The organism is Bradyrhizobium sp. Pa8, from assembly GCF_052588265.1.
Map to the genome: position 1 here is coordinate 3,898,625 of NZ_CP176767.1, position 446,166 is coordinate 4,344,790.

Below are 446,166 nucleotides of genomic sequence, written 5' to 3' on the forward strand. Positions count from 1 at the left end.
CGCCTGGGTGCCGCTGCTGTTCGGCGTCGTCATGGCCGGGACCATCTGGACCTGGCGCAAGGGGACCGGCATCCTCCTCCAGAAGACGCGCCGGATCGAGGTGCCGCTCGACGACCTGATCCGCAGCCTCGAAAAGCGCCCGCCGCACATCGTCAAGGGCACCGCGGTGTTCCTCACCAGCGATCCCGCCTTCGTGCCGACCGCGCTGCTGCATAACCTCAAGCACAACAAGGTCCTGCACGAGCACAACGTGGTCCTGACCATCGAGACCGCGCACACGCCGCGGGTCGACCTGTCCGAGCGGTTCCGCATGGAGAAGATCAGCGACAAGTTCTCCAAGGTCAGGCTGCGCTTCGGCTACATGGAGCAGCCGAACGTGCCGAAGGCGCTGGCGATTGCGCGCAAGCAGGGCTGGCAGTTCGACATCATGTCGACCTCGTTCTTCGTGTCGCGAAGGTCGCTCAAGGCCTCGGCGCAGTCGGGCATGCCGCTGTGGCAGGATCACCTCTTCATCGCGCTGAGCCGGTCCGCCAACGACGCCACCGACTATTTCCAGATTCCGACCGGGCGGGTGGTTGAAGTCGGCACGCAGGTCACCATCTGAACGCAATTGGCCAACTCATGCAAATTTTGCATGGCAAGGGCCCAAAATCGGGCTAGGCTATGCCGGCAGCGCAGGACTATAAGCCGCGCGCTCTTCCGCCGTTGTGCAGTGAAGCATTCTAGAGGCCACTGGGCTCTCCCATGACAAGTGACGTAGCGATTTCCGCCCCGGAAACGGCGGCGGCCAATGGGCATGGCGAAGCCCACACCACCGCCCGCTTCGGTGCGCTGACGCTCGGCAGTATCGGCGTCGTCTACGGCGATATCGGCACCAGCCCGCTCTACGCGTTCCGCGAGGCGGTGATGGCGGCCTCGGGCGCGGAGGGGGTGCCGATGCCGGCCGCCGTGCTCGGCGTGCTGTCGCTGATCCTGTGGGCGCTCATCGTGGTGGTGACGCTCAAATACGTCGTGATCCTGCTCCGTGCCGACAACAATGGCGAGGGCGGCACGCTGGCGCTGATGGCGCTGGCCCAGCGCGCGGTCGGTACCGGCGGGGCGACCATCGTCCTGCTCGGCATCATTTCCGGCGCCCTGTTCTACGGCGACGCCGTGATCACGCCGGCGCTTTCGGTGCTATCGGCCATCGAAGGCATGAAGGACGTCACCCTGCGCTTCGAGCCCTACATCGTTCCGTTGACCGTGATCATCCTGGTCGGCCTGTTCGCCGTACAGTCGCGCGGCACCGCCCGCGTCGCCGCGTTCTTCGGTCCCGTGATGTGCGTCTGGTTCGCGGTGATCGCGATCGCGGCAATCCACCCGATCATCGAGCAGCCGCAGGTGCTGTTCGCGCTGAACCCGCTCTACGCCGTGTCCTTCATGTTCCACCACGGCATCATCGGTTTCGTGACGCTGGGCGCCGTGTTCCTGGCGGTCACCGGCGCCGAGGCGCTCTATGCCGACCTCGGCCATTTCGGCAAGCGGCCGATCCAGACCGCCTGGCTGTTCATCGTGCTGCCGTCGCTGGCGCTGAACTATCTGGGGCAGGGCGCTCTCGTCCTCGGCGATCCCGGCGCGATCGTGAGCCCGTTCTTCCAGCTGTTCCCGCAAGGCTTCTTCCGCGGCTGCATGGTCGTTCTCGCCACCGCCGCCACGGTGATCGCGAGCCAGGCCGTCATCACCGGTGCCTATTCGCTGACGCGCCAGGCGATTCAGCTCGGGTTGCTGCCCCGCTTCGAAATTCGCCATACCTCTGAAGCCCATTCGGGCCAGATCTTCATCCCGCGGATCAACCAGCTCCTGCTGGTCGCGGTGGTGCTGCTGGTGCTGCTGTTCCGTTCCTCCAGCGCGCTGGCGTCGGCCTATGGCATCTCCGTCACCGGGACCATGGTGGTCACGGCGATGATGGGTTTCGTCGTGATCTGGAAGGTCTGGAAGTGGTCGCCGTTCGCTGCCGCCGCCCTGATCGTGCCGTTCCTGTTCCTCGACCTGACCTTCCTCGCCGCCAACCTGCTCAAGGTGTTCGAGGGCGGCTGGGTGCCGCTCGCGCTCGGCGCGCTCATGATCATCCTGATGTACACGTGGCGGCGCGGCAGCCGGCTGCTGTTCGAGAAGTCGCGCAAGCTCGAATTCCCGCTCGCCGACCTCGTGGCGATGCTGGAGAAGCGGCCGCCGCAGCGCGTGCCCGGCACCGCGGTGTTCCTGACCTCAGACCCGCTCAGCGCCCCGACCGCGCTGATGCATAGTCTGAAACACTACAAAGTGCTGCATGAGAAGAATGTCATTCTCACCATCGAGACCGCGCAGACCCCGCGGATCGATCCGGCCGAGCGCGTGAGGCTGGAGCAGATCTCACCGACCTTCTCCAAGGTGACGCTGAAGTTCGGCTTCATGGAATCGCCCAATGTGCCGAAGGCGCTGGCGATCGCCCGCAAGCTCGGCTGGCAGTTCGACATCATGTCGACCTCGTTCTTCCTGTCGCGCCGGGCGCTCAAGCCCGCCGCCCATTCCGGCATGCCGCGCTGGCAGGACCGGCTGTTCATCTCGCTCAGCCGCTCCGCCAACGACGCCACCGACTATTTCCAGATCCCATCCGGCCGCGTGGTCGAGGTTGGAACGCAGGTGACGATCTAGAGCCACCGCCGTCGTCGCCCGGCTTGACCGGGCGACCCAGTGCTCCGAGACAATTGTGGTTGAATCGATAGGCCGCGGCGTACTGGATTCCCCGCTTCCGCGGGGAATGACACCGAGCGCGCGGTGGGATGCGAAGCAGGATTTTCAGGCATCCTGAAAGCCGCACTTCAAGTCGCTGCGATTTAGCTTTAACTTGCGGCATGCAGCTCAAGCCTTTGTAGCGCTTGATTTTCGCCTGCCGAGAGGCGAGGTTGCCGCCCGCCGGGATCGCCCCGGCGCAGGCTCGGACGTTGGAGGATGATGTGGCAAACCAGGTACAGGATCTGACCCCGGACGAGGTCGCCAAGGGTGTCGCGGAAGGGCGCTATCTCCTCGTCGACGTGCGCGAACCGAACGAGGTCGACGCCGAGGCCTATCCCTACGGCGTTGTCGTGCCGCTCTCGACCTTCGATCCCAAGGCGATCCCCGATCCGCAGGGCAAGGAGGTCGTGTTCGCCTGCCGCTCCGGAAAACGCTCGGTGACGGCCTCGCTTGCGGCGCAGGCGGCGGGTCTGCCTTATGACAAGCATCTGGCCGGCGGCATGCTTGGCTGGAAGGCGGCGGGTCTTCCCAGCAAGGTCGGTGGCTGACCTCGCGATGACGACCAAGAGCTCCTCGCTGAACAAGGTCTTTGCCGACCTTCCCGTCACCATCTTCGAGGCGATGTCGCAGGCCGCGCGCGACAACAACGCCATCAATCTCGGCCAGGGCTTCCCTGATGATCCCGGGCCTGAGGACATCCGCCGCGCAGCGGCCGATGCCTCGCTGAACGGCTACAACCAGTACCCCTCGATGATGGGCCTGCCGGAGCTGCGCCAGGCTATCGCGACCCATTACGGCCACTGGCACGGCCTCAAGCTCGATCCGATGAGCGAGGTGATGGTGACCTCCGGCGGCACCGAGGCGCTGACCTCGGCGATCCTCGCGGTGGTCCAGCCCGGTGACGAGGTGGTCTGCTTCCAGCCGGTCTATGATTCCTACCTGCCGATCATCCGCCAGGCTGGCGGCATTCCGCGCCTCGTCCGCCTCGAGCCGCCGCACTGGCGGCTGAATGAAGACATGCTGAAAAGCGTCTTCAATTCAAAGACCAAGGCGGTGCTCTTCAACAATCCCCTGAATCCGTCGGCGGTGGTCTATCCGCGCGAGGACCTCGAGCTGCTCGCCCGCTATTGCCAGGAGTTCGACGTCATCGCGATCTGCGACGAGGTCTGGGAGCACGTCACCTTCGACGAGCACAAGCACATCCCGCTGATCACCATCCCCGGCATGCGCGATCGCACCATCAAGGTCGGCTCGGCCGGCAAGATCTTCTCGCTGACCGGCTGGAAGATCGGCTTCGTCTGCGCCGCGCCGCCGCTGCTGCGGGTGGCAGCCAAGGTGCACCAGTTCCTGACGTTCACCACCGCGCCGAACCTCCAGGCCGCCGTCGCCTATGGGCTCGGCAAGTCCGACGACTACTTCCTGTCGATGCGCAAGGACCTGACGCGGAGCAGGGACCGTTTGACTAGAGGGCTGGAGAGCCTCGGCTTCCCCGTGCTGAAGTCGCAGGGGACCTACTTCCTCACCGTCGACCTGTCGCCGCTCGGGCTCAACGAGAGCGACACCGAGTTCTGCTGGCGGATCGTGAAGGATTACAAGGTCGCGGCGATCCCGGTCTCGGCCTTCTACGAGCAGGACGCGGTGACCTCAGTGGTGCGCTTCTGCTTTGCCAAGAAGGACGAGACGCTCGACACCGCGCTGGAGCGGCTGTCGGACGCGGTGCGCGGGCGCAAGAGGTAGGAGATGACGAACGTCGGCCGCTCCAGGCTTTGCCTTGGTTTTGCAATCGCCGCGGCGCTGACGTTGCTTTCTGCCCCCGCAGGTGCCGAGGAGCGGGTCGTCAACTTCTACAACTGGTCCAACTATATGGCGCCGGATGTCCTGGAGGCCTTCACCAAGGAGACCGGCATCAAGGTGATCTACGACACCTTCGATGCCAACGAGACGCTGGAGACGCGCCTGATGGCCGGCAAGTCCGGCTACGACGTCGTGGTGCCTACGGCCTATTTCCTCCAGCGCCAGATCAAGGCCAACATCTTCCAGAAGCTCGACAAGTCGAAGCTGCCGAACCTTGGCAATGCCTGGGGTGTGGTGACCGAGCGCCTTGGCATTTACGATCCCGGCAATGTCTACGCCGCCAACTACATGTGGGGCACGACGGGCATCGGCTACAACGTCGCCAAGGTGAAGCAAATCCTGGGAGCCGACGCGAAGATCGACAGCTGGGACATCGTCTTCAAGCCGGAGAATTTGGCGAAGTTTAAGGACTGCGGCGTCCACATGCTCGACTCCGCCGACGACATTTTTCCGGCGGCGCTGAACTATCTCGGGCTCGATCCGAACTCGACCAAGCAGGCCGACCTCGAGAAGGCCGCCGAAATCGTCGCCAAGGTCCGCCCGTCCGTGCGCAAGTTTCATTCGTCCGAATATCTCAGCGCGCTCGCCACCGGCGAGATCTGCTTCGTGGTCGGCTGGTCCGGCGACATCATGCAGGCCCGCGCCCGAGCGGCGGAAGCGAAGGGTGGCATCGAGATCGGCTACACCATTCCGAAGGAGGGCGCGCAGATGTTCTTCGACAATCTCGCGATCCCTGCCGATGCCAAGAACGTCGCGGAAGCCTACGAGCTGATCAACTACCTCTACCGCCCTGATGTCGCCGCCAAGAACTCGGACTTTTTGTCCTACGCCAACGGCAACCTCGCCAGCCAGAAGCTGGTCGACCCGAAGATCCTCGGCGACAAGAACATCTATCCGGACGAGGCGACGCTCGCAAAACTGTTCGTCATCACGGCGCGTGAGCCTGCGACGCAGCGGGTCATCAACCGGCTGTGGACGAAGGTGAAGACGGGGCGGTAAGCGCTTCGCCAACTCATTTTCTGCAAAACAACCCCATGCACAGTAGAACCGCCCTTCCGCGTTGCTGGCAGTGGCGGTGCGTAAGCCGCGATACCGTTTGGTTGAATCGTTCCGCCGACGCAAGGGAACTGAAGCACCTCGCGCTTCATGAAAAGTGAGCCTGCCAGACAAGCCGAGCGCGCAAGACCTCATCAGCCTCCGCTGCTTTGACACGTCGGGCAAAACACTGGCAGAATGGCATTGTGGCCATCAGGTCGAGACGCCGCTCTCGGTGCGAAGCGCGCGTCAGGGGCACCAGCCGCTTCCTAACCCTCGCTGTCATGCCCCGCGAAAGCGGGGCATCCAGTACGCCGCAGCTTCTCGGTTCAATCACTGGCGTCACGGAGTACTGGATCCCCCGGTCGAGCCGGGCGATGACAGCGGACTATGACGAGAGCGCGCTACGAACCTCACCACTCATACCGCACCGTGCCCTTGCCCGTGTACGTCTGCGTGCTGCGCGAGAACTCGCCCTCGACGGTACCCGCAAGCGAGAGACCGTTTTTCCATTTCATCTCGGCACGGCCGCCGACCAGCGCGGAATCCGCAGCAGGGCGCGCGCCGCCAACGGTGAAGGCGGCGCCGGGGAGCGTCTGGAAGGCTGCGTTCACAAAGCGGTTGGTGTTGGTGTCATGTGCCCAGGCGAGCCGGCCGCGCAAGGTGAGCACGCCGTCGCTGACCAGGAAGCGCTGGTCGGTGCGGGCGCCGAGCTCGGTGCGGACGTTGGTGGTGTCCTGCGAGGTATAGGACAGCGCGAACTGGTTGCTGCCGACGAGCGCGGTCTCGCCGTAGCCGGGAAGGTGGAAGGCGGTGGCCTGTACCGCCGCGTAAGGCGTGACGCCGAAGGTGGAGGCGGGGATGGGCACGAAGCGCCAGCCGGTTTCCAGGCGGCCGGCAAAGGTGCTCGCCCTAAAGTTCGCGGTGAGCTTGTCGGTGCCTGACACCGTCACCGTGCGGTCGGTGGTGACGTCCTGCCATCCATAGGCGAGGGCGGCGGAGATGTAGGCCGGCCCGAAATTGTGGCGGGCATAGAGGCCGGCCTGGAACAGATCGGCGCGGCCGCTGCCGAGCGCATCCGCAACGGAGAAATTGAATCCGGCGCCGCCCAGCGCAAAGCCGACCAGTGTATCCGGCGAGAGACGATAATCGGCGCCGACAGCCGTGCCGTAGATGCGGCTGGTGGTCGAGCTCGAACCGGCCGCAGCATTGCCGTTCAAATTGCTGGCGCCGCCATAGCCGGAGGCCCACACGCCCCAGCGGTTGTCGATGACATCGCCGCTCGCCTCGCGCGGTGTCACCGCAGCGTAGGCCTCGCGGACTGCGGCGTCGTGGCTCCGGGCGTCGTCCGGGGCATAGCCCAGGGCTCCGCCGTCGGCATTGCCCGTGCTGCGGCCGCCGTCCATGCCGCCATTGAGCGGATCGAGCATGCCCAGAAACTGCTGCATGGCGTTGAACGCGACCTGCGTGCTGGCGGCGCCGGGCTGGCCCGAGACCTGGCTGAGCGCGCGGTTCAATTGCGCGCCGCTCATGTTGAGCAGTGCGTCGAAGCCGGCCGGCGGTGTCGCACCGCTGTTGACCGCATTGTTGATGCCGCCGGCAACGCTGGTCTGGTTGCCGCTCGTGCCTGCCGGCAGCTCGATCTCGCCGGGATCGAGCACGAGATAGACGTTGTCGAGGTCGTAGGTCAGGCGCGGATTGCGGGCAGGGCTGAACGTGCCGCTGACGCTTAGCCCGGCGAACTGCGTTCCGCCGAGTCCACCGCTCGCATTCAGGAGCGTGAAGGTCTGGCCGCGGAAGCTGCCGGGCAGCGTCACCGCTTGAACGGTGGCGCCGGTGAGCGTCGCGGTGCCCGTGACATTGGTGCGGTCCGCCGCGCTGGGCGAGACTTCGACCGTGTAGATGCCGCCGGCATTGAAGGTCAGATTGCCGTTAATCGAGAGCGTGCCGATCGAATTGCCGGCCGCGAGGTTGCCGCCACTCATGATGGTGGTGTTGCCGACGATGCCGGTCCCGCCGAGCGTACCGCCGGCGTTCACGGTCACCGCCGACAGGATCGAGCCGTTCACCGCCAGCGTGCCGCCGTCAACAGTGGTGGCGCCGGTATAGGTGTTGACGCCCGACAGGGTCAGCATGCCGGTGCCGACCTTGATCAGGGATGTTCCGGTGACGATCCCGTCGCCGGCGAGCACGCCGGTGACGATGGTCGACAGATTGTTGCCGCCAACTGTCAGTTCTATGCTGTTGAGGTCGAAGCGGCCGCTGCCGGCGAGTGAGCCGGCGCTGATTTTGCCGTCGCTGTTCGGGCCGGGGGTGAAAAAGTTGACAACGGCGCCGGGCGCGTTGTTGATCAACTGCGCGCTGTCGGGCGTGGAGTTGCCGTCGAACAGCACGGTGCCCTTGTTGGTGATGACAGCGCTGCCGGCCGTGGTGTTGCCATAGAACGTCAACTGGTTGTCGTTTGTGATCGATGCGGTGCCGGCGGTGGAGCTGTTACTGAAAATAATAGTGCCGGCATTGGCGATGCGCGCACTGCCTGCGGTGCCGCTGTTGCGGAATTCGATCGTGCCGCTGGCATTGTTGGTGATGGTCGCGTTGCCAGCCGTGGGGACGTCGCCGAGATTGGGGCCCCAGAAACTCATCTGACCGCTGTTGATGACCGTAGCGTTGGCCAGTGTGGAGCTGTTGACGATTTCGAGCGTGCCCGCGGCGGCGTTGGTGATGCGCGCGCTGCCGGCGCTGGAGTCACTCCAGAAATTCAGGCTGTGATTGTTGGCGATCGTGGCGGTTCCAGCCGTCGAACTGGAATAGAAGTAGATCCAGCGGTTATTGGTGATCGTCGCGCTGCCGGCCGAGCTGCTGTCTTCCAGATAGAAGCCCCAGTTATTGGTGATGGTGGCGTTGCCCAGCGTGGCACTGTTCCAGGTGTCGAGGCCGCCGTTATTGACAATGGTGGCGTTGCCGGCCGTGCTGAAGTCGTTGAAACTCAGCAAGCCGCCGCTGTTGTTGGTGATATTTGCGCTGCCAGCGGCGCTGGTGTTGTAGAAATACAGGTTGCCGGCGTTGGTGATGCTGGCGCTGCCGGCCGTGCTGGTGTTGTTGAAATTCAGCGTGCCGCCGCCGTTGTTGGTGACATTGGCGTTGCCCGCGGTACTATGGTCGCGAAATGCGGTCGTGCCACCGTTGTTGTTTGTAATGGTGGCGCTGCCGGCCGTGCTCGTGCTGTAGAAATTCACGATGCCGACGTTGGTCATGGCGTTGGTAATGGTGGAGTTTCCGGCCGTGCTGGTGCCGTAGAAGCCAAGGAAGTTGCTGTTGGTAATGGCAGCGCTGCCCGCCGTGCTGGTGCCGTTGAAGTTGAGGTCGCTGTCGTTGGTAATGGTCGAGCTGCCGGCCGACGCGGCGTGCCAGAAATAGAGATTGGAGTTGTTGGTGATCGCGGCGCTGCCTGCGCTGCTCGAATTATTGAACGTCAGGTTGCCGTCGTTGGTGATGGTGGCGGTGCCGCCGGTGCTCGTGTCATGGAAATTCAACTGGCCGGTATTGGCGATGCTGGCGTTGCCGGCGCTGGAGCTGTTGCGAAAGTTTGCGAGCCCGCCATTCGCAAGGTTGGTAATGCCGCTCGTGTCGGCGTTGACGACCTCGAATGTGGCCCCACTGTTGACGGTGACTGTACCCAGAATGGAGCCGGTCACACCGCTGTTGCCGATCTGGAGCGTGCCGCCCGACACCGTCGTGCCGCCGCTATAGGTGTTCTGTCCGGTCAGGATGAGCGTGCCGGCACCAGCCTTGGTGAGCGATTTGCCGTCCCAGCCTGTCGCGGGGTTCGCCGCCTGATCCGTCAGTGCTGTCCCCACCGTGAAACTGTCGCTGACGTTGGTCAGCGTGAAGGTACCATGGGCAAGGGAGTTGCCTGCCGTCCAGCTCAGACCGTAGCTGGCGAGGTATTGCAGGCCGTCGACCGATTTGCGGACGAACATCGTGAGATAATCCACCGTGCCGCTGAAACCGCCGATGGTGATGTTGGCGAAGTCGCCGCTGATGCCCGATCGTGTGTCGATCAGCACCTTGTCGAGCTGGCTCGCATCGTTGATGCCGCTGACGTTGAAGGCAACGCCGTTGCCGATCGCGACGCCGTCAGCGGACAGCGCCGGGCTGTTCGTGCCCGCGACGATGGAGAGTGCGGTGTTGTTGCCGAAGGTCACCGTCTGCGCGACGTTCAGGGTCGCCGGCGCCTGGATCGCCAGCGTGCCGCCTGTTACGTTGATGTTGCCGGCCAGATTGGTGCTGCCTCTTGCGCTGCCGTCGCCGAACTGCAACCGGCCGCCGGAGACGATCGTGTCGCCGCTATAGGTGTTCGTGCCGGTCAGGATCGTGGTACCCGAACCGACCTGCTGCACGGAACCGCTGCCGGAAATATTGACGGCCAGGGTGAGCGTGTTGCTGCGGTTGAAGGCGAGCACGCCGTCGTTGGCGACATCGCCGACGATCGAGCCGGTCGTCCCGCCATTGCCGATCTGCAAGGTGCCGGCCGCGATCGTGGTGCCGCCCGTGTAGCTGTTGCTGCCGGTCAGGATCGTGGTGCCCGAACCGACCTGCCGCAGGGAACCGCTGCCGGAAATATCGCCGGGCAGGGTGACCGCGTCACTGCGGTCGATGGTGAGAACGCCGTCGTTGACGACATTGCCGGCGATCGAGCCGGTCGTCCCGCCATTGCCGATCTGCAAGGTGCCGGCCGCGACCGTGGTGGTGCCCGTGTAGCTGTTGTTTCCTGTCAGGATCGCGGTGTTCGAGCCGAGTTTCTGCACGGCGCCGCTGCCGGAAATCTCGCCGGCGAAGGTGATCGTGTCGCTGCGGTTGAAGGCGAGCACGCTGTCGTTGACGACATTGCCGACGATCCAGCCGGTCGTCCCGCCATTGCCGATCTGCAAAGTGCCGGCCGCGATCGTGGTGCCGCCGCCATAGGTGTTGGTGCCTGACAGCACCAGCGTTCCAGCGCCCAGCTTGGTGAGGCCGCCGGCGCCGCCGAGCGACTGGCTCACCGTGAACGTGTTGGCGGAATCGGCGATGTCGAAGCCGCCGCCCCCCGCGCCCCAATTGATGGCGCGCGCGGTCGAATGGAAAGACGTTCCAGTGATCTGCAACGTGCCGCCGTTGAAGGTCAGCGCGCCGGCTGCATCGCCGAGATTGGCGTCGCCGCTGACGCTCAGTGTGCCGCCGTTGATCGTCGTGCCGCCGGTATAGGTGTTGGTGCCTGACAGCACCAGCGTTCCAGCGCCCAGCTTGGTGAGGCCGCCGGCGCCGCCGAGCGACTGGCTCACCGTGAACGTGTTGGCGGAATCGGCGATGTCGAAGCCGTCGCCCCCCGCGCCCCAATTGATGGTGCGCGCGGTCGAATGGAAAGACGTTCCAGTGATCTGCAACGTGCCGCCGTTGAAGGTCAGCGCGCCGGCTGCATCGCCGAGATTGGCGTCGCCGCTGACGCTCAGTGTGCCGCCGTTGATCGTCGTGCCGCCGGCATAGGTGTTGGTTCCTGCCAGTGCCAGCACGCCGGTCCCGACCTTGACCAGCGAGCCGCCGGTGCCGCCGGCAGAACCGCCATCTGCGATCACGCCGGTGACCGTGGTCGACAGGTTGTTGGAGCCGACGGTCAACTCGTTGGAGCCGAGGAAATACTGGCCAGCACCGGCAATCGAGCCGGCGCTGAGCTTGTGGTCGTTGTTCACGCCAGCGCTTGGCGAGAAATCGACGATGCCGTCGTTGGTGATAGCGGCGTTATCGGCCGTACTGGTGTTGCTGAAATTCACGACAGCGCCGGCGCTGTTGGTGATGGTGGCGCTTCCGGCCTTGCTGGCGTCGCTGAAGTACAGCTGGCTGTTATTGGTTATGGATGCATTGCCGGCAGTGCTGCCCTCGGAGAAGTACAGGTTGCCGGAGTTGGCGATGGTGGAACCTCCGTCGGCCCGACTGCTGGCTTTGAAGTACAGGTCGGCGCCCACGCTGTTGGTGATGGAGGATCCGTTGCCGGCGCGGGCCGTGTTGCGGAATTCCAGATAGGAATTGTTGGTGAGGGAGGTGCCGAAGCCGGCAAAGCTGTTCTCCTGGTACGCCATGACGTGGTTGTTGATGATGGTCGTGCCGCCGCTGAAAGTGTTGCCGTTGAACGACAGGATGTGGTTGTTGGTGATAGTGCCCTGGCCCGCCGCGCTCATGCCCCAGAAGGTCAGGAAGTCATTATTGATGATGGTGCCCCGGCTGACGCTGGAGTTGTAGAAATTCAAGCCGCCGCTGTTATTGATGGTGGAGCTGCCTCCCCAGAGGACCATGCCGCCGTCGGTGAAGCTTAGCCCACTCCCGTTGGGGATGTTGAAGGTATAGGACGAAGCACCTACGTTGAAATACCACTTGCCGACGGAGACGGGGGTCGCCAACGTCAGGTTCGTCTGGCTCGATGTACCGAAATACGCAGTGCCTGTCGGCACCGAGCCGGTGCTCCAGTTGCTGCCGGTGTTGTAGGTATTCGACCCCGGCGAGGCGAGCCATGTCGCATCCTGCGCGCGGGCCGGCGTCGCCGGTAGCGTCCAGGCCAAGGCCAGCGCCGTCGAGGCCAACAACGCGGCGCGCAGGCTGCGCCGCCGCCCGAAATAATCTTTCCCCATCCTCACCATTTCCCCACCGCGCGGGTGCGAGTCCGTGTTCCGATTCATCGCATTGGGTTCGGGCTGGTGTCCTGATAAGGGGGGCGGGAGCTTTCTGAAGATTTCTGATATTTCCGTTTCAGACCCGCTTTTCGGTCAATCTCGACAAACTTCATCTATATGAGCGGCCGGGAGAGACGTTTGAGGGACAAGTTGCTTCGTTTCGCCGGTTTCGAGCTGGACCAGCAGCGCGGAGAGCTGCGTGGAGCCGATGGCGTTGCGATCAAGCTCCGGCCCAAGACCTTCGAGATGCTGCGGTTGTTCGCGACCAGCGGCGGCCGGGTCCTGACCAAGCAGGCGCTGATGGAGGCGGTCTGGCCGAACGTCCATGTCGGCGAGGACAGCCTGTTTCAATGCATCCGCGAACTCCGCGCCGCGCTCGGCGACGAACGGCGGCAGCTGATCAAGCTCGCCTCGGGCGGCGGCTATTCGCTGACGGCGGAGGTTCTGACCGAGCCGGTTTCCATCCCCGCCGAGGTCGAGCAGCTTCCCTTGGCCGGGCTGGTGCAAAGCGCCCCAGTGCTGCCAGCCGAAGCTGCGGCCGCACCTGCGGCGCCGGGGCGTTTCATCCTGGGATTACCCCGGCGTGCTGCGGTCGTTGCCGCGACGGGGCTCTGCGCCATCATCCTCGCAATTGCGGCGGCCGTGCCGGTGTGGAAGCCGGAGCTGCTGTTCAGACGGCCGCCGCCGCGTCTCGCGGTGATGCCGATCGTTGATGCCAGCAACGACCCGCGCGGCGCGACGATGGCGGCGGATGTCACCAGCCGTCTCACCGATGGCTTTGCCAGGATTCAGAACATCAGCGTGGTGACGTCACGTCCGTCGTCGGCGGTGGCGGGGGTCGACAAGGCCAGCGCGCCGTCAGCGTCAGCGGACTACGAGATCCGCGGCGAGCTGCAGCACGACGACCAGTCCTGGACGCTGCGCGCGCGGATCATCAAGGCGGGCACCGGCGAGGTTCAGTCGGTCGCTGCGACCTCGGTCAACGCGGACGAAGCGGACACGCAGCTGCAACAGTCGCGTCTCGTCGCCGGCGTCGGTCATGCGCTGGCGCGGCGCCTCAACGACGTGCTGGAGTCGAACGCGCCGCCCGCACGTGCGCGCGGGGCGTCGGCCGGAGGCGACAAGGTGGCAATCGAGCAGGCCATCGCGTCGATCAACCATACCACGCGCGAGCGCTTCGGCATGGCGCAGAGCATGCTGCAAAAGGCGCTCGCCGACGAGCCCGACAATCTCGACATCGCGGTTGCGCTGTCTTCGCTGCAGCTGCGCGGCATCCAGATGGCCTGGTTCAGCCCCGACGAGGCTGTCGCGGTCGAGGCCAAGGCCAATGCGACGCTGCAGCAGGCATTGCGGTCGAAGCCGAATTCGATCCCGGTGCTCGAGGCCTATTGCCGCTTCCTCAGCGCGACCAATCATTTCGTCGAAAGTCTCGTCACCTGCGCCAAGGCGCTGAGCTTCGATCCGTGGAACGGACCTGCGCTCTATCTGATCGGCCTCGGACAGATCCATCTCGGCCGCTTCGACGATGCGCTCGCGACATTCCGTCAGGCTGATCGCTACGACACTCCGCCGTCCTCCCGCTGGACCTGGCTGCTTGGCGCGGGCTGGGCGACGCTCTTGAAGGGGCAGGGCGAGGAGGCGCTGCCCTGGTTGCAGCGTTCGATCGCGATCACATCGGCGTCCGGCCGCTCGCACATGCTGCTTGCGGCGGCCCTTTACAGGGCAGGCCGGGACGAGGAGGCCAAGGTGGCGATCGAGGAGGGCCTGAGGCTGCGGCCCGGCACGACCAGGCTCAACGTCTCGCCGCCGAAGGCGAATACGAGTCCGGTGTTTCTCGCGGCGTCTGCTAGCGTCATTCAGTCCATGGTGGACGCCGGCCTGCCGGAGCAGTAACGGCGTTTACCGCCACCGCCGGTGCAGCCACAACCACTGCTCGGGATGCTCGCGGACCCAGCCTTCCACCACGCTTGTGATCGCCTGGGTCGTGCCCTGAATGTCGATCTTGCCGTCGGCATCGCGCACCGGAGGGATCTCTTCGGTCAGCTCGCCGCGGAAGCGGTTGCCGGGCAGGCGGATGATGCGGACGCCGTGGATCGGGCATTCGACCTGGCGCAAGAGGCGCGCCAGCATCGGATTGGCGCGGGTCTTGCGGCCGAAGAAGGTGACCTCGACGCCGCCGGTCAGATACTGGTCGATCAGCATCGCGACGTGCTTGCCGTCCTTCAGCGCCTGCGCGAGCCGCAAAGGCGCGTCGCGCCCCGCTGCGATCAGCGTGCCCATGTTGACCTGGCGCATCTCCTGGACGATGCGGTCGGCAGAGGCGATGTTCGGCCGGCGATAGAGGATCGCAGTGTCCAGCCCATGCTCGACGGCGGCGAGCGCCGGCAGTTCCCAGTTGGCAAGATGGGCTGCAAAGATCAGCGCCGGCTTGCCGTCGTCGCGGATCTGGTCGAACAGCTCGATGCTGCGCTCGGGCAGTTCGATCCGGCTCTTTTCCGGATGATCGCGGTCGTAATCCCAGACCTGGTCCATATGGGCGAATTCGGCGCCGACGCGGCCGAGATTGTCCCACACGCCCATCAGGATCTGTTCGAGTTCTTCCGGCGACTTCTCGGGAAACGCCGCGGTGAGGTTGGCGCGGCCGATGCGGTGCTCGCGCAGGCGCGGGCCGATCGTTTTCACCACGCGGGAGAAGAAGTCCGAGGTCTTGGCCGGATCGAAATAGCGCGTGGTGCGCAGCATGCCCACGGTGGCGGCCCCGATCAGGCTTCCGCCGAGGGATTTGGCAGCCTTCCGCGCGCGGGCCTTGATGCTCGCAGGTAACAGCGCCATGCGTCCGGTCAGGCCGGTTCGCGGGTCAGGATCAGCGAGGCGTTCTGGCCGCCGAAGCCGAACGAGTTCGACATGACAGCCGTGACGCGGGCATCGCGGGCCTTGTTGCCGACGACGTCGAACAGGATCGTGGGATCCGGATTGTCGTAGTTGATCGTCGGCGGAATGCGCTGATGCTCGAGGGTGAGCAGCGAGAAGATCGCTTCGACCGCGCCTGCGGCCGAGATGGTGTGGCCGACCATCGACTTGTTGGAGGTGACCGGGATCTTCTGCGCGAGCTCGCCGAACACGGCCGACGTCGTGTTGAATTCCATCTTGTCGTTTTCGGGCGTCGCGGTGCCGTGCGCGTTGATGTGGTCGATCTGGTCCGGCGTCATACCGGCATCGGCCAGCGTCTTGTTCATGCAGCCGATGATCGGCTTGCCATCGGGCGAAGAGCGGGTGCGGTGGAAGGAATCGGTGAGCTCGCCGCAGCCGGCGATCACGCCGAGGATCTTTGCGCCGCGCGCGGTGGCGGCCTCGTAGCTCTCCAGGACAAGCGCGCCGGCGCCCTCGGCCATGACGAAACCGTCGCGGTTCTTGGAGAAGGGGCGGGAGGCCGCCTGCGGCGGATCGTTCTGGGTCGACAGCGCCGAGAGCAGCGAGAAACGCACGAGAGCTTCGGGGTTTACGGTGCCGTCGGTCGCCACGCACAGCGCGGCGTCGGTCTCGCCACGGCGGATCGCCTCGACGCCGAGCTGGATCGAGGTCGCGCCCGAGGCACAGGCCGTCGACAGCGAGATCGGGGATCCCTTGGTACCAAACGTCTCGGCAAGGTATGCGGCCACCGAGCCGAACATGAAGCGGTGGTGATAGGCGCTGTACTTGCCGCCGCCGGAGATGCGCAGCAGATCGTCATAGGTGATATCCTGCGCGCCGACGGCGCGGCCGAGCTCACGGCGCTGCGGCCATTCGACCTCGACCGGCGCAACCGCAAGGAAGAGCGGACCGGGGAAATCGGCCTTGGCGCCGATGCCGGCCTGCGCGAGCGCTTCCTGCGTGACGAGCTCAGCCATCCGCTCGGACAGGCCGGTGGAGGAGAACGGATCGACGCTGACGAAATCGACCGTGCCGGCCATCGTCGTCCTCAGGCCGTCGACCGGAAAGCGCGTGATGGTGCGGATGCCGGATTCGCCGGCCACGAGCTTCGCCCAGTTGTCGGCCTTGCCGTTGCCGAGCGAGGTCATGATGCCCATGCCGGTGACGACGACGACGGGACGCCCGAGTTTGTCGCGTGGTGCAGTCATGTCGATCCCCCGATTGAGCTAGAGCATCCGCCAAAGCGCGACGCGCTTCAGCTTACGGCCTCGACCAGAGCCATGCCCTCGCCGCGCCAGTGTCCGGCCCCCACCACCACAATCTGGGTGGGCGCGCCCTGCATTTCAATCTCGGTCCCGGTGGAATCATTCGGCGGGAACAGCGCACCGCGCGAGATCGACAGCGCCGCGAGCGCGATGCCGAGCGGGAATTGCGTTTCCATGGTGTGGCCGAACATCGTGCCGGTCGAACGCACCGGGAAGTCAGGATGGGTCTTCAGGAAGCCGCGCTCCTCTGACGTCGCGGGCTCCGCGCCGGTCGCGCCTGATATGATCGCGCCCTTGCCCTCGCGCCTGGGCAGCTTTTCCCAAAGCTTCTCCAGCGTCGCGGCCATGTCGCCGGGCTGCTTGCGCCGGGCGAGGTCGGCAACGACGCTCGACAGCTTTGCGAACGGCTTTGCGCCGCGCGCTTCCGCGTGCGCCTTCGATTCCAGCACCAGGAACGCGCCGGCAGATCCCAGCGCGAAGCCGGCGTGATCCTCGCGCGCCCAGACGGGAGCAAACTTGTCCTTCAGATTGAAGTCGCCGAATTCGTAGAGGACCATCAGGTCCTTGCGCTCGCCATTGTGGGAGCCGCCGATCAGCGCGATGTCGCTCTCGCCCGAGGCGATGCGCGCGAGCGCAATGCGCGCCGCATCGGCACCCGCGACCTCTTCGCCCATGAAAGTGCGCGAGGTGCCGCCGAGACCGTGCACGATGGCGATGTTGCCGGCGAGCAGGTTCGAGAGCTGCGCCAGGAACAGCGTCGGCCTGAGATCGCTCATCAGCCGCTCGTTGAGGAAGCCGGGCGCATTGGCGCCCTTGACCTCGGCCGTGAGCACGCCGGAGTCGACATTGATGTCGCGCTCGCCGCCGCCGGCGGCCACCACCATGTCGATCTTCGACAGGATGTCCTTGTTGCCCTTGATCCCGGCGGAATCGAGCGCAAGGCCCGCGGCATAGGTGCCGATGCGCTGCCAGGCTTCCATCTGGCGCTGGTCGCCCTTCTTCGGGATCTGGCTGTCGAAGGTCACAGGCATCAGGGGATGCACGATGCAGGGGGCAAAGCCCTTCTCGTCGACATTGATGCGCTTGTCCTGAAGCGCGGCCCAGTTGGCGTCCAGGCCTTCGCCGAGCGAGGTGGCAAGGCCAATGCCGGTGATCCAGACTTCCGTCTGGCCGGGCTTCGAAGCAGTGTCAGTCATGGGATACGGCCTGTTGCGGGAAGCCGACGCGTTTGGCGACCGCGTCCATGAAGCCGCGCATATCCGCATTGGGGAAGGGGATCTGCGTGAAGGTGAGCGTCGAATTCGCGCGCAGCTTGCCGCCGACCCTGATCTTGGCCTCGGTCACCGCGTAGCCTGAGCCCTGATGCGACAGGGTCGCCTCGATGCTCATGAGATCGCCGGGGAAGACCGAGCCGCGGACCTTGGCCTCCTTGACGGCGGCCAGGATCGGCATGCGCTCGAACTTGAGCACGCCGAGCTGAAGCCAGCCCGAGGCCTGGGCCATCGATTCGATCAGGAGTACACCGGGCATCAGGGGATAGCCCGGGAAGTGCCCCTCGAAGATCGTGCTCTCCTTAGGGACCAGGGCTTCGACGACAATCGTCTTCGCGTCGACGTTGAGGTCGACGACGCGATCGATCATGTGGAAGTATTCGAGTTGCATGACCGCGCGCTTAGGCGCTCGCGCCCTTGGCCGCAACCAGTTCGTCGATGCGGGCGCACAGATTTTTCAGCACGAAATACTGCTCGGTGGTCGCCTTGCCGTCGTTGACCTCCTGGGTCCACTTTTCCAGCGGCAGCTTGATGCCGAACTGCTTGTCGATCGCGAACGCGATGTCCAGGAAATCGAGGCTGTCGATGCCGAGGTCATCGATGGCGTGGCTATCCGGCGTGATCGTGTCGCGCGGGATGTCGCAGGTTTCAGCGATGATCGTAGCGACCTGATCGAATGTGGAGGACATCACTAAGCCTTTGATATATTGCTGATATTTGTCTGAAGTTCCAGAGTGGAACGGTGGGTGGGCATCGCGCCCCGATGACGCCCTCAAACCCCCCTCTGGCCGGGTCGAAAGCCCGTATATCGGAGCGCCGCCCTGAGTTCAATGGAGCCGGGCGGCCCCGACGACAGGGCTGGGGATGCCGTCGGCGGGCCTTTCAGCCCGGGGGGGGGGGCGTGCCTAGATATGGGGCGTCGTGATCTTGGCGCAGTCGCGACGGCCCATCAGCACGCAGTCCTGGGTGCGGCGCAGGTCGGCAATGCTCACCGCGAGCCAGATCCCGATTGCGGTCAGCGCAATGGTGAAGGCGAGCGCCGCGATATTGGCGAGCATGCGGTGGCGGAAATTGTCCGGTTCCGGGCGGGGCTTCTCGTAGCGTGACAGGTCGAGCGGCTCGGGCGCGACGCGCAGCGGCTGCACGGTGCCGCTGCCCCGTTGGACCGGCGGGGGAGACGCGTTGCGCGGCCTGAACTGGAGCACCCGGTGCTCGTCATCCGAGCCGATGGGCCGCTGTGTTTTCATGGTGCGGGGATCACTCCGAAGCAGCGGTTTTTAGATAGCATACGTCGTGAACGCCTTGCAGAAAATCTTCTCAACGCACACGTGCATTGCGCTTTCGCACTATCTTGCATGGCATATTTCCGGAACGGCTTGCGAGCGAACGCGGCGCCGGCTGTCAGGTCGGTGACAGGAAGCGGGGGTTGCGTTGCAACAACAACCCCGAAGCACGCATCGCCGGCTCTCGTGAACATCTGCTTGTGATCTCCGCGGCCGGATCGAACGCATTTTGCCACCGCGGGGCCCATGGCATAATCAAGGGAACTGGACCACCGGTTGCAACCATGTGAGGGCCCGTCGACCATGACCACCACCAACGCGCGCGAACCGAGAGTGCATCCGGTGTCGATCCTGTCGCTCCGGCCGACGCAGATGACGGTCGGCATGCGCGAGGTCAAGGAGAAGCGCCAGCGCTGGCGCGAGCACGGCAAGAAGAAGCAGGCCGACCTGCTCGGCAATCACATGATCCCCGTCGTCTACGGACCGGACCAGCGCTACTACGTGATCGACCATCATCATCTCGGCCGCGCATTGCACGACGAGGGCGTCAAGGAAGTGCTGGTGACCGTGGTCGGCGACCTCAGAATGGTCGAGCGCGAGGCTTTCTGGGGCGTGATGGACAACAAGCGCTGGGTCTACCCTTACGATTCCAAGGGTGAGCGGCGGCCGTTCCGCGATCTGCCGAAATCGGTTGCCGATCTCAAGGACGATCCGTTCCGAAGCCTTGCCGGCGAGCTCCGTCGCATGGGTGGCTTCGCCAAGGACACCACGCCGTTCTCGGAATTCCTGTGGGCCGACTTTCTGCGCCGAAAGCTGTCGCGCAAGGCGGTCGATGCCAATTTCGACAAGGCGCTCGAGAAGGCGCTGTCCTCGGCCAAGAGCAAGGATGCGATCTATCTGCCCGGCTGGTGCGGACCGGCAGAGGACGACTAGGCGTAATCGCTCGCATCAGTCGCGCTGGAAGATCTTGGCGCCGGGGTAGACGCGCCGGGCGTAAGTGACGACCAGCGCGCGGTCCTGGGTTGCCAGGAAGGGCGTTCGGATCTGGCACGAGCCGACGACGAGGTGCCATAGACCATTGAGCTTCCGGATGACGACGTTCATTTGAATAATCCTCGATGACTCCGCATTCTCGCGAACTCGACATATCGCGGCAGTCTTGCGATTCATGATCGTGGTCGCTGGCGTGAAATTCCCGGTACCGCTCGCGACCGTCGCAAGACAACGACGATTATTGTTAGTTGGTTACGGCGCGCGGCCCGAGAAGCCGGATCTCATCACAGCCGCTTGAGCGAAGTCATTTTCCGGAGGGATGAAACCGTCCTGAAACAGAGCCGCCCCATCTCTGTGGGGTAGTCGAGCTCACACAGGAGGCCAACATGCGCCGTCTGGTTTTCGTAATTGCCTTGCTCGCAGTCGCCACAGCAGGAATCTCGGCATCGTTTGCCGCAGTTCGCCACGCCAAGACGCTGACATTCTCCGAGCGCTTTGCGCCGGCGCTCGAGTTGATGGCGCAGCGCTAGCGGTGTAGCGCCTCGCGGTCGCAGGTACGCAACGGTGGGATGATCACTTCTGATGCTGCGGGCCGGGTGAGGAGAGAAGGCGCTCCATCTCGGCGGCTGCCTCGCCGTCGCGCGCCTTCTGCAACAGCGTGTGGCGTTCGGTGCCGGCTGGCAGGCTCTTGGCCGCGGCGCGGGCGTCCTGCGTGAACTTGTTCAGGCGCTGCTGGAGTGACAGGGCCGGTCGTGTGCGGTTGCGCTTCTTGGTCATGGCTGGACCTTTCCGGCGCGAAGCCCACCATGGGGAGGCGAGTGGCGTCCTTAACTTTTGTTGGAACCTGGGGCGTGGATCGCGGGTTTTCCATTGCAGCGGCGCCTCGGCGCCAGGGATTGCAATTCAGGTCCCAAATCATAACGATCGGAGCTAACTCGCGTGGCTAGCGATACGATCCGTGCCGCGCTTGTCAGGCGTTTGCGCACATCTTCAGGCATCTCGGACGACGACGTGAAGGAGATCGAGATGCTCCCAATCGCGGTTCGTCAATACCCGGCGGAGACGCCCGTGGTCCGCGATGGCGAGCGCGCAACCGATTGCTGCCTGATCGCAGACGGCTTCTGTGCACGTTCCAAGACGATTCCAAGCGGCAAGCGCCAGATCCTCTCCATCCACATCCCCGGTGAGATCCCCGACCTGATGAGCCTGTTCCTGCACGTGATGGACCACGACCTGTCGACGCTGACGCCGTGCACGCTCGGATTCATCAGGCACGAAACGCTGCGAAAATTGCACCAGCGCAGTCCAAGCGTTGCCGAGTTGTTCTGGCGAGACACGCTGATCGACTCCGCCATGTTTCGCGAATGGATCGTCAATGTCGGCCAGCGTCCCGCGCCCGCAAGGCTTGCCCATGTCATGATCGAGCTGCGCGAGCGTCTTCGGGTCATCGAGCGTCTGGACGGCAACAGCTTCGAGATGCCGCTGACCCAGGAGCAGATCGGCGAAGCTTTGGGCATCACGGCGGTGCACGCCAACCGCGTGATCAAGCAGTTGCGGCAGGAGGGCATCGTCGAGTTGCACCGCGGCCGCGTCACGGTGCTGGACGAGCGGAAATTTTTGGAACTTGCCGATTTCGACGGCCGTTACCTGCATCAGTCGCCAACCCTTTAAGGCGCGCAGGCGACTTGACCTACCGCAAATTCGTATCGGTGCAGGGCGCTATGGTCCGTCGGCATGATTGCCGAACCGGTGTTGCCTGAATGTCGAGGGCGCAGGTGGCTCCGAGTCATGCCGACCCGGAGGCATCACCGTGAGCGCAATCTTTCGCATTCTCTTCATCGTTGCCGGTGCCATCACCGCGCTGTTCGTCGCGCGCGATGCCCTGAATTTCACGATCATACAGACCTTCGTTGCCGTTCTGCTCGTCACCGCCATCGTCGGTGTCGGAAGCTTCTGGAGCCAGCGACGGAAAACGTGACGGATGTGAGAGTGCTGGCGCAGCCGGCTAGGTCCGCGGCGGCGCGTCCGGAGACGTCTCCGCGGTGTGCGCATCCTCCTTCCCGCCGAGCATGCGGTGCAACCGTCGCTCGACGTGGCGACCCACCGTCAGCAGCACGAAGGCGAGCGCCAGCGCGACGGCGACGATCTTCCACTGTCCGGCGCCGCAGACGATGCCGATGCAGGCCGCGAGAAAGGTACAGGCGGCGCTGGTCAGTCCGCGGACGCGAAATCCCATGCTTTGATGCACGATGACGCCGGCACCGAGAAAGCCGATGCCGGTGAGGATGCCCTGGATGACGCGGCTGGTGGCATCGGCGACCCTGGTTGGCTCGGCGAGTTGCAGGGCGAGCAGAACCACGGTCGCCGTGGAGAGCCCGACGATGCCGAGCGTCTTCAGCCCGATCGGCTTGCCGTGCAGGTCGCGGTCGAGGCCGATGGCGCCGGTGGCGACGGTCGCGGCACCGAGACGAGCAAGGATTTCGGGCCAGTCGAGCTCCGTCATTTTTTCGGCAAACGTCCCATCAGGTAAAACTCCTCGTTCGGCTTCATGCCGGTGAAGTTGGCCAGCCGATTGGACAGCGCGAAGAAGGCGGAGATTGCGGCGATGTCCCAGATGTCGTCGTCACTGAAGCCGTGCGGCGCGAGGGCCGCGAAGTCCTCCTCGGAGACGCGCTGCGCGTCGGCCGAGACCTTCATCGCGAAATCGAGCATCGCCTTTTGCCGCGGCGTGATGTCGGCCTTGCGGTAGTTCACAGCGACCTGGTCGGCGATCACAGGGTTCTTGGCGCGAATGCGCAGGATCGCGCCGTGCGCGATCACGCAATACTGGCACTGGTTGGCCGCCGAGGTCGCGACCACGATCATCTCGCGTTCGGCCTTGGTGAGGCCGCCGTCCTTCTCCATCAGCGCGTCGTGATAGGCGAAGAACGCGCGGAACTCGTCGGGCCGGTAGGCCAGCGTCAGGAACACGTTCGGCACGAACCCGCTCTTCTCCTGCACGGCCAGCAGGCGCGTGCGGATGTCGTCGGGGAGCGTGTCGAGCGGGGGTGCGGGGAAGCGTTTTGAGGGAGGAGGGGACATGACGATGTTCCGGATCGGGTTCTCGGGGAAACGCGGAACATAGTCGATCGCAGTCCTTCGCGCAAAGCGCATGCGCGGACTAGATCTTGGCTGGCGCAGACAGAGCCGAGGCTGTCAAAGAGTCTTCAAATATTCGAGGAGTGCCTTCTTTTCGTCGTCGCTCAAGCGCGTGCCATAGTCATGCCCGCATCGGCTGTTTCCTGAATTGAGGTCATTGCAATCGGTGACTGGGCGAGTTGGCCCTTCTTGTGTGACGTCAAGACCAACATTTTTGACGTCGTATCTCGCGCCAACTTTGAATTGTGACATGCGCTTCGCAGGCGGTACGAGCAATTCCGCCAATGTCGGCACCGAGCCGTTGTGTAAGTAAGGCGCCGCGGCCCAAATTCCCTCCAGCACGCGAGCTTCATACTCGCCTCTGTTGAGGGTCCGCTCAAGAAGCGTCCCAGGTTCGATCGTCAGGCTTTCTGGCTGGTTCGGAGGTTGCGCGCTGCTGGGCGGCGCGATGGACGCCTTGACCGGAGCCGGTGACAGAGAGAGGGATGTGGAGGGCGCCTTTTGGGCGTTGGTAGGCAACGAGGAGCCAAAGCCGTCACCGGAGCCGACGTCGCTCCCCAGGTACAGCTTATTGTCGAGGATCGCTCCAGCGACTGCACTGAACATCATGTGGACGGCATAATCCTCCTCCTCGAGGTGCCTGGCGATCAACGGGATACCTGCTCCCTTCAGCGCGCCGGTCTTCACCCTCCAACCAAGCTCGTCGAATTGACGTGTGTCGGTGCCGACGTTCTGAACCGGCGTCACCCACGTCGTAACAAACAGGTCGCGCAGGGCACGGACTTCCTTCTTCTCGTGACACCCTTTGCTGCACTGCCTCTCGAAGATTTTTTGACCGTCTTTAGCCAGCTTCGAGTCGATAGACCAATCTGATGGCCATTTTGGCGGGCCCATCTTCAGGAGCAATTCCTCAAGTCGTTTCAGTCCATCGAAGTTGATGGAGTTGGCATAGTTGAAGAACGGGCCGAACGAGCGCCTTGGTTCGAAGTTGCCGAATGCGAGAGCCTGTCCCGTGTTCCGGGCTAGTGCGAAGACGCGGTTTCCATTCAACACAAAACCGGCCCAGTCGGTCTGGTTCTGCATCGGTGAATTCCACAGGAAAGGATAGCGCACCGGAGCATCGCCAATCTTCATGTTCTCCGGGATCAAAAAATCGGGCGGCGGCCCAACGTCGGTGCCGGATATGCGATTGAAGATGATCCCGATCGCGTCCAGACGTCCAAGCCCCCAGCCAACTGCCGGCAATGTCCCGGCCACGAACGTGTGAAAGCGCCGGTACCATGCGTCAACCCTCTGACGTAGCTTGTCAACATCGGCGGCGGTGGGTGTTGCGCTCTGGAGCACCGCTGCAGCAAATGCAGCGAACGCCGCCTCGCTGGCGGTTGCGTCTCCTACCGCCTTGTCCAGGTCGCTCAGGAATGCCTGGAAATCGATAAAGGCCGGACCGCCGTCGATGCGGTACGCCTTGCCGTCGACTTCAACCTGTCGCGTGTGACATGCGGAGCATGTCACCCCGACAATCTGGGAGCCTCCCGAGCCTGTGGTGTGGAAGCCGACGGGGAGGTTGGCGGTGTTGCCCGGATTCGGGAGAAAGCCGTATCGGGACATGCCATCCGAGAGGAACGGTTGTCCGTCGCGCCCCTTCAACGCCTGCAACCAGGCGAGGTTAATCAGGCGCGAGCCTTGATCGCGTATGTAGAAGTCTGTTCTTTCCGCCGTTGTCCAATCTCGGCCCTGGTCGACATATATCGGATCACCAAGAGCGGTCTCAATTCCCGAACTTGCGGCGACGACCAGCGCAAAGCGAATGAGGAAAGCGACACGACGCATCGCATGACCCTCCATGAACTAATTGAATCACCCGTTTTCTCGAAACCAGAATCTGTGGAGATATGCGCAACTGGGCGAGACGCAGCTCGCCCGGTAGCGACGAGAGCTGTCAGAAATAGCCGCCGAATGCTCGAGATTGTACTTCTTGGCAAAATCCCGTCAAGGTCGTTGCTCCGAGCCGAGGCTCCGGATTGCATGCCACGCCCGTTGAGCGCGACACGGGTTCCTGTGAACTGGTGTGTCTCGAAACGAGGCCTTGCTAAACCGCGAGCCGGGATCCGTCCCAGGCAACAATGCCAAACTGATCGCGAATCGCGTGCATCTCGGCCAGATCCTCAACGACGCGGGCGGTGCCAGGCTTCGCCTCGGCGAACAGTCGCGCCCTCAAGCCGAGACATTCGACAATCAGCCATGGATTCCTGATGGTCCTGGCGATGGAAAGAGCATCATCCAAGGCGCTCAGGCCACGTTCGGATTTCCCGTCCCGAACGAGAGCCTCGGCGTAACCCGCATAGAGAAGGCAGAGCTCGATCTGGCCTGTCCGCAGATGCGTGCCGCTCTCCATGCAAGCGTCTATCAGGTCGACGGCCTGATGTGGCTGGCCTGTTCGTGCCAGAGCGGTCGCCATTGCTCCGGTCAGGTTGGCCTTGCTGGCATCGTAGCCGTTACGTTCGACGATCTCCCTTGCAATCGACAAGCATTCCACAGCCTGGTCATTTCGATGGAGCATGAGGAGATTTCGCCCCATCGTAATGCGGGCGAGCACTTGCCCATATGAATCCTGTTCACGAACTGCGATCTCCAATGCACGCAATGCGAATTCGAGTGCCTCCGCATATTGACCTGTTGCATTCATGAACCAGCTCCTGAATGCCAGAACAGTGCATTTTGGACCGGCCGGTGTCCCGAGACGGGCAGTCTCGAGTTCTCCTGTGAGCATTTCATTCAGTTCGTCCATCGCCGCAATCGCACGATCGACGTGGCCCATGCTGTACAACACATTTGCCATGATGGTCTGATTTGAAAATATGAGTGCGGTCGATTTCAGCGCTCGAGCCGTTCTCAATCCCTCGCTCGTTATTTGCAGCCCTTCTTCATACCGGCCCTCAAACCAGTAGACCATCCCGAGTTGCGACTGGATACTGCACACGTGAGCAATCCTGCCTTGGCGCCGCGCCAGCTCCAACGTTCGTGGCAAATGCATGTTTACTTTCTTGAATTCGCCGAGTTGCAGCATCGAAGCGAAGCTCATTCGGCCGAAGTCGACATATTTTTCTTCGGCGGCTTCCCCAAGACGCTCGATGAGCTTGAGCGCCCGGTCGTATATCAAACTGAGCGATGAGGCTGCGGCGTTCCGGCGCGCTTCGACGGCGGCTTCCCAGAGATAGCCAAGTGCAGCATCAGCATCTCCGGCTTCCTCTGCATGGAAGGCCAACTGTTCGTAACGACCATTCAGATTCGGGTAACGCCGAATGATCGCCTGGACAGCGGCCTGGTGGATTTCCAGACGCCGGCCACGCGGTATCGTGTTTGCACAGGCCTCGGCGATGATCTGATGCCGGAAACGCACGGAGTTACCAGCAAGTGGATGGACAAAAGCAAATCGGGCAAGCTCGAACAACGCAGTCAGCAACTCGCCTACGTCCACGCCGAGCACCGTCGTAGCCAATTGGATTTCGACCTCTTGTCCCAGCAGGCTGAGCGTCTGCACGAATGCCTTCAACTTCGGAGAAAGTCGTTGCAGCCGCGCATGAATCACGGACTCGACGCTCTGAGGCAGCGAATGTTCGCTCGTTGCGTTCGTCGCGTCCGCCGAACGCAAGAACTCTTCCAATACGAAGGGGACGCCGTCGGCGCGATCGATTGCTCTCGCGAACACGGTCGGGGATCGAGTTTTCGACCACAATTGGCGTCCCAAAGCCTCCATGCAGGCCCGCGACAGCGGTTGCAGATGAATGAGCGAGTCCGCAATCTCCATGGACTGGTCTGATGATTCCGGACGTCCGGTCAGCAATATGCAAAGCGGTTGTGGGGTACTTGCGCGCGCGAGCAATTTCAGGAAATGGCGGCTTTCCGGATCGATCCACTGGAGGTCTTCGATCAGCAAGAGAGTTGGTCTATCAAGCGCCAATGCGAGGAAGGCATTGACAAGTGCACGTGCAATTTGCGTTTGCGTATTGTCAGTCAATCGTTGGCGAGAGGACGCTTTTCCAGCGATGAATAGGGCTTCGAGCTTTCTGCGGTCGCCTGCCTCGACGTGCAGTTCCGCGAGAGCCTCGCGAATATGTTCATCCGAAGATGAGCTGCTTGCAGCAAGCATGTCACCCACCAGGGTGCGGGCGGCGGCGAATGCGGTGGCACGTTTCTGTACGCCGCCATAAAAGACGCAGCATCTCACGTCGGATGTCAGCGCCTCGGTCATTACCGCTGTCGCAAGGCGGCTCTTGCCGATACCTGGTTCGCCCAGCAGCGTGACGGAGCAGCTTTTGGCGCCCGGGCGCGGGAGTAGCTCCCGAAGCGCCGCAAGTTCGTCGACCCGATTCACGATCGGATTTTGATAGCGGCTGGCGATTTCGTTGTGATCGACATCGTCCGGCCGGCCATTCAGCGTGTAGGCCTCGATGACCCGATCGGCGATTCCCGAAGTCGTCTTGTGCGCCGTAAGGCCGAGTGGCGATCGGCACAGCTTTGCGGTTTCGGCGCTAACCCTGATCTCGCCTGCCGCGGCTTCCTGCTGCAGCTTGGCAGCAACGTGCACGGTCGCTCCGGCAACGTCGAAGCGGGCGATGGCATTTTTGCCGCCTATGCGTAGGCCAACCAGGCCGGAGTGAAGTCCGACGCGAAAATTGACCGGATCTCCCCTGGGGCCGGTCGACTGGCTATGACTCTGAATGTCCCAGGCTGCGATGCACGCACGATCCGCATGATCCTCATATGCGGTTGGCCAGCCGAATATGGCAATGCCACCGTCTCCCGCATAGTGGACAATCTGTCCCCCGAGACGCTCCACGGAACTGCGGATGTGATCCAGCCACTGGTCCAAAAACGCTTGAGCTTCATCGGGGTCGCAAGCCGCGATGTGGCGAGTTGAACCCACCATGTCGACGGCGAGCACCGTTATGATGTTGCGATCCGCAATATTGGCACCGCCCACGGACATCCTCGCGCCCCGCGTGCTCAAGCCGGCTCCAAGGGCAAGGGTAGCACGAAGGACAAGCCTTGGGCTATCCGCGAGACGCGGTCTCGAGCCGCGATATCCGGGGCATTTGCCCGTCTTGCACGACTGTCCGCTGTTCGCGAAATTCCAGAGGCGGCGATGTTGACGGAGAAGCGGCGGCCGACCGGATAAGCCCGCCGGGGCATGGGAGCGGTGTGCGCGCCCGGCCGCGCGGTCTTTACCGCAGTGGCTTCTTCAGCAGCGAGAAGCGATCCGGGTCCAGCCCCATCGAGGGCTGCAGCATCGGCGCTTCGGCGGTCGCGAGCGTCTTTGCGGGCGGCTGCGAAAACACCGGATCGTTCGGCACGTCGCGTTGCGAGGTGGCGCCGCGCCAGCGTTCGAGCACGGCGCCGACGAAATGCATGTCGTGACCGGAGGTGACCGACGGCACGCTTGAGATGGTGGCTTCGCCGCGCGGCAATTGGTGCGGCGGCACCTCCTTGAAGCGCAGGCGGGTCGGCAGCGCGACGCCTTCGCCGAACGCCAGGACTTCACGGGTGCCGAGCGATGGCACGAAGGACAGCAGGTTCGCGGCCGCATCCGACACCGCGGCGCGCAGCAGCGCCTGGTCGCGCTCGTTGGCCAGACGCATCGTGAACAGCGTGTTGCACTGGGAGATGATGGTGGCGTCGAGCTCGGCCGGACGTTGGGTGATGAGGCCGAGATAGACGCCGTATTTGCGGCCTTCCTTGGCGATGCGCGACACCGCCTTGCGGGTCGGGCCGAAGCCGACGTTGCGGTCGGCCGAGGCATAGCGATGCGCCTCCTCGCAGACGAACAGCATCGGCGACACGCCGTCGCTCCACAGGCCGAAGTCGAAGGCCATGCGGCACAGCACCGAGACGACGGAATCGATGACCTCGGCCGGGAAGCCGGCGAGCTGCATCACCGTCATCGGCTTGCCGTTGGCGGGCAAGCGGAACAGATGGCTGATCACCTCGGCCATGGTGTCGCCGCCTACATTGGCGTTGTCGAACATGAAGGCGTAGCGCGGGTCGTTGCGGACGGCTTCGATGCGCGAGATCAGCTTGTGATAGATGATGCGCGAGGAGCGGTTTTCCAGCTTGCCCATGCGCTCGTCGATCAGCGAGATCAAATCGACCAAGCGGTAAGGCACCGGCGTGTCGACGGTGAAGCCGACCTGCTTGGGGTCGATGCGCTTCAGGCCGAGTCGATCGGTGTTCTGATACTGGGTGTAGATGCCCTTGGCGATCGGGATCACCTCGGCGAGGACGTCGAGCTCCTCGGGCACGCCGGCGCGGCCGCCGAACAGTACGTCGACGATTTCCTCGAAGTTGAACAGCCAGAACGGCAGCTTCAGGTTCCGCGGGTTGAGCACCAGCGCGCGATCGCCGAAGCAGCGGCCATATTCGTTGTGAACGTCGAGCAGGAAGATGCGCAGGTTCGGGCGTGATTTCAGGATCTCGTTGAGCAGCAGCGACACGCCGGTGGATTTGCCGACGCCGGTCGATCCCAGCACCGCGAAATGCTTGGAGAGCATTTCCTCGACGTCGACATAGGCGACGACGGAGCGGTCCTGCTGGAGGAAGCCGACATTGATCTGGTCCGATCCGGTCGGCGCGTAGATCGTGCGCAGCTCCTGGCTCGTGATCAGGTCGACGGAATCGCCGATGGTCGGATAGTTGGTGACGCCGCGCTGAAACTTGGCCTTGTCGGCGGCATTGTGGATTTCGCCGAGCAGGTCGACCGACGCGATGGCGATGTAGTCGGAGCTCGAGAGGTTCTCGCAGGACACCTCGGTGATCATGGCGACGATCACCGAGCTGGCGCAGCGGATGCTGACGAAACGGCCGACGGTGGCCCGAATTTCCGAGACCGGCATCTGGCTTGCCGCCAGTAGCCCGACCCGGGCAAGCGACCCGCGTACCGAAATCACGCGTCCAAAGGATGTCACGATGAATGAACCTGGCATGAGCAAGGGGTTTAACCCTGACTATGCGTGCCGCGGCTGGACAAACGGTTAAACGGCAGGCGTGGGGGCTTTGTTAAATCTGCGACAATTCGGTCGAGAGATTTGCTCCCAATGCATATTCCCGGCCGGGAGGGGCCCGGAAATGCAGCTTTTCCAGGCCAACAGGGCCAGAAAGCGCTTAAGGAAGATTTTACCATTCGGCCAGTCGGTCCGCCGTTTGTGGGACGGAGGTCATCCCGGATGGTGCGTCCTTCGATTCGAGCGGCCGTGTTTGATTTGTTGACGGGACCTAATCATTTGTACATTAGTACAAATGAACCGGCGGCCTGGATGCCGCCCCCGGACACTCGCGCGCGTTTGCAGCCTTGCGTCCGATTGCGCGATCCGGGCCGGCGGATCGCAGCCACGCCTTAAAGCCCAAGTCTTGGAGGAAACCATGCAGCCCGAACCGATCCTCGATCTTGCTCATCTCGGCCACATGGAATTGCTGACGCCGAAGCCCGACGAGAGCCTGAAATTCTTCGTCGACGTCATGGGCATGACGGTGAGCGGGCAGAAGGGCGAGTCGGTTTATTTGCGCGGCTGGGACGATTACGAGCGCTATTCGCTCAAGCTCACGGCGTCGAAGACGTCGGGCATGGAGCATATGGCGCTGCGCGCCCGGAGCCAGCAGGCGCTGGAGCGCCGCGTTGCCGCGCTCAAAGGCTCCGGCTTCGACATCGGCTGGATCGACGGCGACATGGGGCAGGGGCCGACCTTCCGCTGCCGCGACCCTGATGGCCATATCGTCGAGCTCTATTACGAGACCGAATGGTACCAGGCGCCGCCGGAGCTTAGACCTGCGCTGAAGAACCAGGCGCAGCGTTTTCCTGCGCGCGGGGTCAACGTTCGTCGCCTCGACCATCTCAACTGCCTCGCTGTCGACATCAAGGCCAACCGCGAGTTCTTCGAAAATTATCTCGGCTGTCGCCTCACCGAGCAAATCGTGCTCAACGACGGGCGGGAAGCGGCAATGTGGCTGACGATGTCGAACAAGAGCTACGACTTCGCCTATTCGCTCGACCATTCCGGCACGCCCGGCCGCTTTCACCATGTCACCTACGCGCTCGACAGCCGCGAGGAGATTCTGCGCGCTGCCGATATTTTCCTGGAGAACGGCGTGCACATCGAGACCGGCCCGCACAAGCACGCGATCCAGCAGACCTTCTTCCTCTATGTCTACGAGCCCGGCGGCAACCGCGTCGAGGTCGCCAACGCCGGCGCGCGCCTCATCCTCGCCCCCGACTGGAAGCCGATCGTGTGGACCGAGGAGGAGCGCAAGAAGGGGCAGGCGTGGGGTTTGAAGACGATCGAGTCGTTCCACACCCACGGCACGCCGCCGGCGGAGGCGAAGAAGCACGGCTAGTGCTGTATCTCTGACGTTTCACTCGGCGTCATTCCGGGGCGGCGCGAAGCGGCGAGCCCGGGCCCCGGAATGACGGAACGTCTAGTGCACCGACGATCGCACCCGCGCGACCGTCTCGCGGACGCCGGTCCAGGCCGGCTTGTCCGGCGCGAACTGCTGGCGCAGGAAGCTGACAAGTTCTTCGACCTGCGCATCGCTCATGCTGTTCTTGAAGGCGGGCATGTAGCCAAGATCGCTGGAGACGGGCTCATTGATGCCGTGCAGGACGACCTGCACGAGATTGTCCGATGTCGCGCTGTGCAGATTGCTGTTGAGCGCAAGCGAGGGCCGAGTTCCGAACAACGGCAGGCCGCCGACCTCGTGGCAGACGGCGCACGCGCCCTGATAGAGCCGCGCGCCGGTGGAAGGCGCCACCGTGACCTGCGTTGAGCTCTCCAGCTTTGCAGCAAGTGTATCCTGGCCCTGCGTATCGATCGCGGTGTCGTTGAACGAGTTGAGATAGACCGCCATCGCGCGGATGTCGGGGTCGGGCAGGGCTTTGAGGTCCTTGACGATCGGCGCCATCGGGCCTGCGGCGACGCCGTGATAGCGCGAATGGCCGGTGCGCAAATAGGCGAAAAGCTCGTCCTCGCTCCACGGGATCGGCGCGCGTGAGAGCGAGGTCAGCGCGGGCGCCTCCCAGCCTTCCGCAAATCCGCCCGCGAGATAGGCATTGCGCTGCTCGGCGCCGAGCGCGTTGCGCGGCGAATGGCAGGCGCTGCAATGGCCGAGGCTCTCGATCAGATAGGCGCCGCGATTCCACTGCTCGGATTTGGCGGGATCGGGCTTGAATTCTTGCGTGTGGTGAAACAGCGCATTCCAGCCCGCAAGCAGCGGGCGGAGGGTGAACGGGAAGGCGAGCGTATTCGCCGGTGCCGTGGCGCGAACCGAAGGCTGGGTCATCAGGTAGGCGTAGAGTGCCTGCATGTCGGCATCGCTGGTCTTGGCGAAATGGGTGTAGGGGAAGGCGGGGTAGAGTTGCCGCCCGTCGCGGTGCAGCCCGTCGCGCATCGCGCGCTCGAAGGCGGGATAGGACCAGGCGCCGATGCCGGTCTCGGCGTCGGGCGTGATGTTGGTTGAGTAGATCGTGCCGAACGGAGTTTCCAGTGCGCGGCCGCCGGCGTTGAGCACGCCCGTGAGGCTGGTGTGGCACTCCGCGCAATTGCCGAGTGCTGCAAGCTGCTCTCCGCGCGCGATCGTCGCCGCGGAATAGACCGATGGATCGGGACGTGCGATCGGCGCGATCGCGCGCCCGGGCAGGAGGGCTGCGCCGACGCCGATCGCGGCGGTGCAGACGGCCGCGATCGTCGCGAAGATGCCGGCGCGCTTGGCGAACGGATTCTCCCAGATGCGGGACGGCGGCGGCGCAGCGGGCGCGGGCAGGGCTTGCGGTACGGGCGATATTTCACCGTGCAATCCCTTCAGGATGCGTTCCGGCGTGAACGGCGGCTCGCGAAAGCGCACGCCGGTGGCATCGAAGATCGCGTTGGCAATCGCCGCTGCGCTCGGCACCGAGGCGGACTCGCCGACGCCGAGCGGCGGCTGGTCCTGACGCGGCAACATCAGCACGTCGATCTTGGGCACGTCAGGGAAAGGGATGATCGGATAGGCGCCCCATTCGCGCGCCGCCACCGCGCCGCGCTCGAACGAAACCTCCTCCATCAGCGCGCGGCTGGTGGACTGGATGACGTTGCCGTGGATCTGGTGGCGCACGCCGTCCGGATTGATCATCAGGCCGGAGTCCTGCCCGGCGACGACGCGCGTGACGCTGACATCGCCCGTCGCTTTGTTCACGGCAACGTCGGCAACCCAGGCCGACCACGCCGCGCCATAGCCGGGAAACTTGCTGTGGACATAGAGCGCATAGGCAAAGCCGCGACCGTGCACGACCTCGCCATCCTTTTCCTCGCGCACGGGGCGCGGCGTCCAGCCCGCGCGTTCGGCCACCGCATTGACGAGATCGACGGCGCGCTGGTCCTTCAGGTAACGCAGGCGGTATTCGATCGGATCGACTCCGGCCTCGGTCGCGGCCTCGTCGATATAGGATTCATGCGCAAAAGTGTTCGGCAGGGCCGAGACACCGCGAAACCAGGAGGCGCGCACGATCGGCGCCATGTCATGGGCGACGACGCGCATGTGGTCGTAGTCGTAGGGCGGGATCGCGGTGCGGTCGCCCATCTGGAGTACCGCGGGCTCCGGCGAAATCCGGCCCGTCAGCAGCAGCGCCAGCGTCGGCGCCGCGTTCGAGGGATAGCGCGTGGCGAGATCGTAAGCAGCGATGCCGCCGTCGGAATCGAGCCCACCATTGACGTCGATGAGCTGCGCGGTGCCCTTGGGTTCCCAGGCATGCTCCTGCTCGCGCGTCAACTGCACGCGCACGGGCCGGCCGACGGCGCGCGACAGCAGCAGCGCGTCCGCGGTGACGTCATCGGCGCAGTTGCGACCGTAGCAGCCGGCGGCCTCCAGGCGGATCACCTCGATTTCGCTTTCGGGACGTTCGATCAGGAGCGCCAGGTCGCTGCGCAGCACGTGCGGGTTCTGCGTGCCGGACCAGACGCGGATGTTCCCGTCCTGGACGTCGGCGACCGCGCAGGACGGCCCGATCGAGGCGTGCATCTGGTACGGCCACACATAAGTGCGCTGCATCGGCTTGGCCGCGCCTGATATCGCCGCGTCGACGTCGCCTTTGTCGATCAGCGTGCGCGGCGTAGACGGATTGGCGCGCAGCGCGGTCTCGACGTCGGCGAGATCGGTCAGACCAGCCGTCGGCTTCCAGTGCACTGCGAGCTGCGCCGCCGCGCGGATCGCGTTCTCCTCGCGCTCGGCGACCACGCCGACGAAATCGCCGATACGCACGACGGCAATGATGCCGGGAATGTCACGTACCGAGGACTCATCCACCGCGATCAGGCTGGTGCCGACGAACGGGCCGGCATCGACGCCGGCATAGGGCGGACGCACCACCCGGCCGTGCAGCATGCCGGGCACCCTAATGTCGTGCACGAAGGTCAGCTCGCCCGTCGCCTTGGCGGGCAGGTCGACGCGCGGCGTCGACTGGCCGACGATGGCGTAGTCGCCAACGGGCTTGAGCGCGACGTCGTCGGCAAGTTCGAGGCGGATGGTCTCACCGCCGATCAATTCGCCATAGCTGACGCTGCGGTTGTGCCCGCGGACGAGGCCGTCCTCGATCCTGAGGTCGCTGGCCGGCAGCTCTAGCCGCTCGGCTGCGCGCGCGATCAGGAAGTGCCGCGCCTGCGCCGCGGCCTTGCGCAGGGGGACGGCGGTGATCTGGATGGTTTCGCTCGCGATCGTCGCGCCCTGGTTCGGCACCACGGCGGTATCGCCGAGCACCAGGACGACGCGCGCAAAGGACACATCCAGCTCTTCGGCGACGATCTGGCCGAGTGCGGTGCGGATCCCGGTGCCGAGATCGACATGGCCGTTATAGGCCGTGACCGATCCATCCGCGGTGATGCGGACGAAGGTCTCGGATGTGATCTCGTCCACGGTGCGGACGACAACGAGCGAGCCGCGCTCTGCTCCGTTCGAGAGAGGAGAGGCCATCAATCAACGGCCTCAGTGATCTGGCCGGATGCGCGCATCACCGCGCGCAGGATTTCTACGTGGGTGCCGCAGCGGCAGAGATTGTAGCGCAGCGCCGCCAGCGCCTCCTGCTCGGTCGGCTGCGGCTTGATCGCGAGCAGCGCCTTGGTGGTCATGATCATGCCGTTGAGGCAATAGCCGCATTGCGCGGCCTGCTCGTCGATGAAGGCCTGCTGCACCACATCCGGCTTGTCGCGCGTGCCGAGCCCTTCGAGCGTCAGGATGTCGCGGCCTGCGCAGCCGCTGACGGGAATCACGCAGGAGCGCGCGGCCTGCCCGTCGATCAGGACAGTGCAGGTGCCGCACTCGCCGAGGCCGCAGCCGTATTTCGGACCGTTGAGCGCGAGGTCGTTGCGCAGCACATAGAGCAGCGGCGTCTGCGGCGCTGCCGTGACGTCGTGGATCCTGCCGTTCACGGTGAGGCGGATCGGTGTCTGCGTCATCCTCGTTCCCAAGCCCGTGGCCAAGTGCTCGTCAAAACCTACGTCGCGACGATACCGTTTGTACACAAACGTGCAAGCTGCGCATGCCGCACTGCAGCGCGACTGCCTTCTTTGTGGACAGAGCGGATAGGCAAATGGGGTTTTATGCGGCAGCCGCACCTTTTGCGCCGCACCGCCGCTTGACAGCCTTCGGGAGGGCGCGCAACATCGTTCGTATACGAATGATAACCGCGTCGACTGGCTTTGGACATGGTGACTGAAACGACGAGCGCCGCCATCGACAAGATCCGTTGCGATGCCTGTCCGGTGATGTGCTACATCAAGCCGGGCGCGGCGGGCGCCTGCGACCGCTATGCCAACTACGACGGCAAGCTCGTCCGCGTCGACCCGCACGTGATCCTGGAACGCACCGTCTCGCATGGCGGCAAGCTCGTTCCCTTCAGTCGCACCGAAGACTGGGACGGAAAGATCGTCCACGAGCCCTCAACCTTCGTGACGGCGATCGGTGCGGGCACGACCTATCCCGACTACAAGCCGGCGCCGTTCATCGTCTCGTCCGAGATCGATGGCGTCGACATGGTGACCGTCGTCACCGAGGGCATCTTCTCCTATTGCGGCATCAAGGTGAAGATCGACACCGACCGCTATCTCGGCCCGGAAACCGCGACCGTTCGCGCGCAAGGCGAGGCGGTCGGCCACGTCACCACCAGCGAATACGGCTCGCAGATGCTGTCGCTCGGCGGCGTGCATCATCTCACCGGCGGTTCCAAGAAAGAGGGCCGCGTCACCTGCGACACGCTGATGGATCTCGCCAATTGCAAGGCGGTCGAGCTGACCATCGACGGCGGCGCGAGCGTGGTGGTGCAGGCCGGCCAGCCGCCGATCGTCAACGGCATGAAAGAAGAGCGCATGCGCGTCGGCTGCGGCTCGGCGACGATCGGCATGTTCGCCAAGCAATGGCACGGCAAAGTCGACGAGGTCGTCGTCGTCGACGATCACATCACCGGCGTGCTCTCGGAGCACCAGGCCGGCAAGCTGCTCGACATCGCCGACACCGGCATCAAGATGAAGGGCCGCCGCTCGACGCCAGGCCGCTATTTCCAGGTCGCCGATCCCGGCACGGGCTGGGGCGGCACCAACATCTCCGATCCGCTGGCGATTCTCGGGCCGTTCGATGCCAAGGAAGCCAAGCCTGGTCTCTCCATGCTGATGGTTTCCACGACCGGCGAGCATTCGTCCTATTACGTGCTCGACGAGGCCCTGAAGCCGGTCGAAACCGAGATGCCGGCCGATTTGAAGTTCTCGGTCGAGCGCATCCAGGAGAATTGCGAGCCGGCGCTGTGCACGGTGTTGTTCATGGCGGGGGCCGGCGGCTCCTTGCGTGCGGGCGTCACCGACAATCCGGTACGGCTGACGCGTTCGGTCAAGGACGCGCTGACGCGCGTCACCAGCGGCGGCGCGCCTGTTTATGTCTGGCCGGGCGGCGGCATCACCTACATGGTCGATGTGACGCAGATGCCTTCAGGCGCGTTCGGCTATGTTCCGACGCCGGCGCTGGTCGCGCCGATCGAGTTCACGATGAAGCTGTCGGACTATGCCGCGCTCGGCGGGCACATGGATTATGTAAAACCGCTGTCCGAGGTGCAGAGCGGTGACGACGTCCGCCAATTGCCCTGGCAGAACCCGATTCCGGGACGCCGGGCATGACCAGGCTCCCGCAAATCGCATTGCTGTCTGGTGGCCGGCGGCTGCATTTGCAGGATGGACCGATTGATCTGATCGTGGAGGCGAGGGGGCGCGCTCACGCAGTGCGTGCGGCCTATGAGGCGGCGGCGCGGCGATTCACCGGACTGCTAGACGAACTCTGCGCCGAACTTCCGGAACTGCGGACGGCCGCTGAGAAGCAGACTTCGCTGAAGGGCGTGGTGGCGCGTCGGATGCACGCTGCTGTCGCACCCTATGCTTCCGATTGCTTCATTACGCCGATGGCCGCGGTTGCCGGTAGCGTTGCAGAGGAGATTCTTGGCGCCATGCTGGGCGCCGCGACGCTCGATCAGGCCTATGTCAACAATGGCGGCGATATCGCGCTGCATCTCGGGGAGGGCGAGCATTTCTCGGTCGGCCTGATGGATCGGCCTGATCGCGACGGCGTGCTGCGCAAGATGAGGGTCTATTCAGGTGATCCCGTGCGCGGCATCGCGACCAGCGGGCGTCACGGCCGCAGCTTTTCGCTCGGCATTGCCGACGCGGTCACGGTGCTGGCTGCCACCGCATCGCAGGCCGATGCGGCCGCGACGGTCATCGCCAATGCCGTCGATCTGCCCGGGCATCCCGCCATCATCAGAAAGCCTGCGAACGAGCTTCAGCCCGACAGCGATCTCGGCGTGCGTCTCGTCACCCGCGATGTCGGTGAATTGTCGCAGAGCGAGATCGCGGCCGCGCTGGAGTCTGGCGCGGAATGTGCACGGCAATTGTTCGATCGCGGATTGATCGAGGGTGCCGTGTTGCAGCTTTGTGGTGATATGCTTGTCATCGGAACCAGGGATATGGAAGAGCAACGAACGCGCCCGCGCATGCTGGAGAGCGCGGTCTATGCCTGAACAGGGAAGCGAAACATGAGCGCGATCATCCGCAAGATCGTCACCGTCGTCGAAGAGACGCAGATGGAAATGGGCCGCCGGGTCTCGCCGCCGACGCGGCGCGCCGCGGCGATTGCCGTGATCGAGAACCCCTTTGCCGGCAAATATGTCGAGGATCTGTCGCCGCTGATCGCCATCGGCGAGGAGCTCGGCGATCTCCTGGCGAAGCGCGCGGTGGCGGCGCTCGGCATCGATGGCGCGAAGGCGCAGAGCTACGGCAAGGCCGCGGCGGTCGGCGAGAACGGCGAGTTGGAGCATGCGGCGGCCATCTTGCATCCGAAGATGGGTGCTCCGGTGCGCAAGGTCCTGAGCAAGGGCGCGGCGCTGATCCCGTCGTCGAAGAAGCGCAGCGGCCCCGGCACGACGCTGGATATTCCGCTTGGTCACAAGGACGCGGCCTTCGTGCGCAGCCATTTCGACGGCATGGAGGTGCAGATCAACGACGCGCCGCGCGCCAACGAGATCATGGTCGCGGTCGCCGTCACCGATAGCGGCCGTCCCTTGCCGCGCGTCGGCGGGCTGACGGTTGCGGAAGTGAAGGGTGAAGACGGTTTGAAATAGAGTTTGAACCGGGGCGGCGGGCATGGCTTCTCCGACAAGATCACGCTGAAGACGTAGAGAGTTCAAAACTGGAGGTTGGGATGCGAGCGAGAAGCACTTTTGTGGGCGCGGCCTTCGCGCTGCTGGCGGGCGGCATGGTTCATTCGGCCGTGGCGCAGGAGATCAAGATCGGCGAGATCAACAGCTACTCGCTGTTGCCGGCGTTCACCGAGCCCTATCGCAAGGGCTGGCAGCTCGCAGTCGAACAGGTCAACGCGGCCGGCGGCATCAACGGCAAGAAGCTCGTCGTCGTCTCCAAGGACGACGGCGGCAAGCCGGCGGATGCGCAGACCGCGGCCAATGAGCTCGTCTCCAGCGAAGGCGTAGCGATGCTGACGGGGACGTTCCTGTCGAACATCGGCCTCGCCGTCAGCGACTTCGCCAACCAGAAGAAGGTGTTCTTCCTCGCGGCCGAGCCGCTGACGGATGCCATCACCTGGTCCAAAGGCAACAAGTACACCTTCCGTCTGCGTCCCTCCAACTACATGCAGGCGGCGATGCTGGTGGAAGCAGCCAGCAAGCTGCCGGCCAAGCGCTGGGCGACCATCGCGCCGAACTATGAATACGGCCAGTCCGCAGTCGCGGTGTTCAAGAAGCTGATGTCGGAGAAGCGCCCCGACATCCAGTGGGTCGACGAGCAGTGGCCGCCGCAGGGCAAGATCGACGCGGGTCCGGTGGTGCAGGCGGTTGCCGCGGCCAATCCCGAAGCGATCCTCAACGTCACCTTCGGCGCCGACCTCGTGAAGCTCGTGCGTGAAGGCAACACCCGCGGCCTGTTCAAGGGGCGTGAGGTCGTCTCGTTCCTGACCGGCGAGCCCGAATATCTCGATCCGCTCAAGGACGAGACGCCGGAGGGCTGGATCGTCACCGGCTATCCCTGGTACTCGATCAAGACGCCCGAGCATGACGCGTTCCTGAAGGCCTATCAGGCCAAGTACAACGACTATCCGCGCCTGGGCTCGATCGTCGGTTACCAGACCATCAAGGCGGCCGCTGCGATCCTTGCGAAGGCCGGCTCGACCGATCCGGAGAAACTGATTGCCGCGGCGGAGGGGCTGTCGATGCCGTCGCCGTTCGGCGAGATCACCTTCCGCAAGATCGACCACCAGTCGACGCTCGGTGCCTACGTCGGCAAGACCGCGTTGAAGGACGGCAAGGGCGTGATGGTGGATTCTTCTTACAAGAAGGGATCGGACTATCTGCCCAGCGACGCCGAAGTCGAGAAGCTGCGTCCGAAGGATTGAACTCCGCTGCCGTAGGGTGGGTTAGCTGAAGGCGTAACCCACCACTTTCTGCATCCGCAGAACCATAAGAGGTGGGTTACGCTGCGCTAACCCACCCTACAAAGCGCTCTCTCCCCGCTCTTCGCGGGGAGAGGCGACTTCAAACCCAACCCGGACCGCCGATGGCCTTTTATGTCGTACAGTTTCTGACCGGTCTCGCCAGCGCAGCGTCGCTGTTCCTGGTGGCCTCGGGCCTGTCGATCATCTTTGGCGTGACGCGGATCGTGAATTTCGCGCATGGCGCCTTCTACATGATCGGCGCCTACATCGCTTTCACACTCACCGAGCGGCTTTCGGGCGCGTTCGGCTTCTGGGGTGGGATCGTCATCGCCGCGTTTGCCGTCGCCTTGATCGGCGTCATCGTCGAGATGGTGCTGCTGCGCCGCATCTATCACGCGCCCGAGCTGTTCCAGCTGCTTGCGACCTTCGGCCTGACCTTGATGGTCGAGGATCTCGTCGTGCTGATCTGGGGCCCCGACGATCTCGTCGGCCGCCGCGCGCCGGGCTTCAAGGGCGCCATCGATTTCTTCGGCCAGAACATCCCGAGCTACGATTTGTTCCTGATCGTGCTCGGACCGGTCGTGCTCGGCATTCTCTGGCTGCTGTTCCAGCGCACGCGCTGGGGCGTGCTGGTGCGCGCGGCGACGCAGGACCGCGACATGGTCGCAGCGCTCGGCGTCAACCAGAAATGGCTGTTCACATCCGTGTTCGCGGTCGGCGTCTTCCTGGCCGCGCTCGGCGGCGCGCTCCAGATTCCGCGCGATGCCGTGCATCACGCCATGGATCTGCGTATCATCGTCGAGGTCTTCGTCGTGGTCGTGATCGGCGGCCTCGGCAGCATCGTCGGCGCCTTCGTCGCGGCGGTGCTGGTCTCCGAGCTCAACGCCTTCGGCATCCTGATCTTTCCAAAAATCTCCATCATCCTGGTCTTCCTGGTGATGGCGGTGGTGCTGATCGTGCGGCCCTGGGGCCTGTTCGGCAAGCCCGAGGCGGCCGCGCGCAAGACGCCGGGCCTCACCGTCAATCCCTGGCGGCCGCTGACGTCGAACGAGCGGCTCGCGGCGCTCGCCGCGCTCGTCATCGCGGCGACGCTGCCGCTGTTCGCCGGCAATTATGTTCTCACGGTCGGTTCGGAGATCGCGATCTTCGTGATCTTCGCCGTCAGCCTGCATTTCCTGATGTCGGTCGGCGGGCTTGCGTCGTTCGGGCATGCCGCGTATTTCGGTCTCGGCGCCTACGGCGTCGCCTTCCTCGCCAAGTTGGCAGGGCTGCCGATGATCGTGTGCCTGCTGCTCGGGCCGCTGCTGGGCTGCATGGGCGCGGCCGTGTTCGGCTTCTTCGCGGTGCAGCTTTCCGGCGTCTATTTCGCGATGCTGACGCTTGCGTTTGCGCAGATCGTCTGGTCGATCGCGTTCCAGTGGGTGAGTGTAACGGGCGGCGACAACGGCATACTCGGCGTCTGGCCGTCAAGCTGGGCGGCGAGCCCGGGGCATTTCTATTGGTTGGCGCTCGGCGTTGCGGCACTCGTGACGGTCGCGCTGCGGGCCATGGTCTTCTCGCCGTTCGGCTACGCACTCAGGGCCACGCGCGACTCGCCTCTGCGCAGCGAGGCGGTCGGCATCAATGCCAAGCGCATCCAGTGGACGGCGTTCGTGATCGCAGGCACGACCGCCGGCATCGGCGGCGCGCTGTTCGCCTACCTCAAGGGCAGCGTCTTCCCCGACAATCTCGGCATCTCGCTGTCGGTCGACGCCCTCGTCATGGTGCTGCTCGGCGGCGTCGAGACGGTGTCGGGCGCGGTGATCGGCGCCATCGTCTACAAGGCGCTCAACATCTGGCTGGTCAGCCAGACCGACCTCTCAAAGCTCGTGCTCGGCGGCTTCATCGTGCTGATCGTCGTCGTCTTCCCGAAGGGCATCGTCGGCACGCTGGAGATGCTGGCGCAGCGGCGCAGGAAGACATCGCCGCCGGGATCTCCATTGCTTGCCAAGCCGATCGAGTCCGTCGAATGAGCGTCGCACCCCCACTTCTCGCGGTTGAAGGCCTGTCCAAATCCTACGGCGGCATCCACGCCGTGCGCGGCGTCTCGTTCTCGCTGCGATCAGGCGAAATTCTGGCGCTGATCGGTCCGAACGGCGCGGGCAAGAGCACATGCTTCGACATGCTCAACGGCCAGAACAAGCCTGATACCGGCCATGTCCGCCTGCTGGGCGAGGAGACCACCGGCAAGAAGCCGCGCGAGATCTGGCGGCTCGGCGTCGGACGCACCTTCCAGATCACCGCGACCTTCGCGACGATGACCGTGCGCGAGAACGTGCAGGTCGCGCTGATCTCGCATGGGAAGCAGCTGTTCAATCTTTTCGGCTCGGCCCCGAACTTCGACCGCGGCGAGGCGGGCCGGCTGCTCGAGCTGGTCGGCATGGGCGGCTATGCGGACCGACCCTGCGGCGAGCTCGCCTATGGCGACCTCAAGCGGCTCGAGCTTGCCGTAGCGCTCGCCAACGATCCCAAGCTGCTGTTGATGGACGAGCCGACCGCCGGTATGGCGCCGCGCGAACGCGTCGAGCTGATGCGGCTGACAGCGCAGATCGCGCGAGAGAAGTCGATCGGCGTGCTCTTTACCGAGCACGACATGGACGTCGTGTTCGAGCATGCCGACCGCATCATCGTGCTGAACCGCGGCACGCTGATCGCCGAGGGCTCGCCAGCCGAAGTGCGCGGCAATCCGCAGGTGCAGGCGGTCTATCTCGGCGAGGGCCTGCTTTATGATGCCGGGCATGGAGCCTCGACATGAAGCTCGCGGTGCAGGACCTCAACAGCCATTACGGCCCGGCCCATATCCTGTTCGACATCGGCTTCGAGGTCGGTGAGGGCGAAGTGGTGGCGCTTCTGGGCCGCAACGGCGCCGGCAAGTCGACGACCTTCCGCTCGATCGTCGGGCTCGTCGCGCAGCGCTCGGGGCGCATCATGTTCGAGGGCAAGGATGTCTCGGCGCGTCCGACCCACGAGATCGTGCGCGATGGGCTCGGCTATGTGCCGGAGGAGCGGCGCATCTTCACCGATCTGACGGTGGAAGAGAATCTCGAAGTCGGCCGTCAGCCGAAGCGCCCGAACGCGCCACACTGGACGCGCGACAAGCTGTTCGCGCTGTTTCCAAACCTGGGTGAGATGAAAAATCGTCCGGGCGGCCGCATGAGTGGTGGCGAGCAGCAGATGCTCACCATCGCGCGCACGCTGATGGGCAATCCGTCGCTGGTGCTGCTGGACGAGCCCTCGGAAGGCCTGTCGCCGAAGATCGTGGAGCAGATGGTCGATGCCATCCTGACCATGAAGAAGGAAGGCGTCAGCATCGTCGTGTCCGAGCAGAATTTGCACTTTGCGCGGCTGATCTCCGATCGCGCCTATATCATCGAGCGCGGCCGTATCTGCTTCGGCGGCACCATGGCCGAGCTCGACGCGCGTCCGGATATCCGCGACGCGCATCTGTCGTTGTGAGGGGCGGGGAGCGGATGGCGAGAAGCGTCGCGGCGAAGAAAAGCGTCAAACCGGCAAAATCGTCCTACGTGCTCGACGAGCAGGTCGGCTTCATCCTGCGTCAGGTCTGGCAGCGCCACAGCTCGATCTTCTCGCGCGACATCGGCACCAATCTGACGCCGACGCAGTGGGCGGCATTGTCGAAGCTGGCCGAGACGGGCGCGTGCTCGCAGAACCAGCTCGGGCGGCTGACGGCGATGGATGTCGCAACCATCAAGGGCGTGATCGATCGCCTGACCGCACGAGGCCTGACCGAGACCAGCCAGGATCCCGAGGACGGACGGCGGCTTCTGGTCAGCCTGACGCGCGCCGGTCAGCAGCTTGCGGAGAAGGTCGCGCCGAATGCGCTCGCCATCACCCGAGAAACGCTGGCGCCGCTCGACGCCCGGGAGCGCGAGATGCTGATGGCGCTGTTGAACAAGCTGCGGTGAGTACGGTGCCGTAGTGAAGGTCTCGTAGGGTGGGCAAAGCGAAGCGTGCCCACCATTCTTCCTTATGCCGCAAGGATCGTGGGCACAGCGCTTCGCGCCTTTGCCCACCCTACGGCGGTTGAACATGCTGCAGTATCGGGCGACTAACTCGATGAGGACGTCATCGAGGTTTCCGGCATGAGAGCAGCGACACAGCTTGCGATAATTCTGAGTTTTGTTGCGGCTCCTGCCTGGGCGGCGCAGCCCTACGAGGGGTTCTGGGCGTCGACCAAAAAGGATTGCCACGATCAGGACAGCGCCAACCGGCTGAGCATCGAAGGCGGCAACCGCCTCTATTGGTACGAGACGCGCTGTCGCGCCGGCGAGATCACTGCGGACGGCAAGCTCGGCTGGAAGATGAAGCTCGCCTGCGAAGGCGAGGGCGAAAGGTTTCGCTCCAATCCCCGGGTTTCGGTTGCGGCGGATGGCCGATTGGTGATCGAGAACGGCCCCGTCGGCCAGGCCAAGCGGCAGACCTATGTGCGCTGTGAGATCACAAAAAAGCGCTGACCCTTTACGTCTTCCCCGGCCATTTGGCGCGATAGCGGATTTCGCTGCCATCAGTGAGCCGCCGCCATGTGCCGAATTCCGGCGTATGCGGCGCCCGGGCCGTCAAGTCGATCGGATAGATCCGGCTCGGTTGGCCCTGGATGTTGACGGTGAGCTGCCGATGCGAGGTTCTAAAGGCAAGCTCGACTTCGCCTGCGATGACGGGTTGGTCGCCATCACGATAGAAGGCGGAGGGGGTCACTTCACCCGGCATGGTGTTGAGGTCGGTCTGCAATTCGATGGTAATGCCTTGCGCTGACGCCGGCACCGTTACGCGGGCCGGAAAGCGAACCTCGAACACGAGCAGGGGATTGTTGCCGTTCCGGTTGAGCCAGGGCGTGGCGGTCGCATACGCGTAGGCAATGTAGATACCGATACCGGCGACACAGAGCAGCACGACGATGCCAAGCGACTTCAGGCTGTTGCGCGCGACGCTGCCATTGCCTGCGTCCCTGCCCGAACGCGTCACCAGCCAACTGGCGAGCATCGCGCCTGCGATCGCGCCGATGGGGGAGTAGAAGAACAGTCCCAACAGACCCGACGTGATCGGGTCTGCGCGGTTGCCGAAATCGAGCAGGGAGAACAGCACAAAGGTCGCGACATAGCCCGCTACCGCGCCAGCAACGCCGACGGCTATTCGCGATGAGTTTTTCATGTCTCCCTCGATGGTCCAGCAATGAACTGCCGCCGCCGAGGGCTGCCTGCGTTAGACGCAGCAGGCAGCAGACTTGTTCAATGCCTTTGAGGGGCGACGCGGAGTGGCGAGCCGCTCCGGCCGCGTCACTTCGCCACCACTTCCGGCACCCGGCCAGCCGGCGGCGTGTTGCGGCTGCGCTGGGTGCGCACGATGCCGTCGATGATGGTCATGCCGATGCCGGGGAGGTCGCCGAGCTGCACGCTCTCCAAGATGGTCTTGCCGGGCGAGTGCTGGGCCTTGTCCATGATGACGAAATCGGCGGAGCGGCCGACCTCGATCAGGCCGCAATCGAGCTGCCGCATCCGCGCGGTGTTGCCGGTGGCGAGACAAAAGGCGATCTCGGCCGGCAGGTCGCCGAGTGAGGACAGCATCGAGACCATGCGCAGAATGCCGAGCGGCTGCACCCCGGAGCCGGCGGGCGCGTCGGTGCCGAGGATGACGCGGTGCAGGTCGCCCATCTCGCGCGCGATGCGCAGCGTGAACAGGGCCGAGCGCTCATTGCCGTTGTGAACGAGCTCGAGGCCGCGCTTGCAGCCCTCGCAGATGCAGCGGATCTGATCGTCGGGCAGCGCGGTGTGGCCGCCATTGATGTGGCCGACCACGTCGGTGTCGGCCTCCAACACCACGTCCTTGTCGATCAGGCCGGAGCCGGGGATCGAGGGGCCGCCGGTGTGGATCGTGCTCTGGATGCCGTATTTGCGGGCCCAGCCGACCATCTTGCGCGCCGTCGGGCCGTCCTTGACGCCGCCGAGACCGACCTCGCCGAGCAGCTTGACACCGGCGGCGGCCAACTCCTTGAAATCCTCCTCGACCATCTCGCATTCGATCACCGGTGCACCGGCGTGAACCTTCACGCCGCCCGGGCGCAGATTCCAGAATGCGCGCTGTGCGAAGATCGCCATCGCCTTCAGCCCGACGACGTCGCGCGGGCGGCCGGGCATGTGAACCTCGCCGGCGGAGATCATCGTGGTGACGCCGCCATGCAAATTGCTGTCGATCCAGCCGATCTGGTTCTGGCGCGGCGTCCAGTCGCCCGCCACAGGGTGGACATGGCTGTCGATCAGGCCGGGCGCGACCGTGGTGCCGTTGGCCTCGACGATGGTGGTCGCGCCTTCGGTGTTGAGGTCCTTGAAGCGGCCGATCGCAGTGATCTTGCCGTTCTCGGCGACGATGGTGTCGCCGTCCAGGATCGGCTTTTCCAGGGCGCCGGACAGGATCAGGCCGATATTCCGGATCACGAGCTTCGAGGGTCCGGTGGCCTGGGGTGCGTCATGCGCCATGGAAGGGGCTCCTTGTTCCTAGCTGCAACGCTCGCGATCTTGGGCAGCCTTGACCCCGGGAGCAAGCAGGATTATTCATTAGTACACGAATGATCGTGTACAAACGACGCATAGCTGCCCCGCCTCGAAAACCGCATTGGAAGCGACAGGGAAGGTGAGATGAGCAATTTCAATCAGGAAAGCGTTTTGAGCGTCCACCACTGGACCGACACGCTGTTCTCTTTCAAGACCACCCGCAGCCCGACCTTCCGTTTCCGCAACGGCGAATTCACCATGATCGGGCTCAAGGTCGGCGAGAAGCCGCTGCTGCGGGCCTACAGCGTCGCCAGCGCCAATTACGAGGACACTCTGGAGTTCTTCTCGATCAAGGTGCCGGACGGTCCGCTGACCTCGCGCCTCCAGCATCTGAAGGAAGGCGACGAGATCATCGTCAGCCGCAAGGCCACCGGCACGCTGGTGATCGACAATCTCGAAGAGGGCCGCAACCTCTACCTCATCGGCACCGGCACGGGCCTCGCGCCGTTCCTGAGCGTGATCAAGGACCCCGAGACCTATGAGCGGTTCGAGAAGGTCGTGCTGCTGCACGGCTGCCGTCATGTGAAGGAGCTCGCCTATGGCGAGATGATCACCGAGACGCTGCCGAAGGACGAACTGATCGGCGAGTACATCCGCGATCAGCTGATCTACTATCCGACCGTGACCCGCGATCCCTTCCGCAACCGCGGCCGCATCACCGACCTCATCACGTCCGGCAAGCTGTTCGCCGATATCGGCCTGCCGCCGCTGGAAGCCGCCCATGACCGGGTCATGATCTGCGGCAGCCCGGCATTGGTCGCCGACACCCGCACGCTGCTGGGCGAGCGTGGCCTCATTGAAGGCAATCATGGCGAACCGGCCCAATTCGTGGTCGAAAAGGCCTTTGCCGAGCGCTGATCGCGGATTTTTTGCGCAATAAGACCGTATTTCCGCCGTTCGGCGGGCGTTGCGGCGCCGATTCCGTGCGCGATACACTGTGGGAACGAATCAGCGGAGTTCCCACATGGTTGCGGACAGCGACAGCAACATCGCCTGGCACCGGGTCCAGTTGAAGAAGAACCGCGCCGAGTTGAAGGCGCTGGAGACCGCGCGCTTCACGATGGGCGAGATCGCGTCTTCGAAGCGGAATGGGCAGACCCAGAAGGCGATCGCGGAACTCAAGCGCAAGATCGCGCAGTCCGAGCGCGTGATCGCCGATCACGACAAGCGCACGCGCCGCCCCCTCGGCACCGATCTGCAAAGCCTCGCCAACGGTAGCTGGAGCCATTGGGACGCCTACACCAATCAGCAGCGCAAGACCGGCCAGCGCTCGCCGGGGCGCGGATAGGCTCTCTTCTCTTCGCGCGGTTCCGGCCCTTGCGCGTCGCCTCGTACACACCATCTGGTTGAGGCGCCATCAAGCAATACGGTGATCCCATGACACCGCGCCTCGATTTCACCAGCGAGGCCTTCTTCCGCGATCCGCCCAAGGCGATCGCGGCGCTGCGCGCGTCCGGGCCCGTGGTCGCGACGCGATTTCCTCTGGTCGGCGATGTCTGGGTCACCACGACCCATGACGCCACGGCGCAGGTCCTGAAGGACAGCACCACCTTCACGCTGCGCAAGGGGGACGGCAAAGTCGCCGGCCTGCGCTGGTGGATGCCAAAACTGGTCACCACCATCGCCAACAACATGCTGACGATGGACGAGCCCGATCACACGAGGCTGCGCAGCATCGTGGACGAGGCTTTTCGCCGCCGCGCGATCGTGGCGATGGAGCCACGCATTCGCGCCATCGCCGACGGCCTGGCGAACGACCTGTTTGCCGATGGCAGCCCCGCCGACCTCATCCAGCGTTACGCCCGCATCCTGCCGGTATCGGTGATCTGCGAATTGCTGGGTCTGCCTGCGGCCGATCGTCCGCGATTCATCGGCTGGGCCAACAAGATGTCGTCGCTGACGAATGTCATCAGCTTCTTCCGCCTTCTGCTCGCGTTTCGCAAGATGCGCGCCTATCTCGAACGGCAGTTGCAGATCGCGCGCGTGCAGGGCGGCGAGGGCCTGATTGCCGAGCTGGTTCAGGTCGAGCGTGAGGGCGGCCAGATCACGCCGGACGAAATGGTGTCGATGGTGTTCCTGTTGCTCGCGGCAGGATCGGAGACCACGACGCATCTGATCAGCGGCTCGGTCTACGAGCTCCTCAGAAATCCGGGCTTGCGGGATTGGCTGGAGGAAGACCGGAGCCGCGTCGGGCTCGCCGTCGAGGAGTTTTTGCGCTTCGTGTCACCGGTGCAGTTTTCCAAGCCGCGCTATGTGCGGCGGGATATCGAGCTTGCGGGCGTGCCGCTGAAGAAGGGCGATCGCGTCATGGTCATGCTCGCCGCGGCGAACATGGATCCGGCGGTGCATGACCGGCCCGAGCGGCCCGACCTCACGCGCAAGCCGAACCGTCACATCTCGTTCGGAACGGGAATTCACTTCTGTCTCGGCCATCAACTCGCACGGATCGAGGCGGCCTGTGCGCTGGAGGCGCTGTTTGCGCGATGGCCGAAGCTCGGTCTCGCCGTCGATCCCGCGCAGATCCACTGGCGCAAGCGGCCGGGCATGCGTGCGATCGCGGAGTTGCCGGTCGTCGCGGTGGACAGTCAGCCCGTCGATTTCCGTGACGCCACGACATCGCGCTCCCAGCCGAACACGGAGCGGCCGTCGAGATCGGGCGAGGCTTCACGCTCTCCGGCGATGTAGGCCTCGACCGACGGACCGCTGGCAGTCCGCTCCAGCCGCCGCGCCTGGTCGTCGAGGCGCCTGATCGCCTGCATCTCCTCTTCGCGTCCGAGCTTGGCGTTCTGGATCGCGCCCTTCAGCACGCGGATGGTCTCGTCATAGACCTTGATCGGGACGGGGTAGGGATGCCGGTCCTTGCCGCCATGGGCGAGCGAGAAGCGTGCGGGATCGTGGAAGCGATAGGGCGCGCCATGCACGACCTCGGCGACCATCGCCAGCGAGCGCACGGTGCGCGCACCGACGCCGGGCGTCAGCAGCAATTCCGGGAAATCGACCGGGCCGCGTTCGGCCGCGGCGGCCAGCGTGCCGTGCAGGCGGCGTGCGAACACGTCCTTCGGCCTGACATCATGATGCGCGGGCATGATCAGATGCTGCAGCATCGCCTGCGCCGGCTCGGGCGCGGTTCCAACGAGCCGCTCGAATTCTGAGAGGATGCGATCGGGGCCGAGACCGCTCAACAGTTCAAGCTGCGCGGCGCGCGAGACATCGGCGCGGTGATCGGTGAGATTGACGATCTCGCCCTGCTGCGGGCCGTCGATCGCGCTATGCGGCGTGTCGACAAAACTCTTGAATGCTTCCGAATGCCAGTGATAGCGGCGGGCCTGCCGCTTGTCGCCGTTCATGCCCTGTTGCACCACCGTCCACTTGCCGTCGGCGGTGACGAAGAAGCCGTGCAGGTACAGATCAAAACCGTCCTGGACCGCGGCGCTGTCGACCTTTGCGACCAGGCGACTGGCCCGCGTGAGGCTCGCGCCGTCAAAACCGACGCGATCGCCCAGTTGCAACAGCTCGTCCGGCGTCTTGCGCGAATGCTGGCCGCGGCCGCCGCAGACATAGATGCCGAGCTCATCCTGAAGCGGGCCAAGCCCGCGCTTCAGCGCGCCGATCACGGAGGTCGTGATGCCCGAGGAGTGCCAGTCCATCCCCATCACGGCGCCGAACGACTGGAACCAGAACGGATGCGAGAGCCGCTGGAGGAAAGCGTCGCGTCCATAATGATGCACGACCGCCTGCGTGACGATCGCGCCCAGCGACGACATGCGGGTGGCGAGCCAGGGTGGAACCCGGCCGGTGTGAAGAGGAAGATCGGCGCTGCCGGTTCGGCGAGTCATGATTGCCCAGAGATAGCGCAGTTCGGCGACGGTTGCACCAGAGGGATGCTGCATTGCACTGAGCGGAGGGAGCGAAGCCCGCTGGAACGCGTTGAGACGCGAATGGAAATGCGGGGACCTCAATGAATCGGCAGGCCGTCATGGCCGACATCGACAAGATGTTCGGATGGATACCGTCATGGTTCGTCGGGCTCAGCCTGGTCGCGGTTGCGATCCTGATTGCGCTGTCGCTTTATCGGCTTGCGGTCTGGCTGCTCAACCGCACCTTCGGAACCCGGCTACCGCTTCTGAGTGTGTTCATCGAGCGCACGGCCGGCCCGGCCCAGCTGGCGCTTTGCCTTGCCGCCGTCGCATTGGTGCTGCCGCTCGCGCCGCTCGACAGCGCGTTCCGCACGCCGCTGACGAGCCTGTTCGTCGTCGCCTTCATCGCGCTGATCGGCTGGATCTCGATCCGCATCGTCGATATGAGCGCGGCGCGCTACCTCCAGAATTTCCGCGACGTCACCGAGAATTTCGTTGCGCGCAAGCATGTCACGCAGGTGCGTGTGTTCAAGCGTGTCACCGACATCATCATCGTCATCATCACGGTCTCGACCGCGCTGATGACGTTCGATTCGGTCAGGCAATATGGCGTCAGCCTGTTCGCCTCCGCCGGCGCCGCCGGTATCATCGTCGGTCTTGCCGCGCGGCCGCTGCTGAGCAATTTGATCGCGGGGTTGCAGATCGCGATCACCCAGCCGATCCGCATCGAGGATGCCGTGATCATCGAGAACGAGTGGGGCTGGGTCGAGGACATCGCCGCGACCTATGTGGTGATCCGGCTATGGGATTGGCGTCGCATGGTGGTGCCGTTGTCCTACTTCATCGAAAAGCCGTTTCAGAACTGGACGCGCGACACCGCGTCCCTGATCGGCGTGATCGCGCTCCATGTCGATTACCGTGCCGACGTGCCGCGCATCCGGCGTTGGCTGGAGGGCGCGGTGAAGGAGTCCAAGCTCTGGGACGGCGCGGTGGTCAATCTCCAGGTGATCGATGCGGACTCGCGCACCATCGAGCTGCGCGCGCTGGTCAGCGCGCGGAACGCGCCGCAATCCTGGGACCTGCGCTGCGAGATGCGGGAGAAGCTGATCGCGTTCATCCGCGACGAGATGCCGGAAGCCCTGCCGCGCGAACGCGCGATCCTGATCCCGCAAGGAGGGAGCGATGATGCCGAATTCCTGCATCGCTCCACTGCGCCGGAGAAAATGCGGGCCAACGTGCGCAATTGATCGGTGCGGCTCTTCCTTTATCGAGCCTTGGTTGCGCCGCGCAGGCCCGCCTGCTGCTGGATCGTGTCCAGCGCGCCCGACGACTGCTCGTCCGTCACGAAGCGGTTGAGCAGGGGGAGGGCGTCCTCCCGTCCCTTGGGGATCGCGATGGCCATATGCTCGGCGCCCCAATTGCCGTCGAGGATTTTCGCGCCCGGCATCTGGTCGGACATCTCGAACAGCGTCGGTTTGTTGGTGGCGTAAAGGTCGATCTCGCCGCGGCCGAACATGGCGATGGCGACCTTGACGCTTTCGGCGGGAACGATGGTCGCGGTCCTGAACTTCGCCGGCAATGTGCGTTCTGAGGTCGAGCCCTTGGTGACGCCGATCTTCACGCCCGGTCTGTCGATGTCCTCGATCTTGCCGATCGGCGAGTTCGCCGGGACGAGATAGCCGAGCTCGATCACCAGCACGGGCTGGCTGAAGCTTACGTCATTGGCGCGGGCCGGCGTGGCGTTGGTCACGGTGAAGTCGACCTGGCCGTCGTGGATCGCGGTGACGATGTCGGCGACGCGCTGAAACCTGACATAGTCGATGCCAACGCCGAGCCGTTTCGCCAACTCGCCGCCGAGATCGTAGGCCAGGCCATGCGGCTTGCCGGCCGCATCCGTCACCATCGAGGTCGGGCTGCCCGGATAGATGCCGACACGCAACGTGCCGCTCGGCGCCAGCAGCCTGGCTTCGCCATCGGCGCGCGCGGGCGCGCCGAGCAGGCCGATCATTGCAAATGCGAGCAGGGCGGTGGGCGCAAATCGCCGGGAAGAGGTCCTCATGTGACGAGCCTCACTGCGCGCGGATGTCGGCCGCCTTCAGCACCGGCTCCCATTTGGTCGCCTCGGCGTGCATGTAGGCGTCAAAGTCCTTGGCGGAAGAGCCGACCGGCGAGGCGCCGATCTTGCCCAGCGTCGACAGCACGTTCGCGTCCTGCAGCGCCGCCTTCAGATCGGTCTCGAGCTTCGCCACGATCTCCGGCGGCATCTTGGCAGGTCCAAGAACGCCCCACCAGACCGAGACGTCGTAGCCGGGGACGCCGGATTCCGCGATCGTTGGCACATTCGGCAGCGCCTTGGAGCGTTCGGCCGAGGTCACCGCGAGCGCGCGCACCGGGCCGCCTTCGAGCTGGCCGATCGCTTCCGCGAGCGGATTGATGCTGAGTGGAATCTCGCCAGCGATCACGGCGGTCAGCGCCGGTGCGCCGCCTTTGTAGGGGATCGCGACGATCTTGCTGCCGGACATGTATTTGAGCAACTCGCCGGCGAGATGCGCCGAGGTGCCATTGCCGGACATGCCGTACGACAGCTTGTCCGGGTCCTTCTTCGCGGCGGCGAGGAGGTCGCCGAGCGTCTTGTAGGGGCTGTCCTTGGCCACAACGATGGCGAGCGGCGAGGAGGCGACTTCGGTGATCGCGGTGAAATCCCTGAACGTGTCGTAGGGCACGCTCGGATAGATGAACTGGTTGAGCGGATGGCCGCTCGCGACCAGGATCAGCGTGTAGCCGTCCGGCGCTGCCTGCGTCAGCGCCTGCGAAGCGACGATGCCGCCGGCGCCGGGACGGTTGTCGATCACCGGCTGCTGGCCCCAGGTCTTCGCCAGCGCCTGGCCGAGCGTACGCGCGAGCACGTCGACGGCGCCGCCTGCCGCGTAGGGCACAAGGATATGGACCGGCTTGCTCGGGTAGTTGTCGGCGGCCTGCGCGCCGCCGCCCAGCAGCAGACCGGCACCCAGCATCAAACCGCCGATTGTCTTGTTCAAACCCAGCATTTTCCAGCACTCCTTGCGGGCTTTCGCATCCTGCCTCGGTGTTCCGAGCCGTCCGGACGCCGCCCATGGTTCTTGTTGACGAGACCTGATCTTTTGTACGATAGTACAAATCACATGGTACGCAAGCCCACCAGCAAGGAAACGGCCCGCAAGCCGAACATGCGCGAGGCGATCCTCGCCGCGGCCGAGGAGCTGTTCGCCACCAACGGCTTCAACGCCGTCTCGGTGCGCGACATCGCCCAGGCCGCCGGCGCCAATCCCGGCAGCGTGACCTATCATTTCAAGACCAAGGACGGCCTGCTGCTGGAGATCTACCAGCGCCATTGCGGGCCGATGAATTTGCGCCGTTCCGAGCTGCTCGCCGCCGCCAACCGCGTGCGCGATCTCCAGGACCGGCTGGAGGCGGTGGTGCGCGCCTATGTGGTGCCGGCGTTCACCTCGGGCAGCGATCTCGCCGGGGGCGGGGCGCGCTTCACCCGGCTGCGCGCCGTGATGTCCGCCGAAGGCAACGAGGTCGCGCGAAAAATCATCGCGCAGACCTTTGACGACACCAGCCACGCCTTCATCGACGCGGTCCACGAGAGCCTGCCGCATATTCCGCGCACCGATATCGTCTGGCGCAGCCACTTCCTGCTCGGCGCGCTCTATTACTCGCTGGTGACGCCCGACCGCGTCTCGCGCCTGTCGCGCGGTGAGGCCGACGGCAGCGATGCCGCCAGCGCCATCGAGCAATTGGTGCAGGCCACCGTCGCCGCGTTCCAGGCGCCGGCGCTCGATCAGGCCGCGCCGGTACGGCGGCGGCCGGTCGTCAGCAGCAAGACTTGAAAGAAGCGATCTCGCTCGGCGGTTCACCTGATGACAACGATGTACACGCCGACCATTCCGCCGCCCGATCCGAACACGCGCACGCCGAAGTTCAAGTTGCCAAAGCTGTCCTGCGATGCGCATTGCCACATCTTCGGGCCCGGCGCGACATATCCGTATGCGCCCGACCGTTCCTACACGCCGCCGGATGCGCCGCTCGAGGATTTTCGTGCGCTGCATGCCAAGCTCGGCGTCGAGCGCGCCGTCATCGTCAATGCCAGCGTGCACGGCACCGACAACACGGTCGCGCTCGATGCGATCGCACAGAGCAATGGCACCTATCGCGCGGTTGCCAATATCGACGACACCATCACCGAGCGTGGCCTCCGGGTGCTGCACGAGGGCGGCTTCCGCGGCTGCCGCTTTAATTTCGTGCGCCATCTCGGCGGCGTCCCCGACAAGAGCGTGTTCAACCGCGTCATCGCGATGGTCGCGCCGCTCGGCTGGCACATCGATCTGCATTTCGATGCGATCGACCTGCCCGAATATGCCGACATGCTGGCAAAGCTGCCGCTGAGCTACACCATCGACCATATGGGACGGGTGAAGGCGTCCGAGGGGCTCGACCAGCTTCCGTTCAAGATCCTGATCGAACTGATGCAGCGCGACGAGAAATGCTGGGTCAAGATCTGCGGCTCGGAGCGGGTGTCCTCGGCCGGCCCGCCGTTCACGGACGCGGTGCCGTTCGCGCGAAAGATCGTCGAGACCGCGCCTGACCGTGTCATCTGGGGCACCGACTGGCCGCATCCCAACGTCAAGGTGATGCCGAATGACGGCGATCTGGTCGACCTGATCCCGCTGTTCGCGCCGGAGCGGGAATTCCAGCAGAAGATCCTGGTCGACAATCCCACGCGCCTGTTCGGGTTCGACGAATGACCGTGATGGCGATCGACAAGCCGCGGGGACGCGCCTGGTGGAGGGAGCTCTGGATCCAGGTGCTCATCGCTATGGCGGCTGGCATCGCACTTGGGATCGTCAATCCCGAGGCGGGCGCCAAGATGCAGCCGCTGGGCGACGCCTTCATCAAGGCGATCCGGATGCTGATTGCGCCGATCATCTTCTGCACGGTCGTGCACGGCATCGCCCACATGGCGGACATGGCCCGGGTCGGCCGTGTTGCGGTCAAGGCGATCGTCTATTTCGAAATCATGACGACGATCGCGCTGATCATCGGTCTCATCGCGGTCAATCTGCTCAGGCCCGGCGTCGGCATGAACATCGATCCAGCCAGCATCAATGCCAGCGCCATCGAACCCTATGTCAAGCAGACCGGCGCGATCGGCTTTGTTCCGTTTCTCCTGAACATCGTGCCGGCGACCTTCATCGGCGCCTTTGCCGAGGGCAACATCCTCCAGGTGCTGTTTATCTCCGTGCTGTGCGGCTTTGCCCTGGTCCAGCTCGGCGAGCGCGCCGCGCCGCTGGTCCAGCTGATCGACATCGCCGCCAAAATGGTGTTCGCCGTCGTCGGCTTCGTGATGTGGGCGGCGCCGATCGGCGCGTTCGGCGCCATCGCCTTTACGGTCGGCAAGTTCGGCGTCGGCTCGCTGGCCTCGCTCGGCAAGCTGCTGGGCGGATTTTATCTCACTTGCGTGATCTTCGTCATCGTGGCGCTCGGCCCCGTCGCGCGTCTCTGCGGCTTCTCGCTGCTCAAGCTGATCCGCTACATCTGGGAAGAGCTGTTGATCTGCATCGCCACGACGTCGTCGGAGACGGTGCTGCCGCGGATGCTGACCAAGCTGGAGAAGGCCGGCTGCGAGCGCAGCGTGGTCGGGCTGGTGATCCCGACCGGCTATTCCTTCAATCTCGACGGCACCTGCCTGTATCTCGCGGCCGCCTCGGTCTTCCTGGCGCAGGCGACCAACACGCCGTTCGAGTTCGCCGAGCAGATCGAGTTGCTGTTGATCCTGCTCGTGACCTCCAAGGGCGCAGCGGGAATCGCGGGCGCCGCCTTTGTCGTGCTGGCGGCGACGCTGTCGGCCACGGGCTCCATTCCGGTGACGAGCGTGGCGCTGGTGCTCGGCATCCATCGCCTGATGTCGCAGGGGCTGACGCCGACCAATCTGATCGGGAACGCAGTTGCGACCATTGCGATTGCCAAATGGGAGGGTGCGCTCGACGGCGAGCGTCTGAGGCGCGTGCTCGACGGCGAGGAACCCGCGGCTGCTGCCGCCTGATGAATTGGCATCCTGCATGAGGCAGGTGGCCTATGATGCTTATGAACGAAAAAGGGGAGTAGTCCCATGAAAACAGGTCTCGTGATCACCGCCCATCCCGGCGATTTCGTCTGGCGCGCCGGCGGCGCCATCGCACTGCATGCGAAGAAGGGCTATCGCATGAAGATCGTCTGCATGTCCTTCGGCGAGCGCGGCGAGAGCCAGTTCGCCTGGAAGGAAAAAGGCGCGACGCTGGAGTCGGTCAAGGCCGGCCGCAAGGACGAGGCGGAGCGGGCGGCGAAGCTGCTCGGCGCCGAGATCGAGTTTTTCGACTGCGGCGACTATCCGCTGAAGCTCACCGAGGCGCATTTCGACCGCATGGTCGACATCTACCGCGAGCTCAATCCGAGCTTCGTGCTGACGCACGCGCTGGAAGACCCCTACAATTTCGACCATCCGAACGCCGCGCATTTCGCGCAGGAGACACGTGTGGTCGCGCAGGCGATGGGTCACAAGCCCGGCGCGCAATACAAATACTCGGCGCCGCCGGTGTTCCTGTTCGAGCCGCACCAGCCGGAGCAGTGCAATTACAAGCCGGACCTGCTCCTCAAGATCGACGAGGTCTGGAAGGAGAAGTACGAGGCGTTCCAGATCCTCGCCGCGCAAAAACATCTCTGGGGCTATTACGAGCGCGTCGCGCTCAACCGTGGCATCCAGGGCAGCCGCAACACCGGCGTGCCCATGACCTATGGCGAGGCCTATCAGCGGCTGTTCCCGACGGTTGCGGAGGAGCTGGCATGAAGTCCGTCGTCGTTCGCAACATTGAGCGAGCCGATCCCGCCGGAATGGCGGAATACGGCGTCTCGACCGTGCACGAGGCTTACGGCCGCATCGGGCTGATGAAGCCTTATTTGCGCCCGGTCTGGGCGGGCGCGTCAATTGCCGGCCCCGCCGTCACCGTGCTGGCGCAACCCGGCGACAACTGGATGATCCATGTCGCGGTCGAGCAGTGCAAGAAGGGCGACATCCTCGTCGTCGGCTGCACCACCGACAACACAGACGGCATGTTCGGCGAGTTGCTCGCGACGTCGCTTCAGGCGCGCGGCGTGCAGGGGCTGATCATCGACGCCGGCTGCCGCGACGTCAAAGCGCTGCACGAGATCAACTTTCCGGTGTGGTCGCGCGCCGTCTCGGCCAAGGGCACGGTCAAGGCGACGCTCGGTTCGGTCAACATTCCCGTGGTCTGTGCCGGCGTCAACGTCGATCCCGGTGACATCATCGTGGCCGATGACGACGGCGTCGTCGTGGTGCCCAAGCACTATGCCGCTGAGGTCGCCGAAAAGGCGAAGAAGCGCAACGCGGACGAGGGCGGCAAGCGCAGGCGGCTCGCCTCGGGTGAGCTCGGCCTCGACATGTACAGCATGCGCGAGGCGCTGGCGAAAGCCGGCCTCGTCTATGTCGACAATCCCGAGGACGTCTGAGCGGGACCAGAGAAGCGGAGCGGGCGGATGGATCGTCTCAAGTTGAAGGCCGTGCTCGGCAGTCATCCTCACGTGCAGGCGGTGAAGAGCGGCGAGCTCCGCTCCGACCTTTTCGACCTCGATTTCATCGCGTACACGCCGACCAACACGGCGTTCAAGCCGATGGTGCGCGAGCAGGCTTTCGACGTCTGCGAGATGGCCATCGTCACCTATCTGATGGCGAAAGCCCACGGCAAGCCGCTGGTGCTGCTGCCGGCGACCATGATGGGCCGCTTCCAGCATTCCTATGCGCTCTATAATCCGGCGCATGGAACGCTCGGCCCCTCCGATCTCGAAGGCAAGCGCGTCGGCATCCGCTCGTTCACGACCACGACGGGCGCATGGATCAGGGGCATCCTCGCCAATGACTACGGCGTCGATCTCGACAGGATCAAATGGGTGACGTTCGAGGATCCGCACGTTGCCGAATATGTCGACACCACCGAGCGCGCGCCGAAGGACAAGAAGGTCCTGCAGATGCTGCTCGACGGCGAGCTCGATGCCGTCCTCGGCGAGACCTCTGATCATCCCACATTGAAGCCGCTATTCCCCGATCCGGCCGCGGAAGCAGCCAAATGGTACGCGCATCGCGGCGTCGTCCCTGTCAATCATCTCGTGGTCGTGACCGAAAAGCTCGCAAGATCGCGCCCCGATGTGGTTGCGGGCATCTATGATCTCCTGAAGCGGAACAAGGCGCAGGTGGGACCTGCGGGGACGCCCGACCTCGTTCCGTTCGGGATCGAGGCGAACAGAAAACCGTTGGAGCTGATCGTCGACTACGCATTCCAGCAGGCGCTGATCCCGCGCCGCTATGCGGTCGAGGAGCTGTTCGACGAGACGACACGAGGATTGAATTGATGGCAGGTGATCCCAGGCGCTGGCAGATCGGGCTCGTCGGCTACGGCGAGGTCGGCAGGATCCTGGCCGAGGATTTGCGCCAGCAGGATGTCAAGGTAGCCGCTTACGACATCAAGCTCGCAGGCGAGCACGGCGCTCCGCTGAAGGAGCATGCGGCGAAGTTCGGCGTGACGCTGGCGGTGTCTCACGCCGAGCTGACCGCGAAATCCGATTTCATCATCTCCGCGGTCACGGCGAGCCAGGCCGTGCCCGTTGCAAAAGCCTGCGCGGGTGCGATCAATCAGGGCACCTGGTTCCTCGATTTCAACTCGGCCTCTCCCGGCGCCAAGCAGCGCGCCGCCGCGCAGATCGACGGCGCGGCCGGGCGCTACGTCGAGGGTGCCGTGATGACCTCGGTGCCGCCTTATCGCATCAAGGTGCCGCTGCTGCTCGGCGGGCCCGGCGCGAAGGAGCTGGAGCCGCTGCTGAACACGATCGGCTTCGCAGCCAAGGTTGCGAGCGACAAGCTCGGCGTGTCGTCGGCTGTGAAGATGTGCCGCAGCATCATGATCAAGGGCCTCGAGGCCATGGTCATCGAGAGCTTTACCACGGCGCGCGCCTATGGCGTCGAGGATGCGGTGCTGGCCTCGCTCGCGGAGACGTTTCCGGGGATCGACTGGGAGACGCAGGGCGCCTACTTCTTCCAGCGCGTGATCGAGCACGGCCGCCGCCGCGCCGAAGAGGTGCGGGAGGTCGCCGAGACCGTGCGCGAGGCCGGGCTGACGCCATGGTCGGCGCAGGGCACCGCCGAGCGCCAGGCCTGGGTCGCCGATCTCGCTGATGAAGACCTGTTCGGCATCAAGGGGACGAAGGAATTTGCCCGCAGCGCCGATTGGCGCACCGAGGCGGATCGCATTCTCGCAAAGATCAAGCGCTGAGCTCCAGCGCGTTCAGCTCAAGCCTCTGCTGCCGTCGCGTAGTCCGAGAGTTCGTCACGTGCGAGCTCGATCAGGCTGATCAGGCTCGTGGCTTCGCGGACGACTTCCGTGGTGCGCTCGGTGCGGAACTCGGTGAGAATCGTGCGAATGCATTTGTCGGCGGTATCGAGTGTCAACAGCGCGCGGGCCATGTCGTCCTGCGTGTGGATTGCCGATATGTCGAGGCCTGACAGGACTTCGCCGATGCCAGTCAATCGCTTGATGGCGATCTCGGCGGGCGTGTTGGCCCGAATGGACTGGTAATCGATGCTGCTGAATGCGCTGAACATTCCATACTCCCCAGAGAACGCAGATGTCAGTGCGGGTCTTAGTATGATCTCCTTGGCCCGTCGTGCAATGCGCGCATTTACGGTCAGGGATTCTACCGGATTCGGGGATGAGGAAAGCTAGCGGTATAATCGAACGGAAGAGATCCGATCATTAGCCGCGCTTCCCGACAATCTTACCGTCGCATGCGACGAGCTTGCCTTCCTTGTACACGGAGCGCCCTTGCGGCACTCCGACAACGGCTTCAGGAACATGCTCGGCATTCAGTGTCACGAAATCGGCCTTGGCGCCGACGTGCAGGCCATAACCTTCGAGCCGCAGCGCTTTTGCGCCTGATACGGTGACGATATCGAAAGCGACGCGCAGTTCTTCGTCGATGTTGAAGCCCGAGCGATAGCCGAGCGTCGTGGCCCGGCGCAGCATGTCGCCGTCGCCATAGGGCCACCAGGAATCGCGGATGTTGTCGTTGCCGCTGAAGACGGTGACGCCGGCATTGCGCAGGGCCAGGATCGGCGGGAAGGGCCGGGCGCCCGGCGCGTTGGTCATGATCGCGACGCCGGAGCGGGCGAGGATGTCGGCGATCTTCTTGAGGTGATCCATGGAGATGTCGCCGAGCCCGTAAGCATGGCTGACGGCAACGCGTCCCTCCATGCCGAGCGCTCGCGTGCGCGCTGCAATCTGCTCGACTTCGAACGCGCCCAGCGTGCCCATGTCATGAAGATGGATGTCGACGTCGACGCCGTGCCTGCCGGCCACGCCGAACACGACGTCGAGATGCTTTTCGATGTCGCGATCGAAGCTTGCGGGATCGAGCCCGCCGACGAGATCGGCGCCGAGCCCGATGGCCTCGTCCAGCAATTGCGGCGTGCCCGGGCTCATCAGGATGCCGCTCTGGGGGAAGGCGACGAGCTGGATGTCGATCAGGCCCTTGTATTCCTCGCGCACGCGCATAATCGTCTCGAGCGATTTCAGGCCGACCGAGCCGTCGACCATGACGTGGCTGCGCATCTGCGTGGTGCCGTGACCGATGCAGAGGTCGAGCTGGTTGCGTGCGCGCACGTCCATCGGCGCTGATATGGCCATGTTCTGGGCCTGGAAGGCCACGCGCTCATGCACGTCGAACCCGTTGGTGCATGGCTTGTGCGGGCGCCAGGCGTCGCCATAGAAGCTGGTGTCGAGATGGATGTGGCCTTCGACGAAGCCGGGAACGACGAGGACGTTGCCGAGGTCGATGGTCTCGTTCGCGGCGGGACGCTCATCGACGGGCGTGATCGCGGCGATGCGGCCGTCGGCGACGGCGATGTGATGCCGGGCTCCGCCGTCGAAGCGCGCGTTCAGGAAGATCGTGTCGAAGGCCATCCGGTTGCTCCGTTGGTCGATTGTGATGATCATCGCGCAAGCTGCGGGCAGGGCGCAAGGCGCGGAAACTCGGTCAGCCCGGCCCGAACAAGGTGGGCCGCTGCCGCTCGAACGTCTGGCGGCCGCGCTTGAAGCCCATCACGATGTCCGGCAGCTCGGCGATGGCGAAGCGGCTGTCCTGGGTTTCGAGCACGACGAGATCGGCGGGGTTGCCGACCTTGATGCCGTAATCGCCAAGGTTCATCAGCCGCGCCGGCAGCTCGGTCACGAGATCGAGGCAGGTATCGAAGTCGCTGACCGAGGCGTGCGCGACGTTTGCATAGAAATTTGCCATCCGCAGCAGCGAGGCGTCGCCAAACGGCGTGAACGGATTGAGCACGTTGTTGGTCGCAACCGAACACAACACGCCGTCACCGGCGAGCTTGTGCGCGAGCGTTAGTCCGCGCGGCACGTTGTGGGTGGCTTCGCGGCCCATCAGATAGAGATCGGTTGCGGGCAGCACCGTGACGGCAACCCCTGATTTCGCCAGCTGCGCGGTGGCCGCCTTCATCCGCTCCGGCGGCAGTGCCGAGAGTTTTGTAGCGTGGCCGATCGCCACGCGCCCCTGATAGCTGCGCCGCTCGGCCTGCCGGCAGACCTCGTCGAGGTGCCACCAGGAGGGATCGAGATCGAAGTCGAGATGGAGATCGACGTCGACGTCGAATTCCTGCGCGAGATCGAAGATGCGCTCGAGGTGCGCGTTCGGGTCGGTGTCCATGTAGGGACAGCCGCCGATCGCATCGCCGCCGTCGCGCAGCGCCTGCACCAGCAGCTCTTCGCTGCCGGGGTCATTCGTCAGGCCTTCCTGCGGGAAGACACAGAGCGACAGGTCGATGGCCCAGGCATAGTCGCGCTTCAGCGCCTTGACCGCCTCGAAGCCGCGCAAGGCAATGCGCGGGTCGATCTCGACATGGGTCCGCATGCGCGTCGTGCCGTGCACGATCGCGCGTTCGAGCACTTTTGCGCCGCGCGCGTAGACGTCCTCGAGCGTAAAGTCCTTCTTCATCCCGGCCACGGCGCGGATCGCGTCCGAGACGCTGCCGTGATTGTGCCCGCAGCGGCCGAGCAGGCAGGCCTTGTCGAGATGGATGTGGGTGTCGACGAACCCGGGCAGGACGAGGCGCCCGCCGACATCTACCTCGACGGCCTCGCAGGCAAGCCGCGGCTCGATCGCGGCGATGCGGCCGCCCTTCACGCCGATATCGACGGGTGCGGCGGATGATCGGAACAGCGTGTTGCGGAAGATCAGGTCGAAGGCGGGTTGGGCGGTCATGCAATGAATCTTCGGGCTGGACTTATAGCAGTCGGCGAGGCTTCGGGGTCGGCGGCAATGTAGCGGGGGATCTGATCAAAATATATGCGTGCTTTCCCCGACCTGGGCGATAGTATTTCGCGAATTTGTCCGGGAGATGCTGCCATGTCCGTAGCCGTGAAAAGCCAAAATGCGCCGTCGTCGGACGCCGAGATCGTGGAAGCCTATCTCACGGCCTCGATGATTCCCGATCCCGATGCCGCGGCGGCCTACATGAAGCCGGGCACGGTGATCACCTTTACCGGCGGGCGCGAGTTCGACCACCCGCGCGGGCCGACCGGCTTCAACGCCAAGCGCTATCGCTGGGTCAAGAAGAAGATGGATCGTTTCGACGTTTGCCCCGGTGCGGACGAGACCGTCGTCTACAGCGTCGGCACGCTCTATGGCGAGTGGATGGACGGCACGCCGTTCGAGGGCAACCGCTATGTCGACCGCTTCGTCGTCCGGAGCGGGCAGATCGTCAAGATGGACGTCTGGAACGACAGCGCCGAGCGCATCCTGGTGCAGCGGGGCATCGACGCGTAGGGGCTGTCACATCGAAAGCTGCGATAGCTGATAGACGCAGGCTGCTCTGGCGGCCGGCAGGCGTCTGCGCTATCACCCCTGCGATTGCGCCCGGCACGGAGGCGCAAGCCCCCTTGAGGAGCCCCCGATGCGTCTTCCCACCGTTATCCTGGCCGTCACATGTCTTGCGGGTGCAGCTTCAGCCGAGGACCTCTCGGGCACGCTCCAGAAGGTCAAGGAGACCAAGAAGATCACGCTGGGCTATCAGGAGGCCTCGGTCCCCTTCAGCTATCTCGACGGCAACCAGAAGCCGATCGGCTTCGCGATGGATATCTGCCTCAAGATCGTGGATGCCGTGAAGAAGCAGCTCGGCATGCCCGACATCGCCGTCGACACGCTCGCCGTGACGTCGTCGAACCGGATTCCGCTGATGGTCAACGGCACCCTCGATCTGCACTGCTCGGCCACAACAAACAACGCCGACCGCCAGAAACAGGTCGCCTTCACCAACACGCATTTTCTCAGCGCGACCCGGTTTGCAGCCAAGAAGGCCGCGAAGATCAACACCATCGACGACCTCAAGGGCAAGGCCGTCACGGCGGTGGCAGGCTCTGTCAATCTGAATCAGCTTGCCAAGGTCAACACCGAGCGAAATCTCGGCATCAGAATAATGCCGGCCGTGGATCAAGCCGAAGCGTTCCTGCTGCTCGAAACCGACCGCGCTCAGGCTTACGCGCTCGACGACGTCCAGCTTGCGGTCGCGATTGCGCGCTCGAAGGAGCCGGCGCTGTTCATGATCAGCGAAGAGACGTTCTCGAAGGCCGAGCCCTTCGGGATCATGCTGCGGCGGGAGGATGCGCCGTTCAAGGCGCTGGCCGATCGCGCGACCGCGGAGCTTTACGCGAGCCCGGAGATCGAGGTGCTCTACAGGAAGTGGTTGGAATCGCCGACGCCGCCGAACGGTCTCAACTACAATGTCCCGATGTCGGCGGCCTTGCGCAACGCCTTCAAGAAGCCGAGCTCGAGCGCCGATCCTGACGTCTACGTGGTGAACTAGGGCGAGGGCGCTAGCGCGTCCGAGGCGTGTCCAGCAACTGGCCCGCCAGTGCGACGCCGATCGCCGCGATCGCGGCCATGACAAGCGCCCAGGTCGCGAACAGCCGATGACCGATCAACGCGCCGCTCAGGAGCGGTGCGCTGATATTCGCGCCCGACATCAGGGACTGGTTGAGGCCCATGATCATGCCCTGGCGGTTGATCGCGGTCGCGCGCGACAGCTCCGCAGTCAGCGTGCTGCGGGCGAACATGGTGCCGACGATGATCAGCGTCAGCTCGACCGCGAGCAGGCTGATGTCGTTGCCGGCCGTCAGTCCCGCGAATCCAAGGCTCATGAAGGCGAACGCCGCCATCACGATGACCCGATCGGAGGCGATCAGGTTCGCGCGGCTGATCAAAAGACCCTGAACCACCATCTTGATGAAGCCGGCATAGGCGAACATCCAGCCGAGTTCGCGCGCGCCGAAGGGATGTCCGTCCCAGGAGTACCGCGCCGACAGGAACAGGCCAATCTGCGACAGGAACATCGAGTTGACGAAGAAGAACACGATGAGCAGGCCGAGCAGCCGCCAGGCATAGCGCATGCCGAGCAGGCTGCGGGTCAGCGTCGGCTCGGGCACGCGATGCTGGTAGAGCGGCTCGGACGCCGGGTGATCCCGCGGGAGCAGGGCGATCGTCGCAACGATGCTGATCAGCGAGAGCGCGGCCGCGGCCCACACCGGCGCGGTCTCGCCGTAGTGCACGAGGAAGCTCGAGAGAGCAGGGCCGAGCAGCAGCCCGGTTCCGATCGCACCGCTGGTCATGCCGAGTGCCTGCTTGCGTGTTGCCGGCGCGCTGTGCTCGGCGGCATAGGCGTGAGCGACCGAGATGTTACCTGATGTCAGGCCGTCGATGATACGCGCCAGGAACACCAGCGTCAGGTTGCCCGCCAATGCGAGCAGGATGAAGCCGATGAAAGTCCCGATCTGGCTGACGACCAGAACCTTCCGCCGGCCGTAGCGATCCGAGAGCATGCCGACCACAGGGCCGGCAACGAGCTGACAGGCGGCATAGGCCGAGATCAGCGCGCCGAGCAGGAACGGCGTTGCACCGAGCCGCTGCGAGTAGAACGGCAGCAGAGGCAGGATGATTCCCATGCCCGTGGCGTCCACAGCGACGACCACGAAGGTCGGGACCAGCGTCAGCGTGCTCTCGCCGGTTATCGTCTCGCTTGCCTCGGTCGCGGAACCCGGTCCCATCCAGCGCTGTCCTCGTTCGCATTTGCGTGATCGATTGCGATACGTCGGATTATATAGTTGCAGGCTAATAGTTCGCGTCCTATCAAATTGCATGGCTCCCTCGCAGGCGCATATCCACGGCGAGATCGGCCGGCTCATCGCACGTCTGGCCCGCATCTGGCGCCGCGAGTCGGATCAGGCGCTGTCCGATCACGGCCTGTCCTACGCGACCGCGATTCCGCTGCTGGTGCTGTCGCGGCAGGGCGAGAACGTGCGCCAGGGCGTGCTCGCCGACGAGCTCGGCATCGAGGGGCCGTCGCTGGTCCGGTTGATCGATCTGCTCGAGGTCGAGGGGCTGGTTGAACGTCGCGAGGATCGGAGCGACCGCCGTGCCAAAACGCTACATCTGACCAAAGCGGGCGAGGTCAAGGTCGAAGAGACCAACCGGGTGCTGCGCCGGGTGCGGGCGAGCCTGCTCAAGGATATCGGCGCGGACGAACTTGCGATAACCTTCGAAACTCTCCAGCGCATCGAACAGCGGGCCAGTCGCCTGCAGGACGCCAAGACCGGTCCAGAGACGAAATAGCATGCGTGCGCAAGAGCCGTTCCTGGTCCGCCACGCGGACGTCATTTTTGCGTTGAAGACGTTTGCCGCGTCGATGCTGGCGCTCGTCATCGCCTTCGCCATGGACCTGCCGCGGCCCTATTGGGCGATGGCGACGGTCTACATCACCTCGCAGCCGCTGGCGGGCGCGACCAGCTCAAAAGCGTTCTTCCGCGTCATGGGCACGCTGGTCGGCGCCACCATGACGGTGGCGCTGGTGCCGAACCTGATCGATGCACCGGAATTGCTTTGCCTCGCGATCGCGCTCTGGGTCGGGCTCTGCCTCTATCTGTCGCTGCTGGATGGCACGCCGCGCAGCTACGTCTTCATGCTGGCGGGGTACACGGTCGCGTTGATCGGGTTTCCCTCGGTCTCCGAGCCCGGCGCCATCTTCGATACCGCCATTGCACGGGTGGAGGAGATTTCCCTCGGCATCATCTGCGCGAGCCTCGTCTCCACCATCGTCTTTCCTCGCAGCGTCGCGCCGGCCGTTGCCAAGCGCGTCGACGCCTGGCTGTCGGATGCGCAGCGCCTGAGCCAGGCGGTGCTGCTTCGTCAGGGAACGAGTGAGACGCGCCGCGGCAGGCGGCTCAAGCTTGCGACCGACATCGTCGAGATCGACACGCTTTCCGCCCATCTTGCGTATGACCGGCTGACCGATCGCAATGTGGTGACCGGCCTCGGCGAGGTCCGGCTGCGCATGCTGATGCTGTTGCCGGTGATCGCCTCGCTGGAGGATCGGCTGGCTGCATTAGGGGAGGAGGCGTTGCGCCGGCAGCCCGAGCTGAAGCGGCTGCTGGAGGATCTTGCGCAATGGATTGCGAGCGACGTCGGCGCGCGGCAACCGGCCGATCCGATCCGCGCCGTAATCGCAGAGCGACAGGCGGTGCTCGATGACAGCGCCTCATGGGAGCGGATCATCACCACGAGCCTGCTGTTGCGACTGCGCGAGCTGGTCGACCTCTCGCGCGACTGCCGCTTGCTCAGCGAGGCCATCGCCGAGAGCCGCAATGTTTCGACGCTCGATCTGGCCTTCCGTTCCGAGGCCGGTGCCGCGCCGGTGCGCCATCGCGACCGCGGCCTTGCCTTGTGGTCGGCGGCCGGCGCGGCCGCGGCCATCCTGATCTGCTGCGCATTCTGGATCGGGACCGGCTGGCCCGACGGCGCGTCGGCGCCGATGATGGCGGCGGTCGCGTGTTCCTTCTTTGCCGCGCAGGACGAGCCCGCACGTTTCATCCGCAGTTTCGGCCTGTGGTCGCTGGTCGCCATCGTGGTCGTCGCGATCTATCTGTTCGCGCTGGTGCCCGCGATCTCCCATATCGAGGTTCTGATCGTCGCGCTGGCGCCGACCTTTCTGCTCTACGGCTTCCTGATCGGACGGCCGGCAACGGCGGGAACAGGCATGGCGCTCGCGGCCAACACCGCAACGCTGCTGGCGCTGCAATCGACCTACAGCGCCGACTTCGCATCCTATGCCAATTCTGCGGTCGCCTTCTTCGTCGGCGTCGTGATCGCCGAGCTCGTGACGCGGATCGCGCGCGGCGTGGGCGCGGAGTGGGTCGCCCATCGCCTGGTGCTGTCGAGCTGGAAGACGCTCGCGGTCGCTGCCGAGCGCCGTGGCAAGCATGATCGGGCAGAGTTTGCGGGCCTCATGCTGCATCGGCTCGGGCTGCTGGTGCAGCGCATCGCCTTCCTCTCCGAGAGCGATCGCCACGATGCCGACAGCCTCGTGCAGCTTCGAATCGGGATCAATATCATCGACCTGCGCCGCGCCCGCTATGGGCTTGCCGCAACTACCATTGCCGTCATCGACGACATGCTTGATCAGCTCGCGATCGCTTGCCGCAGCCATGCCGGTGGAGGAATGCCGACCGAGCTGTTGACCAGCGTCGATCGGGCGCTGGCCAAGGCGGTGACGGATTCCAATGACAGCGCGCGCGAAGATGCCTTGATCGGCCTCGTCGGCATCCGCCGCGGCCTGTTCCCGGACGCACCGGCCTATCGACCGCGTGCAGGCGAGAGCGTTGCCGCATGAGATACGTGATCGACATCTATGGCGTGCTCGTGCCGGCGCTGCTGCTGTGGATCATCGTCGCCTACGTCCTGAGCGCGATCCTGCGCCGGCTCATGCAGCGCTTCGACCTCTACCGGCTGGTCTGGCACCGCGCGCTGTTCGATTTTGCGATTTTCGTCTGTCTTCTCGGCGGCGTCGTCTATCTCTCGGAGTTTTTGCCATGAAGGGGAATTTCGCCTGGTTTGGCCGCCTTGCGCTGACCGTTCTCGCCGTCGTCGCCGCGCTCGCGGTCGGCCGTGAGCTTTGGGTCTATTACATGGAGCAGCCCTGGACCCGCGACGGCCGCGTCCGCGCCGACGTGGTGCAGGTCGCGCCTGACGTCTCCGGGTTCGTCACGGAGGTGCTGGTCAAGGACAACCAGAAAGTCCATCGCGGCGATGTGCTGTTCCGGATTGATCGCGAACGTTTCGCGCTGGCCTTGCGGCAAGCCGATGCATCGGTGGCGGGTCATCAGGCCACGCTCGACATGGCCAATGCCGATCTGAAGCGCTACAGCGCGCTGACCACGGACGCGGTGTCGCAGCAGAAGCAGGAGCAGGTACTGGCGGCCCAGCTGCAGGCCAAGGCAGCGTTCGATCAAGCCGTCGCCGATCGCGCGGTCGCGCAGCTCAATCTCGACCGCAGCGAGGTTCATGCCTCCGTGAACGGTGTGATCACCAACATGGATCTGCGCCCGGGAGTCTACGTCTCGGCCGGGAAGGGCGTGATGGCGCTGGTCGACACGGACACGTTGCACGTGGAGGGCTATTTCGAAGAGACAAAGCTCGCGCGCATCCGCACCGGCGACAAGGTGCGGGTTCGCCTGATGGGCGAGACGGTCACGCTGTCGGGCCATGTCGAGAGCATCGCCGCCGGCATCGAGGACCGCGACCGCGCCGAGGGCGCGAGCCTGCTTGCCAATGTCAACCCGACCTTCAGCTGGGTGCGGCTCGCCCAGCGCGTCCCGGTGCGCATCGCGCTGGACAATGTCCCCGACACCATGTCGCTCGTCGCCGGCCGCTCTGCGACGGTAGAGGTATTGGACTAACGCAACGAGCCCATGGATCGCGCCTGGCTTGGGGAAAACCGCCAACAGGCGTTTCAATGCCAAATCGCAGGGCTAATCCTGACGCGCTTGTGTGAGTCGGGGGACCGTATGGGCGTTTGGTTTTTAGTCCTGGCAGCCTGCGTCGTCGGCGCGTTGCTCCTTTTGGCATTCTGCCGATAGAGCCGACAGCGGACGCAAATGTTGCTGCGAAGCATCAGCCAGCCGTTGAATGGCGGTTCCAGACCGATGGTTTTTGACTGTGCATGGATGACCGCGTTCACTTCCGGGATCGGAGGCGGACATGAGCTGGTTGTTTGTGTTTCTCATTGCCGCGAGCGCAGTCGTTCTGATTGCCCATGCGATTGACGCGATGCGTTCCTGATACTGCCTGCGAATCGGTTTCGTCGGTAGCTAGGTAAGCGACGAAATTGTTCCGAGGCGGGCGAGTGTCAATTTGAGGAACCTGGTTCTGCAGACCAAGGTTGTCACAGCAGGAGGAATACGATCATGCTTGCGTTCTATCTGCCGATCATCATTTTCGGAGCGATGCTCGAAGCAATTTCGAAGCAAAATGTATCTGCATCCATCGAGGAGTCGCCAAGCGTCGATTAGACTCCGATGCTCACGCGTCGGCTCTCGGGACTGACGAATCAGCGCCTACTCAGGCATTCGAGTATTTCTTCAGCTCGAACCGCGCGATCTGGTTCCTGTGGACTTCATCCGGCCCATCGGCAAGCCGCAGCAGGCGCGCGGTCGCGTAGGCCTGGGTCAAGCCAAAATCGTTCGAGGTGCCGCCGCCGCCATGGGCCTGGATGGCCCAATCGATGATCTGGCAGGCCATGTTGGGCACAGCGACCTTGATCATCGCGATCTCGGCCTTCGCGACCTTGTTGCCGACCGTGTCCATCGCGTAGGCGGCGTTGAGTGTCAGCAGCCGGGCCTGCTCGATCATGATGCGGGCTTCCGCGATGCGCTCCTGCGTCACGGTCTGCTCCGAGACCGGTTTGCCGAAGGCGACGCGGCTGCGCACGCGGCGGCACATCTTTTCCAGCGTGCGCTCGGCAAGGCCGATCAGCCGCATGCAGTGATGGATGCGGCCGGGGCCGAGGCGGCCCTGTGCGATCTCGAAGCCGCGGCCTTCGCCCAGCAGCATGTTCTCCTTGGGCACACGCACATTGGTGAAGACGACCTCGGAAGCGCGGTCGGGCACGCCGTAGAAGCCGAACACGGGCAGCGGACGCTTGACCTCGATGCCCGGCGTGTCCATCGGCACCAGGATCATGGATTGCTGCTTGTGGCGGTCGGGATTATCCGGATCGGTCTTGCCCATGAAGATGCAGATCTTGCAGCGCGGATCGGTCGCGTTGGTCGTGTACCATTTGCGCCCGTTGATGACGTAATGGTCGCCGTCGCGCACGATCGAGCTTTCGATGTTCGTCGCATCGGATGATGCGACCGCGGGCTCGGTCATGGCGAAGCAGGAGCGGATTTCGCCGGCGAGCAGCGGCTTCAGCCAGCGCTCCTTGTCCTTCTCGGTGCCATAGCGCTCCAGCACCTCCATGTTGCCGGTGTCGGGCGCCGAGCAGTTGAACACTTCGGGCGCCAGATGCGTGCGCCCCATCACCTCGCAGAGCGGGGCATATTCGAGATTGGTGAGACCCGCGCCGTGGCCGGACTCCGGCAGGAACAAATTCCAAAGACCTTCGGCGCGCGCCAGCGGCTTCAGCTCCTCGACGACGGGATAGACCTTCCAGGGCCCGAGCTCTTCCGCTTCGCGATAGAAGCGCTCCTCGTTCGGATAGATGTGCCGGTCCATGAAACTCTCGAGCTTGCGCTTGAGCTCGACGACTTTGGACGACATCGGGTAGAGCATCTGGACCTCCTGTAGATCAAGCAGCGCCTGCACGCGGGGCCGGCCTGCATCAGAATCGAGTCGGCGATAGCGGCGCTTGCCTCATCGCATTTTCATCGGCGCGGCTCTGCGCAAATCGCGTCAGAGCTCACCAGTTGCGTAGCGATATTAACGTCCATTCATGCGTTGTCTTGCGTTTGTGCACCGAATGAGAAGCGCGTGGGAAACAATCAGCAACTGTGACTTTGACGCGACTGGCAATCCGAAAGGTCGTGCCTAAGATCGGCCTCAATCAAAAGTGGGGGCAGCAGTCATGACAACACAAGGGGACTACGGAAGCACTTCCTTACGGATCGCGCGCCCCTAGTTCGCCAGTCGATAGGACGCGGAGCGCATTGTCCTGGACTGCGCGCGGGTTCTTCCAACAACCGGTAGTTCGTCCCGTCGATCCGCAAGCTGTGCGGTCGCCGGTTTCGTTCGTTCAAAAGCAAGCAAGGGCTTAGTCCCAACGTCGTACCTCAAGACACAATTTAAAATAGATTAATATAAGAAACACAATCGTGAATTCAAAAAAGGAAATGGACATCGACATGCACACGCAATCAGAACGCTCCGTCACTCGCTGCATCAGACTCACCGCCGCCGTTGCAGCGGTGAGCGCGATTATCACTTCACCTGCTCTCGCTGGCGGTCCGCCGCCAGCACCCGTCGTCTCCTGGTCCGGATTCTACGCCGGTGTCCATGGTGGCTGGGGATGGGGGAAGTCGGAGTTTCGCGATCCCCTCAACAGCCCCGCCAACAATCCGTTCTCTGCCTACTACAACGGACCGCTCGCGGGCGGGCAGCTCGGCTACAATTGGCAGCTGGGCAACTATGTCCTTGGTGCCGAGGTCGACGGCTCCTGGTCCTTCGTGAAGGGCAACACCAGCACCTCGCCCCTTCTCACGTCGAGCACCACCAACGGGGTCGGCTACACCGCCCTCGCGACCGCGACGGGCCGTGTCGGCTACGCGTCGGGCCAATGGCTCGCCTATGCCAAGGGCGGTGCCGCCTATGCCCGCATGGAGCTCTCGTCGCGGTTCACCCCGGAGATCACCAACTACAACCGCGAACTGTTCGGTGCCGTCGGCGGCGTCGGCCTGGAAGTGGCCCTCCTGCGCAACGTCTCCGCCAAGGTCGAATACAACGCGATCTTTCTCCCCACCGAAACGCTCCACTGGGTGAGCGCGGACACGACGTCCGAGATCAAGCATTTCGTCCAGGTGGTGAAGGCCGGCATCAATATCCGCTTCAACGGCGACGGCGGCCTCCCGCGTTAATTCCCCGGCACATCGAAACAACATTCAACAGAAATCCTCGGAGACAACATCATGTCCACCATGTCCAAGATCGCCGCAGTCGTCACCGCCGGCCTCGGCGCCATGATCGCCGCACCAGGCCACGCCGCTCCGGTCGAGTACGTCAAGATCTGCTCCTTGTACGGCGCCGGCTTCTTCTACATTCCGGGCACCGACACCTGCACCAACGCCAACCAGATCGCGACGAACCAGTTCGATCTCGCGCGTGCGCAGACCCGCGCTTCGACCGGCACCGCGATGGCTGCGTCGCTCGTCGCGCCGTGGCTTCCGACCGGCACCAATTACGCGGTCTCGACCCACTGGGCGACCTATGACGGCCAGCACGCCGCGGGCTTCTCGGGCCTGGTGCGGGTCTCCGGCAATTTCGTGTTCTCGGGTGGGTTCTCGCTGGGCCTCGACAAGGGAAGCCTCACGTCCAACACCAACCGGACGCAGACGGAATTCGGCACGGCGATCCCGGCGCAATCGTGGAGTGACGTCCGTGGCCTCGGCCGCGCGGGCTTCATGTACGCCTGGTGAAACACGCGACGCTCGCTCCGAAAATTCATTCTGACATTTTGAAAGATCATCTCATGACAATCTCTCTCTCGCGTTCGGCGCGCCGCTTCCTCTCCTGCGTTGCTGCCGCCACGCCGCTTCTCGCGGCCATGCCGCTCACTGCCACATCCTCGAACGCGGCCGACATGACAGTGAAGGCTCCGGTCGTCGCTCCGGTGCCGCTCTGGAACGGCTTCTACATTGGTGCTCATGGCGGTTATGGCATGGGCAGCAGCCGGCTCGTAGACCCGAGCTTCGCATTCGCGCAAGACCGCTTCACGATGGACACAAAGGGCGCGCTCGCAGGTGCGCAGGTTGGCGGCAACTGGCAGTTCGACAACATCGTGGTCGGTGCCGAGCTCGATCTCTCCTGGGCGTCGATCAAGGGCAATCGGCCGTTCGATCCCGCGAACCCCATCTTGTCCGGGCTTTCAGTGTCGTACCAGGCACTGGCGACGGGCACCGGTCGCATCGGCTACGCGTTTGATAATGTGCTGGCTTACGCCAAAGGCGGCGTTGCATGGGCCAACGTCGCCTACCAGGCCTATGTCGGCACGTTTGCTCCGCTCGACGTGAACCACCAGCGGACCGGTTTGACCGGTGGCGTTGGCCTTGAATACGCGCTGACGAGCAGTCTCTCGGCGCGACTGGAGTACGACTATCTGTACTTCGGTCCGGCCGCGATCGCGCTGAGCACACGGATCAGTACCCAAAACGTCGACCATGACCTGCACCTCGTGAAGCTCGGCGTGAACTACCGCTTCAACGGCGACGCCATCGTTTCTCGTTACTGAGCCGCGTCAACGTCACTGATTGGAGACAAACATGTGGAAGCAAATCAACGCGGCACGAGACGTCTTCCGACGTCACCTGCGCGCTATCCTTGCGACTGCCGCTCTGGTTCTGGCGATCCCGACGCCCGGCCATGCTGCGGTCGAGTACGAAAAGATCTGCTCGATCTACGGTGCCAACTTCTTCTACATACCGGGTACCGACACCTGCGTGAACGCGGGGCAGACGGTGCAGAGCCAGTTCGATCTCGCGCGCCAGATTACCCGTGCAGCGACGGGAACGGCCATGGCGACTTCGCTCGTCAATCCGTTCCTGCCCGACGGGACCAACTATGCGATCTCGACGCACTGGGCCGTCTTTGACGGGCAGCATGCCGCCGGTGTGGTCGGAATGATCAGGATCCAGGGAAACCTGTCACTGACCATGGGCATCGCGTTCGGTCTCGATCGCGGCAGCTTGACGTCCACGTCCAACCGGACCGCGACGGAGTTTGGCGTGGCGCTTCCGGCGCAGTCGTGGAGCGACGTGCGCGCCCTTGGACGCGTGGGGCTCCAGTATTCCTGGTAGCCGGCGCCGAACACGAAGGCGCCGCCCGGACTATCTTCACGACGTCCGGGCGGCGCAAATGCTGTGAGCGCAGGGAAGGGCGGCTAGCCGATTTCGAGATAATCCGGGCCGGGCAATGTCGGGAAGGGCGCGGTCGGCAGCGTCTGGTACCAGAACGCGACCGAGGCGATGTCGTCCTGCAATGGAAGATACTTCGCCTCCTTGACGCCCGGCAGCCAGCCCAGCGCCTGGATCGTCACGCGCAGATCGGAGCGGAAGCGCACGGGATCGGGGATGTGCCAGCGGTACAGGCCGAAGCGTTGCTGCGATTTGTAGACACCATCGGGACGGATCACCTGCGGCAGGCCGGCATAGGGCGTGGTGAATTCCTGGTAGCGTGATTGCCCCTGACCGGCATGCGCGACATGGGGATCGAAATTATAGGCGCCGCAGAAATAATCCTCAGTGCCGGTGCCGCAGATGGTCGGGAATGCGCCGTCGCCGTCGATGAAGAACTTGATCTCGCCTTCGCCCCACCAGCCGTTGTTGTTGACGCCCCAGGCCATATAGGTGCCGACATAATGGCCCGCACCGCTGACGCCATCGAGGATAGTGTAGACCTCCTTGTACGGCAGCGGATTGGTACGCCGGAACTGCGCATGGAAATAGGCGCAGTCTTCGGGCACTTCAGTGAGCGTGTAATTGATCTGGTAGTAGACGGTGAGCTGCTCCTCGCTGCGGTTCTCCAGCGTGAAGCGCGCGCGCGTGCGGAACGGCATCTCCCAGTAGCAGTTGAAGGCGCGGCCGGGATTGACGCAGACCGCGAGCGAGGACACCTGCGCGAACTCCTCCCATCCGCAGGCGAAGAAATCGCCAGCCGGGCATTCCACGCTCGGCAGCGTTTGATCGTCCCAGTAGACGCGCAGGATCGAATGGCGCAACCGCCCGCGCGCCAGCGTCATCCAGATCTGCTGGATCGCGCCCTGGCCCTGAATGTCGGCGAGGGTAAAGGTCGCGCCGGGCTCGATGACGACATAGGGCGAGATCTTCCAGCCCTGACCGAGATCGCGGGCCTGGCGTGCGGCGGGGCCGTCGACGGACATGCCGCCCTTGCCCTTCTCGCCGGTGAAATTCTCGGGGCTGATCGAGCGCGTCTGCGCATTCGACAGGCGCGACAGATTGCCGAGATGCAGGCCCAATCCGGAAAACGCCATGCTGTCCTCGATCCCTGGAGTTAGCGACACCTCGATATATCGCCGTCGAATCTACCAAAAGATGAAGACCGCGCACGGCAGGGCGCGCGTACTTCAGACGACGCGGTACTCCCTGAACTTCTCGCGCAGCGCGGATTTGAGCACCTTGCCGGTGCCGGTCATCGGAAACTCGTCCAGGAATTCGACGGCGTCGGGCATCCACCAGCTCGCAATCTTCGGGCGCATGTGGTCGAGCAAGGTCTTGCCGTCGATGGTCGCGCCCTTCCTGCGGACGACGAGGAGCAGGGGACGCTCCTGCCATTTTTCATGGTTGATCGCGACCACGGCGGCTTGCAGCACGTCGGGGTGGGACAAGGCGACGTCCTCGAGCTGGATCGAGGAGATCCATTCGCCGCCGGACTTGATCACATCCTTGGAGCGATCGGTCAGCGTGACGTGGCCTTGGCTGTCGATCACCGCCATGTCGCCGGTGATCAGCCATCCATCACGGTCGAGGCCTTCGTCGAGCTTCATGTAGCCGGAGGCGACCCACGGCCCGCGGGCCCGCAGATGTCCGACAGTCTTGCCGTCGCGCGGCAGCTCGTTGCCGCCGTCGTCGACGATGCGCAAGGAGGTGCCGAAGCAGGCGCGGCCCGACACCTGGCGCCGGTCGAATTTCTCCTTGTCGCCGAGATGCTCGGAGCCGGGCCGCAAGCCTGGCATCGAGCAGCCCAGGGCCTCGGTCATGCCCCAGGCCTGGACGTAGTCGATGTCATAGTCGCGCTTGAGCTTCTCGACCATCGCGCGCGGCGGCGCCGAGCCGGACGACAGCGTCGCGCGCAGGGTCGAGAATTTGTTGCCGGTGCGACCCAGCCAATCGAGCAGGATCAGCCAGAAGCTCGGCACGCCGGCGGAGAGCGTCACCTTCTCGCCTTCGAGCAGCTCATAGAGCTTGTCGGGCTCATAGTTGCGGCCGGGCAGCACCAGCTTTGATCCCGTGTAGGGCGCGGTGAACGGCATGTTCCAGCCATTGCCGTGGAAGAGCGGTGCCATCGGCATCATGACTTCGCGCACGCCTTCGAGATGTCCCGGCAGGAAGTCGAAATTGCAGCAAGTCATGGTCTGCAGGATGGCGGCGCGGTGCGAGTAGATCACGCCCTTGGGATTGCCCGTCGTGCCCGACGTGTAGCAGATGGTGGATGCGGATTTTTCGTCGAACTCCGGCCAGGCGAAACCGGCGTCGTTCTCGCTGGCGAGGAGATCCTCATAGCAATGCACGTTCGCAAGCTTGGTCTCCGGCATCCGTTCGCGCGAGGACATCACGACATAGGCCTCGATCGTCTTCAGCTGCGGCGCGATCGCCTCGACCAGCGCCAGCGTGGCGCGGTCGATGAACAGCAGCCGGTCTTCGGCGTGGTTGATGATGTAGACGAGTTGCTCGGGAAACAGCCGCGGATTGATGGTGTGCAGCACGTAGCCCATGCCGGGCGCGGCATAGAACATCTCGAAATGCCGGTGCGTATTCCAGGCCAGCGTGCCGACGCGGTCGCCACGCTTCATGCCGAGCCGCTCGAGCGCCAGCGCCATGCGCTTGATGCGTGGATGGGCGTCCGCATAGGTGTAGCGATGGATGTCGCCCTCGATCTCGCGCGCGACGATCTCGGCTTCGCCGTGATAGTCCGCGGCATACTGGATCAGGCCGCTGATCAGGAGCGGCATGTCCATCATCAATCCCTGCATCGTTTCCTCCGGATCGCCACGTCGTTGCGTGGCGTACGCTTGTGATTTTCGTGCGAGGTTAGCGGAACGTCACGGGACGTTCACGCAAAAAGCGAGGGACGCGATTGCATGCGTCACTTTTTCGGGGCTAACTGATCCGAAGCAGCGTTCGCCGTGGAGGACATGGATGTCAGCGGAAAGACACAAGACCGGTACAGCCGGCGAATCTACGGTCGATATTTCCGCACTCCGTGCGCGCTATGGCGACGAGCGCGATCGCCGGCTGCGCGCCGAGGGCAAGGCGCAATATGTCGAGGTCACAGGCGATTTCGGCCGCTATCTCGACGATCCCTGGGCCGATCCCGGATTTGCGCGCACAGCTGTCAGCGAAGAGACCGAAGTTCTCATCGTGGGCGGCGGCTTCGGCGGTCTGCTCTGTGGCGCGCGCCTGCGCGAGGCCGGCATCGAGGATTTTCGCATCGTGGAAAAGGCCGCCGATTTCGGCGGCACCTGGTACTGGAATCGTTATCCCGGTGCGGCCTGCGATACCGAGAGCTACATCTATCTGCCGCTGCTGGAGGAGACCGGCTACATGCCGGTGCGCAAATATGCGCGCGCGCCCGAGATCTACGAACACTCCCGCCGCATCGGCCGTCACTTCGGCCTCTACGAGCGCGCGCTGTTTCAAACAATCATCTCGCGGATGGAATGGCAGGAGCAGGAGGGACGCTGGCTGGTCGACACCGATCGTGGCGATCGCATCCGCGCACGCTTCGTCATTCTCGCCGGGGGCCCGCTGAGCCGTCCGAAGCTGCCGGGCATTCCCGGCATCGAGACCTTCAGGGGCCACAGCTTCCACACCAGCCGCTGGGACTATGGCTACACCGGCGGCACGGCCGAAGGCGGTCTCACTGGTCTCGCCGACAAGCGCGTCGGCATCATCGGGACCGGCGCGACCGCCGTGCAATGCGTGCCGCATCTCGGCCGCTCGGCGAAAGAGCTCTACGTCTTCCAGCGCACGCCATCCGCGATCGGCGTGCGCGACGACCGTCCGACGGACGCAAACTGGGCGCAGAACCTCAAGCCCGGCTGGCAGCGCGAGCGCATGGACAATTTCACCGCGGTGATCTCGGGCGAGCCGTTCGACCGGGATCTGGTGCAGGACGGCTGGACCGGCCTGCTTGGCGAGATCCTGCTGGCGCCGCGCCGCCAGCCGCAGCCGGTGACCTCGCTTGAAGAGGCGTTGAAGGTCATCGAGCAGGCCGACTACCGCAAGATGGAAGAGATCCGCGCGCGCGTCGATACCGTTGTGAGGGACGAGGCCGCCGCGGCAGCTCTCAAGCCCTGGTACAAGGCGTTCTGCAAGCGGCCATGCTTCCACGACGAATATCTCGACACCTTCAATCGTCCCAACGTGCATCTGGTCGACACCAGGGGCGAGGGCGTCGAGCGCATCACCGGGAACGCCGTCGTGGTTGACGGCAAGGCCTATGAGCTCGACTGCCTGATCTATGCCAGCGGCTTCGAGGTCGGCACCGATTACGCCCGCCGCATGGGCTTCGAGGTCTACGGCCGCGACGGCGTGAGCCTGTCCGAGCGATGGCGCGATGGCGTCAAGACGCTGCATGGCTTCTACAGCCGCGGCTTCCCGAATTGCTTCCTGATCGTCACCGTGCAGGCCGGCCAGAGCGCCAATTTTCCGCACATCATCGACGAGCAGTCGCAGCACATCGCCTATGTGATTGCGGAGGCGCGCAAGCGCAAAGCGCGGACGCTGGAGCCGACGCTCGCCGCCGAGAACGCCTGGGTCGACGAAGTCGTCAAGGCCGCGCTCGGCCGCCAGGCCTATCTGGCCGAATGCACGCCGGGCTATTACAACAACGAGGGCGTGTTCGATCCGATCGCGGCAAGAAACAGCCAGTACTGGCGCGGGCCGGTGGCGTTCCTGCGGCTGCTCGACAAATGGCGCAAGGAAGGCAATCTGGATGGCCTGGAATTGACGCTGGGGGCTGAGGCGGGCGGCTCTCAGGTTCCGGCTTCAACGGCATGATCCCGGCCCCATCAGGCGCGACGCGGCTCTACGTCATCGTCGGCGATCCCATCGCACAGGTGCGCTCGCCGGCAGGCGTGACAGCCGCCTTCGCCGCGCGCGGCCATGACGGCATTCTCGTGCCGTTCCAGGTCGCGCCAGCGGATTTGCCGGATTTCCTTTCTGTGGCAACACGGCTGAAGAACCTCGACGGCATCGTCGTGACCATCCCGCACAAATTTGCCTGCTATCAGGCCTGCGCCAGTGCGACCGAGCGCGCACATTTCCTGCGCACCGCGAACCTGATGCGCCGGCGCGCCGACGGCTCATGGCATGGCGACATGGTGGACGGCCTCGGCTTCGTCGGTGCGGCGCGGGCGAAGGGGATCGATCCCCGCGGCATGCGGGCACTGCTGGTCGGCGCCGGCGGCGCAGGGTCGGCGATCGCGCTTGCGCTGGTCGAGGCCGGCGTGAGCGATCTCGCGATTCACGACAGCGCGCCCGAGCGCCGCGACGCACTGATCGGCCGGCTCAACGGGCTCAGCAGGACGCCCGTGCGGATCGGCACCGGGGATCCCGCGGGCTTCGATTTCGTCGCCAATGCGACGCCCGCCGGGATGAAGGAGGGTGACCCGCTGCCGGTCGATGTCGCGCGGCTTGCGCCGACGGCCTATTGCGGCTGCGTCATCACAAAGCCCGAAGTCTCGCCCTTCATCACTGCCGCCCGCAGGATCGGCTGCGTGACCGGGACCGGTACGGACATGTACGAGCAGCACCAGGGCATCATGGTGGATTTCCTGCTCGGCCGCGACGGGGAAGGCTAGGCGGTCGCCCTGGTGTCAAGGCACAGGTTGCGCCGGATGGGGCTTGAGCGATCAGGGCCGACGTAGGATCATGGGCCCGCGCGAGCCGGTCGCGCACGTTTATGTGAGAGGACCAGGGAATGACCAAGGGCAGGACCGTTGCGAAGGCCAAGATCGGCGCTGCAGCGCTGCTTCTCTCGCTGGCGCCCATGTCCCTGATATCCATGGCCGAGGCCGCGCAATGCGGCAGCTCCCCGGCGGGCTTTGAGGCCTGGAAGCGCGAATTCAGCGCGGAGGCGCAGGGCAAGGGCGTCGGCCAGACCGCGCTCTCGGCGCTGATGCAGACCAATTACGCCGGTGCCACGATTGCGGCCGACCGCGGCCAGCGCAGCTTCTCGCTGACGCTCGACCAGTTCCTCGCCAAGCGCGGCGCCACCACCATCGTCGCCAAGGGGCGGCAGCTCAAGCAGTCGCAGGCCGCCTTGTTCGCCTCGATCCAGCAGCGCTACGGCGTCCCGCCCGGGCCGCTGATCGCGATCTGGGGCATGGAGACCGGTTTCGGCAGCCAGCGTGGCAACCAGAACATGCTGTCGTCGATCGCGACCCTTGCCTATGACTGCCGCCGTCCCGAATTCTTCACCGACCAGCTCTATGCCGCCCTCAAGCTGATCGACCGCGGCACGCTGTCGGGGGCGACCCGCGGCTCCATGCACGGCGAGGTCGGCCAGACCCAGTTCATGCCCAAGAACATCCTGGCCTATGGCACCGGCAATCTCGAGGTTGCCGCCAATGCGCTGAACTCGACGGCGAATTTCCTGAAAGCTCATGGCTGGCGCGCAGGAGCCGGTTACCAGCCGGGCGAACCGAATTTTGCCGCTATCGAGGCTTGGAATGCTGCCGGCGTCTATCAGAAGGCAATCGCCCTGATGGGACGGCAGATCGACGAGGGAGGAGGAGCGGCCGCGTTGCGTTGAAGCCGGGGAGGCGAGGTCGCACTAAGGAAAGTTTTGGGGTTGAGGAACTGACGGCACGAGGTTTGCTTTGATCGGGGGCAGGGCTGGCATGAGGAGACTCAATATGGCTACCCAGATCGTGATGGACCAGACTGGCGACACGCGCCACGAGTTTGATCCTGACAATGCCGAAGCGCTGGCGCGAGCCGAACGGCGCTTTCGTGAGCTGACCGGAGCGGGCTTCACCGCCGCCTATCGAACCGGACCCGGTGAAGTCACCCGTATCAAGTCATTCGATCCGACCGCGCACGAAACGCTGTTCTATCCCCGCCTGGTCGGCGGTTGATCTGAGCTGCTCATGATCGCGGCAGTTTGGCTCCGTGCGCCGGCGCGTGCGCGTCTGCATGCGCTGCGCGAGCTCTATCGGCGCTTCTTCGGCGAGAACACGCCGGATGCCCGCGGCCGCCGGCTTTTGGCCGAATGGCTGTCGCCGGAGCAGCGCGCGCAATTCGAGCAGCATCGGTATTTCGATGTCATCGGCTGCGATACCGGTAAAAGGTATCGCATCCACTACGGTACGGCTGCCAATGTCCATGAGATCGACGACGAGGGGCGTGCGGCGATGGGATGGTGCTTCGTCCCGTCAGGCTTTCTCGTGCCCGGCGACGTGATGCTGGCGCAGAAGGTCGCGCTCGAGACCGACGAGAACGCGGCAATCGCGCTCGCCAACCGATTTCCGCCGGCCACGCATTCGGAGCACTTCTACCGGCGCCCGTTCTAGCGGCCGGAGAGCGTACAGATCAGGAGTGCGTGGTGCGGTAGGCATCCAGCGCATGTGCCGCGAAGATACCGACGCTGCAAAGCGCGAGCACCGCTGAGATCAGCTCGATCATAGTTCATCCTCCCGCAGCGGCTGGGAGACGAGATTTTGGCAGCAGGCATAATCCAGGATCAGGTCGAGGAAGAATTGCATGGTGGCCGTCCCTGTATGATTTTGACAACCAGATAACCGGCAATCTGTTTCAGGCGTGTTTCGTCGTTTTGGGAAACGGGTTTCGCGGGGGAACCCGGGACTGGTTTGTGCACCGCAGACCCGCTACATCCCGCTCGGCTTAGTCCTGAAGGCGGGCCTTTCCGGCCGGGCGGGAAGTCATATTGCGAGGCAAAATCATGGGGCAGGTCGAGTGGTTCGACGATCTCACCATCGGAATGCGGTTCAAATCCCCCGAGGTGCAAGTCACCGAAGCCGACATCAAGCGCTTTGCAGCCGAGTTCGATCCGCAGCCGATGCACCTCGACCACGAGGCCGCCAAGCAGACCTTGTTCAACGGCCTGGCTGCATCAGGATGGCACACCGCCGCGATCGCCATGAACCTCGCGATCCAGGCCCGCCCGTTCGGCCCGCATCCGCTGATCGGCGCGGGCGTCGACGGCCTGCGCTGGACCATCCCGGTACGGCCCAATGACCGCCTGCATCTGGTCGGCGAGGTCATGAGCCTGACGCCGTCGAAGTCGAAGCCGCAGGGCATCGCGCTGGTGAAATGGACCATGTTCAACCAGAACGGCGAGGAGGTTTACACCTTCACCCCGATCGCCATCATCCCCAGGCGGGTGTAAGGCCGGCGACGTTCAGCATCGGCCCAGATCAGTCTCCTCGAGCCCTTGCGGGCCGCAGGCCGAGGTGGTCATCTCCGCGTGGGGAACGCTGGAGGCTGACATGAGACGATTCCTTCTTGCCGCTTTGCTGACCGCGGGCGCCCTGGGCGCAGCCGTACTGAGCGCTGGGCCGGCGCTCGCGCAGCAATCCAGAGTCGGCGACTGGACCATCGAGAAGCGCACGCAGGACACGCATTGCAATGCGAGCCGCGGCTACAAGGACAAGGAAGACGAGAACCGCGACTACGTCATCGTCATCACCTATTCCGAGAAGGCCATCGTGATCGTGATGATCTATGACGGTTGGGAGTGGGACAAGGTCGGGGAGATCCTCCGGGCCGACCTCGGCACCGATGACGCCGACATCATGAAGAAGGCGAAGTGGGAGGTCATGGACAAGACCACCGTGCGCGGCATCTTCGAATACGACCAGTCGATCATGGACCGGCTGTCGAAGGCCAGGCGTCTCTCGCTCGATTTCGAGGACGATGACGAGGACAGCATCGAGATGCAGATCCCGCGCGCCGGCGAGGCGCTGGCCGCGCTGAAGTTCTGCGAGGAGAACCGGAAGTAAAGTGCTGCGCCGCGCACTGTGCGCGCGATCGAGCAAGCAGCGCGAGGGCGCGTGACCCACAGCACACAGCCCGCGCGCTGTTCGCTTTTATCCTAGTCTTTGGCGAAAACGTCCAAGCCGCACCCTGCGGTTGACGTTACCCAAGGACGATGTTCGATATTTTAGCATCTCGCTGCACTGCTTTTTCCACGCCGAAGGCGACGATTGACCGCTCCGTCGGCTCTGCCAATTTCCAATGCGCAAGCCCCGTTCGTCACCGGGGCCGCACGCCGATCGCATCGTCCTTCCGATGACGATCCTCCAGGCAAACCGGTTCTCGTCTCTCGTCGGCGAGATCTACGATGCGGCGGTCGATCCTGCACTGCGCAGCGGCGCGCTGGAACAGGTTTCTTATTTCGTCGGTGGCTGTGCCGCGACCATCCTGTCCCGCGATGCGGCAAGGCTCTCGATCGAGATTCACCAGCATTTTGGCACCGAATCCCGCTTCCGTCAGCTCTACCGCGACAGATATGTCGAGCAGGATCCGCTGCTCGATCGTCATCTCGCTTTTGCGGCCGGGCAGGCCATCGGCGCGACCGATATCATGCCGCACGCGGACTTCGTGGCCACGAGCTTCTATCGCGAGTGGGTCGAGCCGCAGGGCGCGATCGACCTCGCGACCGTCGCGCTCGAGAGATCGGACGCGCGTACCACGGTCTTGCAGGTGTTGCGCCACCGATCCCGCGGAACCGTCGACGAGGCGATGCGCGAACGCATGCGGCTGCTCGCACCCCACATCCAGCGTTCCAGGATCATGGGCCGGCAGATCAGGGCGCGCTCGCATACCGTGGACGACCTTGCCGATGTCCTCGATGGCCTGAGCACGGCGATCTGCCTGCTCGATGCGGATGGCCGGGTCGTCCACGCGAACGCGGCGTGCCGGCAGCTGTTCGTCGATGCAAACCTGCTCGCGATGGTCGGCGACCGGATCGTGGTCCGTAACACCCAGGCCGACAAATTATTCCGCGGCCTGTTCGAAGTCGTTGCGGATGGCGAAGCTCGCCCGGCTGGTCGCCGCCGCATCGAGCTCGCGACGTCGCCGGACGGTCAGCACTATCTCGTCCATGCGGTTCCATTGAAGCGGGAGCGCAGCCTGCCGCGAGACGTCGCGGCCACGGTGCTCCTCGTACAGAAGGCCGCGATGGTGCCATCGCTCGTGCCCGACGCCATTGCTGCGGCCTTCAGGCTGACGCGGTCCGAATTGCGCGTGCTGATGGCCATCGTCGAGGTCGGCGGCGTTCCCGATATCGCGGCAAAGCTCGGCATTGCCGAGACCACGGTGAAGACGCATCTCGGTCGCCTGTTCGAGAAGACCGGTGCCGGCAGGCAGGCCGACCTCGTGAAGATCGCCGCCGGCTTCACCGCGCCGTTTGTGCAGCGAACGAGCAGCGACGACGACACCATGTGATTCATTTCACCGCGCGAGCCGCGCGGCGATGCGATCTCAATCCATTGTGATGAGCAGGATCGTCAGGTCCTCCGAACGTACGACGCGCGTCATTTGATACTTTCGTATATGGCGCCACTTGAATGAGAAAGGCAGCGTGCGCCATGGAGCAATGCGTGCCGGCACCGGACGCGGGTGCGGGAGACGACAGCGCGTGAGCGAGCCTGCCTGTCGGTTGGAGATTGCAGTGAGCGGCAAGGATGAATTTTCCATTCTCAATGTTTCGACGGACCACATTCCCGAAGACGAGCGCGTGCCGCTGCTGCGCGAATTCTACTGCCGCGGCGTGCTCAAGGCGGAGGTCGAGCCGACGGACGAAAAGCCGTTCGCCGCGAGCCTCACATCCCATGGCTTGCCGGACGTCCAGCTGGTGATCGGCGGGCTGGTCGGAGCGCGGGTCATCCGTACCAAGCAACTGGTCGTCGACGGCAACGATAGCCTTGGCCTGATGATCAACCGATCCGGCATCGTCGAAGTATCTGCGCGAGGACGAGATCTGAGGCTTCATCCCGGTGAGGCGGTTCTGACGAGCGCGGAGGACGCGACGATCTACGAGCGCCTCTCGCTTGGAAATTGTCTGTCGCTGCGCGTGCCGCGGCGGGTGCTGGCGCCCATGATCGTGGACATCGACGACACGGTGATGCGAATCATTCCGGAGCGCGCCGCCGGACTTCGCCTGCTGGTCGACTACGCGACCTCTCTGGTGCGCGAGCGCGCGTTCGCGGTGCCCGCATTGCGCCAGCTCGCTGTTGCACATCTCCATGATCTGATGGCGCGTGTTCTCGGCGCGACGGATGAGGTTCACGAGCTGGCCGGACGCCGAGGCGTCAGGGCCGCGCGGCTGCGGAAGGTGAAGTCCTTCATCGTCAACAATTGCTGGCAGCAGGACCTGTCGGTCGCGACCGTGGCGCTGGAGTTCGGCGTGACCACACGCTATCTCCAGCGGCTGTTCGAAGCCGACGGCAAGACGTTCTCGTCCTTCCTGACCGGGCAGCGCCTCAAGCGCGCCCATCGCATGCTGCGCGAGCCTGACTTCGCCGGGCGGCCGGTGAGCTCGATTGCCTACGACGTCGGCTTCGGCGATCTCTCTTATTTCAATCGTTGTTTCCGGCGGGCCTATGGCGCGACGCCCAGCGGCGTCAGGAGCGGCGAGGCGCTGTGACCACGCACGGTGCGCGGGCCGTGCGACCAGGCGGGTGCCTATCGTAGTGCGCGTATTCGGCCGACTACGTCTTCTGGCGCGGAGTAGAACGATGACGCTGTGTTTCGGACGGCGCCAGCAGTTGGAGTTGTGAATGCGCCGCTTCTTCTTTGATCTCCTGGTCGACAATGTCGTGAAGATCGATCCGGGCGGCATGGTCTTCGAGCAGGCCAGGGCCACGTTCGTCGTGGCCGACGAGATGGCGAGACATCTGTTTGTCTGGCGTGACGATCTGCGCGATCGCGACGCCTGGATCCGCGTCAGGGATGCCGGCGGACGAGAGGTCTATCGCGCCGCGGTCTGGTCGGAGAATTCCGAGAAGGTCGGCTGGGACCAGGCGTGACCGTCCCGTCAGGAGTGTCGCAACTCTGCATCAGTGCCGCACGAATTGGCTCTGTTCGTTCTGAGACGAAATCCGGTCGCGACCGTCCAAGTCGGAAGCGACGACCATTTCTACCTTGGCGTTCAACGAATCCAAATTCGCATGAGCCGGCGTCCTCCGATCGGAGGAGGTCGGCGACGACGTGCCTGCGCGCCGTGGGGCGAGACTGGTACGACGAAGGGTGGCGTTCGCGTCGCGTTCTGAGCCGGCATCAGCCCTGGCGGCTCGAACGCGACGCCCGCCGGCCGGGCTCCATCCGCCCGGCCGGCGCCTCATCCGATCGGAGGACGCCGCATGCTGTGGTTGTGGTAGGCTTGGTGATATTGATCACTCAGGCCATTTCAAGCCATGCACGGACCACGGAAGCTGCCCGAACTGGTCGAGTCCATCTATGACGCGGGGCTCGATCCCTCGTTGTGGAATAACGTCGTTGCCGGCATCCGGGATTTCGTCGGCGGGCAGGCCTGCGGGCTGTTTTCGAAGGATTCGATCAGCAAATTCGGCGTCACCCATTATTATTGCGGGGCCGATCCGCACTACATCCAGCTCTATTCTGAGACCCATTCGAAGTTCGATCCTCTGACGGTCCTGCCGCCGCATGGCGAGATCGTCAGCATCCCCGATCTCGTCAATTTCGACGAATATCGGAGAGGGCGCTTTTACCAGGAATGGATGCAGCCGCAGGGTTGCAGCGATGCGGCCAATGTCGTGCTCGAGAAATCGAGCTGCCCCGTGATGATGACGGTGCTGTCGGGCCGGCGCATGGTGGACCCGGCGATGAAGCATCGCCTCTCGCTGATCGTGCCGCACGCCAGCCGTGCGCTGTTGATCAACCGCGCCATCACCTCGCAATTGACGCTGGCGACGGCGCTGGCGGATGTCCTGGACAATCTGGCGTCCGGCATCTTCCTGCTCGATGCCTTCTGCCGGGTGGTGCATGCGAATTCGGCCGGCCACGCCCTGCTTGCCGCCGCCGACGTGATTCGGTCCGTTGCCGGGCAGCTCGTGACCAGCAGCGCTGAAGCCAATCAGATGCTGCGCGAGGCATTCGCGGCTCGCTGCGATATTGCCCTGCTTGCCGCAAGGGACCGTGCGATTCCGCTGCTTTCGCCCAGCGGCGAGCGTTATGTCGCGCACATCCTGCCGCTGTCTTCCGTGCTGCGAAATGGCAGCGAGCGGGGCGTCGATGCCGCCGGCGCGCTGCTCCTGCGCAAGGTGTCGCTTGGCGGACAGTCCTATGGCGAGCTGATCGCACGGACCTTCGATCTCACACCGGCCGAGCTGCGCGTGTTCCTGTCGATCGTCGAGGTCGGTGGCGTCCCGGAAACGGCGGCAGCGCTCGGTATCGCAGAAACCACGGCGAAGACGCATCTGCATCGGGTGTTCGCCAAGACCGGCGTTTCGCGTCAGGCCGATCTCGTCAAGCTCGCGGCCGGATTCTCCAATCCGCTCGTCAACTGATCGGTCAATCGCTGTCGGCGTTGAACCTTTTGCTCCCACGATAGACTCAATTGTGCCGCCGGGCATGACGAACATTCCGCTATCTCCAAGTCACCATTGGCTGTTCTGATGTCCCGACCTCCCAAACAGTCCGAGTTGATCGAGAATATATATGACGCGGGCCTCCACCCTGAGTTGTGGAGCGATGTCGTCGTCAGGCTCAATGCGTTCATCGGCAGCCAGGCTTGCGGGCTGATTTCGAAGGATCCGGTCAGCAAGTCCGGCGCGACGCATTATTACTGTGGTGTCGATCCGCACTACATCCAGCTCTATGCCGAGACCTATGCCCAGTACGATCCGCTGGCGCGGCTTCCTCGCTACGGCGAGGTTCGTAACATCCCCGATCTCGTGAATTTCGACGAATATCGCCGCGGGCGGTTCTATCAGGAATGGCTGCGGCCCCAGGGCTGCGTCGATGTCGCCAGCGTGGTTCTGGAACAGTCGAAGTCGCCGTGTCCGATGCTGATCACCGTGATCCCCGGCAAGGGGATGCTCGATGCGGAGCAGCGGGCGCGGATGCAATTCCTGGTTCCGCATGCGAGCCGGGCGCTGCTGATCAACCGGGCGATCGAGCGGAAGCAGCAGCGGGCGATTGCGCTCGCCGACGTCGTGGATCGGCTGAATGCCGGCGTCATCCTGCTCGATACGGCCTGCAACATCGTCCACAGCAATCCTGCCGCGGACACGTTGCTCGCCGCCGATGATGTCCTGCGGTCTGTCGCGGGCCGGCTGGCGGCACGATCTTCCGCGGTAAATTCGGCGCTGCGCGATATCTTCCGTGACGCAGGCGAGGTTGCCGTCGCGGCAGCTGCCGGGCGAAAGATTCCGCTGATGTCGCATGACGGCTCCTACTACGTCGCGCACGTCATCGCGCTGCCGTCGTTGTTGCGTGAAGGCGCGGCGGAGCGCACGTCGGCGGTCGGCGCCTTGTTGATCTGGAAGGCGGAACTCGACGGCCGCTCATGCGCCGGCCTCATCGACCGCGCGTTCGAGTTGACCCCTGCGGAGCTGAGGGTCATGCAATCGATCGTCGAGGTCGGCGGTGTGCCTGAGACGGCCGTGGCGCTCGGCATCGCGGAGACGACGGTGAAGACGCATCTGCATCGGGTGTTCGCGAAGACCGGCGTCTCGCGTCAGGCGGACCTCGTCAAGCTCGCGGCTGGATTCTCCAATCCGGTTCTGCACTGACGCGCATTCCGAAGGCGCAGGCGAGTCGCTCCGGCTCGCGATAGGTTCAAACAGCAGCATCATTAGAAAGTTATCGCGGGTCGTTCGATCGAATGACGCGATTCTCCGCGCTCTCTTCTACGAGAACTCACACGTCTTCTGTTCGACGCGTTCGACCTTCGTGTGAAGCAACTCACAGCAATCGGAAGTGAACCTCATCAATCTCTCGCACAAGTTGAGAGGAGGTTGTCATGCCAAACGCGTCACCAGCTACGGCCGGCAAGTTCCGCGACATCGTCGCGCGCATAGGCGCGGCATTCCGCGCGCAGCGCGAGATCGACGCGAAGCGCGCGTTGCGGCGCTACAGCCATTTGCTGGAGCAGTCGCATGAAACGTCGCGTTTGAATGAAATTATTCCTGTCTGCAATGAAGAGGATACTTTTGAAAATGCCAACAGAGTTGATCCGCGCGAGCGCGCGGCCGGCCGCACCACGTTCGAACGCGCGTAACGTCAATATTGTCGCCGCCGCGCTGACGGCGGCGCTCGTCACGCTTCAACTGGTCGAGCTGGCGATGCTGGAGCGTTCGCACGCGCAGCCGGTCTCTCGGCCTCTCCTGAATTCGCACGATGCGGAGCTCTGCACCGGGACTGCCGATGTCCCGGCGACGCAGACACCCTACGACTGACCCGGAGGACGCATCGTGCCTGATATCACGACCAGCCTTCTCGTGAGCGTCGCCGTATTCGCCGGCGCGTTCGTCTCGGGGCTCTCGGGCTTCGCGTTCTCGGCCGTGGCGGGCGCGATTCTGCTCCGCGTGTTTCAGCCGCTGGAGGCCGTGCCGCTGATGATGGCGTGCAGCATCGGCGTGCAGGCCACCAATCTGTGGGCGCTTCGGCGCAGCATCCGGTGGGAGGGCAGTCTGCTGCTGATCGTCGGCGGATTGATCGGCGTTCCCATCGCGGTGTCGCTGTTGCAATCCACCGACACGCATCTGCTCCGGCGCGGCTTCGGCATCATCGTCGCGCTCTATGCGGCCTATATGCTGCTGCGGCCGACGCTTGTGACGGCCGGTGAGGCAGTCGGCCGGCACTGGGTCGCGCTGATCGGGTTCGGGGGAGGGCTGGTCGGCGGCCTCACCGCGATGCCCGGCGCGATCCCCACGATCTGGTGCGACATGCGCGGCATGCCCAAGAGCGAGCAGCGCGGCCTGGTGCAGCCCTTCATTGCCGCGATGCAGGTCTTCGCGATCGCGCTGCTGGTCGGGCACCAGGACCTGTCGTCCAAGGTGTTCGTCGATCTCGCGATCAGCCTGCCTGCGCTGTTCGCCGGCTCAGCGCTCGGTGTGATCGCCTTTCACCGGGTCAACGAGACGGTCTTTCGCAAGACCGTGCTCGTTCTGTTGCTGATCTCGGGGATTTCCCTGATCTAGTGGCTTTGGGCTTCGGGAAGCCCCTGAACCGGCGCCGCGCTGATGTCGCTGCCGTGATGCACCAGCGGCTTGTTGCCGGTGATGGTTCGCAGCAGCACATAGAACACCGGCGTCAGGAACAGGCCGAACACGGTGACGCCGATCATGCCGGAGAACACCGCGACGCCCATCGCGCGCCGCATCTCCGAGCCGGCGCCGGTCGAGAGCACCAGCGGCAAGACGCCCATGATGAACGCCATCGACGTCATCAGGATCGGACGCAGCCGCAGTCGGCTCGCCTCGATCGCGGCCCGGATCGGCGTGCGTCCCGCGAATTCGAGCTCGCGCGCGAATTCGACGATCAGGATGGCGTTCTTGGCGGAGAGGCCGACCAGCACGATCAATCCGATCTGGGTGAAGACGTTGTTGTCGCCCTTCGAGATCCAGACCCCGAACATCGCAGCCAGCAGCCCCATCGGCACGATCATGATGATCGAGAGCGGCAAGGTCAGGCTCTCGTAGAGCGCCGCCAGCACCAGGAACACCAGCAGGATCGCCAGCGGGAACACCCAGAGGCCGGAATTGCCGGCGATGAACTCCTGATAGGTCAGGTCGGTCCATTCGAAGGCAAAGCCGGGCGGCAACGTCTCCGCCGCGATCCGCGTCGCGACCTCCTGCGCCTGGCCCGATGAAAAGCCGGGCGCTGCGGCCGCGTTGATGTCGGAGGACAAAAAGCCGTTGTAGCGGATCGCGCGCTCAGGTCCGGCGCTCTGGCGAATCGTCAGCAGCGCCGACAGCGGCACCATGTCGCCGGAGGACGAGCGCACCTTCAACTGCCTGATGTCGTCGGCGCGGGCGCGGAACGGCGCATCGGCCTGGACGTAGACGGAGTAGGTGCGGCCAAACTTGTTGAAGTCGTTGACGTAGTAGGAACCGAGGTAGATCTGCAGCGTGTTGAACACCTCGGTCACGGGCACGCCGAGCTGGAGCGCCTTGGTGCGGTCGATGTCGGCGAAGAGCTGGGGCACGTTGACCTGGAAGCTCGAGAACACGCCGGCGATCTCCGGCGCCTTCTGCATCGCCGCCATGAACGCCTTGGTCGCCTCGTTCAGCGCTTCATAGCCGAGACCGGCGCGGTCCTCGATCTGGAGCTTGAAACCGCCGATGGTGCCGAGGCCGTTGACCGGCGGCGGCGGGAACATGGCGATGAAGGCTTCCTGGATCCCGGAGTATTTCTTGTTGAGGTCGGCCGCGATCGCGTTGCCGCTCAGGGCCGGACCCTTGCGCTCGTCGAACGGTTTCAGCGTCGAGAACACGATGCCGGCATTGGACGAGTTGGTGAAGCCGGAGATCGACAGGCCGGGGAACGCGACAGAGCTCTCGACGCCGGGCTGGGTCAGCGCGATGTCGCTCATCTTGCGGATCACCTCCTCGGTACGGTCGAGCGTTGCGCCGTCAGGCAGCCGCGAGAAGCCGACCAGGTACTGCTTGTCCTGTCCGGGCACGAAGCCGCTCGGCACCTGCTGGAACAGCAAGGCGGTGAGGCCGACCAGGACCACATAGAGGCCCATCACCGCGGCCTTGCCCGAGATCACCTTGGTGACAGTGCCGCTGTAGTTCTCCGACGAACGCGTGAAGGCCTTGTTGAAGCCGCGGAAGAACCAGCCGAGGCTCTTTTCCATGATGATCGTCAGCCGGTCCTTCGGCTCGTTGTGGCCCTTGAGCAGCAGCGCCGACAGGGCCGGCGAGAGCGTCAGCGAGTTGACGGCGGAGATCACGGTCGAGATCGCGATGGTCAGCGCGAACTGCTTGTAGAACTGCCCGGTCAGGCCGGAGATGAAGGCGAGCGGCACGAACACCGCGATCAGCACCATCGCGATCGCGATGATCGGGCCGGAGACTTCGCGCATCGCCTGGTAGGTGGCGTCGCGCGGCGAGAGGCCACCCTCGATGTTGCGTTCGACGTTCTCGACCACGACGATGGCGTCGTCGACGACGATGCCGATCGCGAGCACGAGACCGAACAGGCTGAGCGCGTTGATGGAGAAGCCGAACACGTGCATCACCGCGAAGGTTCCGACGATCGACACCGGCACCGCCAGCAGCGGAATGATCGAGGCGCGCCAGGTCTGGAGGAACAGGATCACGACCAGCACCACCAGCGCGATCGCTTCCAGCAGCGTATGGATGACGGCCTCGATCGAGGAACGCACGAACTGGGTGGGGTCGTAGACGATCTGGTAGGACACGCCCTCGGGCATGTTCTTCTTGATCTCGGCCATGGTGGCGCGGACGTGGTCGGAGATCTCGAGCGCGTTGGAGCCCGGCGCCTGGAAGATCGGGATCGCCACCGCCTGCTTGTTGTCGAGCAGCGAACGCAGGCCGTATTCGGAGGCGCCAAGCTCGATGCGGGCGACGTCGCGCAGCCGCACCACTTCGCCGCGCGAGCCGGTCTTGACCACGATGTCGCCGAACTGCTCCTCGTTCGCGAGCCGTCCTTCCGCATTGACGGAGAGTTGCAGGTCGATGCCCTTGACGTTGGGGGAGGAGCCGACAACGCCGGCGGCGGCTTCGACGTTCTGCGCCTGGATCGACTTGACGATGTCGCTTGCGGTCAGGCCATGCTCGGCCGCCTTTTGCGGATCGACCCAGACCCGCATCGAATAATCGCCGGCGCCGTAGAGCTGGACATCGCCGACGCCGTCGATGCGCGCCAGCCGGTCCTTGACGTTGAGCACGGCATAGTTGCGCAAATACGTCATGTCGTAGCGATTGTTCGGCGACAGCAGATGCACGACCATGGTGAGGTCGGGGGACGATTTCTTGGTGATGATGCCGAGCTGACGCACCACGGCCGGCAGGCGTGGCTCGGCCTGCTGCACCCGGTTCTGCACCAGCTGCGTCGCCTTGTCGGGGTCGGTGCCGAGCCGGAATGTCACCGTCAGCGTCATCGCGCCGTCGGTGGTCGCCTGGCTCGACATGTAGAGCATGCCTTCGACGCCGTTGATCTGCTCCTCGATCGGGGTTGCCACCGTCTCCGCGATCACCTTGGGATTGGCGCCGGGATAGGTCGCGCGCACCAGCACCGAAGGCGGCACCACGTCCGGATATTCGGAGATCGGCATCGCGAACAGCGAGATCAGGCCTGCGAGGAAGATCAGGACGGACAGCACGCCGGCGAAGATCGGACGGTCGATAAAGAACTTTGAGAGATTCATGGCCTTGCCCCTGCAAGAGAGACAGCTCTCCCGTTACCGGGACGCGGGAAACGCCCGCGAACCCGGAATCGAGATGCGATGTCTTGGTAGCTCTATGACGTCGTTATTCCGGGCACGCGGTCCGGAATGATGTAACTAGCGCTGCACCACGTCCTGGTTGCTGTGGTTGGAGGCCTGCTGCGGTCCACGCGCACCCATCGCCGCGACCTCCGTCTTGAGGAGAGCACCAGGACGCACGCGCTGGAGACCGTTGACGATGATGCGATCACCGGGCTTCAGCCCCGCCGTCACGATGCGAAGGCCGTCGACCGAGCCGCCGAGCGTGATCGGTCGGTAGACCGCGCGGCTGTCGTCGCCGACCCCCATCACGAACTTCTTGTCCTGGTCCGTGCCGATCGCGCGCTCGTCGATCATCACCAGCGTCTGCTGCTTCGGCTGGCCCATGCGCACGCGGGCGAACTGGCCGGGGATGAGACGCCCGTCCTCGTTCTGGAATACCGCGCGGACACGGATGGTGCCGCTCTGCCCGTTGACCTGGTTGTCGATCAGCTGGATGTGGCCCTTCGCCGAGAGGCCGCCGGATGTCGTCATTTCCACCGGGATCTGGTCGAGATTGCCGCGCTTGCCGGAGGCATCCGCGATCGAATTCAGCGCGCGCAGCACGACCTCTTCATCCGCATCGAACGAGGCGTAGATCGGATTGACCGACACCAGCGAGGTCAGGACCGGGGAGGCGGTGCCGGCGGCGACGAGATTGCCGACGGTGATCTCGAACTTGCCGACCCGGCCGTCCACGGGCGCACGCACCTCGGTGTAGTCGAGATTGAGCTTCGCGGTCTGGAGCGTCGCTTCTGCCGCCTTCACGTTGGCGATGGCTTCGCGATTGGCATTGTCGCGCTGGTCGTAGTCACGCCGTGTGACCACGGCATTGCCGACCAGCTGCGCGCCGCGCTCGAGCTCGCTCTGGGTGAACACGACGCGCGCCTTGGCAGCCTCGAGCTGGGCGTTGGCCTTGTCGACCTCCGCGGCGTAAGGCGCCGGATCGATCTTGAACAGCACGTCGCCGGCCTTCACCAGCGCGCCTTCGGTGAAGTTGGTCGCAAGGATCGCACCCGCAACGCGGGGACGAAGCTCAACGCGGTTGATGGCCTCGAGCCGGCCGGAGAAATCGTCCCACAGCACGGTCTGCTTCGGTTCGATCATCGCGACCGTGACGGAGACGGCCTGCTCGGCAACGGCGGCCGTTGCCGTGGCTTGGGCGGCACGGAAGTAGTGGCCGGTCGCGATCGAGCCGGCCACGGCGAGGGCGCCCACGATGGCGACGCCGCCGAGGAGGCGGCGGAAACGGCCGGTGCGGGGGGAGTTTTGCGAGGGATGCATTTGCGCGCTCCAGATATGTAGTGTTCACTACAGATGTGGAGCTGGATGTCGCAGTGCAAGATACTTATGTACCATTCACTAAGAAAATTGTAGCGGCATACCGCAAGAATTGGAAGACGGCAGAGAAAATAAAGCTAGAACAAATAGATAGGATTCGGCGTTAAGCTTCAGGCAGAACGTGAATTCCGAGGAGACAGGCACATGGGCATGGGACGCCCCCGCGAATTCGACGCCGAAACGGCGTTGGACCAGGCGATGGAAGTGTTTTGGCGCCATGGCTATGAGGGCGCCACCATCGCCCAGCTCACCGAGGCCATGGGCATCAATCCCCCGAGCCTTTACGCCTGCTTCGGCAACAAGGAAGGCCTGCTGAAGGCCGCGCTCGACCGTTACACCAAATTGCGTGGCGTCTGGATGGACGAGGTGGTCGCGGCACCGACTGCCCGCGACGTTGCCGAGCGGATGCTGATGGGGATCGCCGACAAGCAGACCGATCCCGCCAATCCGCCCGGCTGCCTGCTCGTGCAGGGCGGCATCGCCTGCGGCAGCGGCTCCGAGAACGTCCCGTTCGAACTCGCCGCCCGCCGCGCCGAGAACGAAGACCAGCTCCGCGACCGCTTTGTTCGCGCCAAGGCCGAAGGCGATCTCAAGCCGAGCTCTGATCCCGCCGCGCTCGCGCGCTACGTCTCGGCCGTCTCCGTCGGCATGGGTGTGATGGCGTCCTCAGGCTCCGACCGCGAGGCGCTGCGTCAGGTCGCGAGCGTTGCCGTGCAGGCGGTCGAGGCGCAGTCGGCCGACAGAACGTGATGCCCGCCGGCCGTTGTCATTTTGAGGATTGCAACGACGGCGGCGCGACAAAGCCGCCGAACTCGCGTTCGATCAGTCCGGCCAGCGCAATCGTCGTGCGGTCCTCCAGATATGGCCCGATGATCTGGACGCCGATCGGCAGGCCCGACGGCGTGCGCTCGATCGGGACGGCGGTCGCAGGAAGTCCGCAGGTCGAGGCGGGGTCTGCCCAGATGAAGCACGCATCGGCGTAAGGGTGCAGCTTTCCGTCGATGTCCAGTTGCCGTGCGTCGAACGGCTCGGAGTGATCATGCGGAAAGGCCGGCACGGCGGCGGCCGGGTAGATCACGGCGTCGAACTCGCGGAAGAACTGCTGCCACCGTTGCTGCAACTGCAGGCGCGCCGCGTCGGTCGCCAGCCATTCGCGATGGATCATGCCCCAGCCGCGGGCGCGCTCGGCCTGCAGGCTGCGGTCGTCGGGCGAGAGTGCCGCGGCAACTCCTTGCGCCTCTGCGAGGGCGGCCGGTGTCAGGCGCGGGCTTCGCGCTGCGTTCAAGAGCTTCATGTAGAGCCGCGCGGAGTCGGCGAGATCGGGCAGCGACGTGCTCGCGCGCGCGACCCGCGCGCCTAATCGTTCGAGCCTCTCGGCCAGGCGACCGATGGCCGAACGCACGGCGTCTCCCGTCGGCATCAACGGATGCGTGTCGATCACGAGGATCCTGAAATCCTTGAGATCGTTGTGCCGCGGGGCCGGTAGCGCAAGGCGATAGCCGATCCCGTCGCGCGTCTCGTCGGGGCCGGCGATCACGTCGAGCGCCAGCGCGAGGTCGGAGGCGGTGCGCGCCATCGGCCCAACGACAGCCAGATCGCCCTGGCCCGGAACGGGAGGGGCCGGCGGCAGGCTGTAGCCGCGCAGCGGCACCAGGCCGAGGCTTGGCTTGTGTCCGAACACACCGCAGAAATGCGCAGGCACCCGGATCGAGCCGCCGATGTCCGAGCCGATCGAGAGCGGACCGAAACCCGCGGCGAGCGCCGCGCCCGATCCGCCTGAGGAGCCGCCGGGCGACCGGCCGAGGTCCCACGGGTTGTTCGTCGTCCCGTGGATGTCGTTGTAGCTCTGGAAGTCCCGCAAGCCGATCGGGATATTGGTCTTGCCGATGATGATTGCGCCTGCCGCCTTCAACCGCGAGACGACAAGGGCATCGTCCGCCGGCATAAAATCCCTGAAATGCGGGAAGCCCCATGTCGTCGGCAGGCCGGCGACGTTGAACGGTTCCTTGAGGGTCACGGGGATGCCGAGTAAAGGCGGTCGCTCGCCACGGCCAAGCGCGGCATCGGCGGCGCGTGCGGCCTCCCTCGCGCGATCGAAATCGCGAACGATCATCGCGTTGATGCGCCCGTCCAGCGCCTCGATGCGCGCGGTCGTATGCGCGAGCAACTCCGACGCGGACACTTTGCGCGCGTGCAGGGCGCTCAGCAGCGCGCTGATCGAGCCGTAGTCCGGGTCAACGTCATCTGCGGTCATCACGAGCTCCATTGTATCGCATCGTCTCGGCAAACCGATCCGGGTGCCGAACATGCAATTTTGGGAGCGAGTTGAGGAGGCGGCGCAACGGGAACCAGATCTGCCCGCCGGTCGGGACCGCGCCAGGGCGCGACAGTCTCCACAGCGTCATGGCCGGGCTTGTCCCGGCCATCCACGTCTTGCTACGCGGCACAAAGAACGTGGATGCCCGGGACAAGCCCGGGCATGACGACGTCCTGTGCCCCGACATCGAAGTCAGAGCGTCCGCAGTTCAACTAAGAGCGATACTCAGGACGCTTCCTTCAGCACCGGCGACGCGGATTCCTCCGCCTTGAGCTCCTCGAGGCTGCGATGCCGCGGCTCGATGCCCAGCGCCCAGACCGTGATGATCTGCACCACCAGCAGCCCGATCATCAGCGCCATGACGCCGGCCACGCCGCGCGTCTCGAACAGCGATACGACGAGGAACGGCGTGACGATGGTGGCGCCGCGCCCCAGCGTGTTGACGATGCCGGAGGCGCGCAGGCGGACCTCGGTCGGAAACAGTTCGGGGATATAGATGCCGAACAGGAGGGCGACCAGCACGTAGATCGGCACCGTTAGCGCGAAGCCCACAGCGGGCAGCAGGATCGGATCGGAGATCATGGGGTAGAGGATTCCGAGCATCACCGTGATCAGGGATGCGCCGATGATGGTCGGCTTGCGGCCCCAGCGGTCGGCGGTCAGCGCGCCGATGGCCGAGCCGACGGGCGCGCCGAGCGCCATCAGCAGCGAATAGCCGAACGAGGTCGCGATCGAGAGGCCCTGCTTGACGAAGAACACGGGCAGCCAGGTCACGAAGCCATAGAGCAGGGTGTTGATCGTGATCAGGCAGACGGCGCCGACGATCATCCGCGACAGCAAAGGCGCGGTGAATAGCGTGCCGAGATCGGCAGATGCCGGGACCGGTGTCGTGGCCGCGGGAGGCGGCAGGGGCTGACCCTGCGCGGCTTCCTTCTCGATGGTCTGCATCAGCGCTTCCGCCTCAGCGGTGCGTCCCACCGCTTCCAGCCAGCGCGGCGATTCCGGCAGCGACTTGCGCATGTACCACACCACGAGCGCGCCGACGCCGCCGAGCACGAACATGGAGCGCCAGCCGAATTGCGGCACCACCACGGACGCGACCAATAGCGCCACGGGCAAACCGGTGACGACGCACACGGTGGTGAAGCCGAGCCATTTGCCGCGGGTGCGCGCGGGCACGAATTCCGTCATCGTCGAATAGCCGACGACGTTCTCCGCCCCGAGCCCAACGCCCATCACGAAGCGGCAGGCGATCAGGAAGGCCATGTTCGGCGAGAACGCCGCGGCCAGGGAGGCAACGCCGAAAAGGAGCAAATTGAATTGATAGGTGAAGCGGCGTCCGTAGCGGTCGCCGAGGAAACCGGTGCCGAATGATCCCAGCATCATGCCGACGAAGGTCGCGGAGATGAAAACCGCATTCTGCGCGAGGGTCGAAAAGCCTGTCTTCAGCGTGACGCTGAGCACGGTCCCGGCGATATAGATGTCGAAACCGTCGAAGAACATTCCGATGCCGATCAGCAGCATGATGCGGCGGTGGAATGGCCCGATCGGCAGCCGATCCAGACGGCTGCCGGCGTTCACCGATGTCGACATATACGCTCTCCCTTGACTGCTGTTCTGGTTGATGCGGCCCGCCTTCTATGGGCGGTCGGCCGCTTGTCGTTTTCTTGCTAGTTCAGGCGCTGTTGGTTGGCCGTGTCGCGATACCAGTCGAACGGCTGCTCGTGGGTGGCGACCATCACGCTCTTGGTGTTGAAGTGGTCGTTGAAGCTCTCGGTGCCGCATTCGCGGCCGATGCCGGAATCGTCGACGCCGCCCCAGGGCGAAGCCGGGTCGAGACGGTGGTGATCATTGATCCAGACGATGCCGGCCTTGACGGAGGCGGCGACACGGTGCGCGCGGGCGACGTCACGGGTTCGGATGGCCGCGGCGAGGCCGAACGGCGAGTCGTTGGCAAGCCGCAGCGCATCGGCCTCGTCCTTGAACGGCGTCACCGAGGTGAAGGGACCGAACACTTCCTCCTGGAAGATGCGCATGTTGGATGTGACGTCGACGAACACGGTCGGCTCGACGAAATAGCCGTTGTCGTGGCCCGGCACCTTCGCGGCAACGCCGCCGGTGACGAGACGCGCGCCATCCTCATGGCCGTAGCCTACGTAGGTGAGAACGCGGTCGCGCTGCCGGGCGGAGATCACGGGGCCCATTTGGGTGTTCGCATTGAAGGGATCGCCCACGCGGATCGTGCGGGTCTTGGCCTGCAGTTTCTCGACGAATTCGTCATAGATCGAAGCCTGGACGATGTGGCGCGAGGCGCAGACGCAGGTCTGTCCGGCGCCGATGAACGCGCCAAACGCGGCGTAGTTGACGGCGCGGTCGACGTCGAAATCATCGAACACCATCACCGGCGTCTTGCCGCCGAGCTCCATGGTTTGATGCGCGAACACTTTTGCGGCCGCGCTGCCGGCGATGCGGCCGGCCTCGGTGCCGCCGGTCAGGACCAGCTTGTTGATGTCCGCGTGCTCGGCCAGCATCTTGCCGGCGCTCTGGCCGAGGCCGAGAACGATGTTGAAGACGCCCGGCGGGAGGCCGGCTTCGGTGAAGATCTGCGCGAGCTTCAACGTCGTCAGCGGTGTGTATTCGGACGGCTTGACCACGGTGACGCATCCGGTCGCCAGCACCACGGCCAGCGACTTGCACAGGATCATCAGCGGATGGTTGAACGGCGTGCAATTGGCGACGATGCCGATTGGGGTGCGAAGCGTATAGTTCAGGTAGGCGCCTTCGACGGGGATGACGGAGTCGCGTCGCGCCAGCGCAACGCCGGCAAAGTAGCGGAAGAAATCGGGCAGGCGGGACAGCTGGGCGCGGGTCTCGTTGATCGGCCGGCCGTTGTTGAGGGTTTCCAGCCGGTACAGGCTGTCGAGATTGGCCTCGAAGGCATCGGCGAGCTTGTTGACCAGTCGGGCACGCGCGCGTGTGTCCATGCCGCCCCAGGCTTTGCCTTCGAACGCCGCGCGTGCACTCTTCATCGCGCGGTCGATGTCCTCGGCGGTCGAATTGGGGATGCGAGCGATGACGTCGCCGGTCGCGGGATTGCGGACGTCGAGCATCACGCCGTTGCCGGCTTCCACTTCACGTCCGTCGATGAAATTGCCATGGATTTCGACGTCGATCGACGCAGGTTTCGATGGAATGTTCATGATGACCTCTCCTCGACGATGACGGCGTTGCGCTTGAGCGCCGGCAGAACGCGTTTTTCGGTGGCCCCGATATGGGCCTTGATGATGCGCGCCGCGGTTCGCGTTTCGCGGCTCTGCATGGCGTCGATCAGGGCAACGTGCTCGGCGACGAGCTTTGCCGGGTCGTGCCCCTTCAGATTGGACACGCTGACGCGGACCAGCCGGTCGGCCTGGCCGATCAGGTCGCACAGTGCCGTCGCCATGCGGCGATTGCCGGACGCATGAGCCAGCGCGGAGTGGAAGCCGCGGTTGTAGGCGATGAAGTCTTCGTGGTCGCCGGAGAAGCGGCGAAATTCATCGAGTGATTTCAGGACGCTGTCGGGAGCGCTCTCGATCGCCTCAGCGACGCAGGCCGGCTCCAGCGCAAGACGGAAGCGCAGGAGGTCGCGGGCGTCCGACAGCGAGATCGGCGTGACCCGGTAGCCCTGGCGCGGCTGCACCGTCACCAGATGCTCGCGCTGCAGCCTCAAAAGCGCATCCCGAACCGGTTGGCGGCTCACCGAATAGCGTTCGGCCAGATCCTGCTCCCGCATTTCATCGCCCGGAGCGAATCGACAGGCTAAAATATCAGATCTGAGAAGGTCGTAGATGTTTTCGCGCAAAAGCATGATTCTAGGAACCTCGTTGGGTCCAATTTGGCAATCCTGATATTTCACGTCAAGAGCCAAGTGCTTGAATTCCCCGACAGTTGATTTATCAATCGGGGGCCTCCACGGCACGCGAACGGGTGTGATCCCGCCGACGAAGTTAAGGAAAGACCGGACATGGACAGGCTTCTTGCCAACGGGACCGTCAACGCCGCGCAATCGGGCGAGGGGCCGCCGCTGTTTCTCTTCCACTCGCTGTTGTCGGACCGCGCGAGCTTCGATGCGATCGTGCCCGAGCTTGAGGGATCGTTTCGCACCATCGTGCCGGAGCTGCCGGGGTTCGGCCGCTCACGCGCGGTCGGGGGCGGGCTCGTCGTTGTCGCGGACAGGCTGGCGGAGGCCGTGAAGGAGGCTGCGGGCGGTGCGCCGGCGATCGTGCTCGGCAATGGCTATGGCGGCTTCGTCGCCTTGCAGATGGCGATCCGGCACCCGGAGATCGCCAGCAAGCTCGTCCTCGCCGATTGCGGCGCGGCGTTCTCGGAGCCCGGCCGCGAGGCGTTTCGCAACATGGCGATGGTCTCGCGGGAGAAGGGCCTCGAGGCGATCACTGACGTTGCGATGCGGCGTCTGTTTGCGCCCGAGTTTCAGGAGCAGCACCCCGAACTGATGCGCGGGCGGCGTGAGGCGTTTCTGCAGACGGATCCCGATGTGTTTCGCAACGCATGCGACGCGTTGGCAAGCCTCGATCTCCGCGCCGAACTTGCCGCCGTGAAAGTTCCTGTCCTCGTTCTGGTCGGTGAGCACGACGAAGCGACGCCTCCGCCAATGTCGCACGAGCTGGCCGCCGGTTTGCCGCGTGCCGAACTCAAGGTCATTCCAGGCTGCGCGCACGTGCCGCAGCTTCAGTCGCCGCGGCAGTTTCTCGGAGCTCTCAAGGGTTTCCTGCTTTGATCTGCGCCTGGCCGATGCCGACCCTGCGCTCGAAACGGCGATGCCTTCCGAACGGTTAATGGCTTCTGTGGACGGCGAATTCACAAGCGGGGATGGTGCAATCCTGCGCCTGTTTTGCCCGACGTGTCAAACGTCCCAAGGGGGCTAGGCTCGCGCCATGCCGGAGCGAAATTCTTCAATGATTTGTACTGTGCATGGGGTTGTTTTCGCATTTTTTGTTGGAGCATCCCCAGGCAGCGAGGAGCAGAGCATCAGCCGCCCGCATTGAAGCGGACCCCCTAAGAGTTTTTACACACAGTTCTGGCACGCTCCGCGCGTCAATATCCGCAACCTGCATCGTTGCCTCTCATCGCGCGCACGAAAAGACGGGACCTGCGGGCATCGAGGGGGCGTGAGCCATGACTGCAGTTGCTTCGGACGCTGGTCGCGCGAAGGGCGGGATCGTGCCGATCCTGCTATGCGTGGTGCCGTTCAGTCAGATTCCGCTCGATGCCTATACGCCGGGCCTGCCGCAGATGGTGGTGGATCTCGCAACCGATTCCGCGTCGATGCAGAACACCGTCACCGCCTACATGCTCGGCATGAGTCTGGCGCTGGTGCCGGTCGGCATCGCCTCCGACACGCTCGGCCGCCGCAACGTCCTGCTCGCAGGGCTATCGGTTCTCATCGCGATGAGCATCGCCTGTGCGCTCGCCACCAGCGCATCGCTGCTGCTCGCGCTGCGCTTCCTGCAGGGCGTCGGCGGCTGCACCTGCCTCGTCGTCGCCTATGCGGTTGCGGCCGACTGCTTTCGTGGCCGCGAGCTCACGGCGATCTCGGGACTGCTTGGTGCTGCCTGGGGGCTTGCACCCGTGCTCGCACCGGCGGCCGGCGGCTTCATCGTCGAGCTGACGTCCTGGCGCGGGGTCTTCGTCATCATCGCCATCGCCGCGGCCATCGTTGCTGCGATCGTCGTGCTGCTTCTGCCCGAGACGCTGCCGGCCGAGCGACGCGCGCCGTTCGATCCGCGCCGCACGGTGAGTATTCTCCGCGAAGCGCTCGTCCGTCCGGGGTTCCTGGCCTTCGTGCTGGTGTTCGCCGCCGCCGCCAGCGCGCAACTGGCGTTCGGCGTCGTCGCGCCCTTCTTCTACCAGACCGGCCTCGGTTATTCCGCGGCCATCTACGGCCTCGTCGCGCTCGGCCTTGGCGGCGTGAATCTCGCCGGCGAGCTCGGCTGCGCGCACTTCGCGAGCTGGATGCCGGCCCGCGTGATGGGTTTTGGCGCCTTCGCGCTGTTTCTCGCCGGCGCTTTGGTCCTGACCGCAACCGGCATGACCCTCGGCCTTGATTTTGCGTCGATCACGATCGGCGGCGCGCTGGTGCTCGGCGGCTGCGGCGTGCTGTGCCCGATGATGTACGGCATGGCGCTTGGCCTGTTCGAGCGCGACCACGGCCTGATCGGCGGCCTCATCAGCGCGCTCTGCTATCTCGCGGTGAGCGGCGCCATGGCGATCGCCGCAGTGTTGCCCGAAGCGACGCAGGCGCCGATCGGCTGGCTTTATCTCGGCCTCTGCGCCGTCGCAGGCACGCTGCTCGCGATCTCGCTGCCTGCGGCGCGCCACGCCACACAGACTTAAGGAAGGAACCAATTCATGACCACCGTTGGTATTCGCGGCACGTTCTTCGACTTCGTCGACGATCCCTGGAAGCACATCGGCAACGAGCAGGCTGCCGCGCGTTTCCACCAGGACGGCCTGATGGTCGTCACGGATGGTGTCATCAAGGCCTTCGGGCCCCATGACAAGATTGCCGCCGCGCATCCGGGCGTCGAGATCACCCATATCAAGGACCGCATCATCGTCCCGGGCTTCATCGACGGCCACATCCATCTGCCGCAGACGCGCGTGTTAGGTGCCTATGGCGAACAGCTGCTGCCGTGGCTCCAGAAGTCGATCTACCCCGAGGAGATCAAGTACAAAGATCGCAACTACGCGCGCGAGGGCGTGAAGCGTTTTCTCGACGCTCTGCTCGCCGCCGGCACCACCACCTGCCAGGCCTTCACCAGCTCCTCGCCGGTCGCGACCGAAGAGCTGTTCGAGGAAGCGGCCCGCCGCAACATGCGCGTGATCGCGGGCCTTACCGGGATCGACCGCAACGCGCCGGCCGAGTTCATCGACACGCCCGAAAACTTCTATCGTGACAGCAAGCGGCTGATCGCGCAGTACCACAACAAGGGCCGCAACCTCTACGCCATCACGCCACGCTTCGCCTTCGGCGCCTCGCCGGAGCTGCTCAAGGCATGTCAGCGCCTCAAGCACGAGCATCCGGACTGCTGGGTCAACACCCACATCTCCGAGAACCCGGCCGAATGCAGCGGCGTGCTGGTCGAGCATCCGGACTGCCAGGACTATCTCGGCGTCTACGAGAAGTTCGACCTGGTCGGTCCAAAATTCTCCGGCGGCCACGGTGTCTATCTCTCGAACAACGAGTTCCGCCGCATGTCGAAGAAGGGCGCGGCGGTGGTGTTCTGCCCGTGCTCGAACCTGTTCCTCGGCAGCGGCCTGTTCCGCCTCGGCCGCACCACCGATCCCGAGCATCGCGTCAAGATGTCGTTCGGCACCGACGTCGGCGGCGGCAACCGCTTCTCGATGATCTCCGTGCTCGATGACGCCTACAAGGTCGGCATGTGCAACAACACGATGCTCGACGGCAGCATCGATCCGGCGCGCAAGGATCTCGCCGAGGCCGAGCGCAACAAGCTCTCGCCCTATCGCGGCTTCTGGTCGGTCACGCTCGGCGGTGCCGAAGGCCTCTACATCGACGACAAGCTCGGCAATTTCGAGGCCGGCAAGGAGGCCGATTTCGTCGCGCTCGATCCGAATGGCGGCCCGGTGGCGCAGCCCTGGCATCAGTCACTGATCGCCGACGGTGCTGGTCCGCGCACGGTCGACGAAGCCGCGAACATGCTGTTCGCCGTCATGATGGTCGGCGACGATCGCTGCGTCGACGAGACCTGGGTGATGGGCAAGCGCCTCTACAAGAAGAGCTGAAGCGGACGGTCGCGATGAGCGCATCTCCGGATCCGGCGGCCCAGGCGGTCGCCCTCGTCATCCAGCGCCGCATCGCCGACGACGGCTTTGCCGCGTTCGCGCGGTGGAACGGCGAGGTCGGCGAGGCGCTGAAGGCGTGGCCCGGCTTCCTCAGCCAGGAGGTCGTGCCGCCGCAGCCGCCGGCGCATGTGGACTGGGTGACCATCCTGCGTTTCGCGAACCCGGCCGCTGCCCGCGCCTGGCTTCAGAGCGATGTACGGGCGCGGTTGATCGCGGACGTGCAGCGCTTCTTCGTCGGATCGGAGGACGTCCATATCCTTCCCGACACCGGCGTTCAGCGCGACAGCGCAGTCTCCGCCGTCATCTCCTTCAAGGTGCCGGATGGACTCGAGGATGCGTTCCTCAAATGGCAGCAGCGCATCCAGGCCGCAGAGGCCGAGTTCAGGGGGTTCCTGCGCCACAAGATCGAGCGGCCTATCCCGGGCCTGCACGACGAGTGGATCGTCATCCTGTCGTTCGACAGCGATGCCAACCTCAATGCATGGCTCGACTCGCCCTTGCGGCAGACGCTGCTTGAGGAAGGCGCGCGCTTCAACGCCGGCATGAACGTGAAGCGGGCAAGCTACGGCTTCAATTTCTGGTTCCCGGCCGGGAAGACGCAGGCGCCGGAGCAAGGGCCAGGCCTGATCTGGAAGAGCAACCTCATCGTCCTGCTGGTGCTCTATCCCGTGGTCTATCTCTGGGGCTATTTCGTCAGCGCGCCGCTGATCGATAGCCATGGCGTGCCGGTCTGGCTGTCGCTGTTCGTCGGCAATCTCGTGAGTACCCAGCTGCTCGGCTGGTTTCTCGTGCCGGCCGCCTTCAGGGCGCTCGACTGGTGGATCAAGCCAAAGGCAGCGCTCGGCCGCCAGATCGCGGGATATGCACTGCTTGCCGCGCTCTATGCGGGCTCGATGGCCCTGTACGCGCTGCTGCTCGCATGGCATTGGGGACGGTGAGGCCATCCACCGTGCGGACCGTTGAGGGGCTGTCGGGGAGAGGTCGGTCTCTGGACGCTGACGACCATGTTCGCCCTGACATTTCTCGGGACTTCGGCAAGCGTTCCCTCAGTGGAGCGCAACCATCCGGCCCTTCTGGTGGAGGCCGCCGGCAAGCGCATCCTGGTTGATTGCGGCGAGGGCACGCAGCGCCAGTTGCTACGCAGTGGCGCCGGCTTTCGCCGGCTCGACCGCATCCTGCTGACGCACGGTCATCTCGATCACGTGCTCGGCATCCCCGGTCTCTTCTCGACGCTGGGGTTGCGGCAGAACTCCGACGTGATGACCGTTCATGCGGGTCCGGGCACGCTCGACATCGTTGTTCGCATGCTCGCGGGCTTGTGGGGCGCGGGCAGGGCGCCGATCTCCGTGGCGTTCGCGCCGCTGACCGAGGGACAAGTCATCGATGCCGGCGACTTCACCATCGACTGCTTTCCAGTCCGCCACCGCGACACCGACAGCTTTGGCTTCTCTTTCCAAAGTCCCGCGCGCCGTCACCTTCTGCCCGAGCGCCTCGCGTCGCTCAGTGTCCCGGACGGGCCGATGCGCGGAGAGCTGGCCGCCGGACGGCCGGTCGTGATCGCCGGCCGAACGATTGATCCGGAGGACGTCCTGGGCTCGCCGGGCGTCGGCAGGAAGCTCGTCGTGGTCGGCGACACTGAAACCACTGATGGTCTATCTCGACATGTCGCCGACGCCGACTTGCTGGTGATCGAGGCGACGTTCCTCGATCGTGACGCCGCAACCGCGCGGGACTACGGCCATCTCACCGCGACCGAAGCCGCTTCGTTTGCCGCTGCCAACAACGTCAAGCAACTCGTGCTGGTCCACATGTCGGGACGATACGAGAATGAAGAGATCTTGGCGGAGGCGACAAAGGTGTTTCCGAATACGCGGATCGCCGCCGACTTCGATCACATCGTGATCTAGTCGCCATCACCGCACTCAGCTCGTCAATCCCGACTTGATCGCGAGATCCTGCACTTGGGCCGTCGTCTGCATCAGCCGCGGCAGTGCCTCGTCGCGGAAGGCCGCCATGTCCATGCGCATCGCATCGACCGTGACACTCAGGCCGCCGATCACAAAACCCTGAGCGTCGAAGATCGGCGTTGCCAGCGTGCGCAGGCCATAGGCATTCTCGCCATCGGAGACGGCATGGCCTTTTTTCTTCACCTGATCGAGCCGGGCGAGCAGTGCGTCGAGATCGGTCAGCGTTCGCTCCGACAGTTTGACGCGAGGACGCAACTCGAGCCGCTCGATCTGCTGGTCGCGCGGCAGATGCGCCAGCATGACATGGCCGAGTGCGGCGCTGTAGGCTGGAATGCGCGTGCCCGGCCGGCGGTCCATCTTGTGACGGTCGAGGCCGGCACCGACGCGCGCGAGATAGACCACGTCGCCGCCATCGAGAATGCCGAGCGAGGCGGCATCGCCGACCGCCGGGACGAGGTCGCGCAGCAGCGGCTCGACGATCGGCCGCAACGAGCCGTGCGACAGCACGGTGTAGCCGAGGTCGAGACAGGCGACGCCGAGACGGAACCGGCGGCTTTGCGGAACGGCCTGGAGATAGCCGAGCTCGGTCAGTGTTTGAATCAGGCGGAACGCCGTCCCGCGATCGAGATCGGCCCGTGCGGCAATCTCACTCAGGGTCAGCTCGAAGGCCTCGCTGCTGAAACTCTTGAGCACCGCGAAGGCCTTCCCAACGGAAGCGACGTGGTTTTTAAGGTTTTTCCGCGACGAGTCCGCTACGCGCTTTGCAGCCTTGGTCATGCTCGAATGCCCCGCCATGACAGCCATGCCCTTGACGTCGGGCCGAGCTGATTTTACGACTGCACCAGCAAATAACAAATGTTCGCATTCCGAACAACATCGTTCTGACGATCGGAGGAAGTTTTGTCGACATCATCGCTGCACCCTCATGGCGTGTTCTCCGCCGCGTTGACGCCGCTCGACGCCGAGCTCGCGCCCGATCACGCACGTTTCGTGGAGCATTGCCGCTACCTCCTGGATGAGGGTTGCGACGGCATAGCGATGCTGGGCACGACGGGTGAGGCGAACTCCTTTTCGGTGGCCGAACGCACCGCGCTGCTGGAGGCGGTGGTGGCTGCCGGCATCGCGCCGCGGCGGCTTTTGCCCGGCACCGGCGTTGCCGCGCTCAGCGATACCGTCGCGCTGACGCGCCACGCCCTCTCGGTCGGCGTCGACACCGTGGTGATGCTGCCGCCGTTCTACTACAAGAATGTCACCGATGACGGCATTTTCGCCTCCTACAGCGAGGTGGTTCAGCGCATCGGTGATGCGCGCCTGAAAGTCGTCCTCTATCACTACCCGCAGATGTCGGCGCAGCCGATCTCGCATGCGCTGATCGAGCGGCTGCGCAAGGCCTATCCGGCGACGTTCACCGGCATCAAGGATTCGTCCGGCGACTTCGCGAACATGACCGCGATGGTGGAACGCTTCCCCGGCTTCGCGGTCCTCGGCGGCGCCGATCCGCTGATGCTGCCGCTGCTGCGCAAGGGCGGCGCGGGCTGCATCACCGCGACCTCCAATGTCGTCGCGCGCAGCCTTGCCTATGTCTTCAAGCACTTTGGCGACAGCGACGACGATCCGGCGCTCAAGGCGGCGCAGGCGCGCATCGTGAAGGCGCGCGAGCTGGTCTCGCAATTTCCGCAGATGGCCTCGCTGAAGGCGCTTGCGGCTGATCGCACCAAGCATGCCGGTTGGCAGCGCCTTCGGCCGCCGCTGGAGTCCCTGCCGCCGGACCAGCTGAAACAGCTGCTTGCGAATGCTGCGGCATTCGCAGCCTCCGCCTAAGCGCGGTACGGACGACGAGGCGATCTGATGTCCGACTCATTCCAGGATGTATTGGCCGGGCTCGCCGCGATCGTCGGCGACAAGCACGTCATCGCATCCGGAGCCGACCAGGAGCCTTACGTGGTGGACTGGCGCGGGCGCTATCGCGGCCGCGCGGTCGCGGTGGTGAAGCCCGGCTCGACTGCCGAGGTCGCCTCCGTCGTCAAATACTGCGCCGACAGGCGCCTTGCGATCGTCCCGCAAGGCGGCAACACCGGCATGTGCGGAGCCGCGACGCCGGACGATCACGCGGGCAATGTCGTGATCCGGCTCGACCGAATGCGAGCCGTGCGCGACGTCAGTCCGCTCGCCAATACAATCACGGTGGAGGCCGGCTGCATTCTCGCCGAGGTCCAGAATGCGGCCCGCGACGTCGACCGCTATTTTCCCTTGAGCCTGGGTGCCGAGGGTTCTTGCCAGATCGGCGGCAACATCTCGACCAACGCCGGCGGCACGGCAGTGCTGCGCTACGGCCCGACGCGCGATCTCGTGCTCGGGCTCGAAGCCGTGCTGCCCGACGGGCGTATCTTCAACGGCCTGCGCGCGCTGCGCAAGGACAACACGGGTTACGCGCTCAAGCAGCTCTTCATCGGCGCGGAAGGCACGCTCGGCGTCGTCACCGCGGCGGTGCTGAAACTGTTCTCGCCGCCGCGCAGCTCGGCGCTGGCGCTGGTGAAATTGCAGGGTGTCGCGCAGGCACTCGAGATCATGGCGCGCCTGCGCGGTGTGGTCGGCGACCGGCTCGGCAGCCTCGAAATCATGTCGCGCTTGCAGATCGAGGCGATCGCGGAGACCGTGCCGCACGTCACGATCCCGTTCGAGCTGACGACGCCGTGGTACCTGATCGTCGAGCTGACTGACACGCTCGCGGGCGTCGATCTCGACGAGCCGCTCGCCACGGCGCTGGCGGATGCGATGGAGGTCGGCATCGCCGAAGACGTCATCCTGGCCTCCAACCTCGCGCAAGCGAAAGCGATCTGGGCCGTCAGGCACAGCGTGTCCGAAGGCAACAAGCGCAGCGGCTATGTCGTCTCGCACGACAGCGTTGTGCCGCTGGAGCGCCAGGCGGACTTCGTCACCAATGTAGAGGCGCGGATCATGGCCACCGTGCCGCATGCCCGCGTGGTGATGCATGGCCATATCGGCGACGGCAACATCCACGTGATCGCGCTGATCGACCGTGCGCATTGTCGGGAGCCGGCGACGACGGCCGCCCTGGTGGCGCAAATCAATGAGATCGTCGACGACGAGACCGCAGCACAGGGCGGGGCGATCAGTGCCGAGCACGGCATCGGGATCACCAATCGCGTCCGGCTGGCCCGTGTCGCCGATTCGCTCGATATCGAGCTGATGCGCGGCATCAAGCGCTTGCTCGATCCGAACGGCCTGATGAACCCCGGCAAGATCTTTGGCGCAGGAGCAGCATGACGATGACGGTCGTGCGCCTGATTGCCGACGACCTCACCGGTGCCCTCGACACCGCGGCGGAGTTCGTCGGCCTGTGCGGACCGTTCGACGTCACCTGGGCGGATTCGCCAACGATCCCAGGCGCGCAAAGCCTCGCGATCGACAGCGGCACCCGCGAGCGGTCGAAAGCCGACAGCGTCGAGATGGTCGGACGGCTGGTGCCGCAGCTTCAGGGTGGGACGATCGCCTACAAGAAGGTCGACAGCCTGCTCCGCGGTGCCTGGGCGGCCGAGCTCGGCGCCTGCCTGCGCAGCGGTCTTTGGGCGTCATGCGTGGTCGCACCAGCCTTCGACTATCAGGGACGCCGTACCGTCGAGGGCCAGCAATTCGCGCGCACTGTACAGGGTGACTGGCATCGCGTCGGCGACAACCTGCTGGACCAATTGAAACTGGAAGGTATCGAGGCGCGGCAGGGTGGCCCTGACACGCTCGCGCAAGGTGGCGTTCAGGTGTTCGATGCCGAGAGCGACATCGACCTCGATCGCGTCGTCGAAATGGCGCGGCAGATGCCGGGGCCGGTGCTGTGGTGCGGAAGCGGCGGGCTGGCCGGCGCGCTCGCCCGCGGCCATCGCGCCGATGCGCCGAGTCGGCTGAAGCGGCCGGTGCTTGGGCTGTTCGGTTCCGACCAGGCCGCCACTGCCTCCCAGCTCGCAGCATGTGGCGAAGCCACCATCGCGTTGGCCGAAGGTGAGCGGGGCGCAGGCGTTCAACGCAAGCTGGCTGGCGACGGCGTGGCGCTAGTGAAATTCGCGCTCGCGGATGGCCTTTCGCGCGCCGAGGCCGCCCAGCGGATCGCGCGCGAGCTGACAACGCTGATTGCAGTGCTCAATCCGCCCGGAACCCTGATCGTTGCTGGCGGCGAGACCTTGAAGGCCGTATGCGTTGCGCTCGGCGCGCATGCGCTCCAGGTGACGGGGCGTATCGTGCCGGGGCTACCGCGCTCGGTTCTGCAAGGCGGCCGCTGGGCCGGCGTCGATGTCATCTCGAAATCCGGCGCGTTCGGCACCAGCGAGCTGTGGCGCGATCTGCTCCGGGACAATCATTTGCTCAATATGGGGAGCCCGACATGATCTCTCGTCATCTTGCCATCACCATGGGCGATCCGGCCGGGATCGGCCCGGAGATCATCGTCAAGGCCTGCGTCGGGCTGAAGGACCGGATCGCGAAAGGCGATCTGCGCATCCTGATCATCGGCAGCGGCGCCGCGCTCGATGGCGCCAAGGCCACGCTCGGCACTGCCGTTGCGATTCCGGAGGTAAGTGCCGACGATGCTGACTGGCCGAACCTCTGCTTCCTCCAGGCCGATGTCGAGGGCACCCCGATCAAGCCCGGCGTCTTGAGCGCCGACGGTGGCCGCTTTGCCTACAAGGCGATCGAGCAGGGCGTGCGGCTGACGCAGGCCGGGCGGACCTCCGCGATTGTCACTGCGCCGCTCAACAAGGAGGCACTCAACAAGGCCGGCTATCACTTCCCTGGACATACCGAGATGCTGGCGCACCTCACCGGCGTGCGCGGCTCGGTGATGCTGCTTGCGCACGGCAACATGCGCGTCAGCCATGTCTCGACCCATGTGGCACTGGAAGACGTGCCGAAGCGCCTGACGCCCGAGCGGCTCCGCATGGTGATCGATCTCACCAACGAGGCCTTGCTGCGGCTCGGTATCGCCAAGCCGAAGATTGCGATCGCCGCGCTCAATCCGCATGCCGGCGAGGGCGGTCTGTTCGGCCGGCAGGATATCGACGTTTCGGCACCGACGATTGCCAAGGCCGTCGCCGATGGCCTCGACGTCGTCGGCCCGGTGCCCGGTGACACCATCTTCGTCAAGCTGCGCGCCGGCCAGTACGATGCTGCGGTCGCGATGTACCACGACCAGGGGCACATCCCGGTCAAACTGCTGGGCTTCCAGGTCGATCCCGCGACCGGCCGCTGGCAGGAGCTCTCCGGCGTCAACATCACGCTGGGCCTGCCGATCATCCGCACCTCCGTCGATCACGGCACCGCCTTCGACATTGCCGGCAAGGGCATTGCCAACGAGCACAGCCTGATCGAGGCCATCGACTATGCCGAGCGGCTCTCCGCCGGCGCCTCCGCCTCCAAGCCATGAGATCTAGCGCACGATGACCAACGCCTACACGCCCATCGAAATCCAACGTCCCGCCATCCTGGAATTCGGCAACGGCACCATCACGGCTGCTGCGCGCTTCGCCGAGCGGATCGGCGCCAGGCGGCCACTGGTGATCTCTGATGCGTTCAACGCGCGCCGCGTCGACGCGCTGGCGCTGCCGGGCGCAGTGAAAGTGTTCGGCGACGTGAAGCCCGAGCCGGACCTGCCCAATCTCGAGAAGGCCGTCGCGATGGCACGCGACGTCAAGCCTGATCTCGTGGTCGGCTTCGGCGGCGGCAGCGCGATGGATCTTGCCAAGCTGGTTGCGGTGCTCTGCACCAGCGACGTGGCCTTTGCCGATATCGTTGGGCCGGAAAAAGTCGCCGGCCGCAGCGTGCCATTGATGCAAATCCCGACCACGTCGGGTACCGGCAGCGAGGCTGGCGCCCGCGCGCTCGTCACCGATCCCGTCAGCCAGAACAAGCAGGCGGTGCAGAGCCGCTTCATGCTGGCCGATATCGCCATCGTCGACCCCGATCTCACCATGACCGTGCCGAAGGAGGTCACTGCGGCCACCGGCGTCGATGCGCTGGCGCATTGCGTCGAGGCCTACACCAGCCGAAAGGCGCATCCGATGATCGACCTTTATGCGCTCGAGGGTGCGCGGCTGGTCGGGCAATATCTCAAGCGGGCGGTCGCCGACGGCGGCGATCGCGAGGCGCGCGCAGGTCTCTCCCTGGCCTCGCTCTATGGCGGCTATTGCCTCGGGCCCGTGAACACCACTGCCGGGCATGCCGTCGCTTATCCGCTGGGCACGCGCCATCATGTCGCGCATGGGCTCGCCTGTGCCCTGATCTTCCCGCATACGCTGGCCTTCAACATGCCGGCAGTCGAGGCGAAGACGGTCGCGGTGCTGGCGGCGCTCGGCCTGCCGGCGCAGAACGATGCGAAGCTCGCATTCGACGCCACTTACGATTTCTGCAAGAACCTCGGCATCGAGATGCGGCTGTCGGCGCTCGGTGTGCCCAAGGGCGATCTCGGCGTCATGGCCGACGAGGCGCACGCCATTCGCCGCCTGCTCGACAATAATCCGCGAGACCTCGGCCGGGATGCGATCCTGAACATGTACGAGGTCGCGTTCTAGTCACCTCCGCCGCGCGCGGCACCCAAACAACAAAACAGTAACAGTAGAGGAAACTTCGATGAGATCGATGTGGCTTGGTCTTGTGTCAGCCGTGTTGCTGGCGACGTCGCCGGCAAAGGCGCAGGACGGCTATCCGTCCAAGCAGGTGACGGTGATCGTGCCCTTCGCCGCCGGCGGGACCGCCGACATCTTCGCGCGCATGGTGTCGAACCATCTGCAAGTGAAGCTGGGCAAGCCGTTCGTGGTCGAGAATGTCGGCGGCGCCGGCTCCATCCTCGGCGTGACGCGGTTGGCGAAATCGGCGCCTGACGGCATCACGCTCGGTCTTGCCAGCACCTCCGCGCTCGCGATCAACCCCACGCTCTACGGGCCGAAGCTCAGCTACCAGCCGGACAGGGACCTGGTGCCGGTCGCCCAGATCAGCGTCGTCCCGAACGTGCTCGTGGTGAATCCGAACAAGATCAAGGCGCGTACCGTGCCGGAGCTGATCGCCTATCTGAAGGCGAACCCGGACAAGGTCTCGTTCGGCTCGGCCGGCGTCGGCACCTCGCAGCATCTTGCCGCCGAACTGTTTCAACAGATGACCGGCACCAAGATGGTACATGTGCCCTACAAGGGCTCCAGCCAGATGCTGACGGATCTGTTGAGCGGCCAGATCGATCTTGCCTTCGACAACGTGCCGCTGCTGCTGCCGCAGGTGAAGACCGGCCAGCTCGCGATGCTCGCCACTGCAACGCCCAAGCGCGCCGCCTTCGATCCGGAAGTCCCGGCCGTCGCCGAATTCCTGCCGGGCTTCGAGGCCGTGGCCTGGCACGGCTTCTTCGTTCCCGCGGCCACGCCGAAGCCCATCGTCGAAAAGCTGTCAGGCGAGATCCGCGCCTTTATGCAGCAGCCGGAGACGGTGCAGAAGATGGCCGAGCTCGGCGCGGCCGCGGTCGCGGTGGACTCCGAACCTTTCAAGGCCTACATCGCCTCCGAGACCGAGCGGTGGAAGAAGGTGATCGAGGCGGCGAATATCAAGCTGGAGTAGGCGACGGTCGCTTCCCTGGAAGTAACGGATGGGTCGCTGTCGGTTCGGCTTCCTCACGAGCCTCCGCTGAGCGCGGGGCTCGCCCCTCATTCGAAGAATTCGCCAACCCAGTTGTGCCTGACGGCCTCGACGTGCCAGCCCATTGCGCGTTGCGCGTTCGGCAGGGGATCCGGCACGTCGCTGCGGACGTAGCTGTCGAGGCCTCGCGTACGGTGCGCGTGGCGTCCTTCGCTCCGCAGGCGAAACCTGCCCTGTGACTCGAAAATCCGGCTGTAGCCGTCGGTCGGGAAGAATGTTCCTGCGATCGGAAAATGGGTCGGCTGCTGCCGAAGCATCAGGAACGTGATGTCCTCCGCGGTTTCGGACTTGAAAGCCCGGCGGGAGGGGGAGGCGGTGATCGGGTGGTTTGGGGGCCTGATATCTGTCCGTCACGTTGCGCCGATTTGATAGGCGAAAGGTCGGCGCCGCAGGTCGGGACGAGGGGCGGACAATTCGCAGCTTGGCAAAGGAGAGATATGTCATGACTGTCCTGCTGAGAAACACCTTCAAGGCCTGGATCGACCGGCCGCCGGGCGCGCCGCCCAAGCTGGTCATGGTCGGCGACGTGAGGGTACCGACCGATGGCTGGCAGGCTCGGCTGACCAGGCGCTCGCCGCAGGGGATCAATCCGAAGATCCTGATTCTCGACGTGAACACCCAGCAACCGGGCGGCGAAGCGCAGGAAGCGATCACCACGATCCCGCTCCGCTACGAGGAGAGCCCGCCGCAGGACGAATACGGCCAGGTGATGATCGCGAACGGCAAGGCTGAGATCGTGGTCCGCGTCTGCGGCTCGAACTAGCTGAGGCGCTGATGAAGCCGCAGACGGGGGATTTTCGGCCGCGGGCATCAGCGAACTGGATCAGGCGATGCCTGCGCTGGCGGGTCTTGGTCACCGGCGCAGTCGCGCCGCCGGTTCACAGGCCCTTGCACCGCAGCGCTTGCCAGCCCAAGGCCGAGCGGGTAGAACCCTGCCACGCCTGAGCCGTGATTTGCGCCGAACGCGCTTCCGGCCGCAGCTGAACAAATCAGTAAGCCATTGAATTTGTTTGGCTATTCCGGTGGGGAATGGTGTAACGGTAGCACAACAGACTCTGACTCTGTTTGTCTTGGTTCGAATCCAGGTTCCCCAGCCAGTTCCGGGCGATTTATCGAGATCTTAACTTGCTCTGAATCAGGCCCCGGCGACGAGCCTGATGTGCCGTCGGCGGTCCGCGCCTTTCGTCGGTACGGCCTCGGCACATTGGCCGGACTCATAGCGCCCGCGATGCGTTGCGCGGCGATGCAAGGCGAAATGATTAGCGGCGCTTCTTCCGGCCTGTCTTGGCGGCGCGCTTTTTCGGCGCCCGTCGCTGGCCGCGACCTGCATCTGCCGCGCCCCATGGAATTTTCGCGCTGACGCGCGTCTTGGCGCCGACGAGATTGGGCGTCTGGTTGTATTTGAGGCGACGGAGTTTGGCCGTGACGAGCTCGCTCAGCTCCTGGAACGAAGGATTGGCGCCGCGGTCTCGTTGTTCGCGCAGCACCTTCGCCATGCAGAACGTGTAGGCGCCATACGACGTGACGCCGTCACGATATTCATAGGACAGCTCCTGCTCCTGGCAGGCCTCGAGGAGAATCGGCAGATAAGGACCGTGATGCCCGAGCTCGGCCCGCGTCTTGTTGTATTCCTTGTCGGGCTGGGTGCGGAGCGCCATGCTGCGCCCGAGCCGTTGCGTGGCGCCGTTGTCGCCGAGATAGTCGGCGCCGTTCTTGCGGCACCCACATGCCTTCGCTTGCCTCCCACCGCAGCGCCCGGTGGCGGATATCGTCGGGCGGCGTCAGGCCGCGGATGCGCGGACCGCCGTCACGTGTCATGCCGCCGGAATGGCAGCAGTCGAGCATGGCGACGAAATAACAGTCGTACGGAAGCTGTGAGTAGAGCTGGCTGAACTGGCGGTCGAGAATCGCGTGCTCGGGCGTCCAGTCGAAATCATAGGGGACCAGGCACTCGTCGACGCTATCCGGTGCACCGCTCGGGCTGTATCTGGGAATCTGGGCGCCATGGCCCGAGTAGAACAGCATACGCTCGTCGCCGTCGCGGACGCCCTCGAGCAGCCAGTGAAGCCTTTCCATGATGCCCTGCGCCGTCGCCCGCTCATTGAGCACGACGCGTATTTCGTCCGCCTTGAAGCCGCTTTCCTGCAGCACCGAGCTCATGAGGAATACGTCGTTGACGCATCCTTCGAGCCTGTCCGCGGGTTTGGGATAGTCGTTGATGCCGATCAGCATGGCGCGGCGGGTCGGCCGGGTGTCAATGCGGGCAATCCCCCGCGCGGCGCTGACGATGGAGCGTGACGCCGGCACCGGGACCACGTCGTGCCAGACGGTGGCGACGGTCTCGGGGCGCGACAGGTACCAGGTCGCGTTGTGATTCAGGAGATCGTTGGGGACATCGAACGGTGTCAGCACCTGCTGAAAATTGTCTGCGGCGATCTCGAGCGGATAGGTGAGAACGCGATCTTCCCGGTTGAACAGATGGTACCATTTCCGGCAGGGAAGGTCCTGAATGCGGCCTGCGAAGATGTCGCGCACGGCGGGATTGCCGATCTGCGAGCCGAACGTGACGAAGACCTTGTCACTGATCGCAGCGGGGTTGCGCACGAAGGTGTCGTAGCAGATCAGCGAGCCGAGACTGTGAGCCAGGACAACGTCGTAGTTGCCGCTTTTCAGCTTGTCGAGGACTGCGCTGCGCAGCGCCCTCTGCAACTGCTCATCCACCGACCACTGGGCGACCATGCCCGCGGTCCATCTGATCAGGGTTGGTACGTCATCGAGGCTGCGTGTGCCCGCGAGCAGATCACCGATCCCGTGGACGGTCGCGCTCGCCAGCAGTTTCGCCAGCGCGATGCCGTAGGTGACGAGGTTGGGCGGGCTCTTGTCGAACAGGTCGTCATACGAGAGGAAGTCGATGGCCGGGTTGAGGCTCTGATCGACGGACTGGACGGCGCGTATGATCGCCTCGGACCATGACTTTCGAAACTCGGTGTCGATCTCGGCGTGACCGACGCCGTGGACGCAAAGCAATGACAGGCGGGTGCTCATGAAAGCTGCCTTCTGCTCAACTGCAATCTGAAGTAGCCGATGTGCGAGCGCAAACGTCCGGGATGATGTCACGGCGCCGCGAGCTTCAAATGTGAAGTAGCGCACGAAATCCTCGCGACAGTTTGCCTCACCTTGCGGGTGCGATGACGTGTCGGATCGCCGTGCGCCGCTTCGTCCTTGGGGCAGGCAACCCAAAGGAGATCCCGTGATGCCCTATGTCGATGGTTTCGTGCTGGCCGTGCCGAAGGACAAGATCGAGGCCTACAAGGCGCTGGCGCGAAAGGCCTGCGCGGTGTGGATGGAACACGGCGCGCACGATTACGTCGAGTGCATCGGTGACGACGTGCCCTATGGCGAGTTGACCTCGTTTCCGCGCGCGGTGATCGCGAAGGAGGACGAGGTCGTGGTGTTCTCCTGGATCGTCTACCGTGATCGGGAGACCCGCGATGCCGTCAACAAGAAGGTGATGGCCGATGAGCGGCTCAAGGGCGCCGACATGCCCTTCGACGGCAAGCGCATGATCTATGGCGGCTTCACGACGCTGCTGCGGGCGAGCGACGTCGTTGGCTGACGGCGTTTCGCGGGGTGGGTTGGGCCTCACCCACCGCCTCTGCGTTCGCGGAAACACACGGGGGTAGGTTACGCCAGCGGACCGCGCTTGGCGCAGTCGCAGCGTTAACCCACCCCTGCAGATCGCAATGACGTCCACCGTTCGGGTTACCGCGTTCGCGCCGGGCGACGCCGGATTTGAACGCCGCCCGCGCCGGCGCGTTCGCTACCTCCCATGCAGCATTGCGCAAGTCCGTTTCACCTTGCCGGTGTCCGGCTGGCATGCCATCCTAGATTGGCCAGGCACAAATAAACGGAAGCGGGCGCTTAGCCTGCAGCTTCCAAAATAGCGTGGTCGGGGAAACCCTTTGGGAGGTCTGATTTGATGAATTTCAAACACGTCACCGGGCTGTTTTGCGCAGCCGCGATGTTCCTTGCGCTGGGCTCCGGCGCGCAAGCCCAGGACAAGGTCGTCAAGATCGGCGTCATCATGCCGATGTCCGGCGGCACCGCCTCGATCGGTGCGCACGCCAAGGCGGCGCTCGAAGTCGCCATGGACATCATCAACAACGCCCATCCTGAGCTTGGCAATCTGCCGCTGGCGAAGAACGCCGGCCTTGCCGGCCTCGGCGGAGCCAAGATCGAGGCTGTGTTCGCCGACAACCAGGGCAACCCGGCGACGGGCCAGAATCAGGCGCTGCGCCTGATCACGGAAGAGAAGGTGGCGGCCGTGTTCGGCTCCTACCAGTCCGGCGTCACGCTGACTTCGAGCGCCATCGCCGAGAAATACGGCGTTCCCTTCCTGAACTCGGAATCGGTCGCCGCCAATCTCACCGAGCGCGGCTTCAAATGGTTCTTCCGCACCACGCCGATCGCGACCGATTTCGCCAAGATCTATGTCGACTTCCTCGCCGACATCAAGGCGCAGGGTGCCAAGACCGACAGCGTCGCGGTGGTCCATGACAACACCGAATACGGCACCTCGGTCGCCAACACGATCGCCGGCGCCTTCAAGGAAAAGGGCCAGCCGATCGCGCTCGACGTCGCCTATCCCGTCAATGCGACCGACTTGCAGGGCCAGGTGCTGCAGCTCAAGGACAAGAAGCCCGACGTCGTCATCATGATCAGTTACACGTCGGATGCGATCCTGTTCGCCAAGACCATGCAGTCGCTCGACTACAAGCCGCCCGTGCTGCTGGCCGACGATGCTGGCTACTCCGATCCGTCCTTCACCAAGGCGGTCGGCAAGATCTCGCAAGGCGTCTTCAACCGCTCGTCCTGGGTCGTGGGACCGCCGGGCTCGGCGTCCGCCATCATCGCCGACATGTACAAGAAGAAGAGCGGCGAGGAGATGGACGACACGGTCGCTCGGCAGATGCAGGGCTTCTTCGTGCTGGCCGATGCCATCGACCGCGCCGGCTCGACCGACCCAGCAAAGATCCAGGCCGCGCTGAAGGCGACGGACCTGAAGCCCGAGCAGCTCATGATCGGCTACAAGGGCGTGAAGTTCGACGACAAGGGCCAGAATGTCCTCGCGTCCGGCGCCATCATCCAGCTTCAGGATGGCGAGAACTATGTCTCGGTGTGGCCGAAGGCCAATGCCGAGAAAGCGCCGATGCTGCCCTACAAGGGCTGGTGAGATTGACGGCGGGACCGCGCGTCCCGCCTTTCCTCAAATGATCTGATCAGAGCAACGCAGCTCATGTCCTTTGTTCTCGTGCAGGTGATTGCCGGCGGGCTTCTGCTCGGTGCCGTCTACGCCCTGTTTTCCTCTGGCCTCACGCTGGTGTGGGGCATGATGAACATCGTCAATTTCGCGCATGGCGACTTCGTCATGCTCGGCATGTACGTCGCCTATGTCGTCTACACGCTGATGGGGGGAGGGCCCATCCTCGGCGCGCCGCTGGCGACACTGGTGCTCGCGACCGTCGGGGTCGTGGTCTATTTCGCCCTGATCCGCGACATCATGAAGGGGCCGATGCTGGCGCAGATCCTCGGCACGTTCGGGCTCGCGCTGCTGCTGCGCTATTCCGTGTTCTGGTGGTTCGGCGCCAACTTCCTGTCGATGCCGTCGAATATCGTCGGCGGCACCTATGCGTTTGCGGGCCTGCGCATCGAAGCCTCGCGGCTGCTTGCCGGTGTCGTCGCGCTGCTGGTGACATTCGGCCTCCACCTGCTCCTGACGCGCACATCGCTTGGTTCAAAAATGCTGGCGGTGGCGGAGGATCAGACCGCGGCTCAGCTCATGGGCATCAGGCCCGATACCATGCAGGCGATCGCCTGGGCCATCGCGGCCGGCGCCACCGGCCTTGCCGGCGCGCTGATCGCGAACTTCTTCTACATCGTGCCGACGGTCGGCGAGACGCTCGGCATCGTCGCCTTTGTCACGGTGTCCCTCGGCGGCTTCGGCAGCGTGCCCGGCGCGCTCGTTGCGGGCCTGTTGATCGGCGTGATCGAGTCGCTCTCCGGCTATCTGATCGGTGCGGTCTACAAGGACATCGTCGTCTATGTCCTGTTCCTGTTCTTCCTCTGGTTCCGGCCGCAAGGCCTGATGGGCAAGCTCTGATGAGAAAGCTGCAATGCGGCGCTTGATCTGGCTCTCGATCGTCGCAGCACTGGCAATTGCCTATCCGTTGCTGCTGTCCTCGCCGTTCCAGCAGCGCTTGGGCGCACTGGTGCTGCTCTATGCCATCGCCGCGTCGGCCTGGAACATCGTCGGCGGCTATGCCGGCCAGGTCTCGGTCGGCCATGTCGTGTTCTTCGGCTGCGGCGCCTATGCCGCGATGGGGTCTTACGCAAAGTTCGGGCTGTCGCCGCTGTTCGGTATCCCCGGCGGCATCGTGCTGGCGGTGGGCTTGGCCGCAATCATCGGTGTACCGACGCTGCGGCTGTCCGGCCACTATTTCAGCATGGCGACGATCGCGGTCGCTGAGACCATGCGGCTGATCGTCACCAACACCGAGTGGCTCGGGGCGGCCGTGGGTCTTTCCGGTCCAACGGTCCCGCGCAACATCTTCGATCTCTCGTTCCTGTCGTCGCTGCCGTACTACTACCTCTTTCTGGTCGTCCTCGTGATCACGCTGTTCATCACCTGGTGGATGACCAACAGCCGCATGGGATTCTATCTGCGCGCGATCAAGGATTCCGAGCGCGCTGCGCGGTCGCTCGGCGCGCCCGCGAGCCGGACCAAGCTCTACGCCTACATGCTGAGCGCGGCGCTGACGAGTGTCGCCGGCGCGCTCTATGCGATGATGTTCGGCTTCGTCGATCCCGAGTCCGGGCTCGGCATCCTGATCTCGGTCAAAATCCTGATCATGGCGGCACTGGGCGGGGCAGGGCTGCTGTTTGGTCCGCTGGTGGGAGCTGCGATCCTCGTACCATTGGAGGAGATCTCCAACAGCTGGCTTGGCGGCAAGGGGGCCGGGCTCACCTTCGTGCTGTATGGCGCGATCATCGTGCTGATCGCGCGTTTCCAGCCGGGTGGCCTGCTCAGCCTGTTCGTGGGACGCAGGAAGACCGGTGCTGACAAGGGAGCCGGCCATGCTCCTTGAAGCGCGCGGGATCACAAAAGCGTTCGGCAGCTTCAAGGCGGTGGACGATGCCTCCGTGACCTTGGAGCAGGGCGACATTCTCGGCCTGATCGGCCCGAACGGCGCGGGCAAATCCACCTTCTTCAATTGCCTCACCGGCGATCTCAAGACCACGTCGGGCCGTGTGCTGTTCGAGGGGACCGACATTACCGACTTCGCGCCGGAGCAGCGCGCGGGGCTCGGGCTTGCGCGTACCTTCCAGGTGCCGCAGACCTTTGAAGGCATGACGGTGCTCGAGAACGTCATGATCGGTGCCTTCCTGCGCACCTCGCATCGCCACGAGGCCGAGACCAGGGCGCGCGCGGTGCTGGAGCGCGTCGGCATGAGCAGGCTTGCGGATGCTCCGGCGCGCTCGCTGGGCACGCCCGGCCGCAAGCGGCTGGAGATCGCCCGCGCACTGGCGACCGAGCCCAAGGTGCTGCTGCTCGACGAGGCCATGGCCGGCCTCAACGCCCATGAGGTGAGGCTCGCCATCGATCTCGTCCGCGACATCCACCGTTCCGGCATCACGCTCGTCATCGTCGAGCACATCATGGAAGTGATCATGTCGCTCGCGAGCCGCGTGATGGTGTTTCACCAGGGCAAGGAGATCGCCCGCGGCTCGCCGCGCGAGGTCACCTCGAACCCGGCGGTGATCGAAGCCTATCTCGGCAAACGCGCGGCGAAGGCCGCGGCCGGCCATACGCCGGTCGAGCTGATGGGCGGACAGGATCTATGAGCGGCGCGCTTCTTCGGATCGAGCACCTCGAGGTGCGCTATGGCGACCTCATCGGTGTCTCCGACGTCTCGCTGGAGGTGCCGGAGGGCAGCGTCGTTGCGCTGCTCGGCTCCAATGGCGGCGGCAAGACCACGACGCTGAACGCAATCGCGGGTCTCATTCCCGTGCATTCCGGATCGATCAGCTTTCGCGGTGAGGACATCGCCGGCCAGAAGGCCTTTGCGATCGTGCGCAAGGGGCTTGCGCTGTCGCCGGAAGGCTGGCGGCTGTTCGTGCAGCAGAGCGTCGAGAACAACCTCATGCTCGGCGCGACGCCGTTGCACGACAAGTCGCGCCAGGCCAATTTGCTTGAGCGCGTCTACGAGATCTTTCCGCGCCTGAAGGAACGCCGCAACCAGCGCGCCGGCACCATGTCCGGCGGCGAGCGGCAGATGCTCGCGGTCGGCCGCGCGCTGATGAGCGATCCGAAGCTATTGATGCTGGACGAACCGTCGCTCGGCCTCGCGCCGGCGGTGGTCGAATCCATGTACGAGACCTTCGGCCGCCTGCATCGCGAGGGCCTGACCATCCTGCTCGCCGAGCAGTCGATCGAGCTGGCGCTGGAGGTCTCGGACTTCGCGACCGTGCTGCAGGTCGGCAAGAGCGTGCTGTCCGGCACGGCCGCAGCACTCGCACAGGACCCGCAGGTGCAGAAGGCCTATCTCGGCGTCGACTGATTGATCTCCGCCTGGAGCAACAGCAACAGGCAACCGGCCAGCCGCGTCTCCATCTCCTTCGACCGAAGGGATAGCGGCCTGGGATCGTTGAGGATCGCGTTCACCAGCGTGCCCAGTATGACCTGAAAGCCGAAGGCGATGGTGCGGGTCTTTGCCGCCCTGCGTCCCTTGCCCATGGCCGGGAGCAGGAGAGGGGTGGCGCGTTCGGTCGTTGCCTTCGCGAGGGCCTTGAACGGCGTCCATTTGTCCGGGCGCGTGTCGTCGTGCTGAAGCGCGGCGCGCAGCACGCCCTCGTGGTTGCGCATCCAGGCGATGATGCCGCTGACGATGATGTGGCAGAGCTTGTCGAGGTCCGTATCCGGTGACGGTCGCCGGATTTCGCCGAGCCGTTGCTCGCCGTCGCGCGCAGCCAGCGCCATCAATGCGTTGAAATAGGCCTCCTTGCTCTCGAAGCGGCTATAGAAGGCGCCGACGGTGGCGCCGACCTCGGTGCAGAGCGCCTCGATCGACAGCTCGGCAAGGCTGCGCGTGCGCAGCATGTCGGCGCCGGTGCGCAGCAGCGCCAGGGTTGTCTCGCGGCTGCGCTTCTGCCGCGACGGGGCAACGCCCGGAAGGTCGAAATCGGGGTCGTCCGAGCTTGGCCGCATCCGCGCTTGCATCCGGCAAAAATCATAATCATAATTCGGATTATAATTTAAGCGTGGGCGGGGCCGCGGGTCAACCGTGCAGTTCGCGCAGCCAGCAGGGAGGAGCAGATGAGCGCAGGCAGCGGCACGCCGTTCCGCGGCACCGTCGGCAAGACGGTCGCGGAGTCGAACCCCTGGTGGCCGGAGGCGCCAAGGCCGCCGGAAGGCGCGCCGAACATCCTGGTCGTGCTGTTCGATGACGTCGGCTTCTCCGATTTCGGCTGCTATGGCTCGACAATCAGGACGCCGACCATCGACAGGCTCGCCGCGGAGGGGTTGCGCTACTCCGGATTCCACACCACGGCGATGTGCTCGACGACGCGCGCCGCGCTGCTGACAGGACGCAATCATCACTCGGTCGGCGTCGGCTGCCTTGCCAATTTCGACTCCGGCTATCCCGGCTATCGCGGCAAGATCGCACGCGAGGCGGGGACGCTGGCCGAGATGCTGCGCATACATGGCTACCGCAACTACATGATCGGCAAATGGCATGTCACGCCGCTGACCGAGAGCGGCGCCGCCGGTCCGTTCGACGGCTGGCCTCTGGGACGCGGTTTTGACCGCTTCTACGGCTTCCTCGATGCCGAGACCGACCAGTACGCGCCAGAGCTCGTCTCCGACAACACGCATATTGATCCTCCCGGCACCTACGCCGACGGCTATCACCTGACCGAGGACCTGATCGACCAGTCGATCCGATTCATCGGCGACCATGTCGCCGATCGTCCTGACGTTCCCTGGCTCACCTGGGTCGCACTTGGCGCCTGCCACGCGCCGCATCAGGCCCCGGCCGACATCATCAGAAGTTACGACGCCGAGTTCGCGCACGGCTGGGACGTCGAGCGCGAACGGCGTCTGGCACGCCAGAAGGCGATCGGGCTGGTGCCTGAGGGAACGCGGATGCCGGCACGCAACGACGGCGTCAAGGCCTGGGAGGCGCACTCGGCCGACGAGCGCCGCGTCTTCACCCGCCTGCAGGCGGCTTTCGCCGGCATGCTCGATCATTCCGATCGGCATCTTGCACGGCTTGTCTCGTTCCTGGAAACGGCCGGCATTCGCGACAACACCGTGATCATCGTGATGTCCGACAACGGCGCGAGCCAGGAGGGCGGGCCGCTCGGCTTCGTCAACGCGATGGGGCCGTTCAACTTCAAGCCGGAGCCGATTGCGGAGAAGCTCGCGCGTCTCGACGATATCGGCGGGCCCGACACCCACAGCAATTTCCCGCATGGCTGGGCGATGGCGTCGAACACGCCGCTGCGGCGCTACAAGCAGAACACCCACGGCGGCGGCATCCGTGATCCCTTCGTCATCAACTGGCCGAAGAAAATCGCAGGCGAAGGCGAGCTGCGGCACCAGTTCGTCCACGCCTGCGACCTCACGCCGACGCTGCTCGAGCTGATCGGCATCGAGGCGCCGAATGAGATCGGTGGCTGCCCACAGATGCCGCTGGAAGGCGAGAGCTTTGCGCGCTCGATCACGGATGCGTCCGCGCCCTCAAAGAGCTCGCCGCAATATTTCGAGATGTTCGGCCATCGCGGCCTCTGGCACGGCGGATGGAAGGTGGTCGCCTTCCATCCCTCGGGGACGCCGTTCGAGAACGACAAATGGGAGCTGTTTCATCTCGACCGGGATTTCTCCGAGACCGACGATCTCGCCGCAAAGGAGCCGGAGCGTCTGGGAGCAATGATCGCGACCTGGTGGGCGGAAGCCGAGATGCACAAGGTGCTGCCGCTCGACGACCGCTTCGGTCCGCGCTTCGCCGAGAACGCCGCGCGCTTCCATGGTTCGCGCCACCATTTCGTCTTCCACGCCGGCATGGGCCACGTGCCGACCGATGTCGCACCGGACGTGCGCAGCCGCAGCTACACGATCGAGGCGCATGTCGAGACCGACGAGGCGGGTGCAAACGGCGTGCTGATCTCGCATGGCGACGCGACGTCAGGCTACAGCCTCTACGTCAGGGATGGCCATCTCGTGCACGACCTCAATATCGGCGGCAGCCACCAGGTCGTTCGGTCGGACCGCAAGGTGCCGTCAGGCGCGCGGCGGCTCGGCGTGCATGTCGAGCGGCTCGTGCGCAAGGAGCCGCCGGCCAAGGGGTCGCGCACCGGCGTCACCGAATACACGCTGCTGATCGACGGCGAGCCGGCGGGGTCGCTCCAGACCCAGCTCGGCTTCCACACGCTGATCTCGTGGTCCGGCCTCGACATCGGCCGCGACCGTGGCAGCCCCGTGTCGCATTACAAGGCGCCGTTCGAATTCGAGGGGCGGCTGCTGCGCGTCACCGTCACCATGCACGACGACCAGAAGCTCGACGGCGATGCCGTCGGCAACGCGCAGATGGCGCGGCAGTAGGGACGGGAGGTTGGGTGGCGAGAACCGGTGTCATGCCCCCGCGCAGGCGGGGCATCCAGTACGCCGCGGCCCATCGATTGAACCATAGCCGTCTCGGAGTACTGGATCGCCCGCCCCAGTGCGCAATTGCGCACAAGGCGGGCGATGACAGTGTGGGCCTTACTTGATCTTGTCGTAGGCCGCCGCGAAATCGCCCAGCGGCATCGGGATCGCGATCGCCTCCTTGGCCATGTTCTGGAAGGAGACCTTCAGCTGCTTGCCCGACCGCAAGGCCGCGAGCAGGTCCGCCGCGATCGGCGTCGAGGCGTAGCAGCCGCGGTTCTCGCAGGTCTGGATCTGGAGGTCGAATGTCTTGCCCTCGTCGACCTGGAGCTTGGCCCCGACGGGCAGGTTGAGGCCGAGCGGCAATTGCAGCAGCGCCACCGGTGTGCGGGTGTCGGGCGCGATGCGGATGTTGATCAGCACGATGGTCTGGCCGGTCTTGGTCAGCACCGCGTTCTGCTCCATCGCGCATTCGAGCGGCGCGTCGCGGCTGACGCTGGTGCAGCGCACGACCCATCCGGCTTGCTGTGCACCGTCAGCCTGCGGCTGCGTCGGAGCTGGCGCGGGCTGTGCGGCCGGTGCAGGGGAAGCGGCGTTCTTTTTGGCGGTCTGCTGGGCAGACGCACCGCCTGTCGACAGCAGAAGGGCGGCGGCGAGGGCGACAAGTCTGGATTGCATGGACATGGCGAAACCGCGTTGGCGTGAACCGAGGGCTTCGCTGTAGCGTCGCGGGAGCCGCGGCGCAAGTTTACTCGGCGGCTTGCTTAACGGTGCCGTGCTCGGCGACCTCGTGGCCGTCGCCGTCACCCGAACGGCCCCAGCCCGAGAACCAGTTGTTGAGCTCGTCGAGATAGAGATAGACCACCGGGGTGGTGAACAGCGTCAGCGCCTGGCTGACGATCAGGCCGCCGACCATGGCGTAGCCGAGCGGCTGGCGGATCTCGGCGCCGGTGCCGTGGCCGAGCATCAGCGGCACGCCGCCGAGCAGCGCGGCCATCGTCGTCATCATGATCGGCCGGAAGCGCAGCAGCGCGGCCTGACGGATCGATTCCGCCGGCGTCTTGTGCTCGTCGCGCTCGGCCGCGATGGCGAAGTCGACCATCATGATGCCGTTCTTCTTCACGATGCCGATCAGGAGGATGATTCCGATCAATGCAATGAGGCTGAAGTCGAAGCCGGCCGCCATCAGGATCAGGAGCGCGCCGACGCCGGCCGAGGGCAGGGTCGACAGAATCGTGATCGGATGGATGTAGCTCTCGTACAAGATGCCGAGGATCAGATAGACCACGACGAGGGCTGCGAGGATCAGCAGCGGCACGGTGCCGAGCGACTGCTGGAACGCCTGCGCGGTGCCCTGGAAGCTCGAATTCAGGGTCGGTGGTGCGCCGAGATCGGCCATCGCCTTCTGCACGGCTTCGGTGGCCTGGCCGAGCGCGACGCCCTGGGCGAGGTTGAAGCTGATCGTGATCGCCGGGAACTGGCCCTGGTGGCTAATCGAGAGCGGGCGGACCGGATCGGTGGACCAGGTCGCAAAGGTCGACAGCGGCACCTGCTCGCCGGTCAGCGGCGATTTCAGGTAGAGCTTGTTCAGGCTGTCGAGACTGCCCTGCATCTCCGGCAGGATCTCGAGGATCACCTTGTAGGTGTTGAGCTGGGTGAAATACTGCGTGACCTGCCGCTGTCCGAAGGCGTCATACAGCGTGTCGTCGATCAGCTGCGGCTGGATGCCGTAGCGCGATGCGGTGTCGCGGTTGATCTTGAGCTGGACCGTGGTGCCCTGCGTCTGCTGGTCGGTCGCGACGTCGCGCAGCTGCGGCAGCGTCTGCATCTTGGCGAGGATCTTCGGCGCCCAGTCGTTGAGCTCGGTGAGATCGGCATCCTGTAGCGTGAATTCAAACTGCGTGCGCGTCGGCCGGCCGCCGAGCCGGACGTCCTGGGCCGCCTGCATGTAGAGGCGGGCGCCGGACACCTTATCGAGCTTGGGGCGGAGCCGGGCAATGATCTCCTGCGCCGACGCGTTGCGCTCGTTGCGCGGCTTCAGCGTGATGAACAAATTGCCGTTGTTGCCGGCGCGGCCGCTGCCGCCGATGTTCATCGCGATCGTGGCGACGTCGGGATCGTCCATCACGATCTTGCCGAGCTCGACCTGGCGCCGCTGCATCTCGGCGAAGGAGATGTCCTGGGACGCTTCCGAGGTCGCGGTGATCAGGCCGACGTCCTGCTGCGGGAAGAAGCCCTTTGGGATCAGGATGAACAGGTAGATCGACAGGCCGAGCGTGGCGAAGAAGATCAGGAGCGTGGTGCGGCGCCAGGCCAGGGCATGATCGAGAACGTACTCGTAGCCGCGCAGCATGCCGTCGAAGGCGCGTTCGCTCCACTGGTAGAACTTGCCGTGGGTCACCTCGCCATGGGCGCGCAGGAAGCGCGAGGCCATCATCGGCGTCAGCGTCAGCGACACGAACATCGAGACGAAGATGGTCATTGCCAGCACGACAGCGAACTCGCGGAACAGGCGTCCGATGATGCCGCCCATCAGCAGCAGCGGGATCAGCACCGCGACCAGCGAGATGCTGATCGAGACGATGGTGAAGCCAATTTCCTTGGAGCCCTTGAAGGCGGCCGCCATGGGCGATTCGCCTTCCTCGATGTAGCGCGTGATGTTCTCGAGCATCACGATGGCGTCGTCGACGACGAATCCGACCGCGATGGTGAGCGCCATCAGCGACAGATTGTCCAGCGAATAGCCAACGACCCACATCAGGGCGCACGCGCCCAATAGCGCCAGCGGAACCGTGATGGTGGGGATGACCGTCGCCCAGAAGCTGCGCAGGAAGACGAAGATGACCATAACCACGAGGGCGATGGTCAGGAGCAGCGTGAACTGGACGTCCTCGACCGCGGCACGGATCGTCGTGGTGCGGTCGCTGATGAGCTCGATCTTGATCGCGGGCGGGATCGCTGCGACGAGGCGAGGCAGGGTCGCCTTGATCCGGTCGACGGTCTCGATGACGTTGGCGCCCGGCTGCTTGAACACCACCAGGAACACGCCGCGCTTGCCGTTGGCCCAGGCCGCCTGCTTGGCGTCCTCGGGCCCGCTGACCGCCTGGCCGATGTCGCGGATTCGCAACGGGCCGCCGTTGCGATAGGCGATGATGACGTCGTTCCAGTCCTTGGACTGGGTGAGCTGGTCGTTGGCGTAGATCGTGTAGGCGCGCTTCGGCCCGTCGATATTGCCCTTGGGGCTGTCGACCGTGGTGATCGCGATCTGGCTGCGCACGTCCTCCAGCGATAGCCCCTTGGCGACGAGTTTCGCCGGGTCGATCTGAATGCGGATGGAGGGCTTCTGCTGGCCGCCGATGAAGACCTGCGCGACGCCCGAGAGCTGGCTGATTTGCTGGGCAAGCTGGGCGTCGACGGCATCGCTGACGGTGGTCAGCGGCAGTGTATCGGATGTCGCCGAGAGCAGCAGGATCGGCGCGTCGGCCGGGTTGACCTTCCGGTAGGTCGGCGGCGAGGGCAGGTTCTTCGGCAGCTGGCCGCTTGCGGCGTTGATGGCGCCCTGCACGTCGTTGGCGGCGCCGTCGATGCTGCGGTTGAGGTCGAACTGGATGGTGATCGAGGCGGTGCCGAGATAACTCGTCGAGGTCATCTGGGCGATGCCGGGGATCTGGGCGAATTGCCGCTCGAGCGGCTGGGCCACCGACGAGGCCATCGTCTCGGGGCTGCCGCCCGGCAAATTGGCCGTGATCTGGATGGTCGGGAAGTCCACCTGCGGCAGCGGCGCGACCGGCAGCAGCGGATAGGCGACGAGACCGACGAAGAGGATGCCGGCCATCAGCAGCGAGGTGCCGATGGGATAACGGATGAAAGGTGCCGAAATCCCGCCCTCGGTCATTCCTGTCGTACCTTGTTCTGGCTCGGATCCGAGCTTGCTACGGCCGTCGAGACGAGGCTTCCGGGCTGGACCTTGAACTGGCCACCGGTGATCACCTGTTGACCCGGGCTCAAGCCTTCGTCGACGACCGAACGGCCGTCGATGGCGTAGCTGACCTTGATCTTGTGCACTTCCGCCTTGTTGTCCTGATTGACGGTATAGGCGTAGAGGCCGTTGGTCGAATGCTGAACCGCGTCATCCGGAACCACGGTCGCGTCCTTCAGGGTGCGTACCAGAAGGCGCGTCGAAACCGACTGCCCCGGCCACAGCGTGTGTTCCTTGTTGTCGAACACCGCCTTGAGCCGAATAGTCCCGCTGGTCGTGTCGACCTGGTTGTTGATGACCGCGAGCTTGCCCTCAGCCAGCGTTTTCTTGCCGTCGGTGGTGAACGCGATCACCTTGAGCGCACCGGCCTTCTGGCCTTCGCTGATATAGGGCAGCTGATCTTCCGGCGCGGTGAAGATCACCGAGATCGGCTCGACCTGCGAGATCGTCACGATTCCCGTCTGCGTGGAGGCGTTGACGATGTTGCCAACGTCGACTAGGCGCAGCCCGGCCACGCCGGTGAATGGCGCCTTGATCTGGGTGTAGTCGAGCTGGGTCTGGGCGTTGGAGATGGCGGCTTCGTCGGCGGCGATCTGGGCGGTCAGCTGCGCGACGGTGGAACGCTGGGTGTCGACCCGCTGCGCAGTCGCGAACTCGCCGAGCTTCATGGCGCGCTGGAGCTCGAGGTTGGCGTTGGCGAGATTCGCCTCGTCCTGCGCCTTCTTGGCCTTGGCCTGGTCGAGCGTGGCTTGATAGGGCCGGGGATCGATCGAGACCAGAAGCTCGTCCTGCTTGACCATCTGGCCTTCGCTGAAGGCGATCTTGTCGATCTGGCCGTCAACCCGGCTCCGGACCTGCACGGTGTTGAAGCCCTGAACCGTGCCGAGACCGGTCAGGTAAACCGGGAAGTCGGACTTCTGGACCGGCGAAACGCTGACGGGGATGGCGGACGGGCGTGGCGGACCCTTTTGAGCCGTCTGGGTTTTTCCGGCCTCGGGCGAGCCGAATTTCTGCCAGCCATAGTAACCCGCGGAAGCCACGGCCGCGATGATAAGAATCCAGAGGATCGGCCGTGTTTTTTTCATGTCGGCTCGTTGGTTCGTACGCTCAAAACTACGAATTGTGGAGCAATCGTAGGGTTCCAGCGCGCTTGTATAATACACGCCAAGTTCCAGTGTAAACAGCACTATCCGTTCGGAATCCTAAACAATTGGAAAGCTTTGCACTGTCTAGGCAGCTCCGTGGCACTACGGTGTGCAGTGCTGCATTTTCCCGACGCGAACGATCCGCGCGCAAATCTTGGGCAATGCCCGGAGCCGCTGTGGGCGGCCTGCGGAGCTGTCCGCAAGGCCGCCCCGGCTGCGCTGCGAAGTGAGCCGGAATCATCCCCCGTGAGAATGGTTCTAATTCGCCTGCACGGCGTTTCGGTTGTCAGGAAATTCGGCATCGGTCATATCGGCCCCGCCACAACGGGAGCGCAGGATGGACGAACTGAACGGCAAGCTGATCGCGTGCCAGATTCTGATCACGGGACTGATCGCACGCGTCGCTAACGAGCAGCGCGATCCCTTGCGATTCCTGACCGACTTTCGCGACGAGATCAAAGCCGTCGTCAACGGCGTCAACATCGCCGGCATGGACAACTCCGATCGCGTGCGCGCCGTCGCGCAGAAAACCGTCGACGAATTGTTCTCGCTGATGAAGCCGCCGAGCAGCGATTGATGCTGTGAGCGAGACCGAGTAGCGCGTGATAATTTTGCGCTCACTTTAGAATGAGTCCAATCTGATTTTAGAACGATTTCAAACTACAGTTTAGAATCGTTTTGATCTGGACTGATTCAAGCGTTCTCGCGGTGTGCTCGCATTGACCCGCTATTTTGCGGCCGATACCAACACCCATCGTTCGTCGAAGTGAATGAGCGAACAAGAAGATGGGGCGTTTGGTAATGGGGCAGGTGGTCGCACCGAAGTCGTTGCGTTCGGTCGTAGCGTTCAATGGGATGGATGAGAAGTCCGCGGGAATTTCCGGCAAGAAGGTCTCGGCCGTCGCGAGCTTGATCGCAGTCGCGTCGGTGTCGAGCGGCGCAGAGGCGCAGCAGTCGAACCTGCCGCCGGTGACGGTCGATGCGCCGGTCCAGCGTCCGCGCCCGGCGGCCTCCAAGCCTTCGCCCGAGCAGGTCCGCGCCCGCAACGCGGTTCGCCGCGCCGCGCAGCGCCAGCAGGCTCAGCAGTCGGCTCCGACGACGCCCTCCGGCCCGGCCGATGCAAATCCCTATGCCGATCCGGCCGCGCCCTACAAGGTCGACCGTGTCCAGGCGTCGGGCAAGTTTCCCGAGCCGCTTCTGAACACGCCCAAGACCATCACCGTGCTCAGCAAGGAGATCCTCGAAGACAAGAACGCGACGACCCTGAGGGAGATCGGGCGCTCGACCGCGGGCGTAACGCTGGGTTCGGGTGAAGGCGGCAACGCGTTCGGCGACCGCTTCTTCATCCGCGGCTTCGATGTGCGCAACGACGTCTTCATCGATGGCATCCGCGATCCCGCGGTCTCCATCCGCGAGAACTTCTTCACCGAGCAGCTCGAGATCCTGCGCGGCCCGGCCTCGTCCTTTGCGGGCCGCGGCACCGCGGGCGGTGCGATCAACATCGTCACCAAGCAGGCGACCGATCGCAACTTCCAGAACGCCGAGACGACGTTCGGCACCGACATGACCAAGCGCGTCACCATCGACGTCAACCAGGTCATCGACCCGACCTTCTCGGTGCGCGTCGGAGGCCTGTTCCAGGACGCCAATGTCGCCGGCCGCAACTACGTGACCGACAATCGCTGGGGCACTTTCATCTCGACCAAGTACACCCCGACCAACGACATCAAGATCACCACGAACTACGTTCACACCGACCTCAGCGGCTATCCTGATTTCGGCGTGCCCTACTACAAGCAAGGCAACGTGCCGGCCACCGAAGCGGGCATTCCGCGCGGCAACTGGTACGGTTTCCTCAATCGCGACTTCCAGACCGCGCGGCAGGATTTCGGTACGTTGACCGGCGAGTACAAGCCGACCGACAACATCACCCTGACCAGCCGGACCCGCATGGAGCAGTCGACGCTGGAATATATCGGCACGTTGCCGCAATCGCCGATCACGACCAATCCCGATCCGACCAAGTGGACGATCACCGCGAGCGCGCAGAGCCGCAACCAGTGGGTCGACGTCATCGCCAACCAGGAAGAGGCCGCGTTCAAGTTCAACACGGGATCGGTCAAGCACACGGCGGTGACCGGGCTCGATGTCGCCAATGAACGCATCGGAATCGGCCGCTACACCGGCCTCTCATCGGAAGCGTTCGGCGCCGGCGCCACCAGCAGTGGCGCTCTGACACTCCAGAACATGTATTCACCGGGCTACACCAACACGCCCGGCCCGTTCAACCCGGTGCTTGGCGGCGATCCGACCCGTTACAACGTCGATAGCGGCGCCGTCTACGTGATGGACACGGCGAACTGGGAAGACACCATCATCGTGAACGGCGGTGTGCGCTGGGACAGCTACAAGCTGAAATCGTCGATTGCGGCGGCTTCGAGCAGCGTCGACTCCGACTTCGTCAACTACAACGTCGGCATCGTCTACAAGCCCGTTCCGATCGGCAGCCTCTATGCGGCCTATGCGACCTCGACCAATCCGTTCGGCTCCGAGCTCGACGCAACCGGCACGGACTACGGCTCGTCTCCGCCGACCGGCACCACGATCCTCGGGCCCGAGCAGAACAAGGGGGCGGAAGTCGGCACCAAATGGGAGCTGTTCGACCGGCACCTGCTGGTGACCGGCGCACTGTTCCAAACGACCAAGGACAATGCCCGTGAGACCGTCGGCACCACGCTGACCTCGGGTGCGGCCTACCGGATCCAGGGTATCGACATTGAGGCCAGCGGCAAGCTGACCGATCGCTGGAGCATCTTCGGCGGCATCGTGCTGATGGACTCGAAGGTCACCAAGAGCAACATCCCCAGCAACGTCGGCCTGCCACTCGCCAACGTCGCGCATCAGTCGTTCAGCCTGCTCACCAAGTACAAATTCGACGGTGACTGGGAGCTCGGCGGCCAGGCGGTGTTCCGCTCCAAGGTCTATGGCGGCACCTTCGGCGCCAACACCGGCACGCTGATCCCGAGCTACTGGCGCTTCGACGCGTTCATCGAGAAGAAGATCGACAAGAACTGGACCATGAAGTTCTACGCCCAGAACCTCACCAACAAGCTCTATTACGACACGCTCTATCGCAGCGCGACGCCGTTCGTGGCGGTCGCGCCGGGCAGGGCGTTCTACATCGTAACATCTGCGAAGTTCTGATCATGTTGACGTGCCTGCCTGGCGTTCTCAGCAAGGATGATGTGGCGGATTTCCGCCGCATCATGGACGCCAGCGAATGGGAGGACGGGCGCTCCACCGCCGGCTCGCAGTCGGCGATGGTTAAGCGCAACGAGCAATTGCCACCGGATGGCGAGGTCGCGCGAAAGCTCGGCAACCGCATCATCTCGGCGCTGACCTCGAACCCGCGCTTCATCGCGGCGGCGATCCCGCTCCAGATCTTCCCGCCGCTGTTCAACCGCTATGCGGCGAGCAGCGGCCACCATTTCGGCCTGCATGTCGACAACGCGATCCGCGGTGACCGCCTGACCGGCCTTCGCATCCGCACAGACCTCTCGGTCACACTGTTCCTGGCCGAGCCGGAAGAGTATGACGGTGGCGAACTTGTGATCGAGGACACCTACGGTTCGCACGAAGTGAAGTTGCAAGCCGGGGACTGCGTGCTCTATCCCTCGACCAGCCTCCATCTCGTCACGCCGGTAACGAGGGGAACGCGGGTTGCGTCTTTCTTCTGGCTTCAGAGCATGATACGGGACGAGCAAGCCCGGAGCATGATCTTTGACCTCGACACCGCGATTCAGGCGCTGGTGGAACGGCTCGGGCGTGACGATCCCGAAACGGTCAAATTGACGGGTATCTATCACAACCTCATTCGCTACTGGGCCGAAGTATGAAGATAATGTCCTTCCAAGCAAGCCTTGCCGCCGCCTTGATGCTGGCGGCCGCCTGGCTCGTATCCCCTGTTTCTGCCCAGACACAGACCCAGCCGGCGGCACCGGCTCAGGCGACGGCTCAGCCTTCTGCGCCCGGACCGGCGGAAGCGCCATCGGCAACCGCGCCCGCGGTTCAGGCCGCCCCCGCTGTCCAGACGGCGTCGCCCGCGGCCGCCACCCCGACGCCCGTGAAGGTCGATGCCGCGGCCGCTATCGCGCCGTCGATGAAGGAGCTGTCGCCCTGGGTGATGTTCATGTCGGCGGACGTCATCGTGAAGGCGGTGATGATCGGGCTTGCCTTTGCATCGCTGATGACCTGGACCGTGCTGATCGCCAAGTCGATCGAGCTGTCGGTCGCGTCCGGCAAGCTTCGTTCGGCACTGAAGAAGATCTCGGAGGCGCGGTCGCTGGCGGAAGCGCAGATGGCGCTCGGCGCCAAGCAGGGCATTCTGCCGTCCTTCCTGGCGGCAGCGCTGCGTGAGGCGCGGATGTCGGCCGGCCTGTCCAGCGATGCCGGCATCAAGGAGCGTGCGGCCTCGAGCTTTTCCGAGATCGTGCGCGCGGAGGCACGGCGCATCCGCATCGGCATGGGCGTGCTCGCGACCATCGGCTCCACGTCGCCCTTCGTCGGCCTGTTCGGCACGGTCTGGGGCATCATGAACAGCTTCATCGGCATCTCGAAGTCGCAGACCACGAACCTCGCCGTCGTCGCGCCCGGCATCGCCGAGGCGCTGCTCGCGACCGCGATCGGCCTCGTCGCCGCCATTCCCGCCGTCATTATCTACAACCACTTCTCGCGCATGACGAAAAGCTATCTCGAACTCGTCAGCCGTGCCTCGGGCGCGGCGGCGCGGCTGCTCTCGCGCGATCTCGACCGCAGCCACGGCAGCGCGCATTCGCGCGCGGCGGAGTGAACCATGGGCGTTTCGCTCGCAGACAATGACGACGACGACGATTTCGGCGAGACGCACGACATCAACGTCACGCCGTTCATCGACGTCATCCTGGTGCTGCTGATCATCTTCATGGTCGCGGCTCCGCTCTCCACGGTCGATCTGCCGATCGATCTGCCGACCTCGAGCGCGACCCCGCAGAAGAAGCCGGACAAGCCGACCTATCTCAGCATCAAGCCCGATCTGACGCTTGCGATCGGCGAAAACCCGGTCCACCGCGCCGAGTTGATCGGGACCCTCGACGGCCTGTCCGACATGAGCAAGGACAAGTATGTGTTCCTGCGCGCCGATCGTTCGGTGCCCTATGGCGAATTGATGGGTGTGATGGAGCTCTTGCGCTCAGGCGGCTATTCCCGGGTGAAGCTGGTCGCGCTGGAAGGCGCTCCCGGAGCGCCTGCGGCAGGCGCCGGTCAGCCTTAGAGGCGCACGATGTCGGACGAAGCCAGACCATCCCGGAAGCTCTGGATTTTGGCGGCGGTGGCGGCGCTCGCGCTCCATCTGGGCGGTGCCGCGCTCGCCCTGGCCCATCTGCGGACCGATGACGACGACGATGGCCTGGGCGCAGCCGGCGCGGAGTTCGCCGTCGAGATGGCCTCGCCCAAGGCGCCCGAGACCGACCTTCCGCCGGGACCGGACAGCGAAGCGATGCAGGAGCAGCAGGCGCTTCCCGAGCAAAAGGCCGAGACCAAGGAAACCGAGCTTCCAAAGGACCAGTCGCAACAGGTCGACGATCCCGATCGGGTCGTCACCGAAAACATCTCGAAGAAGCCGCAGGACGAGGATCCCAAGATCGCGGCGGTCGAGACACCCGCTGCCGAGGCTTCGCCGCAGTCGGTTGCAACGGCGCGGCAGACACTCGACGAGGACGCGCGCGAAGCCGAGAAGGCCCTGGCGCCCGTGCTTGGCCTCGGCAAGGACATCCTCAGGATTACGACCGACTGGAATCGCAAGATCAGCGCGCACCTCACGGCCCACAAGGTCAACCCGGAGGGCAAGCAGCCCAATAATCAGAAGGTGAAGGTCAGCTTCGCGATCAACCGCAGGGGCAACGTGCTGTCCGTCGACGTCGTGGAGTCGTCAGGGGATGCGGCCTACGATGCGGCCGCACTCTCGATTGTCCGCAAGTCCGATCCCATCCCGCAGCCCCCGGCCGGACTGACCGAAGACCGGTTCGAGCGTACCGTCGACATCATCTTCACGCCGCCGGACGAGAAGAAAAAGAAGAAATCGGCTCAGCGCCAGTAGAGCCGGATCCCGACATAGACCACGACCAGGCAGACGAAGATCAGCGCCACCGGGAGCGGCCGTTTCTGGGCTCCGCCAAACGCCGCCGTGAACGAGGCCGTCTTCGTCGGTTTCGGAGGCGGGCGGCGGAAAGCGGTAACATTGTCCGCCGCCGGCTCGGGCGGACGGGTGCGGACGTCGGGCGGAGTTCCCGCGCCGCCCATCTCGGCATAGTAGGCCTTGTAGATCGCCCCGATCGTGGCCTCGGTGGCCTCGCCCTCGCTCATCCGCGCCAGCAGGTTCTTGTAGCTTGCGAGGAACTCCTGCGCCTCGGCAGGCAGCGCGGAGGACCCGTTGAGCTTGGCCATCATCTTCCACGTGGCAAAATCGGCGCGGGCGCGGGTGTCCGCGCGTCGCGCGATCAGCATATCGGCAGCTTTGACCAAGTCGGCCTCGAGCCCTTCGGCTTGTGTTCGGGTGTTCTGTCCAACTACGCGTTGCCGGTCAGGAAGAGAACAGCCTGAATCACATAACCGGTCAACGTTCGCAGTATTCCTGAAATAACATCAAGATTTAGACCGAACTGCGAGCCCACGAGCGGCAGCAGGATCAACAGGCCGATCAGGATCAGCATCCCGAATGGCTCGAGCCGGGCCAGCGGCAAAGCGAGCGGCCGGGGCAGCAGCCCGACTGCGACGCGCCCGCCGTCGAGCGGCGGGATCGGCATCATGTTGAACACCGCCAGCACCGCGTTGATCACCAGCGCGTTCTTGAGGTTGTCGAAGATCCACTGGGCCGAGCCGGCCGGTGCAAAGGGCACGGCATGGAGGGCAAGAGCCGCCGCGAGCGCCAGCAGGATGTTGGTGGCGGGCCCGGCAAGGGCCACCCAGACCATGTCGAGCCTGGGATGGTTGAGCTTGCGGAAATTGACGGGAACCGGCTTGGCATAGCCGAACAGGAACGGCGAGTGTGCGAACAGCAGCATCGCCGGCAGGATCAGGGTGCCGAACGGGTCGATGTGGCGGAGCGGATTGAAGCTGACGCGGCCGAGCTGCCAGGCCGTGTTGTCGCCGAGACGATGCGCGACGAAGGCGTGCGCGGCCTCGTGGAAGGTGATGGCGAGCACCAGCGGGAGCACCCACACCGAAATGTCATAAAAGGAAACGTTCACGGCTCGTCCGTCCCGGTTTGTGCCTCGTGGCCTTGCAGCCAACCCGGCCAATCCGGTGGTGGGCCAACGCGTCAGGTCAGGATATGGGACGCCGGTTCCGAAATCCCAAGCTGTAAATGATCGGCCAGCAGCGCCGCCGGCCGCGACAGATTGCGCGCGCGGTGGAGGCGGATGTCCGCTCCCGGCAACGGCGGCAGGCCCTCGCGCTCCGACAGAATTTGCAGGCGAGGGGGCAGGGTACCGGCCTTCACGACCGTGATCGCGAGCCCCTGCGCCGCGATCGCCTCGACCGCGGCGAGTGTTCGGCTGACGAAAGCGAGGCGCCAAGGCAGGCCGGCGGCATCGAGGGCCTCGGCAGCCCATTGCCGGAACAGGCAGCCCGGCGGGTAGAGCGCGACGGGCAGCGTGTCCTGTGCTTCGGCCCGATACGTCCTGGCCGCAGCCCAGACCGCCTGCTCGCGCCGCAGCAGCTCGCCACCGCCGCGTCCTTCCGGATGCATGGCGATGACGAGGTCATAGGCCTCGTCGAGCCGGGCCGGCATCGTCGCGGTCAGCCCGGTCTCGATCTCGACCCGGATCTCCGGATGGTTTTGGGCAAAGCGCGCCAGCAAGGGCGGAATGACGATCGTGCCGTAATCGTCCATCACGCCGAGGCGGACCACGGCGTCGCGCTTGCGTGCGCGGAGCACATCGATCGCCTCTGCATTGAGGTCGAGAAGCCGCCTCGCATAAACGAGGAGCTCATCTCCCGCCGCGGTCAGCGCGACACCGGCGCTGGTGCGCTGAAACAGCTTGGTGCCGATCCGCTCTTCCAGGCGCCTGATCTGGACGCTGACCGCCGACTGGGTCCGGTTGAGCAATTGGGCTGCGCGCGTGAACGAGCGATGCTCGGCGACGGCGAGAAATGCCGTCAGCAGATCGGGGTCGAGAACAGGCGTGGTCATGACGAAAACTTATCCCAGCATGACGGAAACTCCATTCCCTGTTTCAGCGCGCCTCGTATGCTGCGTTCAAGGCTCGTCAAGGGAGGGAGTGTGGGCGAAATTTCCGGCGTTCTGGCCGCGGTGCTGTCGAGCGGCCTCGGCGGCACCTCGATCGGCGCCACGCGCTATCTCGTGGGCAGCCTCGATCCGCTGGCGATCGGCTCGTTCCGGTTCGGCATCGGTTTCTTGCTGCTGTTGCCTCTCACGCTGCTCCGCGGTGATCGCTGGCCGGGGCGAGGGGATTGGGCCGCCACGACCGGGCTCGGCATCCTGTTCTTCGCGCTGTTTCCGATCCTGTTCAACGCGTCGCTGATCTTCACGACCGCCGCGCGCGGCGCGCTCGCCTTGTCGACGCTTCCGCTGCTGTCGCTCGTGATCGGCGCCGCGCTTGGCGCCGAAGCCTTGAGCTGGCGCAAATCGATCGGTGTCGTGATCGCGACGTTTGGCGTCGCCGTCGCGCTGCTCTCCGACCTGACCTCGGCGCCATCTGGCGCCTGGCGCGGCGATCTCCTGATGATGGCGGCCGCGCTGTGCATGGCGCTGTACGGCATCTGGTCGAAGCCGCTGATCCGGCGATCCGGCCCGATCGCCTTCACGACCATGAGCATGGCGGCCGGCGCGGCCTGCCTCATCCTGCTCTCGTATATCCGCGGCAGCTTTGCGCCGGTCGCCGGTTTCGGCGCGCCGCAATGGCTGGCGGCCTTCTATCTCGGCGCCTTCGGCGCAGCGCTGACCTTCTATCTCTGGGCCTTCGCGCTGGAGCGGACCACGCCGACGCGCGTCGCGATCTCGGTGACGGTCAATCCGATCACGGCCTCGCTGGTCGGCGCCTGGCTGCTGAACGAGCCGCTGCGCTGGAATCTGGCGGCCGGCATTGTCGCGGTGTTTGCCGGGATCTGGATCGCGACGACGACGGGACGGCGCGCTCAGGCTGCGAAAGTGCCTGCGTCAGGGCAAGCCTGACGTCACGCCGGGATGGTGCCCTGATATTGCGTCAGGCCGTCGTCGAGCTTCAGCCAGGCGACCTTCTCCGAGACCCAGATGTGCTCGGTCGGCGCGAAGGCGTTGCGATCGTCGAAGGTCGTGAGCGAAACGCCCGCCAGCGTGCCGTTGCGTCGCCAGGAGAACAGGCGTGTGCCGCAGCGCTTGCAGAACACGCGGTCGATGTTCTCGGACGAGGCATAGCGGCCGGTGTCGCCCTCGACGGTCAGCGCGCGCTGATCGAATTGCGCGCGAGCAAAGTAGGGCGAGCCCATCGCCTTCTGGCACAGGCGGCAATGGCAGATGCGGACGTTGAGCGGCTCACCCTCCGCCTTGAACCGCACCGCGCCGCACAGGCATCCACCTTCCCGGATCATGGCTCAGGCCACCCGCCATTCGCCGACCTGGCGCGCCATGCTCCAGTTGAGATTGTCGAGATCGCCATCCATGTTGGAATTCCCGCGTCTGGTGTTGGTGAAGGCGGCCCAGCAGAAGCCGCCATGGGTGCGCACGGCAATCGTGCTCGTGCCCGGCAGGCTGCCATTGTGCCACCAATTGTCGAATTTGTTGACACAGAAGCCCTTGGCGTAGTTCGGGCTGTAGCTGGGCGCGGTGGTCATGACCTCTATGGTGCGCGGCCGCAGGATGTTTGCCGGTCTCGTGTAGCCGTCGACATGCATCAGGAACTGAACGAGATCCGCCGGCGTCGCGATCCAGCCGCCATGGGAATCCATCCGCCTTACCTTCATCTCATACGGACTTTCGCCCTGACCGTAATAGGCGACTTCGCCGGCCTGACGCTGGTCGCGGGTGTTGCCCGCGATGGTCATGTCGGTGACGCCGCAGCGCGTCAGCACCTCGGTGCGTACGTGCTCGGCATAGGCTTGGCCGGTGAGCTTCTCGATCACGCGGCCCAGCACGCAATAGCCGAAATTGGAATAGGCATAGTGCTGGCCCGGCGGCCGGTCCAGCGGCCGATTGGCGAGCGTCCAGGCGATCAGCTCGGCATGATCCATCCGCGGATGCGTGAACATGGGATCGCGGTTGTCATTGCTCCAGCCGCCGGCAGCGTGCGTCAGTAGATGCTCGAGCGTGATCTGGTCGACGCCGGCAGAGTAGGGCGGTGACCCGTAGTCGGTGCCGAGCAGTGCACCGGGGCCGAACACACGATCCGTGAGCTTGAGGCGGTTCTCCTCGATCAGGCGGAAGATAGTGACCGAGGTGATCATCTTGCTGACGCTGGCGATCCGGAACAGATGCCGCGGCGTCACGGTCTCGTTCCGCTCGCGATCGGCAAAACCGAAGGCGTCCTCATGGACAACAGTACCGGCATAACCGATCGCAAAGGACAGCGCCGGCACGTCGTATTTGTCCATGAAGCTGCGCGCGAGCCGCGCCATGGCGCCGCGTTCGGCCGGCGAGGGCGGACGGATGCTCGGCGGGTTTGGCGCCAGTTGCGCGGGCGCAACGCGCGACAGCAGCGGCAGCGCGCCTGCGCCCGCTGCGAACTTCATGAAATCCCGACGCCCAAAATCCCGACGTCCAAGCCGCATGGTCCGCCCCCTTCAAGGGCGACCAATGCCTCAGTAGGTCGCCCGTCCGCCGGAAATATCAAACACCGCGCCGGTGGAGAAGGCACAATCTTGGGATGCGAGCCAGCTCACCATCGCGGCGAGCTCTTCCACCAGCACGAAGCGCGCCTTCGGGATTTTCGACAGCATGAAATCGATATGCTGCTGCGTCATCTGGTCGAAGATCGCGGTTTTCGCCGCGGCCGGCGTCACCGCATTCACGAGGATGTCATGTGCCGCCAATTCCTTGCCGAGCGATTTCGTCAGCGCGATCAGTCCGGCCTTGGAGGCCGAATAATGCGAGGCGTTGGGATTGCCTTCCTTGCCGGCGATCGAGGCGATGTTCACGATCCGCCCGTATTTCTGCTTGAGCATCGTCGGCACGATCGCCTTGCAGACGATGAAAGGGCCGTCGAGATTGATGCGCAGGACCTTGCGCCACTCCTCGAGATCGGTCTCCCAGACCGGCTTGTTAACGCCGGCGATGCCGGCATTGTTGACGAGGATGTCGATCTTGCCGAAGGCGGCAAGCGTCGCATCGCGCGCCTGCTCGACGGCGGCGGGGTCGGTGACGTCGACCTTGAAGACTTTTGTCTCGCCGCCGACTTCATTCGCGGTCTTCTCGGCGAGAGCCGAGTCAAAATCCCAGATCGCGACCTTGGCGCCGGAGTCTATGAAACGCCGGGTGATGGCACGGCCAAAGCCCTGCGCGCCGCCGGTGACGACGGCAATGCGGCCGTTGAGATCGATCTTGTTCATCGAGAACTCCCTTATCTATCCCTCATGGTGAGGAGCGCGCACTTGCGCGCGTCTCGAACCATAAGCCCGTGGCCCATCCCCCGAGAGGGCGCTGTCGCGCCTCCTCGGGATGGGGAGCGATCAGAGCATGTAGCCGCCGTCGACGACAAGGTCGACGCCGGTGGTGAATGCGCTTTCGTCGCTGCCGAGATAGACCGCCATGGATGCGATTTCGTCGGCGGTGCCGAGCCGGCCCATCTTCTGGCGGGAGACGAACATCTCCTTGCCCTGCGGTCCCTGCGCGGCGGCGCGGTCGAGCATCGAGGGCGTCTCGACGGTGCCGGGGCAGATGCTGTTGCAGCGGATGCCCTTGGTGATGAAGTCGAGCGCGACCGCGCGCGTCAGCAGCGACACCGCCGCCTTCGACGCGCTGTAGACGTAGCGGTTGGCCGGCGGCCGGAGCGCCGCGCAGGACGAGATGTTGACGATGCTGCCGCCGCCGCCCGCCAGCATCTCGGGCAGGAAGGCCCGGATGGTCCGGTGCATCGACTTGACGTTGAGATCGAACGAGAAGTCAAAATCCTCTTCCGAGCACTCCAGGATGGTGCCGTGATGCACGAAGCCCGCCGCGTTGAGCAGGATGTCGACCTTGCCGACGCGCTTGGCGAAGGCGTTGACGTCGGCGGTGTTGCGGACGTCGAGCTTTGCGACCTCGGCGATGCCTTCCTTGGTCAGACCGGCGATACCGGCCTCGTTGATGTCGGTCGCGATGACGGTTGCGCCCTCACGCGCGAACGCGAGGGCGCATGCGCGTCCGATGCCTGCTGCCGCAGCCGTGATGACGGCGCGCTTTCCCTTGAGGCGGTCTGCCATTTTCTTCTCCTTTTAATTTTCTCTCGTCATTCCGGGGCGCGCCTCTTGGCGCGAACCCGGAATCCATCGGGCCACAGCGTCGGTTGATAAATGGATTCCGGGCTCGCGACTTCGTCGCGCCCCGGAATGACCGTGCTAGTGATTATCCCGCGCCACACCAAATGTGCCGGCGACGTTCTGGTAGCGTGTGGCGAGCTCCATGCAGGCGCCGGTCGATTGCTGGCCGACGGTGTTGCGGTAGATCTCCTGCCATGGCGTCTGGTTCGCCGGATGCTTGAAGCCGCCATTGGCCATCAGCTCGGCGTGGCGCTTCTTCACCTCGTCGTCCGAAATGAGAATGTTGGCGCTGCCCTTGTTGAGGTCGATGCGCACCTTGTCGCCGGTCTTGAGGATCGCGAGCCCGCCATTGGCGGCAGCTTCCGGCGAGGCGTTCAGGATCGACGGCGAGCCCGAGGTGCCGGACTGGCGGCCGTCGCCGATGCAGGGCAGGGACAGAATGCCGCGTTTGATCAGCGCGGTCGGGGGCTGCATGTTCACGACCTCCGCGCCGCCGGGATAACCGATCGGCCCGGTGCCGCGGATGAACAGCACGCAGCGCTCGTCGATGTCGAGCGAGGCATCGTCGATCCGCTCGTGATAGTCCTCCGGGCCCTCGAACACGATGGCGCGGCCCTCGAAGGCGTTGAGGTCCTTCGGGTTGCTGAGATAGCGGTCGCGAAACTCCTTGGAGATCACGCTGGTCTTCATGATCGCGGAATCGAACAGATTGCCCTTCAGCACCAGGAAGCCGGCGTCCTTCACCAGCGGCTTGTCGTAGGTCCGGATCACGTCATTGTCGGGCGCGGGCGCATTGGCGCAGTTCTCGCCGATGCCGCGGCCGTTCACCGTGACCGCGTCCTCGTGGATGCGCTTGTGCTTCATCAACTCGCGCACCACGGCCGGCACGCCGCCGGCGCGGTGGAACTCCTCGCCGAGATAGAAGCCGGCCGGCTGCATATTGACGAGCAGCGGCACGTCGTGGCCAAATTTCTGCCAGTCGTCGATCGACAGCTCGACGCCGATGTGGCGTGCCAGCGCGTTGATGTGGATCGGCGCGTTGGTCGAGCCGCCGATCGCCGAGTTGATCACGATGCAGTTCTCGAACGCCTTGCGGGTCAGGATGTCCGAAGGCTTGAGGTCTTCCCAGACAATCTCGACGGCGCGCTTGCCGGTCTCGTAGGCGATCTGGCCGCGCTCGCGATAGGGGGCGGGGATCGCCGCGCAGCCCGGCAGCGAGAAGCCGAGCGCTTCGGCAAGGCCGTTCATGGTCGAGGCCGTGCCCATGGTGTTGCAATGGCCGACCGACGGCGCCGAGGACGCCACGATCTCCATGAACTCTTCATAGTCGATCTCGCCGGCGGCGAGCCGTTCGCGCGACTTCCAGACGATGGTGCCGGACCCGGTGCGCTCGCCGGCATGCCAGCCGTTCAGCATCGGGCCGCCCGAGAGCACGATCGCGGGCAGGTTCACGGTCGCCGCCGCCATCATGCAGGCGGGCGTGGTCTTGTCGCAGCCGGTGGTCAGCACCACGCCGTCGAGCGGATAGCCGTAGAGGATCTCGACGAGGCCGAGATAGGCGAGGTTGCGGTCGAGCGCGGCGGTCGGGCGCTTGCCGGTCTCCTGGATCGGATGGGTCGGGAATTCCATCGCAATGCCGCCGGCCTCGCGGATGCCTTCGCGGACGCGGTGCGCCAGCTCGATATGGTGGCGGTTGCAGGGGGAAAGGTCGTTGCCGGTCTGGGCGATGCCGATGATCGGCTTGCCGGACTGAAGCTCGGCCCGGGTGAGGCCGTAATTCAGGTAGCGCTCCATATAGAGCGCGGTCATGCCCGGATTATGCGGATTGTTGAACCATTCCTGCGAGCGGAGGTGGCGGCGAGCGCCGTTGCTGGCGGGCGCATGCCCATTGGTTGGCTTTTTTGTCATTGGTTTCTCCTGCAATGCAAACGCACTGGCGTCGGGGGCTCAGCTTCGGCTGGTGCGATGCCCAACGGCGCGATCCATGGTTCAAAGGCCCGTTGGCGGGTCATTCCCTCACAAGTGCGATACTAGTCTTGGCTACTTGGTAACGCTATCATTTTGTTCGCGGCGCCCCCGCCCGATGCGGCAGGCCTGTCTTCCGAACGCCGCGACGACGAGCTTTGCCGCTCGATCACCTTGAAGCCGAGATCGAGCACCGGCTGCTCGGGGCGGCGTCCGTCGATCGCTTCGATCAGCATGGTGGCGGCCGTGTTGCCCATCTCGTAGCGGTTGGTGCGCACGCTGGTGAGGGTGGGCACCGCGGAGGCCATGAATTCGAGGTCGTTGAATCCGACGATCGCGATCTGCTCGGGGACCGCGATCTCCCGGCGCCGGCATTCGAACAGCACGCCGAGCGCGAGGTCGTCATTGGCGCAGAACACCGAGTCGATATCGGGCTCGCGCGCCAGCAGATCGGTGAACAGGGTGCCGCCGAGCGTCACCGAGGTCGGTGTCGCCGTCGTGACGACGAGGCGCTGCTCGAACAGCGCGGCGTCCTTCATGGCCGAGACATAACCGTCCAGCCGCCGCTGCACCCGCGGATCCATGCGCGCGCCGACGAAGCCGATCTTGCGGTGGCCCTGCGCGAACAGGTGGGCGATCGCCGCGCGGGCCGCATCATAGTGCGAAAAGCCGATCATCATGTCGACCGGATTGGGCCCGATCTCCATGATCTGCACGATCGGGCAGTCGGCGGCCTCCAGCATCGCGCGCGATTCCGCGGTCTGGTCGATGCCGGTGACGATCAGTCCGGCCGGCTTCTGCGCGAGAAACAGGCGCAGCAGCTTCTCCTCCTGGAGAATACTGTAGCGTGTGTTGGACAACTGGATCGAGTACCGGCTGCCTTCGGAGGCGTCATAGATGCCGCGCAGCACGTCGGAAAACACGTTGTTGGTCAGTGACGGGATCAAGACGCCGATCACTTCGGTGCGCTGCGAGGCCAGCGCCCGCGCCGCCAGGTTCGGCACATAGCCGAGCTCGTTGGCCGCGCTCTCGACCCGCGTCCGCTTGGCGACCGACAGGGCCTCCGGATTGCGGAAGAACCGGGACGCCGTGATCGGGCTGACGCCGGCAAGCTCGGCAACTTCCGCCAGCCGGATTTTACCTGACTTGGTGCGTTTTCGACCCATTTGCTGCTCTTATCACAGTCGGTCCGGCAAACAAAGGAACGTTGACAGCGCTACCAGCAACGACTAACCAAAGACAAATTGCCAAAACCGCACAAACTGCCGACAATGTCGCTCGCTAAGATCGGGCTTCGTTCGGTGAAGTCTGAAAAACAAGACGGTCGCGGCGCGTGAGGCGTCGTGGACTTTCGAGGAGGGAGCTAGATGTCGTCTGTGCAAATCCGCGACGTGCGGAAATCGTTCGGCAATTTTGAAGTCCTGCACGGCGTTTCGATTCCGATCGAGGACGGCCAGTTCGTCGTCCTGGTTGGCCCCTCCGGCTGCGGCAAGTCGACGCTTCTGCGCATGCTTGCAGGCCTCGAGAACATCACCTCCGGCACGATCTCGATCGGCGACCGCGTCGTCAACAATATCCAGCCCAAGGAGCGGGATATTGCGATGGTGTTCCAGAACTACGCGCTCTATCCGCACATGACCGTCGGCGAGAACATGGGCTTCTCGCTGAAGCTGCGGAACGCGAGCTCCGACGAGATCAACAAGCGCGTCAAGCGCGCCGCCGAAATTCTCGCGCTGTCGCCGCTGCTCGAGCGCTATCCGCGCCAGCTCTCCGGCGGCCAGCGCCAGCGCGTCGCGATGGGCCGCGCCATCGTGCGCGATCCGCAGGTGTTCCTGTTCGACGAGCCCTTGTCGAACCTCGACGCCAAGCTGCGCGTCGCCATGCGCACCGAGATCAAGGAGCTGCACCAGCGGCTCAAGACGACGACCGTCTACGTCACCCACGACCAGATCGAGGCCATGACCATGGCCGACAAGATCGTCGTCATGCATGACGGCATCGTCGAGCAGATGGGCACGCCGCTCGAGCTCTATGACAAGCCGGAAAACCAGTTCGTCGCCGGCTTCATCGGCTCGCCAGCCATGAACTTCCTGAAGGGGCACGTCCGCGTCAACGGCGTTGCGACCTTCGAGGGGCCGAACGGCGTCAAGCTGCCGCTCAAGAACGCGCCTGCAGGGTCCGACGGTCGCCCTGTCGTCTATGGTGTGCGACCCGAGCATTTCACCATCGCGGACGACGGCGCCGATGCCGAGATCATCGTGGTCGAGCCGACCGGCTCGGAGACACAGGTGTTTGCGAAGGTGGGTGGCGAGCAGGTCGTCGCAGTCTTCCGCGAGCGTCACCAGTTCAATCCGGGCGACAAGGTCAAGCTGAAGCCTGATCCGTCACTGGTTCATCTGTTCGACGAGGCGACGGGCAAACGCATGTAGCGGCGCTGAAGGATTGCCCAACGACTGTTCAAGAACGACCCAATACAAATAGAAAATTCAGGGAGAGAACGATGAGCAATTTCGACAGGCGAAGTGTGCTTAAGGCCGGCCTGGGCGGCGCAGCGTTGCTGGCCGGCCCGGGCATCGTGCCGGTGCGCGCCGCGGAGTGGACCAACACGCCCGAACCGAACGCGTCCATCCGCGTCTTGCGCTGGAAGCAGTTCATCCAGGCCGAGTTCGACAAGTTCGCCGAGCAGACCAAGAAGTTCTCTGAGAAGACCGGCGTCAAGGTCAAGCTGGAGGCCGAGAGCTGGGAGGATATCCGTCCGAAGGCCGCGGTCGCCGCCAATGTCGGCGCCGGTCCCGATCTCATCATCGGCACGCTCGATGATCCCCACAAATTCCCGGAGAAGCTGATCGACGTCACCGACGTCGCCCAATATCTCGGCGCCCAGTATGGCGGCTGGTATCCGGTCGCCGAGAAGTACGGCAAGAAGGGCAATGGCTGGATCGCGATTCCCCAAGGCGCGACCGGCGGCTGCCTCAACTACCGCATCAGCCATGTGAAGGCCGCCGGCTTCGAGGAATTCCCGAAGGACACCGCCGGCTTCCTCAAGCTCTGCCAGGCCCTGAAGAAGAACAACACGCCGGCCGGCTTCGCGCTCGGCCACGCCACGGGCGATGCCAACGGCTGGTGCCAGTGGGCGCTGTGGGCGTTCGGCGGCAAGGTCGTCAACGACAAGAACGAGGTCGTGATCGACTCGCCCGAGACGATCGCCGCGCTCGAATACGTTAAGCAGCTCTACGAGACCTTTATCCCCGGCGTGCTGTCGTGGAATGACTCGAACAACAACAAGGCGTTCCTGAACGGTGAACTCAGCCTCACGCTGAACGGCATCTCGATTTGGACTGTCGGCAAGAACTCGACCGATCCGAAGCAGCAGGAGATTGCCAAGGACATGAACCACGCGCCGATGCCGATCGGGCCGGTCGGCGTGTCGACCGAGCAGCAGAACGTGCTCGTCTATTACGGCTACAAGCACTCGAAGTATCCGAAGGCGGTCAAGGAATTCATCAAGTTCATGATGGACAAGGAGAACTACGACGCGTGGGAGGTTGCCTCCAACGGCTACGTGTCTCCGCCGCTGCCGGCCTACAACGACAACCCGGTGTGGACGTCGGACCCGAAGATCACCCCGTACCGCGACTGCCTCAAGCGCTGCCGCGACAACGGTTTTGCCGGCGATCTCGGTTATGCCTCCGCCGCCGTGATGGGCGACTTCGTCGTCGTCGACATGTTCGCCGAGGCGGCCTCGGGCTCCGCGACGCCGAAGCAGGCGGCAGCGCGCGCCGCCGAGCGTGCCAAGCGCTACTATCAGGTCTGATCAGCTCCAATCTGCGCGGCGTCCGGTTCGCCGGACGCCGCGATGCTTCGTAGAGGGGAATCCGACATGGCAGTCATGGCCGAGTCCGTTGCCGCGCAGGTCAAGCGCAGCAGCCTGTGGACCAGAGCATTCGAAAGCCGGCACTTTCTCGGCGCGATGTTCATGGTGCCGGCAATCGCGATTCTCATCCTGTTTCTGGCCTATCCCCTGGCGCTGGGGTTCTGGCTCGGCATGACCGATACCAAGATCGGCGGGGCGGGCCGTTACATCGGCTTCCAGAACTTCATCTCGCTGTCCAAGGACTCCGTGTTCTGGCTGTCGGTGTTCAACACCATCTTCTACACGGTGTTCGCGAGCGTCGTGAAATTCGCGATCGGACTTTACCTGGCGCTGTTGCTCAACGAGCGGCTTCCGTTCAAGTCGATGATCCGTGCGATCGTGCTGCTGCCTTTCGTGGTGCCGACGGTGCTCTCCGCGATCGCGTTCTGGTGGATCTATGACAGCCAGTTCTCGATCATCTCCTGGGTGCTGATGAAGGCCGGCCTGATCACGCGCTACATCGACTTCCTTGGCGACCCCTGGAATGCGCGCTGGTCGGTCATCGCCGCCAATATCTGGCGCGGTGTGCCTTTCGTGGCGATCACGCTGCTGGCGGGCCTTCAGACCATCTCGCCCTCGCTCTATGAGGCCGCCAATCTCGACGGCGCCACCAACATGCAGCGCTTCCGCCACATCACGCTGCCGATGCTGTCGCCGATCATCGCGGTCGTGATGACGTTCTCGGTGCTGATGACGTTCACCGACTTCCAGCTGATCTACACCATCACGCGGGGCGGGCCGATCAATGCCACCCATCTGATGGCGACGCTGTCGTTCCAGCGGGCCATCACCGGCGGCAATCTCGGCGAGGGCGCGGCGATCTCGAACGCGATGATTCCGTTCCTGGTCGCGGCGATCCTGCTCAGCTTCTTCGGGCTTCAGCGCTCTCGCTGGCAACAGGGCGGGAGGGACTGACCATGAGCACCGCAGACGACCAAAGCGTCGGAATGGACTATCTCGAGAGCTTCCCGCGGAAGTTTTTGCGCGTCTACCTTCCGCTCGGCCTGATCATCTTCTTCCTGCTATTCCCGTTCTACTGGATGGCGGTCGCGACGTTCAAGCCGGACGCGGAGATGTACGACTACGAGAAGTACAATCCGTTCTGGATCGTGAATCCGACCATCGAGCACATCAAGAAGCTGTTGGTCGAAACCGACTATCCGCTCTGGATGTGGAACACCGTGATCGTGTCGGTGTCCTCCACCTTCATCTCGCTGTTCGCCAGCGTCTGCGCCGCCTATGCGATCGAACGTCTCCGCTACAAGGGCTCGCGCTATGTCGGCCTTGCGATCTTCCTCGGCTATCTCGTGCCGCCCTCGATCCTGTTCATTCCGCTGGCGGCGATTGTGTTCCAGCTCGGCCTGTTCGATGGCAATCTGGCGCTGATCCTGACCTATCCGACCTTCCTGATCCCGTTCTGTACCTGGCTCCTGATGGGCTATTTCCGCACCATCCCCTACGAGCTCGAGGAATGCGCGCTGATCGACGGGGCGACGCGGCTCCAGATCCTCGTCAAGATCACGCTGCCGCTGTCGCTCCCGGGGGTAATCTCGGCCGGCATCTTCGCCTTCACGTTGTCCTGGAACGAGTTCATCTACGCGCTGACCTTCATCTCCTCGTCGGAGAACAAGACGATTCCCGTCGGCGCCATCACCGAGCTCGTCAGCGGCGACGTCTACCATTGGGGCGCGCTGATGGCGGCGGCCCTGATCGGCTCGGTCCCCGTAGTTATCCTTTATTCCTTCTTCGTGGAGTACTATGTCTCGGCGATGACCGGCGCCGTGAAGGAATGATCGCGGGGCCTGCCTTGACAGCGCACCATGAGCGGTGCGCTCCGGCCAATAAGAAGGAGTAGGCTCTTGCACATTCTGGTTCTGGGCGCCGCCGGCATGGTCGGCCGTAAATTGTGTGAACGGCTGTTGCGCGACGGCCGGCTCGGCAAGAGCGACATCACCAAGCTGACCATGCACGACGTGGTCGAGCCCAAGAAGCCGGAAAAGGCTGGTTTCCCCGTCGAGACCGTGTCGGGCGATTTCGCCGTGCCGGGCGCGGCTGAGAAGCTGATCGCCGGCCGTCCCGACGTGATCTTCCATCTCGCCGCGATCGTTTCGGGCGAAGCCGAACTCGATTTCGACAAGGGCTACCGCATCAATCTCGACGGCACGCGGATGCTGCTCGATGCCGTCAGGCTCGTCGGCGGCGGCTACAACCCGCGCGTGGTTTTCACCTCGTCAATCGCGGTGTTCGGCGCGCCGTTCCCGGATGCGATCGGCGACGAGTTCTTCCACACCCCGCTGCTCAGCTACGGCACCCAGAAGGCGATCGGTGAATTGCTGCTCGCCGACTATTCGCGCCGCGGCTTCCTCGACGGCATCGGCATCCGCCTGCCGACCATCTGCATCCGGCCCGGTCTGCCCAACAAGGCGGCGTCGGGCTTCTTCTCCAACATCCTGCGCGAGCCGCTGGCCGGCAAGGAAGCGATCCTCCCGGTCTCCGAGGAGGTCCGCCACTGGCACGCCACGCCGCGTTCCGCCGTCGGCTTCCTGCTCCATGCCGGCACCATGGACCTCGCCAAGGTCGGTCCGCGCCGCAATCTGACCATGCCCGGCTTTTCGGCGACGGTCGGCGAACAGATCGCTGCGCTCAAGCGGGTGGCCGGCGACAAGGTCGCCGCGCGCATCAAGCATGAGCTGGATCCGTTCATCGTCGGCATCGTCGGCGGCTGGCCGCGCAATTTCGAGGCGAAGCGGGCGCGCGAGCTCGGCTTCACCACCGAAGAGAAGAGCTTCGACGACATCATCCGCATTCACATCGAAGACGAGCTCGGCGGCAATTTCGTCGCCTGATCTCTGACTGAGCGGGTACAGTGATGGCGAGCGTTGCTTGCATCGGCGAATGCATGGTCGAGCTCCGGCAGGCCCAGGGTGGACAGTCCGCTGGACAGTCCAGCGGGCATGGCCAGGGCGGCGGCCTGTATTCGCGCGGCTTCGGTGGCGACACCCTCAACACGGCGGTGTATCTGGCGCGGCTCGAGGTCAAGGTCGACTATCTCACCGCGCTCGGCGATGATGCCCTGAGCGACGAGATGATCGCGGCCTGGAATGCGGAGGGCGTCGGGACCCGCCGCGTCTCCCGGCTGCCGGGCAAGCTGCCCGGCCTCTACATGATCCAGACGGATGCGAAGGGCGAGCGCCAGTTCTTCCACTGGCGCGACAGTGCGGCGGCGCGCCAATTGATGAGCCTGCCGGAGACGGACGAGCTGCTCAATTCGCTGATGAGCTACGACATCGTCTATCTCTCGGCGATCACGCTCTCGATCTACGATGCGCCCGGGCGCGAGCGCCTGTTCGCGGCGATCAAGCGCGCGCGCCTGCTCGGCACCCGCTTTGTGTTCGACACCAATTTCCGCGCGCGGGGATGGCCGGACCGCGATGTCGCCCGCGACGTCTTTGCCGCGGCGTTTGCGACCGCCGACATCGTGCTGGCCTCGACCGAGGATCTGCTCGCGCTCTATCCCGGCGAGAGCCAGGACCAGCTGATCGCACGTATCCCGAGCCCCGAGCTGGTGTTCCGTCTCGCCGAGCCCGTCAGCCTGTTGCGCTTTCCCGGCGGCGCCAGCGAAGTCCGCGCCGAGCCCATGACAAAACCGGTCGTTGACACCACAGCGGCGGGCGACAGCTTTGCCGCGGCCTATATCGCGGCCCGGCTCGGCGGCTCCGATCCGGTCGAGGCGGCCCAGGCCGGGCACCGCCTCGCCAGCCTCGTGATCTGCTATCCCGGCGCCATCATTCCGGGCTATGCCATGCCGCCCAAGAAGCGGCACCGGCCGGCGACCACGCGTCAAGCGACCAAGTGAAACGAAAGCCAAGATGACCACGACTGCCCAACAGAACCACCTCGTCGCGCTGTTCAAGGCCGCGACCGTCATTCCTGTCCTCACCATCGAGCGGATCCAGGATGCCGTGCCGCTGGCGAAAGCGCTGGTTGCCGGAGGCGTTCGCACGCTGGAGGTGACCATGCGCACCCCCGTTGCGATCGAGGCGGCGCGGGCGATGATGGCCGAGGTGCCCGAGGCGGTCGTCGGCATCGGCACGATCCTCAAGCCGGCCGATTTCGTCCGCGTCGAGAAGCTCGGCGTCGCGTTCGGCATCAGCCCGGGCCTGACCCCCGATCTCCTGAAGGTCGCCGCCGACAGCTCCTTGCCGTTCGCCCCGGGCATCGCCACCGCGTCCGAGCTGATGATGGCGCTGTCCTACGGCCTCGACGTCGCAAAATTCTTCCCGGCCGAGCAGGCCGGCGGCATCAAGGGCCTGCGCGCGCTGGCCGGGCCGTTCCCGAACGTGCGGTTCTGCCCGACCGGCGGTGTGGGCGAGGCCAATGCGGCGACCTGGCTAGCCGAGCCCAACGTGGTCGCGGTCGGCGGTTCCTGGCTGTGCCCGACGGCGGAGATCAAGGCAGGGAACTGGGCCGGCATAACTGCCATCTGCCAGCGTACCCTCAAGGCCCTGAAAGCCACGTGAAGTCTTGCGGTCGGTGGGCTAAGACTTAGGTCAGTAAGAGACCCCAGGGAGATGACCATGACCGCCAGCATCGTCGGATGGGCGCATACGCCGTTCGGCAAGTTCGACACCGAAACCGTCGAAAGCCTCGTCACCCGCGTGGCCAATGAGGCGATTGCCGATGCCGGCATTTCCGCGTCCGACGTCGATGAGATCGTGCTCGGCCATTTCAACGCCGGCTTCTCGCCGCAGGATTTTACCGCGTCGCTGGTGCTCCAGGCCGACCCGAAGCTGCGCTTCAAGCCCACGACCCGCGTCGAGAACGCCTGCGCTACCGGCTCCGCCGCGGTCCATCAGGGCCTGCGTGCGATTGACGCAGGCGCGGCCAGGATTGTGCTCGTCGTCGGCGTCGAGCAGATGACCCGCACGCCGGGGCCCGAGATCGGCAAGAACCTGCTCAAGGCCTCGTACCTGCCGGAAGACGGCGACACCGTCGGCGGCTTTGCCGGCGTGTTCGGCAAGATCGCCAGCTCCTATTTCCAGAAATACGGCGACCAGTCCGATGCGTTGGCGCTGATCGCGGCCAAGAACCACAAGAACGGCGTCGCCAATCCCTTCGCCCAGATGCGCAAGGACTTTGGCTTCGAGTTCTGCCGCGCCGAGAGCGAGAAGAACCCTTACGTCGCGGGTCCCCTGAAGCGCACCGACTGCTCGCTGGTCTCCGACGGCGCCGCGGCGCTGGTGCTGGCCGACGCCGAGACCGCCAAGGGCATGAGCAAGTCGATCGGCTTCCGCGCCACCGCGCACGCCCAGGACTTCCTGCCGATGTCCAAGCGCGACATCCTCCAGTTCGAGGGCTGCACGGTCGCCTGGCAGCGCGCGCTGGAGAAGGCGGGCGTTGCGCTCACCGATCTCTCCTTCGTCGAGACCCATGACTGCTTCACCGTCGCCGAGCTGATCGAGTACGAAGCGATGGGCCTGACGCCGAAGGGGCAGGGTGCCCGCGCCATCAAGGAAGGCTGGACGCTCAAGGACGGCAAGCTGCCGGTCAATCCGTCCGGCGGCCTGAAGGCCAAGGGCCACCCGATCGGCGCCACCGGCGTCTCCATGCACGTGATGACCGCGATGCAGCTCGCCGGTCAGGCGCCCGAGGGCATGCAGCTCAAGAACGCCAAGCTTGGCGGCATCTTCAACATGGGCGGCGCAGCGGTTGCGAATTACGTTTCCGTGCTGGAGCCGCTGAAGTAATCTCTCGTAGGGTGGGCAAAGGCGCGTTTGCGCCGTGCCCACCTTTTTGTTGCGCTAGATCATGGTGGGCACGCCACGCTTTGCCCATCCTGCGGCTCTTCATTGATTGGCAGGGAATGCATCATGGGCAATGACTACGAAGACTCGCTGTCGATAGACGCACTCAACGATCGCATCGCGATCCTCGAGGACAATATCCGGCAGCTCATCGAGCAGGCCGCTGCCGCCTCCGGCGAGCAGAACGAGTCGCGGATCGCCGACCGGATCAACCAGCAGAACGATGAGCTCGACCGTCTCATCAAGATCCGCGAATCCCGCCAGAAGAAATAGCGGGCCTGCGCATACGGCCATACCCCGGCCGCCCTTGCGCGCGCGGCGTCACTGCCCTTAGCTGGACCGAAATCGCAGGGCCAAGTTGAGCCCGCGCAATCGGGAGCGAACGGATGGGGCCGCTGAAGGGCATCAAGGTCGTGGATATGACCACCGTGCTGATGGGGCCCTATGCGACCCAGATGCTCGGCGACTACGGTGCCGACGTGATCAAGGTGGAATCGCTCGACGGCGACGTCACCCGCCTGATCGGCCCGACGCGCCATGCCGGCATGGGCCCGGTGTTCCTCAACACCAACCGCAGTAAGCGCTCGATCTGCCTCGATCTGAAGAAGCTCGCTGGCCGCGATGCCGTGCTGCGGCTGCTGAAGAACGCCGACGTTCTCGTCTACAACGTCCGCCCGCAGGCGATGGCGCGGCTTCAGCTCGGCTACGACGTCGTCTCCGCAATCAACCCGCGCCTCGTCTATGCCGGCGTGTTCGGCTTCGGCCAGGACGGGCCTTATGCGGCAAAGCCCGCCTATGACGATTTGATCCAGGGCGCGACCGCGCTCCCCGCCCTGATGGCGCAGACCGGTGACGGCGTGCCGCGCTATGTGCCCAATGCGCTGGTCGACCGCACCGTCGGTCTCACTGCGGTCGGCGCGATCTGCGCCAGCCTCGTGCATCGGGATCGCACCGGCCGCGGCCAGCGCGTCGACATCCCGATGTTCGAGACCATGGCCGGCTTCGTCATGGGCGACCACATGGGCGGGCTCACCTATGAGCCGCCGCTCGACAAGGGCGGCTATGCCCGCCACCTCTCGCGCGACCGCCGGCCGTACAAGACATCGGACGGCTATCTCAGCGTCATCGTCTACAACGACAAGCAGTGGGAGAACTTCTTCAAGGCAACGAGCCGCGACGATCTGCGCGCCGATCCCAAATTCGCGACCTTCGCCGGCCGTGCCGCCAATATCGACGTCGTCTATGCCGAGCTCGCGCGCATCTTCGAGACCCGCACCACGGCCGAGTGGATCGATTTGCTGACCAAGGCCGACGTGCCTGTCATGCCGATGCACGACCTCGCGTCGATCCTGCACGACGAGCATCTGGAAGCCACCGGCTTCTTCCCGGTCGTGAACCATCCGACCGAAGGCCCGATCCGCAGCATGAAGGTGACGGCGACCTGGTCAGAGACCGAGGCGGAGCCGGTGCGACTCGCGCCGCGGCTCAACGAGCACGGCGCGGAGATTCTGCGTGAGGTCGGCTACTCCCCGGACGAGATCGCCGCCATGGTCCGCGATGGCGTAACGCGTTCGCCGCCGGAGTAGGGAGATGATAGCAACTCTCTCATCCGTCATTCCGGGGCGCGACGAAGTCGCGAGCCCGGAATCCATAACCACCTTCGTGAGTATGGATTCCGGGCTCGCGCCTAAAGAAGGCGCGCCCCGGAATGACGACGGAGATATATTCGAATGAGCTTCATCACCGGCGTCGGCCTCACACCCTACGGCAAGCACGAAGGCTCATCCTCGCTCGACTTGATGAGCCGGGCCGCGCAAGCCGCGCTCGACGATGCCGGGCTGAAGCGTTCGGACATCGACGGCATCCTCTGCGGCTACTCCACCGTCTCGCCGCACATCATGCTGGCGACGGTGTTTGCCGAGCATTTTGGCATCCGCCCGTCTTACGCGCATGCCGTGCAGGTCGGCGGCGCGACGGGCCTTGCTATGACGATGCTGGCCCATCATCTCGTCGAGGCGGGCGTCGCGCGCAACGTCCTCGTCGTTGCCGGCGAGAACCGGCTCACGGGGCAGAGCCGCGACGCTTCGATCCAGGCTTTGGCACAGGTCGGTCATGCCGACTATGAGGTGCCGCTCGGTCCGACCATTCCGGCCTATTACGGCCTGGTCGCCACCCGCTACATGCACGAATACGGCGTGACGGAAGAGGACCTCGCCGAATTCGCCGTGCTGATGCGCGCGCACGCCTGCACCCATCCCGGCGCACAATTCCACGATCCCATCACGGTCGCCGATGTCATGGCGTCCAAGCCGGTGGCAATGCCGCTCAAGCTGCTGGACTGCTGCCCGGTGTCAGACGGCGGCGCGGCCTTCGTCATCAGCCGTGAGCGGACCGGCGAGGCCGGCGTGCGCATCCGTGGCTGCGCCCAGGCGCATACCCATCAGCACGTGACGGCCGCGCCCGCGCTCAGCGAGCTCGGTGCTGAAATCTCCATCGCCCGCGCCAAGGAGGCCACCGGCCTTGCGATCTCCGACGTGCGCTACGCCGCGATCTACGACAGCTTTACGATCACGCTCGCCATGCTGCTGGAAGACCTCGGCCTTGCCGGCCGCGGCGAGGCGGCTGCGCGCGTGCGCGCCGGCCATTTCAGCCGCGACGGCGCGATGCCGCTCAACACCCATGGCGGCCTGCTCAGCTATGGCCATTGCGGCGTCGGCGGCGCCATGGCGCATTTGGTCGAGGCGCATTTGCAGATGACGGGGCGGGCGGCTAGCCGCCAGGTGCGCGATGCCTCGATCGCGCTGCTGCACGGCGACGGCGGCGTGCTGTCGTCCCACGTGAGCATGTTTCTGGAGCGCGTGCGATGAGCGAACGAATCGCGGACTGGACCAAGGGTGAGCAGGCCATCACCTTTCAGACCTGCGGCGCATGCGGCCATGTGCAGTATTTCCATCGCGCCTTCTGCGCGGCCTGTGGCGCGCCCGATCCGCGCGATGCGCGCGCCAGCGGCAAGGGCAGGGTCTATGCGACCTCGTTGGTCTGCCGCGCTGCCACGCCCGAGACCCGGGCGCACGTGCCCTACAACATCCTGCTGGTCGATTGCGCCGAGGGCTTTCGCATGATGGCGCACGGCGAGGCGAATCTAGCTATCGGCGATGAGGTCACCGCGAGCTTCCCGACGTTCGCCGGCAAGCTCGTGCCGTTTTTCAGCAAAGGGAAATAGTAGGATTCGTCATTCGGGGGCGGTCCAAGGGACCGAGCCTGGAACGGGATTCTGAGCCTGGCTTGTGCGAGAGCCACCCCGGAATGACGAAAACACTCTACGCAACTCTTGCTAACGCCCGTAGAACAATATGCTGGCGATGACGAGCATCGCCGTCACCGCCAGCATATGCGCGAGCGCTCCCGAGGCCGCCCCCTTGGTGGCTTCCTTCATGCCTTTTTCTCCCTAGACTTGGGCGTGACTCATCGTTGCGCGGCTAGCGCACCCGACGGTCAATTGTTTTTTACTCGGAACACCCCTTGCGAGTATTCACCGTGATTTGTCCCCACGCGGCGAATATCGACTGTGCCAAGGTCGATCAGCAATGCGGCGGCATTTTGACTCGATGATGTTGCTGTTGCGGTCACCCCAGAATACAGTTTCGTGGAACTCTCGCCGCTAACGACAAAAAGCATCAAAGGCCGAGGGAAATCTTCAGGGAAATCTTCAGGTAAATCATGGCCCGTATCAACTACAGCGACCCGATCAAGGCGTCCGACCGCACCCGCGAAATTCTCGATAAGAACCGCAACGCCAACATCTTCCGCATGATGGCGCACTCGCCGAGCTACTTTGAGCAATATTGCCGGCTCGGCGGAGCCATCCGCCACAAGGGTGAGCTCGATCCCATCGTGCGCGAGCTCGCGATCACCCGCACCGGCATTTTGTGCGAGGCGCCGTATGAGATCGTCGCGCACAAGCGCATCGGCAAGAATGTCGGCGTCACCGACGAGCAGAACGAAGCGCTGGAGAATTGGCAGGCCGCGGCCTGCTTCAATGAGGTGCAGCGCGCCGCACTTGCGTTCACCGACGAGATCGTGAAGCTGAAGAAGCCGACGGATGCGACGTTCAAGGCGATCGCATCGAAGCTGACACCGGCCGCGCTGGTCGAGCTCCAGCTTTCGGTCGGCTTCTACATCATGACGTCGAAATTTCTGGAGACTTTTGAGATCGATCTCCAGCCCGTCACGGAAGTGGTGGGCTGATCCAAAAACTATGGCGAGGTTTGCCGATGACGATCGATGAATACGCGGTCTGGGCCGCGAGCATTGCGAAAGTCGATGAGCATCCGTCCAACGAGCGGCTGTCCTATCTCGGTCTCGGCCTCGCCGGCGAATCCGGCGAGGTCGCCGACCACATCAAGAAGCTGCTGCGCGATGACTGGCTCGACAAGGCTGGCCTCGTCGATGAGCTCGGCGACGTCATCTACTACTGGGCTTGCCTGTGCGCTGCGACCGGCCAGCAGCCGTCCGAATTGCTCAAGGCGAGCGCTGCCAAGATCAAGCGACGGCTTGGCGAGGCAGCGAGCCGCTAGGCCACTTACGTCGACGTCAGAATATCGACCTTGGCATTGGCGACGATCAGGCGGTCGGCGAGCAGCTGCGCAAGGTTGCGCATGACGCGCTCGCTGGCGCGCGGGTGCTGCTTGCGGAAGCGCTCGAAATCCTTCAGCGGCACCTCGAATGCGGTCGCCGCCATGTCCGCGAAAACATCGGCCGAACGCGTCGGCTCCAGCAGCGCCATCTCGCCGAAGGCCATGCCGGCGGTCAGCGTCGCCAGCCGTACGCCGTCGGGCAGGGTGACATGCACGGCGCCGCTGCGCAGGAAGAACAGGGACTCGGCGGGGGCGCCTGTCGTGATGATCTTCGCCCCGGATGGAAAGGTCCGGATCGTGCAGATCGAGGCGAGGTCGGTCAGCTCTTCCTCGCTCATGCCTGATAGCAGCGGCTGTTCGGCAAGCTCGGTGGTCTCGTGGAAATCGATCGAGCCTCCGTAGCGGTAGACGATCTGGTCTTCGGCCCATTCGATCGCGGTGTCGAGCAAATAGAAGTCGCGAACGTTCTTCAGCTCCGCCGTCCATTCCCGCAGGCTGTCCCATTCCCTCGACGCACGCCGGACCCCCGACAGTACGACGGTCACATTCAGCGCCGCCAGCTCCTCGAACGCCTCGGCCACGAGCCGTGCCCCGGCGCGGGTGGTGGAGGTGACGCGGTGGAGATCGAAGATCACGATTTGCGGCCGGGGCTGTCCGGCCAGCCGGCGCGAGACATAGTCCACGGCCGACAGCGACAGCGTGCCGACCAGCTCGATGACCCGCACCTCCTGCTCGTGCGCGGCCAGAATCTCGCGCTCCTGCGGCCGGCGCACGCGCCGCGACGGGCTCTTGCCGATGTCGTAGTCGGCGATGACGGCGTTGCGCGCGTCGTCGCTGCGGTTGAGCATGTGCAGGTCGTAATGCGAGGACAGTGCCTCGCAGACCTTGATGCCGCGCACGCTGTTGCCGTGCTTGTCGAGCTTGGGCGAATAGCTGCCTAGGCCGAGGCGGGCAGGGAGTGCGGCCAGAATGCCGCCGCCGACGCCGCTCTTGGCCGGAATGCCGATCCGGTAGATCCACTCGCCGGCGTAGTCGTACATGCCCGACGACGTCATCACCGACAGCGTGCGCGAGATCGCGTAGGGCGTCAGCACCTGTTCGCCCGTCACGGGATTGACGCCGCGGTTGGCGAGCGTTGCCGCCATCACGGCGATGTCGCGCGCCGTGACCAGCACCGCGCATTGCCGGAAATAGACGTCGAGCACGCCTGCGACATTGTCCGAGATCACCGCATTGGTCTTGAGGAGGTAGCCGATGGCGCGGTTGCGGTCGCCGGTCTGGCTCTCCGAGCTGTAAACGGCCTCGTCCACCGCGAGATCGCGCCCCGCAAAACGGCTGAGCGCAAGCCGGATCTGCTCGAAGGCTTCCGGGCCCTTGCTGTCATAGATAAGCCCGGTGCAGGCGATCGCGCCGGCATTGACCATCGGGTTGAACGGATGGTTCTCGGAATTGAGCCGGATCGAGTTGAAGGGATCGCCCGAAGGCTCGACGCCGATCGCGCTCTCGACGCGGCCGGCGCCCAGGAGGTCCAGCGCCAGCGCGAACACGAACGGCTTTGACATCGACTGGATGGTGAAGGGCACCCGGCTGTCGCCGACCTCGTAGACGTGGCCGTCCAGGGTCGCGAGGCTGATGCCAAAATGGGCAGGATCGGCCTTGCTCAGCTCAGGGATGTAGTCGGCGACGTGGCCTGCGGTCTCGGCCGAGAATTCGTTGAGACAATTGCCCAGAAACCGCAGCAAGGGCGGCTTCGAGCGGGTCCAGGCGGAGGCGGCAGGCGATTGGGGTGTCATCGCCTGTCTTTGTGCAACGCAATCAGGGCACGCGCAACCCGTCCGGCACCACGGCCTGCCGCCGGACCAGCAGCAGGGCGATCAAAACCGTGGGCACGAGGATCGCGAGGCCCAGCAGCGTGACCTGCATTTGCGACAGCGGCATGATTCCGCCGCCCGGGGTGGCCACGACAAAACCGCCGATCACCAGCAGCACCCGCAAAGGCCACTCCAGCATCCCGGCGCCGCGCAGGTCGCCGACGAAAGGCTGGTAGCCCTGGATGCCGCCGCAGATGAACAGCGTCCCGAACGCAGCGAGCGCCATCAGGCCGAGGCCGGCGAGATACGGACTTGGTCCCTGCAGCACCAGCGCCGGGTTGAGCACGAAGAAGAACGGGATGAAATAGATGATGCTGCCGACCCACATCGATTCCCAGCCGGTCTTCATCGCCGGCGAGCCGGCAATGCCCGCGGCGGCGAACGAGGCGATCGCTACCGGCGGCGTGATCGACGACAGCATGCCCCAGTAGAAGATGAACATGTGCACGGCCATCTTGTTCAGCCCAAGCTTCTCCAGCGCGGGCGCGACCAGGATGGCGAGGAAGATGTAGCAGGCCGTCGTCGTCAGCCCTAGACCGAGAATGAGGCTGGTGAGAGCGCACATGCCGAGCAGCAGGAACGGATTGTCCCCGGCAATGTGCAGGAGGTCGTTGGCGAGGCTCGACACCACGCCGGTCATCGAGAACGCCCCGATCAAGAGGCCGCAGCCGGCGAGGATGCCGACCAGCTCGACGAAGGTGCGGCCGTTGACCTCCAGGAACTTGCCGATCGTGCCGAGCGTCCAGCGCGTGTCCTTGGAGAAGAGCTGGTTGAGCACGAGCAGCAGCGCGGTGGCGTAGAACGGCGCATGGCTCTCGCGCTTGAAGTAGAGCAGCATCACGATCAGGAGCGCGATCACGAAGACGTAGTACCAGCCGTCCCTGATCGTATCCATGATCCGCGGCAGCTCGGCGCGCGGAATGCCTTTCAGCCCGTGGCGCGCAGCATAGGAGTCGACCTGCATGAACAGGCCGATGTAATAGAGCGCTGCGGGAATGATCGCGGCGATCGCGACGTCGGCATAGCTGACATTGAGGAACTGCGCGATCACGAAGGCGGTTGCGCCCATCACCGGCGGCGCCAGTACCGCGCCGGTCGAGGCGCAGGCCTCGATCGCGCCGGCATAGGAGGCGCGGAAGCCGCTTTTCTTCATGACAGGAATGGTCATGGTGCCGGCGGTCAGCACGTTGGAGATGATCGAGCCCGACATCATGCCGAGCAGCCCGCTGGCAAAGATGCAGACTTTCGCCGCGCCGCCGCGAAACGTGCCACAGAGCGCGAAGGCGAGGTTAATGAAGAATTTGCCGGCGCCGGTCATCATCAGCGCGGTGCCGAACACGAGGAAGCCGATCACGGTGTCGGCGAAGGCCTGGATGGGAATGCCGAGCAGGCTCTCGCCCGACAGCACGTGATAGGCGGTCGCCTGTTCCAGCGTCGATTGCGTGCCGCGGAACGGCCCGAGCCAGCTGGATTCGGCGAATAGCGGATAGACCGTGAAGGGGAGCACACTCAACAGCAGGCTCCAGCCGCCGGTGCGGCGCAGCGCCTCCATCAGCATCACCCACATCACGAGACCTGCGGCGATCACGGTGTTGGGCGCGCCACCGAATTCCCAGCCGGCCTCCGCCGCCTTGCGCACGTTCGACATCAGCAGCAGCGCGGCCGCGAAGGTCACGACGAAGCAGACGAGATCGTACCAGGGAATGCGGTCGAGCGGCGCGCGCTCCGTGCCCGGGAAGATCAGGAACGTGAACGGTAGCATCAGGGCGATCAGGAGATAAAAGTACTCGGTGTTGAGCTGGGTGTAGCCGATGAAGAAGCGCAGCGAGAATTGCTGGTTGATGCAGAGCAGGATGGTCGCCGCCGTCGCGGCCACCAGCGTCCAGCGCCAGGCGCCGCGAAGCGTGCGGACGCGCGTCACCTCTGCTTCCTGCATGTTGCCGGCGGCGCCGTGCGGATCGTCGAACACGACCCGCTTGGCCTCGTCTTGCGGGGCGGTGGAGACTGAAGCAGACATGATCGACCCCGTGCGCGGGCTATAAACCGCTGTGGACTAGTCCTCGAATCCGTTCGGCATGCCGGCTTTCGCAAGCGCTGCTGCACGTGCCTTCATCCAGCCGTCGAGGAACGCCTTGTCATCCGCCGGCGGACTGGACTTGCCGTACTCGGTCCACGCCGCGCCAAGCACCTCCTGCCGCTTGATCAGCTTGTTGTTGTGCGCCTCCTGCGCATCGCTCCATTGCCCGGCCTCCTTCAGCGCCTTCACTGCGCCGGGATGCACCGGCACCACCCAGTTCTTGGTCTGCCGGTCGGAGGCGAGCCCGCCGGCGCCCGGTGCGGAGTCCTTGTAGGCGTCGTAGTTCGTGATCATCGCCTTGGTCATCGCATAGACTTGGTCGGCCGGTTGCGAGGCATAGGCGACGAAGATCGGGTAGGGGTAGTTGCCGAGCTCGATCGGCTTGTCCGGCGTGATGCCGGCGCCGCAGGTCGCGGTCTGCGGGAAGAAGAACGAGCCGACCTTCTGCATCCGCGCCCAGCCTTCCTTGTCCTTGGCGGGCAGTGGCGGCCAGACCAGGCCGCGCGGCGAGGTCTCGGCTTCCTTGGCGGGACCGGTGATGGTGGTGCCGAAGGCGGCGTCGGTGTCGTTGTTGATCAGGCCTTTCCACATCGCGCCGTAGCTCGCGAACTCGACGACCTTGACGTCCTTCTGCGTCAGGCCTGCGAAGGCGAGCACCGCGAGCGAGTTCTGGTTCAGCGCGGGCGAGCCGACCACGAAGCCGACGCGCTTGCCTTTCAGGTCTTTCAGATCTTTCACGCCGCTATCGGCTGCGACCCCAAGCGAACCGCAATTGCAATCGACACTCGAGAGCATGATCTGGAGCGGCTGCGGGCCCCATTCCTTCGAGCCGAACTCGAACACGCCTTCCTGCGCGAAATAGGTGCCTGATCCCATCGCGGACGACGCCGCGCGCTTGGCGCGCAGTGGTGCAAGGCGCGCGACGTCGTTGCCTGCGGGCAGCACGCGCACATCGGTGCCGTATTTGTCCTTCATCATCTTGCCGACGCCGACCGCGATGTTGAAGCCGGCGGTGCCGGTGTCATAGGCGGTGAACGTCAATGTCGCCGGCAGCTTGACGTCTTCGGCGACTGCATAGCGTGTAGACGCAAAAGAAATGCCCGCAACCAAGGCAGGCGCAAGCATGGTCAGCCCACGAAGCATGTTTCCCTCCAATGATCCTCGCGTTTGCCGCGAAGAGTTTCATTCTTTGTTTGAAACAGATTTTTGTTTGAAACGGATCATGTCATCGCGATCGAGCGATGGCAACGCCGTCCCGCGTACGCGAAGCATCGGTCTGACACATTGTCGCGGTGATGTGGCGATTGCGAAATGCTCGGCCCATGGTTCGAGACGCGCCGCAAGCGGCGCTCCTCACCATGAGGTCTTCGATTTGGCTGCAAAAACAGACCTCATCCTGAGGAGCCCGCGAATGCAGGCGTCTCGAAGGATGGCCACAAAAAGAAAAGATTGCGCAACCATGGCCAGGACGTATCCGCATTTAACTTGCGACGATCGCGATCGCTTGTCCTTCCGCGACGACATCGTCGAGCTTGACGAGCAGCGATTTGATCGTGCCGCTCGCGGGCGAGGGCACCGGTATCTCCATCTTCATGGCTTCGACGACTACAACGTCGTCGCCATCAGCAACGGTTCCTCCAACTTGCACGGGAGTTGCGCAGATGCGACCCGCGACCTCCGTGACGATCTTAATTTCTGGCATGCCATCGCCTTTTTGTTGTCGTCGCAAAATGCCTGAGGTAGCGTCGTCTGCAAGTGGAATTTAATTCCGCAGAGCGGAACGAACGGTAGGGAACATGGGACGACGATCGGAGCGGTTAAGCAGGCAAGGTGCGCTCGCTGGCGATGCCGGCGAGGGTGATGTCATCCAGGTGGTGTCGCGCGCGTTCGACGTGTTGCGATGCTTCGAGGGCCATGAGGCGCGGCTCGGCAATCTCGAGATTTCAAATCGCTGCGGCCTGCCGCGCTCGACGGTGTCGCGGCTCACGCACACGCTGACGCGGATGGGGCAACTCGTGTACCTGCCGCGCGACCAGAAGTATCGCATCGGTCCGAGCGCGGTGGCGATGAGCGCCTCGATGATGAAGGGCGCGCAGCTGCGCAGCATGATCCGGCAGCGGCTCCAGGAAGTCGCCGAGCAATTGCCAGGCACCGTAGGCTTCGTCGTCCCCGATCGCTTCCATCTGGTCTATCTCCAGTTCGCGCGCTCGGCGACTGCGCTCGGTCTGCATGAGGGGACCGGCAGCCGCATCTCGATGGCCTCGACGGCCGCGGGTGCGGCCTACACCGCGGCGCTGGCGCCGGAGGTCGGCGACACCTTCATCGCGGACATGGAGCGGGAAGCTCCCGAGGCTGCAAAAATCCTGAGGCCGCGCATCGAGGCCAACCGGCAGTCGCTGCACGAGCGCGGCTATGTCGTGGCCTGCGGCCTGTGGAGCCCGCACATCAACGGGCTCGCGGTGCCGATCTGGTCGCCGCAGTACCAGACCTTCGTCGTCATCACGATCGGCCTGCTGTCGTCGATGTATGACGAGCAGCGCCTGCATGCCGAAGTAGCCCCGCTGATGCTTGCGCTCGGCCGTTCGCTCGGCAGCCTGATGGAGGGCGCGGAAGGCGACGTCTTCAACAACCGCATCCCGCGCAAACCGGTCGCAATGGCCGTGCATAACAATAACAAGCCGATCAACTCGGGGGGCGTGAATGAACTGGAAGCCGGAACTCGACGAGCTAGCCCGGCGCGAAGCCTTCGCGCAGGAGATGGGCGGCGTTGACAAGGTCAAGCGTCAGCATGACCAGGGCCGACTGACTGTTCGGGAGCGTATCGACAGACTGACCGACAAGGGCAGCTTTCACGAGATCGGTGCCGTCTCCGGCATCGGCGAATACGATTCCAGCGGCGAGCTGCAGAAATTGACGCCGGCGAACTGCGTGTTTGGCCGTGCGCGCGTCGACGGCCGCACGGTCGTGGTGGTCGGCGACGATTTCACGGTCCGCGGCGGCTCGGCCGATGCGTCGATTTCGGCCAAGCCGTTGATGGCGGAGGAGATGGCGCATGACTTCCGTCTGCCCATCGTCCGCATCATCGAGGGCTCCGGCGGCGGCGGCTCGGTCAAGACCATCGAGACCAAGGGCGCGGCCAATCTGCCGGGCGGCATCGGCGGCACCCGCTGGTACCGCTTCACGACGGAGAATTTGTCGCGCGTGCCGGTCGTCGCGCTCGGTCTCGGCTCGGTCGCTGGCCTCGGCGCGGCGCGCCTGGCCGCCAGCCACTATTCCATCATGACGCGGAAGTCCGCGATGTTCGTTGCGGGGCCGCCGGTGGTGAAGGCGCTCGGGCAGGACCTCTCGAAGGAGGAACTCGGCGGCGCCGACATCCAGACTCGCGCCGGCGCGGTCGATCACGCCGTCGATACGGAAGAAGAGGCGTTCGCCTGCGCGCGGCGCTTCCTCTCTTATCTGCCGTCATCGGTCTACGAGCTGCCGCCGACCTTGCCCTGCACCGACAATCCGGAGCGCAGCGAGGAGGCGTTGATCAATGCGGTGCCGCGCAACCGCAAGCAGGTCTACAAGATGCGGCCGATCGTCGAGCAGGTCGTCGACAAGGGGTCGTTTTTCGAGGTCGCCAAGAATTTCGGCAAGCCAATCATCGTAGGTCTCGCCCGGCTCGAGGGCAGGGCGGTGATGGTGCTTGCGAGCGACAGCTTCCACTATGGCGGCTCGTGGACTGCGGATGCGTGCCAGAAGGTGGTGCGCTGGGTCGACTTCGCCGAAACCTTCCACCTGCCGATCGTCTATCTCATGGACTGCCCGGGCTTCATGATCGGCCTCGATGCCGAGAAGGCGGCCACCATCCGCCACGGCGTCCGCGCCATGGCCGCGGTCAACCAGACCACCGTGCCCTGGTGCACCGTGATCCTGCGCAACGCCTTCGGTGTCGCCGGCGTGGTGCATCAGCCGGCGGACCGCTTCTCGATCCGCTACGCCTGGCCCTCGGCCTATTGGGGCTCGCTCCCGCTCGAAGGCGGCATCGAAGCCGCCTATCGCGCCGACATCGATGCGGCCGAGGACAAGGCAGGCAAGCTGAGGGAGATCGAGGAACGTCTCAACAAGCTGCGCTCGCCGTTCCGCTCGGCCGAAAAATTCTGGGTGGAGGAGATCATCGATCCCCGGAAGACAAGGTCGCTGCTGTGCGAGTTCGCAAGGCTGGCCGAGCCGTTGCGGAAGGCGGGGCCGCCGGAGAACTTTTCGATCAGGCCGTGAGGCGCGACCGAGCTGACCGGGCATCCATCACAGCCGCAGCACCTTGCCCGGATTCATGATGTTCTGCGGATCGAGCGCGCGCTTGATGGTGCGCATGATGTCGAGCTCGGTCTTCGTGCGGTAGTGGCTGAGCTCGTCGAGCTTGTCGATACCGATGCCGTGCTCCGCCGAGATCGAGCCGCCCATAGAGGTGATGAGATCGTTCACGGCCCGCGTGATGGCGGACGAATATTGGGTCAGCGTCTGCTGATCCATGCCTTTGGGGCCCATGAACGAGAAATGCAGATTGCCGTCGCCGATGTGCCCCAAAGGATAGGGGCGAATGGTCGGGAGAATGTCGAGCACGGCCTTGAGCCCCTGGTCGATGAACTCGGGAATCCTGGAGATGGCCACCGACACGTCGTAGCTCAGTCCCGGCCCCTCGGCACGGGAGGCCTCGGCGACGCTTTCCCGGATGCGCCACATGTTGCGCGATTGATTTCCGGTGTGCGCGATCGCCGCGTTGAGCACGCGGCCGGCCTCGAGCTGATCGGCGAGAAACTGCTCCAGCTTCTCGGTCATGCCCTCGGTCCCGTCCTGTCGGGCCCGCGAGGACGACCATTCAAGCAGGAGGTACCATGGCGTGTCCGCCTTGAGAGGATCCTGGGTGCCGGGGATATGGCGCAGCACCATGTCGATGGCGCTGCGGCTCATCAGCTCGCAGGAGCCGACATTGTCCCCTGATGCCGCATGGGCTTCGGACAGGATCTCCAGCGCCGCGCGCGGATCGCGGATCGCCAGCCAGGCCGTGCAGACGTCCTTCGGCGCCGGCCATAGCTTGAGGACGGCCTTCGTGATGATGCCCAGCGTTCCCTCGGCGCCCATGAAAAGGTGCTTGAGGTCGTAGCCCGTGTTGTCCTTCTTGAGCGCACGCAGTCCGTCCCAGACGTCCCCGTTGGCCAGCACGACTTCGAGCCCCAAGACGAGATTGCGGGCATTGCCATAGCGCAGCACCTGCACGCCGCCGGCGTTCGTCGAGAGATTGCCGCCGATCATGCACGAGCCCTGGGCGCCAAGGCTGAGCGGCAGGAACCTGTCGTGACGGCTTGCGGTCTCCTGAAGCGTCTGGAGAACGCAGCCGGCCTCGACCGTCATCGCGTAACCGACGGCATCGACGTCCAGCACGCGGTTCATGCGGCCGAGCGACAACACGATGCCGGTGTGCGCGGGCCAGGGCGTGGCTCCACCCATCAGACCGGTGTTGCCACCCTGCGGCACGATCGCGACGCCGTGCTCGTGGCAAAGCCGGACGACTTTCGAGACTTCCTCGGTACTGCCAGGACGAACGACGGCGCCCGCGCCGCCAACCAGCGATCCGCGCCAGTCCGTCACGTATGGTTGCTTGCCGTGCTCGTCCTCGATCAGGCCCTTCTCGCCGACGATCGCGCGCAACGCATCGCGCATCCGGGCGGTCAAAGGAGCGGTCGGGATGGTGGGGTGGGACGACGGGAAGGCAGCCGGCATTTTGTTTCCCCTGGCGCATCTTGGTGTGCACTGCGCACGTGACGTGCGGGGGCATTCTCCACGTTTGCGGCGGGGAGTCTAATGGCAATATGTCTCGAAGCGGGGCACCGTGGACGAACGCGTCGAGCAGGTGCCCGTCACGGACGGCGCTTGGTCTCGGCCGAGCGGGATTCTAGTGGATGATCTGGTTCAGGAAACCCTTCGCCCGTTCCGTGCGCGGAGCCCGGAAGAATGTCTCCGGATCCGCCTCCTCCACGATGCTTCCGCGATCCATGAAGACGACCCGGTCGGCGACCTCGCGGGCGAATCCCATCTCGTGCGTCACGCAGACCATCGTCATTCCATCTCTCGCCAGCTCGACCATGGTGTCCAGCACTTCCTTGACCATCTCGGGGTCGAGAGCGGACGTGGGTTCGTCGAACAGCATGATCTTGGGCTGCATGCACAGCGCCCGCGCGATGGCGACGCGTTGCTGCTGACCACCCGACAATTGTGCGGGATACTTGTCCGCCTGATCCTGGATGCGGACCTTCCGCAGCAGGCCGAGTGCGCGATCGCGCGCTTCCGCTTGCGAGATGCCGCGAACCTTGATCGGAGCCAGCATGCAGTTCTCGGCGACCGTGAGGTGCGGAAAGAGGTTGAAGCTCTGAAAGACCATCCCGACCTCGCAGCGCACGCTGTTGATGTCGGCCATGCGGTTGCTCAATTCGACACCGTCGACGACGATCCTGCCGCCGTCGTGTTTCTCGATATGGTTGATGCACCGGATGAGCGTCGACTTGCCGGAGCCCGAAGGTCCGCACAGGACGATTTTCTCGCCCTTGCCGACCCTGAGATTGACGTCGTTCAGCGCATTGAATGCGCCGAATCGCTTCATCACGTTCTCGACGAGGACGATTGCACTTGGCTGCGTGGCATTGCTGACAGTCGCTTGAGGCATGTTCGTCTCCCGAATACGAGGCCGTTTGGTATCCCGATGATCATCGTGCCGTGGCAAGGCCATATCGCTTGCGAAGGGTGGCGACGCACTGGGAGGCCACCGAGCTGATGACGAGGTAGGCCACCGCGACGACGAGGTACATCTCGACGAGACGTCCATTGAGCTGTGCGAGCTTGGAAGCTGCGCCCAGAAGATCCGTCAACGACAGCACGTAAACGAGAGACGTGTCCTGAAACAGGATGATCGTCTGGCTCAGGATGATCGGGCTCGCCACGCGAAGGACTTGCGGCAGAACGACATGGCGGTAGGTGTCGTAGGTCGACAGTGCGAGCGCCTGGCAGGCCTCGAACTGCCCCTTGTTCACGGCCCGCAGTCCGACGCGGATGATCTCGGAGTAGTAGGCGGCTTCAAACAAGCCAAAGGTGATGAACGCCGTGTAGGTCGCCCCGATCGGAATCGGGCGGCCGTTGCCGCTCAGGTGCCCAAGCACGATCGGCACCAGGAAGAAGAACCAGAAGAGGACAAGGATCAACGGGATCGACCGGATGATCGCAACGTAGCCGCGGACGATCTGGGCGAACACCGGGACCTCGAAGTGCTGTACCAGCGCAAGACAGGTTCCGAGGACCATGCCGATGGCGAATGCGGCCGCCGTGAGCGAAAGCGAGAAGAGCAGGCCCGACCAGAGATAAGGCGACGACTGCGCGACGATCGAGAAATCGAGGGTATTCATTTCACGGTCTCCATCGCGCCAGGCAGAGCGCTGCCTTGCTGCATGTCGGCGGCGAGATTCTGCCCAGCTGCGAGCTTCACCGGGGTGCTACCCGGAATCCTGACGGCCTTGTCGATGAACGTCATGATCTGATACGCAACCAGCGCCAGGCAAAGATAGATGATCGTCGCCGCGCCGAATGCCGAGAATGTCTGGAACGTTGCCTCGCTGATCTGGCGCGCCTGTGCGGTTAGCTCCATCAAGCCGATCGTGAGTGCGACGGACGTGTTCTTGTATATTCCCATCACCTCGCTGGTGAGGCTAGGCACGATCAGGCGCAGGGCCTGCGGCACGACGACGTAGCGATAGGTGAGGTAGCCGCTGAGGCCGAGAGCGTTGGCGGCCTCAATCTGCCCTTTCGGAAGCGCTTCGATGCCGGCCCGGACCTGCTCGGCTATTCGAGACGCCGTGTAGAGTCCCAGGCAAAGGAGTGCCGGGAAGAACGATGCCCAAGGCGGCGGCATCTGCTTGATGGCATTTCCGAGCGCGGCCGGCACCACCTCCGGGAAAACGAAGTACCAGAGGAACATCTGCACCAGGACAGGGATGTTTCGGAATATCTCGACGTAGAGCCGGGCCGGAATCGAGACGAAACGATTCTGGACCGTGCGGCCCACGCCGACGCACACGCCGATGCCGAAGGCGATCCACCAGCCGAAGAAGGCGAGAGCCAGGGTCCAACCGAGACCCGACAGAAGCCAGTCGATATAGCGCTGGCCGTCTGCCGCCTGTTCAAAAAGCACTCCGAACATCGCGAGCCTCCAGGTTGCAGGTGCGGACGAGGATGACCTTCCGAGACGATCAGCTCCGTCGATCAGTCGACGGCATCGCTGGGATGTGCGATCCGCTCCATCAATTCGTCGGTGAGCGGGAATGCGAGGTTCTCACCCTTGGGCGGGATCGGCCTGGTGAACCATTTCGCGTAGGTCTTCTCGAATTGGCCGGATGCCATCTGCTTGGAGAGAACGTCGTCGACGAGCCTCTTGAAGCCGGCGTCGCCCTTGGTGAACATCAGCCCATAGTAGATCTTCGCGTAACCCTCGGAAAGGAACAGGAGCGCGTCCGGATTCGGCGCCGCAGCCTTGAGTCCGGCAAGCAGGATATCGTCCTCCATGAAGGCGACGGCACGGCCGGTGTTCAGCATGAGGAAGGACTCCGCGTGGTCCTTGGCCTGGACGATGTTGAGCCCGAGCTGCTCCTTGGCGTTGACGCTCTGCGCGAAACCCACCGCGTTGGAGCCTTGCGTGACGACAACCGTCTTGCCTTTCAGCTCGCCTGCGGTCTTCACGCCACTGGCGGCCTTGACGAGCCAGCGCGGCTGGCTGACGAACGTTGCGACCGAGAACGAGACCTGTTCCTGCCGCTTCTTGTCGTTGGCGGTGCCGCCGCATTCGATGTCGACAGTCCCGCTCTGGATCAGGGGAATCCGGTTCGACGAGTTCACCGGCGTGTAGTTGACCTTCAGGCTGGGCAATTTCAGCTCATCCTTGATGCGATCGACGATCGCCGCGCAGAGATCGAGCGAGAAGCCGATCGGCTTCTGATCCGGCCCGAGGTACGAGAACGGTATCGAAGCCTCACGGTAGCCGATCGTGATCGCGCCGCTGGATTTGATCTTGTCGAGCGTCGGGCTGTCGGCTGCCGCGGACGGGCTTGCGTCGATAGCCAGGAGCGCCGGGAGAAGTCCCAATATCTGAACGAGCTTCTTCATGGTTCTTGCCTTCCCATCGTTTGTCAAACTCAAGCTGCGACGGACGGGCGTCCGAGCCCTCGCCGACGGATGACGTCGATCAGGCGATCGATGTCGGTGGCGGTGTTGAACATGCCGAGCGAGACGCGAATGCCATCTCGTTCGGGCGACACGCGCACGCCGTTCTCCTCGAAATGGCCGAGCCAGTCTGCCGCGGGCAGCGCGATGACGTAGATGTGCGGAGCGCGATGCTTGCGCTCGCGCGGGCCAACGAGGCGGACGCCCAGCTCGTCCAGACGTGCAATCAGGTGATCGCCGAGATCGAAACAGTGGTTCTGGATGTTCTGCACCCCGATCTGCTCGATCATGTCGAGCGAAGCACCGAGGGCGTGGACTGCGGGCAGATTGAAGTTGCCCAGCTCGAAGCGCTTGGCGGCCGGCGAGGGCGCCATCCTGTCGGCACGCGCGATGAGGTCATCCGGAATCTCGGCGAGGCTCGCCGCGGCCAGATACGTCGGCTCGAGCTCCGTGAGGGATTTGTCCCAGGTGAGCAGGCCGAGCCCTTGCGGAACCAGCAATCCCTTGTGGCTGCCGGAGCCGATGAAGCTTGCGCCAGTCGCCTTCGCGTCAACAGGCACGACGCCGATCGCCTGCATCACGTCCACCACGAAGTAGAGTTTCCTGCTGGCGCACATCGCGCCGACGCTCTCGATGTCGAAGCGGTGACCGGCGTGGAAGGTCACGTGCGACATCGAGATCGCGCGCGTTCTTTCGTCGATGAAGGGCGCAAAGCTGTCGGCATCGACGACGTCGGTCATCGGGATGAAGCGGACCTCGACGCCTTTCCGTTGCAGATTGAGGAACGCGTAGGCGTTGTTCGGATGATCGCCGTGGATCATCAGAACGTTGTCGCCGGCGTGCAGCGGCAGTACGTTTGCCGCAATGTTCATGCTTTCCGACGTGTTTTTCGTGAAGGCAATCTCATCCGCCGTCACACCGAGAAAGCGGGCGACCTTGGCACGGGTCTGCTCGACCCGATCGAGCCAGATGCTCTTCGGACCGGCTGTCTCGAAGCCCTCGCGAAGGAAAAGCTCGATCGCGGCCTTCACGGGACGCGCGAGCGGCGTTTGAAACCCGGAGTCCAGATAGACCATCCGTTCGACGGCGGGGAATTCCTTCCTCACAGCGTCCACGTCGTAATGACGAGACATGCACATCTCCTGTTGAGCGCGCCGGCAGAACTTGGCCCCTAGCCAAGCGGCGGAGCGCGATTTTCGGAACGGCGAGACCGCACTGCACAATTTCTGGTCAATCACCGGTGACGCCAAGAATATGAGCTTTCAGGATTTCGACAATTAATTTTGTCGAATTTCAATAGATTTTATTCCGAAAAATGATAATAATGCGCTTTGATCTTGATTTCACTCCCAGTTTTGGCCGGTGGGGACATGACGAAGCGAATTGAGAAGGAAGGACCCTTGGACCGTGCTTTCGCGATCGTTCGGCATGTTGCCGACCAACGCAAAGCCGTCTCAGCTGCGGAGGTCGCAAAGGCTCTTTCGCTGCCGCTTCCAACGGCACACAGGTTGATCGGAAACCTCGAAGACCGCGGACTGCTTCAGAAGGCGTTGGGTACCAGGCGGTACGTTGTGGGCAACCAGCTCGTCACTCTGTCCGCCACCGTCATCGGCGCTGCATTTCGCACCGCGCGGCGGCACGCGGTGCTTCGGGCGGTCGCGGGAGAAATCGGCGAACAGTGCGAGATCGGCGTCGTACGCGACAACGTCGTTGCCTATGTCGACAGCGTTCGCGTTTCGGAGCCGCAAGGTCTTCAGTTCAATCCGGGAGAAGCGGCGCCGTTACACTGCACGTCGACCGGAAAGATCTATATGAGCAGACTGCCCGAGCGGATCCGGGCGAAGCTGTGCCGCGCGCTACCCCTGACCAAATTCACCGAAACGACGATCGTCGATGTCCACGCGCTGATGAAGGTTCTCGAGGAGACGCGACAACGCGGCTGGGCCAAGACAAACGAAGAGTACGTCAAGGGGGTGGTGGGGTGCGCCGTCCCCATTCTGTCACCGGATCGAGAACTGATTGCCTGCCTGGGTGTCTCCGTGCCGGTGGCGCGCGTGAGCTTCGCCGAACTGGACCGGTTCATCGCGCCGCTTCAAAAGGCTGCCGCCCTGCTGTCGGAGACCATTCTGCAAGTCGAAGGCGACGATGACGCGGATGCCAATTGATGGCCACCACGGGCGAGCATGTCACTGCCGCCGGTTTCTGCGGCGGCAGTGACGTTGATGCTCAACGCTTGATGATCAACGCTTGATGATCAACGCTTGATGATCAACGCTTGGGGAGCGACGCCATCACCTCGCCCGCGTCTCCGTCCTCGAGGCAAGGCGTGACGGTCAACGGGAGCAGGTCAGACCATTGCGCGAGCCAGCGATACATGGCTTTCGGATCGCTCGATTCAGAGATCGCAAATCCCTGTCCGTTCATGCCATGCCAGCGGCCCAACATCTTGACGCCCTCGGGCGGTGCGCCGCCGGTCTCGAGAAAGCGGGCGACGGCTGCATTGAAAGTGCCTTGAGGTACGCTCCAGGTGGTTATGAATTTCATGCGATTCTCCCATGACTAGAATTATCGGATGAATGTCGCGGCATGCGCCGCATGCGCACGATAGCGCCTGCCTATCGAATGACAACGGCGAAAGAACGCGCGCGTCGGTTTGATCCCTCCTGCTTCCGCCGCAAGCGCTGCTATGGACGCAAGACCGCTACTTGCCGTCATTCCAGATGTCGGTGGCGAGCTTCCAGTCGTCTCCGACCTTCTCCCAGACGACAACATACTTTCCGGTCACCTCCTGCGGTGTCGATCCCTTGGTCTTCAGGACGAACGTGCCGATCTCGCGTGCTGCGAAGGAGCCGAGCGGTTTGACATCCACCGTTGTGAGCTTCGGATCGGTCACCTGTTCAGCCATGCTTTTCCACATCACCTCGATGGCTGGCCGGCCCTTCGCCATCGCGGAGCCGGGCGGGAGCGCGATCGCATCGGCGCTGTAGAGGGACGCAATCCCGGAAAAATCTCCCTTGTTGAACATCTCGATCCATTTCGCATTGGTTGCTTCAATCTCGGCCTTCTGAGCCAAGGCCGGCGCGCTCAACGAGATCGCGATTGCAATCGCCGATGCAATGTTGCGCATGATCATCTCCTGGCTCAATGCACGATGCGGATGCAGGGGCAGTCGTCTTGTTCTCGGATTGGATGCGTTGAATGGTCCATCCCAGACCGGCGCACGCGCAACGGCAATTCCGGGGAATTACCGTCAGCACCATTGACGAGGGTCGCTGCGGAGTGAAAAGGCTGCCCCTCGGCGTCTGTGCCATAGCCACCGTTGACCAGCTGACCGTGCCTGCTGTGCGGTGATGCTGCGCAGCCCGCTAGCCGCGCCGACATCGACGCGGCCTGCGGCCGCTCACGGCCACCTCCGGACGCGACGGAGGCGGCGCCGACTAGCGCCGGCGTAAAGGCCGTATCGACCTCACCGGAGGCTGCTTACCCCTCAATCTCTGCGATCGCGTTTAACCGACGTTAATGATGTCCTCTCGATATGGAACATCCCACTCCGTTGCACTCCCTGTTTGTGGATTGCCCGTAAGTGTTGATTAAGAAGGCCATATCCATATTCCAGCCTGCGATTGGCGGCCGACCGGCAGCGGTAATCCCACCGGTTGCCCCGATCAAAAGACTTTAGGAATTGCTCTCTGCCGCCACGACGGCAATCAGGATGAAGGTCATGCTCCGCCGGGTAGTGCTCCGTTTCGCAAGAGACCGGAAGGCCAACATCGCCGTTATCTTCGCCCTCACGATGGTCCCGATCGTCTTTCTCCTGGGTATGACGCTCGACTACACGCAGGCCGTCCGCAAGCGGGAGCAACTGAACGCAGCCGCCGACGCGGCCGCGATCGCAGCCGTGCGGCCGGCGATGCTGACGCAGACCGACAAGACGGTCGTCCAGGCGACCGCCGCAGCCGTCTTTGCAGCGAAGGCGAATCTTCCCGGTCTGACGGCGACGCCGACGCCGACCATCACTGTCACGGATTCCGGTCTCGCGCGAACCATCACGGTTTCCTACACCGCGCAGTCCGTCAACAATTTCCCCAGCGTTCTCGGCAAGCAGACCTGGGACGTCGCCGGTTCCGCGACGGCAAAGGCGTCGAGCGCGCCTAACATGAATTTCTATCTGCTGCTGGACGACTCGCCGTCAATGGCGATCGCGGCGACGCAGGCCGACATCACCAACATGATTGCGTTCACGAAGAACCAGCCCAGCTACGCGAAGAATTGCGGGTTCGCCTGCCATGAGACGCGTCCCAACAACGCAACTGCCAGCTCGACGAACAAGGACAATCTCACCGTCGCACGCGCAAACAACATCACACTGCGCATCGATCTCGTGACCAACGCCGTTACGCAATTGCTGAAGGGACCCTGGACGTGCCCGCAGGCGGGTGTGACGGGCGGCGTCATGCAGTGCATGTCGGCGCTCAACAACACAACCTACAGGGCCGCCATCTACACCTTCGACTATGCCCTCAACACGATCCAGACGCTGACCACCCCGGACACTGCCGCCACGAAGATCACCAACATTCAGCTCCTGACGGTCGACCACCAGAACTGCCCCATTGTCGATAGCAGGGGCAACTGCACCTACACCACCGACTACGGCACGGATATCTCGAAGGGGCTGACGGACGTCAACGCCGTGATGCCTCTGCCGGGCACTGGCACCAATCAGGCGGGCGATACGCCGCAGGAGGTGGTCTTCCTCGTCACCGACGGCGTGGAGGACAAGCTCATCCCGAAGTCGGGGGGCACCTGCGACGCCAATGCCACCTATGCGCTTCCGGTGGCCAACTCGACGACCTTGCGATGCCAGCAACCGCTCGACACGGCGATCTGCACGACGATCAAGAATCGCGGTATTCGCATTGCCGTCCTCTACACCGAGTATCTGCCGCTGCCGACCGAAAGCTGGTACAACACCCGCATCGCCCAGTTCAACAATCCGACCTCGTCGACCGGTACGATCGCGACACGGCTGCAATCGTGCGCGTCGCCCGGCCTGTATGCGAGCGTGCAGACAGGTGGCGACATTTCCGCGGCGCTGACCAACCTCTTCATCAAGGTTGCGTCCAGCACGGCCAGCCTCGTGCAGTAGGGAAGGGGCCATGACCCGACAGGTCACGACAACGAAAAGACGCCGCAACCGCTGCGCCGCCTTCGCCGGCGATAGCCGCGGAGCCACGGCCGTCGAATTCGCGCTCGTTGCCGCGCCGTTTCTCGCCCTCATCATCGCGCTCATCCAGACGTTTCTGGTTTTCTTTGCCCAGCAGATGCTTGAAACCGTGGTGCGCCAGTCGGCGCGTCTCGTCATGACGGGGCAGGTTCAGTCGGCGCAGATGAACCAGGCGGTTTTCAAGCAGAAGGTCTGCGATCAGATCGTGATCCTGTTCAATTGCAGCGGTCTGATGGTCGACATGCAGGTCGCGACGTCCTGGTCTTCCGCGAACACGGCGACGCCCACGCTGACCTTCGACGGCTCGGGCAATGTGACCAACAGCTGGCAATACGATCCGGGCGATTCCGGCGATATCGTCGTTCTTCGCGTCATGTATGTCTGGCCGGTCGTGCTCGGGCCGCTCGGCTTCAATCTCTCGAACCTTACCAATGGCAACCGGCTGCTCATGTCGTCCGCCGCGTTCCAGAACGAGCCAGGAGCTACCTGATGATCTCCGCCCTGTCATCCCGCGCTCGGCAGATGCTGACCGATGTACGCGCTGTTGCAGCGACGGAGTTCGCCATCGTGACGCCGTTCATGCTGGTGCTCTATGTCGGCGGCGTCGAGCTCGGGAACGGGCTCGCCATGAACGTCAAGGTCAGCGCGACCGCGCACAGCGTTGCCGACATGATCTCGCAGAACACGGCCGTCACGTCGACCCAGATGGACGGCATTCTCGCTGCGGCGAGCTCCATCATGGCTCCCTATCCCATCAAGAACGGCAGCACCTCGCTGATGACGATCACGGTCTCCGAGGTCTCGACCGACAGCAATGGTAACGCGACGGTGCAATGGAGCAAGTCGACCAGTACGTCGGGGGCGAGGGCCGCCGGTCAGCAGATGACCTTGTCGTCCTTTACCGCGCCGGGCGGTACCAGCAATGCCAACATCTCGCTCATCCTGAGCGAGGTGTCCTACGACTACGCGCCCAACCTCGGCTTCACGATCGCCGGCACGGTGAAGCTGTCCGACAGCTATTACCTGTTCCCCCGCTGCTCGACGAACACCCCCGCCACGTCGAGTTTTCCCTATTACGACGTGAAATATCCGGCGGCGAAGACCTGCACCTGCGTGCAGCACTTGCAGCAGAAGACCTGTTAGTTTCACGGAACGCGGTCGAAGCCGGATGCCGCTGAGGCAAGCTTCTGTCCCGATTTCCTCCCGGCCCCTGTGCGCAATTGCGCACCAGGCCGGGATGACATTGGGGTGAACGCTTACGCCGCCACGGTGGCGCGGTCGAGCGCTGCGATCAGCTTTGCCGCGATGGGATGGTCGGACCGCGGATTTTGGCCGGTGATCAGCTCGCGGTCCTCGACCACGTAAGGCTCGAAATCGACGGCGCTTCTGCTGACCTCGGCACCTGCAGCTCCCAGCGCGTCCGGCATGGTGAAGTAGATCTTGCCGTGCAGGAACTGCTCCTCGATCGGTATCTCTTCCGAGGCGGTGAACACCGTCATCTTGTATCCCGCATATTGCCAGCCCTTGCCCAGCTCCGCGATCTTGGCCTTGTCGCCGGCGATCAGGGCGGCGCGATAGGCCTTGGCGTCGGGCAGGGCGGCCAGCGTCGCGATCGGCCCGTGGCAGAGCAGCGCGGTGATCTTCTTCCGTTCATGGAAATATCGCAGGATCTTGCCGAGCTCGGCATCCTGCATGAGGTCGACGACCGGCCCCTGGCCGCCGGGAACGAAGACGGCGACATAGCCGTCCAATCCCTCCTCCACGATCGCGCGCAACGTGTGCACGTTGGTCATCGCCGGGTCCTTGTCGAAGAAGTCGCGTCCCCGCCGGTAGGCCTTCTCGTCGCCGCCGAAATGGGCCGCATGATCGGAGGCGGGATCGATGTACGGTTGCTTGCCGTTCGGCGTGGCCAGCACCACCTCGTAACCGGCATCGACCAAGGCCATCGCGGGCACGACGGTCTCGTTGAGATATTGGCCGGTCGGCCCGGTGCCGCCGCCCTGGATCTCGATACGGGTGGCATTGGAGCCGACGACGAGCACTTTTCCTTTGGACATGGAATCTCCTGCGATTTGCTTGATCGTTTTGCGGTTAGAACTTCATAACAATCCGCCCGACGCGAACGGCAACCTGCCGCGACGACCGTTCTGGCGTTTCAAGCAACGACTGGAGCAGATCGAGCGGAGCACGCCGCTTCGCTCCGCAAGCTCGCCCCGAAGGCTCCTGCGGAGGGAATAATCTGTCGCTGTCGAAGAAGTAAGCGGCTTCGCTGATGGCGCGCAAGCCAGCCTCCCAACGTCATTCCGCGCGCAACTTAGGGGATGCGGCGCAATCTGACCATGTGGCGCGATCGGCCTAGAGCGGATGCATCGTGCGATTTTGCAATGATGCCATCATGCTCCTGTTTTGCCCGACGAGTCAAATTGCTTCGGGAAAGCGTAAGTCGTTGATCCGCCACGCCCCGGCTACTGTGCATGGGGTTGTTTTCGCAGTTTTTGTTTGGAGCAGCCCGCGCGCGGCGCTTTACGCGCTCTCGGTCTCCCGGTGCACGTCGTGCACCACGAGGCCCATGCCTTCCTCGGGCATCTTGATCCAGTCGCGGCGCTTCAGCGTGCGCTTGGTGTCCTCGTAGCCGCTTGTCCAGTGCTCGCGCATCGAGGTGCCCGAGAATTCGTGGTCCTTGGCGTCGCCCTCATAGGCCTTCTGCTGGTAGATCAGGTGCAGGATCGCGATCTCGGGCATGTTGCGCAGGCTCGCCTTGAGCTGGCGATCCTCGTCGGAGAGTTGCTCGTCCGGGATTTTCGCCAGTGCCTTGTAGAGCAGAACCTTGAGGTTGTGGGTGCGGCGATAGACGTCGGTGTTGTGGCGCGTGCGCGAGGAATACATGATGTCCTTGTGGCGGGCCATCACGTCCTGGATCGAGCGCGGCAGCACGCCCCGCGCGCTGAACAGGTCGACCTGGAACACCAGCGAGTTGAGCGCATCCTCCTGGTCGAGCAGATGCTGCAGCGGCGTGTTGGAGACGATGCCGCCGTCCCAGAAATGATCGGTGCCGATCCGCACCATCGGCAGCGCCGGGGGCAGGGCGCCGGAGGCCATGATGTGCTCCGGCTCGATCTCGTCATGGGAATTGTCGAAATAGATGAAGTTGCCCGAGAGCACGTTGACCGCGCCGACCGCGAAGCGGACCTTCTTCTCGTTGATGAGATCGAAGTCGACGAGCTCCAGCAGGCTCTCCTTCAGCGGCATCGTGTCGTAATAGCTGGTGGCGGTGCGCGCGCCGACCGGGCTGAACCAGGGATTGACCTGGTGCGGGGTGAAGAAGCCGGGCTGGCCCATCGCCGACGTCATCCACGCACTGGTGAGATTGCGCCACTGGCGGAAGATGTCGCCGTCGGGCGTGTAATGCCAGATCTTGCGGTTGGTGATGCGCTCCCAGAAGATGCGCAGCGCTTCCAGCCGCTTCTCCGGCTTGTTGCCGGCGATGATGGCAGAATTGATTGCACCGATCGAGACGCCGCAGACCCAGTCGGGCTCGATGCCGGCTTCGTGCAGCGCCTGGTAGACGCCGGCCTGGTAGGCGCCGAGTGCGCCGCCGCCTTGCAGCACCAGCGCGACGCGGTCGCAGCGTTCGGGGCGCCAGCCCCGTGCGGGAGGCTGATGCGTCTGATGAGCCGGTTGCGACGTGCGGGCGTCCATGGGGGCCTCCTAGCGTGGACCAAACGATTGCGTCCGGCAGTGACGGCGTGATGACAATTTCAGCGCCGATGCATCGTCTGCATGCAGGTCAACCGCAGCGGGAATGGCGGGAGGTCGTGCGCCTGACGGAAATCCTTCACATCGCAGTCAATGACGGCGGCTAGCAATTTGCGGGTCCAGGCCTGACGCCGCCGGGCGGGCATCACACACAGGAGATCAGGATGCGCAGGGAAGACGTGCTGAGACTTCCGTCCATGCCGGCGGCGGGGCCGAGCTATCCGGCCGGGCCCTATCGCTTCGTCAACCGGGAATTCCTCGTCATCACCTACGAGACCGATCCGGAGCTGATCCGCGCCGGCCTGCCTGAGCCGCTGGAGCCGATCGACCAGCCGATCGTGCATTACGAATGGATCAAGATGCCGGACTCCTCCGGCTTCGGCAGCTACACCGAATCCGGGCTCGTCATCCCCGCGCGCCTCAACGGCGAGGAGGTCAATTTCGTCTCGCAGATGTATCTCGACGACGATCCGCCGATCGCGGCGGGCCGCGAGATCTGGGGCTTTCCCAAGAAATACGCCCATCCCAAGCTCGAGATCGTCAAGGACACGCTGACGGGCACGCTGGAATATGCCGGCCAGCTCGTCGCCATGGGCACGATGGGCTACAAGCACGAGAGCATGGCCGGCAACGGCGATCGCACCCGTGCGACGCTGTCGAAGACGCAGATCAATCTGAAGATGATCCCGGGCGTCGACGGCCGTCTCGAAGTCTGTCAGCTCGTCGCGATCAACCTCATCGACATCGTGCCGAAGGGCTCCTGGATGGGGCCCGGCCGGCTGCATCTGGTGCCGCATGTCAACGCGCCGGTCGCGGATTTCCCGGTTCGCCGCTGCCTGGGCGCGCACCATTACATCGCCGATCTCACGCTGCCGTTCGGCCGCGTCGTGCACGACTACGTCAAGGAGGCCGAGGCGGTGGCGGCGACGGGGCTGGCCGCGGAGTAGGCGGCACCATCATCAAACTGTAACAAAGCCGTAATTGAGTACCCGTGAGAGGTCCGGAAGATGCCGTCAGCCATCATCCGGAAGCGGGGCATTTGTTGACGGTTGGGGTTGGCCATGGCTGAGCCGGCGAAGCTTGTCAGCGCGATATCGGATTCCGTGCCCGCGATTCCCGGCCTGGTCTGGGCGTTCCGGCTGCATGGTGACGGCAGTGCCGAGGCGCTGCCGATCGACCGGCCGATCGAGTTCAGCCATGACGGCCGGCTCTGGCTGCATTTCAACCTGACCGATGCGCGCGCACGGCCCTGGATCGCGGCGTCGCAGCTGCCGCCGCTCGCGCGCGACCTCCTGCTGTCCAACGACACCTTCCAGCAGCTTCACGTCATCGACCATTGCGTCTACGGCGTCTTCTCCGATCTCGTGCGCGACATCGACAGCGCGACGGAAGAGACCGCGTTCCTGCGTTTCGCCATGACCGAGCATCTTCTCGTCAGCGGCCGGCATCAGGCGCTGTGCTCGGCCGATGCGACGCGCCGCGTGCTCGAAGGCGGCTACCGCGTCGATAACGTCGCCCATCTCCTGGAAAAGATTGTCGACGAGGTCGCCGACACGCTGGACCGGATGGCGGACAAGCTCGGCCAGGAGGTCGACGACATCGAGGAACGGATTTTGGCCGACGACGCCAAGCCGGAGATGCGCCGCAATCTCGGTCGGCTGCGCCGGACCTGCGTCAGGTTGCATCGCCAGCTCACCGGCCTGCGCGTGCTGTTCCACCGCCTCGATCAGAAGAACACCGATCATCTCGCGCCGGCCTTGCGCATTCACGCCGGCAAGCTGGCGCAGAGGCTGGACGGGCTCGATCACGACATCGTCGAGCTCCGCGAACGCAGCCGCCTGCTCGAGGAGGAGCTGCGCTTCAAGAACGAGGAGGAGAGCAACCACCACCTCCACACGCTCTCCATCGTGACCTCGCTGCTGCTGCCGCCGACCCTGATCACCGGCATCTTCGGCATGAACACCAAGGGCCTGCCGCTCACCGACGTCGAGAGCGGATTCCTCTGGGCGGCGCTCCTGATGGCCTCGTCGGTCGGCGCGGCCTATCTGTTCATGCGGCGCACGGGTATCTTCAGGTAGCGTACGCAGCCGGTATCAGCCGTGATCGGGACGTCCCACAGATTTCCGCTGCGAAATGCGGCCGCGATTGTGCTGGCCTCAACGATGGCGAGCACCGGCGCGCTTGCCGGCGCCAAGGACGAAAGCGCGGCCGGATGGCTGGCGCCAAAATGGTTCAACGAATGGCATGACGGGCTCGCCAACAAGGGCCTGAATTTCGGCGCCACCTATATCGCCGACAACATCGCCAACGTCTCCGGCGGGGTGAAGCGCGGCGCCATCCATTTCGGGCGCATTGATCTCTCGGTCGATGCCGATCTCGACAAGCTCGTCGCCTGGACCGGCGGCCGCTTCTACGCCAATGCGTTCGTGATCTACGGCCAGGGGCTGAGCCGCAACTACGTGATGAACCTCGCCACCATCAGCGAGATCGAGGCACTGCCGGACCAGCGGCTCTACAATGCCTATTTCGAGCAGAGCTTCTTTGGCGACCGCCTGAACATCAGGGCCGGCCAGCAGGCCGCCGACGTCGAGTTCTTCGACAGCCAGACCGACGACCTCTTCATCAACGGCACCTTCGGCTGGCCCGCGATCAAGGCGAGCAATCTTCCGGCCGGCGGCCCGGCACCGCCGATCGCGGTGCCGGGTATCCGCATCAAGGCGGCGCTGACCGACAACATCACCGCGTTCGGTGCGGTGTTCAACGGCGATCCGTCAGGCCCGGGCGAGGCCGATCCGCAGCTGCGCGACCATCATGGCCTGGCGTTCCGCGTCAACGATCCGCCGTGGGTGATCGGGCAGGTTCGCTTCAACTACGACATCGATATCGGCGGCCGGCCGCTCGCCGGCAATTTCACGCCGGGCGCCTGGAAGCATTACGGCTCGTTCGACAGTCAGCGTTTTACGGCGGAGGGGCTGTCGATCGCCGATCCCGGCGGAAGCGGTGTCCCTGCAAGACTTCGCGGCAATTACGGTATCTTCGCCGTCATCGAGCAGGTGCTCTATCGCCCGCCGGAGGTGAAGGACAACAGCACGTCAGCCTCGATCCCGGGCGTCACCGCGTTCGGCCGCATCGCCTACAGCCCGCCGGACCGCAATCTGATCGACCTTTACGTGGACGGCGGCATCGGGTTCGTCGGCTTCACGCCAGGCCGTCCGCTCGATCGCTTCGGCGTGGCGATGGCCTATATGCGGATTTCGAACACCGCGCGCAATCTCGACATCGACACGCAGGCGTTCACCGGCGTCCAGGGACCGGTGCGCAGCAACGAGACGCTGATCGAGATGATCTACGAGGCGCATATCAAGCCGGGCTGGCTGATCGCGCCTTACTTCCAATACGTGTTCCGCCCCTCCGGCGGCATCCCCAATCCGAACGATCCGACCGGCGTTTCGCGGATCGGTGACGCCGCAGTCTTCGGCGTCACCACCACGATCAGGTACTAGGCCATCGCCGGCTTCGGCTCGGCCTTCGGTTGCCGCGACAGCGCCAGCACGATCAGCGAGGCGAACACGCAGAGCGCGCCGGCGATGAAGAACGCGGGCAGGTAGCTCTCATAGACCGTCCGCGAGAAACCGGCGCCGAACGCCGCTGTGCCTGCGCCGAGCTGATGGCCGGCAAAGATCCAGCCGAACACCAGATTGGCGCGCTCGGGTCCGAACTTCTGCGCGGTGAGCCGCACCGTCGGCGGCACCGTGGCGATCCAGTCGAGCCCGTAGAACATCGCGAAGATCGACAGCCCGTAGAACGAGAAGTCGCTGAAGGGCAGGAAGATCAGCGAGAGGCCGCGCAGGCCATAGTACCAGAACAGCAGATAGCGGTTGTCGTAGCGGTCCGACAGCCAGCCCGACATGATGGTGCCGAAGAAATCGAAGATACCCATCGCGGCGAGCAGGCTTGCGGCCTGCACTTGCGGGATGCCGAAATCGAGGCACATCGGGATCAGGTGCACCTGGACGAGGCCGTTGGTCGACGCGCCGCAGACGAAGAAGGTCGCAAACAGGATCCAGAACGCGCGCGACTTCGAGGCGTCGCGCAGCGTGCCGAGCGCCACGCCCGTGATCGAGCCATGGCTGACCGGCGGGGCCGGCAGGGGCTCGGTGCCTTCGTCGCCGAACGGGCGCAGGCCCACGTCGCTCGGCCGGTCGCGCATCGCGAGGAGAACCGCCACGGCGGAGACGCCGAGCGCGATGCAGACGAAGCCGAGCGCGAGCCGCCAGCCGTAACGTTCGGTCAGGCTTGCGAGCAGCGGCAGGAATACGAGCTGGCCGGTGGCGACGCTCGCGGTCATGATGCCGACGACGAGGCCGCGCCGCGCGGCGAACCAGCGCGTCGCTATGGTGGCGCCCAGCACCAGCGCGGTCATGCCGGTGCCAATGCCGATCACGACGCCCCACAGCAGCACGAGCTGCCAGACTTCGGTCATGCCCAGCGAAAGCACCAGCGCCGAGACCACGATGAGCTGCGCAGTCAGCGTGACGTTACGCAGGCCGTAGCGGTTGAGCAGGGCGGCCGCGAACGGCGCCATCAGCCCGAACAGGATGAAGCGGATCGACAGCGCGGAGGAAATCTGCGCCGTGCTCCAGCCGAACTCGTGCTGAAGCGGGACGATGAACACGCCGGGCGCACCGACCGTGCCGGCGCTGATCAGCGCGGTGAGGAAGGTCACGCCGACCATCACCCAGCCGTAGTGGATATTGCGGCGGCCGAGTGTTGCCGCGAGCCAGTTCGAGATCATTGGGCCTCAATGTTTGATGGGCAGGCTTTGAAACACCTGCACGAGCTTGCAGAATGGCACGGGACGTGTCTGTCGAAAATGACAGAGTTCCCTCATTTTCGGACGTGTCTTGGTCAGTGCGTCAGACGCTCCACGGCGATGGCCGTGGCTTCACCGCCGCCAATGCAGAGTGCCGCGACGCCGCGTTTGAGGTTGTGCGCCTCGAGCGCATGCAGCAGCGTCACGATCAGCCGCGCGCCGGTGGCGCCGATGGGATGGCCGAGCGCGCAGGCGCCGCCGTTGATGTTCAGCTTGTCGCGGGGGATGCCGAGATCGCGTTGCGCCGCCATCGCCACCACGGCGAAGGCCTCGTTGATTTCGAACAGATCGACGTCGCCGGCGCTCCAGCCAACCTTGTCGAGGAGCTTGCGGATCGCCGGGATCGGCGCCGTCGTGAACCATTGCGGCTCCTGGCTGTGGGTGGCGTGGCCCTTGATCTCGGCAATTGCCGGCAGGCCGTTGCGATCAGCGAGCGAGCGCTTCGTCAGCACCAGCGCGGCGGCGCCATCGGCATTGGCGGAGGAGGCGGCCGGCGTGATGGTGCCGTTGGCGCGGAACGCCGGCTTCAGACCCGGAATTTTGGCCGGGTCGACCTTCAGCGGATGCTCGTCATTGGCGATGATGCGCGGGCCTGCTTTCTCGGTGAGCGTGATCGGTGCGATCTCGGCCTTGAACGCGCCGCCCTCGACCGCCTTGCGCGCGCGGCTCAGCGTCTCCATCGCATAGGCATCCTGGTCCTTGCGGGTGAACTGATAGGCTTCCGCGGTGGCCTCGCCGAAATCGCCCATGGAGCGGCCGGTCTCGTAGGCATCCTCCAGCCCGTCCATCATCATGTGGTCGATGATGCGGTCGTGCCCGGCGCGGTAGCCACCGCGCGCCTTGGCGAGCAAATAGGGCGCGTTGCTCATGCTCTCCATGCCGCCAGAGACGACGATCTCGGCCGAGCCTGCGCGGATGATGTCGTGCGCCAGCATGGTCGCCTTCATGCCGGAGCCGCAGACCTTGTTGACCGTGGTCGCGCCCGTGGCGTCGGGCAGGCCCGCGCTACGTGCCGCCTGGCGGGCCGGCGCCTGGCCTTGTCCGGCCGGCAGCACACAGCCCATGAAGACCTCGTCGATCTTCTCGGGCGCGAGCCTAGCGCGCTCAAGCGCCGCGCCGATGACATGGGATCCGAGCTTGTGTGCCGCCAGCGGCGACAGCTCGCCCATGAAGCGGCCGAGGGGGGTGCGGGCAGCGGAGACGATGACGACGGGATCGGCGGCTTCGGCCATGATGAAACTCCCTGCGATGATGGGAAAGATTATGGTCATCATATGATGCGGCGCAAAAAATGCAACCGCGGCCGGCATGAGAAATTGTCGTGGTTCGGATGAGATTTGGTCGTTCGATTGAAGGAGGTGACGTGACTGTCGCGGGCTTTGGTGTGGTGACCGCTCCGCGCGACACTGTCATCGCCCGACTTGATCGGGCGATCCAGTATTCCAGAGGTGGTGGTGATCGAACCGATAAGCCGCGGCGTGCTCGATGCCCCGGTTACGCCGGGGCATGACACCTTGGAGCGGACTACCGCTTCCTGTTCACGAACGCCTGCATCAGCCGCGTCGGCTCGTCCGTCAGGAACGACTCGCCGAACACCTTGACGCTGAGATTTACCGACTCCGTCAGCGGCAGTTCCTCCCATTGCCGCAGCAGCGCCTTTTGCGAGCGCAGCGCCTCGGGGCCGCATTCGAGCAACGCCGTCACAACGTGTTCGACCTCGACATCCAATCCGCCCTCCGGCGCGACCTTGTCCACCAGTCCCCAGGCCAGCGCGGTCGGCGCGTCGATGTTCTCCGCCGTCATCACCAGCCAGCGGGCGCGGGCCCAGCCGATGAGGCGCGGAAGCAGCGCGGCGTGGATCACCGAGGGGATGCCGACGCGGACCTCCGGCATGCCGAAATGCGCATCGTGTGCAGCGATTCTGAAATCGCAGGCGGCGGCGACTTCGAGGCCACCGCCGAGGCACCAGCCCGGCATCCGCGCGATCACGGGGGCCGGGAATTGGCGGACGGCCTCGCAGAGATCACGCAGGCGGCTGATGAAGGCTTCGGCTGACTTCTGGTCGAGCTTGGCCATCTCCTTGATGTCGGCGCCGCCGATCATGCTCTTTTCGCTCTGGCCGCGCAGCACCACGATGCGGATGCTGCGGTCGGTTGCGAGGGTCTGCAGGCCTTCGCGCACGGCATCGGTGACGGGTGAGCCCAAAATGTTGAGCGAACCGGCGTTGCAGATCGCGACGTGAACGACGCCGCGCGCATCGCGCGTCACGCCGCAGTGATTGTTGAGCATTTCCATCGGGGTATCTCGGAGTTTCGTGGACATGCGCGAGGCGCGCGGGTCGGGATCACTTCGGTGCCGAAACGCCCTGCTTGTCAAGCGGGTGGGGGACGGAGTTGCCACGGGGAAGTTCGTGACATAGTATGACGGATATCATACAAAGAGGCCGCCATGACCTGTAACGATCAACTCGACCTGTTTTCGCCCGCGCAGCGGCGTGAGCGCGTGGTGGACTGGCAGGTGCCTGCGCCGGTTGCAAAAGTAGCGATGGGGCTTTCAGGCATGGACGCGATGCTGGGAATCCGCGACGGCCGGTTGCCGCCGCCGCCCTTCGCAAAATTGATCGGTTTCACTATGGCCGTGGTCGAGTCGGGCCGGATCGTGATGGAACTTGAGCCGCGCGAGGATCTCGAAAACACCATCGGCCTCCTGCACGGCGCGACCGCCGCGGCGCTGATCGATACCGCCATGGGCTGCGCCATCTCGACGCGGCTGGAGCCCGGGCAATCGTCCGTGACGCTCGACCTGAAAATGACCTTCCTGCGCCCGCTGTCGGTCCGTTCCGGGCTGATCTCGGCTGAAGGCAAGATCATCAAGCTGGGGCGTCAGACCAGCTACACGGAAGGTTTCGTGCGCGACGGCAAGGGCGCGCTCGCAGTCCATGCAACTGCAACCTTTTCCATGATCGGCGCGACAACTTAACATGAATTAATGCACCGCCTGGTCCATTTCTGTGTTATGAGATGATCTCCGACATTCAATGAGACCCGCATGCGCTATTCCCGGGAACACAAGCAGGAAACCCACGACCGCATCGTGAAGAAGGCCTCCGTGCGGCTGCGCGAAAAAGGCGCCCACGGCATCGGCGTCGCCGACCTCATGAAGGAGGCGGGCCTGACCCATGGCGGCTTCTACGCGCATTTCGACTCGCGCGAGGCGCTGGTGATCGAGGCCTTTGCCTACGCCATGGACCGCTCGATGGAGCACTGGCGCAAGCAGTCCGATCAGGTCGCGCCCGAAAAGCAACTGACCCAGATCGTCGAGACCTATCTCTCGGCGCTGCATCGGGACAATCCCGGCCACGGTTGCTCTATTCCCGCGCTCGGCGCCGAGATCGCCCGCGAGAGCCCGAAGACGCGCAAGGCCTTTGCCGGAAAGCTCGACGAGATGGTCGAGATGATGACCGATTTCATCCCCAACCTGCCGCGCAAGGCCGCGCGCAAGCAGGCGATCGCGACGCTGGCCACGATGGCCGGCACCATGCTGCTGGCGCGCATCGCAGGATCCAGCGAACTGTCGGACGAGGTGCTGAAGGCCGGCAAGGACAGCGCGCTCGATGGCGCGAAGCGCGAGCCGAAGGTGACGGCGGCGAAGAAGGCGAAGCAGAGCTAGGCCTTAGCCACGCTCTCAGGTGCCGTAGGGTGGGCAAAGGCGCGTCAGCGCCGTGCCCACCATCTCTCTACGATCACGGGTGACGTGGTGGGCACGCTTCGCTTTGCCCACCCTACGAGACCGTCCTTACCGCCCCGCAAACAACGCCCGCTCGCGCTCCACGATCTCGCCGATGTAATCGGCCACCGCGCGTATCCGCGCGAGATCCTTGCTGTCCGCGTGCATCAGCATCCAGAACGTCCGCGTGATCGAGATCTCCTCCGGCAGCACCGCCACCAGCTGCGGATAATCACTCGCCATGAAGTGTGGTAGCACGGCGATGCCGAAGCCCGCGAGCGTGGCATTGAGCTGCGCGATCAGATTGGCGCTGCGGAAGCGCGCTGAAATCCGCGGCGACACCTGCGGGAGGTAGTCGAGCTCGGGCGTGAATAGCAATTCCTCGATGTAGCCGACGAAGCGATGCTGCGGCAGCACCTCGCGCGAGGTGATGGCCGGAAAGCGGTCGAGATAGACCGGTGCCGCATAGAGGCCGAGCCGATAGTCGAGCAGCTTGCGGCCGACGATGCGGCCTTCCTTCGGCATGGTCAGGCTGATTGCGATATCGGCCTCGCGCTTGGAGAGACTGAACAGCCGCGCGGTGGCCACAAGTTGCAGATCGAGGTCGGGATAGCGGTCGGCGAACGGCGCCAGCCGCGGCGCCAGGAAGGCGGTGCCGAACCCGTCGGGCGCGCCGATCCGCACCGTGCCGGTCAGCCGCGCCACCGAGCCGCCGACCTGCTCCTGGTTGGCGACGATTGTCGATTCCATGGCTTCCGCGCTGTCGGCGACGCGCTGGCCGGCCTCGGTGAGGAGATAGCCGGTCTTGCGCCGGTCAAACAGCTTTGCCGAGAGGTGTCTCTCCAGCCGGTCGACACGGCGGATCACGGTGGCGTGGTCCACTCCGAGCTGTTTAGCCGCAGCCGAAACCGAGCCGCCCCGCACGATGGCCAGCACGAAGCGGAAGTCGTCCCAGTCGATGCTACCTTGATCCAGCATTTTCGCACATCTATGGTGCATTATCTCAGACTTGAATCCTATAAAATGCAGGTCGATAGGATTTGTCAAAGCGTTCACGCTCGACCTCAGGAGATCATTCCATGCGTTCAATCGGACATTTCATCGGTGGCAAGGAGGTCAAGGGCACCTCGGGCCGGACGGCAGACGTTTTCGAGCCGATGACCGGTGACGTCCAGGCCAAGGTGGCGCTGGCGTCCAAGGCCGAGGTCCGCGCTGCCGTGGAGAACGCCCGCGCCGCGCAGCCGGAATGGGCCGCGACCAACCCGCAGCGCCGCGCCCGCGTCATGATGAAGTTCGTGGAGCTGGTGCAGCGCGACTACGACAAGCTCGCCGAGCTGCTCGCGCGCGAGCACGGCAAGACCGTGCCGGACGCCAAGGGCGACATTCAGCGCGGCCTCGAAGTCGCGGAGTTCGCCTGCGGCATCCCGCATCTGATGAAGGGCGAATACACCGAGGGCGCCGGCCCCGGCATCGACATCTATTCCATGCGCCAGCCGCTCGGCGTCGTCGCCGGCATCACGCCGTTCAATTTCCCGGCGATGATCCCGATGTGGAAGTTCGCCCCCGCCATCGCCTGCGGCAATGCCTTCATCCTGAAGCCGTCCGAGCGCGACCCCGGCGTGCCGATGATGCTCGCCGAACTGATGATCGAGGCGGGCCTGCCGGCTGGCATCCTCAACGTCGTCAACGGCGACAAGGAAGCGGTCGACGCCATCCTCGACGATCCCGACATCAAGGCCGTCGGCTTCGTCGGCTCCACGCCGATCGCGCAATACATCTACGAGCGCGCAGCCCAGACCGGCAAGCGCTGCCAGTGCTTTGGCGGCGCCAAGAACCACGCCATCATCATGCCCGACGCGGACATGGACCAGGCGGTCGACGCGCTGATCGGCGCCGGCTACGGCTCCGCCGGCGAGCGCTGCATGGCCGTGTCGGTCGCGGTCCCCGTCGGCAAGGCCACCGCCGACCGGCTGATGGAAAAGCTGATCCCGCGCGTCGAGTCGCTCAAGATCGGCACCTCGATCGATCCGTCCGCCGACTACGGTCCGCTGGTCACGCGCGAGGCGGTCGAGAAGGTCAAGAGCTACATCGACATCGGCATCAAGGAAGGCGCAACGCTCGCCGTCGACGGCCGTGGCTTCAAGATGCAGGGCTACGAGAAGGGCTTCTATCTCGGCGGTTCGCTGTTCGACAACGTCACCAAGGACATGCGGATCTACAAGGAAGAGATCTTTGGGCCCGTGCTCTCGGTCGTGCGCGCGCACGACTACAAGGAAGCGCTGGCGCTGCCGTCGGATCATGACTACGGCAACGGCGTCGCCATCTTCACCCGCGACGGCGACGCCGCGCGCGACTTCGCGGCCAAGGTCAATGTCGGCATGGTCGGCGTCAACGTGCCGATCCCGGTGCCGATCGCCTATTACACCTTCGGCGGCTGGAAGAAGTCGGGCTTCGGCGACCTCAACCAGCACGGCCCGGACTCGGTCCGCTTCTACACCAAGACCAAGACGGTGACCTCGCGCTGGCCGTCCGGCGTCAAGGAAGGTGCGGAGTTCTCGATCCCGCTGATGAAGTAACCCTCTCAAGAGCGAGGCCGGGGATGCAGTTCGCTCTGAACGAGGATCAGGTCTCGGTTCGCGACATGGCGTTGGCGTTTGCGGCCGAGAAGATCGCGCCGCACGCGTTGCGCTGGGACGAGGAAAAGCATTTCCCCGTCGACGTGATGCGCGAGGCTGCCGCGCTCGGCATGGGCGGCATCTACATCCGCGAGGATGTCGGTGGTTCCGCGATGACGCGGTTCGACGCGGCGCTGATCTTCGAGGCGCTGGCGACGGGCTGTCCGACAACCTCGGCCTTCATCTCCATCCACAACATGGCGTCCTGGATGATCGATGCCTTCGGCAGCGACACCCAGCGCCACAAATGGTTGCCAAAACTCTGCTCGATGGAGCTGATTGCGAGCTACTGCCTGACTGAGCCGGGCGCCGGCTCCGATGCGGCAGCGCTGCGCACCCGTGCCGTGCGCGACGGCGATCATTACGTCCTCAACGGCCAGAAGCAGTTCATCTCCGGCGCCGGCGGCACGGATCTTCTTGTCGCCATGGTCCGAACTGGCGGTGACGGCGCCGGCGGCGTCTCGACCCTCGTGATCGACGGCAACACGCCCGGCGTCTCCTACGGCGCCAATGAGCGCAAGATGGGCTGGAATGCGCAGCCGACCCGCGCCGTGATGTTCGAGAACGCCCGCGTACCGGTCGCCAACCGCCTCGGCGAGGAGGGCATTGGCTTCAAGATCGCGATGGCCGGCCTCGACGGCGGCCGCCTCAACATCACCGCATGCTCGCTCGGCGGTGCGCAGACCGCGCTCGACAAGGCGCGCACATACATGAAGGAGCGCAAGGCTTTTGGAAAACGTCTCGACGAATTCCAGGCATTGCAATTCCGGCTAGCCGACATGGCGATCGAGCTCGAAGCCGCGCGCACCTTCCTGTGGCGCGCAGCGGCGGCGCTCGACCGCAAGGACCCCGATGCCACCATGCTCTGCGCCATGGCAAAGCGCTTCGGCACCGATGTCGGCTTCGAGGTCGCCAACCAGGCGCTCCAGCTCCATGGCGGCTACGGCTATCTCAGCGAATACGGCATCGAGAAGATCGTGCGCGATCTGCGCGTGCACCAGATCCTCGAAGGCACCAATGAAATCATGCGGCTCATCGTGGCGCGCAAATTGATCGAGGGCGCGCGATGAATGGCGTGGAAGAGGGCGATCTGGTCGCCCGCGTCGAGGGCGCAGCCGGCGTGATCCGGCTCAACCGCCCCAAGGCCATCAACGCTGTGACGCTGGAGATGTTTCGCGACATCGAGACTGCGCTCGACCGTTTCGAGGCCGATCCCGCCGTCGCCGTGATCCTGCTGGAGGGGGCCGGCGAGCGCGGCCTCTGCGCCGGCGGCGATATCCGCGCGCTCTGGGAAAGCTCGAAGGTCAACGGTGACCTCGGCAAGATCCTGTGGCGCGAGGAGTACATCCTCAACGCCCGGATCAAGAGATTCCCAAAACCCTATGTCGCGTTCATGGACGGCATCGTGATGGGCGGCGGTGTCGGGCTCTCCGCCCATGCCAGCCACCGCGTCGTCACCGACCGCACCAGGCTCGCGATGCCTGAAGTTGGCCTCGGCTTCTTCCCGGACGTCGGCGGCACCTTTCTGTTGTCGCGCTCGCCGGGGGAGATCGGCACGTATTTCGGCCTGACCGGCCAGACCATGAACGGGCCCGATGCAATCCACGCGAAGTTCGCCGATGCTGTCGTGCCGGCGGTGAAATTACCGGAACTGCGCGAGGCTCTGACAGGGACTCGTTCCGGGGCGACCGCAGCCGATGTCAGCAAGCTCATCAACGGCTTTGCGACCGGTGAATCCGCGGGGCCGGTCGCCGCGAAAGAGCCTGATATCGACGCGTTGTTCGGCTTCGACCGCATGGAGGACATCGTCGCTGCGCTCGAGCGCGACGGCTCCGAGTTCGCGCAGGCGACGCTGAAGACGCTCAACGAGAAATCGCCGCGCGGCATGGTGGTGACATTGAAGCTGCTGCGGCTCGCGCGCACGGCATCGAGCCTGGAAGAGTGCCTGGTGCGCGAATATCGTGCTGCGCTGGAGGTCTTCCGCAGCGACGATTTCCGCGAAGGCGTGCGCGCGGCCGTGATCGACAAGGACCGCAATCCGACCTGGTCGCCGTCACGCATCGAGGATGTGACGCAAGAGATGCTTGCGCCGTATCTCGCCGAGATCGGCGCCGACGAACTTAAGTTCAACTAGTCAACGAAACGTCTAGCGGAGGATATCGATATGGCCACGATCGCATTCATCGGTCTCGGCAACATGGGCGGCCCGATGGCGGCCAATCTGGTCAAGGCCGGCCACAAGGTGGTGGCGTTCGATCTCGTCGAAGCCTCCCGCAATCAGGCCAAGGCCGATGGCGCCGGCATCGCCGATAGCGCCACTGGTGCGGTGAAGGGAGCCGATGTCGTTGTCACCATGCTGCCGGCTGGCAAGCACGTGCTCGGCGTCTGGAGCGAAGTTGTTCCCGCCATGGCCAAGGGCGCGCTGATCATCGACAGCTCCACCATCGACGTCGAGAGCGCGCGTCAGGCGCATGCGCTGGCGGCCAAGCACGGTGTGCTCTCGGTTGATGCGCCGGTCTCCGGCGGCACGGGCGGCGCCAAGGGCGCGACGCTCACCTTCATGTGTGGCGGCGAGGAGGGCGCGTTCGCGGCGGCAAAGCCGGTGCTGGAGAAGATGGGCAAGAAGATCGTGCATTGCGGCGGTGCCGGCGCCGGGCAGGCGGCAAAGATCTGCAACAACATGATCCTCGGCATCTCCATGATCGCGGTGAGCGAGGCCTTTGCGCTGGCTGAGAAGCTCGGGCTCTCGCATCAGGCGCTGTTCGACGTCGCTTCGACCTCGTCGGGCCAGTGCTGGTCGCTGACGACCTATTGCCCGGTGCCGGGCCCGGTGCCGACCTCGCCCGCCAACAACGATTACAAACCGGGCTTTGCCTCGGCGCTGATGGTGAAGGATCTGACGCTGGCCCAGGACGCCGCCAAGGCCGCGGGCGCGGCCACGCCGCTCGGCAAGCATGCGCAGGAGATCTATCAGGCCTTCGACAAGGCGGGCCAGGGCGGGGTGGATTTTTCTGGAATTATCAAGCACGTTAGGGGGCTAGCCGGGAAAGCCTAATGACGACATTTCAGGACGCGCGCGCGTTTCTGCTGCAACACCGCACGGATTACGAGACAGCGGTCAAAGACTTCCGCTGGCCCGATCCGGTTCCCTTCAATTGGGCGCTCGACTGGTTCGACGAGCTCGCGAAGGATGCGGACGCCAAGGACCGGCCCGCGCTCTGGATCGTCGATGCCGCACAGGACAAGCAAACCAAGCTGTCTTTCGCGGCGCTCTCGCAGCGCTCCAACCAGGTCGCCAACTTCCTGCGCGCGCAGGGTCTGAAGCGCGGCGACCACCTGCTGCTGCTGCTCGGCAATGTGGTGCCGTTGTGGGAGACGATGCTGGCGGCGATGAAACTCGGCGTCGTCGTGATTCCCGCGACCACGCTGCTCACCGCGGACGAGCTGCGCGACCGGCTCGATCGCGGCAAGGCGAAGGCGGTGGTCGCGGCGCAAGACCAGGTCGCGAAGTTCGCAAGCCTCGGTGCTGAGAATATCGTCCGCATCGTCGTCGGTGCGGCCTCCGATGGCTGGCTTGCCTATGACGAGGCAGCGAAGGCTTCGGAGAGTTTTTCGGCTGACGGTCCGACCAACGCCGACGACCCGATGCTGCTCTATTTCACCTCGGGCACCACGGCAAAACCAAAGCTCGTGCGCCATAGCCAGCGCAGCTATCCCGTCGGCCATCTCTCGACCATGTATTGGATCGGGCTGAAGCCCGGCGACGTCCATCTCAACATCTCATCACCCGGCTGGGCCAAGCACGCCTGGAGCTGCTTCTTCGCGCCGTGGAACGCGGGCGCGACCGTGTTCGTGGTCAACCAGCCGCGCTTCGATGCCAAGGGGCTGCTCGCCACCATCGGCCGCTGCGGCGTCACCACGCTGTGCGCGCCGCCGACGGTGTGGCGGTTGTTCATCCAGGAGAACCTGGCGTCGTTCAAGGTGAGCTTGCGCGAGGTCTGCGGCGCCGGCGAGCCTCTCAATCCGGAAGTGATCGACCAGGTGCAGGCCGCCTGGGGTCTCACCATCCGCGACGGCTACGGCCAGACCGAGACCACCGCGCTGGCCGGCAACTCGCCGGGGCAAAAGATCAAGGTCGGCTCGATGGGCCGGCCGCTGCCGGGCTATCGCGTGCAGGTCAGCGATGCCGACGGCAACCCGGCGAAGGAGGGCGAGGTGGCGTTGGTGCTCGGCGCTGAGCGCCCCGCCGGCCTGATGCAGGGCTATCAGGGCGACGACGGCCAGCTGTCGGGTGCGGAAGGCGAGCTCTACCGCAGCGGTGACGTCGTGTTCGCAGACGAGGACGGCTATCTCACCTTCGTTGGCCGTTCCGACGACGTGTTCAAATCCTCCGATTATCGCATCAGCCCGTTCGAGCTCGAGAGCGTGCTGCTTGAGCATGAGCTCGTCGCGGAAGCCGCGGTGGTGCCGAGCCCGGACCCGATCCGGCTGGCGATCCCCAAGGCCTTTGTGCTGCTGACATCAGGTGCGGAGCGCTCGCCCGAGACCGCGCTCTCCATCTTCAGACATCTGCACACGCGCCTTGCGCCGTTCAAGCGCATCCGCCGCCTTGAAATCGTCACCGAACTGCCGAAGACGATCTCGGGCAAGATCCGCCGCGTGCAGCTCAGGCGGTTGGAGCGCGACGACGACCGCAGCGATCCCCTGCGCGGCCGGGAATTCCGGGAAGAGGATTTTCCGGAGCTGCCGAAAACACGGAGTGAGACCTAAGTGAACGAAGTCTGGAAGAAGACGCCGATTTCCCTCGAAGCCTATCAGGCCATGGTCGGCAAGGAGATCGGCGTGTCGTCGTGGCACCTGGTCGATCAGCCCCGCATCGACACCTATGCCGACGTGATCGAGGATCACCAGTTCATCCATGTCGATCCGGAGCGCGCGAAGAAAGAGACCGCCTTCGGCACCACCATCGCCCACGGCTTCCTGACGATGTCGCTGCTGTCGATCATGTCCTATGAGGTGATGCCGGTCATCGCCGGCACCACGATGGGCGTCAATTACGGCTTCGACAAGCTGCGCTTCATCTCGCCGGTGCGCTCGGGCAAGCGCGTCCGCGGCCGTTTCGTGCTGGCGGAGGCCAAGCTGCGCAAGCCCAACGAGTTGCAGTCCCGCACCAACGTCACGGTGGAGATAGAGGGCGAGGACAAGCCCGCGCTGGTCGCCGATTGGCTCGGGTTGATCTATTTCGCGTAGGCTCAGTCGGGCTTGACCCGGCAACCCATCGCTGCTCAAAAGCTGTCCAAATCTCGTGCGGAGCGCCGTTACCCTCTCCCCCTGTGGGAGAGGGTGGCTTCGCGGAACGCGAAGCCGGGTGAGGGGTATCTCTCCACGAGCTCGGCTGCCGAGAGATACCCCTCATCCGGCGCTTCGCGCCACCTTCTCCCACAAGGGGAGAAGGGAAGAAAGCACAAGGAATCACAATGGCAATCAGGTTCGACGGACGTGTCGCCATCGTCACCGGCGCGGGTAATGGCCTCGGACGCGCGCATGCGCTGGGGCTGGCCAGCCGCGGCGCGAAGGTCGTCGTCAACGATTTCGGCGGCGCGCGTGACGGCAGCGGCGCCTCGCTGTCGCCGGCCGAAGCTGTCGTCGAGGAGATCCGCAAAGCCGGCGGCACCGCGATGGCCGACGGCGCCGACGTCTCCAATTTCGAGCAGGTCACCGCCATGGTCGAGCGCGCCACCAAGGAGTGGGGCAGCGTCGACCTGATGTGCGCCAACGCCGGCATCCTGCGCGACAAGTCGTTCGGCAAGATGGAGGCCGCCGATTTCCAGAAGGTGCTCGACGTGCATCTCGTCGGCACCTTCTATTGCTGCAAGGCGGCCTGGGCCGGCATGCGCGACCGCAATTATGGGCGCATCGTGCTGACGACGTCGTCCTCCGGCCTCTATGGCAATTTCGGCCAGGCCAATTACGGCGCGGCCAAGTCCGGCATGGTCGGCCTGATGAACGTGCTGGCGGAAGAGGGCCGCAAGAACAACATCCGCGTCAACATCATCTCGCCGACCGCGGCGACCCGCATGACGGAAGAGCTGCTGCCGCCGCAGGCGCTGCAACTGATGAAGCCGAACGCGATCACGCCCGCGGTCGAGTACATGCTGAGCGAGGACGCGCCGACCCGCACCATCATGGGTGCCGGTGCCGGCTCCTTCGCCGTGATCAAGATTTTGGAGAGCGAAGGCATCAACCTGCCGGAATCCGAATGGACGCCGGATGCCGTCGCCGCGCATTTCGCCGAGATCAGCGACATGTCGAAGGCCAAGGCGTTGCAGGGCGCGTTCGAGCAGACGCAGAAATACGTGGCGCAGGCCGCGGCACGGGCGGGGATCAAGCTCTGACTGACGTCGCCGTCATCGGTGCCGGTCCCGCCGGGCTGATGGCGGCGGAGGTGCTGGCGCAGGGCGGCGCCCGCGTCACCGTCTACGACGCGATGCCGTCCGCCGGCCGCAAGCTCCTGATGGCCGGCCGCGGCGGCCTCAATCTCACCCATAGCGAACCGCTGCCGGATTTCATGCCGCGCTACCGCGAGGCAGCGCCGATGCTGCAAGCGGCGATCGCGGCGTTCTCGCCCGACGGGCTCCGCGCCTGGAGCGCGGCGCTGGGAGAGGCGACTTTCGTCGGCAGCAGCGGGCGTGTGTTTCCAAAGGCGTTCAAGGCCTCGCCCTTGCTGCGCGCCTGGCTGCGGCGGCTCGATGCCGGCGGCGTTCGGTTCGCCTTTCGTCATCGCTGGACCGGCTGGGACGGTGAGGGGCGGTTGCTATTTCGCACCATCGATGGGCAACGGCCGATTGAAGCCAAGGCCACAGTCCTCGCGCTCGGCGGCGCAAGCTGGCCGCGGCTGGGCTCCGACGGCGGCTGGGCCGATATCCTTGCGTCCAAAGGCGTTGCGGTCTCAAAGCTGCGGCCGGCCAATTCCGGCTTCACCGTCGCATGGTCCGACGTGTTCCGCGACCGCTTCGAGGGCCAGCCGCTCAAGGGCGTGGCGCTGACGATCGGGGCGCATACAGTCCGCGGCGAAGCCATGATCACGCGCAGCGGCATCGAAGGTGGCGCCATCTACGCATTGTCGGCCGAGCTGCGCGAGGCGGTGCTGGGTCTCGGGCAGGCGACGTTGACGATCGCATTGCGGCCCGAGCTCGACGTCGCCGCGCTGACCACGCGCCTGTCGGGCACGCGTGGCAAGCAATCGCTCGCGAACTTCCTGCGCAAGGCGGCGCAGCTGTCGCCGGTCGGCATCGGCCTGATGCAGGAGGCCGCGATCGCATCTGGCCGGCCGCTGGCGTTGTTCTCGCCGGCGGAGCTTGCGAAGCTGATCAACGCTATTCCCGTTCAACTCACCGGCGTTGCCCCGATCGAGCGCGCCATCTCGACGGCGGGCGGGGTGACCTTCGACGAGCTCGACGAACGCCTTATGCTGCGCAAGCTGCCCGGTGTGTTCGCCGCCGGCGAGATGCTCGACTGGGAGGCGCCGACCGGCGGCTATTTGTTGCAGGCGTCGTTTGCGACGGGCGCTGCCGCGGGCAGGGGTGTGTTGCGATGGTTCGCGCAATCTTCGTCCTGATCACTCCCCATCACGAGGTTCCCGTCCTCGTCACGAGATCCGTAATCAAACCGAGCAGACCGAAGCTCGCGGCCACGGCGCAAACCGTGGTCCAGCCGCCATAGCTCCAAGCCAATGAGGCCGACGCGGCACCGACACCGCCACCGATGAAGAACAGCGCGACGAACAGGCCGTTGATGCGGCCGCGCGCGTCGGGACGCAAAAGGTTGATCGCGCGGCGGCCGAGCGTCTGGTCGGTCGTGATGCCGACGTCGAGAAAGATCGTCCCGAGGCTCAGTACGAATAGTGCGGAGATGGAGGACTCCAGCGCGCCGGCCCAGGCACAGAGCGCGAGCGAGCCGATGATGAGCAGGTGAGCAGCAACAAACATCGGGCGCGCCCATCCCTTGTCGCCCCAGCGGCCGGCCATCGGGGTCGCCGCGGCGCCGGCGACGCCGATCAGTGCGAAAGCGGCTATTCCCCTGGCATCGAGGCCGAACGGCGCTTCCGGCAGCCGCAGTGCGATCGCCGACCAGAATGCGGTGAAGGAAGCCATGACCAGCGATGCGGTCCAGGCGCGCACGCGCAGCACGGGCTCTTCGCGCAACAGCCTCGGAAAGGAGAGGAGCAATTCTCCGTAGCTCGCGCGCGCCGGCGGTTGCAGAGCCGGAAGGTATCGGCCGAGCGCGCCCGCCAGCAGCGCCATCAGGGCAGCCGAGACGACATAATAAGCGCGCCAGCTCCAGAGATCGGCGATCAGGCTCGCCGCAGGCCGCGATAGCAGGATGCCGATCATCAATCCGCTCATCACCTCGCCGATGGCCTGGCCGCGACGTTCCGGCGCCACCATGGATGCAACCAGCGGAACCATCATCTGGATCGCCGCGCAGGAGGCGCCGAGAACGAAGGTCGCGAGCAGGAGCAGTGATGGCGCTGGCGCAAGCGCCGTGGCGAGCGCGGCAAGGATGGCACAGCCGAGCGTGCGCAGGATGACGCGCCGGTTCTCCGCGAGATCGACGAGGGGAACGAGCAGAAGGAGGCCGAGCGCATAGCCGAGCAGCGTCAGCGTGCTGATCAGGCCCGCCTGCCACGCGGGCATCGACAATGAGCGCCCGATCAGCCCGAGCAGGATCTGCGGCGCGAACAGATTGGTGACGACGACACCGGCGGTGATGGCGCCAAGCCAGATCAGGGGCCGCTCGGCGAGTGGCTTCGGGGCCGCAAGCTTGGTGGTTTCGGAGATGGTCATGGGACCTCGCGGGCTGTGGTGCGGGGTTCCCTTTAAGCGGGCCGGTCAATATGCTACAATTCAAATAAGTCTATAAAGTATATGCGAGTTCGTTATGAATACCCATGACCTTGTGGCTTTCGTCGCGGTGGTCGAGACCGGATCGATCGTTGCGGCCTCGGCGCGCCTCAATCTCACGCAGCCCGGTGTGACCCGACGCATCCAGAATCTCGAGGAAATGCTGGGGGCGCAGCTACTGGACCGGCTTTCCAAGCCGCTGAAGCCGACGGCAGCCGGCCATGAGGCCTATGAGCAGGGCCGGCGGCTGCTCAGGATGCTGGATGACCTCAAGTCGGGCGTCGCCAATGACGGCGTGGTGCGCGGCGAGTTCCGGCTCGGCCTGACGCCATTTCTTTCGGAGGCGGGGCTTACCGGGCCGCTCGATGCGGTGCGCGCCGAATTTCCGGCTCTCAGCGTGCGTGTCGTCTCGGGCTGGTCCCCGAACCAAGTCGAGCGGGTCAGCCGCAATGAGCTGGACGCCGCCGCGATCTGTCTGCCCGACGGCGCGGTGCCCCCCGCGGATCTCGCCGCCGCCGATCTCGGCGCGCAGCCGGTTGTGTTCGTCGTCGCGCGCGACATGAAGATCCCGCGCATCGTCGATCTGGAGCAGTTGTCGCAGCTATCGTGGGTGATCAACCAGGACGGTTGCGGCTTTCGCGATACGCTGAAGCGAAAGTTCGACGGCGAGCATCTGCCGTTCAATATCGCCGTCGAGGCGCTGGACAGCGAGCTTCGCTTGTCGCTGGTGTCGCGCGGCCTCGGCGTCGGGCTGGTGACGCCGATCGCCCTGAAGCACAGCGCATTTCGCGACAAGCTCAAGCCGGTCGCTGCGCGGGACTTCAAACCTGCCGTGCGCGCATGGATGGTCCATCGCGCGCCCGCCGGACGTCTGGAGCGGCCGATCAAGCTCTTTCGCGATGGACTGGACCGGGAGCTCCAGGCGCTGATCGGGAGTTAGCGCAGCTTCCCGCGCGCCGTCACCGGCAGGGTACCGATGATCTCCTCGCCGCGCACCATCACCACCTCGTCCATCATGTTGACGACGACGCAGACGTGATTGGGCACGATGCGGACGACGTCGCCGACATTGGGGCGTGTGTTGCTGCGTGAGAGGTCGAGGAAGCCGTGCTCTTCCGCGAAGCGCGCAATTTTGGCCTCGGGGTGCTCCAGGATCAGGCCGTGGCCGTCGAGGCCGCCGGTGTCCGTCGTCAGCGTCTTTGAGCCGGCGTCCAGAATGCCGCGTTCGGGCGCGGCGCGGCTGACGACGGTCGAATAGATGTGCAGCGCGCAGTCGTCCCAGGTGGCGGAGCCGGCGGCGACCTGCATGCGGTCGTTGTAGATGTAGGTGCCGAAGCGGTGCTCGGTACCGCCCTTGAGCTTGCCGATGTTGACGAGATTCGGCGTGCCGCCGGTCGAGACGATTTTGGCGTCCAGTCCGTGCGCGCGCACGCCGGCCAGCGCCTCGTCGTAGAATTTCTGCGCGTCGGTCCAACCGGTCTCGGTCGGGTACAGCATGAAGCCGGCGAACTCGAGCCCCTTGGAGCCGGCGATCTCGCGGGCCAGCGCAATTGCCTCAGCCGGAGTCTCGACGCCCGCGCGCTTGCGCCCCGTGTCGCACTCGACCACGACGGAGAGCAGACGACCCGAGGCCGCGGCTGCCTTGGGCAGGCCGGCGACGACCGTCGAATTGTCGGCCGCGACCGTCATGTTCGCCTTCGCCTGCAGCGCGCCGAGGCGTGCCATCTTCTCTTCGCCGAGCAGATTGTAGCTGATCAGGATGTCGTCGATGCCGGCATTGGCCATGATCTCGGCCTCGCCGAGTTTCTGGCAGGTGATGCCCTTCGCGCCCGCCGCGACCTGCATCTTTGCGATCGTCGGGTTCTTGTGCGTCTTGATGTGCGGCCGGTTGGCGACACCCGCGTCGTCGCAGGCCTTCTGGATCCGCGCGATGTTGCGCTCGACCCGGTCCATGTCGATGACGGCGCAGGGCGTGCCATATTCACGGGCGATTTTGGCGGCGAGGGGAGAGGTCATGTGATGTCTCTATGTTCGGTCCTGTAGGATGGGTAGAGCGCAGCGAAACCCATCATTTGCAGCAACCGGGCAAGGGTCGATGGGTTTCGCTGCGCTCTACCCATCCTACGGTTCAAGCCTGTTCAATCTCTTCGCGGAGCATTTCCAGTTCGAGCCAGCGCTCTTCGGCGGCGGACAATTCGTCGTGCGCCTTGGCGATGGCGGCGGAGGTGTCGTCGAATTTCTTGCGGTCTTTGGTGTAGAGATTGGGATCATCGAGGAAGCGCTGCAGCTTGGCAATGTCGGCGTGCAGGGTCTCGATCTTCTTCGGCAGCGTTTCCAGCGCGTGCTTCTCGTTGAAGCTCAGCCGCCGTTTTGCCGTGGCGGACGGAGCGGCCGGCCGCTCCTCTTTCTTCTCCGCTGGGGCTTGCGCCTTCGTCGTCTCGCGCTTGAGGTCGGCACCGCGCTGCGCCAGCATGTCGCTGTAGCCGCCGGCATATTCGGTCCACTTGCCGTTGCCTTCGGGGGCGATCACGGACGTGACGACGCGGTCGAGGAAGTCGCGGTCGTGGCTGATCAGGATCACCGTGCCCTCGTAGTCGCCGAGCATGTCCTCGAGCACGTCGAGCGTCTCGAGGTCGAGATCGTTGGTCGGCTCGTCCAGCACCAGCAGGTTCGAGGGTTTCGCCAGCGCGCGGGCCAGCATCAGCCGGCCGCGCTCGCCGCCCGAGAGCACCTCGACAGGCGTGCCGCGCTGCTCCTGGGCGAACAGGAAGTCCTTCATGTAGCCGACCACATGCTTCGGTTTGCCGCCGACCATGATCTGGTCGCCACGGCCGCCGGTTAGCGCCTCGGCCAACGTCGACTTGGGATCGAGGCTTTCGCGGTGCTGGTCGAGCGTGGCCGTCTCAAGATTGGCGCCGAGCCGCACGATGCCGGAATCAGGCTCCGCGCCGCCGGTCAGCAGGTTGACCAGCGTGGTCTTGCCGGCGCCGTTCGGCCCGACGATGCCGAGCCGGTCGCCGCGCTGGATGCGGGTGGAAAAATTGTCGACGATCACGCGGTCGCCAAACGCCTTGGTGACGCCCTTGGCCTCGATCACCAGCTTGCCGGATTGCTCGGCTTCCGCCGCGGCCAGACTGGCGGTGCCTGCCGTACCGCGATAATTGCGCCGCTGGTCGCGCAGTGCGTGCAGATTGCCGAGCCGCTTGACGTTGCGCTTGCGGCGGCCGGAGACACCGTGGCGCAGCCAGTGCTCCTCGTCGACGATCTTGCGGTCGAGCTTGTGCTGGTCGCGCTCTTCCTCGGCGAGCACCTCGTCGCGCCAGCTCTCGAACGAGGCAAAACCGCGGTCGATCTGCTTGATCTTGCCGCGGTCGAGCCACGCCGTGGAGCGCGAGAGATTGGTGAGGAAGCGGCGGTCATGGCTGATCAGCACCAGCGCGCTGCGGCGGCTGTCGAGCTCCTTTTCCAGCCATTCGATGGTGGAGAGGTCCAGATGGTTGGTCGGCTCGTCCAGCAGCAATATGTCGGGCGAGGGCGCCAGCACGCGAGCCAGGGCGGCACGGCGGGCCTCGCCGCCGGAGACGTTGGCCGGGTTCTCGTTGCCGGTAAGCCCGAGCTGCTCCACGAGGTAGCGTGCCTGGTACGGATCGTCGCCGGGCGCCAGGCCCGCCTCGACATAGGCGAGCGTGGTCTTGTGGTCGCCGAAATCCGGCTCCTGCGGCAGATAGCGAACGGTCGCGCCCGGCTGCACGAAGCGCGTGCCGCCGTCGGGTTCGACCAGACCGGCCGCGATCTTCAGCAGCGTCGATTTGCCCGAGCCGTTGCGGCCGATCAGGCAGACGCGCTCGCTCGGCGCGACGTTGAGCTCGACGCCGCTGAGCAGCGGCGTGCCGCCGAACGTGAGCTTGATGTCTTTGAGTTGGATCAGGGGCGGCGCCATGACTAGCCTTGATTCAAATTCTGGCTCGTCGCGGCCTGGTCGGCACGGCGGCGCTGGATCCGGCGCAGCGTCTGGTCGAGCGCGGAGAGGAACGCGGAGCGGTCGCGCGGCGCGAACGAACGTGGGCCTCCGGTGACCTCGCCCGCCGAACGCAGATCCGTCATCAGATTGCGCACCGCCAGCGTCATTCCGATCGATTCTTCCGTGAACGGCTTGCCGTTCGGCGCGATCACGTCGGCGCCCGCTTTCACGCAGCGGCTCGCCAGCGGAATGTCTGATGTCACGACGACGTCGCCCGGCTTGGCCCGCTCCGCGATCCAGTCGTCGGCGGCATCCATGCCGGCGCCCGCTGCAATCCGCTCAATGAGCGGATATTGCGGCACGCGAATAAAATTGCCGGCAACCACGCTCACGGGCACGCCGTGGCGGAGCGCGACGCGGTAGATCTCGTCCTTCACCGGACAGGCGTCGGCGTCGACATAGATGCGGGTGGGGGTGTCAGTCATTCGCCGCGTGGTACCCCATTCGGGCCGCAAAGGCGAGGGGATTGACCGGTGTTCCCGGAGGCCTACGATCAACCCTGAAACAACAAGAATTCAGGGAAAGGCCCGCCATGCCGAACCGGCTCGAAACCTACCGCGTCGAGGCCTACAACACCGCCAAACAGTCCGAAAACAAGATGCATGACGACACGGTGGCGCGCCGCTTCGGCTTTTCCGGCGGGCTGGTCCCCGGCGTCGATGTCTTCGCCTACATGATGCACGTGCCGGTGGCCCGCTGGGGCCGCGATTTCCTGTCGCGCGGGTTGGTCGAGGCCCGCTTCATCAAGCCGGTCTATGACGGCGAGACCGCCGATATCGATGCGACCGAGCACAACGAGCTTCTCACGATCGAGGTGTTCAGCCGCACCGAGCTCTGTGCCACGGGGACAGCGTCGCTCCCGGCGGCCGCGCCTGTCGTGTCATTGAACGATTATGTCGAGGTCGCGGCCATTCCCGAGCGCAAGCCTGTGAGCCCGGCGGTGTTCGAGATGGGCAAATGGCTGGGCGCGATTCCGCGCCGCTGGGCCGGACAGGACGCGACCGACTATGTTGCCGACATCAGGGAGGCCGATCCGATCTTCGCGCGCGAGGGTCTCGGCCATCCCGGCCTGATCCAGCGCGTCATGAACCGCGTGCTGGTCGACAACACCATTCTGGGCCCGTGGATCCATGTCGGCAGCCGCATGCAGCTCCTGTCGGCCGCGCGCTCCGGCGATGAAATCACCGCGCGGGCAAAAGTCACCGCAAACTACGAGAAGAAGGGCCACCGCTTCGTCGAGCTCGACGCGCTGGTCGTCGCCAACGGCACGACGCCGCTGGCGCACTGTCAGCACACCGCGATCTACCAGCCGCGCGAGCAGGCGGCGGCCTGAATGCCAGTTGAGGTCTCCTTGCGTGCCCTCGTTTGTTTTGGAATAGCACTCCTTTTGTCGCTCCATGCGCTTTGCGTCGTGCATGCCGCCGCACCGTTGCCCGATAGTGTGTCGCTCAGCGAGCAGACGACGACGTGGAGCACCGTCAAGTTCGCCGTCGATGCGGAGAATGGCTTTGTCAGCGGGTCGCTCGACAAAAGCGCGATCGTCGAACGCAGTTTCAAATCCTACGTGCTGGAGAATCGATATCTGAGGGTAACGCTCGTGCCCGAATTCGGAGGGCGTATCCTTTCCATGGTCTACAAGCCGACCGGCCACGAGCAGCTCTATCGAACGGAAGTCGGAGTGCCCTACGGCATGAAGGCCGGAAATTTCTACTACGACTGGCTGATGGTGTACGGCGGAATCTTTCCCACGTTCCCGGATGCCGAGCACGGCAAGACGTGGCTGAAGCCGTGGGCTTTCCAGGTGGTGAAGCAGGGCGCCGACGAAGTCACGGTCGTGATGTCGTTTCAGGATGACTTCGACTATTCCGCGCGGCCGAGCAAGTTCAGGGGCGCGACCGGCATCGAGGCGAACTACTACGTCACGCTGAAGGCCGATCGTGCCGCACTCGATGCGCGCGTGGTGTTGAAGAATCCGAACGACGAGGCTGTCCAATACGAGTACTGGACGTGCACGACGCTCGCTCCGGGATCGGAGCCGAAAAATCCCAGGGCAACGGGCGGGGCCGAAATCGTCGCGCCGATCCGAACTTACACGACGCCTGCCTGGTCGACCAGTTTGGGAGACGGCGACGAGAGCGCGGGTGTGGGCAGGCGGCGCTTCGAAAACCTGCGCTACTTCAAGAACTGGCCAACGATGGGCATCGCCTATGCTGCACCAGATATGCAGGGCGGGAATTTCTGGGGCGTCATCAACCATGACAATGCAGAAGGAATTATTCGCATTGCGGACAATACCCTCACGCGGGGCTTGAAAATGTGGACGTGGGGATTTCCGTCGTTCACCGGCGAAACCGATGCCCGGAAGGATCCGAACGAGTGGCGGCCGTATGTCGAATTATGGGCGGGCGTGTCAGACCAGTTTTTCCACAGCACAGACTTTCCCGCACGCAGTGAAATGTCGATTCCGGAAACCTACAGCCCAACCGTCGGCATGAGCAACGTGACGCATGCGAACGAGAAAATCCTGATCAATTTCTCCGCCGAGGCGTCTCGCGCCGTTCTCGAGTTCTTCAGCGTCGAACCGGCCATCCCGTTGCTTGTCACGTTGAAACAGGGTGACACGGCTCTGTTCAGCGGGGTCGTGAGCGCCGATCCGAACAACGGAAATCGCATTTCGGCAGCGATTGCCGACGGCCGCAGCGGGGAAAAGATCCGGCTAACGATCACGACGACGGAGGGAAAGGAGTTGATCGCCGCCGAAACGGCGATCAAGTGAGCTCTTTCGGAATGCCGGTCGAAGCCCCCGGCGTTATCACGATCGCGGAACTCCCCCTACGCAGCGTTCCCCTTTGCATCCTGGATGGCACGCCACACCCGCTCCGGGGTCAGCGGCATGTCGATGTGCTTGATGCCGTGGTCGGAGAGGGCGTCGAGTACCGCGTTCACCACCGTCGACAGGCTGCCGGCGCAGCCGGCTTCGCCGCAGCCCTTGCTGCCGAGCGGATTGGTCGTGGCCGGCACCGGATGATCGCCGACCGTCATGTTCGGAACGTCCTCCGCGCGCGGCAGCGCGTAGTCCATCAGCGAGCCCGTGATCGGCTGACCGCTCTCGTCGTAGCGGACATGCTCCATCAGCGCCTGGCCGATGCCCTGGACCACGCCGCCATGAAGCTGGCCCGCGACCAGCAGCGGGTTGATCACTGTGCCGAAATCGTTGACCGCGCTGTAGCGCACGATCTGCACCACGCCGGTATCAGGGTCGATCTCGACCTCGGCGACGTGGCAGCCGTTCGGGAACGCCGAGGGCACCGGCTCGCTGGTATGGTCGACGTCGAGGCTGTCAGGCACGCCGTCCGGCACCTTGCCGTCATGCAGCTTCCTGGCGAGCTCCATGATGTCGATGCTGCGATCGGTGCCGGCAATGGTGAAGCTGCCGTCGGCGAACTCGATGTCGGCCTCGGAGGCCTCCAGCATGTGCGCGGCGGCGCGCTTGCCCTTCTCGATGACGAGCTTGGCGGCGCCTACGATCGCCATGCCGCTCGCGGTGATCGAGCGCGAACCGCCGGTGCCGTTGCCGGTGTGGACGATGTCGCTGTCGCCCTGCACCAGCTTGACGCTGTCGAAGGGGACGCCGAGTTGCTCGCACAGCACCTGCGCGAACGGCGTGGCATGGCCCTGGCCGTAGTCGAGCGTGCCGGTGATCAGCTGCACGCTGCCGTCAGGGTCGAACACGATCTTGCCGAGTTCGGGGCTTGGCGGCGCGGTGACCTCGAGATAGGAGCCGACGGCGATGCCGCGCAGCTTGCCGACCTTCTTGCTCTCCTTCTTGCGCTTGGCGAAGTTCTCGTGGTCGGAGATTTCGAGCGCCTTGTTGAACACCGCCTGGAAGTCGCCGCTGTCATAGGTGACGCCGGAGGAGGCCGGGAACGGCATCTGGTTCGGCTTGATGAAGTTGCGCTTGCGCAAGGTCAGCCGGTTGATGCCCATCTCGTCGGCGGCGCGGTCGATCAGCCGCTCCATGTAGTAGTTCGCCTCGGGCCGGCCGGCGCCACGATAGGCGCCCATCAGCGTGGTGTTGGTGAGCACGGTCTTGATGTCGACCGCCATCAGCGGCGTACGGTAGACGCTCGAAAAGTTCTTGCCGGTGTTGAGCGAGAGTGGTCCCGGCGCGACGCCGGTGATGTAGGCACCGAGATTGCCGTAGCCTTCAAGCTTTGCCGCGAGGAAATGCCCTTCGGCGTCGAGCGCCAGCTCGGCATGGATTCTCTGCGCACGGCCGTGGCTGTCGGAGAGGAAGCTGGTGGAGCGTTCGTCCAGCCACTTCACCGGGCGACCGAGCTCCTTGGCCGCGTACAGGATGCACATGTATTCGGGGTAATTGACGTTCTTCATGCCGAAGGAGCCGCCGACATTGGCGGTGAGGACCCGCACCTTCTCGTTCGGCACCTTCAGGTTCTTGGCGAGGTTGGCGCGGTTGCCCGCAACGCCCTGCGTCGGCATCTGGATGGTGTAGCGCTCGGTCTTCTTGTCGTAGGAGGCGAGCCCCACACGCGGCTCCATCGAGACGACGGCGACGCGGGTGTTCTCGATGTCGACCTTGGTGACGTGGGCGGCACTGGCGAAGGCCGCGTTCACCTTGTCCATGTCGCCATAGTGGTAGTCGAGCGCGACATTGTTCGGGATGTGGTCATAGAGAAGCGGCGCACCGGGCCTGGCGGCTTCCTCGGGATCGGTCACCGCCGGCAGCGGTTCGATATCGAGCTCGACGGCTTCGGCGGCGTCGCGCGCCTGCGCCAGCGTGTCGGCGACCACGAAGGCGACGGGATCGCCGACGAAACGGACCTTGTCGGTCGCCAGCGGCTGCCGGTTGGTCTGGAGCAGGGGGGAGCCGTCGCGGCTCTTCAGCGGCAGGCCGCAGGTGAACGGGCCGTAGCCGGCGGCATCGAGGTCCTTGCCGGTCCACACCCCCAGCACGCCGGGCATCGCCCTGGCGGCGTCGGTGTCGATGCCGCGGATGAGCCCGTGGGCATGGGTGGAGCGGACGACCACGGCATGGGCCTGGCCGGGCAGGTTGAAATCGTCGGTGTAGCGGCCCTTGCCGCGCACCAGCGTATCGTCTTCCTTGCGGCGGACCGGCTGCCCGACGCCGTATTTTTGCAGTGCAATAGCGTTTTCGAGCGTGGACGATTTGGTGTGTTCTTGCATGGAATTGACCTGAAAAGCCGGCAATCGCGCGTTTTGGGGGGCGCCTGGAGGACCGGACCCTTTAAAAATAGCCCACCGTCCCGTTCACGACAACGCACGAATGGGCATGGTCCCATGTGATGCGTTGTTGCGCAGGCTTGCCGCGCTGCTAATGTTTCAGGCGAAAAAGCAATTCCAGATCGGCCCCTTGGGGCCGCGGAAAGACAATTTGTATGAATGACCACACGCGGCTCCGCGACGGCCATGCGCCGCACGGTGGGCTGGAGGGGTCGATGGCGGCGGTGGCGTTGGCCCCCGAACCGGCCGTCGCCGCGCAAGCGCCGGGAACCGGCGTCTATGCGGCGCTGGACCTCGGCACCAACAATTGCAGGCTCCTGATCGCTTGTCCGACGAGCGACGGCTTTCGCGTGGTCGATTCCTTCTCGCGCATCATCCGGCTCGGCGAGGGCGTCTCGGCGACCGGCTGCATCAGCGAGGCCGCGATCGAGCGCGCCGTCGCCGCGCTCAGCATCTGCCGCGACAAGATCAATTTGCGCAAGGCCAAGCGGTTGCGGCTGATCGCGACCGAAGCCTGCCGGGCCGCCTCGAATGCGGAAGGTTTCCGCAGCCGCGTCGCGGCCGAGACCGGCATCGAGCTCGAGGTGATCGACCGCGAGACCGAGGCCTCGCTCGCCGTGCTCGGCTGCGCGCCGCTGGTCGACCCCCGGGGCAGGGGCGCGATCCTGTTCGACATCGGCGGCGGCTCGACCGAGCTAGTGCGGATCGAACGCGATCCGCAAAATCCGGAGCCCCGCATCAAAGCCTGGATGTCGATCCCGCTGGGCGTCGTGACGCTGGCCGAGCAATTCGGCGGCCGCGACGTCACGCCGGAAATCTATGCCGCGATGGAGCAGGAGGTCGCCAACCACGTCGCACCGTTCGCCGAAGCGCACGGCAGCGATCTCGCCGACATGCACCTGCTCGGCACCTCTGGCACGGTGACGACGCTCGCCGGCATCCATCTCAACCTCGCGCGCTACGACCGCCGCCGCATCGACAGCATCTGGATGAACGATTCCGACATCACCGCGACCATCAGCAAGCTGCTCGGCATGAGCTACGAGGAACGCGCCTACAACAGCTGCATCAGCGTCGAGCGCGCCGATCTCGTGCTGGCCGGCTGCGCCATCCTCGATGCTATCCGCCGCGCCTTTCCGCTGCCGCGCCTGCGCGTCGCCGACCGGGGCCTGCGCGAAGGCATGCTGGTCGAGATGATGCGCGAAGACGGCGCGCTCAGGAGCTGGTGAGATGGCGAAAGACACCACCGGCCGCTTGCACGTCCAGGTCAAGACCGGCGGCAAGCGCAAGCTCTCGTCCAAGCTGTGGCTGGAGCGGCAGCTCAACGATCCCTATGTGGTCAAGGCCAAGGCGGCGGGCTATCGCTCGCGCGCGGCATTCAAGCTGCTCGAGATCGACGACAAGCACCGGTTTCTGAAGCCCGGCATGGCCGTGATCGACCTCGGCGCCGCGCCCGGCGGCTGGAGTCAGATCGCCGCAAAGCGCGTCGGCTCCACGGAAGGCAAGGGCAAGGTTGTCGCCATCGATCTGCTGGAGATGCCCGAGATTCCCGGCGTCGATTTTGCGCAGCTCGATTTCATGGACAATGACGCGCCGGACAAGCTGACGGCGATGCTCGGGGGCGGCGCCGATGTCGTGATGTCCGACATGGCCGCGAACACCACGGGCCACCGCAAGACCGACCAGCTCCGCATCGTCGGCCTGGTCGAAACGGCGGCCGCGTTCGCCTGCGACGTGCTCAAGCCCGGCGGTACGTTTCTCGCAAAGACGTTCCAGAGCGGCGCCGACGCTGATCTGCTCGCCCAGCTCAAGCGCGATTTCGCGACGGTGCGGCATGTGAAGCCGGCTGCGAGCCGACAGGATTCGTCGGAGCGTTATGTGCTGGCGACGGGGTTTCGCGGCGGGCAGCCGGTCCCGGACTGACGTGTCACGCTCACATCAACATAACATTCACATCGATAACATCTTGGGCTGATAGATCCATCACTTGCAATTTCAGCGGGTGAGATCAATCCGATGCAGTGCCTAACTCGACAACGCTTGCGCGTTTGCAAGCATCGCCTTTCCGTTGCCTCGGTCTCCTTGCTGACGTTGGCGTCGCTCGGCCTTGCTTCGGCGACGGCGTCCCGTGCAGACACGTCGATCGTTGTCAGCACGCAGACGCCTTACAATATCGGTCTCAGCGGCAACGACGATCTCGGCGATCTCAAGAAGATCTACCAGAGCGCGAACAGCCCGTCCGAGCAGGCTCTCGACCAATTCAACCAGATCATCACCGATACCGGCATGAAGCGGACGCGCCTGCTGCTCAGCGATGTCTATTGCGATGTCGATCAGACCGGGGATGTATTCGGCTACACCATGGACCGCGTTTTCCATCCGGGCGACTGCCAGCCTCTGGCCTGGCATCTTGAGTGGGCCCTGGGTCGCGGGCTGTCGCCTCACGTGGCGGTCGCGGCCTTCATGCCGCCGCGCCTGGTGCAATACGGACCTGGCGAGAGTTGGGATGCGAACGGACCGGCTCCGGCACTCTTCCAGAAATACGCCAACGCTCTCGTGCGCTATATCGCGAAGAAGTCGTTCGACGGCGGGGCGCCATCCGTCATCTACGAGGTCAGCAACGAGGTTGATATCGCCGATACTGCTCCGGAGAACTGGAGCGACACCAATCCATCCGCCTACACGCTCAAGCCGTTGGGGTCATGGGGCCGTTGGCTGTGGTGGATGGACCCGGCCAAGTACGTCCTCAATCAGTGGCCCCCGCTGCAATCCCACAAGATGTCCAATGCCGAAGACCACACCTTGTCTTACCCCTACCAGCTCGATGCGCGCCGTCTGCCCAGGCAGCTCTTGCCGGTTCAGAAGGTCTTCTCGCAGGCGATCGTGAACATCAGAAACGAACTCGCCGCCAACCCGAGCTACAACGGCAAGACCCTGGAAATGGCCGGGCCGGCCCTGGTCGGACTGAGCTTCAACTATTATCCGGCGGAGAATCTTCCGACGCTGGAGGAAGTCTTCCTCGACCAGACCTTCAATCCGCTGGCAGACACTTACCTGTCAAAATTCAACGCGCGGCTCGATCGCTTCTCGTTCCACTATTACGGCTCGACGGACGGCACCGCTGGTTTCGCGTTCTTCGACAATCTGGTCGACAAGGCCAAGGCCAAGCTGGACGCCTTGAAGACGAACAATGCCAACATGCCCGACGTGAAGCTGTTCCTGTCGGAATGGGGGCCTACGGCCTATGAGGCGACTGACGTCAATTATTCGCACAAGGGGGCGGCCTGGACGGCGGCGTTCCTGTCCGAAGCCGTGAAAAAGAAGATCTCGATGGGGTCGTACCTCATTATCGGCGACGGCCAGGGGGATCCGAACATCACACCTTTCCTCGGCCAGGCCAGCCTGCTGCACAAGGTGCCGCACGGCGATAGCCCGGCCGACTACTACCCGAAGCCGGTCGCGAACCTCTTCAAGATGTACAACAAGATGTCGGGCCAGCGCGTGCAGGCTGCGCTCACCGGCGGGGCGGGCTCCCACCTCAACGCGTTCGCGACCTGGGACGGCGCTAACTCGACCGCGAACATCATGGTCTACAACTATGATCCGACACGTGTCTTCGGCAACAACGTTTCGGCCGAGACGCCGGAGGGGATTTCGCTTGAGGTCGACAACCTGCCGTTCAGCGATGGCTCGACCGTGACGATTGAGCGCTACCTGATCGATGCGAATACCAGCAACCTGGCGAAGTTCTATTCCGATCCGACCCACCCCGATCCCAACCTGCAGAGGATATTGCTGCAGCGATCGATCAATAGCGGAAAGCTCGTCCTGACGGGCGACGCGCTCGGGCTGGGTGTCGTGCTCTACCGCATATTGCCGCCGACGGTGATTCCCTAAACTAGTTGAACGCAAACCAGACCTTGGCGACGAATGTCGCGCCGCACCAGTTCGAGACCAGGCCGTCCGGGTTGGTGATCGGATTGGCGCGGCCGTCCGGCCGCGCATTTGGATCGCCTGTAAAGACGAAGCAGTTTTCCTTCGACAGATTGGTGTCGTAGTAGCGCAAATCTAGGTTGAGCGCCTTGTGCGTGAACGTCACGCCGGCCTGCCAGTTGAGATAGGCGGGCAGCGGGAAGCCGCCGAGTTGCGGGGTCTGGTTGCCAAACCAGGAATAGCCGGCGGCGGTGGTGAACGACACGGTCAGGTTCTTCAGCAGAAACCGCTCCGGCACGTCGAAGCCGACGCCGGCCGCCACATATTGGCTCCAGGCGCCGGTGTTCGAGACGTTCGGAGAATAGGCGTAACCGCCGGCGACGCGGACCTGATCGCCGATGCGTCGATCGCCGCGGACAACGATCTCCCAATAATTGATGCCGTTGGTCTCGCCAGGGAGCCTTTCACCGGGGTAGGCGAAATAGGTCGCCCCAAGATCAAAATCGATCGTGGCGATCTGCGGGCGCATGCCGGCGGCGAAGGTGAGTTCGGCGGCCGGTTGGGTCGGCAGCTTGACGGTGGCGACCGTTGTGCCGGCGTAGAGCGGGCCCCATCTCGTCTCGAAGGCGGCGCCGGCCGCGGGGCCATGATCGGACAGCGTGGTCCCGCGATAGATGTAGTCGGATGCAATCCCCGCGCGAGCGCTGAATTCGAGCTCGTCGGCAGGCGTTGCGTGGGTGGTGTCGGCCGCCGACCAACCGCGGTTGCCGAGGCCGAGCGCCCCGGCCGAGGATTGGGCCAGCGCCAAACCGCCGGTCATGGCTGCAAGCCACAATCCGGCCAGCGCGGCAAATAAGGCGCCGCTTGCACCCCGAAACGATGTTTCGTGTCGCCGCAAGTCGATCATCCTCCCAGAGCGACCGCGATGCCAACCAGCGTACTACCGACAGCCACCATCGCAAGTCCCGCCACCGAAGGCCGCAGCCCGCTACGAACCCCGAACACGTAACCGCAACAGAACAGCATCACGATGGCGACGGCGTAGGAGACGCGCAGCGCCAGTCTGGCGTCGCTCAGGAACAGGAACGGGATGACCACCGGGAAGGTCGACAGGAAGCTCAGCAGGCAAAGGCCGAGAGCTCCGATCCAGTCGCGCTTTGTCAGCCCCGGACCGGGAGCCGGTTCAGGCAATTGTTGCAACCGTTTCCGCATCGATTCCAACTGCTCTACGGGCAGCATGGCCGACAATTCCGGCGGCAGCGCGTCGGCAATGACGCGGCGCGCTGCTTCGGGATCCGGCGCCTTCCGTATCGCGCGGAGGGTCAGAACCTTGTCTCCCCGGTCATTGATGCGCGCCAGCAGATAAAGACCGCCGTCAACGACACCCCAGGCGAGATTGCAGCCGAGTGCGCCGATGAGCATTGTTTGAACATTGATATTGGTCCCGGTCGCGACACCAAGCGAGCAGATGAAGGTAAGGGCCATGATCAGTCCGAACAAAGTCTCCGAGATCCGTTCCATCGGATCAAGTATGCTCCCGAACGGAGTATCCGGTCCCAACAAGGCCATGGCTTGGTCTTCGATCACTGTTTGCTGACGATCTTGGCTGCGCACGCGGGCGAATGCATCGTCTCGGCTCCTGGGCCAAGCCCGACCCACGCCCGAGCAGGTGTCATCGAGGCTCATGTCCGGCATTCGCTCTTTGAGTTATGTCAAAGCGCCGGGGCATGAGTGAACTGGGCCGACGCGCCGCGCGGCGGCCGCTTGTGCCCCGCCGGTCCAACGAAGACGATTTTACGACTTCGGGTTCTGACCGGAGTTTTGCTATGGGGAAGACTATCGGAAGGTGCCGGAGGCTGTTGGGCACCTCGCAGGTCCGGGCAAGGAGGACCCGAGCGCGTCATCCAGACGCCCTGGTCCTGCTTCGCATGGGGCGCCTTGCGGATTCTTGGCCGTAGCTGCCGAGGCGATCCGATCTTGCGCGTTTCCCCCTCGCCGAATTTGACTTCGTCGCGCCTTAGCCGAGCCTTTGGTCCCGCACGTCCTGCGTATCCTCCGTCGCCGTCTTGACGGCGGCGGTCGCCGCGCTCTTTGCGGCACCCTTGCGGCTGGCGATCTCGACCGCCTTGCGGCCGGAGATCTCGTGGCCGGCATCGGCGGGCATCTGCCAGAAGAACCAGCTCGACGCCGCCGAGGTCAGCGCGATCACGACGAAGGCCGGCGCGAACACGGTGGCGTCGATCTCGCTGACATGGTTGAACCACATCGTCGTTTCCACGCAGGCCGCGCCGACCGCGACGCCGGCGGAGACCGCGAGCTGCTGGTTGACGCTGACCAGCGTGGTGGCGCGGCTCATCTGCGCGGTCTCGACGTCGGCATAAGCCACCGTGTTGATCGCGGTGAACTCCAGCGAGCGGAAGAAGCCGCCGACCACCAGGATCACCATGATGATGAGCAGCGGCGTCGTCACCGTGAACAGCGCGCAGACGCCGAGGAAGAACGCGCTGACGACCGCGTTCACCGTCATCAGATTGCGGAAGCCGAAGGTGCGGATGATGCGCGCGGCCAGCGTCTTCATGCCCATGGCGCCGAGCGAGGAGGCGAAGGTGACGAGGCCGGAATGGAACGGCGACAGCCCGAAGCCGATCTGCATCAACAGCGGAAGCAGGAACGGTAGCGCGCCGATGCCGAGCCGGAACATGAAGCCGCCGAAAACGGCCGCGCGCAGCGTCGGCAGCTTCAGGAGCGAAAAGTCCAGCACCGGCGAACCCGTCCGCCGCGCATGCAGGACATACAATGTCATCGAGATCGCTCCGCCCACGACCAGAGCCGCGACCGTGCTCCAGGGCAGAAGGTTGAGCCCGGCGACGGACAGACCGAACGCGATGCCGGCGAGGCCGATGCCCGCGAGCAGCATGCCGTAGAGATCGAACGGTTCCCGCGTCTCGCTCTTGATCGGATCGATGAAGCGCAAGGCCATGAAGATGCCGAGCAGCCCGATCGGAATGTTGATCAGGAAGATCCAGTGCCATGACGCATAGGTCGTGATGAAGCCGCCGAGCGGCGGGCCGATCACGGGGCCGATGAGGGCAGGGACCGTCACCCAGGCCATGGCGTTGACCAGCGCGCTCTTGTCGACCGAGCGCAGCAGCACCAGGCGTCCGACCGGCGTCATCATCGCCCCACCCATGCCCTGAAGGATGCGCGCGAATACGAAATCGGTGACGGAGGTCGAGAGTGCGCAGCCGATCGAGCCGACCATGAACACGCCGACCGCGATCGCGAACACCATGCGCGCGCCGAACCGGTCCGCAGTCCAGCCGCTCGCCGGGATGAACACCGCGAGCGACAGCAGATAGGAGGTGATGGCAAGCTTGAGCGTCAGCGGGCTCGTGCCGATGTCGGCCGCGATCGCCGGCAGCGAGGTGGCGATCACCGTCGAGTCCATGTTCTCCATGAAGAGAGCGGTGGCCACGATCAGCGGGATGACGCGTTGCTTGTCGACCATGACGGATTGGTAATGAAAATCAGAAGGAAGGTGGACTTGCGGCTTATCACCGCCGCTCCGCCGGGACCATTGCGGATCAACGCATAGCACCTAAATCCTGCGTAACAACGGTGTGACCCTCGACGGCGGTTGCACGCGCTCCCTCGTCATTCCGGGTGGCCCGTTGGCGCGAGCCCGGAATCCATCGGGCCCCAGAGACCGCTGCGGGATGGATTCCGGGCTCGCGACTTCGTCGCGCCGGGGAATCCCGAGGGGGCTGCCGCCCGGCCATCCACGCCGAATTTACTTAAAAAGCCTGTGCATGGCTGGCCAGCGGTCCGATTTGCTTTGATTCGTCGCGTGGCCGTGCTATCGACCCGCGTCAACCCCACCGATGGGCTCCGATTCTCCGGCGACGCCGCAAGGCACGCCGAGGGCGGCGCTCATCCATAGCTATTTGCGGCAGGGCCGCAGGAAGGAGTTGGCAGATGGCCACGGTGCAACTTCAGGGCATTCGCGAAGCCTTTACGTTCGACGACGTGCTGTTGAAGCCGGGCCTGTCGGACGTCATGCCGGGCGAGGTCGACATCCGCTCCCGCGTCACCCGCGCCATTCCGCTCAACATCCCGATCATGGCCTCCGCGATGGACACGGTGACCGAAGCCCGCATGGCGATCGCCATGGCGCAGGCCGGCGGCCTCGGCGTCATCCACCGCAATTTCGATCCCGAGGGGCAGGCCGCCCAGGTCCGGCAGGTCAAGCGCTACGAGTCGGGCATGGTGGTGAACCCGCTCACCATCAGCCCCGAGGCCACGCTGGACGATGCGCTCAAGCTGATGAGCGACCACGGCATCTCCGGCATTCCCGTCGTCACCGGCGCGAGCAAGAATACGCCCGGCAAGCTGGTCGGCATCCTCACCAACCGCGACGTGCGGTTTGCCACCGACCGCCGGCAAAAAGTCTCCGAACTGATGACGCATGACGGCCTCGTCACGGTCCGCGAGAATGTGAGCCAGGACGAGGCGCGGCGGATGCTGCACCAGCATCGCATCGAGAAGCTGCTCGTGGTCGACGAGCAATATCGCTGCGTCGGCCTGATCACCGTGAAGGACATGGAGAAGGCGGTCGCCCATCCGCTCGCCTGCAAGGATGCGCAGGGCCGCCTGCGTGTCGCCGCCGCCACCACCGTCGGCGACACCGGCTTCGAGCGCACCGAGCGCCTGATCGATGCCGGCGTCGATCTCGTCGTCGTCGACACCGCGCACGGCCATTCCCGTCACGTGCTGCATGCGGTCAATCGCATCAAGCGTCTGTCCAACTCCGTGCAGGTCGTTGCCGGCAACGTCGCCACCACGGAGGGCGCCCAGGCGCTGATCGATGCGGGCGCGGACTGCATCAAGGTCGGCATCGGCCCGGGCTCGATCTGCACCACGCGCATCGTCGCCGGCGTCGGCGTTCCCCAGCTCACCGCGATCATGGATGCGGTCGAGGCTGCAAAGAAGTCCGACATTCCCGTCATTGCCGACGGCGGCATCAAGTTCTCCGGCGACCTTGCGAAAGCGCTCGCCGCCGGCGCCGACATCGCCATGGTCGGCTCGCTGCTAGCGGGCACCGACGAGACACCAGGCGAAGTCTTCCTGTGGCAGGGCCGTTCCTACAAGGCCTATCGCGGCATGGGCTCGGTCGGCGCGATGGCGCGCGGTTCGGCCGATCGCTATTTCCAGCAGGACATCAAGGACACGCTCAAGCTCGTGCCTGAGGGCATCGAGGGCCAGGTGCCCTACAAGGGTCCGGTCGGCAACGTCATGCACCAGCTCGCCGGCGGCTTGCGCGCCGCGATGGGCTATGTCGGCGCAAAGGACATGAAGGACCTGCACGACAAGGCCCAGTTCGTCCGCATCACCGGCGCGGGCCTGCGCGAAAGCCACGTCCACGACGTGACGATCACGCGCGAGAGCCCGAACTATCCGGGCGCGGGTTAGTCCTCGGTCGGCGTTATGCGGGCGCGTGGGTTTCGACGCGCTCGCCTCAACGACGGTGTCATGCCCCGGCTTGACCGGGGCATCCAGTACGCCGCGGCTTCTCGATTCAATCACAACTGCCGCTGGAATACTGGATCGCCCGATCAAGTCGGGCGATGACAGCGAGTGTGTGGCGCCACCGCTTTTGTATTGACGCGCATCGCTCCCTCCGCTTCCGTCCGGGTCGAAACAAAATCCGGAGGAAGCCATGTCCCAAGCAAAACGCATCGTTCTCGCCGCACGTCCCGTCGGTGAACCCAAGCCGTCCGATTTTCGTGTGGAGGAATTCGCCGTCCCGGCGCCCAGCGCAGGTGAAGTCGTGCTGCGCACGATCTGGCTCTCGCTCGATCCCTATATGCGCGGGCGCATGAGCGACGGTCCGTCCTACGCAGCACCTGTGCCCGTCGGCGGCGTGATGGAGGGCGAGGCGGTCAGCGAGGTCGCGGCCTCCAACAATCCTGATTTCGCCAAGGGCGACATCGTGCGAGCCCGTACCGGATGGCAATCGCACGCGATCTCGAACGGCAAGGGCTTGATCAAGGTCGATCCGAAGCTTGGGCCGATCTCGACCTCCATCGGCGTGCTCGGCATGCCCGGCATGACCGCCTATACGGGCCTGCTCGACATCGGCAAGCCGCAGGAAGGCGAGACCGTCGTCGTCGCCGGCGCCTCTGGTGCGGTCGGCTCGGCCGTCGGTCAGATCGCGAAGATCAAGGGCGCGCGCGCGGTCGGCATCGCCGGCGGCAAGGACAAGTGCGACTACGTGGTGAAGGAACTCGGCTTTGATGCCTGCCTCGATCACCGTGAAACCGATTTCCCCGCGAAGCTGAAGTTCGCCTGCCCGAAAGGCATCGACGTCTATTTCGAGAATGTCGGCGGCGCCGTGTTCGAGGCGGTCTTCCCGCTGCTCAATCCGTTCGCGCGCGTGCCGGTCTGCGGCCTCATCGCCCATTACAACGACACCGAGGCCAGGCCGCCGAAATGGGCCGCAGCGATGATGCGCGCGACGCTGACCAAGCGGCTCACCTTCCGCGGCTTCATCGTCTCCGACTTCGCCAACCGCCACGGCGACTTCCTGCGCGACATGTCCGGCTGGGTCCGCGACGGCAAGGTCAAGTACAAGGAGTTCGTCACCGATGGCCTGGAAAGCGCGCCGGACGCCTTCATGGGGCTCCTGAAGGGCGCCAATTTCGGCAAGCAGCTGGTGCGTGTGGGGCCGGACAAGGATTAGTTGCACGGGCGTCACACCCCGGACATCGATGGTTAACAAAGAGTGACTGATCGGCCACACCTGCCCGCAAAAGCCGCGGGTGTGACCGTCGGTTCATTGACGGCTGAGCGAAGGCATTGAATCATCGCGCATATTTTAGGTGCTGCGATGTTAGAAATTGGTATTTTCAGCGTAATCCTTCTGGCTGCCGGCTATTGGGCGACCCTGTTTGTCATGGGCCGTCGCGACGACGTCATCCATGGCAAGTTCGTCCACGTCGACGAGGAGGGCGATTTCACGCCAGCCGCGATGCCGGCGCCACCACCGCCATTCCCGAAACGTCCGGGCAAATCTGCGCAGCCTGACAAGGTCCAGCCTGCGAGGGCGGAGGCGAGGCCGGTGAACAGCGATGCGCTGCAATCGCTGCTGGCTGCGATCCAGCAGGACCTCAAGACCATCGCCTGATCCGCAATCCTCAGACGCTGCCGCGCTCGACCAGGAACAGTTCGACGGCGAGCCGCTGTTCGGCGCGTGGCGTGCCTGATAGCCGCGCCAGAAGCAGTTCGCCCGCGATCCGTCCCACAGCCGTCGCATCGAACGAGATGGTGGTGAGACCGGGCGTGATCTGATCGGCGACGTCGTTGTCGCCGAAGCCGAGCAGCGCCAGATCGCGCGGCACCGAGAGGCCACGGGCGCGGGCCTCGATCAGCGCGCCGGTCGCGAGCAGATCGTTGGCACAGAACACCGCGTCGACGTCGCCGCCGCGTTCAAGCAGGGCGATGAAGGCGGTGCGGCCATCGGCCAGTCCCGTGATCTCACCGACGCCGATCTCGTGGACGATCTCGAGGCCGAGCTGTGCGGCCGCCGCGCGAAAACCGTCGCGGCGCAGTGCGCCGCGGCCGCTACCGCGGCCGATGAAGGCGACGCGGCGATGTCCGGCTTCAGCCAGCCTGCGCGCCGCCATCGCGCCGGCATCCGCATTCGGCAGGCCGACCAGCATGTCGATGGGGTCGCGCGGAAACGCCCAGGTCTCGATGACGGGAATGCCGAGCTCGAGCAGCGCGGCACGATTTTCCTCGAGCTCGATCACGCCGGTGAACATCACTGCTGCGGGGCGGATGCCGCGCAGCGACTGGATCATCGCGACTTCCTTGGCATAGGAGTAGGAGGTCTGGTCGACCAGTACCTCGAAGCCTTCCGGCTCCAGTGTGGCGGCGAAGCTGCGCACTGCAAGGCCGAACTGCTGGCTGAGGATGTTGGAGACGAAGGCCATCACCACGTTCGAGCGCCCCGAGCGCAGCGCGCGCGCATGCGGGTTGGAGGCGTAACCGGTCGCCTCGATCACTTCGAGGATGCGCTCGCGGGTCTCGCGATTGACCTTCTCGGGGTGGCGCAGCACCCGCGACACCGTGATCGGCGCAACGCCCGCGCGCTCCGCGACCTCCTCGATGCGCGGCGGCCGCCCGCTCGCGCTGGCGCGGCCGGGCGGCGCTGGAATGCGCGCCACGTCGTCATAGGTCGGCTTTGCCGGATCGGTCATCGAATCCCGAGTGTAATCGCAGTCGGTATCGTCTCCAAAACTCAGCGCGCGGACACCTCGTCTCGCGACAGCGCGCGGCCGACCTGGACCAGGCAGTCGCCGCTCTGGCTGTCGGTGTGCAGGCGCTGCGAGATCACGATGCCGTCGGCGGGGAAGCGCAGCACCTCTTCCGGCAACTCCGGGCGCTCGAAATCATGATACCAGCCGGCGACGTCGCCGGCCGCAACGCGCGCGCCGACCATGACGGCGGGCTCGAACCAGCCGCGACGGGTCGCGAACACCGCCTGCGCATGGCTTTGCAGCGCCAGCAATTCGGTGGCGCGCTCGACCGGCGCGTGCGGGCCCAGCACCGGCGCCTGGACGATGCCGAGCGCGAGCAACAGTCGGTCGATCGCGCGCGCGGTGAGCGCCATGGTCTGCGGCGTGACGGTGCCGCCGCCGCCGAATTCACCGGAGAGCCCGATTGCGCCGGCGCGTGCAGCCGCGGCCATCGAGGTCGGAGCGGTCGCGCCGTTCTCCGCGACGAAGGCGAAGGGCATTCCCAACCCCTCCATCAGGCGCAGCGCGTGGCCGAACATCTCGGGCGTGCCCTGCCGTTCGATCAGCGCGCAAGGCACATGCGCCATCGAGGTGCCGCCGGAATGGACGTCGAACACGACTTCGTGCCGCGGAAACAGCTCATGCTCGAGGAAGTGCGCAAGCCGGAATGTCGGCGTGCCCGCGGCATCGCCCGGGAAGGCGCGGTTGAGGTTGCCTTCGTCGAGCGGCGAGCGGCGGCGCGCCGCCATCACGGCCGGCCAATTGGCGAAGGGCAGGATGGTGATCTCGCCTTTGACGTCCTTTGCATCGAGCCGGCGATACAGCCGCGTCAGCGCGATCTCGCCCTCATATTCGTCGCCGTGGTTGCCGGCCATCAAAAGCAGTTGTGGCCCGGCGCCGTTCTTGATCCGGAAGATCGGGATCTTGAGCTGGTAGTAGGGGGAGCGATCGATCGAGAAGGGAATGCCGAGATGGCCCGACCATTTCTGGTCCTTCTCGAAATCGACCTCGTGGAAAAGTCCGGTATGCATGGCTTACCTCGCGGCCGCGCCGTTGCCGGCGCCGGCCAAAGGTTGAAAGGGGGCGGTGCCTTGCCGTTACAGCAAAGCGACCGCGGTCATCTCGACGCGCAGGTCGGGATCGGCGAGGCGGGCTTCGACGCAGGCGCGCGCCGGCGGATTGGCCGGATCGATCCAGGCATCGTAGACCGAGTTCATGGTGTCGAAGTCGGTGATGTGAGGCAGGAAGACGTTGACCGCGATCAGCTTGGAGCGGTCCGAGCCGGCCTCCTTCAGCAACGCGTCGATCTTGGCGAGCACCTGCTGGGTCTGCGACACGATGCCGGCCTTGCGGTCATCGGCGACCTGGCCGGCGATGTGCACCATGCCCCCTGCGGCGACGGCTTGGCTCATGCGCGAGCCGACGACGTAACGTTTGATCATCTCGAAATTCTCCTCGTGAGGGTTGGCTCCCGCGCTGGTGCGGGAGCCGTGTGCTAGGTCACAGCGTCGGCAGTGTCTGCTCTTCCTTGAACCACTTCAGTTGCAATGCGCCGAGCTTGCCGTTGAGCTTGTTGAAGAAGATGTCGGTGTTGATCCAGTTGAGCAGGTTCTGCTCGCCCTGGCGCACGCCGACATGGGCCGGCGACTGGCGGATCAGGAATTTCAGCTCGACTTCCTTGGTCGGGTTCTGGTCCTCGACCTTCAGCGCGATGGCACTGTTCTCGGCAAAGGTGTCGGCTTGTCCCGCGAGGAACGCGGCGAGTGCCGCCGGCGTGTCCTCGAAGCGCACCAGCTTCACTTTCGGCGCGTTGTCGGTGAGCCAGACGTCGAGCGTCGAGCCCTTGGCGACGGCGACGCTGCGGCCGTCGAGATTGTCGGGCTTCTTGCCGGTCGCGGCCGGAATTGCCTTGGCGCCATAGACGCCGAGATTCACCACCGCGTAGGGCTGCGAGAACATCACCTGCTGGGCGCGCTCGGGCGTCGCGCCGAGGCCCGCGATCAGGATGTCGATCTTGTCGGAGAGCAGGCTCGGGATGCGCGCTGCGCCCGTCACCGGCACGAGCTCCAGCTTCACGCCCATGTCGGCGGCGATCAGCCGGGCGAGATCGGCGTCGAGGCCCGCGATCTCGCCCTTGTCGTCCTTGAAACCCCAGGGCGCGGCGTCGGTCAGCAGGCCGACGCGCAGCTTGCCCGCGCCGAGCACGTCCTGGAGCTTGTCGGCCTGCGCGAGGGTGGGGGCAGCGAGCACGGCGAGCGCGGTGGCTGCGATCGCAAAGAGGGATTTTAGTGGTCTCATGGCTCTCTCCTGATCGGGGATTGGTGGATGGTTATTTGGCGGACGCGATGAAGCTGGCGAGCTCGGGGGTTTCAGGATTGGCGAACAGTGTTGCCGGTGGTCCCTGTTCCCAGACGCGGCCCTGATGCATGAAGACGATGCGGTTGGCGACGTTGCGGGCAAAGCCCATCTCATGGGTGACGAGGATCATGGTCATGCCCTGCTTCGCCATCGCCTCCATCACCTTCAACACTTCGCCGACGAGCTCGGGGTCGAGCGCGGAGGTCACCTCGTCGAACAGCATGAGGTGAGGCGCCATGGCGAGACAGCGCGCGATGGCGACGCGCTGCTGCTGGCCGCCGGAGAGCTGCTCCGGCCAGGCGTCGATCTTGTCGGCGAGGCCGACCCTGGTCAGCACATCCTCGGCCAGCGCCCGCGCGCGGGCCTTGTCGATGCGGCCGGTGAGGAGCGGAGCCAGCGTGATGTTGCGCTCGACCTTCAGGTGCGGAAACAAATTGAACGCCTGGAACACGATGCCGACGCGCTGACGGAATGCCTTCAGGTCAGGCATCCTGGCGTGGACCTTCTCGCCCTCGACGCGGATCTCGCCGGAATCGACGGTCTCGAGCGCGTTGATGCAGCGGAGCAGCGTCGACTTGCCGGAGCCGGAGCGGCCGATGATCGTGACGATCTCGCCTTCCTCGACGTCGAGCGAGACGCCCTTGAGCACCTCGACCTTGCCGAATGTCTTGTGCACGTCGCGGATTTCAACGAGAGCCATCGAGGCGGGCCTCCAGAGAGCGGGACCAGAGCGTGAGCGGCAGGCACAGTGCGAAATAGATCGCGGCGACCAGCGCGTAGGTGAGCAGCGGCTGGAACGTCGCCGCGCTCACCACCTGGCCGGCGCGGGCGAGCTCGACGAAGCCGAGGATCGAGGCGAGCGAGGTGCCTTTGATGAGCTGCACCAGGAAGCCGACGGTCGGCGGCAGCGACAGCCGCAGCGCCTGTGGCGCGATGATGTGACGGAACTGCTGCCAGGCGGAGAGGCCGAGACAGGCGCCGGCCTCCCATTGCGCCTGCTTCACGGCCTCCAACCCGCCGCGCCAGATCTCGCCGAGGAAGGCGGCGGTGTAGAGCGTGTAGGCGACGGTCACGGCAACGAGGGCCGGCACCTGGATGCCCAGGAACATCGGCATGCCGAAATAGAAGAAGAACAGCAGCCCGAGCAGCGGCACGCTTTGGACGATCTGGATGCACGCCGCCATCGTCCAGCGCAGGCCGGCGAAGCGGCTGATGCGGCCCGTGGCGAACGCCAGCGCCAGCGGCGCACCGAAGGCGAGCGCGAGCACGACGAGCGCAACTGTCCAGCGCAGCGCCGCGAACAGCGAGACGAAATCGATGAGGGTGAAGGATCGCATCGCTTTCCCCTCAGCGCCGCCGCGGCCAGCGGAAGGCCACTGCACCAATGATGGCGAACAGCGCCTTGAACGACATCGCCATCGCGAAATAGACCACGCAGATCACCGCATAGACCTCGAAGCTGCGATAGGTGCGGCTCTCGATGAAGCCCGCGACATGGAACAGCTCGTCGGCGGCGACCTGCGAGGCGAGCGAGGTGCCGAGCAGCAGCAGGACGAACTGGCTGGTCACGGCCGGGTAGGCGTTGCGCAGCGCCGGCGGCAGCAGGATGTGGCGGAACACCTGCCAGCCCGACAGGCCAAGGCACTGGCCGGCCTCGATCTGGTTCTTCGGCACGGAATCGAGACCTGCGCGGATGATCTCGACCGAATAGGCTCCGAAATAGAGCGAGAGCGCGACGGCGGCGGCTTCGAACGCCGGCAGCTTCAGGCCGAAGTTCGGCAGCACGAAGAAGACGATGAAGATCTGGATCAGCGACGGCGTATTGCGGAACAGCTCGATATAGCCGCGCACCAGCCAGCGCAGTGGCGTGATGCGGCCGTTCAGCGCGACCGCGCCGGCAACGCCGATCAAAAGCCCGGCCAGCGCCGCGATCACCGTCAGTTCGAGCGTGACGATGGCGCCGTCGATGAGCTGGTTCTGATAGCGCCACAGCGGCAGGAAATTCATCGCGCGAGCCGCCTCAGCCGAACTGGGTGGGGAGGGCGCGCGTCACGACGCCGTCGGAGTCGAGGCCGAGGATGACGCGCCAGCGGTCGAGGCAGGTGCAGGGATGCGAGATGCCGAAGGCGATGACGTCGCCGACCGCAAGCGTGCTATCGGGCGCAACGGACAGGAATGCATGCTGGTCATTGAGACGGGTGACCGCCAGCGTTGAGGCAAGCCCCTGCGCGACGCCGTCGCGGAAGACGCGCAGCGGCACCGGCAATCCCTGATCGAAGGAAGCATCGCGCATGCCGAAGCCGGCGATCGCGAGGCCTGCTTCCGGCCGCGACAACACCTCGGCCCAAAGTGTCAACGCAGGCCGGAAACCCTCGGCCGCTGAGTGCCGCGCGCCGTCGATGACCAGACCGCCGCGACGGTCGAGCTCGGCGAAAGCCCGCGCGTAAATGCCGTGATCGGCGAAGAACAGCGCGCCTGAGCGCAGCAGGACGCTGGCATTGCCGTCTGCCTGCGCGCTCGGTGCGAGCGCGCGGGCGACGACGTCGAAATAGGCGGAGCCGCCGGCGCTGATGATCAGCGGCCGGCCCGGGGCAGCATGACGTACCAGCGCGAAGGCCGCGATGGTGCGCTCCATCAGCACCGCGATCGCGCGCATCGTCTCGTCGGCATCGGGCGTTGCGACCGCGCCTTCGTAAGTGGCGACGCCGCCGAGCAGGAGGCCCTCGGCCGCGAGCACCGCGGCAATCGTCGCTTCGACCGCGGCGCGATCGCGCGCGCCCGCGCGGCCCGCACCGAGCTCGACCAGGACGGACAATTCGCTGCGGCCCGCAATCCGGGCCGCTTCAGCCAGCGCTGCGACCGCCGCCGGTGAATCCGCGAAGGCGTGAAATTCGACGTCGGGATAGGCGCCGAGCAACGCGCCGAGCCGCCGGCCTGCCGCGCGTCCGCCGATCTCGTTGGCCAGCAGCAGGCGCCGCTCGCCACTCGCGAGCAGCACGGCAGCCTGCTGGATGTTGGCGACCGTCGTGCCCCAGGCGCCGGCCTCGCGCAGCGACCTTGCGAGCTCCGGCGACATCGGCGTCTTGGCGTGGGGCGCAACGGCAACGCCGGCGCTCTTGCACCAGCGCAGGAAGAGGTCGCGGTTGGCTGCGAAGGCGGCTTCATCGAGCGTGAGCGCGGGGAGGGCGAGGTCGCCGCGGGAAGGCTGCCAATCCTGGCCGGCGATCTCCTCGATCGGCAGGCCGTCGACCAGGGGGATGCCCCGCGTGGTCGTTGAAAGACGTTGGCTCTCCCACCGGGACAAGAACTGCATCGTCGCTCCCTCAGCGGCCCCTCGACCGCCAGGGAACGATATGTCGGAATGACAACGTTGTCATTAGCGTATTCTAGCCAATTTTGGCGCGAATTCGTTGCAATGAGGTAATTAGGTAAGGTGTTGTGCCCGTGAATTGGACTAGTGCTCGCCGCCCATCTGGGCGAGCAGCTCCTCGATATCGACGTCGACCTGGCCCGCGGCCCTGACGTGGCGGACCTCAAAACTGTTCGGCTGGAAGCGGTATTCGACGAGCCCGACTTCCTTGATTGCGATCCGGTCCTGGCGCGCGTCGTTGATCCTGAAGCCGGCCGACGGCGCCCAGACATGGCGGGTGTGGCGGTAGGTGAAGTCGCGCCGCTGGTGCACGTGCCCGCTGGCGATGAGCCGCAGGTCCACGGTCGAGAACATCTCGATCAGACGCGCGCGCGCCGGCTGCGGCACGTAGCGGATCGAGGTCTCCGGCGTCTCGGGGTCGTCGGGCAGGTTGAGAAACATCGGCTTGTGCACGAACAGCGCGATCGGCCTGCCGTTGATGCGCGCCATTTCCCGCGACAACCAGTCGAACTGCTCGGCCTCGAAGGCGAGCCCGGAATTCATCACCAGCGAGTTCAGGCCGATGAAGTGCCAGCCGGCCGCTTCGAACGACCAATGGTCCTCGCCGATGATGTCGCGGAATTGTTGGCGGTGCTTTTCCTCGACCGGCGGCTTGGGCGCAGGCCCGATCGCGGTCGGATTGTCGCCGATGTCGTGATTGCCGGGGAGGTAGCGGCAGGCGACGGGCAGGGCGGCGTGCAGGCTCTTGGCGAATTCGACATCGTCGCGACTTGTCGGCCCGTCGAAGGAGACGTCACCGGTGTTGACGACGAGGTCGGGTCTATCAGCGTCGATGTGCTCGCTGACGCGATCGAAGTTGGCGATCAGGCCGGGGAAGCGCCGGCCGAGATGGGTGTCGGAAATCTGCGTGAGGCGAAATTCGGACATGGCATCAGCATACGCGTTGTCGCACGTCGGAACGATGACGGCGCGCACATGCATCGCAATGAAACAAAGTTTAAAGCACGCGATAGCGGATCGTGTAGGCGTCCTGCGGCGCGCCGCTGCCGGTTGCCGGCGAGGCGATGCGGTCGGCGAGGTGCCAGGGCCCGAATTGCTCGGACCGGTGCGGCTCGGCGGCCAGGCGAAGGCGGAATTCGAACGTGCCCTTGCCGGGCAGGTTCACCACCAGCACACGGTCGGCGGTGCGGTGGTTGAGCGCCACCGCGCCGCGCAGCACGGAGCGGCCATCACCGAGCTCCCGCACGCCGTCGACCAGCGCCAGCGTCTGGTTGCGGTCGGTGTGCAGCTCGATCTGGCTGTCGGACACCGCTGTCAGCGTTTCCCTGGGCATCCGGATCTCGAACTCGACCGCCGGCTTGGAGGGATTGAGGCCGAGATAGGCCAGCGCGGCGTGGCGCATGTCGTAGGCGGCGAAGGCGAACAGGGCGAGGGCGGCCAGAGTGGCGAGACCATGCCTGACGACGTCGCGCCAGCTCCGGTAGCTCAGGCGGAAGTACACGGTCATCGCCAGCGCGACCGCGAGCGCCGCCGCGATGCCTGACAGCGCCGACATCAGCACGCCGAGCCGGCCGTCCGCGGATTCGGTCAAAAGGCTGGAGAGGGTGTTCATGTCGGTCCCTTGGCGCTAGCTCGCCTTGCGACCCCAGGGGCCGAAATCGCTTTAACTACCGGCATTTGGTCGCGGGATTGGGAACACCGGTTCAACTCGTTGATTGTCAGCGCCAGCAGTCGCGGCTAATGACGGTCCGCGGTGTTCCGCCTTACGGGAAAGTTCCGATGTCCATCCAAATGGTCCTGCTGCCTGTCTTCGTGCAGGTCGGTCTCACCTTCGCACTCCTGATCGGAATGGCGCTGGCGCGCCGGCGCTCGATGGTCTCCGGCGAGACCAAGAGTCGCGACATTGCGCTGGGCGAGCAGTTCGAATTGCCGGTGCTGTTCTACGCGCTGATCGCGCTGGCGCTGCCCTTGCGCCATGCCGATCTCTTCATCGTGCTGATGTCCTGGGTGTTCGTGGTGACGCGGTTCGCCCATGCCGGCGTGTTCGTCTCCTCCAACGATCTCGGCCGGCGCTCCGCGATCTGGCTCGCGGGCGTGCTTGTGCTGCTGGCGATGTGGATCTACTTCGCACTGAAGATGCTGTTGCTGATCTGAGCCTTAGATGCCGGATCCAATCTGAAAGATTCAAATGACTCCCGCTGCCCGGCTGTCCGCAGCCATCGAACTGATCGACACCATCGAGAAGGACCGCGTGCCCGCGGCCAAGGCGCTCAAGGAGTGGGGCACCGCGCACCGCTTCGCCGGCTCCGGCGACCGCGCCGCCATCGCCGGCCTCGTCTGGGACGTGCTGCGCCGCTATGCCTCGAGCGCCTTCCTGATGGACGCCGACACCGCGCGTGCGCGGCTGATCGGCATGCTCCGCCTCGAGCGCAACATGGACGCGGCCACCATGGGCGCGCTGTTCGACGGCAGCCGGTTTGCACCGGCGCCGCTGACCGAGGCCGAGCAGGCCGCGCTGGCCTCGCGTTCCCTCAAGGACGCGCCGGCTGCGATCGCCGGCGATTATCCGGACTGGCTCGATCCGTACTTTGCAAAAGTGTTCGGCGAGGAGCGCGCCGCGGAAGCCGCCGCGATGGCGAGCCGGGCGCCGCTCGATTTGCGCGTCAACACGCTAAAATCCAATCGCGACAAGGTGCTGCGCGGGCTTGCTCATCTTCACGCGGAACCGACGCCATGGTCCGCAAACGGCCTGCGTATCGAGCTTTCGGCCGATGCGCGCAATCCCGGCCTCCAGGCCGAGGAAGATTTCATCAAGGGCGCCGTTGAAGTTCAGGATGAGGGATCGCAGCTTGCGGCCGGCTTCACCGCGGCAAAACCCGGCGAGCAGGTGATCGATCTCTGCGCCGGCGCCGGCGGCAAGACGCTGGCGCTCGCGGCCATGATGCAGGGCAAGGGCCGGCTGATCGCCACCGACAGCGACAAGCGCCAGCTTGTCCCGATCCACGAGCGTCTGTCGCGCGCCGGCGTCCACAATGCCGATGTCCGCACGCCCAAGGGCGAGGCCGATCCGCTGGCCGACATCAGTGGCACCGCCGACCTCGTGGTGATCGACGCGCCCTGCACGGGAACCGGCACCTGGCGCCGCAATCCGGACGCCAAATGGCGCATGCGCCCCGGCGCGCTGGAGATCCGCCTGCGCGATCAGGCCGAGGTGCTGGAGCGTGCCATGCCGCTGGTCAAGGCCGGCGGCCGCATCGCCTACATCACCTGTTCGGTGCTGGCGGAAGAGAACGGCGAGCAGGTGAGGGCGTTCACCGCCCGCCATCCCGAGTTCTCAGTCGTGTCGCCCGAACAGACCGCAAGCGTGCTCTGGGACAAGGCGGAGGATTTCGCAAAGGCCGCGCTGCAGTCGGACGAAGGCTGGCTGATGACGCCGCGCCGAACGGGGACGGACGGGTTCTTCGTCTCGGTGCTGAAGAAGACGTAGCTCTCGTATTGACCCTCGTAGGGTGGGCAAAGCGAAGCGTGCCCACCATTCGTAGTGAGAACGCCCAAAGATGGTGGGCACGGCGCGCGAAGAACGCGCCTTTGCCCACCCTACGGCACCGCATGTGCCGCGCCGCAGTTCCCCAAAACAAAAGCCCCGCGAACCGAAGCTCGCGGGGCTTTCTAACTCGACGTTCTGCCGGTACGTCCGTGGTCAGAACAGTGCGTGGGCGTTAGCCGACGCGGAGATTGTCAGCCGACGACTTGCCGCTGCGGCGGTCGGCGACGATGTCGAACGAGACCTTCTGACCCTCATTGAGGGAGGAGAGGCCAGCGCGCTCGACGGCGCTGATGTGAACGAACACGTCCTTCTGGCCGTCATCCGGCTGGATGAAACCATAACCCTTTTGGGTGTTGAACCACTTCACGGTGCCCATAGCCATGGGAATTTCCTTTAGTTAGTTAAAAGAGGATACGCACGTGGACCGGTACGCAAAATTGCGCCCATGATCCTGTTCAGTCGATGTTGGGAGAAGTCATCTGAAGCGTGCGCGCCCGTCTGCAACGAAGCGAAGCGGCCCAGTCGTTCGGCCAAATATCGATGATCACAATATAGCGAGCATTTGGGGCTACTTCAAGGCACTACCCGTGGCCCGGCATGTCGCGCGACTTTGCTATTTTGCGGTGCAAATAGGGGCTGCCGCGCGCTTTAGTCCACGATGAAGAGCGTCGCGCCGGTGGCCGTCGAGGACCGGTGCGCGGCGTCGCCGAAGTCCGAGACCTGGTAGCTCATCCCCGCGGTGAGCTTGAATTTCCGCCCGTCGCGCAGCTCGCTGTCGAGCTCGCCCTTCAGCACGTAAAGCACGTGGCCGCGGTCGCACCAATGGTCGGCGAGATAGCCCGGCGAATACTCGACCATCCGCACCCGGAGATCGCCGATATTGAGCGTCCGCCACAGCGCTTGGCCGGTCTCGCCGGGATGCGTGGTGGCCTCGACCTTGCTCCAGTCGGTGACGGTGAAGGGGGAGGCGGGGAGTTTCATGGGGAGGGTCCTGTTTCAGAGCCGGCAGTGCTTCTGTTATCCCACGCTCGTCCAGCAGTCTCCGTCATTGCGAGCGAAGCGAAGCAATCCAGTGATGCATCCGCGGCGACAGTCTGGATTGCTTCGCTTCGCTCGCAATGACGGGGATAGACTAGTGCACCAAATGGTTCGCCGATCCCTGCACGATCAGCCCCGCGTCATTCACCCGCAGATATTCGCAAATCCGCTTCCCCCGCTCGTTCTCGTAAAACACCACGACGCTATCCGGGCTGACGAACAGGTCGATCAGCGTAAAATGCAGCTCCGGCAAAAGCCCGAGCGCCTTGCCCCAATACGCCCGCAAGACGTCCTTGCCGCGCACGGTGCCGCTGGCATCGAATCCCATCGCGGGGATTCGGTCCGACGTCATCACGGTGTCCTCGGCATAGAGCGTCAGCACGCGCTCGAGATCGCCAGTGTTCCAGGCCTCGACCCAGGTCCGGCCGAGCGCGGCAAGCGATGATGGCTGATGGTGCTGTGACATGGCGGTCTCCCTGTTTGGCCCCTGTTTGGCGTGCGGGATAAATTAGGTCAATGATACTTACCTATATGCGTTTGTCCATGCCCAAAGAAGAATGTGGGCGCGCGCATCGCGCGGTTGCGGGCAGGGGCACGGTCGCGTATTTGCTGGCCATGACAGCAGCACAGAACGACCGCTCCGCGTCGACGCCCTCGGTGGCCTCGGCGCACGACAAGATTCTCATCGTCGACTTCGGCAGCCAGGTGACGCAGCTGATCGCGCGTCGCGTGCGCGAGGACGGCGTCTATTGCGAGATCGTCCCGTTCAACAAGGCCGAAGAAGCCTTCAAGGAGATGAAGCCGAAAGCGGTGATCCTCTCCGGCGGCCCTGAGTCGGTGCATGAAGCGGGCTCGCCCCGCGCTCCGCAGCTGATCTTCGCCTCCGGCGTGCCGGTGCTCGGCATCTGCTATGGCCAGATGACCATGGCGGAGCAGCTCGGCGGCACCGTCGAGGGCGGCCACCATCGCGAATTCGGCCGCGCCGATGTCGAGGTGAAGGCGCCGAGCAAGCTGTTCGAGGACGTCTGGTCGCCGGGCGGCAAGAACCAGGTCTGGATGAGCCACGGCGACCGCATCACCAAGATGCCGCCGGGCTTCTCGGTGGCCGGCACCTCGCCGAATGCGCCGTTCGCGATCATCCAGGACGAGACGCGCAAGTACTACGGCCTGATGTTCCACCCCGAAGTGGTGCACACGCCCGACGGCGCCAAGCTGATCCGCAATTTCGTCCGCAAGATCGCCGGCCTCTCCGGCGACTGGACCATGCGCGCTTTCCGCGAGGAGGAGATCGCGAAGATCCGCGCCCAGGTCGGCAAGGGCAAGGTGCTCTGCGGCCTGTCCGGCGGCGTCGATTCAGCGGTCGCGGCCGTCTTGATCCACGAAGCCATCGGCGACCAGCTCACCTGCGTGTTCGTCGATCACGGCATGCTGCGCCTCGACGAAGCCAAGACCGTGGTCGACCTGTTCCGCCACCACTACAACATCCCGCTCGTGCACGTGGATGCCTCCAAGCAATTCCTGGGCGAGCTCGAAGGCGTCACCGATCCCGAGACCAAGCGCAAGACCATCGGCCGCCTCTTCATCGAGGTGTTCGAGGCGGAGGCCAAGAAGATCGGCGGCGCCGACTTCCTCGCGCAGGGCACGCTCTACCCCGACGTGATCGAGAGCGTCTCCTTCACCGGCGGCCCCTCGGTGACGATCAAGTCGCACCACAACGTCGGCGGTCTGCCCGAGCGCATGAACATGAAGCTCGTCGAGCCCCTGCGCGAGCTGTTCAAGGACGAGGTGCGCAAGCTCGGCTACGAGCTCGGCCTTCCCGAAATCTTCGTCGGCCGCCACCCGTTCCCGGGTCCCGGCCTCGCCATCCGCTGCCCCGGCGACATCACCCGCGACAAGCTCGACATCCTGCGCAAGGCCGACGCCGTCTACATCGACCAGATCCGCAAGCACGGCCTCTACGACGACATCTGGCAGGCCTTCGCCGTGCTGCTCCCCGTGAAAACGGTCGGCGTCATGGGCGACGGCCGCACCTACGACTACGTCGTGGGCTTGCGCGCCGTGACCTCCACCGACGGCATGACCGCCGACTTCTACCAGTTCGACATGAAGTTTCTTGGCGAGACCGCCACGCGCATCATCAACGAGGTGAAGGGCGTGAACCGGGTGGTGTATGACGTGACCAGCAAGCCGCCTGGGACGATTGAGTGGGAGTAGGGGGGCGCCGCCCCACTGCGGTCTGATGTTAGGACCATCTATGCTGGCAGAAGACCCGCGGCGCGATAGTAGTCGATCGTCGAGTCGTAGAGCGAAATATCGGAGCGGCTTCTGGCGATGAGCTGCGCGCCGGCGATGGCGGCGAAAATGGCGCGGGCCCGCTGTTCGCTCTTTCTCGAACTGACCAGGCCCGCAGCCACCAACAGCTTGCTCAGCCACGCCACGTTGACGTCGGCAAATGTCTGGACCTCCTTCTTTACTGCGCCCGGCAGGTCCTCGACTTCCGCGGACATGAAGCTGCAGAGGCACATGCGATTGTCGCTCTCGAGCGCTTTGCGAAACACATCGGGATATCGACGCAGGCAGCGGACAGGATCGGCGGTTTCTGCCAGCATCGCCTCGAGTTGGGCGGCGGTGTCCTCCCAGTAGCGCCGTGCGACGGCCACGCCGAGATCGGCCTTGCTTGGGAAATGGTGGTAGATGCTGGCGGCCTTGATCCCGACTTCGTCCGCGAGATCGCGGAAATTCAGGCCGCCATAGCCGTGCGCCTGCGCGGTCCGCTTTGCTGCCGCCAAGATCGCCTCCCGAGCGCTTGAACTCACTTCGTCGCCTCACTGCTTCGTTATCTACCAAGTGACAGGTAGGGCTTGACCAGCCGGATTGGAAGCCTTCATATCGGGCCTACCAAGTGACAGGTAGACAAAATGGGAGTTGTGATGAAGATTTACGATTGGCCAACTGGTCCATATCCGGCCCGCGTTCGCATCGCCTTGGCCGAAAAGAACCTGCCGTCGCACGTGCAATTCGTATTGGTCGATCTCTACAAGGGCGAGCACAAGAAGCCCGAATTCCTCGCCAAGAACTACTCCGGCACCCTGCCGGTGCTCGAACTCGACGACGGGACCTTCATTGGCGAGTGCACGGCAATTACCGAGTACCTTGATGCGTTCGATGGCGCGCCGACGCTGACCGGCAGGACCCCGCGCGAAAAGGGCGTGATTCACATGATGAGCAAGCGCGCCGAACTGGAACTGCTCGATGCCATCAGTGTCTATTTCCACCACGCCACGCCGGGTCTTGGGCCTCATGTCGAGATCTATCAGAACCCCGAATGGGGATTCCGCCAGCGCGACAAGGCGCTCAGGGGGATGCACTACTTTGACGGTATTCTGAAAGAACAGCCGTTCGTCGCCGGCGAGGTGTTCACGATGGCCGATATCACCCTCATAGGCGGCTTGATCTTCGCGGGACTCGTGAGCGTGCCGGTGCCGGTGGAGTGCGAGGCTCTTTTGGCATGGTATGCTAGGATGCAGGGGCGTCCTAGCGTCAAGAACCGGATAACAATGTCCGAGCCGACCAAGGTATCTTGATTGAGATCGTCTTGCGCAAGGGCGGATCGGCAAGCATAGCCCGGATCGAGCGCAGCGACATCCGTGTGCTTCCAATCAGCACGTCGTGTGGTGTTCCGCATATCGCTGTGCTCATGCGAGCTACTCGCTCCTCGGGCCAATCACGCGGCCGTAGATCGATCACTGCTCCTTCCTGAACAAATCCTGGAAGATGAGTTGGCCCCAAACGCGGCCGCGTGCGTGCACCAGCGCGCCACCTTCGTTGAGCTTTCCCAGCTTGACGGGTGCGAAACCGAGTTGTTTGGCCAAGGCCGCCACGGGAGCGACCGCGTCGTCCTCGTCGCTCGACAGGAAGACGACCCGGTGGCCGCCTTCGACGATCGGATCGGCGGCCAGGGTGGCTGCAATCAGGTGGTTGAAACCTTTCACGAGCCTGGCGCCGGTGAACGCCTTCGCGACGACGGCGGAGGACAGGAGGCCGTCGAGCTCTTCGCCAAACCCGTTCGTCGCGTCGATGATCGTCTTGCCTTTCCAACTCGGCAGCGCATTCGCAACCTCGCGATGCTCCCCGAACGGGACCGCCAGGATGATCGTGTCGGCCTGGAGTGCTTCCCGCAGCGACTTGGCGACGACCGTGGGTCCGATCGCCCGAGCCAGCGGCGCCAACGCCTCGGGCGGCCGGCGGCTCGCGACGGTCACGTCGATGTTCTTACGGGCGAAGGCGCGGGCGAGGGCCTGGCCGACCTTGCCGAATCCTATGATTGCGTAGCTCATGATGTTTCTCCGATTTTCAGATGGCGGAGAAGCCGCCGTCGACAGACAGCTCCACCCCGTTCACGAAGCTGGAATCGTCCGACGCAAGAAACAGTGCGACCGCCGCGATTTCCTCAGGGCGCCCCATCTTTCCCCGCGGGATCAGGGATTCGAACATCCGCTTCGCCTCCTCGGTGAGAACCTGGTCCTGCATCGGTGTGGCGATCGGCCCCGGGCTCAGCACGTTCACCCGGATATTCCTGCCCTTGAGTTCGTTGAGCCACGTGCGTGCGAATGAACGCAACGCCGCCTTGCTCGCCGCATACACGCCGTAACCAGCAAAGCCTTTCACCGAGGCAACTGACCCCGTCATGAAGATCGACCCGCCATCGCCAAAGAGCGGCAAGGCCTTCTGTACCGTGAACAGCGTGCCGCGCGTATTCAGGCCGAAGGTCGCATCGAAATGCTGCTCGGTAATCTCGCCGAGTGGGACGGCCTCGCCGATGCCGGCGCTCGCGTACAGGACGTCGATCCTGCCCTTGTCCCGCTTGACCGTGTCGAACAGACGGTCGAGGTCGTCGAGATTGGCCGCGTCGCCGCGCACGCTGGTCACGTTCCGGCCGATCAGTCTGACGGCCTCATCGAGCGCCTCCTGCCTTCGGCCCGTGATGAAAACATGCGCGCCTTCTTCAACGAACCGCCTGGCGCTTGCCAGCGCCATGCCGCTCGATCCACCCGTGATGACTGCAACCTTACCTTCAAGCTTTCCCATGACTTTTCCTTTGAGACTCCGTCTTTGGTCGTTCGGGGAGGCCCCCGATGACCTCGACATAGGTCTGCCGGCGTCGGGCGTTGAGTGCGGAAGCGCGCACATCGGTGGTGCGAAATCGATCCGGCTGGACGATTGACGCCAGCTGCGAGGATCGGTGTTAGCCGTTCGGAATTGCGCCGCGTTGCCGGCATGGGCTGTGATCGCCGTCCGTGCTACCCACATACGAGATGCTGTTCGATGTATCGGACGGGCTTTGGAAGGCGCACCCCAGCGGTGCCGGATTGCACCATGATCGACTGGGATGACGTTCGTTACTTTCTTGCCGTCGCGCGTGGAGGCTCGGTGCGGGCCGCCGCCGAGCGCCTCGGGGTGAACCATTCGACCGTGCTGCGACGCGTCGCCCAGCTGGAGGAACGGCTCGGGGCGCTCATGTTCGAGAAGCTGCCTTCGGGCTACCGCCTGACGGCTGCAGGGGAGGAGGTCCTCGAGCTTGCGGACCAGATGGAAGCATCGTCGCACCAATTGGAGACGCGCGTCTTCGGCCGCGACCAGAGCGTGCGCGGGCTTCTGCGGGTGACGCTGGCACCGCCACTCGCGACACACCTGCTCATGCCTGATTTCGCCGACTTCGCGCGTCTGCATCCGGACATCGAGATGGACATCCTGTCGTCCGGCGAACTGGTAAATCTGACCAACCGAGAGGCCGACGTCGCGATCCGCGTCGTCTACGACCGCAAAACCCTGCCGCTCAATCTTCACGGCCTGAAGGGACCGGAGCTGTTCGGCGGCGTCTACATCTCTCGCGATCGCCTGGCCGCGTGGCGTGCGGGCGCGCCTGATCCCATCAGGTGGATCGTCATAAGCATTCATGGAATTCCGGATTGGGCCAGCGAGGGTGAGGTTCGCACCGCCGAGGTTCCGTTCAGGGTCACAGATGCCGGGGCGCAGATCGTTGCTGTACGGCAAGGGCTCGGGATGACGACACTGCCGTGCTTCGTCGGAGACGCCGACCCCCTGCTGGTGAGGGTGCCGGGCACCGACCTGCACATGTACGGAACGCTCTGGCTTCTCACACAGGGGGAGACACGCAAAACGAAGCGCGTGCGGCTCTTCACCGAGTTCGTCTCCCGCAAGCTCGCCGCGTACGCGCCGCTTCTCGCGGGGTTGTCCATATCGCGCGACTGACGCGCGGCAGGTCGCCGGTGATGCCCGCCGTAATCCGGTCGGAAGCCGAGCTGCGATCGCTTGAAGCGATGTCGTTCAATCCGCGAAATGTTGCGCCATATCGCAGCCGGATGCGAATGTCGCAGAACGGTCAGAAGCGGTCCTTGCAGGGACCGTCGACAGGTCAGCTACATTTCGATGCTTCTGTGATAAGCCCATCGCTGCCGACATGTTGGCAAGCCAGGCCTTGAAGAACCGCACCACCAACTTCCAACTTAAGGCGACAGTGTCTGGCTGCCGTTCGCACAATTGACGAGCTTTTGCGGCCAGTCGGGTGCCGACGCGGCGGATGTCCTCTGGGTCCGCTTGAGCCATTTGAGATAACTCGTCGCCGCCAGGATTGATGCTACGGCGAGCAGAATGCCGCCAACAAGATCGATCAAATAATGTGCGCCGATCACGGGGGTCGCCGCGATCATCAGGATATTGGTAGCTGCCGCGATGCCTCCCACGGCGCGTACCGGCCACAACGCCCACATGTAGAGCACGGCTGACGCGGCATGGAAGCTCGGGAATGAAACGATACCGGCCAGCTTGAAAAGTCCGAGTTCGCGCAGGCTGCCGTCACGCAAGGCCAGGATGTCCCGCAATTGTCCAGCATAGACCGATGTGTCGATGTTCGGGTACCGAGCCGGTGGCAGCTGCAATCCGTAGTAGGTGCCGATGGCCGGCACGAATACAGAGACGGCAATTGCGACCGCGAGCGCAACACTCATTGCGAGCACGAACAATTGCAGCCGTGCGTACCGCGCCGTGAGGACGAGCACAATGGGAATGCCGAGCAGTGGCCATTTGATCAGCCCATATGCGCGCGACAAGATGATCGCAAGCCATGGGTGGTCGTTGACGTACCGAATGATGGGCTCGGGGTCCAAACCGAGTGCACGATCCACGGACAACAGCGCCTGATCCTGGAGAGGATACCCTATCGCTCCCGCGACATAGCTGAGCGGTCCTACGATGGCGCAAGTGAGAATGACCTGTCCAATTGTTCCGAGCGAGAAAAAGACCTTCGGATCGGTGCGATCACCCCTGGTCAGCCGATGATGATAAGAGACAGCGAGCAGTGCCGCCGCGATCGCCAGCGTCATGCCAAATGCGATCGGTTCGAGACGAAGTTTGGCGGAAGCCAGCCCTAACGCGAGCAGACTCCCCATAACGGCAATGATCAACCAGTTTGCGTTGAACAACTGCCACGCGGCTTGCGGATCCTCGTCGGTTTTATGAGAGTTTCTCGGCGGCTCGGCGCTCCCCTTGACCGCCGTCATTCTTGCGTCGGATTTCATTCCCAGCGAACCTTGCAATCAAAACGAACCGGTGGGTTCGCATGAGCGTCGTGATCAACCTAAAGTCGATTATAATCAGGAGTTGCGCAAGACGTACCGCGCAATCGAGGGAAGTTCCAGGTTAACGGCGGGTGAACGAGAGCCATTATTCTAGTTTGTCGAGCGCCCATCAGGGCCATTCACAAAGCGAAGGTTCGCTCGCTTCAAAGCAAAGCCCCGGGAAAACTGGCGGCTTATCCGCTTCGGGTCACGAAGCGAACTGACGAGGAGGGCGGATTCTGGCGCAAAACGGACCTGCATTGTTGGCGCGCCGTGGTCGGGTGAGCGATGGGACGGACTACCGCACGACCGAACCAGCGCTTTCCTGATCTCGGACGGTACTTCAGGTTACGCGGTGCCAGTGCGAGGGGTAGCCATACCGGTTATCCCGTTTGCAGTCGCCTGGTTTGACTTAAGTCCTACCGCAAACCTCGGCCGGAGCCGCTTCCCCGCTCAGCTTTCACCTTTGTCCAACCCCGGTCCTCAATTGTCGCACCCTCGCTGTGAACCACTTCAACCTAGGCTGCTCCCGACACCGAAGCGCCGGGAGCAGGTTCGTCACTTCGCGAGCGCTGCCTTTTCGATGACCTCAGCGACCTCCTTCGCATGGACCACGAGCGAGGCATGGCTGCCGGCGACTTCCGTCGTCTGAGCCTTCATCCTGGCTGCGAAGAATTTCTGGGCCTCGGGCGCGATGACTTTGTCCTTCGTGGTGATGACGTAGAACGTCGGCTTGTCGCGCCAGGCCGCAATGCTGACAGGGGCTTCGAACGCAACGTGATTCAACGGAAGCTGCGAGTTGGCCAGGTGCTCGGCGATCTCAGGAGGAAGGTCAGCCGCGACAGCCGACGGAAACACCTTGGGGTCGATGTACAGATTGCCCTTGGCGTCGGGATGGATCGCGTTGCCGCCTTCGGTCGGCGGGCCGGCTTTGGCCAGCGACGCCAGGGATTGACCGACCTCCGGCGCGAAGGCGGAGACATAGACCAGCGCCGAGACCTTGGGATCGTTGCCGGCTTGCGTGATCACCACGCCGCCCCATGAATGGCCGACCAGAACGGTCTTGCCGTCCTGCTTCGCGAGCGCCTCTTTGGTGGCATCGACGTCGGCGACGAGCGAAGTGAGCGGATTTTCCACCAGCGTGACGTTGTAGCCCTTCTTCGTGAGAATATCGGCAACGGGCTGCCAGCTTGTCTGGTCCACGAAAGCGCCGTGCACGAGCACGATGTTGTGGGCTGCTCCCTTGGGCAGCTCAGCGGAATGGGCGGGGCCGACCCATGCTGTTCCGGCCAGGAGTACGGTGGCGGCTGAGAGAAGGATATTTAGCATTGATTGTTCCTGTTGATATGTCGGACGGAATAAGGTCCGGGGGAATGGACAGGCGTTTCCTGCAAGGTCGCGGTTTCTTCCATCTGCCGTTGGCGAAATGGTTGCCGCACATGACGTCGGCCCGCCGCGACATGACCTAGTTCGCGGGCTTTCGGACGGTAGGGATCAATCGTCCGGATGTTGTGTCCGACCGTCCACCGGACTAACTTCGGTGGCATGGACATCCTCGCCCAAGTGCTCGATCGCGTTCGCCTCGGTGGCACGCTGCTCTTCCACTTCGAGCTCGGCCATCCCTGGAATTTGGAGCTGCCGGCGCGCCCCTACGCGTTGTTTCACTATCTCAGCCGAGGCTCGGCGACCCTCAAGCTCGAACAGGGACAGGAAATCCAGATGACCGAGGGCGATTTCGTTGTCATCACACGCGGCGAGCCCCATGTGTTTTATTCGGATCGCCGGGCCAAGCCTTTGCAGATTGTGGACCTCGATCGATCGTCGGCACGTCTGGGCGTCGTTCGTCACGGCGGCCGTGCCAAGCCGCTCTCGACCATGATCTGCGGCAATTTCACGGTGTCGCGGCCCATGTTCGGCAGCGTGCTGGAAATGCTTCCGCCCGTGCTTCTGCTGAAGCCGACGGCGGACGGTGGCTGGTTCGAAGCGATCCTGCGGCGCATGGTGAGCGAGTCCGCGCTCGAGCGTCCCGGCCAGCGCGTCGCGCTCTCACGACTGACGGAAGTGCTGTTTGTCGAGGTGCTCCGAAGCTGGATCGCGTCTCTCAGTCCCGGACAAGGTGGCTGGCTCGGGGCCATATCGGACCCGCATATCGGACCTGCGCTCAAGTTGATCCACGAAAACCCGGAACGGCCCTGGACGCTTAGCGACCTCGGCCACCGCGTGGGGCTCGGCCGCTCGGTATTTTCGGCCCGCTTCACCAAGCTCGTCGGCCAGTCCATGCATCGTTATGTGATCGAACGCCGGATGGCGGAAGCGGCGTTCCTGCTCGAAACCAGCGATGAGCCCATCGCACGGATCGCGAGCCAGGTCGGCTACGAGACAGCGGCGGCGTTTTCAAAACTCTTTCATCGACATCATGGCCTGTCGCCCGGCCGCTACCGGGCCGCTCAACGCCTTGATGGAAGCCAAGGTCAACCGCACGGTTCGGAAGTGCACGGTTCGGAAGTGAAAGTCTCCGATTGAATTTGCGTCAGTTGTTGCCCACTGTGAGCGTCAGGCGTACTGCCAACCTGCAACGCGACCACGCCTCTGCGAACCGCGCCATCCAATGTCCTGATCACGAACGCCGGTTCTGACTTGAGTCCGCTCTCGCAAGATGCGGACTGAGCTGCTTCTCCGCCGCGCTTTCATCTCGCTCTCATCGCCGGGTGCTCAATTGTCGCACCTTCGGTGTGAAGCATCTCACACGCACGCTTGCGTCAATGCTGCGATAGAGTACCTGTTGTGATTGAACGTGGTGAATTTAGTCGATTTGACACACCCGCCATCACATCAGCCTCAAATGAGCTGCACACGCCAGAACGGCATGTTGAAATAGCCTCCAATCGGCCGCTCGGCCGATGAGAGCTATGGAGACACTATGGCTGACAAACACGAACAGAGCATGGTTGGTACGTGGACCAAATCCACGTCGGCTGCGTGTGCGGACAAATATCCCGCCACTCTCACATTCTCGACCGGCACCTACCGCGGCATACGCGGACCAGCGCAGGGCATGGTGTGGTGGGACGCGGGAATCTACCGTCTCGAGGATTCCAACACACTCGTCGTCGGGACGGCGACTGATGAACTTGTGACCTATCGCATTTCACTCAAGGCCGACCGATTTGAGTTTACGGATTCAGAGGGCTGTGTCGTGACCTATCGGCGCGCGTAGGACTGCGCACGCCACAGCTGACCGAGATAACGCGGCTGTACCCGCGAACGAGCCCGATGCTCACGTCGATCGCCTCACCCTTTCAATGAGGAGAACACGACATGTGCAATTGCTCAGAGCATGAATCGAGTGGCAGCCTTTCCAAGATGACCGCGGCATCGGTCGAGCCCGCGATGAAGCCGCAAGTCCCCCTGTCGCGCCAGATCAGCTTCAGCGACGAGGAGTCCGGCGATCAGCCGGCCTCGACCGATCTGCAGCCGTTTCCGCCGTTCAGGCTCTGCAGGCTCGACTTCCGCGAAGGCTGCTACCAGATCAACTTCAGGCCGACCGCGGGCTTCGTGACCTTCGAAGGCACGCTGCGCGTCGATCGCTCGGCACCCGACGGCGGCGCCGACCATCTGATCGTCAGCGGCGATCTCTACTCGCGCCGGCCGGTGATCGGTCCGATCCCGCCGGTGGGGCCCGTGGTGCCGGTGGGCGATGCGGATGGAGACGAAGCGGCGGCGGACTCGGGACTGACGAGCCTGGCCGGTTCGCTCAGTGCGCTCGATGAACCCCTGATTCCGTTTCCGATCCGCAGGCCGCGGATCCCCATCTTCCCCCGCGCGCGCTATCATTCCTATCTTAGGGTGACCAGCGTGTCCGCGCCGGTCGCGGTCCCGCTGCCGAAGAAGTGCGAGCTGACGATTGTCGCCGAGCAGTTCAATTACACGCAGCCGCCGACCGGCCAGTTCAAGGGCACGTTCCCGGCGTCGCCGTCGCGCACCGTGACGATGAAGCTTTCAAAAGTGCCGGCGCCGTTTCCATTCTCCCTGACCGGCGGTCCGTTCTACCAGGGCCGGCTGTTCGAGGGCGGCGTGGACAAGGGCAGCATCACGCTCGCCTGGGTGTCGAAGTTCTTTCGGCGCTGCACGCTGGAAATCGACACGTTGGTCGGAGCCGTGCGGCCCGCGCCGGTGCCTGACGGGGCCGGCGGCACGGAGTTCTTCGACACGGTCTTTGCCAAGACCGGCTGGCAGCTGTCGGTGGTGCAGGACCAGCTCAACGTCCCGGTGCCATCAGGCGTGGTGGCGACCAATTGCTGGAGCTCTGCGGATCTGCACGCGCTGATGACGACCGTGCGCAATCCCGCGACGAATCTGGACACCGAATGGCGCGTGCACATGATCGTGGTGCCGGCCAAGCTCGGCTGCTCGCGCGGCATCATGTACGACCAGATCGGCGTACCCCGCGAAGGCTGCGCCAGCTTCTCCGATGACGGCTATCCCGTCGGGGACTCCTCGAACTTCGGCCTCGCCGCCAACAAGAAGCAGCGCGACGTGCCGCGTGCGTTCCTGCGCAGCGCGACCCACGAGCTGACGCATACGCTGAACCAGATCCACCAGGAGCAGGAGACGGCGGCCGACAACTCGATCATGACCACGACGCCGAGCGTCGCGGACGTGCTCGGCGGTCCCGCGACCGGCGAACCCGGCGTGTTTCCGGACCAGATCAAGCTCGCGCACAACACCAACGTCCGTCATCACCTCAACCACATGCCGGATCCGGTCATTCGTCCGGGCGGATGGCCGTTCGCAAGCTGGTTCCCGACCGGTGCGCCGCAAGCCGCCGACCGGCACGATTTCGAACCTTCCGAGCTGGCGCTGACGGTGACGGCCACGACCGACCGCGTCGCGCTCGGCCAGCCGCTGGATCTGACCTGGACGATGACGAACACGAGCGGCGTGTCGCTGCGCGCGCCGAACGACGTCAGCATCGAGGCCCTGTTCGCATCGATCACCGTCACCGACGGCGAGGGGCGCGAGCGTCCGGTCAGGCCCTTCGTGATCCTGTGCGAGCACGCGAAGCTGGGCGAGCTCGAGCCCGGCAAGAGCGTCACGGCTTCGGCGAAGGTGTTCTGGAGCACCGCGGGCTTCGCCTTCGAGAAGCCGGGCCGCTACCGCGTCGACGTCGCGGTGTCGTGGTCGGCGCAGGGCGTGATGGTGGGCGTGCAGTCGGGCATCGACGTGTTCGTCGACTATCCGACCAGCGCGAGCGACAATCATTCGGCCAATCTCGTGCTGCATCCCGAGGTCGGCAAATGGGTGGCGCTCGGCGGCGATGCGTATCACCTCGGTGAAGCGTGCCGGCGGTTGCAGGCGCTCAGCCAGACTGCAGTGCCGTCGGGCGCGCGCGCCGCAACGGCTGCCGCCGGCGACGATACGACCGCACCGCGCGCGATCGACGGCTTCGCCGACATGCTGCCCGACCGCGCCAAGCTCGCCAGGTTACGTCCCGAACTGTCCGCCGAGGCGGGCGGCCGTACGCCACGCGGACCGGCGCGAGCAGCCGCCCCAGGCCGCAAACGCGCGGCGAAGGCAAAGGGGCGCAAGGGACGAAGGAGGTAGCTCGGTTCGCAAAGGTTGAGTGAAGATTGACGCCATCAGCGACGGCCGCAGCTGCGTCCAAACCGCGAGCCTGCGTGCCGTCGCCGTCAGTATGATTTCGAGCCAAATCGACCGAGACGTTCGGCGCCTAGCGGAGGATTGTTATGGGAAGATTGCGATACGACGACCAACTTCCGTCAAGGGCCCAGATATTCGAGTTTTGGAAGGATCGCATTGCAGGATTGTGCGATGGATTGATTGGAGTGAGCCTTGTTGTTGGGCCTGCAGATTTCATTACGGGTTCAAATACGACGTGAAACGTCCCGACGCTGGCTGGGACGAAATTCTCCGATGCTGGAACCGTATCCCTCTACAGCGCTGTCACGTCGTGGGGCGCTCACTTGGAGGTCGCGACGACGTCTCAAACCTGTTTTTGTTGTGCCGCGAATGTCACGATCGCATGCCGAATACAAACATTCCTGAAATATTCTACGAGTGGGCGCGGGCTCAGAACTGGTCCAGAAGAGAAGACGCCAAAATACTGGATGCGATGGAAGCGTTCAGAGTTGAGGAGGTGATTTTACCCGATTTGGAACAGGTGCTGGACTCGGAAGACTTCAAGGCTTGGTCGGAAGGTAGGAGAGGCCTGCACTGGCCCCAGTCAAACTATGCGTCGATTTCGTCACGTTTGACGCCTGCAACGACATTAGGGCTGGCTATCTATTATCTTCGTACCATCGAGGGCCGTCCATCCAAGCAAGGAAGCAAACGCCGGGCTGGAAGGCGCTCCAAGGCGACTACGGTCAAGCTGTCTTGAAATTTGGCTTGTTTCCTATTATGACTACAGTAGTCATATAGGTGGACCCATGCGCGAAATTCAGCTTCGTGATGCCAAAGCCAATCTCTCGGCGGTCGTTGATGAAGCTGTAGGCGGCAAGCCAGCAGTGATTACTCGGCATGGGAAGAAGCAGGCAGTTGTGTTGAGCTATCAGGAGTGGCGGCGACTGTCGCAGGTTCCGCGCTTCGGGCGCCTGCTGATGGCGACCCCTGCGCAAGCGGAGGATCTGCCGTCGCGCAATCGAGCCAAACTACGCAAGGCCGGTCTCTGACACCATGTATCTCGTCGACACCAATGTGCTGTCGGCGGCCTCGCCGAACCGACCGGCGCCTCCGGCGCTGGTTGAATGGATGGATAGGCAATCTGCTTCCTTGTTTCTGTCCGTCGTGACGATTGCGGAGGTCGAGGACGGGATAGCCAAGCTGCGACGTGAAAAGGCCACGCGCAGGGGCAGAGACCTTGCTCAATGGTTGGAGACCGTGCTGCATCTCTACGGGGATCGCGTTTTGGGGCTCGATACGCCGACGGCGCGGATCGCGGGGCAACTTTCAGACAGGGCACGCGGGCGAGGGCATGCGCCTGGACTTGCCGATATCATCATTGCCGCCACCGCCCGCCAGCACGGACTGACGATCCTGTCGCGCAACGCCAGGCACTTTGCGCCTCTGGGCGTATCCGTGCTCGACCCTTTTAGAGACTTGCCGCGGTCCTGATCTGCGCGCAGGTGCCCAGCACAAACGCTGGATGTCTGCCGTTTCATCTGATGCTACGACATCGACCCCGCCTGTCCGGAGCCAGTGTTCATGTCTACCGTCGTTGCCAATCCGCCCGCGACCGCCACCGAGACCGATCCCGAAGCGCTCGGCTGGATGAAGGGCTTCCCGCCATCTCCCGACCGCACCATCACCTTCCAGAACGGCTCGTTCCGCAATTTCCCCGAGTTGCGTTGGGCCTGGAGCAACGTTCGCCAGCTGGTGCCGACCGTGAATGTCTGGCGCGGGGCAGGGCCTGCGTCCGTGTTGCCGCGGGAAGACCACGACATCGGCGCGGTCGCCTCGACCACCATGGACGGCCGGCCCATGACGTTCGCGAAAATGCTGGAGGAGACTTATGCCGACGGCATCGCCGTTCTGCATCGGGGCAAGCTGATCTATGAGCGCTACTTCGGCGCGCTGAAGCCGCACAAGCCGCATATCGCGATGTCGGTGACGAAATCCTTCACCGGCGTGCTGGCCGGAATTTTGATCACCGAGGGCAAGATCGATCCGCAGGCACAGGTCACGGATTATGTGCCGGAGCTGAAGGCCAGCGCGTTCGGCGATGCGCGCGTGCACGAGGTCATGGATATGACCACGGGGCTCGAATACACCGAACTCTATACCGACAAGAACTCCCACGTGTGGGGCTTGCGGCGTGCCAACGGCATGGCACCGATTCCGCGTGATTATGACGGCCCGACCAATATTTTCGATTTCCTCGTCGCGCAGAAGAAGCAGGGCGAGCACGGCAAGGCCTTTGCCTACAAGACCGTCAACACCGACGTGCTGGCCTGGATCTGCCGGCGCGCCAGCGGCATGACATTGTCCGATCTTCTCTCCGAGCGCATCTGGACGCCGATGGGTGCGGAGGAGGACGCGCATTATCACGTCGATCGCATCGGCACCGAGAGCGGCGGTGGCGGCCTATCCACCAGCTTGCGCGATCTCGCCCGCTTCGGCGAGACCATGCGCAATCATGGCCGCTTCAACGGCCGCCAGATCGTCCCGTCACAGGTGGTCGAGGACATCGCGCGCGGCGGCGACCCCGAAAAATTCAAGCCGGCCGGCTACACCACGCTGCCCGGCGCGTCGTACCGCAACCAATGGTGGGTTACGCACAACACCCACGGCGCCTATATGGCGCGCGGCGTTCACGGCCAGGGCATCTACGTCGATCCCAAGGCCGAGATGGTGATCGCGCGCTACGCATCGCACCCCGTAGCGGGCAACGCCGCCAACGACCCTGTGACGCTGCCGGCCTATATGGCGCTGGCGAAGGAGCTGATGGCCGGAGGATAGGACGTGGCGGGGGCTGATGGCGTAGGGTGGATGAGCCGAAGGCGCAATCCACCACCTTTCATCGAGCCGCGTTGAAGATGGCGGATTACGCTTCGCTAATCCGTCCTGCGAGGCCGGCGAATTCGCGACATCTTCCCAAACCGCAAGATCGGTCGAGCAAATTATCGCCGTCAGCGGCTATCTGGAGCCGCCACGGAGGAGGGACGATGAAGGCGGCGCTGCAAAACTATCAGGACCGGATGCGGCGGGTGCTGGACCATATCGACCGGCATCTCGACAGCGATCTGGACCTGGAAACGCTGAGCAGCGTTGCGGCCTTCTCGAAATTTCATTTCCACCGGCAGTTCACGGCGACCTTCGGGTTGTCAGTGCATCGCTATGTTCAGCTGGCCCGTATGAAGCGTGCTTCCTACCTGCTGGCCTACAGTGACGCCCTTGGTGTCACCGACATCGCGATGGACGCCGGTTACGACGCACCGGATGCCTTTGCCCGCGCCTTTCGGCAACGGTTCGGGCAATCGCCGTCGTCGTTCCGCAATTCTCCCGACTGGGAGCCGTGGCTTGTGGCCTTCGGGCCTCTCGACAACGCGAGGAGCAAGCTCATGAAGACTTTTACCACTGACGACGTGACGATACGCGACGTGCCCTCCACGAAGGTCGCGATCATGGAGCATCGGGGCGACCCGGCGACGCTCGGCGACACCATCCGGCGGTTCATCGCGTGGCGAAAGAAAGCTGGCCTGCACCCCAGGACTAGTCCGACCTTCAATGTCTGGCGGTCCGAACGGCGTCCTTCCTCGCCCGCCGCTTACAGCACGGACCTCTGTGTCGGGACCGACCAGCCGATCGAGGCGAATGGCGAAGAGATCAAGGCCGGCGAGATCCCTGGCGGACGCTGCGCGGTGCTGCGGGTCGTCGGCTACACCGACAATCTGGAGCCCGCCGCACTCTATCTCTATCGCGACTGGCTTCCGGCCAGCGGCGAGGAAGCACGCGACTTCCCGATCTATTGCCAGCGGCTGAGCTTCTTCCCGGAGGTGCCGGAGCATGAGACGGTTGTGGACGTGTTTCTGCCGTTGAAATAGCGCCCTCCGACGGCGGACGAACTGGCATCAATCAATATCGCGCGCTCACACCGCGGCACGGTCTCATTAATATAAGAGTTGACTTATATTAGTGAGGGCCGATACTCGCCATTGCGCGAAACGATACGGAGGGATGCAATGGAAATCGACGTCGCCATGGTCTTGGGGCTTGTCACGCGTTCGGTGAAGAATTTCGAGAAGGATGGAAAAGCAGCCAGCACGGTGACGCTGACGCGGCTTTACGAGACCAGCGTCGACGATCTCTGGGATGCAGTGACCAGCCGGCAACGCATTCCGCGCTGGTTCTTGCCGATCGAGGGAGACCTCCAGCCGGGCGGAAGGTACCAGCTGAAGGGGAACGCGGGCGGCACCATCACGGCATGTACGCCGCCGACACATTTTGCCGCGACGTGGGAATTCGGCGGCGGGATGAGCTGGATCGACGTCAAGCTGGCAGCAGAACGAGCTCAGGCGCGTCTGACGCTGGAGCACACCGCAATTATCGAGGACCATTGGAATCAGTTCGGTCCTGGTGCGGTGGGTATCGGTTGGGATCTCGCCATCGCGGGATTGGAGCGATATGTTGCGACCGGCGCATCGGTCGACCACGAGGCGGCCGAGGCTTGGATGGGCTCTCCTGCCGGCAAGGAATTCATGACGACAAGCGGTGAATATTGGTGCGCGGCGCATGTCGCGAGCGGGGTCGATCCTGACACGGCGAAGCAGCGTTCCGACCGCACCATCGCCTTCTACCGCGGCGAGATGCCGCCTGACGTCGCACATCCGGGCACGGGAAGCTGATGCACGTCTTCGAGGTCCTCGCCGATCCCGTGCGCCGTCGCATCCTCGAGCTGCTTGCCCCGGGGGAGATGGCGTCCGGTGAGGTCGTTGAAGTGATCGGGGCCGAGTTCGGGATCACGCAGGCGGCCGTGTCGCAGCATCTCAAGGTGCTGCGCGAGAGCGGCTTTGCGACGGTTCGGGCGGAGGCGCAAAGACGACTCTATTCGGTGGACGTTGCGGGGCTTCGGTCGGTGGATGCGTGGATCGGTCAGTTCAGGAATTTCTGGGAGCCGAAGCTGGACGCGCTGGCGACGGAGATCGCGCGCGGCAAACGCGAGCGCCGTCACGCGCCGATGACCAAACGGAGCGGGAAGAGAGCCTGAGCTTCATCCTACGCGCTGGCGGTCCGAACGGCGTCCTTCCTCGCCCGCCGCTTACAGCACGGATCTCTGTGTCGGGACCGACCAGCCGATCGAGGCGAACGACGAAGAGATCAAGGCCGGCGGGCTCCCTGGCGGACGCTGCGCGGTGCTGCGGCTCGTCGGCTACACTGACAATCTGGAGCCCGCCGCGCTCTACCTTTATCGCGACTGGCTTCGCCGAACACGGTCCTACGAATCCCGTGCCGTCTCGCGCATGCCGGTGAAAAACTCCACCAGACTGAGCGGTGCGCGTTCGCCGAGGCACAGCTCCAGGATCCCATGCGCGCCCATCGCGGCTGATCCGCTGCGGGAGAACATCGCGTTTTCGTAAGTCGCAAGCGCAGCTTCAATGCCGTCGGGACGGGCAGCGATGGCCTCGCCGAGCTCGGCGCCGTCGAGCATGGCGAGGTTCGCACCGTCGCCGGCGGGTGGCATCAGATGCGCGGCATCGCCGAGCAGCGTCACGCCGGCCACGCGGTTCCAGCGGTGGTCGTTCGGCAGGGCGTGGATCATGCGCAGCACCGGCTCCGTGTCGGCGTCGATGATCAACGCGGTGAGGGCCGGCACCCAGCCGTCGAACTCAGCTGCGATGCGAGCCGTCGTGGCCGGGACGTCGGTGAAGTCGATGGCGGCGATCCATTCCGCGGGCCGGTTCAGCGCGATGTAGGCGTGCAGCGTGCACCCGGGCTCGCGATGCGCAAAGATGCCTTTGCCGGGCGCGACCGCGAACAGTCCGCCGCCACCGACCGCTTTGGCCGTAGCCAGGTGCCGCGCGTCAGCATCGTGGAGATAGCTCTCGATGAACGAGGTGCCGACATAGCCGGGTACAGCATTCGACAGCAGCGGCCGCACCTTCGACCACGCGCCATCCGCGCCTACGAGCAATTCAGTGCTCACGCTGGAGCCGTCATCGAATGTCAGCTCATGCCGCCCGGCGCCGCGCGCGACGACGTCGGTGAGCTTCTTCCCCCATCGGATCGTCTCAGCGGGCAGGGAGTCCAGCAACATGCGACGCAGGGCGCCCCGATGCACCTCGGGCCGTCCGCCTGTGCCGTCGTCGGGTTCGTCGAGCAGCACCTTGCCGTGCTGGTCGAGTACGCGCGAGGCCTGGCCGCCCGCGTGGATCAGCCCCAAAAATTCGTCGAACAGGCCCGCTGCCTTGACAGCGAGTTGTCCGCTGTCGTCGTGGATGTCGAGCATCCCGCCTTGCGTCCGCGCCATCGCAGAGGCCTCGGCCTCGTAGACCGTGACGGGAATGCCATGCAGGTGGAGGACGCGGGCGAGGGTGAGGCCGCCGAGGCCTGCACCGACAATCGTGACCGGTGTCGTCATCGAGGACCTTTACCAAGGTTTATGGAACGTCGTTCCAAAATATTGGAACGCCGTTCCAGTCATGTCAAGATGGCGTCCATGGCGAGGAAGGCTCATCGGATCGAACGGCGCACCGACGCGCTCTCAAGGCAGCGGATCATCGCTGCCGCGATTGAGATCCTCGATACCGGCGGCGAGGGCGCGTTGACCGTTCGTGCGCTCGCAGCGCATCTCGCGACCGGCAGCGGCGCGATCTACTGGCACGTCGCCGACAAGAGCGAGCTGCTCGCCGCGGCGACCGACGAGGTCATCGCCCGTGTCATGAATGAGATGGCCGGCGGCGCCAAGCCGCACGAGGCGATCCGCGCGGTGGCCCTCGGCGTGTTCGACGCGATCGACGCCCATCCCTGGGTCGGCGCACAGCTCTTCCGCGAGCCATGGCGGCCCGCGACTCTGGAGATCATCGAGAGCGTCGGCGGTCGGCTCCAGGCGCTCGGCGTGCCCCAAGCTGCGCTATTCGACTCCGCGTCAGCGCTCGTGCACTACATTCTCGGCGTCGCCGGACAGAATGCTGCGAACGCCCGTGTTCACGCAGCCGGCACCGATCGATCGGCCTTCCTGGCATCCGTCGCGGCGCGGTGGGCAGGGCTAGATCCCGCAAAATATCCGTTCGTGCGGCAGATGGCGGCGCAGCTGCGCGACCACGACGACCGCGCGCAGTTTCTCGCCGGTGTCGATCTGATCCTAGCCGGCATCGGCACGGTTCGATAGGCGAGTAGCGCGTATGGCGGATTGCGCTTCGCTAATGCGCCCTACGGAGCCTACGAGCCCCGCGACATCTTCTCATACTTCTTCACCAGCCGTTCGCGCTTCAGCCGCGACAGCCGCTGAATCCAGAACATGCCGTCGAGCTGGTCGATCTCGTGCTGGTGGCAGACGGCGCGCAAGGCTTCGGACTCTTCGATCTGCATGTTGCCGTCGAGATCCTGATAGCTGATCCGCACGCGCGCATGGCGCTGCACCTCGTCGTTGACCCCCGGCATCGAGACGCTGCCTTCCTTGTGCAGGATCATCTCGGGCGAAGCCCACGCGATTTGCGGATTGACGTAGGTCTGCGGGCCGCTCTTCGGGGCGAGCTCGAGCACGACGACGCGCAAGGGTACGCCGATATGCGGCGCCGTGATGCCGATGCCGGGCGCGGCGCGCATCGTTTCCAGCAGGTCCGCTGCGAGCTCGCGGAGCTCTGTGTCGAATGCGATGACGGGGCGGGCCGGAAGCGAGAGCCGGCGGTCGGGATAGCGGAGGATGGGGCGAACGGTCATGGTTTGATCGGCAAGTGTGAGGACATCCTATGCGGGATTGCGGGCGATTTCGGCGTGGCCCGGCGTGCGTCATACGGGCGACTTGACAAAACCAGAGGTTGTCTTGATCGTGAAGCTTTCAGTTCGTAACAGCGAATACTCTTTTTGCGTGCCTGGGTCATTTCGAGGGAAGCATGAGCATCGTCGATTCGACTGGCAAGGAAGAACACCTGTCGTCGTCACCGGATATCCCAAGTAAGTACTTCTTGGCGATTTGCTGCGTGATTGGACCCTTGTTGTTGGGCTATTTGGCGCCCAATCGAGTTGCTGACGTGCTCATGCCGCTGGCCGACAAATCCGTCGTCGGCTTTGTCCTGCCGAACCCTGACGCCGATTCCGCTGCAAAAATCCAGAAGCTGAAGAATACCCTTGCTGCGAAGCAAAAGACGTTGGGTGAGAAGCAGGCTGCGCTGGAGAAACTGGACCCTTCGGTAGCTCCGCCCGAGAAGCTTAATGACGCGAAAGCGGCAGTCGAAAACGCGCAGACGGCAGAAGCGGCAGCCAAAGCCGACGTCGAGAAGGCGGAAGGGAGTAGGGACGCCGATCGGACGATTGTTCAGTCCAAGCAAATTGCCGACACTCTGACGGCCCGATACAATTATGCTGCGACGAGCGGTGTGCTCTATCTCGTAAGTGCGGCGACCTTGCTCCTGGGGGGGACGATCGTTTTTCGCCGCAGCAGGATGTTGTTCTTTGTGGGTCTTGCGCTGTCTCTCATTCTTGCAGGGCTGGTTACGAAAGTTCCAACGGCTTATGCCAACGCAGGTCAGACGTTCCTCAAGGTCTTGCTGGACCAGGCCGATCAGAACGCTCTTGTCTTCAAACCGCTGTTCCATGCGTACAAGGATGCCTCCTTCAAGATCAGCGACGCGATCAAGCTGGTCATTGACATCAACACATTTGTCGGACTTCTCGCAGTCGGTGTCGCCCTGCTGGCGTTTGCAGTACTTTCCGGTCCTGAGGATAAACCCTCACTCGCAAGTCTTGAGGAACGAAAGGCAAATCTTCAGCGGATGATCGCACTCAGTTCAGCGATCTTGGTGGTTGCGACGTTCGCGAGCAAGGTGGTGCTGGATTGGCCGCTCGGTCTGATCGTTCCGTCGCAGGCTGAAGCTCTAAGGCCCCTCACAAGCGCTCTCACTAGTCACCTGGGCATGACGGGAACAATAGCCTTGTTCGCGGCGGCAGCACCTGCGTTGGTTGGCTGGTACCAAGATGTGAAGCGCTATCGACTGGACCCGGCAAACATGTCTGCCGGCCAAAGGCAGGATGCGGACAAGCTCGAGTTTGGAATTCCCGCTGCGGTGACGAGTATCATCGCTATTCTGGGGCCGGCCTTGACCTCACCGGTCTTCACCACATTCAAGGGGATCGTCGAGATGGTTGCGGGCGGCAAGGGCGGCGCTTGAAGCGCGCGCCCCGATGCGCTGTTGCGGGACATCGGGCGCGCCTGCATAGGATCTCGTCTGTCAGAGTAGCGGGACGTCCGAATGGTCATGCAGGCTCCTACCACTCACGGATGGTTGAAGCATCCCGTTCTTGACTGCCTACCGACTGGAAGGTAGCTAATCGCCATGACCAACGTTTCCTCGACGGCCGACGACATCCTGGCCTGCGCGCGTACCCTAATCATCGCGGGCGGCTATAACGGCTTCAGCTACGCCGACGTGGCCGATGTCGTGGGAATCCGCAAGCCGAGCATCCACCACCATTTCGCCAGCAAGGTCGATCTGGTCCGCACCCTCGTGTCGCGCTATCGCGCGGAAGCCGAGGCGGGACTGTCCGCGCTCGAACGCAATGTCGCGGACCCGCGCGACCAGCTCAAAAGCTATGTCCGGTATTGGGAGGCGTGCATCAATGATGCGACGGCGCCTTTCTGCGTGTGTGCGCTGCTTGCCTGCGAGCTACCGATCCTGCCGGAGGAGGTGGCGCTTGAAGTCCGCGCGCATTTCCGTTCGCTGGCGTCGTGGCTGACCTCGGTGATGGAGCGTGGCAAGCGGAAGGGGCAGCTGCATCTTTCCAGCGCAGCCAAGATCGAGGCTGAAGGCTTCATGGCGACCGTTCACGGCGCGATGCTGTCGGCGCGTGCCTATGGCGATCCGAAGATGTTCGGTGTGATCACCGGGCCACTGCTGGATCGGTTGTCCGCCAGGCACTGAAACATTTCGACGAGACGACAACGACACGCCCGGCACGCTGAGGGCGGACGCGATTTGTTGCGTGTGAAAACTACCAACTAGTAGGTAAAGGAGAGTGAAGTGACGCATCATCATTTGGATCTCGTTCGGGCCGACCGCGAGCAATGGCTGAAGTTCTACTACTTCATCCGGGCGGCGTTCTCCGTCGCCTGGGTCGTTGCTGCGTTTGCCGTCGGGCCGTCATCTGCGGCGATCGCCGGCGCCTTGCTCGTGCTCTATCCGGCATGGGATGCGGCGGCCAACTTCGTCGACGCGTTACGCAGCGGCGGGCTCGCTCAAAATCGTACGCAGGCGCTGAACGTTCTGGTCAGCCTGGTGACCACTGTCGCGGTCCTCGTCGCCTTGCAGATGAGCATGAACCGGGTGCTTGGGGTCTTCGGGGCCTGGGCGATCCTGTCCGGATTGCTCCAGCTGGGAACCGCGATCCGTCGCTGGAGAAGTTTCGGCGTGCAGTGGGCCATGGTGCTCAGCGGCGGCCAGTCGGCTCTGGCCGGCGGCTTCTTCATCTTTCAGGCGACGACGCCGATGTCTCCGACGATCGCGAATGTCGCGGGCTACGCTGCAGTCGGCGCGATCTACTTCCTGGTCTCGGCGGTATGGCTGACCGTCAGCGACTGGCGTCAGCGCGCCAGGCGGGCCCAATCGGGGGCGTGAGCGTTGCTGCCCATGCCTGGCACCGAAGGATGACGGGGGGATGTCGTCATTGCGAGGCGCAAAGCGACGAAGCAATCCAGGCTGTCTCCAAGGGCAACACCCACATGATGATGGACCGCAACTCCGACGACATCGCCAGGCTCGTGGGCGACTGGAGCGACAAGCAGGGGCTGTCGAACTAGGGAGCGCCGACGAACATGTAGCGACCCATTATGGGGGCGAAGCTGGCCGCCGCGCGTCGGTAGTTCGCGTCCGGAGGCCGCGCGGCAACGACTCACCGTCCTGCCGAAAACCTGCGGTCGGGCCAGAGCGAAAGGCCAAGCGCCGCCACCAGAAACGCCGCGGCGAGAATGTCCTGCACCGTCAGGCGCTCGCCGAGGATCACCAGCGAGGCCGCTAGACCGAAGAAAATCGAGCCGTAGGATGTCAACGCGACCACGATCGCCACATCGAGCACGCGAAGGGCCATGCTCTGCAGAAGTTGACCGGCAAGAGACAGCAGCAACACAAGCTCGAGATCGAACCACAGCACTGTTTGCAGATCGACATGCCGCACCGGAATGAGAACGGAATCGAGCCGTCCAATGGCGAGGCCAATTACGCCGAGCGAAATGCAGCCGATGGCGCCGAACACGCCAACGACAAACAGCGCCGGATAGGTCTTGTCGAGCTGGCGAATGCCGAGCGTCAGGATCGCCCAAGCGAGAATGAAGGCGGCAATGAGAAGATCGCCGATCGTGGTGGCGGTGCCGGAGGACCTGGATAGCGTCAGTGTCGCGGCACCGATCACCCCGATGACGATCGCGAAGGTCTTCAACCGAGAAAGCCGTTCACGTAGAAATAGCGCCGCCAGCCCGGCGGCCAGCGGCGGAAAGAGGCTGAGCAGCAATACGGCATGCGATGCGCTGGTGGCGTAAGCACCGAGCGCGGATAGCGCATTGGTGCCCGGTCCGTAGGCGATGCCACAAAACAGGAAAAGCGCCGCGCTCCTGATCGTCAACGGGGGAAGCTGCCGAGGCCTGGTGGCGACCGCGAGCAGAAAAAACAGCGGCAGTGACCATACGCCGCGCGCGACAAAGAGGCTGACGGCGTCAAAGCGAGCGGCGGCCTCGGGCGCGTAAAGCTTTTTTGATGCCACGGCGTTGACGCCAAAGAACACTGCCGAGACCAGGGCCGCACTCACAGCGAGGAGTCGCTTTCCACGATCGGCACCTGAACTCTGCGAAGCAATTGCGGTCTGTTCCATGGTATCGGCGCGACAACTCATCTTGAATGGCCGATCGGCAGCCCTTCGATTTCGCGAATGCCGCCACACATCAGAATCGGCTTATCGGCGGACGGGCTTCACTCCGACGGCAATCGAATAAAGCGTGATTGGCCAACGGACAGCGTCCTTGCCGTGATTGAGGCCCGGAGTTCGGTTGAGCTGCGCGGCCGGCATCCACAACTTGCCCTCGTCGTCGATCCACATGGCATCCACCCATGCCAGGCGGGGATCGGCAATCAAGGTCGATATCTCGCCGGTGGCAGACACTTTCAGAATCCGGGAACGATCGGTGTCACTGACATAGATCGTACCTGCTGTGTCGATGGCGGTGCCGCCCGTCGAGGGGGTGTCGGCAAATCGCTCGACGTGGCCCGAGAGGGTCGCCTCGTCGAGCGACGGATCATCCAGAAAGCGCGTTGCGATCCGGTACATCGGACCCGAGCAAGGTTGATAATAGAGCCAGAGCCCGTCGCTCGAGACTTCGAGCTGATCGGCATGCACCACGACCGGCCTTCCGTCGGAATCGAGCAACTGCCGGCCCTCCGCCACCAGCGGCCGGGCGGCGACTGTAGATGCGTGGTTCTCCAGAACACGACGTGTCTGTCCAGTTGACAGATCAAGGACGATGAGCGCCGCGCGACCCGCATCGGTCAGGTAGGCGATCCCGCCATTGAAGCGGACATCGTCGACGAAGCTCGCTCCCTGGGCAACCGAGGCAAGATCGTAGACCCGCGTCACTCGATTGGTGGCGAGGTCAATGCGGACAAGCTTCGGACCGCCCTTGACCAGTGGCTTGCCGATCCCCGGCGCGCCGCGATCGACAATCCACAAGGCGCCATCGGGACCGATGCGCAGAGAGTTTGCGCCAACGAATGCGTGCTCTCCGTCCTGCCGCTCGCGCCAGCCGTTCCAGTCGGCATCCGGATAATGCCGGACATTGCCGGCTGTGATTTCAGCGATTTCGGGCTGACCTGGCTTTTGCGGTTGAACGACGACGAAGCGCCGGCCACTGGACGACGTTGTAACGCCGTTCACGATCAACGCATTCGAACCGAATTCCGGGTGAAGCTTATTTGCCTGCTTCGCCATCGCGGTCGAACTCGCAAGAATGAGAATGATGATCATGCACAGCGCGGCGCATGTCTCTCGGCCACGCGATAGGATTCCGAATGTCACGGGTCATTTCACCTTGATCACTTCAGCAGGACTGGTCCCGCGTCGATCCTGACGCGGAAGAGCGTGTACGGCTTCATGCGCTGGTCCTGCCCTTCGTGGAACTGTGCCTGCCGATGGAGCTGGTTGGCGGTGAAGTATAGGTAACCGTCCGAAGCAACAGACAGCGTGTCGGGCCACAATATCCGTGGATCATGCGCGATGGTCTTCCACTCACCATCGGCTTGACGCTGGCGAACGCTGTTGCGCTCGTAGTCACCGGCATAGATGCGGCCCTTGTCGTCGGCTTCGAGGCCATCCGAGGCTCCCTTTTCGCCGAGATCGACGACCGCCTCCGCAATAGCGGCCTCCGACGCGAGCCGGTCGAGCAGAAGAGCTGTCGGCACCGAATACAAATGTCGGCTCGATAGGGGGCAGTAGTAGAGCGTCGTGCCGTCCGCGGAAATGGCGATGCCGTCGGAGGCGACGCTGAAGGGGGCCGGAGGCTTTCCTTTCTCACGAGCCGCCAGTCGCTCGCCTTCGACGACGGGAATAAAAGCGGGATCCGGCGAGGTCGATTTGTGCCCGGTCAATTTCCTCCAGCTTTCACCGCTATCGAGATCGACGACAATAATGCCGCCCGGTCCGCTGATCGATGAATCCGTGATGTAGGCAATGCCGGCTTTGCCCCGGCGCAGGTCGAAGCGTACATCGTTGATATAAGTCGTCGGCAAGACCGTCGAGGACGGCAGCACGATGGTCTTCACCACCTTGTTCGTGGCCAGGTCCACCGCGACAAGCTTTGCGCCGCCCGCCACGGGCGACGAAAAACCCGGCGCTGCCGTGTCTAGAATCCAGAGGCGGTTCACCGCATCGACGACGACGCTCTGCACGCTGCCAAGGGTTTCTCCAGGCCGCGCCGGATCGAAGATGTTGGTGGTCGCATCCGGATAGGGGACGACCTGGCCGTTGCGGATCTCTCCGACCGTGAACGGCACGTCGTCGCCCCATCGGGGAAAATTGATGAAGATGCGGCCGTCGGCGGCGACGGACACACCGGTTGGCATAGCATCGTAGAATTCAAAGACCGGCTCGATCGTCCCGATTGAGCGATCGGTGGCGAGCGGCCTGCCGGACGCCGATGAAGCTTTCGAGGTCATGGGGGATTCCTTTGGATTTCGCGGTGTAGCCGCCATTCCAGAAGCGAGGAAGGTAGCGAGACACGTGATCGTGGCTGCCTTGTGCAGAGTCATCATCTCAATTCCAGGGCGATTAAGGCAGGGCGGCGGCGTCATGCCGCAGCGGTGAGCGCCGCCAATATCGCGTCCCGTCCGGCCTCGGCGACTGCAACATCCTGTTCAGTGGTTCCGGATCCGTCGCCAATCGCTCCCACCACGTCACCGCGAAAGACGATCGGAAAGCCGCCACCGAGATTGGCGATGCCGCCGTGACTGGCGAATGCCAGATTCGCGCCGAACTCGAACGGGATTCCGCCGGTCGGGGCGCCGATCGATGCGCTGGTTGCGGCCTTGGCAATCGCCGGGTCGCCGGCGAGAACGGCGGCGCCATCGACCCGGGCGAACGCCAGGAGATTGCCTCCCGCATCGACGATAGCAATGCATTCCGGGGCAGCTATCTCCCTGGATTTCGCGACTGCGGCCTCGATTGCGATCGCGGCCGCCGCATATGTGAGTTGCCGCTTGCTGTGAATGAGGGGCTGGCTTGACATGATGTGAACTCCCGATTGGCTTTCAGCGATGAGACCGGACGGACGTTGCGACCGGATGCCGTCTCACTTTGACGACGCTGCAATCGAAGGGACGCCGTCTATCCAGTCCTGGCGTTGCGGAGAGAAGAAATCGATGTCGATCGTGTCTTCGGTGCAGACAAACTCATGCGGTGTATTCGGCGGAATGACCATGACGGTCCCCGCGGTCATGATGAACTTCCTGCCTTGCGAGCTGACCTCGCACCGCCCTTCGGTAATCCACGTGATCTGCTCGTTCGCGTGATGGTGAAGCGGAAAGACGCCTCCCTTCTTGACGATCCATTTGACGAACGTGGATTGCGCACCAACCAGATATTGCCGTTGCACGAGGGGAGAGATCTGTTCGATCGGCTGCTGATCGAGCTGGTAGAGAACAGGCAGGACTGCCGAATGGCCGCTGACCCCAGACTGAATGCCGCTGCCCGGTGCATCGGTAACGACAGGCGCCGCCGATAACGACGGCGCGGGCCGGTTCTGGGCCATTGCAGGCACGATCGCGACTGAGCTGGAGAGAAGCAGTGCAAAAGCCGTCGAGTTGAGCTTCATTGGTATTTCCTGAGGTAATGGATGATTGCGACCGACTCCGGCCGAAGCACGACGTCAAAATCCCGACAGAACGGTCTTGCCGATGCTCCGGCCGCTTTCGACCTGCGCATGCACGCGCTTGAGGTTGAATGCGTTGATGGGGCCTGCATCCTCCGTCAGGGTCGTACGCAGCAACCCGGAATCGACAAGAGCCGCGATTTCGTTAAGCAGATGGTGCTGCATGACCATGTCAGGTGTCCGGTACAGCGTGGGTGTGAACATCAGCTCCCAGTGTACCGAGACGCTCTTGCGCTTGAGGCCGACAATATCGAAAACGCGGGGATCGTCGATCAGCGCCAGCCGGCCGTGCGGCGCGATGGCTTCCGCGATCTCCGGCAAGTGCCTGTCGGTCGCCGTGAGACCTGCAACATATCTGACCTCTCCGATGCCGATCTCCTTCAATCCCTGGTCCAGAGGCCGATGGTGGTTGATGACGTGATGAGCGCCCATCCTGTGGCACCAGGCCTCTGTTTCCGGTCTGGACGCGGTCGCAATCACGGTCAGCCCCGTCAGCCGCCGCGCCAGTTGCGTCAGGATCGAGCCGACACCGCCCGCACCGTTGATGATCAGCAGCGCGCCGGACTGCGTCTTCACCCCATACGGAATGGCAAGGCGCTCGAACAGCAGCTCCCATGCGGCAATCGAGGTGAGCGGAAGCGCGGCCGCCTCACTGAAGCTCAGGGTTTTCGGCTTACTGCCGACAACGCGCTCGTCGACCAGATGAAGCTCGCTGTTCGTGCCCGGTCGATCCATTGCACCCGCATAGAAGACCTCGTCTCCCGGCTTGAACAGCGTGACATTCGAGCCGATGGCGTTGACCACGCCGCCCGCGTCAAAGCCAAGAACCCGGACCTTGCCCTCGGGTGGCGACATTCTCGTCCGCATTTGCACGTCTGCGGGATTGACCGACACTGCTCTGATGGCAACACGCAAGTCGTGCGGGCCGGGCTCCGCAGCCGGCAATTCGAGATCGACGAGAGCGTCACCCGCCGAGAGGGGGCCTGCCATCCGATAGCCGACTGCCTTCATCAAGGATTCCTTTGGCGCATCTGACCGACATCCTCTGCGGACCACGGCTTCGGCCGACTTATCGCGGCTTGGCGCCGAGAAGAAAAACGCATAGTTTGAATGGAGCCAGTAGCAAACCTAATAGGTGCATATGCGCGACCTCGAGCTCGATTTGCTACGTGCGTTTGTCGCGGTCGCCGATGCAGGAAGCTTCACCGCCGCCGCCGACACGGTCGGCCGTTCGCAATCGGCCGTGAGCCAGAAAATCCGCAGGTTAGAGGATCTGATCGGACATCCTATCTTCGACCGGAACAGCCGTTCGCTCGCACTGACCGGCGCGGGCGGCCAATTGCTGATCGGAGCCCGGCGCTTGCTGGACCTGAATGACGACGTCATCCGCTCGCTTCAGATCCCGGAGACGACGGGCCGGTTACGCGTGGGAATCTGCGAGGATTTCGTTCCGCTCCAGCTCTCCAGGCTATTGGCGCGCTTTCTGCGACTTCATCCCGGCGTTCAGCTCGACGTCAACACGAGTTTGACCCACAGCCTGCTTCGGGAATTCGAAGCGGGCAATCTGGACCTCGTGATCGCCACCCGCGAGCTCAAGGAGCGAGGTCGCGTCATATGGCGAGAACCAATGGTCTGGTTCGCAGCGTCCGACTTCCGGCTCGATCCGGAACGGCCGGTGCCGCTCGTCCTTCTCCAGCCACCTTGCAGTTATCGCGAGCTCATGTTCACGGCACTCGACGCGGCGCGGCAGGCGTGGGTGACGGCATGCACCGTGAGCAGCCTGACCGGGGTTCAGGCCGCTGTTGCCGGAGGCCTTGGCATCACGCTCCTGGGGCGCTCGTTCATTCAAGAAGGAATGCAGATCATCGATGCGCCGAAGCACTGGCCCCCGTTGCCGATGACGGAGATCATCGTCCTCGGCGAAGATACAGCCGAAAAATCGCTAGCTCGACCTTTACTGGAATTTCTCGTCGAGGGAATGCGGATGCCTTCGCTTCCGCAATCGGGCTAGCCCCGCTTTGGGTCAAACTCCACAAGACTTAAACTGAGCACGATGCGTCTGCTTCCGGCGCGCATCGCGACTAGGTCGCCGTCAACTGCGGCTCCGAGCTCTAGTCCGGATAGGGCGTGCCGTCCTTGTGCAGGAACCGGCCGCTGGAAGCCGGGCTCATCATGTCAACGTCGGAGCAGGTGATGAGGTCATCGGGCGAGCGCGAGCCTACTTCGAGGTAGACGGCCATCGCATCGGACCGGTTGATCATGTGATGGCCGTTGCCGCTTCCCTTCGGGAAAGCGGCGCAGTCGCCGGCGTTCAGCACGGTTTCGCCCTCGTCCTCGACAAGCGTCAGCTCGCCTTCGAGCACATAGACGAACTCGTCCTCATGCGAATGCCAGTGCCGCTGGCTCGACCAGCTGCCCGGCGGCAGACGCATCAGGTTGACGCCGAAATCCGTCAGCTTTCCGGCATTGCCCAGCCGTTGCCGGATGCGCTCGGCGCAGGGCACGCCGAGCGGCGCGGGATAACCGGAGCCTTTCCGGCCCGGCACGGTGGCGAGATCAATCTTTGGCATGCAACTATTCCCTCCGAAATCGGAGCATTGACAGCGCACCGGATCGGTGGCGTGCGCCGGATCGGCGGCGTCCGGAGCATGATGAGATCGCGTTGGCGGGATGATGACATTGTGCCGGTGTTTTGCCCGACGTGTCAAACGCGCCCTCGTGTTGCAGGGCGTTGGTAAGTCTTTGATCCGGCAGCGGCCGGCTACTGTGCATGGGGTTGTTTTCGGGATTTTTGTTTGGCGGCGCCAAAAAAAATCTGGTGTCCTCGGTGCCGTTGTCGGCAGGCGCAGTTCCCATTCGTCTTCCACCCAGACAGACCTGACGGGAGACCCAAATGAACGCTTCCTCCTATCGCTGGGTGATCGTCGCTGCCGGCGGCTTGCTCGGCTGCGTCGCGATCGGCGGCATGTTTTCGCTGCCGGTGTTCCTCCAGCCGATCGCCAAGGATACCGGCTGGTCGGTGACCGGCGTTTCCAGCGCGATGACGATCGGGTTCCTGGCGATGGCCTTCACCAGCATGGCCTGGGGCACGGCGACCGACAGATTCGGGCCGCTGCCGGTGGTGCTGACGGGATCGATAGTCCTGTCGCTCAGCCTGTTCGCGGCAAGCCATGCGACCTCCCTGCTGGCGTTCCAGGTCATGTTCGGCCTTCTGGTCGGCGCCTCCTGCGCGGCGATCTTCGCGCCGATGATGGCGACCGTCACCGGCTGGTTCGACACCCACCGCAGCCTGGCTGTGTCGCTGGTGTCGGCCGGCATGGGCATGGCGCCGATGACGATGGCGCCGCTCGCGGCCTGGCTCGTCTCCGGCCACGACTGGCGAACCTCGATGCAGATCGTGGCACTGGTGGTCGGCGCCATCATGATCCCGGTCTCGTTCCTGGTACGACGCCCGCCCGCGCTCGCGCATGCCGTGGCCGCGCCTGCGGGCGAGAGCGCGCCGCAAGGGGAGATGTCGCTTGGCGAGGCACTGCGCTCGCCGCAATTCATGATCCTGCTCGCCACCAACTTCTTCTGCTGCGCCACCCATTCCGGCCCGATCATCCACACCGTCAGCTATGCCGTGAGCTGCGGCATCCCGCTGATCGCGGCGGTGACGATCTACAGCATCGAGGGCTTTGCCGGCATGGGCGGCCGCATCGCCTTCGGGCTACTCGGCGATCGTTTCGGCGCCAAGCGCGTGCTGGTGACGGGGCTGCTGTTGCAGGCGTTCGGCGCGCTCGCCTATGTCTTCGCGCAGCAGCTCGCGACATTCTACGCGGTCGGCGCCGTCTTCGGCTTCATCTATGCCGGCACCATGCCGCTCTATGCCGTGCTGGTGCGCGAAAACTTTCCGCTGCGCATGATGGGCACGGTGATCGGCGGCACCGCGATGGCCGGCAGCCTCGGCATGGCGACCGGCCCGCTCGCCGGCGGCCTGATCTACGACGCGTTCTCCAGCTACGCCTGGCTCTATATCGCCTCCTGGGCCATGGGCCTCGGCGCCTTCCTGATGGCGATGAATTTCAGGCCATTCGCGAAGCCGCAAGGCGAGGCCGCGGCGGCGGCGGCGTGACGAGGTCTATGACTGGATGTGCTTTTCGAAAAAGAGATCCGGGTAGGGATCATCGTTGAAGCGGGGGATCTCGCGCCAGCCCGTGGTGCGGTAGAGCTGGCCGGCTTCGGCGAGCGCGCTGTTGGTGTCGAGCCGCAGCAGCGTGATGCCGAGGTCGCGTGCGGCATTCTCGGCCGCGTCCATCAGGCGCCGGCCGAGCCGCAATCCGCGCGCTGCCGGGGCAACCCAGAGACGCTTGATCTCGGCATAGCCGTGATCCGTTCCCTTCAATCCGACGCAGCCGATCGGCAGCGTGTCGGACGTCGCGACGATGAAGCTGCCGCGCGGCCGGCGCATGTCCTTGGCGTCAGGATCGCGCGACAGCGAGACGTCAAAACCCTGCTTGAAGCGGCGCCCGAGCTCGGAATAGTACTCGCGCAGGCAATAACGTGCTTCTTCGCTCCGTGGATCCATCTCCTCCAGCGCGACGCGCTCGCGCGTCAATGCGGAGGCGATCAGGTCCATCGCCGCCAGCAGCGCCTCGCGCTGCGAATGTTGCACCAGGAAGCCTTCGGCCTGTGTATTCGACAGCGCCTCGTAGGCTGCGAACTCGCGCCGTCCCGCACGCGTCAACGTTGCGACACGACGGCGCGCATCGTCCTCATGCGTTGTGGTCTCGACCAGCCCTTCGTCCTCGAGGCTGCGGAGCAGCCGGCTCATCAATCCGGAATCGAGCCCGAGATAGTCGCGGATCTCCGCCACGTCCGAACGCCCGTGTCCGATCGCATTGAGCACGCGCGCCGCCCCGAGCGGCCGGCCGCGCCCGAGGAACGAGGTGTCGAGCGCGCCGACGGCGGAGGTCACGGCGCGATTGAAGCGGCGGACGCGGGAGACGGGATCGAGCATGATATCTGACTTTAGTCAGATATTGTGCGCGGGTCAATCGAGACGGCCGGTCTCACTTTACCAGCGTCAGCAGCGGCTTGTCCTTGGCGACGATATAGGTCGCAAGCTCGCTCGCGGTGTCCTCGCCGACGTTCTTCGCCGCATGAACCGCTCCCGCTGGAATGAACAGCACGTCGCCTGCCTTGAGCGTCACCGGGGGCTTGCCCTCGACGTCGTATTCGATGGCGCCTGTCAGCACATAGATAATCTCCTCGCCTGGATGGGTGTGCCGGCCGAACGCAACTCCGGGCGCGAGGTCGACGCGGACCTGGACCGCCTCGCGACCGGGCGCGCTGAGATCATGGCGCTGGAGGTCGGTGCGCGTGACGCCGGCCGGCTGGGCTGCCGCCGGCAAGGTGAGAAGGTTGGTGGCGAGCACGGCCGCGCTCGCAAGCACGCGCAGGGCTCGTAATGGATAGGGGCTCATGGTCGGCTCCTGATGTTCGCTTGATGGCGGGTCAGACGAGGGTGGTGGTCACCTCGATGTTGCCGTGGACGGCCTTGGAGTAGGGGCAGATGCCGTGCGCGGCCTCGATCAGCTCCTGGGCGACCGTGCGATCGACGCCGGGAACGCTGACGTCGAGACGGGCCCGCAGGAAGAAGGCGCCATTGGCGTTGCTCAGGTCGATCGTGGTGTCGACCGACGGCTCGCTCGGCAGCTTGACCTTGCGCTGGGCGGCGGCGAGGCCGAGCGCGCCGAGGTAGCAGGCCGACCAGGCGGCGGCGAACAGGTTCTCGGCGGCCGGGTGCGGCTGGGCCAGCTTGATATCGAGAGAGCCGTCGTTCGCGTGCGCGGCGCCGTCGGGGCCGGAGGTGACGTGGGTCTTGCCGGTGAAGAGAAGCTTTGCAGCGGTGGTCATGGCGGATCCTTTCGGGTTCGATTTGCATCGCGTGCGATCTAATCGGGTGCGCGTTGAAATAAACCCGTCGCTCTGTCCGGTCAAGCTCTTCCGATTTAATCGGATGCGATTTATATGGATCTGCAGATCACGAATTGCGGAGGTTCACGTGTCCCGTCCCGCCAAAGCCGCCGGCAAAGGCCGAAAACTGTCGAATTTCCTGTGCTTTGCCGTCTATTCGGCCAATCTGGCGTTCGGCCGCGCCTACAAGCCCCTGCTGGACAAGGTGGGGCTGACCTACACCCAGTACATCGCCATGGTGGCGCTGTCGGACGAGGACGAGCAGACCGTCAGCGCGCTGGGCGACAAGCTGTTCCTGGAATCCAACACGCTGACGCCGATCCTGAAGAAGCTCGAGCAGGTCGGTTACATCAGGCGTCACCGCGATCCCGCCGACGAGCGGCAGGTGCGGGTGAGCCTGACGCCGGGCGGCCGGAAACTGATCGAACAGGATCTCGGCGAGGCCGTGATCGAGGCGACCGGCCTCGGCGACGATTTTCCGGTGGTGCAGAAGACGGTGAGCCGGCTGCGCGACAATCTGCTGCGCGCGACCCAAGCGGCCGGAGAGAAGAAACGCTGAGCGGGCAGCGCCTTCCCGCTGGGAAAGTCGGAGACGGCGTCCGCCTCCGACACAACCACGAAGGAAAAGCGCGCGGCTCTAGTTGCAGACCGTGCGCGGAATCATCCAGGTCGCAAAAGTCTGCCAGAACCCGTCTTCGCGACGGCGCTGGTAAGCGACGAAGTCGGCGTCATCATCATCATGCACGAGTTCATAGCGATAAGTTTGGGCTGCAGTGGTGTTGAGCTTGCTCATGGAGCACTCCATCTCGAATGGGCTTTGCTTCGAGCTAGGTGCGGTGCAGCAAAACTCCAATGGGAGTACGATGATCAGCGCATCACGTTGTGGAGAGTACTCAGTCCAGCCCGAGCGCCATGCGCGATTTGCGCGTGAGCTTTGCGACAATCAGGGCATGGGCCTGCGCCAGATAGGCGGTGAGTTCCGCATCGGGAAGTGCGTTATTGCTGGCGAGCTGCACCCATTTGGCGCGCGCCAGATAGGGCGCCGGTCGTGCCACGCCATGCTCGATCAGCATCGCATAGGCCATGTCCGAGACCTTGAACATGTAGCCGCCGGAGCCCGCGGCAAAGCCGCCGCCGAGCGCGAACATCTTGCCGCCGACCTTGAACACGGAGGTGCCTTCCCACTGGACCACCTTGGTGGCCGCAGGCAGGCGCAGGCAGCGGGCTTCGAATGTCTTTGGTGTCATGCGCTCGCACTTGAGACGAAAGGACCGCCGTTATGGCAACATGTGTCTTCCAACCAGGGATGAATTGCCATGTCGCGCGTTTCGATCAAGACCAGGGACGATCCGCCGGAGGCGCTGAGGCCGCTGTGGGACAAGATGACGACCTACGGCGCGTTCGAGAACCAGGCCGGTGTCATGGCCCACCGCCTGCCGATCTTCAAGCATATGTGGTCGCTGCTGGTCGATCTTGCTGAAGAAGGCAATGTCTCGAAGCGCCATCTGGAGCTCGCGCTGGTCACGGTCTCGCTGCTCAACAAATGCGACTATTGCGTCTCGCACCACGCACCAAAGCTGGCGGTGCAGGGCGTGTCGGAAGAGGGCGCCGCGCGCCTCGTCGATTACAAGGACCATCCCGAGCTCGATGAGCTCGACAAGCTCGTCGTCGAATATTCGATCGCCGTCACCAACAACTGGAACAAGACCCGCGATGAGATCTTCGCCCGCCTGCGCACACATTTCTCGGAAGCAGAGATCGTCGAGCTGACCTGGCGCATCGCGCTCTGCGGCGCGTTCAACCGCTTCAACGACATCCTTCAGCTCGAGGTCGAGCACGGCGTTTCCCACAGCGAAGCCGCGGAGTAATCGGCCGCCGGCGGTGCTGGTCCCCCGAGTCGGGATCGGCGCCAGGGCGTCCGATCACAGATTTGTGGGTTGCGGTTTTTATATCGCAAATTATATCGTAAGATATGTTTTACAAAAGGACGTACGATATGCATCACGGACGAGACCACAGAGACTTCCACTTCGGGCATTTCGCCCATTTCGTAATGGGCCGGCATGGCGGCGGGCGACGCTTCGGCCGCGGCGGGCATGGCTTCTTCGGGCGCGGCCCGGGCGGCGATTTCCCCGGGGCAAGGCGGCTGTCCTCACAGGACCTCCAGCTCGTGATCCTGGCGTTGCTCGCCGAAAAGCCGGCTCATGGTTACGAGCTGATCAAGATCATCGAGGAGCGGTCCGACGGCTTCTACACGCCGAGCCCGGGCGTGATCTATCCGGCGCTGACCTATCTCGAAGAGGTTGGCCATAGCAGCGTCGCGCAGGACGGCGGTCGAAAGCTCTACAGCATCACGCCGCAGGGCGAGGCGCATCTCGCCGAGAACCGCGCCACTGCGGATGCGATCCTGCAAGCGCTGTCGCGGATCGGGCGCCGCATGGACGAGGTGCGCGAGGCCTTTGCCGGCGTCAGCGATCTCGATGCCGACGCCTCCGACGAATTGCACCGTGCCCGCCACAACCTCAAGCGCGCGCTGCGTTCCAGGCATGGCAGCGACTCCGCCGAGGCGCGCCGCATCGCGGCGATCCTGGATCGTGCCGCCGCGGAAATCCTCGGCAAATAACTGAGAGGCGAAGCAACACATGAATGATCGGCCCCACAGCCCGATTCAAGACCCACGCGTCAACGCCGTCCTCGCGCGCCTCCAAGGCGCGCGGCAGCGTCCATCAGGCGGAGGGCCGCGCGGCTCCTTCAACAGCCGCGATCCCCACGCCTATGCCGAGCAGGGCTTTTCGATTCATTCCGAGCAGGGCGAACTGATCTATCTGCTGTGCCGTGGCCTGCGTGCCACGCGCGTGGCCGAGTTCGCCACCTCCGTCGGCATGTCCACGCTCTACTTCGCGGCCGCTATCCGCGACAATGGCGGCGGCACCGTGATCGGCTCGGAGATCGTGCCGGCCAAGGTCGAGACCGCCAAACGCAATCTCGCCGAGGCCGGCCTTGCCGACTATGCCGAGATCCGCGAGGGCGATGCGCGAAGAACCTTGCGCGATCTCGGTGGCCCCGTCGATTTCGTCCTGATCGACGGCTGGCCGGGCGAGGCCGGCCCGTCGCTGGCGCGCGAGGTGATCGGGATCGTCGCGCCGCAGCTGCGCGTCGGCGGTTACGTCATGAACGACAATGCCGAGCCCGACTATCTCGCCTTCATCCGCGATCCCGACAACGGCTTCGTATCGATGACGCTGCCGCTCAAGGGCGGCACCGAGCTCAGCCTCAAGGTGAGGTAGCGGCGTCGCTTGCGCGATAGGCGTCGGGAACTACGAACACCTCGTCGGCGCGGCCATAACCGCCATCTGGCACTTCCTCGATCAGCACCATGGTGTGCGTCCGCGCCGCTTCGCCGAAATAGTGCGCGAACAGCGCGGTGAGGTTGTGCACGATCTCCGCCTTCTGCGCCCGCGATAAGGCGGCCTGGGGGATCTTGATATTGGCGAAGGGCATGATGGGTCTCTCCGTGTGATGGGGGTGGTTGCTCCTGTTCGAGAATGCCCGATCGCTGCGACCGGATAATCGCGAAAAACTTGTCATCACTTGTCGGCTGTGGTGAACAATCGGCCATGGACCGATTTGACGCCATGCGCCTGTTCGTCCGCCTCGTCGAACGGCAGAGCTTTACGGCTGCGGCGGCCGACCTCGGCATTCCCCGTTCGACGGCGAGCGAGGTTTTGCGCGGTCTCGAGGTGCGTCTGGGCGCACGGCTGCTCGAACGCACGACGCGGCATGTCACGCCGACGCTCGACGGCGAGGACTATTACCGCCGCTGCGTCGCCATCCTCGCGGATGTCGAGGAAGCCGAAACCACGATGCGCGATGCGCGACCGCGTGGCTTGCTGCGCATCGACGCACATCCCTTGCTGACCCGCACCTTCATCTTGCCGCACCTGCCGGAATTCCTGGCGCGCCATCCGCAGCTCGACTTGCAGATTGGGCAGGGCGACCGGCTGGTCGATCTCGTGCGCGAGGGCATCGATTGCGCGATCCGGTCGGGCGAGCCCGAGGACAGCGGGATGATTTTGAGGCGCCTCGGCACGGTCGAGGAAATCACGGTGGCGAGTCCGGCTTATCTCGCCAGCCACGGCATGCCCGCGACGCCTGATACGCTCGACGGGCATCAGATGGTCGCGTTCATCTCCTCGCGCACCGGCGATGTGCTGCCGCTGGAATTTTCCGTCGCCGGCGCGCTGCGCAATGTCGTGCTGCCAAGCCGGGTTCGCGTCAACAATTCCGACACCATGGCCGATCTCGCGCGGCTCGGGTTCGGCCTGACACAGGCGCCCCGCTATCGCTTCGCGGCGGATCTCGCCAGCGGTGCGCTGGTCGAGGTGCTGGCCGGTTATCCGCCGTCGCCGACGCCGCTCTCCGCGCTCTATCCGCAAAACCGCCAGCTCGCGCTCCGCCTGCGCGTCTTCCTCGACTGGATATCAGGCATCTTTGCCGAGGCGAAGCTTTAGAGCTTCGTAGCCCGACAGGCAAAAACACCCGAACAGTCGGTCAACCCGCTCTGCCGGAGTTCGTCATTGCGAGCGCGGCGGAGCAATCCAGAAATATCCGCGGAAAGATTCTGGATTGCTTTGCTGCGATCGTATTGATGATGTTGGAACAATCGCCCGCCTCTTTGTGAGTTGTGCCTGCGCCACGAGCCGCTACCATGTGACCGCTCCCGACCACGGGACGCACAGCGAGCGGAGGCGACATGAGCGGGCAGGAACGCAAGGCAAAAGGATCGGACCTGTTTGTCGCGGCGCTGGAGAACGAGGGCGTCGATCGCATCTTCGGTATCCCCGGAGAGGAAAATCTGGACCTCGTCGAATCACTGCGCGCCTCCAAGATCGAGCTGGTCCTGACCCGTCACGAGCAGGCCGCGGCCTTCATGGCCGCCACGCATGGTCGGCTCACCGGCAAGCCTGGAGTGTGTCTCTCGACGCTCGGCCCGGGCGCGCTCAACCTGTCCACGGGCGCCGCCTATGCCCATCTCGGCGCGATGCCGATGATTTTGATCACCGGGCAGAAGCCGATCATGAGCAGCCGGCAGGCGCGCTTCCAGATCGTGGATGTGGTTGCGACCATGAAGCCGCTGACGAAGCTCTCTCGGCAGATCATCAGCGCCTCCAGCATTCCGACCGTGGTGCGCGATGCCTTTCGCGTGGCGATGGAGGAACGGCCGGGGCCGGTGCATCTCGAGCTGCCCGAGGACATCGCGGGCGATGAAGTGCCGGCCGTCCCCGTGATCCCGGTCCATCCGATTGAAATTCCGGTCGCCCATCGCGCCGCGCTCGACCGCGCGGCCGAGATGATCCTGGCCGCAAGGCGTCCATTGGTGATGATGGGCGCTGCGACCAGCCGGCCGCGCTCGACCCACGGCATCGCCAGCTTCGTGCGGCGAACCGGCATTCCGTTTTTCACGACGCAGATGGGGAAAGGCACGGTGCCCGGCGGCACCAATCTCTACATGGGCACGGCGGCGCTATCCGAGCGCGACTACGTCCATGACGCGATCGACGCGGCCGATCTGATCGTGGCGATCGGCCATGACCCGATCGAGAAGCCCCCCTTCATCATGGGGCCGTCGGGACCGAAGGTCATTCACGTCAGCTACACGCCGGCGAGCGTCGAGCTGGTCTATTTCCCAGATGCCGAGGTCGTCGGCGACGTCGGCCCGAGCCTGGAGCTGCTCGCCGACCGGCTCGAAGGCAAGCTGCCGCAGGCGGCGGCGTTGTTGCCGTTGCGCGAGGAGATCCTCACGCACATCGCTGACCGCGCCACCGAGGCGCGCTGGCCGCCGACACCGCAGCGCGTCGTGCACGACATCCGCCAGGTGATCCCGGAGAATGGCATCGTCGCGCTCGACAACGGCATGTACAAGATCTGGTTCGCGCGCAACTACCGAACCCGCGTCGCCAACACGCTGCTGCTCGACAATGCGCTGGCGACGATGGGCGCCGGCCTGCCGTCGGCGATGATGGCCGCGATGCTCTTACCCGACCGCCGCGTGCTCGCGGTCGCCGGCGACGGCGGCTTCATGATGAACAGCCAGGAGATGGAGACCGCCGTCCGCCTCAAGCTCAACCTGGTCGTGCTGGTGCTCGAGGACAACGCCTACGGCATGATCCGCTGGAAGCAGGCGGTCGATCACTTCGCCGATTACGGTATGACCTTTGGCAATCCGGACTTCGTGCTGTACGCGAAGGCCTACGGTGCCAAAGGACATCGCATCGAGAGCATCGACAGCTTCGGCCCGACGCTTGATGCGGCCTTCAAGGAGGGGGGCGTGCATCTGGTCGTGATCCCGATCGACTATTCGGAGAACGTGCGGGTGCTCGTGGACGAGCTGCGCGCGCATGAGAAGTCGAAGGCGTGATGTGTTCGCGCCACGCCCGTCATTTGCGAGGAGCGAAGCGACGAAGCAATCCAGAATTGCTCCGCGGAGGCAGTCTGGATTGCTTCGCTGCGCTCGCAATGACGGAGTTTGTGGCGGACGCCTTGTCAAACACGACAACCGCACTTGTCTCGAGGGCCCCGATCCCCGACACTCTCAATCACCCAACCAACCCCAGGAATAAGACATGACTCGCGTTCGCTGTATCACCGAGATGGGCATGGGCGTCGACGTTCACGGCAGGGACGCCACCAAGGCGGCGAAGCGCGCGGTGTCTGATGCCATCAGGCATTCCAGCCTCGGTTTCTTCCGGATGATCGGGAAGACCGCGAACGACATGTTCGTCGATGTCACGATTGCGGTGCCCAACCCAGAGGCGGTGGACAAGGAGGCCGTTGCGAAGGAGCTGCCTTACGGCACGGTGACCGTAACTGCGGTCAAGGGCGGGCTGGAGATTCCCTCGGCCACGGAAGTGGCCAACGATCCCATCCTGATCGCCAATGCGGCGGTGATCGTCAGCTTCGACAAGGACTAGGCCGGTGTCCGACAGCGATTTGGCGTTGCTGGATCGTCCGATCTGGAGCGCGCTGACGACGAGCCAGAAGGATCTGGCGGAGGGCGGCCCGCGCGCGCGGCGCTATCCCGTGGACATGACGCCGTTTGCCGACATGGTCGACATGTCCGAAGCAAGCTTCGCGGCGCTCGGCGACCTCATGTCGGGCTCGCAGGTCGCCGCACTGTTCACGCCGGAGCCTGTCGAGGTTCCCGCCGGATTCAAGGTCGTGCTGGCCGAGACAGGGGAGCAGATGATCGGCTCGCCCGCCAACAGTCCGCTTCGCGACGCCGAGATCGTCACGCTGGGGGCGGCCGACGTGCCCGCGATGATGGCGCTGACGGAGCTGACCAAGCCCGGTCCATTCGCGCTGCGCACCCACGAGCTCGGCACCTTCCTCGGCATCCGCGCCGGTGGCGAACTGGTCGCGATGACGGGCGAGCGGATGAAGCCGGGAAAATTCGTCGAGATGACTGCCGTTTGCGTGCATCCCGACTATCGTGGGCGCGGCTACGCGCAGGCGCTGCTGGCGGCGGTCGCGCGCCGGATCGAGGCGCGCGGCGAAATTCCGTTCCTGCACGTATTTTCCCACAATGCTTCGGCGATTGCGCTGTACGAACGGCAGGGTATGACAAACCGCCGTCGCCTCTACGTCACGGCGCTGATGAAGGCATGAGAGCGGAGCGGGCGACCTTCATTTCCTGCGAAAGCGCGCTATATCCTTGCCAACCATAATTGGGGGAAACACATGGACGCCAGGACGATTGATTTTTCTGCCGCACTGACGGCGATGCAGCGTTACGTCGATCAGGAGATCATTCCGGGCGTATCCTGGGCGGTGCTCAGCGGCCGCGACGTCGTCGATCAGCAATGCGTCGGCTTCGCCGATCGCGAGGCCAACACCGCGCTACGGCCCGACCACATCTTCCGCGCCTATTCCAACACCAAGATCTTCGTCACTTGCTCGATCATGCTGCTGGTCGAGGAAGGTCGCATCGGGCTTGATGACCCCGTCGAAAAATTCCTGCCGCAACTCGGCAATCGCAAGGTGCTGAAGCAGGGCGCGGCGAGCCTTGCCGATGTCGAGCCGGCGAAGAGCCCCATCACGATCCGCCAGCTGCTGACCCACAGCTCGGGCCTCAGCTACGGCATCTTCGATCCCGGCACGGTGCTGTTCAAAGGCTATAATGAGGCGCGCGTGCTCAACCCGCTGACGCCGCTGACCGACATGATCGACAAGCTCGCCGATCTGCCGCTGTCCTATCATCCCGGCACGGGCTGGGAATATTCGGTGGCGACCGACGTGCTTGGCCGCGTGGTCGAGGTCGTCTCCGGCCATGCGCTCGACACCTTCCTCAAGGCGCGCATCTTCGATCGCCTCGGCATGGTCGATACGGGCTTCTCAGTGCCCGAGGCGCAGCAGGGCAGGCTGGTTGCGCTCTACACCGGCGCCGACGTGCTCGATCCGATGAAGCCGGGCCTCACACGGGCCGACAATCTTCCGTTTCCGCAGGCCTATCGGCGGCCGTTTCCGCGGCTCTCGGGCGGCGGCGGTCTGGTCTCGACCTTGCCCGACATGCTCGCGCTGGTACGCGCGCTGCTCCCCGGTTCGGATGCGCTGCTGAAGCCCGACACGCTGCGGCAGATGATGACGAACCAGCTGCCCGCGGGCCAGACCATCCGATTTGCCAATCTCGGGCCGATCCCCGGAAAGGGCTTTGGTCTCGGCGGCGCGGTCACCTTTGCGCCGACGCCGTTCGATCCCCCGAATTCGACCGGCGAATTCCAGTGGGGTGGGCTTGCCGGCACCCATTGGTGGATTTGTCCGCAGGCCAACACCGCCGGCGTGCTGATGGCCCAGCGCCATATGGGCTTCTGGAACCCCTTCTTCTTCGAGTTCAAGCGCCTGGCCTATCAGGCGGTTGGAGGCTGATCGCGAAAAAATTGCCGGCGTCCGCGAATCCTTTCCGGCCTTCGCGCCCTCTTGATGGTCGAGGCATTTTGCTTCGGCTCATTTCGGAGGATGTGATGGCATTCTACAGGAAGAATATCGGCGGTCTGCATCAGGCGGTGCGGGTTGCACTCGGAATTGCGGTTGCGATTGCCGCATTCGTGTATCTCACCGGCGTCGCGGCGTGGTTGGTGGCGCTCGGGGGCACAGGCTTCGCACTGACGGGGCTCGTCGGCTATTGCCCGATGTGCACGATGGCCGGGATCGGACGAGGAGGCGTGTCGTGAGTGCGGCGGCGATCTCGTCAAGCCTGTTCGAGGCGGCCCGGCTCGGCGATCCCCAGGCGATCGCGTCTCTGCTCGAGACGGCGCAGCCGGATATCCGCCGCTACGCGCGCGCCACCTGCCGCAGCTCGGCGGATGCCGAGGATGCAACCCAGGAGGCGATGTGGATCCTGTTCCGCCATGTCGGCACGATCCGCTCGCTGGTCGCTTTTTCCGCGTGGCTGTTCAGCGTGGTCCGCCGCGAATGTCTGCGGCTCGCGCGCAAGGCGGGCCTCGCGCCATCGATCGACGACGGCGAGGTGGGGGCGCTGCTGCTGTCGCGTTCCGAAGCCGATTTGCGTCTTGACGTGGCGGCTGCGTTTGAAGCGTTGCCAGCGCACTACCGCGATGTCGCGCTGATGCGGGACGTCAAGGAAATGACCATCGACGAAATCGCCGCCGCGCTCGGTGCGTCCAGGCAGACCGTGAAGGCGCGCCTGCATCGTGCCCGCGCCCTGATGCGCGAATATCTGACGAGGTGAGACATGACCGATTATCAAACGCCTGACGATCTGAAATCTGTCCCCGCTTTCGTGGCGCTGGCGCCGGTCGAGGCCAACGCGTTCCTTGCGTTCAACCACGCGGTCGAGCGCAAGGACGGATTGATCCCGCCGAAATACCGCGAGCTGATCTCGCTCGCGGTCGCGCTCACCACGCAATGCGCCTATTGCCTCGACGTGCATACGGCGCAGGCAGCGAAGGCCGGCGCGACGCGCGAGGAAGTCGCCGAAGCCGCGTTGATCGCGGCCGCCGTGCGCGCCGGTGGTACGCTCGGCCATGCGCTGCTGGCGCAGCGCTTGTTCGAGCGGCATCGTGACGAGGCCACGGGGTGAGCAGGCGTTGGTCGCGGGCCGGATCGCGCGCGTGAAGAACTATCTCGGTCTCGATGGATTCCGCTTCGGCTGGGTCGCCGCCTGGATCGACGGGCGCGGCGATCACGGCTTTGATTATTCGCCGGGCCTCACGCGCTTGCTGGCGTTGCCGCATGCGCGTGCGATGATCGACATGCCGATCGGATTGAATCCGAGCGGCTATCGAGCCTGCGACCTGCGTGCACGCGAGCTGGTCGGCCCCGCCGTGTTTCTCGGCGCGCGCCGCGATCTCTGGACATTTCCCGACATGGCGGCCGCCAATCGCCACTATTGGGAGCGGGAAGGCAAGGGCAGGGGCGTGTCGGCGCAGCTCTGGAACATCAGGGACAAGATCAGGGACGTCGACGAGATCATGACGCCGGCGCGGCAGGCGACAATTGGCGAAGCGCATCCGGAATTGATTTTCTGGAATCTTGCAGGGCGAGTCCTTCTCTCGAAAAAGACGTCGGCGCAAGGTCGTGAGCAGCGCATCGCGCTGCTGGCGCAACGCGGCTTCACGCGCCTGGAGACATGGCTGACGCAGCGTCATGGCACCGGCATCGGCCGCGACGATCTCATCGATGCCTGTGCCTGCGCGGTCGCGGCTCGCGACAGCACACAGCGTGTCGGCGGCGAGGAGGTCGATCCGCGCGGACTGCGGATGGAGACCAATTATTGAGGTCGCGGCCTCGTGCGCTTCGAGTCGGGATAAAGTGGCAATTTATTTGAGGCGTGCAGGAACTGTCGATGGTCGGCCCGCGTTCCCCGTGCGAACCGATGACGGAGAAGCTCGTGCGATGAAGGATGCCAGTCAGTTCGCGACCGCGATGCTCGCGCTCGTTTTCACCGGAGCGCTGCTCGTCACCGGGCAGCTCTTCATCGAGCAACGCGCGCAGCGCGATGTCGCGTACGCCGCCAGGCATCTGCTGCGGCCCTTGTAGTCCGGCTTCGATGCATGATCACTGCTCGGCCTTGCGCCGTTCGACGGCTCGCCTAGATTAGGCGGCATCTCACGAACGAAGCCGGGGTCCCGATGCCTGATCTGTCCGCCTTTCCCATCACCAAGCGCTGGCCTGCCAGGCATCCGGAGCTGCTTCAACTCTATTCGCTGCCGACGCCGAACGGCGTCAAGGTGTCGATCATGCTGGAAGAGATCGGTCTGCCTTACGAGGTCCACCTCGTCGACTTCGGCAAGGACGATCAGAAGACGCCGGAATTCCTCTCACTCAATCCGAACGGCAAGATTCCGGCGATCCTCGATCCCAATGGTCCGGGCGGCCGCCCGCTGCCGCTGTTCGAGTCCGGAGCGATCCTGCAATACCTCGCCGAGAAGACCGGCAAGCTTCTGCCGGAGGACGCCGCGCGCCGCTACCAGGCCATCCAGTGGGTGCATTTCCAGATGGGCGGCATCGGGCCGATGTTCGGCCAGGTCGGCTTCTTTCACAAATTCGCCGGCAAGGATTTCGGGGACAAGCGACCGCTCGACCGCTATGTCAGCGAGGCCAAGCGTCTGCTCGGCGTGATGGAGACGCATCTTTCCGGCCGGCAGTGGTTCATGGATGACGACTACACCATCGCCGACATCTCCATGCTCGGCTGGGTGCGCAATCTCATCGGATTCTACGGCGCCGGCGATCTCGTCGAATTCAGCCAGTTCAAGTCGGTCGGTGCCTGGCTCGAACGGGGGCTGGCGCGTCCTGCCGTGGAGCGCGGCCTGAACATTCCGAAGCGGCCGTAGAATCAGGTCAGCGCCTTATGCGTCATGTAGAGCGCCATCACCGAGATGAGGGCGATCATGACTCGGTGCAGCACCGCTTTGCTGACGCCATTGGCCGCGCGTGCGCCGAGATCGGTGCCGATCCAGAGGCCGGCGAGAATCCCGACGATGGCCGGCCAGCCGACCATGAGCCCCTTGCTCCAGTAGATCCACGCCGCCGGAATGTTGGTCGGGATGACCGAGAAGATGAGGCTGACGAGTTGCGCCTGGTGCTGGGGGACGCGTAAGCCCGCGGCGAGGCCGACGGTGATCGCGAGCCCGCCGCCGATGCCCATGAAGCCGGAGGAAAATCCGGCGAGCACACCGATGAGAAGCAGGGGGAGCCAAGGCAGCTCGTCTCGGTCAACGGCCGCGTGGCTCCCGTCCTTGCGGTCGCGGCGCAGGATCAGAAGGGCGATCAGCGCGACGAGATAGACGACGTAGGTCCATTGCAGCACCGAGTCGGAGACCGCCGCCGCGGCGTAACCGCCGCCCGCACCGCCGACGAGAAATCCGAGGCCGATCCAGGCGATCCATTGCAGCGGGCTGCGATTGCCGCTCTGCCAGTAGCGGCGCACGCCGGCGAGGCCAGTGGGCGGGACCTGCGTGATCAGCGACGTCCCCTGGGCGACATGCTGCTCCGCGCCGAGCAGCAGCACGGTGAAGACGACAAGCCCGCCGCCCGGGCTCGTTCCCATGAAGCCCGATGTCAGCCCGCCGACGAGACCGACGCCAATGCCTGCGAGGAGATCGTGAATCCAGGACATCGCTTACGTCCTGGTCCGTCGCTTGATGTCAGGCCTGGTCGTGCGAAATCCCTCGATCACGCCGCCGACGGCCATCATGCAGGCCTCGACGTCAAAATCCTCGCCCCAGCTTTTCTGCAGCACGAAGCCCTGGAAGATCGCGATGAGCACGCGCGCGATCGCATCGGCGCCGAGGTCGCGCTTGATCAGGCCGTCATGCTGGCCGCGCTCGACCAGCGCCACGATCAGCGCGCGCGGCATGTCGATGCCTTCGACGACGCTGGTGCGGACGCGGCGGTTTCGCAGGGCCTCCGCCCAGCCGTGGATGCCGACGCGACGCCGCGCTTCGCCGGCGGGATCGGTGAGCCATTGCGCGTAGACGCGGATCAGCGCGTGAAGCCCTTCGATCGGATCCCCCGATCCCTGCGCCACCGAGTTGAGCACGGCCTCGCGACGATGCCGGTCGTCGGCAAGCGCCTCGATCAAATCGTCCTTGCTCTGGAAATAGAGATAGACCGCGCCGTGGCTCAAGCCCGACCGTTTGACGATGTCGGCCATGCCGGTCTGGTGAAAGCCTTGCTCGGCGAAGCAGGCGAGGGCCGCTTCGAGGATCTGCTGCCGCCGGCCTTCACGTTGCTTGTCGCTGATCTTGGGCATTTTGGCCGTCCATAAATAACTGACAGATCGGTCGTTTTGACCGTTTGCCTGATGTGGTCCAAGCAAAGCCGATTATGATAAAAAACGATCAGTCAGTCATTTTTATTATTAAAGACGGTCTTGGTCAAGTCCAGACGGTTCGGAAACAGGAGGATCAAACCGTTGCCGGGTGCTATGGCAGAGGTGACGGCGGCCCGACCCGCCTTTGCGTGGCTAGAACAGCCGTCCGCCGTTCGGCACAGGCTTGCTCGGCTGCACCAGCACGACCTTGCCCTCGGCATCGGGGAAGCCGAGCGTCAACACCTCCGAGACGACCGGACCGATCTGGCGCGGCGGGAAGTTGACGACGGCCGCGACCTGCTGCCCCACCAGCGTCTCGAGCGGATGATTTTCGGTGATTTGGGCTGAGCTCTTGCGCACGCCGATCGCGGGACCGAAGTCGATCCACAGCCGCCAGGCCGGCTTGCGTGCCTCCGGGAACGGTCTTGCATCGACGATGGTGCCGACGCGGATATCGACCGCGAGAAAGGTGTTGAAGTCGATGGCTGGCGACACGGCCGCGGCAGGATCGTGAGTGACGTGCATTGATGTATCCGTTCGGAGAGCGGGGGTTCGTTCGCCATGTTGTCGCGCGAACCGGAGTTTCGTACAACGCTGCGGTTATCCAACGACGCATGCGCGAGGAAGGTCTTGCCCAACATCATCTACGGCATCAAGAACTGCGACACCATGAAGAAGGCGCGCGCCTGGCTCGACACCCATGGCGTCGTCTACGAGTTCCACGACTACAAGGCGGCGGGCGTCGAGAAAGACAAGCTGAAGCAGTGGAGCGACAAGGCTGGCTGGGAGACGCTGCTCAATCGCGCCGGCACGACCTTCAAGAAGCTGCCGGATTCCGACAAGGAAGGCCTCACCGAGAAGAAGGCGCTGGCGCTGATGCTAGCGCAACCATCGATGATCAAGCGGCCGGTGCTCGAAGTCGGCGGCAAGCTTCTGGTCGGCTTCAAGCCGGACATCTATGCCAAGGAAGTCAAGGCCAAGTAGGTCGGCGCAGATCGCGCTGACCCTAGTTCAGCTCGACGATCTCGGTGGTGACGCCGGGCTGATCGGCGAATTCGACAACGTCGGCGGCAGCGATCCGGCCGGGAGCGCGATGGAAGAGATCGCGGTCGATCACCACGCGCAGTTTCGGGCGCGGCAGCGCGTCATTTCCGCGCATCAGATTCTTGATCTCGAAACCGCCGTCCTCGCAGAACGTCTTGAGCGAGGCGATCACGTGGCAGACCTCGCCGTCGGTCTGGAACGGCAGCAGCAGCCGTTCATAGGCAACCACGCGGCCATAGATGTCGTCGACGTCGGCCACGCTGTAGACCGGAAGGCCGCGCGCCACGCATTCATAATAGATCGGCATCACGAAGGGTGCGAGTCGCGGCCCGATATAGTCGTCGAGCAGAACGCCCTTGCCGGTATGTCCATAGGCGCGCGAGATGCGCGTGCCTTCGCTCTGGATGATGAGGCGCGGCGCCGGCGCAGAAATGTCGACGGTATAATAGATCAGATCGGACAGCTCTTCCTCGAGCCGCGCGGGCTGATACTCCCAGATCGCCGGCACCATCTGCCCGCGCGCATAAAGTCGCAGCCACGTGTTTAGGAGATCACGCTGCCTGATCGACTTGACGACGGAAGGAGCGGCGCTCGCGAAATCCAAGGCAAACTCCAAGACAATATTCCCGACGCATAAAACCCGCGCATGATCCATGCGGCGGGAAAATTTTCTATGAAGGCTGGCGCGCGAGATGAAAGACCGTTAACGACGGCTTGATGACCGGTGCCTTGCGAACCGGGAGGCCGGGCAGGCGACATCAAAACGCGTCCGACTAAGGGAGCATAAGCCTCCCGGCCGGAGACCTGATCTGCTCAGCTTTCCGCCTTGCCTAACCCCCGTCACCTCCGGCATATTCCGCGCCCGGAGGCGACGTTCCGGGACAGGCTCCAAGGCCCCCGGAAAGCCGAAGTAACTAAGGACAGCCACGCGTATTGTGCGGGCAGGGGGAAATCTGTTTGGCCGATGAGTTCATTCTCGAAACGGAAGGCTTGACCAAGGAGTTTGCGGGCTTCTTCGCCGTCCGCGACGTTGCGCTCAAGGTTCGCCGTGGGAGCATTCACGCGTTGATCGGCCCGAACGGGGCGGGCAAGACGACGTGCTTCAATCTTTTGACCAAGTTCCTCAAACCGTCCGCCGGCAAAATTCTGTACAAGGGTCAGGACATCACGGCGATGGCGCCGGCCGACGTGGCGCGCCTGGGACTGGTGCGATCATTCCAGATTTCGGCGGTGTTTCCGCATCTCACCGCGCTGGAAAACGTTCGCGTCGCGCTCCAGCGCCAGCACGGCAGTTCCTTCGATTTCTGGCGCTCCAAGTCCGTGCTCAACCGCTTCAACGATCGCGCGCGTGAATTGTTGAACGATGTCGGCCTCAGCGAGTTTGCCAATACGCCCGCGGTCGAGATGCCCTACGGACGCAAGCGCGCACTGGAGATCGCAACCACGCTCGCGCTCGACCCGGAGATGATGCTGCTGGACGAGCCGATGGCCGGCATGGGCCACGAGGACATCGACAAGATCGCGGCGCTGATCAAGCGCATCTCGGCGAAATATACCATCCTGATGGTCGAGCATAATCTGAGCGTCGTCGCCAATCTCTCCGACATCATCACCGTGCTGACGCGCGGGCAGGTGCTCGCGCAGGGCCACTACTCCGAGCTCACCAAGGACGAGCGCGTCAAGGAAGCCTATCTGGGAGCCGGTCATGCCTGAGACTGCAACCGCGGACGCTCCCGCAAACGCCGCAACCGGCGGCAACATCCTCCAGGTCCGCAACCTGGAAGCATGGTACGGCGAGTCCCACATCCTGCACGGGATCAATTTCGACGTGAACGCGGGCGAGGTCGTCACGCTGCTCGGCCGCAACGGCGCCGGCAAGACGACCACGCTGAAGTCGATCATGGGCATCATCGGCAAGCGGACGGGCTCGGTGAAGTTCAACAACCAGGACATCACCCGCGCAACCTCCGACAAGATCGCGCGGATGGGCATCGCGTTCTGCCCGGAGGAACGCGGCATTTTCTCCAGTCTCGATGTGCGGGAGAATTTGTTGCTGCCGCCGGTGGTTCGCCCGGGCGGATTGCCGCTCGAGCAGATCTTCGATCTGTTTCCGAATCTGAAGGAACGTCTCAACAGCCAGGGCACCAAGCTCTCCGGCGGTGAGCAGCAGATGCTCGCGATCGCGCGCATCCTGCGCACCGGCGCGAGCTTCCTGATGCTGGACGAGCCGACCGAAGGTCTTGCGCCTGTCATCATCCAGCAGATCGGACACACCATTGCGCGGCTCAAGAAGGAGGGCTTTACCATCCTCCTGGTCGAGCAGAACTTCCGGTTCGCATCCACCGTCGCCGACCGCTATTACGTGGTCGAGCACGGCAAGATCATTGACGGATTTTCCAATTCGGAGCTTGCCGCCAACATGGACAAGCTCCACACCTATCTCGGCGTCTAGAACGGCCAAGAGAAAATTCACAAGGGAAGTAGCATGAAGACAAAGTCGATTGCATCGTTTCTGCTCGGCACGGCGTTGGCAGTGACCACCGCCGGCGTAGCCTTCGCGCAGGACAAGACCGTCAAGATCGGCGCGCTGTCCGATCAGTCCGGCCTTTACGCCGACCTCGGCGGTCCCGGCTCGACGCTCGCCGCCCAGATGGCCGTCGAAGATTCCGGCCTTGCCGCGAAGGGCTGGAAGATCGACATCATCTCCGGCGATCACCAGAACAAGCCCGACATCGGCACAGCGATCGCGAGGCAGTGGTTCGACGTCGAGAAAGTCGACGTCATCGTCGACGTCCCGAACTCCGGCGTGGCGCTCGCCGTCAACAACGTCGTCAAGGAAAAGAACGGCGTCTACATCAACTCGGGCGCGGCGACCTCGGATCTGACCAACGCGCAGTGCTCGCCCAATACCGTGCACTGGACCTACGACACCTACATGCTGGCCCACACCACGGGCCAGGCGCTGGTGAAGGCCGGTGGCGACACCTGGTTCTTCCTGACCGCGGACTACGCCTTCGGTGCGGCGCTCGAGCGCGACACCACGGCCGTGGTCACCGCCAACGGCGGCAAGGTCGTCGGCGGTGTCAAGCATCCGCTCAACACGCCGGACTTCTCGTCGTTCCTGCTGCAGGCGCAGGCCTCCAAGGCCAAGATCATCGGCCTTGCCAATGCCGGCGGCGACACCACCAACTCGATCAAGCAGGCGGCCGAGTTCGGCATCGTCAAGGGCGGACAGAAGCTCGCGGCGCTGCTGCTGTTCCTCACCGACGTCAAGGCGATTGGCCTCGAGACCGCGCAGGGCCTCAACTTCACCGAGACGTTCTATTGGGACATGGACGACAAGACCCGGGCCTTCTCCAAGCGCTTCTCCGACAAGATGAAGAACAACGCTCCTCCGACCATGGTGCAGGCGGGCGTCTATGCGGGCCTTCGTCACTACTTCAAGGCGCTCGAAGCGCTCGGCGGCAATCCGCATGACGGCGTGAAGGTCGTCGAGAAAATGAAGTCGCTGCCGACCGAGGACGACCTGTTCGGCAAGGGCGAGATCCAGCCGAACGGCCGCACCATCCACAATGCCTATCTGTTCGAGGTGAAGAAGCCCTCCGAGTCCAAGGGACCGTGGGACTTCTACAAGCTGGTCGGCACCGTGCCGGGCGACCAGGCTTTCACGCCGCTGTCCGAGAGCAAGTGCGCGCTCTTGAAGAAGTAAGATAAGCGCCCGCAGGCCATCAGGCCTGCGGGCGATTTTCAGGGAACGCCGAAGGGACCGGGTGCGGGATCGATGCAGGCTCTTTACGCTCAGCTACTGGTGGGATTGATCAACGGCTCGTTCTACGCGCTGCTCAGTCTCGGGCTTGCCGTGATCTTCGGCATGCTCAACATCATCAATTTCGCCCACGGCGCGCTCTACATGATGGGCGCGTTCGTTGCCTATTTCCTGCTGAGCCTCGGCGGCATCAACTACTGGTGGGCGCTGCTGATCGCGCCGATCATCGTCGGCATCTTCGGCATGATCCTGGAACGGACCATGCTGCAATGGCTGACCGGGCTCGACCACCTCTACGGTCTGCTCCTGACCTTCGGCATCGCGCTGATCGTGCAGGGCGTGTTCCAGAACTATTTCGGCTCCTCCGGTCTGCCTTACGCCATTCCGGACCAGCTCAAGGGCGGCATGAATCTCGGCTTCATGTTCCTGCCGATCTATCGCGGCTGGGTCGTCATCTTCTCGCTGGTGGTGTGTATCGCCACCTGGTTCCTGATCGAGAAGACGCGGCTCGGTGCCTACCTGCGCGCCGCCACTGAGAATCCGACACTGGTCCGCGCCTTCGGCATCAACGTGCCGCGCATGATCACGCTGACCTACGGTCTTGGCGTTGGCCTTGCGGCGCTCGCGGGCGTGCTCTCGGCGCCGATCAACCAGGTGCGCCCCTTGATGGGCGCCGACCTCATCATCGTCGTGTTCGCGGTGGTCGTGATCGGCGGCATGGGATCGATCATGGGCTCCATCATCACCGGCTTTGCGCTCGGTGTGATCGAGGGCCTGACCAAGTATTTCTACCCCGAGGCCTCCAACACCGTCGTGTTCGTGCTGATGGTGCTGGTGCTCTTGGTGAAGCCAACGGGATTGACGGGAAGGGCGGCCTGATATGACAGCCTTGACAGACGACACTTTGCCGGTGACCCCGCGCGCCATTCGAGACGAGATGATCGTATTCGTCGTGATGGCACTGCTGCTGGCCGCAGTGCCATTCAGCGGCATCTACCCGTTCTTCGTGATGCAGGCGCTGTGCTTCGCGCTGCTTGCCTGTGCGTTCAACCTCCTGATCGGCTATGGCGGCTTGCTGTCGTTCGGCCACGCGATGTTCCTAGGCACCGCGGGCTACTGCAGCGCGCATGCGCTGAAGGTGTGGGCGCTGCCGCCGGAGCTCGGCATCCTCGTCGGAATCGTCGCGGCTTTCGGGCTCTCGCTCATTACTGGCTACATCTCGATCCGCCGCCAGGGCATCTACTTCTCGATGATCACGCTGGCGCTGTCGCAGCTGCTTTACTTCATCTACCTCCAGGCGCCATTCACCCATGGTGAGGACGGCATCCAGGGCATTCCGCAGGGGCGCATGTTCGGCGTGTTCGATCTCTCGAAGCCGACGGTGCTCTATTATGTCGTGCTGGTCGGCTTCCTCGCCGGCTTCCTGCTGATCTACCGCATCATCAACTCGCCGTTCGGCGAGGTGCTGAAGGCGATCCGCGAGAACGAGCCGCGCGCGATCTCGCTCGGCTACCGGACCGACCAGTACAAGTTCCTGGCGTTCGTCCTGTCGGGCACGCTGGCCGGCTTCGCCGGTTCGCTGAAAGTGTTCGTGGCGCAGAACGCCTCGCTCACCGATGTGCACTGGTCGATGTCGGGCGAGGTCGTGCTGATGACGTTGGTCGGCGGTCTCGGCACCATTTTCGGTCCCGTGGTCGGCGCCTTTGCGATCATCGCCATGCAGCAATATCTGGCAGGCTTCGGCCAGTGGGTGACGGTGATCCAGGGCTCGATCTTCGTGATCTGCGTGCTCACCTTCCGTGGTGGCGTCATCGGCGAAATCGCACATTACTTGCGGCGCTCGCTCTAAATCATTGATATCGCACCAATTTCATTGGGACGCGAATCCGGTGGATGATCCGACTCCACGGGCGTGAGATGACACGCGCGCGGAGCGGAAATGGTCTATGACAGTTTTGTGACGGCCTGTTCGGGCCGGGCCATTTCCAACCGGTAGCCTATCCCCATGATGCGATGGTTTCGCGCTTTCCTTCCCAAGGAAGAACGGTTCTTCGACCTGTTCGACCGCCATGCACAGACCGTGATCCAGGGCTCGATCGCGCTCCAGGGCATGCTCAACGGGGGCGAGGAGACGCCGGTCTACTGTCAGCGCGTCAACCAGTTCGAGAACGACGCCGACAACATCACCCGTGAGGTGCTGACGGCGGTGCGCCGTACCTTCATCACGCCGTTCGACCGCGGCGACATCAAGAACCTGATCACCTCGATGGACGACGCCATCGATCAGATGCAGCAGACGGCCAAGGCCGTGATGCTGTTCGAGGTCCGCACCTTCGAGCCGCCGATGCGGGAGATTGGCGGGCTCCTGATCGAATGCGCCAATCTCGTGGGGCGCGCGTTGCCGCTGATGCAGTCGATCGGCCCGAACGTCGCGATGCTGACCGCGATCACGGAAGAGCTGGGCAAGCTGGAGGGCCGGGTCGACGATCTCCATGACATCGGGCTGAAGGAGCTGTTTCTCAAGCACCGTGATGGCAGCGCGATGGATTTCATCGTCGGCGTCGAGATCTACGACCATCTCGAAAAGGTGGCCGACCGTTTCGACGACGTCGCGAACGAGATCAACAGCATCGTCATCGAGCAAGTTTAGGGCAGGGGTCGCGCCGTGGATGCTGCGCTCGGACTTCCTGTCCTCGTCGGCTTGATCGCCGTCGCGCTGCTGTTCGACTTCCTGAACGGCCTGCACGACGCCGCCAATTCGATCGCGACCATCGTGTCCACCCGCGTGCTGCGGCCGCAATTCGCGGTGCTCTGGGCCGCGTTCTTCAATTTCATCGCCTTCATGGTGTTCGGGCTGCATGTTGCCCAGACCATCGGCACCGGCATCATCGATCCCGCGGTGGTCGACGCCCAGGTGATCTTCGCGGCGCTCGTCGGCGCGATCGTCTGGAATCTCGTGACCTGGGGGCTCGGCATCCCATCTTCCTCCTCACATGCGCTGATCGGCGGTCTCGTCGGCGGCGGCATGGCCAAGGCGGGGATCTCGGCGGCTGTGTGGAGCGGCCTGTCCAAGGCGGTGCTTGCGATCGTGCTGTCGCCGCTGGTCGGTTTCCTGCTTGCGATGATGCTGGTCGCGATTGTGTCCTGGCTCTCGGTGCGCTCGACGCCGTTCGCGGTCGATCGTGCCTTCCGCATCCTGCAATTCGCCTCCGCCTCGCTCTATTCGCTGGGCCATGGCGGCAATGACGCCCAGAAGACCATGGGCATCATCGCCGTGCTGCTGTATTCGCAAGGGCATCTCGGCGGCGAATTCTCGGTGCCGTTCTGGGTGGTGCTGTCCTGCCAGGCCGCGATGGCGCTGGGCACGCTGATGGGCGGCTGGCGCATCGTCCGCACCATGGGCCTGCGCATCACCAAGCTGACGCCGATGCAGGGCTTTTGCGCCGAGACCGGCGGCGCCGCGACGCTGTTCATGGCGACCTTCCTCGGCGTTCCCGTCTCGACCACCCACACCATCACCGGCGCGATCGTCGGCGTCGGCGCGGCCCGCCGCGTCTCGGCGGTGCGCTGGAACGTCGCGAGCTCGATCGTCTATGCCTGGGTGATCACGATCCCGGCCTCGGCCATTGTCGCGGCGCTGACCTGGTGGGCGGTCCAGATTTTCGTCAGGTGACGAATTTCAGCCCAGCGATGCCGGCGACGATCAGCCCAATGCTGGCGAGGCGGAACGCCGTGGCCGGCTCGCCGAGCAGAATGATGCCAAGCGCGGCGGTACCGACCGCGCCGATGCCGGTCCAGACCGCATAGGCGGTTCCGACGGGCAGCGATTTGAGCGCGATTCCGAGCAGGATGACGCTGCCGGCCATCGCCACGAGCGTGATGACGGACGGAACAAGCTTGGTAAAACCCTCGGTGTATTTCAGGCCGATCGCCCAGGTAATCTCGAGAAGACCGGCGACGAACAGGATGCTCCAGGCCATGACGACCCTCCATTCAAGGCAGGGTCGTCCCCGCGGCGGATATGCTGATGAGGGGAGGCCGTCCTCCCCGAAAGCGGATATGGGGCTGGCCGTAGGGCTCCGCAATCACCACATGAGGCTTGATCAGGCCCATTTTCCCTGCCAAACGCTCCCGCCATGTCCGACATCGCCATATCAGCCGACTCGCCGGCCCGTTCCCCGCTTGCCACCGAAGTGGCGCGGCGGCGCACCTTCGCGATCATCTCCCACCCGGACGCGGGCAAAACCACGTTGACCGAGAAGCTGCTGTTGTTCGGCGGCGCCATCAATCTCGCCGGCCAGGTCAAGGCCAAGGGCGAGCGGCGCAACACCCGTTCGGACTGGATGAAGATCGAGCGCGAGCGCGGCATCTCGGTCGTGACCTCGGTCATGACCTTCGAGTTCGAGGGGCTTGTGTTCAACCTCCTGGACACGCCGGGCCACGAGGACTTTTCGGAGGACACCTACCGTACGCTCACGGCCGTCGACTCCGCCGTCATGGTGATCGACGCCGCCAAGGGCATCGAGGCGCGCACCCGAAAGCTGTTCGAGGTCTGCCGCCTGCGCGACATTCCGATCATCACCTTCATCAACAAGATGGACCGCGAGAGCCGCGACGTCTTCGAGCTGCTCGACGAGATCGAGAAGACGCTGGCGCTCGACACCACGCCGATGACCTGGCCGGTCGGTCGCGGCCGCGATTTCCTCGGCACCTATGACGTCGCCAATGGCGGCGTACGCCTGCTCGAAGGCGGCGGCGCCAAGACCGGCGCGGCCCAGCAGATCGAGATCGCGGAGCTGGCCAAGCTCAATGCCAATCTCGACGTTTCCGCGGTGAAGGACGAGCTCGAGCTCGTCACCGAGGCTTCGAAACCGTTCGAACTCGCCGCCTTTCGCGAGGGCCATCTGACGCCGGTCTATTTCGGCAGCGCGTTGCGCAATTTCGGCGTCGGCGACCTCCTGGAAGGTCTCGGCAAGTTCGCGCCCGAGCCGCGCGCGCAGGAGAGCGACCAGCGCAAGGTCGAGGCTACCGATCCGCGTATGAGCGCCTTCGTGTTCAAGATCCAGGCGAACATGGATCCGAACCACCGCGACCGCATCGCCTTTGCGCGCCTGTGCTCCGGCAAGCTCAGCCGCGGCATGAAGGCGAAGCTGGTGCGCACCGGCAAGAGCATGCCGCTGTCGAGCCCGCAATTCTTCTTCGCGCAGGATCGTTCGGTCGCGGACGAAGCCTTCGCCGGCGACGTCGTCGGTATTCCCAATCACGGCACGCTGCGCATCGGCGATACCCTGACCGAGGGCGAGGATTTCACCTTCGTGGGCGTGCCGAGCTTCGCGCCGGAAATCGTCCGCCGCGTGCGTCTCACCGACGCGATGAAGGCGAAGAAGCTGAAGGAAGCGCTTCAGCAGATGTCGGAAGAGGGCGTGGTGCAGGTGTTCCGCCCCCGCGACGGCGCACCGGCGCTGGTCGGCGTGGTCGGCGCGCTCCAGCTCGACGTGCTGAAGGCACGGCTCGAGGCGGAATATTCGCTGCCTGTCGAGTTCGAGGTCAGCGAGTTCCAGCTCGCGCGCTGGGTCTCATCCGAAGATCGCAAGAAGCTCGACACCTTCATCGCCTCCAACACCTCGAGCATCGCCGACGATGTCGACGGCGATCCCGTGTATCTGGCGAGAAACGAGTTCTATCTCGGCTACGCCAGGGAACGCGCCGAAGGCATCGAGTTCACGAACGTCAAGGACGTCAAGAAGAAGGGGTAGGGCGGCTCGCTGGTAGCCACATCCGTGGCAGCCACACCCTCCGCTGTCATGCCCCGGCTTGACCGGGGCATCCAGTACGCCGCGGCCCATCGATTCAATCACTACCGTCACGGAGTACTGGGTCGCCCGGTCAAGCCGGGCGACGACAGCGTGCTTGAACGCAAGCATGTGAACGTCGGCGGGCTTGACGCGTTCGTTGTCGATGCCACGTTGGTTGGTGTGGCATTGTGAGCTCGCATCATGTGGCGCGGCATCCTCGTTTTCCTCCTGTTGGCGATATCGACGGTTGCCGCCGATGCGCAGCGCCGGCAGATCAATCCGATCCCGTTTTCGCATGAGCCGTGCAGCGTGCTCGACGGCCGGCCCTGCACGCCGTACTATTGCAGCCCGCTCGAGCCCGGCCCCTGCATTCCCGAAATCGACTACCCCTACGGCCAGAATCTCCAGCTCACGATCGAAACAGTGCCGGCGGAGGCAGATCGCTCGAAATATCAGAAGCCGGATCACGATCTCGATACGATCGGCGATCTCTTCGCCGAGCTGCGCACCTGCTGGTCACCGCCATCGGACAATGCGCGCGCGGGCATGCAGGTGGCGGTGCGCTTCAGCTTCAACAAGGCGGGCGGCATGATCGGTCCGCCGCAGCTGACCTTTGCGACCGCGGGCGTCCCGGCCGATACCCGAACGACCTATCTCAACGCGATCAATTCATCGCTGAAAGCCTGCCTGCCGCTCAAATTCACCAGCGGCCTCGGCGGCGCTCTGGCCGGACGGCCGATCGCGATCCGCTATGTCGATAATCGCGAGCTTGGAAAATAGCTCCATCGCCTCGTCCCGAGGAGCGCGCTTGCGCGCGTCTCGCAGGATGAAGGCCGCGGCCGTTGCAGCAGCCGGGCCTTCACGCCTCACCATGAGGCGTGAGAGTTGCGACCCGCGCCCAATCGATGATACGCCATATGCGGGGCGCTGGTTGAGGGGAGGATGTCGTGGGTCTGCTGGTCATGATCCTGGGGCTGATGTTGTTTTTTGCGGCCCATGTTTTCACAACGAAACGAGAGGCGCGCGCGCAAGCGATCGCGAGACTGGGCGAGGGGACCTACAAGATCCTCTATGCGGCCGTCTCGCTTGCGGGGCTGGCGTTGATCATCTGGGGCTTTGCCCATTATCGCGCGGCCGGAATGATCCCGGTTTGGGAGCCGCCGGTCGCATTCAAGCACATTGCAGTCGCGCTGATGCTGCCCGCGGTCATCCTGGTGGTGGCGTCCTACTTGCGCGGGCGCATCTATGCGACGCTGAAGCATCCGATGCTGGCGGGCATCAAATTGTGGGCGGCCGCTCATCTGCTCGCCAATGGCGATCTCGGCTCCATCATCCTGTTTGGCTCGTTCCTGGGCTGGGCCGTGTACGACCGCATCTCGCTGAAGCATCGCACAGATGGCGGCGGCCCGCCGATTCCGGTGGGTGGGGTCACCAATGATCTGATCGCCGTTGCAGTCGGTGTCGTCGCCTATCTCGCGCTGGCCTTCGCGTTCCACCCGGTTGTGATCGGCGTTCCCGTCATGGGAGTCTGACGACAGCCGATCAGCGCAAGACTGTTCCGCGCAGCCATGCGCGGAACGTGACAAAGCAACAGCCGAGGGCCTCCCGATGGACTGGTCGCAATCTCAGATCCCGCCGATGCGGTTCGAGGCGCGCTTTGGCGATCGGGTGGTGCCGGCCTTCTGCGATCGGCCGGCGAGCCTGTGGGCGATGATCGCGGACGCTTGCGCCCGCAATCCGGATGGCGAAGCGCTGATCGCAGGCGATGTCCGGTTGAGCTGGCGGCAGGCGGTGGAGCAAGCCGCGCGGATCGCGGCGGGCTTTCGCAAGCTCGGCCTGCAGCGCGGCGATCGTGTCGCGATCCTGCTCGGCAATCGCATCGAATTTCCGCTGCTGCTGTTTGCCGCCGCGCATGAGGGGCTGGTGACGGTGCTGCTCGGCACGCGCCAGCAGAAGCCCGAGATCGCCTATGTCCTCGCCGATTGCGGCGCCAGGATCCTGGTCCATGAAGCAGGGCTCACCGGGCGGCTGCCCGATGCGCTTGACGTCCCCGATGTCATCCACCGCATCGCCGTCGACAGCGATCAAGCCCAGTCGCGGTTCGCCGTGCTCGCTGACAACGCCCCGGCATCGGCGCCGGTCGAGATCGGCGAGGAGGACACCGCGATGATCCTCTATACCTCGGGCACGACGGGCAAGCCGAAGGGCGCGATGCTCGCCCATTGCAACATTGTCCATTCCTCGATGGTGTTCGTCTCCTGCCTGCAATTGACGGAAGCGGACCGGTCGATCGCGGCAGTGCCGCTCGGCCACGTCACCGGCGTCGTCGCCAACATCACATCCATGATCCGCTGCGGCGGCGCGCTGATCATCATGCCGGAGTTCAAGGCTGCCGATTATCTCAAGCTCGCCGCGCGCGAGCGCGTCACCTACACGGTGATGGTGCCGGCGATGTACAATCTGTGCCTGCTCCAGCCTGATTTCGACAGCTACGATCTCTCGAGCTGGCGCATCGGCGGCTTTGGCGGCGCACCGATGCCGGTCGCGACGATCGAGAAGCTCAAGGCGACGATTCCCGGCCTGAAGCTCGCGAACTGCTACGGCTCGACCGAGACGACGTCGCCCTCGACGATCATGCCGGGCGAGCTGACTGCAAGCCACATCGACAGTGTCGGCCTGCCGTGTCCCGGTGCCCATATCGTCGCGATGGGAGCGGATGGACGCGAGCTGCCCCCTGGCGATATCGGCGAGCTCTGGATCCAGAGCGCCTCCGTCATCAAGGGCTACTGGAATAACCCGAAGGCGACGGCTGAAAGCTTCACGGGCGGGTTCTGGCATTCCGGCGATCTCGGCTCGGTCGATGCGGAGGGGTTTATCCGCGTGTTCGACCGGCAGAAGGACATGATCAATCGCGGCGGCCTGAAGATCTATTCGGCCGAGGTCGAGTCCGTGCTGGCCGGCCACCCCGCCGTGGTCGAGAGCGCGATCATTGCCAAGGCCTGCCCGGTGCTGGGCGAGCGCGTCCACGCCGTGGTGGTGACGCGGGCCCCGGTGGCCGGCGAGGCCTTGCGCGCCTGGTGCGCGGAGCGGCTGTCCGACTACAAGGTCCCCGAAACCGTGGCGATCACGTCCGATCCGCTGCCGCGCAATGCCAATGGCAAGGTTCTGAAGCGGCAGCTGCGGGAGCTCCTGGGCACCTGAGCCGGGCAGGCGGCTTCGGGCTGTCCCGGGTGGTTAACGCCTTGATTGGGCTCGCTTTGCCTTGCCAGCGCCATATCGTTAGGGTACCCCGCCGCCACGTGGGGGACGGGATTCCTGACGCGAACGCATTGGCGCGCGCACCCGGACGGGCATGGGATTATCATAAGTGTCTGAATTATTTGACGAAGTCGACGAGGAAGTACGTCGCGAACAGCTCAAGAAGCTGTGGGACAAGTATTCAATTGTCTTCATCGCCCTGATGGTGCTGATCGTGGCCGCAGTCGGCGGCTGGCGCGGCTACCAGTATCTGGAGGGCAAGAAGGCCGCCGAGGCCGGCGCCGCCTTCGAGAAGGCCGCTGAACTGTCCGACCAGGACAAGCACGCGGAGGCCGAGGCCGCTTTCACCGAGCTCGCCGCCAAGGCTCCCTCGGGTTATCGCACCCTGGCGCGGCTGCGTGCCGCGGCTGAGGCCGCGCCCCGCGATCCCAAGGCGGCCGCCAAGATGTTTGACGACATCGCCGGCGATCGCAGCATCGGCGGTGAGTGGCAAGATCTGGCGAAGATCCGCGCCGCCGGCTTGCTGGTCGACAGTGCGTCCTATGCCGACATGCAGCAGCGGCTCGAGTCCTCCGCCGCGCCCAAATCCACGTTCCGCCATAGCGCCCGCGAGTTGCTGGCGCTGTCGGCCTGGCGCAACAACAACATGACCGCGGCCCGCAAATGGCTCGACGCGATTGCCGAGGACGGCGAAACGCCGCCCGGTTTGCGCTCACGCGCCGAGGCGCTCCAGGCCCTGTTGCCGCCCGTCGCCAAAAGCTGACCAAGAGCTGACCTTCGGCTCTCTGACGTAGACGAGACACAAGATGCGCCGCACGCCACGCTTGATCGCAGCCGCCGTCCTGATCGCCTTCACGGGCATCCTGGGCGGCTGCTCCAGCTTCGATCCAAGCGATATGCTCGACTTCCTCGACACCAAGAAGAAGCTGCCGGGCGACCGCAAGCCGGTCTTCCCGGAGGGCGTTCCGGGTCTTGAGCAGGGCGTGCCGCGGGAGATGTACAAGGGCGCGGCACAGCAGCAGCCGGATCCGAACGCACCGGCCGTCGCGGCTCTGCCCGCCGAGCCGCCGCCCGAGGCCAAGCCGGCAAAGGGTGCCAAGGCGAAGAAGACCAGGCAGCCTGCCAGCGCCGCGACCGCGCCCGCTGAGGCGCCGGCGGGCGAGGTCGACGGCGAGGCCCAGCCTGAGGCCGCGCCGCCCACGGCCGCTCCGCCGCCCAAGCAGAAGATCGTGCGCAAGCGCACCACCGCCCCGCCGCCGGATCAACCCGTCCAGCAGGCGCAACCGACCCAGACCACCCAGCAGCAATCGCAGGGAGCTTTCCCGGCACCGATGCCGAGCGGCAGCTTCTCGCGCTGATCACTTCATTACATTGACAGGCGCGGCCTTCGCAGCGCACGAATGACCGATGTCCTTCACGATTGCTATTATCGGCCGGCCCAATGTCGGCAAATCGACGCTGTTCAACCGCCTGGTTGGGCAGAAGCTCGCGCTCGTCGATGACCTGCCGGGCGTCACCCGCGACCGCCGCGAAGGCGAGGCCAGGCTGGGCGACCTCGAATTCACCATCATCGACACCGCCGGCCTCGACGAGGGCGCCAAGGGCTCGCTGACCGCGCGCATGCAGGAGCAGACCGAGGCCGCGATCGCGCAGGCCGACGCGCTGTTCTTCGTCATCGATGCCCGCATCGGCTTGACGCCCACCGATCGCGCCTTCGCCGATTTCGCCCGCAAGGCCGACAAGCCGGTGCTGCTGGTCGCCAACAAGAGCGAAGGCAAGCATGGCGATGCCGGCGCGATGGAGGCGTTTGCGCTCGGCCTCGGCGATCCCATCCAGATCTCGGCCGAGCACGGCGAGGGCATGGGCGAGCTGTATGACTCCCTCCGCGAGTTGATGCCGGAGCCTGTCGACGAAGATGAAGCCGAGGACGACGAGCCGCTGACCGAAGAGGAGGCAGCGACGCGTCCGATCCGCGTCGCCATCGTCGGCCGGCCCAATGCCGGCAAGTCGACGCTGATCAATCATCTGCTCGGCGAGGAGCGCCTGCTGACGAGCCCGGAGGCCGGCACCACGCGCGATTCCATCGCGGTCGAGATCAATTGGAAGGGTCGCGATTTTCGCGTGTTCGATACCGCCGGCCTGCGCCGTCGCTCGCGCATCGAGGAAAAGCTGGAGAAGCTCTCGGTCGCCGACGCGTTGCGCGCGGTCCGCTTTGCCGAAGTCGTCGTGATGATGATGGACACGCAGAACCGCTTCGAGGAGCAGGACCTGCGCATCGCCGATCTGATCGAGCGCGAGGGCCGCGCGGTCGTGCTCGCCGTCAACAAATGGGATCTGATGGAGACCAAGGGCGGCGGCGCCATCTCGGGCTTGCGCCGGGATGCCGACCATTGGCTGCCGCAGATCAAGGGCGTGCCGATCGTGGCCGTATCAGGTCTGATGGGCGAGGGCATCGATCGTCTGATGCAGGCGATCCAGGACGCCTACGCCGTCTGGAACAGGCGCGTGCCGACCTCCGCGCTCAATCGCTGGTTCGAGCAGGCCGTGCAGGCCAATCCGCCGCCGGCCGTGTCCGGCCGACGGCTCAAGCTCAATTACATCACGCAGAACAAGGCGCGTCCGCCGAGCTTCGTGCTGTTCTGCTCGCGCGCGGACGCGGTGCCGCAGTCCTATTTGCGCTACCTGACCAATTCCATGCGCGAGACCTTTGAGCTGCCGGGTACGCCGGTGCGCATCACCTTGCGCGAAAAGGCCAACCCCTTCGCCCACAAGCGCAAGCGGCCGTCGTGAGCAACGATGCCGGCGAGGCGACGGCGCAGGGCGCTGCGCCAGTCCGGCGCGGCGCGGTCGCCTTCATCTTCGTCACCATCCTGCTCGACATGCTCGCGCTCGGCGTGATCATGCCGATCCTGCCGAAGCTGATCGAGAGCTTCGTCGACAACGACACCGCGCATGCGGCCCGCATCTTCGGCCTGTTCGGCACCGCCTGGGCGCTGATGCAGTTCGTGTTCTCGCCGGTGCTCGGCGCGCTGTCGGATCGCTTCGGACGGCGGCCGGTGGTGCTGCTGTCGAATTTCGGGCTCGCCGCGGACTATGTGCTGATGGCGCTCGCGCCGTCGCTGCTCTGGTTGTTCATCGGCCGGGTGATCTCGGGCATCACCTCGGCGAGCATTTCCACCGCCTTTGCCTATATCGCCGACATCACGCCGCCGGAGCGGCGCGCGGCCGTCTTCGGCAGGATTGGAGCTGCCTTCGGCGCCGGCTTCATCCTGGGCCCCGCGCTCGGCGGCCTGCTCGGCGATATCGATCCGCGGCTGCCGTTCTGGGCGTCGGCGGCTTTGAGCTTTGCCAATGCGCTCTATGGGCTTTTCGTCCTGCCGGAATCGCTGGCGCCGGAGCGGCGCGCGCCGTTCCGCTGGACCAGTGCCAATCCGGTCGGAGCGCTGCACTTGCTGCGGTCCAACGCGGCGCTGGCCGCGTTATCCGTCGTCAACTTCATCGCACAGGTCGCGCATGTCGTGCTGCCCTCGACCTTCGTGCTCTATGCGACCTATCGCTACGGGTGGGATTCCAAAACCGTGGGTCTGACGCTCGCGATGGTCGGCATCTGCGCCATGGTGGTGCAGGGGCTCGCGATCGGCCCGATCGTGCGCGTGCTCGGCGAGCGGAATGCGCTGGTGCTCGGTCTGTGCTGTGGCGCGATCGGCTTCGTGATCTTCGGCGCCGCGCCGACCGGCCCGCTGTTCTGGATCGGCATTCCCGTGATGTCACTGTGGGGCATCTCGGGGGCCGCCATGCAATCCTTGATGACGCGGCTGGTTGCGCCCGATCAGCAGGGCCAGTTGCAGGGCGCAACCGCGAGCGTGCAGAGCGTCTCGCAGCTCGTCGGGCCGTTCCTGTTCACGCTGACGTTTTCCTATTTCATCGGCGCCAGCGCGCCGTGGCATCTGCCCGGCGCGCCGTTCCTGCTTGCGGCGGTGTTGATGGTGGTATGTGTCGCGATCGCGATGGGGTCGCTGGCTGCGACGAAGACGGTCTCGTAGGGTGGGCAAAGCGAAGCGTGCCCACCGCTACTTCGTCAACTCGCGGAAAGAAGGTGGGCACGGCGCTTACGCGCCTTTGCCCACCCTACGGCAGCGTCGACTGGCTTACTTCTTCACCAGCGGACACTCGCTGTCCTTGAGCGGCTTGGCCGCGTCTTCCGCCGCGATCGTGGCGATCTGCTTGTAGTAGTCCCACGGGCCCTTCGACTCCTCGGGCTTCTTCACCTCGAACAGATAGGCCGGGATGAGACGGCGTCCGTCCTGGCGCAGCGGGCCATTGCCGAACAGCGGATCGTCGGTCGGCAGCTCCTTCATCTTGGCGACGACCTTGGCGCCGTCATGCGGGTTGCCGCCGAGCGCTTCCATCGCCTTGAGATAGTGCAGCACCATCGCGTAGTTGCCGGCCTGGGTCATCGACGGCATCGCGTTCTTGCTGGCCAGGGCGGCGAAGCGCTTCGACCAGGCGCGGGTCTGCTCGTTCATGTCCCAGTAGAAGGACTCGGTGAAGGTCAGGCCCTGCGCGGTCTTGAGCCCCAGCGAATGCACGTCGTTGATGAACAGCAGCAGCGCCGCGAGCTTCTGGCCGCCCGATACGATGCCGAATTCGGCCGCCTGCTTGATCGAGTTCGTGGTGTCGCCGCCGGCATTGGCAAGGCCGACCACCTTGGACTTGGAGGATTGGGCCTGCAGCAGGAATGACGAGAAGTCCGAGCTGTTGATCGGATGCTTGACGCTGCCCAGCACCTTGCCGCCATTCGCCGTCACGACGGCCGTGGTGTCGCGTTCCAGCGCGTGGCCGAAGGCATAATCCGCGGTCAGAAAGAACCAGGTGTCGCCGCCGGCCTTGGTCAGCGCCTTGCCGGTGCCGTTGGCGAGCATGTAGGTGTCGTAAGTATAGGAGATCGTGTTCGGCGTGCAGGCCTTGCCGGTCAAGTCGGCAGAGGCGGCGCCGGAGTTCAGCAGCACCGCGTTCTTTTCCTTGACGAGGTTGCTGACCGCGAGCGCGACGCCGGAGTTCGGCGTATCGGCGATCGCATCGACCTTCTCGTTGTCGATCCACTGCCGAGCGATATTGACGCCGACGTCCGGCTTGTTCTGGTGATCGCCGCTCAGCACGTCGATCTTCCAGCCCTTCTTGAGCAGGCCGGAATCCTCGACGGCCATCTTGATTGCGACCACGGAGTTCGGGCCGCCGATGTCGGCATAAAGGCTCGACATGTCATTCAACACGCCGATCTTGACGGTCTTGTCCTGCGCGTAGGCGGATGTTGCAAAACCGAAGGTGGCACAGGCCAGAAGGGCCGCATAGCGGCGCGCGAGCGTCGTCGTCATAAAAGGTTTCCTCCAATGTCAAATATGCGGACGGCTCTCTTGCGGAGCCTTGTTCCGGCTGATCGCTCTACCGTGTCCCACGGCCGGCGGCAATGCACCTAAAGCCGGATGACGCTGCGGCGTAGCGTCATCCGTCGGTTAACCTTTGGGCAAAGTGTGTTGAGACGCTATTTGAGCGCGTCCGACGTCAGCCTGAATTTCTGGATGCGCTTTCCGGTATCGACCTCGGCGGTATAGGCGTTACCCTTGGCGTCGACCGCCATCGCATGCACCCAGTGGAATTGCCCGGCATTGCGGCCGTTGTGCCCGAAGCTGCCGACCACGCTGCCGTCGTCGCGCTTGATCACCCTGATCTCGTTGTTCTCGCCGTCGGCGCTGAGCAGCCAGGTCTGCTTCGGATCGGGCCAGATCGCGACGTCCCACACCGCGCCGTTGCCAAGGGTGTTCTTCTCGAAGAAGAACTCCTTCACGAAGGTGCCGTCCTTCCTGAACACCTGGATGCGGTTGTTGATGCGGTCGCAGACGTAGACGAGACCGTCATTGGCGAGCTTTACGCAATGAACGGGATTTCCGAATTGCTGGGAGACGGGCGCCTTGGGATCATACGCCGCCTGCTTGTTGTCATCGGGCTTGTTGCCATAGGCGCCCCAGTGCCGCTTGTAGGCGAGCGTCGTCGCATCGAACACGATGACGCGGCGGTTGCCATAACCGTCGGCGACGTAGATTTCGTTCGCCTCCTTGTCGATCGCGGTTTCGGCGGGCTTGCCGAGCTGCGTGGTGTCGTTGCTGCCGAGGCTCGGCGCGATCTTGCCGATCTGGGCGACGAACTTGCCGTCGAGCGTGAACTTCAAGATGGCGTTGTCGTTGTCGGCGTTGCCGCCGACCCAGACGAAGCCGCGCTCGTCGACCTCGATGCCGTGCTCGCGGCCGACCCATTCATAGCCTTCGCCCGGACCGCCCCAGGACCGCAGCAGATTGCCGTCGGTGTCGAATTCGAGCACGGGCGGCGCCGACACGCAGCACTTCGAGCGCGGCGGGTTGAGGCTCGCGCCCTTCTCGTCATCGGCGAGCGAGCGCGGGCGATGGATCACCCAGATATGGCCCTGCCAGTCGACGGTGATGCCGCCGACCTGGCCGAGGATCCAGTTGTTCGGCAGCTGTTTTGGCCAGGAGGCATCGACCGCGAAGGTCGGGACGTCACCCGCAGTCGCCGTGCCTGGAAGCACGAACGCGATGACTGCAATCAGGATGGAAAAGGCGTGAGAGACTCGTACGAGCGCACGGTCGAGCCTTGTACGACCAAGCCTTGTACGACCAAGCCCTGCGCGATCATGCCACGGCGCCATGGCAACCTCCCTTTTTGGCTTGCGGCTTGCTGCCGCTTGAGCGCGGGCAGTCAATCGCGGGGAGGCGCTTGAGTCAATCAGGCCGGCGAGCGGAAGCTCATCAAGGCGCGCGTCTTGTAGTCGTAGAACTTGCCGGTTTCGGTCCAGTCAGGCGCGCACATCGGCACGATGAATTCGGCGACCTGTTCGGCTGTGTCGAGCGTCGCCGGATCTTCGCCCGGCATCAACGTGGCGCGCATGCGGGTGCGGATCGGGCCCGGGTTGAACAGGTTGACACGGAGCGGCGTGTTCGCGGTTTCCTGCGCCCAGGCGCGGGCCAGCGTTTCCAGCGCGGCCTTGGAGGCGGCGTAGGGGCTGACATAGGCGGTGGCCTTGTTGGCGGCGCCCGAGGTGATGAACACGGCGCGACCGGCGTCCGACTGCTTCAGCAGCGGTTCCATGCAGCGGATCAGCTGGAAGTTCGCGGAGACGTTGACCGCCATCACGTCGGTGAAAGCTTTCAGTTCGATGTGGCCGACCGGCGAGCAGGGGCCGAGCACGCCGGCATTGCCGACGAGGATGTCGAGCTTGCCATAGCGTTCGTGCAGGCCGGCGCCGAGCCGCGCGATGCCGTCGGAATCGGTGAGATTGAGCGGCACCAATGTGGCGCTGCCGCCGTCTTTCCGGATCTCGTCATCGAGCTCTTCCAGCCCGCCCTGCGTGCGCGCGACGGCGACGATATGCGCGCCGGCTTTGGCCAGCGCCCTGGCCGTGGCGAAGCCGATGCCGCGCGAGGCGCCGGTGACGAGAGCGATGCGGTTGGCGAGGGGATTTGTCATGGCGGGGTTTTACAGGCGTGGATGGCCGGGACAAGCCCGGAATTTCCGCCCTCGACCTCCCGCCGCAGCCCTACTGGATATTGGTACTATTGTTCGAGCCGTTCCCCGAGCTGTCAGGCGGCACCTTCATGCCCTGCCTGAAGGCGAAGACGATGAAGCCAACCAAAAGCCCTCCGCAAAGGATGGCGATGGCCAGCTGCATCGTCGCGGTCTCTCGTCAGCTCGCTTCCGCCAGGAGGGACAATTGCCGCGGCTGCTGCTCGGTCTGGGTCTGGTCGGTGAGGTGGGTCGGATACGCCCCGGTGAAGCAATGATCCGAGAATTTCGGATTGGCGGGGTCGCGGCCGGGCTCGCCCATGGCGCGATACATGCCGTCGATCGACAGGAAGGCGAGCGAGTCGGCGCCGATGATCTCGCGCATCTCCTCCAGCGAATGCGTCGCGGCCAGGAGGCCACCGCGATCCGGCAGGTCGATGCCGTAATAATCGGGATAGAGGATCGGCGGCGAGGCGAGGCGGAAATGCACTTCCTTGGCGCCCGCATCGCGCATCATGCGCACGATCTTCTTCGAGGTGGTGCCGCGCACCAGCGAGTCGTCGATCAGGATGATGCGCTTGCCTTCGATCGCGGCGCGGTTGGCCGAATGCTTCATGCGCACGCCGGACTCGCGGATCGCCTGGGTCGGCTGGATGAAGGTGCGGCCGACATAATGGTTGCGGATGATGCCGAGCTCGAACGGCACGCCGGAATGCTGGCTGTAGCCGACCGCGGCGGGCACGCCGGAATCCGGCACCGGCACGACGACGTCGATCGGCACATGGCTCTCGCGCGCGAGCTGCGCACCAAAGGCCTTGCGCACTTCGTAGACCGAGCGGCCGTGAACGATGGAGTCCGGACGGGAGAAATAGATGTATTCGAAGATGCAGGGGCGCGGCGCCATCGGCGGGAACGGCTTGTGGATGTCCTGGCCGTTCTCGTCGAACACGATGACTTCGCCGGGCTCGATGTCGCGAATGAAGCGCGCGCCGATGATGTCGAGCGCGCAGGTCTCCGAGGTCAGGATCGGACAACCGTCGAGCTCGCCGAGCACCAGCGGGCGGATGCCGCGTGGATCGCGCGCGCCGACCAGCTTCTTGTTGGTCAGTGAAACCAGCGCATAGGCGCCCTCGATCTCGCGCAGCGCGTCGATGTAGCGCTCGATGAAGCGGCTGCGCCTGGAGCGCGCGACGAGATGCAGGATCACCTCGGTGTCGGTGGTCGACTGCATCATCGCGCCGTTCTTCACGAGCTCGCGGCGCAGCGTCAGGCCGTTGGTGAGGTTGCCGTTGTGGGCGACCGCAAGGCCGCCGGCATTGAGCTCGGCGAACAGCGGCTGCACGTTGCGCAGGATGGTGGCGCCGGTGGTGGAGTAGCGGACATGGCCGACGGCCATATTGCCGGGCAGGCGGTCGATCACCTCGCGGCGGGAGAAGGTGTCCCCGACGAGGCCGAGGCGGCGTTCGGAGTGAAAGCGGCTGCCGTCGTAGGAGACGATGCCGGCGGCCTCCTGGCCACGATGCTGGAGGGCGTGGAGACCGAGCGCGGTGATGGCGGCGGCGTCAGGGTGGCCATAGATGCCGAAGACACCGCATTCCTCGCGGAGCGTGTCGCCCTCCAGGTCGTCCTGAAGCTCTAGCGCGGCTGGGCCGAGATCACGTTGGGCGTCCTGGTCAGGGTGTCGCATCTCGTCCGCGCCTCTCTTTAGGGCCTAATCAACGCGCCGCAGGTTTCTCGATCAGCTTCTTGAGGCTGTCACGAGCAGGTTTACTGTATCCGTCGCCACTGCCCGAAGGCTGCTGCTCGGAATCAGCTTGATCATCATCTGGTTTGTTTTTCTTGAATCTCTTCAAGATGGTATTCTCGGGGTCGTCAGGCAAGAGGGCCATCAGCCAATCCCCGGTTCCCTGGAGCACAACTCGGGATTTGGCCCCAGTGACCCAGTCCGGGCGCTGCTTGTCCGGCACCAGCCAAGTGAAGAACAGGAACGCGACCACGACGATCAAAAGGCCGCGAGCGAGGCCAAACAGGAAGCCCAGGGTGCGATCCAGTGCGCCGATGCGCGAATCCAGGATCATGTCGGAGATCCGGACCGTGATCACGGAGACCACGACCAGGGTGCCCACGAACACGCCGGCGACCACGACGACGCTCGCGACCGTGTCGTTGTTGAAATAGGTCTTTGCGGTCGGCAGCAGCTTCGAGAACGAGTACAGCGTCACGATCGCAGCCGCGCCCCAGGCCGCGATCGACAGGATTTCACGCATGAAGCCGCGGACCATGGCGAGCAGGCCCGAGATCAGCATCACACCGAGCAGGATCAGGTCGAGGAGTGTTACTGGCATCGGCTGGTCGGGTCCGCTCGTACTTCGAAGGTGCTCAGCGAATCGGTGTTTGGCCGTGGCCCTAAGTGAGGGCCAGACGACGTTCCCGGCAAGGCCGCAACCACGCAATCCCATGCTGCTTTTGTGACGGCTGTATAGCGGCGGGGGCGGAGGACGTCACCTCCACCTAACCCTCTCCACGGCGGAATCTTGCCGGTGTGGCATTTTTCTCCGCCGGCGGGCTCGAGTCGCCGCGGCGGGAGCCCCGGGCCGCGATCTCGGCCACCAGTGTCGTCAGGCTGTTGATCGCGTTCAGGGACAGTCCGGCGTCGCCGCCAGCATCGCCGCCCCGGGCCGATTCGGGCAGCACGGCGCGCTTGAAGCCGAGCTTGACCGCTTCCTTGAGCCGGGCCGGGGTCTGCGCCACCGGACGGATGACGCCGGAGAGCGAAATCTCGCCGAAATAGACAGCATCGGTAGGTAACTGCGCATTAACCAGCGATGAAACCAGTGCGGCCGCGGCGGCCATATCTGCCGCGGGCTCATGGATGCGCAGGCCGCCCGCGACGTTCAGATAGACGTCGTGGCCGGACAGCTTGACCCCGCAATGGGCCTCCAGCACCGCCAGCACCATGGAGAGCCTGCTCTGATCCCAGCCGACCACGGCCCGGCGCGGGGTGCCGAGCGAGGTGGGGGCCACCAAGGCCTGCAATTCGACCAGAACGGGCCTCGTGCCCTCGATGCCCGCGAAGACTGCGGTGCCCGGCGTGCCCAGATCGCGCTCGGACAGGAACAACTCGGACGGATTGGTGACCTCGCGTAGGCCAAGGCCGGTCATCTCGAACACGCCGATCTCGTCGGTCGGGCCGAAACGGTTCTTGACGGCGCGCAGGATGCGGAATTGCTGCGAACCTTCGCCCTCGAAGGACAGCACCGCATCGACCATGTGCTCGACCACGCGGGGGCCGGCGATCTGGCCGTCCTTGGTGACATGGCCGACCAGGATGATGGCAGCACCCGTCTTCTTGGCGAAGCGGATCAGCGCCTGCGCCGAGGCGCGCACCTGGGTGACCGTGCCGGGCGCGGATTCCACCGTGTCGGTCCACATGGTCTGGATCGAGTCGATCACGATCAGCCGCGGCACCGCGCCTTCCGACAGCGTCGAGACGATATCCTCGACAGAGGTCTCGGCCGCTAGCTGCACCGGCGCGTCCGACAGGCCGAGCCGCTCGGCGCGCAGGCGCACTTGGGCGACCGCCTCTTCGCCCGAGATGTAGACGATGCGGTGGCCGGCGCGCGCCATCATGCTGGTGGCCTGCGTCAGCAGCGTCGACTTGCCGATGCCGGGATCGCCGCCGACCAGCAGCACCGAGCCGCGGACGAAGCCGCCACCGGTGACGCGGTCGAGCTCGGTCATGCCTGAGGACAGGCGAGGAGCGTCCTGGGTCTTCCCCGACAGGCTCTCCAGCGCAAACGTCCGTCCCTTGCGCTTGGAGCGGATCGAGACCGGCACGCTGCCGGACGTATCCTCCTCGGCAAGCGTGTTCCACTCGCCGCAGGACTCGCACTTGCCCTGCCAGCGGTTATAGGCCGCGCCGCAGTTCTGGCAGACGAAGGAAAGCGTGTTCTTGGCCATGGGGACAGCGAGTCGGGGTTTTCAGGTTTGCTGATAGCACGGAATGACGGGTGGAGACGGCGATCGCCAGCACCCAATTAGCCCAATTCACCGCAGCCGATACACCCTTTGTTAGCTCTACGCCGCCGCGCCGCTCCGGACTTTGCCAAATGTTAGCGGACGCGGGTCCAGTTTCGAACCGATACGGGATGGCGAAACGAATGACGGTAGTCTTGCGGATAATGCTCGCCGTGGGCATGGCCTGCGGCTTTCTTCTGCCGGTTGGCGGCGCCGTTGCGGCCGACGCCGGACGTCTCAACATCGTTTTCGTCAATCCCGGCAAGACCGGCGAGGTATACTGGGACATGGTCGCGCAGACCATGCAGGCCGCGGGCCGCAAGCTCGACGCGCATGTCGAGGTGCTGACCAGCGAGCGGAACTACCGCACCATGCAGGAGCTTGGCTTCGGCGTGGTGGCACGCGCCGACAAGCCGGACTTCCTCATCCTGTCGAACGAGGAATCCGCCGCCGTTCCCATCCTGGAGGCGGCCGAGGCGGCCGGGGTCAAGACGCTGCTGCTCTCGAACACGCTGATCGGCGACGACGCCGCGCGCCTCGGACCACCCCGGCAAAAGCTCAAGACCTGGCTCGGCGACATCACGACCGATCTCCAGACCGCGGGCGCGAGGATGGCCAATGCCCTGATCGGCGTAGCGCGCGCCGAGAAATGGCAGAGCCCGGACGGCAAGATCCACATTCTCGGCATCGGTGGCGACGAGATCACGCCGGCCTCGATCGCCCGCAACGCCGGTCTCAAGCTCGCGGTCGACGCCGCGCCCGACGTGGTGGTGGACCGGATGCTGTTCGCCAACTGGACCCAGTCGGAGGCAGAGCAGGTCACCAGGAATTATCTGAGCTGGGCCGCGCGCAAGGAGATCCGGCCCGCCGGCATCTGGGCCGGAAACGATCCGATGGCGCTCGGCGCGCTTCGCGCGGTGGTCGCTGCCGGCCTCACGCCCGGCCGAAACATCCAGCTGGTCGGCCTCAACTGGTCGGAGGATGCGCTGCGCGAGATCAAGGCGGGCCGTCTGCTCATGACCGATGGCGGACATTTCCTGCTCGGCGGCTGGTCGATCGTCCTCCTGCGCGATTACGCCGACGGCTGCGACTTTGCGGCCGCATCGCCCCGCGTCGAGGCCAAGACGTCTGCGATCACGCGCGACAATCTCGCTGCGGTCGGAGACCTCATCAAGACGCGCGCCTTCGATCGGATCGATTTCGCGCGCTTCAGGGCGGGGGCGGGGCGCTGCGGCCAGTACGATTTCTCCATCGATGCGCTCATCTCTTCGCTGAAGCTTCCGGAAGGCGCTGCCGACTGATGCGAAACGGTGACGACATGACCGACCCGGATCGCAAGCAGCAGGCGCCGTCGCGCTCGCGCTCGGTGGTCCGCGCGATGCTCTGGGCCACCGTGCCGGTGCTGCTCGTGGTGCAGCTGCTCGCGTCCGCCGGCGTCGAGGCATCGAGCTTCTGGTCGCAGATCAGGCAGCTCGACGCGCGCATTGCCCGCACGGCCGAGAGCCGCGCCGAGCTGATCGCCGAGCCGCTCTGGAAGATGCGCTACGATCAGGTCACGAGCGTGCTCAACGAGATCATGCACGACGAGACCATTGCCGCGGCGGCCGTTTATGACGACACCGGCGTCGCGATCGCGCGGGTGGTGGCGCGGCCCGCAGACCAGGCGGTATCGGAAGTCTCGCGTCCGATCCGCTACAGCAACGGCAACATCGCCGTGCAGGCCGGCCGTATCGCGATCGCCTATTCCTATGCGACGGTCTACGCGGACACGGGCAGCCGGCTGATGTTGCTGCTGGTGGTCGGCCTGCTCGCAACATTTGCCACCCTGATCGCGATGCGGATCTCGGCCAACATCTTCATCGGCAAGCCGCTCACCGCGATCATGTCGGCGATCCAGCGCAGCAAGCAGGACGGGCGCGCCTATCCGGCCGACATCAAATCGACGAACGAATTCGGCCAGCTCGCGCGTGCCTTCAACGCCATGCAGCACACGACGTCGGGGGCGCTCGACCGGCTCGGGCACATGGCCGCGCACGATCCGCTCACGGGCCTGCCCAACCGCCGCTCGCTGTCCGAGCATCTGGTGACCCTGAGCGGCGATGCCGGCTCGCCGGACTCGCTGATCGCCTTCTGCTTCATCGATCTCGACGACTTCAAGGGCATCAACGACACCTTCGGCCATGATGCCGGCGACAAGTTCCTGGTGCACATCTCCGAGCGCCTGCGCGATGCGGTCGAACCGCAGGATTGGGTGGCCCGGCTCGGCGGCGACGAATTCGTCGTCATCCGCCCCGAGGTCAGCAATGAGGCGACCGCCCAGGCGTTCGCGCGCCAGCTGTTAGATGCGATTTCCGAGCCGATCAGGCTGCACGACAAGCAGGTCGTGCCGCGTGCCAGCATCGGGCTTGCCGTGCGCCGTGCCGGTGATCCCGAGCTGTCGCATTTGCCGGCGCTCGCCGACATCGCGCTCTACCATGCCAAGAGCAAGGCGCCCGGCACGGTCGCAGTGCTCGACGAAGCGCTTCAGCGCGACTATCGCCGCCGCCGGGATCTCGAGCTCGCCATTCCCGCAGGCTTCGCCGAGGGGCAGTTCGAGGTCTGGTATCAGAGTCAGGTCGACCTCGAGAGCCAGGCCGTTGTCGGCCTCGAGGCGCTGATCCGCTGGCGCCATCCCGAACTTGGCTTGATCGGTCCCGGCGAATTCCTGCCGCTGATCGAGCGCAGCGGCAACAATGCGCGGCTGACGCGCTACGTGCTGACCGATGCCTGTCGCGCGCTGCAGCGACTGGCGTCCGCCGGCAGGCCGCAGATCCGGATCGCGATCAATCTGCCGCCGTCCGAGCTTGCCGACCATTCGCTCGCTGCCGAGCTGCGCGCGACCTGCGCGCGCTTCAACGTTGCGGCATCATTGCTGGAGCTCGAGATCACCGAGGGCTCGCTGATCAACAACATCGCCAGCGCCTCCGAGACGCTGCACCGCCTGCGGCGCCTGGGCGCAACGATTGCGCTCGACGATTTCGGCACGGGTTACAGCTCGCTCGCACATCTCAGGCGGTTCCCGCTCGACAAGGTCAAGATCGACAAGGCCTTCATCAGCGAGATCCCTGACAGCGCGGAAGACAAGGCGATCGTCGGCGTCATCGCCTCGCTCGCCGGCACGCTGGGGCTGACGCTCGTCGCGGAAGGCATCGAGCGGCCCGAGCAGGCCGACGCCATGCGCGAGATGGGCGTGATGCTCGGGCAGGGTTATCACTACCATCGGCCGCAGCCGCTCGACGCCGTGCTGCAATGGCTCGAAAAGCAGGCGGTGCCCACTGAGACGAGCCGCGTGCTCGCCGACAGCCCGTCGATCGCGCCCGAATTTGCCGCCTGAGCGCGATTAGGGCTGCGTTGCGTTCCAGAGCATGGAGAGCCCGGCCGCGATCATGATCGCGTCCATCACCAGGCGGAACATCTCCGGCTTGAGATGCAGCACGAAGCGTTTTGCGATGAAGGCGCCCGACATCAGCGAGGAGCCCGCAATCAGGCCCTTGATGAAGACGTCCTGCGTCAACGCGCCGAAACGTTCGAAGGTCACGGACTTCGCGAAATAGAGGCCGAGTGAGGAGGCCGCCTCGGTGGCGAGGAACGCGCCCTTGGACAGGCCGTAGAACAGGAACAGCGGCACGCTGAGCGGGCCGGTCGAGACCACGATGCCGGTGAGATAGCCGATGACGGCGCCGCCGATCGCGAGGTGCCAGAGATTGGCTTTGAGATCGTGCCGCGCCAGCCAGTGCCGCACCGGCACCATCGCGATCAGGAAGATGCCGATGGCGAGATCGACGGCGTGCGAGGGGAGCGCGAGCAGCGTGCGCGCGCCCAGTGCGGCGGCCGGAATACCCGTCACCGAATAGGCCACGCAGGCCCGCCAGTCGACCTCGCGCCACCAGGCCAGGATCCGCGAGAAATTCGCCATCACCGAGGCGACCGCCATGATCGGCACGGCTTCCTTCGGCCCATAGGCATAGACCAGCACCGGCATCAGCATGATCGACGACCCCGTGCCGACGATGCCTGAGACGGTGCCGGCGATCAGGCCGACGACGAGGACGAAGAGAAAGGCCAAGGTGCTCTCCACGAATCGGGAGAGTTTAGCCGTGGCCGGCGATGCGGGCGATCCATTCCGGACGAGGGAACCGATCGTTCAGCGCAAGCGGTCCGGGCAGGCCGTCAGCCTTGTTCGTCCATGATGCGCAGCTTCTCGACGCGGCGGCGAAAATCCTCGTCCGTCGAGAATTCGGCGGAGAGATAGGACGAGACCAGGTCCACGGCGAGCCAGGCGCCGACGATCTGCGCGCCAATGCACATGACGTTGACGTCGTCATGCTCGACGCTCTGATGGGCGGAATGAACGTCGTGGCAGACCGCGGCACGGATGCCCTTCATCTTGTTGGCTGCGATCGAGGCGCCGACGCCGGTGCCGCACACCATGATGCCGCGTGCGGCTTCGCCCGAGGTCACCTTCTGAGCCACGGCCCGCGCAATGTCGGGGAAGTCCACCGGCTTGTCGTCATGGGAGCCGACATCGACGACGTCGTGGCCGAGGCTGCGGATGTGGTCGATAACGGTCTGCTTGAGCGGCCAGCCGGCGTGGTCGGATCCGATGACGAGACGCATGTGATGTCCTTCTTGATTTTTACATTGGCCGTGACAGCCGCTTCGCGGCTGTCACGATTGTTCCTGGTCTTAGCTGCGCATGTCGGGCGGCAGCTCGACCCCGTGGAATTTCTTGTAGATCGCGTTGAGCTTGCCGTTCTTGACGTTCTCGGTGATCCAGGCGTTGAGCTTGTCCATCAGGCGCTGCTCACCCTTCTTCAGGCCGATCGCGAGGTCGAAGGTCGCCAGCGGGATCCGGGATTCGAACACACGCGACGGGTTCTTCACCCCGATCTGGTTGATGATCGTCGCCGACGAGGCGACGCAGTCGACCTGGCCGGAGACGGCCGCCGTCACCATCGTGGCGTCGTCGTCGTAGCGCGAGATCTTGAGGTCCTTGTCCTTCATGTTGGACAGGGTGGTGTCCTGCGTGGTGCCGCGCGAGACGCCGATCGGCTTGTCCTTCAGGTCGGGCCAGTCCTTGACGGTCGAGGATTTCAGGCAGCCGACGTCGGATTGCAGCGTCGCATAGCGCTTGGTGAAGTCGATGACCTTGGCGCGATCGGGTGTCACCGACAGGGTCGAGATGATGATGTCGGCCTTGCCGGTCAGGACGTTGGGGATGCGCGTCGCGCCGGTGGTCTGGATGAATTCGAGCTCGAGCCCCCAATCCTTGGCGAGCAGTTGCGCCACTTCGACGTCGGAGCCGGTCGGCTTCATGCTGCTGTCCATCATGCCCGAGGGCGGAATGGCGACGTCCGTCGAAATGCGGATCTTCTTGGCCTGCGTGATGTCGTCGAGCAGATCGGCCGATGCCGGCGTGGCTGATATCATGGCGAGGCCGAACAGCGCGGTGGCGGTCCCCAGCAGTGTCTTGTTTGTCATCCTTGATTCTCCTCTCCTGTTATGATTTTAAGTTTCCAGTGCCCACGAATTGCGTGAGTTCGGGCGTTGCCGGCGACGTCAGGATCGAGGCGGGGCCGGTCTCGTGGACCTTGCCGCGATGCATGAAGACGATCCGGTCGGCGATGCCTTTGGCAAAACCCATCTCATGGGTGACCATCACCATCGTCATGCCGTCCGCCGCGAGTTGCTCGATCACCTTCAGCACCTCGCCGGTAAGCTCGGGATCGAGCGCGGAGGTGACCTCGTCGAACAGCATCACTTTCGGCTGCATCGCCAGCGAGCGGGCGATGGCCGCGCGCTGCTGCTGCCCGCCCGAGAGTTGCTCGGGATAGGCGTGCAGCTTCTCCTCGAGCCCGACCTGCGCGAGTACTTTTCGGGCGAGGTCCCTGGCTTGCGAGGTGGCCATGCCCTTCACGGCGCAGGGGGCGAGCGTGATGTTCTGTTCGATCGTGAGATGTGGAAACAGATTGTAGCTCTGGAACACGATGCCGACGTCCTGGCGCAGCGCGCGCAGATCGACATCAGGGCGGTCGACGCGATGCCCGCACACGACGATCTCGCCGCCGTCGACCTTCTCGAAGCGGTCGATGCAGCGCAGCGCGGTGCTCTTGCCGGAGCCGGAGCGGCCGATCAGTGCCAGCACCTCACCGCGTTCGACGGCAAAGGAGACGCCATCGAGCACCCGGAGCGGGCCAAAGCTCTTCTGCACGTCGCGGAGCGACACGATCGGTTCGGAGGAGGAAGGGTTTTGCTGCATATCAGGCTGGTGCGAGGTTGGACTTGCCACGCCCCATCCGCCGTTCCAGCTTCTGGCTGAACAGGGACAAGGGATAGCACATGGCGAAATAGACGACGGCGATGATGGCGTAGATGGCGAACGGCTCGAACAGCGAGTTGTTGACGATCTGGCCCGACCGCATCAACTCGACGAAGCCGACCACGGAGGCGAGCGAGGTGTTCTTGATGATCTGCACCATGAAGCCGACGGTCGGCGGCGTCGCGATGCGGATCGCCTGCGGCAGGATCACCTTCATCATGCGCTGGGTGCGGCTCAGCGCGAGTCCTTCGGCGGCCTCCCATTGCGGCTTCGGCACCGACTGGATGCAGCCGCGCCAGATCTCGCCGAGATAGGCCGAGACATAGAGCGTGAGCGAAGCGCCGGCGGCAGCTAACGGCGAGACCTTGAGGCCGATCGCGGCGAGGCCGAAATAGCCGAGGAACAGGATGACGAGCAGCGGCGTGCCCTGGATCAGCTGGACATAGACGCCGCTGGCGATCCGCACCGATTTGAGCGGCGAGATGCGCGCGAGCGCGATCACGAAGCCGACGATGCCGCCGCCGATCAGCGCGATCACGGACAGGCCAATCGTCCACAGCGCGCCCTGGCCGAGGAACATCAGATGATTGATGTTGAGATGTCCGCCCATGGTCATCTCACAACGGCGTGCCGAGCCGGCGACGGCGCGGAAACAGCACGAGGCCGAGGCCCCAGAAGCCAGCGCGCATCACCAGCGACAGGATGACGTAGAGCACGGCGACGATGATGTAAGTCTCGAACGCGCGATAGGTATCCGACTGGATGTAGTTGGCGACCGCGGTAAGTTCTTCTGCCGAGATCTGCGAGCAGACCGAGGAGGCCAGCATCAGCAGCACGAACTGGCTGGTCAGCGCCGGATAGACCTTCTCGATCGCCGGCAGCAGGATGATGTGCCAGTAGATTTGCAGTCGCGACAGCGCGAGCCCCTCGGCAGCCTCGATCTGTCCGCGCGGGATCGCCTCGAAGCCCGCGCGCATGATCTCGGCGGTGTAGGCGCCGACGTTGATCGTCAGCGCGGCCACGGCCACCGTGAAGGCGGAGAATTTCAGCCCCAGGCTGGCGAGGCCGAAATAGACCAAGAAGATCTGGACCAGCAGCGGCGTGTTGCGGATGGTCTCGACATAGACTTTGCAGGCGCCCGCGACCAGCGAGCTTCGTGAGCCGCGACCGACGGCTGCGAGCGTGCCGAACAGGGCGCCGAGCACCGTCGCGAAGGCCGCCAACTCCAACGTCAGCGCCGCGCCGGCCAGAAAACTTGGCCAACGCTCCAGCACCGCGGGAAAGTCGAGTTGGAGGCTCATCGTATCGGCTTCAGCCCGTCACCTGGTTGGTCATGCGGTCATAGACGCGGAACAGCGCCTGGTTACCGTTGCTGCCTTCGCCATGCGCGCGTGCGTCCACGTACTGGCTGGTGACGAGCGCGGTTCCGGGCAACGGCACGCTCAGCGCCTGTGCGTGCTCCTGCACCAGGCGGAGGTCCTTGAGCTGGAGATCGATCCGGAAGCCTGCGGAGGTGTCGCCCGCGATCATTGCGGGGCCGAGCTTGTCGAGCATCCAGGAGGCGGCGGAGCCACCGAGCAGAACGCGACGCAGCAGATTGAGATCGATGCCAGAGGCGCGTCCGAGCGCAAGCGCCTCGCAGATGGCCTGGATGTTGATGCCGCAGATCAGCTGATTGCAGAGTTTGACGGTTTGCCCCGCGCCGGACGCGCCGACATGCGTGATGGTCGTGCCCATTGCACGGAAGAACGGTTCTGCTCGCGCAAAGGCAGGCGCATCGCAGCCGGCCATGATCGAGAGCGCAGCGTTCTTGGCGCCCACGGGCCCGCCAGAGACCGGCGCATCGATGAAGCTGACGCCGACCTTTTGCAGGTCGGCATGGATGCGGCGGACGGCGACCGGCGAGATCGTGCTCATGTCGACGATGAGCTTGCCGGGCGGGGGAGACTTCAGGAGACCATGTTCGCCGTAAACGGTCGCCTCGACATGAGGCGTGTCGGGCAACATGGTGATGACGATGTCAGCGCCTTGCGCGGCGTCGGCGGGGCTGTTGGCGCCCGCCGCGCCTTCCTTGACGCTGTCGGCCAAGGCGGCTTCGTTGAGATCGAAGACCCGAACCGCATGCCCGGCCACCAGGAGGTTGCGCACCATCTCGCGGCCCATCGTGCCGATGCCGATGAAGCCGACATTGCCCTTGTCGTTCCGTCCCATGTCAGTCGTCCGTTTCTTGGTTGAATGTTTCTTGCTTGTTGGCCTGCCGCGATCAGCCTGAGGCGCTGGTCTTGTCGATGTCGCCGACGACGGCGCGCCTGCGGTATTCGTCGCCGATGGCAAAATGCTTGCGCAGTGTTGCATCCGCTCGCTCAGGGTCGCGCGCGATGATCGCGTCGAAGATGCGCCGGTGGTCGTCGATCAGGTACGTCTTCATCGACGGGAAGGCCTGCACCAGCTCGCGGCGGCTGCGATGCGAATGCGTCAGCAGTCCCGCCAGCGAGCCATGCAAGACTGTCAGCGTTTCCGAATGCGAGGCTACGACGATGGCGCGATGGAATTCGAAGTCGGCCATGCCGCCGGCATCGGCCTCGTCGATCGTCTCTCCGATCTTCGCGAGCGCGCGCTGCAGGCGTTCGAAATCGGCAATGTTGGCGCGCTCGCAGGCGAGCCGGATCGCCTGGCATTCGATCGCGACGCGCGCCTGCATGACGTCATCGAGCATGTCCGCCTGCTGGGCGAGCGCGAAGGTGAAGAAGTCGTTCAGCACCGAGACGTCCGGCTGCGTCACCACGGTCCCGATGCGGTCGCGGATCTCGACGATGCCGAGCACGGTGAGGGCGCGCAGCGCCTCGCGGACGATCGGCCGGCTGACGCCGAGGAGGGTTGCCAGCTCGCGCTCGGAAATCAGGCGGTCGCCGGGCTTGAGCGAGCCCGCAAGCAGGCGTTCGCGCAGGAAGGCGAACACCTTCTCGAACCCTTTTTCGCCCTCAGCGGCCCGCTTCACTTCCATCCCGGTCTCTTTTTGGTCTGATCTTGGTCAGACCAGTAGGCTAACCAGAGTGTCGGCGTCAAGAGCCTTGGTTAATTGCCGGTGTCGCAGGCGCGGCCAATCCGAGCGGTTCCCCGGCCGGATCCTTCAAATTTGAGGCGTATTGATCGGAGCGTTCACTCAAAGAATTTGAGGTCCGCGATGCCCGATCATCATTCTTTCTCCGCCCTCGACCGCCATGCGGCGCTCAGCGGATCCGACAACGGCTTTCCATGGTATGCGGGCGCAATGCTCGCGGTCGAAGCGAGCGAGGTGGTGCGGCTGCGCTGCGAGAAGCTCAGCCATGGCGACGAGGCCGCCGGGCAAGAGGCCGCGCTGATGGTCAGCGAGAAGATCGCCGCGGCTTTCGAGGCGGCCGCGAGCCTGCTTGCGGGAGCAACGCCGGCGGCCATCGTCCAGCGCTATCGCGAGCACGTGGCCGCGAACGCCAGGCGGCTGTCCGCGAACGAGGCTCCATGACGGAGTCGCGCTGCTGACAGCATGTTGGCAGCAGGGGCAGGCTACGACCATCTCCTGACAAAACGGAGAGCGGGTCCATGCCGATCGAGGCAAGCTGTCATTGCGGTGAGACGGTGTTCGAGGTGACGGAGGTGCCGGCGAGCGTGACGCGCTGCACCTGCTCACTCTGCGCCAAGCGGGGCGCGTTGTGGGCCTATTACACGCCGGCGCAATTTCGCCTGCTGTCGCCGCCGGAAAATGTCGCGACCTATCTCTGGGGCAGTCGCACGGTCAAACATCATTTCTGCGCGAGCTGCGGCTGCGGCACCTATTCGGAGTCGCCTGATTGGTCGACCGGCAAGCCCGATTTCGACAATCCCAAGGTCGCGGTGAATGCACGCCTGTTCGACGATTTCGATCTCGAGGCCGTGCCGGTGAACATGATCGACGGCAGGAATTTGTGGTGAGCATGCAGGGTTCACGCATGTCTCTGCTGCAAGCCGGTGCTCTTGAGGCGCTTTTGAAAAGCTGATTTGGTTTCGGCCCGAGAAAAAGGGGGGGAAGTCACGATGCGTCTTTTTGCGCGAGTGATGCTCGTAATGTGTCTGGCCGTTGCAGCCGGCTTCAATGCGCAGGCGCAGACCAAGCCCAAGGTCACAACGCTCGGACCTGACTTCCCCAAGGCTGCGCTGTTCGTCGGCAACAGCTTTTTCTACTACAACAACGGCATGCCCGGACATCTCTCGTTTATGGAGCGGGCGGCTGATGCCGAGAACAAGGCGGCGTATCGCAACACCATGGCCACGATCGGCGGCTCCGGCCTCGATTGGCACGACATGGACAATCTGCTGCGGCCGGGCGGCATCGGCGCCTATTCCTTCGACGAGCAGAACAGCGTCGTCTTCAACAAGCCGGGCAGGCAGTTCGACGCCGTCGTCATGATGGATTGCAGCCAGTGCCCGATCCATCCGCAATTGAAGGACGCGTTCACGACCTTCGCCAAGAAGGATCGCGAGATCGTCCGTGCCCACGGCATGCGGCCGGTGTTTTTTATGTCCTGGGCCTATGCCGACACGCCGGAGATGACCGAGGCTCTGGCCGAGGCCTATACGACCGCGGGCAACGCCAACGATGCGCTCGTGATCCCCGCAGGTCTCGCCTTCGCGCGCGTGCGCAAGCTCCAGCCGGAACTCAATCTGTATGCGCCGGACAAGCGGCACCCGAGTCCGGCGGGCACGTATCTGGCAACCTGCGTGACACTCGCCGCGCTGACCGGGCGCTCGCCGGTCGGCAATTCCTATACGATGGGCTTGGATGCGCCGACGGTGGAGCTGTTGCAGAAGGCAGCGTGGGATACGGTGCAGGACTATTACGGGCGCTAATTCGTAGGGTGGATTAGCGCAGCGTAATCCACCAACTTTGTCACCGTGAAAAGAGAAGTGGTGGATTACGCCTTCGGCTAACCCACCCTACGGCAGCTCACTTATTTCAACACCACCCACGCCGGCGCGTGATCGCTCGCCCCATCCTCGCCACGCTCCTTCTTGTCGACATCCGCCTTGGCCAGCCGCGAGACGAGGGCGGGGCTGAGCAGGAGATGATCGAGTCTGAGGCCCGCATCGCGCGGCCAGCGGTTTCGCTTGTAGTCCCAGAACGTGTAGATGCGCTTGTCCGGATGCAGCTCGCGGATCGCATCGCACCAACCCTGTTCGACCAGCGACGCGAACGCCGCGCGGCTCTTCGGCTGGATCAGCGCATCCTTGTCCCATGACCGCGTCGGATAGATGTCGATCTCATCAGGCGCGACGTTGTAGTCGCCGGCGAGCACCACGGGCAGATCCTGCTTGATGAAGGTCTTGGCGTGGCGCTTGAGCCGCGCGAACCAGTCGAGCTTGAAGTCGAATTTCGGCCCCGGCTGCGGATTGCCGTTCGGCAGGTAAATGCTGGTGACGATGATGCCGCGCACGGCGGCCTCGATGTAGCGGGCTTCGCGATCGTCAGGCTTTCCCGGCAAGCGATCGCGCGTGAGAATGGGCTCGGCATTGCGGGCGAGGATGGCGACGCCGTTCCACGTCTTCTGTCCACACCACACCGCGCCGTAGCCGGCCTTTTCGATGGCCGCCGCCGGAAATTCGCCATCACTTGCCTTCAACTCCTGAAGCGCGACGACATCGGGCTTCGCCGCGCGCATCCATGCCAGCAAATTGGGCAGGCGGCGGTTGATGTTGTTGATGTTGAATGTCGCGATCTTCATGTAGAGCTATTGGCTCCTGCCTTCCGTCACCGGAGATATAATGTCCAAGTTGAGCTTTGCTGCTTTCGTCGTCGTTGTCGCGATCTCCGGAACGGCTTCGGCACAATCGTCCGATCCGCGCGGCGCGTGCAAGGCGGACTACGACAAATTCTGCGCCGGCATCGCGCCCGGTGGCGGCAAGATCATCGCCTGCCTCAATGCCAAGCGCGATCAGCTCAGCGCGACGTGCAAGGCGGCGCTGGACAGCCGGAAGAAGTAGGCGCTCACCCTCGTGTCCCGGACGCGCGTAGCGCGAGCCGGGACCCAGAAGGCGGAATGGTTTCTGTTGAGAGATAGGCCCCGACTCTGCAGCGCAGCGCTGAAGGAGCGCTGCGTTGCGTCCGGGGCACGAGAGCGCGTCTGCGACTAAGACGGCAGCGGGCTCGCGGGCTGCTCGATCGGCGGCGGGGAGGGCGGCTCCACGGCCGTCGGCGCGGGCTCCGGCTTGACCAGCGGCTCCACCTCATTGCCGCCCTTGTAGACGCGGGCGTAGCGGTGGCCGAGGCTGGTCAGCACCTCGTAGCCGATCGTACCGAAATGATGCGCGAGCTCGTCAACGGTGATGCCCTCGCCGAGCAGCGTCACCATGTGGCCGCGCCGCGCCGCATTCGAGGGTAAGTCGGTGATGTCGATCGCGATCAGGTCCATCGAAACGCGGCCCGCGACCGGGCAGCGCTTGCCGGCGACAACGACCTCGGCGCCGCGGGTGCCGTCATTGGAGCTGGCGGCGCGGAAATAGCCGTCGGCATAGCCGACCGCGATGATCGCGAGTTTTGTCGGCCGCCGCGCGGTCCAGGTGCCGCCATAGCCGACGGTCTCGCCGCGCTCGACATTGCGGATTTGCACGATGCGCGCCTTGAGGTCGACCACCGGCTGCATCGGGTTGTCTGCCTCAGGCGTCGGGTTGACGCCGTAGAGCGCTGCGCCCGGCCGCACCAGGTCGAACTGGAAGGGCGCGCCGAGGAAGATTCCGGAGGAATTGGCAAGCGCAGCCGGCACGCCGGAAAATTCGCTGGCGATACCGCGGAAGGTCGCCAGCTGTTTTGCATTCACGGGACTGTTGAGCTGCTCGGCCGAGACCAGATGGCTCATCACCAGCGTGATGCCGTGATCGCCGGCGTTGATGCGGGGGATGATGGCCTGCGCGTCCGCAAGCGTCAGCCCGAGCCGGTTCATGCCCGTGTCGATGTGGATCGCGGCGCCCCCGGTCCAGCCGGTGCGGCGGCAGAACACGTCCCATTCGGCAAGCTCGTTGAGATCGCCGATCACCGGCCGGCAATTGATCTTGGCGTAGTGCTCGCCGGTGTTTTGGAAATAGCCGCCGAGCACGTAGATCGCGGCCTCCGGCACGGCTTCGCGCACTGTGCGCGCTTCCTCGATGGTGGCAACGAAGAAGGTCTTGCAGCCGGCCTTGCTAAGGGCCCGTGAGACCTGCGCGGCGCCGCAGCCATAGGCATCGGCCTTGATCACGGCCGAGCATTCGGCCGGCACTGCCGTCTTCTCGAGCTTGCGCCAATTGGCGATGATGGCGTCGAGATCGACGGTGAGCACGCCGCCATAGGCTGCGAGCGCGGCAGCCTGATTGGCCTCCGCGGAGAGGAGGCCAGCTTGCGGGATCATTTTCGGGTCGGACGCCATTGTCATGGCGTCGTTTTACGCAAGAGGCAGGTCCGGTTCAAGGAACTCAGTAGTCGTTGCTGCTGCGAGCCGGCAGCTGACTGTCAGGCGCGAGATCGCCGAACCGCGTGACCGAGGCTTCGAACGCCAAATCGACGGTGCCTGTCGGGCCGTGGCGCTGCTTGCCGATAATGACCTCGGCCTTTCCGTGCGCAAGACTCATGTCAAGCTGCCACTTCTCGTGTTCGGGTGTGCCAGGGCGCGGCTCCTTCATCGCGAGGTAATATTCCTCGCGGTAAACGAACAGCACGACGTCGGCGTCCTGCTCGATCGAGCCCGATTCACGCAAGTCGGAGAGCTGCGGCCGCTTGTCGTCGCGCGATTCAACCTGACGCGAGAGCTGCGACAGCGCGATGACCGGAACATTGAGTTCCTTGGCGAGCGCCTTCAGGCTGGTCGTGATCTCCGTGATTTCCTGCACGCGGCTGTCGCTGGAACGCTTGCCTGAGCCGGAGAGTAGCTGGATGTAGTCGATCACGAGGAGATCGAGGCCCTTCTGCCGCTTCAGCCGGCGCGCGCGTGCCATCAGCTGCGCGATCGACAGGCCGCCGGTCGCGTCGACATAGAACGGCAGCGACTGCAGCTCGATCGAGACTTCCCGGATCTTGTCGAAATCGGCTTCCGAGATGCCGCCGCGGCGGATGTGGGAGGAGGGAATGCCGGTGCGCTCGGCCACGATACGCGTGGCGAGCTGGTCGGCCGACATTTCGCAGGAGAAGAAGCCGATCACGCCGCCATTGGCGGCCTTCATGGTGCCGTCAGCCTGGACCTCGCCGACATAGGCCTTGGCGACGTTGTAGGCGATGTTGGTCGCCAGCGAAGTCTTGCCCATGCCCGGGCGTCCGGCCACGATGATGAGGTCGGAGTGCTGAAGGCCGCCCATCTTGGTGTCGAGGTCGCGCATGCCGGTCGAGATGCCGGACAGCTTTCCATCGCGCTGGAACGCTTTGGCTGCGAGATCGACCGCGATCGCCAACGCCTGCGAGAATTTCTGGAAGCCGCCGTCATAACGGCCGGATTCGGCAAGCTCGTACAGGCGGCGCTCGGCGTCCTCGATCTGTGCCCGCGGCGCGAAGTCGACCGGGGCGTCATAGGCGACATTGACCATGTCCTCGCCGATGCCGATCAGGTCGCGTCGCAGCGCCAGATCGTAGATGGTCCGGCCGTAGTCCTGGGCGTTGATGATGGTGGTCGCTTCCGCCGCGAGCCGCGCCAGATACTGCCCGATGGTCATGCCGCCGACATCGGTGTCGGCGGGGAGGAACGTCTTCAGCGTGACGGGCGTGGCGATCTTGCCCATCCGGATCAGGCTGGCGGCCGTCTCGTAGATGGTCTGATGCAGCGGCTCGAAATAATGCTTCGGCTCGAGGAAGTCGGAGACGCGGTAGAAGGCGTCGTTGTTGACCAGGATCGCGCCGAGAAGGCTCTGTTCCGCCTCGATATTATGCGGCGCGCTCCGATACGCGGGAGTTCCGGGCTCGGGCGCGAGTTTGAGGACGTTCGAATCAGTCAGGGCCATGGTCGAGCGTTAGCAATTTTCTGGGGCGGATGCGGGGCCGGGATAAAGCGCCGCCTCGGGCCAAAGCGGAAGCAAAAGCTGGCCGCTATCAACCGCTCAGTTAAAATGGTGGATGATTAGCAGCCGCAGCACGCGCCGTGCTTGACGGATTTTTGCGGAACTCGCCCGTCCCGGAATCCGCCGTGACCGCGCCACGGAAAAATCCCGGGTGACATGAACCTGATGGATTGGCGCGCAGACGTAACAAGAAGCGCGCGCAATGACGCACGCCGGGAGCTTTGGGCTCGGATTCAGACCAGCAGGAGGTAGACCAGCGCAACCAGGGCCGCTCCGACGCCGGTGGCGATCAGGGCGTAGTCGGTGCGGAGGTCGTCCTGCACGTCGAATGAGGTTTGGGTCCGCTTGCTCATGGCGACGGTCTAAGCCGGGCCCGACGAGACTTATGTGAAACAGATCACATCTCCCCGGATTCTTTCGGGGTACGACCCGGAACAGGAAGGCGGGCGGGGGGTTGTCTCCCGCTACCAGGGAACGAGGCGAGCGATGCGGCCAGAACGGCAGCACCAGAATTGGCGAAGCGAGGCGGCCAGCCGGCTTTGGCTGTCAGGGCTGATCGCGGCCATGCAGCACGCCGAGCGGCCCGAAGTGCGGCGCGAGCCTGTCTCGCCCGAGACCCTCGCAGACCTGCGGGCGCAACTGGCGTTAACAGCCTCGTTCCGGTCCTCCCAGATCTCGACCCTTCGTCACTAGGATTCATTCACCGCCAGTGTCGGGCCCGGGTTCGGCGCCGCCATCTTGCGCACTATGACGGGTGTCAGCGGCGTCGTGACTTTGCGACGATGTGCCGCTTCCGGCAGGCGGTGCGTCGTCTCACGAGGCCATCGGCCTTCGAACGAGCTGCAGCGCTATTGCGCTGTGTTCACAGCCGATATTCCAAAAGCGCTTAATCACATCCTTGCGTGTGGAGGCTGCTTCCATTCGCGGCTCAATCCGCTAAAAGGTGACCCGCCGCCGCGCCTATGCCGGCGGCATTCGCGTAAATTCAATGGAGATGATGGGAATGTCGAGCCGAGCGCTCAGCCTCGCGACGGTATTGCTTCTGATCGGCTTCGGCGCGACCGATACCGTCCTTGCGCAGGCGACGAACCTCGAGGCCGGCAAGGCCCCATCCCAGCTTTTCGCGCAGACCTGCAGTGCCTGCCACAAGAGCCCGCGCGGACTGTTGAAGACGGTGGCGCCGGGCTCGCTGCCGGGCTTCCTGCGCCAGCACTACACGACCAGCTCCGACATGGCCGGCGTGCTCGCGTCCTATCTCGTCTCCAACGGTGCCACCGACACCCGCTACCAGGCCAAGGACGGCAAGGACAAAAAGGACGGCGCCAAGGAGAAGGAAGCCAATACCGCGCCGGAGCATCAGGGGCGCCGCCAGCGCTCCCAGGACGCCGCCAAGCCGGACGGCGAGGCTGCCGCTGCCGCGCCCGAGGGCGCCCGTCAGAAGCGCGCGGCAAGGCCACCCGAGGAGGGATCGAAGGAAGGTGCGAGGCTCGAGGGCCAGGCAGCGCCCGAGGGGCGCAAAGCCAAGCGTCGCGCCAGGCCCGGGACCGAGGAAGCACCGAAGGTCGACGCCGCTGCGCCGGCCATTGAAGACAAGAAGAGCGAGCCGAAGGCCGAGACCAAGCCCGACACGGCCAAGCCGGACACAGCCAAGGTCGAGCCCGGCCGTGACGAGGCGAAGCCCGAGAACAAGCCGGCGGAGAAGCCCGCTGAGGCCAAGCCGGATAGTGCCAAGGTCGAGCCGCGCGGCAGCGATACGCCGGCGCTGCGGCCCGATCCGGTACCGCAGGTCACGCCGGCTGCACCGTCTGCGGCCGCGAAGCCCGCCGAAGCCAAGCCGGCGGAGGAGGCTGCTCCCAAGCCTGCCGCGCCCGCTGCGAGCTCCGAGTCGGCAACCAGGCCGCAGGAGCCTGCACCGCCCGCGACCGCTGCGGCCCCAGCCGACCCGTCCGGTCCGCCCACACCGCCGATTTCGCGCTAAGCGAGCCAGATTTTCCGTCGATTTGCGAAGGCCGCACGCATCGCGGCCTTCGCATTGTCTTGACCGCAATTAGAGCGCTACTCTAGAGTGATGCTCCAGGAGACGTCGATGACGACGAGCGTGCGTGACGACCTGTTGGCGGCCGGGCTTTTCGTGTTCGACCGCGTCGGCTTCGAAGCTGCGACGGTGGCGGCGATCCGCGCCCGGGCTCGCGCCTCCAACGGCAGCTTCTTTCATGTCTTCGGATCGAAGAAGGAACTGGCGGGTGCGCTGTTCCTGGAGGTGCTGCGGCACTATCACGCCGCAGTGCTGGCCGCGCTCGATCCGATGCCGAGTGCCGGGCAGGGCATCGATCGGCTGATCCGGGCCCATCTCGACTGGGTGGTGTCGAGCCGGCGCGAGGCCCGCTATCTCTTCGAGATCTCGCGCAGCGAATGGGGCGAGGACGTCCGCGACGCCCAGCGCGCGCAGAATGCGCGCCTTGCCGAAGGCATCGAGCGCTGGCGCGCGCCGTTGGTTGCCGGCGGCGAGCTTTTGCCGATGGCGCCAGTGATGTTCGTCAGCCAGCTCATCGGCCCCGCCCAGATCTTCTGCCGCGCCTTTCTCTCGGGACGTGACCGCGCCGATCCGCGCAGCGATGCCGACACGCTTGTCGCCTGTGCCATCCGTGCGCTGCGGCCGCCCGATCGCATCCACAAGCAATAAGGAGAAGCCGCATGCGAGCCGAAGCAGATCCCGAATTCACAGCCGTAGCCGAGCGCATTCACGCCAATGTCGGCCGGCAGGGCTTTATGAACCTGGTGGGCGCCGAGCTCTCGGAATTGTCGCGCGGCACCTGCACGATCGCGGTCGCGCGCCGGCCCGAGCTGCTCCAGCAGCACGGCTTCTTCCATGGCGGCGTCACCGCCTTCCTGGTCGACAACGCCACGACGATCGCAGCGGCGACCTCGCGCGGCCAGCCGGCGTTGACGGCGGAATACAAGCTCAATCTGTTGTCACCGGCGGTCGGCGAGAAGCTGATCTGCCGGGCCAGGGTGATCAAGCCGGGCCGCCAGGTCTCGGTGGTCGCGGCCGACGTGTTTTGCGTCAACGACGGTGTCGAGAAGCACACGGCAACCGCGCTCGCCTCGATCGCGATGCTGAGCGAGGACGTCGCCGCGAAAACGAAAAGCCCGGCCGCCTGAGGCAGCCGGGCTCCGCAACCTGCGCGAACGCGGGTCTTACTTCTCGGTCTCGTCCGCAGCCGGCGCCGGCTCGTCGTCGTGCTGGGCTTCCGGATCGAAGAACTCGCCGGCGGCGGCGATCGCCTCGGCGGCCGCATCGCGGTCCTCGTTGCGGGTCGAGATGTCTTCGCCGCGGTTGATGCGCTCGGCCTCGTCCTGGCTGCGCGCAACCGTGACGCTGACCTCGACCTCGACCTCGGGGTGAACCGCGACGGTGATGGTGTGCTTGCCGATGGTCTTGATCGGCGCGTCGAGCTGCACTTGCGGACGCTCAAGCGAGACACCGTCGGCTTCGAACGCGATGACGACGTCGCGCACCGTGACCGAGCCGAACAGCTGGCCGGCTTCGGAAGCCTGACGGATCACGATGATGTTCTTGCCTTGGATCTTCTCGGCGACCTTGGACGCCTCGCCCTTCGATGCAAGGTTGCGGGCCTCGAGGTCGGCCTTCATGCCGTCGTACTTGGCGCGGTTGTCGGCGGTGGCGCGCAGCGCCTTGCCGCGCTTGAGTAGGAAATTACGGGCATAGCCGTCGCGAACCTTCACGACTTCGCCCATCTGGCCGAGCTTGCTCACGCGTTCCAGCAAAATGACTTCCATATTCGTTCTCCTTTGAAGTGCTCTGAGTTTCAGTTTCGGGGTTGGATTTAAGGGGTTGGCAGCGGCGGCGGTTGCCGGCTGCGCAGGAAGCGCTCGCGGAAGCCGAACACGGCATCCGCAAGGCCGAGGATCACCATCGCGATCACGGGCCAGCCGAAGACCACCACGACGGCATAGGTCGAGCCGAGCCAGAAGGTGCGGCTCTTCAGCGCCAGCGTCAGCGTATGCAGCACGGCAAAACCGGTCAGCGCATAGCCCATCATCAGCGCCGCCGTCGTGATCTGCGCGACCATCGCGAGCAACCCGCTGGTGAAGCAGAACGCGAGCGCGATGCAGAGCGCCACCAGCGTCATCGGCGGCAGCTCGGCCGTCATCATGTCCGGCCACGGACGCAGCAGGCGGCCCGATGTCGCCGTTATCTTGCCGCTGAGCCAGAGATTGAGGGTGAGCGTCATCATCGCGACGATGGTGGCGGCGGCCGGAGCGATGAGCACCAGTGCATCGACGAACTGACCGGCTTCGCCTGATGTCTGCGGGTCGGCGGTGCGGAGCAGGCGCATCAAGCCGCGCCGCAGCGTGCCGGTGATGGTCTCGGCATCGGTGCCGAGCGTGAGCAGGGCGGCGATCGTGGTCAGCGCGGCGAAGCCCGCGATCCACAGTAGGATGCGGCCGACCGGATACCATTCGAGCTCGGGCTCGGCCGGCGGCTCGGTGGCGGCTTCCGGCGCGACGGGTCCAACCCGCCGGCTGAGCAGGACGAGATGGCCGAGCCACCACGCGGGCAGCGCGACGGTGACGGCAAAGGCGATGCAGTAGGGCAGGCCGAACAGGGCCCCGAGGCCGATCGCAGCGGCGATGCCGCCGAGGCTCGCGCAAAGCGGGCCCCAGCCGATCGAGGCGACCATCAGCGGTAGCGGTGCGAGATAGAACAGGACGAGCGAGATCAGCGCGCCCGACACGATCGAGGCGAACATCAGGGCCGACGCAGCGCCGGCGATCAGGGCTATCAGTCCAAGAGTCATCATCAGCTGTCCCGCTCCCTTCGAGCGGTTAGAGGCATCTCGCCCCAACCATCGGCGACCGGACGACCCGGAAGCCTTATGAAACCAAAAAAGCGCGGCCGGCGGCGATGTCGCCGCCGGCCGAATTCGTCTTAGCGAATGACGTAGGGCAACAGACCCAGGAAGCGCGCGCGCTTGATGGCGCGGGCGAGCTCACGCTGCTTCTTGGCCGACACCGCGGTGATGCGGCTCGGCACGATCTTGCCGCGCTCGGAGATGTAGCGCATCAAGAGCTTGGAGTCCTTGTAGTCGATCTTCGGAGCATTTGCGCCCGTGAACGGGCAGCTCTTGCGACGACGGAAAAACGGACGGCGTGCACCAGCTTCAGCCATTGATCTTACTCCGCATCCGGCGTTGTCGTTTCAGCTTCGTCGCGCGGACGGCGCGGACCGCGGTCACCGCGGAAGCCACCACCGTCGCGATCGCCGCCACGGAAACCACCCTCGCGGTCGCCACGGAAGCCACCGCCACGGTCGTCACGCTCGCGGTCACGGTCGGCCTTGCGCATCATCGCCGACGGGCCTTCCTCGAGCTCCTCGACGCGAACGCTGAGATAGCGGATCACGTCTTCGCTGATGCGCTCCTGGCGCTCGATCTCGGCGATCGCCGCGGACGGCGCGTCGATGTTGAGCAGCACGAAGTGCGCCTTGCGGTTCTTGTTCATGCGGTAGGTGAGGGAGCGAACGCCCCAATTCTCGGTCTTGGTGACCTTGCCGCCGAGACCCTCGACGATGCCGGTCATCTGCGCAGTCAGCTCTTCGACCTGCTGCGTGCTCGCGTCCTGGCGCGCGAGAAAAACATGCTCATAGAGAGCCATAATGGTCCTTTCCTCATGTTGGCGCATCGCCCGGCGTCAAGCCCTTAAGAGGCCTTCGGAAAGGACTCTGGGATTAAGCTCAGAAGGCGGAAACACGGGACGACGGGCCGACTGGCCCTGCCACACCAAAATCACGAATGATTTGCTGAGACCGTCCGTTCAGCTCCCGGCCGGGGTCTGCGGATGGCGCGCTTATACGGATTTTGGCCGGCTTTGCAAGGTTGGAGGGCCGTGTTTTCGGCCCCGGATGGTTCCGGTGCGGGCAGCGGGACCGGTCCGCCCGGACCACACCAGCTTGATTTATTTGTTTGTATAGCATACAAAGAAATCAACGCAGAGGACCCCAATGGCGGAAAAGTCGGTCCATGAGCTGTTCGAGGCGGCTGGCGACCCCAAGCATGCTGCCCGGGCCACACGTTCGGCCGGCCGCAAGATGCGGTCGTTGCTGCTGGATGCGGCGAGCCCGCTGTTCCGGGAGCGCGGGCTGTCCGGCACGGCCATCACCGACATCGCCGCCGCCGCGGACGCGTTCCCGAGCCAGATCACCTATTACTTCCGCACCAAGGAGGCGCTGTTCGTCGAATGCGCCTGCCGCGAGCTGCTGTATCTGGCGCGGGCGACCGAGCAGGCCGCGCTGAAGGCGCGCACGCCGACGGACTACACCCGTGCGCTGGCCGAGACCGTGACGGCGAGCGATTCGGTCGCCTTCTTCGCCGAGGCGCTGACGCTGACCCGGCGACGCCAGGATCTTGCGCCGCTGGTCGAGCGCACCATCGAGCGCCTGCACGGTGAAGGCGCACGCGCCTATGCGAGCCAGGTCGCGCGGCACGGCTGGCGCTCCCTGCGTGCGCCCGACGAAAGCTCGCGGCGGTTCTGGGCCGTCGCCATCGGCGTCATTCTCGAAGGCTATGCCATGGGCCGGTCGCCGGATGAATTATGCGCCGAGATGCTGCGCGTGCTCGGCGAGCAGGCGAAATCAGCCAGCGACACAGCACGGCTCCGTCTGGTCGACGAGCGCGACACGTCAAGCAATTCGAATGAGGAGGGGTAGGCCATGACCGCACTTCGCATGCGTGCCCGCGATTTCCTGACCGACGACCAACTCGCCGACGTGCGCCAGCGCGTGACCTGGAAAGGCGTCGCGCTGATCGCCCACGCCTGGGCACTCATTGTCGCAGCGATCGCTTTGGTCGCGTGGTGGCCCAACCCGATCACCTACATTCTCGCCGTTGCCATCATCGGTTCGCGCCAGCTCGGGCTCGCGATCCTGATGCATGACGGCGCGCATGGCTGCCTGTCCGCTGACGAGAAGACCAATCTGGCCCTGAGCCAATGGTTCTGCGCCTATCCTCTCTTCGCGGAGACGCGCAGCTATCGGCGCTACCACCTTCAGCATCACGCGCGCACCCAGCAGGAGGACGACCCCGATCTCGTGCTGTCGGCGCCGTTTCCGATCACCAGGCTGAGCTATCGCCGCAAGTTCATTCGCGACATCACCGGGCAGACCGGCTACCAGCAGCGCAGGGCGCAACTGCTCAATGCGCTGGGGCCGAAGGACTGGACGTTGCGGCAGCGCGCTGCGCATTTCTGGGAGAAGCTCGGCCCGCAATGCCTCGCCAATGCCGCGATGTTCGCAGCGCTCGCGGCAGCCGGCGTATGGTGGGCCTATCCGCTGCTATGGCTGGTGCCGCTGTTGACCTGGATGATGGTCATCACCCGCATCCGCAACATCGCCGAGCACGCCGTCGTGCCCGACAGCAGCGATCCCTTGCGCAACACCCGCACCACGCATGCGAATGTCCTCGAGCGGCTGTTCATCGCGCCGTACTACGTGAACTATCACCTCGAGCATCATCTCTTGTTCTACGTGCCCTGCTACAATCTGCCGAAGGTGCATCGCCTGCTGAGTGCGAGCCGGCACGCCGGCCGCATGGAGGTGCAGCCGGGCTACGCCGCGGTGCTGCGGCTGGCGACCGCGAAACCGGACCGGGATGACCGGCCGGGGCAGCTCGTGAACAGCGCGCGCCGCGCGCAGGCAGGGGCGGCGGTCGACGCCAATCAGACCAATGGTGGATTCTAGGGCCAGCATTCCCCGTTGAATCCCGGGCGAAGTTCCTATCTTGGCTTGACATTCCGGCCCCGGACAGTGTCTACGGCCCCCTTTGGAGCATGATCCGGAACCATGGCCTAAGGCCGTGCGTAATCGGCTGCCGGTTCTCGCAGGGATCACGCCCGACAAGCAGGGAGCGCCATGACGGCAGCATTCACATTTCCGGGGCAGGGGTCCCAGGCGGTTGGCATGGGCAAGGCCCTGGCCGACGCCTTTCCGGTGGCGCGCGCCGTGTTCGACGAGGTCGATGCCGCGCTTGGGGAGAAGCTGACGGCGATCATCTGGGATGGTCCGGCAGAAACGCTCCAGCTTACCGAGAACGCCCAGCCGGCGCTGATGGCGGTATCCGTCGCCACCCTGCGCGTGCTGGAGGCCGAAGCCGGGTTTTCCGTGGGGCGGGACGCGGCCTTCGTCGCCGGCCACTCGCTCGGTGAATATTCGGCGCTGGCTGCGGCCGGTAGCCTGACGATCTCGGATACCGCGCGGTTGCTTCGCACCCGCGGTCTCGCAATGCAAAAAGCCGTGCCGGTCGGCGCCGGCGCGATGGCCGCTCTCCTTGGTCTCGACTATGAGGCCGCCATGGAGGTCGCAGGCGAGGCGGCACAGGGCCAGGTCTGCCAGGCCGCCAACGACAATGGCGGCGGGCAGGTGGTGGTCTCCGGCGACAAGGCTGCGGTCGATCGCGCCGTCGAGATCGCCAAGACCAAGGGCGCCAAGCGCGCAATGCTGCTGCCGGTGTCCGCACCGTTCCATTGCAAGTTGATGCAGCCCGCCGCCGACGCCATGGCGGAGGCGCTGGCGAAGGTCACGATCAAGGCGCCGGCGGCGCCGCTGGTGTCGAACGTGCTGGCGAGCGCCATCGCCGATCCCGACGAGATCCGTCGCCGCCTGGTCGAGCAAGTCACCGGCACGGTGCGCTGGCGCGAGTCGGTTGCCTATATGGCAGGGCAGGGCGTCAACCGCTTCTTCGAGATCGGCGCTGGCAAGGTGCTGTCTGGTCTCGTCAAGCGCATTGCGGACGGCGCTGTCGGCGTGTCGGTCGGTGGTCCGAACGACATTGCCGCTGCCAAGGATGCATTGGCCGCTGCGAAGCAGGCCTGAAGGAGTTTTTCAATGTTCGACCTGACTGGCAAAAAGGCGCTTGTCACCGGCGCGACCGGCGGCATCGGCGGCGCGATCGCGCAGGCGCTGCACGCGCAGGGTGCTACCGTTGCGATTTCCGGAACGCGCAAGGAAGTGCTGGATGAGCTTGCCGGCAAGCTCGGCGAGCGTACCCATGTGCTGCCCTGCAATCTCTCCAAGGCCGACGAGGTCGAGGCGCTGGTGCCCGCGGCGGAAGCCGCGATGGGGCAGGTCGACATTCTCGTCGCCAATGCCGGCATTACCCGCGACAATCTCTTCGTCCAGCTCCGTGACGAGGACTGGGAGGAGGTCATCAACATCAATCTGACCTCGACCTTCCGCCTGGCGCGCGCCGCGACCAAGCTGATGATGCGCAAGCGCTTCGGCCGCATCATTGCCATCACGTCGATCGTCGGCGTCACCGGTAATCCCGGGCAGGGCAACTACACGGCTTCGAAGGCCGGCCTGATCGGCATGATCAAGACGCTCGGTGCCGAATACGCCAAGCGCGGCGTGACCGCGAACTGCATCGCGCCGGGCTTCATCAAGACGCCGATGACCGATGCGCTCAACGACAAGCAGCGCGAGACGATTCTGGCCAAGGTTCCGGCCGCCCGCCTGGGGACGCCGGAGGACATCGCAGCCGCCGCCGTCTACCTGAGTTCGAACGAAGCCGCCTACGTCACGGGACAAACCATCCACGTCAACGGCGGCATGGCCATGATCTGAGCCATGATCTGACGTCTCCTTCCGCACTGCCCACAAGGGCGGTGCGGAATGCGGCAAACGGCCGTTTCCGGTGCGAAATGAGGCTTGTAGTCAAGGCAGTTGAAGTATGATAACCGGACGCTCAACGGATGGGCAAAGAACGCCATTGCAGGTTTTTGAAACCCTGTATATTGGCGATGCGGAGCCTTGGCCGTCTCGCCGGGCCTGCATCGGTTAAGATGGGGCCAATCAAAGTTCGTAAGCGAAGGCAGTCAACGACCACGACGGCTCGTATCGTCCCGGGGGGTCGGGTCTACAGGGAACAACACGAGGTTATGCAATGAGTGACATTGGCGAGCGGGTTAAGAAGATCGTGGTCGAACACCTTGGTGTTGAACCCGAGAAGGTTGTCGACGCTGCGAGCTTCATCGACGACCTCGGCGCCGACAGTCTGGACACCGTCGAACTGGTGATGGCGTTCGAAGAAGAATTCGGTTGCGAGATTCCGGACGACGCCGCGGAGACGATTCTCACCGTCGGCGACGCCACGAAGTTTCTCGAGAAGAACGCGAAGAGCTAAGGCTCTTCTATTTTCGCGGGGACAACATTGAAACCGGACGGGCCGCTGACCAGCGGTCAGCCGGTTTCTTGTTATTGGCCGTGAATCTTTCGATGCGGAGTTTTCGGACATGAGGCGGGTTGTCGTCACTGGTCTCGGCATGTTGTCGCCGCTCGGCTGCGGCGTCGAACCGACCTGGAAACGCATCCTCAACGGCGAAAGCGGCGCGCGCAGGATCGAGAGCTTCGATGTCTCCGATCTCCAGACCAAATACGCCTGCACCGTCGTGCGCGGCGACGGCACGAACGATACTTTCAATCCCGATATCTGGATGGAGCCGAAGGACCAGCGCAAGGTCGACGACTTCATCATCTTCGGCATGGCCGCAGCCGGCCAGGCGCTCGATGATGCCAACTGGCATCCCGAGACCGAAGAGGACAAGTGTGCGACCGGCACCATGATCGGTTCCGGCATCGGCGGCCTTACCGGCATCGCCGAAACCGCGATCCTCCTGAAGGAGCGCGGACCGCGCCGGGTGTCGCCGTTCTTCATTCCGGGCCGCCTCATCAATCTTGCCTCCGGCTACGTCTCGATCGCGCACGGCCTGAAGGGGCCGAACCATTCGGTGGTGACGGCCTGCTCGACCGGCGCGCATGCGGTGGGCGACGCCGCCCGCCTGATTGCGCTGGGCGACGCCGACGTCATGGTTGCCGGTGGCGCCGAGTCGCCGATCAGCCGTATCGGCATTGCCGGCTTCAACGCCGCGCGCGCTCTCTCGACCGGCTTCAACGAAACGCCCGAGAAGGCATCGCGTCCCTACGACAAGGACCGCGACGGCTTCGTGATGGGCGAGGGCGCCGGCGTCCTCGTCCTGGAAGAACTCGAGCACGCCAGGCGCCGCGGTGCCAAGATCTACGCCGAGGTGATCGGCTACGGTCTTTCGGGCGATGCCTATCACATCACCTCGCCGTCGCCCGATGGCGATGGCGGCTTCCGCAGCATGTCGGCAGCGCTCAAGCGCGCCGGCCTCACGGCATCCGATCTCGACTACATCAACGCCCACGGCACCTCGACACCGCTCGGCGACGAGATCGAGCTCGGTGCGGTCGAGCGGCTGCTCGGCAACGCCGCTTCCAAGGTCGCGATGTCCTCGACCAAATCCTCGACCGGCCATCTCCTTGGCGCCGCCGGCGCGATCGAGGCCATCTTCGCCATTCTCGCGATTCGCGATAATGTCGTGCCGCCGACCATCAATCTGGACAATCCGTCGGTCGAGACTGCGATTGATCTCGTGCCGCACATTGCGAAGAAGCGCGAGGTCAACGTCGCGTTGTCGAATTCTTTCGGTTTTGGCGGTACCAACGCGTCGGTGATCTTCCGCCGCCTGGTTCATTAGTTTGCGTTTGAAGCGAATCCACCGTTTTGCCGTATTCGGCGATAGTCATACCCCGTGGGCGCGTGCATTGGCTCGACAAGCGATTGTCTGGCCGCGATTGAACCGGCAGGATTCAGGTTGTTTCGATGAGTGAAAGGCCGCCCATTTCGCCCCGGAGTCCGCGGGCAGCGCTGGAGCCCGAGCAGGTTCCGCCGCCGCCGAGGCGATCGGACCGGGCGCGCAATCCCTTCGTGATCGTCGGCAACGCCATCATCACCCTTCTGCTGATCGCCATGCTCGGCGCCGGCGGCGTCTACTATTACGGCCGGCAGGTGCTCGAGGCGGCGGGGCCGCTGAAGGAAGACAAGATCGTCAACATCCCGCAGCGGGCCGGGAAGCGCGACATCGCCGAGACGCTGAACCGGGAAGGCGTGACCGACGTCAATCCCTGGGTGTTCATCGCCAGCGTCGCCGCGCTGAAGGCGAGCTCGGACCTGAAGCCGGGTGAGTATTCGTTCCAGAAGAACGCCTCCTTGCGCGACGTCATCGCCACCATCGTCGAGGGCAAGGTGGTGCAGCATTCCGTCACGATCCCGGAAGGCCTGACCTCCGAGCAGATCGTGGCGCGGCTGTCCGACAACGACATCTTCACCGGCAGCGTCCGCGAATTGCCGCGTGAAGGCACGCTGCTGCCAGAGACCTACAAGTTCCCGCGCGGGACCCCGCGTGATCAGGTGATCCAGCGCATGCAGCAGGCGCACAAGCGCGTGCTGGCCGAGATCTGGGAGCGCCGCAGCCAGGACAGTCCGGTGAAGTCGCCGGAGCAACTGGTGACGCTGGCCTCGATCGTCGAGAAGGAGACCGGCAAGCCGGACGAACGCAGCCGTGTCGCTGCCGTATTCGCCAACCGGCTCAAGCAGAAAATCAAGCTGCAGTCCGATCCGACCATCATCTACGGCCTTGTCGGCGGCAAGGGTACGCTCGGCCGTCCGATCAAGCGCAGCGAGATCACGCAGCCTTCGCCCTACAACACCTATGTGATCGAGGGACTGCCGCCCGGCCCGATCTCCAACCCCGGCCGCGCCTCGCTGGAAGCCACCGCCAACCCGGCCCGCACCCGCGACCTCTATTTCGTCGCCGACGGCACCGGCGGGCATGCCTTCACCGAGACCTACGACGCGCACCAGAAGAACGTCGCCAAGCTGCGCGCGATGGAGAAGCAGATCCAGAACGACACGGTGGAGCCGGCCGAGGATGCGCAGCCGCCGGCGGCCGCCGCACCCGGCGCTGCCGCGGATCCGCCGACCGCGACCACGCCTGCGCGGCCCAATCAGCAGAAAAAGCCGCCAGCCGCTCGCCCCGCCAATCCCGCGCCCGCCCGCCAGGGCTCGGTGCAGCCATCACCGCCGGTGGTCCAGCGTTAGGTTGGCTGCAGACCTGCCTGCGGGACTTTGCGGATTCCATTTTCCTGCAAAATAGTCTTAAGATTCGCGTGGCCTGATGGCCTCGCGAATCCTGTGTGTCCGGAGAAATTGACCTGATGGCGCTGTCGTCCATGACCGGCTTTGCCCGAAGCCACGGCGCTAGCGGGCCGTATACGTTCGAATGGGAATTGAAGTCGGTCAACGCCAAGGGCTTTGACCTCAGGGTGCGGTTGCCGCAGGGGTTCGACGAGCTCGAGGCCCACGCCAAGAAGCGCGCCGGCGAGCTTCTGTCGCGCGGCACGGTCTACGCCAATCTCAACGTCAAGCGCGCCAACGCCGCAGCCTCCGTCCGCGTCAACGAGGACGTGCTCAATGCCGTCCTGAAGGCGGCCACGATGATCGCCGGCAAGGTCGACGCGGTCGCGCCGAGCGTCGACGGCCTGCTCGCCATCAAAGGCGTCGTCGAGGTCGCCGAGCCCGAGGGGGACGAGGAGGAGGACAAGGCCGCGCGTGCCGCTGCCGCGGAGGCCTTCGACAAGGCACTCGCCGATCTCGTCGAGATGCGCAAGCGCGAGGGCACGTCGCTCGGGCAGATCCTGACCCAGCGGGTCGACGAGGTCGAGGTGCTGGCGAGGAAGGCGGAAGCCGCGCCGGGCCGCAAGCCCGAGGCGATCAAGGCGAGGCTCGCCGAGCAGATCGCAACCCTGCTCGACACCTCCGACCGTTTCGATTCCGACCGCCTGATGCAGGAGGCGATCCTGATCGCCACCAGGGCCGACATCCGCGAGGAGCTCGACCGCATCGCCTCCCACATCGCGCAGGCGCGCGAGCTGATCGGCAAGGGCGGCCCGATCGGCCGCAAGCTCGACTTCCTGGCGCAGGAGTTTCACCGCGAAGTCAACACCTGCTGCTCAAAGTCGAACGACATCGAGCTGACCAATACGGGCCTGGCCATGAAGAACGTGGTCGAGCAATTCCGCGAACAGGTCCAGAATCTGGAGTGATCGATGACGACGGGCGGTCACGGAACTGACGGTGTCGAGCGGCGTGGATTGATGTTCGTGCTGTCCTCGCCGTCGGGCGCGGGCAAGACGACGCTGTCGCGTCTGCTGATCGAGCGCATGCCCGGCCTTCGGATGTCAGTCTCCGCGACCACGCGGGCGATGCGGCCCGGCGAGGTCGACGGCCGCGACTATCTGTTCGTCGACAAGGCCAGGTTCGACGCGATGGTGAAGGGCGACGAGTTGCTGGAATGGGCGACGGTGTTCGACAACAGCTACGGCACGCCGCGTGCGCCGGTCGAGGCGGCGCTGTCGGCCGGGCAGGACGTGCTGTTCGACATCGATTGGCAGGGCACGCAGCAGCTTCGCGAGAAGGCGCGCGCGGACGTCGTCAGCGTGTTCATCTTGCCGCCCTCGGCCGCCGATCTCGAGAAGCGGCTGCATTCGCGCGCGCAGGATTCCGACGAGGTGATCCGCAAGCGCATGAGCCGCGCCAGCCACGAGATGAGCCACTGGGCCGAGTACGACTACATCGTCATCAACTACGCGGTCGACGAGGCGTTTGCCGAGGTGCAGTCGATCCTGAAGGCCGAGCGGCTTAAGCGCGAGCGGCGGACTGGCCTCGTTGGTTTCGTGCGAGGTTTGCAAGGCCAGCTTCAAGGTTAGGCTTCGCGAGGCGCGGTCCTTCCTGCGCCAGCCGTTCCAGCATCGCCGTGATCACGTCGACGTCGACGGCGTCCTCGATCTGCACATCGTCATCGCGATCGACCGACTCTTTGTCATTGATGTCGTTGGCCGCGAGCCGGGGGCCCGATGCCTCGATCTCGAACTCTCCTTTGAACATGTCGGCCTCGTCGAGCTCTGCGACCTCGTGGCGGGCTTGGGGCGCCCGCTGATCGACGACATCGATCGCGCGATCGATCGCCTTGAGCTGCGCGGCCTTGGGCTGCGCGGCTTCGCGCTGGGCAGCTTGGGGACGCGCGGCATCGAAATCCACCGGGCGCGGCTGCTGCGCGCGCGGCGCGGCAGTCGGCGTCGCCTGGAGCCAGGGCGCGCGGCCGTCGTCGTGCGACTCCCGATTGTCCCAGTTGACGCGGCGATGGTCAGCGGCCTGGACGCGGACGCGTCGTCCGCCCGCAAAGCGATAGACGATGCTGGCGAGGAGGCCGGCGAGCGCCAGCGCGCCACCGATCACGAGCAGCAGCGTCTGGAGCGAGCCGGTGGCTTTATCGGTGGTGGCATCTGCCGCGGCAAGCGCGACCGGGGCGGGGGATTTTGACGGCTTTGCGCTCGGCGGCGCGGGCGAGGCAACAGGAGCGGGCGCAGCTTGCGGCGCGGGCGACGTGGCCGCGGCGGAGGCATCGGGCCAGCGCGTGGCGACCGCGGGCTGCTGCGCGTTGCTGTCGGCGGAGGGAGTGGCAGCTTGTTGCATCAGTGCCGGTTTCGCTGGCGCGGGCGCATTCGGCGTCGCCGGCGCGGCATTGCCCTGCGGCGTCAAATATTCGGCGCGTGCGTCCTGCACCGGGCGCTGCTGCGGTGCTGCTGAATCTGCCGTCGGTAGATCGGGCGCAGGCGCAGCCTGCGCGGTCTGCACGGCCTTGGCGCTATCCTTGGCGCTATCCTTGGCGCTGTCCTTGCCGCCTGCGGCGCGCAGATACCAGCATTGCCGCTTGGTTCCGCGCTCCACGCGATAGTACCAATGCTGCCCCTGCGGCGCGACGCCCTTTGGCGAGCCGAGGCAGTCGCTGGCGGCATTTGCCGTGCTCGTTGCCTCCGGCGCATTCTGCGACACGGCGGCCAGTGGTGCGCCGGCAATGATGCTGCCGACAAGCGCAGATATGAACTTCGCGGTGCGGTTGCCCATCCTGGTCTCCCGATTACGCATGACGCAACTCGTTACCTTCCCTTTGTCATCAAAGACTTGGGTGGCAATGAGCCGCAAATCCGGAGAGGATGTGGCTTGAATCGGGCCTGCGCGGCGTTCGTTCCGCCGCGAATTCAGGCGTTTTCGAGGGCTATTGCTTCGCCGAACTCCAGGTTCCGCCGCAGCCGTCGGAGCGGCGCCAGGTTCCGGAACCAGCGCGGCCCGAGAGCCGACCGGTGCTGGTAAAGGTCACGCCCTGGCCCTGGCCGGACGTGCTGACCGAGCCGCTCGGGCTGACGGTTCCGCGAACGCCTTCGCCGATGATCTTGCCCGAGCTCACGACGACGGCGCCGCTCGTGCTGCCGCCGCAACCAATGCTGATGACCGCCCAGGCACCGTCGAAACCACCGCCGCCACCGCCACCTCCGCTTCGCCGAGGCGACGAGCGTTCCTCGGTCGCCGGCTTGCTCCGGCGTGAGGGCGCGGCCGGTTCGGCCGAGCGGCCTGAAGAATCCTGGCGCGAGCCGGACAGCGATTTCTCGTCATTGCCGATCGAGCCGCCGGCGCTGCCGGACTGCGAGAAGGCGGACGACGAGGCGAGGGCGAGGTTGAGGAGGGACGCAAGGGCGATCGTACGGACGACGGCATTGGGCATGAGGAAACAATCCGAAATGAAAAAGGTATCAGCGGCCGGAGCCGTCGGCGCAGACGGATCCGATAATGCGGCAAGCTTTGCCAGCCTTGCCGCATTCGTCAAGCGCGGCGTCCTTCGCGCGCTGCACGTTGTCGCGCTGGACCAGCGACCAGGACTTGTCCGAGATCGCGAACGCGCCGCAGCTTTTGCCGTAGAAGGAGAGCTCGATCGGACATTTGGCGCCGGCGCAATTGCCCCGCGCATCCGCCACCGCCGCGCGCCGCGAGGCGTGGTTCCACGATATGCCCCATTTGCTGCTGTCGGGCCCGTACACGATCGAGCCCCACGGCTTCAGATCCTCCATCTTGCGCATCCGGAGCAGCAGGCCTTCGGTCGCTTCGCCCGTCGGCGCCATCGAGATCCGCTGCTGGAGCTTCGTGATCGCACGGGTCAGTCCATCGGGCGTGTCAGGATCGAAATTGAGCTCGTAGAGCCGCTCGCTCAATTCGCTCAGCAGCGCGGCATCGCGCAGCGGCACGCGATCGGGATCGGCGCGCAGCCGATCCGCCGGCAGCGGGTCGGGCTGCATCGCCGCGACCTGCGGCGGCGGGCTTTGTGTCGGCGGCACGAAATAGAAGGTGCCGTCGATCGGCGAGGACGACACCCAGGGCTGCTGCGCGCCTGATGTGGCGCGCTTCACGGCGAGGCCGACCTGGTTGAAGGTCTGGAACACGTCGAGGCCGGCGGTCCGGACCGTCGCCGCCAGCGCCTTGGTGTAGGGGCTGTGGCCGTCGCTGCCGTCCTGCGCGACGTTGCCGGGCTGCGTCGCGTAGGAGATCAGCGTGCCCTCCGGCGCGCGCATCTGTGCGAGGCCGCCGTCGGAGGATCGCAGGCCGCGCGAGCCAAACGGGTTGTTGCGGCAGGCGTCGAGGATCACGAGGTTGAGGCGCGTGCCCGATCCCTGCATCTGCCGCAGCACGAGGTTGACGTCGGTCATCTGGAAATCGACATCGGCCTCGCGCGTCGGATTGGCGCCGACAGGCACGAGATAGTTGGAGCCGGCGACCTGCACGCCGTGGCCGGCGTAATAGAACAGCGCGACGTCGGCGCCCTGGACCTGCCGGCCAAAGCTCTGCACCGCGATGTCCATCGCGCCCTTGTCGAGATCGAGCTGGGCGCGCCCGCCGACCAGCGTGAAGCCGAGCGCGCCAAGCGTCTCCGCCATCAGGCTCGCGTCCTTGGACGGGTTGTCGAGCGGCGTGATGTTCTTGTAGGCGGAGTTGCCGACGACCAGTGCAATGCGCTTGTCGGCCGAGGCCGGCGCCGCCCCGGCGACAAGCAGGGCTGCGGCCAGCGCCGCCAGCCCCACGACGCGATTGAAAACCCTCGCGCGCATGAAAACCCCCAAAGCGAAAAATCTTCAAGGCAATGAGGCCAATCTACCAGCCCGGTGCCCCGGCGAAAAGCGGTGCGACATTCTGTGCAGGGTAGTCGCGTAGGAGCGTTACAGGCTGTCGTGCCTTTTCCGGCCATCCACGTCCCTGTGTCGCGTGGCGAGGCGTGGATGGCCGGGACAAGACCGGCGTCGGCCAAGTGATGGGTTTCGCAAGGGCTCGATCCACCCCACGGACCACGCACGCAGGCCGGAATGATGAGGAATGGATCTATCTTTCGATACGCGTAGGTACGAAGGTGGCGAGGGCGCGAAAGCCTACTTCCACACCCGCGCAAGCGTGATCGCCAGACACCCCAGTGCCGTGCTGATGAGTCCCACCATCGCGTAGGACTGCGCGAACACGCCGGTCTGAATGAAGACCTGGCAGGCGATGGCGCTGCAGATTGCGGCCAGCAGCAGGCAGGCGCAGCCGACGATGATCGACAGATAGTGTATCGCGGTTGCGACGGGCCTTGCCGGTGATGCGGGATCGTTCGTGCAGGGTTACAACGGCGCGGCCGGCGGCGGGTTCCTCCGCCGCGGCGTGCGCGCAAGACCATCAGGCGCGGGCGCAGCAATCGACGAGTGCGCGCCAGATGCGCTTGACTTCGATGGTCCGCTGCAGCTCAAGGACGTGGTTCTCGTTTGCAGGAGACGATATTTCCTCCAGTCGTGATTGACGTGGTGCGATCCAGCGCTCGGATATCGGATCGTACCATTTGCCGAGATTGACCAAGTTCGTGTCTCCTCTCTTCGATCCCCCTGGTCTTGACTATCCCATGCGCCTGTTCGTGGTGTTCTGGGTGATGTTGCCGTGCTCGGCCTGCTCGCGAATGTTCTGCTTCTCGTCGTCGCGATGGCCCTTGGTGGTGTCGAGCGGAACTGACGGCGCGCTGCCGGGACCCTTGTGGCTCTGGTTCTCCTCCGGAACAGGCTTGACCGTTTTCGTCAGCGGCTTCGTCATGGGCTTTGACTCCGTCGTTGCCTCACGAGATGCCAACGCACGGGACATTCGCGGCGTTCCAACCGGTGGCCTGATGTGATCGGTGCGGAGGCGACGGGAAGGGCTGTCAGCGAAACCGCCGTGTCACCATTGCGAGCACGAAGACAGGCTCGCTTCCGTCAAACACGCTGAGCGTCCAGCTGTCGCCGGGGCGCAACGCATGCTCGACGTCGCGGGAGAGGCGGACGGCTTCGCGCCAGGCAGCCTCGTCGTCGAGGAGCGTTTCACCGGTCGTGTCGGTGTGAGGTTGCTGGCCCTCGAAATGAAAGAAGTACCGCGGCATGTCGGGCAATGCGGGTCACGCAAATATGTTCCGGCTGCGCGGACTGTTCTAGCCCGCCGCGCGTCCCAGCACTTCGCGAAAGTGCTTCTTCACCGCGCCGTTGCAGGTGCAGGCGCTCGTCTCGAGCGCCGGCGCATCGAGAATCAGGATGGCACCGCGGCGGGTCGCGAGGATGCGTCTGGCCTTGAACGTCTGGATGACGCGGCTGGCATAGCTGCGGGAGACGCCGAGCATGCCGGCGAGCTGCTCATGGGTGAGGCGGATTTCGTCGCTGCCGATATGCTCCCGGGCCGCGATGATCCATTTCGCCGCGCGTTGCTCGATCGAATGCGCCGCGTTGCAGGCCGCGGTCTGGAGCAGCTGTGCGAACTGGCAGGCTGCGTAGCGCGAAAAAATCTCATGTAGGCTGGGCGATCGCTGCTGCGCCTGCTCGAGCGCGCGCAGCGGCAGGCGAACCAGCGTGCCGCCGACCTTCACGACGACGCGGGAAAAGGCCAGCGACGGGCTGCGACCTGCGGAAAGGCCGACCCCGCCCTCGCGGCCCACCAAGAGACTTTCGACCTCGCGGTCATCCTCAACCGGCACCGCGAACGATACGAACGCAGGGCCGCAGGGGAAGTGGACGACGGAGATGCCGTCGCCGGCGTGATGCAGAACGTGGTTCGCGGCGAGCTCGACCGATTGCAGGTGAGGTGCGAGCAGTTCGAAATCCTGGGCGCTGAGCGTTCGCAGCAGATCGTTCCTGGGCCGGCCGGTCACGCTTCTTGTCTCTGGGCTCTTCGTTGGCCGGGAATCGGCGTCTCTGGGAAAAACCCTACGTTTCCGCGCAGGAACCGACAGTTCCAAAGTGAACACAAGTGTTTGCGGGAAACCGAAAAGTTCGCAGCAGCGTGGCGTCGCGCCGTCCGGCGTTGCCCGCAGGACACGCTGCGAACTTTGTTCTCACCCGGAGAACTACGGAATTTCGAACTGAGGCGGGTCCCCTGTTCAGGAGTGAACGGCGCGTGTGAGGCGGCAGGCTCTTATCCGAGACGGATCTGGCGTTCGGCCGGGCGGCTTTGGGCCACCTGCTTGCGGTAGGCATCGATCGCCTTGTTGGCGAGCATCAACTGCCGGCGCTCACCTTTCCTGACCTGCGCTTCGATGGCATCCAGGATGATGTTCGCGCTCTCGTCCGGAGGACCGAGCTCGCCGCTCTGCTCCAGGAAGCTCCAGGCGATGAAGAACGCGCTTTCGACGGTGCAACGAATGGACATGCGCTGCCAACGCGGTGTGGCCGCAGCCGTTCCGCGCGCAGCGACCTGCTTCCAGTGAGCGGGCAGGGTTCGCGCTACTTCAACGAGGAGCTGATCGAGCCGAATTTCAACTTCAACGAGGAGCCGAGATTGTTGATCACGGCGATGATCGCGAGCGCGATGCCGGCTGCGATCAGGCCGTATTCGATCGCAGTGGCGCCGGTCTCATCGGCCAGGAAGCGGCGGATGGTCTGCATGGCCTCACCAGAATTCCAAAGAGAGAAAGCTGGCGAGGACTTTAGTTCGCGACGTGCCGGTTCCCCTATTTGGAACCGGGGCTTGCGTCAATTCCGGGTTAATTCGGCGGAGGAAAACGCGGCGGCGAGACCCCATCCCGCCGCCAAGCCTGTCCGGATTTCCCTGCGCGTCAGTTCTTCAGCACGATGCGGCCGACGACCTTGCCGGCGCGCAGCTCGTCGATCCATTTCTGGACGTCGCCCATCGGCTCCTCGCGCATCGGCGTCGGCTTGATCTTGCCGGCGCGGGCAAGCGCCATCAGCTCCTGGGCCTCGGTGAGCGTGCCGACCATGAAGCCTTCGATGGTCATGCGCTTGTAGACCCACTGCACCATCGGCAGCGTGAACTGGCCGCCCATCAGGCCGGAGACGACGATCTTGCCGCCCCGCGCTGCGACGGCCACCGCAAACGCCATCGACTTCTCGTTGCCGGCGAAGTCGACGATCTCGTCGAAGCCGCCCTCGGTCTCTTTCAGGATGCGCTTGATTACGTCGGGCTCGGCCGGATCGTAGGCGCCGGCTGCACCGTTCTTCAGCGCGGTGTCGCGCGCTGCCGGAGAGAGATCGGCGACCGTGATCGGCTGCTTGAACATGGCCTGCGCGAACGACAGGCCCATCATGCCGACGCCGCCCAGTCCGATCAGTAGCAGATTGCGCTGGCGCGGACGGTCGACCAGGCGCTTGAGCGCGCCATAGGCGGTCACGCCGGAACACATCAGGGTCGCGGCCTGGTTGACGGGCAGGGGATCGTAGTCGAGCAGGTACTTTGCGTCGGGCACCAGCACGTGCGTAGCGAAGCCGCCGTCGATGGAGACGCCGAGGAAGCGCTGCTTCGCACAAAGATTTTCGTCGCCATTGGCGCAGTCGCGGCACTGGCCGCAGCCGATCCACGGGAAGACCGCCTTCTTCGCTCCGACCAGCCCGGCCGGTACGTCAGGGCCGACTTCGTCGACCACGCCCGCGATCTCGTGGCCGAGCGTGAAGGGCAGCGTCATGCCGCGCGTGGTGTCGAGCTTCTTGCCGCCGCCGAGATCAGCATAGCCGTCCTGGATGTGCAGGTCGGAATGGCAGAGGCCGCAGCGCTCGATGCGCACCAGCACCTCGGCGCCTTTCGGCTTCGGCGTGTCGACGATGGTCTCGCACAAGGGCCCATCGAACTTGACCAGGGACTGCCGACGCATCAACGCCATATTCCTTCCTCCGAAATTCCTGCTATCCAGCTTGCTTTCGTATATCCGCCAATTCACGCGCCATGGCAACAAAGCCTGATATCGGGATGGTCTCGGCACGCCGCGTCGCATCGACACCCGCGGCCGCGGCAAGGCGAGCGGGATCCGCTTGAAGCGATTTCAGGCTTTGCCGCAGCATTTTTCGGCGCTGCCCGAAAGCGGCGGCTGCGACCTGTTCGAGCAGCTTGCGATCGCAAGGCAGAGGCTCTGCGCGCGGCACCAGCCGCACGACGGAGGAGGTGACTTTTGGCGGCGGCACGAAGGCTGACGGCGAAATGTCGAACAGGATCTTTGTCTCGCAGCGCCAGTTGGCGAGCACGCCGAGGCGGCCATAGGCCTCCTCGTCCTCGCGCGCGACGATGCGCTCGCCGACTTCGCGCTGGAACATCAGGACCATCATGTCGTACCACGGCGGCCAGGGGGTGGTCGTGAGCCAGCCGATCAGGAGCTGGGTCGCGATGTTGTAGGGTAGGTTCGCGACGATCTTTGCTCTTTCACCATTGAGCAGCGGACGCGGGTCGAAGGTCATGGCATCGCCATGCACGATCTCGAGCCGGCCGGGATAGTGCGCGGAAATGTCCTCCAACGCAGGGATCGCGCGCTCGTCATGCTCGATGGCGATGACGCGTTTGGCGCCGAGCGCGAGCAACGCGCGCGTCAACCCGCCGGGACCGGGACCGATCTCGACGATGGTGGAGTCCTCGAGCGGCGCGGCGGCGCGCGCGATGCGCGCGGTGAGATTGAGGTCGAGCAGGAAGTTCTGCCCCAGCGATTTGCGCGCCGACAGCGCGTGCTGGCGAATGACCTCGCGAAGCGGCGGGAGGTCGTCGATCGCGCTCATCAGCTTTGCGCAGCCGCCATGCGGCTTGCGAGCTTGAGCGCAGCGATCAGGCTTGCCGGATTGGCCTTGGCCGTGCCGGCGATGTCGAAGGCCGTGCCGTGATCGGGCGAGGTGCGGATGAAGGGAAGGCCGAGCGTGACATTGACCGCGTCGTCGAAGGCGACCGTCTTGATCGGGATCAGCGCCTGGTCGTGGTACATGCAGACGGCGCAGTCATAGGTGCTTCGAGCGGCTTCGTGAAACATGGTGTCGGCAGGGAGCGGTCCCTTCGCCTCGATGCCGTCGCTGCGCAACGCCTTGAGCGCTGGCGCAATCACGGTTTGCTCCTCGTGGCCGAGTGAGCCGTCCTCTCCGGCATGCGGGTTGAGGCCGGAGATCGCGATGCGCGGCCTTTCGATGCCGAAGCGGGATTTCAGCTCGGTCGTGACGATGCGCACGGTCGAGACAATGAGCTCGCTGGTGAGCTGGGCCAGCGCATCGCGCAAGGAGACGTGGATGGTCACGGGCACCACGGCGAGCCGCGGCGACCACAGCATCATCACCGGCTGCGGCACGCGGCCGTCCTCCGCGGCAAGCTCGGCGAGATATTCGGTGTGGCCGGGATGGCGGAAGCCTGAGCGGTAGAGCACGCTCTTGGCGATCGGGTTGGTGACGACGGCGCTGGCGCGGCCTTCACGGACATCGGTGACCGCCTGCCGGATCGAAGCGAGCGCGGCCGGCGCGCTCGCGTCATCGGGCTTGCCGGGCTCGGCTGTCGCACTCTCACCCGTTGCGACCACGGGCAGGGCCTCGGGGAAGGCGGCTGCGGCCTCGCCGGCGCTTACCGAGGCAATCCGGATATCGGCGCCGAGGGCCTTGGCGCGGCGGGCGACGAAGGCCTCGTCGCCGAGCAGATAGAAGGCGGGCAGGTTCAGTTCGCGGCGTCTGAGCCAGGCCGCGATCGTGATGTCGGGGCCGATGCCGGCGGGCTCTCCCAGGGTCAGGGCGAGGGGCTTCGAAGGCTTGATGGAAGGTTCTAAGGCGAAGTTGGCCATCAGCGGTTGCGATATTCGATCATCGCCGCTTTCCGGAGATCTTCGAGATAGGCCTTCTGGGTCTTCTCGTACTTCTCCGAATACATCTTCTCGCGGACCTCGCGCTTTTTCGGCGTGTCGATCGTGGTCGGCTTGCGCGAGCACAGCACGACCATCTCGATGCCCGCCTTGGTGACCTCCGGCGCCGTCAGATGGCCGATCTGGGTGTCGTCGAGCACCTTGCGAAGCGCCTCGGGCAGGTCCGCGGTGGTCTTGGTGACGGTGTCGCGGATGGTGGCGTTCGGCGTCGAACGGAACAGCGAATTGGCTTCCTCGCAGCTTCCGACGCGCGAGCGATAGCTCTCTGCTTCCTTCTGCCGCGTCTCCAGGAAGGCCTGGGACGAGCCGCGCGGCACGATCAGCACGATCGGCTGCATCTTGTACTCGGTGCCCTCGATCTGGAGCTTGTCGCCGGTCTGGGCCTGCACGGCCTGCGCGACATCGCGCTCGCCGACCATCAGCTTCTCCTTGAAGCGGCCGCGTACGAGGCTGGTCCAGACCATCTCGGACTTCATGCGGCCCTTCAACGTCTCGGGGCGGACGCCCTTGACCTCGAGCGACTTGGTGAGCTGCTCCGGCGAGATGCGCATGCGCTGCGCCATGGCCTCGTAGGACTGGTTGATGTCGGAGATGCCGGGGTCGACGCCGTACTTCTTGCCTTCCTTGAGCTTCACCTTGTCGTCGATCAGCGCGTTGATGACATCCTGCCGGCTCGGGGTCTTCTGCGTCGTGAGCTGGTCGAGCTTGGAGCGCTGCTCGATGTCGAAGTCGGTGATCGGGTCGCCGTTGACCATCACGACGATGTTCTGCGCGCGAGACGGTGCGGGCAGGCCGGTCAGGACCAGCCCGGCACTGATGGCGAGGAGGAGGCGAAAAACAGGCAATTGGGTCGTCATGATTATCGCTCGCATGTCAGCCGGGATGAGCTCGCGATCGGGAGAGCCCGGCCGTCACTTCAGACGGTTCATTGGTAGCCGGCGGACGAGCTGGACCCGGTCGAGGTCGCCAGCGTGCGCAGGCCGATCTGGAACATGAACGCGTGGTTCAGCACGGGCGGCGCCGAGCCCGCAGAGTAACTATACGAAGTTACATAGTTCAAGCCGAGCACGAAGCAATCGTCGACATAGCCCGCTCCGAGCACATACTGGTTGATCTTGTTGGCTTCGAGGTCCCAGCGTGCCGAGCCGGTCACCACCCAATTGGCCGCGACCTTGATCGAGCCCGAGGTCAGGATGCCCTCGCGACGCGTCAGATAGCCGAGCTCCGGCTGCTCGGCGTAATTGCCGTACATCATGCTGACCGACCAGCGATTGAAGTTGGCGCGGCCTTCCGCCTCGAAGCGCTGCACGTTCCAGGTCTGCTCGTCCATGCGGGAGCGGACGCTGAACGTGTAGGTGCTGTTGGGCGAGTAGCTCGCGCTCGCCACGTAATCCGAGCGCGGCTTGTCGAGGCCGGAATCCAGGCCGGTGTTGATGGTGTCCTGGACCGTGTAGGAGTTCAGGCCGAACAGCTGGTAGGACTGCCCGAACAGCACCTTGACGGCGCCGCCCTTGTCGAACTGCGTGGTGGACTGCACGCCGACATTGGCGCGGCCGCCGCCCTCGACGCGGTCGTAACCGGAGAACTTGTCGACGCTGAACAGGTTCGAGGTGTCGAACACCATGCTCTGGGCGTCCTCGTTCGGGAACCTGCCGGCGTAGGTCTCGTTCGGCCGGATGATGACCTGCGCGATCGGCTCGATGGTGGTCGAGCCCCAGGGCTGAACGTTGATGAAGGGATAGCGGTATTCGAGGCCGACGGTCGGCATCAGGCGGAACGCCTGGGTGTCGCCGACCGGCAGGTAGTTCGACACGCCTGGCTGGTTGGAGATCGAGGCGTTGACCGCGTCGGCGCGGAGGATGGCGAACGGCGTCCAGATCTCGCCGAACGGGTCGGTGAAGGACTTGCGCCACTGCGCTTCCGCCGTGAGGCGGGTGTAGGTGCCGGGGACGCCGCGCAGCAGGCACTGCGACGGCGTGCGCGCGAGCGGATCGGCCGACGTCGTCGTGCACAGGCTGTTGGTGTTGGCGAGCGTGGTGATCGGATCGAACACCGCGGTGTCACGCGACAGGTTCGTGAAGTTGGTCTTGTAGCTGAGCTCGCCGCCGAACACCGGATAGTTGAGCACGTTCGAATAGTCGATCACGGGATAGACGATCGGAACCTGGCTCTGGTTGCCCGAGTAGCTCAGCCAGTACATCGTGCGCGCATCGAAGAAGCTGCGATTGCCGACGCCGGTCAGATAGAGCTGCGACAATGCGTCGGTCGGCAGATACAGGAACGAGCCCAGCGGATCGCGGTATTGCGACAAGCGGTAGTCCGAGAAGAAGTAGTAGTCGGACATGACGACGCCGTCCCAGCCCCAGACCCACTTGTCGTTCAGTGCGAACTGACCCTTGGTGTCGACGGCGCCGCGGAACTGGCGGTCGCCGGGCTGGCCGGCGAGTGCGCCGGGGTCGAGCTGGTCGATGCCGTAGACTCGGATCTGGTAGGCGCCGTCCATCAGGCGCTGGCGGTACTCGGCCTGGAACAGCACACCCTGCCTGGAGGTGATGCGCGGGCTGAAGGTCATGTCCATATCGGGCGCGATCGCCCAGTAGAACGGAACTTCGACGCCGTAGCCGAACGGCGTGTTCGACGTGAAGCCCGGCATCAGGAAACCGGTCTTGCGCTTCACGGTCGGGTCGGGCGTCGAGAAATAGGGCATGTAGGCGATAGGCACGCCGAAGAACTCGAGCTGTGCCGTCTCGAAATACAGCATCTTCTCCTGCTGGTCGTGGATGATGCGCGCACCCTTGACCTGCCACAGCGGCGGCTTCTTCGGATCGTCCTTACACGGCGCGCAGGCCGTGTAGACGCCGTTCTCGAACACCGTGTAGTTGCCGCTGGAGCGGTCGGCGCGGCTCGCGGCCATGCGGGTCTGGTCGGCGGTGTCCACGCGCAGCGAATCGACAAAACCGTCGCGGTAGTCGTCGGAGAGATCCAGGATCTCGGCATAGGTGATCTTGCCGTCGGCATCCGTCATCCGGACGTTGCCTTCAGCATGCAGCCGCTTGGTCTTCTGGTCGTAGATGACCTTGTCGGCCTCGACGCTGGTGCCGTTGTAGAACAGCTGGACGTTACCGACCGCGGAGACGCGCGAATTGTTGTAGTCGTAGTCGACCTCGGTCGCCTGAACCAGCATCTGGTTGTCGTTGGCGACCTTCGGCGGCTTCGGACGCGGCGGCAGCGGATTGTAGGTGAAGCTCTGGGCGGAGGCCGGCGCCACGGCGGCAACGTCGATCAGCCCGCCGAGCGACGCCACGGCGGCGACAGCCAGCAGGAGCCCGCGAATGGACAAGCCGCAACCGTTCGCGCGCACCAATGTGCGCCGCGTCAAACGAGACACGGGTCCTCGATGGACGGCAGTCACTAACCGTCCTCCTGGTACAACAAGGCCAAAAAGCCGGTGAGGCCGCCCACCACCACGGGCAACCACGCCGCAGCGATCGGATGCATCAACTCAGCCTTGCTCAAGTCTTCAGTCACTTTCGACAGAACGTAGAGCAGAAAGCCTGCGCCCACGCCACTCAAAACCATCTTCTGCACGCCGCCCATCCGGAAGAAACGCAACGACACGGAAGCCGCCAGCATCACCATGGCGGCCAGCAAAAACGGCTGTGCCAGGAGCTTGTGATACTGGAGTCGATAGCCGGCTGTCGCGAAGCCCGAGCTCTCGGAGGAGCGGATGTAGCTCGGTAGTTGCCAAAAGGACACAGTCTCGGGTGTGGAAAAGCTGTTGCGGATCTGGGCTTCGGTCAGCGTCGTTGGAATCTCCAACGTCGCCTGGTCGATCGGCGGCGAATCCAGCGAGAAGCGGCGCACCGATTTGAACAGCCAGTGACCGGACTCCAGCGCCGCCTCGCGCGCCTCGATCCGCTCCTTGAAATGCCAGTCCGTATCGAATCGGAACAGGGTCAGGCCGGTCAGCCGCACGCCCTGCTGCTCGCTGCGCGCCGCATTGATGATGACCTGGCCGTCATTGGTGACCTGGTTGAGCCAGAAGCCGGAGGCGTCCTGGATGCCGCCGCCGGGCGCCGAGCCGAACAGCTCGGCTTCCATGCGCTTGGACAGCTCGCGCAGGTTCGCCGACATCGGATTGTAGGCGACGGTGGCGATGACCCCGATCAAGAGCGCGCTGCCGAGAGCCGGCGAGATGAATTGCCACGCGGAGATGCCGGCGGCGCGCGCGACCACGAGCTCGAGCCGGCGGGAGAGGGCGAGATAGCAGGTCATGGCGCCGATCAGCATGCAGAACGGCGTCAGCTTCTCGAGCAATTGCGGGACCCGGAACAGCGAGGTCTCGGCCACCATGATCGCGGAGGCGGATGCGAGTCCTGAGGTCTTGCGCACCATCTCGATGTAGTCGACCAGCACCAGCAGCAGGAAGATGCTCGCGAACACGCCGAGCGCCGCGACGACGAAGCGTCCGGCGAAATAGCGCCCGAGTGTGTTGGTGAGCATGCTCATGCGACGGCCGGCCGTCCGAACAGCCGCGCGATACGCGCGTTCGACCTGTTGATGGCCTCCATGAGGCGGGGCGGCGGCTCGACCACGATGCCGCCGATGATCATCCACAGCCCGACGCCGATGGCGCCCAGGACCATCGCGTATTGGAACAGCACCGGACCAGGCGACTTCACCGCCATCACCGAGCAGGCGAATCCCGCCATGCGCAGGCCGAACACGGCGATCACCGAGCCGCCGATCGAGAAGTTGCGGCTCTGGCGCGTGGTGCGCGGCGCGCCGAGGAAGGCGAAGGTCAGCACGGCAAAGGCGAAGGGATAGATCGGCGCCAGCAGGCTGTCGTGCAGAGCCGAGCGGAACTGGCCGGGAATCTGCTTGTAGACCGGATCGTCCTCGGACGGGGAGAACAGCTCCCAGAGATAGCGCTCGCGGATGCCGAGGGTGACGTCGTGACCCTGGCCCGAGAACTTCGACATGTCGAAGCCGTAGCGGCCGAACGCCACCAGCGCGGGATCGCGCTTGCCGGCCTCGAAGCGCTGGAGATTACCGTCCTTCAGCACCAGGAACGAGCCGTTGTCGTTCTTCACGACCTCGCCATGCTCGGCGACGATCGAGACGCGCTCGTTGGGATCGCGGCGATCGTCGATGAAGATCCCGGCGAGGATGCCGCCGGGCTGGCGTTCGCGGATCCGGATCGTCAGGTTCTTGTCGAGCTGGGCGAAGCGGCCGGGCTGGAGGATGTTGGTGAGCACGTCGGCCGTGATCTCAGCGTCCCACTGCTTGATCCGCCGCATGCCGTCGGGGGCGAGATAGGCCGCGATGAAGGCGACCAGCAGCGCCACGACACAGGTGGCGTAGAAGAACGGATAGAACAGCCGGAACGGCGAGAAGCCGGCGGCATTCATCACGATGATCTCGGAATCGGTCGCGAGCTTGTTCAGCGTGTGCGAGATCGCGATCATCAGCGCGATCGGCGAGATGATCAGGACCAGCGCCGGCACGACGAGGCTGGTGATGCCGAGGAACGTCAGGATGGTCTGACCCTGGCTCGTCATCAGGTCGATGCCGCGCAACGCCTGCGTAATCCAGATCACGCCGGTGAGGCTGACCAGGACCAGCGCAAACGACGCTAGCGTCGTGCGGAAGATATACCTATCGATTGACCCCATGCGCTACCGCACGAATCCCCACCAGCGCCCCAATGCAGGCCGGAAGTCCGGTTGCCCAACCAATCCCCGATCAGGGGATCCCCAAGGTCGGCCAACCACCTCTTCCACCGGCTTACTCTCTCTCTACCATCCCTTTGATCCGTCAACAAAATGGCTGCCCCGTGGCGTCGTCAATATATGGTTAATATTTCCCTCGTTGTGGCCCGGCGGCCACGGGGGTCCTTGGCAGCTGCCGGGCCGGTGGCCCATAGTGGGGAAAGTCCAGTGAATCGTCGTTCAGCTCCGGCCCGTGGCCGGGTCCGCCGAGCGGCGAAAAGCCCGATGTTTTGAAGGAGTTACCCATGTCCGATGCCATCAAGGTCGGCTTTGTCCCGTTGTCTGCTGCCGCCCGTGGCATCCTGGTCGTGTTCTGCGACGACACTTTGAAGCTCGGCCCGGCGACGGCCAAGGCGCTCGGCGGCGCCACTGAGCTGGTCAAGCGGGCAGCCTCCGCCGCCGCCTTCAAGGGCAAAAGCGGCGCCGCGCTGGACATCCTGGCGCCGGAGGGGGTGAAGGCCACCCGCCTGGTCGTGATCGGCGCCGGCAAGGCGGCGAGTCTGAAGGCGAACGACTTCCTCAAATTCGGCGGCGTGGCGGCGAGCAAGTTCTCGGCCGGGGCCGCCGCCATGACCATCATCGCGGAACTTCCCAATGGCGCCATGACCAGCGAGCAGGCGGTTGCGATCGCCTCGGGCCTGCGGCTGCGCGCCTACAAGTTCGATCGCTACAAGACGAAAAAGAAAGACGGCGAGGAGGGCGGCTTGCGCGCCGACGTCTCGCTTGCGGTCGGCGATGCCACCGCGGCGAAGAAGGCGTTTGCCTCGGCCGGCCATGTCGTCGACGGCGTGATCATCGCGCGCGACCTCGTCAACGAGCCGCCGAACGTGCTTTTCCCCGAGGAGTTCGCGCGCCGCGCGGGCCTGCTCCGCAAGCTCGGCGTCAAGGTCGAGGTGCTCGACGTCAAGGCGATGGACAAGCTCGGCATGGGCGCGCTGCTCGGCGTCGGCCAGGGCTCGTCGCGGCCGAGCCGCACCGTCATCATGCGCTGGGACGGCGGCAAGAAGGGCGAGGCACCGGTCGCCTTCGTCGGCAAGGGCGTCTGCTTCGACACCGGCGGCATTTCGATCAAGCCGGCCGGCAGCATGGAGGACATGAAGGGCGACATGGGCGGGGCCGCCTGTGTCGTCGGCCTGATGCATGCGCTGGCGGCGCGCAAGGCCAAGGCCAACGTGGTCGGCGCCATCGGCCTCGTCGAGAACATGCCCGACGGCAATGCGCAGCGGCCGGGCGACATCGTCACCTCGATGTCGGGCCAGACCATCGAGATCATCAACACCGACGCCGAAGGCCGCCTCGTGCTGGCCGACGTGCTCTGGTACGTCGCGAAAAAGACCAAGCCGAAATTCATGGTGGATCTGGCGACACTGACCGGCGCGATCATGGTCGCGCTCGGCACCGAGCATGCCGGCATGTTCTCCAACAATGACGAGCTCGCCGACCGTCTGCTCGGGGCCGGCATCGAGAGCGGGGAGAAGGTCTGGCGCATGCCGCTCGGCCCCGAATACGACAAGCTGATCGATTCCCAGTTCGCCGATATGAAGAACACCGGCGGCCGCCATGGCGGCTCGATCACCGCGGCGCAGTTCCTCCAGCGCTTCGTCGACGGTACGCCCTGGGCGCATCTCGACATCGCCGGCACGGCGATGGGGGCGCCGAAGACCGACATCAATCAGAGCTGGGGAAGCGGCTATGGTGTCCGTTTGCTCGACCGTCTGGTCGCCGACCACTACGAGCGCAAATGATCCAAGATGACTGAAGTGCTGTTCTACCATCTGCAAAACATGACGGTGGAGAACGTGTTGCCGCCGCTTCTCGAGAAATCGCTCGAGCGCGGCTGGCGCGTCGTGGTGCAGTCGACCTCGTCGGAGCGCGCCGATGCGCTCGACGCGCATCTATGGACCTATCGCGACGATTCCTTCCTGCCGCACGCGACATGGCGCGTGAACGATGCCGCCGATCAGCCGATCGTGCTGGCGATCGAGGAGGACAATCCCAACGGCGCCAATGTCCGCTTCCTGGTCGACAACGCCGCGCTGCCGCAGGACGCGCAGGGCTATGAGCGCATGGTGCTGCTGTTCAACGGTGACGATCCGGACGCGCTGGCGTTTGCCCGGAGCGCCTGGACGGATTGCAAGGCGCGGGGATTTAATGTCACCTATTGGCAGGCCGACGAACGGGGCCGTTGGCAGCGCCGGAATTAGCGGTCGTTTGCAATTAATGATAATTTGCACTTTTCGGGCGATGCTGGCTTTTGTCACCTTCGTGCCGCAAAGTGATGTTGGGACAATCGCTTAGGGCCGGTCCTTCATGCGGGGAATTTAGTTTATCGTGCGACATCAAAAGCTTCCCAGCTCGCTCATAGTTGCGTTGGCTGCCGTAGCACCGCTGCTCGCGGGCTGCTCGGGGACCGATCTGTTGTCCAAGGATGCCCAGTGGTTCAACACGCCGAGCCGCCTGTTCATCAAGAGCATCTCAATCGAATCGCCGCCGTTGACGCCCGACAAGCCCGTGACGGCCGAGGATCTGGTCAGCGCCGACGGCGCCTGTCCCGGCATGACGCCGCCCCCCGGGCCGGCTGACGCCAATGCTTCGGCGACGGCGCCCATGGGCGGCACGGTCGCGCTCGGTCACACCGAATGCGACGTCGTGCGCGGTATCGGCGCGCCCTCGACCGTCAATCTCTCCAACGATGCCGTCGGCCGACGCGTTGCCGTGGTCACCTGGAGCTCCGGTCCGCGTGCGGGCATCTACACCTTCACGTCCGGCCGCCTGTCCTCGATCGAGGGCACGCCGGATGCGCCTGTCGTGCCGAAGGCGACCAAGCCGAAGCCGAAGAAGAAGTCGGCGTAAGGCGAACTCTCGCGTCCCGGAGCACTGCAGCGCGTTCACGCGCGTCTTCGACGCGCTATGCGCTGCTGCGCAGAGCCGGGACGCGGTCTCTCTCGATCCAGTCTCTCTCGATCATGGTCCCCGGCTCAGCAGCGCACCACTATCGTGCTGCTCTGCGTCCGGAGCACGAGAGCAGCGATCGAATTCGCCATCTCATCAAAGCTAATGCGTCGTCGCTTCGAGCTGTGGCTTCTGCGCGCGCATCAATGTGTCGGTGGGATTCGCGCGCGCCTTTAACAATCACGCTGCCGTTATACGTGATCGGCAATTCGTGATGTGAGAGCTTTTGCATCCGCTGTCGAAACCAGCCCGGAGGAAAACTGGAGGAAATCTCCAGAATAATCACGCGCGTCTAAAGCAGCGCTTCAAGAAAGACATCCGCACCACTGCTACGCATCGAGGGGAGGGACTGGATCGATCGAAGGAATATTTGGATGTCTACTACCTCTGTTTTCTCCCCGGTTACAGGCCAGCTCACCATTTTCGGCGACAGCGCCAATAACGGCGTCGTGATCAGCCGCGACAAGTCCGGCCGCATTCTCATCAACAACGGGCAGGTGAAGCCGATCGGTGGCGACCCCACCGTCGCCAACACCAACGAGATCGACGTCTTCGGTCAGGGCGGCGACGACACGATCACCGTCAACGAATCCAACGGCCCGACGCCCGCGGTGCACATTTTCGGCGGCGACGGCAATGACAGGATCACGGGCGGCTCGGGTGCCGATTTGCTGTTTGGGCAGGCCGGTAACGATACGATCAAGGGCGGCGGCGGCAACGATCTGCTGTTCGGCGGCGCGGGGAACGACACGCTGGACGGCGGCAGCGGCGACAACCAGTTGTTCGGCGAAGCCGGCGACGACCTCATGATCTGGAATCCGGGGGGCGGCACCAACCTGTTCGAGGGCGGTGACGGCAACGACACCGCGCAGGTCAACGGAAGCAATGATCCGGAGACGTTCACGATCACGGCGAATGGCACGCGCGTGCGATTCGACGGGACGGGCGCCTCGCCATTTTCGCTCGACATCGGCACGACGGAGAATCTCGTGCTGCACGCCGGCGGCGGAGACGACGTCATCACCGCAAGCAATGGACTCGCTAGCCTGATCTCGCTGACGCTCGACGGCGGCGCCGGTAACGACAGGATCACCGGCGGTGACGGCAACGATCTCCTGATCGGCGGCAGCGGCGACGACATCGTCAATGGCGGACGCGGCAACGACGTCGCGCAACTAGGAACGGGCGACGACACCTTCATCTGGAATCCCGGCGACGGCAGCGACACGGTCGAAGGCGGATCGGGCAACGACAAGCTGCTGTTCAATGGAGCCAACATCAACGAGACCATCAACATCTCGGCCAATGGCGGCCGGGTGCGCTTCACCCGCGACGTCGCCAACATCACGATGGACCTCAACAGCATCGAGCAGATCGAATTTGATGCACGCGGCGGCGCCGACAACATCACCGTCGGCGATCTCACCGGCACCGGCGTCAAGCAGGTTCTGGTCGATCTCGGAGCCGTTCCCGGCGGCACGCAAGGCGACGGCGCGGCCGACACGGTCACCGTCAACGGCACCAACGCTGGCCAGCACATCGAGGTCGCGTCCAACGGGACGACCGTGACGGTGACGGGCCTGCCTGAAGTCGTGACGATCGCGAATGCAGAGGCTGCCAACGACCGGCTGGTGATCCAGGCGCTCGGCGGCAACGACGTCATCGATGCATCGCTGCTTGCTGCGGCGATTGGGCTCACCATCGATGGCGGCGCGGGCAACGATACCATCACCGGCAGCCAGGGCGCCGACACCCTGATCGGCGGCGACGGAAACGACAAGGTCACCGGTGGCCGCGGCAACGACGTCGCTCTTCTCGACGCAGGCGACGACATCTTCACGTGGGATCCCGGTGACGGCAGCGACACCGTCGAAGGTGGCGCGGGAACGGATACGCTGGTGTTCAACGGCTCCAATGTCGCCGAGAACATGTCGATCTCGGCGAATGGCGGCCGCGCGCTTCTCACCCGCGACGTCGGCGCCATCACCATGGATCTCAACGGCGTCGAGCATGTGCAGATCGCTGCCGCCGGCGGCGCAGACAACATCACCGTCAACGATCTCTCCGGCACCGGCGTCACGCAGGTGGCGATCGACCTCAGTGCCGGCCCCGGCAGCCAGAGTGGTGACGGTGCGGCAGATCGTGTGAGCGTGAACGGCACCGCAGGCGATGACAACATCTCGGTCACGACCTCGGGCGGATCGATCGTTGTCAACGGCCTTGCGGCGCAGGTGACCATCGCTCACGCCGATGCCGGTGACGTCCTGACCGTCAACGGCGGAGGCGGTAACGACGTCATCAATGCCTCGTCCATCAAGGCGGGGCAGCCGTTCAGCCTCGACATCAACGGTGGCGACGGCAACGACACCATCACCGGCAGTGCCGGCAATGACATTGTGAACGGCGGCCGTGGCAACGACGTTGCCAATCTCGGCGCTGGCGATGATACCTTCGTCTGGAATCCCGGCGACGGCAGCGACATTGTCGAAGGCGGCAAGGGCACCGATACGCTGCTGTTCAACGGCGCCAACATCAACGAAAACATCAACATCTCGGCCAATGGCGGCCGGGTGCTGTTCACCCGCGATGTTGCCGCGATCGCGATGGACCTGAACGGCGTCGAGCATATCAACTTCAACGCCCTCGGCGGTGCCGACAACATCACGGTCGGCGACCTCTCCGGGACCGGCGTGAACCAGGTCAACCTCGACCTCGGCGCCAATGACGGCGCCGCGGATACGGTGACGATCAACGGAACCAGCGGCAGCGACGTCATCACGGTGACCGAGCACGACGGCATCATTACGGTGTCGGGGCTTGGCCAGGACATCAACATCACCGATGCCGGCACGGGCGACAAGATCGTGATCAACGGCCTCGATGGCGACGACGTCATCACGGCCTCCGGTCTGCATGGCGGCATCCAGCTCGTCGCCAATGGCGGCAATGGTGATGACGTCCTGATCGGCAGCCCCGGCAACGACACGCTCGCAGGCGGCGCGGGTGACGACGTGCTGATCGGCGGCGGCGGACAGGACGTTCTCGATGGTGGCACCGGCAACAACGTCGTCATCAACGGAGGCGGGGCGATGGCGGCCGCGATGCTGCTCAACCAGGCCATGGCGGCGAATCTCGTTCCGGCAGGCGACGGCCACGGCGAGATGCCGTTGCCCGATCCGCACGCGGCGCAGAGCCAGACCCTCGCACCGCCGCAACACGCCTGACACTAGGCTCCGGCCCGGAGAACGCCCATGACCACGAACGCGGTCTCGACCGATACGGGGTTGGACGCGCTGCTCACCCTGCTGCATTTGCAGGGCGTTGCGGCCGACCGCGACCAGCTCAGGCACCGGACCGGAACGGCTATCTTTGGCGCAGCGGACATCATCCGCTGCGCCAAATCTCTCGGCCTCAAGGCACGAACCTATCGAACGCAGTGGAGTCGTCTGTCGGGCAGCCCGCTGCCGGCGATCGCGATGCTGCGCGACGGCAGCTTCATGGTCATCGCCAAAGCTTCCGCCGACAAGGTGCTGGTGCAATCGCCGCAGGCACAGCGCCCGGTGCTGATGGAGCGCGACGAGCTGTGCGCGATCTGGGACGGCGGACTGATCCTGATGGCCCGGCGCGCCGGGCTCTCCGACCTCGGGCGCCATTTCGATATCACCTGGTTCATCGCTGCGATCGGCAAGTACCGGCGGCTGTTCGGCGAGGTGCTCGCCGCCTCCTTCTTTCTCCAACTCTTCGCGCTGGTCTCGCCGCTGTTCTTCCAGGTCGTGATCGACAAGGTGCTGGTGCACCGTTCGCTGTCCACGCTCGACGTGCTCGTCATCGGTCTCGTCGTCGTCTCGCTGTTCGACACGGTGCTCGGAATCCTGCGCAATTATCTATTCGCGCACACCACCAATCGCATCGACGTGGAGCTGGGCGCGCGGCTGTTCCATCACCTTCTGGCATTGCCGATGGCCTGGTTTCAGGCGCGGCGCGTCGGCGATTCCGTGGCTCGGGTTCGCGAGCTCGAGAACATCCGCAACTTCATCACCAGTTCGTCGTTGACGCTGCTCATCGACCTGTTCTTCACCTCGGTATTTCTGGCGGTGATGTTCGCGTATTCGCCGCTGATGAGCTGGATCGTGCTGGCATCCTTCCCGTTCTACATCGCGATCTCGGCGGTGGCGACGCCGCTGTTTCGCCGCAGGCTGGACGAGAAATTCCGCCGCGGCGCCGAGAACCAGGCCTTCCTCGTCGAGAGCGTCAGCGGCATCGAGACGCTGAAGGCGATGGCGGTCGAGCCGCAGATGCAGCGCCGCTGGGAAGAGCAGCTGGCCGGCTATGTCTCGGCGAGTTTCGGCGTCACCAGCCTCGGCAACACCGCAAGCCAGCTCGTCCAGTTCGTCAGCAAGGTCGTGACCGCCGCCATTCTCTATGTCGGCGCGCGCCTCGTGATCGGCGACGCATTGACCGTCGGCGAGCTCGTGGCCTTCAACATTTTTGCGGGGCGCGTTTCGGCCCCGGTGCTGCGGCTGGCGCAGGTCTGGCAGGATTTTCATCAGGCGCGGCTCTCGATCGCGCGGCTTGGCGACATCCTCAACAGCGCGGCAGAGCCGGCTTATTCGGCCGCACGCGCCGGGCTGCCGCCGATCCGGGGCAATATCCGGTTCGAGCACGTGTCGTTCCGTTACCGGCTCGATGGGGCGGAAATCCTGCATGACGTCTCGTTCGATGTTCCGGCCGGGCAAACCGTCGGCATCGTCGGATCGTCGGGCTCGGGCAAGAGCACGTTCGCAAAACTGGTGCAGCGGCTCTACGTTCCGCAAGGCGGCCGCGTGCTGATCGACGGAATGGATCTGGTGATGACCGATCCGGCCTGGCTCCGCCGCCAGATCGGCGTGGTGCTCCAGGACAACATGCTGTTCAACCGCTCGGTGCGCGACAACATCGCGCTGGCCGATCCGACCCTGCCGATGGACCGCGTCATGGACGCAGCAAAACTTGCGGGCGCGCATGATTTCATTCTGGAGCTTCCAGAAGGCTACGACACTGTCGTCGGCGAGCGCGGCTCGACGCTCTCGGGCGGGCAGCGCCAGCGCATCGCGATCGCCCGCGCATTGGTGACCAATCCCCGCATCCTGATCTTCGATGAAGCGACCAGCGCGCTCGACTATGAAAGCGAGCGGATCATCCATGAGAACATGAAGGAGATCGCCAGGGGCCGCACCGTCCTGATCATCGCGCATCGGCTGTCCACCGTTCGCGGCGCCGATCGCATCTTCACGCTGGAGCGCGGCCGTCTGGTCGAGGACGGCACGCATGACGCGTTGATCAAGACCGGCGGCCGATACGCGGCCCTGCATCGTCTCCAGGGAGGGATCTATGAGGTCGGCTAGCGCCGTGCCGGCCCCGCGGCCGGAGCAGACCGTCGTTCCCTTCCGGAAGGCGAACGGGCGGCGCACTGAAGAGATCGCCTTCCTGCCCGCGGCGCTGGAGATTGCCGAGGCACCACCATCACCGATCGGCCGGGCCATCGCGATGGCCCTGATGCTCCTTGTCTGCGCGGCACTCGCGTGGTCGGCATGGGGCACGATCGACATCGTGGCGTCCGCAACCGGGAAGGTGGTGTCGAGCGGGCGAAGCAAGGTGGTCCAGCCGTTCGAGACGGGGGTGGTGCGCGCCATCCACGTGCAGGATGGGCAGGCGGTCAAATCGGGCGATGTGCTGATCGAGCTCGATCCGACCGTGAATGCCGCGGAGCGCGATCACCTGCACGACGATCTCATGGCCGAACGGCTGAATGTCGCGCGCCTCCGTGCTGCGCTTGCAAGTAGCGAAGACGCCTTCGCCGATCTTCTCGCACCGGCGGATGCCGACCTCGCACTGGTCGCGACGCAGCGGCAGCTTCTCGTAAGTCAGGTCGGCGAGCATCGCGCCAAACTAGCTGCGCTGTCGCGCCAGCAGGCGCAGAAGGAGGCCGAGCATCAGACCATCGCGGCCACGATCCACAAACTGGATGCGTTGCTCCCGGTCACCCAGCAGCGCGTCGATATCCGCAAGACTTTGATGGAAAAGGAAATCGGCTCGAAACTGACATACTATGAGACCCTTCAGCTTCTGATCGAGCAGCAGGAGGAGCTTCGCGTCCAGAGCAGCCATCTGAAGGAAGCCGAGGCGGCCGTCGCCGCGATCCGGGAGACCCGCACCCAGGCCGTGGCGGAGTATCGCAAGAGCCTGTCCGACGAACTCGCCAAGAGCGAGCAGAAAGCCAATGGCGTCGCGCGCGATCTGATCAAGGCGCAGCAGCGGACACGGCTGCAGCAGCTGACCTCGCCGGTCGACGGCGTGGTGCAGCAGCTTGCGGTCCACACCGTGGGCGGCGTGGTCACGCCGGCACAATCGCTGCTCGTGATCGTGCCGTCAGATACGCGGCTCGAGGTCGAGGCGATGATCTCCAACCGCGACATCGGCTTCGTCGAGGCCGGGCAGGGCGCTGCCGTCAAGATCGACACCTTCAATTTCACCCGCTACGGCCTGCTGGAGGGCCGGATGCTGAGCGTCTCGCAGGATGCCATCGTCCGCGACCGTCCGCCGGAACGCGGCGACCGCGCGCTCGGGACGCAGCGCGACAGCAGCGAGCCCAACGGCCAGGAATTGAGCTACAGCGCACGCATCTCGCTCGATCGCACGCAGATGCAGGTGGACGACCGCCTCGTCAGCCTGTCACCGGGAATGGCCGTGACTGTGGAGATCAGGACCGGCTCGCGCACCATTTTGAGCTACCTGTTATCGCCATTGCAGCGCTACCGGCACGAGATCATGCGGGAACGGTAGATCCCACTTTGCGCCAACGGCGCCGTATCACGCCCGCCCGCCATTCTTCTCGCCGGCGACGTCGCCATTCTCGGCGCGACGGATCGTATGGGCCTGATGGCGTTCGCCCAGATCACGACGCGTGTCGGCGGCCCGATTATGATCCTGATTGCGACACTTTTGCTGAAGTCGCTTTCCCGATGGCCGTGCGGCCGGGGATGCGCTTTTATGGCGCGATAAAGAATCTGGAGGGAACATGCGCTTCATCACAATCTTGTCGGTTCTGCTTCTGTCGCTCGGCGCGGCGGTCGCGCAGGACTATCCGGCAAGGCCCATCACCGTGCTGGTGCCATACGCCGCCGGCGGACCGACGGACACGATCGCCCGCCTGACCGCGGCGGGCATGGCGAAATCCCTGGGACAGCAGATCATCGTCGAGAACGCGACCGGCGCCGGCGGTACGATCGGCACGACCCGCGCCGCGCGCGCCCAGCCGGATGGGTACACGCTGCTGGTCCATCATGTCGGCATCTCGACCGCGGCCACGCTGTATCGCAATCTGAGCTATGACACGAAGACCGCCTTTGCGCCGATCGGGCTTGTGACCAACGCACCGATGACCATCATCGCGCGCTCCGATTTCCCGGCCGACACGCTCAAGGAACTGGTCGCCTACGCCCAGCAGCAGGGGGACAAGCTGACCTATGCCAATGCCGGGTTAGGCGCGGCATCGCATCTCTGCGGCATGCTGTTCATGACGGCGATCCAGAAGCAGCTCACCACGGTGCCCTACAAGGGCAACGGTCCGATCATGAACGATCTGCTCGGCAAGCAGATCGATCTCACCTGCGACCAGGCAACGAACACGACCGGCCCGATCACCGCCAAGCAGGTCAAGGCCTATGCAGTCACCACCAAGGAGCGGCTGAAGAGCCTGCCTGATCTGCCCACCGCCGACGAGGCCGGCCTGAAGGGTTTCGAGCTCGGCGTCTGGCACGGCCTCTATGCCCCCAAGGGCACGCCGCCCGCGGTCGTTCAGAAGCTGACGGCGGCGCTTCAGGCCGCGCTGAGGGACCCCACATTGATCGCCCGGTTCAACGACATCAACACCGAGCCGGTCCCGCAGGACAAGGCGACGCCGGAGGCGCTCGGTGCGATGCTGACGAGCGAGGTCGATCGCTGGGCGCCGATCATCAAGGCGGTGGGGCAGTATGCGGACTGAGCGCTCCCCCATCGGCAGCGCCGATTGCCGCGGTTGTGGCACCGACCGAGCCGGCGAAAACGGCATTCAGGACAATGGCAAAGTCACGGGTATCAATATACCGGTGCTGCGCATGGGGTTGTTTTCACGATTTTGATGAGGCGGGCCATTCCACCGGCGTCAGCCCGCCGCTTCGTCGAACTGCGTGCTCGCCTCCAGCCACTGTTCCTCCGCACGCGCCAGCGCGTCGGCGGCGTTGGCGCGGGCCTTCGACAGTTGCGCGGCCTGCTTGGGATCTCTGGTGAAGATGTCGGGCAGGGCGAGCGCGGTGTCGATCTTGGTGATGATCTCGCCGACGCGGGCGATCTCGCTCTCGGCTTCCGCGATGCGCTTCTTCAGCGAACCGCGATTGTCCGATCTCGGGCGCTGCGGCTTCTCGTTCGCGGCGCTACGCTCGCGCGGGCCGGGCTCGCCGTTGCGCGCCGACAGCACCAGGCCGCGGTACTCGTCGAGGTCGCCGTCGTAATTGGTCACGGTGCGGTCGGCGACGATCCAGAGCCGGTCGGCGCAGGCCTCGATCAGATAGCGATCGTGCGAGACCATGATGACGGCGCCGGGGAATTCGTTGATCGCTTCGGCAAGTGCAGCGCGGCTGTCGATGTCGAGATGGTTGGTCGGCTCGTCGAGGATGATCATGTTCGGGCCGAAGAAGGTCGCAAGTCCCAGCAGGAGCCGCGCCTTTTCGCCGCCCGAGAGCTTTGCGACCTTGGTGTCGGCTGCCTTGCCGGAGAAGCCGATCGCGCCGGCGCGCGCCCGCACCTTGGCTTCGGGCGCATCGCCCATCAGCTTGCGGACGTGGTCGTAGGCAGAGCCGTCCTCGTTCAGCTCGTCGAGCTGATGCTGCGCGAAATAGGCGATCGACAGCTTGTCGGCGCGCGTCACCCTGCCTGAGAACGGCGCCAGCCGTCCGGCGAGCAGTTTTACGAGCGTCGACTTGCCGTTACCGTTCGCACCGAGCAGCGCGATGCGGTCGTCGTTGTCGATGCGCAACGTAACCCGGCCCAGCACCGGCGTCGCCGGATCGTAGCCGACCGCGGCGTTGTCGACGGCGATGATCGGCGGCGACAGGATCTTCTCCGGCGCGGGAAAGCTGATCTCGCGCACGTCCTCGGTGACCAGCGCCGTGATCGGCTTCAGCCGCTCCAGCATTTTTACGCGGGACTGCGCCTGGCGCGCTTTCGAGGCCTTGGCCTTGAAGCGGTCGACGAAGGCCTGCAGGCGCGCGCGTTCGGCCTCCTGGCGCTTGACCGCCTTGGCATCGAGCAGCTCGCGCGCGGCACGCTGCTCCTCGAAGGAGGAATAGGTGCCCTTGTAGAGCGTGAGCTTGCCGCGCTCCAGATGCAGGATCTGGTCGACCGAGCTTTCCAGGAGGTCGCGGTCATGGCTGATCACGATCACCGTGCGTGGATAATGCGCAAGGTGATCCTCGAGCCACAGCGTGCCTTCGAGGTCGAGATAGTTGGTGGGCTCGTCGAGCAGCAGGAGGTCAGGGGCGGCGAACAGCGTGGCTGCGAGCGCGACGCGCATGCGCCAGCCGCCGGAGAATTCGGCGCAGGGGCGCAGCTGGTCGGTGGCGGAAAAGCCGAGGCCGGAGAGGATCGCGGCCGCACGGCTCGGCGCCGAATGGGCGTCGATGTCGACTAGCCGGGTCTGGATCTCGGCGATCCGGTGCGGGTCGGTCGCGCTCTCGGCTTCGTGCAGCAGCGCGTCTCGCTCGAGGTCGGCCTTGAGCACGACGGAGATCAGGCTTTCGGGGCCGTTCGGGGCTTCCTGCGCGAGGCTGCCCACGCGCCAGCGCGGCGGCAGGCTCACCGTGCCGTGCTCGGCGGCCAGCTCGCCGCGGATCACCTTGAACAGGGTCGACTTGCCGGTGCCGTTGCGCCCGACCATGCCGACGCGCGCGCCGGGCGTGATCTGCACGGAACTCTGGTCAATCAGAAGGCGTCCGGCAAGGCGGATGGAGAGGTCGGTGATAGCAAGCATGCGGCCTTGTCACCGCAAGGCGCGTCGAACGCAACCCGTTTTTGCGTGAGCCTCACGTCAGTGCGAATCGCGATCGCGCTGCTTCAACTCATCGAGGAGCCGCTCGAGATGCGTCGGGAGCCGTGGTTCGGGGCGCAGGCTCTGCTGGAGCCGTTCGCCCACGGCATCGCAAATCGAGCGGCTGGTGCGCCGGTCGATCTGTTCGCTGTCATTGGCAAAAAGGCCAGCCATTGTGGGGTTCCGTGTTCTCAAATTGATGACACGGTACCAAGTCCTTGGCCCCCCAAATGGTTTCGCCGCTCGCGGAGATTGCCCGGCACTCCAGTAAAAATTGCATGAGGCCGGGCAACATCCGCCCAAATACAAAGCCCCGGCGCAGGGGAACGCCGGGGCTTCGCTTGGAAGGTACCTGGGGGGCCTAGGTACCTCAGGAAGGTGCTGTCGGTCTCAGTAGCAGCGGTTGATCAGCCGCCAGCGGGGTCCCCAGGGGGTCGGGACCAGCCGGCGCACGTAGCAGCCGCCATAGCCGTAGGAGACGGGGCCGCCGGCATAGAAGCGCGGTCCACCCCAGCCGTGATGCCAGCCACCGCCGCCGCCGTGCCAGCCCCAGCCGCCATGCCAGTGAGCGGAGGCGGAGGTCGGCGCCAGCGCGGCGCCCAGCGCAACCGCGGCGACAGCGGCAAGCGAAAGTTTCCTCAACATGGTGATCTCCTAAAGACTGCCGGCGCGGGGCTATCGCGTCGATGGAAAGGCCGCCGAAACGGTCCGCCTTATGATCGGGCTTTCGGTTTCGATGGCCCGACCTTACGCCGGCGAAGCTGAACCGAACCCTGACGGGGGTTTCAGATTGGGTTCATCTGGATGAAATCGTTGTAATCCATGCTGGAATCCGGGGGCGGGCCCTGCGGCGATGCGCCTGTGAGGTCGTTTTTGCGGTCGCTTGCCGTCCGACGATGGCGCCGATATAAGCCCGGCAACTCCGAACCACCGCTTTCTTCTCAAGGACAAGATTATGGCCATCGAACGCACTTTCTCGATCATCAAGCCCGATGCGACCGCGCGTAACCTGACCGGTGCGGTCAACGCCGTGATCGAGAAGGCGGGCCTGCGCATCGTTGCGCAGAAGCGCATCCGCATGACCAGGGAACAGGCCGAGACCTTCTATGCCGTGCACAAGGCGCGTCCGTTCTTCGGCGAGCTCGTCGAGTTCATGACCTCCGGCCCCGTGGTGGTCCAGGTGCTGGAAGCCGAGGGCGCCATTGCCAAGTACCGCGACGCGATGGGTGCGACCGATCCGTCCAAGGCCGCCGACGGCACCATCCGCAAGCTCTACGCAAAGTCGATCGGCGAGAATTCCGCTCACGGCTCGGATGCGCCGGAGACCGCTGCGATCGAAATCGCGCAGTTCTTCTCGGGCAACGAGATCGTCGGCTGATCAGCCGATAAGTTAATACCGACGGGGCGAAAGGACGTATTGTGAACTGGCTCTGGCAGATCTTCGATCCCGCTACGATCGGGGCATTCTTCACCCAGTTTCGCAACGAGATGGCCGAACCGACCTTCTGGATTGCGGTCGGCAAGATCATCTGGATCAACATCCTGCTCTCCGGCGACAACGCGCTGGTGATCGCGCTCGCCTGCCGCGGCCTCAAGCCGCGGCACCGGCTGTGGGGCATGATCTTCGGCGCCGGCGCAGCCGTGCTGCTGCGGATCATCTTCACCGGCATCGTCGCGAGCCTGATGGAGCTGCCGTACCTCAAGCTTGTCGGCGGTCTCGCGCTGATCGTGATCGCGGCGAAGCTCCTGGTGCCGGAGAACGAGGACGAGGAGGGCGTCGAGTCCGCCTCGCATCTCTGGCAGGCGGTGCAGATCGTCGTCGTCGCCGACATCGTCATGAGCCTCGACAACGTCATTGCGGTGGCCGCCGCCGCCAATGGCAGCGTGCCGCTGCTGATCCTCGGCCTCGCCATCAGCGTGCCGTTGATCGTCGCCGGTGCGGCCCTGATCATGGCGCTGCTGGCAAAGCTGCCCGTCCTGGTCTGGGCGGGTGCTGCACTGCTCGGCTGGATCTCGGGCGAGGTGATCGCGACCGATCCCGGCATCGCGCCGAAGCTGCACACGCTGTTCGACGGCCCGCTCGGCGCCTCGCTGGACAGCATGCTCGGCGCACTTCGCATCCCGCCGCAATTCGCCCATGGCGGCGGAGGCGGCGAATATCTCTGCGCAGCGCTCGGCGTCGCCGTCGTGCTGGTCGTCGGCACCATCTGGCGCCGGCGCAGCCTGAGCCAAGCCGCGCTCGAATCCTCCGAGCGCCACGCCAAGGCCTCGGCGGAGTAATCTCTACGGCATGATCTGGTTTTGCTTGCCTCTTCCCGGCGGGGAGAGGTTTTGCGCGCGATCATTCCGACAGAGGTTGCGACGCCCCGCCGTCCCACAGCTCCGCACGCTGGCGAGCACTGCCGCGCCATGGCGGACTCGCGCGTCAGGCGGTCACGCACAGTGCGGTCGGGCACTTCGTGGGGCGACCCACAGCGCTCTCAACCTCTGCGCGATTTAGACTTTGACTTATTATAAACTACTGAAAATAAAGGCGTTTTTATTGACTCGGCGGCTCCTGCCGCGGCAGGTCGCTCCGGTATTTATTCCTGTCAAACCGGAAGCTGCTGAGAGATGTCTTCGAGAGCCACCTGCCGCCCAGATGCTATTCTTGCCGCTACCGTCAAATCACATCCGAAGTTCTCCAGACCGACGGCTTTCGCGGCCTCTCTGGTCTCCATCGCCTTGTTCGGCGACGGCTTCCTTCACCGCACCAGCGCGCAAAGCGCTGCGCCGGAGACGGCGACAGCCTTGCCGGCGGTGACCGTCACTGCCGACGTGCCGAAGCAGCGTGCACGCCCGCGTTTGAACCCAAGTCGAAGGGCGGGCCGTCAAAGCGCGCCCGCGAATGAGCGGGCCAGGATGCAGGCGGAAGCGAACCCCGCTGCCGCGAGGCCGGGCGCACTCCCGCCCTCCTACCCAGGTGGGCAGGTCGCCCGCGGAGGCCAGATCGGCTTGCTGGGCAACAAGGATTTCATGGACACGCCGTTCAACATCACGAGTTACACGGCGAAGAAGATCGAAGATCAGCAGGCCAGCACGATAGCCGACGTCGTCAGCAACGACCCTTCGGTCCGTTTCACCGGTCAGACCGGCGGCATTCTCGACTCCTTCTTCATCCGCGGCTTTCCGATCGGCGAGGGGAATGTCGGAGAAATTGCCTTCAACGGCGTCTATGGTGTTGCACCGAACTACCGTGTCTTCACCGACTACGTCGAACGCATCGAAATCATCAAAGGTCCGACGGCGCTGCTTTACGGCATGGCCCCGAACAGCAGCGTCGGGGGTACCATCAACATCGTTCCAAAGCGTGCTGGTGATGTCGATCTCACACGGGTTACGACGGACTACGCGACGAGTTCCCAGTTCGGCACGCATCTCGATGTGAGCCGACGGTTCGGCGAGAACCGCGAATTCGGAGTTCGCGTCAATGGCAGCTATCACAATGGCGATACACCACTGGACAACCAGAACCGGGAGGCGCATGTCGGCGCGGCAGCGTTCGACTATCGCGGCGAGAAATTCAGAGCCTCGCTCGACTTCATCGATCAGGAAGAAAAGTTCGACGCGCCCACGAGACCATTTCTGGTCGCAACAGGCGTAGCTGTCCCGACCGCGCCGGTCGGGAGGCGCAATGTCACGCAGGCCTGGGAATGGGCCAAGGTTCATGATAACTCGCTGCTGGCGCGCGCCGAATACGATGTGACGGATTCCGTGACGGTGTTCGCCGACGGCGGTGGCGGCAGGACCCAGGTCGATCGCTTGTTCGGCACGCCGACCATCCTGAACGCGGCCGGCAACACCACGTCGACACCGGGACGCTTCAAATTCGATATCGACAGGAATGTCGCCGACGCCGGTGTGCGCGCCCGGTTCGAAACCGGCGCGATCAGTCACGCCGTGAGTTTCCAGGGCAGCTACTACACGGATCAGATCTCACGGGGCTCTCTCTCCGGGACACCGGTTCTGTCCAACATCTATGCGCCGATCGCCCGTCCCGAGCAGCTCGTTGCTGCTCCCGCGACTGTCCCGAAGCTTTCGGATACCGAATTGACCGGCCTGGCGCTGGCTGACACTTTGTCGGTTTTTCAGGAGCGTCTTCAGCTGACCGTCGGCGTGCGTCAGCAGGGAGTCAAATCCAACAACTTCAACACCACCACGGGAGCGGTCACGTCCTCCTATGACCAGACGGCGCTCACGCCGATGGTCGGCCTCGTCGTCAAGCCCTGGAGCAACGTTTCGCTGTACGCCAACTACATCGAAGGGCTCAGCAAAGGCGACATCGCACCGACGACCGCGAGTAATCAGGGAGAAGTTCTTGCGCCTTACTTCAGCAAGCAGCACGAGGCAGGCGTCAAGGTCGATTTCGGAATGCTGGCCACCACGATCAGCGTGTTCGAGATCACCAAGCCTTCGGGACAATTGGGTGTCGACAAGGTCTTCCGGGCCGACGCCGAACAGCGCAACCGCGGCCTGGAGTTCACCGTATTCGGAGAGGTGCAGCCGGGTATACGAGTCCTTGGCGGCGTTACGTTGATCGATGCGGAGCTGACAAAGACGAGCACGCCAACCAATCTCGGCAAGACGCCGATCGGCGTGCCTCAGGTGCAGGCAAACCTGTCCGCCGAATGGGACACCCCGTTCGCACCCGGACTGACGCTGGTCGCAAACCCCATCTATACGGGACACCAATATCTGGATGCGGCGAACACGCAGGTCGTTCCGGCCTGGACGAGGCTCGACCTGGGTGCCCGCTACAACACGCGGATCAACAACCGGCCGGTGACGCTGCGGGCCCTGGTTCAGAACGTGTTCGATACCAATTACTGGGCTGGCGTGGCGAGCTTCTCCGCATTGTCGCAAGGCGTACCGCGAACCCTGCTATTGTCGATGTCGACGGATTTCTGAGGCGGGTCGGCTTTGACGCGCGCAATGGCGATGTTGCCGGCCCCGAACCTCACCAGACGCGCACGGCGCGGGCTTCTGTGGGCTCATCGATGGCTCGGATTGCTCGGCGGCATCGTCGTGGTGCTGATCGGCCTCACGGGTAGCTTCATCGTCTTCTATCGGGAAATCGACGCCGCCCTGAACCCGGCGCTTTACGCTCCCGCCGGTCGGGAACGAGAGGCTACGCTGAGCGAGGTGATGCGCGCCGCCGCGACAGCGGATCCCGCGCCGATTGCCACGATCCTCGCGCCGGATCGGACCTGGCCGGTCTGGGTCGTGATACATGCACACGAAACTGCGAAGGGCCGTTACCCGAATCGCTGGACGACCATGGTCGATCCTTCGAACGGGAAGGTGCTCGGGCGGCGTGACTACATCAACGCGTTCTCCCTCAAGGTTTATCGTCTGCACTACACGCTGCTGCTCTATGATTGGTGGGGCAGAGAGCTGGTCGGCGTTGCCGGGTTCATGCTGCTCGGCTTGGCCATGTCGGGCCTCATCTTGTGGTGGCCGAGGCCGGGTCGATTCTGGCGATCGGTGTCGGTCCGCAGGGACGTTTCGCTGCTTCGATTTGTTTTCGACGTCCACGGCACGGCCGGCTTTTGGGCGCTGCTCGCGCTCACGGGGATCTCGATGACCGGCGTCGGGATCATTTTTCCCGACGTCGTGCGTCCTATCGTTGGCCTTGTGTCGCAACCGACTGCCGATCCCTCGCCACGGATCGAAGCGCCGCCCCCCACGGGGACACCGCCGCTATCACCCGATGCGATCATGCGGAACGCGCAAGCGGCCAAGCCGGGCATGGCGGTTGCCATGCTGAACCCGCCCACCGAAACGCGCAACACGTGGCGGGTGCAGTTCCGGGACGAGGGTGCTGATCCCGCGGTACGTGCCCGGGGAGCGATCTGGCTCGATCCATGGAGTGGCGCAGTGGTGCACGATCGCACTTCGTCCGCGATGTCGATGGGGGATCGCTATATGGCCGAACAGCTCTGGATCCATAACGGTGCGGCGTTCGGACTGATCGGACGCCTGTTGGTGTTCGCAGCCGGCTTCGCACCTCTCGCCCTGTTCATCAGCGGCGGGATCATGTGGCTCAAGAAGCGTCCGGGGAGGATCAGGACCGGCTGGCTGGTCTAGCGCCGCACGATCGAGCCGGAGCGGCCGATCAGGCGGGCGAGGGCGCGGAAGCGACTGCCGACGCGGTCGGCGACGAGGTCGACGAGCCGGTGCTCGAACACCAGCATCAGATTGCGGCCCTGGCTGCGGAAATGCGTGGCCGGCAGCACACCCGGGCGTGCCGCCGAGATCAGATGGGCGACGCGGAACGCCGCGCCCAGCAGACGGGCGCGTTCGAGCTGGGCCGGTGTCAGCAGCTCCTGCATGGTCACCGGTGGCTGGTTCTCCTCGCTCAGGCCCGCGTAGCGGTAGAACACGGACAGGCCGACGAAAGCGCGCTCGGTGTGGGTGATCGCGCCGAAATTGCCGTTGACGACCAGGCTCAGCGTCTGCTCGCCGCGATGGTCGGGATGCACGCGCCAGCCGATGTCGGAGAGCAGGCACGCGGTGTGGCGCAAGCGGCGGTCCTCCTCGGTCTCGCGCAGCTTCACCACGCGCGCGAGGCGGTCGGTCCAGGCGATCAGCTCGCGGGCGTGCTTTGCCGAACGCGACAGCAGCTGATTGAGCTCTTCCGCGGCGCAGATCAGCCCGTCCTTGTTGCGCTCGGATTCCGACAGCTTCTCGTGCAAGAGACCCTCGCGCACGCCGAAGGTCGAGAACACGATGGATTTGGGTTTCGCCACGCGGATGATGTGCTCGAGCACCAGCGCCGCATAGGTGAGGAGCGGACGCCTGGCATCCGCGACGATCTCGATGTCGGCCAGCATGTCGGCGGCCGCAAGCCGGCGGAGACGACGCGAAAAGTCGAGCGCTTCAGCTGCGGAAATGGAGTAGCCGTGCATCACCTGGAGCGGATAGCCGCTCTGGATGATGTGGATGCGCGCGAGCGCGCGCCAGGTGCCGCCGACGGCGTAGAAGGTGCGGCCGCGGCCGGCGGTAAGCTGCGGCACCTCGTCGAGCTCCTCGCGCACGATACGGTCGGCGCGCTTGAGCGATTTGTGCGCGAGGTCCTGGAGCGCGAGGCCGCCGAGCGGCAGCGTCACGCCGCTGCGCACGCTGTTCTTGCGCACGTCGATCAGCTCGAGCGAGCCGCCGCCGAGATCGCCGACAATGCCGTCGGGATGATGGATGCCGGAGATCACGCCGAGCGCCGACAGCCGCGCCTCGCGCGGGCCCGACAGGATCTCGATCTTCACGGCGCAGATGCGCTCGGCTTTCGCGATGAAGTCGGGGCCGTTGGAGGCGTCGCGGCAGGCCGCGGTCGCAATCGCAAACACGCGACCGACCTGCATGACGCGGCACAGGGCCCGGAACCGTTTCAGCGAGGTCAGTGCCTTGTCGACGGCATCGGGCGCAAGCAGGCCCGTGCTCTGCACCTCGCGCCCGAGGCCGCACAGCGTCTTCTCGTTGAAGATCGGAATGAGGCTCCGCGTCAGTCCCTCGTAGACGACGAGACGGACCGAGTTGGAACCGATATCGATGACCGCGACGCTCGAGCCGCGCTTACGCGGCCGCTTCACGTCCTCGATCCCGGATCAAGACTGATGACGTTCATTACGGCGCGTGAGACGGCGCGGCGAGGATTCCTTGAGCGACTTTCCACGGCCAGATAGACTCGGATTTGTCATGAAGTAGTTGTGGACGTTGAAAGGCTCCTCGCCCTTCGCGGTCTTCATACGCGTCGAGGACCCGTCGGGCAACAATTGCCAGCTCTGCTCATTGTCCTTCAGATTCGCGACCATGATCTGTTCGAGAACCTGCTGATGCACCGTGGGATTTTGCAGCGGACACAGCACCTCGACGCGGCGGTCGAGGTTGCGCGGCATCATGTCGGCCGAGGAGATATACACAGCCGCTTTCGCGCTCGGCAGGCCCTGGCCCATGCCGAAGCAGTAGATTCGGCCGTGTTCCAGGAAGCGCCCGATGATCGACTTGACGCGGATGTTCTCCGACAGGCCTGGAATTCCGGGCCTGAGGCAGCAGATGCCGCGCACCACGAGCTCGACTTGGACGCCGGCTTGCGAGGCCTCATAGAGCGCGTCGATGATGTCGGGGTCGACCAGCGCATTCATCTTCATCCAGACCGCGCCGGGTCGGCCATGCCGCGCATGCGCGGTCTCGCCCTGGATGTGCTCGATGATGCGCTTGCGCAACGTCAGCGGCGACACCGCCATCTTTTCCAGATCGCTCGGCGCGGCGTAACCGGTGATGAAGTTGAACACGCGCGCGGCGTCGCGGCCGATGGTCGGATCCGAGGTGAAGTAGGAGAGGTCGGTGTAGATGCGTGCAGTGACGGGGTGATAGTTGCCGGTGCCGGTGTGGACGTAAGTGGTGAGGCCGCCGCCCTCGCGGCGCACCACCATCGAGAGCTTCGCGTGCGTCTTCAGTTCGAGGAAGCCGTAGACGACCTGCACGCCGGCGCGTTCGAGGTCGCGCGCCCAGCGGATGTTGGCCTCCTCGTCGAAGCGCGCCTTCAATTCGATCAGCGCGGTGACGGACTTGCCGGCTTCGGCGGCTTCCGCCAGCGTTCGCACGATCGGAGAGTTGTTGGAGGTGCGGTAGAGCGTCTGCTTGATCGCGACGACATCGGGATCGCGGGCGGCCTGCTGCAGGAACTGCACGACCACGTCGAACGATTCGTAAGGATGATGAACGACGAGGTCCTTCTGCCGGATCGCGGCAAAGATGTCGCCGCCATGCTCGCGCACGCGCTCGGGATGGCGCGGTACATAAGGGGTGAATTCGAGATCGGGCCGGTCGAGGCGGGTGAGCTGCGAGAGCTCGTTCATGGCGAGCACGCCGTCGACCAGGAACACCTCGTCGTCGGCGGCCGACAGCGCGTGCTGCACGAAGCTGCGCAGCTCCTCCGGCATCTTGGCGTCGATCTCGAGCCGGATCACCGACCCGCGGCGGCGGCGCTTCAGTGCAGTCTCGAACAGGCGGACGAGGTCTTCGGCCTCTTCCTCGATTTCGAGCTCGGAGTCGCGGATGATGCGGAAGGCGCCCTGGCCGTGAAGATTGTAGCCGGGGAACAGGCGGTTGATGAACAGCCCGGTCGCCTGCTCGAGCGAGATCAGCCGGACGACCTTGCCCTCGGCCGGCAACCGGATGAAGCGGTCGATCTTGCCGGGCATGCGGATCAGAGCGTTCATCTGCTTGCCATCGGCGGCGCGCGTGAGCTGGAGCGCGATGGTGAAGCCGAGGCTCGGAATGAACGGGAAGGGGTGGGCGGGATCGATCGCGAGCGGGGTCAGCAGCGGGAACACGTTGTTGAGGAAGTAGTCCTCGATCCAGGTCCGTTCCGCCTTGGTGACGTCCTTGCCGTCGACCAGTGCGATGCCGACTTCGGCCAGCGTGCTGCGCAGGTCGCGCCAGATCGCCTGCTGGTCGGAGGCGAGCTGTGAGACGGTGCGGTTGATCAGCGCGAGCTGCTCGGACGGCGTCAGGCCATCGGGAGCGCGCTCGGCAATGCCTTCGCGCACCTGGGCCTTGATGCCGGCGACGCGAACCATGAAGAACTCGTCGAGGTTATTCGCTGAAATCGACAGGAATCGCACCCGCTCCAGCATGGGGTGGCTGGGATTGACCGCTTCCTCGAGGACGCGGCGGTTGAAATGCAGCCAGGAAAGCTCGCGATTGATGAAGCGCTCGGGGCTTGAGGCAATCGCCGGCAGGCCCTCGGTCTCCGGGGCTTTTTCTTTAATTTCAACAGCTTGCGCAGAGTCCATCAGAAGTCGATCCATCCAGTTCGCCCCAATTTGCGACTTATGCGCAAAACCGGCGGGAGCATGTGTTAGTCCGATGACGTTTCGATGACATTGATGTTCCGCCGCTGCGCCGCGTCAAGCCGCCTTGGAGCCAGCGTGGAGGGGTCAGGCGTCCCGAAGCAGCTCGGCGGCCAGCGCCCGCGTGACGGGGCGACCGAGGCGCAGGGCCTCGCTGTCGAGCAGCTCCACGGCCTCCCGTGCGGCCGCCGAGGACCGCTCCAGGCGGGTGGCGAGATAGCTGACCACGCTCTCATCCACGGTGAGCTGGCGGTCGGCGCAGAACTTGACGATCAGGCCGCGGAAGAGCTGGTCGTCGGGCTGCAGCAGCGAGATGACAGGCACCGCGCGCAGCCGCGAGCGCAGGTCGCGCAGCTCGATCTCGATCGATGCCGGTACCCCGCGGCCGGTGAAGAGCAGGTAGGCCCCATCCTCGCGGGCGAGGTTCATCAGGTGGAACAGTGCCCGCTCGTCGAACGCTTTTGCCTTGAGATCCTCGACCACCAGCGCGCCGGTGGCGAGCGCGCCCGGGACGTTTTCGGCGGTCAGCCCATTCGCTGTAGTCGAGCGGGCGCCGGAAGCCTCGGCCCAGATCGCGGCGAGATGGCTCTTGCCGCTTCCTTCCGGGCCGGCCAGCCACATGATCCGGTTCGGCCATTCCGGCCAGGCATCGATGAGGGCAAGACCGGCTTCGTTGGCGGGGCCCTCGAGGAAATTATCCCGGCTGAGGCTCTCCGCGTGCGGAAGCGAGAATGCCAATTGTCGGGGATGAACGCGGCCTGCCACGCTTGCTGTGCTCCGTGCCGGCACGCCGGCTTCGTTTGAAGAGATTCGATTTCATCGAGCGGGAGTTGGCCTTTTGCGGGGCCGCATCCCGGCTCATTTGGCCTCGATCGTGCTACTTGGCCTCGATCGTGCTCATGTGCCGCAGCCACTCGACGAGATAGAGCGACACGGAAGAGAGCGTGAAGACCGTGACGAGGCCCATCAGGATCATATCATAGGGCGACGGCTTGAAGCCGAAGGCGAGGGAGGCCAGCACCAGCGCAGCATAGGCCACCTGGGCGGCGGTGTTGAGCTTCGACACCTTCGACGGCTTCATCTCGACCGGCTTGTCGAACAGCCAGGACACGATTACGGCGGCGACGATCATGATGTCGCGCGACACCACCAGGATCACGATCCAGCGCGGGATGTCGCCCCAGATGCCCAGCGCCAGATAGATCGAGACCAGCAACGCCTTGTCCGCGAGCGGATCGAGCAGGGCACCGAGCTCGCTCGTCATGTTGAAGCGCTTGGCGAGGAAGCCGTCGACCGCGTCGCTGACGCCGGCAATGAGGAAGACGGCGAACGCAACCTCCATTTGGCTCGACACGATGGCCCAGACGATGATCGGGACCAGCAAAATGCGGCCCAGGGTAATGATATTCGGAATACTCACGCGGCGCTTCCTGGCACCCGGCCTGACCTCGAATCCGGCCCGTTTGAAGGCTGAACCGGTTGATATCTACATAGTATAGGGCGGGGCGCCACGCTTGCCATTGCGCGTCCCCGGAATTCGACGTAACCAGCCGCAAACCCACTGGAAATCGGGCATGACCGACCGCAAAAACGGCCTCACTTACGCCGATTCAGGCGTCGATATCGACGCGGGCAACCGCCTGGTCGATCTGATCAAGCCGATGGTGCGCGCCACCGCGCGGCCCGGCGCCGACGCCGAGATCGGCGGCTTCGGCGGCCTGTTCGACCTCAAGGCGGCCGGTTTCAAGGACCCCGTCCTGGTCGCCGCGACCGACGGCGTCGGCACCAAGGTCAAGATCGCGATCGAGACCGGCCTGCATGGCGGGATCGGCATCGACCTCGTCGCCATGAGTGTCAACGACCTCGTGGTGCAGGGCGCCGAGCCGTTGTTCTTCCTCGACTATTTCGCCTGCGGCAAGCTCGACCCGGAGGCGACCGCCTCGATCGTCGCCGGTGTCGCCGAAGGCTGCCGCGAATCCGGCTGCGCCCTGATCGGAGGCGAGACAGCCGAGATGCCCGGCCTCTACAAGGACGGCGACTACGACCTCGGCGGCTTTGCCGTCGGCGCCGCCGAGCGTGGTACCTTGTTGCCGCGGAAGGACATCGCCGCGGGCGATGCCGTGATCGGCCTTGCCTCGTCTGGCGTGCACTCCAACGGCTTCTCGCTGGTGCGCAAGATCGTCGAGCAGTCCGGCCTCAGCTTCGAGGCGCCGGCGCCTTTCTCTCCCGTGATGACCCTTGGCGGCGCTCTGCTGACGCCGACGCGGCTTTACGTCAAATCCTGCCTGCGTGCGATCCGCGAGACCGGCGCGGTGAAGGGGCTCGCCCACATCACCGGCGGCGGTTTCACCGACAACATTCCGCGCGTGCTGCCGAGCCATCTTGGCGTCGGCATCGATCTGGCGCGCCTGCCGGTGCTGCCGGTGTTCAAATGGCTGGCTGCCCAAGCCGGTATCGCCGAGCTCGAGATGCTGCGCACCTTCAACTGCGGCATCGGCATGATCGCGATCGTCGAGCCCGACAAGGTCGATCAGGTCGTGCAGGTCTTCAGCGATGCCGGTGAGACGGTTGCGCAGCTCGGTACCGTGATTCCGGCCGAGGGCGAGCACCGCGTCGTCTACAACGGCCACCTCGACCTGGCTCTGTGATGACTGGCGCTGTGATGAAGCGCCGCGTCGCCATCCTGATTTCCGGCCGCGGCTCCAACATGTCCGCGCTGATCAGGGCCGCTGCTGCACCGGATTTTCCGGCGGAAATCTCGCTCGTCATCGCGAACAAGGCCGACGCTCTGGGGCTCGAACGCGCCAGGGCGAGCGGCGTCAAAACGCTGGTGATCGAGAGCAAGCCGTTCGGCAAGGACCGCGCCGGCTTCGAAAAGCTGCTGCAGGCCGCGCTCGACCAGCACGGCATCGAGCTGATTTGTCTCGGCGGTTTCATGCGCCTGTTCACGGCCGAATTCACCAAGGCCTGGTACGGGAGGATGCTCAACATCCATCCGTCGCTGCTGCCGTCGTTCCCAGGTTTGGACCCGCATGGTCAGGCCTTGCGCGCCGGCGTCAAGCTGTCTGGTGCGACGGTGCACTTCGTGATCCCCGAGACCGATGCCGGCCCGATCGTGATGCAGGGCGCGGTTCCCGTCAGCGACCACGACACGGGCGCTACGCTGTCGGAGCGCATCCTCGAGGTGGAGCACCGCATCTATCCCGAGGCGCTACGGCTGCTCGCGACCGGCAAGGTCCGGATCGAGGGCGATGTGTGCAAGACGGCGGGTAGCGGGCCCTCGGAGAATTTTCTGGTTTCGCCGGTGACAATCCTCTGATGTCGCCCGATCAGGCTTACGCGCTTGCTGAAGCCGAGGTGATTGAAATCGGTGTTGCCTGCGGTGAAGACCTTATGCTCTCCGAGAAGACGGTTAAGGTCAGTGAAGGGTGGGTCTTCTTCTACAACACTCGCGAATTCGTCGAGACGGGCAACTTTAGTTCTCACCTCGCCGGAAACTGTCCCATTTTCATCGATCGAGGTGGGCGCATTCACTATCTTCCGACCTCGATTCCTTGGGACGTCGCCTTGGAAAAACTTCGAAAGTCGTCGACTTAGGCCTTGTGTCGCTCGCCCCAAACAAAATCCCCCGGCAGAGCCGGGGGCATCGTCATGATCTCTCGCGCGAAGCTTTGAGAGAAATCAGGAGACCTTGAGGTTCTCCGCGGATGCTTTGCCGCGGTTCTCCACGAGGTCGTATTCAACCACCTGGTTCTCATTAAGGGTCGAGAGTCCGGCACGCTCGACGGCCGAGATATGGACGAACACGTCCTTATCGCTGCCGTTCGGCTTGATGAAGCCATAGCCCTTGGTCGGGTTGAACCATTTGACGGTGCCCTTTTGCGGCATCGCTCATCTCCTCCACTAGATACAAAAAAGACGCGGCCGCAGTTTCGCGTGCCACGCCACAAACGGGCTTCCGGTAGTCTGTTCGAGTCTCAATGTCGCGAAACGCACAGCCGAGCGGCCAATTCCGATTGTGTCCGATATTGCAACATGAAAATCGCCCGTTAGCAAGCCGCGCGCGGATTTCAAGATCGCGGCGAATGTCGCTCTCTGCAATTTGCGACCTGTGGCAAGGGAACCACAATCGAGGCAATAGCCTCCGCTGTAGCGCGCCAACCGGTTGACCCTGCGTGGCAGTTCGGCACAAATCGCCGCAAGCGCGCGCCCTTCGTGTTGCATTTTTGCGCTCCGCCACTTTGCTTCGGGATTAGTCGTCATGCGCTGCGCCTTGCAGCTCTCCGGGACACGGCAGACGATCGGGCTGGGCCGTGTCCGTCGGATCGCGGCTGCGCTCGCCATGGCGCTTGGACTCGTCGTGATGATGTCGGCGACATCAGCCTTTGCGCAGAGTCCGACGCCCACGCCGACCCCGACCCCGACACCCGCGCCGTCGCCGACCCCCATGCCGACCGCGACCAATTACGACCAGTCGGCCGGCAACAGTGCGCTCAATCTTGGCTCCAATTTCCTGGAGCGGCTCGGCGACCAGGCCTCCGGCGGCGTCAACCGTGCATCGCGCACCAATCCCGGTGGGGGCGGCGCCTCGGCGAGCACGGAGGATCCGCGCTACCGCACCTGGTTCGAAGGCTATGGCATCTCGGTCCGGACCGACGCGCAAGGCGATTTCGTCGGCGACAAGCGCAAGACCTTCGGCGGCGTCGCCGGCTTCGGCGCGCGGGTCGCGCCGGGCGTCAATCTCGGTTTCTCCGTCGACCAGAGCCATACCGACATCGACGTGCCGCTGGCGCTGCAGTCGGCGACGCTCGACCTGACGCAGATCGGTTTCAACGGCTCGGTCGACAAGGGACCGTGGACCTGGGCGTTCGCGGTGGTGCACGGTTTCGGCAAGGTCCGTTCCAGCAGGGACACCGGCGTTGGTCTTGCGACCGCGGGTTATCTTGCCGCGGTCGACGGTGGCCTGACCGAGATCAGCTACTACTGGACCAAGGACCAGATGCGCGTCGTGCCCAAGGGCGCGCTCGAATATGTGCGCGCCACCAGCGCTGCGTTCCAGGAGGCCGGAGGACTCGATCCATTGAACGTCGGCTCCACGGCACTCTCACGCGCACGCGTGATGATCGGCGCGGAGATCGGGCGCTACTTCATCTACGACCAGAAGATCCTGGACCTGTCGGCCTACGGCAAGTTCGTCGAGAATTTCTACCAGAACCTGGGATCGGTGCAGGTCAGTTTGGGAACCCAGAGCATCGTCGTTCCCGGCATCGGGGAGAGCCGTTACGGCATGGATGCCGGCGCCTCGGCCTCGCTCAGCCTCACCAGCGTCGCGCGGCTCTACATCAACTATGACAGCAAGTTCCGCAACGAGCTAACGTCGCACCAGGGCACGGTCGGCTTCGAATACAGATGGTGAGGGCGAAGCGCCCCCTGCGTCTAAGTCGGCGTTGCCGCGACATAACCCGTTAGCCCAAAACCCTCGCGCGCGGCCGTCATCATCGGCACCAGTGCACTCGGATGAATGAACTCGTCGCGGAAGCAGGGATGGGTCTTGGCATCGAAGATCTTCTTCAGCCAGTCGACCACGATCTTGTGGCGCTCGGAGTCGCGGAATTCCTTGTGATAGGTGAGCCAGAGATCGGCGTGGTGGCTGACACCGAGATCGACGGCAACGAGCGGTGCGCCGAGCGCGATCGACACGGTCGGCAGGAAGCCGATGCCGGCGCCGCGCTCCACCGCATAGAGCACGCCGACCGAGGAGTTGGTCTTGATCCCGACGATGCCCTCGAGCGACTTCAGTCCAAGCACGCGGGCGTAGGCGCCGTCGTCGACCTGAGGCGCACTCTGCTTGATGATGCGATGGTTCTTCAACTCGGCCAGGGACGCCGGCACACCGTAGAGGTTCTCGTATTCCCTGGAGACGAAGGGATAGATGTGCAGGCGGCCGAGCTTGGCGACGATCAGGTCGGGATTGGTCGGCGGCTCGAGCTGGATCGCGATGTCGGATTCGAGCCGGGCGACGTCGGCCTGCTCCATCGCACAGCGTAGATCGACGGTGATCTTGCGATAGGTCTTCTGGAAATCGATCAGCCGCGGCAGGATCCAGAAATTGCCGGGGCCTTCCGTCACCGCGACGCGCACGGTGCCTGACGTGTCGTTCGACGATCGCGAGGCACGCCGGAATACGTTGAAGGCATGACGCTCCATATGCGCGACGTCGGCGATCATCGCAGCGCCTTCGTCGCTGAGCGTCAGTCCGCTCTGGTCGCGCAGGAACAGCTTGCAGTCGATGCTCTCTTCGAGCCGGTCGATCCTGCGCATCAGCGTGGTGGAGGTGAGGCCGAGTTCTTCGGCCGCGTTGCGGAAACTTTTATATTTTGCGCAAGCTAAAAAGAGCTTCAAATCGTCCCAGGACGCGTCCAGGGCTTCTTGGTGCTGCATCAAAGCAGCACCCCGGTGCAATAACTGCTGCATACGCCAGATCCCCAACCGCTAAGGTCATCGTCATAGCGGGGCACTAAATCCTCGAACGATAGAGGGGTGATATGAGTATGGAAAGGGGCTCCTTTGCCGCAAGGCATGATTTCGATGCCTTGCCGCTCAGTCCGGACGTCGATGTCCGATGTGCGCAATCTTCCGAAATTGCTGCGCTTTCCGAAATGGCGCACCGGCTGGTGCCGGGTGTGCAGATCGGAACGGCAGAGCTTGCGCGATATTTCACGTTCGATCCTCAGAGCATCCTGACGTTCAGTCGCAAGGGCAATCTGGTCGGCGGCATGGCCTTCTTGTTCCTCAACGACCGCGGACACGATGCGCTGTTGCTCGACGAGATCTGCCTGACGGCACCCGAAACACGCTATCTCGCCTCCGCGAAGGAAGACGTTGCCGCGATCTACATCTGGGCGATCGCGGCGACGGGCCGAGGTATCGCTGGTCTGGGCAAGGCTGCGGCTCATCTCCGTCAAGTAAGGTTTCGTGGCGCGGATTGCTATGCGCAGCCGTCAACCGTGGCCGGACGCGACATCATGAAGGCGACGGGTTTCGACCCCGTCCCGAGCTTCCAACCCGATCTCTGGTGTTACGAGCGGCCCTGGCATCGGCAGCCGATGCGGATGCCGGGCGCGATCATCCAAACAAGGAGTTTTGCAGATGCACGGCACTAGGATTCCCCTCGCCAAGCCCGACTCCCGCGCCATCACCATTCGCCTCGCGCGCGATCCCAACGACCTCATGCTGGTCACCGCCATCCGCTCGGCGGTCTATCTCGCCGAGCAGGATTGTCCGTTCGACGAGGAGTTCGACGGCAACGACATGGTCGCAGCGCACTTCATCGGCTACGTCGGCAACGAGCCTGCGGGTTGCCTGCGGGTACGCTTTTTCGGGGATTTCGCCAAGGTAGAGCGGCTCGCGGTGCGTCATCAATATCGGCGCTCGCGCGTCTCGTTCAAGCTGGTGCAGGCGAGCGTCGACTATGTGAAGCGCAAGGGCTTTCGCAAGATCTACGGCCAGGCGCAGGACCGGCTGGTCGATTTCTGGGCTCACTTCGGCGCCAAGCCGCTCGGTCACAACCGCAAGATCACCTTCTCGGATTTCTCCTACACGGAAATGCTGCTGGAGATCGAGCCGGGGCCGGACGCCATCACGCTGGACAGCGATCCCTATGTGATCATCCGTCCCGAGGGCGATTGGGACCGGCCCGGCGTGCTCGACGCATCGGCGGGGCGGGCGGTGACCTCGCCGCTACGGGACCTCGCACTCGCCGATCACTGAAACTGGTGCAGCTCTGCGCAAGACAATGCTGGCTTCCATTACCGATGATCCGCCGATCCTGGTCTGTGCGGATCTCCAGGTCGAATATCTGACCCCTGGGCGTCGCCATGTCATCCTCGACGGCGAAGCCGCCACCGTGCGCTGCCTGGAGCTCCTGACGCTGTGGCGCACCAATCTCTGGCCGGTGATGCATCTGAAGCGCATCGCCCAGGCGGCCTGGTTCAACCCGGCATCCAGGCTGACTGATTGGATCGCGGAGGCGAAGCCGCGGCCGGGTGAAATGACGTTCGAGCACCCGCTGCCGTCGGCCTACAGCTCTTCGCGGTTCGTGGACTACATGTCCAATATCCGCAATGTGCGCTGCATTCTGGTCGGCTTTTCCCTGGACGAAACCATCCTGGCCACCGCCGTCGACGGGTTTCACCGGAGCCATCGCTACCAGGTGGTCGGAGACGCCGTGGCCTGCCGGCAGCCGGGCACGGGCGATGCCGCCGCCTACAAACAGTCGGTGGTGAATGTGATCGGGAATTTTGCTACAGTCCATGCCAGCGCCGAACTGATCAGAACCAGCGGCGCCATCGCGGTCTAGCCGGCCGTGGTCGGCGGATGGTGGGGTGGGACATTGTCACGGGGGGACGAGCTCAAGGAGCTGGCGAGCGATTTGTCGCGTGCCGTGGAGACGGCGCGCCGCGTCGGCTTGCCCACGACGGTCTATCTGCTCTCGATGGCGCTGGTGGAGGTGAAGGAAGCCGCTCGCGCTGCCGCCGAAGAGGATGACGACGGCGCGGCGTAGGGTTTTGGGCCTGCAGCGAAAGCGTTTCTCTCAGGATCGGCCGATGGCGCGCATCAGGATATCGGATGCGTCATCAGCGTTGTTGCCCGCGTAGGCAACGAATTGATCGGGCCGCACCAGGATCAACAGCGCCTCGTATTTCTCGCGGCCGCCTGATGCGGTGTCCCTGACCACCTTCAGCGGGATGCCAAGCCGCGCGGCGGCTTGCTCGAGAGCTGTTGCCGCGGTGCCGACCGTCAGGTCGATCAAGGTGAAGCCGTCGCCCAATTCCTCGAACACGTTCTTGCCTGACGACAGAGGTTGCGGCGTGAGATGATGACCGGCGCGCGCCGGATAGGCGTGCGAGCCGATCGCGCTGCAGACAGCGCCGGCCGGACCAAAGACGATTGGTGACCCTTCGTAGTTCGGCTCGAAGGCGTTGACCTCGGCGCGCGCGCCGGAGTGCCGCGCGTGCCAGGCGGCCTCGAAATCCGCCCGATCGCGCGCCGGATCGTGGCGGCGAAGAAAATCGCGGTCGCGGAAGATCGGCGTCTCGATGAAATCGCGCGCGGTGGACGCAAACACCGGACGCCGCTCGGCATCGTAGCTGTCGAGCAGACCGGCTGGCGCCCAGCCTTGCAGCGTCGCGGCGAGCTTCCACGCCAGATTTACGGCGTCCTCGAAGCCGGTGTTGATGCCATAGCCGCCGTAGGGCGGATGGCTGTGCGCGGCATCTCCGGCGACGAAGACGCGGCCTGCGCGGTAGCTGTCCGCGAGGGTGAAGCGAAGATCCCAGAATCCGATGTGCTCGAACTCGATGTCGAATTGTGCGCCGGCGGCATCGTGCAGCAAGCGTCGGAAATCGAAATTGTCGGCGGTGGTGTCCGCGGGAACTGGGGCATGGAAGAACCAGGTGCTGCCGAGATCGACCCGGCCGAAAAATTTCCAATAGCCCTCGAGGTCCGGATGCAACACGCTGTAGAACGACTTGCCTGGAAAGGCCTCGAGCAGTCGATGCAATTCGACGGAGCGAAACACCAGCAGCACCATCAGCCGATCGTGGTCGGAACGGGTCTGGGTGATGCCGGCGCGTTCGCGCACGATCGATCGGCTGCCATCGCAGCCGATCACGTAGTCGGCGCGTAGGCTCTGTGTCATCCCGTCGCGATTTTCGATGTCGAGGCTCACGTCCTCGGCGTCAGGCCGGACATCCCGGCAGGTCCAGCCGTATCGCAGGTCAATGGATGGAAGCTGTGCCGCACGCTGCCGCAGCACGGCTTCGGTCGCGTATTGCGGCAGGCGTTCGTTGTCGGTGAAATAGAAGGGGCGGACGAGCTCGCGCTGCAGCCAGTTGTAATTGTAGCCGCTGAGCAGCGTCCCGTAGCTGGTCATTCCGCCGATGCCGTAGTCGGGAGGAATGGTGCGGGCCGCGCGCAGCGCTGCCTCCGCGCCCCAGAAATGGAAATGCTCCATCGTCCGCTGCGTGAGGTTCTGTCCCTTGGGGATTGGCTGCGGCCGTTCGTGGCGTTCCACGACGATGGTCTTGATGCCGCGCTGGCCAAGGCCGATCGCCAGACCCATCCCAACCGGTCCGCCGCCGACGATCACGACGGGCGCGTCGCTATCCGCTGAAGCCTGCCTCACATCGCTTCCCCACGATTGTCATCGCGCGAGGCGCGATCGCTCGTCCTCATGAGACGTTGTAGGGATATCGTCAAGTAAAATCTCACATGATGAGATTATTGTGTGATGCCGTCTGTCGAGGCCTCGGAGATCTGCCGGGCCGCTTCGCGGACCTCCGCGCTGATGCGATCGATCAACTCGCCCTTGGCATGTGGTCCGGCGATCGTGATGCAGAGGCTTGCGATCGGGTAGCCCGCATCGAGGATCGGCGCGGCGATCCCGACCGCGCCCGGTGTCACTTCGCCAAAGGCAACGGCGACGCCGGCGCGCCGCACGCGTTTCAGCGCTGCCAGGATTTCGTCGGAAGAGTCGCCGACGCCGACGCTGCGCAGATCGGCGGCATAGCGCGTCACCAGTGGCATCACGCGTTGCTTGGGCAGAAAGGCCATGATCGAGCGCGCGATTGCGCCGCGTCCCATCGCCATCGGTCGGCCGCGCGGATAGCTGCTCACGGGATTCACGACCGAGGCGATTGAAGCCACGCACAGCATCTTTTCGCCGTACCAGCGCACGACCAGGGCCGTACAGGGGTGCGCGGCCGACAGCCGCTCCAGATGCGGGGTGGCTGCTGCGATCAGCGGATCGGAACGGCGGCTGAGATAGTCCATCTCCACCACGCGCGGGCCAAGCGCGAACCGGCCGCCGCGCGTCGGCATCACGAAGCCGCTGTCCTTCAAGCTCTTGAGATAGCGATACAGCGTCGGCCTCGTGTAGCCGAGCTCCTTCATGAGCTCTTCGGGCGACCATTGCGGCCGTGCCTCGGTGAAGAGATCGAGCACGGCAAGAACCCGATCCTGACTGTTTGCTTTGACCAAGTGAGATTCGATCCAGCTTCGCGTATTTGCCGTGATACCCGCATTCGCGTCGGCCGCAAAACGGTGGCACGGCAGTGGCTTGCCTTCGCTATAATCTCACTATAAGAGATTTTAAGAAGAATAATAGTGCATGAGATGCCGGGGAGGGGTTGGGCATGGCCGTCACAGCTACGGATGAGATCGTGTCAGGCACGGTCGACGTTCCCGCCTATGTCGATCGTCAGCCGGTCGGCGCCTTTCAGATCCGGGTTCTGCTCGTCTGCGCCGCGGTGCTGTTCATCGACGGCTTCGACACCCAGGCGATCGGTTATGTCGCGCCTGCGGTCGCGCAGGAATGGAAGCTGGCGCGTGGCAGCCTCGGTCCGGTGTTCAGCGCGGGGCTTCTGGGCCTCATGATCGGCGCCCTGATCTTCGGTCCGATGGCCGACAGGATCGGTCGCCGTCGCATCATCCTCGCAAGCACGCTGGTGTTCGGCATCGGGACGCTGCTCACCGTGTTCGCGGTGGACACGACCTGGCTCATCGCGTTGCGCGTTCTGACCGGTCTTGGTCTCGGCGGTGCAATGCCCAATGCGATTGCGCTGACCTCCGAGTTCAGCCCGCATCGCCGCCGCGCCACCATGGTCATGATCATGTTCGCAGGCTTTTCGATCGGTGCGGCCCTGGGCGGGCTGCTGGCGGCCGCCATGATCCCGGCTTTCGGCTGGCGCTCGGTGTTCCTCGTCGGCGGCCTCGTGCCGCTGCTGCTTCTGCCTTTCCTCTTCAAGGCGTTGCCGGAGTCGATCCGGTTCCTGGCGATGATGGGCGGCCGCGACCGCGAGGTGGCGGACCTCCTGCAAAAGCTAGCCCCGGGGGTATCCTTCGCCGGCAATGCCAAATTCGTGGTCCAGGAGCCCAAACTGTCGGGATTGCCCGTCGCGCATTTGTTTGCAGAGGGGCGCGCATCGGTGACGGTTCTGCTCTGGGTGGTGTTCTTCATGAGCCTGCTCGACCTCTATTTGCTGTCGAACTGGCTGCCCACCGTGCTGAACGATCTCGGCGTGTCGGTTTCGGGGGCGGCCGCGATTGGTGCGATGCTCCAGGTCGGCGGCGTGGTCGGCACGTTCACGCTCGGCCAGTTCATCGACCGCTTCTCGTTTCGCGCGTTGTCGCTGACCTATCTCGCGGCGGCGGTCGCGGTTGCGGCCGTCGGCATGGCCAGCCATTCGATCGTCCTGGTCACGATCGCGATCTTCGCGTCGGGATTCTGCATCGTCGGGGGACAGATCGCCTCGAACGCGCTGACGGCGACCTTCTATCCGACGGCGATCAGATCGACGGGCGTGGGCTGGGCGCTGGGCATCGGCCGCATCGGCTCGATCGTGGGGCCTCTGATCGGCGGCGTGATGCTGGCCCGCGACATGGGACCGCAGCCGCTGTTTGGTGCTGCGGCCGTCCCGGCATTGATCGCCGCGGCGGCGGCCTTCGTACTGGCACGACGAGGCTAGCCGAGGCGATATATCCTGCCGAAGTGCCAGCGCTGCTTTCCTGCAACGCTCGTGTGCGCTTGTTGCCAACGAAATGACGTTGCAAGTTGCGGCCTGTCGCAATAGCCAAGATGTCGACGTTTTCTTTGGACAAGCTCGTCGTTTGGACAGGTCTGCGTCATGACCTCCAATGACGCACCGTTGAGGAATCCCGCAATGTCCATGCTGCCCAATTCGCAAGAGGCCCGGGATGTGGCCTATCAGCTCCATTCCTATACCAACGCGCGCGCGCATCAGCAGGCCGGTCCGCTGGTGATCGAACGCGGCGAGGGCCCTTACGTGTTCGACGCGTCGGGCAAGCGCTATTTCGAGGCCATGGCCGGCCTGTGGAGCGTCGGGCTCGGCTTCAACGAGAAGCGGCTGGTCGAGGCGGCGCACAAGCAGATGCAGGCGCTGCCGTTCTACCATACGTTCTCCGCCAAATCGCACGGGCCCTCGATCGACCTCGCCGAGAAGCTGGTGGCGCTCGCGCCGGTGCCGATGAGCAAGGTGTTCTTCACCAATTCCGGCTCGGAGGCGAACGACACCGTCCTCAAGCTGATCGCCTATCGCTCCAATTCGCTTGGCCAGCCGCAGCGCAAGAAGATCATCAGCCGGATGCGCGCCTATCACGGCGTCACCATTGCCTCGGCAAGCCTCACCGGCCTGCCGAACAACCACCGCTCGTTCGACCTGCCGCTGCCCAACATCCTGCACACGGGCTCGCCGCATTTCTACAGGGACGGCGCGCCCGGTGAGAGCGAGGAGGCGTTCGCGACGCGCCGGGCCGAGGAGCTCGACGCGCTGATCCAGAAGGAGGGCCCGGATACGATCGCGGCCTTCTTCGGCGAGCCGGTGATGGGCGCGGGCGGCGTCGTCGTGCCGCCGGCGACCTATTGGGACAAGATCCAGGCAGTCCTGAAGAAATACGACATCCTGCTGGTCGCAGATGAGGTCATCTGCGGCTTCGGCCGCACCGGCAAGATGTTCGGCTGCGAGACCTACGGCATCAAGCCCGACGTGATGGTGGTCTCCAAGCAGATCACCTCGAGCTATTTCCCGCTGTCGGCGATCATCCTGAACGATCGCATGTTCGAGCCGATCGCGGACGAGAGCAACAAGATCGGCGTGCTCGGCCATGGTTTCACCGCGGGCGGCCATCCCGTCGGCTCGGCCATTGCGCTGGAGAATCTCAAGATCATCGAGGAGCGCGGCCTGGTCGCGCACGCCGCCGAGCTCGGCGGTTACATGCAGGGCAAGCTGCGCGAGCTCACCAGCGATCCGCTGGTCGGCGAGGTCCGCGGCGTCGGCATGATCGCGGCGATCGAGCTCGTGCTCGACAAGGGGCGCAAGACGGCCGCCAGCACGCCCGGCGCCGTCGGCGGTATCGCCAGCCGCATGCTCCAGGAGCGCGGCGTGATCTCGCGCAACATGTTGGATGCCATCGCCATCTGCCCGCCGCTGATCGTCACCAAGGCCCAGATCGACGAGCTGATCGCGGCGATCACGGGCGTGCTGAACGACATGAAGCCGGAAGTGGCCAAGCTGACGCCGGCGTAAGGGAAGCCGGCGCGTCAAACTCCGTCATTGCGAGCGCAGCGAAGCAATCCAGACTGTCTCCGCGGAAAGATTCTGGATTGCTTCGCTGCGCTCGCAATGACGATGTGGCTGGCTTCGCGGCCAACCGCGAAGCGCCCGCTCGCGCCCGCTACGCCCGCTGAACCCCGATCACGCGACCCTTCTCGATCGCCAGCGCCAGCTCGCCGCGCTTCAGTTTCAGCGCGGCATCGCCGAACAGCTCGCGGCGCCAGCCGCGCAGGGCGGGGACGTCGGCCTCGTCGTCGGCTGCGATCTCCTCGAGATCGTCCACGGTGGCGATCACCTTGCTGGCGACGGCGTGGCGCTCCGCGGTCATGCGCAGCAGAACCTTCAACAGCTCGACGATGGCGGCGCCATTGTTGTTGTTGCGCGGCTTCTCCAGCTTCGGCAGCGTCGCAAAATCCCGCGCCAGCCCGCGCTCGACCGCGGCGACGATGTCCGCGCCCCATTTGGATTTCTCGAACCCCTTCGGCACCGAGCGGAGATGGGCGAGCTTCTCCAGCGTGTTCGGCGCGTGGGTCGCAATGTCGCTGATGGCTTCATCGCGCAGCACGCGGCCGCGCGGCACGTCGCGGCTCTGCGCTTCCTGCTCGCGCCAGGCCGCGACCTCCATCAGGACCGCGAGGTCCTTGGGCTTGCGGACCCGCGTCTTCAGCCGTTCCCAGGCGCGCTCGGGATGGAAATCGTAGGTCCTGGGCGAGGTCAGCACCTCCATCTCGATGGAGACCCATTCGCTGCGGCGCCGCTTCTTGAGGTCGGCATCGAGCGCTGCGAACACGTCGCGCAGGTGCGTGACGTCGGACACCGCGTAGTGCATCTGCTCCTTGGTCAGCGGCCGGCGCGACCAGTCGGTGAAGCGGTGGGTCTTGTCCGGGCGGTGGCCGGTGACCTTCTCGACCAGCGCGTCATAGGCGATGCTGTCGCCATAGCCGAGCACCATGGCCGCGACCTGGGTGTCGAACACCGGGTGCGGGATGATGTTGGCCTGGTGCCAGATGATCTCGATGTCCTGGCGGGCGGCGTGGAACACCTTCAGCACGCCCTCGTTGCCCATCAGGTCGAAGAACGGCTTGAGGTCGATGCCCTCGGCCAGGGTGTCGATCACCACGGCTTCCTCGGCGCTCGCCATCTGCACCACGCACAGCAGCGGGTAGTAGGTGGTCTCGCGTAGGAACTCGGTATCGACTGTGATGACGGGGTGCTTGGCCAGCCGGCTGCAGGCAGCCGCGAGGTCAGCGGTGGTGGTAATCAAATCCATGAACGGCCCATGACACTTGGTATCAGCCGTTCTGCCGAAAGCGCTGTGATGTCAAGGGGCTCTAAGCGAATTCGAGCCTTGCATCGGGCCGGAATCGTCTCTTTCCGACGAAATTCCTATTCGTAACGGATCCGGTGCGAGGATTTGCGCGCGCAGGGCAGCGCCACCACGACCACGCACATGGCGACCAGCGCCAGCCCTAGGAACTCGAAAACCAACAGATCCACGGCGAAATCTCCAGAAACATTGATAGATTTGTCGGGGGTACGTTGAGGGTCTGTTAATTCTCGTGGTTACCGGCGGCCGGGCGGGCCGGATGGTGGACGGGGGGTTAACGGGGGCGGGCTCGATCATCACCCCATGAGCTTCGGCAAGGCGGCGGCGAGCGCGTCCACGGCGGCGCGGACTTTTGGCGGAATCCGGGGCGAACGGGGCCACAGCGCGTGGCAGTCGTAGAGGAATTCGGGCTGGCCTTCGAGGAGGCCGACCAGCGCGCCGCTGTTGAGACGCTCGCGGACCAGCCAATAAGGCAGCCAGGCGAGACCCATGCCTTGCGCGGCGGCGTCCGCGATCGCCTCCATATCGTCGAGCCTCAGCCTGCCCGAAGGCATGATTTCGCGTGGCGGCTGGTCGGCTTGCGGAAACAGCCATGGCCGGACACGCCCTGAGCGGCGATAGATGATCGCCTGATGCGCGGCGAGATCGTCGAGCGATTTCGGTTTGCCGTTGGCGCGCAAATAGGACCGCGCGCCGCACACCACCATGCGCTGGCTTGCGATACGCCGGGTGATCAGACCGGATTGGTCGTCGAGATCGCCGGTCCGGATCGCAAGATCGTAGCCGGCCTCGATGATGTCAGCGATGGGATCGCCGAAGGAGAGGTCGAGCTCGAGATGCGGATATTTTCGCGCGAGTTTCATCAGCAGGGGCGCGATGCAGTGCCGGCCCAGCAGGGCGGGCATGGTCACGCGCAGCCTGCCGCGCGGCGCGGAGAGTTCATCGGCCACGATGGCGTCGGCGGCTTCGGCCTCGCTGAGTACCGCGCGGCAGCGCTCGTAATAGACCTGGCCAGCCTCGGTCAGGCTTTGGCGCCGTGTGGTGCGGTTGAGGAGGCGGACGCCGAGGCGCTCTTCGAGAAAGCGCACATGCTTGCCGACCATCGGCCCCGACATCTCCAGGGCGTCGGCCGCAGCCGCGAACGAGCCGAGATCGACGGCCCGGACGAATACGGCCATGCTGGTCAGGCGGTCCATGATTGAAAACTCCTGGTTTCGACTGTTCGCGTATTCGGGCCATTTATCCACTTCGGTGGGATCGGCATAGCTCCATTCAGTTCAATTGTTTTGGAGTGTATCCATGACCCGCGTCGTTCGCTTTCACCGGCATGGCGGTCCCGAAGTGCTGTGCATCGAGACCATCGACGTTCCACCGCCGGGAAAGGGCGAGGTGCAGATCCGGGTCAGGGCGCTCGGTCTCAACCGTGCGGAGGCGCTGTTGCGGACGGGCACCTATATCGAGACCGCAACATTTCCGTCCGGGCTTGGTTTGGAGGCGGCAGGTATCGTCGAGGCCATCGGCGAAGGCGTGGCCGGCTTTGCGCCGGGAGATGCGGTCAGCATCGTGCCGCCGCTGTCGATGGTGCGATGGCCGGCCTATGCCGAACTCGCGACGTTTCCGGCCGAACTCGTCGTGAAGCATCCGCCCGAGCTTGGCTTCGAGGCGGCGGCTGCGGTGTGGATGCAGTATCTGACGGCCTACGGCGCGCTGGTCGATATCGCCGCACTTGGGCGAGGGGACGTTGTCGCCGTCACGGCCGCATCGAGCAGCGTCGGGCTTGCGGCCATCCAGATCGCGAACCGGATCGGCGCTGTTCCGGTCGCCCTGACGCGGACCTCGACCAAGCGGCGCGCATTGCGCGAGGCCGGCGCCGCCCACGTGATCGCCTCGCAGGAGGAGGACATCGAAGCGCGGCTCGCGGAGATCGCCGGTTCAAATGGCGTCCGCGTGGTATTAGACGCCGTCGGCGGTCCGGCATTCGAGCCGCTGACTGCGGCGATGTCACCGGGTGGTATTCTGATCGAGTATGGCGGACTGAGCCCCGCGCCGACACCGTTCCCGCTCTTCAACGTGTTGACCAAGAGCCTGGTCCTGCGCGGCTACCTCGTGCACGAGATCATCCGCGATCCCGTGCGCCTCGCGCGGGCAAAGGCGTTCATCCTCGACGGCTTGTCGGACGGCAGCTTGAAGCCGGTGATCGCCGGAACGTTCCCGTTCGAGGAGATCGTCGAGGCGCATCGCTTCCTGGAGTCGAGCAATCAGTTCGGCAAGATCGTGGTGACGATCTAAGCGCGCGGCGCGTGGCTCACGTCGCGGCGATCAGCCCCCCTCGAATATTCTCTTGCGCGCATTCTCGACATGCGTGCGCATGGCGCGGCGGGCGCCGTCCTCGTCTTGTGCCTCGATGGCCTCGAACACGCGGCGATGCTCCTGCTGCCCCCTGAGAATGCGGCCGCGCGGCTGAATGAGCGACAAGTTGCGGTTGAGATTGACGCCAATGGCGATCTGCTCCCTCAACGAGGTTAGCGTCTCGACAAAGAACCGGTTGCCGCTCGCCTCTGCAATCGTGCGGTGGAAGAGGAGATCCTCCTCGACACCAAGGCCGCCCTCGCGCCCTTGGGCGACCATCGTATCCAGCCTGGTCAGGACCTGCTGAATGCGGCGCAGGCTTTGCCTGTCCCGGTTGCGTGCGGCGAGGGCCGCGGCATCGCCCTCGACGGCCATCCGGAACACGAAGCAGCGCTGGATGTCGGGGATGCTACTAACAGGCGCGAAGTCGAAGGCATTGGCGGCCGGGCGTCGCGTCACGAACCAGCCCGCGCCCTGGCGTGATGCGATCAGGCCGTCATCGCGCAATCGCGTTAGCGCCTCGCGAACGACGGGCCGCGAAACGCCGAGGAGTTCGGCAAGGCCATTCTCGGGCGGTAGCCGGCAGTTCACGGGAAGAATGCCGATCGCGATCTGACCGAGCACATGGTCGTAGATCCGGTCGCTCAATCGTCCCGTCGAGGAGGAGAGCGGCAACTCCACGGATTTCATCGCAGGCTTTTTCAAGTCCGGCTCCGCCCGGTTTTGCGTTCGGCTTCCAAACAAGTTTTTGACATTTTAGTCCGCGCACAAGGCGCTCGGCCGGCAGTTCGAAACAGCTACAGAACAGACCGCTTGACAACCAGCGAAGATTTCGTCGATGCTTGCCTTACAAATAAATAACAAGTTGCGCTAAAAATAAAGCACTTGGGAGGCGAGAATGAGAACGAGGTCAGCAACCCCAATGGTCGCCGCCCTGGTGGGGGCGTGTCTTTGCAGCGGAGCCCTGGCCGCTCCGATCAGTCTTTCGATCATCGATACCGGCGGTGACCTGGCCTCGGTGCAGACCATCATCGAGAACTACAAGAAGGCGAATCCGGACAAGGTCAGCGAGATCAAGATCCAGCGCGCGCCCGCGCCGGAGCTTCCGGCCAAGATCAAGGCGCAGCAGGATGCCGGACGCCTCGATATCAATCTGGTGCTGACCGGGCAGGATGGCGGCGCACTGCTGGCCCAGAACGGCCAGCTCATCGCCATCCCCGATTATCAGAAGACCTTTCCGCGCGACGGCCTCACCGATGCGGGCAAGGCTCTTTACGACGAGGGCAAGGGCGTCCTCATTCCGTCAGTCGGCAATGCCGGTGGACCGGTGCTGATCTACAATCCGGCGAAGGTGCCGAGCCCGCCGAAGACCGCGCAGGAATTGCTGACTTGGGTGAAGGCGAACCCGGGCAAATTCATGTATGCGCGTCCGGCGAACAGCGGGCCGGGCCGGGCGATCCTCCAGGGCTTCGCCTTCATTCTCGGGGACTCCAAGCCGCTCGACCCCGAAAAGGGCTGGGACAAGAGCTGGGATTTCCTCAAAGAGCTTGGCAAGTCCGTCGAATATTATCCGACCGGTACCGCGATCACGTTGAAGGAGTTCGCGCAGGGGCAGCGCTGGATGATCGCCGGGATCATGGAATGGGACATGAAGCCGCGCGCGCAGAGCGTGATCCCGCCGGACTCGAAGATCGCAATCCTGGAGAACACCACGTTCGTGGTGGACGGTCACTATTGGTGCATCCCGAAGGGCGTGCCGCAGGAACAGGTCGATGTCATCGTCGACCTCATGAAGTTCATGTGGAAGCCGGAGCAGCAGGCGCTCACCTGGAAGGCCTTCATCGGGCCGGTCGTGAAGGCCGCAGCCCTGGCATCGGCACCCAAGGATATCCAGGACGAGGTGAAGGAGTTCTGGCGTCCTGAATACGATCAGATCGGGACCAAATGGAAGGTATCGCCTCCGCTGGGCGTGACCGAGCTGAGCTACGCGATGGAACGGTGGGACCGTGAGGTCGGCGCCGATCAGGTCAAGAAATAACAATAACCGGGACCAAGACGCGAGGGCGCGCAGGTGCGGCCCTCGCGCGCGTATGCGGGGCGGGGAATGGCCGACTCTATCGATAAGCTGCAGATGTCGATCACCAAGCGTTATGGCGGCAAGGTGGTGCTCGACCAATTTCCGCTGGAGATCGGCGGCCGCGAGTTCGTCACCTTCCTGGGGCCGAGCGGCTGCGGAAAGTCCACGGCGCTCGGCATCATCGCAGGCCTGGTGCCGCCGAGCGACGGCGAGATCCATCTCAACGGACGACGGATTGACGATGTCTCGCCGGAAAAGCGCGGGTTCGGCATGGTGTTCCAGAACTATGCGCTGTTTCCGCATCTGACTGTGTTCGGCAACGTTGCCTTCGGCCTCTCTCTCCAGAAGCGGCCGTCTGCGGAAATCGAGCAGCGCGTGCGGGACATGCTCGGTCTGGTGCGTCTTGCCGGTTATGAAGACCGCTATCCCGGTCAGCTCTCGGGCGGACAGCAGCAGCGTGTCGCCATCGCGCGCGCTCTTGTGCTGCATCCTCGGTTGATGCTGTTCGACGAGCCGTTGTCCAACCTCGACGCAAAGCTCCGCGTCGAGATGCGCGCCGAGATCAAGCAGCTGCACGCACAGCTCGGCCTGACCTCCATCTACGTCACCCACGACCAGGCCGAAGCTCTCTCGCTCTCCGACCGCATCGTCGTGCTGCGCGAAGGTGTGCTCATGCAAGTCGGGACGCCGCAGGAAATCCACGACCGTCCCAAGAACGTCTTCGTGGCGGATTTCATGGGCTTTCGAAATTTCCTCGATGTGAGACTCGGCAAGGAAGCGGGCGGTATGATCGAAGCCGGCTTCAAGGGGCAAATCTTGCAGGCCAGGGCCAGGGATAGCTTCCGCCCGGGCGAGCACGCCGTTCTGGCGATCCGGCCGGAAGATGTGCGTCTCGGCAGGTCTGGTGATGGCGTCAACGTGCTGCGCGGCAAGGTCGAGCTGGTCGAATATCTCGGACGCGAGCAGGAGGCCGAGATCGCGCTCGATGGCGACGCAAGGCTCTGGGTGCGCTCGCACGAGAAGCTCGTCTTGGGCGAGATGCTGGATCTGACCTTGCCGGCGGACAAATTCGTCCTGCTGCGTCGCGAGTGAGGGGACAGATCGTGGCTCGCATCCGCTCTGATTCTCGCAGCGAACTGGACCTCGTCGCGATCCTCTGCCTTGCGCCGTCGCTGCTCTACGTGCTCGCGATGTTCGTCTACCCGTTCCTCTACGGGATCTACATCAGCTTGCAGCCGAAGAAGCGCGACGCCGGGATATTCTCGAACTATGTCGCGTTCTTCAACGACGCCTACCAGTACAATACGATCAAGACGACCTTCATGTTGGCGTTGCCGACGACGGTCGCGGTCGTGCTGGTTGCGCTGTTCCTCGCCTACGGCATGCGGCGTGGCATCTGGTTCGAGCGCACCATCACGACCATTCTCGTGCTTCCGATCTCGCTCGGTGTCGTCTTCCTGTCGGAAGGAATTTTGGGCTTCTACGGCCACAATGGCTGGCTCAACCAGTTGCTGCTTGCGGTCGGATTGATCCAGAACCCGCTCGAGCTGACGCATAATTCGATCGGCGTCACCTTCTCGCTGTTCATGCAGAACTTTCCGTTCTGCTTCCTGATGTTGCTCGGTTACATCTCCGGCATCGACCCGAGCCTGGAAAGCTCCGCACGCATGCTGGGCGCCGGGCCATGGACCATCTTCCGCCGCGTCATGTTCCCGTTGATCGCACCGGGCCTGATCATCGCGTTTGCCCTCGTCTTCGTGATGAGCTTTGCCGTGTTTCCATCCGCGGTGATGGTTGGCCAGCCGGCCGGTTCGACGCGGACGATCTCGATCGCGGCCTACCAGCAGGCCTTCGAGCAATATGACATGTCCTACGCGTCCGCGATCGCGGTCATCATGGGGCTCTGCCAGCTCGCGGCGCTGGTGGTCATCGTGCTGGTGCGCCGCCGTATGACGATTGCAACAACCATGGGCGTCGGCAAACGCTGAAGGGAAGCAGATGCGCGGACGGATGTGGAAATTGGCGATCTACCTGTTCCTGCTGGGGTTCATCCTGAACCTGCTCGGAATCGTGACGCATGTCGTGGTGAGCTCGTTCGCCAAGCGTTGGTTCGGCAAGCCGTTGCCGCCGGCGTTCACGACGGATTGGTTTACCTACGCCTGGCGGGAGTTCGAGCTCTCCCACGTTCTCTTCATCACGCTGTTCATCGCGCTGGCTGTGGTCTTCATCGCGCTCGCGATCGGATTTCCGGCGGCCTACGTGCTGGCGCGGCGGAATTTCAACGCCAAGCCGGTCCTGCTGCTGCTCTACTTCCTGCCGCTATTGATCCCTCAGATGACCTACGGCATTCCGCTTGCCACGACGCTTTATGGGTTTGGCGTCGGCGGGACGGTCATCGGCGTCATTCTCGCCGTGCTCGTCCCCATGGTTCCTCTTGCGGTCTTCATCCTGTTGCCGTTCTTCGAGCAGATCAGCTTGAACCTTGAATGGTCGGCACAGATGCTCGGCGCGAGCCGGCTGCAGATATTCCGCCGCATCCTGTTGCCGCTGATGCTGCCTGGCATTTTGACAGCGGGCCTGCTGGTTCTCGTGAATACGATCTCGAACTTCGAGCTGGCGTTTCTGCTCGCGGGCGGGGGATCGCAGACCCTGGTCGTCGCGTTGTATTACAACGTTTTTGCTGGCGGTGTGCGGCCGGTTTATTCGATCGATGCGATGGCTGTCATCTACATGTGCACCGTCATGGCGGTGCTGCTGGTCGCATTGCGGTTCGTGCGTCCGACGCAGATGGTGTTCAGGCTCGACGGCAGGCGCAACTGACGCAAGCCCCTGAAATGATTTCGGCGCCCCACACCGTGGAGCGCCGAGCTTGTTTGGCTGATCGTCGGCCTTACGGCAGCTTCAGCGAGGTCTCCGCGTTGTACGGCTTCAGCGTCTCGTCGGCGGCCTTCTGGGCGGCGACCAGCGCCTCCTTCGGCTGCTTCTTGCCGTTGAGGACCAGCATCACCTCGTCCTCCAGCGTCTTGCGGACCGGCACGGTCTTGTAGGTCGCGAACCAGGGTTTTGCGACGTCGAGCTGCTCGACGGCGGTCTTGGCGTCCGGGTTCTTGTTGAGGAACTCGACCATGTCAGGCGTCTTGTAGGCGGCCATGTTGGGCGCGAAATAGCCGGTGGCGCGGCTCCACCAGGCGCTCTTCTCGGGCGAGGTCATCCACTTGATCAGGGTCCAGGCGGCCTTCTGCTTGTCGGCTTCGAGGCCGGCCGGAACGATCAGCGAGGCGCCACCGATCGGCACGGCGTTGCGGACGTTGCGCGGGATGAACGCGACCTTGTAATTGAACTTGGCGTTGTCGCGAACATAGGTCAGCGAGCCCGTCGAGAGCATCATCATCGCGGCGTTGCCGGAGATGAAGGAGGTGCTGACGGCCGGGCCGGGCGTCGCGCCGGGGGCGTGGACCTTGTGCTTGTAGACGAGGTCGTTCCACCAGGTCAGCGCGCCGAGCATCGAAGGCGTGTCGTAGTAGACCTCGCCGCCGAATTCCTCGTTGTAGTAGCGCCCGCCATTGGTCATGGTGAGCGTTTCCATCATCCAGCCGCAATAGTCGTAGGCGCAGGGGATCGCGATGCCCCATTGGGTCACCTTGTCGCCTTCGCGCTTGGTGAGCTTCTTGGCCCAGTCGGTGAGCTCGGCCCAGGTTTGCGGCGGCTTGCTCGGATCAAGGCCGGCTTCCTTGGCCTTGTCGGCGTTAATGTAGAGCAGCGGCGTCGAATTGTGGAAGGGCACGCCGTAGACCGAGCGATTGATCACCGCATTGCCCTGGAGCGCCGGGAAGAACTGGCCGAGGAACTGGTCCTTGGTGGTGCCGTCGGCGGCGATCAGGCTGTCGAGATTGGTGAGCTCGTTCTCGATCTGCATGTCGAGCAGGAAGTTCGCGGACATGATCACGGCGGACGGCGGCTTGCCGGCCTTGATGGCCGCGCGCGTCTTGATCAGCGTGTCGTCATAGGAGCCGGTGTAGACGGCGGTTGCCTTGATCGCGGGATGGGTCTCGTTGAACTCCTTGATCAAGGTGCCCATGTCGCGGGCGAGCTTGCCGTCGACGGGAACGGGGAAGAACAGGTCGATCTCGGTCGGACCTTCGGCCATTGCCGGGACGGCAAGGGCGCCTGCCATAGCGAGGCCAAGCATGAGCCTGCGGGTAAACAGCATCGAAAAATCTCCTATTTGATGCCTGAGGTGACGAAAGAACTGATGAAGCGCTTCTGGAAGATCAGGAAGGTGATGAGCAGCGGTGCGATCACCATCAGCGTGCCGGCGGCAATCGTGCCCCAGGCCTGCGTGCCTTCGGCGGTCGCGGTGAAGACGGACAGACCGACCGTGAGCGGCCGCTTGTCTGGCGAATTGATCACCATCAGCGGCCACAGGAAGTCGTTCCAGTGGCTGGTGACGGAGATGATGGCGAAGGCGGAAAAGCTGGGCATCGACAGCGGCACGTAGATGTGGCGGATGCGCTGGAGAAGGCTGGCGCCGTCGATCAGGGCGGCGTCTTCCAGCTCGGTCGGAATGGCTTCAAAAGCCTGCCGCATCAGGAAGGTGCCGAAGGCCGAAGCGAAGAACGGCATCATCACGCCGGCGAGCGTGTCGTAGAGCCCGAGCTGCGCCACGAGGCTCAAATTCGGCACGATCAGCAGCACCGGCACCAGCATCAGCTGCATCAGGAACAAATAGAAGATCAGCGTCTTGCCGGCGAATTCGAGCCGCGCAAAGGCGAAGCCCGCCAGCGTGATCGTGACGAACTGGACCAGCAGGATGCCGGTGCAGATGATCGTGGTGTTGAGGGTGTAGCGCGGGAAGTCGCCGATCTCCCAGGCATCCCTGATATTGTCGAGGGTCGGCTTCAGGCTCGGCATCAGCTCGGCCATCGCGTTGATGCCGTCGGACGCCGGGCGCAGCGTCGCCACGCCCATCCACAGGAATGGGATCAGCCAAACGATCGCGAGCAGCACGGTCAGCAGAAAGCCGAGCTTGGGCGTGATCTCGCGGCGCGTGGCGAGCGGGGCGTCTCTAAGCAGCCAGTCGATCAGCGTCATGCTCCGCCCTCACGATTGGCCATCGTCCGGAAGGAGAGCGCGGTGAGGCCCATCAGCGCCGCAAGCGTCAGCAGCGTCGCCGCCGAGGCCTTGCCGATGTCGTAATGCTCGACCGCCTGCTGGTAGATGTAGAACAGCACGAGATTGGTCGAGTTGGACGGCCCGCCCTTGGTCATGACGAAGACGTGGTCGACCTGCGTGACCGCGTTGAGCGTGGCGATGACGATGACGAACAGGAAGGTGGGCTTGAGCTCGGGCAGGATGATGTAGCGCAACCGCATGAACGGGCCGGCACCGTCGAGATGCGCGGCTTCCATGACATCCTCGGGCACGGCCTGGAGGCCGGCGAGGAAGAACAGCATGTAATAGCCGGCGTTCTTCCAGATGGTGATCACCATGATCGCTGAGAGCGCGATGTCGGGGTCGCCGAGCCAGTTCGGCACCACCGGAAGCAGGCGACCGATGTAGTAGTCGAGCAAGCCGACATTGGGCAGGAAGATGAACAGGAACAGCGCGGAGGCCGCGACCATCGGGATCAGCACCGGCAGGAACAGTGCGGCGCGCAGCGCACTGCTCACCGCATTGGTGCGTGACAACGCCAGCGCGAACAGCAGTGCAAGTCCAATGCTCGGAATCGCCGTGCCGATGGCGTAGACGAGATTGTTGACGACCGCGCCGGTGAAGGCGGGATCGGCAAGCACCGCGGCTATATTGTCGAGGCCGACGAAGCGGACCGGCGCCTTCGGCGTGGCGCGCTGGTAGAGCGCGTCGATGAGCACACGCCCCATCGCGCCGTAGGTGAATAGCGCGAGGAAGACCAGCGAGGGCAACAGCAGCAGATAGGCGGGCAGCGAGGCTTTGAATCGGCCAAGAAACCGCTTCAGGACGTGCAGACGCGGTGCCGCCGAAGTCGCGACCGGGAGAGCCGCGGGTTCAGCGAGGCTCATCTCATCGCGCCGGGAAATTGAGCGCATAGTCGCGGTCGTTCATTCCCGTCGGTGCGGCGAATGGAAAGCGCAGACTGGTATCGAGGAAGTCGTGGCTGTGCACGACCAGGTTCTCGCCGTCGATCAGCACCACGCCATAGGCCGGCGGCTCATGGCTGGCGAGATGGTCGGTCGCGGCAGCGTCAAGCTCGAACCAGACCTGGTGGTTAGTGCCGCGGAGCGTCGAGAACGGGATCTTGCCGTAGCTGCCGAAGATCGGCCGATGCACATGGCCGAAGAAGAGATGGCGGATGCGCGAGCGGTAGGGCGCGATCACTTCGGCGAACTCCGCGCTCTGCTTCAGCGCGATCTCGTCCATCGCGTGGACGCCGACCGGGAAGGGCGGATGATGCATGAAGACGACGAACGGCATGTCGGCGGGCGCGGCCGCCAGCGTGCTTGCGAGCCAGCCGAGGCGCTTGGCGCACATCTCGCCGGCGTGGCTGGTCTCGTCCAGGGTGTCGAGGAAGACGAACAGGCCGTGCTCGGTGGTGCGGGTGCCCTGGACGAAGCCGTTCGGATCGCGCGGGGCGGCCTTCAGGCCGTCGAGGCAGGCCACGCGCTTGTCGTGATTGCCGACCATGGCGATGTACGGGATCTTCAGCGCGGCCATCGCCTCGGCGAAATTGGCGTATGCTTCAGGCTCGCCCCAATGGGTGAGGTCGCCGGTCACGACCGCGAAGGCAGCATCGGACTGGTGCTTGTTGATGTCGGCAACCGCCGCATCCAGCCGGGCGCGCGGATCGAGGCCATAGAGCTTCAGTCCGGGGTTCGCGAGATGCGTGTCGGTGATGTGGATGAATTTGAAGGGCATGGCGCGTCAGGACTGTTGGAGGATGGGCGCCTCCGGCAGGACGTCCCTGACAGGCCGTTAGAGCGCCAGTGTTTCAGTTTGATGACAGCGGTTCCTGCGGGCGTGGAAGGTGTGGACATGCTTGGGACGACAGGCCGAGCATACTCTGGGGCCGAATGACCTCTCACGATTGAGGTGCAAGATGCGGTCTACCTTGCCGCGAAGGTGCGGTCATGGTTTGCTCATGCTGCTCATAGAATTTGCATCACGAGACCTTCGAATGTTGCCGCCGCGTGTCCTCCCCAAGCTGGGTTTGCTTGCTGCCTCCCTGCTGCTTGTCGTCCTCTGCGCCGTCCCCGATGCGGTGCGCGCCGAATTCAATTTCGCCCGTTACAAGGAGACCGATCTCGACGAGTTGCTGGCACGGCGGCGACCGGCCACCGGCCTCGACGTCTACCCAATGTCGCCGCTGAAGCTCGACATCACGCTGGCCTCCCACGGGGAGCCGTGCGCAAGCGGCGCGCTCAAGCGATCGCTGATCATGAGCGGCATGCCCAAGACCGACGCCGACGCCTTGCAGGCGACCAACTGCATCACGGTCCGCTCCGCCAAGGGGCGCGAGCTCAAGGTCTTCATCCAGGATGTGGTCTACGGCTTCTTGCCGGGGGAGGTGCCGGTCGGGGACAAGCTCTCGCTCTATGCGATCCATGCCTTTACGTCCCCCGAAGGGCCAGGGCTGCTGGTCAATGAATTCCTGACCCCGCGCAGCTTTCCGCGCGCCGACAAGCCGGCAGACAAGACGATGACCTCCTGTGGATGCTGGACCCAGGACGAGCATCCCGGCGTCGATTTCACCTCCGACAAGGCAGGCGATCCGGTGGCGGCGATGGCGGACGGCGTCGTCGTCAAGATCGAGACCAGCGAGCAGACGCCCGGGGATTTGCCTCTTATCGGCGGCTGCGGCCGTTATGTCGTGCTCAAGCACACTTATCCGAACGGCGGCATCGTCTACACACGCTACGTCCAGCTCGGCCGCATCAATGGGTCGACGGGAGAGGCGCTTGCGGTGGGCACGAGCGTCAAGGCGAAGGACGCGATCGGCGAGATCGGCCCGAACAAGGTGCTGCATTTCGAGATCCGCCCCGTCGCGCCCGGCACCACGACGACGGACAAGGCCTGGACCGAGCGCTACGCCAACGTGCCCGACATGGAGTGGTCCCGCTACGATCCCGTCGATCCGCAAAAGTTCGACGCGGCCTCGTTCGGCGGGGTCAGGAAGGCGACGAAGTAGGGGCGGGTCTGTAGGGTGGATTAGCCGAAGGCGTAATCCACCACTGTGAGCCAACTTCAAGTTGTGCTACCGATTGCGAATGTCCGACTACCGCCGCGCATTCGTCCCCGGAGGATGCTGGTTCTTCACGGTGAACCTGCTCGATCGGCGGAAAGCACTCCTGACCGACCAGATCGAAATCCTGCGCGACGCGGTTGCCGCAACTCGCCGGAGCCATCCCTTCGAGATTAACGCATTTATTGTCCTGCCGGACCATCTTCACGCAATCTGGCAGCTGCCGCCTGGCGATCCCGATTTCTCCGTACGTTGGCGGCTGATCAAGACCCGTTTTGCAAAAGCTTTGCCAGCGGACGATCGGTTGAGCGCAGTCCGCGCCGCGCGGAACGAGCGCGGTATTTGGCGACGCCGTTTCTGGGAGCATTTGATCCGTGACGAGACTGACTACGCGCGCCACGTCGAGTGTTGCTACTATAATCCCGTCAAGCACGGGCACGTTTCGAAAGTGAGTGACTGGCCGTACTCGTCGTTTCACCGCGATGTCCGCGCCGGGTTGTTTCCGGAGGATTGGGGCGGTGACAAAGAGTTGACCGGTGAGTTTGGCGAGCGCGCGTGACCCCCCGTAGGGTGGATTAGCGAAGCGTAATCCACCTCTTTGCTGTCCGCTTGTTGCGAGAAGTGGTGGATTACGCCTTCGGCTAATCCACCCTACGCACCGAGCTACGTCCCGCAGAACGTCTGCAACACTCGCTGGTCCGGCAGGGGCGGATCGGCGTAGGCGGCGTAGTCCGGCTGCTCCTCGAACGGCTTGGCCTGCACCTTCACCAGCTCCTCGAACGGCGCGTAGTCGTCGTTGTTGACGGCCGCCTGGATCACGGCCTCGACGCGGTGATTGCGCGGGATAAACACCGGGTTGACGGCCTGCATGGCGGCTTGACGCTCGGCTGCGGCCTGCGGCTCCAGCGCGATGCGTTCGCACCAGCGTCTGGCCCAGTCGTCGAAGGCTGAGGGGTCCATGAACTGCGCGCGGACGTCGGCGATATCGGCCTCGTCGCCCGCGGCGTCACCGAGCTTGCGGAAGGTGAGGGTAAAGTCGGCCTGGTTCTTCGCCATGGCGTCCAGCAGGTCCTGGATCAGCGCCTCGTCGCCGTCGCGTTCCGTGAACAGGCCGACCTTCTTGCGCAGGCCTGCTTGATAGGCGTTGCTGAAGGTCTCGGCGAAGGCGCCGAGAATGTCCTGGGCTTCGGCGACTGCCCTTTCCTGGTCGTCGGAGAATAGCGGTAGCAGGCATTCGGCGAGCCGGGTCAGATTCCACAGCGCGATGCGCGGCTGGTTGGCATAGGCGTAGCGGCCCATCTCGTCGATCGACGAGAAGACCTGCGCGGGGTTGTAGGCGTCCATGAAGGCGCAGGGGCCGTAATCGATGGTCTCGCCGGAGATGGAGCTGTTGTCGGTGTTCATCACGCCGTGGATGAAGCCGACCAGCAGCCAGCGCGCGACGAGATCGGCCTGACGCGCGACGACGCCGGCGAGCAGCGCGTGATAGGGGCGCTCTGCATGGAGCAGATCTGGATAGTGGCGGGCGATGACGTGGTCGGCTAGCCGGCGGATCGCGCCGGTCTCGCGGCGGACGGCGAAGAACTGGAAGGTGCCGACGCGGATGTGGCTCGCGGCGACGCGCGTCAGCACGGCGCCGGGCAGCGCGGTCTCGCGGATGACGTGCTCGCCGGTGACGACCGCGGCGAGCGAGCGCGTGGTCGGGATGCCGAGCGCAAACATGGCTTCGCTGACGATGTATTCGCGCAGCACCGGCCCGAGCGCGGCGCGGCCGTCGCCGCGGCGGGAGAATGGGGTGGGACCCGAGCCCTTGAGCTGGATGTCGCGGCGGATGCCGTCCCTGTCGATGACCTCGCCGAGCAGGATCGCCCGGCCGTCGCCGAGCTGGGGCACGAATTGCCCGAACTGGTGGCCGGCATAGGCCATGGCAATGGGATCGGCGCCGGGGGGAACCGTCTTGCCGGCCAGGATCTCCGCGCCCTCAGGGGTCTCCAGGATATCCGGATCGAGCCCGAGCTGGACCGCCAAGGGCCGGTTCAGCTTGATCAGCCGGGGGGCGGCCACAGGGGTCGGCGCGACGCGGGCAAAGAAGCTGTCCGGAAGTGCCGAATAGGAGTTCTGGAAGGGGAAATGGACGATCATGGAGGTAAAGATAGGCGGGGAACGCCTGATGGCAAAGGCTTGAGGCCCAATCGGCCAAAAATGGGCGTTTCTGGCCCAAAACAGGCCGTTCCCTTGGTTGCCGCCTCCGGTCTCGTCGGGTAAACCCTGCCGCAACTTCGGACCGGTTGTTTCAGGCCGTCCGATTCGCTTCCTCCGACATCGAATTTGGGACGACCATGCATCGCTACCGGTCACATAAATGCGGCGATCTCCGCGAGAGCAACATCGGCGAAACAGTTCGCCTCTCGGGCTGGGTCCATCGCGTTCGCGACCATGGCGGCGTGCTGTTCATCGACCTGCGCGACCATTACGGCCTGACACAGTGCGTGGTTGATCCGGACTCGCCGGCGTTCGCGCTGGCCGAAAAGCTCCGCTCGGAGTTTGTGGTCAAGATGGACGGCAAGGTCCGCCGCCGCCCCGAGGGGACCGACAATGACGATCTGCCGACCGGCAAGATCGAGATCTATGTCAGCGAGATCGAGGTGCTCGGTCCGGCCGGCGACTTGCCGCTGCCGGTGTTCGGCGACCAGGACTATCCTGAAGACATCCGCCTGAAGTACCGCTTCCTCGATTTGCGCCGCGAAAAGCTGCACCAGAACATCATGACGCGCGTCGACATCATCAAGTCGATGCGTCGGCGCATGGAGGGGCAGGGGTTCTTCGAGTTCAACACCCCGATCCTGACTGCGTCCTCGCCGGAAGGTGCGCGCGACTTTCTGGTGCCCTCGCGCATCCATCCCGGCAAGTTCTATGCGCTGCCGCAGGCGCCGCAGCAGTACAAGCAGCTGCTGATGATGTCGGGCTTCGACCGCTACTTCCAGATCGCGCCCTGCTTCCGCGACGAGGACCCGCGCGCCGACCGTCTGCCGGGCGAGTTCTACCAGCTCGACGTCGAGATGAGCTTTGTCACGCAGGAGGACGTCTTCGCGGCGATGGAGCCCGTCATCACCGGCGTGTTCGAGGAGTTCGCCAAGGGCAAACCGGTGAGCAAGAACTGGCGCCGGATCCCGTTCGCCGAGGCGCTGCGCAAATACGGCAGCGACAAGCCGGACCTTCGTAACCCCATCGAGATGCAGGACGTTTCCGAGCATTTCCGCGGCTCCGGCTTCAAGGTCTTTGCGCGCATGCTCGAAGACCCCAAGAACCAGGTCTGGGCGATCCCGGCGCCGGGTGGCGGCAGCCGCGCGTTCTGCGACCGTATGAATTCATGGGCGCAGGGCGAGGGCCAGCCGGGCCTCGGCTACATCATGTGGCGCGAGGGCGGCGAGGGTGCCGGTCCGCTCGCGAACAACATCGGGCCAGAGCGTACGGCTGCGATCCGCGCGCAGATCGGCGTGAAGGAAGGCGATGCCGCCTTCTTCGTCGCCGGCGACCCCGACAAGTTCTGGAAATTCTCAGGTCTCGCCCGCAACAAGGTCGGCGAGGAGTTGAACCTCACCGACAAGGAGCGGTTCGAGCTCGCCTGGATCGTCGACTTCCCGATGTACGAGTACAACGAGGACGACAAGAAGGTCGACTTCTCGCACAACCCGTTCTCGATGCCGCAGGGCGGCCTCGACGCGCTGAAGGGCCAGGACCCGCTGACCATCAAGGCGTTCCAGTACGACATCACCTGCAACGGCTACGAGATCGCCTCGGGCGGCATTCGTAACCACGTACCGGAAGCGATGGTGAAGGCGTTCGAGATCGCGGGTTACGGCGAGCAGGAAGTGGTCGACCGGTTCGGCGGCATGTACCGCGCCTTCCAGTACGGCGCGCCGCCGCATGGCGGCATGGCGGCGGGCGTCGACCGCATCGTGATGCTTCTGTGCGGCACCAATAATCTGCGCGAGATCTCGCTGTTCCCGATGAATCAGCAGGCCATGGACCTGCTGATGGGTGCACCGTCGGAGCCCAGCACCAAGCAGCTCCGCGAGCTGCATGTGCGGGTGAACCTGCCGCAGAAGTGAGGCCGTCGACTCTCCCGGCGATTGGGGGAGACTGCCTCCACATCGTCATTGCGAGCGCAGCGAAGCAATCCAGAAACTTTCCGCGGAAGGACTCTGGATTGCTTCGTCGCAAGAGCTCCTCGCAATGACGAGGAGGAAAGAGCCGCCTTTCTCTCGCCCCTACAGCCCCGTCGACGCCTCGATCCTGAACTGCGCCAGCGCGACGATCGGCTCGCTGTTCAGCGCGTCCACGAGTTGAAGCACCGGCACCTTGCCGAGCGGCGTGAGCTTGATGGTGAGCGTCTGACCTGAGGTCTCGACGAAGCCGGCGAGTGCATCGACCGCCGCTTTCGCATCGAGATTGGCGGCCGTGACCTTCTCGCCCTGTGCCCGGATCATCTCAGTGATGGCGCTGCGGGCGGCGTCGCGACTGACATTCTGCATGCGCGAGAACTGCGCCACGATCAGATCGACGATGCCGCTGTCGCGCAGGGAGAGCTCGAGCGTGCCGGTCTCGACCTGCGCCATCTCACTCATAGCCTCCATCGGGTCGGTCGTGGTGAACAGGCCGCGCGGCACATTGGCGAGCGCGAAGCGGGCCTGAGCTTTGGCAAGGTTGCCGAGATTGATCGTTGCAGGCGCAAGCGCAAACGCGCCCGAGGACTCCGTCCAGGCGGCACCGAGATCGAGGTCGATCGCGAGCTTGTCCACGCCCGCCATGATCAGCGGCCGCTGCGCCGGATTGGCGGGATCGGTCGGCGTGACCATCTTCACGACCAGATTGGCCTTGCTCGGGATCGATCCGACGAGCTGGCCCCAGTTCAGGCTGATCGTATCGATGGTGACGAGCTGCCGCGTGTTCTTGTAAGGCGAAACCACGCCCTTGATCTCGGCACCTTCGAGCACCCGGAACAGGCCCAGCATCTGATCGGGGGAGGGAGGCTGCCCGGGGGTTCTGAGGCTTGCCGCCCAGCGCATCAGATTCGCGGCGCTGAAGGATTTCAGCGCGAAGCGCTCCATCTTGAGCTGCCCCTGCGGCATCGGCATTTCGAGGCCTTCCAGCGCTATTTTGTCTTGATCGTATTTGACGGCGCTGAGCTTTCCCGTCCCTTGCGGCGTCTCGACCGTTTGTTTGCCGATTTCGGCCTTGCCGATCTGAAAGCCCTCGAAGAACTCGGCCACCTTCTCGAACATGTCGCGCGACTGCGCCGGCGTCGGGATCGAACCGTCAGCCGGCATCAACGCCATGATTTCGGCCGGGCGGAATTTCGAGGGCCGGATCGCAATGTCGTCGATGGCGACATTGTCGATTTGCACACGCACGCCCGGTGCCATTGTCACCGCGGATGAATTGGCTGAGATGCGTCGATAGATCCTGTGGAAACCGTCGTCGCTCGACCCTTGCGGATCGAGGGCGGCCGTCACTGCGCTTGCGTCGAAATCGTAGGCGGCCAGACCGGACAGCTCGCCGGTCATTTTCGCGGGCTTGCCCGGCTGGGTCACGTCGAGCGAGTAGGTGATACGGTCCGTCTTCGCCGTTTCGATCTTGCCGCGGTTGACGTTCTGGACCGCAAGACCGGAATAGACGAAGTCTCCGCTGCCGGCATTGCCGGTGCCCGCATCGATATTAGCCGCGACGGTCGGCGCCACGATCGAGGACGCCGAGACAGTTGCGTATTGCGCGAGCATAAAGCGGTACATGTCGATGATCGAGCCGGACAGCGGAGCGCTGGCCGCACGGGTGGGACCGGAAAAATCGCGAGCGGTGATCTGCGGGATCTTGTAGTTCGCTTTCAGCTTCGCCCGATCGGTGTACGTGAAGGCGACCTCGACCCCAGACACTTCGATGCTGTCGGCCGAGAAATGGGCTTCATCTGGCTGGCGTATACCGACGGCCGTGACCTTTGCGATCTTGACGTCGGCTAACTCAGGCTGGGCGGGCTCGACATTGATATTCTCGATCGTCAGCGTTCGGGTCGCGAGCTCGAACGCCACTTTGCCATGGCTCGCCTTGCCGCCGCCGGAGCGTATCTGCTCGAACGCCGCCTCGACCTCGGCGGTGGCGCGATGCTGGACGTAGAGGTTGAAGCCGAACCATCCGCCCGCGGCAAGCACGGCTGCCACGATCAGGCCGATCAGGATTCGTTTCATTCCCAGCTCCAGTTGCTCGTATTGCACTGCGCAACCTGCCATATTCGGGAAATGTCGCGCGGTCTAGGGAAAGCTAGCGCTATCAGATATTTGACCATGCGCCCTGTTGATGGGGGCGCAATCGGATGTTGCCACCGGGGCGCCCGCCGTGCTTCATCCCGTTTCCACGACCCGGAAATACCGTCCGCTTGGGCGGCGGCTCCGGATGAGGCATTTTGAGGCCGCTAACGCGAGGCGAGACACCGCATGTCGTCTTTTTCCGATGATCTCCACCAGGCGGCGCTGGCCTATCACCGTCTGCCGCGCCCCGGAAAGCTCGAGATCCAGGCGAGCAAGCCGCTCGCCAACCAGCGTGACCTCGCGCTTGCCTATTCTCCGGGCGTTGCCGCCGCCTGTACCGAGATCGCCAAGAACCCGGCGGAGGCCGCCACGCTCACCACCCGCGCCAACCTGGTCGCGGTGGTCTCGAACGGCACCGCGGTGCTCGGCCTCGGCAATATCGGCCCGCTGGCCTCCAAGCCGGTGATGGAGGGCAAGGCGGTCCTGTTCAAGAAGTTCGCCGGTATCGACGTGTTTGACATCGAGATCGCCGCCGACACCATCGAGCGCGTGGTCGAGACTGTGGCCGCGCTCGAGCCGACCTTCGGCGGCATCAATCTCGAGGACATCCGCGGACCGGAATGCTTCGAGATCGAGGCGCAGCTGAAGGAGCGTATGAAGATCCCGGTCTTCCATGACGATCAGCACGGTACCGCCATCATCGTCGCCGCCGCCATCACCAATGGCCTCCGGCTGAACGGCAAGAAGCTGGCCGACGTCAAGATCGTGGCGTCGGGGGCGGGGGCCGCCGCGATCGCGACGCTCAACCTCCTGGTGTCGATGGGCGCGCAGCGCAAGAACATCTGGGTCTGCGACATCGACGGCCTCGTGCATGAGGGCCGCAACACCACGATGGACCGCTGGAAGGCGGTCTACGCGCAGAAGACCGAGAAGCGCACACTGGGCGATGTCATCGGCGGCGCCGACATCTTCATCGGGCTGTCGGCACCCGGCGTGCTCAAGCCGGAGATGGCCAAGGCGATGGGCGACAAGCCGCTGATCATGGCACTCGCCAATCCGACCCCGGAGATCATGCCGGAGGAGGCGCGGAAGGTGCGCCCCGACGCCATGATCTGCACCGGCCGCTCCGACTATCCGAACCAGGTCAACAACGTCCTCTGCTTCCCCTTCATCTTCCGCGGCGCGCTCGACGTCGGCGCCAGCGCCATCAACGAGGAGATGAAGCACGCTGCCGTCGAGGCCATCGCGCAGCTCGCGCGCGAGGCGCCGTCGGATGCAGTGGCGCAAGGCTTTGACACCGGCGAAACGCAGGGCTTTGGCCCGGGCTCGCTGATCCCGAGCCCCTTTGATCCCAGGTTGATTCTGCGCATCGCGCCCGCCGTCGCCAAGGCCGCGATGGAGTCCGGCGTCGCGACGCGCCCCATCACCAACTTTGACGAATACACTGCGCTGCTCGAGCGCTTCGCCTTCCGCTCCGGCCTCGTCATGAAGCCGATGTTCGCCAAGGCCAAGACCCAGCCGGTGCGCGTGATCTACGCCGAAGGCGAGGACGAGCGCGTGCTGCGCGCCACGCAAGTGGTGCTGGAGGAGAAGCTGGCGACGCCGATCCTGGTCGGGCGTCCGTCCGTCGTCGAGGCGCGCATCAAGCGCTTCGGCCTGTCGATCAAGGCAGGCAAGGATTTCGACCTCGTCAATCCCGAGGACGATCCGCGCTATCGCTCCTATGTGCAGTCCTATGTCGAGGTCGCCGGCCGCCGCGGCGTGACGCCGGATGCGGCGCGCACGGTGGTGCGCACCAACAACACGGTGATCGCCGCGCTCGCGGTCACGCGCGGGGAGGCGGATGCCATGCTCTGCGGCGTCGAAGGCCGCTACATGCACCACCTCCGCCATGTCCGCGAGATCATCGGCTTCTCCGCGGGGATCATCGACTATGCGGCGCTGGCGCTGCTGATCACCAGCAAGGGCGCCTTCTTCATCGCCGACACGCAAGTTCGTCCCAATCCGAGTGCCGAGGAGCTCGCCGAGATCGCCTCGCTGGCGGCGGTCCACGTCCAGCGCTTCAACATCAAGCCGAAGATCGCCTTCGTCTCGCACTCGGATTTCGGCAGCTACGATACCGAGTCCTCGCGCAAGATGCGCCGGGCGACGCAGCTGTTGAAGGAGAAGCATCCCGAGATCGAGGCCGACGGCGAGATGCAGGGCGACACCGCGCTATCGTCGGCTGCGCGCCGCATGGTGCTGCCGCACTCCAAGCTCGAGGGCGAGGCCAACATCATGATCATGCCGAGCCTCGACACCGCCAACGTCGCCTATCAGATGATCAAGTCGCTGGCGGATGCGCTCCCCGTCGGCCCGATCCTGATCGGCCCGGCGCGCCCCGCCCATATCCTCACGCCCTCGGTGACGGCGCGCGGCATCCTCAACATGACGGCAGTTGCGGTGGTGGAAGCGCAGGAGCGCGCTGCACGGCAGCAGCCGACGTTGTTTACGTAAGATGCCGTCTTACCCTCTCCCCCCTTGTTGGAGAGGGTGGATCGCCACGTTAGCGGCGAGACGGGTGAGGGGTTTCTATGCACGAGTCCCACCGCTATTGAGCTCGCGGATAGATACCCCTCATCCGGCGCCATAGCCGAGGCTTCGCTTCGGCGTTCTTAAGAACGGCGGCCGCAGGCCGCCTATGCCACCTTCTCCCACAAGGGAAGAAGGTGCGCCGCCCGCGTCGCCAACTTTTGAATTGCTCGCAGTTCGCCATTTCCCCGTTTGTAAACCGGCGCACGACTCTTCATAATCGCCCGGTACTCTCGTCAAGACGCCGATTTCAAAAAGCCTGAGCCAAGAGGCCGACCATGCCAGCGTTCGTGACTTTCGGGCGAATCCTGTTCGCCGTGCTGTTCATCTACACGGGCGCGACCAAGCTCTTTGCCCTCCAGGCGACGGCCGATTTCATCGCCACCAAGGTCGTGGTGCCTGAGGTCATCGAACCTTACGCCAAGCAGATCGAGACGGCGACCGCCATGACCACGCCGCAACTGCTGGCGATCGCGGTCGGCGGGCTCGAGATCATTGCCGGCGTGATGATTGCGCTGAACTTCGGCGCGCGCTTTTTCGCATTGCTGATGATCATCTACATCGCGGGCTCGACCGTCCTGTTCTCCGATTTCTGGAATCAGGCGGCACCCGACAACGCCAAGATGGTGGTCGACGCGCTGAAGAATCTCTCGATCATCGGCGCGCTGTTCATGATCATGGGCTATGGCCGCGCTACGCGCTCGGCCGAGACGGCCTACGGGGACGTGTAAAGCGAGTTGATGGCTCGTCCGTTTGCGACGAGCGCATGAACCATCATTCACAGATTATGGTTTTGAGATCACAGCGGTTCCACAAGATCGTGGCCGCTGCTAATGGCGCACTCGATCTCTTCACCGACTGCATCTCCACCCGCGCCGAATATCGCGTCACGCATCTCGGGGCGCGAGACGATCTGTCGTCTGATTTCATGACCAGCCTGAGCGCGGGCGGCACGGTGCACACGCTGCGTGGTGTGCTGGCTTATCACCTTCCGACGCCGTAGCGCAGATCGCCTGTGCTAGACCCGACGCCACGGCGTCACCGTGACGTGATGCACCGCGTCGAGCAGGTACGGTGCCCCCGGTTTCATCCCGTGTGACGCCAGCACCTCATGCGGCGTCCGCTCCGGCACGCCGACAAAGCAGCCTTCGCCGCCGGGCAACCGCACATGCGGGGCTTCCGACAGCCAGAACGTGTCGTAGCGGTCCATGAACATGTCGAACACGACGGGGCCGCCGATGATTGCGACCGTGCCGGAGGCGACATCCGCGAAAGCGCAGGCCTCCTCGAAGCTCGCATGCTCGGGATTCCACAGCGTCGCGTTCGGCATCTCCGGGTCGACGGTGAGCGCCTTGATCTTGCGGGTGAGGATCAGCCGCTTGCGCTTCGGCGAATTCGGCTGCTGCTCGTGTGAGTGCCCGCCGTGCACGATGATCGCGGCACGATCCAGCGCCTGCTCGAAGAACCGCTTGTCGCCTTCGAACACCAGCGTTGGGGGCATGATGTGCGACGGATCGGCAAGCATGCCGTCCGCCGATATGATGACGTAACCTTCAAACCGGAAAGACAATTGCGGTCTATTCCGAGACCGTCGTCACGACGCTGTTGACCGGCCGGTTGCTCACCGTCGGCAGCTTGACGTCCTTGAGCAGCTCCTGGTCGTATTCCGGCAGCGTCGAGGCCGGGAATTTGGCACGCATCGCCACCACCTTGTAGCCGCCGGCCTTCAGGCGCTTGAGCAGCTCGGGCAGGGCTTCCGCCGTGTGCTTCTGGAAGTCGTGCATCAGGATGATGCCCTTGCCCTTGGTGTCGAGCTTCTTCATGACGGTCTCGATCACCTTCTCGGGCTTCGACGCCTTGAAGTCGAAGGAGTCGATGTCGCAGGAGAAGATCGCGACGTTGCGGTTGCCGAGATAGGTGACCATCTCCGGCGGATGCTGGAGCGCCGGGAAGCGGAAGAACGGCGAGGGCGAGATGCCGCCGAGCGCCCACTTCACTGCCGAGAATCCCTTCTCGATCTCTTCCTTGCGCTGCGCTTCCGTGAGCTTCTTGTTGTTGAGGTTGGCGTGCGACCAGGTGTGGGCGCCGACGGTGTGGCCGGCCGCATAGACCTGCTTCAGGATCTCCGGCTCGTAGGTCGCGTGCTTGCCGATCGAGAAGAAGATGCCGGTGGTGCATTCGTCGGCGAGCGCCTTCAACACGGCGGGCGTGTTCTTGGGCCAGGGGCCGTCGTCGAAGGTCAGCACGACCTCCTTGTCGCGCAGGAAGTCGAGCTCCTTGAAATGCTCGAAGCCGAAGCCCGGACCACCCGTGGTGTCGATCTCCACGGTGCGGGCGACGCCGAGCGCGCCGGGCGTGTTGCAGGCCGGGCGGGCGGGCTGGGGCGCCTGTTTCGGCGGGGGCGGGAAGGCCGCTTGCGCCGGCGCAGCGGCTACCGCCGCGGGAGCCGGCGCCGGTGCTGCGGCGGGGGATGCAGCCGGTGCCGCTTGGGTGGCGGCTGCGGGCTTTGCGGCCGGGGTCTGCGACCACGCTGCGCCTGCCATCGCAACCGACATCGCGCTTGCCAAAATCAGTCCTGCCGCCACACGCATGGTGATGTCCTCGAGATTGATCCCGTTGTTCCGCCGCAGCTTTTCGCCTCTGGCAAAACCATCCTGCCCCTTGATAGTCCTAGCCTAGATGGTGGGCCCTCGTCATTGCAACGGCTGTTTGGCACCCCGCCACAATTGTGCCCAACCGGATGCGGGCTGCGGGTGTCAGCTGTCGGCCAGCGCCTTCGCGATCGCCGTCTTGACCCGTGTGTCCGTCGGATCGACCGCAGACGGATACACCTCGGCAATGTAGCCGTCGCGCCCGATCAGGTATTTGTGGAAGTTCCAGCGCGGAACGTCGCGGGGGCGCGCCTCGGCCGCCCATTTGTAGAACGGATGCGCCTTGGCGCCGACCACCACGGCCTTGGCCGCGATCGGAAAGGTAACGCCGTATTGGTGGTGTGCGGTCTCCGTGATCTCGCTGGTGCCGCCGGGCTCCTGACCGCCGAAATCGTTGGAGGGCACACCGATCACGGTGAGCCCGCGCTCGCGAAACTCGCTCCAGATTTCCTGCAGGCCGGCATATTGCGGAGTGTAGCCGCAGAGCGAAGCGGTGTTGACGACCAGCAGCGGCTTGCCCGTGAACGCGGCAAGGCGGATGTCGTCGCCTGATAATGCAGGGAAAGAGAAGGCATAGGCCGAGATCCGGCTCATGCCGCCATCGGCACGGCTGCGTCCAGCAGACGCGGTCGTCGCGACAAGCGCGGCGAGCATGGTCCTGCGGTTCAGCATGGCAACGTCCCCCGACGTGATCCGGGACGCACTTTACTGCGTCGGCGCGACGCGCCTGGTCAACACCGCGTTATCGGACGCGGCAAGGCGCCACTTTGCTCGAAAGCGCTCTAGTACAGGCGGACGATGAAGTCGGTGCCTTCGCCGGTCTCGCCCTGGTTGATGCCCTGGTCGGAGACGATGATCGAGCCGCCCGATGTCAGCATCTCGTTGATCCTTGCCATGGTGTCGGCCGGGATCGAGATACGGTCGAGTGCCTCGGCCGGGCTGTCCGGCATGACCACGGGTTTGGCTGTAACGGGCTTGGCGGCGACGGGGATCACGGCGGCGCCACGCTGGCGGAGTGTCACGCGGCTGTCATCCTCGCGCGCGGCGGCGCGGGCGGAGACCGGCAGCGATACCACTGACCAACGCAACGCGTTGGTGTTGGTCTTGTCGACCTCGGCGGTGAAGACGTGGGTGCCGAGCGGCCGGTCGCTCGCAGCGATCGTGACGGGAACCTCGAACAGCGGCGCAAAGTTCTGCCGCACGTAGAGCTTGGAATCCTTGCGGCTGATGAACACCGCGATCTGGCCGGCCCGTTTGGGCGTCTCCGGCTTCGCGGCAGGCGCAGGATCGGCGACGCGGGTCTCGTCCTTCTTGGCGTCGGGCGAGGCGGCGAGCGCCGGTGCGGCAGCGGGCGTATCGGGTTTCTTCGCGGGCGCGGCGGCTTCAGCCTTGGGCGCTTCTGCAGTCTTGGGCGCTTCTGCGGCCGCGACGGGCTTTGCGTCGGTGCTTGCGGGCTTGGCGGCTTCTTCCGACTGCGGCTTGACCGGGTCAGATGCCTCGGCGCTCTTTTCAGACTTGGCCTCAACCTTGTCGGCCGGAGCGGCTGCTTCCTCGCGCGCCGGTGCATTGCCGGTGGTCACATCCGACATCACGGTATGGCCGACCGACGAACGCAGCTCGAGCGCGCTCTCCGCGCTGGCGGTCTTCGTCTCGACGGGCTTTGCTTCGCTGACTTTGGTTGGTGCGGCGCCCTTGTCGGCCTTGTCGCCGACATTGGTCTGCGGCTCCAGGCTGACGGCGGGCTGCGGCGGCACGCGCACCGAGGCGAGCAGGGGATGCGAGAAATTTTGCGGCGACATCTGGCCGGGCGAGACGATCACGCGCGCGCCCATTCTGGTCCAGTTCCACATCTTCACCGCGAACGCCATCGGCATGCGGATGCAACCGTGCGAGGCCGGATAGCCCGGCAGCACGCCGGCATGCATGGCGATGCCGGACCAGGTGATCCGCTGCATGTACGGCATTGGCGCGCCGCTATAGATGTTGGACTGATGGAATTTGTGCTTCTGGATCACGCTGAACACGCCCATCGGCGTCGAGTGGCCCTTCATGCCTGTCGACACTGGGGATTCCGCGAAGACGCCGTTGGTGTCGTAGACCGTCACCTTCTGCCGATCGATCGACACGACGATCACGAGCGGACCTTGCGGCTTGGTGCCGGCTTCCTTCTCGGCGACAACCGCTTTCTTGCCGGCCGTACTGCGCTTCTGAGGCTTCTGCCGGGGAATGTCGGGATAGCGCTCCTGCCGGGCGGCGTAGGATCCGTCGGAGTAGTCGCTCCAGTAATAGAACGCCGCGTCCGCCTGGCTGGTCAAGCCAATCGCACCCGCCGCCGTCAAAATGGCGACCTGCCACAGCCGGACTGGCCTGGCAGAAAAACTGGCCCCGTTCACGCTATTCATTCCTCGAATCCACAATCCAACTCAGAAATTAGTCTCGCAGAGGGGATACGCGTTCACTAGCACGGCAGTTCTGCCGCCAGCGACTTTTGTCCATGACGTAGCAAAAAAGCCTCACGGAGCGGTAAACGGCGGCTGTAACGGCTGCTGGTCGTCTTCCTGACCGGCTGTCGCATGCCTACATTGCCGGGACTTGTTACCGGAGAACTTCATGTCATCTCGTTTCCCCGGTCTTTCCGGCATCCGCCTGAAAGACCTCGCTTTATTCCTCCTGCTGCTGGCTGTACCAGCGACTTCCGCAACCGCCGCCGACGAGCCGGATCTGATCTTCCGCCGCTCGACCGTGTTCAAATGGATGAGCCCGAACGACAAGCTCGCGACCTACGGCCTCGACGACCCCGAGGTCGAGGGTGTGGCCTGTCATTTCACGGTGCCGGAGAAGGGCGGCTTCAAGGGCTGGCTCGGCCTTGCCGAGGAGGTCTCGGACATCTCGCTGGCGTGCCGTCAGGTCGGTCCGATCAAGTTCAAGAACAAGATGGAGCAGGGCGACGACATGTTCCGCCAGCGCCGCTCGCTGTTCTTCAAGAAGATGCAGATCGTGCGCGGCTGTGATGCCAAACGCAATGTGCTGGTCTACATGGTCTATTCGGACCGGCTGATCGAGGGCTCGCCGAAGAACTCGACCTCCACGGTGCCGGTCATGCCGTGGGGACCGGCTGACGCCAACGTCCAGAAGTGCGGCGAGTTCTTCACTCAGTGACGCGCTTGCGTTCACCCAGTGACGCGGGTGCGTTCACTCAGTGACGAGAGTGCGGCTGGCGCGCGGCTTTGCGAGATGCGACCCGGTCAGCCGCACGAATGCTTGTGGCGCGGCCTCGTGGCCGCGGCCCGACTGGAGCGACATTGCCCCGATCGAAGCGACCCGGCTGGATTGCGGGTCGGCACGGTCCGTCCGTAGGTCCGCGTCGCGCGGCGTTGCGCGATCTTGCGCCGTCATGATGGCATCCCTCAACTGAACGCGCCCGGTGGTTCCGGGCTTCTCGGTTTCGATGGCTTGGGTCGCAGTCGAATCGCCCCCCGGTTCGACGGAACCCAGCCTTCGTTCGGGCTTCTCTTCAGCAGAAAAGCGTAAAATGCATGTGAAGTGCGGAAGGCGTGCGTGTGACGGCGCGCCGTGTGGGTCTGCTTCCAGGCGCGGACAGAGCCTGCAAGGCCACTTTCAGGCGCCGCGCGGCCCCTCTGAAAAGACTGGGATTTTCCGCTGAATGTTTCGTCGCCAGGGGCGCGATGAAACAATTCTCACAAAGACGAAACCATTTTCCGCTTTTGGCGCATCACGCGCGAAACGACGCATGGTTATCAGCTTCACAACGACGACGGCGGACCGCCGGCCACGGAACTGGGACACGAGATCATGCGCACGCTTAGCTTCATCCTTGCCTTCGCTTTCGTGCTCGCCGGCTCTTCGTTCGCAGGTTCGCCGGACGGCAATCTCCCGGGCGTCGGCACCTTCAAGTACAGCGGCTCGCCGCCGGTCATCGCTCCGGCATCGCAACCGATCGTGGTCGCTGCGCGTTTCTGATCGACAGCCAAGAAAATCACAAGAAAATCACAAGAAAAACCAGCCGATAAAGGCCATCATGATTGTCCGGTTCTGCGCCGCAGCGTTCGTTTCGCTTCTGACGATCAGCGCTGCCCATGCGCAGGTGCGGGCTCCCTCCAGACTACCGGATCCCCGCAGCGAGTTCGTCCGTCAGTGTGCGCCGCGGATGCTCGGGCGTTGGGAGCATCCCGAGGAGGTCTGCGGCTGCCTGCATGATCACGCCGCTGCGGCCGTCGAGGACCGCGATCTGCGCGAGGCGCTGTTGCGCGGCATCAGCGAGACCGGCGTGCCAACGATCGAGACTGATTGGGTGCCGGCGTCCAAGCAGGGCGAGATCGGCTCGACCTTCACTAAGATCGCCAAACCGACCTTGCAGTGCATGTTCGACCCGGCGAAGTCATAACCATCACTTCGATTTCGGACCGTAGCGCGGCACACAGGCCGTGGTCCGCGCCACGCCCTTGTCGGTCATTCTCGCGCCGCGCACTTCCTTGACCTGCCCGGCGGGGCAGGTTCCGTCATCCACTTGCACGCGCTGGCCGAGCTTGAGATCGGTGATGTCCTGTTCACGTCCGACAGTGACGGCATGCGCCGTCGTCGCGAGGGCGACCGAGATCAGCAGCGAGAGGCAGGTCGCGCGGCGCAGCAGCATGATGTGAGGTCCCGGCGTCGATGCCGCAATGTAGGGAGCGGCAGGCGATTCTCATAGTGAACGTTCGTCACGCCCGCCGGGCCGATTTGCTCCTCGCGCGCAAGGCACCGCGCGACTCCAGCGCGAGCCGTTCGGCGGAGGCCACGAGTTGCGGAACCGCGTGGCCGGAAAATCCCAGCACGAATCCGGGCAGGGGACGCGCACGCGAATAGGTGTCGGCCAGTAGCCAGCCTTCCGCGCCTGCCGCCTGCTTGGCCTCTGCCGCCGCCGACAGCTGGACCGACGGATCGAACCGGGCGACGAGGTGCAGCCCTTGCGACGGCACCGGCACCGACAGCGCGCCGTCGGATGCTGCTTCCAGGGTCTCAGCCAGCGCGTCGCGCGCCTCGCGATAGAGCTTGCGTACCCGCTTCAGGTTCGCGGCGAACGCGCCGGAATTGAGCATGTCGGCCACCGCGCCCTCCATCAGCGTTCCGGGAAAGCGGTCGAGCGCGGCGCGCGCGGCCGTGACATCAGCGATCAGCCGCTCGGGCAACGCGCAATAGCCGATGCGCAGGCCCGGAAACAGCGTCTTGGCGAACGTGCCCATGTAGATCACGCGCTGGAGATGATCGATGCCGGCAAGCGACATCAACGGCGCGCCGTCATAGCGGAACTCGCTGTCGTAGTCGTCCTCCAGCACGAAGGCGCCGGCCTGCCTCGCCCAATCCAGCAGTTCCAGCCGTCGCGGCATCGACATCTGTACGCCCAGCGGAAACTGGTGCGACGGCGTCACATAGGCCGCACGTGCGGACGATGCGGCGGTGCGGCCCTTGGCGACAAATATCCCGTGCTCGTCGACCGGAACGGGCACGGCACGATATCCGCAATGCGAAATGGTTCTTCGCGCGGCGGGGTAGCCCGGGTCCTCGCACCAGACCTGGTCGTTGGGCTTCAGCATCGCGCTCAACACGATGCGCAGCGCATGCAGCGTGCCTGAGGTCAGCATGATCTGATCCGGGTCGCAGCGCAGGCCACGCGCCGACAGCAGATGATCGGCGATCGCCGCGCGCAGCTCGCGGCTGCCGCGCGGATCGCCATAATGCAGATGCTCGGACCCGAATGCGCGCATGCGCCGCCCGACAAAAGCGCGAAAACGCTGCACCGCGCGTTCGTCGATATGGGTGCAGCCGAGCGCGAACGCGCCCTGCCTGGGTGTTTCGACCACGGCCTTCGGCTTCCTCGGCTCGGCGGCGCGTGCGGGAATGCGCGCGGCGACGAAGGTGCCGGAGCCGACGGTCGCCGCGGCAAAGCCGTCGGCGATCAGCCGTTCATAGGCAGTGACGACGGCGTTGCGGCGGAAGCCGGTTTGCTTGGCCAGCGTCCGCGACGGAGGCAGCGGTTCGCCGGGTTTGACCAGGCCAGAGACGATCATGTCGCACAACGCCTGGTACAGCCGGTGCGCCGACGACGCGCCCGCGGTGATGTGCGGGCCGGTCAGGTCGAGGGGCAGTTCGGCCTTGGCCGGCGAGGGGACAGAATTGGTCGGAATTTTTCGCATGGAATTGGCACTATCGCAGACCAAATCCGCGGCTACAACTCTCCTGGAATTGTTCCAAGCCCGACAGGAGCGGCCGTGAGCCAGACTGAAAGCCAGAATTCCTATCCGACGTCAGCGCGCAACCAGGTCAAGCGCCGTCACGACCGCGGCTTCTACGATCACGACACGGTTCACCGCATCCTGGATTCCTCGATGCTCTGCCACGTCTCCTACGTGATCGACGGCCAGCCCTATTGCACGCCGACTTTCTTCTGGCGCGAGGGAACGAAGCTGTACTGGCACGGCTCGAGCGCCAGCCGCATGCTGCGCAACCAGACCAGGGGCGAGCGCGTCTGCCTGACGGTCGCCCATCTCGACAGCCTCGTGCTGGCGCGCTGCGGCTTCAACCATTCCGCCGACTACCGCGCCGTGATGGCATTCGGCACCGCCTATCTCGTTACCGACCCCGAGGAGAAGGAGCGGGCGGTGATCGCCATGGTCGATCGCTTCTTCCCGGATCGCACCGCGAGCCTGCGTCAGAGCAGCGCGCAGGAGATCAAGGCGACCTCCTTCATTGCAATGGAGATCGAGGAAGCCTCGGCCAAAGTCCGCGCCAAGGGTGTCGCTGACGACGACGAGGACTACGAATTGCCGATCTATGCCGAGCGCATCCCCGTGCGCACCGTCTTGGGCGCGCCGGAGCCGTGCCCGCGCCTGCTGGATGGTGTAACCCGGCCTGCGACGCTGAATGGCTATTCGGAAGGCCGGCTGCTCGAAGATGCATTGCGGGATGCTTATTTTGTGGAGTACCCGAACGCCTGAAATCGGCTAGCTTGCGCTCTATCGATGATCTGAATGCCCGATTGGAGTAGCCTGATGAACGCCGACACGCAGCAGAGGATTCTTGACGCCGTCGATGCCGGCTTCGAAGCCCAGCTTGCGACCACAAGCGCTTTCGTCGCGATCCCTTCGACCCGCGGGGCGGAGGGGCCGTGCCAGGACATGATCGGCGATCTCCTGCGCGCGCGGGGCTACGAGGTCGACGACTGGCACATCGATGTCGATGACCTCAAGGACCTGCGCGGCTTCGGTCCGATCGAGCACGATTTCTCCAAGGCGCGCACGGTGGTGGGCACCTACCGACCGCAAACGAATGGCGGCAAATCGCTGATCCTCCAGGGGCACTGCGACGTCGTGCCCGCGGGGCCGCTGGAACTGTGGGACACGCCGCCATTTTCTCCGGTCATCAAGGACGGCAAGATGTTCGGCCGCGGCGCCTGCGACATGAAGTCGGGCACGATCGGCGCGCTCTACGCGCTGGATGCGATCAAGGCGGCGGGTTTCAGGCCGACGGCGCGGATCCACTTCCAGTCCGTGATCGAGGAGGAGAGCACCGGCGTCGGCGCGCTCTCGACATTGCAGCGCGGCTATCGTGCCGACGCCTGCTTCATCCCGGAGCCGACCGGCGGCAAGATGGTGCGCTCGCAGGTCGGCGTGATCTGGTTTCGCCTGCGCGTGAAGGGCCATCCGACCCACGTTGCCTTCGCCGGCTCCGGCGCCAACGCAATCATGGCGGCCTATCATTTGATCCAGGCGCTGCAAAAGCTCGAGATCGAGTGGAACGAGCGCGCAAAGGCCGATCGGCACTTCAAGACGCTGAACCATCCCATCAACTTCAACCCCGGTATCATCAAGGGTGGCGACTGGGCCTCCAGCGTGCCGGCCTGGTGCGACGTCGATTGCCGTATCGCCGTCCTGCCGGACTGGTCGATCGCCGATCACCAGAAGGAGATCATGGCCTGCGTTGCGGCTGCCGCGCGCAACCACCGCTTCCTCGCCAACAATCCGCCGGAGGTCGAATGGTCGGGCTTCCTGTCGGAGGGGTATGAACTGACCGACGCCGCGGCGCCCGAGGCCGCGTTCGGCAAGGCCTTCAACACCGTCTATGGCGGCGAAATCCAAGACCTCGTCTTCACCGCGCTTACCGACACCCGCTTCTACGGTCTCAATCACGGTATCCCGAGCCTCTGCTTCGGAGCGAGCGGCGGCGAGATGCACGGCTTCAACGAATTCGTCGAGCTGGAGTCGCTGAAGAAGTCGACCAAGGCGATGGCCCTGTTCATCGCGGATTGGTGCGGGCTGGAGAAGGCGTAGCTCGCTCCGTCGTCATGGCGAGGAGCTCTTGCGACGAAGCAATCCAGACTGTTGCTGAGGAGGCAGACTGGATTGCTTCGCTGCGCTCGCAATGACGGAGTTTGCCGCTCTGCTGCCCGAAGCACAGGCAGCCCAAAATCCTTTAAGCTTAAAAGAAAGACTAGGCCGCCGTCCTGACTGGTGGCAGACTGGCCCCCAGTTCGACGGCCGAATCCTTGGGTGTCACGATGCGCGATTGGGATGATGCTTATGCCAATTCGGCCCATATCCCGGGCTCGGACAAGATGCCGGCCCAATGGGCGGAGCGGGCAGCGGCTTACCGCGCCGGCCTGAAAGACTTCCGCGCGGACGCCTCCTACGGCCCGGGCGAGCGCCAGCGTCTCGATCTGATCCTGCCCGACGGCGACAGCAAGGGCCTCGTCGTCTTCGTGCACGGCGGCTACTGGATGCGCTTCGACAAGTCGACCTGGACCGATCTGGCCGAAGGCGCGCGGCATCACGGCTGGACGGTGGCGCTGCCGAGCTACACGCTGACGCCGGCCGCGCGCATCTCCGACATCACCGCAGAGATCACCGCCGCGATCGCCAAGGCGGCTTCGCTCGTCTCCGGCCCGATCCGGCTCGCCGGCCATTCCGCGGGCGGCCATCTCGTCACGCGGATGTTGTGCAACGACAGCCGGCTCGAGCCTGCCGTCTACAACCGCATCGCCGGCACGCTCTCGATCAGCGGGCTGCATGATCTGCGTCCGCTGCTGAAGACCAAGATGAACGAGACGCTGCGCATGACCATGGACGAGGCGACGCTTGAAAGCGCGGCGCTGCACCTGCCGCGGGGACATTCGCCGGTCACGGCCTGGGTCGGCGGCGGCGAACGGCCCGAATTCATGCGCCAGTCCGATCTGATCGCCAATGTCTGGACCGGCTTCGACGTACCGACGCGCCTCGTCGTCGATCCCGGGCTCAACCATTTTACGGTGATCGACGGACTGAAGGATCCGTCGTCCCCGATCACCGCGCGCCTGATCGGCCTCGACTGACGCGGCGAGGATCGATCGATCGAAAGGGCCTGCCATGACGTCCAGCGATTACGATCCCACGAGCGAAGGCGCCGAGACCGATTTCGCCCGGCGCATGTCCTACGGCGACTATCTGGCGCTGGATGCGATCCTCGGCGCGCAGCATCCGCTCTCGGAAGCCCATGACGAGATGCTGTTCATCATCCAGCATCAGACCACGGAGCTGTGGATGCGGCTTGCGATCCACGAGCTCAGCGCCGCGCGCCGCGCCATCGCCAGGGATGAAGTGCAGCCCGCGATGAAGATGCTGGCGCGGATGTCGCGCATCTTCGAGCAGCTCAACGGTGCCTGGGACGTGCTGCGCACCATGACGCCCAGCGAGTATACGCGCTTCCGTTCGCAGCTTGGCCAGTCCTCGGGCTTCCAGTCGCGTCAGTACCGGCTGATCGAATTTCTGGTGGGCAACCGCAACCACGCCATGCTCAAGCCGCACGCGCACGATGTGGAAACGACCAGGCTGCTCGAAGGCGAGCTTGCCACGCCGAGTCTGTACGACGAGGTGCTGCGGCTCGCCGACCGCAACGGGCTCAAGATGCCCGCGTCCGTGCTGGCGCGCGACGTTCGCGAGACCCACAGCTTCAACGAGGGCGTGCTCCAGGCCTGGCGGATCGTCTACGAAGCGCCGGAAACGCATTGGATGCTCTACGAGCTTGCCGAGAAGCTGGTCGATTTCGAGGACTATTTCCGACGCTGGCGCTTCAACCACGTCACGACGGTCGAGCGGGTCATCGGCTTCAAGCGCGGCACCGGCGGCACCGGCGGCGTCAGCTATCTCAAGCGCATGCTGGAGGTCGAGCTGTTCCCCGAGCTCTGGCGCGTCCGCACGATTCTGTAGAGATCCCATGACCAAGCTCCGCGTCTATGACGACACCAGGGCCTTGTTCCATTTGCCTGAGGGCGTGATCTATCTCGACGGCAATTCGCTCGGCGCGCTGCCGCTGGGCGTTGCCGAGCGCGTCAGCAACGTCATCACGGCCGAGTGGGGCAACGAGCTGATCCGCGCCTGGAACAGTGCGGGCTGGTATGCCCAGCCGCGCCATGTCGGCGATCGCATCGCGCGATTGGTCGGTGCGGAAGCCGGCTCCGTGATGGTCGGAGACACGCTGTCGCTCAAGGTCTACCAGGCTCTCGCCGCCGCGCTCGACATGAACGCCTCGCGCAAGGTGGTGCTATCGGACATCGGAAACTTTCCGACCGATCTCTACATGGCCGAGGGGCTGATCGCGACGCTCGGCCGCGGCCATCAATTGCGCCTGGTGGCGCCGGAGGAGATCGAGGCCGCGTTGTCGGAGGAGATTGCGGTCCTCTACATCACCGAGGTCGACTATCGCACCGGACGGCGCCACGACATGGCGACGCTGACCGCAAAGGCGCATGCGCTCGGCATCGTCACGGTCTGGGACCTCGCGCATTCGGCTGGCGCGCTACCGGTCGATCTCGCTGGCTGCGGCGCCGATTTCGCCGCCGGCTGCACCTACAAATACATCAACGCCGGCCCCGGCGCGCCGGCCTTCCTCTACGTCGCGCCGCGCCACGCCGACGGCGCGCGCGCCGCGCTGTCGGGGTGGATGGGCCACGCCAAGCCGTTTGCGTTCGAGCTTGGCTACGCAGCGGCCGGCGGCGTCGAGCGCATGCGCGTCGGTACCCCGCCGGTGCTCGCAATGGCGGCGCTGGAGGCCTCGCTCGACATCTGGGACAGGGTCGACATTCGTGAGGTCCGTGCGCGTTCGCTGGCACTTGGCGATCTCCTGATCGCCGAGGTCGAACGCCGCTGCCCGCAGCTCAAGCTCGTCACCCCGCGCGCGCACGAGCGCCGCGGCTCACAAGTCTCCTTCGCCTTCGACGGCGGCTATGCCGCCATGCAGGCCCTGATCGCCCGTGGCCTCATCGGCGATTTCCGCGCGCCTGACATCATGAGGTTCGGGATTACACCGCTCTACATTGGGGAGAGCGAGATCATGCGAGCAGCCGAGATCATCGAAGAGGTGATCGCAGGCGAGGTCTGGCGTCGGCCGGAATATCAGGTCGTGAATGCGGTGACGTGAGGCTCGGTGGCCGCCCAGACGTCATTGCGAGGAGCTCTTGCGACGAAGCAATCCAGAATCTCTCTGCAGAGGCACTCTGGATTGCTTCGCTATGCTCGCAATGACGGGATGAGAGAGCTGTGCTCGCCCCACAACGCCGTCACGATCGCATCCAGCCCATCCGTCAGCGCCGCCGGCCCCGGCTGCAAGATGATCGGCGACTTGATCTCGACGATGCGATCATCCCGCACGGCCGGAATTTCACTCCAGCCGTCGCGCTGCTTGATCCGGGCAGACACCACCTTCTTGCCGCACCAGGAGGCGAGGATCACGTCGGGCGCCGCCTCGCGCACCGCCTCCGCCGAGACGATGCGATCCTTTGCCGCCTGCCGATGTCGCAGCTCCGGAAACACATCCTCACCGCCGGCGATCTCGATCAACTCGGACACCCAGCCGATGCCGGAGATCAACGGATCGTCCCATTCCTCGAAATAGACCTTTGGCCGCGCCGAGGGGCGAGGTGTTGCCGCTATCTCTGCGAGGCGCCGTTCGAGATTACCGGCAAGGCCTTCGGCGCGTTCAGCGGCGCCGACCAGCGCACCAAGTGTCCGGATCATCGCCAAAATCCCGGCGATGTCGCGCTGATTGAAAACATGGACGTCGACGCCCGCGCGGACGAGATCGGCGACGATGCCGGCCTGGAGGTCGGAGAAGGCCAGCACCAGCTCCGGTTCCAGCGCCAGGATCTTCGGAATGTCTGCTGAGACGAAGGCCGACACCCGCGGCTTCTCCCGCCGCACCTGAGGCGGGCGGACGGCGTAGCCGGAGACGCCGACGATGCGGTCCCGCTCGCCGAGCAGGTACAGCGTTTCGACCGTCTCTTCGGTCAGGCAAACGATGCGGCGGGGCGGGAAGTGGCGCATGGGAAGAGCATATGCGCAAATGCCGTCGCCGATGTCAGCAGGGTCATTACCTCGGACGTCATTGCTTTGCCGCCCGAAGCAATTCACGCTGAGACAACAATGAATTGGGAGGAGATCCGATGACGCCGCTCGAGAAGCTTAAAGCGATGAAGATGCCGTTTGCCGAGCTCAAGGGCGTCGAATTCGTCGAGGCCGAGAAAGACCGCGTGGTGGCCCGGATGACGGTCAGGCCCGACCTCTGCACGCTCCACCACACCATCCACGGCGGCGCGGTGATGGCGCTCGCCGATTCCGTCGGCGCGGCCGCGACCGTGATCAATCTGCCGGAGGATGCCAAGGGCACCACGACGCTCGAGAGCAAGACCAACTTCATCGGCGGGGCGAAGGAGGGAACCACGGTTATCGCCACGGCCACACCGGTCCATCGGGGACGGCGGACCCAGGTCTGGAGCACCCGGCTGGAGACCGAGGACGGCAAGCTGGTCGCCGTGGTGACCCAGACCCAGCTGGTCCTCGTATGACTACGGGGGTTTGATTTTATTAACGAATTGGTCGCTTTCGATGCCTGAAACTTGGGCAGGTTCCCGCCTTGAAAAACATGCTGCGTCGCACAATATTGGGAGCCTAGGGATTCGAACGCCTCCTCGAGGGACACCAAGAGGAGTTTTGACGTGGTACTTGAAGACACGACCCGCACGACGCCCGTTCCGGGCTATGTGCGGACCTTGAGCCAGCAGGAAGAATTGCCGCTTCTGCGCGATCACCTCCTGCGGCTTGATTCCGCAAGCCGGCACGACCGTTTCAACGGCTTTCTCGACGACAGCTTCATCGAGCGTTACGCCGCCCGCTGCGCCGAGGACGGCACCGTGATTGTCGCCTACATCGTCGACGGCGTGGTCCGCGGCGCGGCCGAGCTGCATCCGCCGGAGGACGATTCGCTGCCCGAGGTCGCCTTCAGCGTGGAAGCCTCGGCGCGGCGCCAGAACGTCGGCACCATCTTGTTCAGCCGGCTGATCGCGGAAGCGCGCTGGAAAGGCTACAAGCGCCTGCGCATCACCACCGGCGCCGAGAATCACGCCATGCGGGCGCTCGCCAGGAAGTTCGGCGCGAATCTGCAATTCCGTCATGGCGAATCGACCGGCACGATCGATCTCGCCAAGACGCCCGAGGCCGAGCTCGCTGAACTCGCGGCCTCGCCCTTCACGGCCGGCCGCGCTCTTCTCAGCTTCAACTCGACCTGCTGGAAGATCATCTCCAGCATGTACGGCAACCGCGCCGCCTAGATCCAAAAGCGGATTGGAATCAAAAAGCGGACCGGCAAAACCGGTCCGCTTTCGTATTGGGGATAGGGAATTGCGCGCTCAGGTGCCGGTGCGCTTGTCGTTACCGAAGCGGCGGACGACACGGCGTTCGACCACCACCGAGCGCTGCGCACCTTGTTCGCCAGCGATCACGCGCGTGGCGGTGATGCGGCCGTTGGTGCGGGCCTGCTTCTTCACCTCGGCCTGCACGACGTCGAGCGGCATCCCCATCAGCGCTGAGGCGATCTCTGCCTGCTGCTCCTGATCGTCGGTGATGCCGACGGCGGCGAAGATCGCCTCGTCCAGGGTCGGCGGATCGTGGCGCACGCGCCGCGTGCCATATTTGGTATTCCAGTCTGCGCTCATAACGGCCTCGGTTTGATGCCGGGATACCTAGTGCCGGAGATGTTGCATTGCAATATGAATTTGGTGTGGCATCACAGCTATGCGCTCACAGCTTTTCGAGCCTGCTGGCCTCATAAAGGTCGAGCGTGGTGGGCCCTGTGGCCAGTGAGCGCAAGGTCCGTACGAACTCACCGGATGCAGATACCGCAAAGTGGGCGGCGAGCGCGGCGCGGTCGGCCCATTGCTCGAAGAATACCAGCCTGAGCGGGTTCTCGCAGTCGACATGCACTGCATGTGAGATGCAGCCGGGCTCCTGTCGCGACCGATGAACATGCTCGAGGCTCAGGCGGCGCGCCTCGTCAAACGTCTCGGCACGGACCGTTACGCTGCCAGTCACAACGATCATGCGATGTCTCCCAACGTGATTGCCGCTAGGGCAGGGATGCCCCGCGGGGCGTTTCTTTCATCGGTGCCTGCGGCCAGCGTTTCAGCGCCGCGTGTCCGGCCTCGGTGAGCCCGTAGATTCCCCGGTCCGCACGTTCGAACCAGCCATACACATTGCTAAGCAAGATCTTGCCGGCATCGGGACAGCGCTCGCGCAATTCGCGCACCTTTCGTGGCCCACCGACGAGTTCCGACGCACAGGCCAGCGCCTGCTGGCGATAGGCAGTCATGATCGGCGCGCGGGTGCTGCCACCGAGCACGGGATCGCCCTGGCGGCGCTGATGTTCGGCGACCAGGCGCGAACGGACCTTTGGCTCGCGGCGCGGCGCTGCCGTCGGCGGCTTCACCAGCACCTCGACCTGGCCGCGGTCAGTGACCCCAAGCATACCGAAGCCGAGGCGGCGGCAGAGATTGCGATAACGCGCATCGCTCTCGCGCCCCTTGCCGCGCACGGACATCTTTGCGGCGATCCAGACCTCGTCGCCGGCGGGCGCGCGGTCGACCGCCTGGAGGATCAGCTCGAGATTGAAGGCGAGCTTGAGCTCGCCAATCACCACGACAGGCGGATCGCCGGCGCTGAGACCGACGAGGTCGCAACCGCCGATCTCGCCCTTGACCGTGAAGCCGAGCTCTTCGAGGAAGCGTTTGACGGGTAGATAAAGCGCGGTTTCCAAGGAAAGCGTCCGAGTCTTGCGTTCCGAGAATCAGTTGCGGCCAGTCTAGCCCGGAACGCAGTTGTGGCTCTGCGCCATTTGATCGGGAACCGATGGTGCGGCTATCCTGCGACCGGGACAGTCGGGCGCTTTGCGAAGATGACAATCAGGAATGGCCTCTATCACATTCGCATCGAGATGCTGGATGCCGTCCAGGGCGGCAACCAGGGCGTTATGGTCCTGCGCGACGGCACCATGCGAGGCGGCGATTCATTCTTCTTCGCCTATGGCAGCTACACCTCGGCCGACGGCAAGTGGAAGGGCGAGCTGACCAACGAGGAGCACTCGCCCTCGTTCGACGAGCGCCCGGTGTGGGGTCGCAAGGTCGTGACGATCGGCTTCAGCGGCACCTAGCCGGCGAGACCGCCTATGGCGAAGGCATCGCGCTCGCCGGCAAGCAGAGCATCCGCTTCAAGGGCAATCTGCGGCTATTGGTGCCGGACTAGACCCGACCGCTCACCGGGATCAGCGCGCCAGTGACGCCGCTCGCGGCATCGCTCGCGAGGAAGAGGATCACCTCGGCGAGTTCCTGCGGTGTCACCCATTTGGAGAAATCCGCCTTCGGCATGTCGGCGCGGTTGGCCTTGGTGTCGATGATCGACGGCAGCACCGCGTTCACGGTCACCTTGCCCTTCCACTCGTTGGCAAGCGCCTCGGTGAGGCGATGCACGCCGGCTTTCGACGCCGCATAGGGGCCCATGCCGGAACCTGCCTGAAGCGCGCCCGTGGCGCCGATATTGACGATGCGGCCGGCCCCGGACGTGGCGAGATGCGGCAGCGCCGCGTGCGAGGTGTTGAGGGCCGTCAGCACGTTGAGCGCATGCATGCGCTGCCACGTCCTGATGTCGCCGTCGCCCACGGTCTCGAACGCGAAGCCGCCGGCGATGTTGATCAGCGCATCCAGCCTGCCGAAGTGCTTTGCCGCTGCCTCGACCGCCGTCTTCGCTTGCGCTGGGTCGGACAGATCGACGCTGCCGATCTCGATGCGTTCGGGCGTTGCCGACATCTGCGAGGGCGCGTGATCGATGCCGGCCACACGCGCTCCGCGCGCCAACGCTGTCTCGGCGACAACCTTGCCAAGGGCGCCAAGCGCGCCCGTCACGACAATGACTTTTCCCTGCACGGCGCTCTCCGTCGTTTCAATTCGCGCCAACTATTGCGCGCGGTGAATTGGGCTTGCAATGGCGGCGGCTTCCAAATTGGGCTATAAATGCAACTTTAGATGGTTGAGGAGGTTGTTTCATGTCTGACAATTTGCCGACCCTCGAGTTTCCTGCTGCGATCGTTCATCTGCAGTACCCGCTGGAGAATTTCAGGAAGGCATTGGGCGGAAAGGGGCCCGTGCGCATCGTGGCGATGGGGTCGTCCTCGACGGCCGGACTCGGCAACGTCGTTGCATATCCCGCGCGGCTCGAGCTGTACTTGAGAAAACACTATAAGGATGATGACCTCCATAAAGACATTCGGATCGACTTGTTCAACCGCGGCAAGGGCGGTGAAGATGCGCCACAGGAAGTGGATCGGTTCAACGACGATATCTTTGCCGACAATCCTTCCCTGGTGCTCTGGCAAGTCGGAACCAACGCTGTGTTTCGCAAGGAGCAATTCAACTTCGATGAAGTGGTTGGGAAGATCGCCGAGGGATTGACGCTCCTGCGCGGTCACCCGACCATGGACGTCATTCTGATCGACCCGCAATACGTGACAGCCATGCTCGAGGACAATGCCGAGCTTTCGGAGAAGATGGTTTCGGCAATCCGGACCGCGGCGCAAGACGCCAAGGTCAATCTGTTCCCGCGCTGGGCGCTGATGCGGCATTGGCACGCGTACAACAACGCAACGTTCGAGCAGCTGCTCGCGGCTGACGATGAGTTGAAGCTGCATCAGAGCGACTGGAGCACGATGCATGTTGCGCGCGCTCTTCGTTCGGCGATCCTAACGAAGACCGGCGTGACACAAAGATGCCCGTGTCTGATTACGACTTGAGATAACGCTCTTTCAGCGCGGTCCGCTCGGCCGTGCCCAGCTTGAGCCCGTCGCGCAAATAGGTATCGAGATCGCCGTACTCCCTGCCGACGGCTTCGAACGCAGCGGCAAGATACGAGGCCTCGACGCTGCCAATGGCGTTGCGCACGTCCTCCGGCAGGTCGATGGCGGCCGTCGCGTCCCGCTTGTAGTGCTGGTTGGTCAACAGGTAGTCCTCGGCAATGACCTCGTCGGTCACACCGAGCGCATGCAGGATCAGCGCGCTTGCAAAGCCGGTGCGGTCCTTGCCGGCGGTGCAGTGGATCACCAGCGGCGCGCGGTCTTCCAGGAGATGGCCGAACAGCGCGCGAAAACTGTGCGTGTTGTGGCGGACATAGTTGCGGTAGGACTCGCGCATGAGGTCGAGCGCAACCGGTGCGGTGAGCCTGCCCTTGGCAAGCTCGGCGCGCAGCGCGGCCACCACCGTCGGCTCGATCGGCAGCGAATGCACGGTGATCTCGTTCACGACGCAGACGCCGGCCGCGCGCTCCTCGACGCCGCGAAAATCGAAGGCGCTGCGCACGCCCAGCGCGCGGACGATCTCGACGTCGGCGGGCGTGAGCTGGCCGAGATGGTTGGAGCGGAAGATGTGGCGCCAGCGCGTGGTGCGGCCATCGATGGTCGGATAGCCGCCAAGGTCGCGAAAATTGCTGGCGCCTTGCAGGGCGAGGTGGCGGGCGAGGGAATCTGGCATGAGATCAGCTTGGGTTATGTTTCCGCTGGACGCACTACGGCGTCCTTGAGTGCATTCAGGGGGCAATCATGGGCCGGCACAAGGCCATTGTTTTGGCGATCACCATGCTGTCGGGCGGAATTATCGGTGCGGGACAGGCGGACGCGCAGACGTTCCGGACCTATCGCTGCGCCGATGGTACGCAGTTCATCGTGGGATTTTATGACGATGACAAACGCGCCTTCCTTCAGATCGACGGCGAACCTGTCACGCTGAAGAAGCGGCTGGCGCTTTCTGGCACGCGCTATTCGGGGGCAGGGATCACGCTGAGGATCGGCAAGACCGGAGCGACCACGGTCCAGCATCTGAAGCGGCCGGTCACTTCCTGCACGGTGATCGAAAAGCCCGCGCTCTAGCCGGGAGTCCACCAGGAATCAAAAAGGGCCGAAACCTCGTTGTTTCGACCCTTTTTCAAACTTCCGTCGGACGCTTGCGCGAGCGCGGCGGCATCATACCAAACACAAACATTAGCGTTCCCATTTGGGCTTTGCTTCGTCGACGGCATCCTGGTGGTACCAGCTGTCGCTGCAGATCGAGACGTTCGCGGGAAGCGAAGCATGATCGGCTGGAAGGCCGGTGTCGCCATAGCGGCGTCCGGCGAGAGCCGCGCGGCCCCCGACAGGGAATTGGTAGATCGTTGCAGATCCGTGATTCAGACCATTATTCATCATTGCGATTGCTCCTGGGTCGAAGCGCCTTGGCCTCCATGGTGCGCCCGACTCGTTCGATTGTGGTTACTGGATTCCCCATATCGGCCGCGCATCCCGAATTGGAAAGTGCTGAAAAGGAAATCAGTTGCTGCCTAATTTGTGGGCATGTGACCCTCTGCATCCCCTAAGGCACCGTGTCGGTGGCTAACGCCTGGGCCATTCCAAAGGTTGCTAGGCAGGGCGCAGGACTTTGCGAAAGTTGCCGGACGTTGATGCGCGTTTCATCGGCAATCTCCGGCTTCGGCGCGTCTGCTCCAGAATCAGGCGTTTTCCGCGGGATTTTTGCGGTGCAGCTTCACGCGAAGGTGCGCGGCTATGACGCACGCCACCGGGGACGGTTTGCCGTTGGTGGGCCGATCCCGGCCGCGGTGGAAAGCCTCCCGCGCTGCGGCCTTTTGGCACGCAAAATGCTTGTAGAGCGGCGGCCGATGATGGCCGGGTACAAACGTGCGGGGGCTCTCAACCCCACCTTTCGCATCATCTACAGAGAGGCTCAATGACCAAGTATAAGCTCGAGTACATTTGGCTCGACGGATATACGCCGACTCCGAACTTGCGCGGCAAAACACAGATCAAGGAATTCGCGTCGTTCCCGACGCTCGAGCAGCTTCCGCTCTGGGGCTTCGATGGCTCCTCCACGCAGCAGGCCGAAGGCCACAGCTCCGATTGCGTGCTGAAGCCGGTCGCCGTGTTCCCGGACGCCGCGCGCACCAACGGTGTGCTCGTGATGTGCGAAGTCATGATGCCCGATGGCAAGACCCCGCACGCCTCCAACAAGCGCGCCACCATCCTCGATGACGCCGGCGCATGGTTCGGCTTCGAGCAGGAATACTTCTTCTACAAGGACGGCCGTCCGCTCGGCTTCCCGGCCTCCGGCTATCCGGCGCCGCAGGGTCCGTACTACACCGGCGTCGGCTTCTCGAATGTCGGCGACGTCGCCCGCAAGATCGTCGAAGAGCATCTCGACCTCTGCCTGGCTGCCGGCATCAACCATGAAGGCATCAACGCGGAAGTCGCGAAGGGCCAGTGGGAATTCCAGATCTTCGGCAAGGGCTCCAAGAAGGCCGCTGACGAAATGTGGATGGCGCGCTACCTGATGCTGCGCCTGACCGAGAAGTACGGCATCGACATCGAGTTCCACTGCAAGCCGCTCGGCGACACCGACTGGAACGGCTCCGGCATGCACGCCAACTTCTCGACCGAGTACATGCGTACGGTCGGCGGCAAGGAGTACTTCGAGGCGCTCATGGCGGCCTTCGACAAGAACCTGATGGACCACATCGCCGTCTACGGCCCGGACAACGACAAGCGTCTGACCGGCAAGCACGAGACCGCGCCGTGGAACAAGTTCAGCTACGGCGTTGCCGATCGCGGCGCGTCGATCCGCGTTCCGCACTCCTTCGTCAACAACGGCTACAAGGGCTATCTGGAAGACCGCCGTCCGAACTCGCAGGGCGACCCATACCAGATCGCTTCGCAGATCCTGAAGACGATCGCGTCCGTGCCCGCCGACAAGAAGGCCGCGGCCTAAGACCCTCCCGGCCCGGGCCGGGGGGCTGGCCCGGGTTGGTCTTCAATCCGCCGGAGCTGCAAAGCTCCGGCGGATTTTTTGCATTCCGATGACAGCCGTCGTTGTGGGTCTGCCGGCCATGCCGGCTTGAAGTCTGTCCATCGCCGGCGAAACCGGGATAGAATGCCCCGGGATGCGCGGGGCCGGGGACACGGCTGGTGTTTGAAGGCTTCTACAAGGTGCGATTTCAGCTCGGCGACGCGGTCGGCCGGAGCGTGATGCATGTCGGCAATGACAAGATGCTCGGCGGCAATTCGGCCTTCGCCCATATCGGCACCTATGAGAGGACCGAAGCCGGCGTCGACATCGTCATCAAGACGGTCCGCCACAACCCGGACTCGAACTACCGCGCCATGGCCGGCACCGACGATGCGACCTTGCTTGCGAAGGGCTGGGCCGACGGCGATCTCTATCGATTCAAGGGCGAGCTGAAAGAGCTCCCCGGCGTGCCCTTCCAGTCGGTGATGACGCCGATCACCGAAGACGAGGTGCCGATTGCGGGCGGCGTCGGCGAGGCCGGCATCGCCGACGGGCTCTATTCGGTGCACCTGCGCATGCTCGACGGCGTCGATGGCGGCCTGACCGGCGTGATGCTGCTCAACCAGGGCCGCATCCTCGGCGGCGATGCCTCGTTCTACTATCTCGGCAGCTACACCGCGGCCAAGGGGCGCTGGAAGGGCCAGATCCTCAACCAGGAGCACACGCCGGCCAAGGACGATCCGATCTTCGGCGGCCACGAGGTCGGCATCGGTTTCTCCGGCACCTATGACGCGGAGCACGCGGTGCTGGAGGCAACGGCGCTCGCCGGCAAGCGCAGCCTGCGCCTGACCGCCGCGCTCAAGCTGATGCACCGCGCCTGATCGCGACAGGAATAGCCCATGGAAAACATTCGCATGCTCTCGACGCTCGGCCTGATGGGCGCGATGCGCAGCCTCTCCTTCGCCTTCGAAGCTGCCCACGGCATCCATGTCGATGCCGACTTCGCGCCCACCCTGGCACTGCTGAAACGGCTACGCGACGGCGAGGCCGCCGATCTCGTCATCCTGACCCGTGAGGGGCTCGACGAGATGATCGGCGAGGGCCGCGTGGCCGCAGGTAGCGCAGCCGATCTGGCGCGCTCCTTCGTCGGCATTGCCGTGCGGGCAGGGGGCGTGCATCCCGACATCTCCAGCGAAGCTGCGTTGCGCAAGTCGCTGCTCGCGGCGCGATCCGTCGCCTATTCGCGGCTGGGCGCGAGCGGTGTCTATTTCGCCCAGTTGGTTCAGCGATGGGGTATCGCGACCGAGATCAACGCCAAGGCCACCATCGTCGAGCAGGGCTTTACGGCGGAGCGGCTCGTCAGCGGCGAGGCCGACCTCGCCGTGCAGCAGATCAGCGAGCTGAAGCAGGTCGAGGGCATCGAGGTCGTCGGCCCGATCCCGCACGATTTGCAGACACCGGCCGTGTTCTCCGCCGGCCGCATGGCCAACGCCAGACATGCCGAAGCGGCCGATCGGCTGCTGCGCTATCTGGCATCGCCGGAGGTCGTCCCGGTGCTGCGCCAATCGGGACTCGAGCCTTGAATTTGCCGGAGCAGAGACGCAACGTGGCGCCCATGCGGACCTGTCTCCTTGCGATCCTCCTCACGCTCGCCGCGCCGTTATCGGCGTATGCCCAATCGGCCGATCTCGTCCTGTGCGACCGGCTGGCCGCCGATCCCAGCGATCCCGACAAGCCGGCCGATGTGAAGGGCGTGACGGAGCTTGCTGCATCCGACATTGCGACTGCCGTCAAATTCTGCAAACAGGCTGCACCGTCGTCGCGGCGCGCGATGTTCGCGCTCGGCCGCGCCTATGCCGCCAACCGGCAGACGGCGGAGGCGATCGCCGCCTGGCGCAAGGCGGCCGACAAGGGATCGAGCGCGGCGATGGTCGAGCTCGGCGTCGCCTACGGCACCGGCTCCGGTGTCGCGAAAGACGAAGCACAAGCGCGAAAGCTGTTCGAGCGGGCGGCGCAGGCCGGCAATCCTCGCGGTGTCAGCAATCTTGCCGCGCTCGGCGGCGCTGGCGGTGCTGCGCCGGCCGATCCCGCACAGGCGCGTGCGCTGCTCGGCAGGGCGGCCGAGACCAACGCGGAGGCGCAGTACCAGCTTGGCCTGATGCTCTCCAACGGCAACGGCGGCGAGAGGGACGACGTCGCGGCGCGCGCGATGTTCGAGAAGGCGGCGGCGCAAAACCATCCCGGCGCGCTGGAGCGGATGGGCGCCTTCGCACAGGAAGGCCGCGGCGGCGCCAAGGACAAGGATGCCGCAAAGGCCTATTACGAGCGCGCTGCCGCGCTCGGCGACGAGGACGCCAAGAAGGCGCTGGAGCGGATCCGCTGTCCCTATGCGATCAAGGACAAGCAGGGCAAGCTCGTCACCACGCTGTGCTTCTAGAGCATGATCCGGAAAAGTGTGAAGCGGTTTTTCGAAAAGATCATGCTCAAGCAATAACCTCACTTCATGTAGTAGGCGAGATTGTTGCGGGCGTCGCGATAGGTCGTATCGAGAAAGTCGGGATATTGCGCGGCGGCCTGCGCCACCGCGCGCACGACGCAGTCCCAGAAATCGCCATTCCAGTTGAAATGCGCCTCGGCCGCGCCCTCGAATTTGACGGCGGTGATGATAGCTTGCCGGATCGCATCGTCACTGGCTCGCGGATGGGCGCGTTTCACATAACCGAACATCGGCCCTTCATGGGCGTGGTCGCGGTCCCAGCGATGCTTCTCGCTGAACTGCTCCGGCGTGAGCGTGCGATCGACGCGGACCTCTTCGGCGCTCGGACGCCCCTCGATCGAATCCAATCGGTAGCGCCAGCGCCAGAGTTCGAAGGCCGCATCGAGCAGCGGCTGTTTCGCCGCGCTGGCGACGATCGCTGCGATCAGTTCCTCGGCTGATGGTTCTATCTGGTTCATGCCGATTGGTCGCACGTTTGCGCCGGCGGGTTCGAAGGAGCCTCAAGGAGGAACCAGCTCCGGCACGGGCCGTTGAATCACAGCGAGCGGGAGGTCCACCATGATCCGCAAACTGGCATCCGGCGAATACCGCCTCTATTCACGCAAGGTGAATCCCAAGACCGGCAAGCGCCGCAACCTCGGCACGTTCCGAAGCCGCGCCGCGGCCGAGAAGCACGAGCGCGAAGTGCAGTATTTCAAGCGTCACTAGCGTGTGAGGTAGGCCGCTCCGCAAAGGGCAGACAAAAAGTCGAAAAACAACCCCATGCACAGTAGCCAAGTCGTTGAAATCACTAATTTCGTATTTTGCGAAATACTAATTGACCCGTCGGGCAAAACAGGGGCATGATGGCATCATGCGGCGAGTGGGCTCCGCTCCCGCCCTGCGCTGAAAAGCCGGATGGCCTCGGTGCGGCGACAGTGCTAGGTAGCCGCGATTCTTTTCTGATTTTGTCTGATTTTGCGGGTTTAAGACATTGCTGGACGGACTCTACAAGGTTGAATACGGCATCAACGGCGCCTTCGGCCGCAGCATCATGTGCATGCACAATGGCAAGATGCTGGGCGGCAACTCCGCCTTCGCGCATCTCGGGACCTACGACGTCAGGGACGGCGCGATCGAAGCCAATGTCATCACCGAGCGCCACAATGACGATCCCAATTACAAGTCGCTGATGGGCACCGACGTCGCCGCGATCAAGGTCCGCGGCAGGACGGAGGGATCGACGATCCTGTTCGAGGGCAAGGCCGATCCGATGCCCGACAGCGTGTTCTGGGCAAACCTCGCGCCGCTCGACGACGAGGCGCTGCCGCCGCGCGGCACGGTCGGGCCGGGTGGGATTGCCAACGGGCTCTATGCGATCCATCTGCGCACGCTCGACGGCGTCGATGCCGGGCTCTCCGGCGTGATGCTGCTGATGGACGGCCGCATTCTCGGCGGCGATGCGTTCTTCTACTATCTCGGCTCCTATTCCTCGGAAGAGGGCCGCTGGAAGGGCGAGATCGTGAACCAGGAACACACCCCGTCGAAAGGCGAAAATCCGGTCTTCGGCGGCGGCGAGGTCGGGATCGGCTTCTCCGGAACCTGCACGGCGGAGAGCGGCGAGCTCGAAGGCATCGCACTCGCCGGCAAGCGCAGCCTGCGCCTTGCGGCCTCGCTCAAGCTGATGAGAAGGGCCTAGATGCGGTAATGGGCCCGGCTCCGAGCAAGGGGTCATGATGGTGGCTGTCCCCCGATAGATGATGAAACGGGGTCACGATTTGAGTCGGCCCCAAGCATCTGGAGACGGAGGACAGCCGTGGACAATTATGCCGGAATCGACGTGTCATTGGAACTGTCGAGCGTGTGTGTTGTGGACGCCCAGGGTAAGATCCTGAGGGAAGCAAAGGTCGCAAGCGAGCCCGGCGCCTTAGTTGAGCTTTTTGAGGCGCTCGGCTTTGCAGTGAAGCGGATCGGGCTGGAGGCTGGGCCGCTGTCGCAATGGCTGCATGCGGGCCTGAGAGGTGCAGGATTCGAAACAGTTCTGCTGGAAACGCGGCACGTGAAGGCCGCGTTGTCTGCAATGACGGTTAAGACGGATCGGAAGGATGCCCGCGGGATCGCCCAGTTGATCCGGATGGGGTGGTATCGATCGGTACACGTAAAGTCGGTTGACGCGCAAGAGATCCGGGCACTCCTGATCGCACGCAAACAGCTTCTCGGGCGGCTCATCGATGTAGAACTAAGTATCCGAGGGATTTTGCGCGGCTTCGGTCTGAAGGTTGGTCCGGTGACGCGAAGGAATTTCGAAGCGCGGATTCGAGAGCTGGTTGCGGGCCAGGCGACATTGGAGCGCATTGCCGATGCGATGCTTTCGGCGCGATCGACCCTGAAGGCAGAATACGGAAGGCTACACAAGGCTGTGCTGGCAGCTGTGCGTGACGATGCGGTCTGTCGCCGGCTGATGACAGTGCCAGGCGTTGGTCCCCTAGTGGCTATTACCTACAAATCGGCGATTGATGATCCTAAGCGCATTGCAAAGTCAAAGGCAGCAGGCGCGCTGTTCGGGCTCACACCAAAGAAATATCAATCGGGAGAAAAGGACGTCACGGGCGGAATCACGCTGGCCGGCGATGAGACGGTGCGGACGGTCTTGTATGAAGCCGCCAACGTTCTGCTATCGCGTATCACACGGTTCTCGAAACTCAAGCGCTGGGGGATGGACGTCGCCAAACGGCGAGGCTCGAAGCGCGCAAAAGTCGCCCTGGCACGTAAGCTCGCAGTGATCTTGCATCGGATCTGGGTCGACGGCACAACTTACCGATGGGCTGAAGCGGGGCCGATAGCGGCATAGAACAGGCGGAGGAAATTAAGAACGCAACCGGGCTGAACTGAAGCCCAATGCCCGAAGTCCCGTCGCCGGGACGGTGGATCCGGTGAAGCCGTTACACGCCCAGTGGCCGTCGTCTGACGAACCACGCGTATCTAGATAGGCTCACCGCTCCCTCTGACAGCATGATGTGGCGGCCAGGCGTCGACCACGGACAGAAGCATGAGCTCGGCGGCGTGACGTTCACTCGGGAGGCTTGACATCATCGGGCCCATTACAGAAGGGCGCGTACTCATAAACCCGATCAGCCCGCGCGGAGGTAGGGCCCGTGTCCGTTTAGTCTTCAAGACCGGACATCGCCAGTTCGCCCGAGCTAGTCCGCTAAGGGCCACTTCCAGACATCGCCGATGGGTATATAGGATCATCGTCCAACCCAGAGAACAGCAAGTGGCCCGAATAGAAACCTTCGTATGGATCGTAACGACTTTCATAATCATTATGGCCGCCACTCCACCACGGGCTTTAGCAACACCAGAAGCGTCTGCATGCGGGTACCTCGCTGATCTAATCGATAAGGCACCGCCAGGGCCGTTGTTCTTGCCCAGCTATCCGACCGTGGAATCGGGGGCTCTCCATGGCGCCGCATACCTCTATGACAATGCGGTGGCCGCCATCGCATTAGTCGGTTGCGGTGAGCGAGACAAAGCACGTCGGATCGGCGCGGCGATTCTCTGGGCCATCGATAACGACCGGACCTGGCATGATGGACGGCTCCGGAACGCTTACGCCGCGGGTGTGGTGGCGAGTGGCTCCGCCAAACTTCCGGGTTGGTGGGACAATACTCAGAACAAGTGGTTAGAAGATCGATATCAGGTGGGCAGCGATGTTGGTAACATGGCATGGGCCATGTTGGCATTGCTGTCGATTGATGATGTGAACACCGGCTCTCGGTTCCGCGATGGTGCAGCACGGCTTGGCGCCTGGGTCGCGCAATGGGCCGATACGCGCGGTACTGGCGGTTTCACGGGTGGTACGTTTGGGCACGAACCGACGCCGGAAGTGCGGACGTGGAAATCGACTGAACATAATACTGACCTCGCCGCCGCGTTTGGCCTTCTTGCGATCCGTACAGGCGATTCGCGCTGGCGCGATAAGGCAACGGTTGCTGAGTACTTCGTAAATACGATGTGGGATCTGGCATGCGCCTGTTTAGCCGCAGGTACCGCTGAAGACGGTGTCACGCACAATCCGATTTTGGCTCTGGATGCCCAGATCTGGCCTTTAATGGCGCTCCCCGGAGCGGCCGAGAAATTTGCATCGGCAATTACTACCGCCGAACAGCGAATGAGTGTCGACGAGGGCTTTTCCTACGGTGAAGACCGAGACGGTGTGTGGACCGAAGGGACGGGCCAAATGGCTCTCTTGTTGAAATTGCTTGGCAGGACTGGGAGGGCAAAGTCGTTGATCGCTGTCATTGAATCCCAGAGGTCGCCGGATGGTGGGTTGTATGCCACAACTGCCCGCGAGTTACCGACTGGGTTCGTGTTGGACACCGATCCGACCAAGCCGCGACTCTATTTCCGATTGCCACATCTTGGCGCAGCTTCGTGGGCTGCCCTCGCGGAACGTGGGTTCAATCCCTTTACGGTGACAAAAGGACTTCCGTAGTTGAGCCGCAGTGCTTCTCGTCTCGGCCATTTCGGTCTGTTTTGATTTCGATATGTCCGCAAAGGGTCACTTGCAGACATCGCCAGTTCGCCCTAGCAAGTCCGCTAAGGGCCAGAAGCGGACGACGAGACCGAGCGCCTTGGCATCCCCAAGGCCAACGACAAGCTCGAACTTCTCCGGTGGCGGCGTCCATCTGGGCTTGCCTTACGAACCCACTGACTACACGCTACCCAAATGAGCAGATTCCACGCCCGAGGTAAGGTCATGATCGGCGCCACGGCACTCCGTGCGCTTGTGCTGACTACAGCTTTTTTCGCGGCGTTGTCGCCGGCCACCTGCCTTGGCGAAAACAGCAACCGCTTGCCGGCCAAGGCTACAAAGGAGCTACCACCCGAGTTGCTCTCGCTGCTCCGAAAAAAGAAGATGCCAAAATACTCGCCCATCCTTGTGCGCGTCTTCAAGCAAGAGGCGGAGCTCGAAGTCTGGAAACAGGACACCGCCGGCCTCTTCAAAATCCTCAAGGTGTACCCGATTTGTCGGTGGTCGGGGGATCTCGGGCCGAAACTGAAGGAGGGTGACCGTCAGGCTCCAGAGGGGTTCTATACGATTACTCCCGAGCTGATGAATCCCAACTCCGATTACCATCTTGCTATCAACGTCGGCTTTCCCAACAGCTTCGACAAGGCAAACAATCGCGACGGCAGCTTACTCATGATCCATGGCGACTGCTCATCGAGCGGTTGCTATGCCATGACCGACGAACAGATAAGCGAGATCTATTCGCTAGCGCGGGACTCGCTCGGCGGCCGACCGTCCTTTCAGGTCCAGGCTTATCCATTCCGCCTGACGCCGGCAAACCTGGCGCAGCATCGAAATAGCCCGAACCTCTCCTTCTGGAAAATGCTCAAAGTCGGCAACGATCACTTCGAGACGACGCATCTCGAACCTAAGGTGGACGTGTGCAATCGACGCTATGTGTTCGATGCGCAAGCTCCACCAAATTCGCCGTATCCTCTCGTGTTCAGTCCCACCGATAAATGCCCCGCGTTTGTCGTGGATTCCAAAATTGCGCGGCGGGCGCTTGAGAAGCAACGTACCGACGAACTCGAATTCGCGCGATTGCTCAATGACAACGTGCCGGCAGCCCCGATCTATAGCGGACTGGACGGCGGAATGAACGAGTCTTTTCTAGCAAAGTATCTGGTCAGAGTGACGCTTGCGAAAGTGATGCCGTATGCATCTTATCTGCCGCAACTGCCGCCAATCCCCTGGGTCACCAACGATGGCTCGTTGACGAGTAGATGGTTTGGCACCTCGTTCTCGAAACCGATTGCATGTGATCTGGCTCGTTCCAGCTTCCTGTCGACCGTCGTGGAAGGAGACGACGGGTGCTAGAGCGCCCGGACTACTTCAGGCTTGCATCCCTGCGCTCGCTATCAGCCCATGCTCCCCGGCATGAAGCAGCGCGGCTTCGGATGACCATCTAGGTAGTAAGGCCAGACCATCGTACGGCCAGCGCGGTTCGGTCCATCCACGACAGCTTCGTTCGGAACATCAACCCACTCGCCATCAAGGCGTACGCGATAGTGACCGTCCTTAGTTTCCCAATCGGCGTCATCAACGCGCTTCGCATCACTGCCATCGCAGCAAGGCCCTTTGCCACTGTGCAAGCTCTCATACCAGCTGTTCAAATCGGGGTGCTGATAATCGTGGGCGCGAGCGTGACCGATTGTAAAGATCGGCAGCATGACAGTGAATACGGCAAGTGCTGCATGCCGAAGGTGATTGTTCATCTTACTCCTAATCCCGCAGTGGAAGTCCTACACGCCGAACACGTCGAGGCACGCCAAGCTTGGGCCCGTAGTAGCCACTCCAGGGCCACACACATCGCCGCCCCGGTACCGCAGAGCTCAAGCTTGCTCACTCACCACCGGATATGAAAGGCCAACAGTGCTTGTGTTCTCTATGGAGATGGAGAAGCGATCGACCGATTAAAGGAATATTTCGTCACATCGTTTTCAACGATGCGCGATGTCGACGCGTCGTATGATCACGAGTTCCGGCGCATGCTGAAGAAGTTGAGTTTGGCCCTAAGCACGCCCTCCGCATTGCAGCGCCCGGTCTGCAATCTCAACGACGCAGCAGTATCTCCGTCCGAGATGACAAATCCGCCTGCTCCGATCGTCAACACGCGATTAATTTCGATGTCGGCACAGTAGACGGATATCGCTGCGACCACGACGAACGTCCGCTTCGGGTCATAAGCCGCCGATCACGCTCAATGTGGCAGACTTCCGCTTTGCGTTCGTAAGCCGACGTTTATGAGTACACGCCCTTCTGTAATGGGCCCGATGATGTCAAGCCTCCCGAGTGAACGTCACGCCGCCGAGCTCATGCTTCTGTCCGTGGTCGACGCCTGGCCGCCACATCATGCTGTCAGAGGGAGCGGTGAGCCTATCTAGATACGCGTGGTTCGTCAGACGACGGCCACTGGGCGTGTAACGGCTTCACCGGATCCACCGTCCCGGCGACGGGACTTCGGGCATTGGGCTTCAGTTCAGCCCGGTTGCGTTCTTAATTTCCTCCGCCTGTTCTATGCCGCTATCGGCCCCGCTTCAGCCCATCGGTAAGTTGTGCCGTCGACCCAGATCCGATGCAAGATCACTGCGAGCTTACGTGCCAGGGCGACTTTTGCGCGCTTCGAGCCTCGCCGTTTGGCGACGTCCATCCCCCAGCGCTTGAGTTTCGAGAACCGTGTGATACGCGATAGCAGAACGTTGGCGGCTTCATACAAGACCGTCCGCACCGTCTCATCGCCGGCCAGCGTGATTCCGCCCGTGACGTCCTTTTCTCCCGATTGATATTTCTTTGGTGTGAGCCCGAACAGCGCGCCTGCTGCCTTTGACTTTGCAATGCGCTTAGGATCATCAATCGCCG

Annotated in this window: 439 protein-coding genes, 1 tRNA gene and 3 pseudogenes (2 of these 443 only partly in view); 253 read left to right on the plus strand and 190 right to left on the minus strand. The window is 64.3% G+C overall.

All coding sequences use genetic code 11. The features are described from left to right. The 5 genes from ACKWRH_RS17385 to ACKWRH_RS17405 all read left to right on the plus strand — a co-directional run. Window positions 1–604: the final stretch of a potassium transporter Kup gene (locus tag ACKWRH_RS17385; RefSeq protein WP_445221571.1), read on the plus strand. 1,295 nt of this gene lie to the left of the window's left edge; only the last 604 of its 1,899 coding nucleotides appear in the window; its start codon lies off the left edge, out of view; its stop codon occupies window positions 602–604. Window positions 605–744: 140 nt separating this feature from the next. After that, window positions 745–2,673, plus strand: coding sequence for a potassium transporter Kup (locus ACKWRH_RS17390; RefSeq protein WP_445221572.1), 1,929 nt, complete (start codon window positions 745–747; stop codon window positions 2,671–2,673). Between the two features lie 302 nt (window positions 2,674–2,975). Beyond that, the gene (locus tag ACKWRH_RS17395) at window positions 2,976–3,302 is read left to right on the plus strand and encodes a rhodanese-like domain-containing protein (protein ID WP_445221573.1); all 327 of its coding nucleotides are present in this window, start codon (window positions 2,976–2,978) and stop codon (window positions 3,300–3,302) included. A gap of 7 nt (window positions 3,303–3,309) precedes the next feature. Continuing rightward, window positions 3,310–4,491: an aminotransferase gene (locus ACKWRH_RS17400; RefSeq protein WP_038932055.1), complete on the plus strand. Its 1,182-nt coding sequence runs from the start codon at window positions 3,310–3,312 to the stop codon at window positions 4,489–4,491. Between the two features lie 3 nt (window positions 4,492–4,494). Further along, window positions 4,495–5,607 (plus strand): polyamine ABC transporter substrate-binding protein, encoded by a 1,113-nt coding sequence (locus tag ACKWRH_RS17405; protein WP_445221574.1) that lies wholly within the window; start codon window positions 4,495–4,497, stop codon window positions 5,605–5,607. A 449-nt stretch (window positions 5,608–6,056) separates the two neighbouring features. Here ACKWRH_RS17405 and ACKWRH_RS17410 read toward each other — a convergent pair whose 3' ends face one another. Further along, window positions 6,057–12,302, minus strand: coding sequence for an autotransporter-associated beta strand repeat-containing protein (locus ACKWRH_RS17410; protein WP_445221575.1), 6,246 nt, complete (start codon window positions 12,300–12,302; stop codon window positions 6,057–6,059). Between the two features lie 180 nt (window positions 12,303–12,482). Between ACKWRH_RS17410 and ACKWRH_RS17415 the strand changes: the two genes are divergently transcribed. Continuing rightward, window positions 12,483–14,237, plus strand: coding sequence for a winged helix-turn-helix domain-containing protein (locus ACKWRH_RS17415; RefSeq protein WP_445221576.1), 1,755 nt, complete (start codon window positions 12,483–12,485; stop codon window positions 14,235–14,237). Window positions 14,238–14,243: 6 nt separating this feature from the next. Here the strand turns inward: ACKWRH_RS17415 and ACKWRH_RS17420 are convergent, their stop codons facing one another. The 6 genes from ACKWRH_RS17420 to ACKWRH_RS17445 form a co-directional block, all read right to left on the minus strand. Then, window positions 14,244–15,176, minus strand: coding sequence for a lipid A biosynthesis lauroyl acyltransferase (locus ACKWRH_RS17420; protein ID WP_445221577.1), 933 nt, complete (start codon window positions 15,174–15,176; stop codon window positions 14,244–14,246). A gap of 8 nt (window positions 15,177–15,184) precedes the next feature. Next, window positions 15,185–16,462 carry a beta-ketoacyl-ACP synthase gene (locus tag ACKWRH_RS17425; protein ID WP_166352318.1) on the minus strand — a complete coding sequence of 426 codons (1,278 nt, stop codon included), beginning with the start codon at window positions 16,460–16,462 and terminating at the stop codon, window positions 15,185–15,187. Between the two features lie 47 nt (window positions 16,463–16,509). Then, a complete protein-coding gene (locus ACKWRH_RS17430; protein ID WP_445221578.1) occupies window positions 16,510–17,715 on the minus strand; it encodes a beta-ketoacyl-ACP synthase in 1,206 nt (401 codons plus the stop codon). Next, a complete protein-coding gene (locus ACKWRH_RS17435; RefSeq protein WP_445221579.1) occupies window positions 17,708–18,181 on the minus strand; it encodes a 3-hydroxyacyl-ACP dehydratase FabZ family protein in 474 nt (157 codons plus the stop codon). The genes ACKWRH_RS17430 and ACKWRH_RS17435 overlap by 8 nt, the downstream gene beginning before the upstream one ends. Window positions 18,182–18,191: 10 nt before the next feature. Beyond that, on the minus strand, window positions 18,192–18,479 hold the full coding sequence (locus ACKWRH_RS17440) for an acyl carrier protein (RefSeq protein WP_007592476.1): 288 nt from the start codon (window positions 18,477–18,479) through the stop codon (window positions 18,192–18,194). 216 nt (window positions 18,480–18,695) lie between these two features. Next, entirely contained in the window at window positions 18,696–19,037 is a 342-nt protein-coding gene (locus tag ACKWRH_RS17445; RefSeq protein WP_445221580.1) for a hypothetical protein, read from the minus strand. 339 nt (window positions 19,038–19,376) lie between these two features. On the opposite strand from ACKWRH_RS17445, the gene ACKWRH_RS17450 reads away from it, so the two are divergent. Next, complete coding sequence (locus tag ACKWRH_RS17450; protein ID WP_445221581.1) at window positions 19,377–20,006, plus strand: ParB-like protein; 630 nt, start codon at window positions 19,377–19,379, stop codon at window positions 20,004–20,006. A gap of 15 nt (window positions 20,007–20,021) precedes the next feature. On the opposite strand, the gene ACKWRH_RS17455 is transcribed toward ACKWRH_RS17450, so the two are convergent. Then, the gene (locus ACKWRH_RS17455; RefSeq protein WP_445221582.1) at window positions 20,022–20,177 is read right to left on the minus strand and encodes a hypothetical protein; all 156 of its coding nucleotides are present in this window, start codon (window positions 20,175–20,177) and stop codon (window positions 20,022–20,024) included. Window positions 20,178–20,452: 275 nt separating this feature from the next. Here ACKWRH_RS17455 and ACKWRH_RS17460 point away from each other — a divergent pair, with 275 nt between their 5' ends. Then, window positions 20,453–20,596, plus strand: a complete 144-nt coding sequence (locus ACKWRH_RS17460) for a hypothetical protein (RefSeq protein WP_166094525.1) — start codon at window positions 20,453–20,455, stop codon at window positions 20,594–20,596. 43 nt (window positions 20,597–20,639) lie between these two features. Here the strand turns inward: ACKWRH_RS17460 and ACKWRH_RS17465 are convergent, their stop codons facing one another. After that, window positions 20,640–20,843, minus strand: coding sequence for a hypothetical protein (locus ACKWRH_RS17465; RefSeq protein WP_445221583.1), 204 nt, complete (start codon window positions 20,841–20,843; stop codon window positions 20,640–20,642). 162 nt (window positions 20,844–21,005) lie between these two features. Between ACKWRH_RS17465 and ACKWRH_RS17470 the strand changes: the two genes are divergently transcribed. Then, window positions 21,006–21,737, plus strand: coding sequence for a Crp/Fnr family transcriptional regulator (locus ACKWRH_RS17470; protein ID WP_445221584.1), 732 nt, complete (start codon window positions 21,006–21,008; stop codon window positions 21,735–21,737). Window positions 21,738–21,876: 139 nt separating this feature from the next. After that, window positions 21,877–22,044, plus strand: a complete 168-nt coding sequence (locus ACKWRH_RS17475; RefSeq protein ID WP_166094532.1) for a hypothetical protein — start codon at window positions 21,877–21,879, stop codon at window positions 22,042–22,044. A 27-nt stretch (window positions 22,045–22,071) separates the two neighbouring features. Here ACKWRH_RS17475 and ACKWRH_RS17480 read toward each other — a convergent pair whose 3' ends face one another. The 5 genes from ACKWRH_RS17480 to ACKWRH_RS17500 form a co-directional block, all read right to left on the minus strand. Further along, window positions 22,072–22,569 (minus strand): MgtC/SapB family protein, encoded by a 498-nt coding sequence (locus ACKWRH_RS17480; protein WP_445221585.1) that lies wholly within the window; start codon window positions 22,567–22,569, stop codon window positions 22,072–22,074. Beyond that, complete coding sequence (locus tag ACKWRH_RS17485; RefSeq protein ID WP_445221586.1) at window positions 22,566–23,147, minus strand: peroxidase-related enzyme; 582 nt, start codon at window positions 23,145–23,147, stop codon at window positions 22,566–22,568. Before ACKWRH_RS17485 ends, ACKWRH_RS17480 begins: the two co-directional genes overlap by 4 nt. Before the next feature lie 114 nt (window positions 23,148–23,261). Further along, window positions 23,262–25,034, minus strand: a complete 1,773-nt coding sequence (locus tag ACKWRH_RS17490) for a di-heme-cytochrome C peroxidase (protein ID WP_445221587.1) — start codon at window positions 25,032–25,034, stop codon at window positions 23,262–23,264. Window positions 25,035–25,293: 259 nt separating this feature from the next. Further along, window positions 25,294–28,188 (minus strand): ATP-binding protein, encoded by a 2,895-nt coding sequence (locus ACKWRH_RS17495; protein WP_445221588.1) that lies wholly within the window; start codon window positions 28,186–28,188, stop codon window positions 25,294–25,296. Window positions 28,189–28,429: 241 nt separating this feature from the next. After that, entirely contained in the window at window positions 28,430–30,184 is a 1,755-nt protein-coding gene (locus ACKWRH_RS17500; RefSeq protein ID WP_162136488.1) for an ATP-binding protein, read from the minus strand. Window positions 30,185–30,620: 436 nt separating this feature from the next. On the opposite strand from ACKWRH_RS17500, the gene ACKWRH_RS17505 reads away from it, so the two are divergent. Then, window positions 30,621–31,589 carry a catechol 2,3-dioxygenase gene (locus ACKWRH_RS17505; protein WP_445221589.1) on the plus strand — a complete coding sequence of 323 codons (969 nt, stop codon included), beginning with the start codon at window positions 30,621–30,623 and terminating at the stop codon, window positions 31,587–31,589. A gap of 81 nt (window positions 31,590–31,670) precedes the next feature. Here the strand turns inward: ACKWRH_RS17505 and ACKWRH_RS17510 are convergent, their stop codons facing one another. Both ACKWRH_RS17510 and ACKWRH_RS17515 read right to left on the minus strand, forming a co-directional pair. Continuing rightward, complete coding sequence (locus ACKWRH_RS17510; RefSeq protein WP_445221590.1) at window positions 31,671–35,192, minus strand: molybdopterin cofactor-binding domain-containing protein; 3,522 nt, start codon at window positions 35,190–35,192, stop codon at window positions 31,671–31,673. Beyond that, window positions 35,192–35,674: a (2Fe-2S)-binding protein gene (locus ACKWRH_RS17515; protein WP_445221591.1), complete on the minus strand. Its 483-nt coding sequence runs from the start codon at window positions 35,672–35,674 to the stop codon at window positions 35,192–35,194. Before ACKWRH_RS17515 ends, ACKWRH_RS17510 begins: the two co-directional genes overlap by 1 nt. Before the next feature lie 249 nt (window positions 35,675–35,923). Between ACKWRH_RS17515 and ACKWRH_RS17520 the strand changes: the two genes are divergently transcribed. The 9 genes from ACKWRH_RS17520 to ACKWRH_RS17560 all read left to right on the plus strand — a co-directional run bounded on the left by ACKWRH_RS17520 (window position 35,924) and on the right by ACKWRH_RS17560 (window position 44,710). Beyond that, window positions 35,924–37,381 carry a 6-hydroxynicotinate reductase gene (locus ACKWRH_RS17520; RefSeq protein WP_445221592.1) on the plus strand — a complete coding sequence of 486 codons (1,458 nt, stop codon included), beginning with the start codon at window positions 35,924–35,926 and terminating at the stop codon, window positions 37,379–37,381. Next, a complete protein-coding gene (locus ACKWRH_RS17525; protein ID WP_445221593.1) occupies window positions 37,378–38,274 on the plus strand; it encodes a UPF0280 family protein in 897 nt (298 codons plus the stop codon). Before ACKWRH_RS17520 ends, ACKWRH_RS17525 begins: the two co-directional genes overlap by 4 nt. 15 nt (window positions 38,275–38,289) lie before the next feature. Beyond that, complete coding sequence (locus ACKWRH_RS17530; RefSeq protein ID WP_445221594.1) at window positions 38,290–38,874, plus strand: amino acid synthesis family protein; 585 nt, start codon at window positions 38,290–38,292, stop codon at window positions 38,872–38,874. Between the two features lie 80 nt (window positions 38,875–38,954). Then, window positions 38,955–40,157: an ABC transporter substrate-binding protein gene (locus tag ACKWRH_RS17535; RefSeq protein ID WP_445221595.1), complete on the plus strand. Its 1,203-nt coding sequence runs from the start codon at window positions 38,955–38,957 to the stop codon at window positions 40,155–40,157. A 161-nt stretch (window positions 40,158–40,318) separates the two neighbouring features. Then, complete coding sequence (locus ACKWRH_RS17540) at window positions 40,319–42,208, plus strand: ABC transporter permease (protein ID WP_445221596.1); 1,890 nt, start codon at window positions 40,319–40,321, stop codon at window positions 42,206–42,208. Then, a complete protein-coding gene (locus ACKWRH_RS17545; RefSeq protein WP_445221597.1) occupies window positions 42,205–42,990 on the plus strand; it encodes an ABC transporter ATP-binding protein in 786 nt (261 codons plus the stop codon). The genes ACKWRH_RS17540 and ACKWRH_RS17545 overlap by 4 nt, the downstream gene beginning before the upstream one ends. Continuing rightward, a complete protein-coding gene (locus ACKWRH_RS17550) occupies window positions 42,987–43,691 on the plus strand; it encodes an ABC transporter ATP-binding protein (RefSeq protein ID WP_445221598.1) in 705 nt (234 codons plus the stop codon). The genes ACKWRH_RS17545 and ACKWRH_RS17550 overlap by 4 nt, the downstream gene beginning before the upstream one ends. A gap of 14 nt (window positions 43,692–43,705) precedes the next feature. Next, window positions 43,706–44,161: a MarR family winged helix-turn-helix transcriptional regulator gene (locus ACKWRH_RS17555; protein ID WP_445221599.1), complete on the plus strand. Its 456-nt coding sequence runs from the start codon at window positions 43,706–43,708 to the stop codon at window positions 44,159–44,161. 177 nt (window positions 44,162–44,338) lie between these two features. Then, window positions 44,339–44,710: a hypothetical protein gene (locus ACKWRH_RS17560; RefSeq protein ID WP_445221600.1), complete on the plus strand. Its 372-nt coding sequence runs from the start codon at window positions 44,339–44,341 to the stop codon at window positions 44,708–44,710. A 4-nt stretch (window positions 44,711–44,714) separates the two neighbouring features. On the opposite strand, the gene ACKWRH_RS17565 is transcribed toward ACKWRH_RS17560, so the two are convergent. Then, window positions 44,715–45,404 carry a hypothetical protein gene (locus ACKWRH_RS17565; RefSeq protein ID WP_445221601.1) on the minus strand — a complete coding sequence of 230 codons (690 nt, stop codon included), beginning with the start codon at window positions 45,402–45,404 and terminating at the stop codon, window positions 44,715–44,717. A 125-nt stretch (window positions 45,405–45,529) separates the two neighbouring features. Then, window positions 45,530–46,726: an amidohydrolase family protein gene (locus ACKWRH_RS17570; protein ID WP_445221602.1), complete on the minus strand. Its 1,197-nt coding sequence runs from the start codon at window positions 46,724–46,726 to the stop codon at window positions 45,530–45,532. Between the two features lie 159 nt (window positions 46,727–46,885). Between ACKWRH_RS17570 and ACKWRH_RS17575 the strand changes: the two genes are divergently transcribed. The 3 genes from ACKWRH_RS17575 (at window position 46,886) to ACKWRH_RS17585 (ending at window position 49,486) form a co-directional block, all read left to right on the plus strand. After that, window positions 46,886–47,659, plus strand: coding sequence for a ferredoxin--NADP reductase (locus tag ACKWRH_RS17575; protein WP_445221603.1), 774 nt, complete (start codon window positions 46,886–46,888; stop codon window positions 47,657–47,659). A gap of 106 nt (window positions 47,660–47,765) precedes the next feature. Further along, on the plus strand, window positions 47,766–48,089 hold the full coding sequence (locus tag ACKWRH_RS17580) for a hypothetical protein (protein WP_445221604.1): 324 nt from the start codon (window positions 47,766–47,768) through the stop codon (window positions 48,087–48,089). A gap of 89 nt (window positions 48,090–48,178) precedes the next feature. Beyond that, window positions 48,179–49,486 (plus strand): cytochrome P450 family protein, encoded by a 1,308-nt coding sequence (locus tag ACKWRH_RS17585; RefSeq protein ID WP_445221605.1) that lies wholly within the window; start codon window positions 48,179–48,181, stop codon window positions 49,484–49,486. Here the strand turns inward: ACKWRH_RS17585 and ACKWRH_RS17590 are convergent. Then, the gene (locus ACKWRH_RS17590) at window positions 49,387–50,637 is read right to left on the minus strand and encodes a DUF763 domain-containing protein (protein ID WP_445221606.1); all 1,251 of its coding nucleotides are present in this window, start codon (window positions 50,635–50,637) and stop codon (window positions 49,387–49,389) included. The genes ACKWRH_RS17585 and ACKWRH_RS17590 overlap by 100 nt on opposite strands. Before the next feature lie 122 nt (window positions 50,638–50,759). Here ACKWRH_RS17590 and ACKWRH_RS17595 point away from each other — a divergent pair, with 122 nt between their 5' ends. Beyond that, window positions 50,760–51,905, plus strand: a complete 1,146-nt coding sequence (locus tag ACKWRH_RS17595) for a mechanosensitive ion channel family protein (RefSeq protein WP_445221607.1) — start codon at window positions 50,760–50,762, stop codon at window positions 51,903–51,905. 17 nt (window positions 51,906–51,922) lie between these two features. Here ACKWRH_RS17595 and ACKWRH_RS17600 read toward each other — a convergent pair whose 3' ends face one another. Then, complete coding sequence (locus ACKWRH_RS17600; protein ID WP_445221608.1) at window positions 51,923–52,717, minus strand: ABC transporter substrate-binding protein; 795 nt, start codon at window positions 52,715–52,717, stop codon at window positions 51,923–51,925. 10 nt (window positions 52,718–52,727) lie between these two features. Beyond that, window positions 52,728–53,705: a tripartite tricarboxylate transporter substrate binding protein gene (locus ACKWRH_RS17605; protein ID WP_445221609.1), complete on the minus strand. Its 978-nt coding sequence runs from the start codon at window positions 53,703–53,705 to the stop codon at window positions 52,728–52,730. Between the two features lie 114 nt (window positions 53,706–53,819). Between ACKWRH_RS17605 and ACKWRH_RS17610 the strand changes: the two genes are divergently transcribed. The 7 genes from ACKWRH_RS17610 to ACKWRH_RS17640 all read left to right on the plus strand — a co-directional run bounded on the left by ACKWRH_RS17610 (window position 53,820) and on the right by ACKWRH_RS17640 (window position 60,017). Further along, window positions 53,820–54,530: a TetR/AcrR family transcriptional regulator gene (locus tag ACKWRH_RS17610; RefSeq protein ID WP_445221610.1), complete on the plus strand. Its 711-nt coding sequence runs from the start codon at window positions 53,820–53,822 to the stop codon at window positions 54,528–54,530. Between the two features lie 30 nt (window positions 54,531–54,560). Next, a complete protein-coding gene (locus ACKWRH_RS17615; protein ID WP_445221611.1) occupies window positions 54,561–55,445 on the plus strand; it encodes an amidohydrolase family protein in 885 nt (294 codons plus the stop codon). Continuing rightward, window positions 55,442–56,743 (plus strand): C4-dicarboxylate transporter DctA, encoded by a 1,302-nt coding sequence (gene dctA / locus ACKWRH_RS17620; RefSeq protein WP_445221612.1) that lies wholly within the window; start codon window positions 55,442–55,444, stop codon window positions 56,741–56,743. Before ACKWRH_RS17615 ends, dctA begins: the two co-directional genes overlap by 4 nt. A gap of 66 nt (window positions 56,744–56,809) precedes the next feature. Next, window positions 56,810–57,523, plus strand: a complete 714-nt coding sequence (locus ACKWRH_RS17625; protein ID WP_027517331.1) for a PIG-L deacetylase family protein — start codon at window positions 56,810–56,812, stop codon at window positions 57,521–57,523. Further along, a complete protein-coding gene (locus tag ACKWRH_RS17630; protein ID WP_445221613.1) occupies window positions 57,520–58,203 on the plus strand; it encodes a 4-carboxy-4-hydroxy-2-oxoadipate aldolase/oxaloacetate decarboxylase in 684 nt (227 codons plus the stop codon). The genes ACKWRH_RS17625 and ACKWRH_RS17630 overlap by 4 nt, the downstream gene beginning before the upstream one ends. 27 nt (window positions 58,204–58,230) lie before the next feature. Beyond that, window positions 58,231–59,100, plus strand: a complete 870-nt coding sequence (locus tag ACKWRH_RS17635) for a hypothetical protein (RefSeq protein WP_445221614.1) — start codon at window positions 58,231–58,233, stop codon at window positions 59,098–59,100. After that, on the plus strand, window positions 59,100–60,017 hold the full coding sequence (locus tag ACKWRH_RS17640) for a DUF1932 domain-containing protein (RefSeq protein WP_445221615.1): 918 nt from the start codon (window positions 59,100–59,102) through the stop codon (window positions 60,015–60,017). The genes ACKWRH_RS17635 and ACKWRH_RS17640 overlap by 1 nt, the downstream gene beginning before the upstream one ends. A 17-nt stretch (window positions 60,018–60,034) precedes the next feature. Here the strand turns inward: ACKWRH_RS17640 and ACKWRH_RS17645 are convergent, their stop codons facing one another. The 3 genes from ACKWRH_RS17645 to ACKWRH_RS17655 all read right to left on the minus strand — a co-directional run bounded on the left by ACKWRH_RS17645 (window position 60,035) and on the right by ACKWRH_RS17655 (window position 63,015). Then, on the minus strand, window positions 60,035–60,346 hold the full coding sequence (locus ACKWRH_RS17645; RefSeq protein WP_445221616.1) for a hypothetical protein: 312 nt from the start codon (window positions 60,344–60,346) through the stop codon (window positions 60,035–60,037). Between the two features lie 151 nt (window positions 60,347–60,497). Then, window positions 60,498–61,703 carry an amidohydrolase family protein gene (locus ACKWRH_RS17650; RefSeq protein ID WP_445221617.1) on the minus strand — a complete coding sequence of 402 codons (1,206 nt, stop codon included), beginning with the start codon at window positions 61,701–61,703 and terminating at the stop codon, window positions 60,498–60,500. Between the two features lie 73 nt (window positions 61,704–61,776). Beyond that, on the minus strand, window positions 61,777–63,015 hold the full coding sequence (locus tag ACKWRH_RS17655; protein ID WP_445221618.1) for an amidohydrolase family protein: 1,239 nt from the start codon (window positions 63,013–63,015) through the stop codon (window positions 61,777–61,779). Window positions 63,016–63,159: 144 nt separating this feature from the next. Here ACKWRH_RS17655 and ACKWRH_RS17660 point away from each other — a divergent pair, with 144 nt between their 5' ends. Beyond that, a complete protein-coding gene (locus ACKWRH_RS17660; RefSeq protein WP_445221619.1) occupies window positions 63,160–63,579 on the plus strand; it encodes a nuclear transport factor 2 family protein in 420 nt (139 codons plus the stop codon). A gap of 127 nt (window positions 63,580–63,706) precedes the next feature. Continuing rightward, window positions 63,707–64,615: an amino acid ABC transporter substrate-binding protein gene (locus ACKWRH_RS17665; protein WP_445221620.1), complete on the plus strand. Its 909-nt coding sequence runs from the start codon at window positions 63,707–63,709 to the stop codon at window positions 64,613–64,615. Window positions 64,616–64,625: 10 nt separating this feature from the next. On the opposite strand, the gene ACKWRH_RS17670 is transcribed toward ACKWRH_RS17665, so the two are convergent. Next, a complete protein-coding gene (locus ACKWRH_RS17670; protein ID WP_445221621.1) occupies window positions 64,626–65,852 on the minus strand; it encodes an MFS transporter in 1,227 nt (408 codons plus the stop codon). A gap of 91 nt (window positions 65,853–65,943) precedes the next feature. Between ACKWRH_RS17670 and ACKWRH_RS17675 the strand changes: the two genes are divergently transcribed. Genes ACKWRH_RS17675 through ACKWRH_RS17690 form a run of 4 tightly spaced genes read left to right on the plus strand, consistent with a single transcriptional unit; the run spans window position 65,944 to window position 69,536 of the window. Continuing rightward, on the plus strand, window positions 65,944–66,417 hold the full coding sequence (locus ACKWRH_RS17675) for a MarR family winged helix-turn-helix transcriptional regulator (protein WP_445221622.1): 474 nt from the start codon (window positions 65,944–65,946) through the stop codon (window positions 66,415–66,417). 1 nt (window position 66,418) lies between these two features. Further along, a complete protein-coding gene (locus tag ACKWRH_RS17680; RefSeq protein ID WP_445221623.1) occupies window positions 66,419–68,470 on the plus strand; it encodes an FUSC family protein in 2,052 nt (683 codons plus the stop codon). Beyond that, entirely contained in the window at window positions 68,467–68,673 is a 207-nt protein-coding gene (locus tag ACKWRH_RS17685) for a DUF1656 domain-containing protein (protein ID WP_028146630.1), read from the plus strand. Before ACKWRH_RS17680 ends, ACKWRH_RS17685 begins: the two co-directional genes overlap by 4 nt. Beyond that, on the plus strand, window positions 68,670–69,536 hold the full coding sequence (locus tag ACKWRH_RS17690) for an efflux RND transporter periplasmic adaptor subunit (RefSeq protein ID WP_445221624.1): 867 nt from the start codon (window positions 68,670–68,672) through the stop codon (window positions 69,534–69,536). The genes ACKWRH_RS17685 and ACKWRH_RS17690 overlap by 4 nt, the downstream gene beginning before the upstream one ends. Window positions 69,537–70,197: 661 nt before the next feature. Here the strand turns inward: ACKWRH_RS17690 and ACKWRH_RS17695 are convergent. Further along, window positions 70,198–71,409, minus strand: coding sequence for an acyl-CoA dehydrogenase family protein (locus tag ACKWRH_RS17695; protein WP_445221625.1), 1,212 nt, complete (start codon window positions 71,407–71,409; stop codon window positions 70,198–70,200). Window positions 71,410–71,978: 569 nt separating this feature from the next. On the opposite strand from ACKWRH_RS17695, the gene ACKWRH_RS17700 reads away from it, so the two are divergent. The 4 genes and pseudogenes from ACKWRH_RS17700 to ACKWRH_RS17715 all read left to right on the plus strand — a co-directional run. Next, a complete protein-coding gene (locus ACKWRH_RS17700) occupies window positions 71,979–72,707 on the plus strand; it encodes an outer membrane protein (protein WP_445221626.1) in 729 nt (242 codons plus the stop codon). 51 nt (window positions 72,708–72,758) lie between these two features. Beyond that, a complete protein-coding gene (locus ACKWRH_RS17705; RefSeq protein WP_445221627.1) occupies window positions 72,759–73,265 on the plus strand; it encodes a porin in 507 nt (168 codons plus the stop codon). Beyond that, entirely contained in the window at window positions 73,262–74,077 is an 816-nt protein-coding gene (locus ACKWRH_RS17710; protein ID WP_445221628.1) for an outer membrane protein, read from the plus strand. Before ACKWRH_RS17705 ends, ACKWRH_RS17710 begins: the two co-directional genes overlap by 4 nt. A 31-nt stretch (window positions 74,078–74,108) precedes the next feature. Next, window positions 74,109–74,292: pseudogene (locus tag ACKWRH_RS17715) on the plus strand (porin); the annotation flags it as partial. A 433-nt stretch (window positions 74,293–74,725) separates the two neighbouring features. Here the strand turns inward: ACKWRH_RS17715 and ACKWRH_RS17720 are convergent. Continuing rightward, window positions 74,726–75,835, minus strand: coding sequence for a glycoside hydrolase family 172 protein (locus ACKWRH_RS17720; protein ID WP_445221629.1), 1,110 nt, complete (start codon window positions 75,833–75,835; stop codon window positions 74,726–74,728). Between the two features lie 93 nt (window positions 75,836–75,928). Further along, the gene (locus ACKWRH_RS17725) at window positions 75,929–77,554 is read right to left on the minus strand and encodes a long-chain fatty acid--CoA ligase (protein ID WP_445221630.1); all 1,626 of its coding nucleotides are present in this window, start codon (window positions 77,552–77,554) and stop codon (window positions 75,929–75,931) included. 166 nt (window positions 77,555–77,720) lie between these two features. Here ACKWRH_RS17725 and ACKWRH_RS17730 point away from each other — a divergent pair, with 166 nt between their 5' ends. From ACKWRH_RS17730 to ACKWRH_RS17795, 14 genes are all read left to right on the plus strand, one after another. Further along, the gene (locus tag ACKWRH_RS17730; protein ID WP_445221631.1) at window positions 77,721–79,583 is read left to right on the plus strand and encodes a flavin-containing monooxygenase; all 1,863 of its coding nucleotides are present in this window, start codon (window positions 77,721–77,723) and stop codon (window positions 79,581–79,583) included. Next, window positions 79,580–80,386 (plus strand): shikimate dehydrogenase family protein, encoded by an 807-nt coding sequence (locus ACKWRH_RS17735; protein WP_445221632.1) that lies wholly within the window; start codon window positions 79,580–79,582, stop codon window positions 80,384–80,386. The genes ACKWRH_RS17730 and ACKWRH_RS17735 overlap by 4 nt, the downstream gene beginning before the upstream one ends. 119 nt (window positions 80,387–80,505) lie before the next feature. Next, entirely contained in the window at window positions 80,506–81,339 is an 834-nt protein-coding gene (locus ACKWRH_RS17740; protein WP_445221633.1) for a lytic murein transglycosylase, read from the plus strand. A 103-nt stretch (window positions 81,340–81,442) separates the two neighbouring features. After that, on the plus strand, window positions 81,443–81,664 hold the full coding sequence (locus ACKWRH_RS17745; RefSeq protein WP_028146622.1) for a hypothetical protein: 222 nt from the start codon (window positions 81,443–81,445) through the stop codon (window positions 81,662–81,664). Between the two features lie 12 nt (window positions 81,665–81,676). Continuing rightward, complete coding sequence (locus ACKWRH_RS17750; protein ID WP_014496048.1) at window positions 81,677–82,099, plus strand: hypothetical protein; 423 nt, start codon at window positions 81,677–81,679, stop codon at window positions 82,097–82,099. 389 nt (window positions 82,100–82,488) lie between these two features. Beyond that, window positions 82,489–82,935, plus strand: coding sequence for a MaoC family dehydratase (locus ACKWRH_RS17755; protein WP_354112985.1), 447 nt, complete (start codon window positions 82,489–82,491; stop codon window positions 82,933–82,935). Between the two features lie 100 nt (window positions 82,936–83,035). Then, on the plus strand, window positions 83,036–83,548 hold the full coding sequence (locus ACKWRH_RS17760) for a hypothetical protein (RefSeq protein WP_028169805.1): 513 nt from the start codon (window positions 83,036–83,038) through the stop codon (window positions 83,546–83,548). 289 nt (window positions 83,549–83,837) lie between these two features. After that, entirely contained in the window at window positions 83,838–84,995 is a 1,158-nt protein-coding gene (locus ACKWRH_RS17765) for a helix-turn-helix transcriptional regulator (protein ID WP_445222429.1), read from the plus strand. Window positions 84,996–85,221: 226 nt separating this feature from the next. Continuing rightward, entirely contained in the window at window positions 85,222–86,196 is a 975-nt protein-coding gene (locus tag ACKWRH_RS17770; RefSeq protein ID WP_445221634.1) for an AraC family transcriptional regulator, read from the plus strand. A 133-nt stretch (window positions 86,197–86,329) separates the two neighbouring features. Then, window positions 86,330–86,578 carry a DUF6894 family protein gene (locus tag ACKWRH_RS17775; protein ID WP_282518163.1) on the plus strand — a complete coding sequence of 83 codons (249 nt, stop codon included), beginning with the start codon at window positions 86,330–86,332 and terminating at the stop codon, window positions 86,576–86,578. A 387-nt stretch (window positions 86,579–86,965) separates the two neighbouring features. Beyond that, on the plus strand, window positions 86,966–88,078 hold the full coding sequence (locus ACKWRH_RS17780) for a helix-turn-helix transcriptional regulator (protein ID WP_445221635.1): 1,113 nt from the start codon (window positions 86,966–86,968) through the stop codon (window positions 88,076–88,078). 108 nt (window positions 88,079–88,186) lie between these two features. Next, window positions 88,187–89,305 (plus strand): helix-turn-helix transcriptional regulator, encoded by a 1,119-nt coding sequence (locus tag ACKWRH_RS17785; protein WP_445221636.1) that lies wholly within the window; start codon window positions 88,187–88,189, stop codon window positions 89,303–89,305. A gap of 230 nt (window positions 89,306–89,535) precedes the next feature. After that, window positions 89,536–89,793 carry a hypothetical protein gene (locus tag ACKWRH_RS17790; RefSeq protein WP_445221637.1) on the plus strand — a complete coding sequence of 86 codons (258 nt, stop codon included), beginning with the start codon at window positions 89,536–89,538 and terminating at the stop codon, window positions 89,791–89,793. Between the two features lie 193 nt (window positions 89,794–89,986). Next, a complete protein-coding gene (locus ACKWRH_RS17795) occupies window positions 89,987–90,715 on the plus strand; it encodes a sulfite exporter TauE/SafE family protein (protein WP_445221638.1) in 729 nt (242 codons plus the stop codon). Here the strand turns inward: ACKWRH_RS17795 and ACKWRH_RS17800 are convergent. Both ACKWRH_RS17800 and ACKWRH_RS17805 read right to left on the minus strand, forming a co-directional pair. Next, window positions 90,712–93,912: an efflux RND transporter permease subunit gene (locus tag ACKWRH_RS17800; protein WP_445221639.1), complete on the minus strand. Its 3,201-nt coding sequence runs from the start codon at window positions 93,910–93,912 to the stop codon at window positions 90,712–90,714. The two genes, ACKWRH_RS17795 and ACKWRH_RS17800, sit on opposite strands and share 4 nt — an antisense overlap. A 135-nt stretch (window positions 93,913–94,047) precedes the next feature. Further along, on the minus strand, window positions 94,048–95,292 hold the full coding sequence (locus ACKWRH_RS17805; protein ID WP_445221640.1) for an efflux RND transporter periplasmic adaptor subunit: 1,245 nt from the start codon (window positions 95,290–95,292) through the stop codon (window positions 94,048–94,050). A gap of 201 nt (window positions 95,293–95,493) precedes the next feature. Between ACKWRH_RS17805 and ACKWRH_RS17810 the strand changes: the two genes are divergently transcribed. Continuing rightward, window positions 95,494–96,099 (plus strand): TetR/AcrR family transcriptional regulator, encoded by a 606-nt coding sequence (locus ACKWRH_RS17810; RefSeq protein WP_445221641.1) that lies wholly within the window; start codon window positions 95,494–95,496, stop codon window positions 96,097–96,099. Between the two features lie 16 nt (window positions 96,100–96,115). Here the strand turns inward: ACKWRH_RS17810 and ACKWRH_RS17815 are convergent, their stop codons facing one another. From ACKWRH_RS17815 to ACKWRH_RS17830, 4 genes are all read right to left on the minus strand, one after another. Further along, a complete protein-coding gene (locus tag ACKWRH_RS17815; protein WP_445221642.1) occupies window positions 96,116–97,603 on the minus strand; it encodes an amidase in 1,488 nt (495 codons plus the stop codon). A gap of 288 nt (window positions 97,604–97,891) precedes the next feature. Next, window positions 97,892–99,259 (minus strand): MFS transporter, encoded by a 1,368-nt coding sequence (locus ACKWRH_RS17820; protein ID WP_445221643.1) that lies wholly within the window; start codon window positions 99,257–99,259, stop codon window positions 97,892–97,894. A 77-nt stretch (window positions 99,260–99,336) separates the two neighbouring features. Next, window positions 99,337–100,866: an aldehyde dehydrogenase gene (locus tag ACKWRH_RS17825; protein ID WP_445221644.1), complete on the minus strand. Its 1,530-nt coding sequence runs from the start codon at window positions 100,864–100,866 to the stop codon at window positions 99,337–99,339. Then, window positions 100,863–101,513, minus strand: a complete 651-nt coding sequence (locus tag ACKWRH_RS17830; protein ID WP_014496031.1) for a GntR family transcriptional regulator — start codon at window positions 101,511–101,513, stop codon at window positions 100,863–100,865. Before ACKWRH_RS17830 ends, ACKWRH_RS17825 begins: the two co-directional genes overlap by 4 nt. Before the next feature lie 156 nt (window positions 101,514–101,669). On the opposite strand from ACKWRH_RS17830, the gene ACKWRH_RS17835 reads away from it, so the two are divergent. The 5 genes from ACKWRH_RS17835 (at window position 101,670) to rnz (ending at window position 107,439) form a co-directional block, all read left to right on the plus strand. Continuing rightward, window positions 101,670–102,443, plus strand: coding sequence for an alpha/beta fold hydrolase (locus tag ACKWRH_RS17835; RefSeq protein WP_445221645.1), 774 nt, complete (start codon window positions 101,670–101,672; stop codon window positions 102,441–102,443). Window positions 102,444–102,841: 398 nt separating this feature from the next. Then, complete coding sequence (locus tag ACKWRH_RS17840; protein WP_445221646.1) at window positions 102,842–104,059, plus strand: multidrug effflux MFS transporter; 1,218 nt, start codon at window positions 102,842–102,844, stop codon at window positions 104,057–104,059. 15 nt (window positions 104,060–104,074) lie between these two features. Further along, window positions 104,075–105,472, plus strand: a complete 1,398-nt coding sequence (gene guaD, locus ACKWRH_RS17845) for a guanine deaminase (RefSeq protein WP_445221647.1) — start codon at window positions 104,075–104,077, stop codon at window positions 105,470–105,472. A 14-nt stretch (window positions 105,473–105,486) separates the two neighbouring features. Further along, entirely contained in the window at window positions 105,487–106,470 is a 984-nt protein-coding gene (locus tag ACKWRH_RS17850; RefSeq protein ID WP_445221648.1) for an antibiotic biosynthesis monooxygenase, read from the plus strand. 66 nt (window positions 106,471–106,536) lie between these two features. Continuing rightward, complete coding sequence (rnz, locus tag ACKWRH_RS17855) at window positions 106,537–107,439, plus strand: ribonuclease Z (RefSeq protein WP_445221649.1); 903 nt, start codon at window positions 106,537–106,539, stop codon at window positions 107,437–107,439. Window positions 107,440–107,454: 15 nt separating this feature from the next. Here the strand turns inward: rnz and ACKWRH_RS17860 are convergent, their stop codons facing one another. Beyond that, window positions 107,455–108,276, minus strand: a complete 822-nt coding sequence (locus ACKWRH_RS17860) for an IclR family transcriptional regulator (protein ID WP_445221650.1) — start codon at window positions 108,274–108,276, stop codon at window positions 107,455–107,457. A 123-nt stretch (window positions 108,277–108,399) separates the two neighbouring features. On the opposite strand from ACKWRH_RS17860, the gene ACKWRH_RS17865 reads away from it, so the two are divergent. From ACKWRH_RS17865 to ACKWRH_RS17890, 6 genes are read left to right on the plus strand one after another with little or no spacing between them, the layout of a single operon-like run. After that, window positions 108,400–109,320 (plus strand): dihydrodipicolinate synthase family protein, encoded by a 921-nt coding sequence (locus ACKWRH_RS17865; protein WP_445221651.1) that lies wholly within the window; start codon window positions 108,400–108,402, stop codon window positions 109,318–109,320. 27 nt (window positions 109,321–109,347) lie between these two features. Next, complete coding sequence (locus ACKWRH_RS17870; RefSeq protein WP_445221652.1) at window positions 109,348–110,787, plus strand: FAD-binding oxidoreductase; 1,440 nt, start codon at window positions 109,348–109,350, stop codon at window positions 110,785–110,787. Window positions 110,788–110,789: 2 nt separating this feature from the next. Next, entirely contained in the window at window positions 110,790–111,896 is a 1,107-nt protein-coding gene (locus ACKWRH_RS17875) for a four-carbon acid sugar kinase family protein (protein WP_445222430.1), read from the plus strand. Continuing rightward, window positions 111,893–112,930: a 4-hydroxythreonine-4-phosphate dehydrogenase PdxA gene (pdxA, locus tag ACKWRH_RS17880; RefSeq protein ID WP_445221653.1), complete on the plus strand. Its 1,038-nt coding sequence runs from the start codon at window positions 111,893–111,895 to the stop codon at window positions 112,928–112,930. Before ACKWRH_RS17875 ends, pdxA (ACKWRH_RS17880) begins: the two co-directional genes overlap by 4 nt. A gap of 13 nt (window positions 112,931–112,943) precedes the next feature. Further along, a complete protein-coding gene (locus ACKWRH_RS17885) occupies window positions 112,944–114,074 on the plus strand; it encodes an iron-containing alcohol dehydrogenase (protein WP_445221654.1) in 1,131 nt (376 codons plus the stop codon). Between the two features lie 58 nt (window positions 114,075–114,132). Beyond that, a complete protein-coding gene (locus ACKWRH_RS17890; RefSeq protein ID WP_247311894.1) occupies window positions 114,133–115,104 on the plus strand; it encodes a Bug family tripartite tricarboxylate transporter substrate binding protein in 972 nt (323 codons plus the stop codon). 86 nt (window positions 115,105–115,190) lie between these two features. On the opposite strand, the gene ACKWRH_RS17895 is transcribed toward ACKWRH_RS17890, so the two are convergent. Continuing rightward, window positions 115,191–115,439, minus strand: coding sequence for a hypothetical protein (locus tag ACKWRH_RS17895; RefSeq protein WP_445221655.1), 249 nt, complete (start codon window positions 115,437–115,439; stop codon window positions 115,191–115,193). A 185-nt stretch (window positions 115,440–115,624) separates the two neighbouring features. On the opposite strand from ACKWRH_RS17895, the gene ACKWRH_RS17900 reads away from it, so the two are divergent. Then, a complete protein-coding gene (locus ACKWRH_RS17900; protein WP_445221656.1) occupies window positions 115,625–115,945 on the plus strand; it encodes a hypothetical protein in 321 nt (106 codons plus the stop codon). A gap of 260 nt (window positions 115,946–116,205) precedes the next feature. Next, window positions 116,206–116,279: transfer RNA gene (locus ACKWRH_RS17905), tRNA-Gln, on the plus strand. A gap of 162 nt (window positions 116,280–116,441) precedes the next feature. Here the strand turns inward: ACKWRH_RS17905 and ACKWRH_RS17910 are convergent. Then, window positions 116,442–116,840: a hypothetical protein gene (locus tag ACKWRH_RS17910; protein WP_445221657.1), complete on the minus strand. Its 399-nt coding sequence runs from the start codon at window positions 116,838–116,840 to the stop codon at window positions 116,442–116,444. Beyond that, window positions 116,722–118,227 (minus strand): caspase family protein, encoded by a 1,506-nt coding sequence (locus ACKWRH_RS17915; protein ID WP_445221658.1) that lies wholly within the window; start codon window positions 118,225–118,227, stop codon window positions 116,722–116,724. The genes ACKWRH_RS17910 and ACKWRH_RS17915 overlap by 119 nt, the downstream gene beginning before the upstream one ends. Window positions 118,228–118,435: 208 nt before the next feature. Here ACKWRH_RS17915 and ACKWRH_RS17920 point away from each other — a divergent pair, with 208 nt between their 5' ends. The 6 genes from ACKWRH_RS17920 to ACKWRH_RS17945 all read left to right on the plus strand — a co-directional run bounded on the left by ACKWRH_RS17920 (window position 118,436) and on the right by ACKWRH_RS17945 (window position 123,800). Next, entirely contained in the window at window positions 118,436–118,798 is a 363-nt protein-coding gene (locus ACKWRH_RS17920; RefSeq protein ID WP_445221659.1) for a DUF1428 domain-containing protein, read from the plus strand. Window positions 118,799–119,161: 363 nt separating this feature from the next. Next, complete coding sequence (locus ACKWRH_RS17925) at window positions 119,162–120,415, plus strand: ABC transporter substrate-binding protein (RefSeq protein WP_445221660.1); 1,254 nt, start codon at window positions 119,162–119,164, stop codon at window positions 120,413–120,415. Window positions 120,416–120,478: 63 nt separating this feature from the next. After that, complete coding sequence (locus ACKWRH_RS17930; protein WP_028157734.1) at window positions 120,479–121,342, plus strand: branched-chain amino acid ABC transporter permease; 864 nt, start codon at window positions 120,479–120,481, stop codon at window positions 121,340–121,342. A 13-nt stretch (window positions 121,343–121,355) separates the two neighbouring features. Next, window positions 121,356–122,327, plus strand: coding sequence for a branched-chain amino acid ABC transporter permease (locus ACKWRH_RS17935; protein WP_445221661.1), 972 nt, complete (start codon window positions 121,356–121,358; stop codon window positions 122,325–122,327). After that, the gene (locus tag ACKWRH_RS17940; protein WP_445221662.1) at window positions 122,317–123,084 is read left to right on the plus strand and encodes an ABC transporter ATP-binding protein; all 768 of its coding nucleotides are present in this window, start codon (window positions 122,317–122,319) and stop codon (window positions 123,082–123,084) included. Before ACKWRH_RS17935 ends, ACKWRH_RS17940 begins: the two co-directional genes overlap by 11 nt. Next, window positions 123,081–123,800: an ABC transporter ATP-binding protein gene (locus ACKWRH_RS17945; RefSeq protein ID WP_014496007.1), complete on the plus strand. Its 720-nt coding sequence runs from the start codon at window positions 123,081–123,083 to the stop codon at window positions 123,798–123,800. Before ACKWRH_RS17940 ends, ACKWRH_RS17945 begins: the two co-directional genes overlap by 4 nt. On the opposite strand, the gene ACKWRH_RS17950 is transcribed toward ACKWRH_RS17945, so the two are convergent. Then, on the minus strand, window positions 123,782–124,447 hold the full coding sequence (locus ACKWRH_RS17950; RefSeq protein WP_445221663.1) for a TetR/AcrR family transcriptional regulator: 666 nt from the start codon (window positions 124,445–124,447) through the stop codon (window positions 123,782–123,784). The genes ACKWRH_RS17945 and ACKWRH_RS17950 overlap by 19 nt on opposite strands. Before the next feature lie 108 nt (window positions 124,448–124,555). Here ACKWRH_RS17950 and ACKWRH_RS17955 point away from each other — a divergent pair, with 108 nt between their 5' ends. After that, window positions 124,556–126,844 (plus strand): arylsulfatase, encoded by a 2,289-nt coding sequence (locus tag ACKWRH_RS17955; protein ID WP_445221664.1) that lies wholly within the window; start codon window positions 124,556–124,558, stop codon window positions 126,842–126,844. Between the two features lie 159 nt (window positions 126,845–127,003). Here ACKWRH_RS17955 and ACKWRH_RS17960 read toward each other — a convergent pair whose 3' ends face one another. The 3 genes from ACKWRH_RS17960 to ACKWRH_RS17970 all read right to left on the minus strand — a co-directional run bounded on the left by ACKWRH_RS17960 (window position 127,004) and on the right by ACKWRH_RS17970 (window position 131,950). Then, complete coding sequence (locus ACKWRH_RS17960) at window positions 127,004–127,570, minus strand: invasion associated locus B family protein (RefSeq protein ID WP_445221665.1); 567 nt, start codon at window positions 127,568–127,570, stop codon at window positions 127,004–127,006. A gap of 64 nt (window positions 127,571–127,634) precedes the next feature. Then, window positions 127,635–130,781: a multidrug efflux RND transporter permease subunit gene (locus tag ACKWRH_RS17965; RefSeq protein WP_445221666.1), complete on the minus strand. Its 3,147-nt coding sequence runs from the start codon at window positions 130,779–130,781 to the stop codon at window positions 127,635–127,637. Beyond that, a complete protein-coding gene (locus ACKWRH_RS17970; protein ID WP_445221667.1) occupies window positions 130,778–131,950 on the minus strand; it encodes an efflux RND transporter periplasmic adaptor subunit in 1,173 nt (390 codons plus the stop codon). Before ACKWRH_RS17970 ends, ACKWRH_RS17965 begins: the two co-directional genes overlap by 4 nt. Window positions 131,951–132,347: 397 nt before the next feature. Here ACKWRH_RS17970 and ACKWRH_RS17975 point away from each other — a divergent pair, with 397 nt between their 5' ends. The 6 genes from ACKWRH_RS17975 (at window position 132,348) to ACKWRH_RS18000 (ending at window position 138,143) form a co-directional block, all read left to right on the plus strand. Next, a complete protein-coding gene (locus tag ACKWRH_RS17975; protein WP_028146580.1) occupies window positions 132,348–132,587 on the plus strand; it encodes a hypothetical protein in 240 nt (79 codons plus the stop codon). 224 nt (window positions 132,588–132,811) lie between these two features. Continuing rightward, a complete protein-coding gene (locus ACKWRH_RS17980; protein WP_445222431.1) occupies window positions 132,812–135,214 on the plus strand; it encodes a TonB-dependent receptor in 2,403 nt (800 codons plus the stop codon). Between the two features lie 2 nt (window positions 135,215–135,216). Then, complete coding sequence (locus ACKWRH_RS17985; RefSeq protein ID WP_445221668.1) at window positions 135,217–135,906, plus strand: Fe2+-dependent dioxygenase; 690 nt, start codon at window positions 135,217–135,219, stop codon at window positions 135,904–135,906. Further along, window positions 135,903–136,859, plus strand: a complete 957-nt coding sequence (gene exbB, locus ACKWRH_RS17990; protein WP_445221669.1) for a tonB-system energizer ExbB — start codon at window positions 135,903–135,905, stop codon at window positions 136,857–136,859. The genes ACKWRH_RS17985 and exbB overlap by 4 nt, the downstream gene beginning before the upstream one ends. Window positions 136,860–136,862: 3 nt before the next feature. Next, on the plus strand, window positions 136,863–137,318 hold the full coding sequence (exbD, locus tag ACKWRH_RS17995) for a TonB system transport protein ExbD (protein ID WP_038955170.1): 456 nt from the start codon (window positions 136,863–136,865) through the stop codon (window positions 137,316–137,318). 9 nt (window positions 137,319–137,327) lie between these two features. Continuing rightward, on the plus strand, window positions 137,328–138,143 hold the full coding sequence (locus ACKWRH_RS18000; RefSeq protein WP_445221670.1) for an energy transducer TonB family protein: 816 nt from the start codon (window positions 137,328–137,330) through the stop codon (window positions 138,141–138,143). Here ACKWRH_RS18000 and ACKWRH_RS18005 read toward each other — a convergent pair. From ACKWRH_RS18005 to ACKWRH_RS18015, 3 genes are all read right to left on the minus strand, one after another. Further along, window positions 138,131–138,550: a hypothetical protein gene (locus ACKWRH_RS18005; protein WP_445222432.1), complete on the minus strand. Its 420-nt coding sequence runs from the start codon at window positions 138,548–138,550 to the stop codon at window positions 138,131–138,133. The genes ACKWRH_RS18000 and ACKWRH_RS18005 overlap by 13 nt on opposite strands. Window positions 138,551–138,612: 62 nt before the next feature. Beyond that, entirely contained in the window at window positions 138,613–139,293 is a 681-nt protein-coding gene (locus ACKWRH_RS18010; RefSeq protein WP_445221671.1) for a site-2 protease family protein, read from the minus strand. A gap of 71 nt (window positions 139,294–139,364) precedes the next feature. Beyond that, on the minus strand, window positions 139,365–140,237 hold the full coding sequence (locus ACKWRH_RS18015) for a LysR family transcriptional regulator (RefSeq protein WP_445221672.1): 873 nt from the start codon (window positions 140,235–140,237) through the stop codon (window positions 139,365–139,367). Window positions 140,238–140,327: 90 nt separating this feature from the next. Here ACKWRH_RS18015 and ACKWRH_RS18020 point away from each other — a divergent pair, with 90 nt between their 5' ends. Continuing rightward, window positions 140,328–141,239 (plus strand): DMT family transporter, encoded by a 912-nt coding sequence (locus ACKWRH_RS18020; protein WP_445221673.1) that lies wholly within the window; start codon window positions 140,328–140,330, stop codon window positions 141,237–141,239. A gap of 2 nt (window positions 141,240–141,241) precedes the next feature. Here the strand turns inward: ACKWRH_RS18020 and ACKWRH_RS18025 are convergent, their stop codons facing one another. From ACKWRH_RS18025 to ACKWRH_RS18050, 6 genes are all read right to left on the minus strand, one after another. After that, window positions 141,242–141,634 (minus strand): GFA family protein, encoded by a 393-nt coding sequence (locus tag ACKWRH_RS18025; RefSeq protein WP_014495990.1) that lies wholly within the window; start codon window positions 141,632–141,634, stop codon window positions 141,242–141,244. A gap of 3 nt (window positions 141,635–141,637) precedes the next feature. Continuing rightward, complete coding sequence (locus ACKWRH_RS18030; protein ID WP_445221674.1) at window positions 141,638–142,771, minus strand: serine hydrolase domain-containing protein; 1,134 nt, start codon at window positions 142,769–142,771, stop codon at window positions 141,638–141,640. Between the two features lie 69 nt (window positions 142,772–142,840). Next, on the minus strand, window positions 142,841–143,587 hold the full coding sequence (locus ACKWRH_RS18035) for an SDR family NAD(P)-dependent oxidoreductase (RefSeq protein ID WP_014495989.1): 747 nt from the start codon (window positions 143,585–143,587) through the stop codon (window positions 142,841–142,843). A gap of 120 nt (window positions 143,588–143,707) precedes the next feature. Beyond that, on the minus strand, window positions 143,708–144,439 hold the full coding sequence (locus ACKWRH_RS18040; RefSeq protein WP_445221675.1) for an SDR family oxidoreductase: 732 nt from the start codon (window positions 144,437–144,439) through the stop codon (window positions 143,708–143,710). Between the two features lie 135 nt (window positions 144,440–144,574). Beyond that, window positions 144,575–146,404, minus strand: a complete 1,830-nt coding sequence (locus ACKWRH_RS18045) for an IlvD/Edd family dehydratase (RefSeq protein WP_445221676.1) — start codon at window positions 146,402–146,404, stop codon at window positions 144,575–144,577. A 122-nt stretch (window positions 146,405–146,526) separates the two neighbouring features. Continuing rightward, on the minus strand, window positions 146,527–147,627 hold the full coding sequence (locus ACKWRH_RS18050; protein WP_445221677.1) for a LacI family DNA-binding transcriptional regulator: 1,101 nt from the start codon (window positions 147,625–147,627) through the stop codon (window positions 146,527–146,529). Window positions 147,628–147,828: 201 nt separating this feature from the next. Between ACKWRH_RS18050 and ACKWRH_RS18055 the strand changes: the two genes are divergently transcribed. The 14 genes from ACKWRH_RS18055 to ACKWRH_RS18120 all read left to right on the plus strand — a co-directional run bounded on the left by ACKWRH_RS18055 (window position 147,829) and on the right by ACKWRH_RS18120 (window position 160,755). Next, on the plus strand, window positions 147,829–148,890 hold the full coding sequence (locus tag ACKWRH_RS18055) for an ABC transporter ATP-binding protein (protein ID WP_445221678.1): 1,062 nt from the start codon (window positions 147,829–147,831) through the stop codon (window positions 148,888–148,890). A 71-nt stretch (window positions 148,891–148,961) separates the two neighbouring features. Further along, a complete protein-coding gene (locus ACKWRH_RS18060; protein ID WP_445221679.1) occupies window positions 148,962–150,275 on the plus strand; it encodes an ABC transporter substrate-binding protein in 1,314 nt (437 codons plus the stop codon). Between the two features lie 66 nt (window positions 150,276–150,341). Further along, the gene (locus ACKWRH_RS18065) at window positions 150,342–151,289 is read left to right on the plus strand and encodes a carbohydrate ABC transporter permease (RefSeq protein ID WP_445221680.1); all 948 of its coding nucleotides are present in this window, start codon (window positions 150,342–150,344) and stop codon (window positions 151,287–151,289) included. Between the two features lie 2 nt (window positions 151,290–151,291). Next, window positions 151,292–152,167 (plus strand): carbohydrate ABC transporter permease, encoded by an 876-nt coding sequence (locus tag ACKWRH_RS18070; RefSeq protein WP_445221681.1) that lies wholly within the window; start codon window positions 151,292–151,294, stop codon window positions 152,165–152,167. Window positions 152,168–152,233: 66 nt separating this feature from the next. After that, entirely contained in the window at window positions 152,234–153,220 is a 987-nt protein-coding gene (gene denD, locus ACKWRH_RS18075; protein ID WP_445221682.1) for a D-erythronate dehydrogenase, read from the plus strand. Between the two features lie 23 nt (window positions 153,221–153,243). Continuing rightward, window positions 153,244–154,230, plus strand: coding sequence for a sugar kinase (locus ACKWRH_RS18080; protein WP_445221683.1), 987 nt, complete (start codon window positions 153,244–153,246; stop codon window positions 154,228–154,230). 13 nt (window positions 154,231–154,243) lie between these two features. Further along, window positions 154,244–154,894, plus strand: coding sequence for a bifunctional 4-hydroxy-2-oxoglutarate aldolase/2-dehydro-3-deoxy-phosphogluconate aldolase (eda, locus tag ACKWRH_RS18085; protein WP_445221684.1), 651 nt, complete (start codon window positions 154,244–154,246; stop codon window positions 154,892–154,894). 57 nt (window positions 154,895–154,951) lie between these two features. Then, on the plus strand, window positions 154,952–156,121 hold the full coding sequence (locus tag ACKWRH_RS18090; protein ID WP_028169791.1) for an acetyl-CoA acetyltransferase: 1,170 nt from the start codon (window positions 154,952–154,954) through the stop codon (window positions 156,119–156,121). A 123-nt stretch (window positions 156,122–156,244) separates the two neighbouring features. Next, window positions 156,245–156,451 carry a hypothetical protein gene (locus tag ACKWRH_RS18095; protein WP_014495977.1) on the plus strand — a complete coding sequence of 69 codons (207 nt, stop codon included), beginning with the start codon at window positions 156,245–156,247 and terminating at the stop codon, window positions 156,449–156,451. A 113-nt stretch (window positions 156,452–156,564) separates the two neighbouring features. Further along, window positions 156,565–157,764 carry a CaiB/BaiF CoA transferase family protein gene (locus ACKWRH_RS18100; protein WP_445221685.1) on the plus strand — a complete coding sequence of 400 codons (1,200 nt, stop codon included), beginning with the start codon at window positions 156,565–156,567 and terminating at the stop codon, window positions 157,762–157,764. A 144-nt stretch (window positions 157,765–157,908) separates the two neighbouring features. Further along, window positions 157,909–159,045, plus strand: a complete 1,137-nt coding sequence (locus ACKWRH_RS18105; protein ID WP_445221686.1) for a thiolase family protein — start codon at window positions 157,909–157,911, stop codon at window positions 159,043–159,045. Then, complete coding sequence (locus ACKWRH_RS18110) at window positions 159,042–159,401, plus strand: Zn-ribbon domain-containing OB-fold protein (RefSeq protein ID WP_445221687.1); 360 nt, start codon at window positions 159,042–159,044, stop codon at window positions 159,399–159,401. The genes ACKWRH_RS18105 and ACKWRH_RS18110 overlap by 4 nt, the downstream gene beginning before the upstream one ends. A 497-nt stretch (window positions 159,402–159,898) precedes the next feature. After that, complete coding sequence (locus tag ACKWRH_RS18115) at window positions 159,899–160,426, plus strand: carboxymuconolactone decarboxylase family protein (RefSeq protein ID WP_282518104.1); 528 nt, start codon at window positions 159,899–159,901, stop codon at window positions 160,424–160,426. 26 nt (window positions 160,427–160,452) lie between these two features. After that, entirely contained in the window at window positions 160,453–160,755 is a 303-nt protein-coding gene (locus tag ACKWRH_RS18120) for a nucleoside triphosphate pyrophosphohydrolase family protein (protein WP_445221688.1), read from the plus strand. A gap of 5 nt (window positions 160,756–160,760) precedes the next feature. Here ACKWRH_RS18120 and glsA read toward each other — a convergent pair whose 3' ends face one another. The 4 genes from glsA to ACKWRH_RS18140 form a co-directional block, all read right to left on the minus strand. After that, entirely contained in the window at window positions 160,761–162,608 is a 1,848-nt protein-coding gene (gene glsA, locus ACKWRH_RS18125) for a glutaminase A (RefSeq protein WP_445221689.1), read from the minus strand. A gap of 22 nt (window positions 162,609–162,630) precedes the next feature. Further along, on the minus strand, window positions 162,631–164,703 hold the full coding sequence (locus tag ACKWRH_RS18130; RefSeq protein ID WP_445221690.1) for a TRAP transporter permease: 2,073 nt from the start codon (window positions 164,701–164,703) through the stop codon (window positions 162,631–162,633). 36 nt (window positions 164,704–164,739) lie between these two features. Then, entirely contained in the window at window positions 164,740–165,906 is a 1,167-nt protein-coding gene (locus ACKWRH_RS18135; RefSeq protein WP_445221691.1) for a TAXI family TRAP transporter solute-binding subunit, read from the minus strand. A 337-nt stretch (window positions 165,907–166,243) separates the two neighbouring features. After that, window positions 166,244–166,465 carry an acetyl-CoA carboxylase biotin carboxyl carrier protein subunit gene (locus tag ACKWRH_RS18140; protein WP_445221692.1) on the minus strand — a complete coding sequence of 74 codons (222 nt, stop codon included), beginning with the start codon at window positions 166,463–166,465 and terminating at the stop codon, window positions 166,244–166,246. Between the two features lie 94 nt (window positions 166,466–166,559). Between ACKWRH_RS18140 and ACKWRH_RS18145 the strand changes: the two genes are divergently transcribed. Further along, entirely contained in the window at window positions 166,560–167,534 is a 975-nt protein-coding gene (locus ACKWRH_RS18145; RefSeq protein WP_445221693.1) for an IclR family transcriptional regulator, read from the plus strand. Further along, window positions 167,464–169,023 carry an acyl-CoA carboxylase subunit beta gene (locus tag ACKWRH_RS18150; RefSeq protein WP_445221694.1) on the plus strand — a complete coding sequence of 520 codons (1,560 nt, stop codon included), beginning with the start codon at window positions 167,464–167,466 and terminating at the stop codon, window positions 169,021–169,023. The genes ACKWRH_RS18145 and ACKWRH_RS18150 overlap by 71 nt, the downstream gene beginning before the upstream one ends. A gap of 27 nt (window positions 169,024–169,050) precedes the next feature. Here ACKWRH_RS18150 and ACKWRH_RS18155 read toward each other — a convergent pair whose 3' ends face one another. The 6 genes from ACKWRH_RS18155 to ACKWRH_RS18180 form a co-directional block, all read right to left on the minus strand. Continuing rightward, window positions 169,051–170,526 carry an FAD-binding oxidoreductase gene (locus tag ACKWRH_RS18155; protein WP_445221695.1) on the minus strand — a complete coding sequence of 492 codons (1,476 nt, stop codon included), beginning with the start codon at window positions 170,524–170,526 and terminating at the stop codon, window positions 169,051–169,053. A gap of 172 nt (window positions 170,527–170,698) precedes the next feature. Then, a complete protein-coding gene (locus ACKWRH_RS18160) occupies window positions 170,699–171,466 on the minus strand; it encodes an amino acid ABC transporter ATP-binding protein (protein WP_166095239.1) in 768 nt (255 codons plus the stop codon). A gap of 40 nt (window positions 171,467–171,506) precedes the next feature. Further along, complete coding sequence (locus tag ACKWRH_RS18165; RefSeq protein ID WP_445221696.1) at window positions 171,507–172,199, minus strand: amino acid ABC transporter permease; 693 nt, start codon at window positions 172,197–172,199, stop codon at window positions 171,507–171,509. After that, the gene (locus ACKWRH_RS18170) at window positions 172,196–172,990 is read right to left on the minus strand and encodes an amino acid ABC transporter permease (protein WP_445221697.1); all 795 of its coding nucleotides are present in this window, start codon (window positions 172,988–172,990) and stop codon (window positions 172,196–172,198) included. The genes ACKWRH_RS18165 and ACKWRH_RS18170 overlap by 4 nt, the downstream gene beginning before the upstream one ends. Before the next feature lie 62 nt (window positions 172,991–173,052). Continuing rightward, window positions 173,053–173,949, minus strand: coding sequence for an amino acid ABC transporter substrate-binding protein (locus ACKWRH_RS18175; protein ID WP_445221698.1), 897 nt, complete (start codon window positions 173,947–173,949; stop codon window positions 173,053–173,055). A 29-nt stretch (window positions 173,950–173,978) separates the two neighbouring features. Next, window positions 173,979–175,139 carry an aminotransferase class V-fold PLP-dependent enzyme gene (locus ACKWRH_RS18180; protein WP_445221699.1) on the minus strand — a complete coding sequence of 387 codons (1,161 nt, stop codon included), beginning with the start codon at window positions 175,137–175,139 and terminating at the stop codon, window positions 173,979–173,981. A 237-nt stretch (window positions 175,140–175,376) separates the two neighbouring features. Between ACKWRH_RS18180 and ACKWRH_RS18185 the strand changes: the two genes are divergently transcribed. Beyond that, window positions 175,377–176,171, plus strand: a complete 795-nt coding sequence (locus tag ACKWRH_RS18185) for an IclR family transcriptional regulator (protein ID WP_445221700.1) — start codon at window positions 175,377–175,379, stop codon at window positions 176,169–176,171. Window positions 176,172–176,274: 103 nt separating this feature from the next. Here the strand turns inward: ACKWRH_RS18185 and ACKWRH_RS18190 are convergent, their stop codons facing one another. Next, window positions 176,275–176,550 carry a DUF3303 domain-containing protein gene (locus ACKWRH_RS18190; protein ID WP_018319867.1) on the minus strand — a complete coding sequence of 92 codons (276 nt, stop codon included), beginning with the start codon at window positions 176,548–176,550 and terminating at the stop codon, window positions 176,275–176,277. Between the two features lie 157 nt (window positions 176,551–176,707). Continuing rightward, window positions 176,708–177,133 (minus strand): YybH family protein, encoded by a 426-nt coding sequence (locus ACKWRH_RS18195; RefSeq protein WP_445221701.1) that lies wholly within the window; start codon window positions 177,131–177,133, stop codon window positions 176,708–176,710. Between the two features lie 594 nt (window positions 177,134–177,727). Between ACKWRH_RS18195 and ACKWRH_RS18200 the strand changes: the two genes are divergently transcribed. From ACKWRH_RS18200 to ACKWRH_RS18210, 3 genes are read left to right on the plus strand one after another with little or no spacing between them, the layout of a single operon-like run. Beyond that, window positions 177,728–179,155, plus strand: coding sequence for a TadE/TadG family type IV pilus assembly protein (locus ACKWRH_RS18200; RefSeq protein WP_445221702.1), 1,428 nt, complete (start codon window positions 177,728–177,730; stop codon window positions 179,153–179,155). A 10-nt stretch (window positions 179,156–179,165) separates the two neighbouring features. Continuing rightward, a complete protein-coding gene (locus tag ACKWRH_RS18205) occupies window positions 179,166–179,723 on the plus strand; it encodes a TadE/TadG family type IV pilus assembly protein (RefSeq protein ID WP_445221703.1) in 558 nt (185 codons plus the stop codon). Beyond that, window positions 179,723–180,376, plus strand: coding sequence for a TadE/TadG family type IV pilus assembly protein (locus ACKWRH_RS18210; protein WP_028157690.1), 654 nt, complete (start codon window positions 179,723–179,725; stop codon window positions 180,374–180,376). The genes ACKWRH_RS18205 and ACKWRH_RS18210 overlap by 1 nt, the downstream gene beginning before the upstream one ends. Before the next feature lie 113 nt (window positions 180,377–180,489). Here the strand turns inward: ACKWRH_RS18210 and ACKWRH_RS18215 are convergent, their stop codons facing one another. Together ACKWRH_RS18215 and ACKWRH_RS18220 are read right to left on the minus strand one after the other, a co-directional pair. Continuing rightward, window positions 180,490–181,290 (minus strand): type 1 glutamine amidotransferase domain-containing protein, encoded by an 801-nt coding sequence (locus tag ACKWRH_RS18215; RefSeq protein WP_445221704.1) that lies wholly within the window; start codon window positions 181,288–181,290, stop codon window positions 180,490–180,492. Window positions 181,291–181,756: 466 nt separating this feature from the next. Then, on the minus strand, window positions 181,757–182,932 hold the full coding sequence (locus ACKWRH_RS18220) for a patatin-like phospholipase family protein (protein ID WP_445221705.1): 1,176 nt from the start codon (window positions 182,930–182,932) through the stop codon (window positions 181,757–181,759). A gap of 221 nt (window positions 182,933–183,153) precedes the next feature. Here ACKWRH_RS18220 and ACKWRH_RS18225 point away from each other — a divergent pair, with 221 nt between their 5' ends. The 3 genes from ACKWRH_RS18225 to ACKWRH_RS18235 all read left to right on the plus strand — a co-directional run bounded on the left by ACKWRH_RS18225 (window position 183,154) and on the right by ACKWRH_RS18235 (window position 186,492). Continuing rightward, on the plus strand, window positions 183,154–183,936 hold the full coding sequence (locus ACKWRH_RS18225; RefSeq protein ID WP_028153388.1) for an acetoacetate decarboxylase: 783 nt from the start codon (window positions 183,154–183,156) through the stop codon (window positions 183,934–183,936). 114 nt (window positions 183,937–184,050) lie between these two features. Further along, window positions 184,051–185,067, plus strand: coding sequence for a transporter (locus tag ACKWRH_RS18230; protein ID WP_445221706.1), 1,017 nt, complete (start codon window positions 184,051–184,053; stop codon window positions 185,065–185,067). 21 nt (window positions 185,068–185,088) lie between these two features. Further along, window positions 185,089–186,492 carry a carbohydrate porin gene (locus ACKWRH_RS18235; protein ID WP_445221707.1) on the plus strand — a complete coding sequence of 468 codons (1,404 nt, stop codon included), beginning with the start codon at window positions 185,089–185,091 and terminating at the stop codon, window positions 186,490–186,492. Here the strand turns inward: ACKWRH_RS18235 and ACKWRH_RS18240 are convergent. The 3 genes from ACKWRH_RS18240 to ACKWRH_RS18250 form a co-directional block, all read right to left on the minus strand. Continuing rightward, the gene (locus ACKWRH_RS18240) at window positions 186,489–187,784 is read right to left on the minus strand and encodes an MFS transporter (protein WP_445221708.1); all 1,296 of its coding nucleotides are present in this window, start codon (window positions 187,782–187,784) and stop codon (window positions 186,489–186,491) included. The two genes, ACKWRH_RS18235 and ACKWRH_RS18240, sit on opposite strands and share 4 nt — an antisense overlap. A gap of 113 nt (window positions 187,785–187,897) precedes the next feature. After that, window positions 187,898–189,094, minus strand: a complete 1,197-nt coding sequence (locus ACKWRH_RS18245) for an acetyl-CoA C-acyltransferase (RefSeq protein WP_445221709.1) — start codon at window positions 189,092–189,094, stop codon at window positions 187,898–187,900. Window positions 189,095–189,386: 292 nt separating this feature from the next. Then, the gene (locus ACKWRH_RS18250) at window positions 189,387–190,157 is read right to left on the minus strand and encodes an enoyl-CoA hydratase (protein ID WP_445221710.1); all 771 of its coding nucleotides are present in this window, start codon (window positions 190,155–190,157) and stop codon (window positions 189,387–189,389) included. Between the two features lie 153 nt (window positions 190,158–190,310). On the opposite strand from ACKWRH_RS18250, the gene ACKWRH_RS18255 reads away from it, so the two are divergent. Together ACKWRH_RS18255 and ACKWRH_RS18260 are read left to right on the plus strand one after the other, a co-directional pair. After that, window positions 190,311–190,841: a PaaI family thioesterase gene (locus ACKWRH_RS18255; RefSeq protein ID WP_445221711.1), complete on the plus strand. Its 531-nt coding sequence runs from the start codon at window positions 190,311–190,313 to the stop codon at window positions 190,839–190,841. Between the two features lie 69 nt (window positions 190,842–190,910). Beyond that, window positions 190,911–191,531, plus strand: coding sequence for a TetR/AcrR family transcriptional regulator (locus ACKWRH_RS18260; protein WP_063983819.1), 621 nt, complete (start codon window positions 190,911–190,913; stop codon window positions 191,529–191,531). A 126-nt stretch (window positions 191,532–191,657) separates the two neighbouring features. Here the strand turns inward: ACKWRH_RS18260 and ACKWRH_RS18265 are convergent, their stop codons facing one another. Continuing rightward, window positions 191,658–192,566 carry a LysR family transcriptional regulator gene (locus ACKWRH_RS18265; protein ID WP_445221712.1) on the minus strand — a complete coding sequence of 303 codons (909 nt, stop codon included), beginning with the start codon at window positions 192,564–192,566 and terminating at the stop codon, window positions 191,658–191,660. Between the two features lie 101 nt (window positions 192,567–192,667). Between ACKWRH_RS18265 and ACKWRH_RS18270 the strand changes: the two genes are divergently transcribed. The 8 genes from ACKWRH_RS18270 (at window position 192,668) to ACKWRH_RS18305 (ending at window position 201,881) form a co-directional block, all read left to right on the plus strand. Then, entirely contained in the window at window positions 192,668–194,164 is a 1,497-nt protein-coding gene (locus tag ACKWRH_RS18270) for a CoA-acylating methylmalonate-semialdehyde dehydrogenase (RefSeq protein ID WP_445221713.1), read from the plus strand. A 23-nt stretch (window positions 194,165–194,187) separates the two neighbouring features. Next, window positions 194,188–195,333: an isobutyryl-CoA dehydrogenase gene (locus ACKWRH_RS18275; protein WP_445221714.1), complete on the plus strand. Its 1,146-nt coding sequence runs from the start codon at window positions 194,188–194,190 to the stop codon at window positions 195,331–195,333. Next, window positions 195,330–196,397 carry an enoyl-CoA hydratase/isomerase family protein gene (locus tag ACKWRH_RS18280; protein WP_445221715.1) on the plus strand — a complete coding sequence of 356 codons (1,068 nt, stop codon included), beginning with the start codon at window positions 195,330–195,332 and terminating at the stop codon, window positions 196,395–196,397. The genes ACKWRH_RS18275 and ACKWRH_RS18280 overlap by 4 nt, the downstream gene beginning before the upstream one ends. A 24-nt stretch (window positions 196,398–196,421) precedes the next feature. Then, complete coding sequence (mmsB, locus tag ACKWRH_RS18285; RefSeq protein WP_445222433.1) at window positions 196,422–197,318, plus strand: 3-hydroxyisobutyrate dehydrogenase; 897 nt, start codon at window positions 196,422–196,424, stop codon at window positions 197,316–197,318. Continuing rightward, on the plus strand, window positions 197,318–199,033 hold the full coding sequence (locus ACKWRH_RS18290) for an AMP-binding protein (RefSeq protein WP_445221716.1): 1,716 nt from the start codon (window positions 197,318–197,320) through the stop codon (window positions 199,031–199,033). Before mmsB ends, ACKWRH_RS18290 begins: the two co-directional genes overlap by 1 nt. Further along, the gene (locus ACKWRH_RS18295) at window positions 199,034–199,513 is read left to right on the plus strand and encodes a MaoC family dehydratase (RefSeq protein ID WP_445221717.1); all 480 of its coding nucleotides are present in this window, start codon (window positions 199,034–199,036) and stop codon (window positions 199,511–199,513) included. It abuts the gene before it with no gap. Between the two features lie 227 nt (window positions 199,514–199,740). Next, window positions 199,741–200,658, plus strand: a complete 918-nt coding sequence (locus ACKWRH_RS18300; protein ID WP_445221718.1) for an SDR family NAD(P)-dependent oxidoreductase — start codon at window positions 199,741–199,743, stop codon at window positions 200,656–200,658. Then, complete coding sequence (locus ACKWRH_RS18305) at window positions 200,655–201,881, plus strand: NAD(P)/FAD-dependent oxidoreductase (RefSeq protein ID WP_445222434.1); 1,227 nt, start codon at window positions 200,655–200,657, stop codon at window positions 201,879–201,881. The genes ACKWRH_RS18300 and ACKWRH_RS18305 overlap by 4 nt, the downstream gene beginning before the upstream one ends. A 10-nt stretch (window positions 201,882–201,891) precedes the next feature. On the opposite strand, the gene ACKWRH_RS18310 is transcribed toward ACKWRH_RS18305, so the two are convergent. After that, window positions 201,892–203,109, minus strand: coding sequence for an MFS transporter (locus ACKWRH_RS18310; protein ID WP_445221719.1), 1,218 nt, complete (start codon window positions 203,107–203,109; stop codon window positions 201,892–201,894). 94 nt (window positions 203,110–203,203) lie between these two features. Between ACKWRH_RS18310 and ACKWRH_RS18315 the strand changes: the two genes are divergently transcribed. After that, on the plus strand, window positions 203,204–204,106 hold the full coding sequence (locus ACKWRH_RS18315) for a LysR family transcriptional regulator (RefSeq protein WP_445221720.1): 903 nt from the start codon (window positions 203,204–203,206) through the stop codon (window positions 204,104–204,106). Here the strand turns inward: ACKWRH_RS18315 and ACKWRH_RS18320 are convergent. The 3 genes from ACKWRH_RS18320 to ACKWRH_RS18330 form a co-directional block, all read right to left on the minus strand. Beyond that, a complete protein-coding gene (locus tag ACKWRH_RS18320; RefSeq protein WP_445221721.1) occupies window positions 204,103–205,182 on the minus strand; it encodes a D-TA family PLP-dependent enzyme in 1,080 nt (359 codons plus the stop codon). The two genes, ACKWRH_RS18315 and ACKWRH_RS18320, sit on opposite strands and share 4 nt — an antisense overlap. 112 nt (window positions 205,183–205,294) lie before the next feature. Next, complete coding sequence (locus ACKWRH_RS18325; RefSeq protein WP_445221722.1) at window positions 205,295–207,106, minus strand: ABC-F family ATP-binding cassette domain-containing protein; 1,812 nt, start codon at window positions 207,104–207,106, stop codon at window positions 205,295–205,297. A 2-nt stretch (window positions 207,107–207,108) separates the two neighbouring features. Further along, entirely contained in the window at window positions 207,109–207,612 is a 504-nt protein-coding gene (locus ACKWRH_RS18330; protein ID WP_445221723.1) for a YaiI/YqxD family protein, read from the minus strand. A gap of 107 nt (window positions 207,613–207,719) precedes the next feature. On the opposite strand from ACKWRH_RS18330, the gene ACKWRH_RS18335 reads away from it, so the two are divergent. Then, window positions 207,720–208,520, plus strand: coding sequence for a hypothetical protein (locus ACKWRH_RS18335; RefSeq protein ID WP_445221724.1), 801 nt, complete (start codon window positions 207,720–207,722; stop codon window positions 208,518–208,520). Further along, window positions 208,521–209,963, plus strand: coding sequence for a DUF5107 domain-containing protein (locus ACKWRH_RS18340; protein WP_445221725.1), 1,443 nt, complete (start codon window positions 208,521–208,523; stop codon window positions 209,961–209,963). A 56-nt stretch (window positions 209,964–210,019) separates the two neighbouring features. On the opposite strand, the gene ACKWRH_RS18345 is transcribed toward ACKWRH_RS18340, so the two are convergent. After that, complete coding sequence (locus tag ACKWRH_RS18345; RefSeq protein WP_445221726.1) at window positions 210,020–212,392, minus strand: xanthine dehydrogenase family protein molybdopterin-binding subunit; 2,373 nt, start codon at window positions 212,390–212,392, stop codon at window positions 210,020–210,022. A gap of 212 nt (window positions 212,393–212,604) precedes the next feature. Here ACKWRH_RS18345 and ACKWRH_RS18350 point away from each other — a divergent pair, with 212 nt between their 5' ends. From ACKWRH_RS18350 to ACKWRH_RS18360, 3 genes are all read left to right on the plus strand, one after another. After that, the gene (locus ACKWRH_RS18350) at window positions 212,605–213,678 is read left to right on the plus strand and encodes a Ppx/GppA phosphatase family protein (RefSeq protein ID WP_445221727.1); all 1,074 of its coding nucleotides are present in this window, start codon (window positions 212,605–212,607) and stop codon (window positions 213,676–213,678) included. 1 nt (window position 213,679) lies between these two features. Then, the gene (locus ACKWRH_RS18355) at window positions 213,680–214,372 is read left to right on the plus strand and encodes an RlmE family RNA methyltransferase (RefSeq protein ID WP_445221728.1); all 693 of its coding nucleotides are present in this window, start codon (window positions 213,680–213,682) and stop codon (window positions 214,370–214,372) included. A 117-nt stretch (window positions 214,373–214,489) separates the two neighbouring features. After that, on the plus strand, window positions 214,490–216,346 hold the full coding sequence (locus ACKWRH_RS18360; RefSeq protein WP_445221729.1) for a hypothetical protein: 1,857 nt from the start codon (window positions 214,490–214,492) through the stop codon (window positions 216,344–216,346). 1 nt (window position 216,347) lies between these two features. On the opposite strand, the gene ACKWRH_RS18365 is transcribed toward ACKWRH_RS18360, so the two are convergent. The 3 genes from ACKWRH_RS18365 to ACKWRH_RS18375 all read right to left on the minus strand — a co-directional run bounded on the left by ACKWRH_RS18365 (window position 216,348) and on the right by ACKWRH_RS18375 (window position 219,890). Beyond that, a complete protein-coding gene (locus ACKWRH_RS18365) occupies window positions 216,348–217,202 on the minus strand; it encodes a TorF family putative porin (protein ID WP_445221730.1) in 855 nt (284 codons plus the stop codon). A gap of 83 nt (window positions 217,203–217,285) precedes the next feature. Beyond that, on the minus strand, window positions 217,286–218,068 hold the full coding sequence (locus ACKWRH_RS18370) for a VIT1/CCC1 transporter family protein (RefSeq protein ID WP_445221731.1): 783 nt from the start codon (window positions 218,066–218,068) through the stop codon (window positions 217,286–217,288). Window positions 218,069–218,399: 331 nt separating this feature from the next. Beyond that, window positions 218,400–219,890, minus strand: a complete 1,491-nt coding sequence (locus ACKWRH_RS18375; RefSeq protein WP_445221732.1) for an MFS transporter — start codon at window positions 219,888–219,890, stop codon at window positions 218,400–218,402. 467 nt (window positions 219,891–220,357) lie between these two features. On the opposite strand from ACKWRH_RS18375, the gene guaB reads away from it, so the two are divergent. The 3 genes from guaB (at window position 220,358) to ACKWRH_RS18390 (ending at window position 223,565) form a co-directional block, all read left to right on the plus strand. After that, the gene (gene guaB, locus ACKWRH_RS18380) at window positions 220,358–221,851 is read left to right on the plus strand and encodes an IMP dehydrogenase (protein ID WP_028150953.1); all 1,494 of its coding nucleotides are present in this window, start codon (window positions 220,358–220,360) and stop codon (window positions 221,849–221,851) included. Between the two features lie 247 nt (window positions 221,852–222,098). Further along, window positions 222,099–223,121 carry an NADP-dependent oxidoreductase gene (locus ACKWRH_RS18385; RefSeq protein WP_445221733.1) on the plus strand — a complete coding sequence of 341 codons (1,023 nt, stop codon included), beginning with the start codon at window positions 222,099–222,101 and terminating at the stop codon, window positions 223,119–223,121. Between the two features lie 147 nt (window positions 223,122–223,268). After that, complete coding sequence (locus ACKWRH_RS18390) at window positions 223,269–223,565, plus strand: hypothetical protein (protein ID WP_445221734.1); 297 nt, start codon at window positions 223,269–223,271, stop codon at window positions 223,563–223,565. Window positions 223,566–223,575: 10 nt separating this feature from the next. On the opposite strand, the gene ACKWRH_RS18395 is transcribed toward ACKWRH_RS18390, so the two are convergent. The 10 genes from ACKWRH_RS18395 to ACKWRH_RS18440 all read right to left on the minus strand — a co-directional run bounded on the left by ACKWRH_RS18395 (window position 223,576) and on the right by ACKWRH_RS18440 (window position 232,019). Further along, window positions 223,576–224,640, minus strand: a complete 1,065-nt coding sequence (locus ACKWRH_RS18395) for a LacI family DNA-binding transcriptional regulator (RefSeq protein ID WP_445221735.1) — start codon at window positions 224,638–224,640, stop codon at window positions 223,576–223,578. Between the two features lie 41 nt (window positions 224,641–224,681). Next, entirely contained in the window at window positions 224,682–225,710 is a 1,029-nt protein-coding gene (locus ACKWRH_RS18400) for a succinylglutamate desuccinylase/aspartoacylase family protein (RefSeq protein ID WP_445221736.1), read from the minus strand. Window positions 225,711–225,776: 66 nt separating this feature from the next. Continuing rightward, complete coding sequence (locus tag ACKWRH_RS18405; RefSeq protein ID WP_018645782.1) at window positions 225,777–226,121, minus strand: RidA family protein; 345 nt, start codon at window positions 226,119–226,121, stop codon at window positions 225,777–225,779. Window positions 226,122–226,179: 58 nt separating this feature from the next. Continuing rightward, on the minus strand, window positions 226,180–226,977 hold the full coding sequence (locus ACKWRH_RS18410) for a transporter substrate-binding domain-containing protein (protein WP_445221737.1): 798 nt from the start codon (window positions 226,975–226,977) through the stop codon (window positions 226,180–226,182). Between the two features lie 31 nt (window positions 226,978–227,008). Further along, window positions 227,009–227,737, minus strand: a complete 729-nt coding sequence (locus ACKWRH_RS18415) for an amino acid ABC transporter ATP-binding protein (RefSeq protein WP_445221738.1) — start codon at window positions 227,735–227,737, stop codon at window positions 227,009–227,011. Next, a complete protein-coding gene (locus tag ACKWRH_RS18420) occupies window positions 227,724–228,374 on the minus strand; it encodes an amino acid ABC transporter permease (protein ID WP_063983790.1) in 651 nt (216 codons plus the stop codon). The genes ACKWRH_RS18415 and ACKWRH_RS18420 overlap by 14 nt, the downstream gene beginning before the upstream one ends. A 10-nt stretch (window positions 228,375–228,384) precedes the next feature. Then, window positions 228,385–229,044: an amino acid ABC transporter permease gene (locus tag ACKWRH_RS18425; protein ID WP_445221739.1), complete on the minus strand. Its 660-nt coding sequence runs from the start codon at window positions 229,042–229,044 to the stop codon at window positions 228,385–228,387. 13 nt (window positions 229,045–229,057) lie between these two features. Further along, window positions 229,058–230,350: an amino acid deaminase gene (locus tag ACKWRH_RS18430; RefSeq protein WP_445221740.1), complete on the minus strand. Its 1,293-nt coding sequence runs from the start codon at window positions 230,348–230,350 to the stop codon at window positions 229,058–229,060. Between the two features lie 141 nt (window positions 230,351–230,491). Beyond that, entirely contained in the window at window positions 230,492–231,334 is an 843-nt protein-coding gene (locus tag ACKWRH_RS18435) for a metallophosphoesterase family protein (protein ID WP_445221741.1), read from the minus strand. Window positions 231,335–231,404: 70 nt separating this feature from the next. Then, window positions 231,405–232,019, minus strand: coding sequence for an acriflavin resistance protein (locus ACKWRH_RS18440; RefSeq protein ID WP_445221742.1), 615 nt, complete (start codon window positions 232,017–232,019; stop codon window positions 231,405–231,407). Between the two features lie 167 nt (window positions 232,020–232,186). Between ACKWRH_RS18440 and ACKWRH_RS18445 the strand changes: the two genes are divergently transcribed. Then, window positions 232,187–232,561 carry an MAPEG family protein gene (locus ACKWRH_RS18445; RefSeq protein WP_445221743.1) on the plus strand — a complete coding sequence of 125 codons (375 nt, stop codon included), beginning with the start codon at window positions 232,187–232,189 and terminating at the stop codon, window positions 232,559–232,561. 34 nt (window positions 232,562–232,595) lie between these two features. Then, window positions 232,596–233,894: an RsmB/NOP family class I SAM-dependent RNA methyltransferase gene (locus ACKWRH_RS18450; RefSeq protein ID WP_445221744.1), complete on the plus strand. Its 1,299-nt coding sequence runs from the start codon at window positions 232,596–232,598 to the stop codon at window positions 233,892–233,894. Between the two features lie 232 nt (window positions 233,895–234,126). On the opposite strand, the gene ACKWRH_RS18455 is transcribed toward ACKWRH_RS18450, so the two are convergent. The 3 genes from ACKWRH_RS18455 to ACKWRH_RS18465 form a co-directional block, all read right to left on the minus strand. Then, on the minus strand, window positions 234,127–234,336 hold the full coding sequence (locus ACKWRH_RS18455) for a cold-shock protein (protein ID WP_008141931.1): 210 nt from the start codon (window positions 234,334–234,336) through the stop codon (window positions 234,127–234,129). A gap of 266 nt (window positions 234,337–234,602) precedes the next feature. After that, entirely contained in the window at window positions 234,603–234,935 is a 333-nt protein-coding gene (locus ACKWRH_RS18460) for a DHCW motif cupin fold protein (protein ID WP_212482147.1), read from the minus strand. Window positions 234,936–235,086: 151 nt separating this feature from the next. Continuing rightward, window positions 235,087–235,458, minus strand: coding sequence for a nuclear transport factor 2 family protein (locus ACKWRH_RS18465; protein WP_445221745.1), 372 nt, complete (start codon window positions 235,456–235,458; stop codon window positions 235,087–235,089). 149 nt (window positions 235,459–235,607) lie between these two features. Between ACKWRH_RS18465 and guaA the strand changes: the two genes are divergently transcribed. Continuing rightward, window positions 235,608–237,206: a glutamine-hydrolyzing GMP synthase gene (guaA, locus tag ACKWRH_RS18470; RefSeq protein ID WP_445221746.1), complete on the plus strand. Its 1,599-nt coding sequence runs from the start codon at window positions 235,608–235,610 to the stop codon at window positions 237,204–237,206. A gap of 38 nt (window positions 237,207–237,244) precedes the next feature. Here the strand turns inward: guaA and ACKWRH_RS18475 are convergent, their stop codons facing one another. Beyond that, the gene (locus tag ACKWRH_RS18475; protein WP_445221747.1) at window positions 237,245–237,808 is read right to left on the minus strand and encodes a TetR/AcrR family transcriptional regulator; all 564 of its coding nucleotides are present in this window, start codon (window positions 237,806–237,808) and stop codon (window positions 237,245–237,247) included. A gap of 114 nt (window positions 237,809–237,922) precedes the next feature. Here ACKWRH_RS18475 and ACKWRH_RS18480 point away from each other — a divergent pair, with 114 nt between their 5' ends. Continuing rightward, window positions 237,923–238,576, plus strand: a complete 654-nt coding sequence (locus ACKWRH_RS18480; RefSeq protein WP_445221748.1) for a glutathione S-transferase — start codon at window positions 237,923–237,925, stop codon at window positions 238,574–238,576. A 159-nt stretch (window positions 238,577–238,735) separates the two neighbouring features. Here ACKWRH_RS18480 and ACKWRH_RS18485 read toward each other — a convergent pair whose 3' ends face one another. Together ACKWRH_RS18485 and ACKWRH_RS18490 are read right to left on the minus strand one after the other, a co-directional pair. Beyond that, window positions 238,736–239,329 (minus strand): NADPH-dependent F420 reductase, encoded by a 594-nt coding sequence (locus ACKWRH_RS18485; protein WP_445221749.1) that lies wholly within the window; start codon window positions 239,327–239,329, stop codon window positions 238,736–238,738. Between the two features lie 16 nt (window positions 239,330–239,345). Next, window positions 239,346–240,080, minus strand: a complete 735-nt coding sequence (locus ACKWRH_RS18490) for an SDR family NAD(P)-dependent oxidoreductase (protein ID WP_445221750.1) — start codon at window positions 240,078–240,080, stop codon at window positions 239,346–239,348. A 288-nt stretch (window positions 240,081–240,368) separates the two neighbouring features. On the opposite strand from ACKWRH_RS18490, the gene ACKWRH_RS18495 reads away from it, so the two are divergent. Then, window positions 240,369–241,265 carry a LysR family transcriptional regulator gene (locus tag ACKWRH_RS18495; protein ID WP_445221751.1) on the plus strand — a complete coding sequence of 299 codons (897 nt, stop codon included), beginning with the start codon at window positions 240,369–240,371 and terminating at the stop codon, window positions 241,263–241,265. A gap of 254 nt (window positions 241,266–241,519) precedes the next feature. On the opposite strand, the gene ACKWRH_RS18500 is transcribed toward ACKWRH_RS18495, so the two are convergent. Beyond that, on the minus strand, window positions 241,520–242,590 hold the full coding sequence (locus ACKWRH_RS18500; RefSeq protein WP_445221752.1) for a phosphatase PAP2 family protein: 1,071 nt from the start codon (window positions 242,588–242,590) through the stop codon (window positions 241,520–241,522). A gap of 597 nt (window positions 242,591–243,187) precedes the next feature. Next, on the minus strand, window positions 243,188–243,958 hold the full coding sequence (locus tag ACKWRH_RS18505; RefSeq protein ID WP_445221753.1) for an alpha/beta hydrolase: 771 nt from the start codon (window positions 243,956–243,958) through the stop codon (window positions 243,188–243,190). Between the two features lie 216 nt (window positions 243,959–244,174). Here ACKWRH_RS18505 and ACKWRH_RS18510 point away from each other — a divergent pair, with 216 nt between their 5' ends. The 12 genes and pseudogenes from ACKWRH_RS18510 to ACKWRH_RS18565 form a co-directional block, all read left to right on the plus strand. Next, a complete protein-coding gene (locus ACKWRH_RS18510; RefSeq protein WP_445221754.1) occupies window positions 244,175–245,152 on the plus strand; it encodes a cupin domain-containing protein in 978 nt (325 codons plus the stop codon). Window positions 245,153–245,549: 397 nt separating this feature from the next. Further along, entirely contained in the window at window positions 245,550–245,846 is a 297-nt protein-coding gene (locus tag ACKWRH_RS18515; RefSeq protein WP_445221755.1) for a hypothetical protein, read from the plus strand. A gap of 101 nt (window positions 245,847–245,947) precedes the next feature. Then, window positions 245,948–248,233 carry a hypothetical protein gene (locus tag ACKWRH_RS18520; protein ID WP_445221756.1) on the plus strand — a complete coding sequence of 762 codons (2,286 nt, stop codon included), beginning with the start codon at window positions 245,948–245,950 and terminating at the stop codon, window positions 248,231–248,233. Between the two features lie 91 nt (window positions 248,234–248,324). After that, window positions 248,325–248,660: pseudogene (locus ACKWRH_RS18525) on the plus strand (hypothetical protein); the annotation flags it as partial. Window positions 248,661–248,672: 12 nt separating this feature from the next. Beyond that, window positions 248,673–249,029: a hypothetical protein gene (locus tag ACKWRH_RS18530; RefSeq protein ID WP_445222652.1), complete on the plus strand. Its 357-nt coding sequence runs from the start codon at window positions 248,673–248,675 to the stop codon at window positions 249,027–249,029. A 49-nt stretch (window positions 249,030–249,078) separates the two neighbouring features. Further along, window positions 249,079–249,321 carry a type II toxin-antitoxin system Phd/YefM family antitoxin gene (locus ACKWRH_RS18535; RefSeq protein ID WP_445221757.1) on the plus strand — a complete coding sequence of 81 codons (243 nt, stop codon included), beginning with the start codon at window positions 249,079–249,081 and terminating at the stop codon, window positions 249,319–249,321. Window positions 249,322–249,325: 4 nt separating this feature from the next. Beyond that, window positions 249,326–249,763, plus strand: a complete 438-nt coding sequence (locus tag ACKWRH_RS18540) for a type II toxin-antitoxin system VapC family toxin (protein ID WP_445221758.1) — start codon at window positions 249,326–249,328, stop codon at window positions 249,761–249,763. Between the two features lie 90 nt (window positions 249,764–249,853). Continuing rightward, a complete protein-coding gene (locus ACKWRH_RS18545; RefSeq protein ID WP_445221759.1) occupies window positions 249,854–251,107 on the plus strand; it encodes a serine hydrolase domain-containing protein in 1,254 nt (417 codons plus the stop codon). 206 nt (window positions 251,108–251,313) lie between these two features. Further along, window positions 251,314–252,192 (plus strand): AraC family transcriptional regulator, encoded by an 879-nt coding sequence (locus ACKWRH_RS18550; protein WP_445221760.1) that lies wholly within the window; start codon window positions 251,314–251,316, stop codon window positions 252,190–252,192. A gap of 138 nt (window positions 252,193–252,330) precedes the next feature. Next, window positions 252,331–252,993 carry an SRPBCC family protein gene (locus tag ACKWRH_RS18555; RefSeq protein ID WP_445221761.1) on the plus strand — a complete coding sequence of 221 codons (663 nt, stop codon included), beginning with the start codon at window positions 252,331–252,333 and terminating at the stop codon, window positions 252,991–252,993. After that, the gene (locus ACKWRH_RS18560) at window positions 252,993–253,355 is read left to right on the plus strand and encodes an ArsR/SmtB family transcription factor (RefSeq protein ID WP_014495892.1); all 363 of its coding nucleotides are present in this window, start codon (window positions 252,993–252,995) and stop codon (window positions 253,353–253,355) included. Before ACKWRH_RS18555 ends, ACKWRH_RS18560 begins: the two co-directional genes overlap by 1 nt. Window positions 253,356–253,362: 7 nt before the next feature. After that, a pseudogene (locus ACKWRH_RS18565) lies at window positions 253,363–253,569 on the plus strand (GyrI-like domain-containing protein); the annotation flags it as partial. Window positions 253,570–253,583: 14 nt separating this feature from the next. Here ACKWRH_RS18565 and ACKWRH_RS18570 read toward each other — a convergent pair. Beyond that, window positions 253,584–254,726, minus strand: a complete 1,143-nt coding sequence (locus tag ACKWRH_RS18570) for an FAD-dependent oxidoreductase (RefSeq protein ID WP_445221762.1) — start codon at window positions 254,724–254,726, stop codon at window positions 253,584–253,586. A 78-nt stretch (window positions 254,727–254,804) separates the two neighbouring features. On the opposite strand from ACKWRH_RS18570, the gene ACKWRH_RS18575 reads away from it, so the two are divergent. Next, complete coding sequence (locus ACKWRH_RS18575; protein ID WP_445221763.1) at window positions 254,805–255,476, plus strand: TetR/AcrR family transcriptional regulator; 672 nt, start codon at window positions 254,805–254,807, stop codon at window positions 255,474–255,476. A gap of 50 nt (window positions 255,477–255,526) precedes the next feature. On the opposite strand, the gene ACKWRH_RS18580 is transcribed toward ACKWRH_RS18575, so the two are convergent. Then, window positions 255,527–256,027: a peptide deformylase gene (locus ACKWRH_RS18580; protein ID WP_445221764.1), complete on the minus strand. Its 501-nt coding sequence runs from the start codon at window positions 256,025–256,027 to the stop codon at window positions 255,527–255,529. Between the two features lie 173 nt (window positions 256,028–256,200). On the opposite strand from ACKWRH_RS18580, the gene ACKWRH_RS18585 reads away from it, so the two are divergent. The 4 genes from ACKWRH_RS18585 (at window position 256,201) to ACKWRH_RS18600 (ending at window position 259,100) form a co-directional block, all read left to right on the plus strand. Next, window positions 256,201–257,475 (plus strand): hypothetical protein, encoded by a 1,275-nt coding sequence (locus ACKWRH_RS18585; RefSeq protein ID WP_445221765.1) that lies wholly within the window; start codon window positions 256,201–256,203, stop codon window positions 257,473–257,475. Between the two features lie 165 nt (window positions 257,476–257,640). Further along, window positions 257,641–258,225 carry a TetR/AcrR family transcriptional regulator gene (locus ACKWRH_RS18590; protein ID WP_445221766.1) on the plus strand — a complete coding sequence of 195 codons (585 nt, stop codon included), beginning with the start codon at window positions 257,641–257,643 and terminating at the stop codon, window positions 258,223–258,225. A gap of 99 nt (window positions 258,226–258,324) precedes the next feature. Beyond that, the gene (locus ACKWRH_RS18595; RefSeq protein ID WP_445221767.1) at window positions 258,325–258,918 is read left to right on the plus strand and encodes a DUF308 domain-containing protein; all 594 of its coding nucleotides are present in this window, start codon (window positions 258,325–258,327) and stop codon (window positions 258,916–258,918) included. A gap of 29 nt (window positions 258,919–258,947) precedes the next feature. After that, the gene (locus ACKWRH_RS18600) at window positions 258,948–259,100 is read left to right on the plus strand and encodes a hypothetical protein (RefSeq protein WP_445221768.1); all 153 of its coding nucleotides are present in this window, start codon (window positions 258,948–258,950) and stop codon (window positions 259,098–259,100) included. Between the two features lie 92 nt (window positions 259,101–259,192). Here ACKWRH_RS18600 and ACKWRH_RS18605 read toward each other — a convergent pair whose 3' ends face one another. The 6 genes from ACKWRH_RS18605 to ACKWRH_RS18630 all read right to left on the minus strand — a co-directional run bounded on the left by ACKWRH_RS18605 (window position 259,193) and on the right by ACKWRH_RS18630 (window position 264,719). Beyond that, window positions 259,193–260,164 (minus strand): DMT family transporter, encoded by a 972-nt coding sequence (locus ACKWRH_RS18605; protein WP_445221769.1) that lies wholly within the window; start codon window positions 260,162–260,164, stop codon window positions 259,193–259,195. A gap of 81 nt (window positions 260,165–260,245) precedes the next feature. Continuing rightward, entirely contained in the window at window positions 260,246–261,310 is a 1,065-nt protein-coding gene (locus tag ACKWRH_RS18610; protein ID WP_445221770.1) for an L-dopachrome tautomerase-related protein, read from the minus strand. Window positions 261,311–261,378: 68 nt separating this feature from the next. Beyond that, window positions 261,379–262,632: an L-dopachrome tautomerase-related protein gene (locus ACKWRH_RS18615; protein ID WP_445221771.1), complete on the minus strand. Its 1,254-nt coding sequence runs from the start codon at window positions 262,630–262,632 to the stop codon at window positions 261,379–261,381. Continuing rightward, on the minus strand, window positions 262,629–263,066 hold the full coding sequence (locus ACKWRH_RS18620; protein WP_445221772.1) for a GlcG/HbpS family heme-binding protein: 438 nt from the start codon (window positions 263,064–263,066) through the stop codon (window positions 262,629–262,631). Before ACKWRH_RS18620 ends, ACKWRH_RS18615 begins: the two co-directional genes overlap by 4 nt. A 63-nt stretch (window positions 263,067–263,129) precedes the next feature. Next, on the minus strand, window positions 263,130–263,651 hold the full coding sequence (locus ACKWRH_RS18625) for a cupin domain-containing protein (protein ID WP_445221773.1): 522 nt from the start codon (window positions 263,649–263,651) through the stop codon (window positions 263,130–263,132). Between the two features lie 54 nt (window positions 263,652–263,705). After that, window positions 263,706–264,719 (minus strand): zinc-binding alcohol dehydrogenase family protein, encoded by a 1,014-nt coding sequence (locus ACKWRH_RS18630; protein ID WP_445221774.1) that lies wholly within the window; start codon window positions 264,717–264,719, stop codon window positions 263,706–263,708. Window positions 264,720–264,849: 130 nt separating this feature from the next. Here ACKWRH_RS18630 and ACKWRH_RS18635 point away from each other — a divergent pair, with 130 nt between their 5' ends. Next, a complete protein-coding gene (locus ACKWRH_RS18635; protein WP_445221775.1) occupies window positions 264,850–265,719 on the plus strand; it encodes a LysR substrate-binding domain-containing protein in 870 nt (289 codons plus the stop codon). Window positions 265,720–265,819: 100 nt separating this feature from the next. Here the strand turns inward: ACKWRH_RS18635 and ACKWRH_RS18640 are convergent, their stop codons facing one another. Further along, the gene (locus tag ACKWRH_RS18640) at window positions 265,820–266,278 is read right to left on the minus strand and encodes a cupin domain-containing protein (protein ID WP_445221776.1); all 459 of its coding nucleotides are present in this window, start codon (window positions 266,276–266,278) and stop codon (window positions 265,820–265,822) included. Between the two features lie 323 nt (window positions 266,279–266,601). Here ACKWRH_RS18640 and ACKWRH_RS18645 point away from each other — a divergent pair, with 323 nt between their 5' ends. Then, on the plus strand, window positions 266,602–267,822 hold the full coding sequence (locus tag ACKWRH_RS18645) for an MFS transporter (protein ID WP_445221777.1): 1,221 nt from the start codon (window positions 266,602–266,604) through the stop codon (window positions 267,820–267,822). A 6-nt stretch (window positions 267,823–267,828) separates the two neighbouring features. On the opposite strand, the gene ACKWRH_RS18650 is transcribed toward ACKWRH_RS18645, so the two are convergent. From ACKWRH_RS18650 to ACKWRH_RS18660, 3 genes are read right to left on the minus strand one after another with little or no spacing between them, the layout of a single operon-like run. Then, a complete protein-coding gene (locus ACKWRH_RS18650) occupies window positions 267,829–268,707 on the minus strand; it encodes a bifunctional helix-turn-helix transcriptional regulator/GNAT family N-acetyltransferase (RefSeq protein ID WP_445221778.1) in 879 nt (292 codons plus the stop codon). Between the two features lie 52 nt (window positions 268,708–268,759). Then, on the minus strand, window positions 268,760–269,173 hold the full coding sequence (locus ACKWRH_RS18655) for a cupin domain-containing protein (protein WP_445221779.1): 414 nt from the start codon (window positions 269,171–269,173) through the stop codon (window positions 268,760–268,762). A 31-nt stretch (window positions 269,174–269,204) separates the two neighbouring features. Continuing rightward, complete coding sequence (locus ACKWRH_RS18660) at window positions 269,205–269,606, minus strand: Ohr family peroxiredoxin (RefSeq protein WP_445221780.1); 402 nt, start codon at window positions 269,604–269,606, stop codon at window positions 269,205–269,207. 148 nt (window positions 269,607–269,754) lie between these two features. On the opposite strand from ACKWRH_RS18660, the gene ACKWRH_RS18665 reads away from it, so the two are divergent. Next, the gene (locus tag ACKWRH_RS18665) at window positions 269,755–270,225 is read left to right on the plus strand and encodes a MarR family winged helix-turn-helix transcriptional regulator (protein ID WP_445221781.1); all 471 of its coding nucleotides are present in this window, start codon (window positions 269,755–269,757) and stop codon (window positions 270,223–270,225) included. 78 nt (window positions 270,226–270,303) lie between these two features. Here ACKWRH_RS18665 and ACKWRH_RS18670 read toward each other — a convergent pair whose 3' ends face one another. Both ACKWRH_RS18670 and ACKWRH_RS18675 read right to left on the minus strand, forming a co-directional pair. Continuing rightward, window positions 270,304–270,459 carry a hypothetical protein gene (locus ACKWRH_RS18670; RefSeq protein ID WP_445221782.1) on the minus strand — a complete coding sequence of 52 codons (156 nt, stop codon included), beginning with the start codon at window positions 270,457–270,459 and terminating at the stop codon, window positions 270,304–270,306. Window positions 270,460–270,559: 100 nt separating this feature from the next. Beyond that, window positions 270,560–270,913, minus strand: coding sequence for an MmcQ/YjbR family DNA-binding protein (locus ACKWRH_RS18675; RefSeq protein WP_445221783.1), 354 nt, complete (start codon window positions 270,911–270,913; stop codon window positions 270,560–270,562). Window positions 270,914–270,982: 69 nt separating this feature from the next. Here ACKWRH_RS18675 and ACKWRH_RS18680 point away from each other — a divergent pair, with 69 nt between their 5' ends. From ACKWRH_RS18680 to ACKWRH_RS18690, 3 genes are all read left to right on the plus strand, one after another. Beyond that, on the plus strand, window positions 270,983–271,534 hold the full coding sequence (locus tag ACKWRH_RS18680; protein WP_445221784.1) for a carboxymuconolactone decarboxylase family protein: 552 nt from the start codon (window positions 270,983–270,985) through the stop codon (window positions 271,532–271,534). 128 nt (window positions 271,535–271,662) lie between these two features. Continuing rightward, window positions 271,663–272,289, plus strand: a complete 627-nt coding sequence (locus ACKWRH_RS18685; RefSeq protein WP_445221785.1) for a PadR family transcriptional regulator — start codon at window positions 271,663–271,665, stop codon at window positions 272,287–272,289. A gap of 19 nt (window positions 272,290–272,308) precedes the next feature. After that, entirely contained in the window at window positions 272,309–272,953 is a 645-nt protein-coding gene (locus tag ACKWRH_RS18690; RefSeq protein ID WP_445221786.1) for an O-methyltransferase, read from the plus strand. Here the strand turns inward: ACKWRH_RS18690 and ACKWRH_RS18695 are convergent. Further along, window positions 272,940–273,167, minus strand: coding sequence for a tautomerase family protein (locus tag ACKWRH_RS18695; protein WP_014495867.1), 228 nt, complete (start codon window positions 273,165–273,167; stop codon window positions 272,940–272,942). The two genes, ACKWRH_RS18690 and ACKWRH_RS18695, sit on opposite strands and share 14 nt — an antisense overlap. Before the next feature lie 116 nt (window positions 273,168–273,283). Between ACKWRH_RS18695 and ACKWRH_RS18700 the strand changes: the two genes are divergently transcribed. From ACKWRH_RS18700 to ACKWRH_RS18750, 11 genes are all read left to right on the plus strand, one after another. Further along, window positions 273,284–274,177, plus strand: a complete 894-nt coding sequence (locus ACKWRH_RS18700) for a LysR family transcriptional regulator (protein ID WP_445221787.1) — start codon at window positions 273,284–273,286, stop codon at window positions 274,175–274,177. A gap of 242 nt (window positions 274,178–274,419) precedes the next feature. Beyond that, the gene (locus tag ACKWRH_RS18705; RefSeq protein WP_445221788.1) at window positions 274,420–276,084 is read left to right on the plus strand and encodes an acetolactate synthase large subunit; all 1,665 of its coding nucleotides are present in this window, start codon (window positions 274,420–274,422) and stop codon (window positions 276,082–276,084) included. 205 nt (window positions 276,085–276,289) lie between these two features. Beyond that, on the plus strand, window positions 276,290–276,637 hold the full coding sequence (locus tag ACKWRH_RS18710) for a Lin0512 family protein (RefSeq protein ID WP_014495864.1): 348 nt from the start codon (window positions 276,290–276,292) through the stop codon (window positions 276,635–276,637). Between the two features lie 4 nt (window positions 276,638–276,641). Further along, window positions 276,642–277,331, plus strand: coding sequence for a GNAT family N-acetyltransferase (locus tag ACKWRH_RS18715; RefSeq protein WP_445221789.1), 690 nt, complete (start codon window positions 276,642–276,644; stop codon window positions 277,329–277,331). Window positions 277,332–277,403: 72 nt separating this feature from the next. Continuing rightward, window positions 277,404–278,588, plus strand: coding sequence for a serine hydrolase domain-containing protein (locus ACKWRH_RS18720; protein ID WP_445221790.1), 1,185 nt, complete (start codon window positions 277,404–277,406; stop codon window positions 278,586–278,588). Window positions 278,589–278,683: 95 nt separating this feature from the next. Next, entirely contained in the window at window positions 278,684–278,893 is a 210-nt protein-coding gene (locus tag ACKWRH_RS18725; protein WP_445221791.1) for a YgaP family membrane protein, read from the plus strand. Beyond that, a complete protein-coding gene (locus tag ACKWRH_RS18730) occupies window positions 278,890–279,411 on the plus strand; it encodes an RNA polymerase sigma factor (RefSeq protein ID WP_259257854.1) in 522 nt (173 codons plus the stop codon). Before ACKWRH_RS18725 ends, ACKWRH_RS18730 begins: the two co-directional genes overlap by 4 nt. Before the next feature lie 3 nt (window positions 279,412–279,414). Next, on the plus strand, window positions 279,415–279,762 hold the full coding sequence (locus tag ACKWRH_RS18735; protein ID WP_445221792.1) for a carboxymuconolactone decarboxylase family protein: 348 nt from the start codon (window positions 279,415–279,417) through the stop codon (window positions 279,760–279,762). A 31-nt stretch (window positions 279,763–279,793) separates the two neighbouring features. After that, window positions 279,794–280,459 carry a DUF429 domain-containing protein gene (locus ACKWRH_RS18740; protein ID WP_445222435.1) on the plus strand — a complete coding sequence of 222 codons (666 nt, stop codon included), beginning with the start codon at window positions 279,794–279,796 and terminating at the stop codon, window positions 280,457–280,459. Between the two features lie 118 nt (window positions 280,460–280,577). Continuing rightward, window positions 280,578–280,721, plus strand: coding sequence for a hypothetical protein (locus tag ACKWRH_RS18745; RefSeq protein ID WP_445221793.1), 144 nt, complete (start codon window positions 280,578–280,580; stop codon window positions 280,719–280,721). Between the two features lie 92 nt (window positions 280,722–280,813). Beyond that, a complete protein-coding gene (locus ACKWRH_RS18750) occupies window positions 280,814–281,518 on the plus strand; it encodes a glutathione S-transferase family protein (protein WP_445221794.1) in 705 nt (234 codons plus the stop codon). A gap of 2 nt (window positions 281,519–281,520) precedes the next feature. Here the strand turns inward: ACKWRH_RS18750 and ACKWRH_RS18755 are convergent, their stop codons facing one another. From ACKWRH_RS18755 to ACKWRH_RS18765, 3 genes are all read right to left on the minus strand, one after another. Further along, on the minus strand, window positions 281,521–282,303 hold the full coding sequence (locus tag ACKWRH_RS18755; protein WP_445221795.1) for a sulfite exporter TauE/SafE family protein: 783 nt from the start codon (window positions 282,301–282,303) through the stop codon (window positions 281,521–281,523). A gap of 3 nt (window positions 282,304–282,306) precedes the next feature. Beyond that, on the minus strand, window positions 282,307–282,939 hold the full coding sequence (locus ACKWRH_RS18760; protein WP_445221796.1) for a TetR/AcrR family transcriptional regulator: 633 nt from the start codon (window positions 282,937–282,939) through the stop codon (window positions 282,307–282,309). Between the two features lie 213 nt (window positions 282,940–283,152). After that, the gene (locus ACKWRH_RS18765) at window positions 283,153–283,524 is read right to left on the minus strand and encodes a tRNA-binding protein (RefSeq protein WP_445221797.1); all 372 of its coding nucleotides are present in this window, start codon (window positions 283,522–283,524) and stop codon (window positions 283,153–283,155) included. A gap of 105 nt (window positions 283,525–283,629) precedes the next feature. Between ACKWRH_RS18765 and ACKWRH_RS18770 the strand changes: the two genes are divergently transcribed. Further along, window positions 283,630–283,983: an ArsC family reductase gene (locus tag ACKWRH_RS18770; RefSeq protein ID WP_445221798.1), complete on the plus strand. Its 354-nt coding sequence runs from the start codon at window positions 283,630–283,632 to the stop codon at window positions 283,981–283,983. Between the two features lie 22 nt (window positions 283,984–284,005). On the opposite strand, the gene ACKWRH_RS18775 is transcribed toward ACKWRH_RS18770, so the two are convergent. After that, on the minus strand, window positions 284,006–284,647 hold the full coding sequence (locus ACKWRH_RS18775; RefSeq protein ID WP_445221799.1) for a hypothetical protein: 642 nt from the start codon (window positions 284,645–284,647) through the stop codon (window positions 284,006–284,008). 353 nt (window positions 284,648–285,000) lie between these two features. Between ACKWRH_RS18775 and ACKWRH_RS18780 the strand changes: the two genes are divergently transcribed. The 7 genes from ACKWRH_RS18780 to ACKWRH_RS18810 all read left to right on the plus strand — a co-directional run bounded on the left by ACKWRH_RS18780 (window position 285,001) and on the right by ACKWRH_RS18810 (window position 291,482). Further along, complete coding sequence (locus ACKWRH_RS18780) at window positions 285,001–285,756, plus strand: ABC transporter ATP-binding protein (protein WP_014495850.1); 756 nt, start codon at window positions 285,001–285,003, stop codon at window positions 285,754–285,756. Continuing rightward, window positions 285,749–286,495: an ABC transporter ATP-binding protein gene (locus ACKWRH_RS18785; protein WP_445221800.1), complete on the plus strand. Its 747-nt coding sequence runs from the start codon at window positions 285,749–285,751 to the stop codon at window positions 286,493–286,495. The genes ACKWRH_RS18780 and ACKWRH_RS18785 overlap by 8 nt, the downstream gene beginning before the upstream one ends. 33 nt (window positions 286,496–286,528) lie before the next feature. Beyond that, window positions 286,529–287,752: an ABC transporter substrate-binding protein gene (locus ACKWRH_RS18790; RefSeq protein ID WP_445221801.1), complete on the plus strand. Its 1,224-nt coding sequence runs from the start codon at window positions 286,529–286,531 to the stop codon at window positions 287,750–287,752. Window positions 287,753–287,824: 72 nt separating this feature from the next. Continuing rightward, window positions 287,825–288,688, plus strand: a complete 864-nt coding sequence (locus ACKWRH_RS18795) for a branched-chain amino acid ABC transporter permease (RefSeq protein WP_445221802.1) — start codon at window positions 287,825–287,827, stop codon at window positions 288,686–288,688. Window position 288,689: 1 nt separating this feature from the next. Continuing rightward, window positions 288,690–289,658: a branched-chain amino acid ABC transporter permease gene (locus tag ACKWRH_RS18800; RefSeq protein WP_445221803.1), complete on the plus strand. Its 969-nt coding sequence runs from the start codon at window positions 288,690–288,692 to the stop codon at window positions 289,656–289,658. A 156-nt stretch (window positions 289,659–289,814) separates the two neighbouring features. After that, complete coding sequence (locus ACKWRH_RS18805) at window positions 289,815–290,459, plus strand: DUF47 domain-containing protein (RefSeq protein WP_014495845.1); 645 nt, start codon at window positions 289,815–289,817, stop codon at window positions 290,457–290,459. Window positions 290,460–290,474: 15 nt separating this feature from the next. Further along, the gene (locus ACKWRH_RS18810) at window positions 290,475–291,482 is read left to right on the plus strand and encodes an inorganic phosphate transporter (RefSeq protein ID WP_008143644.1); all 1,008 of its coding nucleotides are present in this window, start codon (window positions 290,475–290,477) and stop codon (window positions 291,480–291,482) included. Here ACKWRH_RS18810 and sugE read toward each other — a convergent pair. After that, a complete protein-coding gene (gene sugE, locus ACKWRH_RS18815; protein WP_445221804.1) occupies window positions 291,475–291,789 on the minus strand; it encodes a quaternary ammonium compound efflux SMR transporter SugE in 315 nt (104 codons plus the stop codon). The genes ACKWRH_RS18810 and sugE overlap by 8 nt on opposite strands. A gap of 156 nt (window positions 291,790–291,945) precedes the next feature. Between sugE and ACKWRH_RS18820 the strand changes: the two genes are divergently transcribed. The 8 genes from ACKWRH_RS18820 to ACKWRH_RS18855 all read left to right on the plus strand — a co-directional run bounded on the left by ACKWRH_RS18820 (window position 291,946) and on the right by ACKWRH_RS18855 (window position 300,905). Then, the gene (locus ACKWRH_RS18820) at window positions 291,946–293,565 is read left to right on the plus strand and encodes a peptide chain release factor 3 (protein WP_445221805.1); all 1,620 of its coding nucleotides are present in this window, start codon (window positions 291,946–291,948) and stop codon (window positions 293,563–293,565) included. A 240-nt stretch (window positions 293,566–293,805) separates the two neighbouring features. Next, window positions 293,806–294,384 carry a hypothetical protein gene (locus ACKWRH_RS18825; RefSeq protein WP_445221806.1) on the plus strand — a complete coding sequence of 193 codons (579 nt, stop codon included), beginning with the start codon at window positions 293,806–293,808 and terminating at the stop codon, window positions 294,382–294,384. A gap of 167 nt (window positions 294,385–294,551) precedes the next feature. After that, window positions 294,552–295,136 carry an NnrU family protein gene (locus tag ACKWRH_RS18830; RefSeq protein ID WP_039149546.1) on the plus strand — a complete coding sequence of 195 codons (585 nt, stop codon included), beginning with the start codon at window positions 294,552–294,554 and terminating at the stop codon, window positions 295,134–295,136. A gap of 76 nt (window positions 295,137–295,212) precedes the next feature. Continuing rightward, entirely contained in the window at window positions 295,213–296,805 is a 1,593-nt protein-coding gene (locus ACKWRH_RS18835; RefSeq protein WP_445221807.1) for a class I adenylate-forming enzyme family protein, read from the plus strand. A gap of 166 nt (window positions 296,806–296,971) precedes the next feature. Further along, a complete protein-coding gene (locus ACKWRH_RS18840; RefSeq protein ID WP_445221808.1) occupies window positions 296,972–297,625 on the plus strand; it encodes a tetratricopeptide repeat protein in 654 nt (217 codons plus the stop codon). 43 nt (window positions 297,626–297,668) lie between these two features. Next, entirely contained in the window at window positions 297,669–298,220 is a 552-nt protein-coding gene (locus ACKWRH_RS18845; RefSeq protein WP_445221809.1) for a hypothetical protein, read from the plus strand. Window positions 298,221–298,269: 49 nt separating this feature from the next. Further along, window positions 298,270–299,652 (plus strand): ribosome biogenesis GTPase Der, encoded by a 1,383-nt coding sequence (gene der / locus ACKWRH_RS18850; protein WP_445221810.1) that lies wholly within the window; start codon window positions 298,270–298,272, stop codon window positions 299,650–299,652. Continuing rightward, entirely contained in the window at window positions 299,649–300,905 is a 1,257-nt protein-coding gene (locus ACKWRH_RS18855) for a TCR/Tet family MFS transporter (protein WP_445221811.1), read from the plus strand. The genes der and ACKWRH_RS18855 overlap by 4 nt, the downstream gene beginning before the upstream one ends. Window positions 300,906–301,010: 105 nt before the next feature. Here the strand turns inward: ACKWRH_RS18855 and ACKWRH_RS18860 are convergent, their stop codons facing one another. The 7 genes from ACKWRH_RS18860 to radA all read right to left on the minus strand — a co-directional run bounded on the left by ACKWRH_RS18860 (window position 301,011) and on the right by radA (window position 308,397). Further along, window positions 301,011–302,237, minus strand: a complete 1,227-nt coding sequence (locus tag ACKWRH_RS18860; protein ID WP_445221812.1) for an ABC transporter substrate-binding protein — start codon at window positions 302,235–302,237, stop codon at window positions 301,011–301,013. Window positions 302,238–302,404: 167 nt separating this feature from the next. Further along, complete coding sequence (locus tag ACKWRH_RS18865; RefSeq protein WP_445221813.1) at window positions 302,405–303,583, minus strand: hypothetical protein; 1,179 nt, start codon at window positions 303,581–303,583, stop codon at window positions 302,405–302,407. 77 nt (window positions 303,584–303,660) lie between these two features. Beyond that, on the minus strand, window positions 303,661–304,401 hold the full coding sequence (locus tag ACKWRH_RS18870; protein ID WP_445221814.1) for an SDR family NAD(P)-dependent oxidoreductase: 741 nt from the start codon (window positions 304,399–304,401) through the stop codon (window positions 303,661–303,663). 70 nt (window positions 304,402–304,471) lie between these two features. Then, window positions 304,472–304,603: a hypothetical protein gene (locus ACKWRH_RS18875; RefSeq protein WP_445221815.1), complete on the minus strand. Its 132-nt coding sequence runs from the start codon at window positions 304,601–304,603 to the stop codon at window positions 304,472–304,474. Window positions 304,604–304,618: 15 nt separating this feature from the next. After that, window positions 304,619–306,124: an amidophosphoribosyltransferase gene (purF, locus tag ACKWRH_RS18880; protein ID WP_014495832.1), complete on the minus strand. Its 1,506-nt coding sequence runs from the start codon at window positions 306,122–306,124 to the stop codon at window positions 304,619–304,621. A 28-nt stretch (window positions 306,125–306,152) separates the two neighbouring features. Continuing rightward, window positions 306,153–306,782 (minus strand): CvpA family protein, encoded by a 630-nt coding sequence (locus ACKWRH_RS18885; RefSeq protein WP_011086837.1) that lies wholly within the window; start codon window positions 306,780–306,782, stop codon window positions 306,153–306,155. Window positions 306,783–306,948: 166 nt separating this feature from the next. After that, window positions 306,949–308,397, minus strand: coding sequence for a DNA repair protein RadA (gene radA / locus ACKWRH_RS18890; protein ID WP_166352698.1), 1,449 nt, complete (start codon window positions 308,395–308,397; stop codon window positions 306,949–306,951). Window positions 308,398–308,597: 200 nt separating this feature from the next. Between radA and ACKWRH_RS18895 the strand changes: the two genes are divergently transcribed. Together ACKWRH_RS18895 and ACKWRH_RS18900 are read left to right on the plus strand one after the other, a co-directional pair. Beyond that, window positions 308,598–309,755: an ABC transporter substrate-binding protein gene (locus tag ACKWRH_RS18895; protein ID WP_445221816.1), complete on the plus strand. Its 1,158-nt coding sequence runs from the start codon at window positions 308,598–308,600 to the stop codon at window positions 309,753–309,755. Further along, window positions 309,755–311,827, plus strand: coding sequence for a putative bifunctional diguanylate cyclase/phosphodiesterase (locus ACKWRH_RS18900; protein ID WP_445221817.1), 2,073 nt, complete (start codon window positions 309,755–309,757; stop codon window positions 311,825–311,827). The genes ACKWRH_RS18895 and ACKWRH_RS18900 overlap by 1 nt, the downstream gene beginning before the upstream one ends. Window positions 311,828–311,833: 6 nt before the next feature. Here the strand turns inward: ACKWRH_RS18900 and ACKWRH_RS18905 are convergent, their stop codons facing one another. From ACKWRH_RS18905 to ACKWRH_RS18940, 8 genes are all read right to left on the minus strand, one after another. Further along, complete coding sequence (locus tag ACKWRH_RS18905; protein WP_445221818.1) at window positions 311,834–312,559, minus strand: sulfite exporter TauE/SafE family protein; 726 nt, start codon at window positions 312,557–312,559, stop codon at window positions 311,834–311,836. Between the two features lie 104 nt (window positions 312,560–312,663). Beyond that, a complete protein-coding gene (rpiB, locus tag ACKWRH_RS18910; protein ID WP_028149726.1) occupies window positions 312,664–313,110 on the minus strand; it encodes a ribose 5-phosphate isomerase B in 447 nt (148 codons plus the stop codon). A 69-nt stretch (window positions 313,111–313,179) separates the two neighbouring features. Then, complete coding sequence (locus tag ACKWRH_RS18915) at window positions 313,180–313,974, minus strand: transporter substrate-binding domain-containing protein (RefSeq protein WP_445221819.1); 795 nt, start codon at window positions 313,972–313,974, stop codon at window positions 313,180–313,182. Between the two features lie 19 nt (window positions 313,975–313,993). Further along, the gene (locus tag ACKWRH_RS18920; RefSeq protein WP_028149724.1) at window positions 313,994–314,752 is read right to left on the minus strand and encodes an amino acid ABC transporter ATP-binding protein; all 759 of its coding nucleotides are present in this window, start codon (window positions 314,750–314,752) and stop codon (window positions 313,994–313,996) included. Window position 314,753: 1 nt separating this feature from the next. Beyond that, window positions 314,754–315,422, minus strand: a complete 669-nt coding sequence (locus ACKWRH_RS18925; RefSeq protein ID WP_445221820.1) for an amino acid ABC transporter permease — start codon at window positions 315,420–315,422, stop codon at window positions 314,754–314,756. A 7-nt stretch (window positions 315,423–315,429) separates the two neighbouring features. Next, window positions 315,430–316,113, minus strand: a complete 684-nt coding sequence (locus ACKWRH_RS18930; protein WP_445221821.1) for an amino acid ABC transporter permease — start codon at window positions 316,111–316,113, stop codon at window positions 315,430–315,432. A 10-nt stretch (window positions 316,114–316,123) separates the two neighbouring features. Beyond that, on the minus strand, window positions 316,124–317,023 hold the full coding sequence (locus tag ACKWRH_RS18935; protein ID WP_445221822.1) for an NAD(P)-dependent oxidoreductase: 900 nt from the start codon (window positions 317,021–317,023) through the stop codon (window positions 316,124–316,126). 52 nt (window positions 317,024–317,075) lie between these two features. Further along, window positions 317,076–317,816: a FadR/GntR family transcriptional regulator gene (locus tag ACKWRH_RS18940; protein WP_208086404.1), complete on the minus strand. Its 741-nt coding sequence runs from the start codon at window positions 317,814–317,816 to the stop codon at window positions 317,076–317,078. A gap of 180 nt (window positions 317,817–317,996) precedes the next feature. On the opposite strand from ACKWRH_RS18940, the gene ACKWRH_RS18945 reads away from it, so the two are divergent. From ACKWRH_RS18945 to ACKWRH_RS18955, 3 genes are all read left to right on the plus strand, one after another. Beyond that, entirely contained in the window at window positions 317,997–318,314 is a 318-nt protein-coding gene (locus tag ACKWRH_RS18945; RefSeq protein ID WP_445221823.1) for a hypothetical protein, read from the plus strand. Between the two features lie 77 nt (window positions 318,315–318,391). Further along, window positions 318,392–318,760: a GFA family protein gene (locus ACKWRH_RS18950; protein ID WP_248883013.1), complete on the plus strand. Its 369-nt coding sequence runs from the start codon at window positions 318,392–318,394 to the stop codon at window positions 318,758–318,760. Window positions 318,761–318,862: 102 nt separating this feature from the next. Further along, window positions 318,863–319,675, plus strand: coding sequence for a DUF4886 domain-containing protein (locus tag ACKWRH_RS18955; RefSeq protein WP_445221824.1), 813 nt, complete (start codon window positions 318,863–318,865; stop codon window positions 319,673–319,675). Window positions 319,676–319,776: 101 nt separating this feature from the next. Here the strand turns inward: ACKWRH_RS18955 and ACKWRH_RS18960 are convergent, their stop codons facing one another. After that, the gene (locus tag ACKWRH_RS18960) at window positions 319,777–320,547 is read right to left on the minus strand and encodes an exodeoxyribonuclease III (protein ID WP_445221825.1); all 771 of its coding nucleotides are present in this window, start codon (window positions 320,545–320,547) and stop codon (window positions 319,777–319,779) included. A 40-nt stretch (window positions 320,548–320,587) separates the two neighbouring features. On the opposite strand from ACKWRH_RS18960, the gene ACKWRH_RS18965 reads away from it, so the two are divergent. Beyond that, window positions 320,588–320,806 (plus strand): cysteine rich repeat-containing protein, encoded by a 219-nt coding sequence (locus tag ACKWRH_RS18965; protein WP_445221826.1) that lies wholly within the window; start codon window positions 320,588–320,590, stop codon window positions 320,804–320,806. Window positions 320,807–320,952: 146 nt separating this feature from the next. Here ACKWRH_RS18965 and alr read toward each other — a convergent pair whose 3' ends face one another. Both alr and ACKWRH_RS18975 read right to left on the minus strand, forming a co-directional pair. Next, window positions 320,953–322,224 (minus strand): alanine racemase, encoded by a 1,272-nt coding sequence (alr, locus tag ACKWRH_RS18970; protein ID WP_445222436.1) that lies wholly within the window; start codon window positions 322,222–322,224, stop codon window positions 320,953–320,955. A gap of 46 nt (window positions 322,225–322,270) precedes the next feature. Further along, window positions 322,271–323,782, minus strand: coding sequence for a replicative DNA helicase (locus ACKWRH_RS18975; protein WP_445221827.1), 1,512 nt, complete (start codon window positions 323,780–323,782; stop codon window positions 322,271–322,273). A 1,060-nt stretch (window positions 323,783–324,842) separates the two neighbouring features. Between ACKWRH_RS18975 and ACKWRH_RS18980 the strand changes: the two genes are divergently transcribed. The 3 genes from ACKWRH_RS18980 to ACKWRH_RS18990 all read left to right on the plus strand — a co-directional run bounded on the left by ACKWRH_RS18980 (window position 324,843) and on the right by ACKWRH_RS18990 (window position 327,001). Continuing rightward, on the plus strand, window positions 324,843–325,817 hold the full coding sequence (locus ACKWRH_RS18980; protein WP_445221828.1) for a hypothetical protein: 975 nt from the start codon (window positions 324,843–324,845) through the stop codon (window positions 325,815–325,817). A gap of 108 nt (window positions 325,818–325,925) precedes the next feature. Continuing rightward, the gene (locus ACKWRH_RS18985; RefSeq protein ID WP_445221829.1) at window positions 325,926–326,522 is read left to right on the plus strand and encodes a TetR/AcrR family transcriptional regulator; all 597 of its coding nucleotides are present in this window, start codon (window positions 325,926–325,928) and stop codon (window positions 326,520–326,522) included. A gap of 11 nt (window positions 326,523–326,533) precedes the next feature. Next, a complete protein-coding gene (locus ACKWRH_RS18990; protein WP_445221830.1) occupies window positions 326,534–327,001 on the plus strand; it encodes a PaaI family thioesterase in 468 nt (155 codons plus the stop codon). 36 nt (window positions 327,002–327,037) lie between these two features. On the opposite strand, the gene rplI is transcribed toward ACKWRH_RS18990, so the two are convergent. From rplI to rpsF, 4 genes are all read right to left on the minus strand, one after another. Next, window positions 327,038–327,640, minus strand: a complete 603-nt coding sequence (rplI, locus tag ACKWRH_RS18995) for a 50S ribosomal protein L9 (RefSeq protein ID WP_445221831.1) — start codon at window positions 327,638–327,640, stop codon at window positions 327,038–327,040. A 47-nt stretch (window positions 327,641–327,687) separates the two neighbouring features. Then, window positions 327,688–328,665 (minus strand): hypothetical protein, encoded by a 978-nt coding sequence (locus tag ACKWRH_RS19000; RefSeq protein ID WP_445221832.1) that lies wholly within the window; start codon window positions 328,663–328,665, stop codon window positions 327,688–327,690. A gap of 128 nt (window positions 328,666–328,793) precedes the next feature. Continuing rightward, on the minus strand, window positions 328,794–329,033 hold the full coding sequence (gene rpsR, locus ACKWRH_RS19005) for a 30S ribosomal protein S18 (RefSeq protein WP_445221833.1): 240 nt from the start codon (window positions 329,031–329,033) through the stop codon (window positions 328,794–328,796). Window positions 329,034–329,038: 5 nt separating this feature from the next. Further along, the gene (gene rpsF, locus ACKWRH_RS19010; protein ID WP_445221834.1) at window positions 329,039–329,518 is read right to left on the minus strand and encodes a 30S ribosomal protein S6; all 480 of its coding nucleotides are present in this window, start codon (window positions 329,516–329,518) and stop codon (window positions 329,039–329,041) included. A 346-nt stretch (window positions 329,519–329,864) separates the two neighbouring features. Here rpsF and ACKWRH_RS19015 point away from each other — a divergent pair, with 346 nt between their 5' ends. From ACKWRH_RS19015 to gmk, 9 genes are all read left to right on the plus strand, one after another. Beyond that, window positions 329,865–330,569 (plus strand): TetR/AcrR family transcriptional regulator C-terminal domain-containing protein, encoded by a 705-nt coding sequence (locus tag ACKWRH_RS19015; RefSeq protein ID WP_445221835.1) that lies wholly within the window; start codon window positions 329,865–329,867, stop codon window positions 330,567–330,569. A 3-nt stretch (window positions 330,570–330,572) separates the two neighbouring features. Next, window positions 330,573–331,598, plus strand: a complete 1,026-nt coding sequence (locus ACKWRH_RS19020) for a fatty acid desaturase family protein (protein ID WP_445221836.1) — start codon at window positions 330,573–330,575, stop codon at window positions 331,596–331,598. 171 nt (window positions 331,599–331,769) lie between these two features. Beyond that, window positions 331,770–332,729, plus strand: a complete 960-nt coding sequence (fabD, locus tag ACKWRH_RS19025) for an ACP S-malonyltransferase (RefSeq protein ID WP_445221837.1) — start codon at window positions 331,770–331,772, stop codon at window positions 332,727–332,729. Window positions 332,730–332,741: 12 nt separating this feature from the next. After that, on the plus strand, window positions 332,742–333,479 hold the full coding sequence (gene fabG / locus ACKWRH_RS19030; RefSeq protein ID WP_028147729.1) for a 3-oxoacyl-[acyl-carrier-protein] reductase: 738 nt from the start codon (window positions 332,742–332,744) through the stop codon (window positions 333,477–333,479). A 319-nt stretch (window positions 333,480–333,798) separates the two neighbouring features. Next, window positions 333,799–334,038: an acyl carrier protein gene (locus tag ACKWRH_RS19035; RefSeq protein ID WP_008130699.1), complete on the plus strand. Its 240-nt coding sequence runs from the start codon at window positions 333,799–333,801 to the stop codon at window positions 334,036–334,038. Between the two features lie 109 nt (window positions 334,039–334,147). Next, entirely contained in the window at window positions 334,148–335,413 is a 1,266-nt protein-coding gene (fabF, locus tag ACKWRH_RS19040) for a beta-ketoacyl-ACP synthase II (RefSeq protein WP_445221838.1), read from the plus strand. 125 nt (window positions 335,414–335,538) lie between these two features. Continuing rightward, window positions 335,539–336,816 (plus strand): endolytic transglycosylase MltG, encoded by a 1,278-nt coding sequence (mltG, locus tag ACKWRH_RS19045; protein WP_445221839.1) that lies wholly within the window; start codon window positions 335,539–335,541, stop codon window positions 336,814–336,816. 116 nt (window positions 336,817–336,932) lie between these two features. Further along, window positions 336,933–337,820, plus strand: coding sequence for a YicC/YloC family endoribonuclease (locus ACKWRH_RS19050; RefSeq protein WP_445221840.1), 888 nt, complete (start codon window positions 336,933–336,935; stop codon window positions 337,818–337,820). A gap of 3 nt (window positions 337,821–337,823) precedes the next feature. After that, window positions 337,824–338,483, plus strand: coding sequence for a guanylate kinase (gene gmk, locus ACKWRH_RS19055; RefSeq protein WP_445221841.1), 660 nt, complete (start codon window positions 337,824–337,826; stop codon window positions 338,481–338,483). Here gmk and ACKWRH_RS19060 read toward each other — a convergent pair. From ACKWRH_RS19060 to lptF, 16 genes are all read right to left on the minus strand, one after another. Continuing rightward, window positions 338,416–339,681, minus strand: a complete 1,266-nt coding sequence (locus ACKWRH_RS19060) for a hypothetical protein (RefSeq protein ID WP_445221842.1) — start codon at window positions 339,679–339,681, stop codon at window positions 338,416–338,418. The two genes, gmk and ACKWRH_RS19060, sit on opposite strands and share 68 nt — an antisense overlap. A gap of 151 nt (window positions 339,682–339,832) precedes the next feature. After that, window positions 339,833–340,336 carry a hypothetical protein gene (locus tag ACKWRH_RS19065; RefSeq protein ID WP_445221843.1) on the minus strand — a complete coding sequence of 168 codons (504 nt, stop codon included), beginning with the start codon at window positions 340,334–340,336 and terminating at the stop codon, window positions 339,833–339,835. A 28-nt stretch (window positions 340,337–340,364) separates the two neighbouring features. After that, the gene (locus ACKWRH_RS19070) at window positions 340,365–341,711 is read right to left on the minus strand and encodes a caspase family protein (RefSeq protein WP_445221844.1); all 1,347 of its coding nucleotides are present in this window, start codon (window positions 341,709–341,711) and stop codon (window positions 340,365–340,367) included. A gap of 598 nt (window positions 341,712–342,309) precedes the next feature. Next, window positions 342,310–342,486 (minus strand): hypothetical protein, encoded by a 177-nt coding sequence (locus tag ACKWRH_RS19075; protein WP_445221845.1) that lies wholly within the window; start codon window positions 342,484–342,486, stop codon window positions 342,310–342,312. Between the two features lie 36 nt (window positions 342,487–342,522). Further along, a complete protein-coding gene (locus ACKWRH_RS19080; protein WP_282522325.1) occupies window positions 342,523–342,714 on the minus strand; it encodes a hypothetical protein in 192 nt (63 codons plus the stop codon). A gap of 106 nt (window positions 342,715–342,820) precedes the next feature. Beyond that, window positions 342,821–343,036 (minus strand): DUF6894 family protein, encoded by a 216-nt coding sequence (locus ACKWRH_RS19085; protein ID WP_445222437.1) that lies wholly within the window; start codon window positions 343,034–343,036, stop codon window positions 342,821–342,823. Window positions 343,037–343,084: 48 nt separating this feature from the next. Further along, the gene (locus ACKWRH_RS19090; RefSeq protein WP_445221846.1) at window positions 343,085–343,795 is read right to left on the minus strand and encodes a Crp/Fnr family transcriptional regulator; all 711 of its coding nucleotides are present in this window, start codon (window positions 343,793–343,795) and stop codon (window positions 343,085–343,087) included. 263 nt (window positions 343,796–344,058) lie between these two features. Next, window positions 344,059–344,292, minus strand: a complete 234-nt coding sequence (locus ACKWRH_RS19095) for a hypothetical protein (protein ID WP_445221847.1) — start codon at window positions 344,290–344,292, stop codon at window positions 344,059–344,061. Between the two features lie 74 nt (window positions 344,293–344,366). Then, window positions 344,367–344,528 carry a Flp family type IVb pilin gene (locus ACKWRH_RS19100; protein WP_445221848.1) on the minus strand — a complete coding sequence of 54 codons (162 nt, stop codon included), beginning with the start codon at window positions 344,526–344,528 and terminating at the stop codon, window positions 344,367–344,369. 170 nt (window positions 344,529–344,698) lie between these two features. Next, a complete protein-coding gene (locus ACKWRH_RS19105; protein ID WP_445221849.1) occupies window positions 344,699–345,757 on the minus strand; it encodes an alcohol dehydrogenase in 1,059 nt (352 codons plus the stop codon). 22 nt (window positions 345,758–345,779) lie between these two features. Then, a complete protein-coding gene (gene rsmA, locus ACKWRH_RS19110) occupies window positions 345,780–346,637 on the minus strand; it encodes a 16S rRNA (adenine(1518)-N(6)/adenine(1519)-N(6))-dimethyltransferase RsmA (RefSeq protein WP_445221850.1) in 858 nt (285 codons plus the stop codon). Next, on the minus strand, window positions 346,637–347,671 hold the full coding sequence (pdxA, locus tag ACKWRH_RS19115) for a 4-hydroxythreonine-4-phosphate dehydrogenase PdxA (protein ID WP_445221851.1): 1,035 nt from the start codon (window positions 347,669–347,671) through the stop codon (window positions 346,637–346,639). Before pdxA (ACKWRH_RS19115) ends, rsmA begins: the two co-directional genes overlap by 1 nt. Beyond that, on the minus strand, window positions 347,671–348,606 hold the full coding sequence (locus ACKWRH_RS19120; protein ID WP_445221852.1) for a peptidylprolyl isomerase: 936 nt from the start codon (window positions 348,604–348,606) through the stop codon (window positions 347,671–347,673). Before ACKWRH_RS19120 ends, pdxA (ACKWRH_RS19115) begins: the two co-directional genes overlap by 1 nt. 68 nt (window positions 348,607–348,674) lie before the next feature. Beyond that, a complete protein-coding gene (locus ACKWRH_RS19125; protein WP_445221853.1) occupies window positions 348,675–351,161 on the minus strand; it encodes an LPS-assembly protein LptD in 2,487 nt (828 codons plus the stop codon). Then, the gene (gene lptG / locus ACKWRH_RS19130) at window positions 351,161–352,258 is read right to left on the minus strand and encodes an LPS export ABC transporter permease LptG (RefSeq protein ID WP_212094512.1); all 1,098 of its coding nucleotides are present in this window, start codon (window positions 352,256–352,258) and stop codon (window positions 351,161–351,163) included. Before lptG ends, ACKWRH_RS19125 begins: the two co-directional genes overlap by 1 nt. Next, a complete protein-coding gene (gene lptF, locus ACKWRH_RS19135; protein ID WP_445221854.1) occupies window positions 352,255–353,424 on the minus strand; it encodes an LPS export ABC transporter permease LptF in 1,170 nt (389 codons plus the stop codon). The genes lptG and lptF overlap by 4 nt, the downstream gene beginning before the upstream one ends. 341 nt (window positions 353,425–353,765) lie before the next feature. Here lptF and ACKWRH_RS19140 point away from each other — a divergent pair, with 341 nt between their 5' ends. From ACKWRH_RS19140 to ACKWRH_RS19175, 8 genes are all read left to right on the plus strand, one after another. Continuing rightward, window positions 353,766–355,265, plus strand: coding sequence for a leucyl aminopeptidase (locus tag ACKWRH_RS19140; protein ID WP_445221855.1), 1,500 nt, complete (start codon window positions 353,766–353,768; stop codon window positions 355,263–355,265). 6 nt (window positions 355,266–355,271) lie between these two features. After that, the gene (locus ACKWRH_RS19145) at window positions 355,272–355,724 is read left to right on the plus strand and encodes a DNA polymerase III subunit chi (RefSeq protein ID WP_445221856.1); all 453 of its coding nucleotides are present in this window, start codon (window positions 355,272–355,274) and stop codon (window positions 355,722–355,724) included. A 166-nt stretch (window positions 355,725–355,890) separates the two neighbouring features. After that, entirely contained in the window at window positions 355,891–356,373 is a 483-nt protein-coding gene (locus ACKWRH_RS19150) for a hypothetical protein (protein WP_445221857.1), read from the plus strand. Window positions 356,374–356,846: 473 nt separating this feature from the next. Beyond that, window positions 356,847–359,696, plus strand: coding sequence for a beta strand repeat-containing protein (locus ACKWRH_RS19155; protein WP_445221858.1), 2,850 nt, complete (start codon window positions 356,847–356,849; stop codon window positions 359,694–359,696). A gap of 27 nt (window positions 359,697–359,723) precedes the next feature. Further along, window positions 359,724–361,856, plus strand: a complete 2,133-nt coding sequence (locus ACKWRH_RS19160; protein ID WP_445221859.1) for a type I secretion system permease/ATPase — start codon at window positions 359,724–359,726, stop codon at window positions 361,854–361,856. Beyond that, a complete protein-coding gene (locus ACKWRH_RS19165; RefSeq protein WP_445221860.1) occupies window positions 361,843–363,294 on the plus strand; it encodes an HlyD family type I secretion periplasmic adaptor subunit in 1,452 nt (483 codons plus the stop codon). The genes ACKWRH_RS19160 and ACKWRH_RS19165 overlap by 14 nt, the downstream gene beginning before the upstream one ends. A gap of 96 nt (window positions 363,295–363,390) precedes the next feature. Continuing rightward, a complete protein-coding gene (locus ACKWRH_RS19170) occupies window positions 363,391–363,513 on the plus strand; it encodes a hypothetical protein (RefSeq protein WP_445221861.1) in 123 nt (40 codons plus the stop codon). Window positions 363,514–363,529: 16 nt separating this feature from the next. Next, window positions 363,530–364,495 carry a tripartite tricarboxylate transporter substrate-binding protein gene (locus ACKWRH_RS19175; protein WP_445221862.1) on the plus strand — a complete coding sequence of 322 codons (966 nt, stop codon included), beginning with the start codon at window positions 363,530–363,532 and terminating at the stop codon, window positions 364,493–364,495. A gap of 159 nt (window positions 364,496–364,654) precedes the next feature. Here ACKWRH_RS19175 and ACKWRH_RS19180 read toward each other — a convergent pair whose 3' ends face one another. The 3 genes from ACKWRH_RS19180 to ACKWRH_RS19190 form a co-directional block, all read right to left on the minus strand. Beyond that, on the minus strand, window positions 364,655–366,517 hold the full coding sequence (locus ACKWRH_RS19180) for an ABC-F family ATP-binding cassette domain-containing protein (RefSeq protein ID WP_445221863.1): 1,863 nt from the start codon (window positions 366,515–366,517) through the stop codon (window positions 364,655–364,657). 57 nt (window positions 366,518–366,574) lie between these two features. After that, complete coding sequence (locus ACKWRH_RS19185) at window positions 366,575–366,748, minus strand: hypothetical protein (RefSeq protein ID WP_445221864.1); 174 nt, start codon at window positions 366,746–366,748, stop codon at window positions 366,575–366,577. A gap of 216 nt (window positions 366,749–366,964) precedes the next feature. Then, complete coding sequence (locus ACKWRH_RS19190) at window positions 366,965–367,219, minus strand: hypothetical protein (RefSeq protein ID WP_014495771.1); 255 nt, start codon at window positions 367,217–367,219, stop codon at window positions 366,965–366,967. 310 nt (window positions 367,220–367,529) lie between these two features. Here ACKWRH_RS19190 and ndk point away from each other — a divergent pair, with 310 nt between their 5' ends. The 4 genes from ndk to ACKWRH_RS19210 all read left to right on the plus strand — a co-directional run bounded on the left by ndk (window position 367,530) and on the right by ACKWRH_RS19210 (window position 372,700). Beyond that, on the plus strand, window positions 367,530–367,952 hold the full coding sequence (ndk, locus tag ACKWRH_RS19195) for a nucleoside-diphosphate kinase (protein WP_212366343.1): 423 nt from the start codon (window positions 367,530–367,532) through the stop codon (window positions 367,950–367,952). Between the two features lie 41 nt (window positions 367,953–367,993). Next, the gene (locus ACKWRH_RS19200; protein WP_445221865.1) at window positions 367,994–368,854 is read left to right on the plus strand and encodes a TerC family protein; all 861 of its coding nucleotides are present in this window, start codon (window positions 367,994–367,996) and stop codon (window positions 368,852–368,854) included. 621 nt (window positions 368,855–369,475) lie between these two features. After that, on the plus strand, window positions 369,476–371,521 hold the full coding sequence (locus ACKWRH_RS19205; RefSeq protein ID WP_445221866.1) for a TonB-dependent receptor: 2,046 nt from the start codon (window positions 369,476–369,478) through the stop codon (window positions 371,519–371,521). Window positions 371,522–371,620: 99 nt separating this feature from the next. Further along, window positions 371,621–372,700 carry a PepSY-associated TM helix domain-containing protein gene (locus ACKWRH_RS19210; RefSeq protein ID WP_445221867.1) on the plus strand — a complete coding sequence of 360 codons (1,080 nt, stop codon included), beginning with the start codon at window positions 371,621–371,623 and terminating at the stop codon, window positions 372,698–372,700. On the opposite strand, the gene ppx is transcribed toward ACKWRH_RS19210, so the two are convergent. From ppx to ACKWRH_RS19230, 4 genes are all read right to left on the minus strand, one after another. Beyond that, window positions 372,697–374,199: an exopolyphosphatase gene (gene ppx / locus ACKWRH_RS19215; RefSeq protein ID WP_041957841.1), complete on the minus strand. Its 1,503-nt coding sequence runs from the start codon at window positions 374,197–374,199 to the stop codon at window positions 372,697–372,699. The two genes, ACKWRH_RS19210 and ppx, sit on opposite strands and share 4 nt — an antisense overlap. Before the next feature lie 15 nt (window positions 374,200–374,214). Beyond that, entirely contained in the window at window positions 374,215–376,407 is a 2,193-nt protein-coding gene (locus tag ACKWRH_RS19220; RefSeq protein ID WP_445222438.1) for an RNA degradosome polyphosphate kinase, read from the minus strand. 144 nt (window positions 376,408–376,551) lie between these two features. Next, a complete protein-coding gene (locus ACKWRH_RS19225; protein WP_445221868.1) occupies window positions 376,552–377,229 on the minus strand; it encodes a chromosomal replication initiator DnaA in 678 nt (225 codons plus the stop codon). A 112-nt stretch (window positions 377,230–377,341) separates the two neighbouring features. Next, on the minus strand, window positions 377,342–377,884 hold the full coding sequence (locus ACKWRH_RS19230) for a CDP-alcohol phosphatidyltransferase family protein (RefSeq protein ID WP_445221869.1): 543 nt from the start codon (window positions 377,882–377,884) through the stop codon (window positions 377,342–377,344). A gap of 154 nt (window positions 377,885–378,038) precedes the next feature. Here ACKWRH_RS19230 and purM point away from each other — a divergent pair, with 154 nt between their 5' ends. The 3 genes from purM to ACKWRH_RS19245 are packed head-to-tail and all read left to right on the plus strand — an operon-like array spanning window position 378,039 to window position 380,061. Then, entirely contained in the window at window positions 378,039–379,112 is a 1,074-nt protein-coding gene (gene purM, locus ACKWRH_RS19235) for a phosphoribosylformylglycinamidine cyclo-ligase (RefSeq protein WP_445221870.1), read from the plus strand. A 14-nt stretch (window positions 379,113–379,126) separates the two neighbouring features. Further along, a complete protein-coding gene (gene purN, locus ACKWRH_RS19240) occupies window positions 379,127–379,783 on the plus strand; it encodes a phosphoribosylglycinamide formyltransferase (RefSeq protein ID WP_445221871.1) in 657 nt (218 codons plus the stop codon). Further along, window positions 379,783–380,061, plus strand: coding sequence for a YrhB domain-containing protein (locus ACKWRH_RS19245; RefSeq protein WP_445221872.1), 279 nt, complete (start codon window positions 379,783–379,785; stop codon window positions 380,059–380,061). Before purN ends, ACKWRH_RS19245 begins: the two co-directional genes overlap by 1 nt. Before the next feature lie 84 nt (window positions 380,062–380,145). Here ACKWRH_RS19245 and ACKWRH_RS19250 read toward each other — a convergent pair whose 3' ends face one another. Further along, window positions 380,146–380,352: a cold-shock protein gene (locus tag ACKWRH_RS19250; protein ID WP_007591938.1), complete on the minus strand. Its 207-nt coding sequence runs from the start codon at window positions 380,350–380,352 to the stop codon at window positions 380,146–380,148. Between the two features lie 373 nt (window positions 380,353–380,725). Between ACKWRH_RS19250 and ACKWRH_RS19255 the strand changes: the two genes are divergently transcribed. After that, window positions 380,726–381,880 (plus strand): autotransporter outer membrane beta-barrel domain-containing protein, encoded by a 1,155-nt coding sequence (locus ACKWRH_RS19255; RefSeq protein ID WP_445221873.1) that lies wholly within the window; start codon window positions 380,726–380,728, stop codon window positions 381,878–381,880. Between the two features lie 20 nt (window positions 381,881–381,900). Here ACKWRH_RS19255 and ACKWRH_RS19260 read toward each other — a convergent pair whose 3' ends face one another. After that, entirely contained in the window at window positions 381,901–382,938 is a 1,038-nt protein-coding gene (locus ACKWRH_RS19260; RefSeq protein ID WP_445221874.1) for a LysR family transcriptional regulator, read from the minus strand. A gap of 71 nt (window positions 382,939–383,009) precedes the next feature. Here ACKWRH_RS19260 and ACKWRH_RS19265 point away from each other — a divergent pair, with 71 nt between their 5' ends. From ACKWRH_RS19265 to ACKWRH_RS19280, 4 genes are read left to right on the plus strand one after another with little or no spacing between them, the layout of a single operon-like run. Further along, window positions 383,010–383,627: a hypothetical protein gene (locus ACKWRH_RS19265; RefSeq protein ID WP_208086453.1), complete on the plus strand. Its 618-nt coding sequence runs from the start codon at window positions 383,010–383,012 to the stop codon at window positions 383,625–383,627. Beyond that, a complete protein-coding gene (locus ACKWRH_RS19270; RefSeq protein ID WP_014495756.1) occupies window positions 383,614–384,234 on the plus strand; it encodes a GNAT family N-acetyltransferase in 621 nt (206 codons plus the stop codon). Before ACKWRH_RS19265 ends, ACKWRH_RS19270 begins: the two co-directional genes overlap by 14 nt. A 25-nt stretch (window positions 384,235–384,259) precedes the next feature. Then, on the plus strand, window positions 384,260–384,823 hold the full coding sequence (locus tag ACKWRH_RS19275; protein ID WP_445221875.1) for an isochorismatase family protein: 564 nt from the start codon (window positions 384,260–384,262) through the stop codon (window positions 384,821–384,823). Window positions 384,824–384,856: 33 nt separating this feature from the next. After that, a complete protein-coding gene (locus tag ACKWRH_RS19280) occupies window positions 384,857–385,027 on the plus strand; it encodes a hypothetical protein (protein ID WP_445221876.1) in 171 nt (56 codons plus the stop codon). 30 nt (window positions 385,028–385,057) lie between these two features. On the opposite strand, the gene ACKWRH_RS19285 is transcribed toward ACKWRH_RS19280, so the two are convergent. After that, window positions 385,058–386,650: an FAD-dependent monooxygenase gene (locus ACKWRH_RS19285; protein WP_445221877.1), complete on the minus strand. Its 1,593-nt coding sequence runs from the start codon at window positions 386,648–386,650 to the stop codon at window positions 385,058–385,060. 95 nt (window positions 386,651–386,745) lie between these two features. Continuing rightward, window positions 386,746–387,504 carry an IclR family transcriptional regulator gene (locus ACKWRH_RS19290; protein WP_445221878.1) on the minus strand — a complete coding sequence of 253 codons (759 nt, stop codon included), beginning with the start codon at window positions 387,502–387,504 and terminating at the stop codon, window positions 386,746–386,748. Between the two features lie 155 nt (window positions 387,505–387,659). On the opposite strand from ACKWRH_RS19290, the gene ACKWRH_RS19295 reads away from it, so the two are divergent. Together ACKWRH_RS19295 and ACKWRH_RS19300 are read left to right on the plus strand one after the other, a co-directional pair. After that, the gene (locus ACKWRH_RS19295; protein WP_445221879.1) at window positions 387,660–388,991 is read left to right on the plus strand and encodes an MFS transporter; all 1,332 of its coding nucleotides are present in this window, start codon (window positions 387,660–387,662) and stop codon (window positions 388,989–388,991) included. Window positions 388,992–389,186: 195 nt separating this feature from the next. Further along, entirely contained in the window at window positions 389,187–390,569 is a 1,383-nt protein-coding gene (locus ACKWRH_RS19300) for an aspartate aminotransferase family protein (protein ID WP_445221880.1), read from the plus strand. Between the two features lie 148 nt (window positions 390,570–390,717). On the opposite strand, the gene rnd is transcribed toward ACKWRH_RS19300, so the two are convergent. Then, entirely contained in the window at window positions 390,718–391,866 is a 1,149-nt protein-coding gene (rnd, locus tag ACKWRH_RS19305; protein WP_028147776.1) for a ribonuclease D, read from the minus strand. Between the two features lie 353 nt (window positions 391,867–392,219). After that, the gene (locus tag ACKWRH_RS19310; RefSeq protein WP_445221881.1) at window positions 392,220–393,119 is read right to left on the minus strand and encodes a LysR family transcriptional regulator; all 900 of its coding nucleotides are present in this window, start codon (window positions 393,117–393,119) and stop codon (window positions 392,220–392,222) included. A gap of 103 nt (window positions 393,120–393,222) precedes the next feature. Between ACKWRH_RS19310 and ACKWRH_RS19315 the strand changes: the two genes are divergently transcribed. Further along, on the plus strand, window positions 393,223–394,212 hold the full coding sequence (locus ACKWRH_RS19315; protein WP_445221882.1) for a zinc-dependent alcohol dehydrogenase family protein: 990 nt from the start codon (window positions 393,223–393,225) through the stop codon (window positions 394,210–394,212). A 30-nt stretch (window positions 394,213–394,242) separates the two neighbouring features. On the opposite strand, the gene ACKWRH_RS19320 is transcribed toward ACKWRH_RS19315, so the two are convergent. Beyond that, window positions 394,243–394,977 carry a FadR/GntR family transcriptional regulator gene (locus tag ACKWRH_RS19320; protein ID WP_207794725.1) on the minus strand — a complete coding sequence of 245 codons (735 nt, stop codon included), beginning with the start codon at window positions 394,975–394,977 and terminating at the stop codon, window positions 394,243–394,245. Between the two features lie 193 nt (window positions 394,978–395,170). Here ACKWRH_RS19320 and ACKWRH_RS19325 point away from each other — a divergent pair, with 193 nt between their 5' ends. The 4 genes from ACKWRH_RS19325 (at window position 395,171) to ACKWRH_RS19340 (ending at window position 399,169) form a co-directional block, all read left to right on the plus strand. Continuing rightward, window positions 395,171–396,310: an ABC transporter substrate-binding protein gene (locus ACKWRH_RS19325; RefSeq protein ID WP_445221883.1), complete on the plus strand. Its 1,140-nt coding sequence runs from the start codon at window positions 395,171–395,173 to the stop codon at window positions 396,308–396,310. Window positions 396,311–396,376: 66 nt separating this feature from the next. Continuing rightward, a complete protein-coding gene (locus tag ACKWRH_RS19330; protein ID WP_445221884.1) occupies window positions 396,377–397,441 on the plus strand; it encodes an ABC transporter ATP-binding protein in 1,065 nt (354 codons plus the stop codon). Between the two features lie 11 nt (window positions 397,442–397,452). Continuing rightward, window positions 397,453–398,337, plus strand: coding sequence for an ABC transporter permease (locus ACKWRH_RS19335; RefSeq protein ID WP_063983656.1), 885 nt, complete (start codon window positions 397,453–397,455; stop codon window positions 398,335–398,337). Between the two features lie 10 nt (window positions 398,338–398,347). After that, the gene (locus ACKWRH_RS19340) at window positions 398,348–399,169 is read left to right on the plus strand and encodes an ABC transporter permease (RefSeq protein ID WP_014495741.1); all 822 of its coding nucleotides are present in this window, start codon (window positions 398,348–398,350) and stop codon (window positions 399,167–399,169) included. Window positions 399,170–399,239: 70 nt separating this feature from the next. Here ACKWRH_RS19340 and ACKWRH_RS19345 read toward each other — a convergent pair whose 3' ends face one another. The 4 genes from ACKWRH_RS19345 to ACKWRH_RS19360 are packed head-to-tail and all read right to left on the minus strand — an operon-like array spanning window position 399,240 to window position 403,240. Further along, window positions 399,240–400,559 carry an ABC transporter substrate-binding protein gene (locus tag ACKWRH_RS19345; RefSeq protein ID WP_445221885.1) on the minus strand — a complete coding sequence of 440 codons (1,320 nt, stop codon included), beginning with the start codon at window positions 400,557–400,559 and terminating at the stop codon, window positions 399,240–399,242. Between the two features lie 11 nt (window positions 400,560–400,570). Next, window positions 400,571–401,440 (minus strand): carbohydrate ABC transporter permease, encoded by an 870-nt coding sequence (locus tag ACKWRH_RS19350; protein ID WP_445221886.1) that lies wholly within the window; start codon window positions 401,438–401,440, stop codon window positions 400,571–400,573. Continuing rightward, a complete protein-coding gene (locus ACKWRH_RS19355; protein WP_445221887.1) occupies window positions 401,437–402,387 on the minus strand; it encodes a carbohydrate ABC transporter permease in 951 nt (316 codons plus the stop codon). The genes ACKWRH_RS19350 and ACKWRH_RS19355 overlap by 4 nt, the downstream gene beginning before the upstream one ends. Before the next feature lies 1 nt (window position 402,388). Beyond that, complete coding sequence (locus ACKWRH_RS19360) at window positions 402,389–403,240, minus strand: phosphodiesterase (RefSeq protein ID WP_445221888.1); 852 nt, start codon at window positions 403,238–403,240, stop codon at window positions 402,389–402,391. A gap of 259 nt (window positions 403,241–403,499) precedes the next feature. On the opposite strand from ACKWRH_RS19360, the gene ACKWRH_RS19365 reads away from it, so the two are divergent. Beyond that, entirely contained in the window at window positions 403,500–404,510 is a 1,011-nt protein-coding gene (locus ACKWRH_RS19365; protein WP_445221889.1) for a M23 family metallopeptidase, read from the plus strand. A gap of 79 nt (window positions 404,511–404,589) precedes the next feature. Further along, window positions 404,590–405,123, plus strand: coding sequence for an REP-associated tyrosine transposase (locus tag ACKWRH_RS19370; protein ID WP_445221890.1), 534 nt, complete (start codon window positions 404,590–404,592; stop codon window positions 405,121–405,123). Between the two features lie 104 nt (window positions 405,124–405,227). Here the strand turns inward: ACKWRH_RS19370 and ACKWRH_RS19375 are convergent, their stop codons facing one another. Further along, entirely contained in the window at window positions 405,228–406,706 is a 1,479-nt protein-coding gene (locus ACKWRH_RS19375; RefSeq protein ID WP_445221891.1) for a protein adenylyltransferase SelO, read from the minus strand. A 197-nt stretch (window positions 406,707–406,903) separates the two neighbouring features. On the opposite strand from ACKWRH_RS19375, the gene aspS reads away from it, so the two are divergent. Then, on the plus strand, window positions 406,904–408,676 hold the full coding sequence (gene aspS / locus ACKWRH_RS19380; protein ID WP_445221892.1) for an aspartate--tRNA ligase: 1,773 nt from the start codon (window positions 406,904–406,906) through the stop codon (window positions 408,674–408,676). Between the two features lie 159 nt (window positions 408,677–408,835). On the opposite strand, the gene ACKWRH_RS19385 is transcribed toward aspS, so the two are convergent. Then, entirely contained in the window at window positions 408,836–410,806 is a 1,971-nt protein-coding gene (locus tag ACKWRH_RS19385; RefSeq protein ID WP_445221893.1) for a hypothetical protein, read from the minus strand. Window positions 410,807–411,052: 246 nt separating this feature from the next. Between ACKWRH_RS19385 and ACKWRH_RS19390 the strand changes: the two genes are divergently transcribed. The 3 genes from ACKWRH_RS19390 (at window position 411,053) to ACKWRH_RS19400 (ending at window position 414,440) form a co-directional block, all read left to right on the plus strand. Beyond that, window positions 411,053–413,362, plus strand: a complete 2,310-nt coding sequence (locus ACKWRH_RS19390; protein WP_445221894.1) for an NADP-dependent malic enzyme — start codon at window positions 411,053–411,055, stop codon at window positions 413,360–413,362. A 353-nt stretch (window positions 413,363–413,715) separates the two neighbouring features. Then, window positions 413,716–414,168, plus strand: a complete 453-nt coding sequence (locus ACKWRH_RS19395) for a DoxX family protein (protein ID WP_445221895.1) — start codon at window positions 413,716–413,718, stop codon at window positions 414,166–414,168. A 62-nt stretch (window positions 414,169–414,230) separates the two neighbouring features. Next, window positions 414,231–414,440, plus strand: a complete 210-nt coding sequence (locus ACKWRH_RS19400; protein WP_445221896.1) for a hypothetical protein — start codon at window positions 414,231–414,233, stop codon at window positions 414,438–414,440. Window positions 414,441–414,455: 15 nt separating this feature from the next. On the opposite strand, the gene ACKWRH_RS19405 is transcribed toward ACKWRH_RS19400, so the two are convergent. The 4 genes from ACKWRH_RS19405 to ACKWRH_RS19420 form a co-directional block, all read right to left on the minus strand. Next, window positions 414,456–415,007 (minus strand): dihydrofolate reductase, encoded by a 552-nt coding sequence (locus tag ACKWRH_RS19405; RefSeq protein ID WP_445221897.1) that lies wholly within the window; start codon window positions 415,005–415,007, stop codon window positions 414,456–414,458. Between the two features lie 7 nt (window positions 415,008–415,014). Beyond that, window positions 415,015–416,028, minus strand: a complete 1,014-nt coding sequence (locus tag ACKWRH_RS19410; protein WP_445221898.1) for a polysaccharide deacetylase family protein — start codon at window positions 416,026–416,028, stop codon at window positions 415,015–415,017. A gap of 165 nt (window positions 416,029–416,193) precedes the next feature. Then, window positions 416,194–416,760, minus strand: coding sequence for a glutathione peroxidase (locus ACKWRH_RS19415; RefSeq protein WP_014495728.1), 567 nt, complete (start codon window positions 416,758–416,760; stop codon window positions 416,194–416,196). Between the two features lie 110 nt (window positions 416,761–416,870). Next, window positions 416,871–418,490: a L,D-transpeptidase gene (locus tag ACKWRH_RS19420; RefSeq protein WP_445221899.1), complete on the minus strand. Its 1,620-nt coding sequence runs from the start codon at window positions 418,488–418,490 to the stop codon at window positions 416,871–416,873. A gap of 208 nt (window positions 418,491–418,698) precedes the next feature. Here ACKWRH_RS19420 and ACKWRH_RS19425 point away from each other — a divergent pair, with 208 nt between their 5' ends. Further along, window positions 418,699–419,247, plus strand: a complete 549-nt coding sequence (locus ACKWRH_RS19425; RefSeq protein WP_445221900.1) for a CreA family protein — start codon at window positions 418,699–418,701, stop codon at window positions 419,245–419,247. 33 nt (window positions 419,248–419,280) lie between these two features. Here the strand turns inward: ACKWRH_RS19425 and ACKWRH_RS19430 are convergent, their stop codons facing one another. Continuing rightward, a complete protein-coding gene (locus ACKWRH_RS19430; RefSeq protein WP_445221901.1) occupies window positions 419,281–419,484 on the minus strand; it encodes a hypothetical protein in 204 nt (67 codons plus the stop codon). Window positions 419,485–419,901: 417 nt separating this feature from the next. Here ACKWRH_RS19430 and ACKWRH_RS19435 point away from each other — a divergent pair, with 417 nt between their 5' ends. Continuing rightward, window positions 419,902–420,069 carry a hypothetical protein gene (locus ACKWRH_RS19435; protein ID WP_445221902.1) on the plus strand — a complete coding sequence of 56 codons (168 nt, stop codon included), beginning with the start codon at window positions 419,902–419,904 and terminating at the stop codon, window positions 420,067–420,069. 58 nt (window positions 420,070–420,127) lie between these two features. Further along, window positions 420,128–420,493, plus strand: coding sequence for a hypothetical protein (locus ACKWRH_RS19440; protein WP_028147797.1), 366 nt, complete (start codon window positions 420,128–420,130; stop codon window positions 420,491–420,493). Between the two features lie 3 nt (window positions 420,494–420,496). On the opposite strand, the gene ACKWRH_RS19445 is transcribed toward ACKWRH_RS19440, so the two are convergent. Beyond that, entirely contained in the window at window positions 420,497–420,742 is a 246-nt protein-coding gene (locus tag ACKWRH_RS19445; protein ID WP_445221903.1) for a DUF6719 family protein, read from the minus strand. 67 nt (window positions 420,743–420,809) lie between these two features. Beyond that, window positions 420,810–422,282, minus strand: a complete 1,473-nt coding sequence (gene pdxR / locus ACKWRH_RS19450) for a MocR-like pyridoxine biosynthesis transcription factor PdxR (RefSeq protein ID WP_445221904.1) — start codon at window positions 422,280–422,282, stop codon at window positions 420,810–420,812. 75 nt (window positions 422,283–422,357) lie between these two features. Between pdxR and ACKWRH_RS19455 the strand changes: the two genes are divergently transcribed. The 5 genes from ACKWRH_RS19455 (at window position 422,358) to kynU (ending at window position 427,536) form a co-directional block, all read left to right on the plus strand. Further along, a complete protein-coding gene (locus tag ACKWRH_RS19455) occupies window positions 422,358–423,083 on the plus strand; it encodes a pyridoxamine 5'-phosphate oxidase family protein (RefSeq protein WP_445221905.1) in 726 nt (241 codons plus the stop codon). 54 nt (window positions 423,084–423,137) lie between these two features. After that, entirely contained in the window at window positions 423,138–424,415 is a 1,278-nt protein-coding gene (locus tag ACKWRH_RS19460; protein ID WP_445221906.1) for an ArgE/DapE family deacylase, read from the plus strand. A gap of 227 nt (window positions 424,416–424,642) precedes the next feature. After that, window positions 424,643–425,452: an alpha/beta hydrolase gene (locus ACKWRH_RS19465; RefSeq protein WP_445221907.1), complete on the plus strand. Its 810-nt coding sequence runs from the start codon at window positions 424,643–424,645 to the stop codon at window positions 425,450–425,452. A gap of 34 nt (window positions 425,453–425,486) precedes the next feature. Beyond that, entirely contained in the window at window positions 425,487–426,326 is an 840-nt protein-coding gene (gene kynA, locus ACKWRH_RS19470; protein ID WP_014495717.1) for a tryptophan 2,3-dioxygenase, read from the plus strand. Between the two features lie 7 nt (window positions 426,327–426,333). Continuing rightward, window positions 426,334–427,536 carry a kynureninase gene (gene kynU / locus ACKWRH_RS19475; RefSeq protein WP_445221908.1) on the plus strand — a complete coding sequence of 401 codons (1,203 nt, stop codon included), beginning with the start codon at window positions 426,334–426,336 and terminating at the stop codon, window positions 427,534–427,536. 89 nt (window positions 427,537–427,625) lie between these two features. Here the strand turns inward: kynU and ACKWRH_RS19480 are convergent, their stop codons facing one another. After that, a complete protein-coding gene (locus tag ACKWRH_RS19480; RefSeq protein WP_445221909.1) occupies window positions 427,626–428,438 on the minus strand; it encodes a cobalamin-binding protein in 813 nt (270 codons plus the stop codon). Between the two features lie 119 nt (window positions 428,439–428,557). Between ACKWRH_RS19480 and ACKWRH_RS19485 the strand changes: the two genes are divergently transcribed. Both ACKWRH_RS19485 and ACKWRH_RS19490 read left to right on the plus strand, forming a co-directional pair. After that, window positions 428,558–428,959, plus strand: coding sequence for a PaaI family thioesterase (locus tag ACKWRH_RS19485; protein WP_028157491.1), 402 nt, complete (start codon window positions 428,558–428,560; stop codon window positions 428,957–428,959). 150 nt (window positions 428,960–429,109) lie between these two features. Next, window positions 429,110–429,721: a GNAT family N-acetyltransferase gene (locus tag ACKWRH_RS19490; protein ID WP_028147806.1), complete on the plus strand. Its 612-nt coding sequence runs from the start codon at window positions 429,110–429,112 to the stop codon at window positions 429,719–429,721. Between the two features lie 78 nt (window positions 429,722–429,799). Here the strand turns inward: ACKWRH_RS19490 and ACKWRH_RS19495 are convergent, their stop codons facing one another. The 3 genes from ACKWRH_RS19495 to ACKWRH_RS19505 all read right to left on the minus strand — a co-directional run bounded on the left by ACKWRH_RS19495 (window position 429,800) and on the right by ACKWRH_RS19505 (window position 431,202). After that, complete coding sequence (locus tag ACKWRH_RS19495; protein WP_445221910.1) at window positions 429,800–430,105, minus strand: hypothetical protein; 306 nt, start codon at window positions 430,103–430,105, stop codon at window positions 429,800–429,802. An 85-nt stretch (window positions 430,106–430,190) separates the two neighbouring features. Beyond that, window positions 430,191–430,490, minus strand: a complete 300-nt coding sequence (locus ACKWRH_RS19500) for a putative quinol monooxygenase (protein WP_445221911.1) — start codon at window positions 430,488–430,490, stop codon at window positions 430,191–430,193. 25 nt (window positions 430,491–430,515) lie between these two features. Continuing rightward, window positions 430,516–431,202: a DUF2161 domain-containing phosphodiesterase gene (locus ACKWRH_RS19505; protein WP_445221912.1), complete on the minus strand. Its 687-nt coding sequence runs from the start codon at window positions 431,200–431,202 to the stop codon at window positions 430,516–430,518. Window positions 431,203–431,340: 138 nt separating this feature from the next. Here ACKWRH_RS19505 and ACKWRH_RS19510 point away from each other — a divergent pair, with 138 nt between their 5' ends. Further along, window positions 431,341–431,595, plus strand: a complete 255-nt coding sequence (locus ACKWRH_RS19510) for a hypothetical protein (RefSeq protein WP_445221913.1) — start codon at window positions 431,341–431,343, stop codon at window positions 431,593–431,595. Between the two features lie 88 nt (window positions 431,596–431,683). Here ACKWRH_RS19510 and ACKWRH_RS19515 read toward each other — a convergent pair whose 3' ends face one another. Then, complete coding sequence (locus tag ACKWRH_RS19515) at window positions 431,684–432,364, minus strand: SDR family oxidoreductase (RefSeq protein WP_445221914.1); 681 nt, start codon at window positions 432,362–432,364, stop codon at window positions 431,684–431,686. Between the two features lie 119 nt (window positions 432,365–432,483). Here ACKWRH_RS19515 and ACKWRH_RS19520 point away from each other — a divergent pair, with 119 nt between their 5' ends. After that, window positions 432,484–433,227 (plus strand): SGNH/GDSL hydrolase family protein, encoded by a 744-nt coding sequence (locus tag ACKWRH_RS19520; RefSeq protein ID WP_445221915.1) that lies wholly within the window; start codon window positions 432,484–432,486, stop codon window positions 433,225–433,227. On the opposite strand, the gene ACKWRH_RS19525 is transcribed toward ACKWRH_RS19520, so the two are convergent. Continuing rightward, a complete protein-coding gene (locus ACKWRH_RS19525; protein WP_445221916.1) occupies window positions 433,217–433,960 on the minus strand; it encodes a tyrosine-protein phosphatase in 744 nt (247 codons plus the stop codon). The two genes, ACKWRH_RS19520 and ACKWRH_RS19525, sit on opposite strands and share 11 nt — an antisense overlap. Window positions 433,961–434,028: 68 nt before the next feature. Here ACKWRH_RS19525 and ACKWRH_RS19530 point away from each other — a divergent pair, with 68 nt between their 5' ends. After that, window positions 434,029–434,355, plus strand: coding sequence for an MliC family protein (locus ACKWRH_RS19530; RefSeq protein ID WP_063983627.1), 327 nt, complete (start codon window positions 434,029–434,031; stop codon window positions 434,353–434,355). Between the two features lie 111 nt (window positions 434,356–434,466). Here the strand turns inward: ACKWRH_RS19530 and ACKWRH_RS19535 are convergent, their stop codons facing one another. After that, the gene (locus tag ACKWRH_RS19535) at window positions 434,467–434,670 is read right to left on the minus strand and encodes a DUF2735 domain-containing protein (RefSeq protein WP_445221917.1); all 204 of its coding nucleotides are present in this window, start codon (window positions 434,668–434,670) and stop codon (window positions 434,467–434,469) included. 535 nt (window positions 434,671–435,205) lie between these two features. Here ACKWRH_RS19535 and ACKWRH_RS19540 point away from each other — a divergent pair. The 4 genes from ACKWRH_RS19540 to ACKWRH_RS19555 all read left to right on the plus strand — a co-directional run bounded on the left by ACKWRH_RS19540 (window position 435,206) and on the right by ACKWRH_RS19555 (window position 438,695). Beyond that, window positions 435,206–436,240 (plus strand): glutamine synthetase beta-grasp domain-containing protein, encoded by a 1,035-nt coding sequence (locus ACKWRH_RS19540; protein ID WP_038943077.1) that lies wholly within the window; start codon window positions 435,206–435,208, stop codon window positions 436,238–436,240. Between the two features lie 197 nt (window positions 436,241–436,437). Further along, window positions 436,438–437,139, plus strand: a complete 702-nt coding sequence (locus ACKWRH_RS19545; RefSeq protein ID WP_445221918.1) for a GrlR family regulatory protein — start codon at window positions 436,438–436,440, stop codon at window positions 437,137–437,139. A gap of 18 nt (window positions 437,140–437,157) precedes the next feature. Then, window positions 437,158–437,841, plus strand: coding sequence for a substrate-binding domain-containing protein (locus ACKWRH_RS19550; RefSeq protein ID WP_445221919.1), 684 nt, complete (start codon window positions 437,158–437,160; stop codon window positions 437,839–437,841). Window positions 437,842–437,873: 32 nt separating this feature from the next. Then, window positions 437,874–438,695: a tetratricopeptide repeat protein gene (locus tag ACKWRH_RS19555; RefSeq protein WP_445221920.1), complete on the plus strand. Its 822-nt coding sequence runs from the start codon at window positions 437,874–437,876 to the stop codon at window positions 438,693–438,695. A gap of 59 nt (window positions 438,696–438,754) precedes the next feature. Here ACKWRH_RS19555 and ACKWRH_RS19560 read toward each other — a convergent pair whose 3' ends face one another. Continuing rightward, window positions 438,755–439,213, minus strand: coding sequence for a hypothetical protein (locus ACKWRH_RS19560; RefSeq protein ID WP_445221921.1), 459 nt, complete (start codon window positions 439,211–439,213; stop codon window positions 438,755–438,757). Between the two features lie 100 nt (window positions 439,214–439,313). Here ACKWRH_RS19560 and ACKWRH_RS19565 point away from each other — a divergent pair, with 100 nt between their 5' ends. From ACKWRH_RS19565 to ACKWRH_RS19585, 5 genes are all read left to right on the plus strand, one after another. Further along, window positions 439,314–439,463 carry a hypothetical protein gene (locus ACKWRH_RS19565; protein ID WP_007591825.1) on the plus strand — a complete coding sequence of 50 codons (150 nt, stop codon included), beginning with the start codon at window positions 439,314–439,316 and terminating at the stop codon, window positions 439,461–439,463. A 265-nt stretch (window positions 439,464–439,728) separates the two neighbouring features. Then, window positions 439,729–440,433, plus strand: a complete 705-nt coding sequence (locus ACKWRH_RS19570) for a GrlR family regulatory protein (RefSeq protein ID WP_445221922.1) — start codon at window positions 439,729–439,731, stop codon at window positions 440,431–440,433. Between the two features lie 117 nt (window positions 440,434–440,550). Continuing rightward, on the plus strand, window positions 440,551–441,585 hold the full coding sequence (locus ACKWRH_RS19575; protein WP_445216185.1) for an IS110 family transposase: 1,035 nt from the start codon (window positions 440,551–440,553) through the stop codon (window positions 441,583–441,585). 573 nt (window positions 441,586–442,158) lie between these two features. After that, window positions 442,159–443,229, plus strand: coding sequence for a hypothetical protein (locus tag ACKWRH_RS19580; RefSeq protein ID WP_445221923.1), 1,071 nt, complete (start codon window positions 442,159–442,161; stop codon window positions 443,227–443,229). 264 nt (window positions 443,230–443,493) lie between these two features. Beyond that, the gene (locus ACKWRH_RS19585; RefSeq protein ID WP_445221924.1) at window positions 443,494–444,624 is read left to right on the plus strand and encodes a L,D-transpeptidase family protein; all 1,131 of its coding nucleotides are present in this window, start codon (window positions 443,494–443,496) and stop codon (window positions 444,622–444,624) included. Window positions 444,625–444,665: 41 nt separating this feature from the next. Here the strand turns inward: ACKWRH_RS19585 and ACKWRH_RS19590 are convergent, their stop codons facing one another. Both ACKWRH_RS19590 and ACKWRH_RS19595 read right to left on the minus strand, forming a co-directional pair. Then, window positions 444,666–445,022: a hypothetical protein gene (locus tag ACKWRH_RS19590; RefSeq protein WP_445221925.1), complete on the minus strand. Its 357-nt coding sequence runs from the start codon at window positions 445,020–445,022 to the stop codon at window positions 444,666–444,668. Window positions 445,023–445,822: 800 nt separating this feature from the next. Further along, on the minus strand, window positions 445,823–446,166 hold the end of the coding sequence (locus tag ACKWRH_RS19595) for an IS110 family transposase (RefSeq protein WP_445216185.1). The gene runs 691 nt beyond the window's last position; 344 of the gene's 1,035 nt are visible here — the last part of the coding sequence; the start codon falls outside the window, past its right edge; the stop codon is at window positions 445,823–445,825.

What these genes read in the sequence shown, in the direction of transcription:
- ACKWRH_RS17390 (WP_445221572.1), top strand. Translation starts at nt 745, where the DNA reads ATGACAAGTGACGTAGCGATTTCCGCCCCGGAAACGGCGGCGGCCAAT.
- ACKWRH_RS17400 (WP_038932055.1), top strand. Translation starts at nt 3,310, where the DNA reads ATGACGACCAAGAGCTCCTCGCTGAACAAGGTCTTTGCCGACCTTCCC.
- ACKWRH_RS17405 (WP_445221574.1), top strand. Translation starts at nt 4,495, where the DNA reads ATGACGAACGTCGGCCGCTCCAGGCTTTGCCTTGGTTTTGCAATCGCC.
- ACKWRH_RS17410 (WP_445221575.1), bottom strand. Translation starts at nt 12,302, where the DNA reads ATGGGGAAAGATTATTTCGGGCGGCGGCGCAGCCTGCGCGCCGCGTTG.
- ACKWRH_RS17420 (WP_445221577.1), bottom strand. Translation starts at nt 15,176, where the DNA reads ATGGCGCTGTTACCTGCGAGCATCAAGGCCCGCGCGCGGAAGGCTGCC.
- ACKWRH_RS17425 (WP_166352318.1), bottom strand. Translation starts at nt 16,462, where the DNA reads ATGACTGCACCACGCGACAAACTCGGGCGTCCCGTCGTCGTCGTCACC.
- ACKWRH_RS17430 (WP_445221578.1), bottom strand. Translation starts at nt 17,715, where the DNA reads ATGACTGACACTGCTTCGAAGCCCGGCCAGACGGAAGTCTGGATCACC.
- ACKWRH_RS17435 (WP_445221579.1), bottom strand. Translation starts at nt 18,181, where the DNA reads ATGCAACTCGAATACTTCCACATGATCGATCGCGTCGTCGACCTCAAC.
- ACKWRH_RS17440 (WP_007592476.1), bottom strand. Translation starts at nt 18,479, where the DNA reads ATGTCCTCCACATTCGATCAGGTCGCTACGATCATCGCTGAAACCTGC.
- ACKWRH_RS17445 (WP_445221580.1), bottom strand. Translation starts at nt 19,037, where the DNA reads ATGAAAACACAGCGGCCCATCGGCTCGGATGACGAGCACCGGGTGCTC.
- ACKWRH_RS17450 (WP_445221581.1), top strand. Translation starts at nt 19,377, where the DNA reads ATGACCACCACCAACGCGCGCGAACCGAGAGTGCATCCGGTGTCGATC.
- ACKWRH_RS17455 (WP_445221582.1), bottom strand. Translation starts at nt 20,177, where the DNA reads ATGAACGTCGTCATCCGGAAGCTCAATGGTCTATGGCACCTCGTCGTC.
- ACKWRH_RS17460 (WP_166094525.1), top strand. Translation starts at nt 20,453, where the DNA reads ATGCGCCGTCTGGTTTTCGTAATTGCCTTGCTCGCAGTCGCCACAGCA.
- ACKWRH_RS17465 (WP_445221583.1), bottom strand. Translation starts at nt 20,843, where the DNA reads ATGACCAAGAAGCGCAACCGCACACGACCGGCCCTGTCACTCCAGCAG.
- ACKWRH_RS17480 (WP_445221585.1), bottom strand. Translation starts at nt 22,569, where the DNA reads ATGACGGAGCTCGACTGGCCCGAAATCCTTGCTCGTCTCGGTGCCGCG.
- ACKWRH_RS17485 (WP_445221586.1), bottom strand. Translation starts at nt 23,147, where the DNA reads ATGTCCCCTCCTCCCTCAAAACGCTTCCCCGCACCCCCGCTCGACACG.
- ACKWRH_RS17490 (WP_445221587.1), bottom strand. Translation starts at nt 25,034, where the DNA reads ATGCGTCGTGTCGCTTTCCTCATTCGCTTTGCGCTGGTCGTCGCCGCA.
- ACKWRH_RS17500 (WP_162136488.1), bottom strand. Translation starts at nt 30,184, where the DNA reads ATGCCAGGTTCATTCATCGTGACATCCTTTGGACGCGTGATTTCGGTA.
- ACKWRH_RS17505 (WP_445221589.1), top strand. Translation starts at nt 30,621, where the DNA reads ATGCAGCCCGAACCGATCCTCGATCTTGCTCATCTCGGCCACATGGAA.
- ACKWRH_RS17510 (WP_445221590.1), bottom strand. Translation starts at nt 35,192, where the DNA reads ATGGCCTCTCCTCTCTCGAACGGAGCAGAGCGCGGCTCGCTCGTTGTC.
- ACKWRH_RS17515 (WP_445221591.1), bottom strand. Translation starts at nt 35,674, where the DNA reads ATGACGCAGACACCGATCCGCCTCACCGTGAACGGCAGGATCCACGAC.
- ACKWRH_RS17520 (WP_445221592.1), top strand. Translation starts at nt 35,924, where the DNA reads ATGGTGACTGAAACGACGAGCGCCGCCATCGACAAGATCCGTTGCGAT.
- ACKWRH_RS17525 (WP_445221593.1), top strand. Translation starts at nt 37,378, where the DNA reads ATGACCAGGCTCCCGCAAATCGCATTGCTGTCTGGTGGCCGGCGGCTG.
- ACKWRH_RS17530 (WP_445221594.1), top strand. Translation starts at nt 38,290, where the DNA reads ATGAGCGCGATCATCCGCAAGATCGTCACCGTCGTCGAAGAGACGCAG.
- ACKWRH_RS17535 (WP_445221595.1), top strand. Translation starts at nt 38,955, where the DNA reads ATGCGAGCGAGAAGCACTTTTGTGGGCGCGGCCTTCGCGCTGCTGGCG.
- ACKWRH_RS17540 (WP_445221596.1), top strand. Translation starts at nt 40,319, where the DNA reads ATGGCCTTTTATGTCGTACAGTTTCTGACCGGTCTCGCCAGCGCAGCG.
- ACKWRH_RS17545 (WP_445221597.1), top strand. Translation starts at nt 42,205, where the DNA reads ATGAGCGTCGCACCCCCACTTCTCGCGGTTGAAGGCCTGTCCAAATCC.
- ACKWRH_RS17550 (WP_445221598.1), top strand. Translation starts at nt 42,987, where the DNA reads ATGAAGCTCGCGGTGCAGGACCTCAACAGCCATTACGGCCCGGCCCAT.
- ACKWRH_RS17555 (WP_445221599.1), top strand. Translation starts at nt 43,706, where the DNA reads ATGGCGAGAAGCGTCGCGGCGAAGAAAAGCGTCAAACCGGCAAAATCG.
- ACKWRH_RS17560 (WP_445221600.1), top strand. Translation starts at nt 44,339, where the DNA reads ATGAGAGCAGCGACACAGCTTGCGATAATTCTGAGTTTTGTTGCGGCT.
- ACKWRH_RS17565 (WP_445221601.1), bottom strand. Translation starts at nt 45,404, where the DNA reads ATGAAAAACTCATCGCGAATAGCCGTCGGCGTTGCTGGCGCGGTAGCG.
- ACKWRH_RS17570 (WP_445221602.1), bottom strand. Translation starts at nt 46,726, where the DNA reads ATGGCGCATGACGCACCCCAGGCCACCGGACCCTCGAAGCTCGTGATC.
- ACKWRH_RS17575 (WP_445221603.1), top strand. Translation starts at nt 46,886, where the DNA reads ATGAGCAATTTCAATCAGGAAAGCGTTTTGAGCGTCCACCACTGGACC.
- ACKWRH_RS17580 (WP_445221604.1), top strand. Translation starts at nt 47,766, where the DNA reads ATGGTTGCGGACAGCGACAGCAACATCGCCTGGCACCGGGTCCAGTTG.
- ACKWRH_RS17585 (WP_445221605.1), top strand. Translation starts at nt 48,179, where the DNA reads ATGACACCGCGCCTCGATTTCACCAGCGAGGCCTTCTTCCGCGATCCG.
- ACKWRH_RS17590 (WP_445221606.1), bottom strand. Translation starts at nt 50,637, where the DNA reads ATGACTCGCCGAACCGGCAGCGCCGATCTTCCTCTTCACACCGGCCGG.
- ACKWRH_RS17595 (WP_445221607.1), top strand. Translation starts at nt 50,760, where the DNA reads ATGAATCGGCAGGCCGTCATGGCCGACATCGACAAGATGTTCGGATGG.
- ACKWRH_RS17600 (WP_445221608.1), bottom strand. Translation starts at nt 52,717, where the DNA reads ATGAGGACCTCTTCCCGGCGATTTGCGCCCACCGCCCTGCTCGCATTT.
- ACKWRH_RS17605 (WP_445221609.1), bottom strand. Translation starts at nt 53,705, where the DNA reads ATGCTGGGTTTGAACAAGACAATCGGCGGTTTGATGCTGGGTGCCGGT.
- ACKWRH_RS17610 (WP_445221610.1), top strand. Translation starts at nt 53,820, where the DNA reads ATGGTACGCAAGCCCACCAGCAAGGAAACGGCCCGCAAGCCGAACATG.
- ACKWRH_RS17615 (WP_445221611.1), top strand. Translation starts at nt 54,561, where the DNA reads ATGACAACGATGTACACGCCGACCATTCCGCCGCCCGATCCGAACACG.
- dctA (WP_445221612.1), top strand. Translation starts at nt 55,442, where the DNA reads ATGACCGTGATGGCGATCGACAAGCCGCGGGGACGCGCCTGGTGGAGG.
- ACKWRH_RS17625 (WP_027517331.1), top strand. Translation starts at nt 56,810, where the DNA reads ATGAAAACAGGTCTCGTGATCACCGCCCATCCCGGCGATTTCGTCTGG.
- ACKWRH_RS17630 (WP_445221613.1), top strand. Translation starts at nt 57,520, where the DNA reads ATGAAGTCCGTCGTCGTTCGCAACATTGAGCGAGCCGATCCCGCCGGA.
- ACKWRH_RS17635 (WP_445221614.1), top strand. Translation starts at nt 58,231, where the DNA reads ATGGATCGTCTCAAGTTGAAGGCCGTGCTCGGCAGTCATCCTCACGTG.
- ACKWRH_RS17640 (WP_445221615.1), top strand. Translation starts at nt 59,100, where the DNA reads ATGGCAGGTGATCCCAGGCGCTGGCAGATCGGGCTCGTCGGCTACGGC.
- ACKWRH_RS17645 (WP_445221616.1), bottom strand. Translation starts at nt 60,346, where the DNA reads ATGTTCAGCGCATTCAGCAGCATCGATTACCAGTCCATTCGGGCCAAC.
- ACKWRH_RS17650 (WP_445221617.1), bottom strand. Translation starts at nt 61,703, where the DNA reads ATGGCCTTCGACACGATCTTCCTGAACGCGCGCTTCGACGGCGGAGCC.
- ACKWRH_RS17655 (WP_445221618.1), bottom strand. Translation starts at nt 63,015, where the DNA reads ATGACCGCCCAACCCGCCTTCGACCTGATCTTCCGCAACACGCTGTTC.
- ACKWRH_RS17660 (WP_445221619.1), top strand. Translation starts at nt 63,160, where the DNA reads ATGTCCGTAGCCGTGAAAAGCCAAAATGCGCCGTCGTCGGACGCCGAG.
- ACKWRH_RS17665 (WP_445221620.1), top strand. Translation starts at nt 63,707, where the DNA reads ATGCGTCTTCCCACCGTTATCCTGGCCGTCACATGTCTTGCGGGTGCA.
- ACKWRH_RS17670 (WP_445221621.1), bottom strand. Translation starts at nt 65,852, where the DNA reads ATGGGACCGGGTTCCGCGACCGAGGCAAGCGAGACGATAACCGGCGAG.
- ACKWRH_RS17675 (WP_445221622.1), top strand. Translation starts at nt 65,944, where the DNA reads ATGGCTCCCTCGCAGGCGCATATCCACGGCGAGATCGGCCGGCTCATC.
- ACKWRH_RS17680 (WP_445221623.1), top strand. Translation starts at nt 66,419, where the DNA reads ATGCGTGCGCAAGAGCCGTTCCTGGTCCGCCACGCGGACGTCATTTTT.
- ACKWRH_RS17685 (WP_028146630.1), top strand. Translation starts at nt 68,467, where the DNA reads ATGAGATACGTGATCGACATCTATGGCGTGCTCGTGCCGGCGCTGCTG.
- ACKWRH_RS17690 (WP_445221624.1), top strand. Translation starts at nt 68,670, where the DNA reads ATGAAGGGGAATTTCGCCTGGTTTGGCCGCCTTGCGCTGACCGTTCTC.
- ACKWRH_RS17695 (WP_445221625.1), bottom strand. Translation starts at nt 71,409, where the DNA reads ATGCTCTACCCGATGTCGTCCAAAGTCGTCGAGCTCAAGCGCAAGCTC.
- ACKWRH_RS17700 (WP_445221626.1), top strand. Translation starts at nt 71,979, where the DNA reads ATGCACACGCAATCAGAACGCTCCGTCACTCGCTGCATCAGACTCACC.
- ACKWRH_RS17705 (WP_445221627.1), top strand. Translation starts at nt 72,759, where the DNA reads ATGTCCACCATGTCCAAGATCGCCGCAGTCGTCACCGCCGGCCTCGGC.
- ACKWRH_RS17720 (WP_445221629.1), bottom strand. Translation starts at nt 75,835, where the DNA reads ATGGCGTTTTCCGGATTGGGCCTGCATCTCGGCAATCTGTCGCGCCTG.
- ACKWRH_RS17725 (WP_445221630.1), bottom strand. Translation starts at nt 77,554, where the DNA reads ATGCAGGGATTGATGATGGACATGCCGCTCCTGATCAGCGGCCTGATC.
- ACKWRH_RS17730 (WP_445221631.1), top strand. Translation starts at nt 77,721, where the DNA reads ATGTCAGCGGAAAGACACAAGACCGGTACAGCCGGCGAATCTACGGTC.
- ACKWRH_RS17735 (WP_445221632.1), top strand. Translation starts at nt 79,580, where the DNA reads ATGATCCCGGCCCCATCAGGCGCGACGCGGCTCTACGTCATCGTCGGC.
- ACKWRH_RS17740 (WP_445221633.1), top strand. Translation starts at nt 80,506, where the DNA reads ATGACCAAGGGCAGGACCGTTGCGAAGGCCAAGATCGGCGCTGCAGCG.
- ACKWRH_RS17745 (WP_028146622.1), top strand. Translation starts at nt 81,443, where the DNA reads ATGGCTACCCAGATCGTGATGGACCAGACTGGCGACACGCGCCACGAG.
- ACKWRH_RS17750 (WP_014496048.1), top strand. Translation starts at nt 81,677, where the DNA reads ATGATCGCGGCAGTTTGGCTCCGTGCGCCGGCGCGTGCGCGTCTGCAT.
- ACKWRH_RS17755 (WP_354112985.1), top strand. Translation starts at nt 82,489, where the DNA reads ATGGGGCAGGTCGAGTGGTTCGACGATCTCACCATCGGAATGCGGTTC.
- ACKWRH_RS17760 (WP_028169805.1), top strand. Translation starts at nt 83,036, where the DNA reads ATGAGACGATTCCTTCTTGCCGCTTTGCTGACCGCGGGCGCCCTGGGC.
- ACKWRH_RS17765 (WP_445222429.1), top strand. Translation starts at nt 83,838, where the DNA reads ATGACGATCCTCCAGGCAAACCGGTTCTCGTCTCTCGTCGGCGAGATC.
- ACKWRH_RS17775 (WP_282518163.1), top strand. Translation starts at nt 86,330, where the DNA reads ATGCGCCGCTTCTTCTTTGATCTCCTGGTCGACAATGTCGTGAAGATC.
- ACKWRH_RS17780 (WP_445221635.1), top strand. Translation starts at nt 86,966, where the DNA reads ATGCACGGACCACGGAAGCTGCCCGAACTGGTCGAGTCCATCTATGAC.
- ACKWRH_RS17785 (WP_445221636.1), top strand. Translation starts at nt 88,187, where the DNA reads ATGTCCCGACCTCCCAAACAGTCCGAGTTGATCGAGAATATATATGAC.
- ACKWRH_RS17790 (WP_445221637.1), top strand. Translation starts at nt 89,536, where the DNA reads ATGCCAAACGCGTCACCAGCTACGGCCGGCAAGTTCCGCGACATCGTC.
- ACKWRH_RS17800 (WP_445221639.1), bottom strand. Translation starts at nt 93,912, where the DNA reads ATGAATCTCTCAAAGTTCTTTATCGACCGTCCGATCTTCGCCGGCGTG.
- ACKWRH_RS17805 (WP_445221640.1), bottom strand. Translation starts at nt 95,292, where the DNA reads ATGCATCCCTCGCAAAACTCCCCCCGCACCGGCCGTTTCCGCCGCCTC.
- ACKWRH_RS17810 (WP_445221641.1), top strand. Translation starts at nt 95,494, where the DNA reads ATGGGCATGGGACGCCCCCGCGAATTCGACGCCGAAACGGCGTTGGAC.
- ACKWRH_RS17815 (WP_445221642.1), bottom strand. Translation starts at nt 97,603, where the DNA reads ATGACCGCAGATGACGTTGACCCGGACTACGGCTCGATCAGCGCGCTG.
- ACKWRH_RS17820 (WP_445221643.1), bottom strand. Translation starts at nt 99,259, where the DNA reads ATGTCGACATCGGTGAACGCCGGCAGCCGTCTGGATCGGCTGCCGATC.
- ACKWRH_RS17825 (WP_445221644.1), bottom strand. Translation starts at nt 100,866, where the DNA reads ATGAACATTCCATCGAAACCTGCGTCGATCGACGTCGAAATCCATGGC.
- ACKWRH_RS17830 (WP_014496031.1), bottom strand. Translation starts at nt 101,513, where the DNA reads ATGCTTTTGCGCGAAAACATCTACGACCTTCTCAGATCTGATATTTTA.
- ACKWRH_RS17835 (WP_445221645.1), top strand. Translation starts at nt 101,670, where the DNA reads ATGGACAGGCTTCTTGCCAACGGGACCGTCAACGCCGCGCAATCGGGC.
- ACKWRH_RS17840 (WP_445221646.1), top strand. Translation starts at nt 102,842, where the DNA reads ATGACTGCAGTTGCTTCGGACGCTGGTCGCGCGAAGGGCGGGATCGTG.
- guaD (WP_445221647.1), top strand. Translation starts at nt 104,075, where the DNA reads ATGACCACCGTTGGTATTCGCGGCACGTTCTTCGACTTCGTCGACGAT.
- ACKWRH_RS17850 (WP_445221648.1), top strand. Translation starts at nt 105,487, where the DNA reads ATGAGCGCATCTCCGGATCCGGCGGCCCAGGCGGTCGCCCTCGTCATC.
- rnz (WP_445221649.1), top strand. Translation starts at nt 106,537, where the DNA reads ATGTTCGCCCTGACATTTCTCGGGACTTCGGCAAGCGTTCCCTCAGTG.
- ACKWRH_RS17860 (WP_445221650.1), bottom strand. Translation starts at nt 108,276, where the DNA reads ATGACCAAGGCTGCAAAGCGCGTAGCGGACTCGTCGCGGAAAAACCTT.
- ACKWRH_RS17870 (WP_445221652.1), top strand. Translation starts at nt 109,348, where the DNA reads ATGTCCGACTCATTCCAGGATGTATTGGCCGGGCTCGCCGCGATCGTC.
- ACKWRH_RS17875 (WP_445222430.1), top strand. Translation starts at nt 110,790, where the DNA reads ATGACGGTCGTGCGCCTGATTGCCGACGACCTCACCGGTGCCCTCGAC.
- pdxA (WP_445221653.1), top strand. Translation starts at nt 111,893, where the DNA reads ATGATCTCTCGTCATCTTGCCATCACCATGGGCGATCCGGCCGGGATC.
- ACKWRH_RS17885 (WP_445221654.1), top strand. Translation starts at nt 112,944, where the DNA reads ATGACCAACGCCTACACGCCCATCGAAATCCAACGTCCCGCCATCCTG.
- ACKWRH_RS17890 (WP_247311894.1), top strand. Translation starts at nt 114,133, where the DNA reads ATGAGATCGATGTGGCTTGGTCTTGTGTCAGCCGTGTTGCTGGCGACG.
- ACKWRH_RS17895 (WP_445221655.1), bottom strand. Translation starts at nt 115,439, where the DNA reads ATGCTTCGGCAGCAGCCGACCCATTTTCCGATCGCAGGAACATTCTTC.
- ACKWRH_RS17900 (WP_445221656.1), top strand. Translation starts at nt 115,625, where the DNA reads ATGACTGTCCTGCTGAGAAACACCTTCAAGGCCTGGATCGACCGGCCG.
- ACKWRH_RS17910 (WP_445221657.1), bottom strand. Translation starts at nt 116,840, where the DNA reads ATGGCGCTCCGCACCCAGCCCGACAAGGAATACAACAAGACGCGGGCC.
- ACKWRH_RS17915 (WP_445221658.1), bottom strand. Translation starts at nt 118,227, where the DNA reads ATGAGCACCCGCCTGTCATTGCTTTGCGTCCACGGCGTCGGTCACGCC.
- ACKWRH_RS17920 (WP_445221659.1), top strand. Translation starts at nt 118,436, where the DNA reads ATGCCCTATGTCGATGGTTTCGTGCTGGCCGTGCCGAAGGACAAGATC.
- ACKWRH_RS17925 (WP_445221660.1), top strand. Translation starts at nt 119,162, where the DNA reads ATGAATTTCAAACACGTCACCGGGCTGTTTTGCGCAGCCGCGATGTTC.
- ACKWRH_RS17930 (WP_028157734.1), top strand. Translation starts at nt 120,479, where the DNA reads ATGTCCTTTGTTCTCGTGCAGGTGATTGCCGGCGGGCTTCTGCTCGGT.
- ACKWRH_RS17935 (WP_445221661.1), top strand. Translation starts at nt 121,356, where the DNA reads ATGCGGCGCTTGATCTGGCTCTCGATCGTCGCAGCACTGGCAATTGCC.
- ACKWRH_RS17940 (WP_445221662.1), top strand. Translation starts at nt 122,317, where the DNA reads ATGCTCCTTGAAGCGCGCGGGATCACAAAAGCGTTCGGCAGCTTCAAG.
- ACKWRH_RS17945 (WP_014496007.1), top strand. Translation starts at nt 123,081, where the DNA reads ATGAGCGGCGCGCTTCTTCGGATCGAGCACCTCGAGGTGCGCTATGGC.
- ACKWRH_RS17950 (WP_445221663.1), bottom strand. Translation starts at nt 124,447, where the DNA reads ATGCGGCCAAGCTCGGACGACCCCGATTTCGACCTTCCGGGCGTTGCC.
- ACKWRH_RS17955 (WP_445221664.1), top strand. Translation starts at nt 124,556, where the DNA reads ATGAGCGCAGGCAGCGGCACGCCGTTCCGCGGCACCGTCGGCAAGACG.
- ACKWRH_RS17960 (WP_445221665.1), bottom strand. Translation starts at nt 127,570, where the DNA reads ATGTCCATGCAATCCAGACTTGTCGCCCTCGCCGCCGCCCTTCTGCTG.
- ACKWRH_RS17965 (WP_445221666.1), bottom strand. Translation starts at nt 130,781, where the DNA reads ATGACCGAGGGCGGGATTTCGGCACCTTTCATCCGTTATCCCATCGGC.
- ACKWRH_RS17970 (WP_445221667.1), bottom strand. Translation starts at nt 131,950, where the DNA reads ATGAAAAAAACACGGCCGATCCTCTGGATTCTTATCATCGCGGCCGTG.
- ACKWRH_RS17975 (WP_028146580.1), top strand. Translation starts at nt 132,348, where the DNA reads ATGGACGAACTGAACGGCAAGCTGATCGCGTGCCAGATTCTGATCACG.
- ACKWRH_RS17980 (WP_445222431.1), top strand. Translation starts at nt 132,812, where the DNA reads ATGGGGCAGGTGGTCGCACCGAAGTCGTTGCGTTCGGTCGTAGCGTTC.
- ACKWRH_RS17985 (WP_445221668.1), top strand. Translation starts at nt 135,217, where the DNA reads ATGTTGACGTGCCTGCCTGGCGTTCTCAGCAAGGATGATGTGGCGGAT.
- exbB (WP_445221669.1), top strand. Translation starts at nt 135,903, where the DNA reads ATGAAGATAATGTCCTTCCAAGCAAGCCTTGCCGCCGCCTTGATGCTG.
- exbD (WP_038955170.1), top strand. Translation starts at nt 136,863, where the DNA reads ATGGGCGTTTCGCTCGCAGACAATGACGACGACGACGATTTCGGCGAG.
- ACKWRH_RS18000 (WP_445221670.1), top strand. Translation starts at nt 137,328, where the DNA reads ATGTCGGACGAAGCCAGACCATCCCGGAAGCTCTGGATTTTGGCGGCG.
- ACKWRH_RS18005 (WP_445222432.1), bottom strand. Translation starts at nt 138,550, where the DNA reads ATGCTGATCGCGCGACGCGCGGACACCCGCGCCCGCGCCGATTTTGCC.
- ACKWRH_RS18015 (WP_445221672.1), bottom strand. Translation starts at nt 140,237, where the DNA reads ATGACCACGCCTGTTCTCGACCCCGATCTGCTGACGGCATTTCTCGCC.
- ACKWRH_RS18025 (WP_014495990.1), bottom strand. Translation starts at nt 141,634, where the DNA reads ATGATCCGGGAAGGTGGATGCCTGTGCGGCGCGGTGCGGTTCAAGGCG.
- ACKWRH_RS18030 (WP_445221674.1), bottom strand. Translation starts at nt 142,771, where the DNA reads ATGAAGTTCGCAGCGGGCGCAGGCGCGCTGCCGCTGCTGTCGCGCGTT.
- ACKWRH_RS18035 (WP_014495989.1), bottom strand. Translation starts at nt 143,587, where the DNA reads ATGAACAAGATCGATCTCAACGGCCGCATTGCCGTCGTCACCGGCGGC.
- ACKWRH_RS18040 (WP_445221675.1), bottom strand. Translation starts at nt 144,439, where the DNA reads ATGGCAGACCGCCTCAAGGGAAAGCGCGCCGTCATCACGGCTGCGGCA.
- ACKWRH_RS18045 (WP_445221676.1), bottom strand. Translation starts at nt 146,404, where the DNA reads ATGACAAAAAAGCCAACCAATGGGCATGCGCCCGCCAGCAACGGCGCT.
- ACKWRH_RS18050 (WP_445221677.1), bottom strand. Translation starts at nt 147,627, where the DNA reads ATGGGTCGAAAACGCACCAAGTCAGGTAAAATCCGGCTGGCGGAAGTT.
- ACKWRH_RS18055 (WP_445221678.1), top strand. Translation starts at nt 147,829, where the DNA reads ATGTCGTCTGTGCAAATCCGCGACGTGCGGAAATCGTTCGGCAATTTT.
- ACKWRH_RS18060 (WP_445221679.1), top strand. Translation starts at nt 148,962, where the DNA reads ATGAGCAATTTCGACAGGCGAAGTGTGCTTAAGGCCGGCCTGGGCGGC.
- ACKWRH_RS18065 (WP_445221680.1), top strand. Translation starts at nt 150,342, where the DNA reads ATGGCAGTCATGGCCGAGTCCGTTGCCGCGCAGGTCAAGCGCAGCAGC.
- ACKWRH_RS18070 (WP_445221681.1), top strand. Translation starts at nt 151,292, where the DNA reads ATGAGCACCGCAGACGACCAAAGCGTCGGAATGGACTATCTCGAGAGC.
- ACKWRH_RS18080 (WP_445221683.1), top strand. Translation starts at nt 153,244, where the DNA reads ATGGCGAGCGTTGCTTGCATCGGCGAATGCATGGTCGAGCTCCGGCAG.
- eda (WP_445221684.1), top strand. Translation starts at nt 154,244, where the DNA reads ATGACCACGACTGCCCAACAGAACCACCTCGTCGCGCTGTTCAAGGCC.
- ACKWRH_RS18090 (WP_028169791.1), top strand. Translation starts at nt 154,952, where the DNA reads ATGACCGCCAGCATCGTCGGATGGGCGCATACGCCGTTCGGCAAGTTC.
- ACKWRH_RS18095 (WP_014495977.1), top strand. Translation starts at nt 156,245, where the DNA reads ATGGGCAATGACTACGAAGACTCGCTGTCGATAGACGCACTCAACGAT.
- ACKWRH_RS18100 (WP_445221685.1), top strand. Translation starts at nt 156,565, where the DNA reads ATGGGGCCGCTGAAGGGCATCAAGGTCGTGGATATGACCACCGTGCTG.
- ACKWRH_RS18105 (WP_445221686.1), top strand. Translation starts at nt 157,909, where the DNA reads ATGAGCTTCATCACCGGCGTCGGCCTCACACCCTACGGCAAGCACGAA.
- ACKWRH_RS18110 (WP_445221687.1), top strand. Translation starts at nt 159,042, where the DNA reads ATGAGCGAACGAATCGCGGACTGGACCAAGGGTGAGCAGGCCATCACC.
- ACKWRH_RS18115 (WP_282518104.1), top strand. Translation starts at nt 159,899, where the DNA reads ATGGCCCGTATCAACTACAGCGACCCGATCAAGGCGTCCGACCGCACC.
- ACKWRH_RS18120 (WP_445221688.1), top strand. Translation starts at nt 160,453, where the DNA reads ATGACGATCGATGAATACGCGGTCTGGGCCGCGAGCATTGCGAAAGTC.
- glsA (WP_445221689.1), bottom strand. Translation starts at nt 162,608, where the DNA reads ATGACACCCCAATCGCCTGCCGCCTCCGCCTGGACCCGCTCGAAGCCG.
- ACKWRH_RS18130 (WP_445221690.1), bottom strand. Translation starts at nt 164,703, where the DNA reads ATGTCTGCTTCAGTCTCCACCGCCCCGCAAGACGAGGCCAAGCGGGTC.
- ACKWRH_RS18135 (WP_445221691.1), bottom strand. Translation starts at nt 165,906, where the DNA reads ATGCTTCGTGGGCTGACCATGCTTGCGCCTGCCTTGGTTGCGGGCATT.
- ACKWRH_RS18140 (WP_445221692.1), bottom strand. Translation starts at nt 166,465, where the DNA reads ATGCCAGAAATTAAGATCGTCACGGAGGTCGCGGGTCGCATCTGCGCA.
- ACKWRH_RS18145 (WP_445221693.1), top strand. Translation starts at nt 166,560, where the DNA reads ATGGGACGACGATCGGAGCGGTTAAGCAGGCAAGGTGCGCTCGCTGGC.
- ACKWRH_RS18150 (WP_445221694.1), top strand. Translation starts at nt 167,464, where the DNA reads ATGAACTGGAAGCCGGAACTCGACGAGCTAGCCCGGCGCGAAGCCTTC.
- ACKWRH_RS18155 (WP_445221695.1), bottom strand. Translation starts at nt 170,526, where the DNA reads ATGCCGGCTGCCTTCCCGTCGTCCCACCCCACCATCCCGACCGCTCCT.
- ACKWRH_RS18160 (WP_166095239.1), bottom strand. Translation starts at nt 171,466, where the DNA reads ATGCCTCAAGCGACTGTCAGCAATGCCACGCAGCCAAGTGCAATCGTC.
- ACKWRH_RS18165 (WP_445221696.1), bottom strand. Translation starts at nt 172,199, where the DNA reads ATGAATACCCTCGATTTCTCGATCGTCGCGCAGTCGTCGCCTTATCTC.
- ACKWRH_RS18170 (WP_445221697.1), bottom strand. Translation starts at nt 172,990, where the DNA reads ATGTTCGGAGTGCTTTTTGAACAGGCGGCAGACGGCCAGCGCTATATC.
- ACKWRH_RS18175 (WP_445221698.1), bottom strand. Translation starts at nt 173,949, where the DNA reads ATGAAGAAGCTCGTTCAGATATTGGGACTTCTCCCGGCGCTCCTGGCT.
- ACKWRH_RS18180 (WP_445221699.1), bottom strand. Translation starts at nt 175,139, where the DNA reads ATGTCTCGTCATTACGACGTGGACGCTGTGAGGAAGGAATTCCCCGCC.
- ACKWRH_RS18185 (WP_445221700.1), top strand. Translation starts at nt 175,377, where the DNA reads ATGACGAAGCGAATTGAGAAGGAAGGACCCTTGGACCGTGCTTTCGCG.
- ACKWRH_RS18190 (WP_018319867.1), bottom strand. Translation starts at nt 176,550, where the DNA reads ATGAAATTCATAACCACCTGGAGCGTACCTCAAGGCACTTTCAATGCA.
- ACKWRH_RS18195 (WP_445221701.1), bottom strand. Translation starts at nt 177,133, where the DNA reads ATGCGCAACATTGCATCGGCGATTGCAATCGCGATCTCGTTGAGCGCG.
- ACKWRH_RS18200 (WP_445221702.1), top strand. Translation starts at nt 177,728, where the DNA reads ATGCTCCGCCGGGTAGTGCTCCGTTTCGCAAGAGACCGGAAGGCCAAC.
- ACKWRH_RS18205 (WP_445221703.1), top strand. Translation starts at nt 179,166, where the DNA reads ATGACCCGACAGGTCACGACAACGAAAAGACGCCGCAACCGCTGCGCC.
- ACKWRH_RS18210 (WP_028157690.1), top strand. Translation starts at nt 179,723, where the DNA reads ATGATCTCCGCCCTGTCATCCCGCGCTCGGCAGATGCTGACCGATGTA.
- ACKWRH_RS18215 (WP_445221704.1), bottom strand. Translation starts at nt 181,290, where the DNA reads ATGTCCAAAGGAAAAGTGCTCGTCGTCGGCTCCAATGCCACCCGTATC.
- ACKWRH_RS18220 (WP_445221705.1), bottom strand. Translation starts at nt 182,932, where the DNA reads ATGGACGCCCGCACGTCGCAACCGGCTCATCAGACGCATCAGCCTCCC.
- ACKWRH_RS18225 (WP_028153388.1), top strand. Translation starts at nt 183,154, where the DNA reads ATGCGCAGGGAAGACGTGCTGAGACTTCCGTCCATGCCGGCGGCGGGG.
- ACKWRH_RS18230 (WP_445221706.1), top strand. Translation starts at nt 184,051, where the DNA reads ATGGCTGAGCCGGCGAAGCTTGTCAGCGCGATATCGGATTCCGTGCCC.
- ACKWRH_RS18240 (WP_445221708.1), bottom strand. Translation starts at nt 187,784, where the DNA reads ATGATCTCGAACTGGCTCGCGGCAACACTCGGCCGCCGCAATATCCAC.
- ACKWRH_RS18245 (WP_445221709.1), bottom strand. Translation starts at nt 189,094, where the DNA reads ATGGCCGAAGCCGCCGATCCCGTCGTCATCGTCTCCGCTGCCCGCACC.
- ACKWRH_RS18250 (WP_445221710.1), bottom strand. Translation starts at nt 190,157, where the DNA reads ATGGAAATGCTCAACAATCACTGCGGCGTGACGCGCGATGCGCGCGGC.
- ACKWRH_RS18255 (WP_445221711.1), top strand. Translation starts at nt 190,311, where the DNA reads ATGACCTGTAACGATCAACTCGACCTGTTTTCGCCCGCGCAGCGGCGT.
- ACKWRH_RS18260 (WP_063983819.1), top strand. Translation starts at nt 190,911, where the DNA reads ATGCGCTATTCCCGGGAACACAAGCAGGAAACCCACGACCGCATCGTG.
- ACKWRH_RS18265 (WP_445221712.1), bottom strand. Translation starts at nt 192,566, where the DNA reads ATGCTGGATCAAGGTAGCATCGACTGGGACGACTTCCGCTTCGTGCTG.
- ACKWRH_RS18270 (WP_445221713.1), top strand. Translation starts at nt 192,668, where the DNA reads ATGCGTTCAATCGGACATTTCATCGGTGGCAAGGAGGTCAAGGGCACC.
- ACKWRH_RS18275 (WP_445221714.1), top strand. Translation starts at nt 194,188, where the DNA reads ATGCAGTTCGCTCTGAACGAGGATCAGGTCTCGGTTCGCGACATGGCG.
- ACKWRH_RS18280 (WP_445221715.1), top strand. Translation starts at nt 195,330, where the DNA reads ATGAATGGCGTGGAAGAGGGCGATCTGGTCGCCCGCGTCGAGGGCGCA.
- ACKWRH_RS18290 (WP_445221716.1), top strand. Translation starts at nt 197,318, where the DNA reads ATGACGACATTTCAGGACGCGCGCGCGTTTCTGCTGCAACACCGCACG.
- ACKWRH_RS18300 (WP_445221718.1), top strand. Translation starts at nt 199,741, where the DNA reads ATGGCAATCAGGTTCGACGGACGTGTCGCCATCGTCACCGGCGCGGGT.
- ACKWRH_RS18310 (WP_445221719.1), bottom strand. Translation starts at nt 203,109, where the DNA reads ATGACCATCTCCGAAACCACCAAGCTTGCGGCCCCGAAGCCACTCGCC.
- ACKWRH_RS18315 (WP_445221720.1), top strand. Translation starts at nt 203,204, where the DNA reads ATGAATACCCATGACCTTGTGGCTTTCGTCGCGGTGGTCGAGACCGGA.
- ACKWRH_RS18320 (WP_445221721.1), bottom strand. Translation starts at nt 205,182, where the DNA reads ATGACCTCTCCCCTCGCCGCCAAAATCGCCCGTGAATATGGCACGCCC.
- ACKWRH_RS18325 (WP_445221722.1), bottom strand. Translation starts at nt 207,106, where the DNA reads ATGGCGCCGCCCCTGATCCAACTCAAAGACATCAAGCTCACGTTCGGC.
- ACKWRH_RS18330 (WP_445221723.1), bottom strand. Translation starts at nt 207,612, where the DNA reads ATGACTGACACCCCCACCCGCATCTATGTCGACGCCGACGCCTGTCCG.
- ACKWRH_RS18335 (WP_445221724.1), top strand. Translation starts at nt 207,720, where the DNA reads ATGCCGAACCGGCTCGAAACCTACCGCGTCGAGGCCTACAACACCGCC.
- ACKWRH_RS18340 (WP_445221725.1), top strand. Translation starts at nt 208,521, where the DNA reads ATGCCAGTTGAGGTCTCCTTGCGTGCCCTCGTTTGTTTTGGAATAGCA.
- ACKWRH_RS18345 (WP_445221726.1), bottom strand. Translation starts at nt 212,392, where the DNA reads ATGCAAGAACACACCAAATCGTCCACGCTCGAAAACGCTATTGCACTG.
- ACKWRH_RS18350 (WP_445221727.1), top strand. Translation starts at nt 212,605, where the DNA reads ATGAATGACCACACGCGGCTCCGCGACGGCCATGCGCCGCACGGTGGG.
- ACKWRH_RS18355 (WP_445221728.1), top strand. Translation starts at nt 213,680, where the DNA reads ATGGCGAAAGACACCACCGGCCGCTTGCACGTCCAGGTCAAGACCGGC.
- ACKWRH_RS18365 (WP_445221730.1), bottom strand. Translation starts at nt 217,202, where the DNA reads ATGACCGGCGGTTTGGCGCTGGCCCAATCCTCGGCCGGGGCGCTCGGC.
- ACKWRH_RS18370 (WP_445221731.1), bottom strand. Translation starts at nt 218,068, where the DNA reads ATGAGCCTCGATGACACCTGCTCGGGCGTGGGTCGGGCTTGGCCCAGG.
- ACKWRH_RS18375 (WP_445221732.1), bottom strand. Translation starts at nt 219,890, where the DNA reads ATGGTCGACAAGCAACGCGTCATCCCGCTGATCGTGGCCACCGCTCTC.
- guaB (WP_028150953.1), top strand. Translation starts at nt 220,358, where the DNA reads ATGGCCACGGTGCAACTTCAGGGCATTCGCGAAGCCTTTACGTTCGAC.
- ACKWRH_RS18385 (WP_445221733.1), top strand. Translation starts at nt 222,099, where the DNA reads ATGTCCCAAGCAAAACGCATCGTTCTCGCCGCACGTCCCGTCGGTGAA.
- ACKWRH_RS18390 (WP_445221734.1), top strand. Translation starts at nt 223,269, where the DNA reads ATGTTAGAAATTGGTATTTTCAGCGTAATCCTTCTGGCTGCCGGCTAT.
- ACKWRH_RS18395 (WP_445221735.1), bottom strand. Translation starts at nt 224,640, where the DNA reads ATGACCGATCCGGCAAAGCCGACCTATGACGACGTGGCGCGCATTCCA.
- ACKWRH_RS18400 (WP_445221736.1), bottom strand. Translation starts at nt 225,710, where the DNA reads ATGCATACCGGACTTTTCCACGAGGTCGATTTCGAGAAGGACCAGAAA.
- ACKWRH_RS18405 (WP_018645782.1), bottom strand. Translation starts at nt 226,121, where the DNA reads ATGATCAAACGTTACGTCGTCGGCTCGCGCATGAGCCAAGCCGTCGCC.
- ACKWRH_RS18410 (WP_445221737.1), bottom strand. Translation starts at nt 226,977, where the DNA reads ATGAGACCACTAAAATCCCTCTTTGCGATCGCAGCCACCGCGCTCGCC.
- ACKWRH_RS18415 (WP_445221738.1), bottom strand. Translation starts at nt 227,737, where the DNA reads ATGGCTCTCGTTGAAATCCGCGACGTGCACAAGACATTCGGCAAGGTC.
- ACKWRH_RS18420 (WP_063983790.1), bottom strand. Translation starts at nt 228,374, where the DNA reads ATGCGATCCTTCACCCTCATCGATTTCGTCTCGCTGTTCGCGGCGCTG.
- ACKWRH_RS18425 (WP_445221739.1), bottom strand. Translation starts at nt 229,044, where the DNA reads ATGAATTTCCTGCCGCTGTGGCGCTATCAGAACCAGCTCATCGACGGC.
- ACKWRH_RS18430 (WP_445221740.1), bottom strand. Translation starts at nt 230,350, where the DNA reads ATGCAGTTCTTGTCCCGGTGGGAGAGCCAACGTCTTTCAACGACCACG.
- ACKWRH_RS18435 (WP_445221741.1), bottom strand. Translation starts at nt 231,334, where the DNA reads ATGTCCGAATTTCGCCTCACGCAGATTTCCGACACCCATCTCGGCCGG.
- ACKWRH_RS18440 (WP_445221742.1), bottom strand. Translation starts at nt 232,019, where the DNA reads ATGAACACCCTCTCCAGCCTTTTGACCGAATCCGCGGACGGCCGGCTC.
- ACKWRH_RS18445 (WP_445221743.1), top strand. Translation starts at nt 232,187, where the DNA reads ATGTCCATCCAAATGGTCCTGCTGCCTGTCTTCGTGCAGGTCGGTCTC.
- ACKWRH_RS18450 (WP_445221744.1), top strand. Translation starts at nt 232,596, where the DNA reads ATGACTCCCGCTGCCCGGCTGTCCGCAGCCATCGAACTGATCGACACC.
- ACKWRH_RS18455 (WP_008141931.1), bottom strand. Translation starts at nt 234,336, where the DNA reads ATGGCTATGGGCACCGTGAAGTGGTTCAACACCCAAAAGGGTTATGGT.
- ACKWRH_RS18460 (WP_212482147.1), bottom strand. Translation starts at nt 234,935, where the DNA reads ATGAAACTCCCCGCCTCCCCCTTCACCGTCACCGACTGGAGCAAGGTC.
- ACKWRH_RS18465 (WP_445221745.1), bottom strand. Translation starts at nt 235,458, where the DNA reads ATGTCACAGCACCATCAGCCATCATCGCTTGCCGCGCTCGGCCGGACC.
- guaA (WP_445221746.1), top strand. Translation starts at nt 235,608, where the DNA reads ATGACAGCAGCACAGAACGACCGCTCCGCGTCGACGCCCTCGGTGGCC.
- ACKWRH_RS18480 (WP_445221748.1), top strand. Translation starts at nt 237,923, where the DNA reads ATGAAGATTTACGATTGGCCAACTGGTCCATATCCGGCCCGCGTTCGC.
- ACKWRH_RS18485 (WP_445221749.1), bottom strand. Translation starts at nt 239,329, where the DNA reads ATGAGCTACGCAATCATAGGATTCGGCAAGGTCGGCCAGGCCCTCGCC.
- ACKWRH_RS18490 (WP_445221750.1), bottom strand. Translation starts at nt 240,080, where the DNA reads ATGGGAAAGCTTGAAGGTAAGGTTGCAGTCATCACGGGTGGATCGAGC.
- ACKWRH_RS18495 (WP_445221751.1), top strand. Translation starts at nt 240,369, where the DNA reads ATGATCGACTGGGATGACGTTCGTTACTTTCTTGCCGTCGCGCGTGGA.
- ACKWRH_RS18500 (WP_445221752.1), bottom strand. Translation starts at nt 242,590, where the DNA reads ATGAAATCCGACGCAAGAATGACGGCGGTCAAGGGGAGCGCCGAGCCG.
- ACKWRH_RS18505 (WP_445221753.1), bottom strand. Translation starts at nt 243,958, where the DNA reads ATGCTAAATATCCTTCTCTCAGCCGCCACCGTACTCCTGGCCGGAACA.
- ACKWRH_RS18510 (WP_445221754.1), top strand. Translation starts at nt 244,175, where the DNA reads ATGGACATCCTCGCCCAAGTGCTCGATCGCGTTCGCCTCGGTGGCACG.
- ACKWRH_RS18515 (WP_445221755.1), top strand. Translation starts at nt 245,550, where the DNA reads ATGGCTGACAAACACGAACAGAGCATGGTTGGTACGTGGACCAAATCC.
- ACKWRH_RS18520 (WP_445221756.1), top strand. Translation starts at nt 245,948, where the DNA reads ATGTGCAATTGCTCAGAGCATGAATCGAGTGGCAGCCTTTCCAAGATG.
- ACKWRH_RS18530 (WP_445222652.1), top strand. Translation starts at nt 248,673, where the DNA reads ATGCCGAATACAAACATTCCTGAAATATTCTACGAGTGGGCGCGGGCT.
- ACKWRH_RS18535 (WP_445221757.1), top strand. Translation starts at nt 249,079, where the DNA reads ATGCGCGAAATTCAGCTTCGTGATGCCAAAGCCAATCTCTCGGCGGTC.
- ACKWRH_RS18540 (WP_445221758.1), top strand. Translation starts at nt 249,326, where the DNA reads ATGTATCTCGTCGACACCAATGTGCTGTCGGCGGCCTCGCCGAACCGA.
- ACKWRH_RS18545 (WP_445221759.1), top strand. Translation starts at nt 249,854, where the DNA reads ATGTCTACCGTCGTTGCCAATCCGCCCGCGACCGCCACCGAGACCGAT.
- ACKWRH_RS18550 (WP_445221760.1), top strand. Translation starts at nt 251,314, where the DNA reads ATGAAGGCGGCGCTGCAAAACTATCAGGACCGGATGCGGCGGGTGCTG.
- ACKWRH_RS18555 (WP_445221761.1), top strand. Translation starts at nt 252,331, where the DNA reads ATGGAAATCGACGTCGCCATGGTCTTGGGGCTTGTCACGCGTTCGGTG.
- ACKWRH_RS18560 (WP_014495892.1), top strand. Translation starts at nt 252,993, where the DNA reads ATGCACGTCTTCGAGGTCCTCGCCGATCCCGTGCGCCGTCGCATCCTC.
- ACKWRH_RS18570 (WP_445221762.1), bottom strand. Translation starts at nt 254,726, where the DNA reads ATGACGACACCGGTCACGATTGTCGGTGCAGGCCTCGGCGGCCTCACC.
- ACKWRH_RS18575 (WP_445221763.1), top strand. Translation starts at nt 254,805, where the DNA reads ATGGCGAGGAAGGCTCATCGGATCGAACGGCGCACCGACGCGCTCTCA.
- ACKWRH_RS18580 (WP_445221764.1), bottom strand. Translation starts at nt 256,027, where the DNA reads ATGACCGTTCGCCCCATCCTCCGCTATCCCGACCGCCGGCTCTCGCTT.
- ACKWRH_RS18585 (WP_445221765.1), top strand. Translation starts at nt 256,201, where the DNA reads ATGAGCATCGTCGATTCGACTGGCAAGGAAGAACACCTGTCGTCGTCA.
- ACKWRH_RS18590 (WP_445221766.1), top strand. Translation starts at nt 257,641, where the DNA reads ATGACCAACGTTTCCTCGACGGCCGACGACATCCTGGCCTGCGCGCGT.
- ACKWRH_RS18600 (WP_445221768.1), top strand. Translation starts at nt 258,948, where the DNA reads ATGACGGGGGGATGTCGTCATTGCGAGGCGCAAAGCGACGAAGCAATC.
- ACKWRH_RS18605 (WP_445221769.1), bottom strand. Translation starts at nt 260,164, where the DNA reads ATGGAACAGACCGCAATTGCTTCGCAGAGTTCAGGTGCCGATCGTGGA.
- ACKWRH_RS18610 (WP_445221770.1), bottom strand. Translation starts at nt 261,310, where the DNA reads ATGATCATCATTCTCATTCTTGCGAGTTCGACCGCGATGGCGAAGCAG.
- ACKWRH_RS18615 (WP_445221771.1), bottom strand. Translation starts at nt 262,632, where the DNA reads ATGACGCCGCCGCCCTGCCTTAATCGCCCTGGAATTGAGATGATGACT.
- ACKWRH_RS18620 (WP_445221772.1), bottom strand. Translation starts at nt 263,066, where the DNA reads ATGTCAAGCCAGCCCCTCATTCACAGCAAGCGGCAACTCACATATGCG.
- ACKWRH_RS18625 (WP_445221773.1), bottom strand. Translation starts at nt 263,651, where the DNA reads ATGAAGCTCAACTCGACGGCTTTTGCACTGCTTCTCTCCAGCTCAGTC.
- ACKWRH_RS18630 (WP_445221774.1), bottom strand. Translation starts at nt 264,719, where the DNA reads ATGAAGGCAGTCGGCTATCGGATGGCAGGCCCCCTCTCGGCGGGTGAC.
- ACKWRH_RS18635 (WP_445221775.1), top strand. Translation starts at nt 264,850, where the DNA reads ATGCGCGACCTCGAGCTCGATTTGCTACGTGCGTTTGTCGCGGTCGCC.
- ACKWRH_RS18640 (WP_445221776.1), bottom strand. Translation starts at nt 266,278, where the DNA reads ATGCCAAAGATTGATCTCGCCACCGTGCCGGGCCGGAAAGGCTCCGGT.
- ACKWRH_RS18645 (WP_445221777.1), top strand. Translation starts at nt 266,602, where the DNA reads ATGAACGCTTCCTCCTATCGCTGGGTGATCGTCGCTGCCGGCGGCTTG.
- ACKWRH_RS18650 (WP_445221778.1), bottom strand. Translation starts at nt 268,707, where the DNA reads ATGCTCGATCCCGTCTCCCGCGTCCGCCGCTTCAATCGCGCCGTGACC.
- ACKWRH_RS18655 (WP_445221779.1), bottom strand. Translation starts at nt 269,173, where the DNA reads ATGAGCCCCTATCCATTACGAGCCCTGCGCGTGCTTGCGAGCGCGGCC.
- ACKWRH_RS18660 (WP_445221780.1), bottom strand. Translation starts at nt 269,606, where the DNA reads ATGACCACCGCTGCAAAGCTTCTCTTCACCGGCAAGACCCACGTCACC.
- ACKWRH_RS18670 (WP_445221782.1), bottom strand. Translation starts at nt 270,459, where the DNA reads ATGAGCAAGCTCAACACCACTGCAGCCCAAACTTATCGCTATGAACTC.
- ACKWRH_RS18675 (WP_445221783.1), bottom strand. Translation starts at nt 270,913, where the DNA reads ATGACACCAAAGACATTCGAAGCCCGCTGCCTGCGCCTGCCTGCGGCC.
- ACKWRH_RS18680 (WP_445221784.1), top strand. Translation starts at nt 270,983, where the DNA reads ATGTCGCGCGTTTCGATCAAGACCAGGGACGATCCGCCGGAGGCGCTG.
- ACKWRH_RS18685 (WP_445221785.1), top strand. Translation starts at nt 271,663, where the DNA reads ATGCATCACGGACGAGACCACAGAGACTTCCACTTCGGGCATTTCGCC.
- ACKWRH_RS18690 (WP_445221786.1), top strand. Translation starts at nt 272,309, where the DNA reads ATGAATGATCGGCCCCACAGCCCGATTCAAGACCCACGCGTCAACGCC.
- ACKWRH_RS18695 (WP_014495867.1), bottom strand. Translation starts at nt 273,167, where the DNA reads ATGCCCTTCGCCAATATCAAGATCCCCCAGGCCGCCTTATCGCGGGCG.
- ACKWRH_RS18700 (WP_445221787.1), top strand. Translation starts at nt 273,284, where the DNA reads ATGGACCGATTTGACGCCATGCGCCTGTTCGTCCGCCTCGTCGAACGG.
- ACKWRH_RS18705 (WP_445221788.1), top strand. Translation starts at nt 274,420, where the DNA reads ATGAGCGGGCAGGAACGCAAGGCAAAAGGATCGGACCTGTTTGTCGCG.
- ACKWRH_RS18710 (WP_014495864.1), top strand. Translation starts at nt 276,290, where the DNA reads ATGACTCGCGTTCGCTGTATCACCGAGATGGGCATGGGCGTCGACGTT.
- ACKWRH_RS18720 (WP_445221790.1), top strand. Translation starts at nt 277,404, where the DNA reads ATGGACGCCAGGACGATTGATTTTTCTGCCGCACTGACGGCGATGCAG.
- ACKWRH_RS18725 (WP_445221791.1), top strand. Translation starts at nt 278,684, where the DNA reads ATGGCATTCTACAGGAAGAATATCGGCGGTCTGCATCAGGCGGTGCGG.
- ACKWRH_RS18735 (WP_445221792.1), top strand. Translation starts at nt 279,415, where the DNA reads ATGACCGATTATCAAACGCCTGACGATCTGAAATCTGTCCCCGCTTTC.
- ACKWRH_RS18745 (WP_445221793.1), top strand. Translation starts at nt 280,578, where the DNA reads ATGAAGGATGCCAGTCAGTTCGCGACCGCGATGCTCGCGCTCGTTTTC.
- ACKWRH_RS18750 (WP_445221794.1), top strand. Translation starts at nt 280,814, where the DNA reads ATGCCTGATCTGTCCGCCTTTCCCATCACCAAGCGCTGGCCTGCCAGG.
- ACKWRH_RS18755 (WP_445221795.1), bottom strand. Translation starts at nt 282,303, where the DNA reads ATGTCCTGGATTCACGATCTCCTCGCAGGCATTGGCGTCGGTCTCGTC.
- ACKWRH_RS18760 (WP_445221796.1), bottom strand. Translation starts at nt 282,939, where the DNA reads ATGCCCAAGATCAGCGACAAGCAACGTGAAGGCCGGCGGCAGCAGATC.
- ACKWRH_RS18765 (WP_445221797.1), bottom strand. Translation starts at nt 283,524, where the DNA reads ATGCACGTCACTCACGATCCTGCCGCGGCCGTGTCGCCAGCCATCGAC.
- ACKWRH_RS18785 (WP_445221800.1), top strand. Translation starts at nt 285,749, where the DNA reads ATGCCTGAGACTGCAACCGCGGACGCTCCCGCAAACGCCGCAACCGGC.
- ACKWRH_RS18790 (WP_445221801.1), top strand. Translation starts at nt 286,529, where the DNA reads ATGAAGACAAAGTCGATTGCATCGTTTCTGCTCGGCACGGCGTTGGCA.
- ACKWRH_RS18795 (WP_445221802.1), top strand. Translation starts at nt 287,825, where the DNA reads ATGCAGGCTCTTTACGCTCAGCTACTGGTGGGATTGATCAACGGCTCG.
- ACKWRH_RS18800 (WP_445221803.1), top strand. Translation starts at nt 288,690, where the DNA reads ATGACAGCCTTGACAGACGACACTTTGCCGGTGACCCCGCGCGCCATT.
- ACKWRH_RS18805 (WP_014495845.1), top strand. Translation starts at nt 289,815, where the DNA reads ATGATGCGATGGTTTCGCGCTTTCCTTCCCAAGGAAGAACGGTTCTTC.
- sugE (WP_445221804.1), bottom strand. Translation starts at nt 291,789, where the DNA reads ATGGCCTGGAGCATCCTGTTCGTCGCCGGTCTTCTCGAGATTACCTGG.
- ACKWRH_RS18820 (WP_445221805.1), top strand. Translation starts at nt 291,946, where the DNA reads ATGTCCGACATCGCCATATCAGCCGACTCGCCGGCCCGTTCCCCGCTT.
- ACKWRH_RS18825 (WP_445221806.1), top strand. Translation starts at nt 293,806, where the DNA reads ATGTGGCGCGGCATCCTCGTTTTCCTCCTGTTGGCGATATCGACGGTT.
- ACKWRH_RS18835 (WP_445221807.1), top strand. Translation starts at nt 295,213, where the DNA reads ATGGACTGGTCGCAATCTCAGATCCCGCCGATGCGGTTCGAGGCGCGC.
- ACKWRH_RS18845 (WP_445221809.1), top strand. Translation starts at nt 297,669, where the DNA reads ATGCGCCGCACGCCACGCTTGATCGCAGCCGCCGTCCTGATCGCCTTC.
- der (WP_445221810.1), top strand. Translation starts at nt 298,270, where the DNA reads ATGTCCTTCACGATTGCTATTATCGGCCGGCCCAATGTCGGCAAATCG.
- ACKWRH_RS18860 (WP_445221812.1), bottom strand. Translation starts at nt 302,237, where the DNA reads ATGACGACGACGCTCGCGCGCCGCTATGCGGCCCTTCTGGCCTGTGCC.
- ACKWRH_RS18865 (WP_445221813.1), bottom strand. Translation starts at nt 303,583, where the DNA reads ATGGCGCCGTGGCATGATCGCGCAGGGCTTGGTCGTACAAGGCTTGGT.
- ACKWRH_RS18870 (WP_445221814.1), bottom strand. Translation starts at nt 304,401, where the DNA reads ATGACAAATCCCCTCGCCAACCGCATCGCTCTCGTCACCGGCGCCTCG.
- ACKWRH_RS18875 (WP_445221815.1), bottom strand. Translation starts at nt 304,603, where the DNA reads ATGCAGCTGGCCATCGCCATCCTTTGCGGAGGGCTTTTGGTTGGCTTC.
- purF (WP_014495832.1), bottom strand. Translation starts at nt 306,124, where the DNA reads ATGCGACACCCTGACCAGGACGCCCAACGTGATCTCGGCCCAGCCGCG.
- ACKWRH_RS18885 (WP_011086837.1), bottom strand. Translation starts at nt 306,782, where the DNA reads ATGCCAGTAACACTCCTCGACCTGATCCTGCTCGGTGTGATGCTGATC.
- radA (WP_166352698.1), bottom strand. Translation starts at nt 308,397, where the DNA reads ATGGCCAAGAACACGCTTTCCTTCGTCTGCCAGAACTGCGGCGCGGCC.
- ACKWRH_RS18895 (WP_445221816.1), top strand. Translation starts at nt 308,598, where the DNA reads ATGACGGTAGTCTTGCGGATAATGCTCGCCGTGGGCATGGCCTGCGGC.
- ACKWRH_RS18900 (WP_445221817.1), top strand. Translation starts at nt 309,755, where the DNA reads ATGCGAAACGGTGACGACATGACCGACCCGGATCGCAAGCAGCAGGCG.
- rpiB (WP_028149726.1), bottom strand. Translation starts at nt 313,110, where the DNA reads ATGCGTCTCGTCATCGGATCCGACCACGCCGGCTGGCCGCTCAAGCAG.
- ACKWRH_RS18915 (WP_445221819.1), bottom strand. Translation starts at nt 313,974, where the DNA reads ATGACAAACAAGACACTGCTGGGGACCGCCACCGCGCTGTTCGGCCTC.
- ACKWRH_RS18920 (WP_028149724.1), bottom strand. Translation starts at nt 314,752, where the DNA reads ATGCAGCAAAACCCTTCCTCCTCCGAACCGATCGTGTCGCTCCGCGAC.
- ACKWRH_RS18925 (WP_445221820.1), bottom strand. Translation starts at nt 315,422, where the DNA reads ATGGGCGGACATCTCAACATCAATCATCTGATGTTCCTCGGCCAGGGC.
- ACKWRH_RS18930 (WP_445221821.1), bottom strand. Translation starts at nt 316,113, where the DNA reads ATGAGCCTCCAACTCGACTTTCCCGCGGTGCTGGAGCGTTGGCCAAGT.
- ACKWRH_RS18935 (WP_445221822.1), bottom strand. Translation starts at nt 317,023, where the DNA reads ATGGGACGGAACGACAAGGGCAATGTCGGCTTCATCGGCATCGGCACG.
- ACKWRH_RS18940 (WP_208086404.1), bottom strand. Translation starts at nt 317,816, where the DNA reads ATGGAAGTGAAGCGGGCCGCTGAGGGCGAAAAAGGGTTCGAGAAGGTG.
- ACKWRH_RS18945 (WP_445221823.1), top strand. Translation starts at nt 317,997, where the DNA reads ATGCCCGATCATCATTCTTTCTCCGCCCTCGACCGCCATGCGGCGCTC.
- ACKWRH_RS18950 (WP_248883013.1), top strand. Translation starts at nt 318,392, where the DNA reads ATGCCGATCGAGGCAAGCTGTCATTGCGGTGAGACGGTGTTCGAGGTG.
- ACKWRH_RS18955 (WP_445221824.1), top strand. Translation starts at nt 318,863, where the DNA reads ATGCGTCTTTTTGCGCGAGTGATGCTCGTAATGTGTCTGGCCGTTGCA.
- ACKWRH_RS18960 (WP_445221825.1), bottom strand. Translation starts at nt 320,547, where the DNA reads ATGAAGATCGCGACATTCAACATCAACAACATCAACCGCCGCCTGCCC.
- ACKWRH_RS18965 (WP_445221826.1), top strand. Translation starts at nt 320,588, where the DNA reads ATGTCCAAGTTGAGCTTTGCTGCTTTCGTCGTCGTTGTCGCGATCTCC.
- alr (WP_445222436.1), bottom strand. Translation starts at nt 322,224, where the DNA reads ATGGCGTCCGACCCGAAAATGATCCCGCAAGCTGGCCTCCTCTCCGCG.
- ACKWRH_RS18975 (WP_445221827.1), bottom strand. Translation starts at nt 323,782, where the DNA reads ATGGCCCTGACTGATTCGAACGTCCTCAAACTCGCGCCCGAGCCCGGA.
- ACKWRH_RS18980 (WP_445221828.1), top strand. Translation starts at nt 324,843, where the DNA reads ATGTCGAGCCGAGCGCTCAGCCTCGCGACGGTATTGCTTCTGATCGGC.
- ACKWRH_RS18985 (WP_445221829.1), top strand. Translation starts at nt 325,926, where the DNA reads ATGACGACGAGCGTGCGTGACGACCTGTTGGCGGCCGGGCTTTTCGTG.
- ACKWRH_RS18990 (WP_445221830.1), top strand. Translation starts at nt 326,534, where the DNA reads ATGCGAGCCGAAGCAGATCCCGAATTCACAGCCGTAGCCGAGCGCATT.
- rplI (WP_445221831.1), bottom strand. Translation starts at nt 327,640, where the DNA reads ATGGAAGTCATTTTGCTGGAACGCGTGAGCAAGCTCGGCCAGATGGGC.
- ACKWRH_RS19000 (WP_445221832.1), bottom strand. Translation starts at nt 328,665, where the DNA reads ATGATGACTCTTGGACTGATAGCCCTGATCGCCGGCGCTGCGTCGGCC.
- rpsR (WP_445221833.1), bottom strand. Translation starts at nt 329,033, where the DNA reads ATGGCTGAAGCTGGTGCACGCCGTCCGTTTTTCCGTCGTCGCAAGAGC.
- rpsF (WP_445221834.1), bottom strand. Translation starts at nt 329,518, where the DNA reads ATGGCTCTCTATGAGCATGTTTTTCTCGCGCGCCAGGACGCGAGCACG.
- ACKWRH_RS19015 (WP_445221835.1), top strand. Translation starts at nt 329,865, where the DNA reads ATGGCGGAAAAGTCGGTCCATGAGCTGTTCGAGGCGGCTGGCGACCCC.
- ACKWRH_RS19020 (WP_445221836.1), top strand. Translation starts at nt 330,573, where the DNA reads ATGACCGCACTTCGCATGCGTGCCCGCGATTTCCTGACCGACGACCAA.
- fabD (WP_445221837.1), top strand. Translation starts at nt 331,770, where the DNA reads ATGACGGCAGCATTCACATTTCCGGGGCAGGGGTCCCAGGCGGTTGGC.
- fabG (WP_028147729.1), top strand. Translation starts at nt 332,742, where the DNA reads ATGTTCGACCTGACTGGCAAAAAGGCGCTTGTCACCGGCGCGACCGGC.
- ACKWRH_RS19035 (WP_008130699.1), top strand. Translation starts at nt 333,799, where the DNA reads ATGAGTGACATTGGCGAGCGGGTTAAGAAGATCGTGGTCGAACACCTT.
- fabF (WP_445221838.1), top strand. Translation starts at nt 334,148, where the DNA reads ATGAGGCGGGTTGTCGTCACTGGTCTCGGCATGTTGTCGCCGCTCGGC.
- mltG (WP_445221839.1), top strand. Translation starts at nt 335,539, where the DNA reads ATGAGTGAAAGGCCGCCCATTTCGCCCCGGAGTCCGCGGGCAGCGCTG.
- ACKWRH_RS19050 (WP_445221840.1), top strand. Translation starts at nt 336,933, where the DNA reads ATGGCGCTGTCGTCCATGACCGGCTTTGCCCGAAGCCACGGCGCTAGC.
- gmk (WP_445221841.1), top strand. Translation starts at nt 337,824, where the DNA reads ATGACGACGGGCGGTCACGGAACTGACGGTGTCGAGCGGCGTGGATTG.
- ACKWRH_RS19060 (WP_445221842.1), bottom strand. Translation starts at nt 339,681, where the DNA reads ATGGGCAACCGCACCGCGAAGTTCATATCTGCGCTTGTCGGCAGCATC.
- ACKWRH_RS19065 (WP_445221843.1), bottom strand. Translation starts at nt 340,336, where the DNA reads ATGCCCAATGCCGTCGTCCGTACGATCGCCCTTGCGTCCCTCCTCAAC.
- ACKWRH_RS19070 (WP_445221844.1), bottom strand. Translation starts at nt 341,711, where the DNA reads ATGCGCGCGAGGGTTTTCAATCGCGTCGTGGGGCTGGCGGCGCTGGCC.
- ACKWRH_RS19080 (WP_282522325.1), bottom strand. Translation starts at nt 342,714, where the DNA reads ATGACGAAGCCGCTGACGAAAACGGTCAAGCCTGTTCCGGAGGAGAAC.
- ACKWRH_RS19085 (WP_445222437.1), bottom strand. Translation starts at nt 343,036, where the DNA reads ATGCCGCGGTACTTCTTTCATTTCGAGGGCCAGCAACCTCACACCGAC.
- ACKWRH_RS19095 (WP_445221847.1), bottom strand. Translation starts at nt 344,292, where the DNA reads ATGTCCATTCGTTGCACCGTCGAAAGCGCGTTCTTCATCGCCTGGAGC.
- ACKWRH_RS19100 (WP_445221848.1), bottom strand. Translation starts at nt 344,528, where the DNA reads ATGCAGACCATCCGCCGCTTCCTGGCCGATGAGACCGGCGCCACTGCG.
- ACKWRH_RS19105 (WP_445221849.1), bottom strand. Translation starts at nt 345,757, where the DNA reads ATGGCGTTGATGCGTCGGCAGTCCCTGGTCAAGTTCGATGGGCCCTTG.
- rsmA (WP_445221850.1), bottom strand. Translation starts at nt 346,637, where the DNA reads ATGAGCGCGATCGACGACCTCCCGCCGCTTCGCGAGGTCATTCGCCAG.
- pdxA (WP_445221851.1), bottom strand. Translation starts at nt 347,671, where the DNA reads ATGGCCAACTTCGCCTTAGAACCTTCCATCAAGCCTTCGAAGCCCCTC.
- ACKWRH_RS19120 (WP_445221852.1), bottom strand. Translation starts at nt 348,606, where the DNA reads ATGACGACCCAATTGCCTGTTTTTCGCCTCCTCCTCGCCATCAGTGCC.
- lptG (WP_212094512.1), bottom strand. Translation starts at nt 352,258, where the DNA reads ATGAGCATGCTCACCAACACACTCGGGCGCTATTTCGCCGGACGCTTC.
- lptF (WP_445221854.1), bottom strand. Translation starts at nt 353,424, where the DNA reads ATGGGGTCAATCGATAGGTATATCTTCCGCACGACGCTAGCGTCGTTT.
- ACKWRH_RS19140 (WP_445221855.1), top strand. Translation starts at nt 353,766, where the DNA reads ATGTCCGATGCCATCAAGGTCGGCTTTGTCCCGTTGTCTGCTGCCGCC.
- ACKWRH_RS19145 (WP_445221856.1), top strand. Translation starts at nt 355,272, where the DNA reads ATGACTGAAGTGCTGTTCTACCATCTGCAAAACATGACGGTGGAGAAC.
- ACKWRH_RS19155 (WP_445221858.1), top strand. Translation starts at nt 356,847, where the DNA reads ATGTCTACTACCTCTGTTTTCTCCCCGGTTACAGGCCAGCTCACCATT.
- ACKWRH_RS19160 (WP_445221859.1), top strand. Translation starts at nt 359,724, where the DNA reads ATGACCACGAACGCGGTCTCGACCGATACGGGGTTGGACGCGCTGCTC.
- ACKWRH_RS19165 (WP_445221860.1), top strand. Translation starts at nt 361,843, where the DNA reads ATGAGGTCGGCTAGCGCCGTGCCGGCCCCGCGGCCGGAGCAGACCGTC.
- ACKWRH_RS19170 (WP_445221861.1), top strand. Translation starts at nt 363,391, where the DNA reads ATGGCGTTCGCCCAGATCACGACGCGTGTCGGCGGCCCGATTATGATC.
- ACKWRH_RS19175 (WP_445221862.1), top strand. Translation starts at nt 363,530, where the DNA reads ATGCGCTTCATCACAATCTTGTCGGTTCTGCTTCTGTCGCTCGGCGCG.
- ACKWRH_RS19180 (WP_445221863.1), bottom strand. Translation starts at nt 366,517, where the DNA reads ATGCTTGCTATCACCGACCTCTCCATCCGCCTTGCCGGACGCCTTCTG.
- ACKWRH_RS19185 (WP_445221864.1), bottom strand. Translation starts at nt 366,748, where the DNA reads ATGGCTGGCCTTTTTGCCAATGACAGCGAACAGATCGACCGGCGCACC.
- ACKWRH_RS19190 (WP_014495771.1), bottom strand. Translation starts at nt 367,219, where the DNA reads ATGTTGAGGAAACTTTCGCTTGCCGCTGTCGCCGCGGTTGCGCTGGGC.
- ndk (WP_212366343.1), top strand. Translation starts at nt 367,530, where the DNA reads ATGGCCATCGAACGCACTTTCTCGATCATCAAGCCCGATGCGACCGCG.
- ACKWRH_RS19205 (WP_445221866.1), top strand. Translation starts at nt 369,476, where the DNA reads ATGCAGGCGGAAGCGAACCCCGCTGCCGCGAGGCCGGGCGCACTCCCG.
- ACKWRH_RS19220 (WP_445222438.1), bottom strand. Translation starts at nt 376,407, where the DNA reads ATGGACTCTGCGCAAGCTGTTGAAATTAAAGAAAAAGCCCCGGAGACC.
- purM (WP_445221870.1), top strand. Translation starts at nt 378,039, where the DNA reads ATGACCGACCGCAAAAACGGCCTCACTTACGCCGATTCAGGCGTCGAT.
- purN (WP_445221871.1), top strand. Translation starts at nt 379,127, where the DNA reads ATGAAGCGCCGCGTCGCCATCCTGATTTCCGGCCGCGGCTCCAACATG.
- ACKWRH_RS19245 (WP_445221872.1), top strand. Translation starts at nt 379,783, where the DNA reads ATGTCGCCCGATCAGGCTTACGCGCTTGCTGAAGCCGAGGTGATTGAA.
- ACKWRH_RS19250 (WP_007591938.1), bottom strand. Translation starts at nt 380,352, where the DNA reads ATGCCGCAAAAGGGCACCGTCAAATGGTTCAACCCGACCAAGGGCTAT.
- ACKWRH_RS19255 (WP_445221873.1), top strand. Translation starts at nt 380,726, where the DNA reads ATGCGCTGCGCCTTGCAGCTCTCCGGGACACGGCAGACGATCGGGCTG.
- ACKWRH_RS19260 (WP_445221874.1), bottom strand. Translation starts at nt 382,938, where the DNA reads ATGCAGCAGTTATTGCACCGGGGTGCTGCTTTGATGCAGCACCAAGAA.
- ACKWRH_RS19265 (WP_208086453.1), top strand. Translation starts at nt 383,010, where the DNA reads ATGAGTATGGAAAGGGGCTCCTTTGCCGCAAGGCATGATTTCGATGCC.
- ACKWRH_RS19270 (WP_014495756.1), top strand. Translation starts at nt 383,614, where the DNA reads ATGCACGGCACTAGGATTCCCCTCGCCAAGCCCGACTCCCGCGCCATC.
- ACKWRH_RS19275 (WP_445221875.1), top strand. Translation starts at nt 384,260, where the DNA reads ATGCTGGCTTCCATTACCGATGATCCGCCGATCCTGGTCTGTGCGGAT.
- ACKWRH_RS19295 (WP_445221879.1), top strand. Translation starts at nt 387,660, where the DNA reads ATGGCCGTCACAGCTACGGATGAGATCGTGTCAGGCACGGTCGACGTT.
- ACKWRH_RS19300 (WP_445221880.1), top strand. Translation starts at nt 389,187, where the DNA reads ATGTCCATGCTGCCCAATTCGCAAGAGGCCCGGGATGTGGCCTATCAG.
- rnd (WP_028147776.1), bottom strand. Translation starts at nt 391,866, where the DNA reads ATGGATTTGATTACCACCACCGCTGACCTCGCGGCTGCCTGCAGCCGG.
- ACKWRH_RS19310 (WP_445221881.1), bottom strand. Translation starts at nt 393,119, where the DNA reads ATGGACCGCCTGACCAGCATGGCCGTATTCGTCCGGGCCGTCGATCTC.
- ACKWRH_RS19315 (WP_445221882.1), top strand. Translation starts at nt 393,223, where the DNA reads ATGACCCGCGTCGTTCGCTTTCACCGGCATGGCGGTCCCGAAGTGCTG.
- ACKWRH_RS19325 (WP_445221883.1), top strand. Translation starts at nt 395,171, where the DNA reads ATGAGAACGAGGTCAGCAACCCCAATGGTCGCCGCCCTGGTGGGGGCG.
- ACKWRH_RS19330 (WP_445221884.1), top strand. Translation starts at nt 396,377, where the DNA reads ATGGCCGACTCTATCGATAAGCTGCAGATGTCGATCACCAAGCGTTAT.
- ACKWRH_RS19340 (WP_014495741.1), top strand. Translation starts at nt 398,348, where the DNA reads ATGCGCGGACGGATGTGGAAATTGGCGATCTACCTGTTCCTGCTGGGG.
- ACKWRH_RS19345 (WP_445221885.1), bottom strand. Translation starts at nt 400,559, where the DNA reads ATGCTGTTTACCCGCAGGCTCATGCTTGGCCTCGCTATGGCAGGCGCC.
- ACKWRH_RS19350 (WP_445221886.1), bottom strand. Translation starts at nt 401,440, where the DNA reads ATGACGCTGATCGACTGGCTGCTTAGAGACGCCCCGCTCGCCACGCGC.
- ACKWRH_RS19355 (WP_445221887.1), bottom strand. Translation starts at nt 402,387, where the DNA reads ATGAGCCTCGCTGAACCCGCGGCTCTCCCGGTCGCGACTTCGGCGGCA.
- ACKWRH_RS19360 (WP_445221888.1), bottom strand. Translation starts at nt 403,240, where the DNA reads ATGCCCTTCAAATTCATCCACATCACCGACACGCATCTCGCGAACCCC.
- ACKWRH_RS19365 (WP_445221889.1), top strand. Translation starts at nt 403,500, where the DNA reads ATGTTGCCGCCGCGTGTCCTCCCCAAGCTGGGTTTGCTTGCTGCCTCC.
- ACKWRH_RS19370 (WP_445221890.1), top strand. Translation starts at nt 404,590, where the DNA reads ATGTCCGACTACCGCCGCGCATTCGTCCCCGGAGGATGCTGGTTCTTC.
- ACKWRH_RS19375 (WP_445221891.1), bottom strand. Translation starts at nt 406,706, where the DNA reads ATGATCGTCCATTTCCCCTTCCAGAACTCCTATTCGGCACTTCCGGAC.
- aspS (WP_445221892.1), top strand. Translation starts at nt 406,904, where the DNA reads ATGCATCGCTACCGGTCACATAAATGCGGCGATCTCCGCGAGAGCAAC.
- ACKWRH_RS19385 (WP_445221893.1), bottom strand. Translation starts at nt 410,806, where the DNA reads ATGAAACGAATCCTGATCGGCCTGATCGTGGCAGCCGTGCTTGCCGCG.
- ACKWRH_RS19390 (WP_445221894.1), top strand. Translation starts at nt 411,053, where the DNA reads ATGTCGTCTTTTTCCGATGATCTCCACCAGGCGGCGCTGGCCTATCAC.
- ACKWRH_RS19395 (WP_445221895.1), top strand. Translation starts at nt 413,716, where the DNA reads ATGCCAGCGTTCGTGACTTTCGGGCGAATCCTGTTCGCCGTGCTGTTC.
- ACKWRH_RS19410 (WP_445221898.1), bottom strand. Translation starts at nt 416,028, where the DNA reads ATGCGTGTGGCGGCAGGACTGATTTTGGCAAGCGCGATGTCGGTTGCG.
- ACKWRH_RS19415 (WP_014495728.1), bottom strand. Translation starts at nt 416,760, where the DNA reads ATGCTGAACCGCAGGACCATGCTCGCCGCGCTTGTCGCGACGACCGCG.
- ACKWRH_RS19420 (WP_445221899.1), bottom strand. Translation starts at nt 418,490, where the DNA reads ATGAATAGCGTGAACGGGGCCAGTTTTTCTGCCAGGCCAGTCCGGCTG.
- ACKWRH_RS19425 (WP_445221900.1), top strand. Translation starts at nt 418,699, where the DNA reads ATGTCATCTCGTTTCCCCGGTCTTTCCGGCATCCGCCTGAAAGACCTC.
- ACKWRH_RS19430 (WP_445221901.1), bottom strand. Translation starts at nt 419,484, where the DNA reads ATGACGGCGCAAGATCGCGCAACGCCGCGCGACGCGGACCTACGGACG.
- ACKWRH_RS19435 (WP_445221902.1), top strand. Translation starts at nt 419,902, where the DNA reads ATGCGCACGCTTAGCTTCATCCTTGCCTTCGCTTTCGTGCTCGCCGGC.
- ACKWRH_RS19440 (WP_028147797.1), top strand. Translation starts at nt 420,128, where the DNA reads ATGATTGTCCGGTTCTGCGCCGCAGCGTTCGTTTCGCTTCTGACGATC.
- ACKWRH_RS19445 (WP_445221903.1), bottom strand. Translation starts at nt 420,742, where the DNA reads ATGCTGCTGCGCCGCGCGACCTGCCTCTCGCTGCTGATCTCGGTCGCC.
- pdxR (WP_445221904.1), bottom strand. Translation starts at nt 422,282, where the DNA reads ATGCGAAAAATTCCGACCAATTCTGTCCCCTCGCCGGCCAAGGCCGAA.
- ACKWRH_RS19460 (WP_445221906.1), top strand. Translation starts at nt 423,138, where the DNA reads ATGAACGCCGACACGCAGCAGAGGATTCTTGACGCCGTCGATGCCGGC.
- ACKWRH_RS19465 (WP_445221907.1), top strand. Translation starts at nt 424,643, where the DNA reads ATGCGCGATTGGGATGATGCTTATGCCAATTCGGCCCATATCCCGGGC.
- kynA (WP_014495717.1), top strand. Translation starts at nt 425,487, where the DNA reads ATGACGTCCAGCGATTACGATCCCACGAGCGAAGGCGCCGAGACCGAT.
- kynU (WP_445221908.1), top strand. Translation starts at nt 426,334, where the DNA reads ATGACCAAGCTCCGCGTCTATGACGACACCAGGGCCTTGTTCCATTTG.
- ACKWRH_RS19480 (WP_445221909.1), bottom strand. Translation starts at nt 428,438, where the DNA reads ATGCGCCACTTCCCGCCCCGCCGCATCGTTTGCCTGACCGAAGAGACG.
- ACKWRH_RS19485 (WP_028157491.1), top strand. Translation starts at nt 428,558, where the DNA reads ATGACGCCGCTCGAGAAGCTTAAAGCGATGAAGATGCCGTTTGCCGAG.
- ACKWRH_RS19495 (WP_445221910.1), bottom strand. Translation starts at nt 430,105, where the DNA reads ATGAGCGCAGACTGGAATACCAAATATGGCACGCGGCGCGTGCGCCAC.
- ACKWRH_RS19500 (WP_445221911.1), bottom strand. Translation starts at nt 430,490, where the DNA reads ATGATCGTTGTGACTGGCAGCGTAACGGTCCGTGCCGAGACGTTTGAC.
- ACKWRH_RS19510 (WP_445221913.1), top strand. Translation starts at nt 431,341, where the DNA reads ATGACAATCAGGAATGGCCTCTATCACATTCGCATCGAGATGCTGGAT.
- ACKWRH_RS19520 (WP_445221915.1), top strand. Translation starts at nt 432,484, where the DNA reads ATGTCTGACAATTTGCCGACCCTCGAGTTTCCTGCTGCGATCGTTCAT.
- ACKWRH_RS19525 (WP_445221916.1), bottom strand. Translation starts at nt 433,960, where the DNA reads ATGCCAGATTCCCTCGCCCGCCACCTCGCCCTGCAAGGCGCCAGCAAT.
- ACKWRH_RS19530 (WP_063983627.1), top strand. Translation starts at nt 434,029, where the DNA reads ATGGGCCGGCACAAGGCCATTGTTTTGGCGATCACCATGCTGTCGGGC.
- ACKWRH_RS19535 (WP_445221917.1), bottom strand. Translation starts at nt 434,670, where the DNA reads ATGATGAATAATGGTCTGAATCACGGATCTGCAACGATCTACCAATTC.
- ACKWRH_RS19540 (WP_038943077.1), top strand. Translation starts at nt 435,206, where the DNA reads ATGACCAAGTATAAGCTCGAGTACATTTGGCTCGACGGATATACGCCG.
- ACKWRH_RS19550 (WP_445221919.1), top strand. Translation starts at nt 437,158, where the DNA reads ATGGAAAACATTCGCATGCTCTCGACGCTCGGCCTGATGGGCGCGATG.
- ACKWRH_RS19555 (WP_445221920.1), top strand. Translation starts at nt 437,874, where the DNA reads ATGCGGACCTGTCTCCTTGCGATCCTCCTCACGCTCGCCGCGCCGTTA.
- ACKWRH_RS19560 (WP_445221921.1), bottom strand. Translation starts at nt 439,213, where the DNA reads ATGAACCAGATAGAACCATCAGCCGAGGAACTGATCGCAGCGATCGTC.
- ACKWRH_RS19565 (WP_007591825.1), top strand. Translation starts at nt 439,314, where the DNA reads ATGATCCGCAAACTGGCATCCGGCGAATACCGCCTCTATTCACGCAAG.
- ACKWRH_RS19585 (WP_445221924.1), top strand. Translation starts at nt 443,494, where the DNA reads ATGATCGGCGCCACGGCACTCCGTGCGCTTGTGCTGACTACAGCTTTT.
- ACKWRH_RS19590 (WP_445221925.1), bottom strand. Translation starts at nt 445,022, where the DNA reads ATGAACAATCACCTTCGGCATGCAGCACTTGCCGTATTCACTGTCATG.